Here is a 332756-nt window from a genome sequence, read left to right on the forward strand (position 1 = left end):
TCGATATCTGCGGCCTGGGTCAGCCAATGGGAAAGCAGCAACGCCCATGCCCGCCCAACCTGCTCCGGCACATCCCCATCGCTTGCAGAACTCTGAAGCTGCCCGCTCACGTCGGCATCTCCAGCAAATCGGCGCCCAGGAAGCATTCAGGCTGCTGCTCGACGATACCGGGCAAATCGCTGACGATTTCCATCAGATGACGGCGCATTGCCGTTTCTGCCCGACCGGGATCATGGAAGCGAATAGCCTCCACGACCTCTCCATGCTGGGCGATCAACCGATCACGGGAGAAGTTGCGCGCACTGATGTGCCGAACGCGGTTCATCTGGGTTTTGAGCTCTTCCAAGTGATCCGCCACTGCTGCATGGCCCAGCAATTCGGCAAGGCAGCGGTGAAACTCCTCGTCCAGACGCATGAACGTCTCTCCGGATGCATCGGGAGCAAGACTGCGCTGTTCGGCCATGTTGGCATCGAGGCGGGCGATCATCACAGCGTCGGCCTTTTCGGCCAGCCTGCGGACGATATCGGCCTCGATCGCCTCGCGCATGAAGCGCGCTGTCATGACGACGGGAAGCGATATCAGGGAGACAAAGGTGCCTCGCTGGGGCCGAACTTCAACCAGCCCCTCCTCCGCAAGCTTGATAAAGGCTTCGCGCACAGGCTGGCGCGATACGGAGTATGCGCTGGCAATCTCGGTTTCGGAGATCCGCGCACCGGGAGCTAGCTCGCCGCGAATAATGCGATCACGCAATATGCGATGAAGCTGCGGCCCAACCGCAGCACCCAACTCCAGAACTGTCGCGAGCTTTGCTTCCATTCATTTCCTCCCTGACTGAACTTACCTCCATACTTCCATACTAGTCAACAAAAATGCCGTGTGCTAGATGGAGGAAACGTTTGGAGAGAGGAGAAAGCGCGCGATGCGGCAAACCTGGCGTTGGTTCGGTCCAAAAGATTTGTGTTCAGTCGACGATATGCGGCAGGCTGGCGTTGAGGGGGTCGTTTCTGCGCTGCACCATGTGCCGACCGGAAATGTCTGGTCGCCTGCCGCGATTGCCGAACGCCAGAGCGTCATCGCGCGAATGCGCGATGGCAGTCCTTCTGGCTTGGCCTGGGAGGTTGTCGAAAGCCTTCCGGTTTCAGAGGACATCAAGAAGCAGAAGGGCGACTGGCGCGCGCATATCGATAACTGGAAGATCTCGCTTCACCATCTTCGCGATGCTGGGATCGAGGTCATCTGTTACAATTTCATGCCCGTCCTGGATTGGACACGAACCGATCTTGCCTGGCGCCTGCCCACAGGTGGTACCTGCATGCGCTTCGATATCATCGACTTCGCCGCCTTCGATATTCATATCCTGGCGCGCGATGGTGCCGCTGATGACTTTTCCAGCGAAGTGGTAGAGGAAGCCAGGCGCCGGATCACCGATATGACGGATGACCGGCGCGGCGAACTTGCCCGCAATGTTGTCTTTGGCTTACCGGGTTCGGCGGAAAGTTTCAGCCTTGACGACGTGCGCCGCCACATCGCGGAGTATGATGGCTTGCCGGCCGAGCACTTGCGTCGTCACCTCATTGATTTCCTCTCCGAGGTCTGTCCATTGGCGGAAGAGCTTGGCCTGCGCCTTTGCTGCCACCCGGACGACCCACCGTTCCCGCTCCTTGGCCTGCCACGGGTGATGTCGACGGAAGACGACTACGCCACGATCATGCGGGCGGTCGACAGTCCGGCCAATGGGATCACGCTTTGCTCGGGGTCTCTCGGCGTTCGTCCTGACAATGATCTGCCCGGCATGATGGATCGGCTGGGAAGTCGGGTGCATTTCCTGCATCTTCGAAATGTCCTGCGCGAGAGCGCCGATCTGAAAGGCAGCTTCCACGAGGCCGAGCATCTTGGCGGGAACACCGATATGGTCGCGCTGATGGCTGCCGTCCTGCGCGAGGAACGCCGCCGCAAGGCAGCGGGACGTTCGGACATCTCCATCCCATTCCGCCCCGATCACGGGCAAGACATCCTCGACGATCTCGGACGCAAGGCGCAACCGGGTTATCCGTCGATCGGCCGGTTGAAGGGGCTTGCGGAACTACGCGGCATCATGACTGCCCTCGATCATCCCGCGGAGGGATTACGGTGAAACGGCTTACGTCTCCTGATTTCGTCACCGGCCCCGCAAAGGTGCCGGGCTACGATCCCGATGCGCATGGGCGGGGCATTGTCCATCTCGGCATTGGCGCCTTTCATCGCGCCCACCAGGCCGTCATGACCGATGACGCGCTGGCAGCGTCAGGTGGCGATTGGCGGATCACCGGCGTCAGCCTTCGTTCGGTCGAGGTTGCCGAGGCGCTCAACGCGCAACACGGATTCTACACCTTGATAGAGCGTGGGTCGCAAGGTACCAGCGCGCGCGTTATCGGGTCGATCCGTGATGTGATCGCCGCGGATTCGACCGCCACGCTTGCCGCGCTTTGCGCGCCTGAGGTCCGCATTGTCACCCTGACGGTGACTGAAAAAGGATATGGCATCGACCGCTTAAGCGGCGGGCCGGATCTCACCCATCCTGCTGTTGGCGCCGATCTCGCCTCACCGGACACGCCCGCAGGCGTCTTGGGACTACTCGTGCGCGCCCTTGCCCAGCGGCGGTTGTCCGGGCACAAACCATTCACCGTGCTTTCCTGCGATAACCTGCCGGAAAACGGCCGCCTGGTTCGTAGCGGCGTTGTCGGTTTTGCACGGATGACCGATCCTGGGCTTGCCGACTGGATCGAGGCAGAAGTCGCCTTTCCGTCCTGCATGGTCGACCGCATCACACCTGCAGCGGCACCAAAAACGCTGTCGGAAGCGGAACTTCAGACCGGCTGCATCGACCTCGCTGCGGTAGAAACCGAACCCTTTGTGCAGTGGGTGATTGAGGATCTGTTTCCAACTGGCCGCCCGGCGTGGGAAGCAGGTGGCGCTCTTTTTGTCACGGACGTAGCACCCTATGAGCAGATGAAACTCACCATGCTGAATGGCAGCCACTCGATGCTGGCCTATGCTGGGTTCCTGTCCGGACGGCAGTATGTGCGCGATGTAATGGAGGACCGGGCGCTGGCACGGCTGGTGAAAAGGCATCTGGCGGCCGCCGCCGCCGTCCTTCCAAGACTACCTTCGATAGATCTTGCAGATTACGCCAGATCCCTCGAAATTCGCTTCCGAAACCCTGCCATCGCACATGAGACGCGCCAGATCGCGATGGATGGCAGCCAGAAATTGCCGCAGCGTATTTTCCAGCCGGCTCTTCTGGCGCTCGAACGGAACTTGCCGATCCAGGCTTTCGCTTTCGCGACGGCCGCGTGGATACGCTACACGCTCGGCCGCAATGACGCAGGAGAAGTCTATCCGATCCGCGATCCGCGCGAAGCAGAGATCGCCGCCGCACTCAGCGATACTCCACGGGAGGCTCCGGCGATCGTGGCAGCGCTTTCCGCCCTGCCAGGATTGATTCCGCCGGCACTTGCAGAGCATGCCAGATGGACTGCCGCCGTTGAGCGCGCGCTGGAGCGCATGCTCACCCAAGGAATGCTTGATGCTATCGATCTGGAAGCGTCAGATTGATCTTTCGATCACCTTCGCCCACACGGCCGATCGCGTGAGCCGACTGTCTCGGGATCTAGTTGAGCTGCATAGAACGACGGTTGAGACGGGTAATTCTGCCCATGCTGCTGCCGAGTGGCAGGTCAGAGGCCGCCAGGATTGGCAAACGTTTCACGGCTTGACAGAGGGCTCAGCGCGTATAGATCGGCACCATATTTTTCCTGTTGGAGCAAAGACGTGAAAGCACTGACATCCATTTCGACCTTCGTTGGCAAGACGTTTGCTGCCTGGGTCATCCTCTTCGCAGTCCTCGGCTTCTTCTTCCCCGATACCTTTAAGCAGTTTGGCCCGTGGATCGTGACGCTGCTGGCAATCATCATGTTCGGTATGGGCCTAACCCTGTCGATCGACGATTTCCGCGAAGTGGTGAGGCGGCCATTCGACGTCGCAATCGGCGTCCTCGGCCAGTTCCTCATCATGCCCCTTCTCGCTGTCCTGCTGACGCGCATCATCCCCATGCCACCAGAGGTCGCGGCGGGCGTAATTCTTGTCGGCTGCTGCCCAGGCGGGACCTCGTCCAATGTGATGACCTATCTGTCGAAAGGTGACGTCGCGCTGTCGGTCGCCTGCACATCCGTCACAACGCTGGCTGCACCGCTCGTAACACCTTTCCTCGTCTGGCTGTTTGCCAGTCAATATCTGCCTGTCGATGGCTGGTCTATGTTCCTCAGCATCGTCAAGGTCGTGCTCGTTCCACTCGCCCTCGGCGCGCTCCTCCAGAAACTGCTGCCCGGCGCCGTTAAGGCGGCGGTTCCTGCACTTCCCCTTGTCAGCGTCGTCGGCATCGTTCTCATCGTCTCGGCCGTCGTCGGTGCATCGAAGGCTTCCATCGTCCAGTCAGGCCTGATGATCTTCGCAGTCGTGGTGCTTCACAACGGTCTCGGCTACCTGCTCGGTTTCTTTGCAGCGAAAGCCACGGGGCTCTCGCTTGCAAAACGCAAAGCGATCGCCATTGAGGTCGGCATGCAAAACTCTGGACTGGGCGCTGCGCTCGCGACCGCTTACTTCTCGCCCCTTTCAGCCGTTCCCAGCGCCATTTTCAGCGTCTGGCACAACATTTCCGGCGCGCTGCTGGCCAATTGGTTCGCTGGGCGCGAGGAAGAAGCCTAACGGCGACGCATTCAAGCGTTGCGGGCTCACAACTATCGTGCAACGATCTGACTGCAATGACAACCACCGTGCCAAATCGTGCGGGGGTTGTCATGATGATCCAGCGTTCTTATCGAAAGAGTGCCGCCGTGACCGTTTTGAATGCAATCGTCGATTTTCTGAACATGATCTTTTGGGGCTATGTCCTCATTTACGGACTGATTGCCGTCGGCATCTACTTCACGCTGCGGCTGGGCTTCATCCAGTTCCGGCACTTCCCGGAGTTGTTCCGCTCGGTCATGCGCGCACCAGCCAGCGATACGAGCGGGATCACACCATTTCAGGCGTTATGCACGAGCCTCGCCTCACGTGTGGGCACCGGTAATCTCGCCGGTGTCGCCGTTGCCCTGTTCCTCGGCGGCCCTGGTGCGCTATTCTGGATGTGGGTCGTCGCTGCAGTCGGCATGGCAACGGCCTACTCAGAAAGTGCGTTGGCTCAGCTCTACAAGGTCACGGACCATAACGGGCAGTATCGCGGCGGCCCGGCATTCTACATCGCTCGCGGCCTGAACGCGCCGTGGGCCGGCATGATATTCTCGGTCTGCCTGATCATCGCGTTTGGTCTCGTCTTCAATGCCGTACAGGCAAACTCGATCGCGGACGCCATGCAGGGCGCCTTCGGGCTCGAAAAGATCTGGGTCGGCGTCGCCCTGGCGGTGCTGACGGGTGTCGTGATCTTCGGAGGCATCCGTCAAATCGCACAGGTGGCTGAGTATGTTGTCCCGTTCATGGCCGTTGCGTATCTCGGTATGGCCTTCTATGTCGTTATCGCCAACATCACCGAGGTTCCGGGCGTCATCGCCCTGATTGTCAAAAGTGCCTTCGGCATCGAGCAGGCGGCAGGCGGTGTAGCGGGGGCTATGCTCAACGGCGTCAAGCGCGGCCTCTTCTCCAATGAGGCCGGCATGGGCTCCGCGCCGAATATTGCAGCCGTCGCGACGCCGTCTCCACATCATCCGTCCAGCCAGGGTCTCGTGCAGGCGCTGGGCGTCTTCATCGACACGATCCTGATTTGCACGGCAACAGGCATCATGATTCTGCTGTCGGGTGTTATGACACCCGGATCCGAGCTCACCGGCACGCCGCTGACACAGGAAGCGATGGTCTCACATATCGGAGAGGCTGGGCGCTACTTCATCGCCATTGCTATCTTTTTCTTCGCCTTTACCTCGATTATCGGCAACTACGCGTATTCGGAAAACGCCATGGTGTTTTTGAAGCTCGACAACAAGGGCGCGGTCGGCACACTTCGCGTTGCCGTATTGTTGATGGTGATATGGGGCGCCTATACGACGGTCGCCGTCGTTTTCAATCTGGCCGACGCTGCGATGGGCCTCATGGCCTCTGTCAACCTAATTGCAATCCTGCTGCTTTCAGGAACGGTCGCCAAACTCACGAAAGATTATTTCGAGCAGAAGAAGACACGGGAACCGCGTTTTGATCCGGAGGCCTATCCGGAACTCAAAGGCAAGATCGAGCATGCCATCTGGGCGCGGGAGTGATATCCGCTACCAGCGCAACCAGCGCCGGCCAAGCAATGCGCCCACGGCGCTCACGCTGGCAATGGCTATCACATACCAGGTAGCCAGGAACAGCGGACTGTCATCCGGGCAGTGCCAGGCATAGATAGCGGCGGCGATGGCACCCGCAGCTAGCCCGGCCGCGGCGCCCGCAGCCGCCGGGTTCTCTGGCGCCCCTTTCTTCAAGGCCCAGAACAAGCCGGCGAACGGCGCAAGCGAAAGGACCGGGACGAAAAACAAGCAAAACAGCGCGTTTTGCCCGACGAGGCTCGCCCGCCACGCATGCTCAGGCAAAACAGAAAGCTCTACGACAACAGCGGCGACGACCGTGACGAGCGGCACGCCGAGCGACAGAGCAGTCAGGCGGATTTCCGCACCTGGCCGGCCGATACGTACAGCAAGACGGGCGGCGAGAACGGCGAGCACGAGTGTGATGACGATCTTGAACAGCACGCGCCAGGTCTCGAAGACGCTCGCCATATTGTGCCGCAGCCCGACGGTGCCGACGAGCAGCACGGCAGAGAAAACGACGCTGGCGCCGAACGCGAGCGCAAGAACCCGACTGTAGCGCATGCTTACGGGAGCGTCGTGCGTCATCAGGGTGATCAGATCGTCCGTTTTCATTTCATTCGCTCCGATACAGGGCCGCCAACGATTTCAGCGCCCGGTGGAGGGCGACGCGCACCGCCACCTCCGTCATTTTCAGCCGCGCCGCCGTTTCGCGGATGCCTTGCCCTTCAATCGAGATCGAACGGACGATATCGCGTTGCGGATCTTTCAATCGCGCCAATATTGTTTCGGTGTCGATTCGGTCGGCGGCTTCATGCGTTTCATCGACCGCCTTCAGGAAATCGGCAACGTCCTCGATCGGCACATTCACATGCCGGCCGCGACGCCTCAGGCTATCGACCAGCTTGTTGCGCACGATGGTCGCCAGCCACGGTCCGAGCGGTCGGGACGGGTCCCAGGTGCCGCGCTTCAGGTGGATGGCGAGCAGCACTTCCTGCACCACATCCTCGGCTTCGCTTGCCGGCGCACCGAACTGATCGCAACGCCGACGCGCCATGCGGCGCAATTGCGGCGTCACGTCAACAAGGAAACGGTTGTAGGCCTGCGCATCGCCCTTGATGGCGAGGCGCAGCCAGGCTGCCCATTGCTCTTCACGCGTCGATTGTTTCACCGTTTCATACCCTACGCGAGGCAACACGAGTTTGTTACCTCCCGCGACAAGAAAACTGTGATGCGCCCAACAGCCTGAAGCGCAGGGTCTTTTTCCTATGCCGCGTGCCCATCCGCAAGAGGTGTCCGGAAAAATACACTTCAGCTCTGTAACGAAGCGCAATCGCTCTCCGTAGCCGTCTATGCACAGCCAATCGTGGCTGCCCCGAAAAACGGAGACAGAGAATGAAAACCTCACTCGCCACTCTCGCCCTTGCCGGTTCGCTCGCTACCGCACTTGCTGCCGTCGCAGCACCCGCAAACGCCGATGACAGCAAGGAGAAGTGCTACGGCATCGCGATGAAGGGTCAGAACGACTGCGCCGCGGGTGCTGGCACCACATGTGCCGGGACATCAAAGATCGATTACCAGCAGAACGTCTTCAAGCTCGTGCCAAAGGGCACCTGCGTTTCGATGACGACGCCGAATGGCCACGGCATGCTCGAGCCGGGCATGGCACCGACCTGACACGCACCGGCTGCTACCCGACGGGCGGCGCCATCCGGCGCCGTCACTTCCCTTTCAGAAAAGGTGTCCCATGCTTTCCTCCGCCCTTCCACGCCGCGTTGGCGTCGGCTTCAAGCCTGAGCATTTTGCTGATATCCTGACCGAGTCGCAGCCGGTCGGCTTCTTCGAGGTCCATGCGGAAAACTACATGGGCGCTGGCGGCCCGCCGCACGCCCAGCTTGGCCGACTGCGGGAGGATTATGGCCTCTCGGTGCACGGTGTCGGTCTCTCCATCGGCTCCATGCAACAACTCGACCGTCACCATCTCGCCCGGCTGAAGACGCTCTGCGACCGCTACCAGCCGGAGAGCTTCTCCGAACATCTCGCGTGGTCCAGTCACGACAGCGTTTTTCTGAATGACCTCTTGCCGTTGCCTTATACGGAGGAGACCCTCGCCCGCGTTGTCGAGCACGTTGATCAGGTTCAGATGACACTGGGCCGTCAGATGCTGCTCGAAAACCCCGCCACCTATTTGCTTTTCGCAGACAGTACGATCGAGGAGACGGCTTTCCTTGCGGAGGTGGCACGACGCACCGGCTGCGGTCTGCTACTCGACGTCAACAATGTGTTCGTTGCCGCAACGAACCATAATCTCGATCCCGGCGACTATATTGACCGCTTTCCGCTGGCGGCGGTGCGGGAAATCCATCTGAGCGGTCATTCCGAAACGGCGGACGAGCTTGGAGCACCGCTTCTGATCGACAGCCATGATACGCCGGTAAAGGATCCGGTCTGGGCGCTCTATCAGGAGGTCCTTGGCCGCATAGGCCCGGTCGCGAGCCTGATCGAATGGGACAATGACGTACCCGCCTGGCCAGTTCTGCGCGCCGAGGCAGTCTCGGCACAGCACCTGCTTGATGCGGCCGACCGCAGCGTGGCTGCCTGACGATGTCCGCGACCCTCCAAAGCGCGTTCGCCGCAGGTCTTCTCGCCACCGGGCCCGTACCCGGGGGACTGACGGCATGGAACAACAAAGCGCCGGAAAGACGCTACGGTGTCTACCGCAACAATGTCATGGCAAGCATAACCGCGGCACTTGCATCGCGTTTTCCAGTTGCTGAGAACATCGTCGGGCAGGCGTTCTTCCAGGCGATGGCACAGACCTTCATCGCGGCCCATCCACCGTCGTCGCCTGTCCTGCTGGCTTACGGTGACGATATGCCCGACTTCGTCGCCAACTTCGCGCCGGTCCGGGAGGTCGCCTACCTGCCCGACGTGATGCGGCTCGAAATCGCCCGTGGGCGGGCGTATCACGCGGCCGATGCCCCGCCGCTCGACGCAACGGCGTTCGCCGCAATCGACCCTGCCCGACTTGGCGGGCTGGTGTTTGAACCGCATCCCACTTTGTCTGTGCTCTCCTCACTCCATCCGGTGATAACGATATGGGCGATGAATGCCGGCGCGCGACCGCTGGCAAAAATCGATGTCTGGCATGGCGAACACGCCCTGATCGCCCGCCCGCAAATGACAGTCGAAATAACCTCGTTATCGCCGGGCGGTGCAGCGTTTTTTCACCAGCTTGTCGCGGGCGCGACGCTCGCCATCGCCGTGGAAAGCACCATCCGTAAACACGCCGATTTCGATCTTTCAGACAACCTGGCGACGTTGCTCCGCTCGGGAGCCTTCTCCGCCATCCATCAGGACAAAACCAATGAAGACCGAAACCATGTCTGACCACGCCCGGGTCTTGCCGCACCGGATCTTTGAGCAAGGCCTGAATGCCCTGAACGCCATCCCGAACAATGTGATATCACTCATCGCCCGGCTCTCGATAGCCGCCGTCTTTTGGCAATCCGGGCAGACGAAAGTCGAAGGATGGCGGCTCTCCGACAGCGCCCTCTATCTCTTCGAGAACGAATACAAGCTACCGCTGGTCGACCCATGGCTCGCCGCCCACCTCGCCGCTTTCGCGGAACACCTTTTTCCAATCCTGCTGGTTGTCGGCCTCGCCAGCCGACTATCGGCACTGGCGCTCTTAGGAATGACGCTGGTGATCGAGATTTTTGTCTATCCCGCCGCCTGGCCAACCCATGGAACCTGGGCCGCCTGTCTCCTGTTTATCATCGCCCGAGGGCCAGGCTCGCTTTCGCTCGATGCCATCCTTTTTCGCATCTGGTTTTTGCGGCGCAGGCTTTAAGACCATGACTGTGAGAGGCTGGAATGTCCGTCGCACTTAGGCAGCCAGAGTGCCCCTCCGGTTTTGAACGAAGGGTTCGAGCCGGAATTCTACAACGCTCATGGCACGACCTAGCCTATCGGCGCGGCAGACCGCCTAAAGGCCTCGCAATATCTCCGCGCGTAGGTTCGCAAATTTAGGAACTGGCGACTGGTCGCCACAAGGGATGAGCGCCCGGCAGTCAGTTATTCCGCAGCCGGGCGCATCCATCACACTAGGTTCTGGGAAAGTCCGCGAGCCGGCCATTCCCAGTGCTTCATTCTAGAGTTCAGAACTCTTCCCAGTCATCCTTTTCGGCGGCATTGCCACCAAAAGCGGATGACAGCCTGCGGCTGAGCTTGCGTGCTGGCGAGGCGACAGGAGCGCGCTGTATTCCCGCGCCGGCCTGCTGCACAGGTACCGGCCGATTGATCGCAGCGCCTGCCTGTGAGAGCTTGAATTGCCCCAACAGCTCGCTCAGGGAGCCCACCTCTCTGGCGAGGCCATGAGTGGCCGCGGTCGTCTCTTCCACCATGGCCGCATTCTTCTGCGTGTCCTGGTCCATCTGATTCACGGCCGTATTGATCTGCTGGAGACCGGACGCTTGTTCCTGCGCCGAATCCACGATCGCAGACACATGCCGGTTGATCTCCTGCACTTCGGACACGATGGTCTCAAGCGCACGACCCGTTTCTCCGACCAGTTGCACGCCCTCCTGCACCTGACTGTTGGACGCGGTGATCAACGCTTTGATTTCCTTGGCCGCGTGGGCCGAACGTTGCGCAAGCTCTCGGACTTCTTGCGCAACCACCGCGAAGCCCTTGCCGGCTTCACCTGCCCGCGCCGCCTCGACTCCAGCATTCAGAGCGAGAAGGTTTGTTTGGAAAGCAATCTCATCGATCACGCCAATGATGTTGCCGATTTCGTCAGACGATTTCTCGATACGCTCCATCGCGGTGACCGCCTTGCGAACCACCTCGCCCGACTGCTCAGCTCCGGCCCTGGCGCGGCCGACGAGCTGGCCCGCCTCCTGAGCCCGCTTCGTCGAATCTCTCATGGCTGTCGTGATCTCTTCGAGTGCGGCGGCGGTCTGTTCGACGGCTGCTGCCTGCTGCTCGGTGCGCTTGGAAAGATCCTCAGCCGCAGATCGGATTTCGTTCGTGCCCGCATCAATGCCACGGGCGTTATCCGCGACGTTTTTCAACGCGCTCTCCAGTTTTTCGGCAGAACGGTTGAAGTCCTGCCGGACATAATCGACTTGGGAAACGAATACGTCATGGATGCGATAGGAAACATTCCCATCGGCAAGCGCGGCAAGACCTTTGGCAACGTGGTTAGAAGCGAATTCGATATCAGCGGCATCTTTCGCAGCCTGGTCTTCTCGCTCGGAACGTTCCTTTTCCGACAAACTGCGATTGGCGGTGGCTTCTTCTTCCAGGCGAATACGGTCGCGAGCGTTTTGCAAAAACACTTCGACGGCCCTCGCCATTTCACCGACTTCGTCGGCACGCTGTTTGCACGGGATGTCGTCCGCGATATTTCCCTCGATGAGAGTTTGCATACGAAGACGCAGTCGGTCGATAGGCTTGGTTATCCCCCGTGCTGCAACAAACAGCGACAACCCAACAAAAGCAACGAACAAAAGAATCACGACCGCGAGGGAATTGATGATCGTCGAATTGGTTTGCGCCGTGAGAAAATTGCTCTTTGCGACAATGGCATCCAGATTGGCATCGTTCCACTTCCGCAGATCGGCACGCCATTTTGCCACAGCAGGATCGCTCTGTGCCAGCAGAGACTTGGCCGCTGCTTGATCTCCCTTACTGGCGCTGGCGACAGCCTGATCGAGTGTCTTCAGAACATCGACTGCCTTCTGACGGAACACCGCCAGTTCAGCCTGATTTTGCGGCGTCAGGGCCGCCGCCGCGTCGAGAAACCTGACAAGGGCAACCTTGCTCGCATCATACTCGGTACGGATATCAGGTATATAGGCGGAATGTGAATCATACTCGAGCAGCTGATAGGCGTTGTACGTTACGCCCACCAAGGACGTACTGGCGCGCGCAAGGAGCGTGGCAGCAGCATTATCCTTTGCAATGAAGTCGGAATACCTCGTGTCGGCGTTCTTGTAGCTATTGGCCACAACACCCACACCAACCAGTCCAATCGCGCTGACCGGAAGGATCAATAGGAGAATTTTCGAACGGATTTTGATTTTTTCAAGAAGGGACAAGGAAACCTCTCAACTCAAGAGTTTACCGTGCTATCCCCGTGTCGGCAGCGATCGGAAAATGGAATTCAAACAGTTCACGGTCGACATTCAGTCATTGAATGTTGCGGTCTCCTCCCAAGCATCTGTCGGGTCGTCAGCGCACAACGACCGAGCCAAAAGCATGCGGGCGACGCTATCAAGGAAAAGATTAAAATTTTACTGATACGGGCACACCTGTGTTCAGGCCAAGCTTCCTTGGAGCGACCCAACCCGATGTGAATGCAGAGAGCTTCCAAGAGGCCAAGTGGCCGTCATCCTATGATTTTCGACTTTCTTGAAGATGACCGCGTGGAGAAGCGGTAGGCGCACAGCTGGCGAAGCAAAGGAATAGACACAGGACTCCCGAGGGAGACGTTCTTTATCTTTCGGATGACCAAAGAATGGGGAACTTGGATCGGGTACCCCCGCCTACTGCTATACGATCTCGACATTCAACTTGGAGGCGCGGATCAGGTCGAGTTTGGCGGGTGGGATGTCTCCGGTAAGAATGACCAGATCGAAATCCGTGATTTCAGCCACGTAGTTGAGAGCGCTGAACGTGAACTTCGTGGCATCTGCCAGCAGGATACGCCGTCTCGCAACCTTCATCATCGCCTGCTTGGCACGCACCACGATTTCGTCCGGTGTGTACATCGACAGCCCCTGGATCGTCGTCGTCGACAGGATGGCGACGTCGACATGATAGGAAAGGATCGCTTTTTCACAATTGGCACCGAAATAGCCGTTATAGCCGGGATGATAGCGACCACCGGTTGAGATTAGGTCGATTTCTGGGAGATGACGCAGCCGCTCCAGAATTGGCGCAGCATTGGTAATGACTGTCAGCGGCGTGACCTCTGGCAGGAATTCTGTTAGATGATACGTGGTGGTGCTGTCATCAATGATCACCGCGTTTCCGGGCTCAAGATGCGCGAGCGCAGCGCGGGCGAGCCGCCTCTTGTCCTCCACATTCTTGCGGCCGCGATAATTGTAGCTGCTTTCGAACAGCAATGACTTTTCCGCTGACACCGACCCGCGAAGCCGCCGAACGAGCCCCTCTTTTTCGAGCACGGCGAGGTCCCGGTGGATCGTCATCAGGCTGACATTCAACGACTCCGCCAGATCGCGGATCAGCGTGGACGAGCCGCTCATCAAGGTCTGGATGATCGTTGTTCGCCGACGCTCAGCCTTGGAGGCGGCCACCTCTTGATCGGAATTGTTATAATCACTCATCGCAAATCGCACTCAATTTAACATTTCCCCTTTTATCAGTTGATTCATCGCTGCTGTCCACACAATTCGCGCGCGCAGCACGAATCTACGAAATACGCGAAAAATACAGCAAGAACAGATATTTCTCCGATAAGAAGAAGCTGCATCGTGCATCCGCGCCGTTTATAAGCATTCATTGTTATGCGGCATTGCAACATAAATTACGATATAAATAACAAAAATATTGATATCTACCGTGCGACTTGCTAGAGATTATGTCAGCGAGGTGGGAGGTCACCCGAAACCGATTACAATTTTGCCGAAAGGCGAACGGGCGCCGCCCAGCCGTGGATGAGAAAGCCCGGCCGAAGGGTGCGCACGACAACGGACGGCCGCCTTGAGGGCGGCGATTGAGAGGACGACATGGCAGATCTGGACGATATCAAGGATGGCAAGGACTGGGGCCGCGACCGCCCGGCGGACACATCGCGCTTTTTCCTGAAAGGCAATGCGCATCAGGACTGGGGTATGAAAGCGCGGCTATCGCAGGTGTTCCGCCCGGATACCGGCCGCACGGTTATGCTGGCCTTCGACCACGGCTATTTCCAGGGACCGACCACCGGCCTGGAGCGCCTAGACCTGACGATCGCACCGCTTGCCGAGCATGCCGATGTCCTGATGTGCACGCGTGGTGGTCTGCGCAGCTCTATTCCACCGGAAGCAGGTAAGCCCGTCGTGCTGCGCTGCTCGGCCGGCAATTCGATCCTGACGGAACTCTCCAACGAGCTGGTGAGTGTGGACATCGAGGACGCCATCCGCCTCGGTGCGTCCGCCATGGCCGCACAGGTCTATATCGGCGCGGAATACGAGCACAAGTCCATTGCCAATGTCGTCAAGTTGATCGATGCCGGCACGCGTTACGGCATTCCCACAATGGCCGTCACTGGCGTCGGCAAGTCCATGGCCCGCGACGCCCGCTATTTCGGCTTGGCAACACGCATTGCCGCCGAAATCGGCGCGCAGTTCGTCAAGTCATACTATGTCGAAGAAGGCTTCGAGCGCATCACGCTCGGCTGCCCGGTTCCGATCGTCATTGCCGGCGGCAAGAAGTTGCCGGAGCGCGAAGCGCTGGAAATGGCCTATCGCGCAATCGACCAAGGCGCCGCCGGTGTCGACATGGGCCGCAATGTGTTCCAGTCGATCGATCCGCTCGCCATGCTGGCCGCCCTCGCTGCAGTCGTTCATGAAGGCCGCACGGGTGCAGAAGGCTACGAGCTGTTCCAGGACCTGAAGGCCAAGGCCTGACGCCATCACCGCATTGGCGAAGAACCGGGCCAACATTGGCCCGGCAACCAAATCGAGGATCATTGCATGGACAATCTCTGGAACGAGGCAGAGGCCGCAAAGGCTGGAACGGGGCTAGACCTTCGGGTCTACTCATCGCGGCTTATCGGGAGCGACCCTGCGCTGGTGCTGCACGGCGGCGGCAACACGTCCTACAAGGGCACCGTTACAGATCGATTTGGAGCAGAGCGCCCGGTTATCTGGGTCAAGGCCAGCGGTTTCGATCTTGGTACGATGGGCGCCGAGGGGTTCACCGCGCTCGACCTCCCCGCTTTGCTGGCGCTAGCCGAGCTTGAAATCCTGTCCGACAGCGACATGGTGGCGGAAGTCAAACGCGCCCGCCTTGATCCACAGGCCGCCGCCGCCTCCATAGAGGCCATCGTACATGCCCTGTTTCCCGCCGCCTATGTTGACCATTCCCATGCTGATGGCGTTCTAACCGTCTCAAACAGCCTCAATGGCACCGCGCTGCTTCGGGAGATTTACGGCCCGCGGGTGATGATCCTTCCCTATGTAAAGCCGGGTTTCGATCTGGCGCGACAGATGCGCGAGGCTTTGCTTTCACCGGCTTTCGCGCAGGCCGAGGCCATCATCCTCGAACATCACGGCGTCTTCACCTGGGGTGACACGGCGCGCGAAAGCTACGAACGCATGGTGGAGATCTGCGCGCGGGCCGAAACGTGGCTTGCCGGCCGTATACCCTCTCTGCCAGCGTCCCAGCGGATCGAAACCGATCCGGTCCTTATCGCCCGGTTGCGCGGTGCAGCAAGCAGATTGGCGGGTCGCGCACTGGTTTCGCGCCCGGTGGCGGGCGTCCCGGTTGCGGAGATCGCCGATATCACACGACTTTCCCGTCACGGCACCTTGACGCCGGAACATGTCATCCACAACAAGCCCTTCCCCGCCATTGTCGATGACGAACCCGAAACGGCGCTGGAAGACTTCGCGGCCGAGTACCGGGCCTATGTCGCACGCGCCGACGATGCAGGTCTGACACCCTTGCCGCCGCATCCCCATTGGGCGCTTCTCGCCGATGGTGCGGTGCGCAGCTTCGGGCCGACGCTGGCGCGCGCGCGCATCTCGGCGGATGTCGCCGCGGCCAATCTGAAGGCGTTGCGTTATTCCTCCCGTCTCGGCGGCTGGCAGGGATTGGCTGAAGGCGATCTACGCGCACTCGAATATTGGGAACTGGAACAGGCCAAGCTGCGCGCCCAGGGCGCGCTGCCGCCGCTGGTAGGTAAGATCGCCGTCGTGGGCGGTTGCGCAACTGGCATCGGCCGCGCAACGGCAGAGGCCTTGCGCGACCGCGGCGCGGTGGTCGTGGGGCTGGATATCAATCCCGCCGTAAAGGACCATATGAACCGTCCCGGCTATGACAGCATCCTTGTCGAACTGACAGACGAGGTTAAGGTGCGCGCCGCCGTACAGCAAGTGGTCGCCGATTACGGTGGCCTCGACATTCTGGTGTCCAATGTCGGCATCTTCCGTGCCGGGGCCAATATCGAGTTGCTGGAGGACGCCGCCTGGGATGCATCGCTGGCCGTCAACCTGACATCGCATCGCAAACTCCTGAAGCAGGCTATACCTTTTCTGCGCCACGGCGTCGATCCGAGCGTGGTTCTGATCGGTTCCCGCAACGTGCCGGCACCCGGCGCAGGCGCTGCCGCCTATTCCGTCTCCAAGGCGGGGCTCACGCAGTTGATGCGCGTTGCCGCCCTTGAACTCGCGCCAGAGGGTATCCGGGTGAATGCCATCCACCCCGACGGCGTGTTCGACACCGACCTCTGGACTCCGGAAGCGCTCGCGACATCCGCCCGGCGCTATGGACTGACGGTCGAGCAATACAAGGCGCGAAACCTGATGCGCACGGAGGTGACGTCGAAGGATGTCGCCCGTGCCGTTGCAGCGCTCGCCGACGCCACGTTCTCCCGAACCACGGGGGCACAAATTCCGGTGGACGGTGGCAATGACCGGGTCGTCTGAGCCGAGAGGAGCACACCACCAGAAAAGATGGCTGCGCGAAGCCAGCCATCGAGAAGCAACAGCAGGATGATCCGGTTGTGAAGCAAGCACCAGCACTATGGAGGATATGATGCGAGGCTTTTTAAAGGGAATGACAGCGGTATCGGCGCTCTGCCTGATGGCAGGCACTGCCATGGCCAAAGACTACAAGGTTGCCGTCATCCGGTGGGAACCGAACGATATCTATTTCAACGGCGTGGCGCTGGGCCAACAGCAGGAGGCCAAGCGCATCCAGGCTGAAAACGGTGACACTATCACTTTCAACGTCTTTGGTGCGAACGATGCGGGCCAGCAGCTCAAGGCCCTACAGGCACAGTTCGACAGCGGCGTTGACGGCGTACTCTTGACGTCCTGGCGCGGCGAGGCAATGCGCAGCATTGTCAAGCAGTTACAGGAGGCCAATATCCCCGTTGTAACGACCAACGCTTGGGTTCCCGGCGTCAAGCAGACCTTCGTTGCTTTCGACAATGAGACTGCGGGACGCCTGGGCGGCGAGGCCTTGATCAAGCGTCTGGACACGCTGCGCGGCAAGGATTGGCCGGAAAAGGGCGGAGTCTTCATCGAGCTGCGCTGCATCATCACCGCCTCCTTCGACATTGCCCGCCACACAGGTTACCGCTCTGCGCTCGATCCGATCGCCGCCAAGTATCCGGGCGTCAAGATCGTTGAGCAGGAAGCGGGCTGCGATGGCGGCAAGGCACGCAAGATCGTCGATGACGTGATCTCGCGTGAAGGTGCGGACAAGATACTCGGTATTGCCAGCATCGACGGTACGATGGGTATCGGTGGTGCCGTTCCAGCCTTCAAGGCGCAGGATTTGCTTTTCCCGCTCGACGATCCCAAGCATATTCCGGTCGCCACGATTGATGGCACCGTACCGGAATTCCAGTCTATGGCGCGTGGTGAAATCGACCACATCTCCGTACAGCCGGCAACCGGCGAAGGCATCATCTCGATGCGCATGCTCTACACGTTGATGACAGGAAAGGAACTGCCCGACGAGGCCAACGTCCTCTTGAACGGCGAAGAGCCCGTCTGGGCGCCGGTCAAGGTGCTGAAGCCCGAGGCAATCGAGGGCTCTTGGTATCAGACGCAGGCCTATAGTGTGCCGGGTGACGCTACGTATGACGACAAGCGCAACTGGGCGAATGAAATGACGGTCGAGCAGACGGGCAACATGCCCAACTTTGGCAAGTAACAGCGACAAGGCTGCGAGCGCCCTGGCGCTCGCAGCCGAACCGCAACAGGAGTTTCCATGACACTGGACCCTTCGCTGAGCTTTGCCGTGCAAGGCGTTACGCGCCGCTTTCCAGGCGTTCTCGCGGTCGACTCGGTTGATCTCGATGTACGCAAGGGCGAGATCCATGGTCTGATCGGCAAGAATGGTGCGGGGAAATCGGTGCTCGTCTCTATGGTGGCTGGATTGCTGGCGCCGAGCCAGGGGCAGATCGTCACCAGCCGCGGCGGCCTCACGCCATCCCAGTCCGGGCCGTCTCGTGCCAAGAAGCTCGGCATCGCGCTCGTCACCCAGGAGCCGGCCTTCGCCGCGGACCTGTCGGTCGCGGACAATCTATTCATGGGTCGCCATCCGGCGAGCCGGCTGAATTTCCTGTCCCCAGCCATAACGCGGCGGCAATCTTCCGAGGTGATCGCGCAACTCGGCCTGCGCGCCCGGCCGGAGGATCGCATGGGCGACCTGCCGCTCGAAACCCAGCAGCTTCTCGCCTTCGGCCGCGCTGTCTTCATCGAGAAGGCAAGCACCATTCTGTTGGACGAGATTACCGCGTCGCTGACCAGCGAGCGCAAGGACAGCCTGCTTAAGCTGCTGCGCCGTCTGATCGTTGAGCAGCCCGATCTGTCTTTTACGCTGATCTCACACCATGTCAGCGAAGTCATGGGCTTTACGGATCGTGTTTCGGTGATGCGCGACGGCGAGCGCGTCGCAACGCTCGAGACCTCGAAAACCACCGCGAGGGAACTGGCCGACTGGATCGTCGGCGACGTCGCACGCACCGAGATCAACTATACCGACGAGCCCGAATTTGCGTCCCCGCCCGTCTTGACGGTGCGCGCGCTCAAGGCCGGACGCTCGCTTTCCCAACTTGATTTCCAACTTCATCGTGGCGAGGTGCTGGGCTTTGCCGGGCTGGAAGGGTCCGGCAAGGACGCCGCCATCGAAGCGCTCTACGGGCTGGTCCCGACCTACAGTGGTTCGATCGTGATGGACGGCAGGGACGTCCGTCTTAGAAGCCCGAAGATGGCGCAAACGGCGGGTGTTTCCTTCCTGCCCAAGCACCGCGAGGAGCAGGCGGTTATCCAGAACCGTTCGGTGCTGGAGAACGCGATCATTGCGGGGCTTCCCGTGCTCACCAACCGCCTGGGCTTCGTGCGGCGCGCGGAATGCGAGGCTGTCGCCCGCTCCATCGTCACGCGCCTCAAGGTCAAGACACCGGGGCTCGACGTGCCCATCGACGGCTTGTCGGGCGGCAACAAGCAGAAAATCCTGCTCGGACGGCTGTCACTGACGGCGCCGCGGCTGGTGCTTTTGAACGAACCGACGCGCGGCGTCGATATTTCCGCCAAGCCGGACATCCTCAAGATGATCCGCGAGGACCTGTCGGCCAATGCCGGCGTCATCATGATCTCGGAAAGCGAGGAAGAGCTGGCCGAGATCTGCGACAGAATCCTGATCTTCTATCAGGGACGTGTGATCCGGGAGTTGAAGCGCGGCAAGCCGGGTTTCGACGTCGAAACGATCTACAAGGCGATACAGGGTGTTGAGGTGCCAGCATGACTTCGGTGAATAAATTCGTTTTCCTGGTTCTGGAAAAGCATCTGATCTGGGCCCTTCTCGCGCTTCTGTGCCTCGCGGGGCTGGCCGTTCCGGGCTTCTTGTCGACGCGCAACATCCTAAATGTAATGTGGGCGGCCGCACCGCTTGGGTGCATGGTGCTCGGGCTGTTCTTCGTGCTGCTGACCGCCAATGTGGACCTGTCGCTTGAATCGACTTTCGCGCTGGCGCCTGCACTGGCCATCGTTATGTTCTTCCAGGGCATGGGTCTGGAGAGCTACCCAATCCTCGCCGTTATTGCCACGCTCGTGTTCGGCGCACTGGCGGGATTGGTGAACGGGGTTTTCTCCGTAAAGCTTAGGGTAAGCTCGTTCCTTGTCAGCCTCGGCACCATGTTGTTGATGCGCGGCATTGTGGTCTATCTCATCCCGGAAGGCATCTACTACCTGCCGGAAGGCTATGTTTATCTCGGTTCGGCCAAGCTGTTCGGCATCGTGCCGGTGGCCGTTCTGGTGTGGATCGCGATCTTCCTCGTGGCCTGGCTGCTGATCGACCGCCATCGCCTCGGCAAGGATATCCTCGCACTTGGCAACAATGAGCACGCCGCCTTCGTGGCCGGGGTTAACATCGAGCGGACGAAGGTCGTCTGCTTTGTCATAGCGGGCTTCCTTGCCTCGCTCGGTGGCCTTCTCGAAGTCGGCCGTCTGGAGTCCGTGGTCGCCGACATGGGTCAGGGCGATATTATGATGGTGTTTGCCGGCACCATTCTCGGCGGCACGGCGATGACCGGTGGCAAGGGCAATGTCGGCGGGGTCTTCGCAGCGGTGCTGGTGATCGCAATCATCGAGAACCTGATGAACCTGCACGGCGTACCGCCATCGATCCGCCAGGTCGTCTTCGGCGCCGTGCTTCTCGTGGCGATCTATTTGGCGAGCCTTCAGGAAAGGCTGCGTCACGCGAGGCTGGAATCCTGACATGACCCCCTATCTTCTGGGGCTGGATAGCGGGCTTACCGTCACCAAGGCCGTTGTCTTCCGGGACGACGGAGCGGTGGTGGCGCTGGCCCGGCGCGAGGTCGCGCAGATCAAGACTGTGCCCCGCCATGTTGAACGCGACATGGCGGGGCACTGGCAAGCCTCTGCAGCGGCTATTCGCGAGGCGCTGGAGCTTGCAAGCGCAAGCGTCGGCAGTGAGGTGCGCCCGGCCGCCGTTTCGGTGGCTGGGCATGGCGACGGGCTCTACCTGCTCGACCGCGCCGGCGCACCGCTTGGCCTTGCCGCCACCTCGCTCGACAGCCGGGCGCAGGCCCTGCTGCGGCGCTGGGACGAAACCGGCGTCTCGGCTCGCGCGCTGGAGCTGACCGGCCAACGCCCCTTCCCCTCCTCCCCTGCACCGCTGCTCGCCCACCTGCGAGAGGAGGAGCCCGAACGCTACGACCAGATCGCCGCGATCCTCTCCTGCAAGGACTGGCTGCGCTACTGCCTGACCGGCAAGGTGGCGACCGACTTCACCGAGGCGAGTGTCGCGTTCTCCGACATCCGAACGCAGCGCTATAGCGACGAGGCGCTAGCCCTCTTCGGCCTGGGGGCGATCGCCGGCGCCCTGCCGCCGGTCTTCATGCCGGGTGACGTGGCGGGCCATATCACCGAGGACGTCGCGCAACTGACCGGTCTTGCCATCGGCACGCCCGTTGCGGCGGGCCTGCATGACGTGACCGCTTGCGCCGTCGGGTCGGGCGTGACGGAAGCGGGCACGATCGCGGTGATCGCCGGAACTTATTCGATCAACGAAATGCTGGTTGATACAACCAAAACCTCTATCGGCTGGAACGCGCGCAACGGGCTGCGTGCCGGCCAATGGATGAACATGTCGGTCTCACCGGCCTCCAGCGCCAATCTCGACTGGTTCGTGCAGACATCCGCTCGCGACGCGCTGGCGAACGGCGATCCCTTCGCCACGCTACAAGCCGAACTGGATGCCGTTGCTGGCGATCCGTCCGATATCATCTACCTCCCCTACCTCTACGGCTCCCCCCATGCCGAGGACGTGCCGGCCGCCTTTGTCGGGCTGCGGGGGTGGCACGGGCGTGGCCACATGCTGCGCGCCGTCGCAGAAGGCATCGTCTTCAATCACCGGCACCATATCGACCTGATTGATCCGCATGGCGCGGTCGGCCGTGTACGGCTTACGGGGGGCAGCAGCCGAAATCCGTTCTTCGGGCAGCTCTTTGCCGACGCGTTGAACCGCCGCGTCGAGGTGCCGGAAATGCCGGAGGCTGGTGCCTTGGGCGCAGCCATCGCCGCAGGGATCGCAGCCGGCGTGTACAACGGCTGGGAGGAGGCATGCCTTCGCACAAGGCCGCAACTTCGCATCTACGAGCCGGGTGATGCTGTTGCGCGGCTCGGTGCCGGTTATGGCCGCTACTGCGATGCCATCGACACGATTATGCAACGGCGAGACGAGAAGGCAGTGCCATGACCGCAGTGAAAATCACCCGGGAAAACGCCCTGGCAGCCCTGCGCACGATCGGTCATGTTCCCGTCCTCATCGTCGGCGGCGGCATCAACGGCATGGGCACGTTTCGCGATCTCAGCCTGCAAGGTGTCGGGTGTCTTCTCGTGGAACAGAGTGATTTTTGCTCGGGCGCCAGCCGAGCGCCGTCACGGATGATCCATGGCGGGCTCAAATATCTGGAGACGGGCGAGTTCCGCCTCGTGCGCGAATCCGCGGCCGAGCGCAACCGGCTGCTGCTCAACGCTGCGCACTATGTCCGCCCGCTGGAAATGATTATCCCGATCCATTCTTGGTTCGACGGCATCGTACCGGCCCTGCGCAAGTTCCTACGCATGCCGGCGAAGATCACCGAACGCGGCGCTTTGGTCATCAAGCTTGGCCTGTGGCTCTACGATCTATACGGCGCCTTGAACCGGGCCATGCCCCGCCATCGCATGATCGCGCGCCAGGACATCCTGCGCGAAATTCCTGATCTCGATCCCTCGTTGAAGGTTGCGGCCTCCTATTACGATGCCTGGATCACCTCGCCTGAACGTCTCGTGCTTGAACTGGCGCTCGATGGCATGGCCGCGCATCCCGGCAATCTCGCCCTCAACCACCTTCGCTTTTTGAGGGTCGAAGGCAATGAGGTCGCGTTACAGGATGTGGAAACCGGCGAGATGTTTTCCATGACCTGCGATATCATGGTGAATGCCGCCGGCGCGTGGATCGACCGCGTGAATTCAGGGGCCTCGTCGGCTCGTCGTATGATCGGCGGCACCAAGGGCAGTCATCTCATGCTGGAGCTGCCGGCACTCGCCGAAACGCTGAACGGCCGGATGATTTATTTCGAAGCCGCAGGCGGACGCATCTGCATCCTGTCGAATTTCATGGGCCATGTACTGCTCGGCTCCACCGACATACCGGTCGACAATCCCGACGGGGTAATCTGCGATGATGACGAGGTGGATTATCTCCTCAGCGCGTTTCGGCGCCTGTTTCCGCAAGTTCCCGTTGATCGTTCCAGCATCTTCTTCAGCTATGCCGGCGTGCGTCCGCTACCGGCAAACGATGCGAGCGATCCCGGCGGGATAAGCCGCGATCATTCCATGCCCGAATTGCCGCCAGAGGGAGAGCGGCGCTTCCCGATCCTCTCGCTGGTCGGTGGCAAATGGACGACGTTCCGCGCTTTCTCCGCTGAAGTCACAGATGAGATCCTCAAGCGGCTGGACAAGCGCCGTTTGTCTTCAACCGAAAACACGCCGATCGGCGGTGGCGCCGGGCTCTCGCAGGCAGCGACACATACGGAGCGGCTGCTGACCACGATCGCACAGGAACACAAGCTCGATAGGAGCAGGGCGCGCCAACTTGTGTCCCGATACGGCTCGCGCGCGAAAAGCATTGCCGAGGCGCTAGCCGGAGGCGAGACGTTCCTGGCTTCGCTTCCAGAGTTTTCGAGAGAAGAAATCGCCTTCGTCAGCAACACAGAACTGGTCCTCCACGCCGAAGACTTCCTGTTCGGCCGTAGCTCGGTCTTCATGGAGCGCCCGCTCAGGCACGCTGCTCTTCGCGAGCTTGTCGAGACCATGGCGGCATTTCGTGGCTGGGATGCCGCGAAGCAATCTGCGGAGCTTGGGCGGCTGGTGGACCGGTATCGAAGACTTCACAGGATCGACATTTCCGCGGCAACGGCACCGCATCCAAGCTTCATCTGAGGCCCGCGGTTCATAGCTGTGAGCGTCGCCAATGCGAAGTGACAACCGAAGTGTGGATCCGGCCGAATTGCTCTAAAAGGTCTAGGACCAGCCTGGAAAACCACGCGAAGGTCATGAGCAATTGAGGCCGGGTTGTCGGCGAGTGCCTTGAGAGATATTCGAACCTATGACCCCTCTGATATTCCACGCTGATCTCATCTGAACTCTTAGAAATGCCCCACACCCGAAATTGTCGTTCGATCACCCATGCATTACCAATAGACATAACAGGGAAGTCTCAACGCGACGATAGTTATCAAAAAAGCCCTTCGGTGAGACGATGTTGGGATCGGTTGTCGTGGGAGGCGGGTAACGCCCGAATTCTTCTGTTGACCTAACACCAGACGGGCTCCTGCGAGCAGGCGTGTTACGATCCTGGATACGCTGGATGGTGTGTACCACCTCGACCTAAACTTACCGTCCCGGCAGTCGCGAGTTGGCCGTCGGGTGTGACAGCGCATACAGCTCTGCCAAATGCGATGGAAATTCATGATGAACCATCATCAAGTCTGCGGCCTGAATTGGCCTGAACTACACTTTTCCAATAGCACGGCGCTCTCCGCAGCAAAAAGCGACTTAAACTTACAATACTCTTCTTGAGATTAATCTAATTGAAGGAAATTGCCCCTATATCTGGGGTGTCCTCTTGGACGCGCGATGGACGGCATGATGTCGATCCGGCACAACAACGGCGCCGATATGCCGCTACCACGTTTGTGCCAGCAACTCTTGGCCTTTGGGCACTTCCCTGAAGATATTGACGCTGAAGCGCGCGTGAAATTGCGCGGGTTGCCGCGTAAAAGTGGAGTTCATGATGCAAATTCGCATGCTTTTTACGTCTTTGGCGTTAACAGCCTTATGCTTCCCGACCTTAGCTTTGGCGCTCGATAAGCCAAAAGGGGAAGTCATTTTGACGATATCTGCTGCCCACCTGGATCATCCCAACATAGACGAGACGGCACAATTTGACCTTCCCATGCTCGAGGCTCTCACAAGCCGCACAGGGGAGATGGAAACACCCTGGACCGAAGGCAAAGTAAAGTTCTCCGGGCCGCTCCTCAGAGCCGTCCTGGAGGCGGCTGGCGCTCATGGCTCGACATTGAAAATCATTGCCTTGAATGATTACTCGGCCGAAGTTCCGGTCGAAGATGCTGCAAAGCTCGACACCATTCTTGCGACGCGCATGAACGGAGACACCATGTCAGTGCGTGACAAGGGGCCCCTCTTTCTCATTTACCCGTTCGATAAGGACGCGAGCCTCTTCAACGAGAAATACTTTTCTCGCTCCGTCTGGCAAATCAAGTCCATAGAGGTTTCTGAGTGACGGCTTCCACCCGAAGCAGCGGCGACGTTATCCGCAAAGCCAGCAAAGCGACATTTGTTCTCCAGAGCTTTTCGGTCGTGCTGCTGATGGGCCTTATCTTCCTGCTGACGGACATTTCCCGCCGATACGCGTCGTTTCAGGACGGTGTGCGTGAAAATGCTCTGTGGTCCGTCTATCAACTCGACCGTGAGGCTCGGCGCCTGCATGAAGTACTTCACGTAATGCTGGCTGAGCAGGACTATTCCAGCGTGACAGTGAAGGCACTTGGCACCCGTTTCGACATTCTTTATTCGCGGATAAATATCCTGGAGAAAACCTCGTTCGAGAGGAAGTTTAAACTCGATTCTGCAGTGGAACGTCAGATCGCAGACATCCGCTCGATCGTCCTCGGAAAGGTCGGTGTTTTTGACGCCCTCGCGTTGCACGGATTATTTGAACCTGCGACGTGGACACCGATTGATAACGAACTTGAGAAACTGGTGTCAGCAACAGAAGCCTTGCTGGTCTATACCAATAATACCGTCAGCACTGACCGAGCCGAGGCGCGTGAAGAAATACTCGCCCTTCAATTGAAGTCCGCCTGGCTTGTGATCCTTTTGGTATGCTGTGTCGTCGTGCTGATCTTCACCTTGCGCCGCCAGTTGAAATCCGTGCGACTGGCGGGGCTTAGCCTGGAGGCGGTTTCCAACGAACTGAATGACGCCTATCTCGATGCCGAGGCTGGCAATCGAGCGAAGTCCCAGTTCATGGCAACGATGGGACATGAAGTCCGTACACCCTTGAACGCAATTCTCGGAACCGCTGAATTGCTCGAGCTTTCGCCCTTGCCGCCCTCGGTCGCAGCCGGGATACAGACCATCAGACGCTCAGGACAAGCGCTACTTGAGGTCATAAACGAGATCCTGGATTTTGCGAAGATTGAGCACGGAAAACTCGACATTGAGATCAGGGCCGTCGACGTCCTAGCGGTTGTGACAAGCACCATCGAGATGGTCCGTGATCGTGCAACCGAGCAGGGCAATCAGATTGCACTTCGTGTGCCGGAGACGTTCGGCTCCCCTGTTGTCTCAACTGATCCCACTCGATTGCGACAGGTGCTTCTCAATCTTCTCAGCAATGCGATCAAATTCACGTCAAACGGGACGATCACCCTAAGCGTGAGGGAAATTGAAACATCTCAGAATTCGAGCCTCCGATTTCAAATTTCGGACACGGGTATTGGCATCGATGACGCCGGCCTTTGCAAGCTCTTCCAGCCCTTCTCCCAAGTGGACGCCTCGATCAATCGTAAATACGGAGGCACAGGGCTCGGCCTGACGATCTGTAAACAAATCATCGAAGCGATGATGGGTCGGATTGGAGTCGAAAGCAGGAAGGGGCAGGGAAGCACATTCTGGTTCGAAATACCCTTGGTTATCGCTGCTCTGCCAATTCCGTCAGCTATGGCAAGCGACCATGACCTGTCCAGAACACTTCCGACTCTCAAGATACTTCTTGTCGAGGACAATCTCGTAAACCAACAGGTGGCGGTTGGCTTCCTCAATCACCTCGACCAAAAAGTCACGGTTGTCGGCGACGGCTGCGAGGCTGTTGATGCGGCTGCTCAGGAAGCATTCGACCTGATTTTGATGGATATGCAGATGCCAAGAATGGACGGCATCGAAGCGACGCGATTAATCCGCGAAGCCGAAGGCGGCCGGAAAAAAGTGCCGATCATTGCGATGACGGCGAACGCCTCCGAGCAGGATCGCACGCTGTGCGAGGAGGCGGGAATGACCGGCTTCCAGTCCAAGCCCATTTCACTGCAACATCTCCGCGTAATAATCGAAACGCAGGGCCTGCTCATGTCGAAAGCACAGGCCGAAGACGTGCAAGCCGTCGATAGCGAAAATTCTTTCGCTATGCGAAAGGCTGAAATCGAGGCTGCGCTTGGAGAGGGAACCTTCGAGGAGCTTCTATCAAGCTTCTTCGATGATGCCACCAAACTTCTCGAAGGGCTGCACGCAGCGTTGGCTACAAACGATTATCGCAGTGCCGACCGTCTTCTTCACACTATGAAAGGGGCGGCTAGCAGTATCGGGCTCCAGCGGATCGCGGACACCTCCCAGCAACTTCGCAGCGGGGACATGTCTGAAAACAGCATCACACGACTTGCAGACACCATAGGCGAACTCAGGCAGCGCCTCGCCGCATAGGGGAACGGTTACATGCGTATTCTTCTGGTAGATGACAACAAAACCAATCTCTCGCTGCTTACAAAGTTGGTTGAAAAGCTTCCGAGTTGTGAAGCGATTGCCTATTCACAGCCCGAACACGTGCTGACATTGGCGGACCAGCTCGATTTTGACATTGCCATCATCGATTTCCAGATGCCGGTTTACAACGGCATAGAGTTGGTGAATGAGTTGCTTCGTTTTGAGAGGCACCGCGACAAACCAATCGTGTTCGTGACGGCCGACACGGATACCGCCACTCGAATAGCAGCGCTCAATGCCGGCGCGATTGATTTTCTAACAAAACCCGTCAATCCACTCGAGTTTCAGGCTCGCGTTCGAAATCTGGTGGCGCTCGTGGATGCGCGCAAGAAGTTAGCCGACAAGGCTGAGTGGCTGCGCACGGAGGTTGACAAAGCGGTTAGTGAGTTGCGAGCGCGCGAGGAAGAGATTATCGACCGGCTTACGATCGCGACAAGCTACAAGGACTTCGAAACTGCCCGCCACACCCGCCGTGTGGGTTTGTATTCCGAGGCGATTGCGAAAGCTTACGGGATAGAGCCGTGGCTTTGTTCGGATATCCGGCTTGCCTCGCCGATGCATGATATCGGCAAGGTGGCAATCCCGGATGCGGTACTCCTGAAAAACGGCAAGTTGACGGACGAAGAGTTTGCCGTCATGCAGGGGCATACCGTTATAGGATGCGACATACTTCGCGAGTCAAAATCCGCCCTGCTACAGCTTGCCGCTGAGATCGCCAGCAGCCATCATGAGCGCTGGGATGGACAAGGATATCCGTTTGGTCTGGCGGGTGAAACCATTCCGATATCGGGGCGCATCGTCGCGATTGCCGACAACTTTGACGCCTTGACGACCGCAAGGCCCTACAAGGACGCTTGGTCAGTAGAACGCACTGTAGCGCATATTCGCGAGCGAGCTGGTAGCCAGTTCGACCCGAAGTGCGTTAGCGCTTTCAATATTGCCCTGCCGGCTTTGCTGGCGATCATGCAAACGGACGGCGCATCCGCCGAACATGAGGGTTGCCGGCTTTGCGATCCCATTCACGCTGCATGCTCGCAATCTTCCAACGCTCACAAGGCTTGCCGGTCAGCAATCGACCGCACTCGGGTCCAGAAAATGCTACAAGTTGCTTGATGCCTTGGTGCGAATGCGGGATCGATCCCGACCGGAGGTACAAAATCGCAACAGAGGAAGCGCTAGGTGAATGTTTTCCATCAGCAGCTGAGCACACGGTCAGGCGAGGCTGTCGAATTCATAGCATTCCAAAAATATTCTGATGGGATCACCGTCAAGCCGGACGGCATGAACTGCTTCCTCAATCTTCAGCGTATGTTCGAGTTTATCAACCGGAAGCAACTGACTGCCGGATCGACGTCAACAGCGGCACGCAGTCAACGCTGTATGAACACTTTTGCGACAGAATGGATCCCCTGGCTTCATGCCCGGGCATGAAAGACGTGTGGAACGGCGCCTCAATACTTCAGAAGAATCTATCCGTCGCAGCCAGACTTATACTTTAGTATTCCACATATTAGACTTAACTCAAAATTAATCGATTGGCCCTACTAATAGGGTGTCCGGGCAGAAACCTGTCGAGACCGACATGACGTCGGCACCTTCGGGAACTTTCAAGTCGCTTTCGCGGCAGGTTCCTTGGCAAAGGGCGGCAATGTTCAATTCTCCAAAATTCTAGTCGCCCGTCAGGAAACAACGTTCTCCCACGGAAAGCCGAAGAAATTGCGCGGTTTGTTGGTCGCGTGAGATTCAGAAACGGAATCGACGCTGTCGACTGGTAATCCCGCGCAATCAGTTCACTTGCTTACGACTACTACCACGATAAGAGACCGTGTGATCGTCTCTTCTACAGGATCGCCAGAGGAGAGATCTGAAAATGTTCGGCAGTTCTAAAATTACGCAAATGCAGACAAGGTCTTTGAACTCCATTACTGCCAATATCATGATCGCCGACGCCGATCTGAACATCCGATATATGAATGAGGCCGTCACTGCGCTGCTCAAAGAAGCCGAATCTGACCTGAAGAAGGAATTGCCGCGGTTTGTCTTTGACAAACTTGTAGGAAGCAACATCGACATTTTCCATAAGAATCCGTCCCATCAGCGAAACATGCTCGCGGCGCTGAAGACCCAGCACCGAGCCACGATCTGGATCGGCCACCGTGCCTTCGACCTGATTGTCACACCGCTGCTTGAAGGAAACAGGACGACGGGCTTCGTCGTGGAGTGGGCAAACGCCAAAGAACGGTTGCAGAATATCGATTTCGCAGGCCAGATGGTGGCGATCAGCCGTGTTCAAGGGATCATCGAGTTTACCATCGACGGTGAAATCCTGACCGCGAACGATAACTTCCTGAGAGCGATCGGCTATCGTCTGGACGAGATCAAGGGTCGTAGCCACAGCATGCTGGTTGATCCGGAATACGCCCGAACACCGGCTTACAAGGAATTTTGGGACGCGCTGCGCCGTGGGGAGTTTCAGGCTGCCGAATTTACCCGCTATGGCAAGAACGGTAAACTTGTCGTCATCAACGCATCGTATAATCCAATCTTGGATTCCAAGGGCAAAGTCACCAAGGTCGTGAAATTCGCGACCGACGTGACAGAGCGAGTGCATGCGGTGAAGACCATCGGCGCAGCGCTGACCAAGCTTGCACAGGGAGATCTCTCATTCAGCATCGAACATCCGTTTGCGCCCGATTTCGAGGGGCTGAGGAACACGATGAACGAGGCGCTCAGCCAGATGCGGAACACCCTTGGCGATGTCGCGCATGCGACCGATCAGATTGATACTGGCACGCGCGAAATCAGCCAAAGTGCGGAAGACCTTTCCAAGCGGACCGAACAGCAAGCCGCGTCACTTGAAGAGACCGCCGCAGCACTTGATGAGATCACAGTCAATGTGAGCAACGCCGCAAAGCGCGCCGACGAAGCCCGTCATGCTGCTGCAACGGCGAGTGAAAATGCAGCACGCTCCGGGAACGTTGTTGCCGACGCGGTGGGCGCGATGTCGCGGATCGAAAGTTCGTCCAACCAGATCTCCAACATCATCGGTGTTATCGACGAAATTGCCTTTCAGACGAACCTTCTCGCGCTGAACGCCGGGGTCGAGGCTGCACGTGCCGGCGAAGCCGGAAAGGGGTTCGCTGTAGTGGCGCAGGAGGTGCGCGAACTTGCGCAACGCTCTGCTCAGGCTGCAAAGGAAATCAAGGGGCTGATCCGTAACTCCTCGGAGGAGGTCAGCACCGGCGTCAGGCTCGTCAGCGAAACTGGCGAAGCTCTGCGTACAATCCAGCAGAACATTGTGGCGGTTAATGACCACATGGAGGCGATCACCAGTTCGGCCAAGGAACAGGCGACTGGACTGTCGGAAGTCAATTCCGCGGTCAATCAAATGGATCAGGTCACGCAGCGCAATGCCGCCATGGTCGAAGAAACCAACGCTGCCAGTGCAACGCTTGCTCAGGAGACAGCGCGTCTACGGGAACTAATCGAAGGCTTCCAGCTCGGTGGGGTTTCAGGCAGGCCTTCGCTGGACAAAACATCAAGCCGCAGACCTGAGATTGCCAAGCCGGCTCATCGACCTGTTCCCTCGCCGGCAAGGCAGATGCTCTCCAAGATATCTGGGAAAGTCGGGAACGGAGTTGCAGCTGAAAGCTGGGAAGAGTTCTAAGGGGCCTGTCGCAAACTTTCTTGGTTAAAGGCGTGTTGACCATCAGCGGAGACATTCTCGCCCCACTGTGGCGGATCGTAGCCATGATTTTCAATGCCATTGCCGAAAAGCTGAAGCGCCAGTCGACGGACGACTTCAAAGGGCGGCATTTCGAGGCACGGCTCCATTGTTCGGGCCGTTGCCTGGTACTTGCGCCGTCCGCTGAGCTATCGCGATTTGGAGGAGGTGTTTCGAGAGCGCGGCTTAGAAGTGGATACCAGCACGATCAATCTATGAGTCCCTGCCTACGTGCCGACGATCGAGAAACGGCTGCGGAAGGGTTCGGCTTCACTGGCGACTGGACCATCAACGATCAGAACGATCTACTCGCGTGGCTGTTCGACCTTGCAAAAGTTAACACAGCATAAACGCAGGGTGTACTTCGCTCCAACGCGTCCCATCACCAGCTTCGCGACACGCCCTTATCCCACCTGTTGAAGTCGGATCAGATTGCCTTGACCAACCAATCCGCAAACATGCGCGATTTGGCGGTGGCCTTGGCATGGATTCTCAAATGGAACGGCACGGGTGAGGAAACCGATTGTGGCACCAGCGCAATAAGCCGCCCCGCCGCCATCACGCTGCTCACCAGCCCGTCCCAGCCCAACACGGCGCCGACGTCGTCCTGGGCTGCTTGTAACGCGATCATATAGTTGTTCACGAAAAAGCCCCGCCCTTTCGGCGCCGCATGTCCGAGCGCCTCGAACCAGTCGGTCCAGGTCGTCCAGCCGTTTTCCTCGTTGTTCATATGGATGAGCGGCACTTTGCGAAGGTCCGCAATGCTCGAAACACCGTGCTGCGCGGCGAAAGCAGCGGTCCCCAGCGCTACAATACGGTCCTGAAAAAGAAGGCGGTGCTCCACGCCGCTCTCGTCGGGATCGCCATAGTGGATGCTGAGATCGCAGTGCCCGCTGGTGCTAGGAACATCACTCGTAACCTGGGAGACACTCACGGATGGATGGATTTTCCAGAACGCCGAGATTTTGGGCATGAGCCACAAGGAGCTTATCGCCGTGGTCGTACGGATTGTCACGTCGACCGTCTCATGCCGATCGCGGATCTGTGTCACCGCCTCCGATATTCCCTCGAAACCACGACGGATCGAAAGAAACAGGAAAGCGCCCTTTTCCGTCAGTTCGACACCGCGGCTGCGCCGAACGAACAGGCTGCACCCGAGATCCAGTTCCAGTGCCTTTATTTGATGGCTGACCGCCGCCGGCGTTACGCTCATCTCCTGCGCGGCATCCTTGAAACTTGCCTTGCGAGCAGCGGCTTCGAAACAGGACAGAGCCGTCAGGGACGGAAGATCGTAAGGACGGCGCATCGATCACCTTATCAGTCACTGACATTAATCCATCTAATCTCACTTCAAAAAAAGTGCTGTTGTCAATTGGTCTTACCATGATGACACTCTCGGCGAGTTGAACCATTCGAATGCTCGCCCTCCAAGAGGTCTGTTCAGATTTCTTCCCAACCTGGCCGTTTTGTCGACCATGGCCACTTTCTTGAGGCTTCCATGAAGATCACGGAAATCCATATTTATTCGCATGCCCTGCCTGTCGTGAACGGCCCCTATACGATAGCCAGCAGTAAAGTGTTTTCGCTCGATACCACACTGGTCAAGATCGTCACCGACAACGGCCTTGTGGGTTGGGGCGAGACCTGTCCCGTCGGCCCCACGTACCAGCCGCACCATGCTGAAGGTGCCAGGTCGGCACTGCGGGTGGTCGCTCAGGGTCTCATTGGCGCGAACCCGCTTCAGCCCGTCGTGCTCCGCCGCACCATGGACGGCCTTCTGAACGGCCATCAGTATGCGAAAGCCGCTATCGATATCGCCGCCTACGACCTCATGGGCAAGCATTTCGGGATGCGCGTAGCAGATCTTCTGGGGGGCGTGGTAACCGAGCGGGTGCCCTCCTATTACGCGTCCGGTGTCGGTGAACCGGATGACATTGCGCGCATTGCCGCAGAACGTGCGGCAGAAGGTTATCCGCGCATGCAGATCAAAGTAGGCGGACGACCAGTTGAGATCGACATCGCGGTCGTGCGGAAGGTCTGGGAACGTGTGGGGGGCAGAATGCGCCTCGCCGTCGATGGCAATCGATCGCTAACAACGCGTGATACGCTGCGTCTCAGCCGCGAATGCCCTGACATCCCGTTCATCCTGGAACAACCCTGCAACACGCTCGAGGAAATCAAAGCCATTCGCGGACAGCTTCACCACGGCGTCTATCTCGACGAGAACGGAACCGATCTCTCGACCGTAATCCGCGCTGTCGGCGAGGGCCTTTGCGACGGTTTCGGCATGAAGGTCACCCGCATCGGCGGTCTGCAACAGATGGCAGCGTTTCGCGATGTCTGCGAGGCCCGCTCGATGCCCCACACGTGCGACGACGCATGGGGTGGCGACATCATCGCGGCCGCCTGCACCCATATTGGCGCAACGGTCCTGCCGCGCCTCAACGAAGGTGTATGGCTGGCTCAGCCCTATATCGAAGGTCATTACGACCCTGAAAACGGCGTGACCATTGGGGGCGGCTATATAGAGCTTCCGATTGGACCGGGTCTGGGCGTGGTACCCGATGAATCGATTTTTGGAACTCCTGTCAGTTCCTACGGATGATTTTTGTGAGAATGAATAAGCAGTTCCTTGGCTAGAGGGGATTGCAGTTGGGTAAGATAAAGGAGCTCTCGATGGGGACGAGCCGCTGGTCTGGCGCCACTATGACTAAGCTCGCGGAGTGGATCCGGCTAGTCACCGAACTCGCTCAGGTTGCCCGATCCGCTTCCACAATCCGTAGATCACTAGCAGTCGCCGGCGCTGGCCACCTGGCCAGGCGAGACGGAGGCGCATGAGATGAGATCATGCATCGGGGCACCGCGTGGGCGGCATTGCCGGGCTCCGTCTGGCGGCGGGCGGCGGCAAGACGATACCGATATCCCGGCGATGGGGGCTCGAATGTGATATCCCGATCGCCAAGATGGATCGCCCCCGAGGTCGGCTGCACGCGAGGCGAACGGCAGGCATCACATGGCCAGCGTGAACGGACGATCGTTTTTGAAGATCAGCCGCTCAGCCGTTTTTCAGGCCGTTGCACGCCCGGAACGCTCCGACATCAGTTTCCCGGCGATTGCCATAGCCTCTTCGCGAGAGGAAGCGAGCTTCAACGGGTAACCCCAGAACTTGGCGAAGGCGATGCCGAAGGGCTTGAATGCCAGACGCTTGGCGGCGCTCGGTTCGATCACGATCATCGCCAGCACCAGCGTTCGGAGTTCGGCCTTATGCTTCTTCATCCAAAGCGACGTGCGCTTCTTTTCTTCCTGGCTGTGCTGGTGCTCTTCGGTCGGTGCTGAATCCGTCAGGAGCACGAAAGGTGTGCCGCGTTTCAGATTGGCTTCCAGCGCCTCGAAATCCTCATCGTGATCGTGGTCCGGGCCCTCGTCATACGTCATCCAGACGAGGGGGAAGTTCGTGCTGTCCAAAGGCATATGTTGTTTCCTTGCCGAGATGGATGGGTTCAATTCGAGCGGATGTGCCGCCACGACATGATCACCGCGACCGCACCCGGGAGCGTGACGGCCAGCAGTTCCAGGCCAACGAGGTGGCCGCCGTCGCGCAAGCCATCCCAGACGCCGCCAAGGGTGCTCATGGCGAAAAGCAGCCCGCCGATGACGAGCATTGCCCAGTCGGTCGCGCGCCTTGCGGCAAGCGCCAGCAATGGCGGGATGACCCAGGCACCGTAAACGATGGAGATTGCCCACAATTCAGCCGGGCCGAATGTAATGGCCTGCATTGTCCCGCCGCTTCTGACGTAATCGTTCAGAAAAGAGAAACACTGGACTGTGACGAAGATCGCGGCTCCGACCGCCGGGACCAGCCAAACAATTGCAAGGCCAACTGGCTTCTTTTCGCTCACTGCAATACTCCTACCTGAATTTTTTTGATTTGGCAGTCATAATCTGCCCACATGAAGAAGAACGTGATCACGCGCGCTGTATTTTCTTCTGTTTGAACAGCAATAAGTCAGTCCATAAGGGACGTCATTGCGCAATCGTGACATTGTATTGTTCGATCCCGCCGCAATGAAACGCGGACTCCGGTCTCACGAGGGGCGCTCTTCTCCCAGACTGTAGGCCTGATCCATGAGGTAGCGCGCCGGAGGTTTTCCCAGGGTCTTTCGAAACATTGTCACGAAACTGCTCGCACTTTCATACCCGAGATCGATCGCGACGTTCTGAACGGTTTCGCCGTCACCAAGTCGTTGAAGAGCAAGGACAACATGCAGATGGCGTCGCCAGCGACCAAAGCTCATACCAGTTTCTACGAGCAGTGACCGGCTCAAGGTGCGCTCACTCAATCCGATCCTTGCTGCCCATTGGGCGAGGGTCGCCTTGTCCATAGGATGTCTGAGAAGCAAATCTGCAAGCTGGCGAAGAGGAGCCGATTTCGGCATGGGAAACGTGAGTTTCACTTCCTGCGCCGCATCAATTTCATCCAGCAAGACTGCCAGGATGCGAAAATCCGCGTCGAAAAATGGCGCATCGACTGGCGACTGCGCGCATCTGAGAACCAGTTCCCTCAAGAGAGGAGAAACGGAAAGAGTTGCGCACGAATTTGGCTGCTTGGTGATCAATTCGGGTTCGATGAAAACGGCGTAGCATTCGATGTTACCGGACAGACGCCCAGAATGAGCTTTCCCAGCGGGCATCCACAACGCAGAGTGGGGAGGAACGATCCAAACACCATCGTCTGCTTCGCACGTCACCATTCCGCGCAGATTCAATAAAAGTGAAGCCTTTCTGTGCGCGTGTTTTGCCTTTTCCCAGTAGGATACCGCTCTTTTGGCACCAACGACGATGAGAGGTTTATCCACCGTATCAGGATCAAATTCGGTCTCGAATTCTTCCAAGATAGGCATTGAAAAACCTCTCATCTTCAGTCGGTATTGGCGCAGGCGTACATGCCATCTAAGCGCTGATATAGCGTGATCAGCTAAAAGGACTTTGAAATCCCGACCCCCAGGACGCGGCCCTGGCTCACCGAAACAACCTGGCTTCCGAAGTAACCGGCGGCGCCGAACGTTTCAAAACGTTCGTCAAACAGGTTGCGTCCGAAACCATAGATTTCAAAATCACCGCTCGCGCTTTTCCAGCCAACCCGCGCATTGACGATGCTATATGCGTCAAGGTTGAATGTGGATTGTACATCAGCGGGGCGAGAGCTTCTGTACTGATAATCGATGGCGGCACTGAACGAGCCGGGCAGGCCTACCACTTCAGCATCCGTTTCATAAGCCAGGCCCGCCGAGACACTCCATTCTGGAATATTGGGAACCCGGTTCCCTTCGAAAATCGAGCTCGCTCCGTCCGAGCCGAGCCGGGTATGTGTATAACCCACGCCCGCATTGAAGCTTAATTCGTCCGTAATTGCAGCACGCGCCTGCAGCTCGAACCCCGACGTCTCGTAACTCTGGAAAGTCGTGGCAAAACCTCCAAGGCCCGGATCATAATAGCTCAAGACACCGTTCTTCACGTCGTTATAAAAGACACTCCCGTCCAGTTCGAGACGGTCGTCGAAAAGCGCAACCTTGGTGCCAATCTCATAAGTCCAGTTCTCGGCCGCCGGGTAAGCGTCGGCCACGATGCCATTGTTCGGATAGGAAAACAGCGGGTAGATTCTGGTCCCATGGCCCCGAGCGATGGAGACGTAGCTCTGTGCGGTGTCGTTCCATTTGTAAGCGAGCGCAGCGCGTCCCGTGAGATAGGTCCCATCCGCATCGCTGTCGCCCGTCAGACCGGGCACCCCAAGATCGTTGGTCTGCTTGAGTTTGATGTCATCATGGCTCAGTCGCCCGCCAAATGACACTTCCCATTTCTCGCCAAGCGGGATGGAGGCGTCACCGAACAGGCCGAGATTCAAAGCTCGAAGATTCGTGTCCATGGTGACGAGACCGGAATAGGGAAATGGCGCGCATTGTGGAGCCTCGCAGCTATGGTCGAGATCCGAGTAGTTAAGGCTCCCTCCCACGACCCACCTGATATCATCTCCTTCAAGGGAGTTAAGCCGGATCTCCTGACTGAAGATCTTTTCCTTGTCGACGCCCTGCCATACATTGCTTCCTACCAACGGGAATGGCGACGGAATGAGGACATCATTTGCTTCGGTCCGGGCCGTCATCTTGTTATTCTGAAAGCCGGTGATGGACGTGAGGGAAAAGTCCTCGAACTCGTGCTTGACAGTCAATCCCACATCCGCATGCGTCGTAACATAGTCAGGTTCTGTTACGACCCCACTGATCGGGAACCCAGGCGCTCCGCGCAAAAGCGAAAACGGGGCGTTTGAGTTGTCACGAAGATAGTTGCCCGTCAGTGTGACAGTCGTGTCATCGAAGCCATTGAATTGCAGCCCTCCGCGGAAGGCCCCGATTTTTCTTGCGCCGAGATCGTCGGTGGACAGGCTGTCGATATCACCGTCGAAGCGGTTGAAACGAATTGCCATTCGCCCGTTCAGAGCATCGGGGATCAGGACGCCGCCGAGTGTGGCTTCGCCCATGGCGTAGCCATGTTCTCCATATTCCGTTGTGATTTTGGCCTCGTGTTCGCCGTCCGGCTGTTTGGTGGTCACATTGATTGCGCCGCCAAGCGCATTCGTGCCCCAAAGCGTTCCCTGCGGCCCGCGAAGAACTTCCACATGATCGATGTCGAAGAGCATATTCTGTGAACTCAACATGCTCTGGGGCATGCCATCAACCGTGAAGCCGATGGTGCCATCGGAGAAATTGTTCGGCACGCCGAGAGAACTGATGCCGCGGATCGAAAAGAACTGTCTGCCTACGGATGCACTCTGCCACACGACGTTTGGAGACTTCGCCGCGATCGCCCCGCTTGGGTCGAGCGCATTGCTGTCGATGTCTTGGAATCGTACCACGGTTATGCTTTGAGGTACGTCCTTTATCTGTTCTTCCGTTTTTCGGGCAGTTATGATGATCGGCTCAAGCACGGTAGATTCCTGTTCGGACGCCTCCTGAGCGTTTGCAGGCACAGCCGCCGTGGCCACGATTGCAAGCAACGACACGCGAGCTAGGCATCTGAAATCATATTGCTTTTTAAATTTGTTCTGCTTGATTTTCTGGCCACCCAAATTGCCGCTCATGCCCTATCGCCCCGATTAACTTGACCATTTTAGTCTTCTAATCGGATTGATGATCGCGAGCATGTCGATATTTGGACAAAATATTTTTCATTCCGGCCAACTTGGATCCGGAGACGAACCTTTTGGCATTTTCGACGACACCAAGGGCTGTAGCATTCAATCTTTAAGCTGGGTCTGGAGAGTCTGATTTGAGACGCGCAGACTTCCACCTATGGCATAATCACACCGAAAATTGCGCGTGGCGACAGCTTAACTTTCGGCGCAGAACTCCTCCACTGGCCGGCTTTCAAGCTCCGCTGCACCACCCTGGCATAGGGATTGGAACAAGGCTTTTTCGAAACCGGCCTTGCCGGACTGCGAGCTGTTGCACCAGCGCGGCGCGGTGACGCTTGCCCAACTCGACATAGTGATCCGGATTGTGCATCCATTGCAGCACTTCGTCCGGTGTCATCACCCGCACGAGACGCGCCGGATTTCCCAGCCACAATTCGCTCGGTCCGATACGCTTTCCGGGCGGCCATAACCCGTTGGCACCGAGTATGCCTTCTTCTTCAATCACGGCGCCATCCAATACGATAGCGCCCATGCCGACAACGGCATAATCGCGCAACGTGCAAGCATGAATGATGCATGCCCGACAGTAACGTCATCACCGATGATCGATGGAAGCGTTCCACGGGCTACGTGGACGGCTGTGCCGTCCTGGATGTGCTGCGTGCTCCAACGCGATTAATATTCGTGTTACCGAGCAACACCCAATACTGATTTTATCGTCGCCAATGACCGCTGCAGTCGGTGCGATGAACGCGCTGGGATCGATGGTCGGGAGGCGCCCCTCGAACAGTATCATGTTGTTCATGTCATGATCTTCCTACTCGTGTAGGATGAAGGTTTCCGAATGACCAGTATCAGTAAATGCTCGTAAGGTAGTGGCCTGCCCCCTGAGGTGACCCGTTTAAAATGTTAGGCTCAGGCCTCATTGCTCATAGCCAGAAGATGACGGTTGCAGCGACAGCGATGGCGGAGAGGAAGGCCGTTGAACAACTGTCGTAGCGCGTAGCAACACGCAGCCAGGCTTTGAATCGCCCGAACATGATCTCGATCCTGTTGCACCGTCAATTGAGGCATTTGTCGTATTTGATGGTCTTTCTGCGCGATTTCCGACCCGGAATGCAGGGAGTGATGCCCTTCGTCAGCAAAGGGTCACCATACCAGCCGGCATCATAGCAACGGTCGGCCAGCCGCCTTTTTATCTTAAGAAGCTCATCAAGCAAGGCGGCAGCACCGGGGTAATCGCTGACCTGCCGGCCGTTATGAAGAAACCGATCGGGCGAACGCTCGCATACGTTACGGCATGAAGCTCGGTGTTCATGCAGCCTTTCGTGCGTCCAATCAAGCGGTCCATACCCCATTTTGCCCGCAGGCTGGAAGCCGTGCGGTGGGCCTTGAGATAGATCGCATCGATCATGATGGTCTTGTGCTCTGCAGCGTCAGGCACAGCCAGGCCCTCTATCATCCGGATAAAGATGCCCTTGTCGCCCCCGCTTTTCCAGCGATTATAAAGCGTCACCGCGCCGAAATCGGCCACCGGCTGAAGGTGTCTACCCAGGACATCGTTGGCCTGCTTGGCCATATCGGACGGGATACGGCGGGCGCATTGTCAATTGTCGCACCCCGCAAGTCGGGTATTCGTCTCCAGCCCGTGCCGGATGCGGCGGCGCTGGAGCGCATTCTGGACGAGCTTCCCGCAAAACCTTTCCTGGTTGGCGAACGCGGCGATGTCAGGCCGGTACGGAGCGCGGCCTTAGTATATGAATACAATCTTTTAATGCTTTAGGATCTGGCTAAGGAAGAGTTTTGTGCGCTCATGTTGAGGGTTTGAAAAGAAGTCGTCGGGCTTGCCTTGCTCGACGATCTGGCCTGCATTCATGAAGATCACTCGGTCGGCCACCGCGCGCGCGAATGCCATTTCGTGGGTAACGCAGACCATGGTCATGCCGTCGCGTGCCAAGCTGGTCATCGTGTCAAGCACTTCCGACACCATTTCTGGATCGAGGGCGGATGTCGGCTCGTCGAACAGCATAACGGCCGGCTGCATGCAGAGCGAACGAGCGATAGCCACGCGCTGCTGCTGTCCGCCGGAGAGTTGAACAGGAAATTTGTCCGCCTGTTCAGGAATGCGCACGCGTTCCAGGAATTGCAACGCCGTCTTTCGGGCTTCGGCCTGTGAAACTCCCTTGATCCACATCGGCCCGACCATGCAATTCATTAGAACGGTCATGTGCGGGAAGAGGTTGAAGTGCTGGAAGACCATTCCAACGTTTTTGCGCACCTCGGCGACATTGCGCATCTTATCGTGCAGAGGGATGCCGTTGACCACGATGTCGCCTTCCTGATGCGCCTCCAGCCGGTTGAAGCAGCGGATCAGCGTCGACTTCCCCGAGCCGGAAGGGCCACAGATGACGATGCGCTCGCCTTTCTCGACCGTAAGGTTCACATCGGTAAGCACTCGGAAAGAGCCATACCATTTTGAGACCTTGCGGACGTCGATGATCTTTTCGCTCATCGGATTTTGCTCCTCGCATAATGACGCTCGATGCGTGACTGGATGAGTTCGAGGCAGATCGAGACGACCCAGTAGAGCATCGCGGCGGAGATCAACATTTCCATATGCTGGAACGACTTCTGGCCAAGCGTGCGCGCCAGGAACATCAGTTCCCACACGCCGATGACCGAGACGAGCGAACTATCTTTCAGCATCGAGATGAACTGGTTGCCGGTGGGCGGGATGATGACGGGCAGCGCCTGCGGCAGGATGATCTTGCGCATGGTGATACCGAAGCCGAAGCCGATCGAGCGCGAGGCCTCCCATTGACCGCGGTCGATGCTTTGGATGCCGGAGCGAAAGATTTCCGTCATATAGGCACCGTAGCAGAGCGACAGCGCGAGGATGCCGGCCGGCACCGCATCGATGACGAAGCCGAGCTGTGGCAGGCCGAGATAGATGAGGTAGACCTGCATCAGGAGTGGCAGGCCGCGGAAGAACGAGGTGTAAAAACTTGCGATCGCATAGGCGAACCCGTTCGTCGAAAGCTTCGCCACCGCGCCGAGAATAGCGATGGCGGACGCGATGACGATGGAGATCGCCGAGACGTAGATCGTCGTGAAAAGCCCCTGCGTGACGAGGAAGGGCAATTTCTCGGCCATGAACGGCAGGCTGAGATTGAACGTCTTGAAGAAGGCGAGGAACAGCAGCAGGAGTTCAAGCCAGACGATCGTGATCTGCACCCTAAGCGAGGCGAAGCCGATCAGGACGACGTTCAGGCAGAACAACGCTGCGATCACGAAGGCGATGGCGAAGCGGCCGTAGATGCCGCTTTCTAGGGGCTCGCCGATCACTGGGCGCATCAGCTCGCCCATCAACGTTCCCGAGAGATCGAAGGCAAGGAAAAGGGCGAAGATCGCCGCAAACATCACCCCAACGAACCACGGCTTGTGAACGAGCACTTCGGACTCGACGGTATCCGGATACAGCATCTCCGCTCCCTGAATGTAAGGCGCGGCCCGGCATTGCGGGCGCGCGCGAACGGATGGCTCTTTTACTGCGTGACCGTGTAATCGACACCGTACCACTTGACCGACAGCTTGCTCAGCGTGCCATCGGCACGGATCGCATCCACAGCCTCCGCGATCTTCTCGCTCAGCTCCTTGTCACCATGTTCGACAGCAACGGCAAGAGGCTCGAAGAAGACCGGCTTGCCGAGCTGCTTGATCGGATAACCGGCCTTTTCCGCATCGAGAATGCTCGGCAGCGTCGAGACGACGGCGTCAAGGCGCGTTCCATCGCCCAGACGCAGATCGTCAAAGGCGGTGGTGGAGTTGGCGTAAGATTTCACCTCACCCGCTTTGAATTCATAGGTGAAAGGCGGTGCGCCGGCGGCGTCCAGCGTAAGGTCCTGATTGGCATAGGCCTCAAAGGTCGAGGTTGCCGTCACGCCGACGACCTTGCCTTCGAGATCGGAGAGCTTTTCCGCCTTGCTGTCCTTGTGCACGGCGACGGCGGCGGGCGTGTAGTAATAGACCGCCGGGAAATCGAAGATTTCGGCGCGTGCCTTGGTCGGCGTCATCGAGCCAACATGCATGTCCCAGCGGCCCTGCCACTTGCCGGCCGTGATAATGTCCCAGCCAGGCGTCACAAATTCGACGGAGACGCCGAGGCGCTTGCCGATCTCCTTGGCAACGTCAATGTCGAAACCGTCCATCTCGTTCTTGTCGTTGACGAAGGATTGCGGTGCCCAGTTGGCATCGGTCGCGACCTTCAGGGTTTTGGCGGCGAGCACCCGGTCGAGAACGGCGCCGGCCTGAGCCGGCACGGCGGCGAGCGAAAGCGAGAGAGAGGCGACGAGCGCCGCGAGTGTCGATGTCTTCGTCATGTGTTTGTTCCCTCTGTCCATTGTCGTTTCTGTTGACGGCGCGGGTTCCTCTCCCTGCCGATGGTAACAATCTTGAGGCTTATCGCCCCTTCCCGTCTTCCGGCGTTCCCAAGCAGCGCGCGGCCCCTGGCTTCATCGAAATGACGGAAATCAAGTCGTGCCCTCCCCGCCCACTTCCGCGCGGATGGCGCGGGCCACCCGGAACGCCTCAACGCCCGCCGGTACGCCGCAATAGATCGCGATCTGGAGAAGGGCCGCCTGCAATTCCCTGTCCGTCAGGCCATTGCGGATGGCGCCGCGGAAATGGATGCCGAATTCATGCATGCGGTTGCTGGCGGCAAGCATGCCGAGGTTCAGAAGGCTGCGCTTTTTGAGGTCGAGGCCGTCATCCGTCCACCCGAGGCCCCAGCAATACTCATTGAGGAGGTCCTGCAAGGGTGCGGAGAAGGCATCGGCGCCTGCCTTGGCGCGATCGACATAGTCGTCGCCGAGCACGCGCCGCCGGATCGCTTCGCCCTCTTTGCGCAATGTCTCATCCATGGGCGGCCTCCGTATTCGAGACGAAATTGTCGATGGCTTCGGCCACGACGCCCGGTGCCTCGATGAGGATGGAATGGCGCAGGCCTGGGAAAAGGTTGAGCTGCGATCCCGGGATGCGGTCGTGCATGTAGCGGGCCATGCGCGGGTTGGAGCCGACATCGTCCTCGCCGGTGGCAATCAGGGTCGGGCAGCGGATTTGGTCGAGGAAGCCGCCGAAATCCGTCTCGGCCAGCACCCGATAGGCGGCCGCGTAGCAGTCCGGATCGTTTTCCGCGTCGCGTGCCCGCAACCAGGCGATCACGTCGGGATGTTCCTCCTGAAACGCTTCCGTCAGCCAGCGCGAGAGCGATGCCGTGTGGTGATCCGCCGGCGTTCCGGCCTGAAGCGCCGCGAGGCGGGCGAGGACCCGTTCCCGCTCTTCAGGCGTGCGGCCCGCAACCGTGGACAGTAGCACGAGCCGGCGCAGACGCGGCAGATGTGTCAGCGCGAGGCGTTGTGCGATCAGGCCGCCCAGCGAAAACCCCGCCAGATTGAAGGTCGAAAATCCGGCCCTGTCGGCAAGCGCCAGCGTCTCGGCCACGAAGTCGTCGATCTCGTAGCGGCCCTTGACGCGGCTCGACCGGCCATGGCCCCGCAGGTCGAAGGTGAGGATCGTGAAACGGTCCCTCAATCGCTCCACCGCGCCCGACCAGGCCTCCAGATAGGAGCCGACGCCGTGAATGCAGACGAGCGGCTCACCGCCATTGCCATCAATGCGATAGTTGAGTGTAACCTCGCCGACCGTATGCTCTCGTGCCTCCGCCATGATCAGCCCCCCGCAGCCGCCCGCTTCCGGTCGTTCTCGCGCGCAGCAAAGAACGGCATGACCTCTTTTACGAAAAGCTCGATCGTGCGCTTCTGCAATTCGAAGGGCAGGTTAAAGGTGAGGCCGAGGCAATATTGGTCGACACCTGCCGATTCGAAGACGAGCAGCTTCTCGATCACCTCTTCCGGCGTGCCGAACATGAGGTTCTTGCGGATGCTCTCAGGATTGTAGTTCTCCTTGCCCTTTACCGCATCATAGGGCACGGCCTCGGGAAAACCGTTCTGCACGGTGCCGGCATTCTGCATGAGGTTCTCGAAAGCGCGGCCATAATCCATGCTGTGCTGTACGGCCTTTTCCCAGCCGTCCGGCCGGTCGTAGACGCAGGTGCGCCGCTGCATCATGAAACGCGGGCGCGGCACCTCCGGATGGTCGGCCACGGCCTTGTGGAACTTGTCGGAAAGCACCTGGATTTCGGCGGCGGGTGCCGAAAGCGGCGTTGACAGGATACTCGCTCCGTTCGCAATCGCCCAGTCGAAGGTGCCGGGATCGCGCGCGGCGACCCAGATGCGCGGATGCGGCTGCTGCAAGGGTTTCGGCACGGAGGTGGCCAGAGGGAATTTCCAATAATGCCCATCATGGGCGTAATCGCCGGCCCAGAGTTTCCTCACCGCCGGCACGATCTCCTTCATATACGCGACGCCTTCCTGCTGCGGCATGCCGCCCGCCATCCGGTCGAACTCGTACTGGTAGGAGCCGCGCGCGATGCCGAATTCCAGCCGGCCGTTCGTCAGGTGGTCGCAAAGCGCCGATTCGCCGGCAAGCCGGATCGGGTCCCAGTAGGGTGCCACTAGCGTCGAGGTGCCGAGCCGCAGTTGCTCGGTGTGCTGCGCGAGCCAGACGAGCGTCTGAAACGGATTGGGAGAGATCGTGCATTCGATTGTGTGATGCTCGGCGGTCCAGAGCATCTCGAAGCCGCCCTCGTCGGCCATGCGGGCCAGCGTCAGCAGGTTGTTCTTCGCGGTCGCCATCGGCACATCCGGCGAGAAGCGTTCCATCGTGAGCGAGACTGCGAACTTCATGGTTCTGCCTTTCGATGTTTGTTACTTGAGGCGGATGACGAAGGGGTCCTGCATCGCGCCGGAATAGTCGATGATCACGTTCTTCAGCCGCGAGAACTCGTGCATCACCTCGAAGCCACCGCGCCGGCCGTAGCCGCTTTCCTTGAAACCGCCATTGGCGGACATGAAGGAGGCGGAGCGATAGGTGTTGACCCAGACGGTGCCCGCCTCGATCTCGTTGGCGAAACGCAGCGCCCGGTCGATGTCCTTCGTCCAGATGCCGGAGGCGAGGCCGTAGCGCGTATCGTTGGCAAGCCGGATCATCTCCCCCTCGTCGCGGAACGGCATGACGCCGACAACCGGGCCGAAAAGCTCGTCGCGCATGAAGGTCATGTCGTTTTGCGCATCGACCATCACGGTCGGCTCGAAATACCAGCCGCCGGGCGCAAGCCCATCCTTCTGCGGCCGCCGGCCGCCGGCAGCCACCTTCGCGCCCTCCTTCACACCCGAGGCGACGTAGGATTCGACCTTGGAAAGCTGGTCGGCGAGCGCCAGGGGGCCGATATCGGTGTCATCGCCGGTCGGAAGGCCGACGCGGATACGCTGTGTGCGGGCGACGAGGGCGTCGATGAACCTGTCGTAGACGCTCGCCTCGACGAAACAGCGCGAACCGGCCACGCAGGTCTGGCCAGCCGCGGCGAAGACGCCGGAGACGACGCCGTTCACCGCATGCTCGATATCGACGTCGCCGAAGACGACATGGGGCGACTTGCCGCCGAGCTCCATCGAGCAGGGCACGAGGTTCTGCGCGGCGTTGCCGGCGATGCGGCGACCGGTGGCGGTGCTGCCGGTAAAAACGTATTTCGCAACGCCCGGATGGCGCGTCAGCGCCTCGCCGGCGCTCTTGCCGGTGCCCGTCACGACGTTGACGACGCCGGCCGGGAAACCCGCCTCGTGGATGAGTTCGGCGAGCGCCAGCGTGGAGGCCGTCGCATGTTCCGAAGGCTTGATGACGATGGTGTTGCCGATCGCAAGGCAGGGCGCCAGCGTGCCTGTCAGCAACATCAGCGGGGAGTTCCATGGCGTGATCATGCCGATGACGCCGAGCGGCTCGCGCAGGTTGATGTTCAGCGTGTCGAGCCGGTTGATCGGGATCGTGTCGCCCTGCAACTTGTCGGCCATGCCGGCGAAGTAGTGGTAGCTGTCCGGCATGGCGCGCATCTGCGCCCGGGTTTCCTTGAGAAGCTTGCCGTTGTCGCGCGTCTCGATGTCGGCGAGCGTATCGGCATTGGCCCGCACGAGTTCGGCGAGACGGCGCACCAGCGCACCGCGATCGGTCTGCGTCATGCGCCGCCATTCGGGATTGCGGAAGGCGGCATTGGCAGCCGTGACGGCCGCCTGGACATCGTCCGCATCGGCCTCGGCAAATTCATACCAGGGCGCGCCCGTCGTCGGATCGTAGCTCGGGATGTAGTTGCCGTTCTTCGGGGCCACGAACCGGCCGTCGATGAACAGCAGCTGGCGGGAGCCCTCGATTGAGCTGGCTGTCGTCTTCATGTCATTGTCCTTGGTCTTGGGAGGCCTGAAGCCAGGCGCGAGCTTCGCCGTCGATCATCGCGACACGGCCGCCGTCGTCGGAATCCATGTAGATGCCGAAGCGGCCCGCCAGCCGCTCGCGCCCATAGCGCCGCAGCATCGAGCGCAGTTCATGGGTCGCGATCGTGTCGTAGGGCAGATCGTCGATTGGGAAGAAGCGGAGGTCGGCGGGGAGATTGCCCGCGGCGCCCTCGCCCGCCAGGCGCGCCCGGTAGACGAGATAACCGGGATCGCTGTCGGCGACATCGAAGACGGAATAGAGGAAGGTTTCCTCCGGCACGAGACGCAGCGCATCGCCGCCGTCGAGCACCAGCTGGCTGTCCGCCTTGCGCCGGCGCGCTGAGGGCAACACCCAGCCGCCCTTGCCGTCCGAGCGCAGCAGCAGGCTGTCGCCTGCCTCTATGAGGTAGCCGATGATCATGCCGTGCGAGGCGAGCCAGCCGGTCGGCAACGGGTCCTTCACGCTGGCGTAACGGCCACGGCAGAAGCCGAGCGGTGCGGTGGGGCTGGTGCCGAAGGCGCGCACCTGGCCGATCAGGATGGCATGGTCGCCGGCATCCACCGCGCTGTGAAGGCTGCAATCGAACCATGTCAGGCTGTCCGTCAGAACCGGCGCACCCGTATGCACGCGGTCGTGGTTGACCGACTGGAACTTGTCCTGCGCCTTCGAGGCGAAGGTCGCCGATACGTCGACCTGCCCCTCATGCAGGATGTTGACGGCAAAACAGTCCGCCGCCTTGAACACCGCATAGCTGGACGCCGACTTGGCGACGCAGACGAGCAGGAGCGGCGGATCGAGCGACACGGAGGTGAAGGAATTCGCGGTCATCCCGCGCGGCGTTCCATCCGCTTCCAAGGTGGTGATAACCGTCACGCCGGTGACGAAGGTGCCGAAGGCCCGGCGCAGCGCGATCGGGTCGATCGGTGCACCCTGTGCTGCCGCTTGCTCCACCATCCCGACCTCCTCTCCGGTTCATTGAGAGGAAGCTACCGCCGCCAGCCGGCCGCTTCTTCCTCCTAGGCGGAGGAGAGTGGCAGAGAGTTCTCCTGCGCTTCGAAGGAGAGCCCGAAGGCGTCAGCGGTCGCTGAAGGCGTGGTTCTCGATGACGCCGTAGAGACGCAAGGCGAGCTCGACGGAAAAGCGTCTTTCCGCGGTTTCGACATCTATGCCGAAGAGTTCCTGGATGCGCGAGAGCCGGTAGCGCAGCGTCGTCACATGCAGGCCGAGGCGGTCGGCGCAGGCCTGGCTGCGGCAGCCTTCTTCGAGATAGGCCGACAGCGTTTCCAGATAGGGCGTGCCGTTCTCGCGGTCGTGCTCGGCAATGGCGCCGATGCTTTCGCGGACGAAACTGCGCACGTCGCCCACATCGGCGGCGGAAACGAGCATGGGCAGCGGACCGAAATCCTGCGTGGAGAGTGCCCCCGTCAGACCGAACGACCGGCCGATGCGGATCATCCGGCTGCACCGCTCCCAGGCGGTGGGGTAGTCTTCCAGCCCGGCGCAGCGGTTTCCGGCAACGATGACCGGCGCCTCGTCGAAATAGCGGCCCAGTTCATCGGCCATGCGGCGCATGAGTTTCGTCGTGCGTTCCTGCTTGCGCCCCGCTTCATGCGGCACGAGGCAGACGACACCGCCATCGATAGCGACGAGGCTCGCCTCCAGCGAAGCCTGCCGCAGGATGCGCGACAGGGTGTGCTCGACATCGACGGAACCGCCGCCGAAGGCCTTCGCCTTCTCCGGAAAATCGACGACGATCATCTGCTGGGTCGTGGAAAAATCGAGCCCGAGGCGCGTGGCGCGCTGGGTGACATCCGCAGCATCGCGCCAGCGCCGCTCGACGACTTCGAAAAACAGCTCGCTTTGCGTGCGCGTCTCGAAACGGAAGCGCAGGAAGGAACGCATCATCTGCACGCTCAGCGCAAACTTGGCGCTGTCGAGCATGAGTTGGTCCAGTTCGCCCTCGGCGACAGCACCGGGGAAGATGACTAGCGCACCGACCAGTTGCCGGTCCACCGTTAGAGCCTCAGTTCGCGCTAAAACCCGCTGCCGCCGCGTGCCGTCGTCCAGCAGGATTGGCGCCGTTTCCAAGGTGCCACGCTCGACGGCGTCGCGGGCCGCCTTGATGATGGTGCGACCAAAGACTGTCTGGGCCGCGTCTTGCCAAGCCGCATCGTCGAAGACCGCTATCAGTGGTGAGCGCCCAGCGATCACCTGATTGACGGTAAAATCGACGACGACCAGGGGGTTGGGCAGGAGCCTGTCGACCATGGCGGCAAGTGAGGAGACAGATCCGTCGCTGAGCACATGTTCCAGCAGTGAGGTATGCGCTGAGAGCGCCCGGTCCAGTCGCACTGAGGCGCGCTTTTCCGCTGCGAGACGGTGTTCCTTTTCCACCGCAATCGCACCGAGATGGATGATGGTTCCGAGAAAGGCGAGATCGTCTTCCGTCACCTCCGTCACCGTCCGGGCAATAACGCTCAGCACCATTGGCCGCCCCTCGGCGTCGGCGCAATTCATCGGCATAACCAGCACGGTGCGGTAATCCCGCTCGAAGGCTTCCTTGCGGTAGCCTGGAAACTCGGCACTTTCGCGCGCATCCCGCAGATAAACCGGCTCGTTGCGCTGGAGCGCGATAAGCGATGGGCTGGTTGCCAGTTCCCAGCGATCCGGCAGGTCGCGTTGGATAAGCGTGGGGTCATGCCGCACGATGACATGCGCATAGCCATGCGCGGCGTCGATGCCCATAATTGAGCCGAGCGCCCAATTCGCGTGTCGGCAGGCAGCCGCAATCAAATGTCGCAGCACGGTCGTCAGATCGCCGCCACTGTTGATTTGGCTTGCAACGTCGCGAAGCGAAAGTATCCGTGATTTGTTGTCCAACCTGCTCCGCACTCCCTCTCAAACCCGCGATAATGCGGCGCGAAATCCACGAATGCTACTTATTTTCAGAGGAGCACCACGGCCCCATTTCCTCCGAGTGATAGGAAGATCGTGAGCCGCTGCATACTAAGTTTGTGCAACGTTCAACAAACGGCGGAAAAACATGGCGCTCAGCATAAGAAAGTTCTGCACCTTCCTTGAAGAAACCCACATCGAGGGTGGCAAGGCCGCGCCGCGCTGTCTCAATCTCGTCGTGGTCGCCGCCGTCATAAAAAATCCGTGGTCCGGCAAGGGCTTTGTGGAGAACCTGCGGCCCGAGATTATCGACATTGCAGGGCCTTTAAGCGAGGAAATGACCCGCCGGCTGCTGGTGCAAATGCCAGCCGAAAAAATCGAGGCTTGCGGCAAGGCGGCAGCGGTCGGCGTGAATGGAGAGATTGAGCATGCCTCGGCAATGATCCACACACTGCGCTTCGGCAATCCCTTCCGCGAGGCGATTGGCGGCACGAACTATCTGGAATTTGCCAACACCCGTAACGCGCCAGGTGCGCTGCTCTCTTTGCCGATGATGCATAAGAGCGAAAACGGCAAGCGTTCCCACTTCCTCACCGCCAATTTCCAAATTGCCGACGCGCCCCATCCAGACGAGATCGTCATCGCCATCGCCGCCGCCGATGGCGGCCGCCCGCACGCACGCATTGCCGATCGGTTCCAGGATATCGCAGAAATGGAAGCAGAGGCCGCCAATGCAGCTGCCCGAAATTGAACCACGGCGGATGGAGCCCTTTTGTGGAGATACGGCACTCATAGCCGCGCTATTCCGATCTGGCGCCGGGACTGGTGTTCGGCCTGAGACTGCGCCAGACCGAAGACTTTCTGGCTTCGACCTTACAGCTGATGAGCCTCGATCTGGCGACCCCGATCACTCGATCGCTGATCCATGCACCAACGCCACTCTATGCAATTCTTCCCGCCTGGCGCGACAGCGACAACTCATTCCGTCTTAGGAGGTCCTTCAGGCGTGATGGTTTCCCGGCACCAGCCGCTTGGCGGCGGCGACGGTGCGGCCAAGCCAAACATGCTCCATCTGGCGCGTTTCTTCCATATCGCCGGACTGCGGCAACCAATGTTCAAGGATGACACTCATATCGTCAGGGCAGTGCGTGAGCATAGCGAGGATTTCTTCAATTTCGGCCCTGCCTTCAGACAACGGCGTGCCATGGATACCGAACCCGACACCATAGGGGTCAGGTGTGATATCGTAATCCTTGAGATGTAGGTTGATCGTGTAAGGCGCCAGCATCTTCACCGTGGTGATCGGCCATTCGCCGGCGCAGATCGAATTGGCGACGTCAAGGCAGACGCCAAGCGCTTCGTCGGACACAGCATCAAGAAGTGCGACCATGCGGGGCGATGGATAGTTGAAGTGGTTTTCGATGGCAAAGCGCAGCCCGGCGCGCTTGCCGTCCGGCAGAAGCTCGCGGATTTGCGCAGCAAGCTCCGGAATCGGAATCAGGGCGTCCTCGGCATCGAGCGCCACCCGCAGGATTTTCGAACCGATTCGCTCGCCGATGGGGATGTATCGGGCGAGCTCTTCCGCATCGAAGGACTGGGTTCCGAGTTCCAACGTCATGTCGTAGCTGTCAGCGCGCGCCTTCAGGGCAAGATGGTCTTCAGCGGTCAGCCGGTCGAGCGGGAGGTTATCGGCATATTGCACGAGCGACAGCCCATGTTGATGCGCGATTTCCAGAACCTCCATTGCGGTCATCGGTTTTGCGGGCCGTAGATCCTTGATCCCGATCGACCAACGAAAGGCGTAGCTCCCCAATCCCAGTTTCATGTATTCCTCCTCGGATGCGGGGCCGGCACATCGAAACGTGCCGGCCGACAATATCAATGAATGAGCGAGCCGCCGTTAACATCGACTTCTGAGCCCGTGACATAGGCCGAGAGATCGGATGCCAGGAACAGCGCGCAGCCAGCAACGTCATCCGCCGTCCCGGCGCGGCCCATCGGGATGCCAAGCTTGATCTCTTCCAGCTTTTCCGGCGTCAGCATGCCGCCAGTGATGTCGGTGGCGATGAAACCCGGGCAGATCGCATTGACACGAACATTGTCCGGCGCCAGTTCACGCGCCATCGCCTTTGTCAGGCCCAGCACGCCCGCCTTGGCCGCGGAGTAGTGCGGACCGCCGAAAATCCCGCCGCCGCGCTGCGCGGAAACCGACGACAGGTTGACGATCTTGCCTTCCTTGCGTGAACGCATATGCGGAATGACCGCCTGGCTGCAATAAAGCGTGCCGCGCAGATTTACATCAAGGACCGCGTCGTAGTTCTTCGGCGCGATGTCCATGATCTTCAGCGGCTGAGTGATGCCGGCATTGTTAACGAGGATATCGATCCGGCCCCATTTGGCGGCCAGCGCGTCGAAGACTTTCTTCACGCCTTCGAGATCGGTGACGTCACACGCCATGCCGACATGCTGCGGACCGACATCGCCGGCAGCCTCCTTCGCCGCTCCCTCGTCGAGGTCGAGGATGGCGACGGTCGCGCCGTGTTCGGCAAAAAGCTTCGCCGTCGCCTTGCCGAGACCGCGCTTGGATGCCGCGCCGGTGACGACGGCGAATTTGCCCTGAAGCAGAGCAGTAGCCATGAGGTTTCTCCCTGGGTAGCCGCGCCCGGCCTTCTGCCGGGGCGCAATTCGTTGAAATGAAGGTCAGAGCCAGCCGCGGATCTGCGTGATCATGGCGGCGGTCGAGATGCCGTAGCGATCATGCAGGGTCGGAAGCGCACCGGCATCGAGGAACTGGTCCGGGAGGCCGATCATGCGGAAGGCCGGTGTCACACCATGCGTCAGCAGCGTCGATGCGACCGCCTCGCCGAGACCGCCGACCTTCGTGTGGTTTTCCGCCGTGACGACCAGACGTCCTCCCTTGCCGGCTTCCGCGAGGATCGTCTCGGTGTCCAGCGGCTTGATCGTCGGGCAATGCAGCACGGCGGCGGATATGCCCTGCGCTTCCAGTTCGACGGCCGCGTCAAGCGCGCGCATCGTCATGAAGCCGGAGGCGATCACGAGCACGTCCTTGCCGTCTCGCAGTAGCTTGGCCTTGCCGAGCTCGAACTTGTAGTCCGGGCAATGCTGGCGGATGACGGACGGTACCTTGCCGCGCGGCAGGCGCATATAGACCGGCCCTTCATGCGCCGCAATGGCCGGAACGGCTTCCACCACATCGATGGCATCGCACGGATCGACGATCGTCAGATTGGGCAGGCCGCGGAAGATCGCGAGGTCTTCGGTCGCCTGGTGGCTAGGCCCGTAACCGGTCGTCAGGCCCGGCAGGGCGCAGACGATCTTGACCGGCAGATACTCCTCGGCGATGGCCATGGCGATAAAATCATAGGCGCGGCGCGAGGCGAAGACGGCATAGGTGGTGGCGAAGGGTATGAAGCCCTCACGCGCCATGCCGGCAGCGGCCGAAATCATCACCTGCTCGGCCATGCCCATCTGGTAGAACCGTTCGGGAAAAGCCTGGGCGAAGATATGGAGGTCGGTATATTTCGAAAGATCGGCGGTGAGGCCGACGATGCGGTCGTTCTTCTTCGCTTCCTCTACCAGGGCGTGACCGAAGGGGGCGGAAACCGTCTCGTAGCCTTCGGCGGCCAGGGAGGCGATCATTGCCGACGTGCGTCCGCCTTCGCCGGGCTTCGGCGGCGTGCGGGCTTCCCATTTGCGGTGCGGGTCGTATTTATGCGTGGCGTTCATTGCGTGATCCTCCCTCATTCCGGCCGGTTCGCATCGAGAACGGCGAGCGCCTTCTGCCACTCGTCCGCCTCGACCCGCACGAAATGCGTGATCTCGCGCTGTTCGAGAAAAGGCACGCCCTTGCACATGATCGTGTCACAGATGATGACGCGGGGTTTGGCTTCCTTGAGGTCTCGCGCCGCATCGAAAGCCGCGACGAGCGCAGCGATGTCGTTGCCATCCACACGCTGAACATGCCAGCCGAAGGAGGCCCACTTGTCGCCGAGCGGCTCGGAGCACAGCATGTCCGTCGCCTTTCCGTCGGCCTGCTGGTCGTTGAAATCGACGATGCAGACGAGATTGTCCAGCTTGTGATGGGCCGCCGACATGGCGGCTTCCCAGGTCGAGCCCTCGCCGAGTTCGCCATCCGACATCAGGTTGTAGACGAAGGCCGGGTTCTTCTTGGCCTTGAGGCCGAGCGCCATGCCGACACCGATGCCCAGTCCCTGGCCGAGCGATCCGCCGGTGATTTCCATGCCGGGCGTATAGGCCGCCATGCCGGACATCGGCAGGCGGCTGTCATCGGTCCCGTAGGTTTCCAACTCCTGCTCCGGCAGGATGCCGGCCTCGATCAGCGCCGAATAGAGCGCGATGGCGTAGTGGCCGATGGAAAGCAGAAATCGATCGCGGCCTTCCCATTCCGGTTCGTCCGGCCGATAGGCAAGCGCGTGGAAGTAGGAAACGGAGAGAACATCGGCAATACCGAGCGCCTGCCCGACATAGCCCTGTCCCTGCACCTCCCCCATGCGAAGGGCCTTGCGGCGGATTTCCCAAGCGCGGCGCGCAAGGCTCATGTTCGACAGCGTCGCCGCCGTGGCCTGAATGGTCATGCTTCCTCCCGTCTCGTCCGGCGCGTCACAGCGCCAACGACTGACACTACTGCCGCGGAAAAAAATGACCTTCAATTAAGTTATTCAAACAAGTTGTTTAGAAAAACTTAGATGACGCTTTCGTTCAGATGAGCGAGGTTCATGGAAGCGGGCGAGGAGGACGTTCCGCTGCATGATCCGGCTGATCGCCGCCGCCACTGTGACGGCAGATCAACAATCGCGGATCACGCAGTGTCGGAGGCTTCCCTTTCGCGTAGACAACCCACGCCCCAGGGAGGAGCGACATGAAATTTCGCCATCTATTGACCGCCGTTGCCTTTGCGTTGTGCGCCAGCACGGCCAATGCCCAGACGTTCCAGCTGTCTCACAATGCAGGCGCGGGCAATCCAAAGGATGCTGCCTCGCTGAAGTTCTCCGAGATCGTCAAGGAAAAGTCGGGCGGTCGCCTTCAGGTCGACGTCGGCGGTGCCGCACAGTTCGGCGACGACGCCGAGACCATCACCAACATGCGCCTCGGTACCATTGCGTTCTCGGCGAATTCTCAGGGCACCACCTCAGCCGTTGTGCCTGAGATCGCGCTACTGGGGCTGCCGTTCCTCTTCCAGAATCTCGAGCAGGCCGAAGCCGTGATGGACGGCCCTGTCGGCGACAAGATCGCCGCGGCGGCCGAAAAGCAGGGCCTGGTCGTTCTGGGCTGGTGGAACAACGGCATTCGCGAAGTGTCCAACTCCAAGAAGCCGATCGTGGCGCCGGATGACCTGAAGGGTATGAAGATCCGCACGCCGCCGGATCCGATGACCATCGACATTTTCGAAGCGCTTGGCGCGTCACCGACTCCCATGGCCTTCTCAGAGCTTTACATCGCGCTCCAGCAGGGCGTGGTTGACGGTCAGGAGAACCCGCTGATCAACATCTATTCGTCGAAACTGCATGAAGTTCAGCCTTTCATCTCGATGACAAACCACAAGTACGAGGCGACCCCCTTTCTGGCGTCGAAGATCGTCTTTGACGGTCTCTCCGCCGAAGACCAGGAAATCGTCCGCGCGGCCGCGAAGGAAGCTGGCGAACTGAACCGAAAGATGGTGCGCGACCAGTCGACCGAACTGCGCACCACGCTTGAGGCCGCTAGCATCAAGTTCAACGAGGTCGATCCCGCACCGTTCGTCGCGGCCACGCAGCCGGTCTACGAAAAGTGGCGCGCCCAGTACCCGGAACTCGTCGACGAACTCATCGCAGCGGCCAAGGAAGCCGCCAAGTGATGACGGCGGCTCCTGTTCGGGCAACCGATGGCAAGGCGGGTTCTCCCGCCTTGCGCTTCGCGAATCTGATCGGCGAGGTCCTCGACCGGATTGCGATCCTCATTGCCGTCTCCGCGGTCGTCGTCATCTTCCTTGCGCTGATGGCGGAAGTCGTCGTGCGCTATTTCACCTCTGCCGGCCTCGGCTGGCCGAACGAAGTGCCCAGCTTGCTCTTTCCGTGGCTCATCATGGGCGGCATCGTCGTGGGCGCGCAGCGCGGAGCCCACATCGCGGCCGAAGCACTGCGCTCCATGCTTGACGCGGCGAAGCTGCGCCTTCTGCTGATGGGCATCAATCTGCTCGTGGCCATTTCGTTCGCCTATCTCGCCTGGCTTTCGCTGCAGGTCATCCAGATCACGAGGGTCCAGGTCTTCCCCATGACCGGATTTGGTCAGGCCTGGGCGTACAGTTCTCTTCTCTTCGGTTTCGGCGGCATCGCGCTGGCGGCCGTCGTCAATCTCATTCGGGTGGCCTATGCAGCGGATCCGCGCCTCGTCCACCAGACGGAAACGGAGCATATGACATGACCGCCGTCATGACCGGCATTTTCGCCGTCCTTCTGGCCCTGTCCGTCCCAGTCGGCTATGCGCTGATCATCGCCGCCGGTACGGCCATTCTCTTCCATGGCGGAACGCCCACGGTGCTTGCCGTCGTCAAGCTGTTCCAGCCGACCCAGAGCTTCCCGCTGCTGGCCATTCCCTTCTTCATCCTCTCCGGCTCGCTGATGATGTCGGGTACGCTCGGCCAGAAGCTCGTGCAATTCGCCGCCGCTCTCGTCGGCCGCTTCCATGGCGGCATGGGCCAGGTCACCGTCGTCGGCTCTACCATATTTGGCGGCGTCTCCGGGTCCGCTGTGGCGGAAGCTTCCGCCCTCGGCTCCATGCTCATCCCGTGGCAGAAGCGCGAAGGTTATCCGGCCGGCTTTGCCGCCGCCGTCACAGCCTCGTCCTCGACGATCGCGGGCCTCATTCCGCCGTCGATCCCACTCATCCTCTATTCCACCGTCTCCAACGCCTCCATCGCGGCACTGTTCTCCGCTGCCGTACTGCCCGGCCTAATGCTCGCCGCCGGCATGATGGTGGTCTGCTACCTGTCCGGCCGTATCCGTAATTTTCCGCGGCTTACCGACCAGACACATCTGCGCTCCATTGGCAAATCGATCCTTTCTGCCCTGCCCGCGCTCCTGATGCCGTTCTTCATCGTCGTGCTGCTGCGCGCCGGCATCGCCACGCCGACCGAGGTCAGCGTCATCGCGGTGTTCTATGCACTGGTCGTCAGCATCATCATCTACCGCGACCTGACCTGGGCGCGCCTGCACGAGGCACTGGTGGGAACCGTGATTACCACCGGCATCGTCATGCTGGTCATCACCGCCTCCAGCCTGGTCGGACACGTGCTCATCACCGAGCGGGTACCGACCATCGTGGCGCAGTGGGCGCAAGACACGCTGGTCAATGCCATTCTGATCATCCTCATGATGAACATCATCATGCTGGTGGTCGGCATGTTCCTCGACCTGCCTGCAGCGATCCTGTTACTGGGGCCGACCTTCGTGGCCATCGGGCACGCCATCGGCATAGACCCAATCCAGCTCGGCGTGATGGTGTGCATCAACCTGTCGATCGGCCTCTTCACTCCGCCCATCGGCACCACGCTGTTCATCGGCGCGGCCATAGCGCGCGTTCCGATCGGCGCTGTCGTCAAGGAGCTCTGGCCTTTCTATCTGGTCGCGTTCACCGTGCTTATACTGATGTCATACGTTCCAGCACTCACAATCTATTGAGGATAGCATGAGCAAGACCATCGCCTTTGTCGGGCTAGGCTCCATGGGCCTGCCCATGGCCACCAATCTGGTCAAGGCCGGGTACTCCGTCCATGGCTTCGATACGCGGCCGCAAGCCATGGACGCGCTCGCTGCGGCCGGCGGGGTGCGCGCCGAAAGCCTTGCATCGGCCTGCCAGCATGCCAATGCACTGATCCTCATGGTGATCAACGCCGCGCAGGCGCTGACCGTGCTGATCGAGGCCGGAGCGCTCGCCGCGCTTCCCACGGGCGCGCATGTCTGCCTGATGGCGACATGCCCGCCGGACGAGGTCACGGCACTGGAAACAGAGATTCGGGCAAGCGGCAAGCGCCTCGTCGACTGCCCGGTCTCCGGCGGTGTCGTCGGCGCGAAGGCCGCGACGCTGACCATCATGGTGGGTGCGCCGCAGGAGGACTTCGACGCGGTCGCTCCGATCCTTCGCAGCATGGGCGACAAGCTCTACCATTGCGGCCAGAAGGTTGGCCAGGGCGCGGTGGTCAAGGCGATCAACCAGCTTCTCTGCGGCGTTCATCTCGCCGCGGCCGGGGAAGCGCTGGCGCTGGGCGAAAAGGCCGGCGTCGACGTCGCCACGCTCCTGGAGATCGTCTCCGGCTCGGCGGCCTCGAGCTGGATGCTGAAGGACCGCGGCCCGCGCATGCTGATGCAAACCCCGCCCGTAACGAGCGCGGTCGACATCTTCGTCAAGGATCTCGGCATCGCGCTGTCCGCCGGGCATTCGGCCGGCATGGGGCTGCCGCTTGCCGCTGCTGCCCACCAGATGTTCCTTGCCGAAAGCGGCAACGGCAATGGTCTTGCCGATGACAGCAAGGTCATCGCCGCCTATCGGCGTCTCAACGGGATCTCTTGACATCCACGGCACGCCGCAGCCCATTGGCGGGCGGCGTTCCGGATTGTCTCCGGGGCGCCGCATACACTGCGGAGACCAGCGTGGCCATCAATCCCAATCTGAATTCACTTGCCTATTTCGAGGCCGTCGCCCGCACGGGACGCGTATCGCTAGCCGCTGCCGAACTCGGTGTGTCTGCCGCCGCCGTCAGCCAGCAACTCAAGCAGCTTGAGGAGCAATGGGGTGTACGCCTGTTTCGCCGCAAGGACCGCCGCCTGAGCCTGACGCTCGACGGAGAGACGCTTTTCCAGGCAACGACGAACGCATTTCGCATGATCCGCGGCGCCCGGGCCGTGGTCCTGCGCCAGCGCAACAGCCGGCAGCTGACGGTGCGCTCCAGCCCCAGCTTTGCCGTCCGCTGGCTAACGCCGCGCCTCAAGCATTTCCTCGACGCCAATCCCGACTGGGGTATTCGCGTCGATGCCACGCCCGATTTCTCAGACTTCGAAACGGAGGCGATCGATCTCGACATGCGATATGGCGCAGGTGCCTGGGACGGCCTGCATACCGAATGCATCATCAACGATTTCTTCCTGCCGATGTGCAGCCCGGCCTATCGCGAGCGCCTGACGGCCGACGATGCGGATCCGGCCGGTCTTCTCGCCCATGCAAGACTGATCCATTCGGTGAAGACGCTCTATCAATGGGACGCCTGGCTGCTGGTGCATGGCATCGACCCGCCGCTGGAGCAGGCACCGCTGCGCTTTGACCGGTCGTCCATGGCCATCCAGCTTGCCCGCGACGGCGCGGGCGTAGTGCTCGATTCCGCCACCCTTGCCCAGGAAGATCTCGAGCGCGGCACGCTCGTCCCGCTATCGGCCGCCTTCGATGTCGTGGAGTTTCCCGCCTACTGGATCGCCTGCCCGCCCCGCCATGTCAACAGGCGCAATGTGCGGCTGTTTTCCGACTGGATCCGTGAGCAGGGCCGGAGCTTCGACCATCAGGCGCGCGGCCTTCTCAAGGGTCTCGGTTGCCGGATCCGCTTCGCCAACGACGGCGAGCCGGTCCTGCGCTAGCATTTCCGGCCGCGCCCGGGGGGCGCGGCCGACCGACACTCGTCCTCAATAGATGGTCAGGGCCGGGACGTAGGAGATGAGGCCAAGGGCAAGCGCTGCGACGAGGTAGAACGGCCAGAGTTCGCGCACGACGACTCCGATGGGAACGCGTGCAATGGCCGCGCCGATGAACAGCGTGGTGCCGATGGGCGGGGTGAACAGGCCGATCGACAGGTTGATGCAGATCATGATGCCGAGCTGGATTGGATCCAGGCCGATCGCCTGGCCGATGGCCACGAAGGTCGGGCCCAGCAGCAGGATCGCTGCCGGAAGGTCAAGGAACATGCCCACCACCAGCATAATGATGTTCATCATGAGGATGATCAGGATCATCGTGCCCAGCGTCTGCTGCGCCCATTGTGCCACGATGGTGGGGATCCGCTCCGTGATCAGCACGTGGCCGACGAGGCTGGAGGCGGTGATGACCAGCATGACGATGCCTGTCGTGACGACGGTCCCGACCAGCGCGGCGTAGATGCTCTTGAGGGTCAGGTCACGGTAGACAACGGCACTGACGACCAGCGCATACGACACCGCGATGACGCTGACCTCGGTCGGCGTCGCGATACCGGCGCGCAGAAGAAGCACGATGAAGAGTGGCATGGCGAGCGCAGGCAGAGCCGAGACGAACAGCCTGCCGAAGGGCGGGAACTGCGAGCGGTCGGTCAGCCGCGGAAAATTACGGATACGGCCGGACAGATAGCAGACCAGCATCATGCCGGCGGCGAGCATCAGGCCGGGCAGGATGCCGGCGGTGAACAGGGCCGCAATCGAGACATTGGCAACCGTCGAATAGAGGATGAGCGGGATCGACGGCGGTATGAGGCCGGCGATCGTGGCCGAAGATGCGGTGACGGCGGCGGCAAAGCCGGCCGGATAGCCCTCGCGCTTCTGCCAGGGAATGAGCATGGAACCGAGGGCCGAGGCCTCGGCGACGGCCGAGCCGGAGACGCCACCGAAAATGGTGGAGCCGACGACGGTGACCTGGCCCATACCGCCATGGAAGCGACCGACGAGGGCGGCGGCGAGCTGGACGAGCTTCTGGCCGAGCGTGCCGGACATCATCAGCGAGCCGGACAGGATGAAGAAGGGGATGGCCAGCAGCGGGAAGCTCTGGGTCGGCTGAAACAGCTTGACGACGGCCAGCACCGTGGGCGTTCCACCATGCCACAGGATGGCGCCACCCGAGGCGATGATGAGGGCGTATCCGACCGGCATGGAAAGCGCCAGCAGGACCGCGAAAACGGCGAGCATGATCGCAGTCATGGCGCGTGCTCCGGATCGGTTTGATTCAGGGATTGCGGGTCCTGCGCAAAGGCGACCCGCACGATGTTGACGACCGATGCAAGCGCGATGCCGCCGAAGCCGAAGAGCAGTGCCGAATAGGCCCAGGCCTGCCCCAGCCCTGTCATCGGGAAGACCTGCGCCTTGGTGATGGCGATGACCTGCAGCGAAAGCCAGGCGAGATAGCAGAACGCGACGGCGACCATCGCATGCAACAGTATAAGGAGCCTGCGCAGCTGCTCGGTGCTGAGATAGCTGCGGATGGCTTCGGCGGCGATATGGCTGCCGCGCTGCGCGCCGATGACGATGCCGCCCATGATAAGCCATGGGAATAGCAGGTTCGGCACCTCGCTGGGCCAGCCGAGGCCGGCGGAGGTGAAGTAGCGCACGAGGACCTCGGCCATCAGCGCCAGGAAGATGACGACGATGGAGCCGACGGAAATCGCGATGGCGGCGTAGCCGATGACGAGGCCAGCCCAGTTTGAGACGCGCAAGGCGGGTGGACCCGCCTTGACGTCATAGAAGGGGGAGTTGGCCAGCCCCATTATTGCGCCGCCGCCTGCCTGGCCGCCGCAACCAGCTCGTCGACGAGCTCGGGATACTGCGCGCGCCACTTCTCGTAGACCGGCTGCGTCGCTGCAACGAACGGTGCAGGGTCCACATCGTTGAACGTTACGCCCGCCTCCTGCAGCTTGGCATAAAGTTCCTCGCTCTGCTCGCGGACCATCTTACGGTTCAGCTCGCCCGCCTCGATGGCGGCCTTGCGAATGATGTCCTGATCCTCCGGCGAGAGCGAATCGAAGACGATTTTCGAAGCGAGGAACGGCGTGGATTCGAATTTGTGGTTGGTGCGGCTGATATAGGGCTGAACCTCGTAGAGCTTCGAGGAGAAGATGTTGATCAGCGGGTTTTCCTGACCGTCGACCACCTTCTGCTGGAGCGCGATGTAGAGTTCGGAGAAGGCCATGGGGGTCGGCGACGCGCCGAGCGCTTCGAAAATGTCGATGGTCATCGGGTCCGGCGGCGTGCGGATCTTCAGACCGGCGAGATCGCCCGGAGCCAGGATGGGCTTGCTGGAGTTCGACGTCTCGCGAATACCGTTGTTCCACCACGCAAGAACCAGGATGCCCTGCTTTTCAGCCGCCGCCGCGATCTTCTCACCGACCGGGCCGTCCATGACGGTCTCGGCCTGCTCAAGGCTCTGAAACAGGAAAGGCAGGCCGAAAAGCCCGATCTCAGGAACCGCGCCCGACGTCGCACCTTGCGCATTCGCCGAAAACGCGATGGTGCCCAAGCGAATATTGGTAATGCTCTCTGCATCATCGCCGAACTGCGAACTTGTTCCGACGTCGATGGTGATGCGTCCGTCCGTACGCTCCTTGACGAGTTCTGCGAATTTCAGGGACGCGGTGTCTTTAGGATTGCCGACGGCGGCACTGTGCGAGATCTGGAACTGCTGGGCAGCTGCGGAACTGGCACACAATGAAACGACCAGAGCGGCGATGATATTACGAACTTTCATGACTATCCTCCACTTGTTGTCACGAGCTGTCTAGTTGGTGTTTTCGGGCTCCCCTCCCGAAGACCGACCTGTCAGGGGCGACGGCGGGCCACGCGCACCTGCGTTACAGGTGTCGCTGCCATGAAACCGATCTGCCGGGTCGAACGGGCCTCCCCTTGGGGGCGCCGATCAGGTGGTTCGACGAACGACGCCGAACCGGCTTGTCTGGCCGACTGGCCGGCGGGCATTGCTGCCTGCCACGCACCGCGCGATGCGCCATTCTGGCTGCCGGACTGTCTTCCTCATATACCTCCCGAACCGTCTCTACATCTGAAGCAGCAGCTTCTTGAGGATCTCGCGCACGAGATGGCGGTGATCCTGGCAAAGCTTGCGTGCCTTCTCGCTGTCACCGGCAGCAATGGCCGCGATGATCAACCGGTGCTCCCGGACGGAATTCGCCCGGTCGACATAAATCGGGCTGACAAAAGACAGCACCGATTTCATCTGGTCGCGAACCGAATAATAGCTGCTGGCGATCAGCGCGTTTTCGGACATGTCGAAGATGATCTGGTGGAATTGCCCATCCAGCTCCGCCCATATCCGCGCCTGGTCGCGGTCCAGATTCTCCTCCATCCTGTCGACCAGCGGCGTCAGACGCGCTTCCAGTTCCTGTCCATCCACGTCGCCGGCGGCGACACGTTCGGCCAGCAGATATCCCGCCATGCCATCGAGCGCCTCGACCAGTTCGTACCCCTTAATGAGGTCCTGGATCGTGAAATGGCGCACAAACGTCCCGGAGCGCGGAATGACCTCCACAAGCCCGTCGGCTTCCAGCCGCTTGATGGCGTCGCGTACCGGCGTGATGCTCATTTCGAATTCACTGGCGATGCGGTGAATGTCGAGGGGAGCCGACGGACGCAGACCACCATTGATGATCCTGTCCCGCAGCGTTTCATACGCCTTGTCGGAATAGTTTCGCGTCATTACCTTCCCTCTGGACACCGCAGGGCCTCTTTCACATAAGTTCGCTATATACCCTCGCTATATCCTGCGCCGACAGCGGAACATAGTTGTTCACCAGCAATCGTTGCTGCGTCTCGATCACCTTGTCGGCGTACCGGCCCGCGTCACCGGCGGTCATGCCGTATTCACCAAGCCGCCGTGTCGGCACCACCGCGGCAAGAAGCGCATCGAGCGCATCGAAGGGATTGCTGCCATCGCTCACGCCCACGACATCCTCGATCAGGCGCGCGATATCGGCGATCTTTCCGTCCGGGGCCTTCTCGTAATAGATCTTGAAGACCGGCGGCAGGAAAAGCCGTGTCGCCTCGCCGTGCGGCACGTGATGCGCGCTGCCGAAATGCATCGCGATCGCGTGAACGCCGCCGGCGAGCACGTTTGCCAATGCGATGCCCGCCATGTTGCTGGCGGTCAGATATGCCTTGGCGTCTTGCTGGATGACATCGCGACCATGTTGCACGATGCGCATGTAGCCCTGCAGGATCGCGCGGATGGCCGCCATACAGAACATGTCCGTAAAGGCGCTGGCGCGCGGCGCGAGATAGATTTCCAAGGCGTGCACGAGCGCGTCGGCCGAGGATGTCGCAAAGACATGATACGGGATCTTCGACAGGAGCTCGTCGATCAGGACGGCGTGGTCTGCAAAACCCGCGTCGAAACCCTTGCCGATCTTGCTGCCGATGGACGGGAAATCGAAGACCGAAACGCAGGTAACTTCGCAACCCGTACCGCATGTCGTCGGGATCAGGAAAAGGCCCGGCTTGCGGCCCGGCTGCACGCCGGCCGCGAAAAGTCCTGCCACTGTCTCATCCGAATCCAGCGCCAGCACCTTCGCGCAATCGAGGATCGAGCCGCCGCCGATGGCGATGAGACGCTCGAAGCCGAGCTTGCGGACAGCACGCAGCATTTCGTCCACGGCGACATCCGTCGGCTCGCCGCCGCAGAAGTCGTCATAGAACAAGGTCTGCGCCGGCGTATCCTTCATGAAGGCGTCATGCAGGACGCGTTGCGTGAAAATCAGATCCCGTTCCGTGACGGCATGGGCTTCGGTGAAGGCGGAAAAGGTGTCGTAGCCATGAAGCTGTGGGCGAACAGCGAACTTCATAGTCGTTCAGGCTCCCGCAGCGATATGCACGGCGGCGATCTTCCCGAGCAGGGGGCCGTAGATGGCCTGATCGTCGGGCGCCGACCGGTCAAGCGGTTCGGCGATGCGCGTCGTGTTGTAATAGTGCTTCTGGGTGACGTTTTCGGATACCGAGTTCCCACCCCAGCTACCGCAGCCGAGCGAGAAGGTCTTCGCCAGGCCGTTGGACCAGCTGCCCGAATTCGCAACACCGTGCGACTGGCGCACGATGACCCGCGAGGTCTTCGTTTCGAGGCCGAGCTTCAGGATACGCTCGGGATCGTTGGAATGGATGCCGCAGGAATGGCCGGCACCAGAATAGCCGGTGATGACGTTGACCAGCGCGATGGCGTCGTCGAAGGCATCGTATTTGTAGCAGGTGAGGACAAGGCTGAGCTTTTCGCCGGAGAACGGATAGTCGGCACCGGCGCCCTGCTCTTCCACCACGATGAACTTGCGACCGACAGGCACGTCGATGCCGGCAAGGGCCGCGATTTCAGCGAGAGGGCGAGCAACGACCTTGCGCGAGACATGGCCGTTCTCCCAGAGCACGGCCTGGAGCTTCGCCTTCTCTTCGACCGTCGCGATATACGCCCCCTCCTCTTCGAGTGCGCGCAGAAAGCCATCATAGACGGAGGCCTGGACAATGATGGCGTTTTCGGCCGAGCACCCGGAGGCATTGTCGCCGGTTTTGCCGATCCTGATCTTCGAGGCTGTTTCCGCCAGATCGATCGTCTCGTCGATGATCACAGCAGCATTGCCTACACCTACCCCATAGGCCGGCTTGCCGGAAGAATACGCCGCGGCCACCATATCACCCGAGCCTGTCGCCATGGTCACGTCGCACTGGGCCATGAGCTCGGCGGCGAGCGCCTTAGACGGTGCCAGGATACACTGGACCAAATCTTCCGGGGCATCGAGCGCACGAAGAACCTGGCGGATGACATCGACGACAAAGATGGTGGTATTTTTGCTGGCCGGATGCGGCGCGCAGATCACGGCGTTGCGGGCGCGGATGCCCAGAACCGATTTGAAGATCGGCGTTGCCTCGCAGTTGGTACTTGGCACCAGCGCCGCGATGACTCCGTAGGGCTTGGCAATAGTGATTATGCCGTTCTCGTTGTCGCGGTCGATGACGCCGACGGTCTTTTCTTTACGGATGTCGTGGAAGATCGCCGGCATCTTGTGCGTAAGTTTGGCGCGCTTACTTTCGACAAGGCCCATCTTCGTCTCCTCATAAGCCATGTCTGCAATTGTCGCTGCCAGTTCGGGGCGTGAGAGATGGTATACGATCGCACCGGCTATTAGGTCGACCTGCTCCTGGGTGTAGCCGTTCAGGATGGCCTGCGCACTGCGCGCCCGGCAAACGAGTTGTGCGATATGACTATGATCTGCGGACTGCGACATTGTTCCTCCAGGCCGCGGTCACGGCCAAATGCTGCATGCTGTGATGCATCAGATAAGACATCACGATGGACATAAAACAAAGCCAGCCCAATTTCAACTCACAAATTTCATCTGATGTATCAGCTCATATTCTCATTGCTACTTTCTGTGACGCATGTTAGCCGGCATGACCCGCGAAAACAGGAGGTGGATATGGCAGAGGAAAAGGATCGCGTAGAGATCAATGAGGTCGTTCTGCGGGATGGCCTCCAGAACGAGCCAGATTTCGTTGCGACCGAGGAGAAGATCCGACTTGCTGACGGCCTTTCGCGCACGGGTGTCAGGCGTCTCGAGGTTTCATCTTTCGTGTCGCCGAAAGCGATTCCGAACCTGCGCGACGCGGCCGACGTACTCCAGGGCATAACGCGCGTGCCGGGCGTGCGTTACACGGCACTCGTGCCCAATGTGCGCGGCGCGGAGCGTGCGCTGGAAAGTGTCGTGGACGAGGTGAACCTCGTCATGTCCATCGGAGAACGGCACAATCTCGCCAACATGCGGATGACATGCGACCAGTCGCTTGCCCAGTTCAAGGAAATCATGACAGTGATCGCGGGCAGCGGCTTCTTCGTGAACGGCACGCTCGCTACGACGTTTGGCTGCCCGTTCGAGGGTCGCCAATCGGTGGAGCGGGTGCTATGGGCCATCGATATCTATCGCGAAATGGGCATCGAAGGCATTACGATCGCAGATACGATCGGCGTCGCCAACCCCCGTCAGGTCGGTGAACTCACGACGACAATTTTCCGGCATCACCCGGACCTGCCGCTGACGCTCCACCTGCACAACACGCGCGACATGGGGCTCGCTAACGCACTTGCGGCTTATGATGCCGGCATCCGAAGCTTCGACTCCGCACTTGGCGGTATCGGCGGTTGCCCCTATGCCCCCGGTGCGACGGGAAATGTCTGCACCGAGGATCTGGTTCATATGTTCCACGCTTGCGGGATAGATACAGGCGTGGATCTTTCAGCGTTGATCGGACTTTCATGCGAGCTTCCGGCCTTGCTTGGCCATGCCACGCCTGGCTATGTCATGAAAGCAGGAACCAGCGATCGCGTTTACGCCTAGATGCTCGGATCTGACCGCGTCTGCTTGTTGCAACATAATAGCATCAGCCCGCGCATTGACGCCGAGGCTTTGACGAAAGGCAGGCGTCAGAGGACCAAGTGGCGCGCTCCACGGGTAGCGCATCGATAGCGACCGGGGAGCTTCGTCGTTCGGACTGTGGGGGCGCGTCATTGCCGTTTTCAAACAGTGCCTTGGCGTTGCTTGGCGTCCGGGTCGGCGAATAGCGAGTATGGGCGGCGTTTCAATCACAGGCATGACCGCCGTGGGAGGTTGGCCGAACAACTTTGAACCAGGAACATGAACCGCGTTACCAATCGCCCGACAGGCCGGCACGGCCGCCGGATCATGGTCATTGACGTAACGGCGGTGACATGTTGCCTTTCTGGCCAAACGCCGTGCTCTTGAGAACGACGAGTCCGACGCCACCGTGTCCGCTCTTCCTGATTGCACAGTGGTCCTTAGACGGCCTTCGGCAGATGGCCAAGTGCAGTGGAGTTGGGCTGAGCGCACACCATCTCCCCTCTCGTCAGCCCGCCTACTTGAGAACATCTGGAACGTCCTCATCGGGGGTTCCAAGCCAGACGCCAAGCGCCTTCAGCCGAGCCTGCACTTCCGATGCGGTAATCGCGGATGTCGGAACGTTGCGCTTCGCCGCCAAGGCTGCCGCAATTGCTGTCGCTTCACCCGTCATGGTGCAGGCCGGCACGTTGCGGGTGGAACCGAAGGCGATGGCATCGACGGAGATGCACCGTCCGGCAACGAGGATATTGTCCACATCGAGCGGAACCAGTGTGCGCCAATGAATACCGTAACCGATGCCGACATGGTCCATGATGGCGCGGCTGCCGCCCGGCTCGTGCACGTCGACGGGCGAATTGCAAAGACCGATGGCGTCGTCGAAGCGACCGTTGCCTCGCACGTCGGCCTCCGTCAGGATGTAATGACCGGTCACGCGGCGGGTCTCACGCACGCCAAGCTTGGGCGCGACTTCCAGGAAGATCGCATCCTCGAAGCCGCCGACATAGCGCTGCAGGAAGTCAAACGCGCAATAGGCCTGCTTGCGGATCTCGATCTCTGCACGGCTCAGGTCGCGGTCGTCGAGGCCATTGCCCTGATAACGCGTTACGTTGACGCTGATTTCGCCGGGGATGAGCCCCGTCTTCATGGTGATGTGATCTTTCGGGATGATCCCGTCGAAGCCTTCGGCAACCTTGTCCTTGATGCGCTGCTGGAAGCCAGTCAGAAGCACGGCCATGGCATAGTCTTCGTTGCGATTGCCGGCTTCCTTCGGATAGACGACCTCCCACATGTCCGCCCGGTTCGCCTCGCAATCGGCGATGAGCGCCGGAACATTGACGTTGAGTACGCGGAAGTAGGAGGTGATGGGCTGGGTCAGCCCATCACCTTCACGCCCCAGCATGAACTGCGCGCCCGCCAATGCCGCAACGTCGCCGTCACCGGATGCATCCACGAACGCCTTGGCCAGGACCAGGCTCTCGCCGGACTTGGTGCGGATGAGAAGCCCGCGCACTGCGCCATCCTTCATCACTGTCTGGACCACGTTGGCGCGCAGCAGCACCTCGACGCCCGATTCCTCCACCATTTCTTTGAGCAACATGGCCCCGTACAGCTTCTCGTCTTAGCTGTTATCCTTGCAATCGAAGCGTTCCACGTACTCTTGTTTCCAACTGGGCAGCGCACGAAGATTGGACTTCGGACACGAGTGGAACTTAAGCTCTTGAATGGGATCGAACCTACGACCCGCTGTTCTTCCGCGCTGATCTCACGCGAGTTCCTAGAGATGTCAGAGACTTGGAAATCCTCGTGCTCGGTGGCCAGTACCTTGACCATGACATAGGAGGACCGATCTGCAATTCATCTGGTGACATATCAGACAGCTTCCGATGGAAATTGGATGGAAATGGATGAATAAATAGTGCATGCCAGCGTTTTGGGAATTGGGTGGAAATGGATGCGTAAATGGAATTGTTAAATACGGCGACCGTCCGGATCACGCCCGAAGTCCTGTCGCTCATCGCCGAAATCGACGAGTTCAAGGGTGCTTGGCGTGCGATCGGCCGGATCGCGCCTGAGCGGCTGTCCAGCCTCCGGCGTGTGGCCACGATCGAAAGCGTCGGTTCCTCTACACGTATCGAAGGGGCACGCCTCACAGACCGAGAGGTCGAAAAGCTTCTGGCAAACATCCGCCTTGGGTCGTTTACGACACGCGATGAGCAAGAGGTTGCCGGCTATGCGCAGGTGATGGAGACCATCTTCAGTGCTTACGAAGCTATGTCGCTCACCGAGAATCATATCCGTCAGCTCCACCGCGACCTTCTTACGCATTCGACAAAGGACGAGCGGCATCGCGGCGCGTACAAAACCCTCTCCAACAACGTGGAAGCGTTCAACGAACAGGGCCGGAGCCTTGGCGTAGTTTTCGAAACGGCATCGCCGTTCGATACGCAGCGTCGAATGGAAGAGCTGATCACCTGGTTGGATGAACAAGAGCGAGAAAAGCGGCTCCATCCACTTTTGGTCGTCGCGATTTTCGTTGTTGTTTTCCTGGAAATCCATCCATTCCAGGATGGTAATGGCCGCCTATCACGTATTCTGACGACCTTGTTGCTCCTGCGGGCCGGCTACGCTTACGTGCCCTACAGCTCCCTCGAGAGCATAATCGAGCAAAGCAAGGAGAGCTATTACATCTCGCTTCGGCGCACGCAGGGAACGATCCGCACCGCCGAGCCAGACTGGAATCCCTGGATCGAGTACTTTCTGAGAGCGCTGCATCGGCAGAAGACGCAACTTGAGAAAAAAATGGAGCGCGAACGAATTATCCTCGCCGACATGCCGGAATTGTCCGTGACATTGCTTGAGTTGGCCCGCGAGCACGGGCGGATTACGGTCGCGGAGGCTGCACGGATCACCGCTGCAAGCCGTCACACCATTAAGGATCATCTCAGGGCGCTCGTGGATCAAGGGCACCTCGTCCTGCACGGTGCCGGCCGCGGCGCCTGGTACGGTCTTTCCTAACGAAGTGGTGTCAGGCCCATCTGAATGGATTTGATCTTGAAGCGATATGAACCTATGGCCCAGACGTACGACTAGATAGTATTTATCGTCAATTTCATTCTTGATCTTCAGCGTGTCGCCGCAAGAGATCTAAGATCTGGCTCCACTCGCGACGTTTTTGGAGGACAGGTTCTTCCACCCACTTCATTGCTCAAGCGCGCGCATATCGAGTCAAGATGCTCCACTTGCAGACGACGTCAAAGTCGAAAAATGATGCAGCGCTATTTGCCATTCCCCCTTCGTATTCACGACGACAAACGAAGAGCGTACTCGGTTGTGCACGATCGTACCGTCCAGATGGCGATTAATGATGTTGCCGAACCCCTGCGCGATCAACGCACCCACGCCAAAGGCACGGATATTCTGATCAACGAGAGAAAGTGTGACGCCCCGGAGCGTGTTCCGGTAACTATCGAAATACTCCTCGACCTCCGAGCGGCCGACATAGAGCCTTGGCAACAAGCCGAAAAAAACGGCGTCGCCCGTATAGATCCTGGCGAGCGCCTTGCTATCCCAGGTCGCTGCCGCAGCGTTCCACCTCTGCTGTATCTCATCGAGAATTATGTCATGCATTTGAAAACAGGAGCTCTAGGACGGAAGCCTTGCGGCGGCCATCGTGGGTTATGTTTAGGTCGAATAGAAATGTCGGGGCTCCGCCTAGTGCCGGTACGCCACGGCGACGTCAGCCGCCAGCGGATATCCGCCGACGGCATCAAGCTTTCGAAGATCAGTCATAATATTCCACGGGCGCTTTCTTGAAGGCCTGCCAGGTTTCCATGTCATGGCCAGGCACGACAATCGCGTTTTCCTTCTCCACAATACGGCGCAGCCTGCGAACAGACGCTGCTGCCTCACGTGCCGAGGTCAGTGCACCGGGAAGGCACTTTTCGTTCCAATGGTCCATCGTGTAGGCCGCATCGATCGCGAGCAGGATCGGACCGGTGTTCGGCAACCGCACCATGATTGACTGGTGACCGGGCGTATGCCCCGGTGACATGAACGTCTGGACGCTGCCGTCGCCAAACACGTCATACTGGTCTTCGTCCTCCATCACGTCCCAGGTGATGCCGTCCTTGGTCAGGTCTTTCTTGATGTAGCCACCCTGCATGAACCAGTCGGCGGAGAAAGCCCAGTCGATTTCGCGGCGCTGGACCAGATGGCGTGCTTTAGGGAAATTGCCGCAGGCGCCAGAATGATCGAGATGCAGATGTGAGTGAAGCACGAACTTGATGTCGGCAGGCTTCATGCCGATCTTGGCGAGCTGGTTCACGCAGCCCTCCATCGGATCCATGATCGGGTAGTACTTCTTGGTCGTCTCGCCCCACCAGCCTTCTGGATCGTGGGCTGCCTCGACGGCTGTACCGCCATCGATGACAATATTACCCTTAGGGTGCACGATCAGGTACCAGGGTATCGGCGTGAAGAACGTGTCCTGGCTATAGCCAAGCTTAATGTCGACTTCCTTTTGCCGGATCTGGCCGGTTTGGAACATGTAGAGCCTGATATCTGTGCTCATGGGGTCTCCTCCTATCGTGGATCTGATGCAGCTTACGCCGCGGTTTTCGATTTGCCGCTCAGGGTGACGGCGAGAAGCTCATCGTAGGTCCAATTGGTCTTTGGGGCTTCCGCGACCCGGTTACCGTCGTGAATGACCATCACGCGATCGGCCAGTGCCAGCATCTCGCGCAATGAAGACGACACAAGCAACACCGCCGCGCCTTGCTGTGAAAGCTGCAGGATGATGTCGTAGATCTCCTTGATAGCACCGACATCAACGCCGTTCGTCGGCTCAGCGATGATGTAGAGCGATGCACCGGCGCTCATCCATTTGCCGATGACCACCTTCTGTTGGTTGCCGCCGGAAAAGAAGCGGACCTGGATGGCGGCGTTGCGCGGCCGCACCGCTAGCTGGTCCATTACGTCGTCGGCATATTCCTTCATAGCACCGGGGCGGACGGTGAAGAACCGTTCCAGCCTATTCAGCACCGGAAGGCAGATGTTCTCGGCAACGGAAAGCGCCGGAAAGAGCGCTTGCTTGCGGCGGTCCTCGGGAATGAGCGCCACGCCAGAACGCCGCGCGGCGATGGGTGTGCTGACGTCGATGGCCTTTCCGCGCAGGTTCACCGTGCCCGTGTGACGGACGACGCCGCCGAGTGCACGCGCAACATCCTCCATGCCGCCCCCGACCGGCCCCGTGATGCCCAGAACTTCGCCCGCCCGGATAGTGAAGGACAGCGGCGACAGGTTGGTCGTCGCCAAGTTAGTCGCCTCTAGAAGAACATCTAAGCGAACCCGGCTGCCATCATTGTAGGTCGATAGCTCTGCGCGATTGCGGTCAACCATAAGCTCGGTCACCCGATCTTCGGTGACTTCGCCGCGGTTGAGTGTACCTGAGACAAGCCCTCCGCGCAGGATGGTTGCACGATCGCAGATTTCCTGCACCTCCTTAAGGCGATGGGAGATATAAACGATGGCGATACCCTGTTTCTTGAAGCGCTCGATGATCCGGAAGAGCACTTCCGATTCCGCGGCGGAAAGACGGGCCGTCGGCTCATCCAGCACGATCAGCTTGTATCGCCGATGGAAGAGCGTCGCCAGCGTAACAAGCTGCATCTCGGCGGCCGACAGTGTGCCCGCAATGCGGCTTGCATCGAGCTCGATGCCCATTTCGGCCAGGATCGCGGTCGCCTCTTCGTGGATCGCCCGGTCACTGATGCGCAACCACCCCGGTTCGTTTCCAAGCAGTATGTTCTGCCCGACGGTAAAGCTGGAGACGAGTTCGGCGTCCTGATAGACGGCGCCAAGGCCCAGACGGTGTGCCTCTGGCGGGTTTGAGACCCGCACAGGCGTGCCTTCGAGGAAAATCTCGCCGGCGCTGGGTGAATAGACGCCGGTGAGTATCTTGATCAAGGTTGACTTGCCTGCGCCGTTTTCGCCGAGCAGGCCGTGGACCTCGCCGGCCAGGAAGCTGAGGCTCACACCCTTCAGCGCCTTGGTGCCAGCGAATTCCTTCTCGAGATTTTTCAGTTCGATGAGTGCTGTTCCAGTCATCGCTTCACCTCAGATGAACTTGAGATGGACTTCTTCGCGGTTGAGAAGCGCATTGGCGCCGACCGCGATGATGAGAACCAGCCCCTGGAAGATGTGACGCGCGGCAAACGGGAAGCCGACCATGTTCATGCCGGAATCCACCATATAGAGGAAGAAGACGCCGACGAGCGTGCCCAACAGGTGCGGCTTGCCCTTGCCAAGGACGGTTGCGCCGAGGAACACGGCAGCGAATGCCTCCAGCAGATAGCCTTCCCCACCGACAGGCTGCGCTGAAGAGGATATTGAAGTCACAATCACCCCTGCAATGCCTGACATAAGAGCAGACAGTACGAACGCGAGAATGACCCAGCGATAGACGTTGATGCCGGAATAGAAGGCCGCCATCGGATTGTCGCCGACGGCGGCGATATAGTGGCCGATGCGCGTGCGGGTGGCCGCGATCAAGGCAACGAGGAACACGGCAAGCAGGATGAGCACCGGAACACCGATTATGCCGAGCTTGCCCTGACCCAGATAGAGGAAGGCCGTCTCGTCATACCCGACCGGCACCTGGTAGCCGCCGGTAATGAAAATGTTGATACCCGAAAGAACAAACATCACCCCCAGTGTCACCACGATGCCGGACAGGCGGCCATAGGTGACGAGTATGCCGTTGACCGCGCCGATCATGCAGGCAGCAACGAGCGCGACGGCTATGGCAGCCCACGGCCCAAGGGTCGGAATCAGGAAAGCGACAAGGATCGAGGACGTGGTCACCGTCAGCCCGATCGACAGATCGAAGCTGCCGGAAATGACAACCCATGTCAGGCCGAGCGATACCAGTGCGCTGACAATCATCGAGAATAGGATGTTGTTGAGGTTCGAGGCGGTCGCGAAATAAGGCGAAGCGATGGAAAAGCCGACGGCTGCCAGCACGAGCACGATGATCGTTCCCCAGCGCCGCAGAAACCGCATGGCAACGGATTCTGTTCGTCCCGCGGGTTGTGTCTTTGCCATAGATTTTTGCATCGTCTTCACCTGCGTGAGGCTTTTCTGCTCAGCTTGCGTCACTGCTCTGTTCCAGTCGTTCTTGATCGATAGAAGGCAAGTGTCGGCCTTGGCCTAAACCGCTTACCCGTGTGTCTTGCGGTGGCAGACGCATGCGGCGGGCGGGAAGATTATGCCCGCCGCATGCCAGGCTGGCCTTAGCCGCCGAACTGTTTGAGCAGGGCGATCGCCTGCTCGTCCATGCTTTTGAGTTCGGTAAGGGCCTCTGCCGCCTGATCCGGTGTCTTGGTGATGACCGGAATGCGGTAGACGATGTTTGGGACATCCTCGCCACGGGCAAGTTTAACTGCGAGTTCGCCGGTCTTTCGGCCGATTTCCGGGAACGGCGAATCGCAGCTGAAAACCACCGGAACCTGCTTGGCAGCCCAGGCTTCGAGAAACTGTGTCGACAGGTAGTGGTTGAACAGCGGAACGTCATCGCGGTTCATCTGCTTGAGCGCTTGCCCCGCTCCGAGCGTAAAGGGCCACCACCACGATATGAAGCCGGCGAGAGAGCCGGGTTCAGGATTTGCCTGCAGCAGGGACAGCATGTTCTTGCGACCCACGGAGATTTCATCCGTCGTGCCCTGCCCGCCATCGATGAAGGGCAGAACCTTCATTCGAGGCTCGTAGCGGCACATTAGCTCAAACATGTCGACTTCCATGTCGAACGGCGTGAAATAGCCGCGCTGTTCTGCGGTCTGAGCGAAGGTGCCCTGACGCTTGCAGTAGTTCTGAACGAAATATCCGAGCGTGGTGGCGGTGCCCCAAACGTCGTCCATGACGGCAGGCGAATCCTTCACTGGGATCGTGAAGCCAACCGTCTTGATGCCGCGCTTGTGGGCTTCGTCGGCAATATAGGCCGTCTCGGATTCCTGGGAATAAATGCCCATGACGAGGGCGTCGATGCCGTGATCAAGCAGTGCGCGGGCAGCGGCCTGCTCGCTCGCTTTGGTCGGTTCGCCACGAACGGTGACGACTTCGCCACCCGCATCGAGCACCGCCTTGACTATTTGCCAGCAGCCACGGCGCCAAGGCTGATTGAATGGCCCGTAGGTTAGCGGAACGCCGATACGCACCTTCTTGCCCGGCGCGGGAGGCGTGATCTCCTCCGCACTTGCCATTACCGCAGAATTGGCAAAGGCGGCGCCGCCGATGACGCCAGCCGCACCCTTTAAAAGGCTACGGCGACTGAACTGCGCATATTCGGTGGCCTCTTGTGCAAGTCTTCGCAACCGTACGGTGTCATCAAAGAAACTCATGTTTTCCTCCCTATTGCTTCGGATTTCGACCCGAGAGGCCCCGCGCTTGTTGCTGGACGACGATTTGCCTGTCACCCGGGCATGCGTCGGCGGCGGTGTGGGGCCAACGCCCGGCACCCTGCCCGCTTCGATGAACCGGAACCCGTCGTGGTGACCGGCGGCCACCCTCCTCTTGTGGACAATGAACCATATTACTTGGTTGCCTGACAAGTGGATTCTGCTATTCTTGCGGAAAAAGATGCATTGGAGCAGTTGCGGCCGGCGAAGCCTGCTAAAACCGCTCCGGATAGTAGAGACAGGAAACGGAACGCTCGGAGGACTCGCATGGTGCTAGATGACAGGGTAAAACGCGGCCCTTCGCTTGCGGATTCGGTCGCCGGCCGTATCCGTGCCGACATCACGTCAGGAACCTATGCCAAGGGCGACAAGCTTCCCACGGAGCGTGTTCTTTCTGAAAAATACGGCGTGAGCCGGCCGATCATACGCGAGGCGATAGGCTCACTGAAGCGAGATGGTCTGGTTGCAACCCGTCAGGGGCTTGGCGCCTTCGTGATAGAGACGAAAGAGGTTGCCTTCCGGCTGGCGGGCGTCGATCTCACTGACGCGCTCGATGTGCAGAATGTCATCGAACTGCTGATGGCAGTCGAGTCCGCCGCGACGGCGCTGGCGGCAGAGCGGCGTTCCGAAAAACAGCTTCAAGAAATCGAACGCCGGCTCAAAGCTATCCAGTCGGCATTCGACAACGGAGAGGCCGGCGTAGAGGAGGATCTAGCGTTTCACCGAGAGATCGTTGATGCCTGTGGAAATCCGCATTTCCGGGAAATGTCAGACTTTCTTGAGTCGCACGTCCGCAATTTCATACGCAAGGCACGTGCGAGCACGTTGCGCAACGCACTGCTTGAGCAGGTCCAATCCGAGCACGTTGCAATCTACAATGCCATCGCGAAGACCGATCCGCAGGAGGCGCGCCTTGCAGCGGAAGATCACCTGCGCGGCGCAGCAAACCGCCTGAGATTGCTGCTTAGCGGGTCAAACGAAGAACCGCTGTAAACGTATCTCGTCATGATGGAAGCAGGTCCCGAGAGCGGAATTTAAAGGGCTCTTCGAAATGCTGGTCTTGTTGTCGCTATAACGTTGGTCGCGCGTGAGCGTCACGTGGCACCTCGCGCGCTGAGCACGGACAGAGGCATGCACCCGGGCGAACTTACAAGAAGGCTGCGGCTCCAACCACACACCGCACTATTCAGTATCAGAGCCCACATCGTCCGCATGCAGGCGGGCGATTGTGCTAGTCCAAAATCGCTTGACTTGGACAGCCTCGTTACCGAGAGCCTGAGCCTAATCGCAGCCTGTGTGCCATAGCAAGGCAGATCCGCACATGGACCGGACAGGCTGCACGCTCATTTTGTTCGTTGTTGTCGCGGATGTCACGCCCAAGAGGAAATCCGGGAAGACTCATTGGCTTCGTCTACGGTCCGGTAAACGAAGCGCTTTTCATGGCGAACAAAGTCATATGGCGCTGAACGGCAAGAAGAGCCCGTGTGCGCAATGCAAGTCTCCAGAAGGCTGGAAACCAGGATTTAGGCCGTCGCGCGAGTACCGGGGAACAGCAGGTCGATGAAACGTGCCGCGGTCGGTTGAGGTTCGTGATTAGCCAGACCCGGGCGTTCATTGGCCTCGATGAACACATAATCCGGCTGCGAAGGATCGCGGACCATGAAATCGATGCCAACGACCGGTATGTCAATCGCCCGCGCAGCCCCGCAGGCGGCGGCGACCAGATCGGGGTGCACCGTCTCAGTAACATCGTGGATCGAGCCGCCCATGTGCAGGTTCGCCGCCTTGCGAACCGTTATCTCCCGTCCCTCTTCAGGCACAGTATTCAAATCCAGACCCTGCTCGGAAAGGCAACGCTCCGTTTCCGCATCAATCGGTATGCGGCTCTCGCCACCTGTCACAGCCTGCCGACGGCGCGACTGCACCTCGATGAGCGCCGAAATCCTGCTGCGGCCATCGCCGACAATGCGGGGTGGCCGCCGCACCGCAGCCGCAACCAACTCAAAATCGATAATCACGAGCCGCAGGTCCTCGCCCTCGAAACAGGCTTCGACCAGAACCCTGTTGCAGACTTGTCGGGCCATGGAAATGGCCGCATCGAGCGCCTCCACTGTGGTGACGCCGACGGAAATACCCTGCCCCTGCTCGCCCCGCGCTGGCTTGACGACCACCTTGCCGTGATCGGCAAGAAAGGCTTCCAGGCGCGCTCGATCGCCGTCCACCTCAATCTGCTCCGGAACTTTGATCCCCGCGGAGGCAACGACACGACGCGCGATGGCCTTGTCGTCGCAGATCGACATGGCGACACCCGACGTCAGTTCCGAAAGGCTCTCGCGGCAATGGACCGTGCGCCCACCGTGGGACAGGCGAAAGAAGCCGCCCTCAGCATCGGTGATATCAACATGCACGCCACGCCGCGTCGCCTCGTCAACGATCAGCCTCGCGTAGGAATTGAGCGCGTCATAGGACTGATGCGGCGTCGCGAAAAACTTCTCATTGATCGCGTTCTTTCGCTTCATGGTGAAGAGCGGCACGCGGTGGAAGTTCAGCTTCTCGTAGAGTTTGATGGCCTGCGCATTGTCGTGCATCACCGAAAGGTCGACGAAAGAAAGGCCCCGAGCCTGAAAATGTTCAGCCAGCTTGCAGACGAGCCGTTCGCCGATCCCCGGCTGTCGGGCCTGCGGGTGTACAGCAAGGCACCAGAGCGAAGCACCTCGCTCTGGATCGTCGAACAGCCGCTGGTGATCGATGCCAGTGACCGTGCCGACGATCTCGCCGGTGGCATCGTCTTGTGCGACGAAGTAGGTCACCGGGCGGTTATCGCGGTCGGAGGAGAAGAAATCGGATCGAATCTGCACCATTCCGCACGCGGCGTAGACGCGATTGATGCCTTCCGCATCGGCCTCGTTTGCCAGACGTCGGATGGTCACGCCACGCATGCGGCGCGCTTTTGCCCTATACGTCGAGAGATTAAGCCGGAAGGTGTGGGAGGGGTCTAGAAACACCTCCTGTGGGGCACGCGACAAAAGCACATGGGGATCACGCACGTAGAACGCGATGTCACGGCTCGACGGCGCTTCCTCGCGCATCTTCCCCAGAAGCGTCTCGTCGTCCGCGAAGGTCGGAGCGAAGAGTAGCCGCCCCCAGCCGCAATCCAGCGCGACATCCTTCTTCTGCTCGTCCGCGGCATCTGGTCGGCCAACCTGACGCCCGGGATATGCCCGGGTGCTTAGTTGCTTGAGGCGATGGGTCACAGCACGAGTACCCTTGCTGCGATGGCGCGGCGCGGTCTTTCCTCTGGCTTCCTTCACGTTACACCTCCTGGGCTTGGAGCCACATTTCCAGAAGCCCGACCTGCCAGAGTTCCGAGCCACGCAACGGCGTGATGTGGTCTGCGGGCTTGTCGAGAAGGCGCTCGAGATAATCCTTGCGAAAGAGGCCGCGTTCGCGGGCTTTCTGCGCATGCAGCGCATCACGGATCATGTCCAGGTATGGCCCGGCAATGTATTTGAGCTGTGGGACAGGGAAGTAGCCCTTTTTGCGGTCGATGACCTCGCTCGGCACGACCTTGCGAGCGACGTCCTTCAGGATGCCCTTGCCGCCATCGCGCAGTTTTTCCTCAGGCGGAATGCGCGCGGCCAGTTCGACGAGTTCATGATCGAGGAACGGCACGCGCGCCTCCAGGCCCCAGGCCATGGTCATGTTATCGACGCGCTTTACGGGGTCATCCACCAACATCACGTTGCTGTCGAGGCGCAACGCCTGGTCGACAGCCGTTTCGGCACCCGGCCGCAAGAGATGCTCGTTCAGAAGGTCTCCGCTGATATCGCGGTCCGCCAACCAGCTTTTGCAAAGCTGCGTGGCCAGCACCGCATGCGAGCGGTCGCGGAAGCCCCGGCCATAATCAGACACCACATCACTGGTGGCGAGCAGCGGGGGATACCAGTGATAGCCGCCGAAGACCTCATCGGCACCCTGGCCGGACTGTACGACCTTGATGTGCTTCGAGACCTCCTTGGACAGCAGGTAGAATCCGACATTGTCATAGGAAACCATCGGCTCGGACATAGCCGCGATGGTACCGGGCAAGGCGTCCATCAGATCTGCAGATGGCACGAAGATCTTATGATGGTCCGTCCCGAAATGTCGGGCAATGAGGTCGGAATAGATGAATTCATCGCCCTTTTCACCATTTGCCTCTTCGAAGCCCACGGAAAAGCTCATCAGACCTTGCTGTCCTGCTTCCGCCAGAAGCCCGACGATCAGGCTGGAATCAACACCGCCCGAGAGCAGCACCCCTACGGGAACGTCGGCAATCATGCGGCGTTTGACGGCGGTACGCAGCGAGGCGAGCAATTCGTCCTGCCATTCGGCGCGGGTGATCGCCCCGTCGCCGGCAAGCCGGCGATAGGGCGGATCCCAGTAACGACGATCTTCGAAAGAACCGTCCCGATCATAAGTTCGAATGGTCGCAGGCGGCAACTTCCGCACACCTGCAAGAATGGTGCGCGGCGGCGGCACGACCGCGTGGAACGTCATAAAGGTGTGAAGCGCCTCCACATCGATCGAGGTATCTACCCCGCCGGCCTTGATGATGGACGGCAGCGAGGATGCAAAGCGCAGCGTGCCGTTGGCCTGCGCCAGATAAAGCGGCTTGATGCCGAACCTGTCACGCGCCATGACGATGCGACCGCTGTCACGCTCATGGATCACGAATGCAAACATGCCATGGAAGCGGGACACGCAATCCTCTCTCCAGGCATGCCATGCTTTCAGGATGACTTCCGTGTCACCCTCGGAGAAAAACCGATAACCCTTTTTCTCCAGCTCAGACCGCAGTTCACGGAAATTGTAGATGCAGCCGTTGAAGACGAGGGATAGGCCAAGATCCGGATCGACCATCGGCTGCTGCGACTTGTCGGAGAGGTCGAGGATGCGTAATCTCCGATGTCCCAATCCGACATTTCCACGCACCACGATCCCCGATGCATCGGGCCCCCGAGGGGCGAGAACGTCTGCCATCACCGAGACTGCCGAAACCGACGGCGAACCGCCGTCGAACCTGACTTCTCCACAAATTCCACACATGAACTGGGTCGAAACCTCCATTGTTGGTACATCATATGCCGTCGGGGCCGTGAAGAAATCCACGGCCCCGACGGCTATGGGAACAGAATGCGCGAGATGGGCCGAAGTTCCATGTGACGGCAGGTCAGAACGCGCCCGTCAGGGCGCGTCCGGTTCGTCGACGGTAAGGCACTGCTCGGCATCCTGCACTTTCTGGTGGGTAAAGCCGCGCAGGCCGGAAACCTCCTCGGCATCGCGCTCGATCTGCACGTCGCTGGCGACATAGTGGATCGTCAGACGGGCAAGTGAGATCAGTGCGTGGAGGTGGATGCGCTCGTAGCCATGCGAGGCGTCGACGCCAAAGGTCAGCAGTGCCGTGCGGACGTCGTGACCGGCTTCGACCGCCGAGGCCGCATCAGAGCGGTAGTAGCGGAAAACGTCCTTCTGCACCGTCAGGCCGTGTTCGCCGCACAGATCGTATAGCTTTTTGGAGAGGTGGTAGTCGAAGGGGCCGGTCTGGTCGGCCATCGCAAGGGTCACACCGAATTCCTGCGAATTCTGGCCGGGCGCGGTTGTACCGTTGTCGATGGCGACGAGCGAGGCAACTTCCGGCACCAGTGCAGCAGAGGCGCCGACGCCGACTTCTTCCCCGATCGTGAAGAGCCAGTAGGTGTCGACGGGCGTTTCGATCTTCGCCCGCTTCATGGCCTCAAGTGCGGCGAGCATGATCGCCACACCCGCTTTGTCGTCAAGATGACGTGATACGATAAAGCCGTTATCGAGGAATTCAGGCTGCGGATCGACCGCAACGATATCGCCGACATCGATGCCGAGTTGGCCGAGGTCATGCCGGTTACGCGCCAGCGCATCGACGCGCAGCTCGACATGGGGCCATCCGGTCGGCTGACTGTCGACCTCGTCGTTGAACGTATGGCCGGAGGCCTTTAGCGGCAGGATCGTGCCGCGATAGACGCCTTTGCCCGAGAAGATAGAGACGCGGGCACCTTCGGCGAAGCGCGCAGACCAATGGCCGATGGAGACGAGTTCGAGCCTGCCGTTGTCTTTGAGGTACTTAACCTGCGCTCCGAGCGTATCGAGATGAGAGACGATGGCGCGGGCCGGACGGGCGGCGGCGCCGGAGCGGCGAGCACGGATCGCGCCGCGGCGGGTTAGGACAATTTCCAGCCCCAGGCTTTCCAGTTCGCGCGCGGTATAGCGCACCGCCTCGTCCGTGAAACCCGTGGGGCTGGGGATATCGAGCAGCGCTTTGAGCCGGCTTTTGAGGTACTCGGGATCGATCGCAATCTCTTCCTGCATAACGGCTTTGTCGCAACCGAAGACGCCACCGTCAAGGAACAGGCAAGCTGTATGCCCTCCCCCGATGGCTTGCCACATGCCGCAACCGCCTGCCCCTCAGGGGATCGGAAGGGCGTAAAAAAGTTCGATCGCCACCCTCCATTTCACCCTCATCGAAAGCGTTTACTGTTTACACTGTAGAGATTCAGCCTCTCCTGCGGGGAGGAGACACGGACCACCAAGACTGAATCCGGTTCTTTCCCTTCGATGGGGAAAATCTTCGTCGGCAGGACGGTGAGGGCAACATGAATGACAGGGGCAAAACGGCCGGCTCCATGAGATCGACACATGCCGCCGGACCTTTGGTGCTCATCACCACCACATATACTGAGCGCTGCCACCTCACCGCTTTCGATAACCCCGCGCCGTTGCACGATCAGTGTCGCGTCGGATCCTTGCGGTGAGACCGAAATGATGAGGTCTCTGTGGCGATACGACTTTGGTCGGCGCACATGAGACGCAACGCGGCCGTGCCGAGGCTGGATCCGGTCGCTAGGGTCACGGCGCGCGCCAGCATGGTCAGCGCGGTTCCGACGGCAGGAAGCTCAGGCCCATGCCGGCGACGCGGAAGCGCGCCACAAAAGCGGATTCCGAATACTCGTGGGTCTCGACCGCGCCCGCTCGACCGCGCGGCGAAAGTTCGGCGCGCCAATCCATGACGGAAGAATCTCGCAGACGCTGACGGACGATTTCATCAAGTTGCTTGAGCATGGACCGCCATGCGTGTTCATCAACCGGAGGCCACAGGCGCCCGTCATGGATTACGTCGGGCCGGACAACGCCCAGAGCATCCGGTTACTGCTCGACCATCTTTGCGAGTTGGGTCACGAACGCATTGCCTATGTTGCGGGCCCCGCGCTCTCCTCTACCGCACAGGAGCGCCTAACCAACTTTCGCAGCGGAATGGCCGCCCGCGGTCTCGCCGTCGATGAATCGATGGTTTTGCGCGGCAATTACAGTTTTGAATCAGGCCGCGTCGCCGCCGGAACGCTTTCGGCGCTCAAGAGCCTCCCGACCGCCGTCATTGCCGCAAACGACTTTGTTGCCATGGGCATCATCGACTATTTTCAGCAGCATGGCCTGAAGGTTCCCGAAGATCTGTCCGTGACTGAGTTCGATGACGCTTTCGAGATGCAGGCGGATGGCCATTATCCGCTCCGGTTCGAGGGCATTACCACGGCCGATCAACCAAAACGGGATCTCGGACGAGCGGCGGGGCGCATCATGCTTCAGCGCATTTCATATCCCGGCGGCGCTCCCAATTCCATAATACTACCGACTCGACTGCGGATTCGAAATACGACGGCACCAGCCCAAACGAAGAACAGGCAAGCGTAGAGTAACGAGTTCCTCGCAATCTTCGCGAATGGCTGCGTCATATGTATTTGGGACGATTGGGAGCGGAAACTGACGACGCAGCCATTTCGCAGCCAGGCAGTTAGCGGGGATATGAAGTGATGTGCAAAAAAATTGATTAAGTTTTTGAGGTGATTGCCATAACTGCCTTGAACGCACCATGCAGACAGGCCGCGAAATTGACCTGTCTGCCGGATATGGAAGCACCCGAACAATCGATCCGAATGTGCTTTTCTCGAGACAAGGCAATCTTGCGTTCATAGTCGCACCTTTCTCATACCATCGACCGCGAGATCTCGTTTCCAACTGTACTTGTGGTGCCGATTGATAAGACGCTGACATTGACAATGACGATGTCGATACCGCCGGAAAGCGATTCGGCTTTCAGTATAGATGCCGATGGTTCAGCGCCATGGCGGCATAGAAGGACGCCACCCAGGGTAGAAATACCATACTTGGTCGGCTGCGACCGTCTTTGTCTCGTCAGTCTCGTCAGCATTGCGCTTGCAGATCATCACGTGAGTGCCGGCCACAAACCGTCCCGCGATGCAACGACAGGCTTGGGGTCTGCCCGATCCCGCACTGCATTATGTCCGCTGGATACTCCCAGAAAAAAATCAATGGCGCCGCTTGACAAGCCGATAACAAGAAGTCAGCTTAATTAACAGGCGACGAGCGATGCTGCTTAAAAAATCGCCACATATGGATATTTGTTACGTTTTTCTGGCAACGTCGCCGTCGGCAGCATAGCGCTGTCCGTACAACCATATTGGCTGCCGGAACATGGTGAGAGAATATCCAATCGGTCTGTTGTTTTCGGTAACCGGGTCGTACGGCACCGTTGGCGCATCGATGTTGCACGGTGCGCGCCTCGCCTGCCGACAGATCAACGCCGACCCGGAATTCGGTGTCCGACTTTCCCCAATCGAACATAATCCCGGCAGCGACCTCAACGCCTACGCGCCCGCCGTGGAGACCATGATTTCGAGCGGCGTTAGGAACGTCATCGGCTGCTACACCTCATCAAGCCGCAAGGAGGTGATACCGGTTTTTGAAAAGCGGGATGCGCTTCTTTGGTACCCCACGCATTACGAGGGCTTCGAAAGCTCCTCGAACGTGATTTACACGGGTGCAGCCCCCAATCACCACATGTTGCCGTTGGTGGATTATTTCACGCGTCACATAGGCCATCGCGTGTTCTGCATCGGCTCGAACTATATCTGGGCGTGGGAGAGCAACCGCATTCTACGCGAAGAATTGGCGCAACGTCATGGTACGGTGGTTGGGGAACGCTACCTTCCGGTCGGGGAAACGGATGTCGATTGCATAGTCGAAGCCATCTTCGCGGCAGAGCCGGACATCATTTTCAACTCTCTCATCGGCGAATCCGCTTACGCGTTCTTTCGCGCATTTCGCGCTGCCTGCCGCTCTCGCGGCATCGATCAGGCGCAACGCTACCCCATCGCCAGCTGCAACCTTTCCGAACCCGAACTCGACAGCATAGGGCCGGACGCAGTCGACGGACACCTGAGCTCCAGCGTGTACTTCGCGTCGATAGACACCATCGCCAACCGCGAATTCGTCAGCCGTTACAACACCGCATTTCCCGATAACCACGGCCCTTCGGCCGAAGCCGAAGCAGCCTATGTGGCGACCATTCTGTTGGCACAATCGCTTCGCGCAGCCGGCACGGACACGATGAACGACGTCAAGACCTGTGCGGCAAACCAGCGACTGCGGGCGCCTCAGGGTGAGGTCGTGATCGATCCCGAGACGTTTCATACCTACCTGACGCCCCGGATCGGCCGCTCCCGCGCCGATCGCCATTTCGACATCGTCTATGATGCAGGAAACCCGGTTGCGCCCGATCCCTATCTGATCAATTCCACATCCATTCTCGAAGCGTCGCCGCTTCGCCCATCCTTTAGGATCGTGTCATGAGGTCCAACCGCTATGTTCAGAATTTCCGCCAACGGCGAGCGCTGATCCTGAGCCGGGATTGGCGTGCGATCGAGACGATCTCGGCGATGGCCGCACGGCTCGGAATGTCCATAGAGTCGGTCGTGCCCGATGATGGCGGCTTGCCTCCTATTCTGGACGTAGCCGACGCCCAATGCGATGTGCTATTTCTTGATGGCGATCTCAACTTTCTTCCCGAAACGGGTCAGGGCGGCGCTGGCGGTGGCAGCGGACCGCCGCACATCCCCGTTATCGGTCTTGTCGGGATCGAAGCACCCAGCCGGCTTCGCGCGCTAATGCAGTTCGGCGCGACGGCTTTTTTGTCGAAGCCGGTGCATAGCGGCTCGATTTTTTCCGCCCTCTACCTGGCCATCAACACATTCGACAACATGTCAGGCCTGCGCCTGTCGATTCAAGAACTCGAACATCGCCGTCGGTATCGTCGGCATGTCATCAAGGCAGTAACCTTGGTGATGAAGTCTCATTCCCTCGACGATGAGGGAGCGTTCGCTCTACTCCGCAAGGAGGCCATGCGCGCACGCCTCAGCCTGGAAGCCTATTGTGAAGGTGTCGTCCAACGAAGCACGGCACGCAGTCTCGACGAAAAGGGGCGACGACAAGGAACCTGACGAGAAGCAGGCCGTCGCCGCTTAGTTAAAAACAACCTCCATGGAGAACAAGATGAAGAAGACGCTTAACGGCGCCATGACGGCGCTCGGCCTGATTTTGCTTTGCTCCGCCGCCAATGCGCAGGACCCTATCAAGCTCGGCGTGCTCGAGGACCAGTCCGGCGACTTTGCTGCCGCGACGATCGGAAAGGTTCACGGCATCCAGCTTGCGACGGAGGAAATCAATGCGGCCGGCGGCATTGCCGGCCGGCCGCTGGAACTGGTGATCTACGATACCCAGTCCGACAACACCAGATATCAGGAGTTCATGCGCCGCGTGCTGCAGCGCGACAAGGTGGACGCGGTCTTTGCAGGTTTTTCGTCCGCCTCGCGCGAAGCCTACCGGCCGATCGTCAACCAGTTCGATGGGTTGGCGTTCTACAACAACCAGTATGAAGGTGGTGTCTGCGACGCCAACATGATTGTCACCGGCGCCGTTCCCGAGCAGCAGTTCTCGACGCTGCTGCCCTACATGATGGAGACCTACGGCAAGAAGGTCTACACGATTGCGGCAGACTACAATTTCGGCCAGATTTCGGCCGAGTGGGTCCGCAATCTCGTCAAGGACGGTGGCGGCGAGATGGTCGGTGAGGAGTTCATCCCACTCGGCGTCTCGCAGTTCTCGCAGACGATCCAGAACATCCAGGCCGCCAAGCCCGACTTCGTCGTCACCCTCCTCGTTGGCACCGCACAGGCGTCCTATTATGAGCAGGCTGCGGCAGCGAACGTGAACCTCCCGATGGCGTCTTCCGTCAATGTCGGCCAGGGCTACGAGCACAAACGCTTCAAGCCGCCGAGCCTCGCCAACATGTATGCGACGGTCAACTGGGTCGAGGAAGTGGACAATCCCCAGTCCAAGGCCTTTGTCGAACGGTGGCACAAGAAGTTCCCGGACGAGCCTTACATCAATCAGGAAGCGGAAAACTCTTACCTGGCGGTCTATCTCTACAAACAGATGGTCGAGCGCGCCAATGGTTCGACTGACAAGGAAGAACTGCGCAAGGTGATCGCCCAGGGCGACGTCTGCTACGACGCGCCGGAAGGCAAGGTATGCCTCGATCCGAAGAGCCAGCACATGTCGCACTCGATCTACCTGGCCAAGGTCAACGAAGATCACTCGATCAGCTTCCCGAAGGTTTGGAACGACATCAAGCCCTATTGGCTGGGTGAAGTGGGTTGCGACCTGACGAAGAACGATCCGAGTGAGCAGTATACGCCGTCGAACCTGCCCAAAGCCGCCAACTAGCACATCGTGTGGCCGGGGACCGTCCCGGCCACGTCCCTCCCCGAGCGTGCCGCCTGGTGCCCACGTGCAAGGAAATCGTCGCAATGACCGTTCTCTTTTCGATCTTCAGCTTTCTCTATCAGACCGGTGATGCCTTCGCCTTTCTCGTGCTCTCGGCCTGCGGGCTGGCGATCATCTTCGGCATGATGGGCGTCATCAATCTCGCCCATGGCGAGTTCATCATGTGCGGCGCCTATGTCTGTGCGGCGGCTGCTCGCGCCGGACTGCCGCTGCCGATCGCCATCCTCGCGGGAGCCCTTGCCGCCGGGTTCGCTGGTATGGTGATCGAGCGCATTATCATTCGCCCTCTCTACGACAGGCCGCTCGACACCATTGTCGCGACATGGGGCGTGTCGATGGTCGTCACGCAGGGGACGTTGATCCTGCTCGGCTCGACCATGCCTGGCACGGGAACACCCTTCGGCAGTTTCACTGTCGGCCCCTATTCCTACTCGGTCTATCGCGTCGTGTTGATGGTCGCGGCGCTGGGAACGCTGGGCCTGCTCTGGGTGGGCTTCACCAAAACACGGTTTGGCGTGCTGGCCCGTGCAACCATCCAGGTGCCGCATATTGCGCAAGCGCTCGGCGTCAACACCGGTCTCGTCTACAGCCTCACATTCGGCCTGGGCGCGGCGCTCGCCGGGCTCGCGGGCGGACTTTATGCCCCTACCATGACGCTTGTACCCACAATGGGCTCGGCATTTGTCGTCGAAGCCTTCGTCACCGTCGTCGTCGGCGGTGCGGACATCTTCCTAGGGACGGCACCAGCCGCCCTCGTCCTCGGCGCGGTAAAGGCCAGTCTGACATCCTGGCAGGGACAGCTTGCCGGACAGATCGGCCTTCTGGTCGCCGTCATCATCGTTATTCGCATCCTGCCGCGCGGTATTTCCGGCTGGATACTTCGCGAGAGAACCTGATCCATGCAAGGAACAAACTCCCTGATGAAAACGCTCGGGCTTCTGCAGGGCCCCCAGACGCTCGGCAAAGGCAAGCCCTTCTGGTCCGCCTTCACGCTGGTCGTCGCGCTGGCATGCGCCTATCCACTGTTTGCCGACGGCTACGATGTCGGAAACAACGTCTACTTCTTCAACTGGGCGTTCATGGCGCTCGGCCTCAGCCTGATCTGGGGATACGGCGGCACGTTGAGTTTCGGCCAGACGGCTTTCTTCGGTGTCGCCGGCTACACATATGGCGTCATCTCGATCAATTTCGGCGATGCCTATGGGCTGACCATCTTCGCCTTGGTCGCGTCGGTGGCGGCAGCGGCGTTGCTGGCCGCGGCACTCGGATACTTCCTTTTCTTCGGCCGTATCAGCGGTGTCTTCCTCGGCATCGTCACGCTTTCGGTCACACTGGTCCTCGAACGCTTCATGGCACAGACCGCAGGTCCGGAATGGCGGGTCGGTGCCGCACGATTGAACGGCTACAATGGCATGGGCGGAATGCCGTCCCTGACGATCCCATGGTTCGGCGGCGACATCGTGCTCTTCCCCGATGTTCAGCTCTACTACTTCACCCTGGCTCTGCTGATCGCCTGTTACCTCGGTCTGCGAATTCTCGTGAACTCCCGCTTCGGCAACGTGCTCGTCGCTATCCGCGAGAACCCGCAGCGCGCCGAGATGCTGGGTTACGACATTCGGGTCTATCAATTGGTCACCTTCATTATCGGCTCGGCGTTGGCAGGACTTTCCGGCGTTCTCTACACATCCTGGGGCAATTACATCACGCCGGCCTCGATGGGGATGACGGCGGCGGCGTTGCCAATCGTCTGGGTTGCCGTCGGTGGACGCAGCGACCTGACGACCACGCTGATCGGCGCGATGCTCGTGCTGGCCGGCTTTCAGGCCCTGACTATCCACGGCAGCCAGTACGCGCTCGTCGTGATGGGCGCTCTCCTGGTGCTAACCGTTCTGATCGCCCCCCGCGGCCTCGTTTTCGGTCTGGGAACGCTTGTCGCCGGGCTGGTGAACCGCAAACCGAAACGTCAGGGAGAATGACCATGGCCATTCTCGAAACACGCGCCCTCAACAAGTGGTTCGGCGGCCTGCATGTGACCGGCGGCGTGGACTTCGCCCTGCAGCGCGGGGAAATCCATTGCTTGATCGGACCAAACGGGGCCGGAAAGAGCACCCTGTTTCGCCTGATCCTCGGAGAGCACCTGCCGACAACCGGCCAGATTCTCTACGAAGGTAACGACATCACAAAGGCGAAGTCGTTCGAACGTATTCGTCGCGGCATCAGCGTCAAATTCCAGGTTCCCGGCATCTTCAAGGCGCTCAGCGTGCGCCAGAACTTGCAGATCGCCCTGCAGCATCATTGCCCGCCCGCAGAACTCGATGGGGAGATCGATCGGCTGCTTGAATTCCTCAAGCTGACGGAAGCGCGGCATCAACTGGCCGGCAATCTCAGCCACGGACAGAAACAATGGCTGGAGATCGGTATGGCGGTAGGCCTGAAGCCGCGTCTCCTGCTGCTCGACGAGCCCACGGCCGGAATGACACCGGACGAGACCGCAGCGACCGGCGAAATGGTCCAGGCATTGAACCGAGACGGCGTCACGGTGCTGGCCGTCGAACACGACATGGCCTTCGTTCGCCAGATTGCCCACAAGGTCACCGTCCTCCATTTTGGAAAGATCTTCGCCCAAGGCACGATCAACGAGATCGTCGCAGACGAACGAGTGGCCGCCATCTATCTCGGAGACGCCACCCATGCGTAGCGAAATTCTTCTGAATACTGTCGGCCTATGGTCTGGGTATGGCGGCAAGCCTGTCCTGCAGGGCATCGACATCGACGTTCGCGAAGGCGAGATCGTGGCCGTCATCGGTCGCAACGGCGTCGGCAAGTCGACGCTCATGAAGAGCCTGATCGGTCTTCTTCCGCGCGACAAAGGCTCGATTGTCTTTCGCGGCACAGCCGTCGACAACGTGCCTGCCTACAAGCGTGCTAGGCTCGGCATCGGCTACGTCCCACAGGGACGAGACGTCTTCCCGCGCCTGAGCGTCATCGAAAACCTTATGGTGGGCGAATCCATCTCCAGCAAACGCGCGACGGCCGAAGAGATCGAGAAAGTCTTCAGCTATTTTCCCATTCTGAAGGAGCGGCGCAACCAGCCGGCCGGCACAATGTCCGGTGGCCAGCAGCAACAGCTCGCCATCGGTCGGGTGCTGATGGGCAAACCGTCGCTGATCCTGCTGGACGAGCCGTCCGAGGGCATTCAACCCAACATCGTCCAGGACATCGCCCGCATCATGGTCGAACTGAACAGGACGACCGGCGTCACGATCGTCTTCGTCGAGCAGAACATCGACATGATCCGCGCTATGGCGCAGCGCTGCTACGTCATCGACAAAGGCCGCATCACCGACAAGATCATGCCTGAAACACTGGAGGACCGTGATGCCGTGCGACGCTATCTCGCCGTTTGAAACCGTAAAACAGCAAAGGAAGGAGCACTCATGAGTTGGCTTGACGAAACAATCATGGCCCGTAAAGGCGTTGCAAGGGGGAAAGCCGGCGAGACCTACAGCATCACCGAGGAAAGCCAGGGCAAGTATCACTATGTTTACGGCGCTTTCGTCGATCCGGTGCTGACAGTCGATCCCGGTGCCGTGGTCTCCGCCGAAACGCACGACGCCTTCGAGGGGGCCATCAAGCACGAAACCGACAGTCCAACGAAGCTCCTCAACTTTCCCTATCTCAACCCGCAGAACGGCCCGATCTACGTGAACGGCGCAGAGAAGGGCGATTGCCTTGCGATCTATATCAAGAGCATCGTTCCGCGCGGACCGCAGCCACGCGGAACGACGGTCATCATGCCCGAGTTCGGCGGACTTGTCCCGACGGCCGATACGGCATTGCTGACGGCACCACTGCCGGAGCGCGTCCGCAAGCTGGATGTCGATGCCGAAACGGGCGTGAGATGGAACGACAAAATCACTCTGCCTTACGAGCCATTCATCGGTACGATCGGCACCGCACCGGAAATCGAAGCGATTTCCTCGCTCGTTCCGGACTACTACGGCGGAAACATGGACTTGCCCGACATCTGCCCGGAGACCGTCATCTACCTGCCGGTCAACACGAAGGGCGCCTATCTCTATCTCGGTGACTGCCATGCGGCACAGGGCGACGGCGAGCTTTGTGGCGTTGCCGTCGAGCATCCCACGGTCACGACCATACAGATCGACCTCATCAAGAACTGGACGATCAAAACGCCGAGGCTGGAGAACGACCGATTCTACATGACGATCGGCTCATCGCGCCCCATGGAGGACGCGGCGCGGGGCGCCTACCGTGAACTCATCCGCTGGATGGTCTCCGACTTCGGCTTCGAGGAGATCGACGCCTACATGCTCCTGACCCAGTGCGGCCGCGTTCGCCTCGGCAACATGGTCGATCCCAAATACACCGTCGGCGCATCGGTTCTGAAATCGATCGTCGGCGTAGCCAACTGATACCCCGTTGCAGAGGTCGCCCCATCGGGCGGCCTCTTCCTTTTCTTTCCGATGGCGCCTCGGACGACAGCCCCACGCTGTGGGTGGGCTCAAACTCATGCTTGCACTCAGTCTATCGGAAGGTGAACACGTTCGGTCCACAACCAGCAGCAGGCCCTACAGAACGGTCGTTTCACTGCAGGTTTAGAAGAGGAAGGCCTGGAGAGTTGCAACTGTGTCCAGCGCCCAAAAGCAACCACAAACTACATAGTCTTCTCGGAGTTTGAATATTCAGCCAGATGATGTCGACCATCAGTGAAAGGCCGAAACCCTTGTGTCGTTTTAGAACCCGCCAAGGCATCATCGAGCCGGCCCTTTCGGTAATTCTTCGGGGGTCCTCTGTCGGGTCTCCATTTGCGTTTGGTCCCAATTGCCCGGAAACCTTTCACAGCGCTTTTCCCGCTGGTGCGCCGTCGTTGTAATCGAACAAGAAACGTCAATCGCGATCGGATCACCGAAGGTTGGATAGCCCGCGGTGAAGTAATCCACCGGCACCGCCCACAAACACTCCAAAGCACGCGAATATTTGGGTAACGGAGACATATGGGAAGCCATATTCTTGCCGGCCCAGATACGAAAGTGTTGACCAAACTCGGCCATGTCAACGGCGACGACTCACCAAAGAACTCGACGCCCGAGACCTCGACGAACCGCCCGAGACAGTCCGCGCAGGCTTTATGGATCAGGTACTGCGCGCCCTTCTCTTTTCCGTCGAGGCAGCACGACTTGATTGAACCCGAGACATCCAACACACGGTGGAGGGGGTAAAAATAACCACGAATATTTTTCCCTTCACCCCTCGCCGGGATTGATTGAGTGCGGCTGGGTTATAGGTATTGTACGCGCGCGTTAAGGGAGGTCTACATGTCTGACGGGTCAGTGTTCCAGCCCGGACTAAACTGCTGGAGTATTGGGCGTGCGGACGATTTTTCGATCATCGTGGATGCGGACGACTATTTCAGCGCCATCCGCAATGCCATGCGAACCGCCCGGCATTCCATATTCCTGGTGGGATGGGACTTTGACGCGGGCACAACGCTTGGACGTCCCGATGTCGATGACGACGCGCCTCGCAAGGTTGGCGACTTCATTCTCTGGCTGGCGCGCCAAAATCCTGATCTCGAGATCAGGATTCTCCTTTGGAGCCCGGCACTCCTCGCAAGCTGGATGCGGCCGTCCAACCTGCCGTATCTCCTGAGATGGAAATGGCATCCGCGTATCTCCGTGAAGCTTGACGGAAAGCATCCAGTCGGGAGTTCGCACCACCAGAAAATGCTGGTGATCGATGACGAGGTGGCATTCTGCGGCGGGATCGACGTCACACTCGACCGCTGGGATACGCGCGAGCATCTTGACGACAATCCGCTCCGGCACCGGCCGAACGGCGCGCCCTACGGTCCATGGCATGATGCTTCCAGTATGTTCACTGGCGAGGCTGCCCGTACTTTGGCAGAACTTTGTCGTATGCGATGGCTGCGCGCCGGCGGCAACGAAGTGCCTCGGGCCCCTTTACAAGGCCCAGCCATGGACCGGCCAAGTCCGGGTTTCTCTTTTGGTTCGGTAAACTTGGCCGTTGCCCGCACCGAACCGTCGCACCTTCAAGAGAGCCGGGTCGTCGAAATCGAAAACCTGTACCTCGATATGATCGCGTCCGCTCGCACACTGATCTACGCGGAAAGCCAATATTTTGCGTCGAGAGCGGTGGCTCAAGCGATTGCCCAGCGGCTGGCTGAGCCCGATGGGCCAGAGGTCGTGCTCATCAATCCCGTCGCCTCCGACAATTGGCTGGGCGCGCTTGCGATGGACACAGCCAGAGCACGATTACGGGAGTCGCTGAGGCGGCATGACCCAAGTGATCGCTTCCGGATGTATCACCCGGTTACCGTCAACAAGCAGCCGATTTATGTTCATTCAAAGCTGATGATCGTGGACAACGAGATTGTCCGCGTAGGCTCATCAAACATGAACAACCGTTCCATGCGCTTTGATCGCGAATGCGATGTCGCGTTCGAAGCAGGAGGCTCTGAAGAGATGCGTGGAAGGATTGCCGCGTTCAGAGCCGACTTGCTGGCCGAACATCTGGGCGTGTCCGCTCGCACAGTGGCGCATGAAATGGCGCAATCCGGATCTCTGATTGCGGCAATTGAAAGTCTCCGCAAATCGCAACAAGGGCGCACTTTGATCCCCTACACTACGCCGGAAGTGTCCGATCTTGAGAAGTGGCTCGCCGACAACGAAATTCTCGATCCGGAAGGCCCTGAGGAACTGTTCGAGACGATAACGCGCCGCGGTTTATTCCGAGGGCGATTACACCTCCCACTTCGGTGGCGCCGGCGTGAAGGCTAGGCATTGCTCGCGTTCATGAGCATCGAGATTGCGCTTATTTCACCGAATAGGCGCACCACTCGAAAAGGCTCCAAATGCAGGAACGTATTTGGTCGGTCCGAGCTGTTATGTTCATCGAGGGCGATTTGTCGACGGGTTACGATCGGGGCCAGTCATCCTCCCGGTTGCTCGCAACAAACGCGTCGGCGAAATGCGCGGCGAAGCTCTCGGCGACGAGCGAACGCTTGCGGTCCGAGCTGAGATAGATGCCGACAACCACGTCGGCAAGCCGCGGAAGGCCGGACACGTCTTCGAGTGTTGCAAGTTTGGCAGGCACGATGCGACGGGCCAGGACCGTGTTGCCGTACCCCGATCCGATCGCGGCCTCCAGACCGGAAAGGCTGGGGCTCGTGTAGACAAGCTCATACCCGCGACCGTCGCGTTGCAGGGCAGTCAGCATGGCGCGCCGGTAGAGACAGCCCTCGGGAAAACAGACGACGCGCAAGTTGGAACTAGCGTCGGTAACAACTGAGGTCTTTGTCTCGCCAATCCAAACGAGCGGTTCCTTCCACGTCATGAAGGCACCTTCAGCAGGTCCATCAGGCGTCATCGCGACCACCATGTCGTATAGGCCATTGCGCAGGCCCTGCAGCAGAGCATGTGAAAGGTCGCACACGACTTCGAAGCGGAAGTCATGACCGTGGCGCGCAAGTTGCGGCATCAGTTTCGGCAGAAAGTGATCGGCGTAGTCATTGGGAATACCAAGGCGAATCTTGCCGTGATGGTCACGTCTGGAAAGACGCAACACCATCTCGTCGTTCAGTGTGAGCATCTGGCGCGCATAGCTTGCGACAAGTTCTCCCGCCTCGGTCGGCTGCGCACCGGCATCCTTCGCGAAGAGCGGCACGTCGAGCAGTTCCTGCAATTTCTTCATCTGCAAGCTGATCGCCGGCTGCGTGCGGCCAAGCTGCTCGGCAGCGCGCGTGTGGCTGCGCAGGTCGATAACCGCGAGGAAGGTGCGCAGGAGATCGGTTGGAATGTTTCTCATGACGACGGCACTCACTTAAAACCAGAAACGGGCCGCACGGGGCGGCCCGTTTCATGTTGCCCGCGAACGGGTCAGGCAGGCAGGATATTGTGCTCGGGACCGAAGGGGAAGCCTGTGATGTTTTCGCTGCCACTTTCCGTCATCACGAGAATATCATGCTCGCGGTAGCCACCGGCGCCCGGCATTCCGTCCGGAATAGACACCATGGGTTCCATGGACACGACCATGCCGGGCTGAAGAACCGTATTGACGTCCTCGCGCAATTCGACACCCGCCTCGCGGCCATAATAGTGCGACATCACGCCGAAGGAGTGGCCATAACCAAAGGAGCGATAACCGAGCAGGCCATGGCTGCGGTAAATGTCGTTCAGTTCCGTCGCGATGTCGCCGCAGCGCGCGCCAGGTTTCAACAGCTCGAGACCGCGGCGATGGACGGCGCAGTTGATTTCCCATATCCGCAGATGCTCGTCGCTGGCATGGTCAAGAAAAAGCGTACGCTCCAACGCGGTGTAGTAACCCGCGATCATCGGGAAGCAGTTGAGCGACAGGATGTCGCCCTTCTCCACCCGGCGCGATGTTACCGCATTGTGCGCGCCGTCGGTGTTGGGGCCGGATTGGAACCACACCCAGGTATCCTTCAGTTCAGATGAGGGAAAACGCGCGGCGATGTGGCGGACCATGGCGTGGGTGCCGGCCAGGGCCACCTCATACTCCGGAACGCCTTCGCCAATGGCTGATACCACTGCCTCGCCGCCGAGATCGGCCGTCGCTGTCCCCTCCCTGATGAGGGCGATCTCCTCAGCGGACTTGATCGTCCTCAGCCACATGGCTGGTGATGCGATGTCGACGAACTCCACCTCGGGGAACGCCTCCTCAAGCAGGCGACGGAACTCCAGGGTAACCTGGTCGAACTCGATGCCAAGGCGCTTGGCGCCCGGCAGCAGCGTTTGCAGCGCATGGAAGAAATTGTCACGCTGCCAGTCGGTGTAGGTCAGGTTGTCACCGAATGTACGGCGATAGGGTTGGCCGGCATCGATACCCGCTGTTACCGACGTCGCCTTTTGCGGTGTAATGACGAAGGCGTAATGACGACCGAAGGCGCAATACAGGAAGTCAGAGAAATAGCAGATATTGTGATACGAGGTCAGGACTGCAGCGTCGAGCTTCAACTCCTCCAGGATTCCGCGCATCGCATTCTGCCGTCGCTCCATCTCGCCGGCAGAAAATGTTGGCTGAGCCTTCTCCCCGTTGTGCATCTTTTGCAGCCGCAGAAGCTGGTTCGGCATGCCTCCCGCAATCATATTCATTCCCAAACTCCTTCATATGCGACCAACCAGGCCGATCGACAAAGCCAAGAGTAGGAGCCGCCGCCGCCTGAAGAAAATGAGAAGTTTCAATGGAAGCATAAGGGATCCGATAGCGATCGTAGACCCACGGACGAATCCGCATTCCAGGTCGCCGGGAACGAATGCGACGAAGTGGCGAGCGAGTTTTCAGAGTGATCAAGGCCCGGTCGCCTGCCAATCGAGGGTGAAAATCAAACCACCGCCAGCTCGTGACCCGTTCAGCGTTCAAACCTGTCCAGCATCTTCCTCAGTTGCGTATTCTGCAGGCGAAGCTTGTTCGCCAATTGCTCCCGAAGAAACCTGATCTCGTCGTTCAGGCCGCTCATGTCCTCGGAGATGGTGCGGGCAACCGGGGAGGCCTGCACGACAGCTGCGGGGGTCTCGACTGGTTTGAGACGTCCTGATCGCCTGTGCGAGACGGCTTTGGCGGTCTTCTTGATCTTTGGAGCGGCATCGTCCAGCGAAGCTCTGTTGCCTGTCGGGACGTCGGCATCATTCTTCTCCAACGTCCCGTCAATGGCATTGTCGCCGCCGGTCTCGTCGAACGGCCCGTGCGCGGCGGAAGGACCGTCAAGTTCATCGACGGCCCCTGGCTTATCCGTCGAGCCAACGATCGGCGAAACGGCCGGGCTTGCGCCCTCGTCCGTCGCCTCGTCCTGCGCTGGCTGGCGTCGCGGCGACACGAGACGCGCAAGCAACTTCCATGGAGACGCCATTTGTTCGACCCCGCATTTATCCGTTCGCAGACTGCGCGTTCACCGTTGGTCGCAGCCAGGCGCCATCAGAACACTCGTCACGAAACGCATGACCATGCGGCCAACAATTGGCCACCTGCCTCGATCAGTCGAGCTTCAGCCGCTTGCGCAGATCGGCGTTCTCAGCGCGCAGCTTTTCGGCAAGCAGCTTGCGCAGCTTCTGGTTTTCTTCTTCCAGCTGCAACAGATCCGCGATGTCGTCAATCGCCGGGGATACGACAGATGCCGCCTGTACCGGCTTGGGAGCACGCTTCACGGGCTTACGCTTTGCAGGGCTTGCAGCTTCGACCGCTTTTGCTTTGCGACCCCGCTTCTGCTTTCCAGCGGCTTCCGTTGAAACGGCGGCTGTTGCCGCCGCAGTGCCAACAGAAGCGGGTTCTGCGGCCACTTTCTTAGCCCGGGGCTGGCGTTGCTTCTTCGGCAAGGTGGGCATTTCAACAACGGCCGGGGCATCACCAGTGGTCATCGTTTCGCTTTCATCGGCCATGATCGTCTCCTCGTTAGCGGCTTCAGTTGTGTGCTGCCGAACCGGTTGTGTCAAGAACGGCTCGACCGTCTCGGTGTCTGTCGCAAGCACATTGCCAGCGGATTGGCCATCCGGTTGATCGGCGGGCGGGTATGGTGCCGCCTCGTCCTCGACATCGCGGGCAACAGACTTGAGATCGATGCCGCCCCAGATGGAGTTGGACTTGGGGTCCAGCTTTCGTCGACCCTTATATTCGACGGAAAAACTGCGTTGCGTTTTTTTCAAAGTTCGAAGCCCTGCATATCCAAGGAAATGTTCGGTGGCGCATCAGGCCAGCCGCAGACCTACTGCATAATGATTGGATGCCTATCAGTCCAGCCTACTGCACATCTCGATCTGTTGGTGCTCCATCGGCTTACCATTGCCGCCCCTCTCCCGCCGCGTGGTTGGCGCAATCGCTGGGAACGTTGGCCCATTTTGATCGTTAAGCGCCGGAGTGCAGGATGGAGGATTTGGTGGCTAGGTTTTATTTTAAGATCCAAGACCAGGAAGGCGTGCTGCTGCCGGACAGAGCCTTCGAGTTTGAAACTGTCGCCGACGCAACAGAGCAGGCAAAAACCCTGTTGGCGGAAATGGCTCTTGATGGATTGCCAAAAGAGCCGGTCGACAGCATTTCGGTCGAATTGCAGGACGGGGAATTCCGGCCTCTGCTGACATTGCGCCTCTTGATGGAGACTCTCCCACACGGCCAGTCAACCCTACTATCCCACTCACCTTAGTGGTGCTGAAGGCTTTCAGCGTGGAAATTCTCATAGCTGTATCAGCTTCGAGATGGCGCAAAAATCTGCGTTGGGCAAAACTATCATAACAGGGCCGGCAGATCCTAAGACGCTCTTGGTTCGGCGCCCGTTTGCCTTATGATATCGCTCACCTTCACCCTTGAGGACGCTGTCCCTCAGCACGACGCACGCCTTTCTCACTTCGTCGGGCGAGTCCGTGCCGTCAGCTTGTTTCCGTCAGGGTCACGAAGATATGCAACGAATGCGCCGTTCGGTCGCTGCGCAGGCGGGCTCTCAATAGCGGCGCCACCATGCGCAGTACCGGCGGCGTGCCACGCCAGGACGTGATCTTGGCTCTCCGCAGCTATACCGATCGTTCCGCCGTTGGCCGCGGTTGCCGGCTTGCCATCGATCGGCTTGGTGATCATCAGCCGACCTCCGTCGTGTGAATAGATCAGCCGGCCCCTGGCATCCATCTCACCGGGCTTACCGCCCAACGCAATGAAAGTGGCGTCGTAAAAGCGCCTCGCGCGCTCCAGGTCGTTGCTTCCAATCATGACGTGAGTGAACATGCTTGCTCTCCAGTTGGTGGCGCCCGTAACGGAACGCCAAGCAGAGTATAGCGGCACACTTTGGCGGGGGAAGCAGCTACGAAAACGCAGTTACCTTATGCGGAATGTAAGCCGCTTCGAGCTCGTTCAGTTCGTCCTGGTCCAGTTGGATGTTCAAGGCGTTGAGCGCGTCATCAAGATGGTGCAGCTTTGTGGCACCGAAGATTGGCGCGGCGACCGGCTTCTTTTGGAGAACCCACGCGAGTGCGACCTGTGCCATTGGCACGCCGCGCCTTTCGGCGACCAAACCAACCGCCTCGACGACCTTTTGATCGGCTGCGACAGTGTCCTTGAACAGGCTGTTGCCGTAGCTGTCCTGATTTGCACGGGCGCTGTCTCCGGCATTGCCGGGCGCACGCGAGAGGCGGCCACGTGCGAGCGGGCTCCACGGCAGAACGCCGATCTTCTGATCTTCGCAGAGCGGCAGCATTTCACGCTCTTCCTCCCGATAAAGCAGGTTGAGCTGGTTCTGCATGGATACGAAAGGCGTCCATCCGTTCATCCGGGCCACATGGAGCGCCTTGCTGAACTGCCACGCAAACATAGACGATCCACCGATGTAGCGCGCCTTACCCGCCTTGACGACATCATGCAACGCCTCCATCGTCTCTTCGATCGGTGTCGTGTAGTCCCACCGATGGATCTGGTAGAGATCGATATAATCCGTGCCGAGCCGCCGCAGACTGGCATCGACCTCCGCCATGATCGCCTTGCGGGAAAGGCCTCCTCCGTTCGGCTCCGGACGCATCGGCAGTCCAACCTTGGTCGCGATGATGACGTCATCACGCTGGCCGAAATCCTTGAGCGCGCGGCCGATGATCTGCTCACTCGCGCCTAGGGAATAGGTGTTGGCGGTATCGAAGAAATTGATCCCGGCCTCCAGTGCCTTTTTGATGAACGGTCTGGATTCCTCTTCCGACAGCGACCACGTCTGTGGGCCGATGCCCGGTGTGCCATAGGCGAGGCAGCCGAGGCAGAGCCTGGAGACAGTAAGGCCGGTATTGCCAAGGCGCGTATAGTCCATCTTAAAGTCCTCAATTCTGAAAATCTGGCCGTAGGTTGCCGGTCGTCCGGATCCTGTTCATCCTCTTCCCTCCGTCCATGGGGGAGAGCGAACCGCCTCCGGCGTAGAACCGCGACGGTATCCGACGTCCCTAGTGATTGAGTATCTGGCCAAGGAAGTTTCGGGTGCGCTCGTTTTTCGGCGCTGAGAAAAACTCTTCGGGCTTTGCCTTTTCGATGATCTCGCCGCCATCCATGAAGATCACATGGTCGGCCACGCTTCGGGCAAAACCCATCTCGTGTGTGACGCAAAGCATCGTCATGCCCTCCTGTGCAAGGCTGACCATTGTGTCGAGCACTTCCTTGACCATTTCCGGATCAAGCGCGGAGGTGGGTTCATCAAACAGCATGACCTTCGGCGTCATGCACAGAGCGCGCGCGATCGCCACACGCTGTTGCTGACCACCGGAAAGCTGCGCCGGATATTTGTTGGCCTGATCGGGAATGCGGACACGCTCGAGATATGTCATGGCGATAGCCTCGGCGTCCTTACTCGACACCTTGCGGACGCGGATAGGCGCGAGCATGCAGTTCTGAAGAACCGTCAGATGGGGGAAGAGATTGAACTGCTGGAAAACCATCCCCACTTCTGCTCGCACGGCGTTGACGTTCTTGAGACTCTCGCCAAGAGAAATCCCGTCGACAACGATGCTTCCTGCCTCGAACTCTTCGATGCGGTTGACGCATCGGATCATCGTCGATTTACCAGAACCAGAGGGACCGCAGATCACGATCCGCTCACCTTTGGCCACCTCGAGATTGATGTTCTTCAAGGCATGGAACGCGCCGTAATATTTCTGCAGACCGGTTATCGCGATGATTGGCTCTTCGTTTGCCTTGCGCGTATCGGCGACATGGGCGTGAATCTGTGCGGATGCCATTGTATCTCCTGCCGGGAGGTCGGACCGGCATCAGCCGGTCCGACTACGTGAGGTTAGTTAGGGATTTCGACAGGCAGCGGGGCATCGCCCTCGCCGGTCGTCGGCAGTTCGGCAACCATATCCTTGCCGATCCACTGCTTATAGAGCGCCGGCAGTTCGCCGCTTTCCATGAGCTTGCCGATCACGCCGTTCAGATGGTCAGCGAATTCGCGCGATTGAGGCCGCACCGCCACGCCGTTGAAGACGCGCGACAAGACGAACTTCTGTTCGAACTTGCCGGGTCCTGCGACCTTTTCGATATTGCCGAGCTGTGTAAACGCGGCGCCGATGATGTCGACCTGACCGGAAATCAGCGCCTGCACCGTCGAGGCATCGTCATCGAAGCGCTGGATTGTCGCGCCCGCCGGGTTTGCCGTCGTCACGGCCTTGTCCTGCGGTGTACCGCGCGGCACACCAACGCGAGCGCCGTCGAGATCATTCCAGCCGCCAGCCTTGAGATCGGCACGGCCGATGAACACGTTGTCATTGTTGCAGTAGGGACGGGAGAAGAGAACCACCTTCTGGCGGTCGGGGAAAATTCCCATGACGGCCGCCAGCATATCGACCTGGCCCGTGAGAAGCGTCGCGATGCGGTTGGCGGGCGTGACGGGAACGAATTCCACGTCCACACCGAGTTCTTTTGCGATCAGACGCACGAACTCGATGTCGAAACCTGTCAACTTGCCGGATTCATCGCTGTAACCCCAGGGAACCTGTGCGACCTGGACCCCGGCCTTCAAAACCTTGCGGTCCTTGATCTCCTGCACGCTCTGGGCGGCTGCGATTGATGGAAGAAGGGCCAATGCCAGGGTGCCGCCGGCGGCGCCCAAAAACAGGCGGCGGTTCATTCCTTTCAATATCGTCTTGTTGATGTCGGTCATGCTTTCTCCTCCTTTAGAAGCGGCGTTGTGCCGCGGTCGATTTGTTTAAGTGTTCGTGGCGAACCGTCGTTCGTACCGGGCGCTAAGGCGCGAAAGGGGGAAGCAGATCGCGAAGTAGCAGGCGGCGGCGAGGCCATAGGCAATGAGTGGCTTGTATGTCGTGCTGGCAGCGATTTGCGCGCTGCGGGAAAGCTCGACGAAGCCGATAATCGCCGCAAGCGACGTTCCCTTGATGAGCTGCACGAGAAACCCGAGCGTCGGCGCAAAGGAAAGCTTGACGGCCTGCGGCAGCACGACATCGCGCATCCTGCTGATATATCCGAGGCCGAGAGCGGAAGCCGCCTCGCTCTGCCCCTTCGGAACGGCCTGGATGCCGCCCCGCCATATCTCACCCAGAAACGCACTGGCATGGAATGTCAGGCCGATGGACACTGCGGTCCAAGCGCTGACGTGGTAGCCGAAGACGGGCAAGCCGTAATAGACAAGAAACAGCTGCATGAGCATCGGCGTGCCCTGGAAAAAGTCGATATAGGCGCCTGCGAGCGCACGCAGCCATTTCCAGGCAGATGTGCGGGCAAGAGCAACCAAGGTGCCGAACACCCCTCCTCCGATGAAGGCCACGGCAGACAGGGCGAGCGTTGTCCACATGCCCTGAAGGATCGACAGAACTTCCAATAGACCGAAATCACGTATCATTCCCGTCGCCTCACTTGATCGGATAGGAGAAGAATGCGCGATCTATTCCCTTGAAAATAAAGGAGAAAATCATTGAAAGCGCGAAATAGAGCAAAGTCGCCACGATATAGATCTCGAAGCTGCGGAAGAGGTCGCTATCGATCAGTTGGGCTGTCGATGTCAGTTCTTCGGCGGAAATCGAGGAGACGATACTTGTCGTCAGCAGGGCAAGAATGAACTGCCCCGAAAGCGCGGGATAGATAATCCGCAAGGCAGGCTTCAGGACGATATATCGGAACACCTGGAGCGGGGTGAGGCCTAGCGCAGCACCCGCCTCGAACTGGCCGCGTGGAATGGAATCGACACCGCCACGAATGATCTCGGCAGAGAAGGCGCCGCAATTCAGGCTGAGCGCGATGAAGGCTGCCGTCCAGGGCGTAAAACTGATGCCGATCGTCGGCAAGCCGAAGAAGATGAAGAAGACCTGCACGAGGAACGGAGTGTTTCGAATGACCTCGATATAGGACAATGCGACCGCACGCAGCACGGCCATGCCGCTGCGCCGCGCCAGCACGGTCGCAATGCCGATCACGAAACCGCAGACGACGGCGGTCGCAGCGAGCCAGAGCGTCAGCAGGCAGGCATGCAGGAACTGCGGCCAGTAGGGGAGAAGAACTCCGAAGTCGAATTGATAGGTCACGGCATGGTTCCTCGGCCAGCAATGGCGTGGAGCGGATCGGATGGCACATCCGGATCCGGTATGCGGAAAAAGCGGCGGTAGAGATCGATCTGCGGCTGAAGCATCAGCATACCGGCAAGCGTTCGAAATCCACGTCTGTGTGCCTCATGCAGAAGGTGCGTTTCAGCAGGCTTCATGATGATTTCTGCGACGAGGGCTTCGGGGTTTAGTCCTTCGAGCGCGAAAGGAAGCGGGTCGGTCTCGCCGAGACCGACGGGAGTCGCGTTCACGACGATGTCCGCGTCGCGGTGCTCGCCCGCGGCCGCATGTTTAACCTTACCGGGCCACAGGCGTTCCAGCCTCTCGCAAAGCTCTCCCGCACGATACGCAGACAAATCCGACACATGCACGCAAGCGGCTTTCGCCTCCAGGACGCCCGCGGCGATCGATGACCCCGCGCCACCGGCGCCGTAGACGAAAACGGTCTTGCCCTCGAGCAGTTCGCCGGAACCGAGCAGCCCTGTGACAAACCCGATGCCATCGAAATTCTCTGCCGACCAGCGGCCGTCAGGCTCGCGCCGCAAGGCGTTTGCGCAGCCCGCCGCTATCGCGACCGGGCCCGCGTCGTCCGCGTGTTTGAGCAACTCGAACTTGTGCGGTATCGTCGCCAGAAAACCGCCGACATTGCCAGCCGACTTCAACGCTTCTATGAGCGCTGGAGCCTGCGCAGGCCCCACTTCGATGGGAACCATCGCCGCATTGGCTCCGCTTTTTGCAAACACCGCGTTCATGAGTTGCGGCGCTCTCACCTGCGAGACGGGATCACCAATGATGATGAAAACCTGCGTCGCGCCGTCAGGGCTTGGAACAAGGTGCCGCGTCATGTCATAGCCCCCGGCAGGAGGGCGGTGCGACGCGGTGCTTTTCCATGCTCTTCGCGCATATCGCCGAAGAGGCTGTCATGGCAATGCACATGGATACATAACGTCATCAGGCTCCTCCTTCCATCAGTCTTCTCCAACCGCGGGCGTATCTGCATTCACAGTAAGCATGCCCCGATCGCCCATTGATCGACGCGGTTTTTCACTATTCCGCGAACAGACTCGAATCCATCAATGCAGGCGGCTTGGGAATGAGCGGCTTGAAGTCCATTTGGTCGAGCACGTCATTCTGGATATCGATGCCGGGGGCGACTTCCGTCAGCACAAGTCCATCTTCGACAAGCTCGAATACCGCACGCTCGGTGACGAACACGGCAGAGTGCCCCCGCTTCAATGCCTCCCGGCCGGAATAGGTGATCTGCTCAACCGAACGCACGAGCTTGCGAACCTGCCCGGCTTTCCGAACATTAATGCCACCCGCCGAGATCTGGACATCCGACCCCTTCGTGTCAAACGTTCCGCAGAAAACCACGCGCTTGGCGTTCTGCGCGATATCCATGAAGCCTCCCGGGCCGACAGTCAGCCCGCCGAGCTTGGATACATTGACGTTACCGACAGCGTCGAGTTCACCGAAACCGAGGAATGCCATGTCGAGGCCGCCGCCGGCGTAGAAGTCGAATTGCGATGGTCCGTCGATCATTGCGGACGGGCTGCGCGCAAAGCCGAAGAGCAACCCGACGAGAAGCGAGCCGCCATAGGTGCCATGTTCGATCGTCTGGTAATAGCGGTCGACCTCATTGCGGTCGGCGACGATCTTGGCGACGCCCTCGCCGATGCCGACGCCAAAATTGATGACGGTACCGTCACGCAGTTCGCGGTGGGCGCGCCGGGCAATCAGGCTGCGCACGTTAAGTGCCTCCGGCGGGCTCAGAGTAACAGGCCCCCTGCGCTCTCCGGAAAGTGTCGGATCATAAGGCAGATCGTAGCTCGGGCGTTGGTCGGGATCGACCACGACAGCATCGACGATCGCGCCGGGCACACGCACCGAACGCGCCGGCAGAGAATTCGTATCCACGGCAGTTCGAACCTGGGCAATGACGATGCCACCGGAATTGTGCGCGGCGAGTGCGGCCGCGTAGACGTCGATGTTCGCCGCTTCCTGGTCCAGGCTGATATTGCCGTCAGCATCACCGAACGATCCGCGAATGATGGTCACATTGATCGGAAACGACTTGTACCAGAGAAGTTCCTTGCCCCCGATCGTCACGACTTCGACGAGGTCTTCCCTCGCGGACGCGTTCATTTTGCCACCATGCTGACGGGGATCGACGAAGGTCCCAAGCCCGACATGGGTAAACAGACCCGGTCGTCCCCCGCCGATCTCGCGATACAGCTGCATGACGCATCCGCTTGGCATCACGTAGGCTTCGATCTTCTCGTCGCGCGCCATCTCCTGCATCTTCGGAGACCACACCCAGTGCCCACCGATGACGCGCTTCACCAGGCCCTCATGGGCGAAGTGGTTCATGCCTTCCTGTTTCTTGTCGCCAATGCCAAGCGCATGGACAACAGTCAGGTTGCGCGGCGCGCCCGTGTCGAGAAAGCGACGTGAGACCGCACGAAACGTATGAGTCGCCTCCATCAGACCGCCGCCGCCGCCGATCAGCGCAACCGTGTCGCTGTCCCGGATGAGCTTTACGGCATCGTCGGCGGTCATGAACTTGTTACGGGTCATGCCGGAACTCCGGCATCGGGACGACGCGGCACCATCAGCCCGTGCTCGCCTTTCTGAACGATCTCACCATTCTGGTTGACGAGGTCGATATCCATCACAACGATGCCCATGCCGGGCTTGCTGTTCGACGGGCGCATTTCCTTGATGCGGATGCGCGCCTGAAGCGTATCGCCGATACGGATCGGCCGTTTGAAGGACCATGACCAACTGAGCGCGATCCCATCCTTGAATGTAGCGGACTGAACTTTCAAACCGTCGGTCAGGGAGAGCCCCATCAGACCGTGCGCGATACGCCCGCCAAATTCCGTGGTCTGCGCGTAGACGCTGTCCATATGGATCGGCGAAAAATCGCCAGCCACGCCGGCATAGGACAACACATGTCCTTCCGTCACGGTTACACGCGGAGTGAGCGTTTCCTGGCCAAGAGTCAGATCGTCGAAATACCGTCCGGGAAGCATCGTTCCCACCTCCGCTGTATGTGTCATGGAATTAGAAGGACCCGCCCGACCGCCTCGCGCGCCTGCAATTGACGATGCGCCAGCGCCGCTTCTTCGAGCGGCAAGCGCCGCCAGATCTCGGGTGTAAGGTCGTGTGTTTTCATGAAGTCCAGAATTTCGCGAACTTCATCGCGCGACGCACTTTGTATGCCCTGGAGACGAAACTCCTTGATAATCAGCAGGCCGAGATTGATGGAAACCGGCTTGCCGTGGAGTTCGCCGATAACGGCACAGCGTCCTCCGGGTGCGAGGCTGCGCAGCGTGCCAGCAAAGGTCGGAGAGCCTACAAGTTCGACCGCAAGATCGACGCCGCGGCCGTTCGTGAGCCGGCGCACGTCGTCGCCGAACGCACCATTCTCACTGACGATGACATCGCTCGCGCCCTTGCTTTTCAGAAGCTCGGCTTTTGCAGCACTGCTGGAGATAGCGATGCTTCGCCCGCCGAGCGCATTCACGATCTGGATAGCAGCAAGGCCCAAGCCGCCGCTCGCACCGGTTATAACAGCCGCCTGTCCAGCCTGGAGATCGCCGAATTGCCGTATGGCCTTGTAGGGCGGCCCATAGACACAGGCGGCGAAACACGCTGCCTCAAAGGCAAGGCCATGAGGTATCTTGACGAGACTGCTGGCCAGGAAGACCGCATATTCAGCGTATCCACCGTCGCGCGTCTGACCAATGTCGCCCGCGGTGAAGCGGCAGAGCGAAGGGTGTCCGCGCAGGCAGTCCTCACATTCAAGGCAGGCCTGAAAATTGAACACGGTCACGCGGTCGCCAGCCACAAACGCTTCAACCTCCGCCCCTACGGAAACCACCTCCCCTGCCAACTCATGGCCGAGCACGCGCGGCAGAGCCACTCGAGAGCGAAGGCCGGACCGCAGGATCAGATCGAGGTGGCATACGCCGCAGCACGCGATCTTGACGAGGACCTCCCCCAGCCCAACGGGAGGCATGGCCACCTCCTCGCATGTCAGGACATCAGGCTCCCCGAAGGAGCGCAATTTCACGGCTCTCATGCACTCCTCCCCGAATGCGATTAATGGAATTCGTTTCATATGGAACCAGTTCCATTTTGTCAATCGCCGTGACAATGCGTTCCATTTGGAATAGTGTGGCTGAAATTGTTGAGGGTCGGAATGCAACCACCGGATAGAGCAGTCTCCGTTATCGAAATACTGGCAAGACATGCATTCGGCCTGCCCCTGTCTGAAATCGCCGATCAACTGTCGATACCGCGCAGCGCCACACATCGGCTCCTGGCCGACCTTAGGGACGAAGGGTATGTGCGGCAGGACTATGACGGCGGGGCTTATCGCCTTACGGCCAAGCTTGTCGCCGTTGGCTACGAATATCTCTCGGCAGCAAGCGTCTCGTCGCGACTCCAGCCCATCATTGACAGGTTGGCCGAACAGACGGGTGAACTTGTCGTGCTTGCCGTGGTGGACCGCGGCAAACTGCTTCGCCTCATCAAGGCGCAGGGTGCGCGCGGCGGGCTTCTTTACAACCCGGACGAAGGGATCGAGGTTTATCTGCCTGCGACCTCCAACGGGCATGCCTACCTCTCTGTTCTCGATGAGGACGAGGCTCTGCAACTTGTGGCAAGACAGGGCATGAACCAGGAAGGGGCCGGGAAAAATGCGCCCAGAACCATCCGCCAGTTGTTCGAATACGTTGAGCGTGCGCGCGAAACCGGAATCGCAAGGATTTTCGACGTCTGGGTCGATGGAACATCGGCAATGGCCGCTCCCGTTCTTCGTCCCGGCTCGCGGATCCCGCTTGGAACCATCAGCGTCGCAGGACCGACCATCCGCATGACGAGCGAGCGTATGGATCAGTTCGCAGATGCGCTGAAGGCCGCATGCAACGCCGTCGCGGAAACGGGCTTCGACCTTCCGATTTTTGAGCAGGCCTGACCCATGTCCAGTCGCAGCCGCAGCATTGCCATCCTCGAACTTCTGACAGGCCACCCGTGGGGGCTGAAAATGCCCGAGATCGCATCGAAGCTTGCAATTCCCCTGCCGGCCACGACCCGCGTCTTATCGAGCCTTGTCGCCTCTGGCTACATATTGGGATCGCTGTCCGGCAAGGAGGGCGTGTTCCGGCTGAGCCCTAAACTGCCCGCCCTCGGACTTGCGTTTCTCGGTGCGACCGGTGTGACGGATCTCGTTCAGCCGATTCTGGATGATCTGGCGAAAAAGACCGGTGAGCTTGTCCGGCTCGCCATCATATCTGGCGACAAGTTGACATGGGTCGCGGAATCCCAAGGTGCTCGCAGCGGCCTGCTTTATAATCCCGAAGCCGGAAAGGACGTCTATCTGCCGGCAAGCGCCAATGGCCAGGCCTGGCTCTGCTGCCTACCCGACGACCAAATCCGTCAGATGATGGAGCACGAAGACTTCGCCCGTCCGGATATCGGTCCAGGCGCCCCCAGAACCATCGACGCCTTGCTGGACGCGATTTCAAGCGCGCGACAAAGGGGGTTCGCAAGTGTGAGGGACAGCTATACCATCGGCACATCGGCCATGGCAGTCGCCATTGCGCGGCAACCGGGAAACGTGCCGGTCGGGACTCTGAGTGTTGCCGGCCCGGCAATGCGACTGAATGAGACACGCATGATGGAGGTGTTCCCGTGGCTTAGCGCAAGCGCAAGGGAACTTGCGGCTTCAAGCGCTTCGTCTCCGCTGTTCAGCATGGCCTGAACCCGGACATCATTCCGCCATCACGCCACTTGCTCTTGTGACAGTGAGGGGGGAACCGCTGCCGAGCAGGCCCGCAGACAAATCTACAATCAGTTCCAGGTGTTCTACGGTCAGCCGGTCAGGGCCAAGCCGCCTTGGCGGCCGACGTCCCTTTCTATTTCTCGTACGAGCGTGTCTAGAGCCGGGTTTCTCGACTTACGCGCGCGCCGCACGATATACGCCAGCGGCGGCGGCGGCGGCAGTCGGCCCGTCATAATCTGCATCTCACCGTGGATATAGCGGCCACTCAGCAACGCGACACCCATTGTCGCGTTGACCGCGGACACAATACCAGCCGCACTTGAACACTCGAATACGGTTTCAAGAACGGCATCGTCCTGGCCTATGTCGAGCGCCCACTTTCGGTAGAAGCAATCCTCATCGAACGACAAAAATGGTATAGGGGCGTCGCGCCCGATGACCAGCTCGGGATGCTTCACCCAGTGAAGCCGTTCCCTGTAAAGCACGACATCGGTCGGGCGTACTTCATGGTTGAAGACCTGAACAACAGCGGCATCAAGCTCGCCACGCTCCAGCATGGCGCGCAGGACCAGGCTCATGCGGACCTTGGTTCGGACAGTGACGTTCGGGTGAAGCCGGCGGAAGCGGCCAAGAATGCGAGCAAGGTCGCTGCAGGCCGTGTCTTCGGTGAATCCGAGGAGAAGTCTTCCTGCCAGAGGCGTTTTTGACAGGCTTAGGAGCGCCTCATCGTGCATTCCCAGGATGCGCGCGGCATAGTCCAACAGATCCTCACCGGCGGCTGTGAACATGGATGCGCCGGCTTTGCGTCCGAGTAGCTCGCAGTCGAGGCTCACTTCAAGGCGCTTGATCTTATGGCTTACAGCGGATTGCGAAAGACCCAACGCCGCCGCCGCTTTTGTTACGCTGCCATGGTGCCGGATTGCGGAAAGCGCCCGCAGCGCATCGATTTCAAGTCTGCGACTGTTCAATTCGTTCATTGCCTGTCCGCCTGGTTCTCTGGATGACCCTACCATAAACCACAGCAGTCATGACATTCTTTAAGGAGATGTCATGTGCTCATCGATATTTGTCATGTGCGTTGATGACGCTTTCGTCTTAGCGGTGGTGGCGTTTCACATCACAAAGATCCTATGACTGACGCCGCCACTTCATCCACCGCAGATAGCCACCATCCACTGTTGTGGCCGTTGCTGGCAACACTCCTCATCATCGGATGGAGTTCGGGCTTTGTTGGCATCCGCTATGCCAATCAGGAAGCAAGCGTCATGCTCCTGCTTTTCTGGCGCACATTACTCTCGGGATTAATCCTTCTTCCCTTCGCGTTGATGATCGGACCGAGGATTTCCCTGCGTGCGGTGAAAGATCAGGCGTTGTTCGGCATCATGGCGGTTTTCCTTTACCTTGGAGGCTTCGCCCTTGCTATCGAGCAGAGGGTGCCCACCGGAATGGTCGCGCTTATCGCCGACCTTCTTCCGCTCGCCATTGCGGTGCTCTCACAACCAGTGCTCGGTGAAAGCCTCACGGCTCGGCAGTGGCTCGGAACTGCAATTGCCATCCTTGGCGTTCTGGTCGTCTCCTTCGACAGCCTCAGCTTCGGTACCGCGCCGGCGTGGGCCTACGGTCTCACAGTCGGTTCGATGCTTGTGTTTGCGGTCGCCTCGGTCCTCCACAGGAAACGCAAGACGCAGACCATGAAGGTTCACCAAAGCCTTTGCATCCAGATGCTGGTGGGGTCTGTTCTCTTTGGTCTGTGCGCATCGATGCAGGGCAGTCTTGCGCCACCGATGACCCGGGACTTCGCAATCGGAATGATCTGGCTTGTGCTGGTAGCGACTTTCCTGGCCTATGCGGTCTACTATACCAGTCTTCGGCTGTTCCCGGTCGCCAAGGTGAGCGCTGCCATCTATCTCAGCCCACCCGTGACAATGATATGGGCATGGATCTTGTTTTCGGAGCCTCTGACCGTCGCGATGTTCGCCGGAGCCGCGGTAACGCTGGTCGGCATGTGGATGACCTCGCGAGGCTGAAAAGAGCGCGGCCGCAGGCCGCAATGCAAGCGGAAAAGATCAGCGGACCAATGGCCACTTGCTAGCGGATAGCACTCTTTCTGAGAACATTTTCCACGAAGCTTCTGATGAATGCCGCAGATACTGCTTTTTCCTTCAGGACGGCGACGGTCTGGGGAATTTCAGAAAACGCATCGGGCAACGTGCGAAATGCGGGATCATTATGGGCCGCGGGTTCGAGAGACTGCCTCAGTCCCGCGGCCGCATCGCATTCTCCAGCCTTCAGTTTTTCGATCGCGGCCAAAGGGGTTTCGGCATAAACGATCGTTGCATGTTTCGCCTGGCGTTCGATCTCTTTTGTGTAGGCGGCACCTCGAGCGGTCGCTATCCGACGGCCGGGAACATCCACGTCCGCCACAAACCGGGCATCCGATATCGCCGGAACAAGGTAGGTCGCGATTACAAAAGCATAGGGCGGGGAAAAAGCGAACCGATCCGTGCGGGACGGATCTGCGGCGATCAGGGCAATATCCCATTCGTTCAGGTTCGCCGACTCCAGGATTGCCGCCGCCGATCGGTATTTTATCACCGAAAGCGCGCAACCGAGTTCCTCTGCCAAGGCGTTTGCCATATCGACACTCGGCCCGGACGGCACTCCCGTGCGTTCATCGATACGGACAAGGGCGGCATTGCTGCCGTTCACCGCCGCCCGGAGTGTACCGGTCGGCGCAAGTTCGGCGAGCACGCTTTCCGAAGCCACCATTCGTCACGCCCGCCCCGAAAACCTGCCAGCCAAGGCTTCTGCACCGCGCGCCAGCACGGCGACATCGACGCCGACTGCCGTGAACAGCGTTCCTAACTCCATGCAGCGGGCGGCGAATTTTTCATCGGGCGTGAGAATCCCTGCCGGTTTTCCGAGCCTATTGAGCAGCCCGATGGCCTTTTCAATGGCCTCGATCACTTCTGGGTGACCGGGTTGGCCAGGATACCCGAAACTGGCCGCAAGGTCCGCGGGCCCAATGAAGACGCCATTCACGCCATCGATCGACGCGATGGCTTCGATATGCCCCATCGCTTCGCGCGTTTCGACCTGGACGAGAACGCAAAGCTCCAGCGCTGCCTGCTGCGCGTAATTCTTCACCCGGCCGAAGCGCGTGGCCCGCGTGAGCGCCGAAACGCCCCTGATGCCTTCCGGCGGATAGCGTGTTGCTTCGACCGCAGCCTTGGCTTCCGCCGCGTTTTGAACATAGGGAATGAGCAGCGTCTGGACCCCGATATCCAGAAAGCGCTTGATCAGGACGGGATCGTTGACGGCTGGCCGCACGATGGGCGCTACGTCATAGGCTGCCACGGCCTGCAACTGCGGCAGAACCGTGAGCACATCGCTGGGGGAATGCTCCGTGTCGAACAACAGCCAGTCGAAACCGGCCGGCGCGACGATCTCCGCCGCATAGCTTCCCGGAAGCCCGCACCAGAGGCCGAGCTGGCTTTGGCCTGCGCGCAGCTTCGCTTTGAATTTATTCACAGGAATATCCATCTGGCACCTCACAGGAAAGACACGCCGATGGACCCGACAGGACCGTAGTCGGCCTGTATCACATCGCCGGCAGCGATATCGACAGGGCGGGTGAACGAGCCGGCAAGGACGATCTGCCCCTTCCTCAGGCCGCTGCCAACGGCATGCAGCTTGTTGACGAGCCAGGCGATGCCGGCCGCCGGATGGCCCATGATCGCCGCTGAAACACCCGACTCCTCGATAATGCCGTTCTTCGACAGGGTGGCCCCCACCCAGCGGATATCGATATCCATGGGGCGAATGACACGGCCCCCGACCACGATAGCGCCGAACGCCGCATTGTCGGCGATCGTATCGGTGATCGCCCGCGGCACCTCGGTCCGGTAGTCGATGATCTCGAGTGCCGGCACGACAAATTCCGTCGCGCGCATGACGTCGTAGATCTGGATACCCGGCCCCGAGAGATCCTCGCCCATGATGAACGCCAACTCGACTTCAAGTCGCGGCTTTATGAAGAGATCCGCTTTGATCTGCGCTCCGTCGTTGTAGAGTGCGTCGTCCAGAATGACACCGTAGTCAGGCTCCGTCATCTTGGACGCCATCTGCATCGCACGGGAGGTAAGACCGATCTTGTGGCCGACGATCCGGGCGCCGCGGGAAATACGCGACTGCGCCCAAAGTGCCTGAATACGATAGGCATCCTCGATATCCAGATCGGGATAGGTCTTGCTGGGCTGCATGATCGGCTTTCGCTCGGTCTCCGCCTTCAATATGGCGTCTGCCGCCGCCTGACGTTGCTCTTCGGTAATCATGAACTGGCTCCGGGCGTTCGTTACTTAATGGGCGGGCGCGGCAGGACCGCCTCGCCCGGCTCCATGACATAGGTGTAGTCGAGCGAGTACCATTCGCCCTCGATGTCGCGGTCGGTCGGATGCGGTTCGTCATGACGGACGAAGTCCCCGGTGAGCGCGGCGGTCACGCCGAACTGCACATCTGATGCGATATGGGGGTCGCTGGGATCGAAGACCTGCGAAATCAACGTCTTGTAGCCCTGCCTGAAGATCAGGGCGTGCAGATGGGCCGGCCGGTACGGATGACGACCTTGCGCCTTGAGCATCCGGCCGACGACGCCATCGACAGGAATGGGATAGCCCACCATCTTCACGGTGCGAAACCAGAAGCGTCCGTCCGCATCGGTCAGGAACTTGCCGCGCAAATTCATCTCCGCCTGGTCCGGGTCCTGGTTTTCGTAAAGACCTACCGGCGAAGCGTGCCAGACATCCACTTCGGCATCGGCGATTGGCCTACCCTCTCGGTCAATGACCCGGGCATGCACGAAAAGCGGCGTGCCAGGTGTGTCGGAACGAATGATCGTTCCACCGTTCTCCACCCTTGGAGAATTCAAGCGCCAGAACGGACCGAGAAGCGACTGGGATGTCTCGGTCTGGCCTTTGTCACCATTGTTGAGAAGGCAGACGAGTGATGAAACACCCAGCGAGCCCGACATCAACACGAACTCGTTGTGACTGTCGGTCTGAAGCTGCCCGATCTCATTCAGGATGGCGGTAGCCTCCCGAAATTCCGCTTCGGTCAGCCGCACTTCGCGCACGAAGGCATGAATATGCTTCACAAGGGCCACGAGGATTTCACGCGCCCTAGGATCGGACGTCTGCTGCATGGCCGCGACCACGGCGGGCGTTACATCGCTTTCAGTTTTAATGACCATATGCCACCTCCCGATAATGGACCGATACAAATATAATCGATTATTTGTCAAGCGATGAAAGACGTCATCACGCCTTCCGATCGCCCGCAGCAAAGACATGACAATCACATATCATTGATTTTACGTTATTTAACAAAGAAGCAAGAGAGACATCATCGGAAAAGCCGCAACAATTTTCCTGACGGTTGACAATAATAATCGTTTATCTTATCCATCATCGACGACGGAGAATGTCCGCTTGGGAGGAACTAATGAAGCAGCAGGACGGCGCCACAAGCCCAGCCGAGATCGGCAGTTTTTCCGACGACGGGAAAAACACGATCGGCAGCCAGCTGGCGTCCCGTCTGCGGGAAGCGATCATTTCCGGCAGCCTGGAAGCAGGCAGCAAGATCAATCTTGACAAGGAACGGCAGGCATTCAACGTCAGTCTGAGCCCGTTGCGTGAAGGGCTGGCGCGCCTCATTTCCGATGGCCTTGTCGAATTCGAGGACAATCGCGGCTATCGCGTTTCCCCCGTCTCGCTGGCGAACCTCGAGGAAATCACCGTCCTTCGCGAGGAGTTTGAGGTTTTCGCACTGAAGGAATCCATTCGAGTCGGCGATGTGGAATGGGAGGGCAACGTCATGCGTGCGCTTCATAAGCTGACCCGTGCCGAGCGCGATGCCAACAGGCCAGAAACGCTGGAGCATTGGGAAGCGGTCCACCGCGATTTCCACCTCACCCTTATCTCGGGCTGCGGAAAGCCGCTTCTTCTTCATTTCTGCAAGACGCTTCTCAATCTCAACGATCGCTACCGCCGGACATTCCTCAAGCAAACTTCCGGCGACAGGAATGTGAACCAGGAGCACAGCGAGATCGCGCAGGGCGCGGTGGCGCGCGACAGCGACTATGCGGCCGACAAGCTGCGCCAGCATATCCATCGCACCGGCACCAATCTTCTGGCCCACCTCGCACGCACCGGAGCGGTACGATGACGGACGCCCGGCAGATGCATCAAAGCCCGATCGGCGTCGCGCATTTCTCGGCGATCCAGTTGCCGCCGCACGAATTCGTCCGGCAGGCTGCGGCAGCGGGGTTCAGTTCCGTCGGACTTCGGCTCCACCCGGCATTTGCCGGCGCGCCTTACTACGAGTTGCCGCAGGGCAGCCATGTCGCTTCAGAGTTTCGCTCCCTGCTCGACAGCGAAGGCATGAGGGTTTTCGATGTCGAGTTCTTCATCATCGGCCCGGATTTCAAGGCGAGCGCGATAGAGCATATCGTTGCGGCTGCAGCGGATATCGGCGCCCAGCGCCTCTCCGCCTGTGGCGACGATACGGATCGGAGCCGGCTGGCCGACAATTTCAATGCGTTCTGTCAGCTCGCCGGGCGGCATGGCATGGCTGTCGATATCGAAAACATGGGCTGGCGTGCCGTCAGCAGCTACAGCGACAGCGCTGCACTCGTTCATGCCTGCGGTCAGGAAAATGCCGGCGCTCTGGTGGATGCCATTCACTTCTTTCGCAACGGTGGACACATCGAGGAAATCGATATCGATATCGTGCGGCATGTTCAGCTTTGCGATGTGGTCGGCCCAGCGCCCAAGCGTTCCGAAGACATGATGAACGAGGCGCGGACCGGGCGCTTGGCGCCGGGCGATGGAATACTCGCGCTCAAGGCGCTTATCGCTAAGCTTTCCGGCAAGGCCGCGATTTCCGTGGAAGTACCGTTGGTGGGCAACACCCCGGCACCGGTGCATCTGCGAAATCTCAATCTGAAAACACGGGAAATTCTACAGGCAGAGACTTAGACATTCTGGATCTGGCGCGGTGGAGGCTGCGCCCGGAGGAGGAACACCCTTTCATGAATTACCAGTTCGACTTCGGTGCGGTCTTCGAGCGCGCCCCCGAATTGCTGTGGGCTACGCTCGGAACGTTCGGGCTTGCCTTTGCCGGCATGGCGCTCGCGCTGGTGATCGGCGTGGTGGGCGTCATCGGCCGGACATCGCCGAACAAGATCGTGCGTGCGCCCGTCATCGCGTTTGTCGAGATCGTGCGCAACACGCCCTTTCTCGTGCAGATCTTCTATATCTATTTCGCCTTGCCACTGATGGGCATCCGCCTCAATCCGACGGCAACAGCCATTATTGCCCTCGGCATCAATGGCGGCGCCTACGCGATTGAAATCATCCGCGGCGGCGTCGAAAGCATCGGCAAAGGCCAGGTCGAAGCCGGTTATGCTCTGGGCCTCCACAAGGCAGACGTCTTCCGGCTCATCGTTTTGAAGCCGGCTCTGCGCGCGATCTATCCGTCTCTGACCAGCCAGTTCATCATGCTGACGCTGACGACCTCCGTTTGTACGTCGATCGCGGCTTATGAGCTGACATCCGCCGCGCAGAGGATCGAATCCGACACCTTCAGAAGCTTCGAAGTCTATTTCCTGGTGACCGGGATCTATCTCGTCATTTCGACCGTGATGATGGGCATCTTCGCGCTGATTTCCCGCCGCTACTTCAGCTACCCGACACGATAGAGGTTTAGCCATGGGACCTATCGGAGCAAACGAATTCCTATTCATCCTGCAAGGCCTTAAATGGACGGCCCTGCTTGCAGTCATCGGCTTCATCGGCGGTGGCGTGTTCGGCATCCTGATTGCGGTAACCCGCGTCTCCAAGAGCGCCACAGCCCGCGCCGTCGCCGCGGCCTATATCGGGCTCTTCCAGGGCACACCGCTGCTAATGCAGCTGTTCGTGGTGTATTACGGCGTCGCGCTGGTCGGTATCAATGTCAGCGCATGGCTTGCGGTGGCGATCGCCTTCACGCTGCATGCCAGTGCCTTCCTTGGCGAAATCTGGCGCGGTTCGATCCAGGCTGTGCCGAAGGGGCAGACCGAAGCCGCCAACGCGCTTGGACTTCACTACGTGTCGCGGATGAAGGATGTCATCCTGCCCCAGGCGCTGAAGATTTCCATGCCGGCAACCATCGGGTTCCTGGTGCAGTTGATCAAAGGCACGTCGCTTGCGGCAATCGTCGGCTTCATCGAACTTGCCCGCGCCGGACAGATCATCTCGAACCAGACGTACCGCCCGCTGCTCGTCTTCGGCATCGTCGGCACGATCTATTTCATCATCTGCTGGCCGCTCTCCCATTTCGGAACGGCTCTTGAAAAACGGATGGCCAAGGCCGCCCGCTGACGCGTCACAAAATGACATCAAAAAGGAGGAACCAAAATGCAATACAATCGCAGGACATTCATGGGGGTGGTGCTGGCAACGACGGCGCTGGTTATGGGCGGCACAACCTTAGCATCTGCCGCCAGCCTTGAAGAGGTAAAAGCCAAAGGCACGATTGTCGTCGGCATCCAGGGCGACAACGCACCCTGGGGCTTCGTCAACTCAAGCGGCACACAGGATGGTTTTGATGCCGACGTGGCGACGCTGTTTGCCAAGGAAATCGGCGTCAATGTGCAGTTCCAGCCGCTCGCGGTGGCAAACCGAATCCCCGCTTTGACCACTGGCAAAGTCGATATCCTTTTCGCCACGATGGCGATGACGGAAGAGCGCGCAAAATCAATCCAGTACAGCAAGCCTTACGCCGCCAACACCATTGCGCTCTATGCCGCGAAGGCGGACAAGGTTTCGACAGCCGAAGATCTGGCGGGCTGGGAAATCGGCGTGCCGAAGTCGAGTTCGCAGGACAAGGCCGTAACCGACGCCGTTGGCTCATCTGCCACGGTTCGTCGGTTCGACGACGATGCGGCTACCATTCAGGCGCTGATTTCCGGCCAGGTGAAGGCCGTCGGCGGCAACCAGTTCTACGGACAACGGCTTGAAGCCGCCGCCGCCGGCACCTACGAGCGCAAGATCGATTTCCTGACGACCTATAATGGCGTCGGAACGCGACTGGGCGAAAAGGACTGGAACGACACCGTCAACGCCTTCATCGACAAGATCAAGGCGAACGGCGAACTCGCCGCCATCACCAAGAAATGGATGGGGATCGAACTTCCGCAATTCCCGGAATCCATTCCCAACATCCCCTTCACCGTGAACTGACATATCAAGGAGGGCGTCGTGACAGCTTCCGACAATACTCAATCGATGCTGATTTCACTTGAGAAAGTGGAGAAGTGGTACGGCGCCTTTCATGCTTTGAAGGACATCAATCTGACGGTCCGCAAAGGCGAGAAGATCGTTCTTTGCGGACCTTCCGGCTCCGGCAAATCGACATTGATCCGCTGCATCAACGTGCTGGAGACCATCGAAGGCGGTCGGATAACCGTTGGAGGCCGAGTGGTCGATGGCAGCAGCAAGGCGGTGGATGCAATCCGTCGTGAAGTCGGCATGGTCTTCCAGAGTTTCAATCTCTTTCCCCACATGACCGTCCTGCAGAATTGCGCGCTGGCGCCGATGCGGGTGCGCGGAATGGGTCGCGCCGAGGCCGAAGCGCTGGCGCGGAAGTATCTCGAGCGCGTCCGCATCCTCGACCAGGCGGACAAATATCCGGCGCAGCTTTCGGGTGGCCAGCAGCAGCGCGTCGCTATTGCGCGTGCGCTTTGCCTTGAGCCGAAAATCATGCTGTTCGACGAGCCGACATCGGCGCTTGACCCGGAAATGGTCAAGGAAGTCCTCGACACGATGATTTCACTGGCGCGCGACGGCATGACGATGATCTGCGTTACCCACGAGATGGGCTTCGCGCGCCAGGTTGCCGACCGCGTCATCTTCATGGCTTCCGGCGAAATTATCGAGGAAGCGGAACCAGACGTCTTCTTCACATCGCCGAAGCACGAACGCACGAAGACGTTCCTTGGCGAAATTCTCGCGCATCATTGAACACAGACAAGGACTTGAAGCATGAGCGACAGGCGTTACCTGGTCGGCCTCATCGGCGCGGATATTCAGATGTCGAAGTCGCCGGCCCTTCACGAAGCAGAAGGCCGGCATCAGGGGCTGGACTATCACTACGAGCTGCTCGACCTGACCGAGCGCGGCCTGCCTATATCTGCCCTTCCCGCCCTTCTCGATGAGGAAGAGCAAAGAGGCTTTGCCGGCACCAACATCACCCACCCCTGCAAGCAGACGGTGATCCCCCATCTCACGCGCCTGTCAGAAGATGCCGAAATGCTCGGCGCCGTGAATACGGTCGTATTCCGGAACGGCGAGCGGGTCGGCCACAACACCGACTGGTACGGGTTTTACAAGAATTTCGAGCGGGGCCTGCCGGACGTCGCCAAATCTCACGCGGTTCTGCTCGGTGCAGGCGGCGCCGGCGTTGCGGTGGCGCATGCGGCGATCAAGATCGGAATAGAGCGCCTATCGATTTTCGACCAGGACAGCGACCGCGCCGCACGCTTGGCTTCCCAGTTGAACGAACGGTTCGGCCGGGCGTGCGCGGAGGCGGCGACCGATGTCGGCGCCGCGCTGCGTGCCGCAGACGGGCTGATCCACGCCACGCCGACCGGAATGAAGAGCCATCCCGGCCTGCCGATCGAACCGCAATGGCTGGAGCAGCGTCACTGGGTGGCCGACATTGTCTACATGCCGCTGGAAACCGAGCTCCTTGCCCTGGCGAAGCGCAAGGGCTGCCGCACCCTGCCCGGCAGTGGCATGACGGTCTTTCAGGCAGCGGCCGCGTTCCAGCTTTTCACGGGCATCACCCCCGATACGGAACACATGTCGCGCCATTTCGACGACCTTACCACGCGTTGAAAGGCCGAAATCGATGCCTCACGTTGTGATCGAATACAGCCGAGGCGCCGGTGAACGCGTGCCGATCGAAGCCTTGACCACGGCGGTCCACCGCTGCATTCGCGATGGCGGCGTCGTGAAGCCGAAAGCCGTCCGCACGTTCGCCCGCGAGGCGACGTTTTCCTGCGTCGCGGATGAGCATCCGCAGAACCATTTCATCCAGATCATCATTCGCATGGCGCCCGGCCGCTCGCTGGAAACCAAGCAGCAGCTTGTGCGGGCCACGTTGCAGGCGGCCCGTGTCGCCGCCGCGCCCGCTCTTAGCGAGGGCCGTCTCGGCCTTCGCGTCGACCTTTATGAATCCGATCCCGCACTCGCGGTTCAGGAAAGCACACTTGACTGAACTGCCGGCTTTCAGAATGAGAGGAGAACCTTGTGAGCCTGATCTACGTCCTGAACGGTCCCAACCTCAACCTGCTCGGCAAACGCCAGCCCCGTATCTATGGTCATGAAACGCTTGCCGATGTCGAGGCGGACTGCTCCAAGCTGGCAGCCGAACTCGGTCACGATATCCGTTTCCACCAAAGCAACAGGGAATACGAGATCATAGACTGGATCCATGAAGCGCGTGAGGACGGCGCGGGCATCGTCATCAATCCGGCCGCATTCACCCACACTTCGCTCGCCATTCTCGATGCCTTGAACACATTCGAAGGCCCTGTCATCGAAATTCACATCTCCAACGTCCACAAGCGCGAAAGCTTCCGGCATCACTCCTTCGTTTCCCATCGGGCCGACGGCGTGATTTGCGGACTCGGCACCGAGGGCTACCAGCTCGGCATCCGCCGGGTCGCAACGTTGATCAAATCCGCAGAGAAGAAGTGAGCTCGCAATGACCGCTCCTGTGAAACTGGCCGTGCTCGGAGCCGGCCTCATTGGAAAACGACACATCGAGCACGTCGCCCGCGAACCGGAGGCGGTGCTCAGTGCCGTGGTGGACCCCACGCCTGCCGGCGAGGCGATAGCCAGGGAAGCCGGCACACGATGGTTCGCTAGCTTTGCCGACATGATCGCCGTGGATCGACCTGACGGTATCATCGTGGCGACACCCAATCAGGTCCATGTGAAGAACGGTCTCGAAGCCATTGAGGCCGGCATTCCCGCCCTGATCGAAAAACCGCTCGCCGACGACATCGCGTCCGGCGAACGGCTGATCGCCGAAGCGCAGGCGAAAGGAGTGCCGATCCTCACCGGCCATCATCGCCGGCACAATCCAATGATGCGCAAAGCCAAGGAAATCATCGAAAGCGGGCGGCTCGGACGAGTGCTGGTCGTCAACGCGATGTTCTGGCTTTTCAAGCCTGACGACTATTTCGATATCGACTGGCGCCGGCAGGCTGGCGCCGGGCCGGTCTTTCTGAACCTCATCCATGACATCGACAATCTTCGGTATCTGTTCGGTAACATCACTGCCGTTCAGGCGCGGGAATCCAATGCGGTACGCGGGAATGCGGTCGAGGAAACGGCCGTGATCCTGATTGAATTCGAGAGCGGTGTTCTCGCAACCGCATCCGTCTCCGACGCCGTCGTGGCGCCCTGGAGCTGGGAGATGACAACAGGGGAAAACCCGGTTTATCCGAAAGTGGACGAAGCCTGCTACGTCATCGGCGGAACGCACGGCTCCCTTGCCATTCCGTCACTCGAAATCTGGCGCAATCCCGCCAAGCGCAGCTGGTGGGAGCCCTTTGAGAAGGAACGGGTGGAATACGAGCCTCAGGACCCGCTCGTCCTGCAGATCAGGCAGTTCTGCAAGGTCATCAGAGGTGAGGAACAACCGCTTGTCAGCGGCGTAGAGGGCCTGCAAACGCTTAAGGTGATCGACGCCGTTAAAAGATCGGCGAAGTCGGGAGAGCGCGTCCTGTTGAGCTGAAGCCAGATCACCCAATCCGGCCAACGGAACAACGCCCGTTCCGACCAGAGCGTCGGTGGCAAACTATCTACAGATCTCACCAGAAGACAACGCCCCACATGGTGCGACCGTCGGCACTAAAAACGGCGGGCTTCAAGCCAGTGTCCGTCGTCTGAGAGGCGGACACCGACTCTAGATCACCACACAGCTTCGCGGCTGATAGCCAAAGGCATCGTGGCCCGCGAAGTCTTGATCGGGCCGTGAACCCGCGGGCAGCACGTGTCGCGGATGAGGCCGGCTCAAGCTCCGATCTCAAAGGCCGTCAGGTTCAAATCTTGCAGGCAGGGCCTCATTTGTCATATCAATAGAGATTCAGCGAGCCGACTAACGAAGCAGGCCGTCGATATCGAAATCCTCCCAGCCCTGAAGTCCGGGCGCGGGATCGTTGACGCCATTGTCGGCCTTCTTCGACCGCTTTTTCTTTTTCGACAACCGCTTGAGCTTTGCCTGATAAGCGGCCTTCATTCTCTTCTCGGCTTTTGCCTCGGCATCCTCTACGCGCCACTCCTCAACCGACCCACGATTGAGGAGATCGTCTACGGCCTTCGGCTCAAAGACATGGAATGTAATCTGGCGCGCGCGCCCAGCCAGCCTGACGGTTCTGGTGCCGGCGCTTGGTAAGCGGCCGTCCGCAAGCCAGCGATGCCGCTCGCTGGTCTTCATGCCAAGAATGTCCTCGATCTCGCGCGGAATGACAGGCAGAGATGGGGCTTCATCGAGCGTCTTGGAAACAACCGTCGCCGCGGCGTTGAAAGCGGCCTTTTCATCGGCTGGCATCGCCAGAACAAGATCGATCCCGTCGAGCGAGATCGCCTTCCTGAAGATCGCCGGCAGCCGCGCCTGGATTTCCTGAAGGATACCTTTGGCGCGAACGGAAGAACCCATTGTCACCACGGGCGACAAGGTCCAGGCTTTGATCAACTCGACGTGGTTCTTTTCTTGTTTTGGCATGCCATCTAGATGGTGCACGCAACACCGGCGGTCAATGTTCCACCTACGATGCTGCGCGCGATACACCTACAGGCTTGGCCTTCCAGACTATCAAAGAACGCCTCGCGCTACAGCATCTGCCGCATGCACATCGATGCGGCCATTGTCTTCGCCGTCCCAGTATTCGATGGTGCTCGCAGAAACCTTGATCAAGACGATGCCGGGCGTGTCGATGCCGTCGGGAAACCACCGATCGAGATCTTTTACCCAGTGCTCTTCGAATTGCGCCTTGTCGCGGATCAGGCTGGCTTCGCCATCGACGGCAATGAAGATTCCCGGCTTCCCGAGGAGGCTCGGCGGTGCAGTGAAGGTCAACGCGACCTGCGGTTCGAGACCAATCTCGCTGACTTTTCTTGTATTCTCGTAGGAAAAGAACCAGGAGTCGCCGTCATACTCGACATCGCCATTGTTGCTCATCGGCCGGCAGTTGATCCTTCCATTGTCGCTCGTGTTGAACATGCAGAAATCGATCTTGCTGAGCTCTTTTGAAAGCTCTTCCATCGTCATCGCGCTCATCGGGTTCTCCGTGGGTTGTTTTCCAATGAACCCGTTTTCATCCCGTATGGTTCCGCTGGGCCGAGCGGGCCGCGGACGCCTGCGAATTCAGAGCTTTCATAGGATCGCAGACAGGAACATTCCGTCTGACGGGTGGTTGGCGGGTGTCCAACAGCCCAGATGGAGGAGAAGTAATGGTTACCATGGTCGGCGACGAAGGCAACTCAGCGCAAAGGTCGCCGAGTTCAAACAGGATCACCTGCAGCACGTCGATGTCCTGAACGAGATCGCGCGCGAGCTTGGCATCGAAGCGCCAACCGAAGGCGACATGAAGCAGATGCTGACCACAAGGAAGATCGTGCTCGCCGATCTGATGGGCGATGCCGCGATCCTGAAAGCCATGAAGACCAACGAAGATGACACCGTTACGGCCTACGAACGCGCTTCCGGCCACGATCATCCCATGCGTGTCTTCTTCGTAGCGTAAGGCGGGCACCGGTCTCCTCGCCAATGGGGTAACGGGCCCGGCTCGCCGCACCCGCTTCAGCGCAGGGCAACATCAGCCATAACAGCCTTGCTGCGATAGTGGCTTGGTGGAGCGCCCATCATCTTGCGGAAGGCGCGGCTGAAGGAAGCTTCGGAATCGTAACCAAGACGATTGGCGACGGAGGCGACGCGCTGTCCCTCCTTCAGCCATTGATGCGCCTGGTGCATGCGCATGCTTGCGATGTAGCGCGCCGGCGTTTCGCCCACCACATCGACAAAACGCTGGGCGAAGCCGGAGCGCGACGCGCCCATGATTTTGGCCAGTTCGGCAATCGTCCAGCCGCGGGCAGGCTCCAGATGGATGGCGGCGAGGACGCGGCCGATCTCAGGATTGCGTACCGCGGCCAGCCAGCCCGTCGCCGTGCCGCAACCATGCTCCACCCAGGTCCTGATGATCGTTGCCGTCAAGACGTCAGCCAGCCGCGCCAGAATGCCGCCGGAGCCGACGCGGTTCATTTCCACTTCCCGCATCATCGCGTCGAGAAGTGGCGGGATGGAGGGCTCGTTCGACGAGAGATCGCTGGTGCGCATGACCGAAGGCATAAGCTGCAAGAGGGGATGTTGCCGGTCGACGTTGAAGCGCATGACGGCAAAGAACAGGAGATTGTTCTTGTCACTGCAAGGACATTGCAGATCGACTATCCCGTCGCAGAGCTGGCGCTTCGGCAGATCATGGACAAGTACGGGCGGGACACCCGGCTTGCTGGCGAGCACATGGGCGTCTCCCTTCGGCAAAAGAATCGCATCGCCGGCGGCAAGCTCCATCCACTCGCCTTCCGGGGTCTGGAGATAGGCGGAGCCTGCGGCAAGGAAATGAAACCGGGCAGATTCCTGCGCCGGATATTCCGTCGCCCATGGCGCTGACGGTTGGCAGCGCCCGTATTCCACACCGTCAAGGCGCAGGCCACGCAAAATTTCGCTCAAGGCATCACTCAAGGCACACTCCATATTTGGAGAAACGGCATAGTTTTATGGATTTCTTAGCATAGAAACTCCGACCCGTCACGCTTACCTTTTTCCCGACCTTCATTGGAGATGGAAAAATGGATTATGTTTCAACGCCCTCTCACCCGATTGGTGACGAGCGTGTAGCCCGGTGGGGGGCCGTCCTGTCGCTGTCGCTTGGCGTTTTCGGGCTGGTGACGGCAGAATTCCTGCCGGCAAGCCTGTTGACGCCGATGTCGGCGGATCTGGGTGTCAGCATCGGCGCCGCCGGACAGTCCGTCACCACCACCGCCGTCGTCGGCGCATTCGCGGGGCCGGCGATCGTCGTCGGTACGGGACGTTTCGACCGACGCACCGTTCTGCTGGCGCTGACCGGCCTGCTCGTCATATCGAGCCTGATTGCCGGCTTTGCCTCCAGCCTGTTCGTGCTGCTCGTCGCGCGCGTCCTGCTCGGGATCGCGCTGGGCGGCTTCTGGGCCATGTCGTTGGCACTGGCCATGCGGCTCGTGCCCGACCGGCTGATGCCGCGCGCCATGGCGATCGTGATGTCAGGCGTATCGCTGGCTACTGTCTGCGCCGCACCGCTCGGTGCCTGGATCGGTGCCACCCTTGGATGGCGGTATGCCTTTCTCTTGGCAGCCGCGGTCGGTATCGTCACCTTCGTCGCGCAGTTGCTGACCGTGCCGCCGTTGCCCCCCAAAGGGACGACAACCTTCGGCACGATCCTTCGGGTCATCAGGCGGCCAGCGGTACGGCTGGGGCTTGCGACCATCCTGCTGGTCGTCACCGGACATTTTGCCGGCTTCACCTACATCCGCCCCTACCTTGAACTCGTGCCGCACTTTGGCGTGGAGATGATTACCGTCATCCTGCTTGTCTTCGGCATCGGCGGCTTCTTCGGCAACATTGCCGGCGGTTTCATCGCCGAGCGCAGCACGCGCCTATCGATCACGCTCGCGGCAAGCGGTGTGGCGGTGACAACGCTGATACTCGCCTTGTTCGGCGTATCCCCGATCATCGCTGCCATCGCCACGGCAGCTTGGGGTTTTGCATTCGGCGCGCTGCCTGTCAGCGTCCAATCCTTCATCAGCCGTGCGGCCGGTGACGAGGCGGAAGGAGCCGGTGCTGCAACCCTGACCACGTTCCAGATCGCAATTTCGACGGGGGCCATCCTTGGCGGACTGATTGTCGAGCTTCAGGGCCCTGCCGGCGTGTTCCTCTTTTCCGCACTTGCCGCGCTACTCGGCGCCTCGTTGGTGACCGTGTCTCGCAAGATGCTGGTCCAGGTCGGCTGAAACAACAAACATTCGACGCCTCCCCAGCCCGGAGCCTGAAAAGGCTCCGGGTCGAGTCTCGCGAGCAAGACTTAATCAGCGCGTCCTATCAGCTCGCAACTGAGCAAGTGCTCGTGGGCGGGCAAATAGGCAGCGGCGCGAAAAACAGCTTCACGCCATAAATGGCGGAGTGAGACCCATAACTGTCAGACGCCGGACAAGCGCATGATCACTACATTGGGAAGCACCTGTTACGCGAAACTGGTCATCAGGGGCGAAATTCATGCGCGCGCATCCGCGACGATCCAGCCGGCTGCTTTTTCCGCAATCATCAGCGTCGGTGCATTCGTGTTGCCGCTCGTGATCTTCGGCATAATGCCTGCATCGACAACGCGCAGGCCTTCGATGCCCCGCACCTTCAAACGACTGTCCACCACTGTCATGGGATCGTCATCGCGCCCCATCTTCGTTGTCCCCACGGGATGGAAAATGGTGTTGGCGATATCGCCTGCAAGGCGCGCTAGCTCCTCGTCGCTCTGGAACTGCACACCGGGTTTCCATTCCTGCGGCTGATATTTCGCGAGCGCCGGCTGCGACACGATCCTGCGTACTTGCCGCAAGCTCTCGGCGGCAATTTTGCGATCTTCGTCCGTGCTGAGATAGTTTGGCGCAATCGCTGGAGCGTCCTCGGCCTTGTTGGAGCGAATGCAAACGCTTCCAACGCTGGTCGGGTTGAGATTACACACACTTGCGGTGAAGGCGGGGGTGCTGTGCAACGGTTCGCCGAAGGCGTCGAGGCTGAGCGGCTGGACGTGATATTCCAGATTGGCATGGGCCTGACTGGAATCCGAACGGGTGAAGGCACCGAGTTGCGAGGGCGACATGCTCATGGGACCGCTGCGCTTCAGCGCATATTCGAGCCCGATCATCGCCTTGCCGAACAGGCTGTTGGCGAGCGTATTCAGCGTCTTTGCATTGCCGACCTTGAACACCGCGCGAATCTGCAGATGGTCCTGGAGGTTTTGCCCGACACCCGGCAGGTCGTGCGCGACCTGGATGCCGTGGCGTTTTAGAAGGCCAGCCGGCCCGATGCCGGACAGCTGCAGGATTTGCGGCGAACCGATCGCCCCGGCGGACAGGATAACTTCACGGCGCGCCTGAACGTTTGCGCTCTGCCCTTGCCGCTGAACCACGACGCCGGTGCAACGCTTGCTGCCGGACCCTTCAACGTCAAGGATCAGTCGTTCAACATGAGATTGTGTCCAGATCGTCAGGTTCGGACGGCTTCGCGCCGGGCGCAGGAATGCCTTCGACGTGTTCCAGCGCCAGCCGGAGCGCTGGTTGACTTCGAAGTAGCCGACGCCCTCGTTGTCGCCGCTGTTGAAATCCTCCGAACGCGGGATCCCGGCTTCGACCGCAGCTTCTGCGAAGGATTCAAGGATGTCCCATTTGAGCCGCTGTTTTTCGATCCGCCATTCGCCACCATGGCCGTGCATGTCGGAAAACCGGCTATTGCCCCCCGTCTGCGGGTCGGCGCCGTTGTCCAGCCGGTAGTGGTCTTCATGTGCCTTGAAATCGGGGAGGCAATTCTGCCAGGACCAGGCGTCATCGCCGGTCGCCGCCGCCCAGCCGTCGAAATCGCGCGCCTGGCCACGCATATAGATCATGCCGTTGATGGATGAGCATCCGCCGAGGGTCTTGCCGCGCGGATAGCGCAGCGACCGGCCGTTCAGGCCGGCATCCGGCTCGGTCTTGTACAGCCAGTCGGTGCGCGGGTTGCCGATGCAGTAGAGGTACCCGACCGGAATGTGGATCCAGGGATAGTCGTCCTTTCGGCCGGCTTCCAAGAGCAGCACGCGCATCGCGGGGTCACGGCTGAGACGATTGGCGATCAGGCACCCCGCCGAGCCACCGCCCACAATAATATAATCAAACGTATCGGTGGATGGGCGGGAAGATGAGAGCTTCATAGGATCACTCCCCAGTTCCGACGAATTGCCTCATTGACGCGAGATTCGATGACCTGCCCTGCCATTTCAACCTTCTCCTGATTTCCAGTTTCGGAGATAGCGAAGGAACGGTACGAAAATCCAATGACAAATGACATAGTGCATTATAAGTGAAACTAATATGATTCACACCGTCGATCTGAAAACATTAAGAGCATTCATCACCGTCGCGCGAGCCGGAAACGTCACGCGTGCCGCCGAGGAACTGCACGTCACTCAGCCTGCCGTCACGCTGCAGTTGAAGCGCCTTGCGAAAGATACCGGGCTCACCCTGTTCCGGCGGACGTCGACGGGACTGGAAATTACGCAGGAAGGCGCCCTGCTGGCCGCCAAGGCAGAGCAGGTGTTGGCGGCACTTACGGACTTCGGCCAGACGGCCGGCCATCTGGCAACGCGCGTGCGAGGAAAGCTGAGGATCGGAACGATCATAGATCCGGAATTCACCCGGCTGGGTGCGTTTTTAAACGCGCTGATCGAAAGCGGGCCGGGTATCGAGACCACGCTGAGGCACGGCATGAGCGGAGATGTGGCGGAGGGCCTGAGGCGAAACGAGCTGGATGCCGGTTTCTATCTTGGCGACCCCAGAGACCATGATCCTTCCGCGGATACTTCAGTCGAAGGCGCCGCGCCTTTATTTCAGGCGCGCGAGCTGGCTCAATTGACCTATCGCGTTGTCGCTCCGCCATCTCTCGCCGGTTTCGTGCGGGAGGGCGATTGGCCGCAACTTGCCTCTCTCCCCTGGATCGGGACGCCACAAGCCTCGGTCCACAGTCGTTTGCTCACACGCTTGTTCACCAATCTCGGCCTGCGCCAGAATATCGTCGCCGAAGTTGATCAGGAGGCGTCCATGGTTGCCATGGTGCGGACAGGGATCGGCCTGAGCCTTTGCCGGGAGTCGATCGCGCTTCATGAGCAACAATCCCATGGCCTCGTGATCGCTGAAAACGTCAGGATTTCGACGAAGCTGAGCTTTCTTTGCCTGGAGGCCCGCACGAAAGACCCGGCCATATCGGTCGCACTGGACGCAATCAGGCGGGTCTGGGGATAATCCTTTCATCTCCCGCAACGACGCACGTCACGCGGAGCAGATCATGCGGGAGCACACTTTCGGCTCGGCACCTCAACTTGCCGAATTCGCAAGTCCTCTTAGGTGCTTAAGCGCTACCGGCCTGGCCAGTCGGCGAAATCCCACTGGTCTTCGTCGAGTATGAACGGTTGCCTCGGTGTTCGGCGCTCTCAGCCGAAATCCGCGCGCGTCAGGACGTAGGCCGGTTTACGGGCGGCCGAATAGGCGCGACGGGCGGCCGTGTTGATGGCAAGGCGCGCGGCATCGAAGGCTTTAAGGTACCCTGCTTCGGAGGTCGCAGCCGGGAAGAGATCCGCCGCCGCAAAGAAGGGGATTTCAAACACGCCGTCATGACCGATAAAGCGGATTCGCCTGCCGGCCTCTTCGTAACTTCTGCTCGGGTTCGGGAAACTGAGACTCAAGGAAAGCTCCTCCTTGTGGACGGCTAATTATCGATTTGAAATGCCGCCACGGGCGCCTGTGATAGCCTCTACAGCGAATAAAGTACCACCTAAGATGATACCTTTTGCATTGGATTTTGACCGTTAAAGCAAAAATGAAAATCACAAATGTATATATTTCATTGATAGCACATGAATAAACATATTTTCATTGAAATCATCATATCACAAAAAATAGAATTAGGAATTTTATTTCCTACAGAAAGAATAATGTCTTCGGACTGAAGCACTGCCCCTGATCAATCCCGAAAATATCTGCCTCGGAAAAATCATGTTACTCCTATCCGTCAACGCCGCCATCACGCTATGACAGATCGCCAAGGCCGGGCATCCGCGCATATGTCAAGGCTGCGATGCGACCACGTAGTCGATGGCGTCCCGAACCGTCAGAAGCCCTTCGGCCGGCTGGTCGGGAATGGCGATCCCAAACTCGTCCTCAATGAGCATCACGATTTGGACCATTTCCAGGGAATCGGCCCCCAGGTCATCGACAATTGAAGCGTCATCGACGACTTTCGACTTCTCGACGGCCAACTGTTCGACGATAATGTTCCTGACACGCTCGGCAATATCTGCTCTTCCATCTTCCATGACGATTGTCCTGATGAAGCAACTTACCGTTTCGACGCCGGTTGACGCGACTGCGCGGGGTGACCGCGATTACAGCGGCCCTGGCGGTCGGGCAAAACAGACCCGACCTCCTGAACCAATGCGACAAGGCGCGCTGTCAGACGATCGGGCATCGTGGCCACGCATCGGTGGACCCGCCCTCGTTTTCCCAAACCTCAACCCCGGCGCGCTGTTCTTGCGCATGCGCCTTGCGGGATAAAGGATAGTTTCCGACATCAATCGTCGCCGATTTGATTAGTTGGATAAGATTTGCGGCGTCACCGTCTTTGGTCTCTCGCCCGAGCACAATGCCACGGGTCTCATAATCGGCGTTCTTGAGAATCTTTCGGAGGACGGTGCGGCGATGCGTTGCTGAAGTATCGGGGCTTTTAAAGATGAGGATCACCATAGCCACCCCTCCATGAGGAGGACAAGGATCATCGCCAAGCTGGCTGCAAGAAAAACATAGCCGCCAGCAGTAGCCCATATATATCGCTGCTGTTTTGAGAAGAATGCGGAAGACATCTTGTCCTCCTTCATTTCAGGGCCAGGGTAACCACCCCTCAAACAGCAGCGCCCTTGTCAATGGCTGCTGGAACATGGACCTTGCGCCCGATGCCGCCCCTTGGCAAGTCCTCAATTGCGGTCGTTTCGTGCCGGCAGCGCCCGAAATCGTGTAGTCGGCAGATGAGACAACGAAGTTGTGTCTTCCGTCATCGATGGCTTTCGACGATGGCACCAATCCCGGACGGTTTGCCGGTGCGGGAACTGCCAGAGAAGATCTTCGGTTCGGCACCCGCGACCGCGGCTCGGCATTATAGCAACACATGGCATCACCCAGATATACGCGGTCGGTTCAAGCCTCCGCGACCTTTATCGGACCAGCACGATACCCACGGCGATGCAGATCACGGCGACTTTGATCAGAGACGGAACGTTGCACGGTTCAAAGGGTTGGTGAACATTGATAGGAGAACGTCGTGCGCAAAGTTCTGGTCGTCGAAGACGAAGTGCTGATCCGCTTGACCTTGGTGGATGCGCTGCATGATGCCGGGTTCGAGGTTGCTGATACCGGCTCGGCAGAAGCGGCAATCGAGATCATAGACCGACAGACGATTCATCTGCTTTTCACGGATATCCAGTTGCCGGGCAAATTGACTGGCCTTGATCTTGCCCAGACTGTCTTCGCGCGCTTCCCCGATGTCGGCATCATCGTGGCTTCGGGCCGGATACAGCCAGCGAGCGCGGAGTTACCGCCCGGAGCAAAATTCTTCGCGAAACCTTTCCGCTTCGATCAAATCATCGCCTGCTTCAAAGCGATGAACCCTGCCTAGATTTCGGCCGGCTTCCCATGCAAAAATATACGGCTGCGCAAGCGCTGCGATCCGTGGCATAACGTGCAGAGTTGAGTTCGAGAGGCCTTGATGAAGATCGCAGGCGATACCGGAACGATTTCATCACGAGAGCGCTTCCTTGAAGCGATCGTGCAAAGCGCGATCGATTATGCCATCATTTCCATGGATCTGGACGGCCTCGTAACGAGCTGGAACGAAGGCGCCGTAAAGATACTGGGCTGGAAGGCCGAGGACATGATCGGCAAACCCGCCACCGTTTTCTTTACGCAAGAAGATAGGGAAGACGGCGTTCCGCAGAAGGAGATGACCGCAGCCCTGAATAACGGTCGGGGAAGCGATGAGCGATGGCATTTGCGCGCCGACGGCACGATATTCTGGGCCTCAGGCGAAATGATGACGTTGAGAGACGCCAACGACAAGACTATCGGTTTCATCAAGATCCTTCGCGACAGGACCGAGGAACGTGAGCGGGCGGAGCGTGAGCGCCTCCTTATGCATGAACTTGCCCACCGTATGAAGAATACGTTGTCCGTCGTCCAGGCGATCGTGACGCAGTCCCTGCGCAATGCGGCATCGCTCGGCGACGCGAGCGACAAGCTTCAGCTGCGAATTGCAGCCTATGCCAAAGCCCATGAAATCCTGTTGCAGCGAGACTGGGTAAGCGCAACGATGGCAGACGTCGTGACGGCTGCCAGCATGAATATCGGTTTGGATGGGAGTTCCCGGATCAGCGCAGATGGGCCTGATGTTCGGCTCGGCCCCCAGGCCGCTCTGTCGTTTGCAATGGTTTTTCATGAACTTTTGACGAACGCTTCAAAGTACGGAGCCTTGTCAAACGAAGAGGGGCATGTCGAAATTTCCTGGGACCTAGAGCACCGCGATGGAACAGAGACCCTCATGGTGTGCTGGCGGGAGACAAATGGCCCGCGCATCGTCAGTTCGCAACCAGACCGCAAGGGTTTTGGTTCACGCCTCATCGTTTCCAGCCTGCAAGCCTTTGGGGAGGCGTCCGTCTCCTATCTGCAGGAGGGGTTTGTCCTCCTTGCCGCCCTACCACTCGCAAAGATTCAGCTCCAAAGCGACTTGTCGGCAATCGAAACCGCGCCGAAAGCTTAACATCGAAAACGATCACAACCGGACCGCCTGATCAAAGATCGATAAAGCCGACGGGCTGCATCCATGATGACGAAACGATTGATTGCCAAAACCGGTGAATGGGTTCACTGTATATCTTCCAGCAGCAATTTTACGGGCGCTGCTGTTTAAGGGTTTAATGCCCTGGCCCCAAAACGAGGAGGACACCGTGTCTTCCATATTCCGCGAACCGAAGACCGATTTCGCCACCGTTGTCGGTTACGTCGTGTCCGTCGCGAGCCTTTTGGTAATCATCTACATTCTGACTGCTGGATGGTTCTGATGGTCTCCCACGCGGAGATGAGGGGAAAGCGGTGCTCAAAATGACCGAAAGAACCACGGAAACCGAAATCACATTCATGCATCCGTTTCATCTGGAGTCCCTATCGGAACCCCTGGAAGCGGGCACCTATCGCCTGGTCGCAGACGAAGAACTGATAGAAGGCCTGAGCTTCACGGCATATCGAAGGGTGGCGACCCATCTCGAGATCCCCGCAATCTCGGTCACCGTCAACAGGCGTCAGTTTCTCCAGGTGTCACAGGAAGAGATCGACGCGGCGTTGGCAAGCGATGGAACAGGTTCTGGCGTCGCCCGCATTGTTTGAACCGACGCCGAAACGGGAGCGCGCGCCGCCACCTGAAGGTCGTTAGCAGCAGCGGTGCGGCCTCGCCATCCTGGTCGCCTTGAGCGGCCAGACACCCTCGTCGTCCAGCATCAGGCCGGTGACTTCCGCATGGTATGCTTCCGTCGTGAGTTCCTGGGTGAAGCTGTTGGGGCCTTTTCCTTATCATCGGCGCTTTCATGGCATCGGCTGCCGCCATTCTTGCGGACAATGATGAAGCAGCCGTCATCGTTGCATACCAGGCAATTTGGAAGCCGTCCGTCGCGGAACGGCTTCTTTCCAATCATGGATGCAACATTTATTGTGCAGCGCAGCAACCTTATTGCCGCGGAAGGGTTACAGGATATGCGGCCAATCCGGCGCGCCACCTGGAGTCCCTCATGAGATCGCTATCCGATACGCTCGAAAGACTCGCACGGCTGCGCGCCGTAAAACCCGCAACGCCGACCGGCTCCATTCTCGAGAAGCTCGATCATTTCGGCACAAACCCAGGCGCTTTGGCGGCTTGGCAGCATGTGCCGCAACAGCTACCGGCATCACCGGCTCTCGTGGTCGTGCTTCACGGCTGCACGCAGACCGCCGCCGGCTATGATACCGGCTCCGGCTGGTCGGCGCTTGCCGAGGATTACGGCTTCGTATTGCTCTTTCCCGAACAGACCAGGCAAAACAACGCCAATCTTTGTTTCAACTGGTTCAATGCAGCGGACACCCAGCGGGACCGGGGCGAGGCAATGTCGATCCGGCAGATGATCGCCACCGTGGTCGCTGAACGCGGCATTGATGAGCGCCGAATCTATATTACAGGTCTATCGGCCGGCGGTGCGATGGCGAACGCCATGTTGGCCTGCTACCCGGAAATCTTTGCCGGCGGCGCCATCATTGCCGGCCTGCCCTACGCCGCTGCCTCGACGGTCCCCGAAGCGTTTGACCGCATGCGTGGTCACGGTCTTCCCGGCACCGGCAGCTTGCAGGCAAGCCTGCGCGACGCATCGCATCATGACGGCGTCTGGCCGACGGTGTCCGTCTGGCAGGGAACAAGCGACAACACCGTTGTCCCGGACAACGCGGCCGCAATTGTCGCGCAATGGCAGGGCGTGCATGCGGTTCATGAACAGCCAAGTCAGGTCGAGACGATCGGTCGAAACTTGCGCTCCGTTTGGCGCGACGATAGGGGCCTGGAGGCAATCGAACTCTACACCATCTCCGGCATGGCGCACGGTACGCCGATCGATCCGTCCAGTGGATACGGCAGGGCAGCCCCCTTCATGGTTGACGTCGGTGTTTCCTCGACAGAGCAGATCGCGAGAAACTGGGGCCTCGCCGCCTCGTTCGAGCGCCGCGACCGACCGACCGCAGCTCCCTCCCAAGAAGGAACGACCATGCAGCACCCCTCATCCGACGGCGCTCACAACGGTATTCAGTCGATTATCGAGAATGCGCTGCGTTCCGCCGGCTTGATGAAGTGAGGATAGGCTCAGCTGTGCGGGTTTGTTTTCCAGACATGCGGGCATTCATTTCACACCCCATGATCTGGAGCTAGATGGCGACTCTACCGCTTGGCAGCGCTGCTTAACACACACCCCTGAAGGAACTGGCTCCCGCATCTTCTATCCGGGACTTGGAAAGCTTTCGCTTGCCCTCTACACTTGCCGTGCGGCGGAATGCCGCGACCGGGAAGGTGGGGAGGAGCCCGCATTTCGTGACCTATCGTGTGATCATGGCGGTCTCTGCGCTGTGTGTGCTCGCCTATGTCGTCGTTGTGCACGGTGACCGGTTGGCGACGCGCAGCTATCTGGACGAGGCATCGCTTCAGGCCGGATCGGCGTTGCGGCTGACGGTCTCGGCGCTCAGCGGCCATCTCAGCCGCTATGAGCCGCTACCGGCGCTGATCGCCGACCATGACGACATCAAGGAACTCGTCAGCGACCCTGAAAATGCGACGCTGGTCGAGAGGGCAAACCTCTACCTCAAGGAGATCAACGCGCTTCTGGAATCCTCGGATATCTACGTGATGACGATGGACGGGGCGACAGTGGCCGCAAGCAATTTCGACGCGAAGGCCAGTTTCATCGGTGAGAACTTCAGCTACAGGCCATACTTTCAGGAGGCCGCGAAAGGCGGCCAGTCGCGTTTCTACGCGCTCGGAACCACCTCCCTGAAGCGCGGCTATTACTTCGCCTCGCCCGTCCATGTCGGCGAGACGATCCGCGGCGTTATCGTGTTCAAGGTGGATATAGACACGATCGAAACCTTCTGGCGTGGCGGCGAATACAAGATTCTCGTCTCCGATCCGGAAGGCATCATCTTCATGACGGGCAGCCCGGAATGGCTGTATTCGAGCCTGCTGCCTTTATCGCCGGACCGGCTGGAGCGCACGCAAGTATCGCGCCGTTATGCGGAGGCTGTGCTGAAACCGCTGCCGCTCAAACACGGCGATCTCGGCCATCATGAACTCATGACCATTGCGGATGGCGGTTCGGCGCGGGAATATCTTGTCCTGTCGCAATACATGCCGCAGGCCGACTGGACGGTCAGTGTGCTGATGGACACCGGGTCGGTGCGCAGCCAGGCGCGGACGATGCTGATCGCCGTCGTCCTCTTCCTCTGCCTTGCCGGCCTTGCGCTGGCGATCGTCCTGCAAAGGCGCGCGCGCGCCAGCGAACGTCTGCGCATGCAGATCGAGGCGCGCAACGAGCTTGAGCGGCGGGTCGAGGAAAGGACGGCCGATCTTGCTCACGTCAACCGGCAGATCGAGTTGGAGATTGCCGAACGACGGCTGACGGAACAGGAACTGCGAAAGACGCAGGCCGATCTCATCCAGGCAGGGAAGCTCGCCGGCCTCGGCCAGATGTCGGCTGCCCTGTCTCACGAGTTCAACCAGCCGCTCGCCGCAGCCAAGACCTATGCCGACAGCGCCGCAATGCTGATCGATCGCGGCCGTATCGAGGAAGCGCGGGACAATGTTCGGCGCATTTCCGGCCTCGTCGACCGAATGGCTGCGATCGGTCGTCACCTGCGCAACTTTGCCCGCAAGCCCAACGAGAAGCTCGGTCCCGTTCCGGTCGAAACCGTCGTCGGCGACACGCTGGAGATCGTTGCGGCACGCCTCAAATCTGCCGATGCCCATCTCGATATCGATCTCGGTGGAAAACACCTCTGGGTCCTGGCCGGGTCGGTGCGACTACAGCAGGTGCTGGTCAACATCATCACCAATGCCGCCGATGCCGTCGAAGGCTTGGATGACCGCCGCATCGAGCTTGCCGGCAGGGCGGAGGGCGGCAAGGTGATCCTGACGGTCCGTGATCATGGTCCGGGAGTTCCCGCCGCAATTTCCGAGCGGATCTTCGATCCCTTCTTCAGCACCAAGGGCGTTGGCCGGGGCCTGGGGCTTGGTCTGTCCATTTCCTACAACATCATCAAGGATTTCGGCGGCGGTCTGTCCGTATCCAACCCGGCCGATGGCGGCGCGGAATTCCGTATTGAGCTGGATGGCGCACTGCCCGCACAAGAGGCGGCCGAATGAGCCGGATCCTGCTGATTGACGACGAGGAGGAGATGCGTCGTTCTTCCGCCCAGGCTCTGGAGCTTTTCGGCATGGAGGTCGATACATTCGTCAGTGCTGAACCGGTGCTTGAGCGCGTCGGCTACGGTTTCGACGGTGTCGTGGTCAGTGATATCCGCATGCCCGGCATGGACGGAATGACGCTCCTTCAGCGCGTGCGCGAGCTTGATGCCGAGATACCCGTCATTCTGCTCACAGGCCATGCGGATGTCCAACTCGCGGTGACGGCCATGCGCGCAGGGGTCTACGACTTCCTCGAGAAACCGTTCACCGCGCAACATCTGGCCGGCATCATCCGCCGCGCGATGGACCGCCGCAGCCTCGTTCTGGAAAATCGGCGTCTACGGGCGGTTGCCGGCAAGCGAGACGATATAGAAGCCCGTTTGCCTGGCCGTACGCAGGTCATGGTCGATCTGCGCTACAGCCTTCGCGCGATCGGCGCCACCGATGCAGACACGCTTGTGATAGGCGAGACGGGCGTCGGCAAGGAGGTTGTCGCCCGGGCCCTGCATGATATCAGCGCCCGGGCCGGCCGACCGCTGATCGCCATAAACTGCGCGGCGCTGCCGGAAAACCTGATCGAAAGCGAGCTTTTCGGCCATGAGGCCGGCGCCTTTCCCGGCGCCATCCGGCCCCGCTACGGCAAGTTCGAGCATGCGCGTGGCGGCACCATCCTTCTCGACGAAATCGGCTCCATGCCCTTCGACCTTCAGGCGAAGTTTCTGCGCGTTCTGCAGGAGCGGGTGATCAGTCGACTTGGCTCGAATGAAATCGTTCCGCTCGACGTCCGCTTCATCGCCACCAGCAAGGTTGATCTGGAGGCAGAGGTTGCGGCCGGACGGTTCCGCGCCGATCTGCTTTACCGCCTCAACGTCGCCACCCTGCATGTGCCATCGCTTGCGCAGCGTCGCGCCGATATTCCGCTGCTTTTCCTGCAGCTCGTGCGCGAGGCCTCAGCCCGCTACGGCCGTGCCGACATGGAGGTGCCGCCCGATGTGATCACGGAGGTAGCGGGCCGCAACTGGCCGGGCAATGTCCGCGAGTTACGCAATGCCGCCGATCGGCTCGTGCTCGGTCTCGATCCCCAGCGCGAAGAGACGCAATTCGAACCGCAGCGTCTGGCAGACAAGGTGGCGGCCTATGAGCGCAGCGTCATCGCGAGTGCGCTTGCCGCGCATGCCGGGCGCATCCGGCCGGTCTATGAAATGCTCGGCATTTCCCGCAAGACGCTGTACGAGAAGATGCAGAAATACGACCTCGACAAGAAGATGCCCTTCACCGACGAGGATTACACGGGATAGGATGAAAGGCGCAATGGGTGGAAATCCACCCACATCCATGCCCGTTTGTTTCCATTTCGACCCATGCTGCGGCGCATGCAGGCAGAAAAAGCCCTGCGTCAGTCGAACCGCGATTGCCCGCAGCCCCTCCCGCTTCGCAGATTGAGACATCACGACCGGTGAGGGAGGAGCCACGCCGGCGGGAAACGTTCATCCGGGAGGATTTCGATGAAGTTTATCAGTGCCATGCTCGGCATGTCGGCTGCTGCCGCCTTTTCAATGGTCCTTGCGCCGGCGGTGGCGCAGACCTATCCCGAACGCAACATCACCATGGTCATTCCCTTCTCGGCCGGTGGCCCGACCGATACGGTGGCCCGCCTCGTCGCGGAGTCCATGTCGAAGGATCTTGGCCAGCAGATCATTGTCGAGAATGTCGGCGGCGCTGGCGGCACGCTGGGTGCCGGCAGGGTCGCGCAGGCAGACCCCGATGGCTACACCATCCTCTTGCACCACATCGGCATGGCGACCAGCGCCACACTCTATCGCAAACTCGCCTATGACACGCTGAACGCTTTCGAATATGTCGGGCTCGTTACCGACGTCCCGATGACCATCGTCGCGCGAAAGGATTTCGAGCCGGCCGATCTCAAGGGTCTGGTCGAATACGTCAAATCGAACAAGGATACGGTAACCGTCGCCAATGCCGGCATCGGCGCCGCCTCGCATCTTTGCGGCATGATGTTCATGAGCGCGGTCGAAACACCACTGACGACCGTGCCCTACAAGGGCACGGGCCCGGCCATGACTGATCTTCTCGGCGGCCAGGTCGATATCATGTGCGACCAGACCACCAACACGACGAAGCAGATCCAGGGTGGCACCATCAAGGCCTATGCGGTGACCTCGCCGGCACGCCTCGACGTGCTTCCCGACGTGCCGACCGCCATCGAAGGCGGGCTTGCCGATTTCCAGGTCGGCATCTGGCATGGTGTCTATGCACCGAAGGGCACGCCGGCAGAGGCCACCGAACGCCTGTCGAAGTCGCTGCAGGTCGCGCTGAAGGATCCAAACGTCATTGCCCGTTTCGCGGAACTCGGCACGGTGCCTTCGCCGGAAAGCGACGCGACACCAGCAGCGCTGAAGGCAAAGCTCGAAAGCGAGATCGCGCGCTGGAAGACCGTCATCGAAGCCGCCGGCCAGTACGCCGACTGAGGACGTCTCCCGATCCGGGCGGGCCGCGTGGTTTCCTAGCCGCGTGGCCCGTTTCCCAAAAGAGCGGCATCCTTCCGGTCGAGAACAGGAAACACCATGAAATCGCTGGCAGTTGACACCACCAATGCGCTTTGTGGCGCGATCTTCATCGCTCTCGGGGCCTTCTTTGCCTATCAGAGCTTCGAACTCGAGCTTGGTACGGCCTTGCGCATGGGGCCAGGCTATTTTCCCTTCGTGCTGGCGCTGATCCTGGTGCTGCTCGGCATCGTCATTCTCATCCAGTCGGTGCGAATGGATGGTGGGCCGCTGGGACCGATCGCATGGCGCGGCATGCTTTTCATCCTGCCGGCGCCGATCTTCTTCGGGTTGACCGTGCGCGGCCTCGGTTTCGCACCGGCGCTCTTCTTCTCAGCCCTGATCGCCGCTTTTGCGTCGACGCGGATGCGGCCTCTCATGGGTGTTGTTCTTGCTGCTGCCGTCACGGTCTTTTCGGTCGCGGTCTTCAGTTATGCGCTGGGCCTGCCGTTCGAACGTTTCGGCCCCTGGGTGCGGTTCTAGGAGGCGACCATGGATCTCATCAGCAATCTCGCCCTCGGTTTCGCTACCGCCGCCTCTCCGGCAAACCTGCTCTTCTGCCTCATCGGCGTGCTGCTCGGCACCCTGATTGGCGTCCTGCCTGGCATTGGTGCCACTGCGACGATCGCCATGCTTCTGCCTATCACCTTTCAACTGGAGCCTGTCTCGTCGCTCATCATGCTGGCGGGCATCTATTATGGCGCCCAGTATGGCGGCTCGACGACGGCCATTCTCATCAACATGCCGGGCGAATCCTCTTCCGCCGTGACGGCCATTGACGGCTACCAGATGGCGCGCAAGGGCCGTGCCGGCGCCGCGCTGTCGATTGCCGCACTCGGTTCGTTTTTCGCAGGCACGGTCTCCACTTTCCTCGTGGCGATCTTCGCCATTCCACTGACGGCGCTTGCTCTGAAATTCGGTGCGGCCGAGTATTTCTCCCTGATGATCGTCGGCCTCGTATCGTCGATCGCGCTGGCGCACGGGTCGATCGTCAAGGCACTCGCCATGGTGGCGCTCGGCCTGCTGCTCGGTCTCGTCGGCACCGATATCTATACCGGCACCCCGCGCTTCACTCTCGGGATCCGCGAATACGCGGATGGGCTGAACTTCGTTGCCGTCGCCGTCGGTGTCTTTGGCATCGCGGAAATCCTGCGCAATCTGGAAAGTGAGAAGACACGCTCGATTCTGATGGCGAAAGTCACCGGCCTTTGGCCGACACGGGATGATTTTCGCCGTATGGTCGCACCTGTCCTGCGCGGCACAGCGATCGGCTCGGCACTTGGCATCCTGCCGGGCGGCGGAGCCATTCTTGCCGCCTTCGCCTCCTACACGGTCGAAAAGCGCATCTCCTCGACGCCGCAGGAGTTCGGCAAGGGAGCGATTGCCGGCGTCGCCGGTCCTGAATCGGCCAACAATGCCGGTGCGCAGACCTCTTTCATCCCCCTTCTGACGCTCGGCATTCCCGCCAATCCGGTCATGGCGCTTATGGTCGGAGCGATGATCATCCAGGGCATAGTGCCTGGACCGAATGTTGCGGTTGAGCAGCCGGCGCTCTTCTGGGGCGTCATTGCCTCCATGTGGATCGGCAACCTGATGCTCGTTGTCCTGAACCTGCCGCTCATCGGCCTCTGGGTGAAGCTGCTGACGATCCCCTATTATGTGCTCTTTCCGATCATTATGGCCTTCTGCTCGATTGGGGTCTACAGCGTCAATTCCAATGTTTACGACCTCTATGCCGTCGCGTTTTTCGGGTTTGTCGGCTACCTTCTGGTCAAGCTGCGCTGTGAGCCGGCGCCGTTGCTTCTTGGTTTCGTGCTGGGGCCACTGCTCGAGGAAAACCTGCGGCGCGCCATGATCCTGTCGCGCGGCGATCCGACCACCTTCGTCACAAGGCCGATCAGCGCCATCCTGCTTTTGATTGCGCTCGCCGTGCTCGTCGTCGTCTTCCTTCCCTCGGTCAAGGCAAAGCGCGAGGAGGTCTTCCAGGAAGAGGATTGAGAACAGGGTTTCATCCCCGAATGGAGGGGTGGATTCCAAGGTGGCAGGCGGGCACGCGAAACGCCCGCCTGCATCGTTTGCAAGAGAGGAGAAACGCAATGAGAATGTCCAAACTGACGCGCCGCATGGCGCTCTCTGCAGGATTGTCGCTGCTGTCCCTGCTGGCTTTGAATGCACCCGTCTTGGCGGCCGGCTTCCCAGAAAGGCAGATCACCCTTGTCGTTCCCTTCGCCGCCGGCGGCTCGACCGATGTGGTGGCGCGTATCGTCGCCCAGAAGATGTCGGAGGATCTTGGCCAGCAGGTGATCGTCCAGAACGTCGCCGGCGCCGGCGGTAATCTCGGTGCTGACAATGTCGCCCGCGCGGATGCCGATGGTTACACGATCCTCATGGGCACCGTCGCCACCCATGCGCTCAACCCGCTCATCCTCAAATCGACGCCCTATGACGCGGAAAAGGATTTCGCTCCGGTTTCCCTGCTCGTCGTCGTACCGAACGTGCTGGTGGTCAATCCAGAGCTGCCGGCAAAGAATGTCGAGGAACTGCTGGCGCTGTTGAAGGGCGCGCCGGACCAGTACAGCTACGCCTCGTCGGGCAATGGTACGCCACTGCACCTTTCGGGAGAACTCTTCAAGCGCATGGCGGGCGTCGAGATGGTCCATATTCCCTATAAGGGAGCGGGTCCGGCGCTCAATGATGTCATTGCCAATCAAGTCCCGATCATGTTCGATAACCTGCCGTCGTCCTCCGGTCATATCAAGGCAGGCACGCTGCGCGCTCTGGCGGTGACGACGAAGGAGCGGGCCGCATCCTTCCCCGATATTCCGACGGTCGCCGAGTCCGGCATTCCCGGTTATGAAACCTATACGTGGAACGCTCTCTTTGCACCGGCCGGCACGCCCGCAGAGGTGATCGCCCGCCTCAATCAGTCAGCGAATACGGCCCTGAAGGATCCTGCCGTCGCCGAGCGCATGAAGGAGTTCAGCGCCACCATCGTCGGCTCCACGCCGGAGGAGCTGGGCGCGCATGTGAAGGCCGAAATCGCCAAGTGGACGCCGATCGTCCGCGATGCGAAGATCCAGATGGATTGACCGGAACAGGTGCCTGGGGGACGATGGTTTTCCGGGCACCATCGCCTATGGGCGTTTTTCTCGCAGCCGGATGCCGACCGCCGGTATCCCTGCGCGGTTGTGCACGGCAATGTACAGGCGATGCCGAAGAGCACGCCCGGCCGTGACGGTCCCGGAGGCTTATCAATCCTCGCTTACCCGTGGAAAGCTGCGGTTTACCTCTTCGTCATAAGGTGACGTTTCCCGGACGGGGTTGCTGCGGCAGCCCCAACTCTCTTTAGGCAATGTCGATGACCACTGCTCTCGATTCCGATATTTTCAACCTCGCGCCGATCGCCATGTGGATCGAAGATTTCAGCGGCGTGAAGGCGCTGTTCGAAGACTGGCGCGCAGAAGGCGTGACGGATATCCGGACCTTTCTGCGAGAGGATCGGGATCGGGTCATCGCCTGCTCGTCGCGGATCCGGGTTGTCAGCGTCAACGCCAAGACGCTGGAATTGTTCGAGGCCAAAGACCTTGGACACCTGACAGCCAACATTGCCGCGATCTTCCGCGACGACATGCTGGATACCCATATCAACGAACTGGCAGCGCTTTTCGATGGCGACCTTAAGTTTTCGAGCACCACCGTCAACTATACGATCACCGGCCGGCGGCTCGACATCCAGCTGCGCGGCGCCGTGCTGCCGGGTCATGAAAACACGCTCGGCAGGCTGTTGCTGACAACGGAAGACATCACCGCGCGTGAGGATGCCCGCCGCGCTGAAGCCGAGCAGAGGCGCCAGGCGGAGGGCGTTTTCGAGCACTCGCCCGTTTCTCTGTGGATCGAAGACTTCAGCCGCATCCGAACGTTGATTGAGGATATCCGCGATCGCGGCATCACCGATTTCCGCACCTTCATGGATGTCCATCCGGAGTTCGTGCACCAGTGCATGAGCGAGATCAGGGTGATCGACGTCAATCAGGCAACGCTTAATCTCTTTGGTGCGAAAGACCTCCGCGAGCTTCTGCAGCGGCTCGGCGAAATCTTTCGCGACGATATGGAAAAGCCGTTTCGCGAACAGTTGATGGAACTTTGGAACGGCAATCTCTTCCACCATCGCGAGGTGATCAATTACGCACTTGACGGATCGGAGCGCCACATACTGCTGCACTTTTCCGTGTTTCCGGGCCACGAGCACGATTGGTCGCGGGTTCAGGTAGCGCTTGCCGACATTACCGCGCGCAAGAAGGCGGAAGCCTATCTCGAATATCTCGGCAAGCATGATGTCCTGACCAAGCTCTACAACCGTGCATTCTACGCCGACGAGATGAACAGGCTTGAGCGGAAGTCTCTGAGGCCGGTCTCGGCCGTCGTCATCGACCTCAATGGTCTCAAGGCTACCAATGACCAGCTGGGACATGATGCAGGCGACGGCCTGCTGCGCCGCTTCGGCGAAATCCTCAACGGTGCGGTACACGCACCGAACCATGCCTGCCGGATCGGCGGTGATGAGTTTGCGGTTCTGTTGCCCGGCGCGGATGCGAAAGCGGCCGGTACGATGCTGGAAACGATCATGGAGCTGTTGAGGATCAACAACCAGTTCTATTCGACCGCGCCGCTGAGCATGTCCTATGGCGTTGCGACCAGTGAGGCCGGCGAGACGATCGAATCCGTCATCAAGCGTGCCGATGCCTTGATGTACGAGTATAAGAGCGCGCATTATGCGACGATCGATCTCGGCACCGGCGTGTCACGAACGAAAACCCGAACACGATAGAATGCCGACAGAAGCCATCCTTCAAGGAAGCGACCATGTCGCCACCCTTCCCGGGCGCCAGAGAAGGCAGGGCCAGTCACTTTGATGCTATAGCTCCGGTTGGGGGTTACACCGTCAATGAAGCGTTATTCCAGCGCGTTCAGACGAGGCTTTCAGGTTTCTCCCTGAAAGGCGAAGCGTATCAGACGCCTCTCGATGACCGATTGGGCCAGGGCGGTCGCCGGTCGGTTGCAACCAATACAGCCACACGCGCGGCAAAGCGCGCCGAAAGGTGTACGCTCCTGATGGCCCAAAATCGGGGAGCACCTCAAAACCGCCGAGGCTCTAATCGCCGCCGGGTGAAAGTTCAGTAGCAGGCCACAATGTCGCGATCGACGATATTCGGGCTGGGATCAGGCTGGTCGCGGAACAGAAACTGACATAGGCTTCGGCTGCAATTTTTACAGAAAATTAAGATGTTCACACCAGAAACTGGGCTCTTCCACTTCTAGGAGATTTGATTTGCCATTTTCGAGCGCGCCGGCCCTGGAAGAGTTTGTTAGCGAGGCCGTCGATTTGAGATCGGTGCCAACGCGGCGCTACATTGGCCCACATCCGTTTATGGAAAAGCTGCGCAAAGCGGTGCCATTTGATTTTTTTGCGGTGTCAGGGCTCGATCTGGACGGCTATCGCTTCGGTAGCGGACACTCCATCGACACTGATTTGCCGCCTGCATTTCTAGATGCTTATTACGGTGATAACCTTCTCAAAACTGACCCTTTTGTCCAGGCGTCAGTGACGGCAACCGAGGTCGTCATCGAAGAAAGGGTCTATGAGGAAACGCCACCGCCGCAAAGATTGATATATCTCGCACGTACCTTTGGGGTTTTGAATCGCACGCTGTTTCCGGTACGGCGAGGGGATGTTGTGTTTGGTGCCGTTACCTTTTCGAGAACGATGCCATTCGGCGACGATGAGATCAGCTTCCTGACCGACCAGGCCGAGGTGACGCATCGCGTGATTACACGCCCGATCATGGAGAAGTTCTCCGCGCAGACGATGAAACTGAGCGATGGTGAAATCGCCTGTTTGAGATACGCGAGCCTAGGCAAAACCACCGATGATATAGCGACGGCGAGCGGTTATACGCCCGACACGGTCAATAGCTATATCAAAACAGCCATCCGCAAGCTTGGCGCCTACAACCGCGTGCACGCGATTGCGGAAGCGATCAGACGCGGGATTATTCGATAGCACTCCCCCGGCCTTTACTTTGGAACAAACGAAGGCTGTTCGCGCGCACTCCTCTGATAGAAACAGCGACATTTTGCTCAATTCTTGAGCGAAAGCTCAATTACGCCAGCCCACGTTAAGCTTTCGTTCGGAATTTGCCCCTAGAACTGGGGTGTCAGGACGAAACACCTATCGGAGAGCTTATTTCATCCTGAGCATGCCCTTGTTTATGGCGCCAAGGCCAAACGGTTCCAGTCATGGCTGACTTAGGGACACGCGCTTATGGCAAATATGGAGCGTATGTTGGGAATGATGTCTTTTAGTTTCTCTTCTGATGCCAAGGTGTTGATTTGCACTGAGAGCTGACCCGGGATTTGCGCCGAGAAGTGACCCGCTTTAGGTATCGTTCGTGTTGGTCGTGGTGGTCAAGTTCCTCCGTTTCTCCTTCGTTGCTTTGGGCTCGTGGGCTGAGCTGTTTTTGAAGCGGAAGCTGTCGTTTCCGGTTTCGAGGATATGGCAGTGGTGGGTAAGCCGATCGAGCAATGCCGTGGTCATCTTGGCATCGCCGAAGACGCTGGCCCATTCGCTGAAGCTCAGGTTGGTGGTGATGATGACGCTCGTGTGCTCGTAGAGCTTGCTCAGCAGATGGAACAGCAGCGCACCGCCTGAAGCACTGAACGGCAGGTAGCCAAGTTCGTCGAGGATGACGAGATCGGAGTGTGCCAGGCGGTTGGCGATCTGACCCGGGCGACCTTGGGACTTCTCCTGCTCCAGCGCATTGACCAGCTCCACGGTCGAGAAGAACCGAACACGCTTGTGATGATGCTCGATGGCCTGGACACCGATGGCCGTGGCGATATGCGTCTTGCCCGTGCCTGGACCGCCGACCAGAACGATGTTGTTGGCGTCGTTGAGAAAGTCGCAGCGATGGAGCTGCTGCACCAGCGCCTCGTTGATCTCGCTGCTGGTGAAGTCGAAGCCGTTCAGATCACGATAGGCTGGAAAGCGTGCCGTCTTGAGCTGGTAGGCAGTCGATCGCACTTCACGTTCCGCGGTCTCGGCCTTGAGGAGCTGCGACAGGATCGGGATGGCGGCCTCGAACGCCGGCGATCCTTGCTCGGTGAGTTCGCCGACGGCCTGGGCCATGCCGTGCATCTTCAACTGCCGCAGCATGATGACGATAGCACCGCTTGCCGGATTATGACGCATGGCGAACCTCCGTCTTTCTCAGCGCATCGTATCGTTCGACATTGGCCTTGGGCTCGTTGGTGAGCGTCAGGGCCTGAGGCGCGTCGATGGTGGGCGGCGTGAAGGATTTGCCGTCGACGAGGCGATGCAGCAGGTTCAGCACATGGGTCTTCGTGGGGACGCCGCTCTTCAGCGCCATGTGCACGGCCGATAGCACGGCCTGTTCGTCGTGCTGGAGAACAAGCGCCAGGATATCGACCATCTCGCGGTCGCCGCCTGGCTTCTTCAGGAGATATTGCTGCAAAGCCCGGAATGCATCCGGTAGCTCGACAAATGGAGCGCCATTGCGAAGAGCACCGGGCTTCCGTTGCACGACCGCCAGATAGTGCCGCCAGTCATAAATCGTCTGTCCCGGTCGATCATGGGAGCGATCGATGACGCGACGATGCTCGCAGACGATCTGGCCCTCCGCAGCGATCACGGCACGATCCGGATAGACCCGCAGGCTTACCGGTCGATTGGCGAAGGACGCCGGCACGCTGTAGCGATTGCGCTCCAGATGGACGAGGCAGGTTGGCGTGACCCGCTTGGTATATTCGACGAAGCCGTCGAACGGGCGGGTAACAGGCATCAGCGCCAAGGCCTCCTCGGCCCAGATGTCGGCGATGGTGCCACGCATTTGGCCATGCGGGGTCTTTGCCCAGAACTCCTTGCATCGAAGCTCCAGCCAGTCGTTCAGGGCATCCAATGATGGAAAGCGCGGAACGGGTTGGAAGAAGCGATGACGCGCATCCTGAACATTCTTCTCGACCTGCCCTTTCTCCCAGCCGGACGCGGGATTGCAGAACTCCGGCTCGAACACATAGTGACTGGCCATCGCCATGAAGCGCACATTGACGTCGCGCTCTTTCCCACGGCCGACCTTGTCAATCGCCGTGCGCATGTTGTCGTAGATGCCGCGGCCGGGGATGCCGCCGAAGACCCGGAACGCATGATTATGGGCATCGAACAGCATCTCATGCGTCTGAAGGAGATAGGCCCGGACAATGAAGGCGCGGCTGTAGCTCAGCTTTGTATGCGCCACCTGCAGCTTGGTGCGCTCATTCCCGATGATCGCCCAGTCTTCCGACCAGTCGAACTGGAACGCTTCGCCCGGCTCGAAAGCCAGAGGCACGAACGTTCCGCGTCCTGTTGTCTGGAATTCCCTCTGCCGGTCTGCCTTCCATTCCCGGGCAAAGGCTGCAACACGGCAATAGGAACCGTCGTAGCCGAGGCTCACCAGGTCGGCATGGAGTTGCTTCAGGGTGCGCTTCTGCTTCCGGCCCTTCTTGGATTCCGTCTTCAGCCAGGCCGACAGCCGATCCGCGAACGGATCAAGCTTGCTCGGTCGTTCCGGGACTTTGAACTTCGGCTCGACGCCGTCCAGGCGCAGATATTTGCGGACAGTGTTCCGGGAAAGGCCAGTCCTGCGGCAAATCTCCCGGATCGATAGATGCTCTCGAAAATGCCAGCGTCGGATAACGCTCAGTAAAGCCATGTCGATCACTCCAGAGCCCCCGCTGAAACCTCGCGAGGGATGATTGAAACATGGGTCAAATCTCAGTGATAATTTCCCGCAATCCCGGGTCAGTTCTCAGTGCAAATCAACACCAACAAACTGTCGGATACGAAGCTCTTGCCCGGTGGGAGATGTCACCGGGCAAATTCGTTCCGCCATGCGAATTCATTCCGCTGGCCGAGGACGCCGGATTGATTGTCGAGCTCACTGACCAGTTGTTCCGCATCGCCTGCCAGGATGCGCTGTCGTGGCCCGCTCACACTGTTCTTTCCTTCAATATTTCTCCGGTACAACTGAGTGATCGACTGCTTGGACTGCGCCTCCTTAAGATTCTCGGCGAAGTCGGACTACCTGTCCACCGACTGGAACTTGAAGTCACGGAAAGCGCGCTCATCAACGATCCGGAAACAGCCCGTGGTGTTCTTGACGATCTTGTCAAATCCGGCATCAATATCGCACTGGATGATTTCGGAACCGGCTATTCCAGTCTCTCACAGCTGTTGAGCTACAATTTCAATAAGATCAAGATCGACAGAAGCTTCGTGGCAACATTCGAAGACAGCGACAGGCAGGAGAAGATCGTCCGTGCAATCATAGCGCTCGGGGCCGTGCTCGGGGTGAAGATCACCGCCGAGGAAACCCAACTCCGCCGTCTACAAGATCTTGGATGCGACATAGGACAGGGATATCTCCTCGGTAAGCCTTGCCCGATCGAGAAGACGTTGAAGGTCGCCTAACGAAATCTCGCAGAGCCTGACCGATCAACCGTTAAGCCGATAAAACGTCACATCACCCAATAGGCTCTTACGCGAAAAGGATGTCAAATAGATATGCAATTCTATATTGCATGATCTGGTTTATCAGCTTCCCGTTTGAGTGGGCATCACAGGTTTCCCGCACCGCGAGCTGGCCGCTCAACGAGAGGGACTGCGGTCGATTCCATGACCGCAATTCCACCTCGTTCGCGCGATTTTAGTTATAGGACTCTTGTACAGCCGCATGAGCTGCCATTCATATATAAAAACGGATGATCGCCACCAGGGCAAGAAACATACTGGGGCCAGCGATTTTCAACCATCGCGTCGTGTGCTGATCGCGTCGGGCGCGGACACGCTGGTGCATATCGGCCACTTCAGCACGCATCGCGGCCAGTATGTCGAGTTCGGCTTGGGTGTCCCTGGGCCTGTAAGCGGAGCGTCTCACCGGCTCGTCGATTTCCTCGAGATATTCACGCCATTGCGCATCGCTCTCGAAGCCGTGTTTGCGGATATCCGTCATGTGCGCCTCCCTCAGATCATGATCTCACCGCCGGTAACGGGGATCACCGCGCCCGTCATGTAGCTTCCGAGATCAGAGGCAAGCAGAACATAGGCGCCGGCAAGTTCCGCCGGCTGACCTGCGCGGCCAAGCAGTGCCTGTTTTCCGAAATCCCTGGTCTTGTCGGGCGACATGGTGGAAGGGATGAGCGGCGTCCAGATCGGTCCCGGCGCGACCGCGTTGACGCGAATGCCCCTGTCGGCGACCATCTCCGCCAGGCCCGCCGTGAAATTCGAAATCGCCCCTTTTGTCGACGCATATGCCAGAAGATGCGACGACGGCTGGCGGGACTGGATCGAGGTCGTGTTGATGATGGAACTGCCCGGCTTCATGTGCGGGATCGCAGCACGCGACAGAAAGAATGGGGCGTATATGTTGGTTCGGAAGGTCTGGTCCCACTCCTCGGTGCTGATATCGGCAATGTCGCCATAGGTTCGCTGGAACGCAGCGTTGTTGACCAGAATGTCGATCCGTCCAAAATTCTCGAGGCATTGGCGAACGAGATGCTGGCAATGCTCCTCGCGCGTAATGTCGCCCGGCAGAACCACGGCCTTTCTGCCTGCGGCCTCGACGAGACGCGCGGTTTCGTTCGCGTCCTGGTCCTCACTCAAGTAGGAGATCACGATGTCGGCGCCTTCGCGAGCGAAAGCGATGGCGACCGCGCGGCCGATGCCGGAATCGCCACCGGTAATCAGTGCCACCCTTCCTTCGAGACGGCCGGCTCCGACATAGCTTTCTTCGCCATGATCGGGCGGCGGGTTCATTGCGTTCGTCAGGCCAGGAGGACTTTGCTGCTGTTCGGGTTGTGGCGGAACGGGGCGACGCACGTTGTTCTCAGACATCTCGGTCTCCGTATGAGTGGGTTCACTCACCCAACTCGGCGTGCGCCGCGATGTTCCCTTTTACGCTAACCCTAACGGCCGACGCGATTCCGCGCATATAAATCAAAGGTGCAGGGAACATATCTGCATGCTTCATGTTGAAGAGTTGCTTCGAGCATAGCCTGGAACGGTCCTTGGAAATGCAGGTCCGGCACATGCCGCACCTGCAGTTTCCGTTTTTTGGGATCTCGACTGTCTGCTACACGCCTAGCGCTGAAACCGGTTTATTCCGCCGAATCCGCAGCAATATGGCTGTCGATGCCGCGTGTCGTCAGGCCTGCGGCAGACACATCGCGCACACCCTTTACGCTTCGAACCAAGCGGAGAAGGTGTTTTCGGTCATCCTCACTGTCAACGGCGCCTTCGAGTTCGGCAACGCCGCCGCGGATGGATATCTGCAGCATGTCGAGTTCCACGCGGCCGTCTTCCTCGAGCGCTTCCATGATGCGAGCCTCCAGATCGTCATCGTTGATCGTGCCGGCCTCCTCGTCGGAGAATGGCGCGGGTGCTCCGTCCACGTCACGTGCGTCGGGGTCAGACGTAACGGCAAGGCGCTCATTATCGATCTGGTCAAGTTCGGATCCGCGTGCGCCATAGGGCGCGTTGCCGCCAGCCTTGCGGCCGTCATCATTGTCCGAGTACGGCCAGCCGTCGCGGATATCCCGCTCTTCATAGTCGCGAAAGTCTTCTTCGCGGGATGGGTGCTTGGGATCGGTCATCGTCGTTTCCTCGCTCAAAATTGGCGTCGTACCCGTAACCGATGAGTGTTCAGCGTTGTTCCACGCACACTTTCGCAAGTCAGTAAGACGCCCCGCCACTTGAAGCATTCAAGGACAATCTGCCGAAGAGAGTGGCCGGCGCAAATCAACCGCCTTCCCCCGCGCAGACAGCCAATTCTCGCAACGAAAACGCAAAACATTGGAGAACGCGAACGAGGAGCTGCGCACGGGTTTCCGCAGCCAACCGAAGAATAGCAACTAACCGGCGGTATATCTTATGAACTCAAGTCGGCAGACGTGTTGGCCGCTGCTAACACGTTCAGACAGATCATGTGCCCTGCTGAACCACAGTCGAGCGCTTTTTCAACCAGCGGAACACACGGATTTCATCCTCATCCAGCCAATCCAGCAGACGTTTTGCACTGGTTTTCAGCTTCAGCACATCGCGCAGCTTGCCTTCATGAAAGTCCTCGAAGACCGCCGGATGAATGTATGACGAGCGGCATACGGCACGCGTGTTTACGAGTTTCGCCGCGACCGTATCGATCGCCTGATTGATCTGTCTGGTGAGTTCGCGCTTGGTCGGCGAAACGTCGACAGCGGCGAGTGCCTCAACCGCCATGCATGTGGCACCCCATGTGCGAAACTGCTTCGAGCTGAAACCGTCGCCAGTGATCTCGCGGATATACGCATTCACGTCCTGCGAGGAGATAGGACGGCAGCCACCTTCGTGACAGACATACTGAAAAAGATGTTGCCCGGGCAATTCTTGAAGCTTGCGGACCACGTTGGCAATGCGCCGGTCGCTGTGGACAAGGTTCCACTCTTTGCCCGACTTTCCTTTAAAACGGAACTTGAGATTGCCGCCGTCGACGCTGACATGCCGGTTGCGCAAAGTCGTCAGGCCGTAGGACTTGTTCGTTTCTGCATAGGCCGCATTGCCGACGCGGATATAGAGATTGTCGAGCATCCAGATGACAGTGGCCAGTGCCTTGTCAAAAGTGAGCCCCGGGGACCGCAGGTCGCGTTCCACACGCGCACGCAGGTCTGGCAGACGGTTCGCAAACTCGACAAGCCGGTCAAATTTGGCGCGTCCGCGCTCGGCATGCCAACCAGGATGATAGCGGTACTGGCGGCGACCCCGCGCGTCCTTTCCGACAGCCTGCAAATGAGAATAAGGATTGGTGGAGATCAACACATCGCTATAAGCGGGCGGTATCGCGAGGGCATTCAATCGGGCAATTTCTGTGCGGTCCGTGATCCGTCGCCCATCGGGCCCATAATACAGGTATCCTCTGGCGCCCTGTTTTCGCGTGATACCCGTTTCCAAGCCTTCGATGTACACCAACCGCGCGTGCAGGTCGGTATCGGGAGAGGAATCGGCCAACGCGCGGATCATCTGGTTCATGACGCGATAACTCTCGGACCGGTCTGCTGTTCCCCGAACAAAAGCGTGTCGTAGGGCGTGTTTCTACAAGGGGCTTTCGGAGAAGCGCGGTGTCTATAGCGACGACTCAAGCCTTGGCCTGCTTGCCCCACTACCGAAACACTCGGCTGCGACAGGCTCGATCAGGACCGAGCCGACAGTCCGCTTCTCCGGCGCTTCAACGATGACACCCCCGTTCTCGGTCCATTGAAAGTAGAGAAAGTCGTCGGTTTCGGAACGGCTGAAGCCGACTTGGCGACAGAGCATAAGTCTGCGGGCAGTCGCCATCGTCTCTGCCGTTATTCTATCGCCCCAAGATCGTTCAAAGCTTTCAGTTGATCAACGGCAGGCTCACCGTCCACAAAAACCCGAAAAGCTTTGCCTTGATTCTTGAGTACCTGCGCCGCTTTCAACGCGTCCGGAAAGACCAGTTTCGGCTCATCGCGCGTGTCGCTTCCGCCAGGGTCGAGTGAGCTGAGCGCAACGATCTGATAAGTGGTCGGCATTCCGTTCTCCTGTTTCAACCTTCATTTCCATCCGAAACGAAATTGTCGGGCACGGCCGCACGGGCACGTCTCATCGCCTCAATCTGGTCGAGCCAATTCCGGCTGAGGACCTGCTGTATCCCTACAGCAATGTCCTCCACGCTCCAGTTGGCATCTTCCAGTTCCTGAACGAGAGCCGTGAGCTTCGTGTCGATGATCGCGTTCAGTTCGTCGGTTCGGGCATTGCGGGGATCACGCATGTATATGGCCTCTTTGTGTAGCGGTCGCGCGGCATGAAGCGAACGTCGTGGTATCTCTCCTCAACAACGCATGAGGTGACATCAAGTTTCGAGGTGTGGCTCGAATGGCGCCGGAAAATGGAACCGTATCGGCATTGGGCGGTTAATTGTCGTTGTGGCAACGCGCGGCATTTTCGTGAAAGACCTGAGATGGGTTCCTGCTGCCGCGGGGAAGGAGCCAGCCTTGGCGGTGGAAGACATTAACAGCAATGGGTTGCTCGCCTGTATCGAACCCGATGACATGACGGCACTATCCGCTCAGCTGGAGGGCGTCGATCTCGATCAGGGACAGTTCCTGTTTCAATCCTATGAGGTCATCGAGCACGTCTATTTTTTCCTGAGCGGGCTATCATCCGAAATCGCGGGATTGCGCGGCAAGGAAGTGGAAGTCGGGTGTGTCGGCGCCGAGGGTTTATCAGGCGTGCCTGCTCTTCTGGGCGTTGACAGCAGCCCGCATTACGCCTTCATGCAGGTGGGTGGCAAAGCCTTGCGCATCAGGACGGATGCCTTGAGGGAGTTAATGGAAAAGCGGCCGAGGCTACGCTGGTTTCTCCTGCGCTTCGCACATGTCTTCATGATGCAGATCGCCGCCACCAGTCTGGCGAATGGCCGGTTCAACGTGGAGCAGCGCCTGGCGCGCTGGCTGTTGATGTCGCAGGACCGCCTCGGCGACCGCCTTTCTCTCACGCACGATTTCTTTGCGCTCATGCTCGGCGTTCGCCGGCCCAGTGTGACGGATGCCCTTCATACGCTGGAGGGAAAGCACTTGATCAAGTCCACACGCCGGCTCGTGACGATCCGGGACCGCGCCGGACTGGAAAACCTCGCCGGCGCGTCATACGGATTGCCGGAAACGGAGTATCGACGGCTTATCGCGGGCCAGTGTGAACCATTGGCGCCGCTCACTGCGGCTTCGATCTGAGCGCTGAACGAAATGGAACGCTGACAAGAACGCGGCCGTCTTCATCAGCGATGTCAAAAAATTGCCCATCCGGCTCATACCCCGCCAAAACATGTTCCGCCATGATCTCGCGTGCCGCGAGCCTGGCATCCTGAATCGCAAGCTCCAAATTATCGAACTCCGATCCTTCCAGGTCCCGCTCCATGCGTGCTCCGTCACGGATATTGAAGAAATATCGCACCCTGTTGCCTCCTGCAAACCATGCGAACAGAAAGCTGCCATGGTTTGTTCCTGAAGGTTTTTCACTCCGCGCGCTGATGCACCCATAGGCCCCGGCCACACGTCCGATACCAGACGCGACAACCACCAATCGGTTTTCATCCTTGGGGCGAACGGAACATCCGGCGATGCAGGCGGTTTGGGCTTGTGAAAGGAGATTTGATATGGGCATGAACAAACCGCAGGACGGCGCATCAGGCACCACCGACCAATCCCCCCGCTGGGAAGGGCCGGAAGCATCCAGACCGCGCGGCTACCTCCCTGCCAAAGACGACCCGGATACCGCACGTGATGCCGTCGGTGAAACGAACAAGGATCCCGAGCGCAGCGGCGTCAAGGACGCTATGAAGGCCAAAGGCGATCGCGCCGGACAATCTCCCGCCGTGCGGTCACTTCACGAAGAGCAGTCCGGCCAGGCGCAACCCAGCCAGGAAGGAAGGCTACAGAAGGGGCTGGAAGACACATTCCCCGCCTCAGACCCAATTTCAGCATCCAGCCCGTCGACCGTCAAGAAACACGTCGCGCAGAGTGAGGCCACGAAGCTGGAAGAGTAACCATCGTATCTAAGCGCCACTATGGTTTCAGCCTGATCGGGCGCGGTTATCACAGCCTGAAGCGGCGGCACCCAGGATGCCGCCGTTATTTCTGCGACATCAGACAAACCGCAAGTCTGTTTTCCGTCAGTCGAACAGCGTGCCGCGTGCACCTTCCTGCTCGCGTGCCAGCTGCCGTATCGCAGCGCAAGCCTCGTCGGTACGCCAACCGGCCCTCTCTGCTTGCGCGACAAGCTCCGCGAAATCACCCGCAGGGCCTGTTGTCATAGTCGCGGTAAGATCCTCCGGAGCCACTATCGCCAGATCCGCGACGGCGGGTCTCAGCGCAGCAACACAGTCAGCGCTGCGTCCGGGATAGTCTGCACTCTCCTTGGGAGGGTCGATAGCGTGCTGATGCGGCATGGCCGATTTTCCTCGTTGGCATTAAAATGCCAATCCCCGCCAGCCTCCGTTGTTCCGCGCCACGGCAGGAACAATCCCTTGACGCCAAGGTTGGTCCTTGTTCCGAATGGAAAGAGGCACAATGAAACGAAAGAGGCGCGCAAGAGACCATGTCCACCCATGACCCTTACACGCATTCTCAGGTCGTCATTCTTGGTGCGGGCTTTGCGGGTCTTGCCTGCGCAAAGGGTCTCGGCAATTCCGGAATCAGCGTTACCGTCGTGGACAGGCGAAATCACAATCTCTTCCAGCCCCTGCTCTATCAGGTGGCAACCGCCGCCCTGTCGCCGGCCGATATCGCAGAGCCGGTGCGTCGGACGCTCGGCCGGTATGACAATATTCGTGTCATGCTGGGCGAGGTGGTAGGTATCGACCACCCAGGCCATCGCGTCATGCTGAAAGACGGCACGTCACTCCCCTATGACGAACTGGTCATCGCGACCGGCTCGGAATACAACTATTTCGGAAACGACGAGTGGAAGCCATTCGCGCCGGGCCTCAAGACCGTTCACGAAGCAAGGCTCATCCGCCACAGGCTGCTGTCCGCCTTCGAGCAAGCAGAGCGCGCAACCGATCCCGCCATTCGCAAACGCCTGCTGACATTCGCCATCATCGGCGGCGGCCCCACCGGCGTCGAGATGGCCGGCGCCATTTCCGAACTGGCGCGCCACATGATCCAACATGACTTCAGGGCCATCAACAAGCACGAGGTCGATGTTCTTCTGATCGAGGCCGGGCCGCGCATTCTCACCGCCTTTCCGGAGAAACTTGCAGCCTATGCGCACAGTTATCTGACGGATATCGACGTTCGGATTTTGACCGGACGAAGCGTCACCGGCATCAACGCCAACTCGCTGTCGCTTGACGACGAGCGCATCGAAACAAGCTGCATCGTATGGGGAGCGGGCGTACGCGCCTCGCCCGCGGCACGCTGGCTTGGCGTGGAAGGCGGCCAGCAGGGGCGCATCCCTGTGGAACCCGATCTTTCGCTGCGCGGACATCCCGATATTTCGATCATTGGCGATACGGCGTTTGCGAAGGACGAGGACGGAAAGCCGCTTCCAGCGCTGGCACAGGTCGCCAAGCAGCAGGGGGCGTATCTGGCCGATCGTCTGCGGCATAAACTGTCAGGACGCCCCCACACCGCACCGTTCCGGTTTCACAATCGTGGCAACACGGCGGTCATCGGCCGTAATGCCGCAATCTTCGACTTCGGATCCTGGACGCTGAAGGGACGCATGGCCTGGTTTCTCTGGGCGCTCGTCCACGTCTATCTTCTGGTGAATTTCGAAAAACGGCTACTGGTGAGCATCCAGTGGATAACCCGGTACTTTACCAGGCAGCGCAGTGCGCGCTTGATCGACGAGAACCACGGCCGCGATGACGACAGCTCGGATTCCCCAGACAAACCGGTGGAGGCTCAGCCAGCGACCTGCCGCTGATCCGCAGGCGCACGTAAGTCGAAGGTCGCAACTTTCACTAGCATGCGCCACGTTAAGGCGCCGGATGCGTGAAGGGACACGGCGCTAGAATGTATCTTTCGCGTAGAATATCCGAGCGGACGCCTCGATAACAGGGCGGTGCTTGTCGGGGTCGAATGTGGTATGGGCGAAAGTGTCAAAGAGATACTTGGCAAAATTCTCTCGCGCATCGTCCGACGCGTCGAACCATGGCTGTGCGGTCAGTTCGTTGAAGACCGACTGCAAAGCACCCAACTCTTCGGGGTCGAACGCGCCCTTGTGTGTCTGGCTGCACATGCTTGCCTCCTGAATGTCAGGGGAAAGCTTAGAGAACTTGCAACCCAATCCAAAGCAAGAACATTGTACGGAAGCGTACACAGTTTAGGCCGGTCGGCGAGGACAAATCGCTTGCATATTACCTCTACGCTATGCCGGGTCGCCCGATGTCGTCCTCAAGCATCTTCCGCGCACGATTGACGCGGCTCTTGACCGTCCCGATTTCACAGGCACAAAGCCGTGCGGCGTCGATATAGCTCACGCCCATCGCCACGAGCAGCAATGTGCGCCGGCTGCTGAAGGGAATGCGCTTGAGCGCCGAGCGCAATTCGCTGCGGCATACCGCCCATTCCTGCGGCGCGCTGATGCTCAGCCGTTCGAAAATCTCCGGGTCCATGCCGGCGGGCTCGCGGCAGCGGCGGCGATATTCCGTGTTGAACGTATTGCGCATGATCGTGAACAGCCACGAGCGAAGATTGGTATTGGGGTGGAACTGATGCGAAGATCGCAAGGCCCGCATAACCGTTTCCTGAACCAGATCTTCCCGATCGCTGGTTGCCCGACAGAGTTGCCGCGCAAACAGCCCCAGGGCGGGCAACTGGGCTTCGATCTGGGCGTGAACCGTCTCGTCTAGGGGGGCGGCAACCAAAGTATCCATTCGTTCCTCCATTTCAATGGTGAACGAGGCGGGCTCAACGAGGTTGCTGTACGTTAGCGTACTGATGATCGGAAGAAAAAGCCGGACGGGCGTTCCGGCTTCGATATCGACGAGGCCGCTCGGTTTCCGCCGACGTGCGCGGTGCAGCCGCAATGCGCGTTCAGTCCAAGGGCCGCGCTATAGGTGTCCCGATAAGGCGCTCATATTCCCGCTCGCTTTCGCCATAGGCATCGCGCGCGAAGGCAACAAGGCCAGCCCGGTCGCGGACGCCGACGACGCCCCGTTCAGAATAGATAAGCTTTTTGCCTTCCAGCACATGCAGCGCCGTGGTGACGCTGGGACGCCTCACTGCAAGCACCATCGACATGAACTCATGCGTCAGACTGATTTCCATCCCGTCAACACGGTCGTGGCACATGAGTATCCAGCGGGCGAGACGCTCGCCGATCTGGTGCACCGCATTGGAGAGCGAGGTATAGGCTTGCTGGACAGACAAAGTCTGGATGTAAAAGGACAGCACCCTGTGAATCTCACGATCTTCGGCCATGATCGCCTTGAGTGTGGGAGTGGCGATCCGGAGCGCCTCGCCCGGGATCTGCATGTGGACGGAAAACGGATCGGCATCCACATCCAGAATGGCTGAGGCGGGATACATGCCGTCCCTGCCGATGAGCCCGATTTCACTGCACTGTCCCTCAGGCGACCGGATAGCCACCGATGCGATGCCGCTTTCGAAGAAATAGGCATGCTCCATTGTCTGATGGGCGGACGCAAGCTGGTGCCAGCGAGGCAGCTGAACCCGTTCCAGATGTGGGGTAATCCGTTGCTGGCTGGCTTCCGGTAAACGCCAAAGAAGGTTGTTCCGAAACCCACCGTCGCAACCCGTTGCCATCAATAAATCCAATGCAGTTCATCGACCGCATATCCGCCGGAGCCTCGGTCTTTCTCAAAATCAATGGCTGTCCATCTATGGCCATACAATCGGTGAAACAACCCGGCCCGCAGGGTCGGTACGAAAGCGGACAGACGCGCCACGACGCGTCGTTTTGTACGGTTTCGTACGGAGTCCTCCGCCCTGGAACTTCCGACCGCCGGATGCATTTGGACGCTCGACCGGGAGGAACATCATGCAACACGTCGACAGCAATCGCTCTACACCGCAGGCCAGGGTGTATGACGTCGTCATGTACTGCAGGCTGCACGGTATCGACGAAGCGGAAGCTAGAAAACTGGTCCGTCTGATCGGCCGCTTTGCCGACCGGATGTCTATACAGATGAACCTGACGAAACGACCTGTCCGTTTCCGCTGAATCAGACCAGAGCGCTTCGTCCTTCAACACTCTGATTCAGGTTTGAAATGGTGCGCTCTGGTATCATGCCGTCGTGGCATCTGGACGCTCGCCGGCGCCGTCATGCTGGCTGTCGCCATCGTCTTGGCACTCGACCGAATGATACTCGCCGCTCAACGGGATTGATAGCACAGAGCAGAACATGCCGTTGAGCGCCCTCCCCTAGCCGCCGTTTCTCGCCGGCATCATCGCCGGACATCTGATGGCCACTCGCATCCATGCTGCCGGATGATCGTCGCGCGAAACTGAGGCCGTCGTGACGATCCCGGCCCAGGCGCAAGTTCTGCTCTACGCGGGGCTTGCTGTACTGCACATGCTCGTCTTAGCGCCCGCAACGCCTGGCGGCCCGATGCGCACCGTCTGCGTCACCTTCATTTTTGCATTCGGATGGCTTTTGATGAGAGCCCGCTCCAGAGCCGATGAAGCATTTGCCCAGTCGGCGCCTGAACTCCCATCAGGCGAGCGCGGAACTCTCGTGCCAACAAGTGCGGTTATGCGTCGCGAAAGTCGCAAAACCGCACAGCCTGTCGAGCGTAGGCAATGGGCGATAATGTCAGTCGTTCATTCTTTAAGAGGCGGATACGGCCGTTTCAGCCAACGAGGCCGAAAACCACGGCGCTCACAAAGATGAAAGCACCCGCAAACAGGACTGTGCTGACGAATGCCTGCCGCTCGGCACGACGGGCACGGCGCGAACCGAACGTCGCGTAAGTCGCACGGCTGTCGAGTTTCATATCGCGCATTGCCACCGTCCTTTGTTCAGGCGACCGTTCGTAGCCGGCCGCTCCGGAAGAGCGCTTCGTTTTGCTCTGGGGAATATTTCTATAGGATCCCTATAATATTGGTAGGGTATTTTTTCTCATTTTGGCCGCAATCGTAAATTCGCGTTTCTCGCTCGCGCGCCAAGGGCTTGCGCCACGGCTCACGGCTTGCAGGACCGAGCGTTCTGAGCCATAAATCCCGCCCCACCTGTCGGAGGCAGCCGTCATTGCGAGTGTTGCGGGCCGTGCGTGAACAACACGCCACGACACCTCTCCTGCGCTCCCGCCTGGCCCGACAGCACCGGACACGACTGCGGACCGACCAAAAAGGAGAACGCATCATGGGCGCAACGGGACATCTTGGCACGGCCTGGCGCAAGCGCGACTATCATCGCCAGTGGCTCTGGCGGGAGGCAAACCGCCTCTTCGATTTCTTCCAGAACCGGGCCTTCAATCCGCTCGGCGGCTTTCACGAACTCGACGTCGACGGTCGCCCGCTCAACGCCGGCAACCCGGTGCGCGGCATCCATTCCACCGCCCGCATGGTGCATTCTTTTGCCATCGGCAGCCTGCTCGGCCGCCCCGGATCCGATGACATCGTCGACCACGGCATGAAATTCCTCTGGGAAAAGCACCGTGACCACAAGCGTGGGGGCTACCATTGGTCGCTCGATAATTCCGGACTGCTCGATGCCACCAAGCAGGGCTACGGCCATGCTTTCGTGCTGCTGGCCGCCTCCAGCGCCAAGCTTGCCGGCCACCCTGATGCCGACCGCATGATCGCCGACGTAACCGAAGTGCTGGACAAGCACTTCTGGGAAGATCGCCACGGCGCCATTGCGGAGGAATTCGAGGCCGATTGGACACCGATTGAGGGTTATCGTGGCCAGAACTCGAATATGCACCTCACAGAGGCCCTCATGGCCGCATACGAGGCCACTGGCGAGCGCTTCTATCTCGACCGAGCGGAACGCATAGCCGACCTCATCATTCGCCGTCGCGCCGCTGAGAGCGGTTTTCGCGTACCCGAACATTTCGATGAAGACTGGGTGCTGGATCGCGATTACCGCGGCAATGAGATGTTCCGCCCCTCCGGCACTACCCCCGGCCACTGGCTGGAATGGACCCGCCTCGTGCTTCAGCTGTATGCGCTCGGTGGCCGCAAGCACGCCTGGATGCCGGAAGCAGCGAAGGCATTGTTCGACCAGTCCATCGCGCTGGGCTGGGATAAGGAAAAGGGCGGCTTCTATTATACGCTCGACTGGGATGACGTTCCGGCCAAGCGCAATAAGCTCTGGTGGCCCATGGCCGAGGGCGTGGGTGCTGCGGCGTTTCTGTGCGAACACGTGCCCGACGACAAGCACGAGTTCTGGTATCGACGGATCTGGGACACGATTTCCCGTCATGTCCTCGACAACGAGCGTGGCGGCTGGCACGAGGAGCTTACGGAAGAACTCACGCCGAGCTACACGCTGTTTGCCGGCAAGAGCGATATCTATCACGCCCTTCAGGCCTGCCTCATCCCACTTTATCCGGCAACAGGCAGCGTCACGCGCGGCATCATCGAGGCTGGTAACCGCTGACATTGCCTCCCACCAAAGCGGACTGATAAGGACTAAACTGAAACGCCGCCGCTCCGGCGGCGTTTCTATTATCAGGCGTTCCCTGGTTCCTATCTGCACAAACGCAGCGTCGCCGGCCCAAGTATAATCCCCTCCCCTTCCCGGAAGCAGCCTCATCGTCCAGTGATGCCATCCCTGCTCTCGCTCTCCATGGACCCGCAGCGAAGGATTTTTTCTCCCGCAGGCCTTTCCGTAAAATAGATTGTCTACTGATTTTATCAAAAGCCTGAAAGGCTACGGTCTCCGCCAACAGGGAGCACCGACATGGGGATCATCGAACAACAGCCGATCGACTACAATATTCATCCGCGCGTCAATTCCAGTGATCCGGTCCCGCCTCGACCGCGACCGCAGACGCCCGCCCATGTCATCAAAAGTGACGCTGAGGCCATCGAGATTGCTCGGCGACTGGCCGACGAGTTTACCGCCGGCGCAGCGCTGCGCGACCGTGAGGGGCTGCTTCCCCTCGCCGAGATCGACGCCTATTCCCAGAGCGGACTCTGGGGCATCAACGTGCCAAAGGCCCATGGCGGGGCCGGTGTATCCTACCGCACCCTCGCCCGCGTGATCGCCATCATTGCGGCTGCGGACTCATCCATCGCGCAGATCACCCAGAACCATCTGTCCATCAATGGCCAGATCGATCTTGACGGTACGGAAGCTCAGAAACGCGAGTTCTTCGGCTGGGTCCTGTCCGGCCTGCGCTTCGGCAATGCCTTTTCGGAACTGAACAGCAAGAACGTCGGCACCTTCGAAACGCGGGTGGCCTTCGATGGCGACGTGGCCGTGGTGAACGGCGAGAAGTTCTACACAACGGGCGCCCTGCTCTCGCATATCATACCGGTCGTCGCGGTGGACGATGAAGGAAAAAGCTATCTGGTTTTTGTTGACAGGGACGCCCAGGGCATCACCGTCACGAACAACTGGTCGAGCTTTGGCCAGCGCACAACCGCGTCCGGCTCGGTCAGGATCGAGAATGTGCGCGTACCGAAAAGTCGTCTGTTGCCCGTTCTCGCCTTCGACCGGCCGACAGTTGCCGGACCCGTGTCACAGATCATACAGGCCGCGATTGATGCCGGCATTGCGCGCGGCGCTATTGACGATGCCATCGCCTTTATCAAGACACAGAGCAGGCCATGGATCGACAGCGCCAAGGAAACGGCGGGGGAGGACCCCTTCACCATCGCCGCAATCGGAGACCTGAAGATACGTCTGCACGCCGCCGAAGCGCTTCTAGACATCGCTGGGGAAGCCATCGATACCGGTCTAGCGAACGCTACCGAGGACACGATCGCGGAGGCGACGGTGAAAACAGCGGAAGCCAAGGTGCTGACGACAGAGATCGCCATTCTGGCCACCAACAAGCTGTTCGAGCTGGCCGGCACGCGCTCCACCCTTGCCAAGCACAATCTCGACCGCCACTGGCGCAATGCTCGGGCGCATACCTTGCACGATCCCGTACGCTGGAAATATTTTCACGTCGGGAATTTCTACCTGAACGACCTCAACCCGCCACGTCACGCCTGGAGCTAACCAACGGCCGGGTCGTAAAGTTGACCGCCGTAAACTGGCAATGGCCCGGCGATAAAATCGCCGGGCCATTTATCGCAACCCTGCTGCTGGGGCAGGGGCTACCCCACTATACTACCAGCTCGTGCTCGCCTTCAGCATGAAGGTCCGCCCCGCGCCGTAGCCGCACAAGGCAAGCCCCTGGCAACTCGAGACATACTCTTTATCGAAGAGATTGGACACATTCAGTGCAACACTCCAGTTGTCACGTTTGTATCGGATAGCCGCGTCGAAGACTGTGGCATCCTTCACTTTAAGAGTATTGGCGCGGTCCGCCCAGCTTTCTCCGAGATAGCGCACACCCGCGCTGAGGCTAAGTCCTTCAAATTGCTCACTTTGAACAGCATAGTCCAGCCACAGCGAAGCGGTAAGGTCTGGAACCTGAATCGGCGTTGTGCCAGCATTCGCGAAGTCGTAGCTCGGGCCGTATGCACGAGCAACCTCAGCATCGAGATAAGCAACCCCACCGATAACCGTCAGCCCGTTACTGACATTGGCCTGCGCCGAGATCTCAATACCCTTCATGCGAACTTCCCCGATCGTTTCGGTCAAAGGCGGTGCAGTCGAGACTTGGGTCGGTACGTTCTGGCGCGTGATGTCGAAGTAGGCGAGGGTGAAAAGACCATCGAACGAGGTAGGTTCATACTTGATACCTGCCTCCCACTGCTCTGCTTTCTCAGGCGCAAGAAGCGCTCCCTGTCCGTTGTCGCTGGTGAGCGGACTGAACGAGGTCGAATAACTCACATATGGCGTAATGCCATTCGCAAAGTCATAGGCGAGGGCGGCCCTGCCAGTAAACTCGCTGTCGGAACGTTCTATGTCAGGCGTATCGAGCTTCGTGGAAACAAAGTCATAGCGACCGTTCAGCGTCACCAGCCAGCCTTCGCCAAAGCGAACCTGGTCCTGCGCATAGATACCGAACTGGTTGAGTGTCGTTTCACTTCCCGGCGTCAGCGTTGGCGGACCGTATACCCCGCCATAGACCGGGCTTAGGATGTCGATCGACGGTACCGCTGCGTCATAGAATGTCGACGCGCCGTGCTGATACCACCGGTAATCCGCGCCCAGGAGCAGTGTGTGCTCCACCGCACCAGTTTCGAACTTGCCCTCTACCTGGTTGTCGAAGGTAAAAGTATTTGCGCGTGTGTCATGCGCCCAGCGATAACGCTGCAGTGTCGTGCCGGTAAAGACACCGTTGCTGTACAGGCCATCTTCCTGCAGTGACACCGTGCCATAACGAAGGTTTTGGCGCACTGTCCAGTCGTTATCGAATGTGTGTTCGAATTCGTAACCGATCATCGCCTGTGTTCGGTCATACTGCTCGACGTCTTTATCACCATAGAAGAAGTCACGCGGTATCGTGTAGCCGGCGGCATTTGGAACTGCAGTTCCTTCATAAGGCAGGAAGCCGGTGCTGGTATGAACCAAATCGGTGCGCGAGAGTGAGGCGAGTACCGTCAGGCTTGTCGACTCGTCTGGCTGCCACTTGAAGCTTGGCGCGACCGTCCCGCGAAAATCGCTGGAATGGTCTGTCTGCCAGCCGCCACCCGATAGTTTGGCGTTCACGCGATAGGAAAGGACGTCGTTCAACGCATCACCAAGGTCTGCCGCAACGTAGCCGTTACCGAAGCTGTTGACGCCCGTTTCCAGATACCTGTGGCGTTCACCGGGACGCTTGCTAACGTAGTTTATGAAACCGCCCGGGTTGCCGCCGCCATACAACGCAGATGACGGTCCTTTAACAACTTCAATACGCTCAAGGAAGAACGGGTCCATCAGGAAGGTCGCAAAGCCCGTCTGGTAGAAGGACAAACCATCCAGAAACACGCCGGTCTGATCCGCCTGGAACCCGCGGATGAAGATCCAGTCAGTGTCAGAGTCCGTACCATATGTTGACGGGTTTACACCCGGCACGTAGCGAAGCGCCTCGTCGATCTTTTGCGGGCTCTGCATCTCCATCTGATTGCGGCCCACAACCGAAACGGACTGGGGAATATCCCTTAGTTCACTCGCTGTTTTGCTGCCCGTGCGCGATGTCTTCGCGACAACGCCCTTGACGGGCTCGATACCGATATCCACGTTCTGTGCGCCTTGTTCGACCCGTACTTCCTCAAGCTGGGTCGCACGATCTTGAGCGGATGCGCTCCACGCGGTGGCCATGGCGGAAACGGCGGTCCCGCAGATGAGAGCCAATCTCATTTTCTGTTGATTTTTCAACGTGATCATCCCTACACACCCAGGCAGTTCCGCCTCCAGCCACTGGGGCAGGGCGAACGGCAATAAGATGAGTAATTAACTCAGTTTTAACACGTGGGATTGTCACATTCCGCGAAAATTGAACGTTTTTGGACTATTTTCAGAAGCCGGTGTGCGGCGCGCAGCGCAATCTTTCAGCGTATGTATGCCTTGCGCCAATGGGCGGGTGTGGTGCCGAAATTCTTGCGGAAGACCCGCGTGAAATGCGCCTGATCGGAGAAGCCGGTTTCGACAGCAATATCGGTGAGCGATAAATTCGCGCGCAAAATCAATGCCTTGGCCCGACGAAGCCTTGCATTGACCTGCCACTGATGCGGCGCCATTCCGGTGGAGGCCTTGAAGGCGTGGCTGAAATGCGACTGGGAAAGTCCCACAAGTCCCGCCAGTTCTTCCAGCCGAATATTGCGCAAGCAGTTTTCTTCAATAAAGTCGGTCGCGCGGCGCAGTTGCCAGCCGGCAAGCTTGCTGCGTTTACGGCCCTGCACCTTTGCCAATTTCATGACATCAATGAGCAGGGCAAGGGAAAGACCGTCGCCGTAGAGATCATGCAAGGGGAGGGGATTGCTGCATTCGGCGGCGATCAGATGCGCCAAGGCCAGAAGTCGACTGTCTGAGAAGAACAATTGCGGCGTCGCAAGGCGGTCGGCGTCAAGATCTTCAGCGAGCCGCCGGCGGATCGTCTCGACATCGAAATGCAGATCGAGGTGCCGCATGAAACGATGGTCGGAGAGTTCGGCCCAGAGTTCGAAATCCGCGGGGATATAGGCGATTGGCTGCATCCCCCAATCCGTTACCGTTTCCGTGCCGCGAGAAGACAGCCGCATCCGCGACGATCCGGGTCCCTGCTTGTCCAGGAGCACGAAAATGCGGGGATCACGTCCGACATAATAACCGCCGGCATTTGGTGCACATTCCACGTTCCAGACATCGGCCACGATTCCGTTCCAATGCCGCCGGCTCAGATCGCCCACGACGGAAAAGCCCTCGATTCTGTTTTCCATGCGTGGTTGGAAGGTCATTGTGCCGTCCAAATATACCTTCTGATCTTTATCAAGTTTTCTACAGCCAAATGACTTTCTGCGCAACATGATCGATGGCGAGTAAGCTAAGCCCATCACATCCGGCATGGCGGCATTCTTGAGCCTGCAGATAGCATAGGGAGCCCGAACGGTTTACGGTGGTAAACACCCGATGCTTTGATGCAACTCTCTCTCATCGCAGCGAACCTGATGGTGGGTGAGGGGATCTGATAATAACGACGCCCACAGAAAAGATACGGGTCAAGGCTCAATGAAACCGTTAGCCATTACTTACCATAATCTCGAACGGCTACCCAGCGTTCGGCGCCCGTAGTGAGGTTCTAGAAGCTGACACGGATATGACCAATGAACTTTCAAGCGACCACAATGCCGGGACCAAAGATGATGCTGTGGTTGAGCATCCGATCTAGCTCTTTCGCTCAAAGCTCTTGAAGACACCGTTTTTTGAAAACCGCTATCGCGAAACACACCTCGAAAATCTGTAATGCCATGCTTGGGACTTGGGCAGTAGATGGCACCCGTTGCTCGAACATGAGACCACAGGTGAGACCCAAAACCGCTTCGGCAACGATAAGCTGAGCGGAAAGAGCGAATAGCAGACGGCGGGTAGAAATGACACAGCAGAACGTTGCAATCCACGAACCCGCGCCCGCTCGCGACCGCCCATCCAAGGAAAGGCGAGATCCCAGAAACGGGAGCCGTTTCTGTAAGCTCGAACGATGCGAAGAAGAGCAGACATTAGCCGCCAACCGCCCGGTCGATGCCTTGCAGTCGGTCCACTGTAGTCCATCCGGCACATTGAATGCGCGCATGACGGCCGAATTACAACTCCGTAGACGACCCAAGATGACCAGCGCGGCGGAGCCGGCAAGACCGGCACAAGAAATGGTCACGACATTGACGATCCACTACCCCCGCCACAACCCTCACCCGTAGCAGAGCGAGAGCCGACCATGGCGCAAATAGATTCCCGATATTGGCGATGATCGTCAGAAACACTCGCATCGTGCCAACGACAACAGGCAGAACGGCAGTAGCGCTAAACATTACGGCAAAGACCGTGCTGAAAAAATATCCGGCATATCCCACGCCCCTGGAAGGAGACCAATCAGGCGACGTGAAGGGATCATTCCGATAGGCCGGAAGCGGGGATGATCATCAACAACAAGCAGACCCGGCGGAAGATTGCGTAACGCGAGATGGTCGAGTCCCATGGCAGAAGCGGCGCAACCGCGCGCGGAGCGACAAAGGTTAGCTGCAGAGAAGGCGGAGGTGATGAGCCGCGATGATACCCGGTAGAATGGCGGTCTCGTTCTTCAAGAGATCATGTGACGTCGCAGCAGGATTTAATATGGAAGGTTAACGGTTCTCTGTGTAGTCAGAGTGCGCTGTTCAAGGCAAAATCATTTAAAGTCTTTTAAACGGCCGGGGCCTATCGAGCGCGACAAGATCACTGTTGATGATCCATTTCTGGTGGTTCACTCGATCGAGCAGATGGATGACGTCCTTGAAGCGCTCTCTGAACATGCTGTTCCCAGCACGGTCCTTATCAAGGGAACATCCGTCAAACGGCGCTTGCCGCCTTGGTAACAGCTCTCGTCCTGTTCTGCGGAGCTACTTGCCCAGGACGAAGACAGCATTTTACAATATCGTCAGCAAAAGACATTTCGCCTCAATGGGGGGAGGGGTCTTACTCCGGTAGACGGCTGTCGCCGAGATCGATGATGAGGAAACTCGCAATGGCATCCGTGACGATGGCGTGGTCGATGCGCTCCGGCACGCCTGAAACGGTGATCGCGCCAACGCAGCCGAGATCCGCGACGAAAAGCGGAACACTGCCGCCGTGTACGGAAAAATCGGCAAAGGCAAGATTTCGCGCTTCCACCTGATCTCGACCCGAAAGCGCAAGCCGGCGGCCGACGAGATAGGAGGCGCTCCAAAGGCGCAGAACTGTGTTGCGCTTGCGTCGTATCCATTCGCCGTTATCGGTGGTGGTCCCGGGCAGTGCACAATGAAACAGCGGTCGATCCCGAAGGGAAATATCGATCGCGACACCCGCGCCGCGTGCGGTGGCCACGTCGCGGATGCGGTTGCCGAGCGCCCAGGCATCGTCAGCACTGAAGCGGCTGAAACGCAGCAGGCGTTCCTGCTCCTCGAGCCGGCGGATATCTTCCGCGATCGCTTCTGTCATATCCATCCTCCGGCATTTCCCCCGCCCGTTACTAGCCCGCCTTTTGGGTAAAGGGAAGGGGAGGGGGCTCGCATCGCACCCAATGCCGAACGGTCTGCCTCAGTCCTGTTCGGCTTCATGCTGGCGAAGAAGTTCGCGCTGCACTTCATCCTGAAAAGCCAGAACTGCGGACCGGGCCTGGCTTTCGCTTGATCCAAATTTCAAGAGGTCGTCGGCAAGTTCGCGGCAAACCTTCAGCCAGTAGCGGCGCGCATCTTCGCCATGCAGCCCGCCGAGTTCTCCCGCACATTGACGGACATGCGCCGTCCGACGTGCGGCCGGAAACGGCACGACCGGGCCGGTTTCTATATCGGTGGAACGGCGACGTGGCTGGACCGAGGCAGGTGAAGGCATTGATTCGGATTTCCCTATTGCTCCACCCATCATTAGGAAGTCCATGGTTAACATGCGGTTTCCAAACACAAATCCGCTGTGCCGCAATCATGCTAGCCAGCCCGTTTTGCTGGGTTGCCATTCGCCCGGGCCAAGGCCATCAGCATCGGCCCGAGGGTGAATTCTCCCCGTTGTGCGCGACGGGTCAGGTCGCGAAGATAGCCGCCGGCCGAGTTGATATGGCCGGAGCGCTCGAGAATGCAGGCAATCACGGTCGCGGCGTTTTCAGGGCCGAGGATCTCGCAAGCGTTCTCGTACGCTGAAGGGCTCACAGCCAGCATGGAGCGCACCACCACGGCCGCCGTCATGAAGTCCCGCCAGCTGGTAATCGTTCCGCCAGGACCAAACGGAATGATCTCGGGGCAGGCTTGCAGAACCAGGGCAAGAGGGTAGGGCTTCTGCGGATCAGCGGGTACGATGGTTCGTTGCGCCCGCCGGCGCTCAAGTTCATCCTCCCGTATACCATCCAATCCAGCTGCACCTAACGTTTGGGTTTCGGCATTGCCGCCCTGCTTCGTGTCGAAGCGAGGTTCAGAGTCAGAGATGGATTCGGGTTTTGAATTCTGTTTGTGCCGCTCAGTTTGGCCGCCACTGCCAGCCGTATTATGCGAAAAAATGTTATCTTCCAGCGCCTTGAGGATTGCAGTCCTCAGTTTTTCGAGTTCAGTCAGGATCGGCATGAGGATTTCCGGCGTCGCGACCCTCGGCAACGTGAGGATATGCATGCGATATTCCGCTTCAAACCCCATCCAGTCGCCGGAAATGCCGTCTTCCAAGGCCGTTTCGATAAGTTTTACGATGTCCCTGCGCACGAGCGTGACGCGTTCGCGCAGTTTCTGCAGCAACAACCGTTCGGCCGTTACCGCTGCGGCCATTGTCTCTATCTCCCCTGCCCTAGCGAGGAGGGGGGCGAGCGAGAAGCCGTACGCCTCGCCGATGTCCCCTTGCCGGTCACGGCGCACGTAGCGTTTGCCATTCGGGCTGTCACGCCGGGCAAGAAGGCCGACCTCCACCAGGGCGGCTAGGTGACGGCGCAACGTCGTTTCCGCCATTCCATGGGTGCGAAGCGATAGCTGCGCATTGGATGGGAAGACGACAAGGGTTTCGCCGGCGGCGAGTTCGTTCTTTGGATAGAAGCTCATCAGCGCGTTCAGAACCGAAAGGGCACGGTCGCTAATGCCGAGTTTCGGTCTCGCTTCGCAGAGCCAGCGGTAAAGCTGCCACTTGTCGACGCTCGCATCGGCTGCCATCGTCTGGGTGCGTGCTTGGTTTACCAACATGCCAAGCGTCATCGGCCGCCGCCCGAAAGGCGTCGTTATGCCATCCATCTCCATGTCTCTTCACCTTTCATCAGGCAAAAGAGACCCCATCACTGAAACCAGTGCCGAAAAGGCTTGACTGTGATTCGGGGAAGTGCGATTCTCAGGCTGCTAAACGATGAGAAGGGCTTCCGCGACGGTAACGTTGAGGGGGCCTTTTTCTTTTGCGGATCAATCTCCTGATTTCGATTTATTTTCAGCATGATACGCCTCATAGAGGCGATCCAGATTGCGGGTGAGGTAGGCGCCGAAGCCGGCCGCCTCCGCCGCTTTCAAAGAAATCGTATATTGGCGGCCGCTGGCCTTGATGTTCGCCTGAATACCTTTGCGCTCCCAGTTGGCCGGACCCGTCTTCTTGGCTGGCGCCAACACTGGCGCCTTCGAGAGATGAGCGTTGACAAGGTTGAAGCGCTCCTCAGGCGGACGCGCCACGACGCGATCGCGCGAGAGAAACTCGACGGCCCGATCTTCGTTGGCCGGTTCGTCGAAGCGGGTCGCCAGTTCGTGCCAGCGGTCGCGGCCGATGGAAAGCGCCGGACCGATACCCGCGCGCACTGCCTTGGGAATCCGGTTCACGACAGAAAGCATCTTTGAGACGGTTGTTTTGTCGGCGCTCAACGCCGCCATAATCGTCTCGCGATCGAAGCCGCGCGCCTCCAATTCGCCCGCGAACGTTGCGCGCTCAAGGAAGGATAGATCGGCACGCGCACTGTTTTCCTGCCCTTGCGCGATGACGTGATCGCGGTCAGTCAACGTCCGCACCACCGCACGAACGGGGCGGCCGAGTAGGCGGGCCGCCTTGGCACGGCGATGACCAAAGGCGATTTGATAAATCCCGTTCTTGCTCGGATGCGGCCGCACGAGAATGGGCGAATCCTGGCCGCGCACCCGCATCGCCTCCACCAGTTCCTGGAACTGCTGGTCGGAATGCGCAAGACGATCGGAGATGAAGGATTCCTCGATCTGGTCCGCCTCGAGCTCGATCACCACGTCGCCAGCCGTTAGTTTGGCCTCGATTTCCTTGGCTGCGTCCGCCTTGGCCGCGAGGGCGTCGATGCTGCGCGTCACCGCGCCGAGTGCGCCGATGCCCTTATAGGTAACATGCTGGCGTTGGTCTTCCTGAGGGGCCGGGTTTACCGGCGTCAACTTCGCGTCGGACGACGCCATCAGACTGGAAAGAACGTTCTTGCGGGCCATGCTCAGCGCCCCCATGCTTTATGAATGAGTTCAACGATTTCGGCATTGACCGCTTCCATGGATTCAAGCGCGCGGTCGTAAGTCGTGCGGGTGAACTGGCTGCGGTCAACTTCGTAAAGGGTCTGATTGGTCAGCGCGGCATCGGCGATCGCAACACTTCGCACCATCGAGCTCGTCAGCACGTGCTGCTTGAACAGAGAGCGCATGAACGCGACCATCTGCGTCTGCGGCCCATCCGCCGGATCATATCGTGTGACAAGGTAGCGCAGCCAGTCGAGATTCATGTCGCCGCCGGCGCTTTTCAGCGTGTTCAGCACTTCTCCCAGCATTTGCAGGAACTGGCACATGGACATGACGTCCAGCATCTGCGGATGCACGGTGATCAGCACGGCCGTTGCACCGCAGATCGCACTCATGGTGAGGAAACCAAGCTGCGGCGGGCAGTCAATCACGACGACGTCGTAATCATCGGCGACCGAGGACAGCGCCTCGTCGAGCCGGGCAAAGAAGATACGGCCGTAATCGCCACTGTTGCCCTGCGCGAGAATGCGCGGTGTATCGTGCTCGAACTCCATGAGCTCAAGATTACCCGGCACGATATCGAGGCCCGGGAAATTCGTCTTGCGGATGATTTCCTTCAGCGGCCTGCGCTGGTCGTCGTAACGGATTGCGCCGTAAAGCGTCTCGTTCTCGTTGACGTCGAATTCCGGCTGGAAACCATGAACCGCCGACAGGCTCGCCTGAGGGTCGAGGTCGACGGCGAGCACGCGATGCCCTGTCAGGGCTAGATGCTGGGCAAGATGCGCCGTCGTGGTCGTTTTGCCGGAGCCGCCCTTGAAGTTGACGACCGCGATGACCTGAAGGTGCTCACCGCGGCGCCTGCGGGGAATATACCGCTGGCCACGGCTGTTCTGCTCGAGATATTGGCGCATCTCCTGCAGCTGCTCGGCCGTATAGGATCGGCGGCCGGACGGCGTCACCTGGGGCAGGGGGCCCTTGGATTCCAGCGAGAGATTGCGCAGATAACCACTCGTCACGCCAAGGAAATGCGCGGCCTCGCTCAACTGAAACCGGCGCAGGGTCTTCTGCGCAACGGGCGGGAACATTTCCAGCCGGTGCTGCTTCAGCTTGTCGGACAGCTCATGTGCTTGGCCGATGATCAGCTGATCGACCTCGGAAATTGCCTGTCCCAATGTTGCAGCCATATTCATATTGAGAATCTCAAGATGCGATTTCAAACCCATTTAATGGTTTAAAACGCATTTAGAACTGATTCTGACGGATGGGCAAGCCAATAGTGGCGAACACACGGCGCGAAATAGCGCAGTATTGCCAATAATTTGCACCATAGCCTATTGACCGCGACGTGCATACGAAGGCCGTGCGATTCGATTGGCGAAAACGTCGAATAAAAGGCGGTCGCCGTCCGGGTCACGTCTCGACGTAACCCCTTCCCTACCGCCGCGCGAGAATCATACCGACTGACGTCTCAGCCGCCCTGCCACGCCTTCACCGCGTCGAGGGGCCAGACCAGCATCAGCACGTTCAGCGCCAGCCCATCACGGATGAGCCACGTCGTCATCGCCTCGAAGACGATGATGATGGAAATGCTTGCCCAGACCGGCAGGCGAGAAGCGAGAAAGAAGCCAACCACCATGGCGAGGATGTCGGCGCTCGAATTGATCACGCTGTCGCCGAAGTAATCCAGCGCTATCGTCGCCTCGCGATAGCGGTTGATCACCATGTCGGTGTTTTCGACGATCTCCCACGCGCATTCGAGAATGAGGGCAAGCGTCAGGCGCACATTGATGCTAGCCTTACGCAGGATGAGGGTGAACAAACCGAAGAACAGGATGCCATGGATGATGTGGCTCGGCGTGTACCAGTCGGTCAGATGCTGCGAGTTCTCCGACGAGACCACGACGCCGTGCCACAATTTGACATATCCGCACTTGCAGATGAGCGGCTGCCCCATCGTATAAAGAATGGCGGCCGTCGCGGCGACGAAGGCTGCGACGATCAACAGGGAGTTTCGGACCGTGGGGTTCAAACGGAATGTCCTTGCAGAGACGGTGCGCCGGGGAGGGCGCCGGAAGGTTTATGCGGCCGGTAGATGACACGATCGCAGGGCAGGAAACAAGACTGGGAGAGAGAGACATATGAAACTGGCGACATTGAAAAGTTCCACCCGTGACGGCCGCCTCGTGGTCGTTTCGCGTGACCTGACGCGCTGCTCGGAAGTGGGGCATATCGCCTGCACCCTGCAGGATGCTCTCGATGACTGGGAACACACCGCACCGCGGCTGGCACGGGTCGCAGAGGGACTGGAAACCGGCTCACAACCCATCATGCGTTTTCACGAGCACGATGCCGCCTCGCCACTGCCGCGCGCCTATCAATGGGCAGACGGTTCGGCTTATCTCCACCACGTCGAACTCATGTACAAGGCGCGCAACGCCGAACTGCCCGACAGCGCGTACACGGATCCCCGGCTGTACCAGGGCGGCTCGGACAGTTTCCTGGGCTCGCGCGATCCAATCTTCGCAGCCGACGAGAGCTGGGGGATCGACATGGAGGGTGAGGTCGCCGTCATCGTCGATGATGTGCCGATGGGCGCGAGCGTGGGGGAGGCGGGGTCTGCCATCCGGTTGATCATGCTCGCCAACGATGTCTCTCTGCGCGGCCTCATGCCGTCCGAACTCGCCAAGGGGCTGGGCTTCTTCCAGTCGAAGCCGTCCTCCTCTTTCTCCCCCGTCGCCGTCACGCCGGATGAATTGGGCACGGCCTGGGATGGCCGCAAACTCCACCTGCCGCTTCTGGTTTCGCTCAACGGCAGCCCCTTCGGCAAGGCCAATGCCGGCATCGATATGGTGTTCGACTTCGCTCAGCTCGTTGCGCACGCCGCAAAGACCCGCCCGATAGTCGCCGGCTCCATCATCGGCTCCGGCACCGTATCGAACAAATTCGATGATGGCCCCGGCAAGCCGATAGCCGATGGCGGTGCGGGCTATTCCTGCCTTGCGGAACCGCGCACCATCGAGACCATCACGACCGGCTCGGCGAAGACGCCGTTCCTCAAATTCGGCGACGTCGTGCGCATCGAGATGAAAGACGAGGCCGGTCATTCCATCTTCGGCGCCATCGAACAGACTGTGACGCGCTACGAAAGAGACTGAGCCGCGCACGCCGATCTTTCAACGACGACAATGGCATGGTATATCCCTCCACAGAAGAAAGGATATACCATGCCGCTCTATGTCAAGGACCGGGAAGTCGATCGTCTCGCTCAACGCCTCTCGGCGCTGCGCAAGATCAGCAAGACGGAAGCGGTGCGGCAGGCGCTGGCGCATGAGCTGCAGCGGCTCGAGCAGGAGCCCTCCCTAGTCGACAAGGCACTTGAATTGACCCGTGCGCTGAACCGGAAATATGCTCCCGTTGGTCCCGAAGCCGACAAGGCGTTCATCGATAGCCTGTATGAGGACTGATGTTCATCGATGCCTCCGCCATCGTCGCGATGATGACGAGCGAGAACGACGCTCGATCTCTCAGCCGACGGATCGCGGCCACTGATCGTCGTTTGACATCACCCATGGCGATCTGGGAGGCCGCCATCGCCTATGCCCGCGTAACGGGCCTCGAGCCAAAGGCGGCGCTGGGTGAGGTCGAGACCTATCTCCGGATGCTTCAAATCGAGACGCTCGCCGTCGATGCCGCTATCACAACTTTAGCCGTCGAGGCGTTCCAGCGTTTCGGCAAGGGCCGCCATCCGGCGGCGCTGAACTTCGGCGACTGCTTCGCCTATGCCTGCGCCCGCCAGCACGGCATTCCCCTGCTCTATAAAGGCGACGATTTCGCCCGCACCGACATCGATACGGCATGAAGGCCGCCCGCGTCATGCGGGCGACCTTCATTCATCAGGCGAGTTCGCCGATGCAGACATATTTCATTTCCAGGTAGTCTTCGGCGCCATGGGCCGAGCCTTCGCGACCGAGGCCGGATTGCTTGATGCCGCCGAAGGGCGCGGCTTCAGAGGAAATGAGGCCGGTATTGACGCCCACCATGCCGTATTCCAGCGCTTCGGCCACCTTCCAGACCTTCTTGAGATCGCCGGCATAGAAATAGGCGGCAAGACCGAACTCGGTGTCGTTGGCCTGTTCGATGACGTCCTCGACTGTGTCGAAGCGGAAGAGCGGCGCGAGCGGGCCGAACGTCTCTTCCCGCGCCACCGTCATGCCACGGGCGACGCCCTTCAAGACGGTCGGCTCGAAGAAGGTGCCCTTGCCCGCCACGCGCTTGCCGCCGGAAACGACCGTCGCGCCCTTGGAAACAGCGTCGGCAATATGTGCCTCGACCTTTTCGATGGCGGCTTCCTCGATCAGCGGACCGACCGTCGTGCCCTTTTCGAAACCGTCGCCGACGGAAAGTTCGGCGACCTTCTTCGCGAGCTTGTCCGCAAAGGCGTCATAGACGTTCGACTGCACATAGAGACGATTGGCGCAAACGCAGGTCTGCCCGGCATTGCGGTACTTGGACGCCATGGCGCCTTCGACAGCGGCGTCGAGGTCCGCGTCATCGAAAACGATGAAGGGCGCATTGCCGCCAAGCTCCAGGCTCATCTTCTTGATCTGATCCGCGCACTGCCGCATCAGGATGCGCCCCACTTCCGTCGATCCCGTGAAGGAAATCTTGCGGACCTTCGGGTTATAGCAAAGCTCCTTGCCGATTGCCGGACCGTCCGTTCCGAGGACGATGTTGAACACACCGGCGGGAATTCCGGCCCTTTCGGCCAGAACGGCAAGCGCGATGGCCGACAGCGGCGTCAGTTCGGCGGGCTTGGAAACGACCGTGCAGCCGACGGCCAGCGCCGGCGCCACCTTGCGGGCGATCATCGCGGCCGGGAAGTTCCACGGCGTGATCGTCCCGACCACGCCGACCGGCTGCTTGATGACCATCATGCGCTTGTCGGCGCTGGCGGCGGGGATCGTCTCGCCGTTGATGCGCTTGGCCTCTTCCGCATACCATTCGACATAGGACGCGGCGTAGATGATTTCGCCCTTGGCTTCGGCCAGCGGCTTGCCCATTTCGGCGGTCAGAATGGCAGCAAGCTCGTCGGCATGGGCGATCATCAGATCAAACCACTTGCGCAGGAGAATGCTGCGCTCCTTTGCCGGGCGCGCGGCCCAGGCGGGCTGAACCCGGTAGGCGGCGTCGATTGCCGTCTTCGTTTCGGCCGCGCCCATTTCCGGCAAGGTTGCCAGTTTCTCGCCGGTCGCCGGGTTGAGCACGTCGAAGGTGCCGGCGGCACTGTCCCTGATCCATTTGCCGTCCACATAGCCGGCGTCGCGCAGCAGGTCGCCCGACGTGAAGTGCCGGGTCAGAGCGTCATAGAAAGCCATTGTCGTTCCTTTCGGGCAGCAAAAGCCGTTCACCCGGAGCGTCTGCTCCGGGTGCCGCCTGCAATTATGTGTCGTGTCTGGCGGGTCCGCTTAGCCGCGGGCTTCGATCATCGCCGCTTCGAGAATGTCGAGACCTTCGGCAAACACCTCGTCCTGAATCGTGATCGGCGCGAGGAAGCGGATGACGTTGCCATGCACGCCGCAGGTCAGCAGGATCAGGCCCTTTTCAAGCGCCTTCAGACGAACCTTGTTGGCGAATTCCGCACTCGGCTGCTTCGTCGCGACGTCGTTGAATTCGACGGCGTTCATGAAGCCCGGGCCACGGATGTCGACGATCTCCGGAACCTTGTCGCGCAAGGATGCAAGACGCTGCTTGAGCCGTGCACCGAGGTTTTCTGCGCGGTTGCACAGGTCCTCGTCCTTGATGACGTCGAGAACGGCATGGGCCGCTGCAACGCCGATCGGGCTGCCGGCATAGGTGCCGCCAAGACCGCCCGGGCCGGGCGCGTCCATGATCTCGGCGCGGCCGGTCACGGCCCCGATCGGGAAGCCGCCACCAAGGCCCTTGGCCATGGTCACGAGGTCAGCCGTGACGCCGAAATGCTCCATGGCGAACAGCTTGCCGGTACGAGCAAAGCCCGTCTGAACTTCGTCGGCGATCAGCAGGATGCCGTGCTTGTCGCAGATTTCGCGGATCGCCTTCATGAAGTTGACCGGGACCGGATAGAAGCCGCCTTCGCCCTGCACAGGCTCGATGATGATCGCGGCGACGCGGTTCGGGTCCACATCGGCGGCAAAGAGCTTCTTCAGCACATCCAGCGATTGTTCGACGCTCGTGCCGTGCATCTCGACCGGGAACGGCGCATGGTAGATGTCGGCCGGCATCGCACCGAACCCGACCTTGTAGGGAACGACCTTGCCGGTCAGCGCCATGCCCATAAAGGTGCGGCCATGGAAGGCACCGGAAAACGCGATGACAGCCTGGCGGCCGGTGGCAGCGCGGGCGATCTTCACGGCATTCTCGACGGCTTCAGCACCGGTCGTGACGAAGATGGTCTTCTTCTCGAAGTCGCCTGGAGTGATGGCGTTCAGACGCTCGGCGAGTTCCACATAGTTTTCATAGGGCACGACCTGGTGGCAGGTATGCGTGAAGCGGTCGAGCTGCTTCTTGACGGCCTCGATGACACGCGGATGGCGATGTCCGGTGTTGACGACGGCGATGCCGGCGGCAAAATCGATATAGCGATTGCCTTCCTTGTCCCAGATTTCCGCATTCTCCGCACGGTCGGCGTAGATCTGCGTGGTCATGCCCACGCCGCGCGAGATGGCGGCGTTCTTGCGGTCGGTCAGCGGGGAGGCGGTCATGGCGCTATCCTGAATCTGGAGGCTTCGATTAATAACTTGCATTTTTTCTGCAAGCTCCGAGTGGAATTCCTACATTTTTTCTGCAAGAATGCAACTGGCATTCTACGCGGGAAATGCGACTGATTTTCAGGCCGTCTGCCGCATGGGTGTGTATAAGCGAAGCGTACACAGAATCAGGGATTGGCGCGATGGGTTCCCCGGAACCGGTGCACTACAAGGTGACGGAGGCGGCACGCCTTGCAGGTGTCTCGGCCTCGACGCTCAGGCTATGGGAGACGCAGGGTCTCGTCGTGCCCGGCCGTTCGGACACCGGTCACCGGCAGTACAGCGCCGACGACGTTAATCGTCTCAAGCGCATCGCCTGGTATCGCACCGAGCGCGGTCTCAACCCGGCCGCCATCCGCGAGGCGCTGGAGGCCGAAGACCCCGGCACGGAAACACAGGCGTCCGACGGAGAATCGCCGCAGGGCGTCGGCCGCAAGTTCCGCAGCTTGCGCCATGCGGAAGGCAAGACGCTGGAGCAGGTAGCCGGCGATATCGGCATCTCGACCTCCGTCCTCTCCACCTTCGAACGCACTTCGCAGGGCGTGACCTTCCGCGTGCTGCACGATCTCTCCGACTATTACGGCACGACCGTTTCCAAGCTTTCTGGCGAGGAAGAGACCGACAATCGCGCGCTGGTGCGCTCGGGCGAATGGAAGTTGTGGCCGGAGACATCGCCGGGCGTGACCGTGCAGGTGCTGGCCGATGGCCGCAACATGATGGATTGCCACCGTTTCGTGCTGGCGCCCGGCGCCACCTCTGATGGCGCCTACCAGCACGACGGCGAGGAATTTGTCCATGTGCTGGCCGGGCGCGTCGAGATCGTCCTCGACGGCCACGAATTCCACGACCTTGGACCCGGCGACAGCCTCTATTTCGAGAGCACCCGCCGCCACGCCTGGCACAACAGCCATGACGGCGAGACGGTGCTGATCTGGATCAACACGCCGCCGACCTTCTGACGCTACTCGGCCGCAACGATGTGGAAGGCGCGCGGTTCGGCCTCCCTGGCAGCGCCGCCCATCAGGTAGATGAGACAGCTCGTGCGCAGCAGCGACGCGAAGTTCGACACCGTGCCGTTGCGCTCCAGCGCCTCGTCATAGAGCGTCGAGAGGAAGCGCGACGTCGACATACCCTGACCGCTGGCGATCTCGTCGATCAACACCCAGAAGGCCGCCTCGAGCTGGATGCTCGTCGAATGTCCACCGATGCGCACCGAGCGGTTGACGGGCCGATAGCGTTGCGGATCCTGACCCGCGAAAACCTCACACATTGGCATATCCTCCAGTCTTGTTTTTATGCCAGCGATTATGCGGTGGCGCCTGTATTTGGTCAAATCATCCCGTCGGGTGCGAACCGATAAAAAATCCTTCCCCGTATACTCCAGAAATGAAAATCCATGTGCGGTAACGGGCTGCTACCCGCGATCCCGATTCCGGACGCACACTTCCCTCACAAGCGAACTGCAAGCGGGGGAAACCAAGCGTGGCAAAGACGATACACTCCATGATCCGGGTTCTGGACGAAGACCGGTCCGTGGATTTTTACAACAAAGCCTTCGGGCTCGAAATCGCCCAACGGCTCGACTTCGAGACCTTCACGCTCGTCTATATGAGCAACGCCGAAAGCGAATTCGAACTCGAGCTGACGATCAACAAGGGGCGTAGCGAAGCCTACAATCTCGGCGATGGCTATGGCCATCTCGCCGTGTCGGTGTCCGATCTCGACAGCGAACATGCTCGCATCTCCGCGCTCGGCTTCACCACCGGCAAGATCGTCGAATTCAATCGGGACGGCGGCCTGCTTGCCCGCTTCTTCTTCGTCACCGATCCGGATGGCTACAAGATCGAGGTTCTGCAGCGGCGCGGCCGCTACAAGTAAAGAGGCCGGCGGCCCGGGGGAGGCCACCAGCCATGAATGCAACGGGAGGAACGTGACATGACGACCATCTACGAGCAGCGCCCCGGCATTTCCCGGCGCGAGCTTTTAAAGCGCGGCACGATCGGCGCCGCACTCATCATCGCCGGCAACGCCGTCATCAGCCCCGATCGGGCCTGGGGCATGGAAACGACGGCGCTCAAGCCGGAAACCATGGCGACGCTGATCAAGCTCGCCCGCGATATCTATCCGCACGATGCAATCGCGGATCGGTTCTATGCCATTGCCGTGAAGGGTCACGAGACCAAGGCCGGCACCGACGAGGCACACAAGAAGCTGATCGAGGACGGCATCGCCGATCTCGACAAGCGCGCCGGCGCGAACGGCTATCGCGGCCTCGGCTGGGAGGATGACCGCGTCGCGATCCTGCGCGACATCGAAACGACACCGTTCTTCCAGGCGGTGCGCGGCGATCTCGTCGTCTCCTTCTACAACCAGAAGGAACTCTGGCCGCATTTCGGCTACGAAGGCGAGTCCTACTCGAAGGGCGGTTACATCGCCCGCGGTTTCGACGACATCGAATGGCTTTGACAACGGTCTGAGGGCTCGCGCCGGAGGAGGCGCGTCCCCGCGGCGCAACGCCGACCGTTCCCGTTTCAGGAGGAAACCATGGCAGCTCCTTACGATCTCAACGACGACAGCGTGGTCGTCATCATCGGTTCCGGCGCCGGCGGCGGCACGCTCGGCAACGAACTGGCGCAGAAGGGCATCGACGTCGTCGTGCTCGAATCGGGCGCACGCCACGAATACGAGGACTTCATCAACGACGAGTGGGACAGTTTTGCCCAGCTCGCCTGGCTCGATCACCGCACGACAGGCGGCGGCTGGCGTGTGGCGAAGGACTTTCCGAACCTGCCGGCCTGGATCGTCAAGGCGGTCGGCGGCACCACCACCCACTGGGCGGGCGCCTCGCTGCGCTTCCAGGAACACGAGTTCAAGACGCTTAGCCATTACGGCAAGGTCGAAGGCGCCAACCTGCTCGACTGGCCGATCACGCTCGCCGAACTGGAGCCTTACTACGCCAAGGCCGAAGACAAGATGGGCGTCACCCGCACCAACGGCATCGAGGGCCTGCCGGGCAACAACAACTTCAAGATCCTCAAGGCCGGCGCCGACAAGCTCGGCTACAAGGAATGTCACACCGGCAACATGGCGATCAACTCCGCCGATCGCGACGACCGCATGAGCTGTCAGCAGACCGGCTTTTGCTTCCAAGGCTGCAAATGGGGCGCCAAGTGGTCGACGCTCTATACGGAAATCCCCAAGGGCGAGGCCACCGGCAAGCTGGAGGTGCGGCCGCAGTCGCATGTTGTGAAGATCGAGCATGACGCAAGCGGCAAGGTCAACGCCGTGGTCTATGCCGACAAGGACGGCAAGCTGCACAGCCAGAAGGCCCGCATCGTCGCCGTCGCCGGCAACTCCATCGAAAGCCCGCGCCTGCTGCTCAACTCGGCCTCGGCCAAATTCCCGGATGGCCTTGCCAATTCGTCCGGTCAGGTCGGCAAGAATTATATGCGCCATACGACGGGCTCGGTCTATGCCGTGTTCGAAAAGCCCGTGCACATGTATCGCGGTACCACCATGGCCGGCATCATCAGAGACGAAGCGAAACACGATCCGTCGCGTGGTTTCGTCGGCGGCTACGAGCTGGAAACGCTCTCCCTCGGCGTGCCCTTCATGGCCGCCTTCCTCGATCCCGGCGGCTGGGGCCGCACCTTCGCCTCGGCTATGGACAGCTACGCCAACATGGCCGGGCTCTGGATCGTCGGCGAGGACATGCCGCAGGAACAGAATGCCGTGAAGCTGCACGGGGAACTGAAGGACCAGTACGGTATGCCGATCCCGGACGTCTGGTTCACGGACCACGCCAACGACGTCGCCATGCGCAACCATGCCTACCAGCAGGGACAGGCGCTCTATGAAGCCGTCGGCGCGACCCGTAGCTTCCCCACGCCGCCCTATCCGTCCACGCACAATCTCGGCACCAACCGCATGAGCGAGAAGGCAAGCGATGGCGTGGTCAACAAATGGGGGCAGACGCACGACATCAAGAACCTGTTCGTGTCTGACGGCAGCCAGTTCACGACGGGTGGCGCGGAGAACCCCACACTCACCATCGTCTCGCTTGCGATCCGCCAGGCCGATTACATCGCCAAGGAAATGGCCGCCGGCTCGATCTGATATCTCTGGCGATCCTCCCCGGCCGCTTTCGGGCGGCCGGTGATCGCGTGCGGTCGGGAGACCGCGCCAACTCCGGCCGGCTCACGCCGGCCGCCTTTTCGATGGAACACCAATGAAGACCCTTGCCGCACTGATTGTTCTTGCTTTTTCCACTACCGCGCTGGCAGCCGAAGGCTCCGCCGAAGCGGGCAAGACCGTCTTCAAGAAATGCACCGCCTGTCACAATATCGAACAGGCGGTAAACAAGGTTGGCCCGCATCTCGATGGCATCGTCGGCCGCCAGGCGGCAGCACTTGCCGACTACACCAACTATTCCGATGCGATGAAGGAACAGGGCGCCAACGGATTGATATGGGACGAGGCGACGCTCGCCACTTATCTTGCCGGCCCGAAGAAGATGATCCCGAAGACGCGCATGGCGTTTTCCGGTCTCAAGTCCGAGCAGGACATTGCAGACGTCATCGCCTATCTGAAATCGGTCAAGGCGCAGTAAGCCCGGTCAGCCGCCGCGCCGCTTCAGCTGCAATTCGCGGAAGAAGATGAAGAGGCCGGACGCGACGATGAAGCCAGCGCCGATGAGCATGGCCGGGCGCGGCGCATCGCCGAAGAACAGCCAGCCGAACAGCACCGCCCAGATCAGAAGCGTATATTGAAGCGGCACCACGGTCGCGGCATCGCCAAGCTTCAGCGAGCGGTTGACGAGCATATGCGCGGCCATCGCCACGATGCCAAGCAGGCTCAGCAGGCCGAAGTCGACCGCGCTGACCGGCGCCCAGCCGCCGGGGTCGGCAAGACACCAGATGCCGGCGAACAGAGCCGCCCCGGAGACTTGCCAGAAGACCAGCGTTGTGTCGGGCGTGGCGCGCAGCGACCGGCTGAACACCATGGCAAGCCCGAAGGCAAGGCTGCCTGCTAGCGCAATCAGGGCCGGCAGCGTGAAGCTGTCCTTGGAGGGCGACAAAGCTATGATTACGCCTGCAAAACCGACGAGAATAGCCGACCAGCGGCGCCAGCCCACATTCTCGCCCAGCATGAGCGGCGAAAGGGCCGCCACATAAATCGGCGCGGCAAGCCAGTACGTCATAGCGTCCGCGAGCGGCATGTAAGCCACCGCGAAATAGAAAGCCGATGCCTCGAAGGCGAAAAGCCCCGAGCGAAGCAGATGCAGCTTCGGCTGCTCGACCTCGACAAGCCGGCGCCAGCCGACCCGCCAGAAGAACGGCGCCAGCACCACGATCGCTGCCAGACTGCGGATCAGCATCAGCTGCCCGACCGAATAAGTGGAAACCAGCCACTTTCCGAGCACGTCGTTCAGTGAAAACATCACCATGCCGAGAAGCATCAACAGCACGCCGAGGCGGGCGGAGCCGGAAGCAGGCGTGGCGGCAGCGGTGTCGGTCATGTCGGCAACTCTGATGGCGGTTGACGCGCTGTGACACATTCGGCGCCGTCGATCCAACGACTATTTTTGATAGCTGCATAAGTCAGTCTATCCCCGCACCGCCGGTTGATCGCCGTCTCCGGCAATGAAACAGTACGGTCGGTGCGGAGGAGGGTCATGATGACGGACACAAAGACGACAAAACGCCGGCTGCGCTCGCAGGATTGGTTCGATAACCGCGACCACATCGACATGGCCGCCATCTATCTCGAACGCTTCATGAACTACGGCATCACGCCGGAGGAGCTGCGCTCGGGCAAGCCGGTGATCGGCATCGCCCAGAGCGGCAGCGATCTCACGCCGTGCAATCGCCATCACATCGATCTTGCCAGGCGTGTGCGCGACGGCATCCGCGATGCCGGAGGCATTCCCATCGAGTTTCCCACCCATCCGATCTTCGAAAACTGCAAGCGCCCGACGGCCGCCCTCGACCGCAACCTTGCCTATCTCGGCCTGGTCGAAATCCTCTACGGCTATCCACTCGACGGCGTCGTGCTGACGACCGGCTGCGACAAGACCACGCCCTCGGCCCTGATGGCCGCCTCGACGGTCGACATTCCCGCCATCGTCCTGTCGGGCGGGCCGATGCTGGATTGCTGGCACGATGGCGACCTCGTCGGATCGGGCACCGTCATCTGGCGTTCGCGCCGCAAGCTCGCGGCCGGCACAATCGACGAAGAAGAGTTCCTTGACGCGGCAATGGACTCCGCCCCCTCCATCGGCCATTGCAACACGATGGGAACGGCCTCCACGATGAACGCGCTGGCCGAGGCGCTCGGCATGTCGCTCACCGGTTGCGCCGCCATTCCGGCCGCCTATCGAGAACGCGGGCAGATCGCCTATCGGACCGGCCGGCGCGCCGTGGAACTGGTGCTGGAGGATATCCGCCCCTCACACATCCTCACGCGGGAAGCCTTCCTCAATGCCGTGCGCGTCAATTCCGCCATCGGCGGCTCTACCAATGCGCAGCCACACCTGATGGCCATGGCCAAACATGCCGGTGTCGCGCTGGAGCCCGACGACTGGCAGCGCCACGGCTACGACATCCCCCTGCTGGCCGATGTGCAGCCGGCCGGCCGCTTTCTCGGCGAGCGCTTCCACCGCGCAGGCGGCGTGCCTGCGATCATGCGCGAACTGCTCGATGCGGGAAAACTCGATGGCACTTGTCCCACCGTGACGGGCCAAACCATGGCGCAAAACCTCGAGGGGCGCGCAGCAAGCGACCGCGAGGTGATCCGCCCCTATCACGCGCCGCTCAAGGAGCGCGCAGGTTTCCTCGTGCTCAAGGGCAATCTCTTCGACTTCGCCATCATGAAGACCTCGGTCATTTCCGAGGAGTTCCACCAGCGCTATCTCAGCGAGCCCGGCCGCGAGGGCATATTCGAGGGCAGGGCGGTCGTCTTCGATGGCTCAGAGGACTACCACGCGCGCATCAACGACCCGGCACTCGGCATCGACGAGCGCACCATCCTCGTCATCCGCGGCGCCGGGCCGCTCGGCTGGCCGGGTTCGGCGGAGGTCGTCAACATGCAGCCGCCGGATCATCTGCTCAAGCGCGGCATCACCAGCCTGCCGACGATCGGCGATGGACGCCAGTCCGGCACCGCCGACAGCCCGTCCATCCTCAACGCCTCGCCGGAAAGTACTGCTGGCGGCGGCCTCGCCTGGTTGCGCACGGGCGACACCATCCGCATCGACCTCGAACACGGCCGCTGCGACATGCTGGTCGCGGATGAAGAGATCGAAAGGCGCAAGGCCGATGGCATTCCCGCCGTGCCGGCAGATGCCACGCCATGGCAGCGCCTCTATCGCCAGACCGTCACGCAGCTCTCGGATGGTGCCGTCATCGACGGGGCGGCCGATTTCCGCGGGATTGCGGAAACGCCGCCGCGTCACAACCACTGACACTGGTCAGCCGCGCCGTGCCACGAGAATGCCTAAGAGCACGATCACGCCACCGATAGCCTGCATCAGCCCCACCGGCTCGCCCAGCAGCAGCCAGGCGAGGAGCGCGGCGACCACCGGCTGGAGAAGCAGCGTCAACGACGAAAACGCCGTCGGCAGATAGGCGAGCGCGTAGGTGACGAGACCCTGCCCGCCGACATGGCTGATGAGCGCGAGACCGAGCAGCATGCCCCAACCGAAGAGTGTCACCGGCACCATGTCGCCCTCCAGGAAAAAGGCGACCGGCAACATGCAGGTCATTGCGGAGAAGGTCGTCCAGACCATGATACGCAGTGTGGAGTACCGGGCACGCACATGGCCGATCGACAGCATGTAGCAGGCGTAGAAGATCGCGGCGAGGATGGCCGCTGAATCGCCCGCAAGCTGACCGCCGCCAATCGCCGCCGGCCCGCCCTTCAGCACGACGACACCCGCGAGCGCCAGCGCCAGTCCGGCAAGGAAGACGGGCGTGATGCGCGTGCGGAAAAGCAGCCACGATCCGAGTGTCACGAAGACCGGAGCGAGGTTGGCAAGCAGTGTCGCATTGGCGACGGAAGTCATGTGCAGCGAGACGTGCCAGGCTGCAAGATCGACGGCCAGGAAGATGCCGGGCAGAAACAGGAACAGGCGATCGCGCAGGCCGGATGGCCGTTCGTCGCCCTGTGCTACCACGCGCGAGACGATCAAGAACGGCACGAGCGCCAGTGCGACGCGCCAGAATGCCGTCGCCATCGGCCCGACCTCGGAAAACCGCACGAAGATCGGCGAGCCGCCGATGGCAATGCCCCCAACAAGGAGGGCGATGAGCGCAAGGCGCGCATGCGGGGAGGATGCGATGGGGGGCACGGCGGACGTCCAGGAAGCGGCGATGCCGAGCGGGCTATCGGACCGCGCGGTTTCAACCAGAGGCGCGCCGGCATTCTCAGGACGAGCGAAACAAAAAGCAACGTCCCGTCAAAGACGGCCGATCGTAATGCGGGAAGGAGAGCGACTGGCCCGGGGCCGCCCGCAGCAGCGGGCAGCCCCGAGCCGATATTCTTACGCCGCCTCGGGACGGTGCACGGTCTTCACCTCAAGGAAGTCCTCCAGGCCGAACATGCCGCCCTCGCGGCCATTGCCAGACTGCTTGTAGCCGCCGAACGGGCTGCCATAGCGGTGCGGACCGCCGTTGATATGCACCATGCCGGCGCGCAGGCGCGCGGAAACACGCTCCGCGCGGTCGGGATCGCCGGTCTGCACGTAGGCCGCAAGGCCGTACGCCGTGTCATTGGCGATCGCGATCGCTTCCTCCTCGGTGTCAAAGGGAATGATCGACAGAACCGGGCCGAACACCTCTTCACGCGCAATGCGCATGGTGTTGTTCACATCGGCAAAGATCGTCGGCTTGACGAAATATCCGGTCTCGTACCCATCCGGCTTGCCGGGACCACCGACGAGAAGCCGCGCGCCCTCGGCAACACCGGCCTCGATCAATGCCTGCACCCGGCCGAACTGGATGTGCGAGACGAGCGGGCCGATATGCTCGCCGGCCTCCTCGGGATTGCCGACCTTGGCTTGCTTGCCGGTGCGTTCGGCAATCTCCACCACCTTGTCATAGACCGAACGCTCCACGAGCATCCGCGTGGGCGCATCGCAGGACTGGCCGGAATTGTTGAAGCATTCGCGCACACTGCCGGAAACGCGGCCCTCGAGGTCGGCATCGGCGAAAACGATGTTCGGCGACTTGCCGCCGAGTTCGAGTGTCACGCGCTTGACCGTGTCTGCCGCATCCTTGCTGACGGCAATGCCCGCGCGCGTCGAGCCGGTGAAGGACATCATGTCGATGTCCTTGTGACGCGACAGGGCCGCGCCGCATTCCGGGCCGTCGCCGTTGACGAGGTTGAATGTCCCCGCAGGGAACCCGGCCTCATGCACCATTTCCGCGTAGAGCATGGCGTTGAGCGGCGTGAATTCGGAAGGCTTGAGCACGCAGGTCGAGCCCGTGGCCAGCGCCGGGACAACCTTCAGCGCGATCTGGTTGATCGGCCAGTTCCACGGCGTGATGAGGCCACACACGCCGATGGGCTCGCGGCGCACCACGTCGCCGTTCGGCAGGACTTCGCGGTTTTTCAGACGCTTCAGCGCATCGATGAAGCCCTGCAGATGCCCGACGCCCACATCGGCCTGCTGCTCGGTGCTCATGGTGATGGGCGCGCCGAGCTCCAGCGTGATCGTGCGCGCCATCTCGTCATAGCGGCGCTTGTAGATTTCCAGCAGCTTCTCAAGTAGCGCCAGCCGCTCTTCCGTGCTGGTCTGGCTATAGGTCGCAAACGCCTTCTTGGCAGCCGCCACGGCGCGGTCGATGTCGGCGGACGTACCCATCGAGATGACCGCAATAGGCTTCTCGGTCGCCGGGTTGATCACCGACAGATCGTTCGGCTTCAAAGGATCGACCCACTGGCCGTCAATATAGAATTTGCGCCTGTCGAGCATGCTTTTCTCCCGTCATTCCCGTTTTGTTACGCCGGCCCTGCATGGGCCGGTCTGTCATTCCGGCAGCAAATGTCCTTCGGCGCGGCAAAAAGCGCAAGCCCCTGAAAGGGCAAGAAGGGCGGAAAGGCGGCTAGCAGCAGGACGTCTCGGCATCACCCGTCGCAAGCTGTTGCAGGATCGGACAATCGGGCCGGGCATCGCCGTGGCAGTTTGCCGACAGATGCTCCAGCGTACCCACCATGTCCTGCAGCAGCCGCATCTTTTCACGCATTTCCTCGATATGCTCGTTCGCGATGCGCTTGACCTCTGAGGAGGCACGGGCGCGATCCTGCCACAGCGCGAGCAGATCGCGGATCTGCGCGATGGAGAAACCGAGGTCGCGCGACCGCCGGATGAAGGACAACGTCGAAAGGTCGTTTGGACCATAGACCCGGTATCCCGCCCCGGTGCGTCCGGCCGCCTTGATAAGGCCGATCTGCTCGTAGTGGCGGATCATCTTGGCGGTCACGCCCGTGGCCTCTGCCGCTTCGCCGATATTCATGCCTTTTCTCCCTTGAACGCAGGCCTGTATCGCTTCAACCGGAGTGCATTCGTTACGACGAAGACACTGGAGAGCGCCATCGCGCCCGCGGCCAAAGCCGGTGAAAGCTGGATGCCGAAGGACGGATAAAGCAACCCGGCGGCGACCGGCACCAGCGCCGCATTGTAGCCGAAGGCCCAGAACAGGTTCTGCCTGATGTTGCGCATCGTCGCGCGCGAAAGGCCGATGCCCGTCGCCACGCCCCGCACGTCTCCGGCCATCAACACCACGTCGGCGCTTTCGATGGCGACGTCCGTGCCGGTGCCGATGGCAATCCCGGTATCGGCCGCCGCCAGCGCCGGCGCATCGTTGATGCCGTCGCCGACGAAGGCGACCTTCTTCGCGCCACCGGCCGACAGTTCGCGCACGGCGGCAACCTTCCCATCCGGCAGCACCTCAGCCATCACCCGGTCGATGCCGAGCGTTGCGGCGACGGCTTGCGCCGTGCCCTTGTTGTCGCCGGTGATCATCGCCACCTCTATCCCGAGCGCCTTGAGCGCCGCGATCGCCTCACGCGTCGTCGGCTTGATCGGGTCTGTTACGGCAAAGAGCGCGGCGAGCTTGCCGTCGATGGCCGCATAGAGCGGCGAGGCGCCTTCCGCCGCCAGGCGCGCGGCCTCATCCGCGAACGGCGCGACATCGAGGCCGAGCCCCCTCATGAAGCCGACCGAACCGACCTCCACACTGCGGCCGGCCACGTCGGCGGAAATCCCCTGGCCCGATGTCGTCACAAAGCCGGAAGCCGTCGGCAATGCCACGCCTTCGGCGACGGCCGCGCCATGAATGGCGGCCGCGATCGGGTGTTCGGAATGCACCTCCGCAGCCGCCACGAGGGCAAGAACTTCGTCACGCGAAAAACCATCGACGGGCACGATGCGCGTCAGCGTCGGACGGCCGAGCGTCAGCGTACCCGTCTTGTCGACGGCGACGATGTCGGTACCCTCGAGCGTCTGGAGCGCGGTGCCCTGTCGGAACAGCACGCCCAGTTCCGCCGCCCGGCCGGTGCCCGTAATGATCGACGTCGGCGTGGCAAGACCCATGGCGCAGGGGCAGGCGATGATGAGCACGGCCACCGCATTCACCAGCGCATGCGCCAGGACGGGGCTTGGCCCGAAGATCAGCCACAGGCCGAAAGTGATGAGCGCCACGGCGATGACGGCTGGCACGAACCATTGCGTGACGCGGTCGACCAGCGCCTGGATCGGCAGCTTCGCCGCCTGCGCGTCCTCCACCATGCGGATGATCTGGGACAGCACCGTATCGGCGCCGACGCGTGTAGCGCGGAAGGTCAGCGAGCCCGTCGTGTTGACGGTGCCGCCCGTTACCGTGTCGCCGGGCTTGCGGGCCACTGGCATCGGCTCGCCGGTGATCATGGATTCGTCGATATAGCTTTCGCCCTCGATCACCTCGCCGTCGACGGGCACCTTCTCGCCCGGCCGCACCAGAACGATATCGCCGGCCACGACGCTTTCTAGGGAAACGTCCTCGGTCCTGCCGTCGCGGATTACGCGTGCGGAGCGGGCGTTCAGGCCCGCGAGATGGCGGATCGCCTCGCCGGTGCGGCCCTTGGCGCGCGCCTCCAGGAAGCGCCCGGCGAGAATGAGCGTTACGATGACGGCGGCTGCCTCGAAATAGACATTCGCCGTACCGCCCGGCAGGAGAGCCGGTGCGAAGGTCGCGACCGTGGAGAATATCCAGGCGGCAAGCGTGCCGATCACCACCAGCGCATTCATATCGGGCGCAAGCCGGATCAGGCTCGGGATACCCTTCAGGAAGAAGCGCCGCCCGGGACCGACAAGCACCAGCGTCGCCAGCACGAACTGAATGATCCGGCTCGTCTGCATGCCGATTGTTTCGTGGATGTAATGGCCGAAGGCGGGCACGGCATGGGCCCCCATCTCCATCACGAACAACGGCGCCGTCAGCACGGCCGCGATGATGAGATCGCGCCTGAGCGCGCCCGCCTCCGCTGCGCGGCGGTCGTCCTCGGCAGGGGTGTCTGCGGCCACGCGCACCGCCTTGTAGCCCGTACGCTCGATGGCTGCGGCGAGGTCATCGAATGTTGCGGCGCCCCTGGCAAGGCGCACGCGCGCCCGTTCCTGCGCAAGGTTTGCGGTGGCGTCCAGAACGCCGGGCACGGCCTTCAGCGCCTTCTCGACGCGGCCGATACACGAGGCGCAGGTCATGCCCTCGACGGGAAATTCGATTACCTCTTCGCCGACGCCGTAACCCGCGCCGCGCACAGCTTCGGCAACGGCGGCGATATCTGGCGCGCCGTTGAAGGTTACATCGGCCTTCTCTGTCGCCAGATTGACGGCCGCGCCGGAAACGCCCGGCACCGCTTCGATGGCCTTCTCCACCCTGCGCACGCAGGACGCGCAGGTCATGTCGGAAATGGAAAGCTTGATGGTCTGCCGGTCGCCCGGTCCTGTGGTGGTGAGCATGGTGCACCTTTCATCCTGTTTGGATAGATCGTGCACCTTCCCATCATGTCAAGGTCAAGCCCTGTTTTGCCTGTTATGCATCGGCGGGCGAATATCCCTCCGCTTCGATGACGGACGCGACCGCCGCACGGTCGCCCGCATTCTCGACGGTGACACGTTTGGTCCCAAGATCGATCTCGACCTTCGCGTTTGGGTAGGCAGCCAGCACCGCCCCGGTGATCGTCTTGACGCAATGGCCGCAGGTCATGTCGGGAACGGTGAAGGTGAGGCTGTTTTCGGCAGGCATGGCAAACTCCCTGATAGATATATCGAGGCTGACGCCTTGCCGCGTAGGAAGGTCAAGCCCCATTTATCGAGAAATTGGCAAGTCGTGCGCCGAGTTTACCGATCGTCTCGACATCGGCATTGGCAAAGGCGAAACGCAGGTAATCTTCCTGCCCGGGTCCAAAATAGCTGCCCGGAAGGCAGAGAATGCCCGCCTCCTTGGCAAGTCGCTCCGCCACCACTGCCGATGGCGTGCCGGAAAAGGGATGCGCGATGAAAGCGAAATAGGCGCCGACCGCGCCGACACGCCACGCCGGCGCCGCAACCATGGTGGCGAGAAGCGCTTCGACACGGCGCGCGATCTCGCGGCGGTTCTCCTCGCGCCAATCGGAGAGCAGCGGAATGGCGGTGGCGACGGCCGCCTGCGCCGAGCGCGGCGGGCAGATCTGCAGATTGTCCATGATCTTGGCGACCTGCGTCACCACGACGCTGCCCGCCGTAATCGCACCGAGCCGGTGGCCGGGAATGCAGAAGGACTTGGAGAAACTGTAGAGGCCGATCAGCGTATCCTCCCAGCCGCCGCGCCCGAACAGCTCGTGCGGTCGGCCCGCGCCGGCCGGCAGGAAATCGCGATAGGTCTCGTCGAGGATCAGCCAGATGCCGCGCGCCACGCAAAGATCGTAGATCGCGCCCAGCATGTCGGGCGGATAGACGGCGCCGGTCGGGTTGTTCGGCGAAACGAGGGCAATGGCCCGCACCTCAGGCGTGATGCCCGCGGCAAGTGCTGCGAGGTCTGGCAGGAAACCGTTTGCCGGGTCGCAGGCGGCAAACCGGGTCTTTATGCCCAGCATGGCGAGCGTGGTTTCCTGATTGAAGTAATAGGGGTCGGTCATCAGCACCGCGTCGCCTGCGCCGGCGACGGCCATGGCGGCGCAGATGAAGGCCTGGTTGCAGCCGGCTGTGATATGGGTGTGGCCGGCGGTGAGTGCCACGCCGTAGCTTTCCGAGAGATGGTCGGCATAGGCCTTGCGCAGCACGGCCTCGCCCTCGATGGGGCCATAGCCGGTATAGGCGCGCGAGGCGGCATATTCGCCCAGCAGCCGCAGCATCTCCGGATGGGGCGGATAGCCCGGAACGGCCTGCGAGAAGTCGATCATCGTGCCGCCGCGCCCGTCATAGGCATCGCCCCAGGCGAAGACGGACGGGATCGGCGGGGCGGCGAGGGTTTCCACGAGAGGATTGAAGCGGGGCATGGTCGTGTCCGTTGGTCTCAGGCGCGCGTCTTGCGCGGGGGGCTTGTTGGTATCAGGCGCTTGGCCGGTGTGGCTGTGGGTCGGTACGTGTCGGCACTACGGCCGCCACGCCCGCGCAGATGCAGGCGGGCGGAGGCCTGCGGTTCAGGCAGGGTTTCTTCCAGCGCGGCAAAGAGCCAGTCGATGAAGACCTTGACGATGGGCGACTGGCGCAGCGCCTGCCGGCAGGCGACATAGAAGGCGTCGTTGGCCGGCACCGACAGATCGAAGGGCACGACAAGCTCGCCGCGGGCGATCAGGTTGCTTGCCGTAATATTGTCGCCCAGCGCGATGCCCTGTCCATAGAGCGCCGCCTCCGTCGAGAGGCGCGCATCGCTCATGAAATACTGGCGGTCGCGCGGCATGTCGATGGCGTCGGCCGCGGCCAGCCACGTATTCCACTCGCGGCCGTCATCGCCATGAAACAGCGCATGGTCTGCAAGATCGCGAACGGAGCGCAGCGGGCGGCTGTTGAGGAGCGTCGGGCTGGCGACCGGGAAAAGCCGCAGGTTCGACCACAGCCGCGTCCAACAGTCCGGCCAGTTGCCGTCGCCATAGAGCAGGCTCACATCCGTATCGAGCGAGCGCAGATGCTGCGGGTCGTTGGACGCGATCAGCGTCACCTTCACGCCGGGAAACTGGTCCGTGAACGTGTTCAGCCGCGGCAGAAGCCAGAGCGAGAGCAGCGCGGGCACGCAGCTGATGGTGATGTCGCCGCGTGTTTCCGGCTGTTTCATCAGCGCGGTAGCCGCGGCGATCTCGCTGAAGGCATTGGTGACGGCAGGCAAAAGCAGCGCGCCCTGCGGCGTCAGCTTCAGGCGCTTGCCGTTGCGTTCGAAGAGCGTTGTCCCAAGCGATTCCTCCAGCGCACGGATCTGATGGCTCACCGCGCCATGCGTCACGTTCAATTCCCGCGCCGCTGCAGAGACGGCGCCCCGACGCGCGGTCGCCTCGAAGGCGCGCAGGGGATTGAGAGGCGGAAGGCGCGAAGCCATGGACAACCTGTATGTGAGTTTTTCTCACGAATACCGCTACAACAATGTCAATTGATTTTCCATATGGATTGCCGCGATAATGCTGTCAACGAGGGCAAAGCCCCGGGGAACGTTATCAGGCTATCGCGTACCGGCCCCGGACCGCCCGCATCTCAACAGGTGAGGCAGGATCATGAGCGACACGAAGCTCGACGAGCTCAGGGCTAAATACGGCGAGAGCCACGGCGGCGACATCTTCGACCCCGCTTTCCGCAAGGTCGCGGACAAGATTTTCAACAAGAGCGGCACGCGTCTGGCGCCCTATGCCGGCGTTCCCACCTTCCTCTCCGCCCCCTATATGCCCGTCGAGGCGGATGCCCCGGATTTCGGCAATCTCCAGGTCGCCATTACCGGCGTGCCCATGGATCTCGGCGTGACCAATCGTCCAGGTTCGCGCTTCGGGCCCCGCGCCATGCGCGCCATAGAGCGGATCGGCCCCTACAACCACGTGCTTGATTGCGCGCCGGTGCAGGAGCTTCGCGTGGCCGATATCGGCGACGTGCCGTTCCAGAGCCGCTACCGCCTCGAACTCAGCCATGACGATATCGAGAAGCGCTTCAACCAGATCGTCGATGCCGGAGTCATCCCGCTCGCCGTCGGCGGCGACCACTCGATCACGCATCCGATCATGAAGGCCGTCGGCAAGAAGCAACCGGTCGGCATGATCCATATCGACGCCCATTGCGACACCGGCGGCCTTTTCGACCAGACGAAGTTCCACCACGGCGGCCCGTTCCGCAACGCCGTACTCGACGGTGTGCTCGATCCGAAGCGCACCATCCAGATCGGCATCCGCGGCTCATCGGAATATCTGTGGGAATTCTCCTACGATTCCGGCATGACCGTCATCCACGCCGAAGAGGTGACCGGCCTCGGCATCCCCGCCATCATCGAGAAGGCGAAGGCGATCGTCGGCGACGGCCCGACCTACCTCTCCTTCGACATCGACAGCCTGGATCCGAGCTTTGCGCCCGGCACCGGCACGCCCGAGATCGGCGGCCTGACGACGCGTGAGGTTCTTGAACTCATCCGCGGCCTCAAGGGTATCAATCTCGTCGGCGGCGACGTCGTGGAGGTAGCACCGCAATACGACGCGACGACCAACAGCGCCCATGCCGGCGCGCAGGTGCTGTTCGAAATTCTGAGCCTGATGGTATTCAGCCCTTCCGTGACGGCGAAAGCCTGACATACAATAGCAACAACGGGAACATGCCGGCCGGTCCAGACCGGCCGACCTAACAGGAGAAAGACGACCATGCGTGACATCCTCAAGACCAATGTCAGCCGCCGCGCGGTGCTGGGCGCCGGCGTTGCCGGTGCTTCGCTGCTGGCCATGCCCGCCGTCCTGCGCGCGCAGGACAAGTCGCTGAAGGTCGGCGTCTACGGCGGCTACTTCAAGGATTCCTTCGACAAGAACATCTTTGCGGATTTCACCAAGGAAACCGGCATCGCCGTCGAATCCGTCGCCGAGCCGACCGGCGAGGCATGGCTGGTCCAGCTCGAGCAGGCCGCCAAGGCCGGCCAGGCCCCCGCCGACGTCTCGATGATGTCGCAGGTCGCCATGCTCAAGGGCCAGTCTACCGATCTTTGGGCGCCGCTCGACATGGCGAAGATCCCGAATTCCTCCAACCTCATCGACCACTTCGTCAACAAATACCCGGATGGCCGTGTCGCCGGCATCGGTGCCGTCGCCTGGTACATTACGCTCGTCACCAACACGGATGTCTACAAGGAAGCGCCGACGTCGTGGAACGCCCTGTGGGATCCGGCGAATGCCGACAAGCTCGGTCTGCTGGCGCTCGTTTCCAACTCGTTCCTGCTCGAAGTGACGGCCAAGACCCATTTCGGTGGTACCAATGCGCTCGACACCGAAGATGGTCTTCTCAAAGCCTTCGAAAAACTCGCCGAAGTCAAGCCGAATGTGCGCTTGTGGTACCGCGACGAGGCCCAGTTCGAACAGTCGCTGAAGTCGGGCGAAATCCCCATGGGCCAGTATTATCATGACGTTACGGGCCTCGCCGCGGCCGATGGCCAGCCGGTGCGCTCGACCTTCCCCAAGGAAGGTGGCATCATGGATTCGGGCTGCTGGGCGCTGTCGCGCGCGTCCGCCAAGGTCGAGGAAGCCCATACCTTCATCAACTACATGAGCCAGCCGAAGATCCAGGCGCTCTTGTCGCGCAAGGTCGGCACCGCGCCGACCGTCAAGCGCGATCTGCTCGACCTGACGGCGGAAGAGTTCGCCGCCGTGTCGTCCGACATCGAGCCGATCATTCCGCGCTACGACCTCTACCAGACCAAGTCCGACTGGCTGAACCAGAAGTGGACGGAAATGATCGCCGGCTGATCGCCCGATCCATCGAAACCTTGCCCGGCCGCCAGCGTGAAGCCTATGCTGGCGGCCGCGTGCCTTGAACCGAACGCGCCGAGCGGAGAACCAATGTCCGGACTGACCCTCCAGAACGTCACCAAAGAATTCGGCACGTTTACCGCCGTCAGGAATGTCGAGCTGACGGTGCCGCACGGCACCTTCGTCTGCCTGCTCGGCCCGTCGGGCTGCGGCAAGACCACGCTGATGCGCATGGTCGCCGGGCTGGACCTTCCCACAAACGGCTCCATCCGCCTCGACGACCGCGACATCACCAACGTCCCCACCCACAAGCGCGACCTCGGTATGGTCTTCCAGTCGCTGGCGCTCTTTCCGCATCTGACGGTCGGTGAGAACATTGCATACTCGCTGCGCATCCGCGGTGTCGGCAAGGCAGAACAGAAGAAACGCGTCGACGAGCTTCTCGCCATGATCCACCTGACCGGCTACGCCGACCGCCCGGTCGCCAAGCTCTCCGGCGGCCAGCGCCAGCGCGTCGCGATCGCCCGCGCGCTCGCCATCTCGCCCAAACTCTTCCTGCTCGACGAGCCGCTTTCGGCGCTCGACGCCAAGCTGCGCGAGGCCATGCAGGTCGAGCTGCGCCAGCTCCAGCAGCGCCTCGGCATCACCACCATCGTCGTCACGCACGACCAACGCGAGGCCATGACCATGGCCGATACCGTGGTCGTGATGAATGGCGGCGAGATCCGGCAGGCCGCGCCCCCGGTTGAAATCTACCGCCGCCCGGCCGATACCTTCGTGGCCGATTTCATCGGCATGACGAACCTTATCGATTTCAAGGCCGATGGCGCCGGCACGCAGGTTCTGGGCGCCTCGGTTCCCGGCCTCACCATTCCGAACAGCCTGCCATCAGGCATCATCTCCGTGCGCCCGGAGGATGTGCATCTCACCGCACCCGGTAATGCGCCGATCACGGGCACCGTCACCTTCGTGCGCGATCTCGGGGGCACGATCGAGACCTTCGTGGAGGCCGCCGGCAAGCAGATCGTCGCCGTCTCCATGCCCAATGCCCGCCCGGACGTTGCCGTCGGGCAGAGCGTCGGCATTGCGCTCAACCCCGATGATTGCGTGGTGCTGAAGGCATGAGACGCGAGCCGCCGCAGAAACTCACCGATTACAGCCCGCTCGTCTTTCCGGCCGGCATGCTGATCGTCTTCTTCGTCGTACCCTTCGCGACAATGATCGCGGTCTCCTTCTTCAAGCGCAATCCGTCCGGCTTCTACACGCCGGATTTCGTCTTCGACAATTACGCCCGCTTTCTCAGCCTCTTCTTCGGCAAGGTGCTCGGCTTCTCGCTGATGCTCGCCATTGCGGTGGCCATCTGCTGCGTCGTGCTCGCCGTGCCCTTCACCTATCTCCTGTCGCGCGCCAGGCGCCGCACGCAGGTGCTCTGGCTCGTTGCGCTGCTGTCGATCCTCTCGCTCTCCGAAGTCATCATCGGCTTTGCCTGGTCGACGCTGTTTTCGCGCACAGCCGGCATCACCAACCTCTTCGTCATGCTCGGCATCATGGACCAGCCGGTGGCGCTCAATCCGAGCTTCGGCGCCGTGCTGACGGCCATGACCTATCAGGCGCTGCCCTATACCGTGCTCGTGCTCTATCCCGCGCTTGTGCGGCTTGATCCGACGCTGACGGAAGCCGCGCGCACGCTCGGCGCCTCGCCGGTGCGCTCCTTCTTCACTGTCGTCGTACCGGCGCTGCGCAACACCATCGTCGCCACGCTGATCATGGTCTTCATCTTCGCCCTTGGCTGCTATCTGTTGCCGCAGATCCTCGGCCGGCCGCAGCACTGGACGCTATCCGTGCTCATCACCGACCAGGCGATCTACCAGTCGAACATGCCGTTCGCCGCTGCCATGGCCGTGTTCCTTGTGCTTGTCACGCTCGGCCTCGTCGGCCTCACCATTTATGCCGGACGCAAGGGAGAAGCCGCATGACCGTGTTTCTTCAGCGTCTTTATTTTAGCCTGATAGGCCTCTTCCTGGCCCTGCCGCTCATCGTGGTCGCGGGTGTCTCCGTCAACGAGAAGCAGGATCTCGCTTTCCCGCCCAAGGGCTTCTCCTTGGCCTGGTACGCAGAGATCTTCACCAATGTCGAATGGCGCAACGCGCTGTTCGCGTCGATCACGCTGGCGGCGCTATCGGCCGCCGTAGCGCTTCTCATTGCGCTGCCGCTGGCCTGGTTCCTCTGGCGGCGTCATGCGCCCTGGGCCAATATCTTCCAGCTGCTTGGCATTGCACCCTTCACCCTGCCGCCGGTCATCACGGCGCTCGGCCTGCTCACCTTCTGGGCGGCGACGGGCTTCTACGGTCAGCCGGCCACGGCCGTGATCAGCCACGCCATCTTCTTCGTGACCCTGCCGCTGGTGACGCTGTCGCTCGGCTTCTCGTCCATCGACCGCTCGCTGGTCGAAGCCGCCGCGACAATGGGCGCAGACGACCGCACGGTATTCCGCACCGTCGTCCTGCCGTTGATCCTGCCCTATCTCGTCTCCGGCTATGCCTTCGCCTTCGTGCTGTCGCTCAATGAATATATCGTCGCCTATATGACCGTCGGCTTCACCATGGAGACGTTGCCGATCAAGATCTTCAACGCCCTGCGCTACGGCTATACGCCCACCATGGCCTCGGTCACGATCCTGTTCGTCGCCATCGCGGCCACCATATTCGGCCTCGTCGCGCGCTTCGGCGACCTGCCCAAGCTGCTCGGCGCCATGTCGTCGCGCGATCAGGAGTAAGAGCATGCGCATCGCCGCCCTTCAGATGAAAGCCATCGCCGGCGATATAGAGGCAAACCTGGCCCGCATCGCGGCGGCCGCCGCCGATGCGGCGAAGGGCGGCGCGAGCCTGCTTGTCGTGCCCGAACTCGCCGTCACCGGCTATGGCGCGGGGGAGGCGACCTTCTCAGACATTGCGTCTCCGGCATCCGGCGACACGGTCGCCCGCCTCAGCGCCATCGCACGCGAAAAGGGTATCGCCATTATCGCCGGCTTTGCAGAACGCGAGGGCACGGCGGTCTATAATAGCGCCGTCTTCACTGATGGCATCGGTACAAATGCCGTCTATCGCAAGTCCCACCTCTACGGCGAATACGAACGCGCCGCCTTCAAGCCTGCCACGCCGGCCTCGGTTCTCGTTGAGCTCGGTGGTCTCAGGCTCGGCATGCTGATCTGCTATGATGTGGAATTCCCCGAGAATGTCCGCCGTCTCGCGCTGGCCGGTGCCGACCTGGTCATCGTCCCGACCGCCCTGCCGCAAGGCGCCTCCGGCACCTTCATCGCCAGCCATATGATCCAGGTACGGGCTTTCGAGAACCAGGTTTTCGTCGCCTATGTCAACCATTGCGACAGCGACGGCCTCTTCGCCTATGCAGGCCTGTCGCGCATTGCCGCCCCTGATGGCACGCTGCTTGCCGAAGCCCCGGCGCAAGTCGAGGCCCTGCTCTTCGCCGACATCCGCCCCGCCGACTACGACACCTCCCGCGCCGAAAACACCTATCTGGCGGATCTCGATCGCCCCGTCTGAGCGCGTGGCGGCCGGTCCTCGGGGTCGTATCAGGGGATCAGATCGCCCGGTACACTCTGATTTCCCTATGAAAAATCTGCGCGAAATCCCCGCGCTGAAAAACCGCGCCTACAATCTTCCCATCCCGCCCTCGGATACACCGCAAGGCGTTGCGGCGAGGCGGGGTCGGCGCGGGGCATGAAGGAAGGACGCAGGACTTCACGCACCGGGTCTGCGGAAAATGGTCTCCCTCCGGAAAGGGACAAGCGAGGGGCGTCGGACCGCCTTTTCGACAACGCCTTCACCGGACGTGCCTGTGTGGCACACAAGTGGACGGATGCGCCGCGGGCGTCCGGGGGATGTTTCCCTGTCGCGCGGCGCAGTGGAAGACGATGCCGACCGGCAGTCGTGGCTGCGGCATCGTAAGTCTGAGGGCGCGCATGACCCCGTCTACGGAGGGGCGCGCCACCGTTCCCACGCACCCCGTCATCGCAGAGAGACCGAAGTCGCAGGCAAAAACCGCCGAACGGGGCGCCGGAAGGTGTCACTTTACTACTTTCATTCGAGGCAGCTTCCGGCGCCCCGTCCGAATGCTCTTTGAACCCACGGGCGAAACCGCCGCGTGGATACAGTCGTGCAGGCGTAACCGGGGCCTTCATCAGGCCTGGTAGGTGATCCGCCCGTCGCAGATCGTGGTCACCGGCCGCACCGTCGCCAGCGCGGCAAAGTCCGTCGCCTCGATATCGGCCGAAAGCACGACGATATCAGCGAGATACCCCTTCTTCAGCATGCCCTTTCGGTCTTCCATGAACTCGACCCAGGCGCCGGTCCTCGTATAGGCGGCAAGCGTCTCGTGCAGCGAAAGCCGTTCGTCCTTCATGCCCTCCTTCCACACCGTACGCGACATGGCGCACTGGATGGAATGCATCGGATCGAGCGGGGAGACCGGCCAGTCGGTGGCAAACACGATCGGCGCGCCGGCATCGACCAGAGTGCGCCAGGCGAAGGCATAAGGCCAACGGTCCTCGCCGATATACGACATATACGGTTCGAGTGGCAGGCCGGCGCTGCCCGGCGGATGCGTCGGCTGCATCGAGGCGACCGTGCCCAGTTCCTTGAAGCGCGGGATATCCTCAGGATGGATTACCTCGATGTGCTCGACGCGGTTGCGGCTGTCGCGCTTGCCGTTCGCCTTGACCGCGGCCTCGTATCCGTTCAACACCATGCGCACGGCACCGTCGCCGATGGCATGGACGGCGACTGGAAGGCCGAGCTTGTCGGCGGCGATGGCGATGTTGTCGAACTGCTCCTGCGTGAAGAGCGGCTCGCCCTTCCAGCCCGGCTGGTGCGCATAGTCATCGACGAAAACGGCCGTACCGGACTCCGTCACGCCATCCATGAACAGCTTGACGAAATTCGAACGCAGGCGATCCGTATCGAAGCGCGTCCGCCAGGCGGCGGCCTTCGTCTCGAGGTCGGACAGCGGCATGAAATTCTTCATGTGGAAGGGCATGCGCACGCGCACCGGCAGGCCAACGGTCTTCTCGATCTCGTCGAGCATTTCCAGCTGATAAAGGCTGCCGTCCATGTTCTGCAGCGAGGTAATGCCGAGCGATGCGACATAGGCGAGGCCCTCCTTGAGGATCGCGATATCGCCAGCACGCTCCTCCTCCGTCACATGCTCTGGATCACCGCCCGTTCCGACGCCGAGCATCTCTCGACCGCCCGTCTCGCCGAGCGCCGAGACCGGGCGGATGGCGTTGCTTTCGCGCAACTCGCCGTTGGCCAGCCCGTCCTCGCCCATGACGATCTCGTTGCCTATACCGACATCGCGGCCCTCGAAAATGCCGCCGCCCTTGAGCGCCATTGTGTTCGCCCAGGCGGTGTGATGGTCCGGTGCGAAGATCAGCACGGCGCGATCCGGCAGGATGCGGTCGAGGTGATGGCGTGTCACGCGTTCGTCGTCGGACAGGATCGTGTAGTCGGCATGCTGCGCGATCAGCAGCGCCCTGTCAGGATATTCGGCGGCATAATCCCGCAAGGCCTTCGCCAGCGCGTCGAAGCCCTTCACGCCGGCAAGCGAGAGTTCCCGCAGTTCGGCCGCACCGCCGAAGATATGCATATGCGCTTCGTTGAAGCCCGGCAGGACCGTCGCGCCCTTGGCGTCGATAACATGCGTGTCGGGGCCGGAAAAAGCATCGATCGCGGCTTCCGAGCCGACCGTGAGGATTCGGTTGCCGGCGACCGCCAAAGCGCTCGCGCGCGGATTGGCGTCGTCCATCGTCAGCACCCGCGCATTGCGGATGATAAAGCTCGCTTCGGCCTGCATGGAATGCTCCTCGAAGGGTCAGATTGCCCGGCGGCAAAGCGCGCGGAAGAAGGTGAAGACGTCCTGGTTCTCCTCGTCGCCCAACGGTTCAGGCTGGGAGGAGAGCTTGACGATGACGGTCTCGGTACTGGGATCGACATAGAGCCACTGGCCGTGGATGCCGATTGCACAGAAAGCGCCGTCGGCCTCGCCAGACTGATACCACTGGCTGCGGTAGCGACCGTTCGGCAGATCGACATTGTGGCCCTGCTGCCAGGCCTCCCGGTCGCCGTTGTCCTGCATATCGCGGATCCAGCCTTCCGGGATAACCTGGCGGCCATTGCGAACGCCGTGGTTTCGCAGCAATTCGCCAAGCCGCGCCAGATCGCGCGCTGTTATGGAAACGCCGCCGGCGGTGCGCGGCGTGCCGATGGCATCCACCGTGACCTCGGCGTTGTTCCTTGCGCCCATCGGCTTCCACAGCAGATCGGAAGTCAGGTCGGCAAAGCGGGCGCCTGTCGCCCGTTCGATGATGACGCCGAGCAGGTCGGCATTGGGCGAGGCGTAGTAGAACGGTCCGCCATGCGGCCGTTCGGCCTTCTGAAGCGTCAGCAGGAACGAGGCCAGCGTCTCCGGCTCCACATCCGGCATCGGCGGGTTCCACAGCATGGCGCGGCGATAGCGTGCGAAAGCGCCATAGGGATCGAGATAGGCTTCCTCGAAATCGAGGCTCACGCGCATGTCCAGCACGTCGCGATAGGTGCAGTCACCGTAGACGCTGCCCTTTGCCTCGGGCAGGTAGTCCGTAACGGGACGGTCCGGGTCGAGCATACCCTCGGCTTCAAGGATACCGGAGACGACGGCCGTCAGCGACTTCGAAATCGAGAAGACAAGGTGCGGCGCGTTGGGGTCGGCGTGCGGTGCATAATATTCCGCGACGATCTCACCTCGGCGCATCAGGACGAATGCGTCGGTATGGGCAAAGTCGAGGAAGGCGCGTGCGGTGGCCGCCCCCGCAAGGCCGGTATCCATCGCGGCATCGAGGAAGGCATCGCTGGCAAGCGGCTGCTCCGCGCTCACCAACTCAGCCGCAATGACGGAGGTCGGCACGAAATCGCGCACGTTCTGGAACGTCCAGCGGCTGTAGGGAGCCGTTCGCCAGTTGGCGAGCGTGACATCGGCACGGGCAAAGCCGTGCGTTTCCTTGAAGGTCTTGATCATGAGAATGCCGCCAGTCAGCGGGAAGGCGTCTACGCCCTCCCGCATCAGGCTGTCCTTGTTACATGCGACGCGTTACTTCTGCAGTTCAGTCCAGATCCGCGTGTAAAGCTGCTGCGTCTCCGGCTCGCAGCTCAGCAGGAACTCGCCGGCCTTCTCGTATTCCGGCGGAACGACCAGTTCCGGCGCAGTCTTCATTTCTTCCGGCAGGAACTGGTCCGAACCCTTTATGCCGTTGGCATATTTCGCGAAGGCCGAAATCATCGCGGCGTTCTCCGGGTCCATGATGAAGTTCATGAACAGCTTGGCGTTTTCCGGGTTCTTCGCGTCCTTGAGGAGTGCTGCGCTGTCCATGAAGTAGGGGAAGCCCTCCTTCGGATAGCCCATCTTGACATCGGGGTTCTTCAGGCGCGAACGCATGATGGCGCCGTTCCAGTAGTAGACGCCGGCATAGTCGCCGGACGGCAGCTTCTCGGTGACGCTGTAATCCATGGCGAGCCACTTCGTCTTGGCTTCCACAAGCTTGTCGCGGACCTTGCGCAACACTTCCTTGTCAGTGGTGCACCAGTCGCCGCCAAAATACTTGATCGTGGCGAAGAGCACATCGTTCATTTCCGGCGCGACATTGATCTTACCAACCAGTTCCGGCGGCGGATCGAGGAAGATGGCGGACGTGTTGATATCACCCTTGTAGACTGCGGTGTTGACGCCGATGCCCGTCAGGCCCCACTGCCACGGAACGGTGTAGTGACGACCCGGATCCCAGGGAACGTCCACCCAGCGCGGATCGACATTCTTGAAGTTCTCCATCTGGTCGGGCCGAACTTCTTCGATGAGACCTTCCTTGACCCAGATCTGCACGTAGTTGGCCGAGGGAACGACGATGTCGAAGCCGTGGCCGCCGGCGCGGACCTTAGCGAGCGCCGTGTCGTTCGAATCGTAGTCGGTCACGGTGACCTTGACGTCGAACTCCTTCTCGAACTTCTTGATCAGTTCAGGGCTCGTATAGTCACCCCAGTTGTAGATGTTGAGTTCGCCCGCGGCGGATGCTCCATTGGCGAAGGCCAGGGCGGCGACCGCGGCTATTGCCGTCGTGGTGATCCATTTCGATTTCATGTCTGTTCCTCTCTGTCGTTGGTCTGTCGGATTTGGCTATTGTTTTTTCCGGTTGATGAAGAAGAAGATCACGACCAGCACGGTCGAAAGCGCGAGAAACACGGTGGCGATCGCGTTGATCTCGGGCGTGGTTTCGCGGCGCAGCTGTCCGAGCATGTAGGTCGGTAGCGTATCCTGCCCGCCAGATTTGACAAACTCGGTAATCACAACGTCGTCCAGCGAAATGACAAAGGCCAACATGAAACCGGCGATCACAGCCGGTCGCAAAAGCGGCAGCGTGACATGACGAAAGGTCTGCCAGCGCGAGGCGTAGAGATCCGCCGCCGCCCGTTCCAGCGTAAGGTCCATGCTCTCCAGCCGCGCACGGATCGGCAGGTAGGCGAAGGGAATGCAGAAGGCGGTATGCGCGAGGACGAGGTATCCGAGGCCGGAATATCCGGTCCAGACCTTGATGCGCGAGAACACGATCAGCAGCGCAACGGCGGTAACGATCTCCGGCACCATCAGCGGCTGGTTGATCATCGCATACTTTAACGTCTGACCGCGATAGGGCGCGGTACGGGTTGTCGCGAGTGCTGCCATCAGGGCCGCAATCGTCGCGAGGCTCGCTGCCCAAAGCGCGATGATCAGAGAGCGGATCGCCGCATCCTGCACGGCAGAGTTCTGCCACGCCGCTACGAACCAGCGGCCGGAAAAACCGCCCCATTGCGACAGCGATTCCGCGTCATTGAAGGAATAAACCACCAACGCGCCGATCGGCAGATAAAGGGCGAAGAAGGTGAAAAGCGTGATGAAGCCGAATCCCGGCTGCGACTTGATGTCGAAACGCGACCTAAACATGCCCGGCCCCTCCGCGCGAGGCGTTGCGGACATAGACGATCAGCGCCACCATCACGAGAATCATCAGCGTGATCGACATGGCCGCGCCAAGCGGCCAGTTGCGGCCGGCGCCGAACTGCATCTCGATCAGGTTGCCGAGCATCATGTTCTTGCCGCCGCCGAGAACGCGCGGAATGACATAGGCGCCGAGCGACGGGATGAAGACCAGGATCGAGCCGGCGATGATGCCGGGCTTGACCAGCGGGATGACGATCTTGCGCAGCACTTGGAAGCGTGTCGCGTAGAGATCGTAGCCAGCCTCGACCAGCCGGAAATCGAGCTTTTCGATGGAGGCATAGAGCGGCAGCACCATCAGCGGCAGATAGACATAGGTCATGCCGAGCAGGTTGGCAGTGTCGGTATAGATGATCTGCAGCGGGCTCTTGATGATGCCGAGCCATATCAACGCATTGTTGAGAAGGCCCTCGTTGCGGATGACCTGCTGCATGGCGAAGGTGCGGATCAGAAGGTTCGTCCAGAACGGGATGGTGACGAGGAAAACCCAGATTTCGCGGGTATGCGGCGGCCGTGTCGCAATGAAATAGGCGGTCGGGAAGCCGAGGATCAGGGTGAGGATCGTGGTGAAGAACGATAGCTGGATGGAGCGCCAGATGATCGACACATGCGCATCCGCCAGCCCGAGCGTATCGTCGAAGATGTCACGCTGGAAGAAGACCGAGGTCCAGCCGTCGAGCGAGAATTCCCAGGGTTTGACATCGCCGTAATCGCCCTTGACCAGGAAGGAATACAGCAGCATCACGAAGAGCGGCCCGATCGCCGCCACGAAGATGATGATCAGGGCCGGTGCGCTCAGGAGCCAGCGGGAGCGGATATCCTGTTTTCTGGCCTCGATCGCGACCTGTTCTGCGCCATTCATCGTCAGTCCCTCAGAATCTGAGCGACGTCGTCGCTGAAGTCGATGCCGACCGTATCGCCTTTGGAAAAGCCGCAATGGCCACTGCGCGCATTCTGCTGGCGGACCATGAACGCCGTGCCGTCGTCGAGGTGCACATGAACATGCGTATCCGTGCCGAGATAGACGATATCGTGCACGACGCCTCGTAGTGCAGACGTATCCGTCGGCACGCCCGCGCGCGCATGTTCGGGCCGAACCACGACGGTGACGGATCCACTCGGCGTAACGTCAGCCGGGAAGCTTGCTGAGATTTCAGCGCCGGAGGAAAGACGCACACGCGCCCTGTTATCTGCAACCGAGACGACATCGGCGGAAAGGAAATTGGTCTCGCCGATGAAGTCGGCGACGAAACGCTCGGCCGGGCGGTCGTAGATATCCCAGGGCGAACCGACCTGGCGAACCGTTCCCGCCGACATGACCGCGATGCGGTCCGACATGGTGAGCGCTTCTTCCTGGTCGTGGGTGACGAAGACGAAGGTGATGCCGGTCTCCAGTTGAAGACGCTTCAGCTCGATCTGCATGGATTTGCGAAGCTTGAGATCGAGTGCCGACAGCGGCTCGTCGAGCAGGAGAACTTTCGGTCGAGGCGCGAGCGCCCGCGCGAGGGCCACGCGCTGCTGCTGGCCACCGGAAAGCTGGGTGACCGGATTGTGGCCGCGTCCATCGAGATGGACGAGCTTCAGCATGTCGTTGACGACGGACGTTATCTCGGCCTTCGGGCGGCCTAACATCTTCAGGCCGAAACCGATATTCTCCGCCACTGTGAGGTGCGGGAAGAGGGCATAGTTCTGAAAGACCGTGTTGACCGGGCGCTGGTTGGGCAGAAGCCCCGAAATGTCGGCCCCGTCGAGCAGGACCTGCCCTTCGGTCGGCATTTCGAAACCGGCGATCATGCGCAGAAGCGTGGTCTTTCCGCATCCCGACGGGCCGAGGAGCGTGAAGAATTCATTGGGGCGGATATCCAGCGTGACATTGTCCACGGCCTGGAAGTTTCCGAACCATTTCTTGATACCATGCAGGCCAATGGCACCGCCATGCGCCGCAGTCGTTCGCGATTCAGTCATCGGTTCCCCGTTCGTCGACCGACACCCGAGACTTCCTCTGTCCGGATCGCCGGCTTACCATTGTCTGACCGTCGATCACGGCTCTTATGTGATATGCTTGTCTTGCTTATGATCACAACAAATCATAATTTGATCAAATCTGTAAAGGGTCATTTTCGGCTTCGCAACATTATCAGTTCTGCGTGCAGTCCGCTGAGAATTCAGCCCTAAGTCGGCCTGTAGAAACAGAAGGGCCGAGCTGCGCACGGGAGGTAGGGCATGCTGGTTTGCGAGCAGCGGGAAGAGAGCGAATCCGCCAAGCAGTGGGTGTACCGCGTGCTGCGGCACAGCATCATGACGGGCGGTTTCGAACCGGGCGAACCGGTGACGATCAACGGCCTCGCCGAGATGCTGGGCGTCAGCGCCATGCCGGTGCGCGAGGCGCTGCACCGGCTCGTGTCCGAAGGCGCACTGGAACTGCTCGACAATCGCCGGGTCCGCGTGCCGGACCTGGACTCCGCCGGCTTCGATGAGGTGCTGGAGGCGCGTATCGCGCTGGAAACACGCGCCGCCGAACGCGCGATGCCCTATATCGATCAGCCAGGGCTCGCTCGCATGCGGGCATTCGACCGGCAGGCAGACGAGGCACTGGCCGCGGGTGATTTCCGCCGGCTGGTGGAAGCCAATTTCGCCTTCCACCGTGCCCTGTACGAGGCAAGGCCCGGAACGGTGATGCTGCCCCTGATCGAATCTCTCTGGCTGCGGCTAGGCCCCTTCATGCGCCGGGCCGGCGAAAACCTGTCTCAGACCTATCAGGTCGATCGTCACGCGGAAGCCTTGACAGCCATCGCAAGGCAGGACGCCAACGCACTGAAGGCCGCCATCACCGCCGATATACGCGACGGCGCCGGCCATCTCGGCCGTGGTCATTTCGAACGCGTGGCGATTTCCGGCAGGGCAGACTAGTCGGCCGTGACTGACGCCCCTTGCATTGGATGGCCAAGCATCGGTAAGTCAGCAGCACTGTAGCGGGAGGAACGCCTTGGACGACGACAATATAGTGAAGTTCGAACGCCGCAAGCCGCAGCCGGAGAAGAAGCCCGCCACGCCAAGGCTGCAAGGGGGCCGCATCTGGCTCGCCATCCTTGCCGCAATCGTGCTGGTTTGGGCTTATTATCAGTTCGTTGCACCGCAGACGCTCTGACCGCGGCACTAAGCTCGTGGGGTGATATTCCATAACCGGCGCGCATTGTCGGAGAGAACGCCGGCCTTTTCCGGCAGGCTGACGCCCGACAAAAGCGCGTGCGTGGCGCCGAGCCATGTAGACAGGCCGCCGCCAAGCGTGCAGACCGGCCAGTCGCTGCCCCACACCATGCGCTCGAACCCGAAGCAGTTGGCGACATGGGCGAAGTAGGGTTTCAGGTCCTCCAACGTCCAGTTTTCTGCACCATAGGCCGGAATACCCGACAGCTTCACCGTCACGTTCGACCGCCGGGCGATCTCGGCAACCGGACCTTTCCACAGATCGTAGCCTCCGCCGGCGATATCCGGCACGCCACAGTGATCCAGCACGAAGGACACGTCAGGCACGAGGTCGACAAGGGCAATCGCACGCTGGATCTGATGCGGTTTGACGCAGAGATCGAAAGTGAGCCCGCTGCCGGCAAGCCGCGCGAGATTTTCACGGAAGAGAGCACCTTCTGACAGATCATCCGGCACGACATGCAGCACGCGGCGAAAGCCGCGCACAAAGGGATTGGCGCGCACGCCTTCGAGATAGGCGGGGAAGCCCGGCAGCTCCGGCCGACAGCTCGCGATGGCTCCGACGAGCAGGCTGCCCGACGCGGAGGCGAGCTCCTTGATAACCATCGTCTCGCGCGCGATGTCCACCTCGGTGACATCCACCTCCATATGCAGCGAGGCCGAAATACCGAGACGCCTAGCCTCTTGTGCATAGAGTGCCTGCGGGAAATCAGCATTGAGAGGCGGCACGTCGGCAAGCCAGGGATAGGTCAGACGGTCCCGGTAGACGAGATGCAGATGGGTATCGATGATCATGATGCGTGTCTCCTCCGCGTGGCACACTGCCACAGGGGAATTCACCATTCAAATACGAATCAAGCCCTGGAATGCGCTGGTCGCTGCGGATGCGATATGCCGTGGCGCAGAGTGTCAAAAAATCGAGATCGGGGACGGCGGGGCGGGGAGACGATCGCTCCCCGCCTGTCTTGATTATTCGCCGTAGGGCAGCCAGATCGTCTTCACCTGGCTGGCGCGGCGCAGATACTCCTGGCCCTGGCCGAAGCGCGGGTCGCGCCAGTCGCGCAAACGACCAAGATCTGACCAGACCGGCTTCAGATTGCCGGCCGACGCGACTTCCACCATGCGCGAGCCGTCCTCACTGCCGCAATACCAGAGCGCCGCCACGTCGTCGTGCTCGGCGAGCGTCTTGGCCAACACGTCGCGCTCACCGGTCAGCAGGTTGACGACGCCGGCGGGAATATCCGACGTTTCGAAGACCTGATAGAGGCGGGCGGCGATGAGCGGGTGGGCCTGCGAGGCCACCGCCACGACGCGGTTGCCCATGGTGACTGCCGGCAGGATGAGCGAGAGAAGGGCCAGAAGCGGCGCCTCGTCGGGCGCCACGACGCCGATCGTTCCATAGGGCTCGTTGACTGTCATCGTCACATGCTGCGACTTGGTCGCGGTCACGCTGCCGTCGAACTTGTCGGCCTGCGCGGCATACCAGAAGCACCGGCGGATCGCGGCTTCGAACTCGTCCTCCGGCTTTGCCACAGCGCCCGTTGCAGTGAGAGCGGCCACGAATTCATCACGGCGCTGCTCTAGGTTTTCAGCAAGGAAATAGAGCACCTGCGCGCGGTTGTGCGCGGTCACGCCGCCCCATGCGCCCGCCTTGTTTGCCGCTTCGACGGCGTTGCGCACATCCTTGCGGTTGGCGAGGCCGGCCTCGCCGATGGCCGCACCTCCCTTGCCAAAGACCGTGTAGCTCTGGCCGCCATCCGGCCGCGCCTGCTTGCCGCCGATATAGAGCTTTGCCGTCACATCGATTGTCGCGTGGTCGGCCTTGCCCGTGGCGGGGGCGACATCGATGGGTGCGGCCGAGGCGGCGCGCACCTTGCCCTGCTTGTCCCAGCCGGTGGTGAGATATTCGAGCATGCCCGTGCGACCACCCTCACGGCCATAGCCGCTTTCACGATAACCGCCAAAGGGAGCCGCCGCGTCGAACATATTGGTGGCGTTGATCCAAACGACGCCCGCCTTGACGCGCGCAGCCAGTTCGATGGCGCGATTGACGTTCTCCGACCAGACCGAGGCGGCAAGGCCGTAGCGGGTATCGTTGGCGAGCGCGACGGCTTCGTCCAGCGTGCGGAATGTAAGTGTGGTTGCCACGGGGCCGAAAATCTCGACCTGCGACACGCTGTTGGCGGGGTGGCTGTTCGTAAAGAATCCCGGCGTGCAGAAGGCGCCCTTTTCCGGCAGGGCCACCGGGGCGAGATTGAGCGTCGCCCCTTCCTGCTCACCCGCCTTGAGAAGTGCCTTGATGCGCGAAAGCTGCTTCATCGAGACGACGGCGCCCATGTCCATCGTCTTGTCGAGCGGATCGCCGACGCGCAGTGTCGCCATGCGGGCCTTCAGCTTTTCAAAGAAGCGCGGTGCGACACCTTCCTGGACGAGGAGCCGCGAGCCTGCGCAGCAGACCTCGCCCTGGTTGAACCAGATCGCATCCACGACGCCTTCGACGGCGGCATCGAGATCGGCATCCTCCAGCACGATGAAGGGCGACTTGCCGCCGAGTTCCAGGCTGAGCTTCTTGCCCGAGCCGGCGATCTGGCGGCGGATGAGGCGCCCGACATCCGTCGAGCCGGTGAAGGCGACCTTGTCGATATCGGGATGGCCGGCGATGGCGGCACCAGTCTCGCCGTCACCCTGGACAATGTTGACGACGCCGGCTGGAAGGCCGATCTCGACGAGAAGCTCGGCGAAGGCATGCGCGGTCATCGGCGTGAGGTCGGCCGGCTTCAGCACGACCGTGTTACCGGCCGCAAGCGCCGGCGCGACCTTCCACGCCAGCATCAGCAGCGGGAAGTTCCACGGAATGATCTGGCCGCAGACGCCGACGGGCTTGTGCTGTGGGAACTCGTCGGCAACGAGCTCGGCCCAGCCGGCATGGTGATAGAAATGGCGGGCGACAAGCGGAATATCGATGTCGCGGGTCTCGCGGATCGTCTTGCCGTTGTCCATGGTCTCGAGCACGGAGAAGAAGCGTTCACGCTTCTGAATGTGACGCGCGATGGCGTAGAGATACTTCGCACGCTCATGGCCCGGCAGCGCCGACCATTTCGGGAATGCTGCGCGCGCGGCCGCGACAGCCGCATCGACATCCGCTGCGCTACCCTTGGCAACACGGCTGATGACGTCCTCCGTCGCGGGATTGACGACATCGATGAGATCGCCGTCAGCACTCGTGAACTTCCCGTCGATGAAGTGGCCAATGCCGGCGGAGCGGGTGGAAAGCCAGGCTTTGACCTCTGCATTGCTTTCGGGAGCGGGGCCGTATTCCATGGTCTGCATAATGTCCTTGATGGAAGGCATGGTCTAACCTCAGGCCAGCGCGTGGCGGTTGGCGGCCGAGTAGCGGCCCGTAATGTGATGTTCGAGCTGGCGTTCGATATCGCCGAGCATGGAGGAGGCGCCGATACGGAAAAGATCCGGCATCATGAAGCGCGTGCCGAGTTCCTCCTTCATGAGGATCAGCCAGTTCATCGCGTCCTTGGCAGTCTTCAATCCGCCGGCCGGCTTGAAGCCGACCATCTGGCCGGTGCGGTCCTTGTAGTCGCGCAGTGCCCGCACCATCGTGAGCGAGACTGGCAGCGTCGCATTGACGTCTTCCTTGCCCGTCGAGGTCTTGATGAAATCCGAGCCCGCCTGCATCGCGACCACGGATGCCTTGTAGACGTTGGAAAGCGTCTTCAGGTCGCCGGTCGCGAGGATCGCCTTCATATGGGCGTCGCCGCAGGCTTCGCGCATCTGGCGCATCTCGTCGTAGAGTGCGGACCAGTTGCCGCGCAGCACATGCTCGCGAGTGATGACGATGTCGATTTCCTTGGCGCCCTGTTCGACGGCATAGCGGATTTCGCCCAGCCTGAGCGGCAGCGGCGTCAGGCCGGCAGGAAAGCCCGTCGCAACGGAGGCAACGGGAATGCCGCTGCCCTCCAGTGCTTTCACCGCATGGCCCACCATGGTCGGGTAGACGCAGACCGCGCCAACCGTCAGGCGCTCGATGCCGAGTGCTTCGAGGATATCGGCGCGCACCGGTGCCTTCGCCTTGGCACAGAGCCGCTGGACGCGGCCTTCCGTGTCATCGCCGGCAAGCGTGGTCAGATCGATGCAGGTGATCGCACGCAGCAGCCAGGCCGCCTGCCAGTCCTTCTTGACCGAGCGCCGGGTCGGCAGGCTCGCGGCGCGGCGTTGCGCGGCCGACAGGTTGACCGCGTGTGTCTCGAACCAGTCGAGCGTCAGCGGCGTGCCCTCAGGGCGGGGAAAATGATCTGTCATGGTGGATTCCAGCGATTTTTCTTGGGGTTTCATGCCCGGCCTCTGCGAATGTCGATGAAGCGGTTGAGAAGAATGGCCGCGACAATGATCAGGCCCGTTACGGTCATCTGGTAGAAGGAACCGAGCCCGAGCAGGTTGAAGATATTGCGCAGCACTTGCAGCAACATGACGGCAAAGAACGTTCCGAGGACGCCGCCGCGTCCGCCAAACAGCGATGTGCCACCAAGCACCACCGCCGCGATGGCGTCAAGTTCCAGCCCCTGCGCGGCGGTCGGCTGGCCGATGCGCAGACGCGATGTCAGAAGAATACCGGCAAGCGCGCTCATGATGCCGGACACTGTGAACACGAGAACGAGGATGCGTGTGGTCGGCAGGCCTGAAAGCCTCGCTGCCTCGGCATTGCCTCCCGTCGCATAGACGGACTCGCCGAATACCGTCAGGCGAAGCAGCGCGCCGGCGGCAATGCACAGCACGACGAAGATGATGCCCATCGAGCTGACCTGCAGGCCTGGCAGGACCGGGACCATGGTCGAGGAGATCGCGCCGAAGGATGGCGGCAGACCCGAGACGGGCACACCGTCCGTCAGCAGATAGGTGATGCCGCGAAACGAGACGAGGCCGGCGAGCGAAACGATGAAGCTCGGCACTTCGGCCAGCGCCGTGATGAGGCCGATGACCGCGCCGGCAAGCGCGCCGGTCAGAATGGTGATGGCAAGCGCCGGCAGGATAGGCATGCCGCCCGCCAGGAGAACGGCGACGAGCATGCCGCACAAAGCCACGACGGAGCCGACGGAAAGATCGATATTGCCCGTGAGGATGACGAAGGTCATGCCAACGGCCACGACGCCGACCACGGCCGCCTGCTGGAACAGGTTGGCAATGTTGGTGGGTGTCAGGAAGTTCGGCGACACTATCGCGGCGATCGCGACGACGACGAGGAAGATCGCGATGAAATTGTACTCGATCAGAAGGTCGGCGATGCGACGCCCGGAAGTGCGTGCCGGCGCAACGCCCGTCACAATGTCAGTCATGATGGTGGTCTCCGAGAATCTGATGTTTCAGGATCGTGTCCTGATCGGTGGTGGCGGGGTCGAAGCGGGCGATGTTGCGCCCCTCATGGAACACCCAGATCGTGTCGCAGGCGGCGTAGAGCTCCTCCAGCTCGGACGAGGCGACGATGACGGCCGCCCCATCGGCGGCCAGTTCGTCGACCAGCCGGTAGAGATCGGCCTTGGCGCCGATGTCCAGCCCGCGCGAGGGCTCGTCGAGCAGCAGGAGCTTCGCGCCCTTGATGATCCATTTCGCCAGCACGACTTTCTGCTGGTTTCCGCCCGAGAGCTGGATGACCTTCTGTTCGGGTGAGCCGTATTTGGTGGAAAGCTGCCTGAGCACCGGCACCGTCTTCGCCTTGAGCTGACCGTGCCTTGCGAGGAACTGGCCCTGCATGGCGGGTAGCGTAGCGTTCCGATAGATCGGCGCGTCGAGGATGAGGCCTTCCGTCTTGCGGCTTTCCGGCACGAGGCCGAGGCCGGCAGCAATGGCATCGCGCGGCGTCTTTGCCTTGTAGGGCTTGCCGTAGAGCGACATGCGCGCCTCATGCGGATCGGCCCCGAACAGCGCCTTGAGGAAAGAGGTCCGGCCGGAGCCATTCAGTCCGGTGAGGCCGGCGATCTCGCCGCGACGCAATTCGAAATTCTGGATATCGAGGCCATGCGCTGCCGTCAGACGATCAACCTTCAGGATGACCTCGCCTGTTACAGGCGGGCGATCGCGGCGTTCGACGAAGCCGCGATCGCGTCCAAGGATGGCTTCCACCAGCGCGCTGTCGGGCGTACCCTCGACATCGAAGGTCTCGATGGTGCGCCCGCCGCGCAGCACGGTCACCCGGTCGCCGATTTCGCGTAGTTCACCCAGGCGGTGGCTGACATAGAGGATGGCGACACCTTGGGCCGTCAATTCACGGATGACGCGGAAGACGGCTTTCAGCTCGGTCTCGTTGAGTGCCGCCGAAGGCTCGTCCATGATGATGACCTTCGCCTCGCGTGTCAGCGAGCGGGCGATCGCCGTCAACTGCTGGTTGGCGATGGAAAGGCTGCCGACGCGGTCCTCCGGCGTGAAACTCGCACCGACGCGGGCAAGCGCCTCTCGTGCCTGAACGCGGCGGCTTCGCTTGTCGAGGAAGCCGAAGCGCGACGGCGGATGGCCGAGGAAGAGGTTTTCCGCGACCGTCAGCTGCGGCACGAGGTCCAGTTCCTGATAGATCATGGAGATGCCGGCCCGGGCCGCTTCCGCCGGCGCGCGGAAATGCACCGGCTTGCCGTCCACATGAATCTTGCCGGCCGATGGCGACAAGGCGCCGGCGATAAGCTTGAGGAAGGTCGATTTGCCGGCACCGTTCGCGCCGAGAAGGCAGTGGACCTCGCCCTTGCGCACGGCAATATTGGCCTCGTCGAGCGCGATGATGCTGGGCGGGAACCGTTTCGACAGGCCCTCGATGGTCAATACGTCCGGCGTCATACGCCCTCCTCCAGAATGCGGCGCGCGGTAACCTCGTCGGTCACGAGATCGGTGACGTAGCCAGCGCGCAGGCAGGCCGCCGCGATACGGTGCTTGTCCTCGCCTGCCGCGACGCCGATCACCCGCTCTTTGGTCGCTAGAGCCTCCAGCCTCAGACCGATGGTGCGATCGTCGAGCTGCATGTCGGCGATGCGGCCGTTGCGATCGACGAAACGGCCCATGATGTCACCAACGGCCTCCAGATTGCGCAGCCGCGCGATGTCCTCGTCGCCGAGATAGCCGGAGCCGAGCAGAACCGACTGGGATGTGAGGCCCCCGAGACCGAAGCAGAGGACGGGCGCCTCTTCCGCCAGCGCCAGAACACGGCCGAGAATGGGGTCCTGTTCGAGGGCCTGGCGGGTGGATTTAGAGCCGATGATCGCCGGCACGGGCAGCAGTGTCGCGCGGCCGCCCGTCGACTGAGCGAATTCCTCCGCCACGGCGGAATTGCGGCTGCTCGTCGCTGTTAGCGCGGTCGATCCGTTGACGAGCACAACATGAAGCCCCGGGCACCAGTCCTTCGGAAGCGCGCGGGCGACCGCCGACATCGTGCGCCCCCAGCTGACGCCGATCAGCTTCGGCTTGGGGCTGAGGCTCGCCAGATGCGTGGCGGCGGCCTGGGCGACGCTGTCGATGACGAGGCTGGGATCGTCGATCTCGCCCGTCGGCACCACGATGGCTTCCTTGACGCCGAAGCTGCGCTGCAATTCGAGTTCGACCGTGGTCCTTCGGCCGGCGCGCGGGGTGATCTCGATGCGGACAATGCCCGCCTCTTTCGCCTCGGTCAGCAGCTTGCCGACCTGCCAGCGGGTAAGACCGAGTTCGTTTGCGATTTCCGACTGGGTGCGGTCGAGATCGTAATAGAGCTTGGCGACCTGGACAATCAGGTGATCGCGCTGGTCGGAGGAGGGCAGGCGTGCGGAATAGGGGTTGCGTTCGGCCATGTCACGCCTCCCTCTGGCGGCTTGCCAGCTGGTGAAGGACCGGCCGCAGACGTTCCGTCGCATCCTGGTAGAGCGGCAACATCTTCTGGAACCATTCGGCGCGTGCCGGATCGGGCAGGAGTTCTTTTGACGGCGCCACGCAAGCAGCGGCAGCAGCCCGAAGATCCGGGAAGGCGCCGATGGCGGCCGCCGCGGCCGCCGCGGTGCCGACGAGCGAGAGATTGTCCTCGCGCGCGACCTGCACCGGCTGGCCGATGGCATCCACCGTCGCCTGAAGCCAGGCCGCATTCTTGACGATGCCGCCCGCCATCATGACACGGTCGACGGCAACACCGCGTGCCTTCAGCACCGAAAGCACATTGGCCGAGCCAAGCGCGATCGAATCGATAGACGCGGCATAGACATCCGCGCGGGTGTGGCCCAGCGTCAGCCCCATCAGCGCACCGCGGAGTGCTGCATCGCGGTAGGGCGTGCGATTGCCCATCATGTAATCCAACGCCAGCAGGCCTTCCGATCGCGATGGATTGGCCGCGACCTCGGCGATCAGCGCGGCATGGCCTGCAGCATCCAACCCGAACATTTCGCCGGCAAGCCAGTTGAGCATCGAGCCGGCCGCAACCTGTCCGCACTCGACCAGCCAGCGACCGTCGTTGAGCGCGTTGGGATAGGGGCCCCAGAAGCCGGAAACGTCGGACTCTTCCGCCAACTGAACGAGCTGGACGATGGAGGTGCCGCCAATGAACAGCATGCCGCCCGGCTCGATGGTGTCTGCGCCCAGAATGCCGATATGGGCATCAATACCGCCCTGGGCGACGATGGGCCGGTTCTCCAGCCCCAGCTCCGCCGCCATGGCGGCACGCATGGGCGCGATCACGCCGCCGACGGGCACGATGCGCTGCGGCAGGCGCTCGGTCAGGTCCGCGATGCCGAAGGCCTCGTAGACCTCTGGCACGAACTGGCCGGCGGCGCTGTCGTAGTTCCATTTGCAGGCAGCGTTCATTCGCGAACCGACCCATTCGCCGGTCAGGTCGAAATTGACGTAGTCGAGCGCCTCGCATACGACCTCGGCGGCATCCCAGATGTCCCGTCGGTTGCGCTTCAACCACATGGCCTTGGGCACCAGCCATTCGACGGCGTCAGAACCACCGCAATAACGCATGACGGGGTGATCAAGGCTCGCCGTCTCGCGTGCTTCGGCTTCCGCGCGGCAGTCCATCCAGAGCAGAGCCGGCGACAGCGGCGTGCCGTCGCGGCGGCAGATAGCCACGGTGGAGGCGGTCGTGGCGGTGCAGACCGCATCGACGGTCCGCCGGCCCGCCTTTTCGAGCGCGGCACGACCGGCCATGCGCAGAGCCGCACGCCATCCGGCGGGAGACTGCTCTGCCCAGCCGGCGCGCGGGTAATGCGTCGCGTAGGGCGCCTCCGCCTGGGCCAGCATCTGGCGCCGGTCCGTCTCGTAGACGCCGGCGCGAAGGCCGCCCGTACCGAAGTCGAAGCTCAGGATATGAGCCATGACCGATGATCCTCCCTAATTTCTCCGTCGCCCGGCAACGCCTCCAGCGCCGGGCACCCCGTTAGGGGTGGAACATGATCTTCGAGAAGAAGAATTCGCGGTCGGTGCGAAGCCGCTCGAAAATCGCAGGCAGTTCCTCCAGATCCAGATCGTGTGTGATCATGAACTCCCACTTCAGCGCACCGGACGCAAGCTTGTCCAGCGTCACCGTCCACTGCGGGCCGGGATAGGGCGCACCGAAGGAGTTCCAAGAGCCATGCAGCGACACCTCCTGGCGCAGGAAATGCTGGAAGGCGGCATTGGTGAGGGGCACCTCGCCGACAGGAATTCCGATGAACACCACATGACCGCCCGGCGCGGCCAGCCTGACGGCGGCGTTGACGGATGTCGGATGCCCTGCAGCTTCCACGATGATGTCGGCGAGAAGTTCCTTGGGCAGTTCGGCACCGGCGAGGAAGGCATGCGTCGCGCCGGCCTGCCGGGCAAGTTCCAGCTTTTCCTCGGAAACATCGATGGCAACGACCTCGCGCGCGCCCATCAGCAGCATCCACTGAATGGCGAAGAGGCCGATGGGGCCACAGCCGATGACTGCGCCGCGATCGCCCATGCGCACGCCGCCGGCCTTCCAGATGGCGTGAAGGGCAATCGAGGCGGGATCGACCATGGCGGCGGCACGCGGATCGCAGCCTTCGGGCGCCTTCAGGAGGTTTTCGACCGGCGCGCAGACCCATTCGGCATAGGCGCCGTCACGGCGCGAACCGAAGTAATCGTAGTTGCGGCACCGCGAGAAATTGCCGGTCGCGCACTGGTCGCAGGTGCCGCAGGGCAGCATCGGCGGAACCGTGACGAGGTCACCCTTGGCAAAGCCGGTCACCGATGCGCCCAGTTCCTCGATATGGCCTGAGAATTCGTGGCCGCAGATGATGGGCATCTTGTGCGCACCCTTGATGAGCATGCGCGGCAGGTCCGATCCACAAACACCGACGGCCGCCACGCGCAGCAGCACCTCGTTTGCCTTGGGAACGGGCTTGTCGACATTTTCGAGGCGGATGTCTCCGGGCGTGTAGAGGACGGCGGCGCGCATGAAGGGGTTCCTTTGAAAACGAAATGACTTGCGCCGGCGGAAAACCACCAGCGTTCGGAAAAGCGGGAGGAGCCGAGGCTCCCCCCACCGCCCTGGGAGTTACTTGTCGAGAACCTGCGGCCGGTATTCCGCAAACAGTTCCTTGTGCGGGTATTCGCCGACCTTGTCGGGCGTCACGAGGGCCGTGCCGGCATCGACGAAGGCCGGAACCGTCTTGCCGGCAGCGGCTTCGCGTGCGACCTGGATGGTCACGTCGCCGAGATATTGCGGGTCGTTCAGCGCAGTGGCGACGTATTTGCCGTCAGCCATGGCCTCCAGCGCCTCCGACAGGCCATCAACGCCGGCGATGAGGACGTCGTCGCGGCCGTTTTCCTTGAGAACCTGCATGGCGCCGAGCGCCATGTCGTCGTTATGGGCGTAGACGACCTTCACGTCGGCATTGGCCTGAAGCAGGTCCTGCATGGCCGTCACGGCATTCGCGCGGATATATTCCGCATACGGGCCTTCGACGATGGTATGGCCAGAGCCTTCGAGCGCGGCGTGGAAACCATCGCGACGGTCCATCATGACCGCACCGCCTGCATCGCCCTGGATCTCGATGACCTTGGCGCCGGTCACGCCATCGGCCTTCAGCTTCGCGACGACGGCTTCGCCGACCAGCTTGCCCATCGCCTTGTTGTCGCGGCCGACATGGGCGGCAACCTTGCCGCCGGTGACGGGGCGGTCGACGGTGATAACGGGGATGCCGGCAGCAGCCGCGGCTTCGAGCGACGGTGCGACCGCTTCCGGATTGACCGGGTTGATGATGATTGCGCTCACACCCTGAGTAATCAGATCCTGGATATCGTTGTTCTGCTTGCTGACGTCACCATTGGCGTCGAGGAAGACGAGCGTGTCGCCGGACGCCTTGGCGGCGGCTTCCGCGCCGTTCTTCAGCTGCACATAGAAGGGCGACTGCAGCGTGACCTGGCTGAAGCCGATCTTGAGGCCTTCGGCATGAGCGGCGGCAGGCGAAAGCGCCATGACGGACAGAACCGAAACGGCACCGGCGAGGCCGGCAAGAAATGTACGACGCGTGTTCATGGATTCCTCCCTAAAAAACCGAAAATCGCCCTCTCTCCCAGAGAGCAACATAAGTGATATTATTTCACATATGTTGCTAGCATGGCATCACGACCCCCGGAACCTTGTCAATCCCGGGACAGCGCCTCGGTGGAAAGAATACTCAACCAACTGAATTCGTTTATTTTATCGGAGTATATTTCAGGAAAATCGATGCCGTTGACACGACAACGGCACGCGAAAATCCAGAGAATGGGATTTTCGCGGGGAAAATGCCGGCAACATTTGCAGCTTTGTCGAAAAGGCGCGGGAGAAAGGCGCGGCGCGGCTTTGCCGACCGCCCGGATCGCGTCAGCGCGACGCGACCATATCCGCAATGCGGGCGCCGGCCAGGCCGAGCGGGTTTGCAAGATCCAGCACCACCGTCATGTGGTTGAGGCCGGGCAGCGGGAGAAACTGCCCGGCCTCGCCCTGAGTGTTCAAACGGGATTGGAACTCCGCCGCTGGTTCCAGGAAGGGCGTCGTTTCCTCGGCACCGAACGCGATGACACGCAGCGGGCAGGCATGCTGGCTTGCCGTCAGAGGCGACCACGCCGACGCCTCCGAGGGCGTCATCTTCGCCTCGTCCCGCAGGAAGCTTCCGGGAATGCCCGAGAGGTCGTAGATGCCGCTGAGCAGGAAAAGCCCTTTCAGGACAGGAAGCTTTGGAACCTCCTTTTCGCCGGACCCCGTCGCGGCAAGAAATGAGGCGAGATGCGCGCCCGCCGAATGGCCGCTGACGGTCAGGCGCGCGGGATCAGCGCCGAAATCCCGCGCATGCTCCTGGAGCCAGAGTACGGCGCGCCGCACCTGATCGACGAGAACATCGAGACGCTCGCCGGGCATGAAATCATACTCGACAAGGGCCGCGACGCCGCCGGCGGCCAGAACCGGCGCGGCGACGAAGCGATAGTTCTCCTTTTCGCCGGAACGCCAGTATCCGCCATGGACGAAGACATGCAGCGGCGCGCCGGCCTTCGGGCGTTCTGGCAGGATGACGTCCAGTACCTCCCGCGGCCGCGCGCCGTAGCGCAGATCGGCTAGCACATCCGCATTGACCGAAAATGCCCGGCTGCGCGCGGAAAACTCGGCGGCAATCGCATCGAAATCCGGCACGAAGTCGCGAATGCGGTAGAGATCCTGTGACGTCATCCTCTTGGCTCCCCTGCGTCAGTACTCGACGGCGTAATACTTCGCCTCCATGAATTCCAGAATACCTGTCACGCCGCCCTCACGGCCGAGGCCGCTCTGCTTGACACCGCCGAAGGGTGCCGCGGGGTCCGACATCAGGCCCCTGTTGATGCCGAGCATGCCGCTTTCGAGACGCTTACCGACCTTGAGGGCCCGTTTCAGATCGCCGGAATAGATATAGGCGGCCAGACCATACTCCGTGTCATTGGCAAGGCGAACCGCCTCGTCATCGGTTTCGAACTTGTAGACGGGGGCGACGGGACCAAAGATTTCCTCCCGGGCAATGGCGGCATCGACCGGGACGTTTTCCAATACGGTCGGCGGATAGAAATAGCCGCCTTCCACAAGCGGCTTGCCGCCAGTGGTCGCACGGGCACCCGCGGCCACCGCTTCGGAAACGAGGCGATCGATCTTGCGCACGGCATTCGTCGTGATCATCGGGCCGCATTGCGTGTCCGGATCGTAGCCGGGACCGATCTTCAGCGCTGACATTCGGGCTGTCAGGCCGGCGACAAAGGCATCATGAATGCCGGATTGCACATAGAAGCGGTTGGCCGCAGTGCAGGCTTCCCCGGCATTGCGCATCTTCGCGATCATAGCGCCGTCGAGAGCGGACTCGAGATCCGCATCGTCGCAGACGATGAAGGGGGCATTGCCGCCGAGCTCCATCGAGCAGCTGACGACCGACTTGGCGGCTTCGGCCAGGAGCGTGCGGCCGACACCGGTGGAACCGGTGAAGGAGAGTTTTCGCACGCGCGGATCGGCCAGCATGGCATTCGTCACGCCACTTGGATTGGTGGTGGTGAGCACGTTGACGACGCCGGGCGGGACCCCCGCCTCTTCACCGAGGCGCGCCATGGCATAAGCCGTCAGCGGCGTCTCGGATGCCGGCTTGAGAATGACCGTGCAGCCGGCGGCAAGCGCCGGGCCGATCTTGCGCGTGGCCATGGCGGCGGGGAAGTTCCACGGCGTGATGAGGACCGCAATACCGATCGGCTCGTGATCGACGAGAATGTTATGCGAGCCCGACGGCGTATGGCGGTATTCACCCGGAATGCGCACGGCCTCCTCGGCATACCAGCGGAAAAACTCTGCGGCATAGGCGACCTCACCGCGCGCATCGGGCAACGCCTTGCCATTCTCCAGCGAGATCAGCGTGGCCAGTTCCTCGGCATGCTGCGTCATGAGCTGGAACCAGCGGCGCAGGATTTCGGCGCGCTGGCGGGCAGGGGTGGCGCGCCACCCGGCAGCAGCGGCCTCGGCGGCATCGACCGCGCGGCGGGCATCGTCGATCGAGGCGTTGGCCACTTCGGCAAGCAGCTTCCCGGTCGACGGATCGAGAACCGATATGCCGTCGCCCTTGATCCAGTTGCCACCGATATAAAGGCCTTGGACGTGAAGTGCGGGATCGGCGTAGCCGGAAACTTTGGCGTGGAACGTCATGGCATTGTCCTTTCAGATCAGATCAGGCTGGCGCGGTCGCCGCCATGGGCGGCGGCGACGAGGTTGCGCATCTCCTGCGGGTTCAGCGGGCGGGGATTGTTCTGGATGAGGCGCGCAATACCGGAACTCTGCTCGGCCACCCAGTCGATCCGGTCTTCGGAAAGGCCGAGATCACGCAGGGTGACGGGAATGCCGATCCGTTCGAACAGCGCGGCAAGGGCCGAAATGACGTCCTCGGGGCCGTCGAGACCCGCCGCGTCGGCGATTTGCGCAAGTTCCGGCCCGATAGCCGGCTGGTTCCAGGTCATGACATAGGGCATGAGGCAGGCGACGCCGAGACCATGAGCGGTGTGGGTGAGCGCGCCGACGGGATACTGGATGGCATGGGCCGCGGCCGTACCGGCCACGCCGAAGGCAAGGCCGGCGAGCGTCGCACCGAGCATGACCTTTTCGCGGGCGGCCCGATCGGCGCCATCCTTGCAGGCCGCTTCGAGCCCCTGCCAGAGAAGACCGATGGCGCTCAGCGCAAACTGATCGGACAGCGCATTCTTGCCGACGAACACACGTTGCAGCGCAATGCCGGGAACCGGGTCGCGCCGGATCGCGGTGAAGGCCTCGATGGCGTGGGTCAGCGCATCCGCACCGGCAATCGCGGTCAGACCCGGTGGGCAGGAGAGGGTCAGTTCGGGATCGCAGATCGACACGGTCGGGATGAGATAGGGGCTGGAAATGCCCACCTTCAGGCTGCGCTCGGCATCCGATAGCACGGCGACCGGTGTCACCTCAGACCCTGTTCCAGCGGTGGTCGGTATTGCGATCAGCGGCAGCACCGGGCCCGGCACGGTATGTTCGCCGTAATAGTCCTGCGGCCGCCCACCATGCGCGAGGAGGAGCGCCACGCATTTCGCCATATCCAGGCAGGACCCGCCGCCGATACCGATCACGAGGTCCGGTCCGAATTTAACGGCATTCTCGGCGCTCGTAATGGCCGAATCGACGGGCACATCCGGCAGGGTGGAGCTGTCGATGAGGACCGCGAGGCCCGCGGCCTCCAACTGGCCGACCAGCGCGCGAAAATCGGCGTCTGCCGCAAGGCGCGTGTCGGTGACGACCAGCGCACGCCGGCCGAGCGTGGCCGCGACGCTCCCGAGCGCATGGCGCTGGCCGGCTCCGAAGAGCAGTTCGCGCGGCGCCCTCAATGTGCCGAATAGGTTCATTCCGTGTCTCCTCCAGTGAATTCAGGCGGCCTCAAGGGCCGTAAGTTGTTCGAAAAGCGGGTGGGGCAGGGTGATGCCCTCGGCAATTGCAGCGGCCCGGCGGCTGCGCGCGCCGTCGCCGGGAACGGCGACCGGTCTTGCAGCGTCGAGCGGGCGGGAGAGCCGCAGGCCGTCGAGATAGGCTGTCAGTGCAGGCGCCGCGCCTTTACCGGCATCTGGGTCGATGAGGATGAGAAAGTCGCCCTTATTGGCAGCATGATCGTCATCGAGCGTGCCGTGCACGTCCGGCGAAAGGGCCGAGCCGGCAAGGGCGGCCACAAGAAGCTCGATGGCCAGGCCCAGGCCATATCCCTTTGCATCGCCGAACGGCGCGATGGCGCCAGTCTGCGCGGCGACGGGATCCGCCGTCGGATGTCCGTCCGCATCCACGGCCCAGCCCAGCGGGATCGGCACGCCACGAAGCGCATGGTTGCGGATTTTGCCCATGGAAACGACGCTGGTGGCGAGATCCAGAACGAAAGGCCGGTCGCCGGCGGGAATGCCGATCGCAATCGGGTTCGTGCCGAGCATGGCCTTTGTTCCGCCGAAAGGATGAACCAGCGCTTCGCTCGTCGACATGACGATGGCGATGAGCCCGTCTCGGGCGGCGGCCTCCACATAGTAGGCGAGCATGCCGATATGGTTGGCATTGCGAATGGCCGCCACCGCGATTCCCGTCTCCGGCAGCTTCTGCTTGAGGCGGCGCATGGCGTTCATCACCACAACGGGACCGAGGCCGCGCTCGCCATCCACATCGAGAAAAGCCTTCCGCGACCATGTGCATGCGCCCTGCGCACGCCCATCCGCCAGACCTTTCTCAAGGCGCGACAGCAGAAGCGGCAGGCGCTGAAGGCCGTGCGAAGGCAAGCCGCGCAACTCTGCCTCTATCAGAAGGTCGGCTTGCAGGGCGGCGGCTTGGGGGTCCGCACCCCGGCTGTCGAGCAGCGCCGTCGCCAGGCTGCGGAGTTGATCGGGCATGATCTTCATTTCATATCCTATATCGGATCATATACGATATTGTATTTGACATAGGATATCTTATTTGCAACAAAAGATCACATGTCAATAAGCAGTCGGAGAGCAAACGTGGCAATTGCAGCTGAGCGGGAAGGCAAGGCGCCGGTCATTCGCCCTATCAGCGTCGTGGAAGGTGTTTATGACAGCATCTACCACCGCCTGATGTCGCTGGAGATTGCACCGGGCGCGCGCATTCCCATCGACGTCCTCTCCCGCGACCTCGGCGTATCGCAGACCCCGATCCGCGAGGCGCTCAGCCGTCTTGAACGCGAAGGGCTTGTCCGCAAGGAGCATCTCGTCGGCTACAGCGCCGCCCCGCAGTGGACGCGCAAGCAGTTCGAGGACCTTTATGCATTCAGGCTGCTGGTCGAGCCCGAGGCAGCGCGGCTTGCCGTCATCAACATGACGCCCGAAGCGCTGTCGGAGCTGGAAACCTCCGCAGCCGATATGGGCCATGGTGAGGCGCCTGTCGACCGCAACACCCGCTATTCCCGCTTCGCTCGCGCCGATGCGCAATTCCACGACGCCATTCTCAAGATCGCCGGCAACGAGATCATCCGCAGCACGCTGTCGAACCAGCATGTGCACCTTCATATCTTCCGACTGATGTTCCACACGCGTGTCACTCAGGAGGCGCTGGAGGAGCATGAAAATCTGCTCGCGGCCTTCCGCTCAGGCGAACCGCAGGCGGCGTACGATGCCATGCGTATCCACATCGAGCGCTCGCGCGACCGCCTGCTGTCGGCCTTCGAATGAACGCGGTCGTGACCCCTCAGCCGGCCGTCGCGCCGGCCAGCACAGCCGCCGCGCTCGGCGCCGAAGGGCTTGGCAAGACCTACGGCCAGATCACCGTGCTGTCGGATGTCACGCTCGACATCCGGCCCGGCGAGGTGCACGCCATCATCGGCGAGAACGGCGCCGGCAAGTCGACGCTGATGAAGCTCCTCTCCGGCCACGTGACGCCGACCGAGGGCAGCCTCTCCATGGACGGCAGGCCCGTCGCCTTCCGCAATGCGGTGGAGGCGGAGGATGCCGGCATCGTGCTGGTTCACCAGGAAATCCTGCTGGCGGCCGACCTGACGGTGGCCGAAAACCTCTTTCTCGGCCGAGAAGTCGGCCGTGGCCTGATGGTCGACGACCGGTCGATGAACCGGCGTACGGCCGAACTTCTTGCAAGGGTAGGCTCGACGGCGCGTCCGCGCGACCGCATCAGCGACCTGCCGCTTGCCCAGCGCCAGCTCGTGCAGATCGCTCGCGCGCTGCTGGATGAGCGAAAGGTCGTGATCCTCGACGAGCCGACGGCCGTGCTGGCGAATGACGAAGTGGCGGCCCTGCTTACCATCGTCCGCAGCCTGCGCGACCACGGCGTCGCCGTGCTCTACATTTCCCACCGTCTTGACGAAGTGCAGGCGCTGGCAGACCGCATCACCGTGCTACGCGACGGCAAAATGATCGGCACTTGGCCAGCGGCCGGCCTCGGCCAACGCGAAATGGCGGAGCTGATGGTCGGACGAGAGCTGGACATGCTCTATCCGCACAAGCGGCCGCAGACGACGGCCGAACCGATCCTGGAGGTGACCGACCTTGCCGTCGATCACGGCACAGAAAAGGTGTCCTTTCATGTGCGGGCGGGCGAAGTGCTCGGCATCGGGGGCATGATCGGTGCGGGGCGTACCGAACTCATCGAAGGGCTGATGGGTTTGCGCCCCTCGGAAGCAGTGCGCGTCACCGTCAACGGCAAGGAAATCGCCAGCCGCTCGGTGCGCACCCTGATGGAGGCGGGGCTCGTCTATCTGACCGAGGATCGCAAGGGAAAGGGCCTTCTGCTCGACGAGAAGCTCGGCCCCAACCTCACGCTCCAGGCGCTCGATTCCGTCAATCCGGGCTCCGTGCTCGACAAGCGGGCGGAGTTCGTCCGGCTCGAAAAAGCGGTAGCGGACTACGACATTCGCGTGCGTTCGCTGCGCCTTGAAGCCGGAAAGCTTTCCGGCGGCAACCAGCAGAAGCTTCTGCTGGCCAAGGTCATGATGGCGGATCCTTCGGTGGTCATCATCGACGAGCCGACGCGCGGCATCGACATCGGCAACAAGAGCCAGATCTACGACTTCATCGACGCGATGGTGCGCGCTGGCAAAGCCTGCATCGTCATCTCGTCAGAAATGCCCGAGCTGGTCGGCCTCGCCGACCGTGTTCTGGTGATGCGGGCCGGCCGGATCGTCGCCGAGCTTCGCGGCAATGACATCAATGAGGAGAATGTCGTCTACGCGGCCACGACGGGTGGCGGTGCGGACGGCGGGGAGGAACACCATGACCACCGCAGCGACCATAACAATCCCGCCGGCTGACGACGCCGCCCGCATTCGCTGGGCCGATCTCGCGCCGTTCATCGCGCTCGCGCTGATCGTGCTGTTCGGCGCGCTGGTGAACTCCAATTTCGTGTCGTCGGCGAACCTGATCAACGTCATCACGCGCAGCGCGTTCATCGCGATCATCGCCATCGGTGCGACCTTCGTGATCTCGTCGGGCGGGCTGGACCTTTCTGTCGGCTCGATGATGGCCTTCGTCACCGGGATCATGATCATGGTGATGAACCATCTGGCGCCCAACTTCGGCGCCTGGGCCATACCGATGGGCGCCGCGGTCGCGCTGGTCGTCGGGTCGCTTTGCGGCCTCTTCAACGGATTGATCGTGACGGTCGGGCGCATCGAGCCCTTCATCGTGACGCTCGGCACCATGGGCATCTTCCGCGCCTTCATCACCTTCATGACGGACGGCGGTTCGCTGCCGATCGACCGCAGCCTGCGCGAGGCCTATCGCCCGGTCTATTTCGGCAGCCTGTTCGGCATTCCCTATCCGGTGCTGATCACCTTCGTCGTCGTGCTCGTCGGGGCGTTCCTGCTCTACAAGACGAAGTTCGGCCGCCGTCTGACATCGGCGGGCTCGAATGTCGAGGTCGCGCGCTTTTCGGGCGTCAATGTCGCTGCCGTGCGCACCATGGCCTACGTCATCCAGGGCATCTGCGTGGCCGTCGCCGCCATCTGCTACGTGCCGCGGCTCGGCGCCGCGACGCCCACCACGGGACAGCTTTGGGAATTGCAGGTCATCACGGCTGTCGTCATCGGCGGAACGTTGCTGCGCGGAGGGCGCGGACGCATCGGCGGCACCGTCGCCGGCGCGCTGATCCTCGAGGTCATCGCCAATGTCATGGTCCTGTCGGACATGGTCTCGGAATACCTGGTCGCCGCCGTTCAGGGCGCGATCATCATCATCGCCATGCTGGCGCACCGCTTTACCGCCAACCGCTGATCTCGGCCCTCGGTCGAGACCGGCACTGACTTCAAAAGGAGGAGAAAATGAAGTCTATCATGCAGAAAGCCGCACTGTTGCTGTCAACAGTTGCACTGACGATCGCCCTGCCGCTCGGCAGCGCACAGGCCGAAGACGCCAAGGTAACGATCGCCGTTTCGATACCGGCGGCGACCCACGGCTGGACGGGGGGCGTGGTCTACCACGCCGAGCAGGCCGAAAAGGAAATCGAGGCCGCGTTCCCGAACATCGACGTCGTCCTGTCCACGGCATCCTCGGCAACCGCGCAGGTATCCGCGCTGGAGGACCTCTCGGCGAGCCGCAAGCTCGACGCGCTCGTCATCCTGCCCTTCACGTCGGAGGAACTGACAGGGCCGGTCGAGCAGATCAAGCAGAAGGGCACCTTTATCTCGGTCGTCGACCGCGGCCTGACGGACCCGGCGGTGCAGGATCTCTATGTCGCCGGTGACAATATCGCGGTGGGTGCCAACACCGCGCACTGGCTGGTCGACAAGCTCGGCGGCGAAGGGCAGATCGTCGTGCTGCGCGGCATTCCGACTGTCATCGACGACGAGCGTATCAAGGGCTTCTCGGATGTCATCGCCAAGTCCAACATCAAGATCCTCGACATCCAGTATGCCAACTGGAACCAGGACGAAGCGTTCAAGCTGATGCAGGACTATCTGGCGAAATATCCGAAGATCGACGCCGTGTGGGCGAATGACGACGACATGCTGCTCGGCGTGCTTGAGGCCGTCGACAATGCCGGCCGCAAGGACATCAAATATGCGCTCGGCGGCAACGGCATGAAGCAGGTCATCGAGATGGTGAAGGAGAAGAACGAGCGCACGCCGATCTCGACACCCTATCCGCCGTCGATGATCAAGTCGGCCATCTACATGACGGCCGCCCAGTTCGCAGGACAGGCGCCGATGCGCGGCTCCTTCCTGCTCGGCGCGCCGCTCATCACGCCGGAGAATGCGGACCAGTTCTACTTCCCCGCATCCCCGTTCTGATCGCAGACCCGTGCCCGGCTTCGGCCGGGCACACCACGACAACCACGTACAAGGAGACAAGACATGAGCGGCAAGAAAATCCTCATGCTGACCGGCGAATTCACCGAGGAATACGAAATCTACGTCTACCAGCAGGGGATGGAGGCTGTCGGCCACACGGTGCACGTCGTGTGCCCGGACAAGAAGGCCGGCGACCGCATCAAGACCTCGCTGCACGATTTCGAAGGCGACCAGACCTATACCGAAAAGCTCGGCCATTATGCCGACATCAACAAGACCTTTTCCGAAGTGCGCGTCGAGGAATATGACGCCGTTTACGCCGCCGGCGGACGCGGCCCGGAATATATCCGCACAGACAAGCGCGTGCAGGACATGGTGCGCCATTTCCACGAGACCGGAAAGCCGATCTTCACCATCTGCCACGGCGTGCAGATCCTGATGGCCGTGCCCGGCGTGCTCAAGGGCAAGAAGGTCGCCGGCCTCGGCGCCTGCGAGCCCGAAGTGACGGCCGTCGGCGGCATCTATATCGACGTAAAGCCCACCGAGGCCTATGTCGACGGCAACATGGTCTCGGCCAAGGGCTGGACCGGTCTCGCCGCCTTCATGCGCGAGTGCCTGAACGTGCTCGGCACGAAGATCACGCACAGCTGATCGCCCGGTCGGTACGCACACCCCGGGTTCAATGCCCGGGGTTTTGCCGTTTGCCCACGGGCGACGCGGTTCTGCAAGGAAATTCTATGGATTTGCAGGACAATAGGAGGGACTTTCTTATCTTTCGCGGCCTTCGCGCGCATCATCGCAAGCATTCCGATTTGCGAAGGAGATTGCGCGATGCGCTCGATCGATATTCCGCTCGATACGCTGATCCTGCCGGGCCTCAACGGTTCGCCGGAGGCCCACTGGCAGCGGCACTGGGTGCGTGATAATCCGCAAAGCCGCGTGGTCGAGCAATATGACTGGGCCTGCCCGGAGCGGCAGAGTTGGCTCGGCCGCGTGGAAGAGGATATCGAGCGGATAGGCCATGACGTCTGGCTGGTCGCCCACAGCCTCGGCTGCGTGCTGGCCACGCATCTCGCACAGAGCCCCATCGCGTCCCGCATTCGCGGTGCGCTGCTCGTCGCGCCCTGCGACCTCGACACGACGGAAACGATGCATCCCTGTATCATCCGGTTCGGTGCGATGCCGACAGCGCGCCTGCCGTTCCCCTCCCTTGTCGTCGGCAGCCTGAACGATCCCTACATGCCGGTCACCAGGCTCAAGAAGACAGCGGGCGACTGGGGAAGCGATCTCATCGATATCGGCGAGGCCGGCCACATCAATATCGCAAGCGGCTTCGGCCGCTGGGCCGCGGGCTACGACTTCCTCGAACTTCTGAAAGAACGTGCGGCCTTCGCCGCAACGAAAGGCGGCCGCCTGTTTTCGGCGGCCGTGTCGAATACCGGACTGATGCTCAACTGAGCATCAGCGATGCGCCGCCCACGGCACCAGCCGACGCTCGATCAGCCGCGCGAGGAATTCCAGCAGGATAGCGATCAGGGCGATCACGACGATGCCGGCAATCACGATATCGGTGACGAGAAACTGCGCGGCCGACTGGATCATGAAGCCGATGCCGCTCGTTGCGGCGACAAGTTCAGCCGCGACCAGCGTCGTCCAGCCGGCGCCGAGCGCGATGCGCACGCCCGTCAGAATCGACGGCACGGCGCTTGGGAGGACGACCTCGGCCAGCACCTGCCGCCTTGTAGCGCCAAGCGAGCGCGCCGCGTTCACGTGATCCTTCGAGACGGAGCGCACGCCGGCGGAGGTCGAAAGAATGATCGACGGCAGCATGGAGAGCGCGATCACCGTGATCTTCGACGCTTCGCCGATGCCGACCCAGATGATGATGAGCGGAAGATAGGCAAGCGGCGGCAGCGGGCGCAGGAATTCAACGATGGGATCGAGAATGCCCCGTCCGACACGACTGGTGCCGATGGCGATACCGGCGGGTATGCCGATCAGGATCGATGCGATCAGCGCGCCGAAGATGCGGTAGAGACTGGCGCCGACATGCTCGGCGAGCGTCGCATCGACGAAGCCCGTCACAATGAGATTGTAAAGCGCAATGACGACCTGCCGGGGCGAGGGGAGGAAGACGGGCGAGACGAGCGCATAGGATGACGCCAGCGCCCAAACGCCGATGATTGCTGTGATTGTAATCGCGGAAATGACGGCGACGGGAACGGGACGTACGGCCGACGCCTTTTCTCCGATTTCAGCGTCGGTCGCGGGGGCGAGGGTTTCGATATCGGTGGAAAATGTCATGCCGCGAGCTCCTCGTCGTCACCGGAATGGATCAGGCCGGTCAGCCCGGCGTGCATGCGCTTGAAGAGCGGCGAGGCTTTCACGGCCGCGACAGAAGCGCCCGCGCGCACCTCGGCGTTGAAGCCGGCCTCGATTTCGGCGGTCAGGCGGCCAGGATTGGGAGACAGCACGACGAGACGCGTGCCGAGCAGCAGCGCCTCTTCGATGCTGTGGGTGATCAGAAGTGCACCGGCACCGCTTTCGGCCTTTATGCGCAGCAGGAATTCCTGCATGCGCGTGCGGGTCAAGGCATCGAGCGCGCCGAGTGGTTCGTCCAGCAACAGGAAGCGCGGTTCGGCCGCGAGCGCCCGCGCGATGCCGACGCGCTGGCGCATCCCGCCCGACAGTTCCCAGATGTTGCGGTCGCCGGCGTCCGACAGTCCGACACGGTCGAGCAGCGCCTGCGCACGCGCGCGCCGCTCCGCAAGCGGCACACCTTTGAGCTTGAGAGGAAAGGCGACATTGTCGAGCGCATCGAGCCAGGGGTAGAGCGCATCGTCCTGGAAGACGACCGCGCGGTCGGCACCCGGCCCGCGCACCGGCACGCCGTCCACGGTGATCGTACCTGCACTCGGTGCCAGGAAGCCGGCCGCGAGGTTGAGCAGGCTTGTCTTCCCGGAGCCCGAGCGGCCGATGACGGCGACGAGCTCATCCGAGGCGACCTGCAGGTTGATGCCGTCGAGGACACGCTTTTCAACCGCGCCCTTGCGGCCCAGCTGCGGCGGATAACGCAGCGACACGTTGCGGAATGTCAGGATGCTCATGAGACCTCCGGAAGGGAAAGGGGTTCAGCCGATGGCCCGGCGGCGCATTTGCGCGACCGGGCCATCTTCGCCGCAGGATTGTCGCGCGTCAGTTGACGAGCTTTGCCGCATCCGTCACCCAGCGGGTGGAGACGTAGGGCTTGTAGTCGGACAGCGCGGCGGGGATCTTGCCCTGCTCCAGCAGGAAGGCCGACGTATCGGCCACCGCCTTCACCGTTCCGCCGCCCAAAAGCGGCTCGCCGGCCTGCTCTTCGAGCGTCGGGAAAATATAGCCCTTGAGCAGGGCCGGGACCTCATCCTGCTTGGCGCCGGTGAGACGGGCGATCTTTTCGGCTTCCGGCGACGTGGCGTTCCATGCATCCGGGTTGGCGCGATAGGCCGCGGTTGCATCGCCCGTCACCTTGACGAAGGCTGTCACGACATCGGGATGTTCTTCCGCGAACTTCTTGCTGACGATCCAGGCGTCGAAGGTCGGGCCGCCCCAATCGGCGACATCCGCGGAGGTCGCGAGCACCTTGCCGTTCTTTTTCAGCTGTGCCAGCACCGGATCCCAGACATAGGCGCCTTCGATATCGCCGCGCTCCCAGGCGGCTGCGATCTCTGGCGGGCGCAGGTTGAGGATCTCGACCGACTTGGGATCGACATTCCAGTGCTTGAGCGCGGTCAGGAGGCTGTAATGCGCGGTGGAGACGAAGGGCGTCGCGATCTTCTTGCCGACCAGGTCCTCCGGCTTTTCAACCGACTTAACGGCAAGTGCTTCGGCTTCGCTGATCAGCCCGACGACGAAGATCGCCTCGATGGGCAATTCACGGCTTGCTGCGGCCGCAAGCGGCGAAGAACCGACATAGCCGATATCGAGCGAGCCGGATGCAATCGCGGCGATGACATCGGCACCGCCGTCAAATTTTTGCCAGTTGATCTCGGCGCCGGTCGCCTTCTCGTACGTGCCGTCGGCCTGCGGTACACGCGAGGGCTCGACAATGGGCTGATAGCCGATATTGAGCGTCACATCGGCGGCGCGGGCGGTGCTGAACGACGTCGCCATCGCAAGGGCGGCGGTGGCGGCCAGCAGGGTCCTGCGGGTAATGGTCATGGTCCTCTCCTCAAATTGCCGTCGCCCTGTCTTTGCGGGCCGGTGACTCAAAGCTACATAATCAATAATTTTAGTAGATAAATTTTCGCCTCAATCTTGGTGGCTAGCCGCGATTGCTTTTGCGTTTTGCACGCGCGCCGTGAAAACCGGGTCGAGCAATGCTTATGACGGTGCAACGGCAGGCATCAGGCGGCACCGGCCACGGGAAATCGCCAAAGATGGTGCCGAATGGGCACGGATCGCATGAAAACGACCTAAGAGCTTGACACAAGCACCAATTTTCTTGCGGCCCATGCCGTAAATAAATTATACCGTTTTTATATGTTTTTCGCACTTCGGTGCCTAGAATGAGCCGGAATCACCCGTCAAAGGGGAACCGGTCGATCTTCCCGAAGACGACGAGGAAACGCGGCGTGCGCGAACATGCGGCACGTGACGCATAGATGCTGATGGAAAGCAGGCAAGAATGCTGACGAAAAAGGGAAAATACGGTCTGAAGGCCCTTGTGGACCTCGCACGGCTTCAGCCGGGCGAAACGGCTTTCGTCAGCGAAATCGCTCTGCGCAACAATATCCCGAAGAAGTTTCTCGACACGATCCTTCTGGAACTGCGCAATGCCGGCATGCTGCGCTCCAAGAAGGGCCCGGGCGGCGGTTATTCGCTCTCACATCAAGCATCCGAGATTCGTATCGGCCACGCAATCCGCGTTCTCGACGGCCCGCTGGCGCCCATCCGCTGTGCCAGCCGCACGGCCTATGAGGCCTGCGAGGACTGTGCCGATCCGGAGACCTGTCAGGTCCGCCGCGCCATGACGGATGTCCGCGACGCCATCGCTTCCATCCTAGACACGATGACGCTCGAGCAGTTCGTTGCGGTGCCGGGCGCCGCGGCGATCATCGAGGACGAAGATGGGCGCGAGCAGCTGGTTGGCTGATTAGGACGGCGGAGCTGGCCCTAATCGTCCCGCGGCGCGCCGTTCCTGTGCGCGTCGATCGTGATCCGTCCGCTTTGCTCCAACGCTTCCATCGCCTGAGCGGTGAGTTGAACATCGGCCGGAGGCTCCTGGCCGGCTGATGCAGCCACATGCGCCACCGCCTGAGCGGAGGCCAGCGCGGACGCGGATGCCTGAAACGCGTTTATCCGATGCTGATCGGCGAGGCCGATCTGTGCCGCGTCAATGGCGCGCCCTGCATCCGCGATGATCGCTTCCGTGGCGGCAAGGCGGGAGGTGAATAGCCCGACCGCAAGAGGATCGGAGGCGCCCGCATCCAGAAGCCGTTCCAGAACGCCCCTCGCAGCACCCAGCCGGCACGCCGCCTCCAGAAGCAGGCTGAGCGAACGGGGAACCCCGACGGACGCCGCGTCGCCCGTCGCCTGAAGCAGGAAATCAGGCTCCGCCGCGACATCCTTCAACAGGACATGTTCGGCCGCCTGCGCGGCTCCCGGCGCGGGCTCGCAGGTATTTGCAACAAAATGCACGCCCTCGGAGCGAACGGGCAGCAGAAGCTTCACAGCCCGGCCGCCGGTCTGCACGGGCAGCAGCATCCAATCGGCATGGCGGGCGCACGGCGTGCAGAACACCTCGCCGCCAAGCCGCAACACAACGCCATTCGAAACGAGCGGCAGGGCTTCACCCGACCGCGCGGCGCCCCGCGCGACACGTGCCCCGGCGAGCGCGGCGGCGAACACGGTCTTTCGTTGCCCCTCCGTTCCATGACTGCGCAGGCATTCCAGCCCGACGAAATGCGCCGCCAGGATTTCGGCAAGCGGGGCTGAGCGCGCCGCAGCCTCGCAGCAGACCGTCGCAAGCACGGTGTTGGAAACATCGATGCCGCCATTGTCGGTGGGTACGGATATGCCGAAGAGGCCGGAGCGCGAAAGCAGTTCCAGCCGCAACTCGGCCGTGCCGGGCTCACTGGCGGCACCGCCGAACACATCCGCAAGGGCGCGGATGATCGTTAAGGCCTCGTCCTCCGTGCCGATGACGGCTGCCGGGCGCGAGGGATGGTCGAGCGTCGACGAAATCGTACCCATGTCGTCTGCTCCTTGCCGAAGGTGGTTTCAGGTCGCACAGGTTCACGCGGGTAAAAAATCACATTCTATAGATACTGTATAGATTCTTTTCGACGGTTTCAGACGCAGTCCGATACCCGCAGCGCCGTGCCGTCTTTAGGCGGTTCGGCAGGCCATCCACATTCTATCGGCTTCGCCAGCGCTGAATTTTGACATCCCCGCGCTTGCCGGTCTCACCTAACGGAAGGAAACAGGGCAGGGTGCCTGCTGACCCCGTCCGTCAAATCCCGCCCATGCAGAGATACTTCATCTCGAGATAATCCTCCAGCCCGTGGCGGGATCCTTCGCGGCCCATGCCCGACTGCTTGACGCCGCCGAAGGGCGCGGCTTCGGAGGACATGCGCCCGGTATTGATGCCGACCATGCCGTATTCCAGCGCCTCGGCAACCCGCCAGACACGGCTGAGGTTTGAAGCGTAGAAATAGGCGGCGAGCCCATAGATCGTATCGTTCGCCTCCCGCACGACGGCGTCCGCATCCTCGAAACGGATGATCGGGGCGAGGGGGCCGAAGGTTTCTTCCTGAGCAACGCGCATATCATGCGTGACATCGGTCAGGACCGTGGGCGCATAGAAGGTGCCCACGCCGTCATACCGCCGGCCACCGCAATGAATGCTTCCGCCCTTGGCCACGGCGTCGGCGACATGCGCCTCGATCTTGGCGAGCGCGCGGTCATCGATCAGCGGTCCAATCGAGACGGCCGGGTCGAAGCCGTCGCCGACCAACAGCGTCCCGACCCGCTCGGTGAACTTGCGGGCGAACTCGTCATGGACACCGGCCTGGACATAGAGCCGATTGGCCGAAACGCAGGTCTGCCCCGCATTGCGGAACTTCGCCTGGATGGCGCCATCGACCGCGGCATCCACATCCGCATCGTCGAAAACGATGAAGGGTGCGTTGCCGCCAAGCTCCAGGCTGAGCTTCTTCACCTGGTCGGAACATTGACGCATCAGCAGGCGTCCGACCTCCGTCGAGCCGGTGAAGCTGATCTTGCGCACCTTCGGATGACTGCAAAGCTCGCGGCCGACCGCATCGCCCTCCGACGCGTAGATGAGATTGACCACGCCCTCTGGGAATCCGGCCTTCTCGGCGAGCGCAAACATGGCGCCGGCGACGAGCGGCGTCTGCTCGGCGGGCTTCAGGACAACCGTGCACCCGGCAGCAAGTGCGGGTGAAATTTTGCGGGCCACCATCGAGGCCGGAAAATTCCAGGGCGTGATGGCACCCACGACACCGATCGGCTGCTTGATGACCATCATGCGCCGGTCCCGCGAAGGGGCCGATATCGTTTCGCCGTAGATGCGGTTCGCCTCTTCGGCATACCATTGCAGGTAGGCGGCGGCGTGCGAGACTTCGGACTTCGCTTCCGCAAGCGGCTTGCCCATCTCGGCGGTGAGAATGATGGCGAGATCGTCGGTATGCTGCACGATCAGCTGGTGCCAGCGCCACAGCGTATCAGAGCGCTCGCGCGCGGTCTGCGCGGCCCATTCTGTCTGTGCGACGGCGGCCCGCTCGATGGCCGCCCGCGTTTCGTCCGCGCCCATATCCGGAAGCGTCGCAAGGACCTCCCCCGTCGACGGATTGAACACCTCGAACGTTGCCGCGCCTGCGCCATCGGCAATGGCCTGGAACAAAGCCGGATTTTCTAGCCGACGAACGAGATTTTGCGACAGGCCCACCTGATTTCCTCCCCGGAAGAACGCGTATCAAGACAAGATCAGATACGGGCGAGCCCAGTTGTCCGCAACCCGTCTTTCTGTCACAGAGGCAAGTTCTTCCATAGGAAGGTGAGTGCGCCTTGAGCCTAATCTCGCCGGATGGCGCCGCATGATCTGCGCCCTGCCGGAACGGGCTATATGCGCGTATTAATTGCTTGGCGTGCCAGATCACTTCGTGCCATTGAACGTTACAGTTGTCGCAGCGTTAAACGTATGGTCACCGAATGAAGCCCAAGAAATCTTCCGCTGCCAGCCTGCACCAACAGATACTGACCGACATTGAAAAACGCATCGTGTCCGGCGATTGGCCGCCGGGCTTCAAGCTTCCGTTCGAGGTCGACCTTGCGAAATCCTATAACGTTTCGCGCATGACCGTGAACAAGGTGCTGACGAGGCTGGCGGACGCTGGCCTGATCGAGCGGCATCGCAAGACGGGCACCTTCGTGAAGCAACCGAACGCGCAGGCTGCCATCCTCGAAATCCATGACATCGAAGTCGAGGTTCTCGCGCTCAAGCAGAAATATGCTTTCAAGCTTGTGGCCCGATCGGCCCGCAACGCGAATGAAGACGACCTGGCGCGTTTCGGCTTGTCGAAAACCATCGACGTGGAGGAAATCGCCTGCACACATTTTGCCGGCGATGCGCCGTTCTGCTGGGAGCATCGGTTGATCAATCTCGACGTCGTGCCGAAAGCCCGGGCAGTCGATTTCACGCACATTCCGCCCGGACAATGGCTGCGCCTGCAGGTTCCCTGGACGACGGCGCAACACAAGATCTATTCGATCGCCGCCGACGCTGACATCGCCCGGCGCCTTGACATAGCCAAGGGCTCGCCATGCCTTGTAGTGGAGAGGCGAACATGGAGCGACCAAGGCCCGGTCACCGTCGTCCGCTTCACCTATCCTGCCGAAAAGCACGCTGTCGTGGCGACCTTCACGCCCGCCTCGTCTGGCTGACGGACAGGCTCCTTATTGCGGAAGAGACGCGAGAAAATGATCGTTCTCGGATGCGAGGCCCATGCTGACGCGCACGAACGTTTCGAAGCCTTCTTGCTTCCAGGGTTTCGTGATGACACCCTTGCCGAGCAGCATCTCGCCGAATTGCACGGCGTTACCGCCGCAATCGAAGAACAGGAAATTGCCGCGCGATGGCGCAACCCGGTAGCCTCGGGAAACGAGCACGCGTTCGACACGCTCGCGTTCACGGATCGCAAGGTTGACGGTCTCTTGAAGATGCGTGTCGTCATCGAGCGCGGCGAGTGCAGCTGCCTGGGCGATGGCGTTCGTGTTGAAGGGCGTGCGGGCGCGGTTCAAGTAGTCCGCCATCCGCCGGTCTCCGGCGATCGCGAAGCCGATCCTGAGCCCGGCAAGCCCATAAGCCTTTGAGAAAGTGCGAAGAATGACCCAATTCCTGGAACTGGCCTTGAGGTCCTCGAGCGCCGAAACATAGTCGGGGCCTTCGGCATATTCGACATAGGCCTCGTCGATCACCAGAAGCGTCTCGTCGGATACCGCATCAATGATCTGTTGCATGCCCTCGCGGCGCAGCCACGAGCCGACCGGGTTCATCGGGTTGGAGAACATGATCATGCGCGGCGCGCGCTGGGCCGCGGCCAGAAGAGCAGGGAGGTCGACTTCGAGATCCGGCCCGATCGTGATGCGTTCGACATTTCCGCCCATCAGGACGGCGTAGTCCTCATGGAGAGGAAAGGAGGGGTAAAGCGTGGTAACGACGTCGCCGGCGCGGACCGTCGCCCGGCAGATCACGCCGATGAGATCCTCTGACCCATTGCCAAGCACGATCTGTTCAGGCGCCACCCCGAACCTAGCGGAAAGCGCCTCACAGAGCGCGCGTCCCTGCGGATCCGGGTAAAGGCGGAAAAGATCCCCGGATGATGTGAGGCAATCGGTGACGTTCCGCGATGCGCCAAGCGGGTTCTCGTTCGACCCGAGCTTGGATATGGTCTCCACTTTATAGGTGGAGCGCACTTCCGCCAGGGTAAGGCCTGAATTATAGGGCGGAATTCGCTCCATTTCGGTTCTTACGGGAAGTACGCGCTCGCTCATATCGGGGCTCCTCATCTTGTGTGTGGAGCATAATGCACGGATCATGCATTATGTATAGACATGAAGAACACAAAGAACATGTATAGACATAATTTGGAAATGGTGTTTCATTGTGACTGATCGACGCAGGGAGGCGCTTATGGGCCGATCGATATTTTCGCTGACGGGCAAGGTCGCGATCGTGACCGGCGCAAGCCGCGGACTGGGACAAGCCATTGCCGTAGCGCTGGCGGAGGCGGGCGCCGACCTGTTCATCACGGCGCGCAGCGAGGCCTCTCTCGTGGAGACACGAACCAAGATCGTGGACCGGGGCCGCAAATGCCATGTGGGAGCCCAGGACGTGCGGGACCTCACGTCCATCGCCACCACCGTCGCGCGCTGCCGGGAAGTATTCGGGCGGATCGACATCCTGGTAAACAATGCCGGCTTCGAGAATGTCAGCCCGTCCGTCGATGTGGACGAGACCCTCTGGGACGCCATCGTCGATACCAACCTCAAGGGCGCGTTCTTCTGGTCGCAAGCGGTGGCGCGGGCTCTTTCGGAGCAAGGGGAAGGCGGAAGCATCGTCAATCTCTGCTCGCTGACATCCTATGTAGGCATTCCGACCGCTGTTCCCTACACATCCTCCAAATCCGGTCTGTTGGGCATGACGCGGGCGCTGGCGTCAGAATGGGCGACCGCAGGCATCAGGGTGAACGCCATAGCGCCGGGCTATTTCCGCACCGCCATGACGGACGATTTCTATCAGGACGCCAACTGGCAGGACCGAATGATATCGAAAATCCCACAGCGGCGCTTCGGGAAGGATGATGATATCGGCGGCGCTGTCGTGTTCCTTTGCAGCGAGGCATCCGCCTATGTTACGGGGCACTGCATACCGGTAGACGGCGGCTTTCTCGCTTCTATTTGACCAGGAAAAAGCAAAACAACGGGCTTAAAATTCGCAATTGCACAACTTTTATGCATCGGCGAAAACAGCTTAAAAGATTGACACATGGAGGCCAATTATGTATATACATGAATACCTGACCTCTTACGGTAGCCACGTTCCGAGAGCTTGAATGAAAAGAATATCAAGGGGGACTGAATGAACCTTTCAAATGGTGCGCGGGAGAGCGCAGCCGCGCAGGCCGCCGTTTCAGTCAAGAATGTTAGCATGCGCTACGACGATTTCTACGCCGTCCGCGATGCTTCCTTCGACGTCCCCAAAGGCAAGTTCCTGACTATCCTTGGACCTTCGGGCTCGGGCAAGACCACGCTGCTCCGGCTGATTGCAGGCTTCGGCAAGCCGACCTCCGGCGAAATCTTTATCGGCGGCCAGCCGGTCAGCGCCGTGCCACCACACAAGCGCGTCATCGGCATGGTTTTCCAGAAACTTGCCCTGTTTCCGCACATGACGGCGGCACAAAACGTCGCCTTTCCGTTAAAGATGCGCCGGCATGATGCCCGGACCATCGCCGATCAGGTGGAACGATATCTCGAACTGGTCAAACTGGGCGGCTTCGGCTCACGCCGCATTCATGAGATGAGCGGCGGCCAGCAGCAGCGCGTCGCTATCGCCCGCGCCCTTGTCTTCGAACCCGACCTGCTCCTTCTCGACGAACCGCTGGCAGCGCTGGACGTCAAGCTGAGGGAGGAGATGCAGCTCGAATTCCGCCGCATCCAGAAGGAGCTTGGGGTCACGACGATCAACGTCACGCACGATCAGCGGGAAGCAATGGTGGTTTCCGACGAAGTGATCGTGATGAACGACGGCCTGATCCAGCAGCGGGCGAACCCGGTCGCGGCCTACCGCACGCCGCAGAATGCGTTCGTCGCGAACTTCATCGGCGTCACAAATTTCCTGGAAGGACCCGCAACCTCCGTTTCCGGAAACGAGGTGGCTTTTCGTTGCGCGGGACACGAACTCAGCGGCATCTCCGTCGGCTCAGGCCCGGAAATCAAGGCGGGAATGTCCTGCTCGGGCGCAATCCGTGCCGAGCAGATCCGCGTCGCTGCGGCGCCCGAAAAGCTGGCTGACCTGACGTTCCGCTTTCCGGGCGAAATCATCGACGCTATTTTCGAAGGTGAGCGGATGGTCTACGAGGTGAACGTTGCCGAACTCGGCGGCGTGTCCTTCCGAGTCTTCGACCACGATCCCATCGGTCACACGCAATTCCTGCCGGGCGAGAGGGTCCTTGTCGGCTGGAATCCCAAGGACATGCACGTCTTTGGCAATAACCATAGCCCGAATTGAGGAGAACAGCATGTCCGACCAAAAACTTCTCTCGATGCCCGTGAGCCGTCGTTCGGTTCTCGGCACGATCGCCGCTGCAGGGGCAGCCACCGTATTTTCTCCGCTCGGCGCCACACGCGTCTTCGCGCAGGAGCCGGAAAAACCATCAGAAATCATCGTTCGCGCCTGGGGCGGAAGCTGGGTCGACAGCCTGAAGGCAGGCGTGTCCGACAGCTTCACCAAGATGACGGGTATCGCCGTTCGTCATGATCTGACCGAAGATAATGAAATTCAGCCGAAGGTCTGGGCCGCTGTCGCGCAAAAGCGTGTACCGCCGATCCACGTCAACTGGGACACCACGACGAACGCCACCAAATCGGCGTTGCGCGGCGTGACGGAAGACCTTTCCGACCTGCCCAACCTGAAGAACACCACCGATCTGGCAAAGCCGGTTGGCCTGGATGGCTATCCGATCGTCAACACCTATGGCTACGTCTACGTTCTGGCCTATCGCCCCTCGGCATTCCCCGACGGTCCGCCGACGTCGTGGAAGGATCTGCTCGACCCGAAGCTGAAGGGCCGCATCGCGCTTTACAACGACGGCATCGGGTTCCACTTCCCGGCCCAGGTCGCCGGCGGCGGCAAGCTCGAGGACATCCCCGGCAACATGCAGCCGGCCTGGGATTTTATTGCCAAGATCAAGGAACAGCAGCCGCTGCTCGGTGAAGATCCTGACTTCACGACCTGGTTCCAGAAGGGCGAAATCGACGCCGCCTGCACGATTTCCACGAATGCCCGTGAAGCCAAGAAGAACGGCATCGAGCTCGCATGGGTCGTGCCGGAGGAGGGGGCCAAGTTCGATACGGACGGCCTCTGGATCCCGAAGGGCCTGCCGGAGAACGAACTGTACTGGGCCAAGCAGTACATCAACCACGCCCTTGACAAGGAAGCGCAGCAGGTATGGCTCGACGGGCTTGGGCTCCCTGGCGTGGTCCCGGGCCTCACGCCGCCTGCCGACCTCGCGAACGATCCGTCCTATCCGACGACGGAAGAGGCCTTCAAGCATTTGATCCGCATCTCGTCCAAGGTGCAGGTCGAAAACGAAAGCGTCTGGTTCGCGAAGTTCAAGGAAATCATGCAGGGCTGATCCTGCGCGACCCGCCGCCGGCCGACCTTGCCGGCGGCGGGGCTCTTCCAACAAGGTAGACCGTCATGCGAAACTCCCGTGTCGCATATCCTCTGACGTGGCGCGTCATGGATATGCTCGAGAACGTCTGTGCCCGCATCTGGCCCGCGAGCCTGCACAGGCTGCTGCCCTATCTGATGCTTCTCCCCGCCGTGGTGCTCGTCGGATTGCTCGTGCTCGGCCTTTTCCAGATCGGAGATGCAAGCCTACGCGTTCTCGACACCAGCACCTTCCTGTTTTCCGAAGATTACAGCCTGGAGAACTACAGGCAGGCGATCACCTCGGGCTTCTTCGCCGTCGTGGCCAGCCGCAGCCTCATGGGGTCGGTCATCGTCACCGTCATCACGCTGCTTTTCGCCTTGCCTTACGCCTATTTGATGGTCCGCACACAATCTTCCGGGCTGCGCAAATTCCTGCTCGTCGCATTGTTTCTTCCATTCTTCATCGGTCAGGTTGTGCGCGCATACGGCTGGCTGATCATCCTTGGCAACCAGGGCATGGTGAATGAAGCGCTTGGCCTCGTCGGTGTGCCGCCGGTGCGCCTGCTCTACAACTATCCAGCCGTGCTCTTCGGCCTCATCCAGTACATGCTGCCCTTCGCGGTACTGATGCTGGCCCCGGCACTGACGGCCATTCCCGAGGAGTTGGAATCAGCCGCCGGATCGCTCGGCGCCAACTGGGTACGCACTTTCCGGCATATTGTACTCCCGTTGGCGCGACCGGGCCTCGTCGGTGCGGGACTGGTGGTCATGACGCTTTCGCTCACGGACTTCGCCATCCCGGCGATCCTCGGCGGCGGCTCGCAGGACTTCATCGCCAACGCCATCTACGACCAGTTCTTCCGCACGTCCAACCAGGGTCTCGGAGCCGCACTCTCGCTCATGCTTGTTGCCGTCGGCTCTATCATGGTGGGCGTGGTCTTTGCCGTGTTCGGCGCAGGAACGCTTGCCATGACGGGAGGCCGCAAATGATCGGCAGCCGCAGCAAGACCATCGTCATATGGACGTTCGTCGCAATCGCCCTGATCCTGCTCTCAGCCCCGACGATTGTGGTTCTCGGCGCGTCCTTCACCGCCGGAAATATGATTACCTTTCCACCGCAGGGCCTTTCCGTGAAGTGGTACGGCGCGATCCTCGGCGCCTCTGACCTGCGGCAGGCCTTCATACGCTCCCTGATCGTCTCGGCGATCTGCACCGTCGTCTCCATTCCGGTTGGCACGCTCGCCGGGATCGCGCTCGCGAAGTACAAGGTGCGTTTCGAGAAGGCGATTCAGATCTACCTGCTGCTGCCCTTCACGATCCCGCTGATCGGGTCCGGCATCGGCATGATGCTCGTGTTCGGCAATATGGGCGTGCTCGGCCAGCTCTGGCCGGTCGGCATCGCCTGCTGCGTGATCAATTTGCCCTTCATGATCTGGGCGGTTACGGCCAGTGCGAGCAACCTGAACGAGGACCTTGAACTTGCAGCCGCTAATTGCGGCGCACCGCCGCTCCAGCGATTCCTTTATATTACGCTGCCGGCCGTGCTGCCCGGTGTGATCACCGGCTCGCTGTTGATGTTCATTCTCGCGCTCAACGAGTTCCTGGTCAGCCTGCTTCTCGTGGACGCGCGAAGCGTCACACTTCCCGTGCAGATCTACAACTCAATCCGCTCGATCATCACGCCCGATCTTGCCGCAATCTCGGTCGTGTTCATCGTCTGCGCCGGCATCGCGATTACGCTGCTCGACCGGCTCGTCGGCCTCGATATCTTCCTCAAATCCAAATGACCCCGTCCGTCGGAATCAAGGTGAAAACGAAATGACCAATGTCTCCTTCCATGACTATGCAAGGCTCAACGCCGAGCAGAAGGCAGCCCTTCTTCGTCGCTCAGAAACCGATATTTCCGGTTTCATCGAAAAGGTGCAGCCGATCATCGAAGCGGTCCGAACGGAAGGCGATGCCGCCGTCGCTCGCTTCGGCCGCGACCTCGACAAGGCCGATATCACCGAGAAGGACATCAAGGTCACGCCTGCGGAGTTCGACGATGCCTTCAAGAAGGTCGATGCCGACGTCATCAAGTCGATCGAGTTCGGCGTCGAGAACATTCGCATTTTCCATGAAGAGCAGAAGCCGGAAGCCATGTGGCTGAAGGAAATCCGCCCAGGCGCTTTTGCAGGCGACCGGTTCACGCCGATTTCCTCTGTCGCGCTCTATGTCCCGCGCGGCAAGGGCTCTTTTCCCTCCGTCACCATGATGACCTCGGTACCCGGCGTCGTCGCCGGGGTTCCGAACCTTGCCATCGTGACGCCTCCCGGACCTGACGGCACCGTCGATGCCGCCACGCTCGTGGCCGCCCGCATCGCCGGCGTGGAAACAGTCTACAAGGTCGGCGGCGCGCAGGCCGTGGCCGCCGTCGCCTACGGGACCGAAACGATCAAACCGGCGCTCAAGATCGTCGGCCCCGGCAGTCCTTGGGTAGTGGCTGCCAAACGCCTGCTGGCCGGCGTCATCGACACCGGCCTGCCCGCAGGCCCGTCAGAAGGCATGATCTTCGCCGACGACACCGTCAACGGCGGCCTCGCAGCGATGGACCTTCTCATCGAAGCCGAGCACGGCCCCGATTCCTCCGCCTATCTCGTCACGCACAGCCGTCGTGTCGCGGAAGAAGCGCTCGCCTCCCTTCCGGACCATTGGTCGCGTATGACGGAGCAACGTGTGGGCTTCTCCACCACGGTTCTGACCGGAAAGAACGGCGGGATCGTCCTTACATCGTCGCTTGAGGAGAGCTACGAATTCGTGAACGCCTATGCGCCGGAACATCTGGAAATCCTCTCCGAAGACCCGTTCGCCCATCTCGGCCATATCACCGAGGCAGCTGAGATCCTCATGGGTCCTCATACGCCCGTCAGCATCGCCAACTTCACACTCGGGCCGAATGCCGTTCTCCCGACGAGCCGCTGGGCGCGCACCTTCGGGCCACTTTCGGTAAACGATTTTGTCAAGCGCAGCTCTATCGGTTACGTCACAAAGAGCGCCTATCCACTGTTTGCCGGCCATGCCCACAAGCTGGCGGTCTACGAAGGGTTCTCGTCGCATGCCAACGCCGTGTCGCCACTGCGCGAGCAGTACCTGACCAAGAAGGGCTGAGCCGATGAAGGCGGTGAGGCTTCACGATGCGCTGGATCTGAGGGTGGAAGAGGTGGAACCGCCGCCGCCCCCGCCGCCGGGCTATGTGAACCTCAAGGTTCGCGCGGCTGGCATCTGCGGCTCTGACCTGCACAATTTCCGCACGGGCCAGTGGATCAGCCGCCGTCCTTCCACCGCAGGCCACGAGTTCTGCGGCGAGATCATCGCCGTGGGCGCGGGCGTAACCGAGCTAATGGTCGGAGACTACGTTTCCGCTGACTCGCGCGTCTGGTGCGGCGCGTGCGCGGCTTGCCTGAGCGGCCGGCCCCATATCTGCGAGAAACTCGGCTTCGTCGGCGAAGTATGCGACGGCGGTTTCGCGGAGAAGACCCAACTTCCGGCAAAGCTTGTGGTGCGTCATGACAGGGCACTTGCGCCCCGCGTGGCTGCGATGGCGGAGCCGCTCGCGGTTTCGCTGCATGCCGTGCGACGGCTTGCCCTGCCTGCCGGAGAACCTGTTTTGGTCATCGGATGTGGCACCATTGGTGGCCTCAGCGCGCTGCTGCTGTCCCGGCTCCATGACGGTCCGCTCCTTCTCGCCGATCTAAATGCCAGCAGGCTGGCGCTTGTCGAGGATGTGACGGGCGGTCACCGCGTTGCGCTCGAGCAGGCCTCGATCTCTGCCGCGTTGGGCGACCGACGTCTGCGCTATGCGCTGGATGCGACGGGGAGCGGGCAGGCGATCCGCGCCGGCCTGGATCTTCTGGCCGGAGGCGGGGCCTTTGCGCTCGTGGGCATAAGCCATGGCCGGATCGATCTCGATCCCAACCTCCTCGTCGAACGGGAGATCGGGCTTCTCGGATGCCATGCCTTCAACGAAGAGTTGCCAGAAGCGGTGTCACTCCTGCCTACTCTCGCACCAAGTCTGGAGCGCCTCTGCGATCCGATCGCCACCCTGGACGACATTCCAGATACCTACCGGAAACTCCTTGATGGCGGCGCCTCAAAGCTCAAGTCGATTGTCGAACTTGGGTGAAGTTGGGTCCGGCACGCCCGGGCCAGATGATAACATTGGGCCGGCTCCGTCCCGGTCCGCAAGCGATGCAATGCGCCGGGAGCAATAGCATGACTGCCCAATCCAGCCGTACAGCCGATATCCGGCATCACGCGAAAAGCCGGGATGGCACGGCGGAAGCCTTGCTGACGGATCTGCTGCGCGACCTGTTCAAGCTCGACGCTCGCAACGTGACGATCAACTACGACCAATACAGCCTCAACTCGCTGAACGGCTTCTTCGATACGGGGGAGGGCGAGTTCTTCTTCAAGTTCCACCAGGAGGAGGGTGAAGAAGCAATGAGCGGCGAATACTACCGCGCCGACATTCTCGCCAAGGCCGGCCTCCCGGTGGATCAGCCAGTCCTGATGTCCGTCCTTCCCGGCGAGCAGATCCTGGTCTATCGCCGCCGCCGCGATCCCCGTTTCTCCGACGTCCTGCGCGAGCTCGATCTGAAGGATGATCTGCAGCGTCGCGCCAAGGCCGTTGCGGCCGAGCGAAAGCTCAGCCGTGAGGTTCTCGACGTCTACCTTGAGACGTTGCACCCGATCACACCCGATCAGGCGGCCGCAGAACCCATAAACCGCCTCTTCTTCGAACGCCTGATCGATCCAGCAACGGGCGCCTTTCCAGGGGGGCGGTTCAAAAATTTCTACGTCGACCAGGACTTCGCATTTCCAGGCACGTCCCTTTCCTGGGACACGTTCTCGAAAGCGCACTTCTGCATCAATGGCATTGAATATGCCGAAACTGTCGGCGATCTGTTCGCGGCGGCTCATGCTCGCATCGCTCCTAGCAGGCTTGCGGATGCGGGCGGGGTGACGGCGCATGGCGATGCACATAATGCCAATGTCTGGTACTCGGAAAGAGGGGAGGAGGCCTCCCTGTCGTTCTTCGACCCCGCTTTCGCAGGCGAACATATCCCCACGCTGCTGGCCGAGGTAAAGACCACGTTCCACAACGTGCTTGCGCATCCCCTCTGGCTCTACGACCCCGCGTTGGCGGCGGACACATACGAGGCCAGGGCCGCGTTTTCTGACGGCGTGCTCGATGTGACGATGAACTGGGCGCCGAGCCCGGTGCGAAAGGACCTACTCGGCGTAAAGGCCGCCGACATGTGGAAGCCTCTTCTCAAGACGCTCCACATGCGTGGGATGCTGCCGGATGACTGGCGCCGAGTGGTGAAGCTCGGCCTCTTCCTTTGCCCGACCCTGGTGATGAACCTGCGGGCCGGTGCAACGACTCATAACCCGGTCTCTTCGTTGATCGGGTTCTCCCTGGCCGTCATGGCCGGCAGTGAACCTGTGGCGGGGCCGGATTTCCTGACCGAGTTCTTCGACGCGATAGATCCCCGTGCTGACGTATAACAGGGATACCGTACCGGTACTGAGTGCCGCCATGGACAGGATTGACGAAAGATGATCGTGAATGTCGACGATTTCCGCCTTGCCGCGAAGCGACGTCTACCGAAGATTTTCTTCGACTATATCGACGGCGGCAGTTTCGGAGAAGAAACGCTAAGGCGAAACCGCAGGGATTTCGACGGGATCGCCCTCCGGCAAAACGTCCTGACAGGCCATGACACGCAGGATCTCACGACGACGTTCCTCGGGCGCCGCTCGTCCTTGCCGCTGATGCTTGGACCTGTCGGCTATCTCGGTCTCTACCGCGGCGAGGGCGATATTCTCGCCGCCAAGGCCGCGGCGAAAGCGGGCGTTGCCTATTGCCTGTCGACGTTTTCGCTCAAATCCATCGAGACGGTCGCGCGCGCCGCAGGCGGCAACCGGGACTTCCAACTCTATGTCCTCAACGACAAGGGTCTGACGGAGGAACTGCTGACGGTCGCCGAACGGGCCGGGGCGGGTGCACTGTTCGTAACGGTTGACACGGCCATTACGGGAATCCGCGAGAAGGATGTCAGGAATGGCTTTCGCGCGGCAACGCGTCCGACGCCGAGGATGCTCGCTAACATGGCGACCAGACCCTTCTGGTGCTACGACATCCTGCGGGCCGGCACGCCGGCGGTCGAGATTCTCGCCCGCAAGCCGGGATTCGGCAAAGGCGCTCTTGAGCAGGCAGCCAACCTGTCGCGCAGGATAGACAAGACGCTGAACTGGGCGCAGATCGAATGGCTTCGCGACCGCTGGAAGGGCAAGCTCGTCATCAAGGGCATTCTCGAACCGGATGATGCTATGAAGGCCCGCGAGGTTGGCGCCGACGCGATCGTGCTTTCCAACCATGGGGGACGACAACTTGATTCCGCCGCATCGACGATCAGCGTCCTGCCAGAAATTGCCGATAGGACGCGGGGCGAGCTCGAATTGCTCATCGACAGCGGTTTCCGCCGCGGCTCTGACATCCTGAAGGCTTTGGCGCTTGGCGCCTCTGGCGTCCTGCTTGGCAGAGCCTACGCCTTCGCACTCGCCGCCGGCGGCGAAGCCGGCATTGCGAGGATGCTGAGCATCCTGGAAAGCGAAATGACAATCAACCTTGCTCTCATGGGTCTGGAATCGATCGAGGCGTTGCAGGCAAAAGGTGCGGATGCGCTACGCATCGGCTCGTGAAGCCGCGCCGCCAGTTCCGCATGCGCTTCAGCAGCCGACGCACCTGGCGCTCGCTCAGGTGAAGCATATGCGCCGAACACAATGTGGCTGGGAAGTTGGAATGTCCGCGGGTTTGCAAAGTAGAAATGTCCGCATGTCACCACACGCAACACCGACCAGCCCCGATCTGAGCGGCTGATCCCGCTTGCAAGATCAGATCGGGGCGGGTGGTTGACACATCTCTTCGGCTTTAGCTTTGAGACGCCTCACTCCGCAGCCGGCTGTTGCGACAGTGCTTTCTGCCGCCGCGCAATCACAACCGGATCGGTCGTGAAGTCTTTCCGACGACCGGGTCCACGCCCGCGTTTGATGTATCCATTCTTATCGCTGTTGTTCTTCACGTCAGGCGCCGGGCGCTCGTCCTGACGCTCCTTGATATATGCCAGGACATCACCGAGCCGCTTGTTCTCGGTGATTGCCGCATGCGTCACCCGCTGGTCCTTGTCGAACACCTGATAGGGCAGGGAATGTCCCTTCCATCGCACATCAAGCCGACCGTCCGCATAGGCATAGGTCTCGACATAACGGCCAACCAGGCCACGCGTCACCGCGGTCTCCTCCAGCATGATCCGCTTGCGCTCGAACGAAAACGTCAGCTGCGATCCGACATAGCGCTGCTCGCGCTTGCACAGGATCTCAGTCAACCGATCCGGCGCCATATTCAGCGGCAGATGCAGATTGTCGGGACGGGCAGGGACGACTGCAAAACGCGCGTTGTAGTCCTCTATAAAGCCCGGCAAGAACGCATTGCCCGCCTCCATGCTGCCGATGCCAGAAAGCCTGAGCTCCTTGACCAGGCGATCCTGCAGCGTCCGGTTCATCCGCTCGACCCGACCCTTGGCCTGGCTCGAATTTGCACAGAGAATCTCGATATTTAGCTCGCAGAGCGCACGCCCGAACTGGGTCATGCCCTGACCACCCCTGGCATCCTTCTTCGCCACCCGGAACACTGAATGCTTGTCCGAATAGAAGGCAACCGGCGCGCCATGACGCTTGAGATACAGCTCCAATGCCTCGAAATAGCTGAAGGCACTTTCGGAACGCACGAAGCGCAGCTGCATCAACCTGCCAGTCGCATCGTCGACAAATACCAGCAGCGAGCAAGACGGTCCGCGATCCTCGAACCAGCGATGCTCCGAGCCGTCGATCTGCACCAGTTCGCCATAGGCTTCTCGCCGTAACCGCGGCCGATGAAACGTCCGGCGTTGCTTGCGCGACAGCCAGAGGCCGGCATCAGCCATCCAACTGCGCACCGTCTCGCGCGATACACGCAGTCCATCGCGCTCGGCCAGCTTCTCCGTCGCCAATGTCGGTCCGAAATCCGCATAGCGTTCGCGAACCAGCGTCATTGCATAATCGCGAACCCGGTCGCTGATCCGGTTGTTCGAGGGCCGACCAATCGCCTTGTGCCGGATCGAAGCCGCGCCGCCAGTCCGTATACGCTCCAGCAGCCGGCGCACCTGGCGCTCGCTCAGATCAAGCACATGCGCCGCCGACACTGTGGTCATCCGGCCGGCAACCACCTTCGACAAAATCTCGATCCGTTGCAGATCGCGCTCGCTCATCGCTATCAATCCCATCTGCAATCTCCCAGGCATCATTCAGGCCCCGGGGAGAGTGACATTCCAACTTTGCAGAATCAGGACACTTCAACTTTGCGGCTACACACAAAGATCGCGTAATCTGTATTATGGAACACACAAGATGTCGCCGACTGAGGCGAGCAGCCCGCCAGTGCCCGATCGGCGCATGGCGGGCTGCCGTGGTTTGATTGTCAGGCCGCGAGGATGACTTTCATCGCTTTTTCGCGGGCGGCGTTGCCGAATACGTCGTAGGCGTCAAGGATCTGGTCGAGCCGGAAGCGGTGCGTGATGAGTTTGCCGGGATCGAACTTTCCGGCTTTCACCGTCTTCAGCAGCATCGGCGTCGTGTTGGTGTTTACGAGGCCCATCGAGATGTTGATGTTCTTGATCCAGAGATCCTCAATGCGCAGTTCCACCGGCTTGCCGTGAACGCCGACATTGGCGATCTTGCCGCCGGCCGAGACGATCTTCTGGCAGATGTCGAAGGTCGCGGGAACGCCCACCGCCTCGATCGCCACATCGACGCCCTGGCCGCCGGTCATATCCATGATCCGAGACGCGGCATCTTCTTCGCCAACCTGAACAGTGTCGGTGGCGCCGAACTGACGGGCTAGCGCCAGGCGCGCCGGGTCCATGTCGATCATCACGATCCTGCCCGGCGAGTAGAACTGCGCCGTGAGCAGTGCCGACATGCCGACCGGCCCGGCCCCAACGATGGCGATCGTATCGCCCGGCTTCACGCCGCCCGCCTGAACACCGATTTCAAGACCAGTCGGCAGGATATCGGACAGCATGACGAGCGCTTCCTCATCCGCGCCCTCAGGGATCGGATAGAGCGAATTGTCGCCGTGGCGGATGCGAACATATTCGGCCTGGGTTCCATCGACTGTATTGCCGAGCTGCCAGCCGCCATCATCGCAATGGGAATAGAGTTGGCGCTTGCAGTTCGGGCACGAGCCGCAGGACGTGATGCAGGAGATCAGCACGGGATCGCCCTTGCGGAAGTTACGCACGGCGCTGCCGACGTCGTCGACGATACCGACGCCTTCGTGACCGAGCGTGCGCCCTTCGCCGACACTCGGTACATCGCCCTTGAGAATGTGCAGGTCACTACCGCAGATGGTCGTCTTCGTGATCTTCACGATGACATCCGTGGCTTCCTGAATGACCGGCTTCGGCTTTTCGACCCAGTCTTTTTTCCCGGGGCCGTAATAAACAAGCGCTTTCATCAGATCCTCCCGCGGGGGCGCGCCCCTCAGCATGGTTTTGCAAAGATCACACAAACCCGTCTCCTGTCCGGATGGTGAGGCGCCCCACGGGCACCCATGCGCAATCTAGACGAGGAACGGGCGGCAATCAGAGCGACGCCTGCTCCATTCGGGAAGGCGCTCATCGAAATCGGAAGCATTCAGTTGCATGCGCTCAAATCGGCTACCGAAACGGATCGGCGGCCACACGTCCGGTGCAAAGGCGCTGCACCAAAATGCAGTCGCGCCACTACATCCGGGCGAAGCGATTTCGCAATGTCTGGGACGGCGTTTCGCCGAAGCGCTGCCGATAGAAGGCCGTCATTGCGGAGAGGTTCACATATCCCCTCGCCCCGGCAATGGACGAAACCGTCTGGCCGGGCGGCGCCTCCTCCAGCGCTTTGCGCAACCCGTCGAGCCGCCGGGCGGTCAGATAGTCATGCGGCGTCACACCGCGAAAACGCCGAAAACCGTCTGAAAGGCTTCGGGCGGAAATGCCAAGCTGTGCGGCAATGTCTGCGACGGATGGCGCCTCATGCGCCCTCTCCTCCATCAGCCGCTCCGCCTCACGCACATAACGCGGTGCAGCGCCGCGCGCGCCCGTCTCGAGATTGAGGCCCGAGCATTCCGCCCAGCCGCGCAACAGTTCCAGGCAAAGGGTCTCCTCGATCCGCCTTTCGATGAGCGGACTGGAGATGCGGTTGTTCTGCGCATCGACCGACAGGGTTGCGTAGTCGAGAAGGGAGAGCCACGGCGAGTGGCCGCGGCCGAAAACCAGCCGCTTCTTCCACAGGTCGTCTTCGGGCACGAAGCCGTACCAACGCTGCGCCGTCTCCTCCATCAGCTTGTGCGGGATGGTCAGGTTGAACTGGAGGTCGTCACCATCGGCAATGTTCCAGTAGTCGGTGCGGCTGCAATCGACGACGTAGCTGTCTCCGGCGACGGTGTCGAAACCTGACCCGTCCGTGAGCGGATGGCGCACCCCGCCGCGCATGGTGTTGACCACGATGATATTGCCCGACGACGGATCGAATTCGTCCGCCCGCGTCGGCACGCCGAAGCAGAAACGGCTGAGCACGATCCGGCCGATCGACAGCGTGCGCAAGGTGGCGTTGGGATCGGCGCCTGCGACGAGCGGCCGGGTCGCCAGCGGCATATAGACCCGGTGGCAGAACGCATTGACCTCCGACCAGTCGCGCGACGCATTCAGCCTGCCGCTCAAGAGCGGCTGGCCTTGCGCATCATAAAGCAGAGCATGCTCGAGCATTGTCCGCCCTCCTCCATCCTCAACGGCATTCTGCCTGGAAACCGCGAAATTTCAATCGCGCCCTTCGCCGCATGATCTTGCTACGGATGTTCAACATCATGCCATCTTGCCGTTTGACACTTGAAATCACATCAACCAATATGTGATCACATTTTTAATGGACCTGCTGGAGAACGGGATGGAGAGGGCGAACCTGGAGGCGCGCGCACGCGCGCTCATCGAGGCGGAAGCGGAGGTTTTTCGTGCAAGGCGTCCGCGCTGCGCGGCGGCCCATGACGAGGAGGCATCGGGCTTCTTCGATGGCGTGCCGCAACACTGGATGCTCGACTGGCCAACACCCTTTCCGCTCGTCGTGGACCAGGCAAGCGGCGTGGAACTTGTCGATCTCGACGGCAACCGCATTGTCGACGTCTGCCTCGGCGATACCGGCGCCATGTTCGGTCACGGCCCTGCCCCCGTGCTGGAGGCGTTGAAGAATGCCGGCATGCGCGGCCTTACCACCATGCTGCCCTCCTCCGATGCGCAGGTCGTCGGCCGCCTGCTGGTCGAGTGCTTCGGCCTGCCGCGCTGGCAGCTTGGTGCGACCGCGAGCGATGCCAACCGCTTCGCCATTCGTGTCGCCCGCGCAGTCACGGGCCGCGCCAAACTGCTCGTCTTCGATGGCTGCTACCATGGCGCGGTGGACGATACGCTGGTCGACCTCGTCGACGGCAAGACCATCTCGCGACGTAACCTGCTCGGGCAGGTGCGCGATCTCGGTGAACTGACGGTCTCCATTCCCTTCAACGACGAAGCAGCACTTGCCGACGCGCTTGCCGCCAACGACATCGCCTGCGTGCTCGCTGAACCGGTCATGACGAACTGCGGCATGATCCCGCCCGCTCCGGGCTTCCACGATACGCTGCGCCACCTCACCCGCGAGGCCGGCACACTGCTTCTCATCGACGAGACGCACACCATCTCCACCGGGCTTGGAGGCTATACGAAGGTACACAGCCTCGAGCCGGACCTTATCGTCATGGGCAAGCCGATCGGTGGTGGCGTGCCGGTCAGCGTCTGGGGCATGACGCAGGCGATCTCCGACAAGCTGCATGTCATACGGCGCGAGCAGAGCGGGCATGGTCATTCCGGCATCGGCACCACTTTGTCCGGCAGCGCGCTGCAGCTTGCCTGCCTGCGCGCCTGCCTCGAACACGTCATGACCGAGGAGGCCTATGCGAAGATGCAGGCCAATGCCGACCGCATCGAGGCCGGCTTCAAGGCGGCCATCGCAGGCGCCGGGCTCGACTGGACCGTCTCGCGCGTGGGCGCGCGGCTGGAGGTCGTCTTCTCCGCCCTGCCGGTCAAGAACGCCGCAGAGGCGCGGGCCGCGGCATCGGACACGATCGAGGCGGCGCTGCATCTTTCGATGCTGAACCTCGGTTATCTACTGACGCCGTTCCACAACATGGTACTCGTCAGCCCTGCCCTCTCCGAAAAACAGGCAGGTGGTCTCGTCAATGCCTTCTCGACAGTGCTTGAGCGCCTTATTGAGCGGAGGGCCGCCGCATGAGCCGTGATGTCGCCAATCGCCCAGCCTCTGCCGCAGATATTTCCGAGGCAGAGGCGTTTCTGGCCGCCCATCCGGAAATCACCGCCTTCGATCTCGTGCTGATCGATCTCAATGGTATCGCGCGCGGCAAGATCATCCGCCGACACGAGCTGTTGCCGATCTTCCGATCCGGCCGACACCTCCCGGGCTCCATTCTCGGCCTCGACGTCACCGGCGAGGACGTTGAGGAAACCGGCCTTGTCTGGTCGGACGGCGATGCCGACCGCCGCGCCTGGCCAGTTGCCGGCTCCCTAGCGCCCCTGCCCTGGACGTCGCCGCCGCGCGGCGAAGTGCGGCTGGCGCTCTACGAACTGGACGGCACGCCGATGGATGCCGACCCGCGCCATGCGCTGGCACGGCAGGTCAATCTGCTGGGGGCCGACGGATACCATCCCGTCCTTGCCTACGAACTGGAATTCTACCTTCTGGACCGCGAACGTACGGCAGATGGCGATTTCCAGCCGCTCCGCCTGCCGCTCACGGACGAGCGGCCGGAGGGCATTCAGGTCTATGGTGTTTCCGAACTCGACCGGCTGGAACCCTTCATCGACGCGGTCTATCGCGGTGCGGAAGCGCAGGGCCTGCCTGTCGAGACGATGATTTCGGAATATGCCCAGGGCCAGTTCGAACTGACGCTGCGCCATGGCGGCGCGCTGCGTGCAGCTGACGACCTTGCCATGCTGAAGCGGCTCATCCGGGCGCTTGCCGTGCGCCACGGCATGATGGCCTGCTTCATGGCCAAGCCTTTCGCCGGCAGGGCCGGCTCGGGCATGCATGTCCACGCCAGCCTTGGCGACGCCGCAGGCGAAAACCTGTTTGCCGATCATGGCGAAGCCCTGTCGCCCCTCTTGAGACACGCCGTCGCGGGTCTGCTGGAGACGATGGAGGAATCCATGCTCGTCTTCGCGCCGCACTTCAACTCGTGGCGTCGCTTTTCCGCGCAGAGCTACGCGCCGACGACGCCGACCTGGGGAACGAATAACCGCAGCGTCGCCGTGCGCATTCCAGCGGGCTCGCCGGCGGGCCGCCATCTGGAGCAGCGCGCGGCCGGAATCGATTCCAACCCCTATCTCGTTGGCGCGACGGTGCTTGCGGGCATGCGCAAGGGCATCCTCGCCAAGACCGATCCCGGCCCGGAAACGACGGCCTATGCCGAAGCCACCGGCGACGATCTGCCACCGGACTGGCGCGGCGCCATCGAGACGGCGGGCAGCTCCGCCTTCCTCAAGGAGGCGCTCGGCAAGCGTCTGCATCACGTCTTCCTCGCCCTCAAGCGCGCCGAGTATCGTCGCTTTGCCAACGAAGTGACCGCACTCGAACGCACATTCTACGGTGAAATCGTCTGACCATGAAAACCTTCTACACCGCCGACCATCACCTGCATCACAGTGGCATGGAACTGTCCTTTGGCCGCATCGTGGAAACCTTCGAAATGCCGGAACGCGCGGAGATCGTGCTGCGGCGCGTGAAGGACGTCGCGCTCGGCCCGGTCGTCGAGCCGCCGAGCTATGAGCGCGCGCTCATCGAGCGCATCCATACGCCTGACTATCTCGACTTCCTGGAAAATGTCTTTGCCGAGTGGCGGGCGGCCGGACGCGACGGCGAGGTCTGGCCCTATAGCTGGCGCCATCGTTCCATGCCATCCATCGACACACCGCCCTCGGGCCTCGATGCACGGCTGTCCTACTATTCCTTCGACATGGCCGGGTCGATCACCGAAACGACCTGGCAGGCCGCGAAACGTGCTGCCGACACCGCCCTGGCGGGCGCGGATGCCGTGCTTTCCGGCGAGTGTGCCGCCTTCTCGCTGTGCCGTCCGCCCGGCCATCATGCCGGGCGCGATTTCTTCGGTGGCTATTGCTACCTCAACAATGCGGCCATCGCCGCCCAGCGCTTTCTCGATAAAGGCCACGCCCGCGTCGCGATCTTCGACGTGGACTACCACCACGGCAACGGTACGCAGGAAATCTTCTACGACCGCGACGACGTGCTGCTAGCCAGCCTGCACGGCGACCCTGACTTCGAGTTTCCCTTCCATCTCGGCTATGCCCGCGAACGCGGCACAGGCAAGGGCGACGGCTACAACCTCAACTATCCCCTCCCCGCCGGCACCCCGTGGCCGCAATGGCAGGCGGCTTTCGAGGATGCGCACGAGAAAATCCGGGCCTATGCGCCGACCGCGCTCGTCATCTCGCTCGGCGTCGATGCATTTAAGGACGACCCGATCTCGCAATTCAAACTGGAGAGCGAACACTTCCTGACAATCGGCCGTCGCATCGCAGATTTCGATCTGCCGACGCTCTTCGCGATGGAAGGCGGCTATGCGACGGGCGCACTCGGCGTCAACGCCGTGAATGTCCTGCAGGGCTTCGAGGGCGGCTGACAGTCAGGGGATTTCAAGCCGCTCACGCGCCGTTCTGCGCGAAAAGCACTTCAACGCGCTTGTCCAGAACGCGCTAGGCAGCGGTATAGCGCGCATCCGGAATGACAAGCTCCTGGTACCTTCGATTTCGCCGACACGTCCAGTAAAGGGATTAGCCGCCAGCAGCCGCCTCGGCCGGAGACGACATCGCCTGGACGCTGCTGCCTTGGGATTGTGATCGGCAATATCCTCTCCGATCACTTCCAGCTCACGAGGATAGCGTCGGGTCCAGACGACGTGCGTCATGGCGTCCGTCAAGGTTCGTATTTGCTGAGGACAACTGCGATCTCGTCTTCACTAAAGAAATCGCCCCGGTCGGCGTCCGCAAGACCCGCCTCGACACCTTCGATCCACTTTTCCTGCCACGCGAGCGAATGGCCATGTGCGAGCGCGTCCTCAATGATCTGACCACGCGTCAGCAAGGAGCGCGCAGCAAGCGCATCGATGCGACGATCGAGGTCCTTCGATATGCCGTGGCCTTTGCTCATACCACTACTCTCGCACGAACCGCCCGACCGTGCCAGTCCTGCGTCAAGCGTCCCTGTGCAGGTTGTCGCGCGAGAGGTTCGTCACGTCGCGCTCGCCGCATAGCGCCATGGTGGTGTCGAGTTCGCGGCGGATGATCTCCAACGAGCGTCGTACGCCGGCCTTGCCACCCGCGCCGAGCCCGTAAAGGAAGGGGCGGCCGATATAGGTGCCCTTTGCGCCGTAGCAAAGTGCCTTCAGCACGTCCTGGCCGGAGCGGATACCGCCATCGAGATGAACTTCCATCTGATCGCCGACGGCATCGACGATGCGCGGCAGCATGCTGATCGACGAGGCCGCGCCGTCGAGCTGGCGTCCGCCATGATTGGATACGATGATGGCGTCCGCGCCGCTGCCCAGCGACATGCGCGCATCCTCTTCATCGAGTATTCCCTTGAGGATGAGCTTGCCGCCCCAAAGGTCCCGGATCCATTCGATATCCTTCCACGACAATTGCGGATCGAACTGTTCGGATGTCCACGACGAAAGCGATGAAAGATCACCGACGCCCTTGGCGTGGCCGACGATGTTGCCGAAGGTGCGGCGCTTGGTGCCCAGCATGTCGAGGCACCAGAACGGCCGCGTCATCATCTGCCAGACGTGCTTGGGCGTGAAACGCGGCGGGGCGGACAGGCCGTTGCGCAGATCCTTGTGGCGCTGCCCGAGGATCTGAAGATCGAGCGTCAGGACGAGCGCGGAGCAGCCCGCCGCCTTGGCGCGGTCGACAAGGCTCCGGACGAAGTCCCGGTCCCGCATCACATAGAGCTGGAACCAGAAAGGCTTTGATGTGACGGAGCGCACGTCCTCTATCGAGCAGATGCTCATCGTGGAGAGCGTGAAGGGAACACCGAATTCCTCCGCCGCCTGCGCAGCCAGCATCTCACCATCGGCGTGCTGCATGCCCGTAAAGCCGGTGGGCGCGATAGCGACCGGCATGGATACTTTCTCTCCGATCATCTCGCTGGCGAGCGACCGATTGGTCATGTCGACCAGCACGCGTTGGCGCAGCTTGATCTTTCGGAAATCTTCTTCGTTGGCACGGTAGGTGCTCTCGGTCCACGCTCCGGAATCCGCATAATCAAAGAACATCTTCGGCACCCTTCGACGCGCCTGTTCCTTGAGATCTGCGATTGTCAGGGCCTGTTCCACGCTCATGTCGTCCTCGCACCGGCCACGCTGTCGCGATGGTCCGCTTCCAACTGGATTGTGCCATCTTTTACGAGGACGTGCGGCGCCTCGCAACGAATTCCTGCGGCTTGAAACGTCAAATCAAAACCCTCCCGGCGAGAACCGGGAGGGCATGAAAGTCGATGATGGAAGCTTAGCTTGCCGCGTAGAATTTCGCCATTTCCGGCAGGCGCTTGACGCGGATGCCGGAGGCCTTGCCGGCGGTGCGGAAGGCCTCGAAGCGCTCGCGGCAAACCTCCTGCATGCGGGCTGTCGCCGGCTTCAGGTATGTACGGGGGTCGAAATTCTCCGGCTTTTCCTTGAAGTTCTTGCGGATGGTGCCGGTCATGGCGAGACGCAGGTCCGTGTCGATATTGACCTTTCGCACCCCGAGCGGGATCGCCTTCTGGATCTCGGCGACGGGAACGCCCCATGTCTGTTTCATCTCGCCGCCATAAGCGGTGAAGAGGTCCTGCAGATCCTGTGGGACCGAAGACGAACCATGCATGACGAGGTGGGTGTTCGGCAGCTTGGCATGGATTTTTGCGATCGTCTCAATCGACAGGATGTCGCCATCCGGCGCGCGGGTGAACTTGTAGGCGCCATGGCTCGTGCCGATAGCGACGGCAAGCGCATCGACACCGGTCTTGGAAACGAAATCCAGAGCCTGGTCGGGGTCGGTCAGCAGTTCCTCGCGCGTCAGCTTGCCTTCGAAGCCGTGGCCGTCTTCCTTCTCGCCGGCGCCCGTTTCAAGGTTGCCGAGACAGCCAAGCTCGCCTTCAACCGAAACACCGGCGGCGTGCGCGATCTTCACGACCTCAGCGGTAACGTCGACATTGTATTCGTAGCTGGCGATGGACTTGCCGTCGGCCAGCAGCGATCCGTCCATCATGACGGACGTGAAACCGTTCGTGATGGCCGAGATGCAGGTCGAAGGCTGGTCGCCGTGGTCGAGATGCAGGCAGACGGGAATGTGCGGATACTCCTCGGCGGCGCCGAGAATGAGGTGGCGCAGGAAGGCATCGCCCGCGTAAGAGCGCGCACCGCGGCTGGCCTGCAGGATCACCGGAGAGTCCGTTGCATCCGCCGCGCGCATGACTGCCTGGATGTATTCCAGGTTGTTTACGTTGAATGCGGGCAGTGCGTAGTCGTTTTCCGCTGCGTGATCGAGCAGTTGCCGCATGGTGATCAAGGCCATTCCTGTCCTCCCTTGGATGCATGGTATCGGGGTCGGCGGCACTATTCACACATCATCTGGCAGATGCAACAGCGGCTCAGGACCGCGCCGAAGGCCAAATCGATTAAATCGGGGACGGCGTCGAATTTTCTCGGCCGGACAGCAAAAATCCGGCCCGCATGCACGGGCCGGATGGAAAAAAGATCGGCAATTCAAATAAGTAGGACTATTGCCCGAAGTCGGGGCAATCGCCCGGCGCACGTTCTCAGTCCTCCTCACCGATCTCCTGCGGGGCACTGGCGTTGCGTTCGCCGCTGATGATCTCACGTTTGCCGACATGATTGGCGGCACCGACGAGGCCCTCCTTCTCCATGCGCTCGACGAGGGAGGCTGCACGGTTATAACCGATGGCCAAGCGGCGCTGGATGTAGGACGTCGAGCACTTGCGATCCCGCAGCACGACCTTGACGGCTTTCTCGTAGAGATCGTCGCCATCCTCTGCCGCGATATCGCCCTTGTCGAAGACGGCGCCACCGGCAGCGGGCTTTTCTTCCTCTTCCTCCTCCTCGCCGGCCGTGACCGTCTCGAGATATTCGGGGCGGCCCTGCGCCTTCAGGTGCAGCACGACCTTCTCGACTTCCTCATCGGAGACGAAGGGACCGTGCACGCGGGAAATACGGCCGCCACCAGCCATGTGCAGCATGTCGCCCTGGCCGAGAAGCTGCTCGGCGCCCTGCTCTCCAAGGATCGTGCGGCTGTCGATCTTCGATGTCACCTGGAAGGAGATGCGGGTAGGGAAGTTCGCCTTGATCGTACCGGTGATGACATCGACCGAGGGGCGCTGCGTCGCCATGATCAGGTGGATGCCAGCCGCACGCGCCATCTGGGCGAGCCGCTGGATAGCGCCTTCGATCTCCTTGCCGGCGACCATCATGAGGTCGGCCATCTCATCGACGATGACGACGATATAGGGCATCGGCTCCAGCGAGAGTTCTTGTTCCTCGTTGATCGCCTCGCCGGTCCCCTTGTCGAAGCCGGTCTGCACGCTGATCGAGATGGTCTCGCCCTTGTCTCGGGCAGCGGCCACGCGGTTGTTGTAGCCATCGATGTTGCGCACGCCGAGGCGCGACATCTTGCGATACCGGTCCTCCATTTCGCGCACGGCCCATTTCAGCGCCATGACGGCCTTCTTGGGATCGGTCACGACGGGGGTCAGCAGGTGCGGGATGCCGTCATAGATGGACAGTTCCAGCATCTTAGGATCGACCATGATCAGGCGGCATTCTTCCGGGCGGAACCGGTAGAGCAGCGACAGGATCATGGTGTTGATGGCGACGGACTTACCCGAGCCGGTCGTGCCGGCCACGAGAAGATGCGGCATCTTTGCCAGTTCGGCGATGACGGGTTCGCCACCGATCGTCTTGCCCAGGCATATCGGCAGCTTGAAGCCGGTCTTGGCGAAATCGGGCGAGTCGATCATCTCGCGGAAGTAGACGGTCTCGCGCGTCGCGTTCGGCAGTTCGATGCCGATGACGTTGCGGCCGGGCACGACGGCGACACGGGCCGAAAGCGCCGACATGGAGCGCGCGATATCATCGGCAAGCCCGATGACGCGCGAGGATTTGACGCCCGGTGCCGGCTCGAATTCGTAGAGCGTGACGACGGGACCGGGGCGGACATGGATGATCTCGCCGCGAACGCCGAAATCCTCCAGAACGCTTTCGAGAAGACCGGCATTCTGCTCGAGCTGCTCCTGCGTCAGCACGAAGCCGACGGTGCGCGGCGGCTCCTGCAGCAGTTCGCGCGGAGGATACTCGTAGGTGTCGCCCATAGGCGTTGCCATGGTCACCTCGAACGGCCGCGCCCGCGACAGAACCGAAGACGGAGCTTCACGAACAGGTTCGACGACGGCGACCGGGGGTACCTGTACTGGCACTTGCGGGATCTGGAAGACGGCGGGCGCAGACTGCTGAACGGCCTCGGCAACCGGCTGGACGGCGACAACGGGCTCGGCGGCTACCACAGCGACGCTCGGCACGGACACGATCTGTGTTTCAGGCTTGCGGCCGGATGCCGGACGGCATTCGACGACGCGGAAGAGCGAGGCGATGGAGGCCGGTCCGGCCTTCTGTTCTGCAACGACAGGGATTTTCGAGGCGGTGGTTTCGGCAACCGGCGGCGGCATACGCACGACGGAGGCAACCCTGCGATCGGAAACAGGCATGACGACGGGCGCGGCGACAAGCTTTTCATCCGGGGTCATGGTTTCGAAGAAGGCATGATCGGAGAGATGAGCAAAGCGGTCGATGGCGGCGTGGATATCGGCCTTCACGACCGGCGCGGCCTCAGCGGCCGGCGCAGGCTTCGGCGCGAGGAAGGACGAACGAATGGGGCTTTGAGGCTTGAACACGACTGCGGCATCTTCCGGTATTTCTTGCGTCGCGGCGGCTACGACCGCCTGGACGAACTGGGGAACAGGATCGGCGGGCACGCCTTGGGGCGCCTGCTGCGCCTCGAAGCGGCGGCGCCGTTCGTCGAGCGCTTCACGCAGACGCTGAAGCAGTTCCGCCTGCGAAAGCTGAGTCGGCTGCGACTCGGCGGCAGGTTCGATGGTCAACGCGGGTTGCGGATCGATGACTGATTCGGTACTCGCTGCAGCTTCGGCCGCCGCCTCATCGATCTTTGCGGAGACCTTGTCGGGCGTGCGCGTGAAGCGGACATTGGGCGCCAGATAGAAATGGCTCTCCCAGCTACCGTCGGCATACTGGCCGGGATCGTAGCTGCGGAGTGCGGGCGAGCGGAAGCGCGGGCGATAGGTATCGTCGTTGGCCACCGGCGGCTCTTCGGCGATCCAGGCTTCTTCCGGCACGACCTCTTCGGTCAAACCATTGTCGTCATGAAAGAAATCCGACGCGTTTTCGTCGGCTTCCGTTTCGGATTCGAGGATCGGATAGAAGTTTGTTCTGGAAATACGCATGAACCTGCACACTCGACGATCATTGCCGATAGGAATGCGTAGATGGTTAGGAAATGAAGGTTAACAATGTCTTTGGAGCGGCGCAGAATCCTTATCACGATCCCGTTTCGATGCGCCCTCAAGATGGTCCAGAAGTACGCAAGACATTGACCCGCCGAGGATTTGCCGCAGGCGGATGAAATGCGCAAAATTCTGCGGGTAAAACCCGGCCTCACTCGCCGAGCGCAGGTCCGCGTTTCGGCTCGTCGGGAGACACTTCCGCCAGTACGTCGGGGTTGCCTTCCGCCCTGTCCCGGTGAAGGGCCGCGCGGGCGAGCAGCATCAGGGTGACCGGCGTCGTGACCGTCACGAAGATGCCGATCAGGATTTCATGGATGACCGGTCGCGTGGCAAGCACGGTGAAGAAGATCATCGAGGCCATGACGATGCCGCCGGTGCCCCAGCTGGTGCCGAGCGTGGGCGCATGAATGCGCTCATAGAAAGACGGCAGGCGCGAAAAACCGATCGTGCCGATCAGCGTCAACCCAGAGCCGACGACGAGAAAGAACGAGACGAGAAGCGCTGCCCAGACCGGCAGGTCGACCGCGTGATCCATAATGTTCATTCGATGACCTCTCCGCGCATCAGGAACTTGGCCAGCGCCACCGTCGCCACGAAGCCGAGCATGCCGATGACCAGCGACGCTTCGAAATAGATGTCCTTGCCGGTGCGGATGCCGAAGACCATCAACAGCAGCATCGAGTTCACATAGAGCGTGTCGAGCGCGAGCACGCGATCCTGCGCCCGCGGTCCGCGTGACATGCGCAAAGCAGCAAGCGCCATGGCAATGGCAAGGCAGACCTGAGCGAATGTAAGGGAAACGGCGAGAATGGTCTGGCTCATTCGAAGATCTCCATCAGCAGCGCTTCGTAACGCCCCTTGATCAGGGTTTGCCACTCGGCCTCGTCGACAAGGTCGAGCACGTGGATCAGCACCGTCCGGTTCAACGAGTTGTACTCAAGCCAGGCCGTACCCGGCGTGCTCGTTACGACGACCGCGAGAACCGCAAGCGCCATGGGGCTCTCGACGTCGAGGGGAACGGTAATGAAGCCGGACTTGAACTGACGTCCGTGTCCGCCGAGGATGATCGATGCGACGGCGATGTTCGACCGCACGATATCGTAGAGCACGATGCCGACGAGCTTGGGCAGCAGATACCATTTCCTCAGGCGAGGCTTGGCAGGACGTAGCGACGCCATGCCCCAGGACGCGAAGACGGCGACGATGCAGCCGAGGATGAGGTGGCCGAGCGTGAAACCATTCAGGGCCAGCCACATGATGACGAGGGATGCGCTCAACAGCGGATAGGGCAGCATGTCAGATCCCTCCCCCGCCTTCGGGCCCGCTGGGTTCTTCGACACCGACACGGCGGGCATTGATCACCGCATCGATGTAGGTCGCCGGCTGTTGAAGGCCGCTGACGGTCTCTTCCATATAGCGCATGACAGGACCGGCCTGCACGGTGAGCGCGAGCGTCATCGCGATCAGCAGCAACACCGGTGCCATCTCCATGACGAGGACGCGCGGAACGGTGCCTTCCATCGAGGCCCAGAAAGTGCGGATACCGGCGCGTGTCATGGAGATGAGTGCGGCCAGCCCCGACAGGATGAGGAGCGCCACGATCCACCAGACGGACGCCGGAATCGGCGCGTCGGCGGAAACGCCGCTGCCGATCATGCCCGTCAGCATGGCGAACTTCGCCACGAAACCGGAAAGCGGCGGCAGGCCCGAAAGCAGGATACCGCAGGCGGCAAAGCAGACGCCGAGCACGGCGATGGTCGCAGGCATGGTCACGCCCACCTCGACCTCCTGCTCTTCCTCGTCAGCATCGCCATAGGCTTCCATCGTCACCGCGAGAACCGAGGCGCCGGCGTCCTGGCCACGCTCGACCAGTTCGATGAGCAGGAAGAATGCCGCGATGGTGAGCGTGGAGCTGACCATGTAGAACAGCGCCCCGGCCGTCACCATGCCGTTGTTGAGGCCGAGCACGGCAAGCAGCGTGCCCGACGATACAAGCACGGAGTAGCTCGCAAGTCGTCCCAGCGCCTGGGACGCGAGAACGCCGATCGTGCCGAAAGCCACGGTCGCCATGCCGCCGTAGAGCAGGACATTGAGGCCTAGCCCTGCAGACTCGCCCTGGCCGAACACCAGAAGCGAAAGCCGCAGGATGACGTATATGCCGACCTTGCTCATGATCGCGAAGATGCCGGCAACGGGCGCCGTGGCCGCGCTGTAGGCGGCCGGAAGCCAGAAGTTCAGGGGCCACATGCCCGCCTTGATGAGGAAGACAATGCCGAGAATGGCGGCGCCCGCCTCCAGCAGCATGCGCCGGTCGCCTTCGATCTCGCCGATGCGCACCGCGAGATCGGCCATGTTCAGCGTGCCGGCGGAACCATAGATGGCGCTGACCCCGATCAGGAAGCACAGCGCGGCAGCCAGGTTGACCGCGATATAATGCAGACCAGCCTTGACGCGCATGGGGCCGGAGCCGTGCATCAAGAGACCGTAGGAAGCCGCCAGCATGACTTCGAAGAAGACGAAGAGGTTGAAGAGGTCGCCCGTCAGGAAGGCGCCGTTCAGGCCCATCAGCAGGAACTGGAAAAGCGAGTGGAAATGCGCGCCCGCCGCGTGCCAGCGTGCCAGCGCGTAGACCAGCGTTGGAACGGCGAGGATGGAGGCCAGCACGAGCATCAGAGCGGAAAGCCGGTCGACAACCAGGACGATGCCGAAGGGTGCCGGCCAGTTGCCCAGCATGTAGACACCCTCAAACCGCTCCGGGCCATAGCTTGCAAGGCGGAACAGACTGACGGCGATGGCGACGAGCGCGAGGCACGACACCACGCTGATCATGGCCTTCACGACGCGCTGGCGCTCGTCAAAGAATAGCAGGAGCGCGCCCGCGAGCAGCGGAATGAGGATCGGCGCGATGATGAGGTTTTGCTGCCAGCCGCTCATTTCGGCTGCTCCCTACCATCGACGTGGTCCGTGCCGGTCAGGCCGCGTGCGGCCAGCAACACAACGAGGAAGAGGGCCGTGGTCGCAAAGCCGATGACGATCGCCGTCAGCACCAGCGCATGCGGCACCGGATCGGTCAGCGTCGAGGTGTCGACGCCCTCGCCCAGGAGGGGCGCCGCATTGGATTTCACGCCACCGACAGCGAAGATGAAGAGGTTGACGGCATAGGACAACAGCGAAAGACCGATGATCACCTGATAGGTGCGCGGGCGCAGCAGGAGCCAGACCCCGGATCCCGTCATGATGCCGATACCGATTGCGAGAACGAGCTCCATCAGGCTTCCTCCGCCTTGGGGGCGTCGAGATTGCGAACCCGATGCGTACGAATGGACTGGTGGGCGAGCGCGATGAGGATCAGCACGGTCGCACCGACGACTAGGGAGAAGACGCCGAGGTCGAACATCAGCGCCGATGCCATCGGCACCTTTCCGATAAACGGTACGTCGAGATATTGCGAATGAGACGTCAGGAACGGATAGCCGAATAGCCAGGCGCCCATACCCGTGAGCGGCGCCACGAGAAGGCCGAAACCCATCCAGCGTAGGGGCAGGATGCGCAGCCTGTCTTCCGCCCAACGCACACCGCCCGCGAGATATTGCAGAAGGAAGGCGATCGCCATGGTCACACCACCGGCAAACCCGCCACCCGGCAGATCATGGCCGCGCATGAACAGGTAGATCGCGAAGGTGACGATGACCGGGAACATCCACTGCATGATGACAGACGGCACCAGCAGGTAGTCCCGCACCGTATCGCCGGCCGAGCGCTCGGGGCGCTCGTCGTCATAGGCAGCCTGGATGCGCTGCTGTTCGGGTTTCTCGATACTGTCAGCGGCGGGGCGGAAGCGGCGCAGCAGTGCGAAGACTGTCAGCGCCACGATCGCCAGCACCACGATCTCGCCCATCGTGTCGAAGCCGCGGAAGTCCACGAGAATGACGTTGACGACATTGCGCCCGCCGCCTTCCGTGTAGGCCTTCTCCAGGAAATAGCTGGCGATGGCATCCGGCACAGGCTGCTTCATGATCGCGTAAGACAGCAGGAACATGCCGAAGCCGCAGGAAACGGCGAGCAGGAAATCGCGGAAGCGACGCCCGCGCGCGGCGAGCGTCACGGAGTTGTCGACCTTCTCGTAGCGTTTCGGCAGCCAGCGCAGCCCGAGCAGAAGCAGCACGGTCGTTACGATCTCCACCACGAGCTGCGTGATGGCGAGGTCGGGCGCCGAAAGCCAGACGAAGGTAATGCAGGTGGTGATACCAGCGCCGCCGAGCAACACGAGGGCGGCCAGCCGATGGTACTTCGCCTGGTAGGCGGCGGCAAGCGCGCAGAACGCGCCGATGCACCAGATAGCCGCGAAGATGGGATCAACTCCGCTGAAGGCGACTGGCGCCGGCGTGAAGCCGGCCATGTAGAGCGGCACCACGCCCGCAAGCAGGCCCGCGGCGGCAATCAGGCGCAACTGCGGCTGGAGATTACGCGTGCCGAAGCGGCTTTCCATCCAACGCGCCCATTTCCACGACAAGGTGACCAGCACGCGCTCGAAGATACGCTGTCCGGCAAGATGACGGAAAAGCGGCGGACCATCGTCGCACCGGGCGAGATAATCCTTCAGCAAGATATAAAGCAAGACACCGCCGGCAAGCGCGATCATGCTCATGATGAGCGGCGTGTTGATGCCATGCCAGATGGCGAGGCTATATTCGGGCGTGCGATCGCCGAGCACCGAGACAACGGCCGAATGGAGGAACGGCCCGATTGAGAGGCCGGGGATAATACCGACGACGAGGCATGCCAGCACCAGAAACTCAACGGGGAAGCGCATCCAATGCGGCGGCTCGTGCGGCTTCGGCTTTGGGAGATCCAGAGGCGCCGGACCGAAGAAGACGGTGTGGATGAAGCGGAGCGAATACACCACGGAGAAGGCGCCGGCGAGCGTCGCGATATAGGGCAGCATGCGGTCCAGCATGGAATCGGCATGCGTTTCGACCGCCTCGGCGAAGAACATTTCCTTGGAAATGAACCCGTTGAGCAACGGCACACCGGCCATGGCGGCACTCGCCACCATGGCGAGCGTACCCGTGATCGGCAGGTACCTGTAGAGCCCGCTCAATCGTCGCATGTCGCGGGTGCCCGTTTCATGGTCGATGATACCGGCAGCCATGAAGAGCGACGCTTTGAACGTTGCGTGGTTCATCATGTGGAAGATCGCCGCAACCGCGGCCAATGGGCTACCGAGGCTGAGCAGTGTGGTGATGAGGCCGAGATGGCTGATCGTCGAATAGGCGAGCAGACCCTTCAGGTCCTGCTGGAACATGGCGAAATAGGCGCCGAGCAGCAGGGTGCAGGTGCCGGCAATGCCGACCAGCATGAACCATTCATAGGTGCCCGACAATGCAGGCCAGAAGCGGACCAGAAGGAAGACGCCCGCCTTCACCATGGTTGCTGAATGCAGATAGGCGGAGACCGGCGTCGGCGCCGCCATGGCGTTCGGTAGCCAGAAATGGAAGGGCACCTGCGCACTTTTCGTGAGCGCGCCGATCAGGATCAGAACCAGCGCCGTCAAGTAGAGCGGATGAGCCTTGATCTGGTCGCCCGCCCCCAGAACAACGTCGAGATCGTAGCTGCCGACGATATGGCCAAGCACGAGGAGACCTGCCAGCAGGCAGAAGCCGCCGATGCCCGTTATCGTGAGCGCCATACGCGCGCCGTCACGCGCCGTGGCATTGTTGTGCCAGTAGCTGATCAGCAAGAAGGAGAAGATGCTGGTCAGCTCCCAGAACACCGAGAGCAGAATGATATTGCCGGAGAGAACGATGCCGAGCATCGAGCCCATGAAGGCGAGCAGGAAGGAGAAGAAGCGCGGAACCGGATCTTCTTCCGACATATAGTAGCGGGCATAGAGAACGACGAGGCAGCCAATTCCCGCGATCAGCATGGCGAAAAGCCAGGCAAAACCATCCATGCGCAGCGTGAAGTTCAGGCCGAACTGCGGCAGCCACTCGATATCGAGCCGAAGCTTTCCACCGGAGCGAACGGCGGGATACACGGCAGCCGTCAGCACCAGGCACAGGAACGTCACGGCGCCAGCCATGCGGGCAGCGAGAACGCGGGAATCCGTCCGGAGCAGCATGATCGCCGCAAGGCTTCCCAAAAAGGGAAGGCAGACCAGCAGGACCAGAACCATTTCACCTGTCATTGTTTAATCGATCGCTTTCGAACGTCGGTGCTTCTTTCACGCCGGCGCGCCGGCTCCATGCAAAGCCGCGCGATCCGCAATGATCGAACGGCGTCAGGCGATATTCGCAGGCGGCGCACGCGCCGCCGATGTCACGAGATGGCTATCGGCGAAAGAACGCGTGCGGCCCGGTCCCACGCCGGCAGCAGAGCAGAACGCCCCGAAGAACGCGGCTTCATGCTCACAGACCAGCTCGACACCGCGCCCGTCCGAAGACATCAGCTTTCCGGCGACCTGCCCCTTCGCCCCCTCCACACGCGCGGAAGCAGCAAGAGAACCGGCGCTCTTCTGCGTGCCATGGACAAGGACGCGTGGGGTCACGCTACCAGATGCGGGAGCCGAGAGCGCGAATGCCAGGAGCAAAATGCAGGTGAACGTAGAGCAGAGGAGGCAGAACGCCGGATAAAACGGCCGATACTGTCGCCTTGATCCCGTCAAACGCCTGCCTTTCGATTCGCTTGTCTTTGATGGATATTTTCGTATCCAGACAATACGTTGGCCGGATCGGCGCTGTCCACCCGCGAGCATGAAATTTTTCCAAAATTGCAACGATTTGCCGCGTCTGACAGGATGATTTTCCGTTTCCGGGGAAAACCATGTTCGACGACGCATGCAGGCCGGCTTGAAGCCCCGCCCCTTTGGGCGCATCCTTCTCAAGCGAATCGCACAAAGCAGGCCCACCCACGTTCCGGTTGACGGTGTCGTGGGCGGTTGAAGACTGGTGACGCGGGAAGGCCGACGGAACCGGAGAATTTCGTGCCGCAGCTTCGGCGGTCCCAACCGCGGCGCGCGCACGACATCAATTCACTCTTACTCGAGGACCAGCGATGACGGATACGCGAAAGGAATGGATCAGGAAGAGAGCCTATACGATCTGGGAGGAAGCCGGTCGGCCTGACGGGCGCGACGCTGACCATTGGGATCAGGCTGAACGGGAACACGCCGATTTCGAGAAGGGCGCGGTCGCGAAGAAGGCCGCCAAGAAGCCGCTGATCGAAATCTCAGGCAAGGCGAAGCCTGCGAAGGCGCAGGCGGCCAAGCCGAAGAAGAAGGAAGCCAAGGCGGAAAAACCAGTAGCCGCTAAAGTTCCCGCCAAGGCGAAAACGGCGAAGGCCGCAGCCGACAAGTCGATCTGATCCGCCGGCGGCGGCCTTTTCGTCCGCCGCGGCGTCCTGCCCCCTTGGAAGCCGGCGAAAAGCGCTCTATCTGGACCTCGACCACTCCCAAGACGAGGTTCCCGTGCGCTGGATCTACATGCTGGCCGGCCTTTTCATGACGGCGCTCGGCATTGTCGGCGCCTTCCTGCCACTATTGCCGACCACGCCGTTCCTTCTCGTCGCGGTCTGGTGCTTCTCGCGATCCTCGCCGCGCCTCGAGCAATGGCTGCTCAACCACCGCACGCTCGGACCACCGCTGACGAACTGGCGACGCGAAGGTGCCATATCGGCACGGGCGAAAACGATGGCTGTTTCCCTGATCGTCGCGAGCTACGGCTTCTTCTGGTATCGCACACAGCCATCGCCACTTTTAGCGATCATCGTCGGGCTGGTGCTAGCGGGAAGCGCCACCTTCATCCTCACGCGCCCGCTGCCGAAAGGTTGAGATGGTGACGAAGAACGAAGCGCCCGTCATTGTCTGGTTCCGCAAGGACCTTCGCCTGGATGACAATGCTGCCCTTACCGCGGCCACCGACACGGGACGTCCGGTGATCCCCGTCTATATCCGCGAGCCGGTCACAGCGGGCACAGGGCCGCTGGGTGCCGCCCAAGCCTGGTGGCTGCATCACGCGCTCGCCTCGCTCGCGACATCGCTGAAAAAAGCCGGTTCACCGCTCGTGTTGCGCCACGGCGCGGCAAACAGTGCTCTTCGAACGCTGATCGAAGAGACGGGCGCTGACACACTTTACTGGAACCGCAGGCACGATCCGGCGGGCATTTCCATCGATACGGAGATAAAGCGCGATCTCAGGGCCGAGGGTATCGATGTGCGCAGTTTCGCCGGGCAGCTGCTGCACGATCCGACGCGCCTGCTGACAGGCGAGAAAAAGCCCTATCGGGTTTATACACCCTTCTGGAAAGCGCTGGAGCGTGAGGGCGAACCGCCTGAACCAATTGAAGCACCGGCTCACCTCAAAGCTCCAGCGAAGGTGCCCCTGTCCGATACGCTTGATGATTGGGAACTGCTGCCTGCCAAACCGGACTGGGCAGCGTCCTTCAAGGAAATCTGGACGCCCGGCGAGGCGGCAGCAGGCGAACGCCTAGACGACTTCGTGGAAGGCGCCATCGCGGGCTACAAGGTGGACCGCGACCACCCCTCACTCGACGCCACCTCCAGAATGTCGCCCTATCTGGCGCTCGGTGAAATCTCCCCTGCCCGCGTCTGGCATGCGACGCGCGGCCTGAAAGCGCCGGTGGACGACGTGATCCATTTCCGCAAGGAACTGGCCTGGCGGGAGTTCTGCCACCATCTGCATTTCCATTTTCCCGCGCTTGCCGAAAAGAACTGGAACGAGCGCTTCGACGACTTTCCGTGGGAGAAGGCGGGCACGGATTTCGAGCTGTGGACGCGGGGCATGACGGGCTACCCGATCGTCGATGCCGGCATGCGCCAGCTCTGGCAGCACGGCTGGATGCACAACCGTGTTCGCATGATCACGGCATCGTTCCTCATCAAGCATCTGATGATCGACTGGCGGCATGGCGAGAAATGGTTTCGCGATACGCTTGTAGATGCGGACGCGGCCTCGAACCCGGCCAACTGGCAATGGGTGGCGGGATCGGGCGCGGACGCCTCACCCTTCTTCCGCATCTTCAATCCCATCCTGCAGGGCGAAAAATTCGATCCTGATGGCGCCTATGTCCGCGCCTTCGTGCCGGAGCTGGAGCATCTCGACGCGGCCTTCATCCACAAACCGTTCGATGCGCCCACGGACATGCTGAAAAAGGCGGGGGTCGAGCTTGGCACGACGTATCCCAAGCCGATCGTCGATCACGCCAAGGCGCGCGAACGCGCCCTGGCGGCCTATAAATCCTTGAAGAACGCCTGACCTAACCTTTCGCAGCCAAAGTGGCTGCCAGAAGCGACACGAGCGCTTCTCCGGCATCCTCCAACGCGCCGCTGTTGTCGATGACGACGGTGTCGGCTGCAACAACGATTTCCGGAGCAGCGCGAGCAAGGCGCTTGCGGATCGCATCCGCAGTCTCGCGGCCCCGAGCCGCGAGCCGCTCGGCAAGGATGTCCGGGCGGGCCGTGACCAGCACGACAGTGAGACGGGGATAGGCCGCCACAAAAGCCGGAAGTGCCGAACGGCTGCCATTCGCAACCAACGTCACGCCATTCTCCAGTTGCGCCAGCGTCTCTGCGGGAATGCCGTAGGAAAGGCCATGGGCGTCCCATGACACGGCAAAGCCGCCTTCCGATCTGCGCCGTGCAAAGCCCTCTGCATCGGTGGCCTCATGCGCCTCCCCGCCGGCGTCCGCAGGTCGGGTAATGACGCGGCGCACGAACTGCACGCATGCCTCGCGGGCGAAATGACGGGCGGCGTAAGACATGACACTGTCCTTGCCCGCGCCGCTCGGACCGACGACCACAACCATCGTGCCAGCGGCAGTCGGCAGCGCTTGCGGGTTCGCTTCTACGCTCATGCCACCCGGCGACCCTGGCGCCAGACTGAACGAACGACCGGCACGCCATCCGGCCGGCGCACGCGCACGATATCGGCGCGCAGGTCCGCGGCAATCGCACCGCGATCCTCGAGACCGACAGTGCGGGCGGGCGTGGTCGAGACCATCGCGATCGCCGTCGGAAGGTCGATACCCTCGACCTCGTCGGCCAGAATGAAGGGCGCATGCATCAGGCTGAAGGGCACATAGTCGGAGGACAGGACGTCGAGCACCCCAATCTTGGCAAGGTCGCGCGCGGCGATATTGCCGGAATGGGATTTGCCACGCACGATGTTTGGGGCGCCCATGAGCACGCTCATGCCCGCGCCGTGCGATGCTTTGGCCGCTTCGACGCTGGTCGGGAATTCGGCCAGACGGATACCGTAGCCAATGGCCTCCTCGACATGCTCGAGCGTCGCGTCGTCATGGCTGGCGACCGAGATATTGCGCGCCGCGCAGGATGCGGCGATGGCATCGCGATGCGGTTTGGCATAGCGAGCCGAAAGCTCCTGCTGCCGCTTGCAGAATCCCGCGAACTCGGCATCCGAAAGACCGCGCTTCTTCTGGTAGTAGAGAACGTACTGGTCCATGGTCTGGAATTGCCGCTGCCCCGGCGCGTGATCCATCAGGGAGACGAGACGGACCATGGGATCGTTCTCGAATTCTGCGTAATGATCCAATACGTTATCAGTAGAAACTTCACACCGAAGATGAATGAGATGTTCCGCGCGCAAACGGTCTTCGGCCTGCGCCTCGGAGAGCGCGTCGGCCATGGCGCGCATCTCGCCCTTTTCGAAACCACCGTCCGCATCCGAGCCCATGCGCAGACAATCGAAGACGGTAGTTATACCTGACGTGACCACCTGCGCATCATGGGACTGGATCGCTGCGGTCTTGCCCCAGCGGACGCCGGGACGCGGCGAATAATGCGCCTCGAGGTGGTCGGTGTGAAGCTCGACAAGACCAGGAATAAGGAAATCGCCTTCCATGTCTTCGCCGACCGTTGACGGACCTTCGGAGATATCGGCGATGAGGCCGTCGCGCATGATCAGTGAGCCACTGAGAACCCGATCCTCAAGTATGATTTTCGCATTGGAAAGAATGGTTTCGCGGGTCATCTTCATGCAGTCTTTCTGTTGATGGCTCCGCCTAGAGGGAAGAGCGAATGGACGGTGAAATCGGCGCCGCGCGACGGCTCTCGGAAGAGTGCCAGCCCGCCAAGCGTCAGCGGGCGGTCATGGAAATCGGCGAAATGGTCGAGAAGGGCGGCCTCCATTCCATCTCGACCTTCGGCCGGGACGCGGCCGGTCAGCGTCATGTGGAAGCGGAACTCGTCAAAGACATAAGGATAGCCCCACTGCACCAGATTTTGGCGCTCTGCGGTACCCAGCTCATCCGGCCTGCGGCGCGCAATGTCGGCAGAGGTGAGCGGCGCGCGAAAACGTTCGAAGCGCCGGACGACCTCGCCGGCAAAGCTTTGCAACGGCGCGCAATGATCGCCGGGCACCAGTGCGAAGAAGGACCCGAGACGTCCGACGACGAGTTGCGGAATATCGACAGCTTCCATCTCGCACACGAAACGGCCGAGTTCGGCGACAAGCTCGGCTTCGCTGCGGCCTTCGGCCAATGCGAACGGCGCCTTCAGGGTGGCGTGGAAACCATAGCGGCGCGGATCTGCCGTCAGCCCTGCCATGGCCGACGCCTCGAAGCCGCTAACGGCCGGCTGTTCGAGAGCCGCGCCGGTAAAGGCGTTCCGTCCCAGCCAGCGCTGGGCGGCAAGCGTCAGCGGGTCGCTGGCAGGCGGGGTGAAGTAAAGGGCGTATCGCAAAGGCTCATTCCTGTGAAACTCGTTCGACGCCGCTCGTGAAGGCGACGCCGGATCATGAAAGGATTCCTGTGGCAGCATCATGCCGCCACGCCATCAATGCATCGGTTTTCCGATCAGCCGCGACCGCAGCGCATTGGAAATACCATCGAACACGAAGACGACGAGGAGGATCAGCACCACCATATAGGCTACCTTGTCCCAATCGGCATTCGTGCCCATCGCCTCCAGCAGCTTCAGGCCGATGCCGCCGGCACCAACGGCGCCGATGATCGTCGCAGACCGGGTGTTCGATTCCCAGAAATAAAGCGACTGGGAGACGAAGACCGGCAGAACCTGCGGCAGCACGCCGAACCGGTTGACGGCTATGGACGATGCCCCGACGGACTTCACCCCCTCTCGCTGCTTATCGTCGACATTCTCCAGCGCCTCGGCATAGACCTTACCAAGCGCGCCCGTATCCGTGAAGAAGATGGCGGCGATACCGGGGATCGGCCCCGGGCCGAACCCACGCGTGAAGAACAGCGCCCAGATCAGCATGTCGATCGACCGCAGGAAATCGAAGAGCCGCTTCATGCCCCAGTTCGCGGCGCGGTTCAGGGTGATGTTGCGGGCGGCGATGAAGGCGAGCGGCAACGCGAACACTGTGCCGAGAAGCGTGCCGACGAACGCCATCACCAGCGTCTGGAGCAGCTTGGACAAAATGTCGGCGTGCTGCCAGGCGGTGTTGCCGAGAAAGTCATCGACCATATGGCGGATGTTCGAACGATCCGCATCGACGCGCTCGGCAAGGAGCGCGAGGTTCACGATCTCGCCGAACGATTTTCCCCAGAAGGGCGAACGGATATCGAAGAAGAAGTTGGCCCAGCCGAGGAACCGGCGCTGGACATAGACCTGCGATCCGCGGATCTCGGCACTGCCCTCGAAGCCATAATCGACCATCACCTTCGTGCCGTCGAAAACAACGCCTGCGGGCGTTCCCTCCGGCGGCGCCACACCCTCCGCGGTGATGTCGACCGGATAGACTGTGCCGCCAACAAGGACATCAACCCGGTCGGGATGGACATCCAGCCGGTTAGCCTCGCCTTCATAGATCACGCTGTAACCACCGTCGGCCATCGGACGAAGCCAGTCGATATCCGCACCCTCGGGATATTGCCGGCGGCTCGACCATTGCGGCACGACGGCACCATCGACGAAGCGCAGACGCGGCTGCGCGCGCCAGGAATACCAATCCTGCACATAGATGGCGGCACGGTCCCAGCGCCCCTGCATGAAGGCCGGACCGACATTGAAGGCTGCAAAGCAGATGGCGAGATAGAGAACGGTAGTACCGACACACAACGCCAGCCCCCAACGCTGCCAGAAACTGCGCCGGAAGATATCGGGATAGGTGGCCAGAAGCCGGTCGCGCTCGGCGGCGTGGATCATGGTTGTCGACATCAGACGGCTCCCCGTGCGGTGTCCAGGAACTGCTGGCCGATCAGGCGCCGGCGCAGCCACGACGAGAACTGGTCGACCGCGATGATGGTGACGAGCAGGAGGATGACGATCGCGTAGGTTTTGGCGGCATGGTCGCGGCCGATGGCAAGGCGGAACACCTCGCCGATCCCGCCGCCGCCGACGGCCCCGATGATGGTCGAGGCGCGCACGTTGATCTCGGCGCGCAGCAGCGTGTAGGACACGAAATTCGGCAGGACCTGGGGAACGATAGCGTAGCGCACCCGCTCGACCCAGCTTGCGCCGGTGGCCCGCAGCCCCTCATCCGGCCGCATGTCAACATTCTCCACGACCTCGAAGAACAGCTTTCCGAGCGCGCCGATCGTGTGGATGGTGATCGCCACGATTGCGGCAATCGGCCCGATGGACAGGATGGCGGTCAGAAGACCGGCGACCACGATTTCCGGAAAGGCGCGCATGACTTCCATGATACGCCGCACGACCCAGCGCGTAGCGCCCGCGCCGACGAGATTGGTGGAGGCAAAGAAGCACAGCAGGAAGGCCAGCCCGAAGCCGATGATCGTCGCGATCAGCGCGATGTTCACGGTGATGATCAGCTGGTAGATGAAATGCGGGATGTAGAAGCCGTCGGCGATGTAGACCCGCTCGGACGTGTAATCATAACGCAGCGACCCATCTGCATAGGGCGACGGCAGGTCGAACATCGCCCGCACGATTTCCATCGGGCTATCGGGCACGAAATTTCGGATGAAATCGAAGACGTAGGGCAGACGTTCGAAGAACTTGCCGGAATTCGCACTGTTGGCGAAATCGAGCGACGCCCAGAGTGCCACGAGGAAGACGATGATCGCGATGGCGGTATAGATCCGCCGCGTCCTCAGCTGTTGCTGATGGTGCCGCATCACCGCGGCGGCGGACGGTCCAAGACCGCTCATCGTGTTTTCAGCTGTGCCGGACGCCATGCCGCTTTCTCCTGTGGGACGGATGGCGCCTGAAGCGCCACCCGTTTTTTGATGGCGATCAGCCGCCGATGACGGACTTACGAGCGTCGATGATCGTCTGGTAGAACGACTGGTCGACCTTGATGTAGTCCTTGTTGGCGCCCTGCGTGTAGGACTGGAAGCAGGCGAGGTCCTTCTTCGGCAGTTCGACGAAATACTGCTCGACCTTGGCGCGCATGTCGTCCGCCAGCTTGTTGGACACCATCAGCGGACCGTTCGGGATCAGCGGCGACTTCCAGACTTCGACGATGTCGTCCATGTCGAGATTGCCCTTGTTGACCATCTGGTAGAGGTTGCCGCCCGTATAGCCCTCTTCCCATTTTCCGACGCCCGAACCGAAGGTCGTGCCGACGTCGAACTTGCCGTCGAGAACGGCGAGAACGAGGTTCTCGTGGCCGCCGCCGAAGCCGGTTTCAGAGAAGTATTCCTTGACCGGCATGCCGATTTCCTTCGGCAGCGTCACGCTCGGAACGAGATAGCCGGAGGTGGAGTCCGGGTCCGCAAAGCCGATCTTCTTGCCCTTGGCGTCGGCCAGCGTCTTGATACCGGAATCCTTGCGGGCAACCATGATCGAATAATAGCCGCTGGAGCCGTCCGACTGGGTGTAGGTCAGGATCGGGTCGACGGCCTTCGGATCCTGAAGGTAGATGGCGGCGTAGGACGACGCGCCCATCGAGGCGATGTCGATCGTGCCGCCGAGCAGGCCCTGAATAACGCCGTTATAGTCCGGCGACGGGAAGATCTGGACTTCCGGCACGCCGGTCGCGGCCTTCAGGCCGTCGGCAACGCACTGGGTGTTGCGGATCTGATCGGCCTCGTTTTCCGAGCCGTCGAGACCGATGCGCAGGACCTTGACGTCCTGAGCCGTGGCGGAACCGGCCGTTACGGCAATCGCGACGGCGGCGAGCAGAGCTTTCTTCAACATTGCGTTCTCCTTTTGCCGGCCTCGCCGGCAGTCGAATCCTGTCGGTCTGTGGTGCCCTTGACGCGGGCGTTCGATCCCGGCGGGTCAGAGACCAGCCAGTGCCAGCGGTGTGGGGCTGGCGGATTCCTTGTCAGTGCTATGGTCGTTGTCCTGGCGGGCAGGGTTGCGAATGGCGGTGGACGTGACGCTCTCGTCGATCTCCGAACCATCGGAACCCGTGCCGTAGATCTTGCGCACAGCTTCGGCATTCAGCTCACGGGGCGGGCCGTCGAAGACCACGCGACCGCCCGACATGCCGATGATGCGCTCGCAATATGCGCGCGCCGTATCGAGAGTATGCAGGTTGGTAACGACGGTGATGCCTTCGCGCTCGTTGATGTCGCGCAGCGCGTCCATGACGATCTTGGCGTTCAGCGGATCGAGCGAGGCGATCGGCTCGTCGGCCAGTAGCATCTTGGGGTTCTGCATCAGCGCGCGGGCGATCGCCACACGCTGCTGCTGTCCGCCGGACAGCGTGCCGGCGGGCTGAAGCGCCGTCTGCTCGATGCCGAGCCGTTCAAGAGCCGCAATCGCCATGATCCGTTCCTCGTGGCTGAAAATGCTCAGAAGGCTGAGGACCGTCGAACGGTGGTTCAGGCGGCCGAGCATGACGTTTGTGAGCACATCCAGGCGCGGTACGAGATTGAACTGCTGGAAGATCATCGCACAATCGCGCTGCCAGTTGCGCAACGCCGAGCCGCGCAGCGACGACACCTCGATATCGTTGAAGTGGATCGTGCCCTCGCTCGGATCGGCAAGGCGGTTGATCATGCGCAGCATGGTCGACTTGCCGGCACCCGAACGGCCGATGACGCCGACCATCTGCCCCTGCGGGATGTCGAACGTCACGTTGTCGACGGCAACGCGCTCGCCGAAACGGCGGGTGACATTCTTCAGTCGGAACATGGCAGCTCCCTCTTCCTTCGCTCGGCGCCCGGGCTTGGGTCCTGTCGCTTTCGGGACTGGCTCTAAACGTCGTTGATGAAGGGGCCATGTCAGTTCCATGTCGGAAAAATAACAGTCCACAGGCCTGGTTTTCAGGCATCGCGGCTCGCCTCCTCACCCGCCGTAGCAGGATAGGAAGGCTTCTGCGTCAAGTTTGCGAAAGTCGTCGAGCGCGCTGCGCAGCCGGGCATGATCCCAATCCCACCAGGCAAGTTTTTCCATGCGTTCTGCGATACTTCGCGGGAAGCGCTCACGAATGACTTTCGCCGCAACACCGCCGACGATGGTGTAGGGTTCGACGTCCTTGGTGACGACGGCGCCGGAGCCGACGACCGCACCATTGCCAATCGTGACACCCGGCAGGACGGTGGAACCGTGACCGATCCAGACGTCATGTCCGATGGTGACGCGATGCTCGCGCCGCCAGGCGAAGAAATCCGCCTCGTGGTCTGCATCAGGCCAGTAGTCGCTGGCGCGATAGGTGAAGTGGTGCATCGTTGCGCGCCACATCGGATGGTTCGTCGCGTTGATGCGCACGGAAGCGGCAATGTTGACGAACTTGCCGATCGTCGCGCACCAGACGGAGCCGCCCTCCATGATGTAGGAATAGTCGTCGATCTCCGCCTCGCTGATGCGGCAGTTCTCGGCGATCTCGGTATAACGGCCGAGCGTCGTATCGGAGACGACCGCCGTCGGGTGGATCAGTGGCGTTTCGGAAAGCTTCGTCATGCGACGACCTTTCGCGGTGAGAAGGCGGAGACGTCCACGATGCGGTCGGCAACTCTTTCGCGCACATCCTCGTCGTGAAAGATGCCGAGAAGCGCCACGCCTGCCGCCTTCTTCTCCTCGATCATGTCCACCACGACAGTCCGGTTCCTCGCATCGAGCGACGCGGTCGGCTCGTCCAGCAGGAGGATGCGGTGATCGGTGATGAAACCGCGTGCGATGTTGACGCGCTGCTGCTCTCCGCCGGAGAACGTGGCGGGTGGCAGTTGCCAGAGTTCACGCGGCAGGTTGAGCCGCGCCAGCATGACCTCGGCCATCCCCCTCGCCTCAACCGCATCAGTGCCCCGCGCCGTGAGCGGCTCGGCCACGACATCGACGGCCGCGACGCGCGGCACGGTGCGTAGGAACTGGCTGACATAGCCAAGTGTTGCGCGGCGCACCGACAGAATGGTGCGCGGATCGGCACTCGCCAGATCGAGCAGGCGGCCACCGTGCTCTATCAGGATCTGGCCACCGTCAACCGCATAGTTGCCGTAGACCATCTTGAGAAGCGAACTCTTGCCGATGCCGGACGGACCGCCCAGCACGACGCATTCGCCCGCTTTTACTGAAAAAGTCACCTTGGACATGACCGGCAACCGGATACCGTCGCGCAGATGCATGGTGAAGCTCTTGGCGACATCGGAAACGACGAGAGGAGTCGGCATGGTTACACCTGCAAGATCGAGGAAACGAGGAGCTGGGTATAGGCTTCGCGCGGATCGTCCAGCACGCGGTCGGTCAGGCCCTGTTCGATGACGAGGCCATCCTTCATAACCATCATGCGGTGCGACAGCAGGCGCGCCACGGCAAGGTCGTGCGTGACGATGATCGCCGAAAGACCGAGATCCTGGACGAGGCCGCGCAGGAGATCGAGCAGGCGTGCCTGAACCGAGACATCGAGACCGCCGGTGGGCTCATCCATGAAGATCAGCCTTGGTGACGTCACCAGGTTGCGGGCAATCTGCAGACGCTGACGCATGCCGCCGGAGAAGGCGCGCGGCTGATCGTCTATGCGGTCCACGCTGATCTCCACCCGCCGCAGCCAGTCGCCGGCCGTCTCGCGGATATTGCCGTAGTGCCGCTCGCCGACGGCCATCAGCCGTTCGCCGACATTGGCACCAGCCGAGACAGCCATGCGCAGGCCGTCCGCCGGGTTCTGGTGCACGAAGCCCCAGTCCGTGCGCATCAGGAAGCGGCGCTCCGCCTCGCTCATGCGGGAGAGGTCGCGCATCTGCCCATCGCGCATGCGGTATTCGACGGAACCTGAACTCGGCATCAGCCGGGTGGCGAGGCAATTGAGCAGCGTCGTCTTGCCAGACCCGGATTCGCCGACGATGGCCAGCACTTCGCCCGGCCACAGATCGAAGGAGACATTCCGGCACCCGATGCGCGCGCCATAAAACTTCGAGATATCGCAGACCTTGAGAAGAGGAGCATCAGTCATTCGGCGGCGTCCTTGTCATAAGCTAGATGGCCGCGATGGCCCTCTGCGCAGCGACCTTCGCAATGGTCGGTGTCGGAGCAGACGAACATCCGTCCGCCCTTGTCGTCGAGCACGACCTCATCGAGATAGACGTCCTCGGCACCGCACAAGGCACATGGCTTGTCGAACGTCTGGATTTCGAAAGGATGGTCCTCGAAATCGAGGCTGACGACCTCGGTATGGGGCGGCACCGCATAGATGCGTTTCTCGCGCCCGGCGCCGAAGAGCTGGAGCGCCTCCGACCTGTGCATCTTGGGATTGTCGAATTTCGGTGTCGGAGAAGGATCCATCACGTAGCGCCCCTCGACCTTCACCGGATAGGCATAGGTCGTGGCGATGTGGCCGTTCCTGGCAATATCCTCATAGAGCTTCACATGCATGAGGCCATATTCCTCAAGTGCATGCATCTTGCGGGTCTCCGTCTCACGCGGTTCGAGAAAGCGCAGCGGTTCTGGAATCGGCACCTGATAGACGAGCGTCTGGCCGGCTGTCAGCTTTTCCTCGGGAATGCGGTGGCGAGTCTGGATGATAGTCGCCTCACCCGTTCTGGTCGTCACAGCCACATTGGCGACCTTCTGGAAGAAGGCGCGGATGGAGACGGCGTTGGTCGTGTCGTCCGCACCCTGATCGATGACCTTCAGCACGTCGGCGGGCCCCAGGATCGCTGCGGTCACCTGCACACCGCCGGTGCCCCAGCCATAGGGCATCGGCATTTCGCGCGAGGCAAAAGGCACCTGATAGCCGGGGATGGCGATCGCTTTCAGGATCGCGCGGCGGATCATGCGCTTCGTCTGTTCGTCGAGATAGGCGAAATTGTAGGTCGCGAGGTCGCTCATTCGTTCACCGCCTCCAGTCGGCCGTAGGTCGTCAGCCGCCCGTCGAGCGTGCCGCTGTGCAGTTCGAAAAGATGGTTGTCGGCGTCATGGAAATAGAGGGACCGCCCCTCTCCCTCCACGCGCGGGCGTGGCGGCCTTACATCAAGGCCGAGCCGCTCGATGCGCTCGAGATAGAGGTCCAGCGTGTCATCCGGCACCTTGAAGGCGATGTGATTGTAAGTGCGCTCGGAAAGAGCCTCGCCTTTCATGATGGCGATCCAGAGCCCGCCGATGACGAAGAAGCGCTCCGGCGAAAGAGAGAACTGCCGCTTTCCGCTGGCATAGACCTGCTTTGCGTCGAACACGACTTGCAGAATATCAGTCATCCGGTCGAGATCGCGCACGATGAACGTCATATGGGAAAGGCCTTCGATCATTCCGCCGCCTCCGCGAGGTCATCGGCATTGCCGGCCAGCCTCTCCTCGTATTCACGCCGCATGCGGCGCACGAGGGCGAGTTCGGCCTGGAAATCCACATAATGGGGAAGCTTCAGGTGCTCGACGAAACCGGTTGCCTGGACATTGTCCGAATGGGAGATGACGAACTCCTCGTCCTGCGCCGGCGCCACGATATCCTCGCCGAATTCGTCCGCGCGCAAGGCGCGGTCGACCAATGACATGGCCATGGCCTTGCGTTCGCTCTGGCCGAACACGAGTCCGTAGCCGCGCGTGAACTGCGGCGGGGTCTTCGTCGAACCCTTGAACTGCGCGATCATCTGGCATTCGGTGATCTGGATGCGGCCGAGCGACACGGCAAATCCCAGCTCCGGCATGTCGATCTCCACTTCGACCTCGCCGATGCGCACTTCCCCGACAAACGGATGGGTGCGGGCGTAGCCGCGCTGGGTGGAATAGCCGAGCGCCAGCAGAAACCCCTCGTCGCCCCTGGCCAGCGCCTGCAGGCGCAGGTCCCGGGCCATCGGGAATTCCAGCGGCTCGCGCGTGATATCGCCGGGTACATGGCCATCCGGCAGGCTGCCGTCATCCTCGACAAGGCCTTCGCCGGCGAGAATGTCCGACACGCGCATGACCGGTTCACGACTTTCCTCGCGTTCCAGCGGCGCATCGACATCGGCATCCGTCAGCAGGGAGGGGTCGAGAAGACGGTGCGTGTAGTCGAAGGTCGGGCCCAGAAGCTGGCCGCCGGGCAGGTCCTTGTAGGTGGCGGAAACACGGCGTTCGATCGCCATCTCGGCCGTATCGACAGGCTTGGAATAGCCGAAGCGCGGCAAGGTCGTGCGGTAGGCGCGCAGGATGAAGATCGCCTCGATCATGTCGCCACGTGCCTGCCGGATGGCGAGAGCTGCAAGTGCCCGGTCGTAAAGCGACGCTTCGGCCATCACCCGGTCCACTGCAAGGCCGAGCTGCGCGACGATCTGCTCTATACCGATCGCCGGCAGCGAGCGGTCGCCACGGCGTCGGTCGGCTAGAAGCCGGTGGGCGTTGGCGATGGCGGCTTCACCGCCCTTGACGGCAACATACATCGGTCAGCCCTCCTTGATGTGCAGAACGGTGGTGCGCGGCAGGCAAAGGACCCTGCTGCCGGCAACGAGGATCATGTCCACGCCGCGGGGAAAATTCTGCCCGTTCTCAAGCCAGAATTGCGCAAACATGTCCGGCAGGCCGACCGGCGCGATGTGCTCTTGCGTGCGGATACCCGGCCCGGTCATGGCTAACGACCGCCCGCCTTCGAAGGCCTCAATCTCGACAATGAGCGTCGTCGAACGATCCGGATATTCCTGCGTGCCCTGCGCGAAGAGGCAGAGGCTCGGCAGGATCCCGCCCTTCTCGACGAAGGCGAATCGGGCGTTCTGTCGCTCGGCGGTAGGGATTGCGCCAGTGTGGAAGGCAAGCCATCCTGGCAAGGCGGAGGTGGCAAGCGCCGGGGTCAACCACACGTCCGTATCGTGGTCGCACAGCGTGAGCGCAACGGCGCCGGCCGCCGGAGAGAGCGGCGGGGGCGGAGCGACATCGACGGCAATATCACCGACCGTGCCCGGACGGGCCATACAGTCCATCACCGTGCGAAAGACGGCCTGCGCCGCGAAAACCGGCTCCGGGAACCCTCCGGAAAAAGTGCGTGTATCGAGTGTCATCAGTCCTCTCCGCGAACCATGGTGAAGAAGTCGACGCGGGTGGCGGCCGCCTGGCGGGTCTTCGCGGCGTCTTCAGCGACGACACGTGCAGCTATGGCCGCAAGAAGCATCTCGACTTCCGTTTTGCGGTCCGGCTGCTGGAAAAGCGCGTCGAAGATCGCCGCAAGCCGAGCCTTCGCCCCATCCGTGCCCAGCGTCTGGCCGTGACCAACCGTTCCGTCATCAAGACGAATACTGGCGCGACTGACCGTAGCCTCACCGAGATTGAACGGCGCGCCACCACCGCCAATCCGCCCGCGCACCATCACGAGGCCCGTTTCGGGGCCGCGCACCGGCTGCACGTCGGGCTTGTCACCAAGGGCATCGAAGGCGGACTGCAACTCCGTCCGGCTTGCCTTTGAAAGAAGCCCGATCGCTCTCTGCCGCTCGGTATTCGCAGCCTTCACGCCGGCCTCCGCAGATTTTTCAACTGCCGCCATTGCCTTACTCCTACATGTCTATTAATCTAGACAACTGCACATCTAATTCTTGTCTTAAACGGCAGGAATGACAAGGGTGTGACAAATCTTTCATACGGGGGCGAAATGGTGGAACGACAAACTGGCGTTGCGCTCTGGCGGCAGATCGCAGACCGGATGCGCCTTGCAATCAACAATGGCGATTTCGACGAGACCGGCATGATGCCGCCGGAAACGGTTCTTGCCGCCCGGTTTGGCGTCAACCGCCACACGGTGCGCAGCGCCATGGCAACGCTTGCCGATGAGGGTATCGTGCGCGCCATGCAGGGCGTCGGTACCCGTATCGAACGACGTGACAGGTTGAGCTTTCCAATCTCTCGGAGAACGCGGTTCTCGCAGGGTCTGGGAAACCAGGCGCGTGATATCGAAGGTCGGATGCTGGAGGCAGACACAGACGTTGCGCCCGCTGTCGTCGCGCAGGCATTGGGATTGGCGGCAGGAACGCCGTGTGTGCGAATTGAAACCGTCAACAGTGCCGACAAGCGCCCCATATCGCGTGCAACGCATTATTTCCCTGCGGAACGGTTTGCCGAGATGGCCGAAGCTTACGAGAGGACGCGATCGATTACCGCAGCGTTTCGCGAACTCGACGTTTCCGACTATGTGCGCCGGTCGACGGAGATCTCCGCAATCCACGCCGAAGGAGACGACATGCGCCACCTGAAACTCTCGCCTGGAGCGATCATCCTTGTGGCGACGGCCATCAACACCGATCTCACGGGTATCCCGATTCAATATTCGCGCACACGGTTTGCCGCGGACCGCGTCAAGCTGACGGTGGAGCCAGAAAATGACGGTATCGGTGACCCAGGCTAATCCGCATAGGTCACCGACCGTCACGTTTTAATTAATTACAGGATCAGTTCTTAATTAATTACAGGATCAGTTCGCAGTGCCGTCGGGAGTCACGCGCTGGCTCTCGCCGCCCGTGCCGGACTGTGGCGTGGGATCGCGATCCGTCGGAACGGTCTGGCTGTCGATCGCTCCATCCGGTGTGGCTTGGCCGGTACCCGTTGACGTGCCGGTGGTCGATGTGGCCTGACCGCTATCCGCTGGGTCAGAGGGAGCTATACGGTTGCCCCAGAGCTCGACCACGCCCCAGACAAGAAATGCGAGCACGAGGCTGACGCCGAGCACCTTCAGAATGGGAACGCCGGGGCCACCCTGCCTCGTCTCGCGAGCCGCATATTCCTTTCGGACGGGCTCGTGGGTACGGGTGATCGGATCGCCGCGTTCGTCTTTCTGATGGGCCATGGTCAGCACTCCCTGCATTTGATGTCAGGGAGGGAACTTCTCATCCGCATGAAAGTTCCGAGCGTCAGGCTTCGGCGGGTCCATCCAGCCCGAGCGCGTCGATCAATCGGCGCTGCCTGAGCAGGAGCGCGGTGAGCGCGACCACGTCACCACGGGTCGGCTGGTGCGTCATGCTTTCCTGCACCGCCTCGACGATGGCCTCCAGCGTATCAGTGATCTCGCGCGAGACATCGTGCAACTCAACGAAACGCGGGTCTGACGCAGCCGCCGCAAGTGTGGCGACCGAGACGCGCCCGATGCCATGCGGCACCTTTGCCCCTGCATCGGTGTAACCTTCCGGCAGGTCTCCCTTGAGGTTGCTCACGCGTCGCTTGACGATGACGTCCATGATCTGGTCGACGGCCTGACAGGCACCCGCCACTCGGGAGGGATGATCGGTGTCGGCGGCCGCATGCGGCAGAAGCTCAAGCTTGCCCGGATGCCGCTCCGCGACCTTGAGATAGGGCAGCATGGGCCCGCTCAGGACGCCGCTCGCCGCGTTCTTGAAAAGATCGGCATCGATTGCGGCATGGCGCACCCGGCCGGAAGCCAATGCCTTGTCCAGCGCGGCGGTGTCCACAACCTCGCCTCGATCGTAATTGACGAGCACGGCGCCGCTGTTCATCGCTGAAAGCACGGCCTCGCCTACAAGCCCGGCATTGGCGTAGCGGCGGGTCTCGGCGTCCAGCCGACCGAGGCCGACATGGACGGAGAGAACATCCGCACCGTTCGCGGCCTCGACAGGCGTTTGTGCGAAGTCGAAGCCTTCTGCTTCAATCCATTGCCGGTGGCTCTCGCGGGCGTAGATCGACACCCGCATGCCGAAAGCTCGGGCCAGTTTCGCCACCTCACGACCGATATTGCCGTAACCGAACACCGCCATCTTGCGGCCCTCCAGTTTGGCGGTCGGATAGGATTTCAGATCTCGCCCCGTGTCGAAATCGCCGGTCGCCACGCGCTGGTGCAGGACATCGACCGGGAGATCCGGCAGCACTTTCAGGATCGCCTTCATCACCATCTGTGCGGTCGCGCGGCTGTTGATTCCGGGCGTGTTCATAAGCGGCGCCATGCCGCCCTCCCCGTTTCCGCCGCCCCAGGATGCCGAGCCCATATTGCCCGTACCGGCCCCGATGCGCACGCCCCCGCGCGGGAAGACGGCCTGTTTCGGAATAAAGGTGGCCGCGGCGATCAGCGCATCGTAACGGCCATCCGCAGTCTGCGCGATGATCTCAACTTCAGCACTGAGATCGGGTTGGTAGAAAAAATGAATGCCGGGCGGCAGATCCTCGCGCTTGTAAGCACCCTCGTGAAAATGACCACCGCGGGACTCGATATACGTGCGCACCTCGGCGGCATCAGGCCGCCCCTCAGCATCGAAACGCAGGCCGACGAGATCCGCGATCAGAACCTTGTAAGCGCGATCGAGACCATCTGTCGTTTCAGGTTTCCGCTCCTGCATGTTACCCCCTCGCTATCCTCACCTGTTTCGTAGGCGAGATTGTTGGATGGGGCAAGCCGAGGCGTTTTGTCAGGCTCCCCCAAGCGGGGCGGAAAGAACCGGACTGTCCCCGCCCTCCAGGAACTCCCGTACCGTTGGCGGAAGCAGTCTGGAATTCTGTGGCAGCACCCCGCAGCGGGACAGCAGGAGCCGTCGGTCGGTGTCCGTGCCGAGATGGCGCCAGATCGCCCGCGACGCATAGGGGAGGTTTTGCTTTCGCCAGGATATGCCAAGTGTCATACCCTTGAGATAGATGCGCTGATGGGTTTCGAAAGGCGCCAGGATCGTCTCGGCGATCATCGACTCCGCGCCCGTGCTACGCTCGACGATAAAGATCCTGTTTTGCAGGAATGAAGCCAGCCCGACATATTTCGAGAATTGCCGGATTTCGTGGGGACGGTCCTGGATACGCTCGATGGTTTTCACACGGACCACACCGTCTTTTTCGTCAATCCGGGTGCAGGAACAGACGATCATGCCAGGCCATGACAAGGAGACGTGATAGGTCTGGTAATAGCCGAGATGCCGCCGGAGCGCCGGGAGATTGCCCGGAAAGCAGGCCTGAAGCGCATCCGCCTCGAAGGCGCCGCCTGATGAACTCAGCAGGCGCTGTTCGAATTTCAGCGGATCAAGTGAAAAATCGCCCGGCCGAACGCCAAAAAAGGCCGCGATACGCGTCAGATTGTGCGGCGACGGCATTGCCTCGCCGTTCACATAACGATTGAACTGCTGGCGGTTGACGCCCAGCTGACGACAGATTTCCGACACGGACTTACGCGTGCTGCAAGCGTGCCGGAGATTGATCGCAAATGATGTGTCCTGCATGTTTACCCCTCGTCGCATCAGCGTAAACCAGCGTAATTTCGCGTCAAGTCGTGAAATATCAACGCGCGTGGATATTCGCTACGACTGATCCGGACGATCCCGGCCGCATTTCGGGGTCACTACAAGAACGGGAACCGCCCACATGACGCCTATCTGGAAGTCCGAACTCCACGCAAATACCGGCCTCAACCGTCGCGAATTCCTCGGCGGAACCGCAGCCCTTGGTGTTCTCGCCGCCACCGCCACAAGCCTCGCAACTGGCCGCGCCCAGGCACAGGAGCCGAAGCGTGGCGGACATCTGAAGCTTGGCCTGAATGGCGGCGCTGCGACCGATATGCTCGATCCCGCCGGATACAGTGCCGGCGTCGCCTTCGTCACCGGCCGCTGCTGGGGCGATACGCTGGTGGAATCCCATCCCGAAACGGGGGCGGCGGTGCCCTCGCTTGCCGAATCCTGGGAGCCGTCGGCCGATGCGTCGGTATGGACGTTCAAAATCCGCAAGGGCGTGCAGTTCCATGACGGCAGCGAGATGACCGTTGCCGACGTGCTGGCCACGCTCAAGCGACACGGCGATGCGGGCTCCAAGTCCGGCGCGCTGGGCCTTCTCGGCTCGATCAAGGCCATCGAGGAGAAGGCCGGCGACCTCGTGATCACGCTCACCGAAGGCAACGCCGATCTCCCGTTGATTCTCTCCGACTATCACCTGATCGTCCAGCCGGGTGGCGGCGTTGAGAACCCGCATGCCGCGATCGGCACGGGCCCGTACAAGCTCACCTCCTTTGAGGCGGGCGTGCGTGCGACCTTCGAGAAGAACGCAAACGACTGGCGCAGCGACCGCGGCTTCGTCGACAGTGTCGAGATCATCGTGATGAACGATACGACGGCGCGTATCGCGGCATTGTCGTCCGGGCAGGTGCATTTCATCAGCATGGTCGAGCCGAAGACCGCCGCGCTCCTCAAGCGCGCACCGACGGTGGAAATCCTGCAGACCGGTGGCAAGGGCTTCTACAGCTTCCTGATGCATTGTGACACTGCGCCGTTCGATAACAACGACCTGCGTCTCGCGCTCAAATACGCCATCGACCGCCAGGAAATTCTCGATCGCGTGCTGGGCGGTTACGGAAAGCTCGGCAACGACTATCCTGTCAACGCTGCCTATGCGCTGGCGCCCGATGATATCGAGCAGCGCATGTTCGACCCTGACAAGGCCGCGTTCCATTTCAAGAAATCCGGCCATTCCGGGGCGGTCGTCCTGCGCTCGGCGGATGCCGCATTCCCGGGTGCCGTCGATGCCGCCGTGCTCTTCCAGGAAAGTGCCAAGAAGGCCGGGATCACAATCGACGTCAAGCGCGAGCCGGATGACGGCTACTGGTCGAATGTCTGGAACGTCCAGCCGTTCTGCGCCTCCTACTGGGGTGGCCGGCCGACGCAGGATTCGCGTTACGCGACCTCCTATGTCTCCACCGCGGAATGGAACGATACACGTTTCAAGCGCCCGGACTTCGACAAGATCATCCTCCAGGCACGCGCCGAACTCGACGAAACCAAGCGTCGCGAACTCTACCGGACGGCCGCGCTGATGGTGCGCGACGAAGGCGGTCTGATCCTGCCTGTCTTCAACGACTACCTCAACGCGTGCTCCAAGCAGGTCAAGGGCTATGTCCACGACATCGGCAACGACGTGTCCAACGGCTACGTCGCCAGCCGTGTCTGGTTCGATAGCTGAGCCAGCGTCCTATCGGCCTGACGGGGTGGTCCCACCCCGTCAGGCCAACCGCCTCCCCTTCTGAACGGATACAGCCCATGTCCCGCGCCTTCACCGTCATCGAAAACGAATGGATCACGCTTGCCGACGGCACGCGGCTCGCCGCCCGCATCTGGATGCCGGATGGGGCAATCGATGATCCCGTGCCCGCCGTTTTCGAGTTCCTGCCCTATCGCAAGGGCGATGGCACGAGCCCGCGCGACGAATCCACCTATCCGGTCTTCGCCGCTGCCGGCATTGCCGGCGTGCGCGTCGACATCCGTGGCTCGGGCGAATCCGACGGCGTCATTGACGGCGAATACACGCCGCTCGAACTGGCCAATGCCTGCGAGCTCATCGCTTGGATTGCCGCACAGCCCTGGTCGAATGGCTCGGTCGGCATGATGGGCATTTCCTGGGGCGGGTTCAACTGCCTTCAGGTCGCCGCCCTCAAGCCGCCGGCGCTGAAAGCCGTCATTTCCATCGCCTCCACTGTCGACCGCTACAACGACGACATCCATTACAAGAACGGCACGCACCTTTCCGCCCAGCTTTCGTGGGCCGCGACGATGCTGGCCTACCAGTCGCGCTCGCCGGATCCGGCGATCGTGGGGGACCGCTGGCGCGACATGTGGCTGGAACGCCTCCAGAAGGAAGACTTCTTTATGGAGGAGTGGCTGCAGCACCAGCGCCGCGACGCCTTTTGGCAGCACGGTTCCATATGCGAGGATTTCGACGGCTTCCCGCTGCCGGCGCTTGTCATTGCCGGCTGGGCGGACGGCTATCGCAACACGCCTCTGAAGGCGGTCGAAGGTCTCGGCGACAAGGCCAAGGCGCTGATCGGGCCATGGGTGCATAAATATCCGCACTTCGCCTGGCCGAAGCCGCGTATGGACTTCCATGCAGAAGCGATCGCCTGGTGGAATCGCTGGCTGCGCGGCGAAGAAAACGGCATCGAAAAGACGCCGCAGGTCCGCGCCTATATTCAGGATGCGCCCAAGCCCTCATTGCGCCGGGAATTCGATCCCGGCTTCTGGGCGGCGAAAGAGAGCTGGGAAACGCCTGATATGGCGACTTTCTACGTCGAGCAGTACGGCACGCTTGCGCCCGGAATGCCGATAACAGGTGCGTCGGGTCATGACCGCTATCTGAAATCCCCGCTCGACACCGGCGTCATGGCCGGCGAGTGGTTCACGCTGAAGCCGGATGCCGAAATGGCGCTCGACCAGCGGCTTGACGATGCCGGTTCGCTCGTCATCGAAACAGCTCCTCTTGCGGAAGGGCAGGATTTCCTCGGCCAGCCGGTTCTCGAACTAGACGTCGCTACCGAGGGGGACATCGGCAACCTTTGCACCCGCTTGGTCGATATTCATCCTGACGGTACGGCGACGCGCGTCACCTTCGGCGTGCTCAACCTTGCTCATCGCGATGGAAATGCAGAGCCGACGGCGATGCCGAAGGGTGAGAAAACCCGCATCCGCCTTGTACTGGATGCGATGGGTTACCGGTTCCGCCCCGGCCATCGCATTCGCCTGTCGCTCTCCACCGCCTACTGGCCCATGGTATTGCCGCCGCCGGTCGATGCCGGCGTGACCATCGACCTCGCCTCGCTCGGCCTTGCCCTGCCCAAGCTTGGCGAACACCGCGTGATCAATCTGCCTGAACCTGAAAATACCGATCCCTTGCCGAAATACACCGAGCTTGCACCCGGCGAGACCGCGCGCGGCGTGGAACGGGACCTGACGAACGGCCTCACGGAGTACACGATCTACGAGGATACCGGCCTTCACGAGCATCCGGGTACGGGACTGGCGACGCGGCAGGTGCGCGACGAGCTGTGGTCCATCGCGGAAAATGATCCGCTGTCGATGACCGGCACTTCGATCTGGACCTGTGACATGCAGCGCCCCGGCTGGTTCGTGCGCACGATCTCGACCTCGTCCATCGCCTGCACCGCGACGGACTGGCTGATCTCCGCGAATGTGCGCGCCTTCGAGGGCGAGACGCAGATCTTCGAAAAGACCTTCGAAAAGAAAATCCCGCGCGATTTCATGTGATTTGAAGCCTTTCCGGTGACCCCGTGTCACCGGAAAGGCTCTATATTTTTGTTTTCAGGCGATTGTCAGACACCGAAGCGATCCCGCTTCGGCTGAAATTGGTCTAGTGAAAATCGCGCGATTTGACTCGGATCTCGTCGATATGGCCGTAGCCGTCGACAAGATTGCGCGGTTTGACGAGTTTTGGCATGCCACGCCGGTCGGGCGAAGGACTGCCGTGGTGAAACTCGTCGCCGCGGCCATGCGGCAGCGGGAATGGCCCTTCGCGCCGGCCGACGCTGGCGAGCATGCCGGATAGATCTGTGAGATGCTGCGCCACGACATGCACCACCTCCCCTTCCCGCTGGACATAGCCCTTCACGCCGAGCATCGATGCGCCCATCACCACCTTGCGATAGGTGGCAAACACCTTCTTCCAGACGACGAGATTGGCAATGCCCGTCTCGTCCTCAATCGTCACGAAGATCACGCCTTTCGCCGAGCCCGGCCGCTGGCGAACGAGAATGACGCCTGCCGTCTCGACCGGGTGCCTGTCACGCAGATTGGTGGCGACATGACAGGAAACGATCCTCTGGCGCGCCAGATCTTCCCGCAGGAAGCTGACGGGATGCGCGCGCAGCGTCAGGCCGACATGGCCATAATCCTCGACGACCTCGTTACCGGCGGTCATCGGGCGAAGGGCCACCTCGGGCTCGTCCAGTTCCGCGATGACTTCCTCCTCCCGTCGCGCCGCCGCGGCAAAGAGCGGCAAGGGTTCGTCACGCAACGCGCGGATCGCCCAGAGCGCCTCGCGCCGCGCAAGACCGAGCGAAGGCCGGAAGGCATCCGCATCCGCCATTTCGACAAGGGCGGCCACCGGCAGGCCGGAGCGGCGCCACAGGTCGTCCACCGATACGAAGGGCTCATCGGCCCGCGCCTGGATGTGCCTGCTCGCATCCCTGTCGCTCATGCCCTTGATCATCCGCAGCCCGAGCCGCACGGCAAAACGATCCGGATCATCCGTGGGCTCCAGCGTGCAATCCCACCGGCTTTCATTGACGCAGACTGGCAGCACCTTGACTCCATGCTCCTGAGCATCGCGCACGATCTGTGCCGGAGCATAGAAACCCATCGGCTGCGAGTTGAGCAGTGCCGCGCAGAAGACATCGGGGTGGTGGCATTTCATCCAGGCCGAGGCATAGGCGATGATCGCGAAACTGTAGGCGTGACTTTCGGGAAAACCATAGGAGCCGAAGCCCTCAAGCTGGCGGCACATGCGCTCGGCGAAAGCGGGATCATAACCACGATCGATCATGCCCTCGCGCAATTCTGTGCGAAACTTGTCGATTCCGCCGGTCTGCTTGAAGGTTGCCATGGCTCTGCGGAGCTGATCCGCCCGTCCTGGGGTAAAGCCAGCGCATTCGATGGCCACCTGCATGGCCTGCTCCTGAAACAGAGGAACGCCAAGGGTTTTCTTTAGAACCTTCTCGAATTCCGTTTTGGGATACTCGACCTTCTCCAAACCTTGCCGACGCCTGAGATACGGATGCACCATATCGCCCTGGATCGGACCGGGGCGCACAATCGCAACCTGAATGACCAGATCGTAAAGTTCTCGGGGCTTGAGCCGTGGCAACATGGACATCTGCGCCCGGCTTTCGATCTGGAAGGTGCCGAGCGTATCCGCCTTTGAGATCATCTCGAAGGTCGCCTCGTCCTTGTCGAGAATCGAAAGCGTACAGATCTTCCCCTTGTGCTCCTTTAGTAGTTCGAAGGCTTTGCGCATGCAGGTGAGCATGCCGAGCGCCAGCACATCGACCTTCATGAAATTGAGGCTTTCGATATCGTCTTTGTCCCACTCGATCACCTGACGATCGTCCATGGCGGCCGGCTCGATGGGTACGAGATCATCGAGCCTGTCCTGCGTCAGGACGAAACCGCCGGGATGCTGGGAGAGATGACGCGGCGCCCCCGTCAGTTCTCGCGCAAGCTCGACAAGAAGACGCATGCGCCGGTCATCGACATTGAAGCCGATATCCTCGATCTGCGCATTTGGAATAGCGTTCGACCAGCCCCAGACTTGAGAAGACAGCGCTTTCAGCACATCTTCCGGCATGCCCAGAGCACGCCCGACATCCCGCATGGCACCGCGCGAGCGATAACGGATGACCGTGGCACAGAGAGCGGCATGGTTTCTTCCATAGGTCTCGTAAATCCACTGTATGACCTCTTCTCGCCGCTCATGCTCGAAGTCGACATCGATGTCAGGAGGCTCACCGCGCTGTTCGGATACGAAGCGCTCGAAAAGCAGTCCGTTGTTCGTGGCATCGACCGATGTAATGCCCAACACGAAACACACCGCACTGTTGGCTGCAGATCCCCTGCCCTGGCAGAGAATATCCATCTTGCGGGCCTGACGGACGATGGAATTCACCGTCAGGAAGTAAGGCGCATAGTTCATGCGCGAGATAAGGGCCAGTTCGTGGTTCAGCTTGGCGCGCACTTCCTGCGGCACACCTTCGGGATAACGCTCATCAGCCCCCTCCCAGGTATATTTCTCCAAAGCCTCCTGCGGCGTGTAATGCGCGTATTCTCTCTCTTCGGGATACTGGTATTGCAGTTCGTCCAGCGAGAAGCGGCAGCGGTTGACGATGTCAAGCGTGCGCTGGAGCGCCTCCGGGTAACGAGCGAAAAGCCGGTGCATCTCCTCCGGCGGCTTGAGGTAACGGTCGGCGTGGCGTTCGCGCAGAAAACCCGCATTGTCGATGATCACATTGTTGCGGATGCAGGTGACAACGTCCTGCAACATGCGCCGACCTGGCTCATGGTAGAGCACATCATTGGTCACGACGGTGGGAACGCGATGCTGGGCGGCGAGATTGGAGAGCTGCCAGAGCCGAAGCTGGTCATTCGGGCGACGGCGCAGCGTCAGCGCCAGATAGCAGCGCCCGCGGAAGGTTTCGGCCAATCGGCGCAGGTGAAAGCCGGCCGTTTCATCGGCCTCGTCAGGCACAAGAACAGCGAGAAGCCCCTCGCTCCACTCCACCACATCCGACCAGTCGAGATGGCATTTGCCTTTGCCAGCCTTCTTCTTGCCGATGGTGAGCAGGCGGCAAAGCCGGCCATAGGCCGCGCGATCCGTCGGATAGACGAGCAGCGACATGCCATCGACAAGGTCCAGCCGGCAGCCGACGACAAGACGGACCATGTTCCCATCGGCCGGCAGTTCCTTGACGGCCCGATGCGCCTGGACGATGCCGGCAAGACTGTTGCGGTCCACCACTGCCAGGGCTTCGATACCTAGCGCGCTTGCCTGGGCGAACAGTTCCGCGCAACTGCTCGCTCCGCGCAAGAACGAGAAATGGGACGTGACCTGAAGCTCGGCGTAGCGCGGGTTCATGCGAAAATTCCGTGCAGGAACCAGCGGCCGAGGCCCCGCGCGGCCTGAACCTCATCGCCGGAGCGAAACAGCCAGAAGCGCTCCCCCACGGCATCCTCGACCTGGAAATAATCCCGCACGGCCGCGCGTTCGCCGTCACGCTTCCACCATTCGCCGAAGACGCGTTCCGGGCCATCGGCACGTTTAACCAGCCGCCGCACGCCGCGCCAGGTGAAGGAGGCGGGCGGGTGGTCCGGCAGGAGCGCCATGACTTCTATGGGTTCGGGGCGGGCCAGCAGGCGTGACGGCCGCGGCCATTGCCCCTGCCATGTCGCACCGGCATCGGGCGCCAGCGGCGCGACACGCTGGAAGGACCGTTCCGGGACATCGCTCTCGACCGGGGCGATGCGGTAAAGGCGGGAGGCGCCGATGCGGTTGGCGATGACATCGACGAGGCCGGCAATATCCGCAGGCGCGGCCTCGATCAGCGAGGTCGCCGCCTGTTGCAGGACAAGCGGTTCGGCCAGTGTCGCTGAAAGCTCCATGACCTCGATGCCGAAGCCGGGCTCGATGGTCTCGATGCGGTCGCAGAGCAGCCGGGCAAGGCGTTTTTCATCACGCACAGGACGGGCCGTGCCGACACGGATCGCCTGTAGCGAATTGTCGACGCGGTGAAAGATGAGGTCGAGCCGGCGGGCGCCGAGGCCACGTTTTTCCAAGGCCTGACAGAGGTCGTGGACCAGCGCCGTCGTATAGCGCGCGATGGTGTCAGGCGCGCCGATCGGCTCGCCGAAGCCTTTGCGGGCGACAATCCGTTCAGGGTCGCGCAATGGGTCGACGGGCTCGCGGACAACGCCGTCTATCTGATCCAGCCGTCGGCCAAGTATAGGACCAAAGCGCCGTACCAACGGTGCGCGCGGCACGGCGAGCAGGTCGCCGATCGTCGAAAAGCCGAGCACATGCAACCCCGCCACGATATCCGGGGGAATGCGCAGCCCACGGATCGGCAGCGGCGAAACGCTTTCAACGGCCCTCCCCGCCGGGATGACGCGAACCGGATCGGCCAGGAAGCGTGCCGCGGCAAAAGCCGCGCCCCATGTATCGGCAACCGCGGCGCGGGCTGTAATGCCGGAGGCGCCGAGGCGATTGACAAGGCCGCTCAGCATCAGTGCCTCTCCACCGTGCAGATGGTCGGCGCCGGTCGTGTCGATGACGAGGCCATCCGGCGGATCGGGCGCGACGATGGGGGCATAATGCTGGAGAGCCCAGAGCGAGAGACGCTCGAGCGCTGTAGCATCGGCCGCAGGATCGGCCGGAAGGGTCAGGATGTCAGGCAGGAGCGCATGGGCCTTGGTAAGCGGCATGCCCACGCGCAGGCCGGCCTGTTCCGCCGGCCGGCTGACCGCCGTTACGACACGGCGCGTGCCCTCGCGGCCGACAAGCACAAGCCGGCTGTCAGGCGGAGGCACTTCCGCGCCAAGCGCCCGCCGCAGCCGGTCGATCGGCCAGCCGGGGAGAAAAAGCGATACGACCCTCGGCATCGGATGCCTCCACTTCGAATTCTGCCGCCTCGCCCGCGCGGCATCGGGTAAGCTCCAGCAGCCACCGCGCCCGGCCGACACCGGGCACCGGAAGCGGCACGGATGGCCGCACGGAAACCCGCCAGCGCGTCACCGCGGCCGATGGCAGGGTGAAGGCATCCGCCTCGGCCCGGCTGCGAAAACGGCGCACGGCAAGACCGAGCGTTCCGCCAGCCTCCGCTGCAAGTTGCAGGCGGCGTGAGACAGTCATGGACAGGCGGGCAACCTCCGCCACGACAGCTCCGAGCCCGCCATGGCGCAGCCCCTCCTCGAAACAGAGGAGCAAGCTTTTCTCGTCGCCGGCCTCTACGTAAATGACCCGTCCCGGGGAAAGGCCCGCCTGTGCAAGCGCCGGCGCGAACAGATCGGGCCGGGTCAGGCACCAGAGCACCTGCCCCCGGGTTCGCGCGGCGATACCGGCGGCAAAGAGCATGGCGGCCGCCCCCTGGACAGCATCGTTCCCACCCCCGCACACTTCGTGGAGGCTCGCAAGCGCAAGCCCGCCGCCGGGCAACCGGTCGTCGATCTCCGGCACACCGAAGGGCAGCACTGCCCGTTCGCGCTCCGCACGGCCGTCGAACTGTCGTATACGGTCACGCAAGCCGGCGACGATAGCGCGGGCAGCGGCGGATGACATCGGCGGAAAACTCCTTGGCTGAGACAGAATGTTCTTTATTTGTTCTCAATTGTCGAAAGAGTCAATTGCTCTTGCCGGCGGGAAAGATCACAGTTTGAATCATCGACGGGAACCAACTTGCCCGGCGGAAGTTTCCCCTCACGCTATTCCAACAATTCAGGAGACATATCCATGGCTGACGAAAAGAGCACCGGAAAGCGCACGCTCGGCGTCGTTGAAGGTATCGACAGCATTTCAGAGGAAGCCCGCACTGCCGCAGCCGAGGCGGACATCAGCGCACAGATCGAGGCCCTGAAGACGGAGATCAGCCGGATAAAGGAATCGGCAGGCCTGATTGCCGAAGGCACCGGCCAGCTTGCCGTCGCCAAGGCTGAATCCCTGCGCGACGATCTGCGCCAGACAATCCAGGCCAATCCCCTCGCCACGCTCGCCGGCGCGGCGTTCATCGGTTATCTATTCGGCCTGCGGCACCGCTGATTTTGCGAAAAGCGCCCCATCAAAAAGCCCGGCATTGCCGGGCTTTTCCGTATCGACTATGGGCTGAACTTAGAACCAGCGCTGTCGGCGTGGCTCGCTTTCATAGGAGCCGAGCAGATAACCAATAAGGACGCCGGCAAGTCCGGCCGTCAAAACCACGGTGGAAAGGGCTGCAGGATGCTCGCGTGCGGCCTGGGCAACAGCGGCGCCTTCGTTGCGCATATAGCGCGTTGCCGAACGCACGGCAGGGCGAGCAGCATCGACGGCATCGCCTGCACGCTCGCGGACCGCTTCATAAGCCTCAGCGCCACGCTCCCCAAGATCCTTCTGGAGGGCTGCGATTTCGTCTCGAAGAGCGGAAATCTGGGATTGAACGTCATTGCTTGCCATTACGGTCTCCTTCTTAGCAATGAGACACGAACGATTGGCGCGTAACTTGGTTCCAGCACTGCGGCAGAATTACCCGTCAGCTCGCCTGCCGGCGGCCGTCGCGACGGATTTGCGAGGGTGTGTCGCCAAAGGCTGCACGAAAGCGGCGCGTGAAATGCGACAGGCTCTCGAAACCGGTTTCGAGCGCGACTTCGATCAGCGGCTTGTTGCTGCGCATCACCATATTCAGCGCCGCCGCCATACGAATCTTCATGTAGACCGCGCTCGGCGAGGCGCCCATGTCGCTCTCGAAGAGGCGTTCGAGCTGGCGGCGGGAAACATTCGTCATATTGGCGATGCTGTCGATGGAAAGCAGATCCTCGGTGTGCTGCTCCATCATCATGATGGCGAGATGGACCCGGCGATCGCGGGCCTCCAGGCCGAGCGGGTTGCGCGGCTGGATATCCGTCGCATCGCGTCGGTGGCGGATCTGCAGAATCTCCAGCGCATTTCGCTCAGCCGCCTCACCAACGTGGTGGCGCACCAAGGTTGCCGCGAGATCCGCGACGCTGCTGCCTCCGGCACAGGTCGCGACCTTGCCGTCGAAACGGAAAATCTGCTCTGACGTTGCTTCGATATCGGGATAACGTGCGCGAAAATCGCGGTGGTGCAGCCAGCTCACACAGGCCGTGTGGCCCTTGAGCAGGCCAGCCTCGGCGAGAATGAAACTGCCGGTACAGAGGCCGATCAAACCGACGCCGGCCTTGGCCGCCTTGCGCAGATAGTCCCGGGCATAGCTGTCGATCGGCTCATCGACCGACAGAAGCCCGCCGACGACGGCGATGTAGTCGAAACAGGCTGGGTCGGCGAAGGGGGCGGTCGGAGCAACCTGGATACCGCTCGACGAGGAGATGAAATTGCGGGTGCTGCTGATCACGTCCCAGTCGCAGTTGACGCGGCGCGAGCGGTCCTCGCTGTCGCTGGCGAGCCTGAGCGTATCGACGAACAGGGCGAAGGCGGAGAGGGTGAAACTCTTGGACAGGATAAAGCCGACGCGCAGCGCCTTCGGCGCCGATGCGCCGTGCATCTCCTTCGATGTCCGAACCCCTACGCCCATCTAAATCTCCTATTGTAACGGGTACTATGGCCGCCAATCGGCCCTTATGGCAAGAGGCACATCGCATTCAGTCCCGGCCAACGATTTCCGCCTGCCGGATCCGTTGGCAGTGGGGGCTCGCCGGGCGATCTCAACCCCGCTCCTTGACCGTCTCCATCGCCACATTCGTCGAAGTGCTCGCGACATAGGGAAGATTGGAGATACGCTCACCCAGCACCAGGCGGTATTTCTTGATGTCACGCGTGCGGATCTTCAGAAGATAGTCGAAACGCCCAGCTATCATATGGCATTCCTCGACCTCCCTGATCTTCTTTACCGCCGCATTGAAGCTCATCAGCGCCTCTTCCTGCGTATTCGTCAGCTTGACCTCGGCGAAAGCGATATGATCCAGGTTCATCTTCGCCGGATTGAGGATCGCCTTGAAGCCCTGAATGAAGCCGTCAGCGATCAGCCGCTTGAACCGGTTCTGGCAAGGCGTCTTGGATAGACCGACCTTTTCGGCAAGTTCCGCCACCGGAATACGGCCGTTTTGTGCGAGCTCCTCGAGGATTTTTCGATCGAAGGAATCCAAAGACCCATCGTCATGGGATAACTCAGGCAAACAAACCTCCATAACTGGAAAAATAGAACCATTTGGCCTATTATTTCCCAATATGAGGTCAATTCGCTTTTTGGCGCAATGATATTGTTTCGAGGTGTTTCAAAGCAGACGCCCAAGCCCTTGCCGCCATGATGTCCTGAAAAGGACAAATCTGTCATCGGTGTCATCCGCTGGACCGTAACCACCCGTCATTGAACCGTTTCCGACAGGCCCTTCCATGCAGAACTCTCCAGCCACATCCACTTCTGCCTCCGGCGAGATGGTCGCGCCGTTTTCGCACTTCGCACAGCCTATTCGCGAGCAGAGTGAACTGCGCCGGGCGATCACCGCAGCCTATCGCCGCCCCGAGACAGAGTGCCTGCCGCCGCTCGTCGCAGCGGCCCGCGTTACCGAGCGCGAGCGCTATGACATCCGCAGCACGGCTCGCACGTTGATCGAGGCGCTACGTGCCAAGCACAAGGGTACGGGCGTCGAGGGGCTGGTGCAGGAGTATTCGCTGTCGAGCCAGGAGGGCGTGGCACTGATGTGCCTTGCCGAGGCGTTGCTGCGCATTCCCGATACGGACACGCGCGATGCGCTGATCCGCGACAAGATCGCCGAAGGGGACTGGACCTCTCATATCGGCGGCGGCAAGTCGATGTTCGTCAACGCGGCGACCTGGGGGCTTGTCGTGACCGGCAAGCTTACCTCCACGGTCAACGACCGCGGTCTCTCCGCCGCCCTCACCCGCCTCATCGCGCGCGCCGGTGAGCCCGTCATCCGCCGCGGCGTCGACATGGCGATGCGCATGATGGGCGAGCAATTCGTCACCGGCGAGACCATCGAGGAAGCGCTGAAGCGCTCCAAACCGCTTGAGGCGCGCGGCTTCCGCTATTCCTACGACATGCTGGGCGAAGCCGCGACGACCGCGGCGGATGCCGAGCGCTATTACCGCGATTACGAGAAGGGCATCCATGCCATCGGCAAGGCTTCGAACGGTCGTGGCATCTATGACGGTCCCGGCATTTCCATCAAGCTCTCGGCCCTGCACCCGCGTTACGTTCGCGCGCAGGCCGAGCGCGTCATGGCCGAGCTGCTGCCGAAGGTGCAGGCGCTGGCCGCCATCGCCAAAAGCTACGATATCGGCCTCAACATCGACGCCGAGGAAGCCGACCGTCTTGAACTGTCGCTCGATCTGCTCGAAAGCCTTTGCTTCGACGAGAACCTCAAGGGCTGGAACGGCCTCGGCTTCGTGGTGCAAGCCTATGGCAAGCGTTGCCCCTTCGTGCTCGATTACATCATCGATCTTGCGCGCCGATCCGGCCGCCGCATCATGGTGCGCCTCGTCAAGGGCGCATATTGGGATGCCGAGATCAAGCGCGCACAACTCGATGGCCTCGAGGGCTTCCCGGTCTATACGCGCAAGATCTATACGGACGTTGCCTATGTCGCCTGCGCCCGCAAACTGCTGGCGGCGCCGGACGCCGTCTTCCCGCAATTTGCCACGCACAACGCGCAGAGCCTCGCCACCATCTACCAGCTCGCAGGCCCGGATTTCGCCGTCGGCAAGTACGAATTCCAGTGCCTGCACGGCATGGGCGAGCCTCTCTATGACGAGGTTGTCGGCAAGGAAAAGCTGGACCGCCCGTGCCGCATCTACGCGCCCGTTGGCACGCATGAGACTCTGCTTGCCTATCTCGTGCGCCGCCTGCTCGAAAACGGCGCCAATTCTTCCTTCGTCAATCGCATCTCCGATCCCAAGGTCTCTGTGGAGTCGCTGATCGCCGACCCGGTCGATGTCGTGGCCGCGATGCCGGTCGTCGGCGCACCACATGATCAGATCGCGCTGCCCGACGCCCTGTTCGGCAAGACCCGCGCAAATTCGAAAGGGCTCGATCTTTCCAACGAGACCACGCTTGCGGCGCTTGCCGGCGAACTCGCGGGCACTGCTGCGACGTCATGGCATGCCGCACCGTTACTGGCCGATGGCGCCAGCGACGGCGAGACAAGCGACGTGCTGAACCCGGCGGATCATCGCGACGTCGTCGGCCGCGTCACGGAAATCCGACCCGAGGATGCAGAACGCATCGTTGACCTCGCAGCGGATAATGTCGCCGACTGGTCCGGCGTCTCGCCGACCGAGCGTGCCGCCTGCCTGGACCGCGCGGCTGATATCATGGAGGCCCGCATCGAACCGCTGATGGGCATCATCATGCGCGAAGCCGGAAAATCGGCTGCGAACGCCATCGGCGAAGTGCGCGAGGCGGTCGACTTCTTGCGCTATTATGCCGAGCAGGCGCGTCGTACGCTCGGCCCCTCGCACCTTCCGCTTGGCCCCGTCGTCTGCATCAGCCCGTGGAACTTCCCGCTCGCCATCTTCACCGGGCAGGTCGCAGCCGCCCTCGTCGCGGGCAATACCGTTCTCGCAAAGCCCGCCGAGGAAACGCCGATCATCGCGCATGAGAGCGTGAAGCTCCTTCACGAGGCGGGTGTCCCCATTGGCGCGCTGCAGTTCGTGCCCGGCGCAGGCCGCGTGGGCGCGGCCCTTGTCGGCGCAGCAAAGACGGCCGGCGTCATGTTCACCGGCTCGACGGAAGTCGCCCGCCTCATCCAGGCACAGCTTGCCGAACGTCTTTCGGCAGGCGGCAAGCCCATCCCGCTGATTGCCGAAACCGGCGGCCAGAACGGCATGATCGTCGATTCTTCGGCACTCGCCGAACAGGTGGTCGGCGACGTCATCGCGTCGGCTTTCGACAGCGCCGGCCAGCGCTGCTCGGCGCTTAGGGTGCTCTGCCTTCAGGACGACGTGGCCGACCGCACACTCACCATGCTGAAGGGCGCCCTCAGCGAACTGACGCTGGGGCGCACCGACAGCCTCAATGTCGATATCGGCCCCGTCATCACCGCCGAGGCCCGCGATGGAATCGTCAAGCATATCGAGCACATGCGCAGCCTCGGCAACAAGGTGGAGCAGCAACCGCTTCGGGCCGGCACGGAAAACGGCACCTTCGTTGCACCGACCATCATCGAGCTCAAGACGCTGGCCGATCTCAAGCGCGAGGTGTTCGGCCCGGTACTGCACGTCATTCGCTTCCGCCGCGCCGATCTCGACCGGCTGATCGACGACATCAACGCATCCGGCTACGGCCTGACCTTCGGCCTGCACACGCGTCTCGACGAGACGATCGCGCATGTCACCAGCCGCATCAAGGTCGGCAACGTCTACGTCAACCGCAACATCATCGGCGCGGTGGTGGGCGTACAGCCCTTCGGCGGACGTGGCCTCTCCGGCACCGGTCCCAAGGCAGGCGGTCCGCTCTATATCGGCCGCCTCGTGCAGAAGGCTCCCGTGCCGCCGCAGCAGGATTCGGTGCATACCGACCCGGCGCTGAGGGATTTCATCACCTGGCTGGACCGCAAGGGCAAGACGGACGAGGGCGAGACGGCCCGTAGCTTCGCAAACCGCTCCGCGCTCGGACTCGAGCGGGAACTGACGGGGCCTGTGGGTGAACGCAATATCTATGCGCTTCATCCGCGCGGCCGCGTGCTGCTCGTTGCGAAAACAGAAACCGGACTCTTGCGTCAGGTCGCGGCTGCACTGGCAACCGGCAACCAGATCGTCATCGACCATGTCGAAGCCCTCAAACCGGCCCTCACGGACCTGCCCGCCGCCGTTGCTGCCCGCCTGTCCTGGTCGACAGACTGGGCCAAGAACGGACCGTTCGCCGGTGCGCTGGTGGAAGGAGAGGCAGCGGATGTGCAGCGCGTCAACGCACGGATCGCCGGCCTGCCCGGCCCGCTTGTCCTGGTGCAAGCCGCGACAACCGACGAACTCGTTGCTGATCCCGAGGCCTATTGCCTCAACTGGCTATTGGAGGAGGTTTCGACCTCCATCAACACCGCGGCTGCCGGCGGCAATGCCAGCCTTATGGCCATCGGCTGACACCTTGACGGGTACGGTCCGCGAGAGGCGGGCCGTACCCTCTTGCCTTTATGTCGGCTGCTGCGCGCGGATATGCGTGCCGAAAGAAACGCCGACGAGGAGCAGGCAGAAGCCGAGCGCAAGAGGCGCATAAAAAGCCTCTTCCTGCAGCACGGCATTCGCGCAGATCGTCACGACGGCCACGAAGGCGAAGAGAAAATCGGGCTCGCCTGTCTCCGTCAGCCGGCGCCGGGCGGAGACGATTATCCCCGCCAGAAAGCCAAAGAAGGCGAAGCTGCCGATCCCCATCTGAGAGAGCATAACGCCGACGGCGCTTTCCACGGGAACGGCCGAAATCCCCTCCCCCTGCGCTCGGTTCCAATCCAGATTGGCGCTGTCGCTTGATAGATTGCCGCCGATACCCAGTCCCTGTCCAAGCGGGTTGCCAAGGAAATCGCGGATGCCTGCGAAGAACCCGAGCACATGATAATCCCCGTGGCGCGCCCCGTAGATCGTGGCGGCGAGCGTCCAGACCGAGGCAAGCAACAGGACGACCGCGAATGTCAGCCGGGGACTGGATGCCCGCCAGAGAAGACGGCTTGCCAGTGCCACACACAGCAGGAAAGCCGCGCCCTTGGAGCCGATCAGCAAAAGAAGCGGGAAAGCGGCAAGCGGCAGCATCCGATGCCCCCGGAAAAGCAGCCAGGCGGACGAGAGGCTGAGGGCATAGGCATAGCTGATCGGATGGAAATTCGGCCCGGCGTTGCGGAAGATCCGCGGCAACGCATCGGCGAAAAGAGCGGTGTTGAAGAAGGTTGCTGTCATGGTGTCTTCCAGCCCCCGCAGCACGAAACCCGTCTCGCGCATGGTCTTCTCCCAGACGCCCGCCTCGATCTGCGCCTTGAGACCGCGCTGAACATAGAGATCGCCATGAAAGAGCCCGAGGAAATCCATGCGAAAGACTTGCTCGAGATAGCCATAGGCAATCGCGACGACGCAAAGGCAGACCATCGGCAATCGCAGGTCCACGCGGTAGAGGGTGGCCGCGACAAGCGCGATGTGGAAGCAGGCAACAGGGGTGATCGTGTTGCGAAAATAGACGATTGCATCCTTCGGTTCGCCGCGGACCGCGCCGAGCAGAAGGTAGAACCCGATCACCAGGCAAAGAATAAACGTCATAAACAGCCACGGCCTCAAACCCGCCATCGCACGCACGCGTGACGGGAAGGCCGCCAGTACAAAGAGGCTGAAGGTCGTCATCAGGATGACGAAGTTGGCGCCGCGCAACGCATCGAACGTGCCGTCGTCAGGCACGAATGGGGTGAACCACGCAACGACGAGATTCTGAAACAGGAAAGCACAGAGGATGACGGCCGGCAGCGCCGGCGGCACGGCAATGGCGAGAACCGCCGTTAGGAGGCCCGTGGCCACAACGCCGAAGGGCGTCCACACCGCGAAGGATGCCACAGCGACTACGATCGTCATGGCGGCAAGGAAGAGATGAAACGCGCCATCAGTCGGCTCGCCTACCGGACCGATCACATGAAGAGAGGCCGGAGGCGCCACTTCAACCTTCGGCATCGGATCGCTCTTTGATGGCGGGGTTGTCACACGGCTCATCATCGATGGCGACGATCAGCGTCGCGCTTCGTTGCATGTCACTGTCTCGAAGGGCGCGTCGCAGCTGGTCGCGCATGCGCGCACCGGCATCCGCCGGCGTGAAAGTGAACAGCATCAGATCGACAGAACCAAAATGCGCAGCATCCCACCCGGCGATACCAATCGGCGGAGCCAGCAACAGGATGAAATCGAAGCCGTCAAGATGTGCCTCGAGCGTGAAGGCGCGACCGTTCGTGCCCGGGGCAAGCGACCGCACGATGGTCGGCAGGCCGCTTGCCCCGTTGACGGATACCCCGGCCATGACCGAACCGGAGCGCCCGTGTTTCACGAACTCGACGATGAGAACCTTCTGGCCCGCCTGCTGCAACCCGAGACCGATCATCGCGCCTGTCAGTTGCGCCTCCGATGGACTATCCACAGAGGAGACCAGCAGCATGTAGGGCGCCGGATGCTCTTCGAGGCGCGCAACGATACGGCGGACGAGCTGGAGCGTGCTTCTGGAAAAGACCGCTCCAGAAGGATGGAGAAGGCGCCGCCTCATGGCGCGCATGCGGGCGGGCATGCTCATTCCCGCCACACCCGGCAGTTCGTAGCGCCCGAGATGAACGGGCACGACCTGACTGCCGGCGAGTGATCCCCGCGGGGTCACGTTCAGCAGTTTTGCTTCGGCACGGCCCGACCGGGGGGATCCGCCTGTCACCGCAAGCCCGCATCCGGCGAGAAAACCGATGGCCGCACTGACGGGCAAAACCAGCGCCGGTGTCGGCCAGGACGGCTGGACGGGCGGCGACGCAACGCCGATCACGCGCGCTTCGGAAAGCTGGAGACCCCGCATCTGCGCGGTTTCCTCGGTGCGTTTCAGCACATCATCGAGAACGGTACGGGCCGCATCGGCCTTCGCCTCCAGCCGCCGGAGTTCCACGCGTGCCGCATCGGCCGCCTGCGACTTTGCACGCATCTCGACGACTTTGGTTTCGAGAACCTCGACGGCCTCGTCGGCCAAATCCTGTTTTGCCTTCAGCTCTCGCGTGATGCGTCCGGCTTCGGCGGCCATCAGCGCCTTCGTTCGTGACAGTTCCGAACGCAGGCGGCGCACGGTCGGGTGATGCGGCTGGTAGACGGTATCGGCATTGGCCATGGTCGCTGCGCGCTGGTTGTAATCCGCGCGGAGCCCGTCGAGGGCCACCGATGAGACGATTTCCGAAAGTCGCGCAGCGCCCGGCTGTGCCCGCTCAGCCGCGACCGCCTGTTCATAGCGGCCCCGCGCGGCGTCCGCCTTTGCCCGTGCGTCGATCACCTGCGTGGTAAGCTGGTCGATCTGCGATTGCAGCGTGCCACCGGCGGCAGGATCGAGAAGCTCGTGCCGAACCTTGAACTCGGCCACGGCGCGCTCCGCTTCGGCGACGTTGCGCTGGAGGGCGGAAAGCCGTCCCTTCAGCCGTGCATTGACGTCGTCATTGGCGTTCTCACGCTCGCCGGCAAGGCCCGCAGTGTACCGGGCCACGATCGCGTTCGCGATCATCGCAGCCTTCTGCGCGGAGCGGGACTTGAAGCCCACCTTGATCACGTAGGTCAAGCCCGCACGTTCAACCGATACACGCTTCTCGAAACGGCGGAAGATTGCATCGCGTTCCCGTCCCCCTGCCCCCGTCAGAAAAGAAAGGATGCCGGGATCGGCGAATTCGGGGTCCTGCGCAATGCGCTGGCTTTCGAACACACGCATCAGCAGATCTCGCGACTCGATGACGAAGACCTGGCTTGCGACGGCAGCGCTGTCCGCCCCGATACCGGGCAGCACGGTCTCAAACTGTGTGGAGCGCGCATCGCGCGGATCGACGAGCAGGGACGCAGTGGCCGTATAGGTCGGCGTTGTCACGGCGAGATAAAGCAGCGCAAGCGAGAGAGCGGCGACAACGCAGGCCGACACCCGCCAGCGCCCGCGCCAAAGGCGCGCCCAGAGATCCCCGACGTCGAACAATGGGGGGAGAAAACTCCCGGTCGATGCAAGCGCAGTCATCTCTGCCTTCCGCGTGAACTCGAGCAGGCAAAGTCGCCCGCACATCACCACCTCAGGTTATATTAGTTCTCAAAAGTAACCATAAAGTGTATTTCTTGAACCACCCCTCACGGGTTGTGATATCCAATAATACACGTTTAGCGTTATTTTAAATAGATGTACAACCGAGGGAAAGACGATGATCCAGCGCCAGATGCTTCCGCTCCATGTGCTCGCCGGCAAAGGCGTGGCCGCGGGTGGCGTGAAGCTCGCGAGCGCCGCCCTCACCTTCGCGGTTTTCGTCGTCGTCGCCGCGACGATGGATGAGCGGCAGTTCGGCCTCTACAGCACCGCCTATGCCGGCGCCAGTCTCGTTTCCTTCTTCGCGCTTGCCGGCCAGCACGCCGCCGTCCTGCGTTTCTGGCCGCAATATGCCGGCAGCCGCGATCACGGTCGCGCCAACAGCATCATGGCCCTGTCCATCCGCATTACGGCAGTGGCCGTCATTGGTTCCGCACTCATCGTCTCGGCGGCAAGCGCATTTCCGCTCCTCGCTATCCCCGAATGGCCAGAAATAATCGCGGCGACCGCCCTTCTCGCGGCAGCGCTCGGCTGGTCGGAGTTCAGCGCCTGTGCCATGCGAGCGAAAGGCGCCCTCTTCAGCAGCCTGCTGCCCCGGGATATCGTCTGGCGCGTCCTGAGCATCCTCGTCTTTGTCATCGCCGGGCACCTTGCGACCAGCATGACCGCGGTCTCGGCTCTCTGGCTGACAGCGTTCCTGCTCATCGCCAGCGTCCTGCCACAGACAGTGACGCTGCTGCGTGAGACATGGCAGGCACCGCAAACCCCTCTCAGCCCGGCACAAAAGGCAGAGTTCCGCGTAGCAACGCTTGGCTTGTGGGGCGTTACGGCCCTGCCGCCGGCACTCGGACAGGCGAGCACGCTTGTCGTCGCAGCACTGCTCGGCTCGGAAACAGCAGGTGCGGTTTTCGTGGCCGATCGCATTACGCGCCTTGCTGCCCTCGCCCTGAATGGCATCAACCAAGCGGCGGCACCCCAGATCTCCGGCGCCTTCCATGGCGGTGACCGGCCCCACGTGCAGCACATAACCAGTCTCGTCGCCATGACAGGCTTTACCGCCGCGCTCGCCGTACTTGCAGGGCTCATCATCGCGGGCCATCCGGTGCTGGCGCTGTTCGATCCCGCCTACGCCACGCCCACCATGCACGGCGTGCTGGTCATTCTTGGGCTCGGCGTGCTCATCGGCACCGCCTGCGGGCCGACCGAACTCACCATGCAGTTGACCGGTCTGCAACGCGAACTTTTCCGCACGCTGGTCTTCGTCAACGGCCTCGGTCTGGCAGCGACTGCTGCCCTCGCACTCACCCATGGCCCGATGGGCGCCGCGATCGGCATGGCCGGGACGACGGCTGTCTGGTGCCTCGCCGGAGCTGCCATCACCCGCCGCAAGATTGGCATCGATCCCTCCATCCTCGGTTTCCTCTCAGGACGGCGGCTCCTCGCCCTCCGCGCAACCCAGAAAGGCCGGCCATGAAAATCCTCCAGGTTCAGACGCAGGCGGAAGCCGCCGGCGCACAACGCATCTCCGACATGGTGGGCGAAGGGCTTCGAGCCCGCGGCCATGACGTCCGAACGGTCTTCCTGTATCGCAAGACCGACGTCTATGACCGTGATCCCCACGCCGATTTCATCCTGATGCATCCGCCGCGCGGCGTCCTCGAACAGATGCTCGCGGTGCTGGGCCTCGTCGATCACGTGCGCAAGGTCAGGCCAGATGCGGTCGTTTCCTTCCAGCATTATGGCAATATAGCCGGCACACTTGCCGCCCGGCTCTGCGGTGTGGGCGCCATTGTCGCCAACCAGAGCGGAGCGCCGCAGGCACAAGGCCTGCGCGGTTTCCTCACGCAAATCGACAAGTTCATGGGCATGGCGGGTCTTTATCACGTCAATGTCGTGAACTCCGCATGGACCGAATCGCAGTTCGCCGCCTTCCCCGCCGCCTACCGCAAGCGCCTGCAACGCATCGATCACGGTGTCGCCGCGCCATCGCGGCTGCCGGCCGGGAAGCGTGCGCGTGCCGTCTTCGGCCTGCCGGCCGGCGTTCCGCTCGCGGTCTCGACCGGCCGGCTGGCACTGTCGAAGAACCATACAGCGCTGGTGGGTGCGCTTGCGATGCTTCCAGGAGTACATCTTGCAATCGCCGGCGCGGGCCCGGAAAGAGAAAATCTCCTGAGGCTCGCCACGCGGCTCAATGTGCATAACCGCCTTCATCTTGTGGGCGAACTGTCCCCTGAAGGCATCCACGATTTTCTCGCGGCGGGTGACGTCTATGCCTTCTCCTCGACGACGGAGACCTTTGGCTTGGCGGTCGTGGAAGCCGCCATTGCCGGCCTGCCCGTCGTGGCGAGCGATCTGGACGTGTTGCGCGAGGTGCTCACAACGGACGACGGACGCCCGGCAGCGCTATTCGTGCCGCCGGATGCCGACGGTATCGCGGCCGGTCTTGCATCTGTCTTCGCAGATCCTGCACTCGCCACGACACTCGCGACAGCCGGACGCCAACTGCGGGAACAATATTCACCCTCAACGATGTGCGCGGCCTATGAAGCGCTGTTTTCGCGCAACGGTCTTCGGATGGGCACGATGCCATCGATCACCTCCAGCGGGCCTGAGCGATTGAGCGTGTGAATGCGTGGATAGGGCCAATCTCCGTCGGTTAAGACGGGGATTGGCGGCGAGAACTGAACGGTATCGCTATCGAGGGCGAGCAGTTCGGACAATCCCAGTCCGCCGCCATAACCCAGCGTGCCGTCCTGAACCGGCATAAGAAGTCGCCCGACGCAATCCCGCACGAAAGCGCCACCCGGCCGCGCGCTGCGGCGGTCGATCAGGATCGGGTTCAGCCGGTGCGGCCGCCAAGGGCCGGTGAGCGCCTCGGCCTCGAAGATCACGAGCGTATCGGAGGTACTGCCGAAACCGTCCCGGTCCGTCGCGAAAAGCCAGAGTCGTCCGCCATGTGCCAGCAGGGTGGCGTCGGATATCTCGCCTTCGACTAGAACAGCCTCAGCCCGCCACCGATCCGGAAAATCTTCGGCACGGTAAAGGGTGAGCTTCCCGCTGGCGCTGGCCTCCGGCAGCATCCAGATCGACCCCTCCCAATCAAAGACCTGCGGATAGGAGAGGTGGTGCGGCTCTTCCAAGATAACCCGGGCTGCCTGCGGAACGCCCGAAGCGCTGAACGGCACGACGGATATCACCGCCTTGCCTGCGGCATGCGGGTAATCCTCCACGAAGAGGAAGACGCGCCCCTGCCAATGGAAGACAAAGGGATCGGCATAAAACCGATCTCCCGCATCCATGAGCACGCGCCATCCGGTTCCGAGCCTCCCCGTGTCGACCACGCCTGGGCCATCATGAAAACGATACCCGACCCGCCAGTGCGCCTGCCGGAAGCGCAGCCGCCGCCAAGCCTCCCGGCCAAGGCGCGGCAGGGCGCAGGTCAGATAAGCGGGCAGGAATTGGTGTTCCGTCTGATCCGTGGCGATGTCTTCGTGCGGGTTGAGGCGGTTTGCCGCAAATGTCTCCACCGCGGAGACCAAAAGTGTGATCGCCCGGGCAAGGACATCCTCCACGCCAAGCGACACGGCCTCGCGCCGGTCGATCATCGGCCAGGCGCGGCCGACCACGTTCACGCCATCGAGAACCACTTCCAGAACCGGCAGCCGACCCGCCGCAACCAATGCTGGGAGAACATGAACGTCGTAGGCGCCATCGCACCGCAAAGCGAGGGTCGGCACATCCTGCACCGATGCATTCCCTGAAAGGTCAACGCCTAAATTCGGCGCGACATGCCGTGTCCCGGACACAAGCGGCTCGATCTGCGATGCGAGCGCCTGCGCGCGGCGGCGGAAAAGGCGGCGTTCGAGCCCAAGCGTGCCGTTCACCCATGCCGGCCACGGATCGGCAACTTCGTCTGTAACGACCGCCACCGCATGCCCTGCCGCCGCCAGACGCTCGAGCAGGACTTGGTGCCAGTACTGCGCACAACGGCCCGGGACAATGACCTCGATCGCAAGGTGCCGGCCGCTCATCAGGCGTCGAAGACCGCGAATTCCGTAAAGGCCAGATCCCCCGGCCACGGCGGGTTCGGGCCTTTCGCATATTTGGGACCGGTTCCGGCAAAATAGCGCCCCACCAGCCCCGGCACCGGGCCGCATGCATCGACGAGGGCGAAGAAGAGCCCCTTGCGCACGAGATAACGCCCGAGCGCATGGGCACACCGACTGAGATCGGCATGCGAGCGACAATAGATGACCTGGCTGCATGGAAGCATGCCACGCATCACACGTCGTGGCTTGAGAACGAAGGGATAAGCGTCGCCGTCGTCCAGACAGATGACCGAATCGCAACCAAGGGCGGCATGGTCCAGCAGGAGGGTCCGGTCTTCTTCCGGCAGCCTGTCGAGTTCCGCGAGCCCCGGCCGTGCAACGACCGCGCGGATCGCACCCGTCGCCCGGGTGAGGAGCGGCACAAAAGCCTGCTGTCCGTCGGCGAAACGACGGAACCGTAATGCCTCAGTCACCTTCAGCGTTACGGGCGCCGGCGTGATCGACAGGAAGGTGACATCCCGGCGGCGCATTGCCGTCATGATGAGCTTTCCCGCATAGGAGCGAAAATCCTCATCGACCGCCCAGCTTGAGAGATTGCAGCGGACGGCATCGCCCGGATGACGGAAGTACAATGCCAGCAGGACGCCGACAACGTGGCCTTCGCAATCCAGAAGATAGCCATAGCGTGGCAGGTCTTCCACGGCGGGGCGGTTGGACATGCGCTCCAGCGCTTCCTCCCAGTAGCGTCGTGACCGCTCGGGGAAACCACGGCTGAGGCAATCGACGACGTCAAGCCAATCCGCCTCGGCGATCGGACGGCAGGCAAGACCTTCGGGAAGCGGACCCAACACGCTCATGTGGCCTCCATGCAAATTTTTTCGGTTGAAGACGACTCCCTAAATACAATCATTAGATATAAAGAAGGGCGAGTATGCAACCATAAGAAAGGGAATGAATTTCTCGCCACTTGCCATGCATCCGCCAATCATGAAGGTTGCGCACAATCAGGACGCATCATCTTCCAGGAGCCGGCATGGCCGTTACCGACATCGCGACCCGCACCTACGATCATAATTTCCGGCTCGACCCGATCGTGCGCAGCCTGCTGGATACGGATTTCTACAAGCTTCTGATGCTCCAGATGATCCGCCGGCAATATCCCGGCGTGCATGCCACCTTTTCGCTCATCAACCGGACGAAAAGCGTGCGGCTCGGCGACATCATCGACGAAGGAGAGCTGCGCGCGCAGCTCGATCACGCCCGCGAAATCCGTTTTACGAAGAAGGAACTGATCTGGCTTGCCGGTAACAGCTTCTACGGCAAGGCGCGCATGTTCGGCCCTGACTTCATCGCCTGGCTCGCCGATTTCCGCCTTCCCGAATATGACCTGCACAAGGTGGATGGCCAATACGAGCTGCATTTCGACGGACCCTGGACGCACACGACGATGTGGGAAATCCCGGCGCTCGCCATCATCAACGAGTTGAAGTCGCGGGCGGGCATGCGCGGGCGTGGGCGCTTCACGCTTGATGTTCTCTATGCCCGCGCGAAGGCACGGCTCTGGGAGAAGGTGGAGCGGCTGGCGAAACTGCCGGATCTGGTCATTTCCGACTTCGGCACGCGGCGGCGCCACGGATTCCTCTGGCAGCGCTGGTGCGTGGAGGCGTTAAAGGAGGGGCTTGGGGATCGCTTCATCGGTACATCCAACGTGCTTCTCGCCATGGATGCCGATCTCGAAGCCATCGGCACCAATGCGCACGAGCTGCCAATGGTCGCAGCCGCACTTGCCGACGGCGACGACGCGCTGGCGCGTGCCCCCTATCAGGTGCTGGAGGACTGGCGGCAGCATTACAACGGCAATCTGCTGATCGCCCTGCCCGATGCCTATGGAACGGCAGCCTTTCTCGCAAACGCACCCGACTGGGTCGCTGACTGGACGGGCTTTCGACCCGACAGCGCGCCCCCGATCGAGGGCGGCGAGCAGATCATCGACTGGTGGCGTGCAAAGGGGCGCGATCCGCGCCAGAAGCTGCTGATCTTCTCCGACGGCATGGACGTCGATACGATCGAGGAGACCTACCGGCATTTCCACGGGCGAGTGCGCATGAGCTTCGGCTGGGGCACCAATCTCACCAACGATTTCCGCGGCTGCGACCAGGACGGAGGCACGGCGCTCGATCCGATCTCACTCGTGTGCAAGGTCACGAGCGCGAACGGCCGCCCCGCGGTGAAGCTTTCCGATAACCCCGCCAAGGCGACGGGCAATCCAGCCGAGATCGAACGCTATCGCCGCGTCTTCGGCATAGACCGACAGATGGCACGGCCAGTCGAAGTCTAGCCTTCCGAGCCGCCCACATCATCATCGATGAAACGCAATGCCGCCACCATGCAGTCCGCCCGGTCGCGGCGGCCGTGACGCGTCTGCCGCGAACCTCGCTGCATAAGAATTACCCTGCCGCGAGAAAAATTGTCCGCAAGCGGATTTGGCGGTTTACAATAGTAATACAATATGATGTTTTATCGACGCTGCTGAGGAGCAGCTTTGTTTGGGAGGAAACCATGAACTTCAAATTCGCACTCGCAGGCGCCACGATTCTGGCTGCATCGGTCTTCAGCGCGGCTTCCGCGTTGGCGATGACCGTGGGCTTTTCGCAGATCGGTTCCGAATCGGGCTGGCGCGCCGCAGAAACCACACTGACCAAGCAGCAGGCTGAAAAGCGCGGCATCGACCTCAAGTTCGCCGATGCCCAGCAGAAGCAGGAAAATCAGATCAAGGCGCTGCGTTCGTTCATCGCGCAGGGCGTCGATGCCATCCTGGTCGCACCGGTCGTTGCCACCGGCTGGGATGAAGTGCTGCAGGAAGCCAAGGACGCGAAGATTCCGGTCGTGCTGCTCGACCGCACCATTGATGCGCCGAAGGATCTCTATCTCACCGCCGTCACGTCCGACCTCGTGCATGAAGGCAATGTCGCCGGCAAGTGGCTGGTCGACACGGTCGCCGGCAAGCCGTGCAATGTCGTCGAACTCCAGGGCACGACAGGCTCCTCGCCGGCCATCGACCGCAAGAAGGGCTTCGAAGAAGCGCTTGCAGGCAAGGACAACCTGAAGATCGTCCGCAGCCAGACCGGCGACTTCACCCGCACCAAGGGCAAGGAAGTCATGGAAAGCTTCCTGAAGGCCGAGGACGGCGGCAAGAACATCTGTGCAGTCTACGCGCACAATGACGACATGGCCGTCGGCGCCATCCAGGCGATCAAGGAAGCCGGTCTGAAGCCGGGCACCGATATCCTCGTCGTATCGATCGACGCCGTTCCGGATATCTTCCAGGCCATGGCCGCCGGCGAGGCGAACGCCACGGTCGAACTGACGCCGAACATGGCCGGTCCGGCCTTCGATGCGCTCGATGCCTTCATCAAGGACGGCAAGGAGCCGCCGAAGTGGATCCAGACGGAATCGAAGCTTTACACCCAGGCTGACGATCCGATGAAGGTCTACGAAGAAAAGAAGGGCCTCGGCTACTAATCCCTACCCGGTCCTGCGCCCGGCCTTAAGATGGCCGGGCGCACACCAGCGCTTTGCCTGCCGACGCGCGTCTTGCTACGCTGCGGCCGGTTTCTGTCATACGGGTCGGGATCATGCAGTCGGTCAGTTCCTATGTTCTATCGGCGACGGGGATCGACAAGATCTTCCCGGGTGCCAGGGCGCTCAACGGCGTCGATTTCTCGCTTGCACGCGGTGAGGTTCACGCTCTTCTGGGTGAAAACGGCGCCGGAAAATCCACGCTCATCAAGTGCCTGACAGGCGCCTACCGGCGCGATGGCGGTCGCATCCTGCTCGATGGCGCCGATGTCGATCCGCACAACACGCTGGAAGCGCAGAAGCTTGGCATCGGTACGGTCTACCAGGAAGTGAACCTGCTGGCGAACCTCACGGTCGCCGAAAACCTGTTTCTCGGCCGCCAGCCGCGTCGCTTCGGTCTTGTCGATGCACGCGCGATGAACAAGCAGGCCCGTGCGCTCCTTTCGCAATACGACCTCGACATCGATGTGACGGCGGAGCTCTCATCTTTTTCCGTCGCTGTCCAGCAGGTGATCGCCATTGCCCGCGCCGTCGATCTGTCCGGCAAGGTGCTCATCCTCGACGAACCGACGGCCAGCCTGGACACACACGAAGTCGCGATGCTGTTTCGCATCGTGCGCCGCCTCAAGGAGCGCGGTCTCGGGATCATCTTCATCACGCACTTCCTCGAGCAGGTCTATGACATCTCGGACCGCATCACCGTTCTGCGCAACGGCCAGCTTGTCGGTACGCGCGACACCTCGGCCCTGCCGCGCCGTGAACTCATCGCCATGATGCTCGGCCGCGAACTCGTGCACGAAGTCAGCGAAGCAAAACAGAGTGAAGCGAAGGCGCCCGGCGCCGCGCGCTTCCGCTTCCGCGGCTTCGGTCGCAAGGGGCATATCCAACCGTTCGATCTCGATGTCGCCTCCGGCGAAGTGGTCGGCATTGCCGGCCTCCTCGGCTCCGGCCGCACAGAGACGGCAGAAATTCTGTTCGGTGCCGAGCGCGCCGACAGCGGTACGGCCGAGGTCGATGGCCGCCCGCTCGACCTCTCCTCGCCGCGCGCTGCAATCCGCGAGAAATTCGGCTTCTGCCCCGAGGATCGCAAGGTCGACGGTATCGTCGGCGATCTCTCGGTGCGTGAAAACATCGTGCTGGCGCTGCAGGCGCGACGCGGCTGGGCGCGGCCGATCAGCCGGAGCGAGCAGGACAGGCTTGCCGATCACTACATCAAGGCGCTCGATATCCGCACAAGTGACCGTGAAAAGCCGATCCGGCTTTTGTCCGGCGGCAATCAGCAGAAAGCCATCCTGGCCCGCTGGCTGGCGACCAATCCGGAATTCCTCATCCTCGACGAGCCGACGCGCGGCATCGATGTCGGCGCGCATGCGGAAATCATCCGCCTCATCGAAACCCTGTGCGAAAAGGGCATGTCGCTGATCGTCATTTCCTCCGAACTGGAAGAACTCGTCGCCTATTCAAGCCGCGTCCTCGTGCTGAGAGACCGGGCGCATGTGGCCGAACTGACGGGGGAAGAGGTCACCACCAACGCCATCGTCGAGGCGATCGCCTCCGCGCATGAAGGGAGGCCATCATGACGGGCACGCTCAAGGCCTATGCTGTCAGGCTGTTTCCGCAGGTCGCGGCGCTCGCCATCATCCTCTTCATGGTGTCGCTCGCCTTCCCCGGCTTTTTCAAGCTGTCGTTCCAGAACGACCGCCTCTATGGCAGCCTTATCGATATCCTGAACCGCGGCGCCCCCGTCGCCCTGCTGGCCATCGGCATGACGGTGGTGATCGCGACAAAGGGCATCGACCTTTCCGTGGGCGCGGTCATGGCGATCTGCGGCGCAGTGGCTGCTGCCTCCATCACCGCAGGCCACTCCCTGGCCTTCACCCTCTTGGTTACGATTTCGACCGGCATCCTGTGCGGCCTGTGGAACGGCGTGCTCGTCGCCGTGCTCGATATCCAGCCGATCATCGCAACGCTGGTGCTTATGGTGGCTGGGCGAGGCATCGCGCAGCTTATCACCGAAGGCGCCATCCTCACCTTCAACCATCCGGGCCTGATCTTCATCGGCAGCGGCTCGCTGTTCGGCCTGCCGATGCCTGTTATCATCTGGCTGGGCTTCGGCCTCATCGTGGCGCTGCTCGTGCGGCGAACGGCGCTTGGCATGCTCATCGAGGCCGTGGGCGTGAACCGCCGCGCATCCCGCCTGTCCGGCGTGTCGACAGGCGTCCTGCTGATCGCCGCGTACATGCTCTCAGGGCTTTGCGCAGCCCTGGCCGGCATCATCGCCGCCGCCGATATCCGTGGTGCGGACGCCAACAATGCCGGCCTCTGGCTTGAGCTCGACGCCATCCTCGCCGTCGTCGTCGGCGGTACCTCCCTGCTCGGCGGCCGCTTCAGTATTGCCGCCTCGCTGCTCGGTGCGATGATCATCCAGTCGATCAACACCGGAATCCTGCTTTCAGGCTTCCCGCCGGAATTCAACCTCATCATCAAGGCGGCCATCATCGTGCTGATCCTGGTCATCCAGTCCCCGCGCGCGCAATCAGCCTTCATCTGGATGTCGCGCGCCCGCGCCGCAGAGCCCAAGAAGGAGCAGGAGGCGAAATGAACCCGCGCTACCTTCCGCTCACCGCGACCGTCGCGATCTTCCTCATCGCCTACGCCGTCTGCATCGCGCAATATCCCAACATGCTGTCGACCCGCGTGATCGGCAACCTGCTGACCGACAATGCCTTCCTTGGCATCGCAGCTGTGGGCATGACCTTCGTCATCCTGTCTGGCGGCATCGACCTGTCGATCGGCGCGGTGATCGCCTTCACCGGCGTGTTCCTTGCCGTGCTTCTGCAATCGACAGCGATTCATCCGCTCGCCGCGTTTGCTCTGGCGCTGATCATCACGACCGCCTTCGGCGCGATGATGGGGGCCATCATCCACCATCTGGAAATGCCGCCCTTCATTGTCACACTGGCCGGCATGTTCCTTGCCCGCGGCATGGCGTTTGTGCTTTCCATCGACTCCATCCCGATCAAGCATCCGTTCTATACGTCGCTGAAGAGCTTCTATTACGTCCTGCCCGGTGGCGGACGCCTGACGCTGATCGGCGGACTGATGCTCGTGGTCTTCCTCGTCGGTATCCTGATCGCCCACCGCACGCGCTTCGGCGCCGATGTCTATGCGCTGGGCGGCGGCACCGCCACGGCGCGGCTCATGGGTGTGCCGATCGGCCGCACGACCGTCATGATATACGCGCTATCAGGGTTTCTCGCCGGTCTGTCGGGTATCGTCTTCTCGCTCTACACCTCGGCGGGTTACTCACTGGCGACTGTCGGCGTCGAGCTTGATGCCATCGCGGCCGTGGTCATCGGCGGCACGCTGCTCACGGGCGGCTCCGGCTTCGTGGCGGGAACGCTGATCGGCATCCTGATACAGGGGCTGATCCAGACCTACATCACCTTCGACGGCTCGCTTTCGAGCTGGTGGACCAAGATCCTCATCGGCCTGCTGCTCTTCGCGTTCATCCTGCTCCAGAAGGCCCTGATCCTCCTGTCCGACCGAAGGCGACGCCATGCCTGACGCGATCCGAAAGGCACAGGCCGCCCCGCGGGGCCACCCCGAAAGAAGGCGATAGCAGATGGTCCGCCGCAAGGGAGTGCTCGATACGGTGATCACGGGCGCGGGTGTCCGCACAAGCCACTGGCAGGTGGTGAACGCGCTCGGCAAGGCGATCATCGCCGGAGAGTTTCCCGTCGGCACGACCCTACCCGGCGACGCTGAACTGGAGGCCAGATTCGAGGTTTCCAGAACCGTCTTGCGGGAAGCGATGAAGACGCTGGCTGCCAAGGGTCTGGTCGTGCCGCGCGCCCGCATCGGCACGCGTGTGACGCCGAAAAGCCAGTGGAACCTCTTTGACGGCGATATTCTCACCTGGCATTTCGCGGTCGGTGTCGACGAGAATTTTCTCTTGCACCTGAGCGAGATCAGACTCGGCTTCGAGCCGCATGCCGCCGCACTTGCCGCGCGCCATGCCTCCGAGGCGGATATCATTCAGATGATGCATCTGGCCGTCGCCATGGGTGATCCCAGTCACACCCCCGAGACGATGGCGATCGCCGACCTGCGCTTTCATCTGAGCGTGATGGAGGCCTCGCGTAACCCCTTCATGCGCACGGTAGGAAGCCTAATCGAGGCCGCTCTTGCCGGCGTCTTCGAATTGAGCTCACCAGCAACCGCGGATATCCGCATCACCGACGTCTCATCGAGCCATATCCGCATCGTCGAGGAAATCCGCAGGCGCGACGAAGACGGCGCACGCCGGGCGATGGAGAACGTCATCCTCGTTGGCCGAAACCGCATACTCGGCGCACGACCCGCCACGACGCCGGGCGGGAACGGTGACAGCGACGCCTCTCCGGTGCGTGCCGGCTAAGGCACCATATCGGCAGCCCGTGCCGTTCAGACCGCGCTTGCGACCCGTTTGAGGATGTCGAGATAGCCCTCGATGGTCCAGGCCGAGCGGCCGATGAACAGGCCATCGATATGCGCTTGTGACACCAGTTCCGCACAGTTTGCGGGGTTGACGCTGCCGCCATAGAGCAACGGCAGACGCCGGCCCATGGCCGATTCCACGACCGCGCTGATCTTCTCGTGACGGGCATTGGCATAATCCATCGTGGCGGGGATGCCGTTCACGCCAATCGCCCAGACCGGCTCATAGGCGATGAGGATTTCCGCCTGTTTTTCCGCCGGGGTGAGCAGAGCCAGAGCCGCCGTTACCTGACGCGCCAGCACTTCGTCCGCCCGCCCGGCCTCTCGTTCGGCAAGTGTCTCGCCGATGCACACCAACGGGATCAGTCCGTGGCGCACCGCAGCCGCGGTTTTGCGGCCAACCGCCTCATCTGTCTCGTTGAAGAACTCGCGACGCTCGCTATGCCCGATCTCGACAAGGTCGGCATTGCAGTCCTTCAGCATGACCGGCGAGATCTCGCCGGTCCACGCCCCGCCTTCGTCCCAATGCATATTCTGCGCACCGACCTTCACGCTGGTCTGCGCAAGGCGGCTCTTGACCTCCCTGATGGCCGTGAATGCGGGCAGGATGAAGCGTTGAACATGCTGCGCGCGTTCACCATCCGCCGCCTTGAGGCCGTCTGCGAAAGCCAACGCCTCGGAAAGCGTCTTGTTCATCTTCCAGCTTGTGCCGACCCAGAGCGATTTTGCCATGTCTTCTTCCTTCCTCAGCCGCGAAAACCGTTCATGCCGGTGTCGATATGCGGTTCCCAATAGGCGACCGATTCCCGGATCATCTCGACCACGCGTCCATCCGTCGGTTCGCGCTCGCGGAATGACAGCTCCATGCAGATTTCGTTATCCGCGCCGCCGGCCTCCCTGACGGTGCGGATCAGCTTTTCAGGCTGGATGCGGCCGTCCTTGTTGTGTTCGGCGGTGAAAGGCCAGTGCCCGCCCTTGTTCATGGAGGACTGCTTGACGTGGATGATCGGCGATTCCTGCGGGAATGCCGCCGCCCAGGCATAGGGGTCGGTATCATCGGGGTTCGAAGAGGTCACGTCGCCGTGGTCGATGTCCACGATCATGCGGAACGGTATGGCGAAACCCGCGCTCGCAAGCCGCCGGTCGAGCGTGCGGCACGCGGCAATCGTCTGGCCGAACTCACGGCCAACCGACATCGGCTCCCAGAAGATGTATTTGAGCCCTGCCGCCTTGCCCTGTTCGGCCACGTCCTTCCAGCAGTCGATCACGGTTTCGATCAGTTCCTGCCGGCGCGCCTGGTCGTTGTAGTCCTTCTGCGTGAACACCGCGAACTGCGAGCCCATGCCGTCTGCGCCCAGTTCACCGGCTATATCGGCCAGCGTGCGGAACCATTCGAGATAATAGGCGCGCACATCGGGGTCGGAATGACCGAAATGATTGAGGCGACCGTACGTGCTCGTCATGACGGACGTGACCCGCACGCCGGTTCGGTCCAGCGCGCGGCGGAAGGCGCGAACACGGCGCGTAATGACGGAGGCCGGCCATGACGGATTGATGAACTCAGGGGTCAGCTGGATATGACCGATACGAATTCGCTCTGCGATGGTCTCGATGAGATCATCGACATCGGCAAACCGGTTGACCAGCGGATTGGTGTTGAGCGACAGCCGCAGCGCCATTTTCTTCTCCAAGAGTGATACAATGCCGGCGCCGGCCGGCATCAGGATGTCATGTTTCCGCCAGCCGTCGCGCCTGTAGCGAGGCGATAGCGTCGGGCAGTTCCGCGAAGGCATCGATGAGCCGGTCGGCGCCGAGATCGTCCAACGGCGTTTTCGTATAGCCGTAGGTCAGCGCAATCACCGGCACCCCGGCTGCCTTTCCGGTGGCGATGTCGACCTCTGAATCGCCGACGAAAAGGACCGGATGCGCGCCGCCCGCCGCCGCCGCGGTTTCCGTCAGATGGCGGGGATCCGGCTTGCCAACGCCGAACGTGTCCGGCCCTGCAACCACGGCAAAGAAGCGCGAGAGGCCGAGGTGATCGACGATCTGTCGGGCAAAGCGCTCCATCTTGTTGGTGCAGACCGCCATCTTCCAGCCCTCACCCGCAAGCTGCTCCAGCACGGTCTCGACATCTGCATAGGGCCGTGTCTCCTGCGCGACGCGTGCGCCGTAGATTTCGGTGAAGCGCTTGACGGCGACCGCGCCGGCGTCGTCCTCCCATTCCACACCGCGCTCGCCCAAAGCCCGGCGCACCAGGTTCGGAATACCGTGGCCGATCAGCCTACGGGCGGTTTCGACACCGATCGGCGCCAGCCCCCTTTCCACCATAAGCGTGTCGAGAGACCCTGCCAGGTCCGGTACGCTGTCTACAAGCGTGCCATCGAGATCGAAAACAATCGTGCCTTTGCTCATGTCCATCCTCTATGCGTGAATCGCGCGTGAATCGGAGGCCAGCGTAGCCTCATGCAGCGCTTCCGACAGCGTGGGATGGGGAAATATCGTGTGGAGAAGATGCTCGCGCGTCGCGCCCATGGTCAGCGCAAGGGAAAAGACGGGCACGAGCTCGCTGACCGAGGGACCGACCATGTGCGCGCCGACGAGCCGCCCGCTCACCTTGTCGAACAGGACTTTGACGAAACCGTCTGTTTCGCCAATGGTGACCGCCTTGCCATTTCCGCGAAAAGCGAAGCGGCCGATATCGACGCCCAGCCCTTTTTGAAGAGCGGCCTCTTCCGTCAGGCCAATGGAGGCGACCTGTGGCGTGGCGAAAATGCAGGATGGGACCGGCCCCATGCCAGCGTGCAATCCACGTCCCGCGATCGCCTCGACACAGCGCACGCCCTCATGCTCGGCCTTGTGTGCCAGCATGGGCGGGCCGGCAACGTCGCCGATGGCATAGAGCCCGGAAATGCTGGTCCGGCCGGCTGCATCGGCAGCGATTGTGCCGTTGCGCAGGGCGATCCCAAGCTTCTCCAAGCCAAGCCCGTCGACATTTGCCACGACACCCGCGGCGGAAAGAAGCTTATCGGCTGTGATTTCGCGAGGACCATCGGGATCGCTGAAACGCACCGTCACGCCGGCCACATCAGGCGAGACCTGCGAAATTTCAACGCCAGTCAAAACATCAATGCCCCGCTTGCGCAGGGACTTGCTCATCTGTTCGGCCACCTCGGCGTCTTCCTGCGGCAGGATACGAGCCAGACGCTCGATCAGCGTCACTTTCGCGCCCAGCGAACTGTAGAGGCTTGCAAACTCCACACCGATGGCGCCGCCACCCACAATGGCAATGGAAGCCGGCAGCGCAGCCGGCGTCATCGCATGATGATAGGACCAGATGCGTTCGCCGTCGGGAACGATGCCCGGCAGGCGGCGCTCGGAGGCGCCAGTGGCGATGATGATATGTGCCGCATCGTAATCGCCGGGTGCAAGCGTGCCCTTCGGCGCCTCGCCCTCACCGGCCGTGACACGCACCATGCCGGGCGCCAGGATTTCAGCGGCACCCCAGATGACATCGACCTTGTTCTTGCGCAGCAGGAACTGAACACCGGCATTGAGCTGGCCGGCGACCATGCGCGAGCGCGCGACAACGCCTGGAAAATCGACGGAGGGCGTTTCGCTTCGAATGCCGAATGTTCCAGCATGACGGGCCTCATCCAGAAGGGCCGCAGAATGGAGCAGCGACTTCGTGGGAATGCAGCCCCAGTTGAGGCAGACGCCGCCGAGATGCCTGCGCTCGACAACCGCCGTCCGCAGACCCAGCTGCGCCGCACGAATGGCCGCGACATAGCCGCCCGGCCCAGCGCCGATCACAATGATGTCATAGGCCGGCATGCGGCAGTCCTTTCAACGGGTATTGGCTCGACGCGGCCACGCACCAACGAGAGGTGCGTGGCACGGCCGGGAGGCGAAGCGCTCAGCCGACGCTTCGAATGGTCTGCGACACGAGGCGCCCGACGAGTGGAGCGGCTTCGAGTTGCGGCAGATGCCCGACCTGCGAGAGACGATGCAGACCCACATGCGCCGGAAGCGCATTGCTGTGCTCGGCCGGTACGATGCGATCCTGCTCCCCGACGATGACGCGGGCGGGCCCGCCGAAACGGTTCAGGGCATCGCGCACGGAGAAGAGCTGCGTGCTTCCCGCAAAGACACCGGCCGCAAGCCGCGTCTGGTTCGCCACCATACCCGTTCCTTCGCGACTGGAGAGTGTTGCGCGGACCAGGACACCGGGCAGGTTCGCCGGTTCATGAACCAACAGGCCGAGCCAGGCCTGAAGCGCCGCCTCGCTGTCGGCGGACAGGAACCCGCTCACATAGTCGCCGTTGATCTTCGGTCCGAGGCCGGCCGGCGCAATCAGCGTCAGCGACCGCACGTCGAGATCCCCGCCGCCTGCGATGGCCGTGGCAACTGCCGCGCCGAGCGAATGGCCGACCAGATGCAGCCGCTCGATCTTCTCGGCAGCTAGCGTGGCGCGCACGACGGCCACTAGATCGTCGAAGCTGTCAGCCGATGCATTCGCTGCGCCACCGTGACCGGGAAGGTCGAGCGCGAGGATCGGATTGGCCACGCTGATATGGCCGATGAACGAACGCCAGGCGGAAAGTTCGGCGCCGAAGCCGTGGATGAACAGCACCGGGTCTCCCACACCGGCTTGCAGCGTCTTGAGAACGGTGCGGCCGTTGGAAGCCGTGGGAGTGGCGCCGCCGAAGTTGACGAGCGTGCCCGAGCCGGAGGAGCGCTTGAATGCCTCCACGTCGCGCTTCACCACAGCACCGCGCGGGCCGGAGCCGGGCACCCGGGCGATATCGATGCCGGCTGAGGCGGCAATCCGTCGGGCAAGCGGCGAGGAACCGCCGGTGCCCGATTTCAGGAAGGCCGTCTCGTTTTCACGGACGGACTCACGCGGGAAGACCGCGATGTTCTCCTTGGCCGTCTCGACGATGGACTGGGCATCCTCGCCGGAGAAAGCTGCGACAGGAGCGGCGGCGACTTCCAGCTTCTCGCCCTCTTCGCCGACCATCATGAGCGGTTCAAGAACAACCCCCATGTCGCCGACATTGTGGCGTATCTCGAGGATCGTACCCGTCTCGAAGGCCTCGACCTCAAAGACCGCCTTTTCGGATTCGATTTCAGCGACGATGTCGCCCTTTTTGACTTTGTCGCCGACCTTGACGAGTATAGCCGTGATCTTGCCTTCGGTCAGGTCCTGACCGACCTGCGGCATCAAAATGGGACGTGCCATGACGGTTCTCCTCTCAAGCCACGCGACGGTGGAGCGTTTCGACGGACTGCGCGACGAAATCCACGGTCTTGCGGGTGGCGGCTGCGAATTCCGCTGCCGTTGCAGCGAAGGCGCCAAAGCGTGAAAACTCCTCCGGCTTCATGCCGTCGAATTCATAGGCCTGGCGGAAATAGGGAATGCGCAGCAGCTTTTCGATGAGCTCCGCCGACGCGTCCGTATCGATTGCGGCAGGATCGAAATCCGGCAGCCGGTCCTCGGCCTTCATGAGCTGCGCGATGTAGCCCGGCGGGCAGGTATAGACGAAGTCGCCGCCGGCGATCAGCGCGATATGGCCGCTCGATGCCTTGCCGCCCGCCCCTTCGTCCTGCACGCGCATGGAGCATTGCAGCATCTTGCTGGGATGGTTGCGATCCTTTCCGTAGCGATAGGCACGCTTCAGCACCGCCATCTCGCCTAGCAGGATTTCCTCCGGCGAAAGCGCAATACCACGCGCATCGGCCTGGGCCTTGAGGTCGCCGACATTCCCGAGGCGGGAGGACATGTGGGTGATGACCGAGCGCCATTTCGAGAGATCGACACCAGCCGCCCTCGCCCGCCCAAGGCCGCTTGAAACGGCATCCATGCAGGCGACATATTGCGGAACGGTGAAGGACGTCGTGTTGTTGGTGGAGATGCCGCGGGCCGTCAGCTCTTCGATGACCTCATAGCCTTCCTTAGAGCCGGGAATCTTCACCATGACGTTAGGCGCGATCTCTGCAAGCTGAAGCGCCTGCTCCAGCATGCGCGTCTTGTCCGTGACGAAACGCGGGTCGACCTGGCCGGAGACATAGCCGTACTTGCCGCGCGATGCATCGAAGACCTTGCGGATCATCGCCGCGCCGCGGCGCACGACATCGAGATAGACCGCCCAGTAGATATCCTCGACATCATCGGCGTTGCGTGTCGATGCGATCTTGCGGATCTCGTCCGCCCAGAAGGCCGGATCGGCCTGAATCGCCTGCAGCGAGAGCGGCGGGTTGGTCGTGACGCCGCGAAAACCCATCGTGCCGTCACGGGCAGCAGTTTCCGCGTCGAAGAGGCGCGACAACTGCGCCTCCCAATCCGCCCGCTTTCCGGCAGGCGCATCCTTCAGGACAGAGGCTTTCCAACCTTCGTAGATCAGGGGTGAGGAATCCCACCAGATTTCACAGTCCGGATTTGTGGCCGCGAGCTTTTCCAGCACATGCAAGGACATGGTCGTCTCCCGATCTCTCTTCTCACTCAGCGGCTTGCGCGAGCGGCTTTGAATGAAGCGTGCGGCGCACGGCGAGCACGATGTCGTCCACCTGTGGAACGCTCGCCTTTTCAAGCTCGAGATTGAACGGGATCGGAATGTTGAGGCCGGCGACGATCTCGATCGGCGCGTCCAGCTGGTAGAACGCCTCTTCCTGGATGATGGACGCGATGTCCGAGGCGACGCCGCCGCGGCGCACGGCCTCCTGAACGATGACGGCGCGGTTTGTCTTGGCGACCGAGCCGAGGATCATATCCTTGTCGAGCGGCACGAGCGTGCGCGGATCGATCACCTCCGCATCGATGCCTTCCGCCGCCAGTTTCTCGGCCGCTTCCAGCGTACGGGGGATCATGTTCGACCAGGCAATCAGCGTCACATCCTTGCCCGGGCGCTTGATATCGCCCTTGCCGAACTCGATGACGTGCTCGCCATCGGGAACGAGGCCCTTCGTCATGTAAAGATGCTTGTGCTCCAGGAACATGACCGGGTCGGACTGGCGCAGCGCATATTTCAACAGGCCTTTCGCGTCCGCAGGGGTCGACGGCATGACGACCTTCAGACCGGGAATGTGGTAGAACAGCGCTTCGAGGCTCTGCGAATGCTGTGCCGCCACACCGCCGCCCGTACCGCCCTGCGTGCGCATGACGAAGGGAACCCGGCCGTCGCCGCCGGTCATCAAACGGAACTTGGCGGCCTGGTTGACGATCATGTCCATACCGAGCATGGCGAAGTCGATATAGAGAATTTCCACGATCGGCCGGGCACCGGCAATGGCCGCGCCCACGCCGACGCCGATCATGCCGGCTTCGGCAATCGGCGTGTCACGCACGCGCTTGGGACCGTATTTCGACAGCAAGCCTTCCGTGACCTTGTAGGAGCCACCGCGTTCGGCAATACCTTCGCCGATGATGAAAACGGTGCTGTCGCGCTCCATTTCCTCGTCGATCGCCTCGCGCAGCGCATCGCGGTACATGATTTCTCTGGCCATGGTGTGATCCTCCCCGTCTGCTCAGTAGGCTTCGACGAATTCGTTGAACTCGGCGAGCGTGATCTCACGGCTCGCCTTGGAGAATTCGACGGCATCCTCGAATTCCTGCTTGATCTCGTTTTCGATCGCTTCGATTTCGGCCTGGTCGAGACCCACGATCTCGACGAGAGCATTGCGCGCGCGATCGACCGGGTCGCGTTCCTTGTAATAGGCCAGCGTGTCGGCCGGCATATACTTGCCGGGATCGTTCACATGGTGGCCCATGTGGCGGTAGGTCTTCGCCTCGATGAGGATCGGGCCTTCTCCACGGCGGCACTTTTCAACCGCATCCTGCATGAGGTGATAGACGGCGAGTGAGTCATTGCCGTCGACCTGATGGCTTTCGACGCCGATGGCGAGGCCGCGCTTGTAGAGATCGACGTCGCGCGTCGATTCCTCGATACGCGTCGAGACGGCATATTGGTTGTTTTCCACGACGAGCACGTAGGAAAGGTTCCAGATCGCCGCCAGATTGAGTGATTCCAGAAACGTGCCGTTGTTGGAGGCGCCGTCCGTCGAGAAGGTCACCGTAACGGCATCGTTACCCTTGATCTGGTTGGCGAGCGCCGCACCGACGCCGAGCGGCGTACCGGCGCCCACGATGCCGTTTGCGCCAAGATTGCCGGCCCTGATGTCGGCGATGTGCATGGAGCCGCCGTAGCCGCGGCAGTAACCCGTCTCCTTTTGCAGGAGTTCGGCCACCATGCGCTTCACATCGGCACCCCAGGCGATGCAGTGGCCGTGCCCGCGGTGGGTCGATGCGATGAAATCGCCTTCCTGCAAGGCGGCGCAAACGCCCGTCGCGATGCCCTCCTGTCCGAGATAGGGATGGAAGTATCCACGGATCAGCCCCTGACGATAGAGCTTGATGCCTTCGGACTCGAAGACACGGATTTTGTAGGCCGTCCTGAAAAGTTTTTCCAGAAGCTCCCGCGAGGGTGCATTCGCCTTCTGAGCCTGCGCTGCCATGGATTTCTCTCTCCCCGATATGAAGATCGCTTGTCGATGAATGGCGTTCTAACATCCGAAAAACATGTTGTCGAGAAAATTTTCTCCATAAATAAAAGCGCTGAATTCAGCGGGGAAATCACTCATCAATAGATGACGAGCAACCAATATCGTTGTTTTTTAATGGTTTTTTGTGTCGTACGGGATCGCAAACAAAAAATGGAGTGAAACTTTTGCCTTGTGCTGCCTGCGAAACCAGCAGAGAAATCCAGTAAAAAGTAAAATTCTTTCCACGATCTGACGCGCGTGTTTATGGCGCAGCAAAGCGAGCGATCACGCGGTGAGCTTTTCGCTGCACGTACCGACTTGAAAAGCAGAGAGTAAACTTTTCTTCCTCAGTCTATAGTGCTACCAATGTTCAGCAGACCTATCGGCCTCGGCCGGCACCTTGGATTGAAGTTATGACTGATGCTCGACCGTTGAGCGACCTTAAGCAGAGCGATCTTCTGGAACGGATTCAGGAACGCTATGGCACGCTCAGGAAATCGGAGCGCATCGTCGCGGACTTCCTGCGCGAAAATGCCGGACGGCGTCTCGATTCATCCATTACGGAACTCGGCCGCACGCTTGGCGTCTCGGAAGCCACGATCAGCCGCGTAAGCCGGGCGCTTGGCTATGACGGCTATTCGGACATGAAGCTGTCGCTTGCCGAAGGCGCGCGCGCACGCGCGAGCTTCGTAAACCTGCCGCTCGAGATCGAAGATACGGACTCCCTGATCAGCACATCGAGCAAGCTTGCCAATCTTCTGATTGCCGGCGTGGACGGCACGCAGCGCATGCTGGACGCCCACAGGCTCGAGCAGGCCGTGGAAGCGTTGCGCAATGCGCGCAAGATCGTCTTCGTCGGCGTGGGGGGTGCGGCGGCGATCTGCGACGAGGCCGCCCATATGTTTATGAAGGCGGGCTTCGAGGCCACCAGCCTGCGCGACGGCTATACCCAGACGATCGTCGCCGCGACGATGACCGAGAAGGACGTGATGGTCGGCATCTCGCATACCGGCACCACCGAGACCGTAACGGACGCTTTGCATCTGGCACGTGAGCGAAAGGCAACGACGATTGCCATCACGAGCAATGTTGGGTCAGAGGTCGGGCGCGCTGCCGATGTCGCACTGACCACCTGGAGCGCGGGACAACAGCTCGTCCCGCTGCACGGCGACTTTCTGGAGGGGCGACTCAGCCAGCTGTTTCTGATCGACTTGCTTTATGTCGGCACGATCTTCCGTGCGGGCGAAGAACCGGCCAAGGCGCTGAAGGTCACGGGCGAGGCCCTCGAGAAACGCTATCGGCATAAAGGCGGAAAGGCCGGCTGAACGAACGGCCGGCCTTTGACCGCAAAGCGGAATGCCGATTGTCAGGCGTCGATGAGTGCGCGGCAAAAAGAGATATCGACGTTTCCTGCATCCAGATCATCCACGACCCGGTCAGCGAGCGAAAAATCCTCCTCGCCGGTATAGGACGAGATCGTCACGACGCAGTGCATGCCGGCCGCTTTGGCCGCGCGCAACCCGTTGTTGCTGTCCTCGATCACCACGCAATGACCCGGATCGAGCCCGAGCGTCCGGGCGGCGAGGTTGTAGATATCCGGCGCCGGTTTCTTGGCGGCGACCACGTCGCCCGCGAAAACTCTAATCTTCTCGGACCTTTCAGGTCCAAGCATCACATCGACCACCGCCTGGACGGCCTTCTCGTTCGATGTCGAGCAAACCGCGAGCGTGATACCGTTTGCAATGGCCTCGTCAACGATGCGTGCGATGCCGGGCCGAAGCGGGAGACTGCCCTCCTCGATCAGATGCATGAAGATTGCGGTCTTGCGCTTGTGGATCGTCGCGATCAACGCGTCCCGGTCCTCGGTGCCCGCGGGCCAGCCGGTCTCTTCGAAATGACGGCGCATGCGTTCCTTGCCGCCAGCGGTCAGAAGCAGTTCGCCATAGCGCTCGACCGACCAGACGCAGTCTATGCCGAGTTCGGCAAAGGCCTCATTGAAGGAAACGCGGTGCCCGTCGCGCTCCGTATCGACCAGAACGCCGTCGCAATCGAAAATCAGAGCCTGCATCGGTTCAGGCCCCCGACGCATGCGCGGCCTTGCCGGCCGATCCGAAGATGCGGATCATGTCAACGACGTCCTTCTTCATGGCGTCATATTGTCCGACGATGAAAGGAAGCGGCTCTTCCAGCTTGGGCTTTTCCGCACGCACGCCGATAAAGCCTTCGATGAAGCGATGTTTGTGCATGGTCGAGATGTTGACCTTCGCGCAGCCGCCGGCGATGCAGCGGTCGAACTGTTCCTGGCTGAGCCCCGTCCCGCCATGCAGCGCAATCGGCACGGAAATCGATTGCGTGATGCGCTCGAGAAGATCATAGGCGATCTTCGGCTGCCCTTTGTAGAAACCATGTGCCGTTCCGATGGCGGGCGCGAAGACTGCGAGGTTCGGCATGTCCTTCACGAAGGCGAGGCATTCGTCGTAGTTGGCGAGGATCGCGGAATCCTCCGCCACGAACTTATCGTCCTCGACGCCACCGATCGCGCCGATCTCAGCCTCCAGCCCGACGCCGGCCTGTTCGGTCATGCGGTAGATTTCCTCCGAGCGCGCCTTGTTCTCGGCAAAGGGCAGCGAGGAACCGTCGAACATGACCGACGACCAGCCGGCATCGATACAGCGACGGATCACGTCCGCATCACTGCAATGGTCGAGATGAAGCGCCACCGGCACATCGACATCATCCGCCAGCATGCGCACCCAGGTGGCAATCGGCTTGTAGCCCCAGTGCTTGATCGTCTTCACCGAGACCTGCACGATGATCGGCGCATCCAACTCCGCCGCGCCCTCGATGATCGAGCGCACGCTGTTGTAATCGATCATGTTGAAGGCGGCGATGCCGTAGCGGGCCGCCTGCGCACGCTTCAGCATCGGACCCATAGTGACAAATGCCATGACTTTCACTCCACCTGCCGGTTTTCGCCGCCCACGCCATGCGACGAAGCAGCACTATCGCTACAATCTCCCTAGCAAGAAGACGTATTCTTGTAAATTATTTTCTTAGTCGAAGCTGCGAAAAATCATTTACTACACGCAGTTTAGCGCATCACTCAAAGAAGCCGCGACGCGATGCGCTCTCAACAGTCCAATCAATCTTCAAAATCATGAAATATTTTTTACTTCACCGCCACGACATGCAAACGGCCGGGGCATGCCCCGGCCGTCGCCTTGTCTCAAAAGGAAAGAACCTTACTTCTGCCAGGATTTGACGAGTTCGTCATAGTTGACGGTGGTTGGTTTTTCCTTTTCGTTTTCGATCTTGAGCTGAGGTGCGAGGTTGCCCTTTGCGACGGCGTCCTTGTTCCAGTATTCGAGATCGTGCTCTTCGGCGAGCTTGGGTCCCATGTCGCCCTGGACGCCGGCGCGTTCGAG

At 61.1% G+C, this 332756-nt stretch carries 302 protein-coding genes and 7 pseudogenes (1 of these 309 only partly in view); 132 read left to right on the top strand and 177 right to left on the bottom strand.

Annotated elements, in window-relative coordinates; genetic code table 11:
• Positions 1-110, bottom strand: the start of a protein-coding gene (locus MKI86_RS16575; RefSeq protein ID WP_241602708.1) for an AGE family epimerase/isomerase. 1105 nt of this gene lie to the left of the window's left edge; 110 of the gene's 1215 nt are visible here — the first part of the coding sequence; it begins with the start codon at positions 108-110; its stop codon lies off the left edge, out of view.
• Entirely contained in the window at positions 107-817 is a 711-nt protein-coding gene (locus MKI86_RS16580; RefSeq protein WP_241602710.1) for a GntR family transcriptional regulator, read from the bottom strand. Before MKI86_RS16580 ends, MKI86_RS16575 begins: the two co-directional genes overlap by 4 nt.
• Positions 818-920: 103 nt before the next feature.
• On the opposite strand from MKI86_RS16580, the gene uxuA reads away from it, so the two are divergent.
• From uxuA to MKI86_RS16600, 4 genes are all read left to right on the top strand, one after another.
• Positions 921-2135, top strand: a complete 1215-nt coding sequence (gene uxuA, locus MKI86_RS16585; protein WP_241603669.1) for a mannonate dehydratase — start codon at positions 921-923, stop codon at positions 2133-2135.
• A 41-nt stretch (positions 2136-2176) separates the two neighbouring features.
• Positions 2177-3595 carry a mannitol dehydrogenase family protein gene (locus MKI86_RS16590; protein ID WP_306424468.1) on the top strand — a complete coding sequence of 473 codons (1419 nt, stop codon included), beginning with the start codon at positions 2177-2179 and terminating at the stop codon, positions 3593-3595.
• A 216-nt stretch (positions 3596-3811) separates the two neighbouring features.
• Positions 3812-4744, top strand: a complete 933-nt coding sequence (locus MKI86_RS16595) for a bile acid:sodium symporter family protein (RefSeq protein ID WP_241602713.1) — start codon at positions 3812-3814, stop codon at positions 4742-4744.
• A gap of 95 nt (positions 4745-4839) precedes the next feature.
• The gene (locus MKI86_RS16600) at positions 4840-6285 is read left to right on the top strand and encodes an alanine/glycine:cation symporter family protein (protein ID WP_370880008.1); all 1446 of its coding nucleotides are present in this window, start codon (positions 4840-4842) and stop codon (positions 6283-6285) included.
• Between the two features lie 6 nt (positions 6286-6291).
• On the opposite strand, the gene MKI86_RS16605 is transcribed toward MKI86_RS16600, so the two are convergent.
• A complete protein-coding gene (locus MKI86_RS16605; RefSeq protein WP_241602715.1) occupies positions 6292-6927 on the bottom strand; it encodes an NrsF family protein in 636 nt (211 codons plus the stop codon).
• 1 nt (position 6928) lies between these two features.
• A complete protein-coding gene (locus tag MKI86_RS16610; RefSeq protein WP_241602717.1) occupies positions 6929-7483 on the bottom strand; it encodes a sigma-70 family RNA polymerase sigma factor in 555 nt (184 codons plus the stop codon).
• A gap of 224 nt (positions 7484-7707) precedes the next feature.
• Between MKI86_RS16610 and MKI86_RS16615 the strand changes: the two genes are divergently transcribed.
• The 4 genes from MKI86_RS16615 to MKI86_RS16630 all read left to right on the top strand — a co-directional run bounded on the left by MKI86_RS16615 (position 7708) and on the right by MKI86_RS16630 (position 10165).
• On the top strand, positions 7708-7989 hold the full coding sequence (locus tag MKI86_RS16615) for a BufA1 family periplasmic bufferin-type metallophore (protein WP_241602719.1): 282 nt from the start codon (positions 7708-7710) through the stop codon (positions 7987-7989).
• A gap of 70 nt (positions 7990-8059) precedes the next feature.
• Entirely contained in the window at positions 8060-8914 is an 855-nt protein-coding gene (gene bufB / locus MKI86_RS16620) for an MNIO family bufferin maturase (protein WP_241602731.1), read from the top strand.
• 2 nt (positions 8915-8916) lie between these two features.
• The gene (locus MKI86_RS16625; protein ID WP_241602733.1) at positions 8917-9702 is read left to right on the top strand and encodes an HvfC/BufC N-terminal domain-containing protein; all 786 of its coding nucleotides are present in this window, start codon (positions 8917-8919) and stop codon (positions 9700-9702) included.
• On the top strand, positions 9680-10165 hold the full coding sequence (locus tag MKI86_RS16630) for a DoxX family protein (RefSeq protein ID WP_241602735.1): 486 nt from the start codon (positions 9680-9682) through the stop codon (positions 10163-10165). Before MKI86_RS16625 ends, MKI86_RS16630 begins: the two co-directional genes overlap by 23 nt.
• 307 nt (positions 10166-10472) lie before the next feature.
• Here the strand turns inward: MKI86_RS16630 and MKI86_RS16635 are convergent, their stop codons facing one another.
• Both MKI86_RS16635 and MKI86_RS16640 read right to left on the bottom strand, forming a co-directional pair.
• Entirely contained in the window at positions 10473-12416 is a 1944-nt protein-coding gene (locus MKI86_RS16635) for a methyl-accepting chemotaxis protein (protein ID WP_241602737.1), read from the bottom strand.
• Between the two features lie 453 nt (positions 12417-12869).
• The gene (locus tag MKI86_RS16640; protein WP_241602739.1) at positions 12870-13667 is read right to left on the bottom strand and encodes a DeoR/GlpR family DNA-binding transcription regulator; all 798 of its coding nucleotides are present in this window, start codon (positions 13665-13667) and stop codon (positions 12870-12872) included.
• Positions 13668-14069: 402 nt separating this feature from the next.
• On the opposite strand from MKI86_RS16640, the gene lsrF reads away from it, so the two are divergent.
• The 13 genes and pseudogenes from lsrF to MKI86_RS16705 form a co-directional block, all read left to right on the top strand.
• On the top strand, positions 14070-14951 hold the full coding sequence (gene lsrF, locus MKI86_RS16645) for a 3-hydroxy-5-phosphonooxypentane-2,4-dione thiolase (RefSeq protein ID WP_241602742.1): 882 nt from the start codon (positions 14070-14072) through the stop codon (positions 14949-14951).
• A gap of 66 nt (positions 14952-15017) precedes the next feature.
• A complete protein-coding gene (locus MKI86_RS16650; RefSeq protein WP_241602747.1) occupies positions 15018-16973 on the top strand; it encodes an SDR family oxidoreductase in 1956 nt (651 codons plus the stop codon).
• Between the two features lie 172 nt (positions 16974-17145).
• Positions 17146-18210 (top strand): sugar ABC transporter substrate-binding protein, encoded by a 1065-nt coding sequence (locus tag MKI86_RS16655; protein ID WP_241602750.1) that lies wholly within the window; start codon positions 17146-17148, stop codon positions 18208-18210.
• Between the two features lie 57 nt (positions 18211-18267).
• On the top strand, positions 18268-19806 hold the full coding sequence (locus tag MKI86_RS16660) for a sugar ABC transporter ATP-binding protein (protein WP_241602752.1): 1539 nt from the start codon (positions 18268-18270) through the stop codon (positions 19804-19806).
• Positions 19803-20777 carry an ABC transporter permease gene (locus MKI86_RS16665; protein ID WP_241602755.1) on the top strand — a complete coding sequence of 325 codons (975 nt, stop codon included), beginning with the start codon at positions 19803-19805 and terminating at the stop codon, positions 20775-20777. The genes MKI86_RS16660 and MKI86_RS16665 overlap by 4 nt, the downstream gene beginning before the upstream one ends.
• A gap of 1 nt (position 20778) precedes the next feature.
• Positions 20779-22281, top strand: a complete 1503-nt coding sequence (locus MKI86_RS16670; protein WP_241602757.1) for an FGGY-family carbohydrate kinase — start codon at positions 20779-20781, stop codon at positions 22279-22281.
• Positions 22278-24011: a glycerol-3-phosphate dehydrogenase/oxidase gene (locus MKI86_RS16675; RefSeq protein ID WP_241602758.1), complete on the top strand. Its 1734-nt coding sequence runs from the start codon at positions 22278-22280 to the stop codon at positions 24009-24011. The genes MKI86_RS16670 and MKI86_RS16675 overlap by 4 nt, the downstream gene beginning before the upstream one ends.
• Positions 24012-24864: 853 nt before the next feature.
• Entirely contained in the window at positions 24865-25374 is a 510-nt protein-coding gene (locus tag MKI86_RS16680) for a putative pterin-binding protein (RefSeq protein WP_241602759.1), read from the top strand.
• Entirely contained in the window at positions 25371-27569 is a 2199-nt protein-coding gene (locus MKI86_RS16685) for an ATP-binding protein (RefSeq protein ID WP_241602762.1), read from the top strand. Before MKI86_RS16680 ends, MKI86_RS16685 begins: the two co-directional genes overlap by 4 nt.
• Positions 27570-27581: 12 nt before the next feature.
• Complete coding sequence (locus tag MKI86_RS16690; RefSeq protein ID WP_241602764.1) at positions 27582-28742, top strand: HD domain-containing phosphohydrolase; 1161 nt, start codon at positions 27582-27584, stop codon at positions 28740-28742.
• A 66-nt stretch (positions 28743-28808) separates the two neighbouring features.
• A complete protein-coding gene (locus MKI86_RS16695) occupies positions 28809-29060 on the top strand; it encodes a hypothetical protein (RefSeq protein ID WP_241602767.1) in 252 nt (83 codons plus the stop codon).
• A gap of 439 nt (positions 29061-29499) precedes the next feature.
• Positions 29500-31296: a methyl-accepting chemotaxis protein gene (locus tag MKI86_RS16700; RefSeq protein ID WP_241602770.1), complete on the top strand. Its 1797-nt coding sequence runs from the start codon at positions 29500-29502 to the stop codon at positions 31294-31296.
• A gap of 83 nt (positions 31297-31379) precedes the next feature.
• Positions 31380-31569: pseudogene (locus tag MKI86_RS16705) on the top strand (IS6 family transposase); the annotation flags it as partial.
• 211 nt (positions 31570-31780) lie between these two features.
• On the opposite strand, the gene MKI86_RS16710 reads toward MKI86_RS16705, so the two are convergent.
• Complete coding sequence (locus MKI86_RS16710) at positions 31781-32659, bottom strand: LysR substrate-binding domain-containing protein (RefSeq protein ID WP_241602773.1); 879 nt, start codon at positions 32657-32659, stop codon at positions 31781-31783.
• Between the two features lie 192 nt (positions 32660-32851).
• Between MKI86_RS16710 and MKI86_RS16715 the strand changes: the two genes are divergently transcribed.
• Entirely contained in the window at positions 32852-33958 is a 1107-nt protein-coding gene (locus tag MKI86_RS16715; RefSeq protein WP_241602775.1) for a mandelate racemase/muconate lactonizing enzyme family protein, read from the top strand.
• Between the two features lie 461 nt (positions 33959-34419).
• Here MKI86_RS16715 and MKI86_RS16720 read toward each other — a convergent pair whose 3' ends face one another.
• From MKI86_RS16720 to MKI86_RS16790, 15 genes and pseudogenes are all read right to left on the bottom strand, one after another.
• The gene (locus MKI86_RS16720) at positions 34420-34824 is read right to left on the bottom strand and encodes a hypothetical protein (protein WP_241602778.1); all 405 of its coding nucleotides are present in this window, start codon (positions 34822-34824) and stop codon (positions 34420-34422) included.
• Positions 34825-34853: 29 nt separating this feature from the next.
• Complete coding sequence (locus tag MKI86_RS16725) at positions 34854-35252, bottom strand: hypothetical protein (protein ID WP_241602780.1); 399 nt, start codon at positions 35250-35252, stop codon at positions 34854-34856.
• 186 nt (positions 35253-35438) lie between these two features.
• Positions 35439-36254 carry an AraC family transcriptional regulator gene (locus MKI86_RS16730; RefSeq protein ID WP_241602782.1) on the bottom strand — a complete coding sequence of 272 codons (816 nt, stop codon included), beginning with the start codon at positions 36252-36254 and terminating at the stop codon, positions 35439-35441.
• Positions 36255-36328: 74 nt separating this feature from the next.
• Positions 36329-38488 carry a TonB-dependent receptor gene (locus MKI86_RS16735; protein WP_241602784.1) on the bottom strand — a complete coding sequence of 720 codons (2160 nt, stop codon included), beginning with the start codon at positions 38486-38488 and terminating at the stop codon, positions 36329-36331.
• Between the two features lie 286 nt (positions 38489-38774).
• Positions 38775-39047, bottom strand: coding sequence for an LbetaH domain-containing protein (locus MKI86_RS23850; protein WP_306424469.1), 273 nt, complete (start codon positions 39045-39047; stop codon positions 38775-38777).
• A 424-nt stretch (positions 39048-39471) separates the two neighbouring features.
• Positions 39472-40061 (bottom strand): annotated as a pseudogene (locus MKI86_RS16745) (IS5 family transposase); the annotation flags it as partial.
• A 252-nt stretch (positions 40062-40313) separates the two neighbouring features.
• Positions 40314-41054 carry an amino acid ABC transporter ATP-binding protein gene (locus MKI86_RS16750; RefSeq protein WP_269470868.1) on the bottom strand — a complete coding sequence of 247 codons (741 nt, stop codon included), beginning with the start codon at positions 41052-41054 and terminating at the stop codon, positions 40314-40316.
• Positions 41051-42025 carry an amino acid ABC transporter permease gene (locus MKI86_RS16755; protein ID WP_241602788.1) on the bottom strand — a complete coding sequence of 325 codons (975 nt, stop codon included), beginning with the start codon at positions 42023-42025 and terminating at the stop codon, positions 41051-41053. Before MKI86_RS16755 ends, MKI86_RS16750 begins: the two co-directional genes overlap by 4 nt.
• Before the next feature lie 62 nt (positions 42026-42087).
• Positions 42088-42921 carry a transporter substrate-binding domain-containing protein gene (locus tag MKI86_RS16760; protein ID WP_241602791.1) on the bottom strand — a complete coding sequence of 278 codons (834 nt, stop codon included), beginning with the start codon at positions 42919-42921 and terminating at the stop codon, positions 42088-42090.
• Positions 42922-43071: 150 nt separating this feature from the next.
• Positions 43072-43461 carry a carboxymuconolactone decarboxylase family protein gene (locus tag MKI86_RS16765; protein WP_241602805.1) on the bottom strand — a complete coding sequence of 130 codons (390 nt, stop codon included), beginning with the start codon at positions 43459-43461 and terminating at the stop codon, positions 43072-43074.
• A complete protein-coding gene (locus MKI86_RS16770; protein ID WP_241602814.1) occupies positions 43454-44266 on the bottom strand; it encodes an alpha/beta fold hydrolase in 813 nt (270 codons plus the stop codon). Before MKI86_RS16770 ends, MKI86_RS16765 begins: the two co-directional genes overlap by 8 nt.
• Positions 44267-44268: 2 nt before the next feature.
• Positions 44269-45345 (bottom strand): LLM class flavin-dependent oxidoreductase, encoded by a 1077-nt coding sequence (locus MKI86_RS16775; protein WP_241602816.1) that lies wholly within the window; start codon positions 45343-45345, stop codon positions 44269-44271.
• 21 nt (positions 45346-45366) lie between these two features.
• The gene (locus tag MKI86_RS16780) at positions 45367-46881 is read right to left on the bottom strand and encodes an aldehyde dehydrogenase (RefSeq protein WP_241602819.1); all 1515 of its coding nucleotides are present in this window, start codon (positions 46879-46881) and stop codon (positions 45367-45369) included.
• 1 nt (position 46882) lies between these two features.
• Complete coding sequence (locus MKI86_RS16785; RefSeq protein ID WP_241602839.1) at positions 46883-47875, bottom strand: flavin reductase; 993 nt, start codon at positions 47873-47875, stop codon at positions 46883-46885.
• A 120-nt stretch (positions 47876-47995) separates the two neighbouring features.
• Positions 47996-49801 carry a helix-turn-helix domain-containing protein gene (locus MKI86_RS16790; RefSeq protein ID WP_241602842.1) on the bottom strand — a complete coding sequence of 602 codons (1806 nt, stop codon included), beginning with the start codon at positions 49799-49801 and terminating at the stop codon, positions 47996-47998.
• A gap of 163 nt (positions 49802-49964) precedes the next feature.
• On the opposite strand from MKI86_RS16790, the gene MKI86_RS16795 reads away from it, so the two are divergent.
• Complete coding sequence (locus tag MKI86_RS16795) at positions 49965-50567, top strand: amino acid synthesis family protein (protein WP_241602845.1); 603 nt, start codon at positions 49965-49967, stop codon at positions 50565-50567.
• 44 nt (positions 50568-50611) lie between these two features.
• Positions 50612-50722, top strand: a pseudogene (locus tag MKI86_RS16800) (IS5/IS1182 family transposase); the annotation flags it as partial.
• Between the two features lie 94 nt (positions 50723-50816).
• Here MKI86_RS16800 and MKI86_RS16805 read toward each other — a convergent pair.
• The 4 genes from MKI86_RS16805 to MKI86_RS16820 all read right to left on the bottom strand — a co-directional run bounded on the left by MKI86_RS16805 (position 50817) and on the right by MKI86_RS16820 (position 54432).
• Positions 50817-51641 carry a sugar phosphate isomerase/epimerase family protein gene (locus MKI86_RS16805; RefSeq protein ID WP_241602849.1) on the bottom strand — a complete coding sequence of 275 codons (825 nt, stop codon included), beginning with the start codon at positions 51639-51641 and terminating at the stop codon, positions 50817-50819.
• Positions 51642-51694: 53 nt separating this feature from the next.
• Entirely contained in the window at positions 51695-52453 is a 759-nt protein-coding gene (locus MKI86_RS16810) for an SDR family NAD(P)-dependent oxidoreductase (RefSeq protein WP_241602851.1), read from the bottom strand.
• Between the two features lie 63 nt (positions 52454-52516).
• Positions 52517-53563 carry a transketolase family protein gene (locus MKI86_RS16815; RefSeq protein ID WP_134650181.1) on the bottom strand — a complete coding sequence of 349 codons (1047 nt, stop codon included), beginning with the start codon at positions 53561-53563 and terminating at the stop codon, positions 52517-52519.
• A 14-nt stretch (positions 53564-53577) separates the two neighbouring features.
• Positions 53578-54432, bottom strand: a complete 855-nt coding sequence (locus MKI86_RS16820) for a transketolase (RefSeq protein ID WP_241602854.1) — start codon at positions 54430-54432, stop codon at positions 53578-53580.
• A gap of 284 nt (positions 54433-54716) precedes the next feature.
• On the opposite strand from MKI86_RS16820, the gene MKI86_RS16825 reads away from it, so the two are divergent.
• The 5 genes from MKI86_RS16825 (at position 54717) to MKI86_RS16845 (ending at position 59457) form a co-directional block, all read left to right on the top strand.
• Entirely contained in the window at positions 54717-55691 is a 975-nt protein-coding gene (locus MKI86_RS16825; protein ID WP_160871065.1) for a TRAP transporter substrate-binding protein, read from the top strand.
• Positions 55691-56257, top strand: a complete 567-nt coding sequence (locus tag MKI86_RS16830; RefSeq protein ID WP_241602856.1) for a TRAP transporter small permease — start codon at positions 55691-55693, stop codon at positions 56255-56257. Before MKI86_RS16825 ends, MKI86_RS16830 begins: the two co-directional genes overlap by 1 nt.
• Positions 56254-57513: a TRAP transporter large permease gene (locus MKI86_RS16835; protein ID WP_241602859.1), complete on the top strand. Its 1260-nt coding sequence runs from the start codon at positions 56254-56256 to the stop codon at positions 57511-57513. The genes MKI86_RS16830 and MKI86_RS16835 overlap by 4 nt, the downstream gene beginning before the upstream one ends.
• A gap of 7 nt (positions 57514-57520) precedes the next feature.
• The gene (locus MKI86_RS16840) at positions 57521-58402 is read left to right on the top strand and encodes an NAD(P)-dependent oxidoreductase (RefSeq protein WP_241602862.1); all 882 of its coding nucleotides are present in this window, start codon (positions 57521-57523) and stop codon (positions 58400-58402) included.
• An 80-nt stretch (positions 58403-58482) separates the two neighbouring features.
• Positions 58483-59457, top strand: a complete 975-nt coding sequence (locus MKI86_RS16845) for a LysR substrate-binding domain-containing protein (RefSeq protein WP_241602865.1) — start codon at positions 58483-58485, stop codon at positions 59455-59457.
• 45 nt (positions 59458-59502) lie between these two features.
• Here the strand turns inward: MKI86_RS16845 and MKI86_RS16850 are convergent, their stop codons facing one another.
• The 6 genes from MKI86_RS16850 to MKI86_RS16875 form a co-directional block, all read right to left on the bottom strand.
• Complete coding sequence (locus MKI86_RS16850; protein ID WP_241602868.1) at positions 59503-60762, bottom strand: TRAP transporter large permease; 1260 nt, start codon at positions 60760-60762, stop codon at positions 59503-59505.
• A complete protein-coding gene (locus tag MKI86_RS16855) occupies positions 60759-61325 on the bottom strand; it encodes a TRAP transporter small permease (RefSeq protein ID WP_241602871.1) in 567 nt (188 codons plus the stop codon). Before MKI86_RS16855 ends, MKI86_RS16850 begins: the two co-directional genes overlap by 4 nt.
• Positions 61325-62302, bottom strand: a complete 978-nt coding sequence (locus MKI86_RS16860; protein WP_241602875.1) for a TRAP transporter substrate-binding protein — start codon at positions 62300-62302, stop codon at positions 61325-61327. Before MKI86_RS16860 ends, MKI86_RS16855 begins: the two co-directional genes overlap by 1 nt.
• Positions 62303-62605: 303 nt before the next feature.
• Positions 62606-63265, bottom strand: a complete 660-nt coding sequence (locus MKI86_RS16865) for a GntR family transcriptional regulator (RefSeq protein ID WP_241602878.1) — start codon at positions 63263-63265, stop codon at positions 62606-62608.
• 31 nt (positions 63266-63296) lie between these two features.
• Positions 63297-64406, bottom strand: a complete 1110-nt coding sequence (locus MKI86_RS16870) for an iron-containing alcohol dehydrogenase (protein ID WP_241602880.1) — start codon at positions 64404-64406, stop codon at positions 63297-63299.
• Between the two features lie 6 nt (positions 64407-64412).
• Positions 64413-65831 (bottom strand): aldehyde dehydrogenase family protein, encoded by a 1419-nt coding sequence (locus MKI86_RS16875; RefSeq protein WP_241602883.1) that lies wholly within the window; start codon positions 65829-65831, stop codon positions 64413-64415.
• Positions 65832-66023: 192 nt separating this feature from the next.
• On the opposite strand from MKI86_RS16875, the gene MKI86_RS16880 reads away from it, so the two are divergent.
• Positions 66024-66938: a hydroxymethylglutaryl-CoA lyase gene (locus MKI86_RS16880; protein ID WP_241602886.1), complete on the top strand. Its 915-nt coding sequence runs from the start codon at positions 66024-66026 to the stop codon at positions 66936-66938.
• A gap of 535 nt (positions 66939-67473) precedes the next feature.
• Here MKI86_RS16880 and MKI86_RS16885 read toward each other — a convergent pair.
• On the bottom strand, positions 67474-68556 hold the full coding sequence (locus tag MKI86_RS16885) for an FAD-dependent oxidoreductase (RefSeq protein WP_241602890.1): 1083 nt from the start codon (positions 68554-68556) through the stop codon (positions 67474-67476).
• Between the two features lie 362 nt (positions 68557-68918).
• Between MKI86_RS16885 and MKI86_RS16890 the strand changes: the two genes are divergently transcribed.
• Complete coding sequence (locus MKI86_RS16890) at positions 68919-69974, top strand: Fic family protein (RefSeq protein WP_306424470.1); 1056 nt, start codon at positions 68919-68921, stop codon at positions 69972-69974.
• 210 nt (positions 69975-70184) lie between these two features.
• Here MKI86_RS16890 and MKI86_RS23885 read toward each other — a convergent pair whose 3' ends face one another.
• The 5 genes from MKI86_RS23885 to MKI86_RS16915 form a co-directional block, all read right to left on the bottom strand.
• Entirely contained in the window at positions 70185-70586 is a 402-nt protein-coding gene (locus tag MKI86_RS23885) for a YybH family protein (RefSeq protein ID WP_370879997.1), read from the bottom strand.
• A gap of 154 nt (positions 70587-70740) precedes the next feature.
• Positions 70741-71529 carry an AttM family quorum-quenching N-acyl homoserine lactonase gene (gene attM, locus MKI86_RS16900; RefSeq protein WP_241602895.1) on the bottom strand — a complete coding sequence of 263 codons (789 nt, stop codon included), beginning with the start codon at positions 71527-71529 and terminating at the stop codon, positions 70741-70743.
• A gap of 32 nt (positions 71530-71561) precedes the next feature.
• Positions 71562-72992 carry a sugar ABC transporter ATP-binding protein gene (locus tag MKI86_RS16905; protein ID WP_241602898.1) on the bottom strand — a complete coding sequence of 477 codons (1431 nt, stop codon included), beginning with the start codon at positions 72990-72992 and terminating at the stop codon, positions 71562-71564.
• Between the two features lie 81 nt (positions 72993-73073).
• Positions 73074-74018: an ABC transporter permease gene (locus MKI86_RS16910; RefSeq protein WP_241602901.1), complete on the bottom strand. Its 945-nt coding sequence runs from the start codon at positions 74016-74018 to the stop codon at positions 73074-73076.
• A gap of 230 nt (positions 74019-74248) precedes the next feature.
• Positions 74249-75517, bottom strand: coding sequence for a sugar ABC transporter substrate-binding protein (locus tag MKI86_RS16915; RefSeq protein ID WP_241602904.1), 1269 nt, complete (start codon positions 75515-75517; stop codon positions 74249-74251).
• Positions 75518-75676: 159 nt separating this feature from the next.
• Here MKI86_RS16915 and MKI86_RS16920 point away from each other — a divergent pair, with 159 nt between their 5' ends.
• On the top strand, positions 75677-76402 hold the full coding sequence (locus MKI86_RS16920; RefSeq protein WP_241602907.1) for a FadR/GntR family transcriptional regulator: 726 nt from the start codon (positions 75677-75679) through the stop codon (positions 76400-76402).
• A gap of 530 nt (positions 76403-76932) precedes the next feature.
• Here the strand turns inward: MKI86_RS16920 and ngg are convergent.
• The 3 genes from ngg to MKI86_RS16935 form a co-directional block, all read right to left on the bottom strand.
• Positions 76933-78720, bottom strand: coding sequence for an N-acetylglutaminylglutamine synthetase (gene ngg / locus MKI86_RS16925; RefSeq protein ID WP_241602932.1), 1788 nt, complete (start codon positions 78718-78720; stop codon positions 76933-76935).
• A gap of 1 nt (position 78721) precedes the next feature.
• Positions 78722-80497, bottom strand: a complete 1776-nt coding sequence (locus MKI86_RS16930) for an N-acetylglutaminylglutamine amidotransferase (RefSeq protein ID WP_241603680.1) — start codon at positions 80495-80497, stop codon at positions 78722-78724.
• Positions 80498-80635: 138 nt separating this feature from the next.
• On the bottom strand, positions 80636-81793 hold the full coding sequence (locus MKI86_RS16935) for an osmoprotectant NAGGN system M42 family peptidase (RefSeq protein ID WP_241602935.1): 1158 nt from the start codon (positions 81791-81793) through the stop codon (positions 80636-80638).
• A 639-nt stretch (positions 81794-82432) separates the two neighbouring features.
• On the opposite strand from MKI86_RS16935, the gene MKI86_RS16940 reads away from it, so the two are divergent.
• The 10 genes from MKI86_RS16940 to MKI86_RS16985 all read left to right on the top strand — a co-directional run bounded on the left by MKI86_RS16940 (position 82433) and on the right by MKI86_RS16985 (position 93942).
• A complete protein-coding gene (locus MKI86_RS16940) occupies positions 82433-83170 on the top strand; it encodes a LacI family DNA-binding transcriptional regulator (RefSeq protein WP_241602938.1) in 738 nt (245 codons plus the stop codon).
• A gap of 801 nt (positions 83171-83971) precedes the next feature.
• A complete protein-coding gene (locus MKI86_RS16945) occupies positions 83972-85129 on the top strand; it encodes a transporter substrate-binding domain-containing protein (protein WP_241602941.1) in 1158 nt (385 codons plus the stop codon).
• Entirely contained in the window at positions 85126-85776 is a 651-nt protein-coding gene (locus MKI86_RS16950; protein ID WP_241602944.1) for an ANTAR domain-containing response regulator, read from the top strand. The genes MKI86_RS16945 and MKI86_RS16950 overlap by 4 nt, the downstream gene beginning before the upstream one ends.
• Before the next feature lie 76 nt (positions 85777-85852).
• A complete protein-coding gene (locus tag MKI86_RS16955; protein WP_241603684.1) occupies positions 85853-87061 on the top strand; it encodes an urea ABC transporter substrate-binding protein in 1209 nt (402 codons plus the stop codon).
• 83 nt (positions 87062-87144) lie between these two features.
• The gene (locus MKI86_RS16960; protein WP_241602947.1) at positions 87145-88017 is read left to right on the top strand and encodes an ABC transporter permease subunit; all 873 of its coding nucleotides are present in this window, start codon (positions 87145-87147) and stop codon (positions 88015-88017) included.
• A 24-nt stretch (positions 88018-88041) separates the two neighbouring features.
• Positions 88042-89097 carry a branched-chain amino acid ABC transporter permease gene (locus MKI86_RS16965; protein WP_241602949.1) on the top strand — a complete coding sequence of 352 codons (1056 nt, stop codon included), beginning with the start codon at positions 88042-88044 and terminating at the stop codon, positions 89095-89097.
• A gap of 2 nt (positions 89098-89099) precedes the next feature.
• A complete protein-coding gene (locus tag MKI86_RS16970; protein ID WP_241602952.1) occupies positions 89100-89819 on the top strand; it encodes an ABC transporter ATP-binding protein in 720 nt (239 codons plus the stop codon).
• Positions 89812-90528: an ABC transporter ATP-binding protein gene (locus MKI86_RS16975; protein WP_241602955.1), complete on the top strand. Its 717-nt coding sequence runs from the start codon at positions 89812-89814 to the stop codon at positions 90526-90528. The genes MKI86_RS16970 and MKI86_RS16975 overlap by 8 nt, the downstream gene beginning before the upstream one ends.
• Positions 90529-90558: 30 nt before the next feature.
• The gene (locus tag MKI86_RS16980; RefSeq protein WP_241602959.1) at positions 90559-91557 is read left to right on the top strand and encodes an acetamidase/formamidase family protein; all 999 of its coding nucleotides are present in this window, start codon (positions 90559-90561) and stop codon (positions 91555-91557) included.
• A gap of 903 nt (positions 91558-92460) precedes the next feature.
• Positions 92461-93942, top strand: a complete 1482-nt coding sequence (locus MKI86_RS16985) for a phospholipase D-like domain-containing protein (protein WP_241602962.1) — start codon at positions 92461-92463, stop codon at positions 93940-93942.
• A gap of 136 nt (positions 93943-94078) precedes the next feature.
• Here the strand turns inward: MKI86_RS16985 and MKI86_RS16990 are convergent, their stop codons facing one another.
• The 4 genes from MKI86_RS16990 to MKI86_RS17005 form a co-directional block, all read right to left on the bottom strand.
• Positions 94079-94969, bottom strand: coding sequence for a LysR family transcriptional regulator (locus tag MKI86_RS16990; RefSeq protein WP_241602964.1), 891 nt, complete (start codon positions 94967-94969; stop codon positions 94079-94081).
• Between the two features lie 71 nt (positions 94970-95040).
• A complete protein-coding gene (locus tag MKI86_RS16995; RefSeq protein ID WP_241603687.1) occupies positions 95041-96255 on the bottom strand; it encodes a M24 family metallopeptidase in 1215 nt (404 codons plus the stop codon).
• A gap of 278 nt (positions 96256-96533) precedes the next feature.
• Positions 96534-97031 carry a hypothetical protein gene (locus tag MKI86_RS17000; protein ID WP_241602966.1) on the bottom strand — a complete coding sequence of 166 codons (498 nt, stop codon included), beginning with the start codon at positions 97029-97031 and terminating at the stop codon, positions 96534-96536.
• A 124-nt stretch (positions 97032-97155) separates the two neighbouring features.
• Positions 97156-97821 carry a transcriptional regulator gene (locus MKI86_RS17005; RefSeq protein ID WP_241602967.1) on the bottom strand — a complete coding sequence of 222 codons (666 nt, stop codon included), beginning with the start codon at positions 97819-97821 and terminating at the stop codon, positions 97156-97158.
• Between the two features lie 218 nt (positions 97822-98039).
• Here MKI86_RS17005 and MKI86_RS17010 point away from each other — a divergent pair, with 218 nt between their 5' ends.
• Positions 98040-98315, top strand: coding sequence for a DUF6894 family protein (locus MKI86_RS17010; protein ID WP_241602969.1), 276 nt, complete (start codon positions 98040-98042; stop codon positions 98313-98315).
• A gap of 197 nt (positions 98316-98512) precedes the next feature.
• Here the strand turns inward: MKI86_RS17010 and MKI86_RS17015 are convergent, their stop codons facing one another.
• The 10 genes from MKI86_RS17015 to MKI86_RS17060 all read right to left on the bottom strand — a co-directional run bounded on the left by MKI86_RS17015 (position 98513) and on the right by MKI86_RS17060 (position 107269).
• Entirely contained in the window at positions 98513-98887 is a 375-nt protein-coding gene (locus MKI86_RS17015; protein ID WP_241602971.1) for a VOC family protein, read from the bottom strand.
• Between the two features lie 76 nt (positions 98888-98963).
• Positions 98964-99950, bottom strand: coding sequence for an aldo/keto reductase (locus MKI86_RS17020; protein WP_241602973.1), 987 nt, complete (start codon positions 99948-99950; stop codon positions 98964-98966).
• Between the two features lie 130 nt (positions 99951-100080).
• Entirely contained in the window at positions 100081-100869 is a 789-nt protein-coding gene (locus MKI86_RS17025) for an amino acid ABC transporter ATP-binding protein (RefSeq protein ID WP_269470869.1), read from the bottom strand.
• A gap of 53 nt (positions 100870-100922) precedes the next feature.
• Complete coding sequence (locus tag MKI86_RS17030; protein WP_241602975.1) at positions 100923-101789, bottom strand: transporter substrate-binding domain-containing protein; 867 nt, start codon at positions 101787-101789, stop codon at positions 100923-100925.
• A 45-nt stretch (positions 101790-101834) separates the two neighbouring features.
• Positions 101835-102482 (bottom strand): amino acid ABC transporter permease, encoded by a 648-nt coding sequence (locus MKI86_RS17035; RefSeq protein WP_370880009.1) that lies wholly within the window; start codon positions 102480-102482, stop codon positions 101835-101837.
• A gap of 13 nt (positions 102483-102495) precedes the next feature.
• On the bottom strand, positions 102496-103164 hold the full coding sequence (locus MKI86_RS17040; protein WP_241602981.1) for an amino acid ABC transporter permease: 669 nt from the start codon (positions 103162-103164) through the stop codon (positions 102496-102498).
• The gene (locus MKI86_RS17045; RefSeq protein ID WP_241602984.1) at positions 103161-104027 is read right to left on the bottom strand and encodes a shikimate dehydrogenase family protein; all 867 of its coding nucleotides are present in this window, start codon (positions 104025-104027) and stop codon (positions 103161-103163) included. The genes MKI86_RS17040 and MKI86_RS17045 overlap by 4 nt, the downstream gene beginning before the upstream one ends.
• 202 nt (positions 104028-104229) lie before the next feature.
• Positions 104230-105759, bottom strand: a complete 1530-nt coding sequence (locus tag MKI86_RS17050; RefSeq protein WP_241602987.1) for an acyl CoA:acetate/3-ketoacid CoA transferase — start codon at positions 105757-105759, stop codon at positions 104230-104232.
• Complete coding sequence (locus tag MKI86_RS17055) at positions 105756-106217, bottom strand: MaoC family dehydratase (RefSeq protein ID WP_241602989.1); 462 nt, start codon at positions 106215-106217, stop codon at positions 105756-105758. Before MKI86_RS17055 ends, MKI86_RS17050 begins: the two co-directional genes overlap by 4 nt.
• 23 nt (positions 106218-106240) lie before the next feature.
• The gene (locus MKI86_RS17060; protein WP_241603005.1) at positions 106241-107269 is read right to left on the bottom strand and encodes an alcohol dehydrogenase catalytic domain-containing protein; all 1029 of its coding nucleotides are present in this window, start codon (positions 107267-107269) and stop codon (positions 106241-106243) included.
• Between the two features lie 120 nt (positions 107270-107389).
• On the opposite strand from MKI86_RS17060, the gene MKI86_RS17065 reads away from it, so the two are divergent.
• Both MKI86_RS17065 and MKI86_RS17070 read left to right on the top strand, forming a co-directional pair.
• Positions 107390-108166 (top strand): IclR family transcriptional regulator, encoded by a 777-nt coding sequence (locus tag MKI86_RS17065; protein ID WP_241603008.1) that lies wholly within the window; start codon positions 107390-107392, stop codon positions 108164-108166.
• Positions 108167-108169: 3 nt separating this feature from the next.
• The gene (locus MKI86_RS17070; RefSeq protein WP_256465745.1) at positions 108170-108952 is read left to right on the top strand and encodes an IclR family transcriptional regulator; all 783 of its coding nucleotides are present in this window, start codon (positions 108170-108172) and stop codon (positions 108950-108952) included.
• Between the two features lie 110 nt (positions 108953-109062).
• On the opposite strand, the gene MKI86_RS17075 is transcribed toward MKI86_RS17070, so the two are convergent.
• Positions 109063-109950 carry a LysR family transcriptional regulator gene (locus MKI86_RS17075; protein ID WP_241603014.1) on the bottom strand — a complete coding sequence of 296 codons (888 nt, stop codon included), beginning with the start codon at positions 109948-109950 and terminating at the stop codon, positions 109063-109065.
• 153 nt (positions 109951-110103) lie between these two features.
• On the opposite strand from MKI86_RS17075, the gene MKI86_RS17080 reads away from it, so the two are divergent.
• Positions 110104-111000, top strand: a complete 897-nt coding sequence (locus MKI86_RS17080; protein ID WP_241603017.1) for a DMT family transporter — start codon at positions 110104-110106, stop codon at positions 110998-111000.
• Positions 111001-111061: 61 nt separating this feature from the next.
• Here the strand turns inward: MKI86_RS17080 and MKI86_RS17085 are convergent, their stop codons facing one another.
• From MKI86_RS17085 to MKI86_RS17100, 4 genes are read right to left on the bottom strand one after another with little or no spacing between them, the layout of a single operon-like run.
• Positions 111062-111742 (bottom strand): transporter substrate-binding domain-containing protein, encoded by a 681-nt coding sequence (locus MKI86_RS17085; RefSeq protein ID WP_241603020.1) that lies wholly within the window; start codon positions 111740-111742, stop codon positions 111062-111064.
• A 3-nt stretch (positions 111743-111745) separates the two neighbouring features.
• The gene (gene hpaI / locus MKI86_RS17090; protein WP_241603022.1) at positions 111746-112516 is read right to left on the bottom strand and encodes a 4-hydroxy-2-oxoheptanedioate aldolase; all 771 of its coding nucleotides are present in this window, start codon (positions 112514-112516) and stop codon (positions 111746-111748) included.
• 8 nt (positions 112517-112524) lie between these two features.
• Complete coding sequence (gene hpaH / locus MKI86_RS17095) at positions 112525-113307, bottom strand: 2-oxo-hept-4-ene-1,7-dioate hydratase (RefSeq protein WP_241603023.1); 783 nt, start codon at positions 113305-113307, stop codon at positions 112525-112527.
• 20 nt (positions 113308-113327) lie between these two features.
• On the bottom strand, positions 113328-114221 hold the full coding sequence (locus tag MKI86_RS17100; protein WP_241603693.1) for an intradiol ring-cleavage dioxygenase: 894 nt from the start codon (positions 114219-114221) through the stop codon (positions 113328-113330).
• A 251-nt stretch (positions 114222-114472) separates the two neighbouring features.
• Between MKI86_RS17100 and MKI86_RS17105 the strand changes: the two genes are divergently transcribed.
• The 10 genes from MKI86_RS17105 to MKI86_RS17150 are packed head-to-tail and all read left to right on the top strand — an operon-like array spanning position 114473 to position 121816.
• Positions 114473-115195, top strand: a complete 723-nt coding sequence (locus MKI86_RS17105; protein ID WP_241603025.1) for a GntR family transcriptional regulator — start codon at positions 114473-114475, stop codon at positions 115193-115195.
• Positions 115192-116007 (top strand): sugar phosphate isomerase/epimerase family protein, encoded by an 816-nt coding sequence (locus tag MKI86_RS17110; protein ID WP_241603028.1) that lies wholly within the window; start codon positions 115192-115194, stop codon positions 116005-116007. Before MKI86_RS17105 ends, MKI86_RS17110 begins: the two co-directional genes overlap by 4 nt.
• A 53-nt stretch (positions 116008-116060) precedes the next feature.
• A complete protein-coding gene (locus tag MKI86_RS17115) occupies positions 116061-116729 on the top strand; it encodes an amino acid ABC transporter permease (RefSeq protein ID WP_241603030.1) in 669 nt (222 codons plus the stop codon).
• Between the two features lie 10 nt (positions 116730-116739).
• The gene (locus MKI86_RS17120) at positions 116740-117390 is read left to right on the top strand and encodes an amino acid ABC transporter permease (protein WP_241603031.1); all 651 of its coding nucleotides are present in this window, start codon (positions 116740-116742) and stop codon (positions 117388-117390) included.
• A 36-nt stretch (positions 117391-117426) separates the two neighbouring features.
• Positions 117427-118251: a transporter substrate-binding domain-containing protein gene (locus MKI86_RS17125; protein ID WP_241603034.1), complete on the top strand. Its 825-nt coding sequence runs from the start codon at positions 117427-117429 to the stop codon at positions 118249-118251.
• 45 nt (positions 118252-118296) lie between these two features.
• Positions 118297-119031, top strand: a complete 735-nt coding sequence (locus MKI86_RS17130) for an amino acid ABC transporter ATP-binding protein (RefSeq protein WP_269470871.1) — start codon at positions 118297-118299, stop codon at positions 119029-119031.
• Between the two features lie 21 nt (positions 119032-119052).
• Positions 119053-119907: a shikimate dehydrogenase gene (locus MKI86_RS17135; protein WP_241603037.1), complete on the top strand. Its 855-nt coding sequence runs from the start codon at positions 119053-119055 to the stop codon at positions 119905-119907.
• A gap of 13 nt (positions 119908-119920) precedes the next feature.
• Entirely contained in the window at positions 119921-120289 is a 369-nt protein-coding gene (locus MKI86_RS17140) for a 5-carboxymethyl-2-hydroxymuconate Delta-isomerase (RefSeq protein WP_241603046.1), read from the top strand.
• 32 nt (positions 120290-120321) lie between these two features.
• Positions 120322-120771, top strand: a complete 450-nt coding sequence (gene aroQ, locus MKI86_RS17145) for a type II 3-dehydroquinate dehydratase (RefSeq protein WP_241603048.1) — start codon at positions 120322-120324, stop codon at positions 120769-120771.
• Positions 120772-120778: 7 nt separating this feature from the next.
• Positions 120779-121816 carry a Gfo/Idh/MocA family protein gene (locus MKI86_RS17150; protein WP_241603049.1) on the top strand — a complete coding sequence of 346 codons (1038 nt, stop codon included), beginning with the start codon at positions 120779-120781 and terminating at the stop codon, positions 121814-121816.
• Between the two features lie 363 nt (positions 121817-122179).
• Here the strand turns inward: MKI86_RS17150 and MKI86_RS17155 are convergent, their stop codons facing one another.
• Together MKI86_RS17155 and MKI86_RS17160 are read right to left on the bottom strand one after the other, a co-directional pair.
• Positions 122180-122806 (bottom strand): hypothetical protein, encoded by a 627-nt coding sequence (locus MKI86_RS17155; RefSeq protein WP_241603699.1) that lies wholly within the window; start codon positions 122804-122806, stop codon positions 122180-122182.
• Positions 122807-122896: 90 nt separating this feature from the next.
• Positions 122897-123361 carry a pyridoxamine 5'-phosphate oxidase family protein gene (locus MKI86_RS17160; protein ID WP_241603061.1) on the bottom strand — a complete coding sequence of 155 codons (465 nt, stop codon included), beginning with the start codon at positions 123359-123361 and terminating at the stop codon, positions 122897-122899.
• 217 nt (positions 123362-123578) lie between these two features.
• Here MKI86_RS17160 and MKI86_RS17165 point away from each other — a divergent pair.
• A pseudogene (locus tag MKI86_RS17165) lies at positions 123579-123827 on the top strand (rubrerythrin family protein); the annotation flags it as partial.
• Positions 123828-123883: 56 nt separating this feature from the next.
• Here the strand turns inward: MKI86_RS17165 and MKI86_RS17170 are convergent.
• Positions 123884-124822, bottom strand: a complete 939-nt coding sequence (locus MKI86_RS17170) for an AraC family transcriptional regulator (RefSeq protein WP_241603064.1) — start codon at positions 124820-124822, stop codon at positions 123884-123886.
• 107 nt (positions 124823-124929) lie between these two features.
• Here MKI86_RS17170 and MKI86_RS17175 point away from each other — a divergent pair, with 107 nt between their 5' ends.
• Positions 124930-126126, top strand: coding sequence for an MFS transporter (locus tag MKI86_RS17175; protein WP_241603069.1), 1197 nt, complete (start codon positions 124930-124932; stop codon positions 126124-126126).
• A gap of 260 nt (positions 126127-126386) precedes the next feature.
• Here MKI86_RS17175 and MKI86_RS17180 read toward each other — a convergent pair whose 3' ends face one another.
• A complete protein-coding gene (locus MKI86_RS17180; protein WP_241603072.1) occupies positions 126387-128075 on the bottom strand; it encodes a GMC family oxidoreductase in 1689 nt (562 codons plus the stop codon).
• A 160-nt stretch (positions 128076-128235) separates the two neighbouring features.
• Between MKI86_RS17180 and MKI86_RS17185 the strand changes: the two genes are divergently transcribed.
• Positions 128236-129162: a LysR family transcriptional regulator gene (locus tag MKI86_RS17185; RefSeq protein ID WP_241603090.1), complete on the top strand. Its 927-nt coding sequence runs from the start codon at positions 128236-128238 to the stop codon at positions 129160-129162.
• A gap of 188 nt (positions 129163-129350) precedes the next feature.
• On the opposite strand, the gene MKI86_RS17190 is transcribed toward MKI86_RS17185, so the two are convergent.
• The 3 genes from MKI86_RS17190 to MKI86_RS17200 all read right to left on the bottom strand — a co-directional run bounded on the left by MKI86_RS17190 (position 129351) and on the right by MKI86_RS17200 (position 130659).
• Positions 129351-129602 (bottom strand): DUF1488 family protein, encoded by a 252-nt coding sequence (locus tag MKI86_RS17190; protein ID WP_241603093.1) that lies wholly within the window; start codon positions 129600-129602, stop codon positions 129351-129353.
• A gap of 381 nt (positions 129603-129983) precedes the next feature.
• Entirely contained in the window at positions 129984-130232 is a 249-nt protein-coding gene (locus MKI86_RS17195) for an acyl carrier protein (RefSeq protein WP_241603095.1), read from the bottom strand.
• Between the two features lie 136 nt (positions 130233-130368).
• Complete coding sequence (locus MKI86_RS17200) at positions 130369-130659, bottom strand: hypothetical protein (protein WP_241603098.1); 291 nt, start codon at positions 130657-130659, stop codon at positions 130369-130371.
• 571 nt (positions 130660-131230) lie between these two features.
• Here MKI86_RS17200 and MKI86_RS17205 point away from each other — a divergent pair.
• The 12 genes from MKI86_RS17205 (at position 131231) to MKI86_RS17260 (ending at position 145552) form a co-directional block, all read left to right on the top strand.
• Positions 131231-131584 (top strand): response regulator, encoded by a 354-nt coding sequence (locus MKI86_RS17205; RefSeq protein WP_241603100.1) that lies wholly within the window; start codon positions 131231-131233, stop codon positions 131582-131584.
• 90 nt (positions 131585-131674) lie between these two features.
• The gene (locus tag MKI86_RS17210) at positions 131675-132721 is read left to right on the top strand and encodes a sensor histidine kinase (RefSeq protein ID WP_241603102.1); all 1047 of its coding nucleotides are present in this window, start codon (positions 131675-131677) and stop codon (positions 132719-132721) included.
• 341 nt (positions 132722-133062) lie between these two features.
• Positions 133063-133344, top strand: a complete 282-nt coding sequence (locus MKI86_RS17215; protein WP_241603110.1) for a hypothetical protein — start codon at positions 133063-133065, stop codon at positions 133342-133344.
• A 398-nt stretch (positions 133345-133742) separates the two neighbouring features.
• Entirely contained in the window at positions 133743-134828 is a 1086-nt protein-coding gene (locus MKI86_RS17220; protein WP_241603112.1) for an extracellular catalytic domain type 1 short-chain-length polyhydroxyalkanoate depolymerase, read from the top strand.
• A gap of 251 nt (positions 134829-135079) precedes the next feature.
• Positions 135080-136885, top strand: coding sequence for a sensor histidine kinase (locus MKI86_RS17225; RefSeq protein WP_241603702.1), 1806 nt, complete (start codon positions 135080-135082; stop codon positions 136883-136885).
• Positions 136882-138225, top strand: a complete 1344-nt coding sequence (locus MKI86_RS17230; RefSeq protein WP_241603114.1) for a sigma-54-dependent transcriptional regulator — start codon at positions 136882-136884, stop codon at positions 138223-138225. The genes MKI86_RS17225 and MKI86_RS17230 overlap by 4 nt, the downstream gene beginning before the upstream one ends.
• 207 nt (positions 138226-138432) lie before the next feature.
• Positions 138433-139416 (top strand): tripartite tricarboxylate transporter substrate-binding protein, encoded by a 984-nt coding sequence (locus tag MKI86_RS17235; protein ID WP_241603116.1) that lies wholly within the window; start codon positions 138433-138435, stop codon positions 139414-139416.
• 96 nt (positions 139417-139512) lie between these two features.
• The gene (locus MKI86_RS17240) at positions 139513-139974 is read left to right on the top strand and encodes a tripartite tricarboxylate transporter TctB family protein (protein WP_241603119.1); all 462 of its coding nucleotides are present in this window, start codon (positions 139513-139515) and stop codon (positions 139972-139974) included.
• Between the two features lie 9 nt (positions 139975-139983).
• The gene (locus MKI86_RS17245; protein WP_241603121.1) at positions 139984-141489 is read left to right on the top strand and encodes a tripartite tricarboxylate transporter permease; all 1506 of its coding nucleotides are present in this window, start codon (positions 139984-139986) and stop codon (positions 141487-141489) included.
• A gap of 98 nt (positions 141490-141587) precedes the next feature.
• Positions 141588-142580, top strand: coding sequence for a Bug family tripartite tricarboxylate transporter substrate binding protein (locus MKI86_RS17250; RefSeq protein ID WP_241603132.1), 993 nt, complete (start codon positions 141588-141590; stop codon positions 142578-142580).
• Positions 142581-142849: 269 nt separating this feature from the next.
• Complete coding sequence (locus MKI86_RS17255) at positions 142850-144319, top strand: sensor domain-containing diguanylate cyclase (RefSeq protein WP_241603135.1); 1470 nt, start codon at positions 142850-142852, stop codon at positions 144317-144319.
• A gap of 501 nt (positions 144320-144820) precedes the next feature.
• A complete protein-coding gene (locus tag MKI86_RS17260; RefSeq protein ID WP_241603160.1) occupies positions 144821-145552 on the top strand; it encodes a helix-turn-helix transcriptional regulator in 732 nt (243 codons plus the stop codon).
• Between the two features lie 375 nt (positions 145553-145927).
• On the opposite strand, the gene istB is transcribed toward MKI86_RS17260, so the two are convergent.
• On the bottom strand, positions 145928-146740 hold the full coding sequence (gene istB, locus MKI86_RS17265; protein ID WP_241603163.1) for an IS21-like element helper ATPase IstB: 813 nt from the start codon (positions 146738-146740) through the stop codon (positions 145928-145930).
• The gene (gene istA / locus MKI86_RS17270; RefSeq protein ID WP_241603166.1) at positions 146730-148256 is read right to left on the bottom strand and encodes an IS21 family transposase; all 1527 of its coding nucleotides are present in this window, start codon (positions 148254-148256) and stop codon (positions 146730-146732) included. Before istA ends, istB begins: the two co-directional genes overlap by 11 nt.
• 50 nt (positions 148257-148306) lie before the next feature.
• Here istA and MKI86_RS17275 point away from each other — a divergent pair, with 50 nt between their 5' ends.
• Entirely contained in the window at positions 148307-149014 is a 708-nt protein-coding gene (locus tag MKI86_RS17275; RefSeq protein WP_370879999.1) for an EAL domain-containing protein, read from the top strand.
• Between the two features lie 274 nt (positions 149015-149288).
• Here MKI86_RS17275 and MKI86_RS17280 read toward each other — a convergent pair whose 3' ends face one another.
• From MKI86_RS17280 to MKI86_RS17305, 6 genes are all read right to left on the bottom strand, one after another.
• The gene (locus tag MKI86_RS17280) at positions 149289-149555 is read right to left on the bottom strand and encodes a hypothetical protein (protein WP_241603169.1); all 267 of its coding nucleotides are present in this window, start codon (positions 149553-149555) and stop codon (positions 149289-149291) included.
• Between the two features lie 11 nt (positions 149556-149566).
• Positions 149567-150436 carry an SDR family oxidoreductase gene (locus tag MKI86_RS17285; protein WP_241603172.1) on the bottom strand — a complete coding sequence of 290 codons (870 nt, stop codon included), beginning with the start codon at positions 150434-150436 and terminating at the stop codon, positions 149567-149569.
• Positions 150437-150699: 263 nt separating this feature from the next.
• Positions 150700-151194 carry a BON domain-containing protein gene (locus MKI86_RS17290; RefSeq protein WP_241603175.1) on the bottom strand — a complete coding sequence of 165 codons (495 nt, stop codon included), beginning with the start codon at positions 151192-151194 and terminating at the stop codon, positions 150700-150702.
• A gap of 328 nt (positions 151195-151522) precedes the next feature.
• Positions 151523-152602, bottom strand: a complete 1080-nt coding sequence (locus tag MKI86_RS17295; RefSeq protein ID WP_241603178.1) for a DNA topoisomerase IB — start codon at positions 152600-152602, stop codon at positions 151523-151525.
• 317 nt (positions 152603-152919) lie between these two features.
• Positions 152920-153126 (bottom strand): hypothetical protein, encoded by a 207-nt coding sequence (locus MKI86_RS17300; protein WP_241603181.1) that lies wholly within the window; start codon positions 153124-153126, stop codon positions 152920-152922.
• Positions 153127-153140: 14 nt separating this feature from the next.
• Complete coding sequence (locus MKI86_RS17305; protein ID WP_241603185.1) at positions 153141-153365, bottom strand: hypothetical protein; 225 nt, start codon at positions 153363-153365, stop codon at positions 153141-153143.
• Between the two features lie 229 nt (positions 153366-153594).
• On the opposite strand from MKI86_RS17305, the gene MKI86_RS17310 reads away from it, so the two are divergent.
• Entirely contained in the window at positions 153595-154326 is a 732-nt protein-coding gene (locus MKI86_RS17310) for a Crp/Fnr family transcriptional regulator (RefSeq protein WP_241603705.1), read from the top strand.
• Here MKI86_RS17310 and MKI86_RS17315 read toward each other — a convergent pair.
• The gene (locus tag MKI86_RS17315) at positions 154307-154756 is read right to left on the bottom strand and encodes a DUF6894 family protein (RefSeq protein ID WP_241603187.1); all 450 of its coding nucleotides are present in this window, start codon (positions 154754-154756) and stop codon (positions 154307-154309) included. The genes MKI86_RS17310 and MKI86_RS17315 overlap by 20 nt on opposite strands.
• Here MKI86_RS17315 and MKI86_RS17320 point away from each other — a divergent pair.
• Positions 154749-154946, top strand: a pseudogene (locus MKI86_RS17320) (hypothetical protein); the annotation flags it as partial. The gene MKI86_RS17315 and the pseudogene MKI86_RS17320 overlap by 8 nt on opposite strands.
• Before the next feature lie 743 nt (positions 154947-155689).
• Positions 155690-157021, top strand: a complete 1332-nt coding sequence (locus MKI86_RS17325) for an NAD(P)/FAD-dependent oxidoreductase (RefSeq protein ID WP_241603190.1) — start codon at positions 155690-155692, stop codon at positions 157019-157021.
• An 84-nt stretch (positions 157022-157105) separates the two neighbouring features.
• On the opposite strand, the gene MKI86_RS17330 is transcribed toward MKI86_RS17325, so the two are convergent.
• The 3 genes from MKI86_RS17330 to MKI86_RS17340 all read right to left on the bottom strand — a co-directional run bounded on the left by MKI86_RS17330 (position 157106) and on the right by MKI86_RS17340 (position 158865).
• A complete protein-coding gene (locus tag MKI86_RS17330; protein WP_241603193.1) occupies positions 157106-157336 on the bottom strand; it encodes a hypothetical protein in 231 nt (76 codons plus the stop codon).
• Positions 157337-157460: 124 nt separating this feature from the next.
• Positions 157461-157985: a sigma-70 family RNA polymerase sigma factor gene (locus tag MKI86_RS17335; protein ID WP_370880011.1), complete on the bottom strand. Its 525-nt coding sequence runs from the start codon at positions 157983-157985 to the stop codon at positions 157461-157463.
• A 148-nt stretch (positions 157986-158133) separates the two neighbouring features.
• The gene (locus MKI86_RS17340) at positions 158134-158865 is read right to left on the bottom strand and encodes a Crp/Fnr family transcriptional regulator (protein ID WP_241603199.1); all 732 of its coding nucleotides are present in this window, start codon (positions 158863-158865) and stop codon (positions 158134-158136) included.
• Between the two features lie 235 nt (positions 158866-159100).
• Between MKI86_RS17340 and MKI86_RS17345 the strand changes: the two genes are divergently transcribed.
• Positions 159101-159283 (top strand): hypothetical protein, encoded by a 183-nt coding sequence (locus tag MKI86_RS17345; protein ID WP_241603202.1) that lies wholly within the window; start codon positions 159101-159103, stop codon positions 159281-159283.
• A 629-nt stretch (positions 159284-159912) separates the two neighbouring features.
• On the opposite strand, the gene MKI86_RS17350 is transcribed toward MKI86_RS17345, so the two are convergent.
• Positions 159913-160065: a hypothetical protein gene (locus MKI86_RS17350; protein ID WP_241603205.1), complete on the bottom strand. Its 153-nt coding sequence runs from the start codon at positions 160063-160065 to the stop codon at positions 159913-159915.
• A 359-nt stretch (positions 160066-160424) separates the two neighbouring features.
• Between MKI86_RS17350 and MKI86_RS17355 the strand changes: the two genes are divergently transcribed.
• Positions 160425-161666: an AGE family epimerase/isomerase gene (locus MKI86_RS17355; protein WP_241603208.1), complete on the top strand. Its 1242-nt coding sequence runs from the start codon at positions 160425-160427 to the stop codon at positions 161664-161666.
• Between the two features lie 303 nt (positions 161667-161969).
• Positions 161970-163238 carry an SfnB family sulfur acquisition oxidoreductase gene (locus MKI86_RS17360; protein ID WP_241603211.1) on the top strand — a complete coding sequence of 423 codons (1269 nt, stop codon included), beginning with the start codon at positions 161970-161972 and terminating at the stop codon, positions 163236-163238.
• A gap of 111 nt (positions 163239-163349) precedes the next feature.
• Here the strand turns inward: MKI86_RS17360 and MKI86_RS17365 are convergent, their stop codons facing one another.
• From MKI86_RS17365 to MKI86_RS17400, 8 genes are all read right to left on the bottom strand, one after another.
• On the bottom strand, positions 163350-165500 hold the full coding sequence (locus MKI86_RS17365) for a TonB-dependent siderophore receptor (RefSeq protein ID WP_241603214.1): 2151 nt from the start codon (positions 165498-165500) through the stop codon (positions 163350-163352).
• A 164-nt stretch (positions 165501-165664) separates the two neighbouring features.
• The gene (locus MKI86_RS17370; protein WP_241603707.1) at positions 165665-166549 is read right to left on the bottom strand and encodes a helix-turn-helix domain-containing protein; all 885 of its coding nucleotides are present in this window, start codon (positions 166547-166549) and stop codon (positions 165665-165667) included.
• A gap of 1711 nt (positions 166550-168260) precedes the next feature.
• The gene (locus tag MKI86_RS17375; protein ID WP_241603217.1) at positions 168261-168761 is read right to left on the bottom strand and encodes a heme-degrading domain-containing protein; all 501 of its coding nucleotides are present in this window, start codon (positions 168759-168761) and stop codon (positions 168261-168263) included.
• Positions 168762-168860: 99 nt separating this feature from the next.
• Positions 168861-169208: a DUF6074 family protein gene (locus MKI86_RS17380; RefSeq protein WP_241603220.1), complete on the bottom strand. Its 348-nt coding sequence runs from the start codon at positions 169206-169208 to the stop codon at positions 168861-168863.
• A 38-nt stretch (positions 169209-169246) separates the two neighbouring features.
• On the bottom strand, positions 169247-170527 hold the full coding sequence (gene repC / locus MKI86_RS17385) for a plasmid replication protein RepC (protein ID WP_241603223.1): 1281 nt from the start codon (positions 170525-170527) through the stop codon (positions 169247-169249).
• A gap of 156 nt (positions 170528-170683) precedes the next feature.
• Entirely contained in the window at positions 170684-171709 is a 1026-nt protein-coding gene (gene repB / locus MKI86_RS17390; protein WP_241603226.1) for a plasmid partitioning protein RepB, read from the bottom strand.
• A gap of 2 nt (positions 171710-171711) precedes the next feature.
• Positions 171712-172920 (bottom strand): plasmid partitioning protein RepA, encoded by a 1209-nt coding sequence (gene repA, locus MKI86_RS17395; protein ID WP_241603230.1) that lies wholly within the window; start codon positions 172918-172920, stop codon positions 171712-171714.
• 278 nt (positions 172921-173198) lie between these two features.
• Complete coding sequence (locus MKI86_RS17400; RefSeq protein ID WP_370880001.1) at positions 173199-173759, bottom strand: DUF2585 domain-containing protein; 561 nt, start codon at positions 173757-173759, stop codon at positions 173199-173201.
• Between the two features lie 109 nt (positions 173760-173868).
• Here MKI86_RS17400 and MKI86_RS17405 point away from each other — a divergent pair, with 109 nt between their 5' ends.
• From MKI86_RS17405 to MKI86_RS17415, 3 genes are all read left to right on the top strand, one after another.
• Positions 173869-174885: a fumarylacetoacetate hydrolase family protein gene (locus MKI86_RS17405; RefSeq protein WP_241603233.1), complete on the top strand. Its 1017-nt coding sequence runs from the start codon at positions 173869-173871 to the stop codon at positions 174883-174885.
• A gap of 69 nt (positions 174886-174954) precedes the next feature.
• A complete protein-coding gene (locus tag MKI86_RS17410; protein ID WP_241603236.1) occupies positions 174955-175194 on the top strand; it encodes a type II toxin-antitoxin system VapB family antitoxin in 240 nt (79 codons plus the stop codon).
• Positions 175194-175589 (top strand): type II toxin-antitoxin system VapC family toxin, encoded by a 396-nt coding sequence (locus tag MKI86_RS17415; RefSeq protein WP_241603240.1) that lies wholly within the window; start codon positions 175194-175196, stop codon positions 175587-175589. Before MKI86_RS17410 ends, MKI86_RS17415 begins: the two co-directional genes overlap by 1 nt.
• Before the next feature lie 34 nt (positions 175590-175623).
• On the opposite strand, the gene MKI86_RS17420 is transcribed toward MKI86_RS17415, so the two are convergent.
• Positions 175624-177105: an NAD-dependent succinate-semialdehyde dehydrogenase gene (locus MKI86_RS17420; RefSeq protein ID WP_241603250.1), complete on the bottom strand. Its 1482-nt coding sequence runs from the start codon at positions 177103-177105 to the stop codon at positions 175624-175626.
• A gap of 90 nt (positions 177106-177195) precedes the next feature.
• A complete protein-coding gene (locus tag MKI86_RS17425; protein ID WP_241603252.1) occupies positions 177196-178470 on the bottom strand; it encodes a 4-aminobutyrate--2-oxoglutarate transaminase in 1275 nt (424 codons plus the stop codon).
• A gap of 188 nt (positions 178471-178658) precedes the next feature.
• Between MKI86_RS17425 and MKI86_RS17430 the strand changes: the two genes are divergently transcribed.
• Positions 178659-179474 (top strand): MerR family transcriptional regulator, encoded by an 816-nt coding sequence (locus MKI86_RS17430; RefSeq protein WP_241603254.1) that lies wholly within the window; start codon positions 178659-178661, stop codon positions 179472-179474.
• Positions 179475-179476: 2 nt separating this feature from the next.
• Here MKI86_RS17430 and MKI86_RS17435 read toward each other — a convergent pair whose 3' ends face one another.
• A complete protein-coding gene (locus MKI86_RS17435; protein WP_241603257.1) occupies positions 179477-179785 on the bottom strand; it encodes a ribbon-helix-helix domain-containing protein in 309 nt (102 codons plus the stop codon).
• Positions 179786-179997: 212 nt separating this feature from the next.
• Here MKI86_RS17435 and MKI86_RS17440 point away from each other — a divergent pair, with 212 nt between their 5' ends.
• The 4 genes from MKI86_RS17440 (at position 179998) to MKI86_RS17455 (ending at position 183124) form a co-directional block, all read left to right on the top strand.
• Positions 179998-180393 (top strand): VOC family protein, encoded by a 396-nt coding sequence (locus MKI86_RS17440; RefSeq protein WP_241603273.1) that lies wholly within the window; start codon positions 179998-180000, stop codon positions 180391-180393.
• A 57-nt stretch (positions 180394-180450) separates the two neighbouring features.
• Positions 180451-180981 (top strand): gluconate 2-dehydrogenase subunit 3 family protein, encoded by a 531-nt coding sequence (locus MKI86_RS17445; RefSeq protein ID WP_241603275.1) that lies wholly within the window; start codon positions 180451-180453, stop codon positions 180979-180981.
• Positions 180982-181059: 78 nt separating this feature from the next.
• Complete coding sequence (locus MKI86_RS17450) at positions 181060-182631, top strand: GMC family oxidoreductase (RefSeq protein WP_241603278.1); 1572 nt, start codon at positions 181060-181062, stop codon at positions 182629-182631.
• A gap of 112 nt (positions 182632-182743) precedes the next feature.
• Entirely contained in the window at positions 182744-183124 is a 381-nt protein-coding gene (locus tag MKI86_RS17455) for a c-type cytochrome (protein ID WP_241603281.1), read from the top strand.
• 6 nt (positions 183125-183130) lie between these two features.
• Here the strand turns inward: MKI86_RS17455 and MKI86_RS17460 are convergent, their stop codons facing one another.
• Positions 183131-184033 carry a DMT family transporter gene (locus tag MKI86_RS17460; RefSeq protein WP_241603285.1) on the bottom strand — a complete coding sequence of 301 codons (903 nt, stop codon included), beginning with the start codon at positions 184031-184033 and terminating at the stop codon, positions 183131-183133.
• 159 nt (positions 184034-184192) lie between these two features.
• Here MKI86_RS17460 and MKI86_RS17465 point away from each other — a divergent pair, with 159 nt between their 5' ends.
• The gene (locus MKI86_RS17465) at positions 184193-185977 is read left to right on the top strand and encodes an IlvD/Edd family dehydratase (RefSeq protein WP_241603288.1); all 1785 of its coding nucleotides are present in this window, start codon (positions 184193-184195) and stop codon (positions 185975-185977) included.
• A gap of 6 nt (positions 185978-185983) precedes the next feature.
• Here MKI86_RS17465 and MKI86_RS17470 read toward each other — a convergent pair whose 3' ends face one another.
• The 7 genes from MKI86_RS17470 to MKI86_RS17500 all read right to left on the bottom strand — a co-directional run bounded on the left by MKI86_RS17470 (position 185984) and on the right by MKI86_RS17500 (position 194063).
• Positions 185984-186862 carry a DMT family transporter gene (locus MKI86_RS17470; RefSeq protein ID WP_370880002.1) on the bottom strand — a complete coding sequence of 293 codons (879 nt, stop codon included), beginning with the start codon at positions 186860-186862 and terminating at the stop codon, positions 185984-185986.
• A 192-nt stretch (positions 186863-187054) separates the two neighbouring features.
• On the bottom strand, positions 187055-188488 hold the full coding sequence (locus MKI86_RS17475) for an aldehyde dehydrogenase family protein (protein ID WP_241603290.1): 1434 nt from the start codon (positions 188486-188488) through the stop codon (positions 187055-187057).
• Positions 188489-188618: 130 nt separating this feature from the next.
• Positions 188619-189029 (bottom strand): Cu(I)-responsive transcriptional regulator, encoded by a 411-nt coding sequence (gene cueR, locus MKI86_RS17480; protein ID WP_241603294.1) that lies wholly within the window; start codon positions 189027-189029, stop codon positions 188619-188621.
• Positions 189026-191512, bottom strand: a complete 2487-nt coding sequence (locus tag MKI86_RS17485) for a heavy metal translocating P-type ATPase (RefSeq protein WP_241603309.1) — start codon at positions 191510-191512, stop codon at positions 189026-189028. Before MKI86_RS17485 ends, cueR begins: the two co-directional genes overlap by 4 nt.
• Positions 191513-191585: 73 nt before the next feature.
• On the bottom strand, positions 191586-191798 hold the full coding sequence (locus MKI86_RS17490; protein ID WP_241603320.1) for a heavy-metal-associated domain-containing protein: 213 nt from the start codon (positions 191796-191798) through the stop codon (positions 191586-191588).
• Positions 191799-191850: 52 nt separating this feature from the next.
• Positions 191851-193029 carry an aminotransferase gene (locus tag MKI86_RS17495; protein ID WP_241603322.1) on the bottom strand — a complete coding sequence of 393 codons (1179 nt, stop codon included), beginning with the start codon at positions 193027-193029 and terminating at the stop codon, positions 191851-191853.
• A 17-nt stretch (positions 193030-193046) separates the two neighbouring features.
• Entirely contained in the window at positions 193047-194063 is a 1017-nt protein-coding gene (locus tag MKI86_RS17500; protein ID WP_241603324.1) for a LysR substrate-binding domain-containing protein, read from the bottom strand.
• Positions 194064-194235: 172 nt separating this feature from the next.
• Between MKI86_RS17500 and speB the strand changes: the two genes are divergently transcribed.
• The 6 genes from speB to MKI86_RS17530 all read left to right on the top strand — a co-directional run bounded on the left by speB (position 194236) and on the right by MKI86_RS17530 (position 200012).
• Positions 194236-195288 carry an agmatinase gene (gene speB, locus MKI86_RS17505; protein ID WP_241603326.1) on the top strand — a complete coding sequence of 351 codons (1053 nt, stop codon included), beginning with the start codon at positions 194236-194238 and terminating at the stop codon, positions 195286-195288.
• Between the two features lie 69 nt (positions 195289-195357).
• A complete protein-coding gene (locus MKI86_RS17510; RefSeq protein WP_370880003.1) occupies positions 195358-196446 on the top strand; it encodes an ABC transporter substrate-binding protein in 1089 nt (362 codons plus the stop codon).
• 93 nt (positions 196447-196539) lie between these two features.
• Entirely contained in the window at positions 196540-197574 is a 1035-nt protein-coding gene (locus MKI86_RS17515) for an ABC transporter ATP-binding protein (protein WP_241603328.1), read from the top strand.
• Positions 197571-198425, top strand: a complete 855-nt coding sequence (locus MKI86_RS17520) for an ABC transporter permease (protein WP_241603330.1) — start codon at positions 197571-197573, stop codon at positions 198423-198425. Before MKI86_RS17515 ends, MKI86_RS17520 begins: the two co-directional genes overlap by 4 nt.
• Entirely contained in the window at positions 198422-199225 is an 804-nt protein-coding gene (locus MKI86_RS17525) for an ABC transporter permease (RefSeq protein ID WP_241603333.1), read from the top strand. The genes MKI86_RS17520 and MKI86_RS17525 overlap by 4 nt, the downstream gene beginning before the upstream one ends.
• Positions 199226-199229: 4 nt before the next feature.
• Positions 199230-200012, top strand: coding sequence for a carbon-nitrogen hydrolase family protein (locus tag MKI86_RS17530; RefSeq protein ID WP_241603335.1), 783 nt, complete (start codon positions 199230-199232; stop codon positions 200010-200012).
• Between the two features lie 637 nt (positions 200013-200649).
• On the opposite strand, the gene MKI86_RS17535 is transcribed toward MKI86_RS17530, so the two are convergent.
• The 6 genes from MKI86_RS17535 to MKI86_RS17560 are packed head-to-tail and all read right to left on the bottom strand — an operon-like array spanning position 200650 to position 207492.
• Entirely contained in the window at positions 200650-202320 is a 1671-nt protein-coding gene (locus MKI86_RS17535; RefSeq protein ID WP_241603337.1) for an amidohydrolase, read from the bottom strand.
• An 18-nt stretch (positions 202321-202338) separates the two neighbouring features.
• Positions 202339-203565 carry a serine hydrolase domain-containing protein gene (locus MKI86_RS17540; protein WP_241603339.1) on the bottom strand — a complete coding sequence of 409 codons (1227 nt, stop codon included), beginning with the start codon at positions 203563-203565 and terminating at the stop codon, positions 202339-202341.
• Positions 203566-203592: 27 nt separating this feature from the next.
• On the bottom strand, positions 203593-204633 hold the full coding sequence (locus tag MKI86_RS17545) for an ABC transporter substrate-binding protein (protein ID WP_241603341.1): 1041 nt from the start codon (positions 204631-204633) through the stop codon (positions 203593-203595).
• A 36-nt stretch (positions 204634-204669) separates the two neighbouring features.
• Positions 204670-205473, bottom strand: coding sequence for an ABC transporter permease (locus MKI86_RS17550; protein WP_241603345.1), 804 nt, complete (start codon positions 205471-205473; stop codon positions 204670-204672).
• Positions 205466-206389 carry an ABC transporter permease gene (locus tag MKI86_RS17555; protein ID WP_241603348.1) on the bottom strand — a complete coding sequence of 308 codons (924 nt, stop codon included), beginning with the start codon at positions 206387-206389 and terminating at the stop codon, positions 205466-205468. Before MKI86_RS17555 ends, MKI86_RS17550 begins: the two co-directional genes overlap by 8 nt.
• A gap of 2 nt (positions 206390-206391) precedes the next feature.
• Positions 206392-207492 carry an ABC transporter ATP-binding protein gene (locus MKI86_RS17560; protein ID WP_241603351.1) on the bottom strand — a complete coding sequence of 367 codons (1101 nt, stop codon included), beginning with the start codon at positions 207490-207492 and terminating at the stop codon, positions 206392-206394.
• 258 nt (positions 207493-207750) lie between these two features.
• On the opposite strand from MKI86_RS17560, the gene MKI86_RS17565 reads away from it, so the two are divergent.
• Both MKI86_RS17565 and MKI86_RS17570 read left to right on the top strand, forming a co-directional pair.
• On the top strand, positions 207751-208437 hold the full coding sequence (locus tag MKI86_RS17565; RefSeq protein WP_241603355.1) for a GntR family transcriptional regulator: 687 nt from the start codon (positions 207751-207753) through the stop codon (positions 208435-208437).
• A 76-nt stretch (positions 208438-208513) separates the two neighbouring features.
• Positions 208514-208675: a hypothetical protein gene (locus MKI86_RS17570; RefSeq protein ID WP_241603358.1), complete on the top strand. Its 162-nt coding sequence runs from the start codon at positions 208514-208516 to the stop codon at positions 208673-208675.
• Between the two features lie 8 nt (positions 208676-208683).
• Here the strand turns inward: MKI86_RS17570 and MKI86_RS17575 are convergent, their stop codons facing one another.
• From MKI86_RS17575 to MKI86_RS17635, 13 genes are all read right to left on the bottom strand, one after another.
• Positions 208684-209529 carry an amidohydrolase family protein gene (locus MKI86_RS17575; protein WP_241603361.1) on the bottom strand — a complete coding sequence of 282 codons (846 nt, stop codon included), beginning with the start codon at positions 209527-209529 and terminating at the stop codon, positions 208684-208686.
• Between the two features lie 174 nt (positions 209530-209703).
• Positions 209704-212085 carry an aldehyde dehydrogenase family protein gene (locus MKI86_RS17580; protein ID WP_241603364.1) on the bottom strand — a complete coding sequence of 794 codons (2382 nt, stop codon included), beginning with the start codon at positions 212083-212085 and terminating at the stop codon, positions 209704-209706.
• Positions 212086-212094: 9 nt separating this feature from the next.
• Entirely contained in the window at positions 212095-213048 is a 954-nt protein-coding gene (deoC, locus tag MKI86_RS17585) for a deoxyribose-phosphate aldolase (protein ID WP_241603367.1), read from the bottom strand.
• 29 nt (positions 213049-213077) lie between these two features.
• Positions 213078-214079: an ABC transporter permease gene (locus tag MKI86_RS17590; protein WP_241603370.1), complete on the bottom strand. Its 1002-nt coding sequence runs from the start codon at positions 214077-214079 to the stop codon at positions 213078-213080.
• The gene (locus MKI86_RS17595) at positions 214072-215565 is read right to left on the bottom strand and encodes a sugar ABC transporter ATP-binding protein (RefSeq protein ID WP_241603374.1); all 1494 of its coding nucleotides are present in this window, start codon (positions 215563-215565) and stop codon (positions 214072-214074) included. Before MKI86_RS17595 ends, MKI86_RS17590 begins: the two co-directional genes overlap by 8 nt.
• Complete coding sequence (locus MKI86_RS17600) at positions 215562-216548, bottom strand: sugar-binding transcriptional regulator (RefSeq protein ID WP_241603377.1); 987 nt, start codon at positions 216546-216548, stop codon at positions 215562-215564. Before MKI86_RS17600 ends, MKI86_RS17595 begins: the two co-directional genes overlap by 4 nt.
• A 1-nt stretch (position 216549) precedes the next feature.
• Positions 216550-218061: an FGGY-family carbohydrate kinase gene (locus MKI86_RS17605; RefSeq protein ID WP_241603380.1), complete on the bottom strand. Its 1512-nt coding sequence runs from the start codon at positions 218059-218061 to the stop codon at positions 216550-216552.
• A gap of 61 nt (positions 218062-218122) precedes the next feature.
• Positions 218123-219145 (bottom strand): galactitol-1-phosphate 5-dehydrogenase, encoded by a 1023-nt coding sequence (locus tag MKI86_RS17610; protein ID WP_241603383.1) that lies wholly within the window; start codon positions 219143-219145, stop codon positions 218123-218125.
• Between the two features lie 99 nt (positions 219146-219244).
• Complete coding sequence (locus tag MKI86_RS17615) at positions 219245-220228, bottom strand: substrate-binding domain-containing protein (RefSeq protein WP_241603386.1); 984 nt, start codon at positions 220226-220228, stop codon at positions 219245-219247.
• Positions 220229-220558: 330 nt separating this feature from the next.
• Positions 220559-221398 (bottom strand): alpha/beta hydrolase, encoded by an 840-nt coding sequence (locus MKI86_RS17620; protein ID WP_241603390.1) that lies wholly within the window; start codon positions 221396-221398, stop codon positions 220559-220561.
• Between the two features lie 18 nt (positions 221399-221416).
• Positions 221417-222880, bottom strand: a complete 1464-nt coding sequence (locus MKI86_RS17625; protein WP_241603393.1) for an NAD-dependent succinate-semialdehyde dehydrogenase — start codon at positions 222878-222880, stop codon at positions 221417-221419.
• 17 nt (positions 222881-222897) lie between these two features.
• Positions 222898-224097, bottom strand: a complete 1200-nt coding sequence (locus MKI86_RS17630) for an iron-containing alcohol dehydrogenase (RefSeq protein WP_241603396.1) — start codon at positions 224095-224097, stop codon at positions 222898-222900.
• 21 nt (positions 224098-224118) lie between these two features.
• On the bottom strand, positions 224119-225123 hold the full coding sequence (locus tag MKI86_RS17635) for an Ldh family oxidoreductase (protein ID WP_370880004.1): 1005 nt from the start codon (positions 225121-225123) through the stop codon (positions 224119-224121).
• Positions 225124-225195: 72 nt separating this feature from the next.
• On the opposite strand from MKI86_RS17635, the gene MKI86_RS17640 reads away from it, so the two are divergent.
• The 6 genes from MKI86_RS17640 to MKI86_RS17665 all read left to right on the top strand — a co-directional run bounded on the left by MKI86_RS17640 (position 225196) and on the right by MKI86_RS17665 (position 230933).
• Entirely contained in the window at positions 225196-225909 is a 714-nt protein-coding gene (locus MKI86_RS17640) for a GntR family transcriptional regulator (protein ID WP_241603401.1), read from the top strand.
• Positions 225906-227498 (top strand): sugar ABC transporter ATP-binding protein, encoded by a 1593-nt coding sequence (locus MKI86_RS17645; RefSeq protein WP_241603404.1) that lies wholly within the window; start codon positions 225906-225908, stop codon positions 227496-227498. Before MKI86_RS17640 ends, MKI86_RS17645 begins: the two co-directional genes overlap by 4 nt.
• Entirely contained in the window at positions 227461-228459 is a 999-nt protein-coding gene (locus tag MKI86_RS17650; RefSeq protein WP_241603407.1) for an ABC transporter permease, read from the top strand. The genes MKI86_RS17645 and MKI86_RS17650 overlap by 38 nt, the downstream gene beginning before the upstream one ends.
• A gap of 47 nt (positions 228460-228506) precedes the next feature.
• Complete coding sequence (locus tag MKI86_RS17655; RefSeq protein WP_241603411.1) at positions 228507-229475, top strand: substrate-binding domain-containing protein; 969 nt, start codon at positions 228507-228509, stop codon at positions 229473-229475.
• 63 nt (positions 229476-229538) lie between these two features.
• On the top strand, positions 229539-230126 hold the full coding sequence (locus MKI86_RS17660) for a DJ-1/PfpI family protein (RefSeq protein WP_241603414.1): 588 nt from the start codon (positions 229539-229541) through the stop codon (positions 230124-230126).
• A gap of 180 nt (positions 230127-230306) precedes the next feature.
• Positions 230307-230933, top strand: a complete 627-nt coding sequence (locus MKI86_RS17665) for an RBBP9/YdeN family alpha/beta hydrolase (protein ID WP_241603417.1) — start codon at positions 230307-230309, stop codon at positions 230931-230933.
• 3 nt (positions 230934-230936) lie between these two features.
• On the opposite strand, the gene MKI86_RS17670 is transcribed toward MKI86_RS17665, so the two are convergent.
• The 3 genes from MKI86_RS17670 to tauA all read right to left on the bottom strand — a co-directional run bounded on the left by MKI86_RS17670 (position 230937) and on the right by tauA (position 233675).
• A complete protein-coding gene (locus MKI86_RS17670) occupies positions 230937-231779 on the bottom strand; it encodes an ABC transporter permease subunit (protein WP_241603420.1) in 843 nt (280 codons plus the stop codon).
• On the bottom strand, positions 231776-232582 hold the full coding sequence (locus MKI86_RS17675) for a taurine ABC transporter ATP-binding protein (RefSeq protein WP_241603424.1): 807 nt from the start codon (positions 232580-232582) through the stop codon (positions 231776-231778). The genes MKI86_RS17670 and MKI86_RS17675 overlap by 4 nt, the downstream gene beginning before the upstream one ends.
• Positions 232583-232670: 88 nt before the next feature.
• Entirely contained in the window at positions 232671-233675 is a 1005-nt protein-coding gene (gene tauA / locus MKI86_RS17680; protein ID WP_241603427.1) for a taurine ABC transporter substrate-binding protein, read from the bottom strand.
• Positions 233676-234141: 466 nt separating this feature from the next.
• Here tauA and MKI86_RS17685 point away from each other — a divergent pair, with 466 nt between their 5' ends.
• Positions 234142-234609, top strand: a complete 468-nt coding sequence (locus MKI86_RS17685; protein ID WP_241603430.1) for an RrF2 family transcriptional regulator — start codon at positions 234142-234144, stop codon at positions 234607-234609.
• A gap of 20 nt (positions 234610-234629) precedes the next feature.
• Here MKI86_RS17685 and MKI86_RS17690 read toward each other — a convergent pair whose 3' ends face one another.
• Together MKI86_RS17690 and MKI86_RS17695 are read right to left on the bottom strand one after the other, a co-directional pair.
• Positions 234630-235709 (bottom strand): acyl-CoA dehydrogenase family protein, encoded by a 1080-nt coding sequence (locus tag MKI86_RS17690; protein ID WP_241603433.1) that lies wholly within the window; start codon positions 235707-235709, stop codon positions 234630-234632.
• A gap of 259 nt (positions 235710-235968) precedes the next feature.
• Entirely contained in the window at positions 235969-237426 is a 1458-nt protein-coding gene (locus MKI86_RS17695) for an NAD-dependent succinate-semialdehyde dehydrogenase (RefSeq protein ID WP_269470870.1), read from the bottom strand.
• 263 nt (positions 237427-237689) lie between these two features.
• On the opposite strand from MKI86_RS17695, the gene hutC reads away from it, so the two are divergent.
• Complete coding sequence (hutC, locus tag MKI86_RS17700) at positions 237690-238421, top strand: histidine utilization transcriptional repressor HutC (RefSeq protein ID WP_241603436.1); 732 nt, start codon at positions 237690-237692, stop codon at positions 238419-238421.
• Between the two features lie 12 nt (positions 238422-238433).
• On the opposite strand, the gene MKI86_RS17705 is transcribed toward hutC, so the two are convergent.
• Positions 238434-239531, bottom strand: a complete 1098-nt coding sequence (locus MKI86_RS17705) for a histidinol-phosphate transaminase (RefSeq protein WP_241603439.1) — start codon at positions 239529-239531, stop codon at positions 238434-238436.
• 139 nt (positions 239532-239670) lie between these two features.
• On the opposite strand from MKI86_RS17705, the gene MKI86_RS17710 reads away from it, so the two are divergent.
• The 9 genes from MKI86_RS17710 to MKI86_RS17750 all read left to right on the top strand — a co-directional run bounded on the left by MKI86_RS17710 (position 239671) and on the right by MKI86_RS17750 (position 249657).
• Positions 239671-240441 (top strand): SDR family NAD(P)-dependent oxidoreductase, encoded by a 771-nt coding sequence (locus tag MKI86_RS17710; protein WP_241603442.1) that lies wholly within the window; start codon positions 239671-239673, stop codon positions 240439-240441.
• A 177-nt stretch (positions 240442-240618) separates the two neighbouring features.
• Complete coding sequence (locus tag MKI86_RS17715) at positions 240619-241767, top strand: ABC transporter ATP-binding protein (RefSeq protein ID WP_241603444.1); 1149 nt, start codon at positions 240619-240621, stop codon at positions 241765-241767.
• A 10-nt stretch (positions 241768-241777) separates the two neighbouring features.
• Entirely contained in the window at positions 241778-242893 is a 1116-nt protein-coding gene (locus MKI86_RS17720; protein ID WP_241603447.1) for an ABC transporter substrate-binding protein, read from the top strand.
• Between the two features lie 65 nt (positions 242894-242958).
• Positions 242959-243903 carry an ABC transporter permease gene (locus MKI86_RS17725; protein ID WP_241603450.1) on the top strand — a complete coding sequence of 315 codons (945 nt, stop codon included), beginning with the start codon at positions 242959-242961 and terminating at the stop codon, positions 243901-243903.
• Positions 243900-244700: an ABC transporter permease gene (locus MKI86_RS17730; protein ID WP_241603454.1), complete on the top strand. Its 801-nt coding sequence runs from the start codon at positions 243900-243902 to the stop codon at positions 244698-244700. The genes MKI86_RS17725 and MKI86_RS17730 overlap by 4 nt, the downstream gene beginning before the upstream one ends.
• Before the next feature lie 31 nt (positions 244701-244731).
• Positions 244732-246060, top strand: a complete 1329-nt coding sequence (gene hisD / locus MKI86_RS17735; RefSeq protein WP_241603457.1) for a histidinol dehydrogenase — start codon at positions 244732-244734, stop codon at positions 246058-246060.
• A 4-nt stretch (positions 246061-246064) separates the two neighbouring features.
• Positions 246065-247075, top strand: a complete 1011-nt coding sequence (locus MKI86_RS17740; protein ID WP_241603459.1) for a zinc-dependent alcohol dehydrogenase — start codon at positions 246065-246067, stop codon at positions 247073-247075.
• A gap of 161 nt (positions 247076-247236) precedes the next feature.
• The gene (locus MKI86_RS17745) at positions 247237-248460 is read left to right on the top strand and encodes a hypothetical protein (protein ID WP_370880006.1); all 1224 of its coding nucleotides are present in this window, start codon (positions 247237-247239) and stop codon (positions 248458-248460) included.
• Between the two features lie 51 nt (positions 248461-248511).
• Positions 248512-249657 (top strand): alpha-hydroxy acid oxidase, encoded by a 1146-nt coding sequence (locus tag MKI86_RS17750; protein WP_241603462.1) that lies wholly within the window; start codon positions 248512-248514, stop codon positions 249655-249657.
• Between the two features lie 245 nt (positions 249658-249902).
• On the opposite strand, the gene MKI86_RS17755 is transcribed toward MKI86_RS17750, so the two are convergent.
• The 3 genes from MKI86_RS17755 to MKI86_RS17765 all read right to left on the bottom strand — a co-directional run bounded on the left by MKI86_RS17755 (position 249903) and on the right by MKI86_RS17765 (position 253793).
• Complete coding sequence (locus MKI86_RS17755; protein ID WP_241603465.1) at positions 249903-251276, bottom strand: ISNCY family transposase; 1374 nt, start codon at positions 251274-251276, stop codon at positions 249903-249905.
• 194 nt (positions 251277-251470) lie between these two features.
• Positions 251471-252508: a zinc-dependent alcohol dehydrogenase family protein gene (locus tag MKI86_RS17760; RefSeq protein WP_241603468.1), complete on the bottom strand. Its 1038-nt coding sequence runs from the start codon at positions 252506-252508 to the stop codon at positions 251471-251473.
• A 268-nt stretch (positions 252509-252776) separates the two neighbouring features.
• Entirely contained in the window at positions 252777-253793 is a 1017-nt protein-coding gene (locus MKI86_RS17765) for an AraC family transcriptional regulator (RefSeq protein WP_241603471.1), read from the bottom strand.
• Positions 253794-253971: 178 nt separating this feature from the next.
• Between MKI86_RS17765 and MKI86_RS17770 the strand changes: the two genes are divergently transcribed.
• From MKI86_RS17770 to MKI86_RS17780, 3 genes are read left to right on the top strand one after another with little or no spacing between them, the layout of a single operon-like run.
• Complete coding sequence (locus MKI86_RS17770) at positions 253972-255345, top strand: transaminase (RefSeq protein ID WP_241603474.1); 1374 nt, start codon at positions 253972-253974, stop codon at positions 255343-255345.
• Positions 255342-256730 carry a glutamine synthetase family protein gene (locus tag MKI86_RS17775; protein ID WP_241603477.1) on the top strand — a complete coding sequence of 463 codons (1389 nt, stop codon included), beginning with the start codon at positions 255342-255344 and terminating at the stop codon, positions 256728-256730. Before MKI86_RS17770 ends, MKI86_RS17775 begins: the two co-directional genes overlap by 4 nt.
• A 2-nt stretch (positions 256731-256732) precedes the next feature.
• A complete protein-coding gene (locus MKI86_RS17780) occupies positions 256733-257767 on the top strand; it encodes a histone deacetylase family protein (RefSeq protein ID WP_241603480.1) in 1035 nt (344 codons plus the stop codon).
• Positions 257768-258060: 293 nt separating this feature from the next.
• Here the strand turns inward: MKI86_RS17780 and MKI86_RS17785 are convergent, their stop codons facing one another.
• From MKI86_RS17785 to MKI86_RS17835, 11 genes are all read right to left on the bottom strand, one after another.
• Positions 258061-258294: a CopG family ribbon-helix-helix protein gene (locus MKI86_RS17785; protein ID WP_241603483.1), complete on the bottom strand. Its 234-nt coding sequence runs from the start codon at positions 258292-258294 to the stop codon at positions 258061-258063.
• 43 nt (positions 258295-258337) lie between these two features.
• The gene (locus MKI86_RS17790) at positions 258338-259486 is read right to left on the bottom strand and encodes an alpha-hydroxy acid oxidase (protein WP_241603486.1); all 1149 of its coding nucleotides are present in this window, start codon (positions 259484-259486) and stop codon (positions 258338-258340) included.
• Positions 259487-259652: 166 nt separating this feature from the next.
• Complete coding sequence (fba, locus tag MKI86_RS17795) at positions 259653-260696, bottom strand: class II fructose-bisphosphate aldolase (protein ID WP_241603489.1); 1044 nt, start codon at positions 260694-260696, stop codon at positions 259653-259655.
• Positions 260697-260940: 244 nt separating this feature from the next.
• Positions 260941-263652, bottom strand: a complete 2712-nt coding sequence (locus MKI86_RS17800) for a DNA translocase FtsK (protein WP_241603492.1) — start codon at positions 263650-263652, stop codon at positions 260941-260943.
• Between the two features lie 211 nt (positions 263653-263863).
• Positions 263864-264247, bottom strand: a complete 384-nt coding sequence (mnhG, locus tag MKI86_RS17805; protein WP_241603725.1) for a monovalent cation/H(+) antiporter subunit G — start codon at positions 264245-264247, stop codon at positions 263864-263866.
• A 5-nt stretch (positions 264248-264252) separates the two neighbouring features.
• Complete coding sequence (locus MKI86_RS17810) at positions 264253-264534, bottom strand: K+/H+ antiporter subunit F (protein WP_134652430.1); 282 nt, start codon at positions 264532-264534, stop codon at positions 264253-264255.
• Positions 264531-265007 carry a Na+/H+ antiporter subunit E gene (locus MKI86_RS17815; protein ID WP_241603495.1) on the bottom strand — a complete coding sequence of 159 codons (477 nt, stop codon included), beginning with the start codon at positions 265005-265007 and terminating at the stop codon, positions 264531-264533. Before MKI86_RS17815 ends, MKI86_RS17810 begins: the two co-directional genes overlap by 4 nt.
• 1 nt (position 265008) lies before the next feature.
• Positions 265009-266646 carry a monovalent cation/H+ antiporter subunit D gene (locus MKI86_RS17820; RefSeq protein ID WP_241603498.1) on the bottom strand — a complete coding sequence of 546 codons (1638 nt, stop codon included), beginning with the start codon at positions 266644-266646 and terminating at the stop codon, positions 265009-265011.
• Positions 266643-266981 (bottom strand): Na+/H+ antiporter subunit C, encoded by a 339-nt coding sequence (locus MKI86_RS17825; protein ID WP_241603501.1) that lies wholly within the window; start codon positions 266979-266981, stop codon positions 266643-266645. Before MKI86_RS17825 ends, MKI86_RS17820 begins: the two co-directional genes overlap by 4 nt.
• Positions 266981-269899, bottom strand: coding sequence for a monovalent cation/H+ antiporter subunit A (locus MKI86_RS17830; protein ID WP_241603504.1), 2919 nt, complete (start codon positions 269897-269899; stop codon positions 266981-266983). Before MKI86_RS17830 ends, MKI86_RS17825 begins: the two co-directional genes overlap by 1 nt.
• Positions 269900-269992: 93 nt before the next feature.
• Positions 269993-270259: a hypothetical protein gene (locus MKI86_RS17835; protein WP_241603509.1), complete on the bottom strand. Its 267-nt coding sequence runs from the start codon at positions 270257-270259 to the stop codon at positions 269993-269995.
• Between the two features lie 506 nt (positions 270260-270765).
• Between MKI86_RS17835 and MKI86_RS17840 the strand changes: the two genes are divergently transcribed.
• The 3 genes from MKI86_RS17840 to MKI86_RS17850 all read left to right on the top strand — a co-directional run bounded on the left by MKI86_RS17840 (position 270766) and on the right by MKI86_RS17850 (position 272984).
• Complete coding sequence (locus tag MKI86_RS17840; RefSeq protein WP_241603512.1) at positions 270766-271074, top strand: DUF2934 domain-containing protein; 309 nt, start codon at positions 270766-270768, stop codon at positions 271072-271074.
• Between the two features lie 103 nt (positions 271075-271177).
• Positions 271178-271540 (top strand): YbaN family protein, encoded by a 363-nt coding sequence (locus MKI86_RS17845; protein WP_241603515.1) that lies wholly within the window; start codon positions 271178-271180, stop codon positions 271538-271540.
• A 1-nt stretch (position 271541) separates the two neighbouring features.
• The gene (locus tag MKI86_RS17850) at positions 271542-272984 is read left to right on the top strand and encodes a cryptochrome/photolyase family protein (protein ID WP_241603518.1); all 1443 of its coding nucleotides are present in this window, start codon (positions 271542-271544) and stop codon (positions 272982-272984) included.
• Between the two features lies 1 nt (position 272985).
• Here MKI86_RS17850 and phnN read toward each other — a convergent pair whose 3' ends face one another.
• The 15 genes from phnN to phnG all read right to left on the bottom strand — a co-directional run bounded on the left by phnN (position 272986) and on the right by phnG (position 285496).
• On the bottom strand, positions 272986-273582 hold the full coding sequence (phnN, locus tag MKI86_RS17855; protein WP_241603520.1) for a phosphonate metabolism protein/1,5-bisphosphokinase (PRPP-forming) PhnN: 597 nt from the start codon (positions 273580-273582) through the stop codon (positions 272986-272988).
• On the bottom strand, positions 273579-274718 hold the full coding sequence (locus MKI86_RS17860; RefSeq protein ID WP_241603728.1) for an alpha-D-ribose 1-methylphosphonate 5-triphosphate diphosphatase: 1140 nt from the start codon (positions 274716-274718) through the stop codon (positions 273579-273581). The genes phnN and MKI86_RS17860 overlap by 4 nt, the downstream gene beginning before the upstream one ends.
• A 2-nt stretch (positions 274719-274720) precedes the next feature.
• Complete coding sequence (locus MKI86_RS17865; protein ID WP_241603525.1) at positions 274721-275428, bottom strand: DUF1045 domain-containing protein; 708 nt, start codon at positions 275426-275428, stop codon at positions 274721-274723.
• Positions 275429-275521: 93 nt separating this feature from the next.
• Positions 275522-276871 (bottom strand): phosphonate ABC transporter, permease protein PhnE, encoded by a 1350-nt coding sequence (gene phnE / locus MKI86_RS17870; RefSeq protein WP_241603731.1) that lies wholly within the window; start codon positions 276869-276871, stop codon positions 275522-275524.
• A complete protein-coding gene (phnE, locus tag MKI86_RS17875; protein WP_241603733.1) occupies positions 276868-277788 on the bottom strand; it encodes a phosphonate ABC transporter, permease protein PhnE in 921 nt (306 codons plus the stop codon). The genes phnE (MKI86_RS17870) and phnE (MKI86_RS17875) overlap by 4 nt, the downstream gene beginning before the upstream one ends.
• A gap of 118 nt (positions 277789-277906) precedes the next feature.
• Positions 277907-278812 (bottom strand): phosphonate ABC transporter substrate-binding protein, encoded by a 906-nt coding sequence (gene phnD / locus MKI86_RS17880; protein ID WP_241603527.1) that lies wholly within the window; start codon positions 278810-278812, stop codon positions 277907-277909.
• 84 nt (positions 278813-278896) lie between these two features.
• A complete protein-coding gene (gene phnC, locus MKI86_RS17885) occupies positions 278897-279757 on the bottom strand; it encodes a phosphonate ABC transporter ATP-binding protein (RefSeq protein ID WP_241603530.1) in 861 nt (286 codons plus the stop codon).
• A gap of 153 nt (positions 279758-279910) precedes the next feature.
• Positions 279911-280525, bottom strand: a complete 615-nt coding sequence (locus MKI86_RS17890) for a DapH/DapD/GlmU-related protein (RefSeq protein WP_241603533.1) — start codon at positions 280523-280525, stop codon at positions 279911-279913.
• Positions 280522-281229 (bottom strand): phosphonate C-P lyase system protein PhnL, encoded by a 708-nt coding sequence (gene phnL / locus MKI86_RS17895; protein ID WP_241603536.1) that lies wholly within the window; start codon positions 281227-281229, stop codon positions 280522-280524. Before phnL ends, MKI86_RS17890 begins: the two co-directional genes overlap by 4 nt.
• A 2-nt stretch (positions 281230-281231) precedes the next feature.
• Positions 281232-282008, bottom strand: a complete 777-nt coding sequence (phnK, locus tag MKI86_RS17900; protein WP_241603538.1) for a phosphonate C-P lyase system protein PhnK — start codon at positions 282006-282008, stop codon at positions 281232-281234.
• Positions 282005-282883, bottom strand: coding sequence for an alpha-D-ribose 1-methylphosphonate 5-phosphate C-P-lyase PhnJ (locus MKI86_RS17905; protein ID WP_241603541.1), 879 nt, complete (start codon positions 282881-282883; stop codon positions 282005-282007). The genes phnK and MKI86_RS17905 overlap by 4 nt, the downstream gene beginning before the upstream one ends.
• The gene (gene fosX, locus MKI86_RS17910; RefSeq protein ID WP_241603544.1) at positions 282880-283299 is read right to left on the bottom strand and encodes a FosX/FosE/FosI family fosfomycin resistance hydrolase; all 420 of its coding nucleotides are present in this window, start codon (positions 283297-283299) and stop codon (positions 282880-282882) included. Before fosX ends, MKI86_RS17905 begins: the two co-directional genes overlap by 4 nt.
• Complete coding sequence (locus MKI86_RS17915; protein WP_241603547.1) at positions 283296-284405, bottom strand: carbon-phosphorus lyase complex subunit; 1110 nt, start codon at positions 284403-284405, stop codon at positions 283296-283298. The genes fosX and MKI86_RS17915 overlap by 4 nt, the downstream gene beginning before the upstream one ends.
• 3 nt (positions 284406-284408) lie before the next feature.
• Entirely contained in the window at positions 284409-285017 is a 609-nt protein-coding gene (gene phnH / locus MKI86_RS17920) for a phosphonate C-P lyase system protein PhnH (protein ID WP_241603550.1), read from the bottom strand.
• Positions 285017-285496, bottom strand: coding sequence for a phosphonate C-P lyase system protein PhnG (gene phnG / locus MKI86_RS17925; RefSeq protein ID WP_241603554.1), 480 nt, complete (start codon positions 285494-285496; stop codon positions 285017-285019). Before phnG ends, phnH begins: the two co-directional genes overlap by 1 nt.
• Positions 285497-285601: 105 nt before the next feature.
• On the opposite strand from phnG, the gene phnF reads away from it, so the two are divergent.
• The gene (gene phnF / locus MKI86_RS17930) at positions 285602-286351 is read left to right on the top strand and encodes a phosphonate metabolism transcriptional regulator PhnF (RefSeq protein WP_241603736.1); all 750 of its coding nucleotides are present in this window, start codon (positions 285602-285604) and stop codon (positions 286349-286351) included.
• A 66-nt stretch (positions 286352-286417) separates the two neighbouring features.
• On the opposite strand, the gene MKI86_RS17935 is transcribed toward phnF, so the two are convergent.
• The 3 genes and pseudogenes from MKI86_RS17935 to MKI86_RS17945 form a co-directional block, all read right to left on the bottom strand.
• Positions 286418-286789, bottom strand: coding sequence for a hypothetical protein (locus tag MKI86_RS17935; RefSeq protein ID WP_241603558.1), 372 nt, complete (start codon positions 286787-286789; stop codon positions 286418-286420).
• Between the two features lie 64 nt (positions 286790-286853).
• Positions 286854-288260: pseudogene (locus MKI86_RS17940) on the bottom strand (NAD(P)-dependent oxidoreductase); the annotation flags it as partial.
• Positions 288261-288356: 96 nt separating this feature from the next.
• A complete protein-coding gene (locus MKI86_RS17945) occupies positions 288357-289151 on the bottom strand; it encodes a helix-turn-helix domain-containing protein (RefSeq protein ID WP_241603561.1) in 795 nt (264 codons plus the stop codon).
• A gap of 142 nt (positions 289152-289293) precedes the next feature.
• Here MKI86_RS17945 and MKI86_RS17950 point away from each other — a divergent pair, with 142 nt between their 5' ends.
• Both MKI86_RS17950 and MKI86_RS17955 read left to right on the top strand, forming a co-directional pair.
• Positions 289294-290877 carry an ABC transporter substrate-binding protein gene (locus MKI86_RS17950; protein WP_241603565.1) on the top strand — a complete coding sequence of 528 codons (1584 nt, stop codon included), beginning with the start codon at positions 289294-289296 and terminating at the stop codon, positions 290875-290877.
• 77 nt (positions 290878-290954) lie between these two features.
• The gene (locus tag MKI86_RS17955; protein ID WP_241603568.1) at positions 290955-292952 is read left to right on the top strand and encodes a CocE/NonD family hydrolase; all 1998 of its coding nucleotides are present in this window, start codon (positions 290955-290957) and stop codon (positions 292950-292952) included.
• A gap of 103 nt (positions 292953-293055) precedes the next feature.
• Here MKI86_RS17955 and MKI86_RS17960 read toward each other — a convergent pair whose 3' ends face one another.
• From MKI86_RS17960 to MKI86_RS17970, 3 genes are read right to left on the bottom strand one after another with little or no spacing between them, the layout of a single operon-like run.
• Entirely contained in the window at positions 293056-296331 is a 3276-nt protein-coding gene (locus MKI86_RS17960) for an error-prone DNA polymerase (RefSeq protein WP_241603571.1), read from the bottom strand.
• Positions 296328-297851, bottom strand: coding sequence for a Y-family DNA polymerase (locus MKI86_RS17965; protein WP_241603574.1), 1524 nt, complete (start codon positions 297849-297851; stop codon positions 296328-296330). The genes MKI86_RS17960 and MKI86_RS17965 overlap by 4 nt, the downstream gene beginning before the upstream one ends.
• The gene (locus tag MKI86_RS17970; RefSeq protein ID WP_241603577.1) at positions 297766-298527 is read right to left on the bottom strand and encodes an ImuA family protein; all 762 of its coding nucleotides are present in this window, start codon (positions 298525-298527) and stop codon (positions 297766-297768) included. Before MKI86_RS17970 ends, MKI86_RS17965 begins: the two co-directional genes overlap by 86 nt.
• A gap of 171 nt (positions 298528-298698) precedes the next feature.
• Between MKI86_RS17970 and MKI86_RS17975 the strand changes: the two genes are divergently transcribed.
• Entirely contained in the window at positions 298699-299004 is a 306-nt protein-coding gene (locus MKI86_RS17975; protein ID WP_241603580.1) for a hypothetical protein, read from the top strand.
• Positions 299005-299073: 69 nt separating this feature from the next.
• Here the strand turns inward: MKI86_RS17975 and MKI86_RS17980 are convergent, their stop codons facing one another.
• The 3 genes from MKI86_RS17980 to MKI86_RS17990 form a co-directional block, all read right to left on the bottom strand.
• A complete protein-coding gene (locus MKI86_RS17980; RefSeq protein ID WP_241603583.1) occupies positions 299074-299394 on the bottom strand; it encodes a hypothetical protein in 321 nt (106 codons plus the stop codon).
• Between the two features lie 76 nt (positions 299395-299470).
• On the bottom strand, positions 299471-300490 hold the full coding sequence (locus tag MKI86_RS17985) for a GlxA family transcriptional regulator (protein WP_241603586.1): 1020 nt from the start codon (positions 300488-300490) through the stop codon (positions 299471-299473).
• 130 nt (positions 300491-300620) lie between these two features.
• Positions 300621-301061, bottom strand: a complete 441-nt coding sequence (locus MKI86_RS17990) for an Lrp/AsnC family transcriptional regulator (RefSeq protein ID WP_306038683.1) — start codon at positions 301059-301061, stop codon at positions 300621-300623.
• Between the two features lie 247 nt (positions 301062-301308).
• Between MKI86_RS17990 and putA the strand changes: the two genes are divergently transcribed.
• Positions 301309-305013: a trifunctional transcriptional regulator/proline dehydrogenase/L-glutamate gamma-semialdehyde dehydrogenase gene (putA, locus tag MKI86_RS17995; RefSeq protein WP_241603589.1), complete on the top strand. Its 3705-nt coding sequence runs from the start codon at positions 301309-301311 to the stop codon at positions 305011-305013.
• 48 nt (positions 305014-305061) lie between these two features.
• Here putA and MKI86_RS18000 read toward each other — a convergent pair whose 3' ends face one another.
• Together MKI86_RS18000 and MKI86_RS18005 are read right to left on the bottom strand one after the other, a co-directional pair.
• Positions 305062-306573, bottom strand: a complete 1512-nt coding sequence (locus MKI86_RS18000) for a hypothetical protein (protein ID WP_241603592.1) — start codon at positions 306571-306573, stop codon at positions 305062-305064.
• Positions 306560-308629 (bottom strand): GumC family protein, encoded by a 2070-nt coding sequence (locus MKI86_RS18005; RefSeq protein ID WP_241603596.1) that lies wholly within the window; start codon positions 308627-308629, stop codon positions 306560-306562. Before MKI86_RS18005 ends, MKI86_RS18000 begins: the two co-directional genes overlap by 14 nt.
• 178 nt (positions 308630-308807) lie before the next feature.
• On the opposite strand from MKI86_RS18005, the gene MKI86_RS18010 reads away from it, so the two are divergent.
• Both MKI86_RS18010 and MKI86_RS18015 read left to right on the top strand, forming a co-directional pair.
• A complete protein-coding gene (locus MKI86_RS18010) occupies positions 308808-310163 on the top strand; it encodes a lipopolysaccharide biosynthesis protein (protein ID WP_241603598.1) in 1356 nt (451 codons plus the stop codon).
• Positions 310160-311317 carry a glycosyltransferase family 4 protein gene (locus MKI86_RS18015; protein WP_241603601.1) on the top strand — a complete coding sequence of 386 codons (1158 nt, stop codon included), beginning with the start codon at positions 310160-310162 and terminating at the stop codon, positions 311315-311317. Before MKI86_RS18010 ends, MKI86_RS18015 begins: the two co-directional genes overlap by 4 nt.
• Here the strand turns inward: MKI86_RS18015 and MKI86_RS18020 are convergent.
• The gene (locus MKI86_RS18020; RefSeq protein WP_241603604.1) at positions 311230-312720 is read right to left on the bottom strand and encodes a glucosamine inositolphosphorylceramide transferase family protein; all 1491 of its coding nucleotides are present in this window, start codon (positions 312718-312720) and stop codon (positions 311230-311232) included. The two genes, MKI86_RS18015 and MKI86_RS18020, sit on opposite strands and share 88 nt — an antisense overlap.
• Entirely contained in the window at positions 312720-313595 is an 876-nt protein-coding gene (locus MKI86_RS18025; RefSeq protein WP_241603607.1) for a hypothetical protein, read from the bottom strand. Before MKI86_RS18025 ends, MKI86_RS18020 begins: the two co-directional genes overlap by 1 nt.
• A 176-nt stretch (positions 313596-313771) precedes the next feature.
• On the opposite strand from MKI86_RS18025, the gene pncB reads away from it, so the two are divergent.
• The 6 genes from pncB (at position 313772) to MKI86_RS18055 (ending at position 320737) form a co-directional block, all read left to right on the top strand.
• Positions 313772-315076: a nicotinate phosphoribosyltransferase gene (pncB, locus tag MKI86_RS18030; RefSeq protein ID WP_241603610.1), complete on the top strand. Its 1305-nt coding sequence runs from the start codon at positions 313772-313774 to the stop codon at positions 315074-315076.
• Between the two features lie 221 nt (positions 315077-315297).
• The gene (gene ytfQ / locus MKI86_RS18035) at positions 315298-316260 is read left to right on the top strand and encodes a galactofuranose ABC transporter, galactofuranose-binding protein YtfQ (protein WP_241603613.1); all 963 of its coding nucleotides are present in this window, start codon (positions 315298-315300) and stop codon (positions 316258-316260) included.
• A gap of 113 nt (positions 316261-316373) precedes the next feature.
• On the top strand, positions 316374-317897 hold the full coding sequence (gene ytfR, locus MKI86_RS18040; RefSeq protein ID WP_241603616.1) for a galactofuranose ABC transporter, ATP-binding protein YtfR: 1524 nt from the start codon (positions 316374-316376) through the stop codon (positions 317895-317897).
• Positions 317894-318919: an ABC transporter permease gene (locus MKI86_RS18045; protein ID WP_241603619.1), complete on the top strand. Its 1026-nt coding sequence runs from the start codon at positions 317894-317896 to the stop codon at positions 318917-318919. Before ytfR ends, MKI86_RS18045 begins: the two co-directional genes overlap by 4 nt.
• Positions 318916-319884 (top strand): galactofuranose ABC transporter, permease protein YjfF, encoded by a 969-nt coding sequence (gene yjfF, locus MKI86_RS18050; protein WP_241603622.1) that lies wholly within the window; start codon positions 318916-318918, stop codon positions 319882-319884. The genes MKI86_RS18045 and yjfF overlap by 4 nt, the downstream gene beginning before the upstream one ends.
• 58 nt (positions 319885-319942) lie before the next feature.
• The gene (locus MKI86_RS18055; RefSeq protein ID WP_241603624.1) at positions 319943-320737 is read left to right on the top strand and encodes a FadR/GntR family transcriptional regulator; all 795 of its coding nucleotides are present in this window, start codon (positions 319943-319945) and stop codon (positions 320735-320737) included.
• Between the two features lie 26 nt (positions 320738-320763).
• Here MKI86_RS18055 and MKI86_RS18060 read toward each other — a convergent pair whose 3' ends face one another.
• From MKI86_RS18060 to MKI86_RS18095, 8 genes are all read right to left on the bottom strand, one after another.
• Positions 320764-321528 carry a triose-phosphate isomerase gene (locus MKI86_RS18060; protein WP_241603627.1) on the bottom strand — a complete coding sequence of 255 codons (765 nt, stop codon included), beginning with the start codon at positions 321526-321528 and terminating at the stop codon, positions 320764-320766.
• 14 nt (positions 321529-321542) lie between these two features.
• Positions 321543-322475: a sugar phosphate isomerase/epimerase family protein gene (locus MKI86_RS18065; RefSeq protein ID WP_241603630.1), complete on the bottom strand. Its 933-nt coding sequence runs from the start codon at positions 322473-322475 to the stop codon at positions 321543-321545.
• Between the two features lie 49 nt (positions 322476-322524).
• Complete coding sequence (gene gph / locus MKI86_RS18070) at positions 322525-323208, bottom strand: phosphoglycolate phosphatase (protein ID WP_241603633.1); 684 nt, start codon at positions 323206-323208, stop codon at positions 322525-322527.
• 9 nt (positions 323209-323217) lie between these two features.
• Entirely contained in the window at positions 323218-324627 is a 1410-nt protein-coding gene (gene lpdA, locus MKI86_RS18075) for a dihydrolipoyl dehydrogenase (RefSeq protein ID WP_241603637.1), read from the bottom strand.
• A gap of 82 nt (positions 324628-324709) precedes the next feature.
• Positions 324710-326035, bottom strand: a complete 1326-nt coding sequence (locus tag MKI86_RS18080; protein ID WP_241603640.1) for an acetoin dehydrogenase dihydrolipoyllysine-residue acetyltransferase subunit — start codon at positions 326033-326035, stop codon at positions 324710-324712.
• A 13-nt stretch (positions 326036-326048) separates the two neighbouring features.
• On the bottom strand, positions 326049-327269 hold the full coding sequence (locus MKI86_RS18085; protein WP_241603643.1) for a transaldolase family protein: 1221 nt from the start codon (positions 327267-327269) through the stop codon (positions 326049-326051).
• A gap of 22 nt (positions 327270-327291) precedes the next feature.
• Positions 327292-328296 (bottom strand): alpha-ketoacid dehydrogenase subunit beta, encoded by a 1005-nt coding sequence (locus tag MKI86_RS18090; RefSeq protein WP_241603647.1) that lies wholly within the window; start codon positions 328294-328296, stop codon positions 327292-327294.
• A gap of 21 nt (positions 328297-328317) precedes the next feature.
• Positions 328318-329304, bottom strand: coding sequence for a thiamine pyrophosphate-dependent dehydrogenase E1 component subunit alpha (locus MKI86_RS18095; protein ID WP_202402433.1), 987 nt, complete (start codon positions 329302-329304; stop codon positions 328318-328320).
• Between the two features lie 440 nt (positions 329305-329744).
• Here MKI86_RS18095 and MKI86_RS18100 point away from each other — a divergent pair, with 440 nt between their 5' ends.
• Positions 329745-330656, top strand: a complete 912-nt coding sequence (locus tag MKI86_RS18100) for a MurR/RpiR family transcriptional regulator (protein WP_241603651.1) — start codon at positions 329745-329747, stop codon at positions 330654-330656.
• A 41-nt stretch (positions 330657-330697) separates the two neighbouring features.
• Here the strand turns inward: MKI86_RS18100 and MKI86_RS18105 are convergent, their stop codons facing one another.
• The 3 genes and pseudogenes from MKI86_RS18105 to MKI86_RS18115 all read right to left on the bottom strand — a co-directional run.
• Positions 330698-331399, bottom strand: a complete 702-nt coding sequence (locus MKI86_RS18105; protein ID WP_241603653.1) for an HAD family hydrolase — start codon at positions 331397-331399, stop codon at positions 330698-330700.
• Positions 331400-331403: 4 nt separating this feature from the next.
• The gene (locus MKI86_RS18110) at positions 331404-332279 is read right to left on the bottom strand and encodes a class II fructose-bisphosphate aldolase (protein ID WP_241603656.1); all 876 of its coding nucleotides are present in this window, start codon (positions 332277-332279) and stop codon (positions 331404-331406) included.
• 294 nt (positions 332280-332573) lie between these two features.
• Positions 332574-332756, bottom strand: a pseudogene (locus tag MKI86_RS18115) (carbohydrate ABC transporter substrate-binding protein); the annotation flags it as partial.

This window comes from Shinella sedimenti (assembly GCF_022601905.1).
Taxonomy (GTDB): Bacteria; Pseudomonadota; Alphaproteobacteria; order Rhizobiales; family Rhizobiaceae; genus Shinella; species Shinella sedimenti.

Coding starts and splice junctions, on each gene's coding strand:
- MKI86_RS16580 (WP_241602710.1), bottom strand. CDS start 817: ATGGAAGCAAAGCTCGCGACAGTTCTGGAGTTGGGTGCTGCGGTTGGG.
- uxuA (WP_241603669.1), top strand. CDS start 921: ATGCGGCAAACCTGGCGTTGGTTCGGTCCAAAAGATTTGTGTTCAGTC.
- MKI86_RS16600 (WP_370880008.1), top strand. CDS start 4,840: ATGATCCAGCGTTCTTATCGAAAGAGTGCCGCCGTGACCGTTTTGAAT.
- MKI86_RS16605 (WP_241602715.1), bottom strand. CDS start 6,927: ATGAAAACGGACGATCTGATCACCCTGATGACGCACGACGCTCCCGTA.
- MKI86_RS16615 (WP_241602719.1), top strand. CDS start 7,708: ATGAAAACCTCACTCGCCACTCTCGCCCTTGCCGGTTCGCTCGCTACC.
- bufB (WP_241602731.1), top strand. CDS start 8,060: ATGCTTTCCTCCGCCCTTCCACGCCGCGTTGGCGTCGGCTTCAAGCCT.
- MKI86_RS16625 (WP_241602733.1), top strand. CDS start 8,917: ATGTCCGCGACCCTCCAAAGCGCGTTCGCCGCAGGTCTTCTCGCCACC.
- MKI86_RS16630 (WP_241602735.1), top strand. CDS start 9,680: ATGAAGACCGAAACCATGTCTGACCACGCCCGGGTCTTGCCGCACCGG.
- MKI86_RS16640 (WP_241602739.1), bottom strand. CDS start 13,667: ATGAGTGATTATAACAATTCCGATCAAGAGGTGGCCGCCTCCAAGGCT.
- lsrF (WP_241602742.1), top strand. CDS start 14,070: ATGGCAGATCTGGACGATATCAAGGATGGCAAGGACTGGGGCCGCGAC.
- MKI86_RS16650 (WP_241602747.1), top strand. CDS start 15,018: ATGGACAATCTCTGGAACGAGGCAGAGGCCGCAAAGGCTGGAACGGGG.
- MKI86_RS16655 (WP_241602750.1), top strand. CDS start 17,146: ATGGCCAAAGACTACAAGGTTGCCGTCATCCGGTGGGAACCGAACGAT.
- MKI86_RS16660 (WP_241602752.1), top strand. CDS start 18,268: ATGACACTGGACCCTTCGCTGAGCTTTGCCGTGCAAGGCGTTACGCGC.
- MKI86_RS16665 (WP_241602755.1), top strand. CDS start 19,803: ATGACTTCGGTGAATAAATTCGTTTTCCTGGTTCTGGAAAAGCATCTG.
- MKI86_RS16670 (WP_241602757.1), top strand. CDS start 20,779: ATGACCCCCTATCTTCTGGGGCTGGATAGCGGGCTTACCGTCACCAAG.
- MKI86_RS16675 (WP_241602758.1), top strand. CDS start 22,278: ATGACCGCAGTGAAAATCACCCGGGAAAACGCCCTGGCAGCCCTGCGC.
- MKI86_RS16680 (WP_241602759.1), top strand. CDS start 24,865: ATGCAAATTCGCATGCTTTTTACGTCTTTGGCGTTAACAGCCTTATGC.
- MKI86_RS16690 (WP_241602764.1), top strand. CDS start 27,582: ATGCGTATTCTTCTGGTAGATGACAACAAAACCAATCTCTCGCTGCTT.
- MKI86_RS16700 (WP_241602770.1), top strand. CDS start 29,500: ATGTTCGGCAGTTCTAAAATTACGCAAATGCAGACAAGGTCTTTGAAC.
- MKI86_RS16710 (WP_241602773.1), bottom strand. CDS start 32,659: ATGCGCCGTCCTTACGATCTTCCGTCCCTGACGGCTCTGTCCTGTTTC.
- MKI86_RS16715 (WP_241602775.1), top strand. CDS start 32,852: ATGAAGATCACGGAAATCCATATTTATTCGCATGCCCTGCCTGTCGTG.
- MKI86_RS16720 (WP_241602778.1), bottom strand. CDS start 34,824: ATGCCTTTGGACAGCACGAACTTCCCCCTCGTCTGGATGACGTATGAC.
- MKI86_RS16730 (WP_241602782.1), bottom strand. CDS start 36,254: ATGCCTATCTTGGAAGAATTCGAGACCGAATTTGATCCTGATACGGTG.
- MKI86_RS16735 (WP_241602784.1), bottom strand. CDS start 38,488: ATGAGCGGCAATTTGGGTGGCCAGAAAATCAAGCAGAACAAATTTAAA.
- MKI86_RS16750 (WP_269470868.1), bottom strand. CDS start 41,054: ATGAGCGAAAAGATCATCGACGTCCGCAAGGTCTCAAAATGGTATGGC.
- MKI86_RS16755 (WP_241602788.1), bottom strand. CDS start 42,025: ATGCTGTATCCGGATACCGTCGAGTCCGAAGTGCTCGTTCACAAGCCG.
- MKI86_RS16760 (WP_241602791.1), bottom strand. CDS start 42,921: ATGACGAAGACATCGACACTCGCGGCGCTCGTCGCCTCTCTCTCGCTT.
- MKI86_RS16765 (WP_241602805.1), bottom strand. CDS start 43,461: ATGGATGAGACATTGCGCAAAGAGGGCGAAGCGATCCGGCGGCGCGTG.
- MKI86_RS16770 (WP_241602814.1), bottom strand. CDS start 44,266: ATGGCGGAGGCACGAGAGCATACGGTCGGCGAGGTTACACTCAACTAT.
- MKI86_RS16775 (WP_241602816.1), bottom strand. CDS start 45,345: ATGAAGTTCGCAGTCTCGCTCACGATGGAACGCTTCTCGCCGGATGTG.
- MKI86_RS16780 (WP_241602819.1), bottom strand. CDS start 46,881: ATGAAGACGACAGCCAGCTCAATCGAGGGCTCCCGCCAGCTGCTGTTC.
- MKI86_RS16785 (WP_241602839.1), bottom strand. CDS start 47,875: ATGGTGGAGCAAGCGGCAGCACAGGGTGCACCGATCGACCCGATCGCG.
- MKI86_RS16795 (WP_241602845.1), top strand. CDS start 49,965: ATGGCGCTCAGCATAAGAAAGTTCTGCACCTTCCTTGAAGAAACCCAC.
- MKI86_RS16805 (WP_241602849.1), bottom strand. CDS start 51,641: ATGAAACTGGGATTGGGGAGCTACGCCTTTCGTTGGTCGATCGGGATC.
- MKI86_RS16810 (WP_241602851.1), bottom strand. CDS start 52,453: ATGGCTACTGCTCTGCTTCAGGGCAAATTCGCCGTCGTCACCGGCGCG.
- MKI86_RS16815 (WP_134650181.1), bottom strand. CDS start 53,563: ATGAACGCCACGCATAAATACGACCCGCACCGCAAATGGGAAGCCCGC.
- MKI86_RS16820 (WP_241602854.1), bottom strand. CDS start 54,432: ATGACCATTCAGGCCACGGCGGCGACGCTGTCGAACATGAGCCTTGCG.
- MKI86_RS16825 (WP_160871065.1), top strand. CDS start 54,717: ATGAAATTTCGCCATCTATTGACCGCCGTTGCCTTTGCGTTGTGCGCC.
- MKI86_RS16830 (WP_241602856.1), top strand. CDS start 55,691: ATGACGGCGGCTCCTGTTCGGGCAACCGATGGCAAGGCGGGTTCTCCC.
- MKI86_RS16835 (WP_241602859.1), top strand. CDS start 56,254: ATGACCGCCGTCATGACCGGCATTTTCGCCGTCCTTCTGGCCCTGTCC.
- MKI86_RS16840 (WP_241602862.1), top strand. CDS start 57,521: ATGAGCAAGACCATCGCCTTTGTCGGGCTAGGCTCCATGGGCCTGCCC.
- MKI86_RS16850 (WP_241602868.1), bottom strand. CDS start 60,762: ATGACTGCGATCATGCTCGCCGTTTTCGCGGTCCTGCTGGCGCTTTCC.
- MKI86_RS16855 (WP_241602871.1), bottom strand. CDS start 61,325: ATGGGGCTGGCCAACTCCCCCTTCTATGACGTCAAGGCGGGTCCACCC.
- MKI86_RS16860 (WP_241602875.1), bottom strand. CDS start 62,302: ATGAAAGTTCGTAATATCATCGCCGCTCTGGTCGTTTCATTGTGTGCC.
- MKI86_RS16865 (WP_241602878.1), bottom strand. CDS start 63,265: ATGACGCGAAACTATTCCGACAAGGCGTATGAAACGCTGCGGGACAGG.
- MKI86_RS16870 (WP_241602880.1), bottom strand. CDS start 64,406: ATGAAGTTCGCTGTTCGCCCACAGCTTCATGGCTACGACACCTTTTCC.
- MKI86_RS16875 (WP_241602883.1), bottom strand. CDS start 65,831: ATGTCGCAGTCCGCAGATCATAGTCATATCGCACAACTCGTTTGCCGG.
- MKI86_RS16880 (WP_241602886.1), top strand. CDS start 66,024: ATGGCAGAGGAAAAGGATCGCGTAGAGATCAATGAGGTCGTTCTGCGG.
- MKI86_RS16885 (WP_241602890.1), bottom strand. CDS start 68,556: ATGTTGCTCAAAGAAATGGTGGAGGAATCGGGCGTCGAGGTGCTGCTG.
- MKI86_RS16890 (WP_306424470.1), top strand. CDS start 68,919: ATGGAATTGTTAAATACGGCGACCGTCCGGATCACGCCCGAAGTCCTG.
- MKI86_RS23885 (WP_370879997.1), bottom strand. CDS start 70,586: ATGCATGACATAATTCTCGATGAGATACAGCAGAGGTGGAACGCTGCG.
- attM (WP_241602895.1), bottom strand. CDS start 71,529: ATGAGCACAGATATCAGGCTCTACATGTTCCAAACCGGCCAGATCCGG.
- MKI86_RS16910 (WP_241602901.1), bottom strand. CDS start 74,018: ATGCGGTTTCTGCGGCGCTGGGGAACGATCATCGTGCTCGTGCTGGCA.
- MKI86_RS16920 (WP_241602907.1), top strand. CDS start 75,677: ATGGTGCTAGATGACAGGGTAAAACGCGGCCCTTCGCTTGCGGATTCG.
- MKI86_RS16930 (WP_241603680.1), bottom strand. CDS start 80,497: ATGTGTGGAATTTGTGGAGAAGTCAGGTTCGACGGCGGTTCGCCGTCG.
- MKI86_RS16935 (WP_241602935.1), bottom strand. CDS start 81,793: ATGCAGGAAGAGATTGCGATCGATCCCGAGTACCTCAAAAGCCGGCTC.
- MKI86_RS16945 (WP_241602941.1), top strand. CDS start 83,972: ATGGTGAGAGAATATCCAATCGGTCTGTTGTTTTCGGTAACCGGGTCG.
- MKI86_RS16950 (WP_241602944.1), top strand. CDS start 85,126: ATGAGGTCCAACCGCTATGTTCAGAATTTCCGCCAACGGCGAGCGCTG.
- MKI86_RS16955 (WP_241603684.1), top strand. CDS start 85,853: ATGACGGCGCTCGGCCTGATTTTGCTTTGCTCCGCCGCCAATGCGCAG.
- MKI86_RS16960 (WP_241602947.1), top strand. CDS start 87,145: ATGACCGTTCTCTTTTCGATCTTCAGCTTTCTCTATCAGACCGGTGAT.
- MKI86_RS16965 (WP_241602949.1), top strand. CDS start 88,042: ATGAAAACGCTCGGGCTTCTGCAGGGCCCCCAGACGCTCGGCAAAGGC.
- MKI86_RS16970 (WP_241602952.1), top strand. CDS start 89,100: ATGGCCATTCTCGAAACACGCGCCCTCAACAAGTGGTTCGGCGGCCTG.
- MKI86_RS16975 (WP_241602955.1), top strand. CDS start 89,812: ATGCGTAGCGAAATTCTTCTGAATACTGTCGGCCTATGGTCTGGGTAT.
- MKI86_RS16980 (WP_241602959.1), top strand. CDS start 90,559: ATGAGTTGGCTTGACGAAACAATCATGGCCCGTAAAGGCGTTGCAAGG.
- MKI86_RS16985 (WP_241602962.1), top strand. CDS start 92,461: ATGTCTGACGGGTCAGTGTTCCAGCCCGGACTAAACTGCTGGAGTATT.
- MKI86_RS16990 (WP_241602964.1), bottom strand. CDS start 94,969: ATGAGAAACATTCCAACCGATCTCCTGCGCACCTTCCTCGCGGTTATC.
- MKI86_RS16995 (WP_241603687.1), bottom strand. CDS start 96,255: ATGCCGAACCAGCTTCTGCGGCTGCAAAAGATGCACAACGGGGAGAAG.
- MKI86_RS17000 (WP_241602966.1), bottom strand. CDS start 97,031: ATGGCGTCTCCATGGAAGTTGCTTGCGCGTCTCGTGTCGCCGCGACGC.
- MKI86_RS17010 (WP_241602969.1), top strand. CDS start 98,040: ATGGAGGATTTGGTGGCTAGGTTTTATTTTAAGATCCAAGACCAGGAA.
- MKI86_RS17015 (WP_241602971.1), bottom strand. CDS start 98,887: ATGTTCACTCACGTCATGATTGGAAGCAACGACCTGGAGCGCGCGAGG.
- MKI86_RS17020 (WP_241602973.1), bottom strand. CDS start 99,950: ATGGACTATACGCGCCTTGGCAATACCGGCCTTACTGTCTCCAGGCTC.
- MKI86_RS17025 (WP_269470869.1), bottom strand. CDS start 100,869: ATGGCATCCGCACAGATTCACGCCCATGTCGCCGATACGCGCAAGGCA.
- MKI86_RS17030 (WP_241602975.1), bottom strand. CDS start 101,789: ATGACCGACATCAACAAGACGATATTGAAAGGAATGAACCGCCGCCTG.
- MKI86_RS17045 (WP_241602984.1), bottom strand. CDS start 104,027: ATGACGCGGCACCTTGTTCCAAGCCCTGACGGCGCGACGCAGGTTTTC.
- MKI86_RS17050 (WP_241602987.1), bottom strand. CDS start 105,759: ATGACCCGTAACAAGTTCATGACCGCCGACGATGCCGTAAAGCTCATC.
- MKI86_RS17055 (WP_241602989.1), bottom strand. CDS start 106,217: ATGCTTCCCGGACGGTATTTCGACGATCTGACTCTTGGCCAGGAAACG.
- MKI86_RS17060 (WP_241603005.1), bottom strand. CDS start 107,269: ATGAGAGCCGTGAAATTGCGCTCCTTCGGGGAGCCTGATGTCCTGACA.
- MKI86_RS17065 (WP_241603008.1), top strand. CDS start 107,390: ATGCAACCACCGGATAGAGCAGTCTCCGTTATCGAAATACTGGCAAGA.
- MKI86_RS17070 (WP_256465745.1), top strand. CDS start 108,170: ATGTCCAGTCGCAGCCGCAGCATTGCCATCCTCGAACTTCTGACAGGC.
- MKI86_RS17075 (WP_241603014.1), bottom strand. CDS start 109,950: ATGAACGAATTGAACAGTCGCAGACTTGAAATCGATGCGCTGCGGGCG.
- MKI86_RS17080 (WP_241603017.1), top strand. CDS start 110,104: ATGACTGACGCCGCCACTTCATCCACCGCAGATAGCCACCATCCACTG.
- MKI86_RS17085 (WP_241603020.1), bottom strand. CDS start 111,742: ATGGTGGCTTCGGAAAGCGTGCTCGCCGAACTTGCGCCGACCGGTACA.
- hpaI (WP_241603022.1), bottom strand. CDS start 112,516: ATGGATATTCCTGTGAATAAATTCAAAGCGAAGCTGCGCGCAGGCCAA.
- hpaH (WP_241603023.1), bottom strand. CDS start 113,307: ATGATTACCGAAGAGCAACGTCAGGCGGCGGCAGACGCCATATTGAAG.
- MKI86_RS17100 (WP_241603693.1), bottom strand. CDS start 114,221: ATGGTCATTAAAACTGAAAGCGATGTAACGCCCGCCGTGGTCGCGGCC.
- MKI86_RS17105 (WP_241603025.1), top strand. CDS start 114,473: ATGAAGCAGCAGGACGGCGCCACAAGCCCAGCCGAGATCGGCAGTTTT.
- MKI86_RS17110 (WP_241603028.1), top strand. CDS start 115,192: ATGACGGACGCCCGGCAGATGCATCAAAGCCCGATCGGCGTCGCGCAT.
- MKI86_RS17115 (WP_241603030.1), top strand. CDS start 116,061: ATGAATTACCAGTTCGACTTCGGTGCGGTCTTCGAGCGCGCCCCCGAA.
- MKI86_RS17120 (WP_241603031.1), top strand. CDS start 116,740: ATGGGACCTATCGGAGCAAACGAATTCCTATTCATCCTGCAAGGCCTT.
- MKI86_RS17125 (WP_241603034.1), top strand. CDS start 117,427: ATGCAATACAATCGCAGGACATTCATGGGGGTGGTGCTGGCAACGACG.
- MKI86_RS17130 (WP_269470871.1), top strand. CDS start 118,297: ATGCTGATTTCACTTGAGAAAGTGGAGAAGTGGTACGGCGCCTTTCAT.
- MKI86_RS17135 (WP_241603037.1), top strand. CDS start 119,053: ATGAGCGACAGGCGTTACCTGGTCGGCCTCATCGGCGCGGATATTCAG.
- MKI86_RS17140 (WP_241603046.1), top strand. CDS start 119,921: ATGCCTCACGTTGTGATCGAATACAGCCGAGGCGCCGGTGAACGCGTG.
- MKI86_RS17150 (WP_241603049.1), top strand. CDS start 120,779: ATGACCGCTCCTGTGAAACTGGCCGTGCTCGGAGCCGGCCTCATTGGA.
- MKI86_RS17155 (WP_241603699.1), bottom strand. CDS start 122,806: ATGCCAAAACAAGAAAAGAACCACGTCGAGTTGATCAAAGCCTGGACC.
- MKI86_RS17160 (WP_241603061.1), bottom strand. CDS start 123,361: ATGAGCGCGATGACGATGGAAGAGCTTTCAAAAGAGCTCAGCAAGATC.
- MKI86_RS17175 (WP_241603069.1), top strand. CDS start 124,930: ATGGATTATGTTTCAACGCCCTCTCACCCGATTGGTGACGAGCGTGTA.
- MKI86_RS17180 (WP_241603072.1), bottom strand. CDS start 128,075: ATGAAGCTCTCATCTTCCCGCCCATCCACCGATACGTTTGATTATATT.
- MKI86_RS17185 (WP_241603090.1), top strand. CDS start 128,236: ATGATTCACACCGTCGATCTGAAAACATTAAGAGCATTCATCACCGTC.
- MKI86_RS17195 (WP_241603095.1), bottom strand. CDS start 130,232: ATGGAAGATGGAAGAGCAGATATTGCCGAGCGTGTCAGGAACATTATC.
- MKI86_RS17200 (WP_241603098.1), bottom strand. CDS start 130,659: ATGGTGATCCTCATCTTTAAAAGCCCCGATACTTCAGCAACGCATCGC.
- MKI86_RS17210 (WP_241603102.1), top strand. CDS start 131,675: ATGAAGATCGCAGGCGATACCGGAACGATTTCATCACGAGAGCGCTTC.
- MKI86_RS17215 (WP_241603110.1), top strand. CDS start 133,063: ATGACCGAAAGAACCACGGAAACCGAAATCACATTCATGCATCCGTTT.
- MKI86_RS17220 (WP_241603112.1), top strand. CDS start 133,743: ATGAGATCGCTATCCGATACGCTCGAAAGACTCGCACGGCTGCGCGCC.
- MKI86_RS17225 (WP_241603702.1), top strand. CDS start 135,080: ATGGCGGTCTCTGCGCTGTGTGTGCTCGCCTATGTCGTCGTTGTGCAC.
- MKI86_RS17230 (WP_241603114.1), top strand. CDS start 136,882: ATGAGCCGGATCCTGCTGATTGACGACGAGGAGGAGATGCGTCGTTCT.
- MKI86_RS17235 (WP_241603116.1), top strand. CDS start 138,433: ATGAAGTTTATCAGTGCCATGCTCGGCATGTCGGCTGCTGCCGCCTTT.
- MKI86_RS17240 (WP_241603119.1), top strand. CDS start 139,513: ATGAAATCGCTGGCAGTTGACACCACCAATGCGCTTTGTGGCGCGATC.
- MKI86_RS17245 (WP_241603121.1), top strand. CDS start 139,984: ATGGATCTCATCAGCAATCTCGCCCTCGGTTTCGCTACCGCCGCCTCT.
- MKI86_RS17250 (WP_241603132.1), top strand. CDS start 141,588: ATGAGAATGTCCAAACTGACGCGCCGCATGGCGCTCTCTGCAGGATTG.
- MKI86_RS17255 (WP_241603135.1), top strand. CDS start 142,850: ATGACCACTGCTCTCGATTCCGATATTTTCAACCTCGCGCCGATCGCC.
- istB (WP_241603163.1), bottom strand. CDS start 146,740: ATGCGTCATAATCCGGCAAGCGGTGCTATCGTCATCATGCTGCGGCAG.
- istA (WP_241603166.1), bottom strand. CDS start 148,256: ATGGCTTTACTGAGCGTTATCCGACGCTGGCATTTTCGAGAGCATCTA.
- MKI86_RS17275 (WP_370879999.1), top strand. CDS start 148,307: ATGGGTCAAATCTCAGTGATAATTTCCCGCAATCCCGGGTCAGTTCTC.
- MKI86_RS17280 (WP_241603169.1), bottom strand. CDS start 149,555: ATGACGGATATCCGCAAACACGGCTTCGAGAGCGATGCGCAATGGCGT.
- MKI86_RS17285 (WP_241603172.1), bottom strand. CDS start 150,436: ATGTCTGAGAACAACGTGCGTCGCCCCGTTCCGCCACAACCCGAACAG.
- MKI86_RS17290 (WP_241603175.1), bottom strand. CDS start 151,194: ATGACCGATCCCAAGCACCCATCCCGCGAAGAAGACTTTCGCGACTAT.
- MKI86_RS17295 (WP_241603178.1), bottom strand. CDS start 152,602: ATGAACCAGATGATCCGCGCGTTGGCCGATTCCTCTCCCGATACCGAC.
- MKI86_RS17300 (WP_241603181.1), bottom strand. CDS start 153,126: ATGCCGACCACTTATCAGATCGTTGCGCTCAGCTCACTCGACCCTGGC.
- MKI86_RS17305 (WP_241603185.1), bottom strand. CDS start 153,365: ATGCGTGATCCCCGCAATGCCCGAACCGACGAACTGAACGCGATCATC.
- MKI86_RS17315 (WP_241603187.1), bottom strand. CDS start 154,756: ATGCCCATATCAAATCTCCTTTCACAAGCCCAAACCGCCTGCATCGCC.
- MKI86_RS17325 (WP_241603190.1), top strand. CDS start 155,690: ATGTCCACCCATGACCCTTACACGCATTCTCAGGTCGTCATTCTTGGT.
- MKI86_RS17330 (WP_241603193.1), bottom strand. CDS start 157,336: ATGTGCAGCCAGACACACAAGGGCGCGTTCGACCCCGAAGAGTTGGGT.
- MKI86_RS17335 (WP_370880011.1), bottom strand. CDS start 157,985: ATGGAGGAACGAATGGATACTTTGGTTGCCGCCCCCCTAGACGAGACG.
- MKI86_RS17340 (WP_241603199.1), bottom strand. CDS start 158,865: ATGGCAACGGGTTGCGACGGTGGGTTTCGGAACAACCTTCTTTGGCGT.
- MKI86_RS17345 (WP_241603202.1), top strand. CDS start 159,101: ATGCAACACGTCGACAGCAATCGCTCTACACCGCAGGCCAGGGTGTAT.
- MKI86_RS17350 (WP_241603205.1), bottom strand. CDS start 160,065: ATGCGCGATATGAAACTCGACAGCCGTGCGACTTACGCGACGTTCGGT.
- MKI86_RS17355 (WP_241603208.1), top strand. CDS start 160,425: ATGGGCGCAACGGGACATCTTGGCACGGCCTGGCGCAAGCGCGACTAT.
- MKI86_RS17360 (WP_241603211.1), top strand. CDS start 161,970: ATGGGGATCATCGAACAACAGCCGATCGACTACAATATTCATCCGCGC.
- MKI86_RS17365 (WP_241603214.1), bottom strand. CDS start 165,500: ATGATCACGTTGAAAAATCAACAGAAAATGAGATTGGCTCTCATCTGC.
- MKI86_RS17370 (WP_241603707.1), bottom strand. CDS start 166,549: ATGACCTTCCAACCACGCATGGAAAACAGAATCGAGGGCTTTTCCGTC.
- MKI86_RS17375 (WP_241603217.1), bottom strand. CDS start 168,761: ATGACAGAAGCGATCGCGGAAGATATCCGCCGGCTCGAGGAGCAGGAA.
- MKI86_RS17380 (WP_241603220.1), bottom strand. CDS start 169,208: ATGTTAACCATGGACTTCCTAATGATGGGTGGAGCAATAGGGAAATCC.
- repC (WP_241603223.1), bottom strand. CDS start 170,527: ATGGAGATGGATGGCATAACGACGCCTTTCGGGCGGCGGCCGATGACG.
- repB (WP_241603226.1), bottom strand. CDS start 171,709: ATGGCCCGCAAGAACGTTCTTTCCAGTCTGATGGCGTCGTCCGACGCG.
- repA (WP_241603230.1), bottom strand. CDS start 172,920: ATGAATATGGCTGCAACATTGGGACAGGCAATTTCCGAGGTCGATCAG.
- MKI86_RS17405 (WP_241603233.1), top strand. CDS start 173,869: ATGAAACTGGCGACATTGAAAAGTTCCACCCGTGACGGCCGCCTCGTG.
- MKI86_RS17410 (WP_241603236.1), top strand. CDS start 174,955: ATGCCGCTCTATGTCAAGGACCGGGAAGTCGATCGTCTCGCTCAACGC.
- MKI86_RS17415 (WP_241603240.1), top strand. CDS start 175,194: ATGTTCATCGATGCCTCCGCCATCGTCGCGATGATGACGAGCGAGAAC.
- MKI86_RS17420 (WP_241603250.1), bottom strand. CDS start 177,105: ATGGCTTTCTATGACGCTCTGACCCGGCACTTCACGTCGGGCGACCTG.
- MKI86_RS17425 (WP_241603252.1), bottom strand. CDS start 178,470: ATGACCGCCTCCCCGCTGACCGACCGCAAGAACGCCGCCATCTCGCGC.
- MKI86_RS17430 (WP_241603254.1), top strand. CDS start 178,659: ATGGGTTCCCCGGAACCGGTGCACTACAAGGTGACGGAGGCGGCACGC.
- MKI86_RS17435 (WP_241603257.1), bottom strand. CDS start 179,785: ATGTGTGAGGTTTTCGCGGGTCAGGATCCGCAACGCTATCGGCCCGTC.
- MKI86_RS17445 (WP_241603275.1), top strand. CDS start 180,451: ATGACGACCATCTACGAGCAGCGCCCCGGCATTTCCCGGCGCGAGCTT.
- MKI86_RS17450 (WP_241603278.1), top strand. CDS start 181,060: ATGGCAGCTCCTTACGATCTCAACGACGACAGCGTGGTCGTCATCATC.
- MKI86_RS17455 (WP_241603281.1), top strand. CDS start 182,744: ATGAAGACCCTTGCCGCACTGATTGTTCTTGCTTTTTCCACTACCGCG.
- MKI86_RS17460 (WP_241603285.1), bottom strand. CDS start 184,033: ATGACCGACACCGCTGCCGCCACGCCTGCTTCCGGCTCCGCCCGCCTC.
- MKI86_RS17465 (WP_241603288.1), top strand. CDS start 184,193: ATGACGGACACAAAGACGACAAAACGCCGGCTGCGCTCGCAGGATTGG.
- MKI86_RS17475 (WP_241603290.1), bottom strand. CDS start 188,488: ATGCTCGACAGGCGCAAATTCTATATTGACGGCCAGTGGGTCGATCCT.
- cueR (WP_241603294.1), bottom strand. CDS start 189,029: ATGAATATCGGCGAAGCGGCAGAGGCCACGGGCGTGACCGCCAAGATG.
- MKI86_RS17485 (WP_241603309.1), bottom strand. CDS start 191,512: ATGCTCACCACCACAGGACCGGGCGACCGGCAGACCATCAAGCTTTCC.
- MKI86_RS17490 (WP_241603320.1), bottom strand. CDS start 191,798: ATGCCTGCCGAAAACAGCCTCACCTTCACCGTTCCCGACATGACCTGC.
- MKI86_RS17495 (WP_241603322.1), bottom strand. CDS start 193,029: ATGCCCCGCTTCAATCCTCTCGTGGAAACCCTCGCCGCCCCGCCGATC.
- MKI86_RS17500 (WP_241603324.1), bottom strand. CDS start 194,063: ATGGCTTCGCGCCTTCCGCCTCTCAATCCCCTGCGCGCCTTCGAGGCG.
- speB (WP_241603326.1), top strand. CDS start 194,236: ATGAGCGACACGAAGCTCGACGAGCTCAGGGCTAAATACGGCGAGAGC.
- MKI86_RS17510 (WP_370880003.1), top strand. CDS start 195,358: ATGCGTGACATCCTCAAGACCAATGTCAGCCGCCGCGCGGTGCTGGGC.
- MKI86_RS17515 (WP_241603328.1), top strand. CDS start 196,540: ATGTCCGGACTGACCCTCCAGAACGTCACCAAAGAATTCGGCACGTTT.
- MKI86_RS17520 (WP_241603330.1), top strand. CDS start 197,571: ATGAGACGCGAGCCGCCGCAGAAACTCACCGATTACAGCCCGCTCGTC.
- MKI86_RS17525 (WP_241603333.1), top strand. CDS start 198,422: ATGACCGTGTTTCTTCAGCGTCTTTATTTTAGCCTGATAGGCCTCTTC.
- MKI86_RS17530 (WP_241603335.1), top strand. CDS start 199,230: ATGCGCATCGCCGCCCTTCAGATGAAAGCCATCGCCGGCGATATAGAG.
- MKI86_RS17535 (WP_241603337.1), bottom strand. CDS start 202,320: ATGCAGGCCGAAGCGAGCTTTATCATCCGCAATGCGCGGGTGCTGACG.
- MKI86_RS17540 (WP_241603339.1), bottom strand. CDS start 203,565: ATGCGGGAGGGCGTAGACGCCTTCCCGCTGACTGGCGGCATTCTCATG.
- MKI86_RS17545 (WP_241603341.1), bottom strand. CDS start 204,633: ATGAAATCGAAATGGATCACCACGACGGCAATAGCCGCGGTCGCCGCC.
- MKI86_RS17550 (WP_241603345.1), bottom strand. CDS start 205,473: ATGTTTAGGTCGCGTTTCGACATCAAGTCGCAGCCGGGATTCGGCTTC.
- MKI86_RS17555 (WP_241603348.1), bottom strand. CDS start 206,389: ATGAATGGCGCAGAACAGGTCGCGATCGAGGCCAGAAAACAGGATATC.
- MKI86_RS17560 (WP_241603351.1), bottom strand. CDS start 207,492: ATGACTGAATCGCGAACGACTGCGGCGCATGGCGGTGCCATTGGCCTG.
- MKI86_RS17565 (WP_241603355.1), top strand. CDS start 207,751: ATGCTGGTTTGCGAGCAGCGGGAAGAGAGCGAATCCGCCAAGCAGTGG.
- MKI86_RS17575 (WP_241603361.1), bottom strand. CDS start 209,529: ATGATCATCGATACCCATCTGCATCTCGTCTACCGGGACCGTCTGACC.
- MKI86_RS17580 (WP_241603364.1), bottom strand. CDS start 212,085: ATGCCTTCCATCAAGGACATTATGCAGACCATGGAATACGGCCCCGCT.
- deoC (WP_241603367.1), bottom strand. CDS start 213,048: ATGACAGATCATTTTCCCCGCCCTGAGGGCACGCCGCTGACGCTCGAC.
- MKI86_RS17590 (WP_241603370.1), bottom strand. CDS start 214,079: ATGACTGACATTGTGACGGGCGTTGCGCCGGCACGCACTTCCGGGCGT.
- MKI86_RS17595 (WP_241603374.1), bottom strand. CDS start 215,565: ATGACGCCGGACGTATTGACCATCGAGGGCCTGTCGAAACGGTTCCCG.
- MKI86_RS17600 (WP_241603377.1), bottom strand. CDS start 216,548: ATGGCCGAACGCAACCCCTATTCCGCACGCCTGCCCTCCTCCGACCAG.
- MKI86_RS17605 (WP_241603380.1), bottom strand. CDS start 218,061: ATGGCTCATATCCTGAGCTTCGACTTCGGTACGGGCGGCCTTCGCGCC.
- MKI86_RS17610 (WP_241603383.1), bottom strand. CDS start 219,145: ATGCGCGCCGCCGTCCTCTACACGCCCGGAGACATCCGCCTCGAAAAT.
- MKI86_RS17615 (WP_241603386.1), bottom strand. CDS start 220,228: ATGAACACGCGTCGTACATTTCTTGCCGGCCTCGCCGGTGCCGTTTCG.
- MKI86_RS17620 (WP_241603390.1), bottom strand. CDS start 221,398: ATGACGTCACAGGATCTCTACCGCATTCGCGACTTCGTGCCGGATTTC.
- MKI86_RS17625 (WP_241603393.1), bottom strand. CDS start 222,880: ATGACGTTCCACGCCAAAGTTTCCGGCTACGCCGATCCCGCACTTCAC.
- MKI86_RS17630 (WP_241603396.1), bottom strand. CDS start 224,097: ATGAACCTATTCGGCACATTGAGGGCGCCGCGCGAACTGCTCTTCGGA.
- MKI86_RS17635 (WP_370880004.1), bottom strand. CDS start 225,123: ATGAAGATCATGCCCGATCAACTCCGCAGCCTGGCGACGGCGCTGCTC.
- MKI86_RS17640 (WP_241603401.1), top strand. CDS start 225,196: ATGTCAATAAGCAGTCGGAGAGCAAACGTGGCAATTGCAGCTGAGCGG.
- MKI86_RS17645 (WP_241603404.1), top strand. CDS start 225,906: ATGAACGCGGTCGTGACCCCTCAGCCGGCCGTCGCGCCGGCCAGCACA.
- MKI86_RS17650 (WP_241603407.1), top strand. CDS start 227,461: ATGACCACCGCAGCGACCATAACAATCCCGCCGGCTGACGACGCCGCC.
- MKI86_RS17655 (WP_241603411.1), top strand. CDS start 228,507: ATGAAGTCTATCATGCAGAAAGCCGCACTGTTGCTGTCAACAGTTGCA.
- MKI86_RS17660 (WP_241603414.1), top strand. CDS start 229,539: ATGAGCGGCAAGAAAATCCTCATGCTGACCGGCGAATTCACCGAGGAA.
- MKI86_RS17665 (WP_241603417.1), top strand. CDS start 230,307: ATGCGCTCGATCGATATTCCGCTCGATACGCTGATCCTGCCGGGCCTC.
- MKI86_RS17670 (WP_241603420.1), bottom strand. CDS start 231,779: ATGACATTTTCCACCGATATCGAAACCCTCGCCCCCGCGACCGACGCT.
- MKI86_RS17675 (WP_241603424.1), bottom strand. CDS start 232,582: ATGAGCATCCTGACATTCCGCAACGTGTCGCTGCGTTATCCGCCGCAG.
- tauA (WP_241603427.1), bottom strand. CDS start 233,675: ATGACCATTACCCGCAGGACCCTGCTGGCCGCCACCGCCGCCCTTGCG.
- MKI86_RS17685 (WP_241603430.1), top strand. CDS start 234,142: ATGCTGACGAAAAAGGGAAAATACGGTCTGAAGGCCCTTGTGGACCTC.
- MKI86_RS17690 (WP_241603433.1), bottom strand. CDS start 235,709: ATGGGTACGATTTCGTCGACGCTCGACCATCCCTCGCGCCCGGCAGCC.
- hutC (WP_241603436.1), top strand. CDS start 237,690: ATGAAGCCCAAGAAATCTTCCGCTGCCAGCCTGCACCAACAGATACTG.
- MKI86_RS17705 (WP_241603439.1), bottom strand. CDS start 239,531: ATGAGCGAGCGCGTACTTCCCGTAAGAACCGAAATGGAGCGAATTCCG.
- MKI86_RS17710 (WP_241603442.1), top strand. CDS start 239,671: ATGGGCCGATCGATATTTTCGCTGACGGGCAAGGTCGCGATCGTGACC.
- MKI86_RS17715 (WP_241603444.1), top strand. CDS start 240,619: ATGAACCTTTCAAATGGTGCGCGGGAGAGCGCAGCCGCGCAGGCCGCC.
- MKI86_RS17720 (WP_241603447.1), top strand. CDS start 241,778: ATGTCCGACCAAAAACTTCTCTCGATGCCCGTGAGCCGTCGTTCGGTT.
- MKI86_RS17725 (WP_241603450.1), top strand. CDS start 242,959: ATGCGAAACTCCCGTGTCGCATATCCTCTGACGTGGCGCGTCATGGAT.
- MKI86_RS17730 (WP_241603454.1), top strand. CDS start 243,900: ATGATCGGCAGCCGCAGCAAGACCATCGTCATATGGACGTTCGTCGCA.
- hisD (WP_241603457.1), top strand. CDS start 244,732: ATGACCAATGTCTCCTTCCATGACTATGCAAGGCTCAACGCCGAGCAG.
- MKI86_RS17740 (WP_241603459.1), top strand. CDS start 246,065: ATGAAGGCGGTGAGGCTTCACGATGCGCTGGATCTGAGGGTGGAAGAG.
- MKI86_RS17750 (WP_241603462.1), top strand. CDS start 248,512: ATGATCGTGAATGTCGACGATTTCCGCCTTGCCGCGAAGCGACGTCTA.
- MKI86_RS17755 (WP_241603465.1), bottom strand. CDS start 251,276: ATGGGATTGATAGCGATGAGCGAGCGCGATCTGCAACGGATCGAGATT.
- MKI86_RS17760 (WP_241603468.1), bottom strand. CDS start 252,508: ATGAAAGCGCTTGTTTATTACGGCCCCGGGAAAAAAGACTGGGTCGAA.
- MKI86_RS17765 (WP_241603471.1), bottom strand. CDS start 253,793: ATGCTCGAGCATGCTCTGCTTTATGATGCGCAAGGCCAGCCGCTCTTG.
- MKI86_RS17770 (WP_241603474.1), top strand. CDS start 253,972: ATGGAGAGGGCGAACCTGGAGGCGCGCGCACGCGCGCTCATCGAGGCG.
- MKI86_RS17775 (WP_241603477.1), top strand. CDS start 255,342: ATGAGCCGTGATGTCGCCAATCGCCCAGCCTCTGCCGCAGATATTTCC.
- MKI86_RS17780 (WP_241603480.1), top strand. CDS start 256,733: ATGAAAACCTTCTACACCGCCGACCATCACCTGCATCACAGTGGCATG.
- MKI86_RS17785 (WP_241603483.1), bottom strand. CDS start 258,294: ATGAGCAAAGGCCACGGCATATCGAAGGACCTCGATCGTCGCATCGAT.
- MKI86_RS17790 (WP_241603486.1), bottom strand. CDS start 259,486: ATGAGCGTGGAACAGGCCCTGACAATCGCAGATCTCAAGGAACAGGCG.
- fba (WP_241603489.1), bottom strand. CDS start 260,696: ATGGCCTTGATCACCATGCGGCAACTGCTCGATCACGCAGCGGAAAAC.
- MKI86_RS17800 (WP_241603492.1), bottom strand. CDS start 263,652: ATGCGTATTTCCAGAACAAACTTCTATCCGATCCTCGAATCCGAAACG.
- mnhG (WP_241603725.1), bottom strand. CDS start 264,247: ATGGATCACGCGGTCGACCTGCCGGTCTGGGCAGCGCTTCTCGTCTCG.
- MKI86_RS17810 (WP_134652430.1), bottom strand. CDS start 264,534: ATGAGCCAGACCATTCTCGCCGTTTCCCTTACATTCGCTCAGGTCTGC.
- MKI86_RS17815 (WP_241603495.1), bottom strand. CDS start 265,007: ATGCTGCCCTATCCGCTGTTGAGCGCATCCCTCGTCATCATGTGGCTG.
- MKI86_RS17820 (WP_241603498.1), bottom strand. CDS start 266,646: ATGAGCGGCTGGCAGCAAAACCTCATCATCGCGCCGATCCTCATTCCG.
- MKI86_RS17825 (WP_241603501.1), bottom strand. CDS start 266,981: ATGGAGCTCGTTCTCGCAATCGGTATCGGCATCATGACGGGATCCGGG.
- MKI86_RS17830 (WP_241603504.1), bottom strand. CDS start 269,899: ATGACAGGTGAAATGGTTCTGGTCCTGCTGGTCTGCCTTCCCTTTTTG.
- MKI86_RS17840 (WP_241603512.1), top strand. CDS start 270,766: ATGACGGATACGCGAAAGGAATGGATCAGGAAGAGAGCCTATACGATC.
- MKI86_RS17850 (WP_241603518.1), top strand. CDS start 271,542: ATGGTGACGAAGAACGAAGCGCCCGTCATTGTCTGGTTCCGCAAGGAC.
- phnN (WP_241603520.1), bottom strand. CDS start 273,582: ATGAGCGTAGAAGCGAACCCGCAAGCGCTGCCGACTGCCGCTGGCACG.
- MKI86_RS17860 (WP_241603728.1), bottom strand. CDS start 274,718: ATGACCCGCGAAACCATTCTTTCCAATGCGAAAATCATACTTGAGGAT.
- phnE (WP_241603733.1), bottom strand. CDS start 277,788: ATGCGGCACCATCAGCAACAGCTGAGGACGCGGCGGATCTATACCGCC.
- phnD (WP_241603527.1), bottom strand. CDS start 278,812: ATGTTGAAGAAAGCTCTGCTCGCCGCCGTCGCGATTGCCGTAACGGCC.
- phnC (WP_241603530.1), bottom strand. CDS start 279,757: ATGTTCCGACTGAAGAATGTCACCCGCCGTTTCGGCGAGCGCGTTGCC.
- MKI86_RS17890 (WP_241603533.1), bottom strand. CDS start 280,525: ATGACGAAGCTTTCCGAAACGCCACTGATCCACCCGACGGCGGTCGTC.
- phnL (WP_241603536.1), bottom strand. CDS start 281,229: ATGCCGACTCCTCTCGTCGTTTCCGATGTCGCCAAGAGCTTCACCATG.
- phnK (WP_241603538.1), bottom strand. CDS start 282,008: ATGACTGATGCTCCTCTTCTCAAGGTCTGCGATATCTCGAAGTTTTAT.
- MKI86_RS17905 (WP_241603541.1), bottom strand. CDS start 282,883: ATGAGCGACCTCGCGACCTACAATTTCGCCTATCTCGACGAACAGACG.
- fosX (WP_241603544.1), bottom strand. CDS start 283,299: ATGATCGAAGGCCTTTCCCATATGACGTTCATCGTGCGCGATCTCGAC.
- MKI86_RS17915 (WP_241603547.1), bottom strand. CDS start 284,405: ATGTATGTTGCCGTCAAGGGCGGTGAAGCCGCCATCGCCAACGCCCAC.
- phnH (WP_241603550.1), bottom strand. CDS start 285,017: ATGACACTCGATACACGCACTTTTTCCGGAGGGTTCCCGGAGCCGGTT.
- phnG (WP_241603554.1), bottom strand. CDS start 285,496: ATGGCGGCAGTTGAAAAATCTGCGGAGGCCGGCGTGAAGGCTGCGAAT.
- phnF (WP_241603736.1), top strand. CDS start 285,602: ATGGTGGAACGACAAACTGGCGTTGCGCTCTGGCGGCAGATCGCAGAC.
- MKI86_RS17935 (WP_241603558.1), bottom strand. CDS start 286,789: ATGGCCCATCAGAAAGACGAACGCGGCGATCCGATCACCCGTACCCAC.
- MKI86_RS17945 (WP_241603561.1), bottom strand. CDS start 289,151: ATGCAGGACACATCATTTGCGATCAATCTCCGGCACGCTTGCAGCACG.
- MKI86_RS17950 (WP_241603565.1), top strand. CDS start 289,294: ATGACGCCTATCTGGAAGTCCGAACTCCACGCAAATACCGGCCTCAAC.
- MKI86_RS17955 (WP_241603568.1), top strand. CDS start 290,955: ATGTCCCGCGCCTTCACCGTCATCGAAAACGAATGGATCACGCTTGCC.
- MKI86_RS17960 (WP_241603571.1), bottom strand. CDS start 296,331: ATGAACCCGCGCTACGCCGAGCTTCAGGTCACGTCCCATTTCTCGTTC.
- MKI86_RS17965 (WP_241603574.1), bottom strand. CDS start 297,851: ATGCCGAGGGTCGTATCGCTTTTTCTCCCCGGCTGGCCGATCGACCGG.
- MKI86_RS17970 (WP_241603577.1), bottom strand. CDS start 298,527: ATGTCATCCGCCGCTGCCCGCGCTATCGTCGCCGGCTTGCGTGACCGT.
- MKI86_RS17975 (WP_241603580.1), top strand. CDS start 298,699: ATGGCTGACGAAAAGAGCACCGGAAAGCGCACGCTCGGCGTCGTTGAA.
- MKI86_RS17980 (WP_241603583.1), bottom strand. CDS start 299,394: ATGGCAAGCAATGACGTTCAATCCCAGATTTCCGCTCTTCGAGACGAA.
- MKI86_RS17985 (WP_241603586.1), bottom strand. CDS start 300,490: ATGGGCGTAGGGGTTCGGACATCGAAGGAGATGCACGGCGCATCGGCG.
- putA (WP_241603589.1), top strand. CDS start 301,309: ATGCAGAACTCTCCAGCCACATCCACTTCTGCCTCCGGCGAGATGGTC.
- MKI86_RS18000 (WP_241603592.1), bottom strand. CDS start 306,573: ATGCCGAAGGTTGAAGTGGCGCCTCCGGCCTCTCTTCATGTGATCGGT.
- MKI86_RS18005 (WP_241603596.1), bottom strand. CDS start 308,629: ATGACTGCGCTTGCATCGACCGGGAGTTTTCTCCCCCCATTGTTCGAC.
- MKI86_RS18010 (WP_241603598.1), top strand. CDS start 308,808: ATGATCCAGCGCCAGATGCTTCCGCTCCATGTGCTCGCCGGCAAAGGC.
- MKI86_RS18015 (WP_241603601.1), top strand. CDS start 310,160: ATGAAAATCCTCCAGGTTCAGACGCAGGCGGAAGCCGCCGGCGCACAA.
- MKI86_RS18020 (WP_241603604.1), bottom strand. CDS start 312,720: ATGAGCGGCCGGCACCTTGCGATCGAGGTCATTGTCCCGGGCCGTTGT.
- MKI86_RS18025 (WP_241603607.1), bottom strand. CDS start 313,595: ATGAGCGTGTTGGGTCCGCTTCCCGAAGGTCTTGCCTGCCGTCCGATC.
- pncB (WP_241603610.1), top strand. CDS start 313,772: ATGGCCGTTACCGACATCGCGACCCGCACCTACGATCATAATTTCCGG.
- ytfQ (WP_241603613.1), top strand. CDS start 315,298: ATGAACTTCAAATTCGCACTCGCAGGCGCCACGATTCTGGCTGCATCG.
- ytfR (WP_241603616.1), top strand. CDS start 316,374: ATGCAGTCGGTCAGTTCCTATGTTCTATCGGCGACGGGGATCGACAAG.
- MKI86_RS18045 (WP_241603619.1), top strand. CDS start 317,894: ATGACGGGCACGCTCAAGGCCTATGCTGTCAGGCTGTTTCCGCAGGTC.
- yjfF (WP_241603622.1), top strand. CDS start 318,916: ATGAACCCGCGCTACCTTCCGCTCACCGCGACCGTCGCGATCTTCCTC.
- MKI86_RS18055 (WP_241603624.1), top strand. CDS start 319,943: ATGGTCCGCCGCAAGGGAGTGCTCGATACGGTGATCACGGGCGCGGGT.
- MKI86_RS18060 (WP_241603627.1), bottom strand. CDS start 321,528: ATGGCAAAATCGCTCTGGGTCGGCACAAGCTGGAAGATGAACAAGACG.
- MKI86_RS18065 (WP_241603630.1), bottom strand. CDS start 322,475: ATGGCGCTGCGGCTGTCGCTCAACACCAATCCGCTGGTCAACCGGTTT.
- gph (WP_241603633.1), bottom strand. CDS start 323,208: ATGAGCAAAGGCACGATTGTTTTCGATCTCGATGGCACGCTTGTAGAC.
- lpdA (WP_241603637.1), bottom strand. CDS start 324,627: ATGCCGGCCTATGACATCATTGTGATCGGCGCTGGGCCGGGCGGCTAT.
- MKI86_RS18080 (WP_241603640.1), bottom strand. CDS start 326,035: ATGGCACGTCCCATTTTGATGCCGCAGGTCGGTCAGGACCTGACCGAA.
- MKI86_RS18085 (WP_241603643.1), bottom strand. CDS start 327,269: ATGTCCTTGCATGTGCTGGAAAAGCTCGCGGCCACAAATCCGGACTGT.
- MKI86_RS18090 (WP_241603647.1), bottom strand. CDS start 328,296: ATGGCCAGAGAAATCATGTACCGCGATGCGCTGCGCGAGGCGATCGAC.
- MKI86_RS18095 (WP_202402433.1), bottom strand. CDS start 329,304: ATGGCAGCGCAGGCTCAGAAGGCGAATGCACCCTCGCGGGAGCTTCTG.
- MKI86_RS18100 (WP_241603651.1), top strand. CDS start 329,745: ATGACTGATGCTCGACCGTTGAGCGACCTTAAGCAGAGCGATCTTCTG.
- MKI86_RS18105 (WP_241603653.1), bottom strand. CDS start 331,399: ATGCAGGCTCTGATTTTCGATTGCGACGGCGTTCTGGTCGATACGGAG.
- MKI86_RS18110 (WP_241603656.1), bottom strand. CDS start 332,279: ATGGCATTTGTCACTATGGGTCCGATGCTGAAGCGTGCGCAGGCGGCC.